This window comes from Micromonospora sp. CNZ295, from assembly GCF_004217535.1.
Map to the genome: position 1 here is coordinate 4,165,715 of NZ_SHKZ01000001.1, position 453,309 is coordinate 4,619,023.

The 453,309-nt window shown below is 74.0% G+C and carries 430 protein-coding genes, 1 tRNA gene, 12 pseudogenes and 2 riboswitches (2 of these 445 only partly in view); of the genes and pseudogenes, 227 read left to right on the top strand and 216 right to left on the bottom strand.

Annotation, left to right across the window (positions count from 1 at the left end):
• From dinB to EV376_RS19510, 3 genes are all read right to left on the bottom strand, one after another.
• On the bottom strand, positions 1-754 hold the 5' portion of the coding sequence (dinB, locus tag EV376_RS19500; RefSeq protein WP_130325268.1) for a DNA polymerase IV. It extends 434 nt beyond the left edge of the window; only the first 754 of its 1,188 coding nucleotides appear in the window; it begins with the start codon at positions 752-754; its stop codon lies beyond the left edge, outside the window.
• A 69-nt stretch (positions 755-823) separates the two neighbouring features.
• Positions 824-1,345, bottom strand: coding sequence for a GNAT family N-acetyltransferase (locus tag EV376_RS19505; protein ID WP_130325270.1), 522 nt, complete (start codon positions 1,343-1,345; stop codon positions 824-826).
• 75 nt (positions 1,346-1,420) lie between these two features.
• Positions 1,421-2,995, bottom strand: a complete 1,575-nt coding sequence (locus EV376_RS19510) for an FMN-binding glutamate synthase family protein (RefSeq protein WP_130325272.1) — start codon at positions 2,993-2,995, stop codon at positions 1,421-1,423.
• 143 nt (positions 2,996-3,138) lie between these two features.
• Here EV376_RS19510 and aceB point away from each other — a divergent pair, with 143 nt between their 5' ends.
• The 4 genes from aceB to EV376_RS19530 are packed head-to-tail and all read left to right on the top strand — an operon-like array spanning position 3,139 to position 8,805.
• On the top strand, positions 3,139-4,722 hold the full coding sequence (gene aceB / locus EV376_RS19515) for a malate synthase A (protein ID WP_130325274.1): 1,584 nt from the start codon (positions 3,139-3,141) through the stop codon (positions 4,720-4,722).
• 26 nt (positions 4,723-4,748) lie between these two features.
• A complete protein-coding gene (locus EV376_RS19520; RefSeq protein WP_130325276.1) occupies positions 4,749-6,215 on the top strand; it encodes an FAD-linked oxidase C-terminal domain-containing protein in 1,467 nt (488 codons plus the stop codon).
• Positions 6,215-7,471 (top strand): FAD-binding oxidoreductase, encoded by a 1,257-nt coding sequence (locus EV376_RS19525; RefSeq protein WP_130325278.1) that lies wholly within the window; start codon positions 6,215-6,217, stop codon positions 7,469-7,471. The genes EV376_RS19520 and EV376_RS19525 overlap by 1 nt, the downstream gene beginning before the upstream one ends.
• Before the next feature lie 2 nt (positions 7,472-7,473).
• Positions 7,474-8,805 (top strand): heterodisulfide reductase-related iron-sulfur binding cluster, encoded by a 1,332-nt coding sequence (locus tag EV376_RS19530; protein WP_130325280.1) that lies wholly within the window; start codon positions 7,474-7,476, stop codon positions 8,803-8,805.
• Positions 8,806-8,857: 52 nt separating this feature from the next.
• Here the strand turns inward: EV376_RS19530 and EV376_RS19535 are convergent, their stop codons facing one another.
• The 5 genes from EV376_RS19535 to EV376_RS19555 all read right to left on the bottom strand — a co-directional run bounded on the left by EV376_RS19535 (position 8,858) and on the right by EV376_RS19555 (position 14,955).
• Complete coding sequence (locus tag EV376_RS19535; protein WP_130325282.1) at positions 8,858-10,366, bottom strand: Nramp family divalent metal transporter; 1,509 nt, start codon at positions 10,364-10,366, stop codon at positions 8,858-8,860.
• A gap of 110 nt (positions 10,367-10,476) precedes the next feature.
• Complete coding sequence (locus tag EV376_RS19540) at positions 10,477-11,052, bottom strand: NADPH-dependent F420 reductase (RefSeq protein WP_130325284.1); 576 nt, start codon at positions 11,050-11,052, stop codon at positions 10,477-10,479.
• 31 nt (positions 11,053-11,083) lie between these two features.
• The gene (locus tag EV376_RS19545; protein WP_130325286.1) at positions 11,084-13,234 is read right to left on the bottom strand and encodes a glycogen debranching N-terminal domain-containing protein; all 2,151 of its coding nucleotides are present in this window, start codon (positions 13,232-13,234) and stop codon (positions 11,084-11,086) included.
• Positions 13,235-13,280: 46 nt separating this feature from the next.
• On the bottom strand, positions 13,281-13,694 hold the full coding sequence (locus EV376_RS19550) for a VOC family protein (protein WP_130325288.1): 414 nt from the start codon (positions 13,692-13,694) through the stop codon (positions 13,281-13,283).
• A gap of 127 nt (positions 13,695-13,821) precedes the next feature.
• Positions 13,822-14,955 carry a peptidoglycan recognition protein family protein gene (locus EV376_RS19555; RefSeq protein ID WP_130325290.1) on the bottom strand — a complete coding sequence of 378 codons (1,134 nt, stop codon included), beginning with the start codon at positions 14,953-14,955 and terminating at the stop codon, positions 13,822-13,824.
• Positions 14,956-15,220: 265 nt separating this feature from the next.
• Between EV376_RS19555 and EV376_RS19560 the strand changes: the two genes are divergently transcribed.
• Positions 15,221-17,053, top strand: coding sequence for an AMP-dependent synthetase/ligase (locus EV376_RS19560; RefSeq protein WP_130328750.1), 1,833 nt, complete (start codon positions 15,221-15,223; stop codon positions 17,051-17,053).
• Positions 17,054-17,166: 113 nt separating this feature from the next.
• On the top strand, positions 17,167-17,745 hold the full coding sequence (locus EV376_RS19565) for an NADPH-dependent FMN reductase (protein WP_130325292.1): 579 nt from the start codon (positions 17,167-17,169) through the stop codon (positions 17,743-17,745).
• On the opposite strand, the gene EV376_RS19570 is transcribed toward EV376_RS19565, so the two are convergent.
• A complete protein-coding gene (locus EV376_RS19570; RefSeq protein ID WP_130325294.1) occupies positions 17,742-18,698 on the bottom strand; it encodes a helix-turn-helix transcriptional regulator in 957 nt (318 codons plus the stop codon). The genes EV376_RS19565 and EV376_RS19570 overlap by 4 nt on opposite strands.
• 62 nt (positions 18,699-18,760) lie before the next feature.
• Here EV376_RS19570 and EV376_RS19575 point away from each other — a divergent pair, with 62 nt between their 5' ends.
• Both EV376_RS19575 and EV376_RS19580 read left to right on the top strand, forming a co-directional pair.
• Positions 18,761-19,333, top strand: a complete 573-nt coding sequence (locus tag EV376_RS19575; protein WP_130325296.1) for a DinB family protein — start codon at positions 18,761-18,763, stop codon at positions 19,331-19,333.
• A gap of 1 nt (position 19,334) precedes the next feature.
• Complete coding sequence (locus tag EV376_RS19580; RefSeq protein ID WP_130325298.1) at positions 19,335-19,772, top strand: VOC family protein; 438 nt, start codon at positions 19,335-19,337, stop codon at positions 19,770-19,772.
• A gap of 51 nt (positions 19,773-19,823) precedes the next feature.
• Here the strand turns inward: EV376_RS19580 and EV376_RS19585 are convergent, their stop codons facing one another.
• The 4 genes from EV376_RS19585 to EV376_RS19600 form a co-directional block, all read right to left on the bottom strand.
• Positions 19,824-20,555 carry an amino acid ABC transporter ATP-binding protein gene (locus EV376_RS19585; RefSeq protein ID WP_130325299.1) on the bottom strand — a complete coding sequence of 244 codons (732 nt, stop codon included), beginning with the start codon at positions 20,553-20,555 and terminating at the stop codon, positions 19,824-19,826.
• Positions 20,552-21,325 (bottom strand): amino acid ABC transporter permease, encoded by a 774-nt coding sequence (locus EV376_RS19590; RefSeq protein ID WP_130325301.1) that lies wholly within the window; start codon positions 21,323-21,325, stop codon positions 20,552-20,554. Before EV376_RS19590 ends, EV376_RS19585 begins: the two co-directional genes overlap by 4 nt.
• A 70-nt stretch (positions 21,326-21,395) precedes the next feature.
• A complete protein-coding gene (locus EV376_RS19595) occupies positions 21,396-22,220 on the bottom strand; it encodes an ABC transporter substrate-binding protein (RefSeq protein WP_130325303.1) in 825 nt (274 codons plus the stop codon).
• A 230-nt stretch (positions 22,221-22,450) separates the two neighbouring features.
• Positions 22,451-22,564, bottom strand: a riboswitch (SAM riboswitch).
• 81 nt (positions 22,565-22,645) lie between these two features.
• On the bottom strand, positions 22,646-23,338 hold the full coding sequence (locus EV376_RS19600) for an RraA family protein (RefSeq protein WP_130325305.1): 693 nt from the start codon (positions 23,336-23,338) through the stop codon (positions 22,646-22,648).
• A gap of 178 nt (positions 23,339-23,516) precedes the next feature.
• On the opposite strand from EV376_RS19600, the gene EV376_RS19605 reads away from it, so the two are divergent.
• The 5 genes from EV376_RS19605 (at position 23,517) to EV376_RS19625 (ending at position 30,788) form a co-directional block, all read left to right on the top strand.
• Positions 23,517-25,349 (top strand): glycoside hydrolase family 15 protein, encoded by a 1,833-nt coding sequence (locus tag EV376_RS19605; protein WP_130325307.1) that lies wholly within the window; start codon positions 23,517-23,519, stop codon positions 25,347-25,349.
• A gap of 210 nt (positions 25,350-25,559) precedes the next feature.
• On the top strand, positions 25,560-27,200 hold the full coding sequence (locus EV376_RS19610) for a serine/threonine-protein kinase (RefSeq protein ID WP_130325309.1): 1,641 nt from the start codon (positions 25,560-25,562) through the stop codon (positions 27,198-27,200).
• A gap of 31 nt (positions 27,201-27,231) precedes the next feature.
• A complete protein-coding gene (locus EV376_RS30500; RefSeq protein ID WP_207228225.1) occupies positions 27,232-28,305 on the top strand; it encodes a hypothetical protein in 1,074 nt (357 codons plus the stop codon).
• A 70-nt stretch (positions 28,306-28,375) separates the two neighbouring features.
• Complete coding sequence (locus EV376_RS19620) at positions 28,376-29,326, top strand: mechanosensitive ion channel family protein (RefSeq protein ID WP_130325311.1); 951 nt, start codon at positions 28,376-28,378, stop codon at positions 29,324-29,326.
• A gap of 112 nt (positions 29,327-29,438) precedes the next feature.
• The gene (locus EV376_RS19625) at positions 29,439-30,788 is read left to right on the top strand and encodes an MFS transporter (protein WP_130325313.1); all 1,350 of its coding nucleotides are present in this window, start codon (positions 29,439-29,441) and stop codon (positions 30,786-30,788) included.
• A 62-nt stretch (positions 30,789-30,850) separates the two neighbouring features.
• Here EV376_RS19625 and EV376_RS19630 read toward each other — a convergent pair whose 3' ends face one another.
• The 5 genes from EV376_RS19630 to EV376_RS19650 all read right to left on the bottom strand — a co-directional run bounded on the left by EV376_RS19630 (position 30,851) and on the right by EV376_RS19650 (position 34,709).
• Positions 30,851-31,648 (bottom strand): hypothetical protein, encoded by a 798-nt coding sequence (locus tag EV376_RS19630; protein WP_207228227.1) that lies wholly within the window; start codon positions 31,646-31,648, stop codon positions 30,851-30,853.
• Positions 31,649-31,856: 208 nt separating this feature from the next.
• The gene (locus tag EV376_RS19635) at positions 31,857-32,252 is read right to left on the bottom strand and encodes a YchJ family protein (RefSeq protein WP_486482705.1); all 396 of its coding nucleotides are present in this window, start codon (positions 32,250-32,252) and stop codon (positions 31,857-31,859) included.
• Positions 32,253-32,342: 90 nt separating this feature from the next.
• The gene (locus tag EV376_RS19640) at positions 32,343-32,954 is read right to left on the bottom strand and encodes a class F sortase (protein ID WP_486482909.1); all 612 of its coding nucleotides are present in this window, start codon (positions 32,952-32,954) and stop codon (positions 32,343-32,345) included.
• An 89-nt stretch (positions 32,955-33,043) separates the two neighbouring features.
• Positions 33,044-33,541 (bottom strand): hypothetical protein, encoded by a 498-nt coding sequence (locus EV376_RS19645; protein ID WP_130325319.1) that lies wholly within the window; start codon positions 33,539-33,541, stop codon positions 33,044-33,046.
• A gap of 343 nt (positions 33,542-33,884) precedes the next feature.
• A complete protein-coding gene (locus EV376_RS19650) occupies positions 33,885-34,709 on the bottom strand; it encodes a class I SAM-dependent methyltransferase (protein WP_130325321.1) in 825 nt (274 codons plus the stop codon).
• 72 nt (positions 34,710-34,781) lie between these two features.
• On the opposite strand from EV376_RS19650, the gene EV376_RS19655 reads away from it, so the two are divergent.
• The gene (locus EV376_RS19655; RefSeq protein ID WP_130325323.1) at positions 34,782-36,038 is read left to right on the top strand and encodes a lycopene cyclase family protein; all 1,257 of its coding nucleotides are present in this window, start codon (positions 34,782-34,784) and stop codon (positions 36,036-36,038) included.
• A gap of 7 nt (positions 36,039-36,045) precedes the next feature.
• On the opposite strand, the gene EV376_RS19660 is transcribed toward EV376_RS19655, so the two are convergent.
• On the bottom strand, positions 36,046-36,600 hold the full coding sequence (locus EV376_RS19660) for a GNAT family N-acetyltransferase (RefSeq protein WP_207228229.1): 555 nt from the start codon (positions 36,598-36,600) through the stop codon (positions 36,046-36,048).
• Between the two features lie 365 nt (positions 36,601-36,965).
• Here EV376_RS19660 and EV376_RS19665 point away from each other — a divergent pair, with 365 nt between their 5' ends.
• The 5 genes from EV376_RS19665 (at position 36,966) to EV376_RS19685 (ending at position 43,013) form a co-directional block, all read left to right on the top strand.
• The gene (locus EV376_RS19665; RefSeq protein WP_486482706.1) at positions 36,966-38,003 is read left to right on the top strand and encodes an ABC transporter permease; all 1,038 of its coding nucleotides are present in this window, start codon (positions 36,966-36,968) and stop codon (positions 38,001-38,003) included.
• A gap of 80 nt (positions 38,004-38,083) precedes the next feature.
• A complete protein-coding gene (locus EV376_RS19670; RefSeq protein ID WP_130325325.1) occupies positions 38,084-39,835 on the top strand; it encodes an ABC transporter substrate-binding protein in 1,752 nt (583 codons plus the stop codon).
• 57 nt (positions 39,836-39,892) lie between these two features.
• Positions 39,893-40,882: an ABC transporter permease gene (locus EV376_RS19675; RefSeq protein ID WP_130325327.1), complete on the top strand. Its 990-nt coding sequence runs from the start codon at positions 39,893-39,895 to the stop codon at positions 40,880-40,882.
• Between the two features lie 14 nt (positions 40,883-40,896).
• Positions 40,897-41,964, top strand: a complete 1,068-nt coding sequence (locus EV376_RS19680) for an ABC transporter ATP-binding protein (protein ID WP_207228231.1) — start codon at positions 40,897-40,899, stop codon at positions 41,962-41,964.
• Positions 41,961-43,013, top strand: a complete 1,053-nt coding sequence (locus EV376_RS19685) for an ABC transporter ATP-binding protein (protein WP_486482707.1) — start codon at positions 41,961-41,963, stop codon at positions 43,011-43,013. The genes EV376_RS19680 and EV376_RS19685 overlap by 4 nt, the downstream gene beginning before the upstream one ends.
• Before the next feature lie 73 nt (positions 43,014-43,086).
• Here EV376_RS19685 and EV376_RS19690 read toward each other — a convergent pair whose 3' ends face one another.
• The 6 genes from EV376_RS19690 to EV376_RS19715 all read right to left on the bottom strand — a co-directional run bounded on the left by EV376_RS19690 (position 43,087) and on the right by EV376_RS19715 (position 47,139).
• Positions 43,087-43,314, bottom strand: a complete 228-nt coding sequence (locus EV376_RS19690; RefSeq protein WP_130325333.1) for a hypothetical protein — start codon at positions 43,312-43,314, stop codon at positions 43,087-43,089.
• A gap of 35 nt (positions 43,315-43,349) precedes the next feature.
• On the bottom strand, positions 43,350-43,586 hold the full coding sequence (locus tag EV376_RS19695; protein WP_130325335.1) for a preprotein translocase YidC: 237 nt from the start codon (positions 43,584-43,586) through the stop codon (positions 43,350-43,352).
• Between the two features lie 123 nt (positions 43,587-43,709).
• Entirely contained in the window at positions 43,710-44,585 is an 876-nt protein-coding gene (locus tag EV376_RS19700) for a pentapeptide repeat-containing protein (RefSeq protein WP_130325337.1), read from the bottom strand.
• A gap of 91 nt (positions 44,586-44,676) precedes the next feature.
• Entirely contained in the window at positions 44,677-45,702 is a 1,026-nt protein-coding gene (locus EV376_RS19705; protein WP_130325339.1) for a questin oxidase family protein, read from the bottom strand.
• Positions 45,703-45,798: 96 nt separating this feature from the next.
• Positions 45,799-46,209: an SSI family serine proteinase inhibitor gene (locus tag EV376_RS19710; protein WP_130325341.1), complete on the bottom strand. Its 411-nt coding sequence runs from the start codon at positions 46,207-46,209 to the stop codon at positions 45,799-45,801.
• Between the two features lie 114 nt (positions 46,210-46,323).
• Positions 46,324-47,139 (bottom strand): SDR family oxidoreductase, encoded by an 816-nt coding sequence (locus EV376_RS19715; RefSeq protein ID WP_130325343.1) that lies wholly within the window; start codon positions 47,137-47,139, stop codon positions 46,324-46,326.
• A 173-nt stretch (positions 47,140-47,312) separates the two neighbouring features.
• Between EV376_RS19715 and EV376_RS19720 the strand changes: the two genes are divergently transcribed.
• The 8 genes and pseudogenes from EV376_RS19720 to EV376_RS19755 all read left to right on the top strand — a co-directional run bounded on the left by EV376_RS19720 (position 47,313) and on the right by EV376_RS19755 (position 56,303).
• Positions 47,313-50,105: an exo-alpha-sialidase gene (locus EV376_RS19720; protein ID WP_130325345.1), complete on the top strand. Its 2,793-nt coding sequence runs from the start codon at positions 47,313-47,315 to the stop codon at positions 50,103-50,105.
• Positions 50,106-50,130: 25 nt separating this feature from the next.
• Positions 50,131-50,991: a carbohydrate ABC transporter permease gene (locus tag EV376_RS19725; RefSeq protein ID WP_130325347.1), complete on the top strand. Its 861-nt coding sequence runs from the start codon at positions 50,131-50,133 to the stop codon at positions 50,989-50,991.
• On the top strand, positions 50,988-52,316 hold the full coding sequence (locus tag EV376_RS19730) for an ABC transporter substrate-binding protein (RefSeq protein WP_130325349.1): 1,329 nt from the start codon (positions 50,988-50,990) through the stop codon (positions 52,314-52,316). The genes EV376_RS19725 and EV376_RS19730 overlap by 4 nt, the downstream gene beginning before the upstream one ends.
• Positions 52,313-53,353, top strand: a complete 1,041-nt coding sequence (locus EV376_RS19735) for an ABC transporter ATP-binding protein (RefSeq protein WP_130325351.1) — start codon at positions 52,313-52,315, stop codon at positions 53,351-53,353. Before EV376_RS19730 ends, EV376_RS19735 begins: the two co-directional genes overlap by 4 nt.
• A 185-nt stretch (positions 53,354-53,538) precedes the next feature.
• A complete protein-coding gene (locus tag EV376_RS19740) occupies positions 53,539-54,408 on the top strand; it encodes a carbohydrate ABC transporter permease (RefSeq protein WP_130328754.1) in 870 nt (289 codons plus the stop codon).
• 40 nt (positions 54,409-54,448) lie between these two features.
• Positions 54,449-54,697 (top strand): DUF5818 domain-containing protein, encoded by a 249-nt coding sequence (locus EV376_RS19745; protein ID WP_130325353.1) that lies wholly within the window; start codon positions 54,449-54,451, stop codon positions 54,695-54,697.
• 24 nt (positions 54,698-54,721) lie between these two features.
• A pseudogene (locus EV376_RS19750) lies at positions 54,722-54,856 on the top strand (GNAT family N-acetyltransferase); the annotation flags it as partial.
• 28 nt (positions 54,857-54,884) lie between these two features.
• Positions 54,885-56,303, top strand: coding sequence for an RtcB family protein (locus tag EV376_RS19755; RefSeq protein WP_130325355.1), 1,419 nt, complete (start codon positions 54,885-54,887; stop codon positions 56,301-56,303).
• A 6-nt stretch (positions 56,304-56,309) separates the two neighbouring features.
• Here the strand turns inward: EV376_RS19755 and EV376_RS19760 are convergent, their stop codons facing one another.
• Positions 56,310-56,738 (bottom strand): archease, encoded by a 429-nt coding sequence (locus EV376_RS19760; protein WP_130325357.1) that lies wholly within the window; start codon positions 56,736-56,738, stop codon positions 56,310-56,312.
• A gap of 164 nt (positions 56,739-56,902) precedes the next feature.
• On the opposite strand from EV376_RS19760, the gene EV376_RS19765 reads away from it, so the two are divergent.
• Entirely contained in the window at positions 56,903-58,438 is a 1,536-nt protein-coding gene (locus EV376_RS19765; RefSeq protein WP_130325359.1) for a multicopper oxidase domain-containing protein, read from the top strand.
• A 50-nt stretch (positions 58,439-58,488) separates the two neighbouring features.
• Positions 58,489-59,097: an MBL fold metallo-hydrolase gene (locus tag EV376_RS19770; RefSeq protein ID WP_130325361.1), complete on the top strand. Its 609-nt coding sequence runs from the start codon at positions 58,489-58,491 to the stop codon at positions 59,095-59,097.
• Positions 59,098-59,102: 5 nt separating this feature from the next.
• Here the strand turns inward: EV376_RS19770 and EV376_RS19775 are convergent, their stop codons facing one another.
• Positions 59,103-59,801 carry a B3/B4 domain-containing protein gene (locus EV376_RS19775; protein ID WP_486482708.1) on the bottom strand — a complete coding sequence of 233 codons (699 nt, stop codon included), beginning with the start codon at positions 59,799-59,801 and terminating at the stop codon, positions 59,103-59,105.
• Positions 59,802-59,808: 7 nt separating this feature from the next.
• Complete coding sequence (locus EV376_RS19780; RefSeq protein WP_486482709.1) at positions 59,809-60,405, bottom strand: LysE family translocator; 597 nt, start codon at positions 60,403-60,405, stop codon at positions 59,809-59,811.
• 46 nt (positions 60,406-60,451) lie between these two features.
• Between EV376_RS19780 and pdxR the strand changes: the two genes are divergently transcribed.
• Complete coding sequence (pdxR, locus tag EV376_RS19785) at positions 60,452-61,915, top strand: MocR-like pyridoxine biosynthesis transcription factor PdxR (RefSeq protein WP_207228233.1); 1,464 nt, start codon at positions 60,452-60,454, stop codon at positions 61,913-61,915.
• A gap of 99 nt (positions 61,916-62,014) precedes the next feature.
• Here the strand turns inward: pdxR and EV376_RS19790 are convergent, their stop codons facing one another.
• The 5 genes from EV376_RS19790 to EV376_RS19810 form a co-directional block, all read right to left on the bottom strand.
• Entirely contained in the window at positions 62,015-64,480 is a 2,466-nt protein-coding gene (locus EV376_RS19790; protein ID WP_130325365.1) for a tetratricopeptide repeat protein, read from the bottom strand.
• Positions 64,481-64,508: 28 nt separating this feature from the next.
• On the bottom strand, positions 64,509-66,278 hold the full coding sequence (locus tag EV376_RS19795) for an ABC transporter permease (RefSeq protein ID WP_130325367.1): 1,770 nt from the start codon (positions 66,276-66,278) through the stop codon (positions 64,509-64,511).
• Positions 66,275-67,555 carry an extracellular solute-binding protein gene (locus EV376_RS19800; protein ID WP_165438036.1) on the bottom strand — a complete coding sequence of 427 codons (1,281 nt, stop codon included), beginning with the start codon at positions 67,553-67,555 and terminating at the stop codon, positions 66,275-66,277. Before EV376_RS19800 ends, EV376_RS19795 begins: the two co-directional genes overlap by 4 nt.
• Positions 67,552-68,178, bottom strand: coding sequence for an ATP-binding cassette domain-containing protein (locus EV376_RS19805; protein ID WP_165438037.1), 627 nt, complete (start codon positions 68,176-68,178; stop codon positions 67,552-67,554). Before EV376_RS19805 ends, EV376_RS19800 begins: the two co-directional genes overlap by 4 nt.
• A gap of 135 nt (positions 68,179-68,313) precedes the next feature.
• Complete coding sequence (locus tag EV376_RS19810; protein ID WP_130325371.1) at positions 68,314-68,967, bottom strand: TetR/AcrR family transcriptional regulator; 654 nt, start codon at positions 68,965-68,967, stop codon at positions 68,314-68,316.
• 115 nt (positions 68,968-69,082) lie between these two features.
• Between EV376_RS19810 and EV376_RS19815 the strand changes: the two genes are divergently transcribed.
• From EV376_RS19815 to EV376_RS19825, 3 genes are read left to right on the top strand one after another with little or no spacing between them, the layout of a single operon-like run.
• Positions 69,083-70,570, top strand: a complete 1,488-nt coding sequence (locus EV376_RS19815; protein ID WP_130325373.1) for a flavin-containing monooxygenase — start codon at positions 69,083-69,085, stop codon at positions 70,568-70,570.
• Complete coding sequence (locus EV376_RS19820; RefSeq protein WP_130325375.1) at positions 70,563-71,477, top strand: SDR family oxidoreductase; 915 nt, start codon at positions 70,563-70,565, stop codon at positions 71,475-71,477. The genes EV376_RS19815 and EV376_RS19820 overlap by 8 nt, the downstream gene beginning before the upstream one ends.
• Positions 71,474-72,421 carry an alpha/beta hydrolase gene (locus EV376_RS19825; protein ID WP_486482710.1) on the top strand — a complete coding sequence of 316 codons (948 nt, stop codon included), beginning with the start codon at positions 71,474-71,476 and terminating at the stop codon, positions 72,419-72,421. Before EV376_RS19820 ends, EV376_RS19825 begins: the two co-directional genes overlap by 4 nt.
• Here the strand turns inward: EV376_RS19825 and EV376_RS19830 are convergent.
• The gene (locus EV376_RS19830; protein WP_486482711.1) at positions 72,413-73,585 is read right to left on the bottom strand and encodes a low temperature requirement protein A; all 1,173 of its coding nucleotides are present in this window, start codon (positions 73,583-73,585) and stop codon (positions 72,413-72,415) included. The two genes, EV376_RS19825 and EV376_RS19830, sit on opposite strands and share 9 nt — an antisense overlap.
• A gap of 302 nt (positions 73,586-73,887) precedes the next feature.
• On the opposite strand from EV376_RS19830, the gene EV376_RS19835 reads away from it, so the two are divergent.
• Both EV376_RS19835 and EV376_RS19840 read left to right on the top strand, forming a co-directional pair.
• Positions 73,888-75,018 (top strand): CapA family protein, encoded by a 1,131-nt coding sequence (locus tag EV376_RS19835; protein WP_130325377.1) that lies wholly within the window; start codon positions 73,888-73,890, stop codon positions 75,016-75,018.
• A gap of 151 nt (positions 75,019-75,169) precedes the next feature.
• Complete coding sequence (locus EV376_RS19840; RefSeq protein WP_130325379.1) at positions 75,170-76,465, top strand: MFS transporter; 1,296 nt, start codon at positions 75,170-75,172, stop codon at positions 76,463-76,465.
• Positions 76,466-76,475: 10 nt separating this feature from the next.
• Here the strand turns inward: EV376_RS19840 and EV376_RS19845 are convergent, their stop codons facing one another.
• Positions 76,476-76,895 carry a hypothetical protein gene (locus tag EV376_RS19845; protein ID WP_130325381.1) on the bottom strand — a complete coding sequence of 140 codons (420 nt, stop codon included), beginning with the start codon at positions 76,893-76,895 and terminating at the stop codon, positions 76,476-76,478.
• A 184-nt stretch (positions 76,896-77,079) separates the two neighbouring features.
• Between EV376_RS19845 and EV376_RS19850 the strand changes: the two genes are divergently transcribed.
• From EV376_RS19850 to EV376_RS30950, 4 genes and pseudogenes are all read left to right on the top strand, one after another.
• Positions 77,080-78,165, top strand: coding sequence for an S-(hydroxymethyl)mycothiol dehydrogenase (locus tag EV376_RS19850; RefSeq protein ID WP_130325383.1), 1,086 nt, complete (start codon positions 77,080-77,082; stop codon positions 78,163-78,165).
• The gene (locus tag EV376_RS19855) at positions 78,165-78,794 is read left to right on the top strand and encodes an MBL fold metallo-hydrolase (protein ID WP_130325385.1); all 630 of its coding nucleotides are present in this window, start codon (positions 78,165-78,167) and stop codon (positions 78,792-78,794) included. The genes EV376_RS19850 and EV376_RS19855 overlap by 1 nt, the downstream gene beginning before the upstream one ends.
• Positions 78,795-79,194: 400 nt before the next feature.
• A pseudogene (locus EV376_RS30945) lies at positions 79,195-79,392 on the top strand (hypothetical protein); the annotation flags it as partial.
• 81 nt (positions 79,393-79,473) lie between these two features.
• Positions 79,474-79,914, top strand: a pseudogene (locus EV376_RS30950) (hypothetical protein); the annotation flags it as partial.
• Between the two features lie 56 nt (positions 79,915-79,970).
• Here EV376_RS30950 and EV376_RS30955 read toward each other — a convergent pair.
• Together EV376_RS30955 and EV376_RS19865 are read right to left on the bottom strand one after the other, a co-directional pair.
• The gene (locus tag EV376_RS30955; RefSeq protein ID WP_486482712.1) at positions 79,971-80,096 is read right to left on the bottom strand and encodes a hypothetical protein; all 126 of its coding nucleotides are present in this window, start codon (positions 80,094-80,096) and stop codon (positions 79,971-79,973) included.
• The gene (locus tag EV376_RS19865; RefSeq protein ID WP_130325389.1) at positions 80,093-81,715 is read right to left on the bottom strand and encodes an alkaline phosphatase D family protein; all 1,623 of its coding nucleotides are present in this window, start codon (positions 81,713-81,715) and stop codon (positions 80,093-80,095) included. Before EV376_RS19865 ends, EV376_RS30955 begins: the two co-directional genes overlap by 4 nt.
• Before the next feature lie 806 nt (positions 81,716-82,521).
• On the opposite strand from EV376_RS19865, the gene EV376_RS19870 reads away from it, so the two are divergent.
• A complete protein-coding gene (locus EV376_RS19870) occupies positions 82,522-83,112 on the top strand; it encodes a hypothetical protein (protein WP_130325391.1) in 591 nt (196 codons plus the stop codon).
• Between the two features lie 1,086 nt (positions 83,113-84,198).
• Here the strand turns inward: EV376_RS19870 and EV376_RS19875 are convergent.
• Together EV376_RS19875 and EV376_RS19880 are read right to left on the bottom strand one after the other, a co-directional pair.
• Positions 84,199-85,638: an MFS transporter gene (locus tag EV376_RS19875; protein WP_130325393.1), complete on the bottom strand. Its 1,440-nt coding sequence runs from the start codon at positions 85,636-85,638 to the stop codon at positions 84,199-84,201.
• 36 nt (positions 85,639-85,674) lie between these two features.
• Positions 85,675-85,911 (bottom strand): hypothetical protein, encoded by a 237-nt coding sequence (locus EV376_RS19880; RefSeq protein WP_130325395.1) that lies wholly within the window; start codon positions 85,909-85,911, stop codon positions 85,675-85,677.
• A 165-nt stretch (positions 85,912-86,076) separates the two neighbouring features.
• Between EV376_RS19880 and EV376_RS19885 the strand changes: the two genes are divergently transcribed.
• Positions 86,077-87,231: a geranylgeranyl reductase family protein gene (locus tag EV376_RS19885; RefSeq protein WP_130325397.1), complete on the top strand. Its 1,155-nt coding sequence runs from the start codon at positions 86,077-86,079 to the stop codon at positions 87,229-87,231.
• Positions 87,232-87,298: 67 nt separating this feature from the next.
• Positions 87,299-87,475, top strand: coding sequence for a hypothetical protein (locus EV376_RS30270; RefSeq protein ID WP_165438038.1), 177 nt, complete (start codon positions 87,299-87,301; stop codon positions 87,473-87,475).
• 53 nt (positions 87,476-87,528) lie between these two features.
• On the opposite strand, the gene EV376_RS19890 is transcribed toward EV376_RS30270, so the two are convergent.
• Positions 87,529-89,325, bottom strand: coding sequence for a 5'-nucleotidase C-terminal domain-containing protein (locus tag EV376_RS19890; RefSeq protein WP_130325399.1), 1,797 nt, complete (start codon positions 89,323-89,325; stop codon positions 87,529-87,531).
• A 164-nt stretch (positions 89,326-89,489) separates the two neighbouring features.
• Here EV376_RS19890 and EV376_RS19895 point away from each other — a divergent pair, with 164 nt between their 5' ends.
• Positions 89,490-90,386, top strand: coding sequence for an SDR family oxidoreductase (locus EV376_RS19895; RefSeq protein WP_130325400.1), 897 nt, complete (start codon positions 89,490-89,492; stop codon positions 90,384-90,386).
• A 119-nt stretch (positions 90,387-90,505) separates the two neighbouring features.
• Here the strand turns inward: EV376_RS19895 and EV376_RS19900 are convergent, their stop codons facing one another.
• Positions 90,506-91,165, bottom strand: coding sequence for a nucleotidyl transferase AbiEii/AbiGii toxin family protein (locus EV376_RS19900; RefSeq protein ID WP_486482713.1), 660 nt, complete (start codon positions 91,163-91,165; stop codon positions 90,506-90,508).
• Complete coding sequence (locus tag EV376_RS19905) at positions 91,162-91,503, bottom strand: hypothetical protein (protein ID WP_130325404.1); 342 nt, start codon at positions 91,501-91,503, stop codon at positions 91,162-91,164. Before EV376_RS19905 ends, EV376_RS19900 begins: the two co-directional genes overlap by 4 nt.
• A 627-nt stretch (positions 91,504-92,130) precedes the next feature.
• Between EV376_RS19905 and EV376_RS19910 the strand changes: the two genes are divergently transcribed.
• The 9 genes from EV376_RS19910 (at position 92,131) to EV376_RS19950 (ending at position 103,318) form a co-directional block, all read left to right on the top strand.
• The gene (locus EV376_RS19910) at positions 92,131-92,721 is read left to right on the top strand and encodes a hypothetical protein (protein WP_130325391.1); all 591 of its coding nucleotides are present in this window, start codon (positions 92,131-92,133) and stop codon (positions 92,719-92,721) included.
• 1,186 nt (positions 92,722-93,907) lie between these two features.
• Positions 93,908-97,219: a molybdopterin-binding domain-containing protein gene (fdh, locus tag EV376_RS19920; protein ID WP_486482714.1), complete on the top strand. Its 3,312-nt coding sequence runs from the start codon at positions 93,908-93,910 to the stop codon at positions 97,217-97,219.
• Entirely contained in the window at positions 97,209-98,303 is a 1,095-nt protein-coding gene (locus EV376_RS19925) for a 4Fe-4S dicluster domain-containing protein (RefSeq protein WP_486482715.1), read from the top strand. Before fdh ends, EV376_RS19925 begins: the two co-directional genes overlap by 11 nt.
• Positions 98,300-99,574: a polysulfide reductase NrfD family protein gene (gene nrfD / locus EV376_RS19930; protein ID WP_486482716.1), complete on the top strand. Its 1,275-nt coding sequence runs from the start codon at positions 98,300-98,302 to the stop codon at positions 99,572-99,574. The genes EV376_RS19925 and nrfD overlap by 4 nt, the downstream gene beginning before the upstream one ends.
• Before the next feature lie 56 nt (positions 99,575-99,630).
• Positions 99,631-99,726 (top strand) — tRNA-Sec (locus EV376_RS30275).
• An 18-nt stretch (positions 99,727-99,744) separates the two neighbouring features.
• Positions 99,745-101,052: an L-seryl-tRNA(Sec) selenium transferase gene (selA, locus tag EV376_RS19935; RefSeq protein WP_165438039.1), complete on the top strand. Its 1,308-nt coding sequence runs from the start codon at positions 99,745-99,747 to the stop codon at positions 101,050-101,052.
• Positions 101,053-101,054: 2 nt separating this feature from the next.
• The gene (selB, locus tag EV376_RS19940) at positions 101,055-102,809 is read left to right on the top strand and encodes a selenocysteine-specific translation elongation factor (RefSeq protein WP_130325414.1); all 1,755 of its coding nucleotides are present in this window, start codon (positions 101,055-101,057) and stop codon (positions 102,807-102,809) included.
• Positions 102,810-102,865: 56 nt separating this feature from the next.
• On the top strand, positions 102,866-103,063 hold the full coding sequence (locus EV376_RS19945; protein ID WP_089000292.1) for a hypothetical protein: 198 nt from the start codon (positions 102,866-102,868) through the stop codon (positions 103,061-103,063).
• An 84-nt stretch (positions 103,064-103,147) separates the two neighbouring features.
• Positions 103,148-103,318: an amidophosphoribosyltransferase gene (locus EV376_RS19950; protein ID WP_130325416.1), complete on the top strand. Its 171-nt coding sequence runs from the start codon at positions 103,148-103,150 to the stop codon at positions 103,316-103,318.
• A gap of 11 nt (positions 103,319-103,329) precedes the next feature.
• On the opposite strand, the gene EV376_RS19955 is transcribed toward EV376_RS19950, so the two are convergent.
• Positions 103,330-103,980 (bottom strand): hypothetical protein, encoded by a 651-nt coding sequence (locus EV376_RS19955; protein WP_130325418.1) that lies wholly within the window; start codon positions 103,978-103,980, stop codon positions 103,330-103,332.
• Positions 103,981-104,094: 114 nt separating this feature from the next.
• Here EV376_RS19955 and EV376_RS19960 point away from each other — a divergent pair, with 114 nt between their 5' ends.
• The gene (locus EV376_RS19960; RefSeq protein WP_486482717.1) at positions 104,095-104,286 is read left to right on the top strand and encodes a hypothetical protein; all 192 of its coding nucleotides are present in this window, start codon (positions 104,095-104,097) and stop codon (positions 104,284-104,286) included.
• 54 nt (positions 104,287-104,340) lie between these two features.
• Here the strand turns inward: EV376_RS19960 and EV376_RS19965 are convergent, their stop codons facing one another.
• From EV376_RS19965 to EV376_RS19975, 3 genes are all read right to left on the bottom strand, one after another.
• Positions 104,341-104,808 carry a hypothetical protein gene (locus EV376_RS19965; protein ID WP_130325422.1) on the bottom strand — a complete coding sequence of 156 codons (468 nt, stop codon included), beginning with the start codon at positions 104,806-104,808 and terminating at the stop codon, positions 104,341-104,343.
• Entirely contained in the window at positions 104,805-105,017 is a 213-nt protein-coding gene (locus tag EV376_RS19970; protein ID WP_130325424.1) for a phosphatidylethanolamine-binding protein, read from the bottom strand. Before EV376_RS19970 ends, EV376_RS19965 begins: the two co-directional genes overlap by 4 nt.
• Before the next feature lie 80 nt (positions 105,018-105,097).
• Complete coding sequence (locus EV376_RS19975; RefSeq protein ID WP_130325426.1) at positions 105,098-105,979, bottom strand: universal stress protein; 882 nt, start codon at positions 105,977-105,979, stop codon at positions 105,098-105,100.
• Between the two features lie 111 nt (positions 105,980-106,090).
• On the opposite strand from EV376_RS19975, the gene EV376_RS19980 reads away from it, so the two are divergent.
• The 13 genes from EV376_RS19980 (at position 106,091) to EV376_RS20040 (ending at position 116,021) form a co-directional block, all read left to right on the top strand.
• Positions 106,091-106,837 (top strand): SAM-dependent methyltransferase, encoded by a 747-nt coding sequence (locus tag EV376_RS19980; protein ID WP_130325428.1) that lies wholly within the window; start codon positions 106,091-106,093, stop codon positions 106,835-106,837.
• 295 nt (positions 106,838-107,132) lie between these two features.
• The gene (gene clsA / locus EV376_RS19985) at positions 107,133-107,744 is read left to right on the top strand and encodes a cardiolipin synthase ClsA (RefSeq protein ID WP_130325430.1); all 612 of its coding nucleotides are present in this window, start codon (positions 107,133-107,135) and stop codon (positions 107,742-107,744) included.
• The gene (locus tag EV376_RS19990; protein ID WP_130325432.1) at positions 107,741-108,676 is read left to right on the top strand and encodes a DUF881 domain-containing protein; all 936 of its coding nucleotides are present in this window, start codon (positions 107,741-107,743) and stop codon (positions 108,674-108,676) included. Before clsA ends, EV376_RS19990 begins: the two co-directional genes overlap by 4 nt.
• Positions 108,673-109,005 (top strand): small basic family protein, encoded by a 333-nt coding sequence (locus tag EV376_RS19995; RefSeq protein WP_130325434.1) that lies wholly within the window; start codon positions 108,673-108,675, stop codon positions 109,003-109,005. The genes EV376_RS19990 and EV376_RS19995 overlap by 4 nt, the downstream gene beginning before the upstream one ends.
• Before the next feature lie 10 nt (positions 109,006-109,015).
• The gene (locus tag EV376_RS20000) at positions 109,016-109,981 is read left to right on the top strand and encodes a DUF881 domain-containing protein (RefSeq protein ID WP_130325436.1); all 966 of its coding nucleotides are present in this window, start codon (positions 109,016-109,018) and stop codon (positions 109,979-109,981) included.
• Between the two features lie 62 nt (positions 109,982-110,043).
• Positions 110,044-110,424, top strand: coding sequence for a glycine cleavage system protein GcvH (gene gcvH, locus EV376_RS20005; protein WP_130325438.1), 381 nt, complete (start codon positions 110,044-110,046; stop codon positions 110,422-110,424).
• Between the two features lie 215 nt (positions 110,425-110,639).
• Positions 110,640-111,092 (top strand): oxoglutarate dehydrogenase inhibitor Odhl, encoded by a 453-nt coding sequence (odhI, locus tag EV376_RS20010; protein ID WP_130325440.1) that lies wholly within the window; start codon positions 110,640-110,642, stop codon positions 111,090-111,092.
• Between the two features lie 50 nt (positions 111,093-111,142).
• Positions 111,143-111,838 carry a transcriptional regulator FtsR gene (ftsR, locus tag EV376_RS20015; RefSeq protein ID WP_207228577.1) on the top strand — a complete coding sequence of 232 codons (696 nt, stop codon included), beginning with the start codon at positions 111,143-111,145 and terminating at the stop codon, positions 111,836-111,838.
• Positions 111,839-112,008: 170 nt separating this feature from the next.
• Entirely contained in the window at positions 112,009-112,473 is a 465-nt protein-coding gene (locus EV376_RS20020; RefSeq protein WP_130325444.1) for a bifunctional nuclease family protein, read from the top strand.
• A gap of 172 nt (positions 112,474-112,645) precedes the next feature.
• Positions 112,646-113,221, top strand: a complete 576-nt coding sequence (locus EV376_RS20025) for a MerR family transcriptional regulator (protein WP_130325446.1) — start codon at positions 112,646-112,648, stop codon at positions 113,219-113,221.
• Positions 113,222-113,749: 528 nt separating this feature from the next.
• A complete protein-coding gene (locus tag EV376_RS20030) occupies positions 113,750-114,148 on the top strand; it encodes a group I truncated hemoglobin (protein WP_130325448.1) in 399 nt (132 codons plus the stop codon).
• Between the two features lie 2 nt (positions 114,149-114,150).
• On the top strand, positions 114,151-115,329 hold the full coding sequence (locus EV376_RS20035; protein WP_130325450.1) for a globin domain-containing protein: 1,179 nt from the start codon (positions 114,151-114,153) through the stop codon (positions 115,327-115,329).
• On the top strand, positions 115,326-116,021 hold the full coding sequence (locus EV376_RS20040) for a DivIVA domain-containing protein (protein ID WP_130325452.1): 696 nt from the start codon (positions 115,326-115,328) through the stop codon (positions 116,019-116,021). The genes EV376_RS20035 and EV376_RS20040 overlap by 4 nt, the downstream gene beginning before the upstream one ends.
• Positions 116,022-116,088: 67 nt before the next feature.
• Here EV376_RS20040 and EV376_RS20045 read toward each other — a convergent pair whose 3' ends face one another.
• The 3 genes from EV376_RS20045 to EV376_RS20055 form a co-directional block, all read right to left on the bottom strand.
• Positions 116,089-116,748, bottom strand: coding sequence for an SDR family oxidoreductase (locus EV376_RS20045; protein WP_130325454.1), 660 nt, complete (start codon positions 116,746-116,748; stop codon positions 116,089-116,091).
• A 121-nt stretch (positions 116,749-116,869) separates the two neighbouring features.
• A complete protein-coding gene (locus tag EV376_RS20050) occupies positions 116,870-118,123 on the bottom strand; it encodes an MFS transporter (RefSeq protein ID WP_130325456.1) in 1,254 nt (417 codons plus the stop codon).
• A complete protein-coding gene (locus EV376_RS20055; RefSeq protein ID WP_130325458.1) occupies positions 118,120-118,806 on the bottom strand; it encodes a winged helix-turn-helix domain-containing protein in 687 nt (228 codons plus the stop codon). Before EV376_RS20055 ends, EV376_RS20050 begins: the two co-directional genes overlap by 4 nt.
• Positions 118,807-118,923: 117 nt before the next feature.
• Between EV376_RS20055 and EV376_RS20060 the strand changes: the two genes are divergently transcribed.
• A complete protein-coding gene (locus EV376_RS20060; RefSeq protein WP_130328761.1) occupies positions 118,924-119,766 on the top strand; it encodes an NAD-dependent protein deacetylase in 843 nt (280 codons plus the stop codon).
• A 59-nt stretch (positions 119,767-119,825) separates the two neighbouring features.
• On the opposite strand, the gene EV376_RS20065 is transcribed toward EV376_RS20060, so the two are convergent.
• The gene (locus EV376_RS20065; protein ID WP_130325460.1) at positions 119,826-120,710 is read right to left on the bottom strand and encodes a methyltransferase domain-containing protein; all 885 of its coding nucleotides are present in this window, start codon (positions 120,708-120,710) and stop codon (positions 119,826-119,828) included.
• A 128-nt stretch (positions 120,711-120,838) separates the two neighbouring features.
• A riboswitch (glycine riboswitch) is annotated at positions 120,839-120,936 on the top strand.
• A gap of 72 nt (positions 120,937-121,008) precedes the next feature.
• On the opposite strand from EV376_RS20065, the gene gcvP reads away from it, so the two are divergent.
• On the top strand, positions 121,009-123,828 hold the full coding sequence (gene gcvP / locus EV376_RS20070) for an aminomethyl-transferring glycine dehydrogenase (RefSeq protein WP_130325462.1): 2,820 nt from the start codon (positions 121,009-121,011) through the stop codon (positions 123,826-123,828).
• Positions 123,829-123,948: 120 nt separating this feature from the next.
• Here the strand turns inward: gcvP and EV376_RS20075 are convergent, their stop codons facing one another.
• Positions 123,949-124,149, bottom strand: coding sequence for a DUF5999 family protein (locus tag EV376_RS20075; RefSeq protein ID WP_130328762.1), 201 nt, complete (start codon positions 124,147-124,149; stop codon positions 123,949-123,951).
• A 123-nt stretch (positions 124,150-124,272) separates the two neighbouring features.
• Here EV376_RS20075 and EV376_RS20080 point away from each other — a divergent pair, with 123 nt between their 5' ends.
• The gene (locus EV376_RS20080) at positions 124,273-125,472 is read left to right on the top strand and encodes a chorismate-binding protein (protein ID WP_130325464.1); all 1,200 of its coding nucleotides are present in this window, start codon (positions 124,273-124,275) and stop codon (positions 125,470-125,472) included.
• 325 nt (positions 125,473-125,797) lie between these two features.
• Here EV376_RS20080 and EV376_RS20085 read toward each other — a convergent pair whose 3' ends face one another.
• Both EV376_RS20085 and EV376_RS20090 read right to left on the bottom strand, forming a co-directional pair.
• On the bottom strand, positions 125,798-126,604 hold the full coding sequence (locus EV376_RS20085) for an ABC transporter permease (protein WP_130325466.1): 807 nt from the start codon (positions 126,602-126,604) through the stop codon (positions 125,798-125,800).
• Positions 126,601-127,575, bottom strand: coding sequence for an ATP-binding cassette domain-containing protein (locus EV376_RS20090; RefSeq protein ID WP_130325468.1), 975 nt, complete (start codon positions 127,573-127,575; stop codon positions 126,601-126,603). The genes EV376_RS20085 and EV376_RS20090 overlap by 4 nt, the downstream gene beginning before the upstream one ends.
• Positions 127,576-127,653: 78 nt before the next feature.
• Between EV376_RS20090 and EV376_RS20095 the strand changes: the two genes are divergently transcribed.
• On the top strand, positions 127,654-128,427 hold the full coding sequence (locus EV376_RS20095) for a TetR/AcrR family transcriptional regulator (RefSeq protein ID WP_130325470.1): 774 nt from the start codon (positions 127,654-127,656) through the stop codon (positions 128,425-128,427).
• A 58-nt stretch (positions 128,428-128,485) separates the two neighbouring features.
• Entirely contained in the window at positions 128,486-128,998 is a 513-nt protein-coding gene (gene def / locus EV376_RS20100; protein ID WP_130325472.1) for a peptide deformylase, read from the top strand.
• Between the two features lie 28 nt (positions 128,999-129,026).
• Here the strand turns inward: def and EV376_RS20105 are convergent, their stop codons facing one another.
• Both EV376_RS20105 and EV376_RS20110 read right to left on the bottom strand, forming a co-directional pair.
• Positions 129,027-129,797 carry a GNAT family N-acetyltransferase gene (locus tag EV376_RS20105; protein WP_130325474.1) on the bottom strand — a complete coding sequence of 257 codons (771 nt, stop codon included), beginning with the start codon at positions 129,795-129,797 and terminating at the stop codon, positions 129,027-129,029.
• A 42-nt stretch (positions 129,798-129,839) separates the two neighbouring features.
• Positions 129,840-130,613: a TSUP family transporter gene (locus EV376_RS20110; protein WP_130328763.1), complete on the bottom strand. Its 774-nt coding sequence runs from the start codon at positions 130,611-130,613 to the stop codon at positions 129,840-129,842.
• Positions 130,614-130,832: 219 nt separating this feature from the next.
• On the opposite strand from EV376_RS20110, the gene EV376_RS20115 reads away from it, so the two are divergent.
• Positions 130,833-131,612, top strand: coding sequence for an endonuclease/exonuclease/phosphatase family protein (locus EV376_RS20115; RefSeq protein WP_130325476.1), 780 nt, complete (start codon positions 130,833-130,835; stop codon positions 131,610-131,612).
• A gap of 16 nt (positions 131,613-131,628) precedes the next feature.
• Here EV376_RS20115 and EV376_RS20120 read toward each other — a convergent pair whose 3' ends face one another.
• The 3 genes from EV376_RS20120 to EV376_RS20130 are packed head-to-tail and all read right to left on the bottom strand — an operon-like array spanning position 131,629 to position 134,245.
• Positions 131,629-132,450, bottom strand: a complete 822-nt coding sequence (locus EV376_RS20120) for an ABC transporter permease (protein WP_130325478.1) — start codon at positions 132,448-132,450, stop codon at positions 131,629-131,631.
• Entirely contained in the window at positions 132,447-133,442 is a 996-nt protein-coding gene (locus tag EV376_RS20125; RefSeq protein ID WP_130325480.1) for an ABC transporter ATP-binding protein, read from the bottom strand. Before EV376_RS20125 ends, EV376_RS20120 begins: the two co-directional genes overlap by 4 nt.
• Positions 133,439-134,245 (bottom strand): ABC transporter permease, encoded by an 807-nt coding sequence (locus tag EV376_RS20130; protein ID WP_486482718.1) that lies wholly within the window; start codon positions 134,243-134,245, stop codon positions 133,439-133,441. The genes EV376_RS20125 and EV376_RS20130 overlap by 4 nt, the downstream gene beginning before the upstream one ends.
• An 89-nt stretch (positions 134,246-134,334) precedes the next feature.
• Between EV376_RS20130 and EV376_RS20135 the strand changes: the two genes are divergently transcribed.
• On the top strand, positions 134,335-135,207 hold the full coding sequence (locus EV376_RS20135; protein ID WP_130325482.1) for a winged helix-turn-helix transcriptional regulator: 873 nt from the start codon (positions 134,335-134,337) through the stop codon (positions 135,205-135,207).
• Here the strand turns inward: EV376_RS20135 and EV376_RS20140 are convergent.
• A pseudogene (locus tag EV376_RS20140) lies at positions 135,191-135,427 on the bottom strand (bifunctional 5,10-methylenetetrahydrofolate dehydrogenase/5,10-methenyltetrahydrofolate cyclohydrolase); the annotation flags it as partial. The gene EV376_RS20135 and the pseudogene EV376_RS20140 overlap by 17 nt on opposite strands.
• An 8-nt stretch (positions 135,428-135,435) precedes the next feature.
• Positions 135,436-136,413 carry a flavin-dependent monooxygenase gene (locus tag EV376_RS20145; protein ID WP_486482719.1) on the bottom strand — a complete coding sequence of 326 codons (978 nt, stop codon included), beginning with the start codon at positions 136,411-136,413 and terminating at the stop codon, positions 135,436-135,438.
• Between EV376_RS20145 and EV376_RS30960 the strand changes: the two are divergent.
• Positions 136,347-136,664 (top strand): annotated as a pseudogene (locus EV376_RS30960) (hypothetical protein); the annotation flags it as partial. The gene EV376_RS20145 and the pseudogene EV376_RS30960 sit on opposite strands and share 67 nt — an antisense overlap.
• 55 nt (positions 136,665-136,719) lie before the next feature.
• Here the strand turns inward: EV376_RS30960 and EV376_RS20150 are convergent.
• The 5 genes from EV376_RS20150 to EV376_RS20170 all read right to left on the bottom strand — a co-directional run bounded on the left by EV376_RS20150 (position 136,720) and on the right by EV376_RS20170 (position 142,026).
• Positions 136,720-137,718, bottom strand: a complete 999-nt coding sequence (locus EV376_RS20150; protein WP_130325486.1) for a tyrosine-type recombinase/integrase — start codon at positions 137,716-137,718, stop codon at positions 136,720-136,722.
• Positions 137,719-138,314: 596 nt separating this feature from the next.
• Positions 138,315-140,690: an excinuclease ABC subunit UvrA gene (locus EV376_RS20155; protein ID WP_130325488.1), complete on the bottom strand. Its 2,376-nt coding sequence runs from the start codon at positions 140,688-140,690 to the stop codon at positions 138,315-138,317.
• A gap of 84 nt (positions 140,691-140,774) precedes the next feature.
• Positions 140,775-141,227 carry a pyridoxamine 5'-phosphate oxidase family protein gene (locus tag EV376_RS20160; protein WP_130325490.1) on the bottom strand — a complete coding sequence of 151 codons (453 nt, stop codon included), beginning with the start codon at positions 141,225-141,227 and terminating at the stop codon, positions 140,775-140,777.
• Positions 141,224-141,640: a VOC family protein gene (locus EV376_RS20165; protein ID WP_130325492.1), complete on the bottom strand. Its 417-nt coding sequence runs from the start codon at positions 141,638-141,640 to the stop codon at positions 141,224-141,226. The genes EV376_RS20160 and EV376_RS20165 overlap by 4 nt, the downstream gene beginning before the upstream one ends.
• A gap of 5 nt (positions 141,641-141,645) precedes the next feature.
• Entirely contained in the window at positions 141,646-142,026 is a 381-nt protein-coding gene (locus EV376_RS20170; RefSeq protein ID WP_207228579.1) for a helix-turn-helix transcriptional regulator, read from the bottom strand.
• 212 nt (positions 142,027-142,238) lie between these two features.
• Between EV376_RS20170 and EV376_RS20175 the strand changes: the two genes are divergently transcribed.
• The gene (locus tag EV376_RS20175; protein ID WP_130325496.1) at positions 142,239-143,852 is read left to right on the top strand and encodes an FAD-binding oxidoreductase; all 1,614 of its coding nucleotides are present in this window, start codon (positions 142,239-142,241) and stop codon (positions 143,850-143,852) included.
• A gap of 10 nt (positions 143,853-143,862) precedes the next feature.
• Here the strand turns inward: EV376_RS20175 and EV376_RS20180 are convergent, their stop codons facing one another.
• The 5 genes from EV376_RS20180 to EV376_RS20190 all read right to left on the bottom strand — a co-directional run bounded on the left by EV376_RS20180 (position 143,863) and on the right by EV376_RS20190 (position 148,072).
• Positions 143,863-144,438: a TetR/AcrR family transcriptional regulator gene (locus tag EV376_RS20180; RefSeq protein ID WP_130325498.1), complete on the bottom strand. Its 576-nt coding sequence runs from the start codon at positions 144,436-144,438 to the stop codon at positions 143,863-143,865.
• Between the two features lie 13 nt (positions 144,439-144,451).
• Positions 144,452-146,881 (bottom strand): PEP/pyruvate-binding domain-containing protein, encoded by a 2,430-nt coding sequence (locus tag EV376_RS20185; RefSeq protein WP_130325500.1) that lies wholly within the window; start codon positions 146,879-146,881, stop codon positions 144,452-144,454.
• Between the two features lie 115 nt (positions 146,882-146,996).
• Positions 146,997-147,143 carry a hypothetical protein gene (locus tag EV376_RS30285; RefSeq protein ID WP_165438041.1) on the bottom strand — a complete coding sequence of 49 codons (147 nt, stop codon included), beginning with the start codon at positions 147,141-147,143 and terminating at the stop codon, positions 146,997-146,999.
• A 23-nt stretch (positions 147,144-147,166) separates the two neighbouring features.
• Positions 147,167-147,340, bottom strand: a complete 174-nt coding sequence (locus tag EV376_RS30290; protein WP_165438042.1) for a hypothetical protein — start codon at positions 147,338-147,340, stop codon at positions 147,167-147,169.
• 3 nt (positions 147,341-147,343) lie between these two features.
• The gene (locus tag EV376_RS20190) at positions 147,344-148,072 is read right to left on the bottom strand and encodes an SDR family oxidoreductase (protein ID WP_130328765.1); all 729 of its coding nucleotides are present in this window, start codon (positions 148,070-148,072) and stop codon (positions 147,344-147,346) included.
• A gap of 70 nt (positions 148,073-148,142) precedes the next feature.
• Between EV376_RS20190 and EV376_RS20195 the strand changes: the two genes are divergently transcribed.
• Together EV376_RS20195 and EV376_RS20200 are read left to right on the top strand one after the other, a co-directional pair.
• Positions 148,143-148,976: a patatin-like phospholipase family protein gene (locus tag EV376_RS20195; protein ID WP_130325502.1), complete on the top strand. Its 834-nt coding sequence runs from the start codon at positions 148,143-148,145 to the stop codon at positions 148,974-148,976.
• Positions 148,977-149,078: 102 nt separating this feature from the next.
• The gene (locus EV376_RS20200) at positions 149,079-149,759 is read left to right on the top strand and encodes a hypothetical protein (protein WP_130325504.1); all 681 of its coding nucleotides are present in this window, start codon (positions 149,079-149,081) and stop codon (positions 149,757-149,759) included.
• A gap of 87 nt (positions 149,760-149,846) precedes the next feature.
• Here the strand turns inward: EV376_RS20200 and EV376_RS20205 are convergent, their stop codons facing one another.
• The 3 genes from EV376_RS20205 to EV376_RS20215 are packed head-to-tail and all read right to left on the bottom strand — an operon-like array spanning position 149,847 to position 152,787.
• On the bottom strand, positions 149,847-150,305 hold the full coding sequence (locus EV376_RS20205; protein ID WP_130325514.1) for an OsmC family protein: 459 nt from the start codon (positions 150,303-150,305) through the stop codon (positions 149,847-149,849).
• 58 nt (positions 150,306-150,363) lie between these two features.
• Positions 150,364-151,362, bottom strand: a complete 999-nt coding sequence (gene cydB, locus EV376_RS20210) for a cytochrome d ubiquinol oxidase subunit II (protein WP_130325516.1) — start codon at positions 151,360-151,362, stop codon at positions 150,364-150,366.
• 12 nt (positions 151,363-151,374) lie between these two features.
• Positions 151,375-152,787: a cytochrome ubiquinol oxidase subunit I gene (locus tag EV376_RS20215; protein ID WP_130325518.1), complete on the bottom strand. Its 1,413-nt coding sequence runs from the start codon at positions 152,785-152,787 to the stop codon at positions 151,375-151,377.
• Positions 152,788-152,954: 167 nt separating this feature from the next.
• Between EV376_RS20215 and EV376_RS20220 the strand changes: the two genes are divergently transcribed.
• From EV376_RS20220 to EV376_RS20255, 8 genes are all read left to right on the top strand, one after another.
• A complete protein-coding gene (locus tag EV376_RS20220) occupies positions 152,955-153,728 on the top strand; it encodes a lysophospholipid acyltransferase family protein (protein WP_130325520.1) in 774 nt (257 codons plus the stop codon).
• Positions 153,729-153,842: 114 nt separating this feature from the next.
• On the top strand, positions 153,843-154,613 hold the full coding sequence (locus EV376_RS20225; RefSeq protein ID WP_130325522.1) for a glycerophosphodiester phosphodiesterase family protein: 771 nt from the start codon (positions 153,843-153,845) through the stop codon (positions 154,611-154,613).
• Positions 154,614-154,633: 20 nt separating this feature from the next.
• On the top strand, positions 154,634-156,022 hold the full coding sequence (locus EV376_RS20230; protein WP_130325524.1) for an MFS transporter: 1,389 nt from the start codon (positions 154,634-154,636) through the stop codon (positions 156,020-156,022).
• Between the two features lie 122 nt (positions 156,023-156,144).
• Complete coding sequence (locus tag EV376_RS20235; RefSeq protein WP_130325526.1) at positions 156,145-156,852, top strand: thymidine kinase; 708 nt, start codon at positions 156,145-156,147, stop codon at positions 156,850-156,852.
• 135 nt (positions 156,853-156,987) lie between these two features.
• On the top strand, positions 156,988-160,173 hold the full coding sequence (locus EV376_RS20240) for an FtsX-like permease family protein (RefSeq protein ID WP_130325528.1): 3,186 nt from the start codon (positions 156,988-156,990) through the stop codon (positions 160,171-160,173).
• Positions 160,170-162,911: an FtsX-like permease family protein gene (locus EV376_RS20245; RefSeq protein ID WP_130325531.1), complete on the top strand. Its 2,742-nt coding sequence runs from the start codon at positions 160,170-160,172 to the stop codon at positions 162,909-162,911. Before EV376_RS20240 ends, EV376_RS20245 begins: the two co-directional genes overlap by 4 nt.
• The gene (locus EV376_RS20250) at positions 162,908-163,879 is read left to right on the top strand and encodes an ABC transporter ATP-binding protein (protein ID WP_130325533.1); all 972 of its coding nucleotides are present in this window, start codon (positions 162,908-162,910) and stop codon (positions 163,877-163,879) included. Before EV376_RS20245 ends, EV376_RS20250 begins: the two co-directional genes overlap by 4 nt.
• Positions 163,879-164,577, top strand: a complete 699-nt coding sequence (locus EV376_RS20255) for an ABC transporter ATP-binding protein (protein WP_130325535.1) — start codon at positions 163,879-163,881, stop codon at positions 164,575-164,577. Before EV376_RS20250 ends, EV376_RS20255 begins: the two co-directional genes overlap by 1 nt.
• Positions 164,578-164,580: 3 nt before the next feature.
• On the opposite strand, the gene EV376_RS20260 is transcribed toward EV376_RS20255, so the two are convergent.
• Positions 164,581-165,039: an Rv0361 family membrane protein gene (locus EV376_RS20260; RefSeq protein WP_130325537.1), complete on the bottom strand. Its 459-nt coding sequence runs from the start codon at positions 165,037-165,039 to the stop codon at positions 164,581-164,583.
• Between the two features lie 210 nt (positions 165,040-165,249).
• Here EV376_RS20260 and EV376_RS20265 point away from each other — a divergent pair, with 210 nt between their 5' ends.
• Both EV376_RS20265 and EV376_RS20270 read left to right on the top strand, forming a co-directional pair.
• Positions 165,250-166,062, top strand: a complete 813-nt coding sequence (locus EV376_RS20265) for a universal stress protein (RefSeq protein ID WP_165438043.1) — start codon at positions 165,250-165,252, stop codon at positions 166,060-166,062.
• Positions 166,063-166,081: 19 nt separating this feature from the next.
• Positions 166,082-168,802 carry an HAD-IC family P-type ATPase gene (locus EV376_RS20270; protein WP_130325541.1) on the top strand — a complete coding sequence of 907 codons (2,721 nt, stop codon included), beginning with the start codon at positions 166,082-166,084 and terminating at the stop codon, positions 168,800-168,802.
• A gap of 117 nt (positions 168,803-168,919) precedes the next feature.
• Here EV376_RS20270 and EV376_RS20275 read toward each other — a convergent pair whose 3' ends face one another.
• The 3 genes from EV376_RS20275 to EV376_RS20285 form a co-directional block, all read right to left on the bottom strand.
• Positions 168,920-169,765, bottom strand: a complete 846-nt coding sequence (locus tag EV376_RS20275; RefSeq protein ID WP_130325543.1) for an LLM class flavin-dependent oxidoreductase — start codon at positions 169,763-169,765, stop codon at positions 168,920-168,922.
• Between the two features lie 32 nt (positions 169,766-169,797).
• On the bottom strand, positions 169,798-170,793 hold the full coding sequence (locus EV376_RS20280; RefSeq protein ID WP_130325545.1) for a tyrosine-type recombinase/integrase: 996 nt from the start codon (positions 170,791-170,793) through the stop codon (positions 169,798-169,800).
• Between the two features lie 107 nt (positions 170,794-170,900).
• The gene (locus EV376_RS20285) at positions 170,901-171,332 is read right to left on the bottom strand and encodes an Hsp20/alpha crystallin family protein (protein WP_130325547.1); all 432 of its coding nucleotides are present in this window, start codon (positions 171,330-171,332) and stop codon (positions 170,901-170,903) included.
• Between the two features lie 181 nt (positions 171,333-171,513).
• Here EV376_RS20285 and EV376_RS20290 point away from each other — a divergent pair, with 181 nt between their 5' ends.
• Positions 171,514-173,052 (top strand): glycosyltransferase family 39 protein, encoded by a 1,539-nt coding sequence (locus EV376_RS20290; protein WP_130325549.1) that lies wholly within the window; start codon positions 171,514-171,516, stop codon positions 173,050-173,052.
• Between the two features lie 8 nt (positions 173,053-173,060).
• Here EV376_RS20290 and EV376_RS20295 read toward each other — a convergent pair whose 3' ends face one another.
• The gene (locus EV376_RS20295; RefSeq protein ID WP_130325551.1) at positions 173,061-173,570 is read right to left on the bottom strand and encodes a mycothiol transferase; all 510 of its coding nucleotides are present in this window, start codon (positions 173,568-173,570) and stop codon (positions 173,061-173,063) included.
• A gap of 95 nt (positions 173,571-173,665) precedes the next feature.
• On the opposite strand from EV376_RS20295, the gene EV376_RS20300 reads away from it, so the two are divergent.
• The 4 genes from EV376_RS20300 to EV376_RS20315 all read left to right on the top strand — a co-directional run bounded on the left by EV376_RS20300 (position 173,666) and on the right by EV376_RS20315 (position 177,096).
• Entirely contained in the window at positions 173,666-175,132 is a 1,467-nt protein-coding gene (locus tag EV376_RS20300; RefSeq protein ID WP_130325553.1) for a hypothetical protein, read from the top strand.
• A 54-nt stretch (positions 175,133-175,186) separates the two neighbouring features.
• A complete protein-coding gene (locus tag EV376_RS20305; protein WP_130325555.1) occupies positions 175,187-176,110 on the top strand; it encodes a ketopantoate reductase family protein in 924 nt (307 codons plus the stop codon).
• 105 nt (positions 176,111-176,215) lie between these two features.
• Complete coding sequence (locus EV376_RS20310) at positions 176,216-176,386, top strand: PadR family transcriptional regulator (RefSeq protein WP_486482910.1); 171 nt, start codon at positions 176,216-176,218, stop codon at positions 176,384-176,386.
• Entirely contained in the window at positions 176,383-177,096 is a 714-nt protein-coding gene (locus EV376_RS20315) for an ABC transporter permease (protein WP_130325557.1), read from the top strand. Before EV376_RS20310 ends, EV376_RS20315 begins: the two co-directional genes overlap by 4 nt.
• A gap of 11 nt (positions 177,097-177,107) precedes the next feature.
• Here EV376_RS20315 and EV376_RS20320 read toward each other — a convergent pair whose 3' ends face one another.
• Together EV376_RS20320 and EV376_RS20325 are read right to left on the bottom strand one after the other, a co-directional pair.
• A complete protein-coding gene (locus tag EV376_RS20320; protein ID WP_130325559.1) occupies positions 177,108-178,208 on the bottom strand; it encodes a DUF4037 domain-containing protein in 1,101 nt (366 codons plus the stop codon).
• A gap of 95 nt (positions 178,209-178,303) precedes the next feature.
• Positions 178,304-179,785, bottom strand: coding sequence for a YfbK domain-containing protein (locus EV376_RS20325; protein ID WP_130325561.1), 1,482 nt, complete (start codon positions 179,783-179,785; stop codon positions 178,304-178,306).
• 230 nt (positions 179,786-180,015) lie between these two features.
• Here EV376_RS20325 and EV376_RS20330 point away from each other — a divergent pair, with 230 nt between their 5' ends.
• Both EV376_RS20330 and rox read left to right on the top strand, forming a co-directional pair.
• Positions 180,016-180,489 (top strand): HNH endonuclease, encoded by a 474-nt coding sequence (locus EV376_RS20330; RefSeq protein WP_130325563.1) that lies wholly within the window; start codon positions 180,016-180,018, stop codon positions 180,487-180,489.
• A gap of 517 nt (positions 180,490-181,006) precedes the next feature.
• Positions 181,007-182,431, top strand: coding sequence for a rifampin monooxygenase (rox, locus tag EV376_RS20335; RefSeq protein ID WP_486482911.1), 1,425 nt, complete (start codon positions 181,007-181,009; stop codon positions 182,429-182,431).
• A 128-nt stretch (positions 182,432-182,559) separates the two neighbouring features.
• Here the strand turns inward: rox and EV376_RS20340 are convergent, their stop codons facing one another.
• Together EV376_RS20340 and EV376_RS20345 are read right to left on the bottom strand one after the other, a co-directional pair.
• On the bottom strand, positions 182,560-183,387 hold the full coding sequence (locus EV376_RS20340) for a nitroreductase/quinone reductase family protein (RefSeq protein WP_130325565.1): 828 nt from the start codon (positions 183,385-183,387) through the stop codon (positions 182,560-182,562).
• Positions 183,388-183,705: 318 nt separating this feature from the next.
• Positions 183,706-184,071, bottom strand: a complete 366-nt coding sequence (locus tag EV376_RS20345; protein ID WP_130325567.1) for a nuclear transport factor 2 family protein — start codon at positions 184,069-184,071, stop codon at positions 183,706-183,708.
• Between the two features lie 131 nt (positions 184,072-184,202).
• On the opposite strand from EV376_RS20345, the gene EV376_RS20350 reads away from it, so the two are divergent.
• Both EV376_RS20350 and EV376_RS20355 read left to right on the top strand, forming a co-directional pair.
• Positions 184,203-184,769 carry a maleylpyruvate isomerase N-terminal domain-containing protein gene (locus tag EV376_RS20350; RefSeq protein ID WP_130328767.1) on the top strand — a complete coding sequence of 189 codons (567 nt, stop codon included), beginning with the start codon at positions 184,203-184,205 and terminating at the stop codon, positions 184,767-184,769.
• Between the two features lie 102 nt (positions 184,770-184,871).
• Positions 184,872-185,213, top strand: a complete 342-nt coding sequence (locus EV376_RS20355) for a cupin domain-containing protein (RefSeq protein WP_130325569.1) — start codon at positions 184,872-184,874, stop codon at positions 185,211-185,213.
• A gap of 73 nt (positions 185,214-185,286) precedes the next feature.
• Here the strand turns inward: EV376_RS20355 and EV376_RS20360 are convergent, their stop codons facing one another.
• Positions 185,287-185,772, bottom strand: a complete 486-nt coding sequence (locus tag EV376_RS20360) for a DnaJ family domain-containing protein (RefSeq protein ID WP_130325571.1) — start codon at positions 185,770-185,772, stop codon at positions 185,287-185,289.
• 201 nt (positions 185,773-185,973) lie between these two features.
• Here EV376_RS20360 and EV376_RS20365 point away from each other — a divergent pair, with 201 nt between their 5' ends.
• Positions 185,974-186,624, top strand: coding sequence for a LysE family translocator (locus EV376_RS20365; protein ID WP_130328768.1), 651 nt, complete (start codon positions 185,974-185,976; stop codon positions 186,622-186,624).
• Between the two features lie 21 nt (positions 186,625-186,645).
• On the opposite strand, the gene EV376_RS20370 is transcribed toward EV376_RS20365, so the two are convergent.
• Positions 186,646-188,634, bottom strand: a complete 1,989-nt coding sequence (locus tag EV376_RS20370) for a beta-galactosidase (protein ID WP_130325573.1) — start codon at positions 188,632-188,634, stop codon at positions 186,646-186,648.
• 166 nt (positions 188,635-188,800) lie between these two features.
• Here EV376_RS20370 and EV376_RS20375 point away from each other — a divergent pair, with 166 nt between their 5' ends.
• Complete coding sequence (locus EV376_RS20375) at positions 188,801-191,149, top strand: TIM-barrel domain-containing protein (protein WP_130325575.1); 2,349 nt, start codon at positions 188,801-188,803, stop codon at positions 191,147-191,149.
• Positions 191,150-191,205: 56 nt separating this feature from the next.
• On the opposite strand, the gene EV376_RS20380 is transcribed toward EV376_RS20375, so the two are convergent.
• The 3 genes from EV376_RS20380 to EV376_RS20390 are packed head-to-tail and all read right to left on the bottom strand — an operon-like array spanning position 191,206 to position 194,866.
• A complete protein-coding gene (locus EV376_RS20380) occupies positions 191,206-192,162 on the bottom strand; it encodes a carbohydrate ABC transporter permease (protein ID WP_130325577.1) in 957 nt (318 codons plus the stop codon).
• Positions 192,159-193,202, bottom strand: a complete 1,044-nt coding sequence (locus EV376_RS20385) for an ABC transporter permease subunit (protein WP_130325579.1) — start codon at positions 193,200-193,202, stop codon at positions 192,159-192,161. Before EV376_RS20385 ends, EV376_RS20380 begins: the two co-directional genes overlap by 4 nt.
• Positions 193,199-194,866: an extracellular solute-binding protein gene (locus EV376_RS20390; protein ID WP_130325581.1), complete on the bottom strand. Its 1,668-nt coding sequence runs from the start codon at positions 194,864-194,866 to the stop codon at positions 193,199-193,201. Before EV376_RS20390 ends, EV376_RS20385 begins: the two co-directional genes overlap by 4 nt.
• Before the next feature lie 205 nt (positions 194,867-195,071).
• Here EV376_RS20390 and EV376_RS20395 point away from each other — a divergent pair, with 205 nt between their 5' ends.
• From EV376_RS20395 to EV376_RS20410, 4 genes are all read left to right on the top strand, one after another.
• On the top strand, positions 195,072-196,292 hold the full coding sequence (locus EV376_RS20395; RefSeq protein ID WP_486482720.1) for an ROK family transcriptional regulator: 1,221 nt from the start codon (positions 195,072-195,074) through the stop codon (positions 196,290-196,292).
• An 848-nt stretch (positions 196,293-197,140) separates the two neighbouring features.
• Positions 197,141-199,537, top strand: coding sequence for a glycoside hydrolase family 3 C-terminal domain-containing protein (locus EV376_RS20400; RefSeq protein ID WP_130325585.1), 2,397 nt, complete (start codon positions 197,141-197,143; stop codon positions 199,535-199,537).
• Entirely contained in the window at positions 199,534-200,583 is a 1,050-nt protein-coding gene (locus tag EV376_RS20405; protein ID WP_130325587.1) for a LacI family DNA-binding transcriptional regulator, read from the top strand. Before EV376_RS20400 ends, EV376_RS20405 begins: the two co-directional genes overlap by 4 nt.
• Complete coding sequence (locus EV376_RS20410) at positions 200,580-202,796, top strand: glycoside hydrolase family 95 protein (RefSeq protein WP_486482721.1); 2,217 nt, start codon at positions 200,580-200,582, stop codon at positions 202,794-202,796. Before EV376_RS20405 ends, EV376_RS20410 begins: the two co-directional genes overlap by 4 nt.
• Before the next feature lie 49 nt (positions 202,797-202,845).
• Here the strand turns inward: EV376_RS20410 and EV376_RS20415 are convergent, their stop codons facing one another.
• The 5 genes from EV376_RS20415 to EV376_RS20435 form a co-directional block, all read right to left on the bottom strand.
• A complete protein-coding gene (locus EV376_RS20415; protein ID WP_486482722.1) occupies positions 202,846-203,382 on the bottom strand; it encodes a DUF1062 domain-containing protein in 537 nt (178 codons plus the stop codon).
• A 260-nt stretch (positions 203,383-203,642) separates the two neighbouring features.
• A complete protein-coding gene (locus tag EV376_RS20420; RefSeq protein WP_207228235.1) occupies positions 203,643-204,014 on the bottom strand; it encodes a VOC family protein in 372 nt (123 codons plus the stop codon).
• Between the two features lie 99 nt (positions 204,015-204,113).
• Complete coding sequence (locus tag EV376_RS20425) at positions 204,114-204,929, bottom strand: SDR family NAD(P)-dependent oxidoreductase (RefSeq protein ID WP_130328770.1); 816 nt, start codon at positions 204,927-204,929, stop codon at positions 204,114-204,116.
• A 110-nt stretch (positions 204,930-205,039) separates the two neighbouring features.
• Entirely contained in the window at positions 205,040-206,386 is a 1,347-nt protein-coding gene (locus EV376_RS20430; protein ID WP_130325591.1) for an NAD(P)-binding domain-containing protein, read from the bottom strand.
• A 58-nt stretch (positions 206,387-206,444) separates the two neighbouring features.
• Complete coding sequence (locus tag EV376_RS20435) at positions 206,445-207,095, bottom strand: TetR family transcriptional regulator (protein ID WP_130325593.1); 651 nt, start codon at positions 207,093-207,095, stop codon at positions 206,445-206,447.
• A gap of 76 nt (positions 207,096-207,171) precedes the next feature.
• Here EV376_RS20435 and EV376_RS20440 point away from each other — a divergent pair, with 76 nt between their 5' ends.
• The 5 genes from EV376_RS20440 to EV376_RS20460 all read left to right on the top strand — a co-directional run bounded on the left by EV376_RS20440 (position 207,172) and on the right by EV376_RS20460 (position 212,635).
• Entirely contained in the window at positions 207,172-208,521 is a 1,350-nt protein-coding gene (locus EV376_RS20440) for an MFS transporter (protein WP_130325595.1), read from the top strand.
• Between the two features lie 129 nt (positions 208,522-208,650).
• Positions 208,651-210,090: a multicopper oxidase family protein gene (locus EV376_RS20445; protein ID WP_130325597.1), complete on the top strand. Its 1,440-nt coding sequence runs from the start codon at positions 208,651-208,653 to the stop codon at positions 210,088-210,090.
• 65 nt (positions 210,091-210,155) lie between these two features.
• Entirely contained in the window at positions 210,156-211,346 is a 1,191-nt protein-coding gene (locus EV376_RS20450; protein ID WP_130325599.1) for a hypothetical protein, read from the top strand.
• Between the two features lie 118 nt (positions 211,347-211,464).
• Positions 211,465-212,055, top strand: coding sequence for a pyridoxamine 5'-phosphate oxidase family protein (locus EV376_RS20455; protein ID WP_130325601.1), 591 nt, complete (start codon positions 211,465-211,467; stop codon positions 212,053-212,055).
• 238 nt (positions 212,056-212,293) lie between these two features.
• On the top strand, positions 212,294-212,635 hold the full coding sequence (locus tag EV376_RS20460) for an RNA polymerase-binding protein RbpA (RefSeq protein ID WP_046564157.1): 342 nt from the start codon (positions 212,294-212,296) through the stop codon (positions 212,633-212,635).
• 66 nt (positions 212,636-212,701) lie between these two features.
• Here the strand turns inward: EV376_RS20460 and EV376_RS20465 are convergent, their stop codons facing one another.
• The 4 genes and pseudogenes from EV376_RS20465 to EV376_RS20480 all read right to left on the bottom strand — a co-directional run bounded on the left by EV376_RS20465 (position 212,702) and on the right by EV376_RS20480 (position 216,807).
• A complete protein-coding gene (locus tag EV376_RS20465; RefSeq protein WP_130325603.1) occupies positions 212,702-213,214 on the bottom strand; it encodes an FxsA family protein in 513 nt (170 codons plus the stop codon).
• A gap of 131 nt (positions 213,215-213,345) precedes the next feature.
• Positions 213,346-214,134 (bottom strand): polyprenol monophosphomannose synthase, encoded by a 789-nt coding sequence (locus EV376_RS20470; RefSeq protein ID WP_130325605.1) that lies wholly within the window; start codon positions 214,132-214,134, stop codon positions 213,346-213,348.
• Between the two features lie 54 nt (positions 214,135-214,188).
• A pseudogene (lnt, locus tag EV376_RS20475) lies at positions 214,189-215,834 on the bottom strand (apolipoprotein N-acyltransferase).
• 10 nt (positions 215,835-215,844) lie between these two features.
• Complete coding sequence (locus EV376_RS20480) at positions 215,845-216,807, bottom strand: cysteine synthase family protein (RefSeq protein WP_130325607.1); 963 nt, start codon at positions 216,805-216,807, stop codon at positions 215,845-215,847.
• 71 nt (positions 216,808-216,878) lie between these two features.
• On the opposite strand from EV376_RS20480, the gene EV376_RS20485 reads away from it, so the two are divergent.
• A complete protein-coding gene (locus EV376_RS20485; protein ID WP_130325609.1) occupies positions 216,879-217,556 on the top strand; it encodes a winged helix-turn-helix transcriptional regulator in 678 nt (225 codons plus the stop codon).
• A gap of 462 nt (positions 217,557-218,018) precedes the next feature.
• On the opposite strand, the gene EV376_RS20490 is transcribed toward EV376_RS20485, so the two are convergent.
• From EV376_RS20490 to kdd, 6 genes and pseudogenes are all read right to left on the bottom strand, one after another.
• Positions 218,019-219,362, bottom strand: a complete 1,344-nt coding sequence (locus tag EV376_RS20490) for a glutamate mutase L (RefSeq protein ID WP_130325611.1) — start codon at positions 219,360-219,362, stop codon at positions 218,019-218,021.
• Positions 219,359-219,754 carry a 3-aminobutyryl-CoA ammonia lyase gene (kal, locus tag EV376_RS20495; RefSeq protein ID WP_130325613.1) on the bottom strand — a complete coding sequence of 132 codons (396 nt, stop codon included), beginning with the start codon at positions 219,752-219,754 and terminating at the stop codon, positions 219,359-219,361. Before kal ends, EV376_RS20490 begins: the two co-directional genes overlap by 4 nt.
• Positions 219,751-220,503, bottom strand: a complete 753-nt coding sequence (gene kamE / locus EV376_RS20500) for a lysine 5,6-aminomutase subunit beta (RefSeq protein WP_130325615.1) — start codon at positions 220,501-220,503, stop codon at positions 219,751-219,753. The genes kal and kamE overlap by 4 nt, the downstream gene beginning before the upstream one ends.
• A gap of 62 nt (positions 220,504-220,565) precedes the next feature.
• Positions 220,566-222,122, bottom strand: a pseudogene (kamD, locus tag EV376_RS20505) (lysine 5,6-aminomutase subunit alpha); the annotation flags it as partial.
• Entirely contained in the window at positions 222,119-223,684 is a 1,566-nt protein-coding gene (locus EV376_RS20510; RefSeq protein ID WP_130325617.1) for an amidohydrolase family protein, read from the bottom strand. The gene EV376_RS20510 and the pseudogene kamD, both read right to left, overlap by 4 nt.
• Before the next feature lie 5 nt (positions 223,685-223,689).
• Positions 223,690-224,751: an L-erythro-3,5-diaminohexanoate dehydrogenase gene (kdd, locus tag EV376_RS20515; protein ID WP_130325619.1), complete on the bottom strand. Its 1,062-nt coding sequence runs from the start codon at positions 224,749-224,751 to the stop codon at positions 223,690-223,692.
• Positions 224,752-224,897: 146 nt separating this feature from the next.
• Between kdd and EV376_RS20520 the strand changes: the two genes are divergently transcribed.
• Entirely contained in the window at positions 224,898-226,304 is a 1,407-nt protein-coding gene (locus tag EV376_RS20520; protein WP_130325621.1) for a lysine 2,3-aminomutase, read from the top strand.
• A 150-nt stretch (positions 226,305-226,454) separates the two neighbouring features.
• On the opposite strand, the gene EV376_RS20525 is transcribed toward EV376_RS20520, so the two are convergent.
• A complete protein-coding gene (locus EV376_RS20525) occupies positions 226,455-226,649 on the bottom strand; it encodes a CsbD family protein (protein WP_130325623.1) in 195 nt (64 codons plus the stop codon).
• A gap of 168 nt (positions 226,650-226,817) precedes the next feature.
• Here EV376_RS20525 and EV376_RS20530 point away from each other — a divergent pair, with 168 nt between their 5' ends.
• Positions 226,818-227,426, top strand: coding sequence for a histidine phosphatase family protein (locus tag EV376_RS20530; RefSeq protein WP_130328772.1), 609 nt, complete (start codon positions 226,818-226,820; stop codon positions 227,424-227,426).
• Here EV376_RS20530 and EV376_RS20535 read toward each other — a convergent pair.
• Positions 227,356-227,862, bottom strand: coding sequence for an Lrp/AsnC family transcriptional regulator (locus EV376_RS20535; RefSeq protein WP_130325625.1), 507 nt, complete (start codon positions 227,860-227,862; stop codon positions 227,356-227,358). The genes EV376_RS20530 and EV376_RS20535 overlap by 71 nt on opposite strands.
• Before the next feature lie 117 nt (positions 227,863-227,979).
• On the opposite strand from EV376_RS20535, the gene EV376_RS20540 reads away from it, so the two are divergent.
• Entirely contained in the window at positions 227,980-228,327 is a 348-nt protein-coding gene (locus EV376_RS20540; protein ID WP_130325627.1) for a YciI family protein, read from the top strand.
• Positions 228,328-228,349: 22 nt separating this feature from the next.
• Here the strand turns inward: EV376_RS20540 and EV376_RS20545 are convergent, their stop codons facing one another.
• From EV376_RS20545 to EV376_RS20560, 4 genes are all read right to left on the bottom strand, one after another.
• Positions 228,350-229,582 carry a DUF6596 domain-containing protein gene (locus EV376_RS20545; RefSeq protein WP_130325629.1) on the bottom strand — a complete coding sequence of 411 codons (1,233 nt, stop codon included), beginning with the start codon at positions 229,580-229,582 and terminating at the stop codon, positions 228,350-228,352.
• 46 nt (positions 229,583-229,628) lie between these two features.
• Positions 229,629-230,771 (bottom strand): acyl-CoA dehydrogenase family protein, encoded by a 1,143-nt coding sequence (locus tag EV376_RS20550; RefSeq protein ID WP_130325631.1) that lies wholly within the window; start codon positions 230,769-230,771, stop codon positions 229,629-229,631.
• A complete protein-coding gene (locus tag EV376_RS20555) occupies positions 230,768-231,883 on the bottom strand; it encodes a M24 family metallopeptidase (protein ID WP_130325633.1) in 1,116 nt (371 codons plus the stop codon). The genes EV376_RS20550 and EV376_RS20555 overlap by 4 nt, the downstream gene beginning before the upstream one ends.
• Before the next feature lie 106 nt (positions 231,884-231,989).
• On the bottom strand, positions 231,990-232,130 hold the full coding sequence (locus tag EV376_RS20560; RefSeq protein WP_207228237.1) for a VOC family protein: 141 nt from the start codon (positions 232,128-232,130) through the stop codon (positions 231,990-231,992).
• 96 nt (positions 232,131-232,226) lie between these two features.
• Here EV376_RS20560 and EV376_RS20565 point away from each other — a divergent pair, with 96 nt between their 5' ends.
• The 3 genes from EV376_RS20565 to EV376_RS20575 are packed head-to-tail and all read left to right on the top strand — an operon-like array spanning position 232,227 to position 233,988.
• Positions 232,227-232,448 carry a hypothetical protein gene (locus EV376_RS20565; protein WP_130325635.1) on the top strand — a complete coding sequence of 74 codons (222 nt, stop codon included), beginning with the start codon at positions 232,227-232,229 and terminating at the stop codon, positions 232,446-232,448.
• Positions 232,449-232,506: 58 nt separating this feature from the next.
• Positions 232,507-233,424 carry a 5'-3' exonuclease gene (locus EV376_RS20570; protein WP_130325637.1) on the top strand — a complete coding sequence of 306 codons (918 nt, stop codon included), beginning with the start codon at positions 232,507-232,509 and terminating at the stop codon, positions 233,422-233,424.
• 60 nt (positions 233,425-233,484) lie between these two features.
• Positions 233,485-233,988: a hypothetical protein gene (locus EV376_RS20575; RefSeq protein ID WP_130325639.1), complete on the top strand. Its 504-nt coding sequence runs from the start codon at positions 233,485-233,487 to the stop codon at positions 233,986-233,988.
• A 199-nt stretch (positions 233,989-234,187) separates the two neighbouring features.
• On the opposite strand, the gene EV376_RS20580 is transcribed toward EV376_RS20575, so the two are convergent.
• On the bottom strand, positions 234,188-235,405 hold the full coding sequence (locus EV376_RS20580) for an MFS transporter (RefSeq protein ID WP_130325641.1): 1,218 nt from the start codon (positions 235,403-235,405) through the stop codon (positions 234,188-234,190).
• 148 nt (positions 235,406-235,553) lie between these two features.
• Between EV376_RS20580 and EV376_RS20585 the strand changes: the two genes are divergently transcribed.
• From EV376_RS20585 to EV376_RS20595, 3 genes are all read left to right on the top strand, one after another.
• Positions 235,554-236,540, top strand: coding sequence for a LacI family DNA-binding transcriptional regulator (locus tag EV376_RS20585; protein WP_130325643.1), 987 nt, complete (start codon positions 235,554-235,556; stop codon positions 236,538-236,540).
• Positions 236,541-236,647: 107 nt separating this feature from the next.
• A complete protein-coding gene (locus tag EV376_RS20590) occupies positions 236,648-237,349 on the top strand; it encodes an alpha/beta hydrolase family protein (RefSeq protein WP_130325645.1) in 702 nt (233 codons plus the stop codon).
• Between the two features lie 67 nt (positions 237,350-237,416).
• Positions 237,417-238,562 carry an FAD-dependent monooxygenase gene (locus EV376_RS20595; RefSeq protein WP_130325647.1) on the top strand — a complete coding sequence of 382 codons (1,146 nt, stop codon included), beginning with the start codon at positions 237,417-237,419 and terminating at the stop codon, positions 238,560-238,562.
• A gap of 61 nt (positions 238,563-238,623) precedes the next feature.
• On the opposite strand, the gene EV376_RS20600 is transcribed toward EV376_RS20595, so the two are convergent.
• Positions 238,624-241,368 carry a M36 family metallopeptidase gene (locus EV376_RS20600; protein WP_486482723.1) on the bottom strand — a complete coding sequence of 915 codons (2,745 nt, stop codon included), beginning with the start codon at positions 241,366-241,368 and terminating at the stop codon, positions 238,624-238,626.
• Between the two features lie 361 nt (positions 241,369-241,729).
• Here EV376_RS20600 and EV376_RS20605 point away from each other — a divergent pair, with 361 nt between their 5' ends.
• Positions 241,730-242,338, top strand: coding sequence for a glycine zipper family protein (locus tag EV376_RS20605; RefSeq protein WP_130325651.1), 609 nt, complete (start codon positions 241,730-241,732; stop codon positions 242,336-242,338).
• Between the two features lie 29 nt (positions 242,339-242,367).
• Positions 242,368-243,111 (top strand): HD domain-containing protein, encoded by a 744-nt coding sequence (locus tag EV376_RS20610; protein WP_130325653.1) that lies wholly within the window; start codon positions 242,368-242,370, stop codon positions 243,109-243,111.
• A gap of 12 nt (positions 243,112-243,123) precedes the next feature.
• Here the strand turns inward: EV376_RS20610 and EV376_RS20615 are convergent, their stop codons facing one another.
• Both EV376_RS20615 and EV376_RS20620 read right to left on the bottom strand, forming a co-directional pair.
• On the bottom strand, positions 243,124-244,056 hold the full coding sequence (locus EV376_RS20615; protein ID WP_130325655.1) for an HNH endonuclease: 933 nt from the start codon (positions 244,054-244,056) through the stop codon (positions 243,124-243,126).
• Between the two features lie 70 nt (positions 244,057-244,126).
• Positions 244,127-244,366 carry a winged helix-turn-helix domain-containing protein gene (locus EV376_RS20620; RefSeq protein WP_130325657.1) on the bottom strand — a complete coding sequence of 80 codons (240 nt, stop codon included), beginning with the start codon at positions 244,364-244,366 and terminating at the stop codon, positions 244,127-244,129.
• 299 nt (positions 244,367-244,665) lie between these two features.
• On the opposite strand from EV376_RS20620, the gene EV376_RS20625 reads away from it, so the two are divergent.
• The 3 genes from EV376_RS20625 to EV376_RS20635 are packed head-to-tail and all read left to right on the top strand — an operon-like array spanning position 244,666 to position 246,255.
• On the top strand, positions 244,666-244,944 hold the full coding sequence (locus tag EV376_RS20625) for a DivIVA domain-containing protein (protein ID WP_486482724.1): 279 nt from the start codon (positions 244,666-244,668) through the stop codon (positions 244,942-244,944).
• Entirely contained in the window at positions 244,941-245,291 is a 351-nt protein-coding gene (locus EV376_RS30965) for a hypothetical protein (protein WP_486482725.1), read from the top strand. The genes EV376_RS20625 and EV376_RS30965 overlap by 4 nt, the downstream gene beginning before the upstream one ends.
• The gene (locus tag EV376_RS20635) at positions 245,227-246,255 is read left to right on the top strand and encodes an ADP-ribosylglycohydrolase family protein (RefSeq protein ID WP_207228239.1); all 1,029 of its coding nucleotides are present in this window, start codon (positions 245,227-245,229) and stop codon (positions 246,253-246,255) included. The genes EV376_RS30965 and EV376_RS20635 overlap by 65 nt, the downstream gene beginning before the upstream one ends.
• 2 nt (positions 246,256-246,257) lie before the next feature.
• Here the strand turns inward: EV376_RS20635 and EV376_RS20640 are convergent, their stop codons facing one another.
• Complete coding sequence (locus EV376_RS20640) at positions 246,258-246,455, bottom strand: hypothetical protein (RefSeq protein WP_130325661.1); 198 nt, start codon at positions 246,453-246,455, stop codon at positions 246,258-246,260.
• Positions 246,456-246,466: 11 nt separating this feature from the next.
• On the opposite strand from EV376_RS20640, the gene EV376_RS20645 reads away from it, so the two are divergent.
• A complete protein-coding gene (locus EV376_RS20645; protein ID WP_130325663.1) occupies positions 246,467-246,724 on the top strand; it encodes a type II toxin-antitoxin system VapB family antitoxin in 258 nt (85 codons plus the stop codon).
• A 110-nt stretch (positions 246,725-246,834) separates the two neighbouring features.
• On the opposite strand, the gene EV376_RS20655 is transcribed toward EV376_RS20645, so the two are convergent.
• Genes EV376_RS20655 through EV376_RS20705 form a run of 11 tightly spaced genes read right to left on the bottom strand, consistent with a single transcriptional unit; the run spans position 246,835 to position 255,745 of the window.
• A complete protein-coding gene (locus tag EV376_RS20655; RefSeq protein WP_130325665.1) occupies positions 246,835-247,782 on the bottom strand; it encodes a DUF559 domain-containing protein in 948 nt (315 codons plus the stop codon).
• Positions 247,670-248,350, bottom strand: a complete 681-nt coding sequence (locus EV376_RS20660; RefSeq protein ID WP_130325667.1) for an NERD domain-containing protein — start codon at positions 248,348-248,350, stop codon at positions 247,670-247,672. Before EV376_RS20660 ends, EV376_RS20655 begins: the two co-directional genes overlap by 113 nt.
• A gap of 50 nt (positions 248,351-248,400) precedes the next feature.
• A complete protein-coding gene (locus EV376_RS20665; RefSeq protein ID WP_130325669.1) occupies positions 248,401-249,192 on the bottom strand; it encodes an IclR family transcriptional regulator in 792 nt (263 codons plus the stop codon).
• Positions 249,189-249,569, bottom strand: a complete 381-nt coding sequence (gene pcaC, locus EV376_RS30970; protein ID WP_130325671.1) for a 4-carboxymuconolactone decarboxylase — start codon at positions 249,567-249,569, stop codon at positions 249,189-249,191. Before pcaC ends, EV376_RS20665 begins: the two co-directional genes overlap by 4 nt.
• Positions 249,570-250,340, bottom strand: coding sequence for a 3-oxoadipate enol-lactonase (gene pcaD / locus EV376_RS20675; RefSeq protein WP_130325673.1), 771 nt, complete (start codon positions 250,338-250,340; stop codon positions 249,570-249,572).
• The gene (pcaB, locus tag EV376_RS20680) at positions 250,337-251,677 is read right to left on the bottom strand and encodes a 3-carboxy-cis,cis-muconate cycloisomerase (RefSeq protein ID WP_130325675.1); all 1,341 of its coding nucleotides are present in this window, start codon (positions 251,675-251,677) and stop codon (positions 250,337-250,339) included. The genes pcaD and pcaB overlap by 4 nt, the downstream gene beginning before the upstream one ends.
• Positions 251,652-252,224 carry a protocatechuate 3,4-dioxygenase subunit alpha gene (gene pcaG / locus EV376_RS20685; protein WP_130325677.1) on the bottom strand — a complete coding sequence of 191 codons (573 nt, stop codon included), beginning with the start codon at positions 252,222-252,224 and terminating at the stop codon, positions 251,652-251,654. The genes pcaB and pcaG overlap by 26 nt, the downstream gene beginning before the upstream one ends.
• Positions 252,217-252,969: a protocatechuate 3,4-dioxygenase subunit beta gene (gene pcaH, locus EV376_RS20690; protein WP_130325679.1), complete on the bottom strand. Its 753-nt coding sequence runs from the start codon at positions 252,967-252,969 to the stop codon at positions 252,217-252,219. Before pcaH ends, pcaG begins: the two co-directional genes overlap by 8 nt.
• Before the next feature lie 12 nt (positions 252,970-252,981).
• Positions 252,982-254,163 (bottom strand): thiolase family protein, encoded by a 1,182-nt coding sequence (locus EV376_RS20695; protein ID WP_130325681.1) that lies wholly within the window; start codon positions 254,161-254,163, stop codon positions 252,982-252,984.
• A complete protein-coding gene (locus EV376_RS20700; protein ID WP_486482726.1) occupies positions 254,160-254,930 on the bottom strand; it encodes a CoA-transferase subunit beta in 771 nt (256 codons plus the stop codon). Before EV376_RS20700 ends, EV376_RS20695 begins: the two co-directional genes overlap by 4 nt.
• The gene (locus EV376_RS20705; protein WP_130325683.1) at positions 254,927-255,745 is read right to left on the bottom strand and encodes a CoA transferase subunit A; all 819 of its coding nucleotides are present in this window, start codon (positions 255,743-255,745) and stop codon (positions 254,927-254,929) included. Before EV376_RS20705 ends, EV376_RS20700 begins: the two co-directional genes overlap by 4 nt.
• 309 nt (positions 255,746-256,054) lie before the next feature.
• On the opposite strand from EV376_RS20705, the gene EV376_RS20710 reads away from it, so the two are divergent.
• The 9 genes from EV376_RS20710 (at position 256,055) to EV376_RS20750 (ending at position 265,876) form a co-directional block, all read left to right on the top strand.
• Positions 256,055-257,020, top strand: a complete 966-nt coding sequence (locus EV376_RS20710) for an ABC transporter substrate-binding protein (protein ID WP_130325685.1) — start codon at positions 256,055-256,057, stop codon at positions 257,018-257,020.
• Positions 257,017-257,853: an ABC transporter permease gene (locus EV376_RS20715; protein ID WP_486482727.1), complete on the top strand. Its 837-nt coding sequence runs from the start codon at positions 257,017-257,019 to the stop codon at positions 257,851-257,853. Before EV376_RS20710 ends, EV376_RS20715 begins: the two co-directional genes overlap by 4 nt.
• The gene (locus tag EV376_RS20720; protein WP_130325687.1) at positions 257,850-258,641 is read left to right on the top strand and encodes an ABC transporter permease; all 792 of its coding nucleotides are present in this window, start codon (positions 257,850-257,852) and stop codon (positions 258,639-258,641) included. The genes EV376_RS20715 and EV376_RS20720 overlap by 4 nt, the downstream gene beginning before the upstream one ends.
• A complete protein-coding gene (locus tag EV376_RS20725) occupies positions 258,638-259,462 on the top strand; it encodes an ABC transporter ATP-binding protein (RefSeq protein ID WP_130325689.1) in 825 nt (274 codons plus the stop codon). Before EV376_RS20720 ends, EV376_RS20725 begins: the two co-directional genes overlap by 4 nt.
• Entirely contained in the window at positions 259,459-261,057 is a 1,599-nt protein-coding gene (locus EV376_RS20730; protein WP_130325691.1) for a thiamine pyrophosphate-dependent enzyme, read from the top strand. The genes EV376_RS20725 and EV376_RS20730 overlap by 4 nt, the downstream gene beginning before the upstream one ends.
• Positions 261,058-261,090: 33 nt before the next feature.
• The gene (locus EV376_RS20735; protein WP_130325693.1) at positions 261,091-262,551 is read left to right on the top strand and encodes a benzaldehyde dehydrogenase; all 1,461 of its coding nucleotides are present in this window, start codon (positions 261,091-261,093) and stop codon (positions 262,549-262,551) included.
• 23 nt (positions 262,552-262,574) lie between these two features.
• Complete coding sequence (locus EV376_RS20740) at positions 262,575-263,399, top strand: IclR family transcriptional regulator (protein WP_130325695.1); 825 nt, start codon at positions 262,575-262,577, stop codon at positions 263,397-263,399.
• Positions 263,396-264,592: an MFS transporter gene (locus EV376_RS20745; RefSeq protein ID WP_130325697.1), complete on the top strand. Its 1,197-nt coding sequence runs from the start codon at positions 263,396-263,398 to the stop codon at positions 264,590-264,592. Before EV376_RS20740 ends, EV376_RS20745 begins: the two co-directional genes overlap by 4 nt.
• Positions 264,593-264,703: 111 nt before the next feature.
• Positions 264,704-265,876: a 4-hydroxybenzoate 3-monooxygenase gene (locus EV376_RS20750; protein WP_130325699.1), complete on the top strand. Its 1,173-nt coding sequence runs from the start codon at positions 264,704-264,706 to the stop codon at positions 265,874-265,876.
• Between the two features lie 54 nt (positions 265,877-265,930).
• On the opposite strand, the gene EV376_RS20755 is transcribed toward EV376_RS20750, so the two are convergent.
• On the bottom strand, positions 265,931-267,316 hold the full coding sequence (locus EV376_RS20755; RefSeq protein WP_486482728.1) for a plasmid pRiA4b ORF-3 family protein: 1,386 nt from the start codon (positions 267,314-267,316) through the stop codon (positions 265,931-265,933).
• A gap of 445 nt (positions 267,317-267,761) precedes the next feature.
• Between EV376_RS20755 and EV376_RS20760 the strand changes: the two are divergent.
• Positions 267,762-268,739, top strand: a pseudogene (locus tag EV376_RS20760) (hypothetical protein); the annotation flags it as partial.
• Positions 268,740-269,033: 294 nt separating this feature from the next.
• Here the strand turns inward: EV376_RS20760 and EV376_RS30975 are convergent.
• From EV376_RS30975 to EV376_RS20775, 3 genes are all read right to left on the bottom strand, one after another.
• Positions 269,034-269,519: an endonuclease domain-containing protein gene (locus EV376_RS30975; protein ID WP_486482729.1), complete on the bottom strand. Its 486-nt coding sequence runs from the start codon at positions 269,517-269,519 to the stop codon at positions 269,034-269,036.
• 710 nt (positions 269,520-270,229) lie between these two features.
• Positions 270,230-271,849 carry an ABC-2 transporter permease gene (locus tag EV376_RS20770; RefSeq protein ID WP_130325701.1) on the bottom strand — a complete coding sequence of 540 codons (1,620 nt, stop codon included), beginning with the start codon at positions 271,847-271,849 and terminating at the stop codon, positions 270,230-270,232.
• Positions 271,846-272,769 (bottom strand): ABC transporter ATP-binding protein, encoded by a 924-nt coding sequence (locus tag EV376_RS20775; RefSeq protein WP_130325703.1) that lies wholly within the window; start codon positions 272,767-272,769, stop codon positions 271,846-271,848. The genes EV376_RS20770 and EV376_RS20775 overlap by 4 nt, the downstream gene beginning before the upstream one ends.
• Positions 272,770-272,865: 96 nt before the next feature.
• Here EV376_RS20775 and EV376_RS20780 point away from each other — a divergent pair, with 96 nt between their 5' ends.
• Positions 272,866-273,630, top strand: coding sequence for a TetR family transcriptional regulator (locus EV376_RS20780; RefSeq protein ID WP_130325705.1), 765 nt, complete (start codon positions 272,866-272,868; stop codon positions 273,628-273,630).
• Positions 273,631-273,821: 191 nt separating this feature from the next.
• Positions 273,822-275,603: an N-acetylglutaminylglutamine amidotransferase gene (locus EV376_RS20785; protein ID WP_130325707.1), complete on the top strand. Its 1,782-nt coding sequence runs from the start codon at positions 273,822-273,824 to the stop codon at positions 275,601-275,603.
• Between the two features lie 22 nt (positions 275,604-275,625).
• On the opposite strand, the gene EV376_RS20790 is transcribed toward EV376_RS20785, so the two are convergent.
• The gene (locus tag EV376_RS20790) at positions 275,626-276,765 is read right to left on the bottom strand and encodes a glutamate--cysteine ligase (protein WP_130325709.1); all 1,140 of its coding nucleotides are present in this window, start codon (positions 276,763-276,765) and stop codon (positions 275,626-275,628) included.
• 197 nt (positions 276,766-276,962) lie between these two features.
• On the opposite strand from EV376_RS20790, the gene EV376_RS20795 reads away from it, so the two are divergent.
• From EV376_RS20795 to EV376_RS20805, 3 genes are all read left to right on the top strand, one after another.
• Entirely contained in the window at positions 276,963-277,328 is a 366-nt protein-coding gene (locus tag EV376_RS20795) for a metalloregulator ArsR/SmtB family transcription factor (protein ID WP_130325711.1), read from the top strand.
• Complete coding sequence (locus EV376_RS20800; protein WP_130325713.1) at positions 277,325-277,966, top strand: SRPBCC family protein; 642 nt, start codon at positions 277,325-277,327, stop codon at positions 277,964-277,966. The genes EV376_RS20795 and EV376_RS20800 overlap by 4 nt, the downstream gene beginning before the upstream one ends.
• Before the next feature lie 64 nt (positions 277,967-278,030).
• Complete coding sequence (locus EV376_RS20805) at positions 278,031-278,540, top strand: NUDIX domain-containing protein (protein WP_130325715.1); 510 nt, start codon at positions 278,031-278,033, stop codon at positions 278,538-278,540.
• 10 nt (positions 278,541-278,550) lie between these two features.
• Here EV376_RS20805 and EV376_RS30980 read toward each other — a convergent pair whose 3' ends face one another.
• Positions 278,551-278,988 carry an RNA 2'-phosphotransferase gene (locus EV376_RS30980; protein WP_486482730.1) on the bottom strand — a complete coding sequence of 146 codons (438 nt, stop codon included), beginning with the start codon at positions 278,986-278,988 and terminating at the stop codon, positions 278,551-278,553.
• On the opposite strand from EV376_RS30980, the gene EV376_RS20815 reads away from it, so the two are divergent.
• Together EV376_RS20815 and smpB are read left to right on the top strand one after the other, a co-directional pair.
• Entirely contained in the window at positions 278,938-281,154 is a 2,217-nt protein-coding gene (locus EV376_RS20815; RefSeq protein WP_130325717.1) for a hypothetical protein, read from the top strand. The genes EV376_RS30980 and EV376_RS20815 overlap by 51 nt on opposite strands.
• A gap of 23 nt (positions 281,155-281,177) precedes the next feature.
• On the top strand, positions 281,178-281,666 hold the full coding sequence (smpB, locus tag EV376_RS20820; RefSeq protein ID WP_130325719.1) for an SsrA-binding protein SmpB: 489 nt from the start codon (positions 281,178-281,180) through the stop codon (positions 281,664-281,666).
• Between the two features lie 36 nt (positions 281,667-281,702).
• Here smpB and EV376_RS20825 read toward each other — a convergent pair whose 3' ends face one another.
• Entirely contained in the window at positions 281,703-282,161 is a 459-nt protein-coding gene (locus EV376_RS20825; RefSeq protein ID WP_130325721.1) for a Fur family transcriptional regulator, read from the bottom strand.
• Between the two features lie 204 nt (positions 282,162-282,365).
• Here EV376_RS20825 and EV376_RS20830 point away from each other — a divergent pair, with 204 nt between their 5' ends.
• From EV376_RS20830 to EV376_RS20845, 4 genes are read left to right on the top strand one after another with little or no spacing between them, the layout of a single operon-like run.
• Entirely contained in the window at positions 282,366-282,788 is a 423-nt protein-coding gene (locus EV376_RS20830; protein ID WP_130325723.1) for a helix-turn-helix transcriptional regulator, read from the top strand.
• A complete protein-coding gene (gene modA / locus EV376_RS20835; protein ID WP_130325725.1) occupies positions 282,785-283,561 on the top strand; it encodes a molybdate ABC transporter substrate-binding protein in 777 nt (258 codons plus the stop codon). Before EV376_RS20830 ends, modA begins: the two co-directional genes overlap by 4 nt.
• The gene (locus tag EV376_RS20840; RefSeq protein WP_130325727.1) at positions 283,558-284,391 is read left to right on the top strand and encodes an ABC transporter permease; all 834 of its coding nucleotides are present in this window, start codon (positions 283,558-283,560) and stop codon (positions 284,389-284,391) included. The genes modA and EV376_RS20840 overlap by 4 nt, the downstream gene beginning before the upstream one ends.
• Positions 284,388-285,452, top strand: coding sequence for an ABC transporter ATP-binding protein (locus EV376_RS20845; RefSeq protein ID WP_130328777.1), 1,065 nt, complete (start codon positions 284,388-284,390; stop codon positions 285,450-285,452). Before EV376_RS20840 ends, EV376_RS20845 begins: the two co-directional genes overlap by 4 nt.
• A gap of 174 nt (positions 285,453-285,626) precedes the next feature.
• On the opposite strand, the gene EV376_RS20850 is transcribed toward EV376_RS20845, so the two are convergent.
• Positions 285,627-286,040 (bottom strand): type II toxin-antitoxin system Phd/YefM family antitoxin, encoded by a 414-nt coding sequence (locus EV376_RS20850; RefSeq protein WP_130325729.1) that lies wholly within the window; start codon positions 286,038-286,040, stop codon positions 285,627-285,629.
• Positions 286,041-286,173: 133 nt separating this feature from the next.
• On the opposite strand from EV376_RS20850, the gene EV376_RS20855 reads away from it, so the two are divergent.
• On the top strand, positions 286,174-287,700 hold the full coding sequence (locus EV376_RS20855) for a cellulose binding domain-containing protein (RefSeq protein WP_130328778.1): 1,527 nt from the start codon (positions 286,174-286,176) through the stop codon (positions 287,698-287,700).
• Between the two features lie 63 nt (positions 287,701-287,763).
• On the opposite strand, the gene EV376_RS20860 is transcribed toward EV376_RS20855, so the two are convergent.
• Positions 287,764-288,324 carry a GNAT family N-acetyltransferase gene (locus EV376_RS20860; protein ID WP_130325731.1) on the bottom strand — a complete coding sequence of 187 codons (561 nt, stop codon included), beginning with the start codon at positions 288,322-288,324 and terminating at the stop codon, positions 287,764-287,766.
• Between the two features lie 112 nt (positions 288,325-288,436).
• Between EV376_RS20860 and EV376_RS20865 the strand changes: the two genes are divergently transcribed.
• The 5 genes from EV376_RS20865 (at position 288,437) to EV376_RS20885 (ending at position 295,178) form a co-directional block, all read left to right on the top strand.
• A complete protein-coding gene (locus EV376_RS20865) occupies positions 288,437-288,961 on the top strand; it encodes a PadR family transcriptional regulator (protein ID WP_130325733.1) in 525 nt (174 codons plus the stop codon).
• Complete coding sequence (locus tag EV376_RS20870) at positions 288,958-289,638, top strand: ABC transporter ATP-binding protein (protein WP_130325735.1); 681 nt, start codon at positions 288,958-288,960, stop codon at positions 289,636-289,638. The genes EV376_RS20865 and EV376_RS20870 overlap by 4 nt, the downstream gene beginning before the upstream one ends.
• Positions 289,639-289,694: 56 nt before the next feature.
• Positions 289,695-291,977: an FtsX-like permease family protein gene (locus EV376_RS20875; protein ID WP_207228243.1), complete on the top strand. Its 2,283-nt coding sequence runs from the start codon at positions 289,695-289,697 to the stop codon at positions 291,975-291,977.
• Positions 291,978-292,249: 272 nt separating this feature from the next.
• Positions 292,250-294,070, top strand: a complete 1,821-nt coding sequence (locus tag EV376_RS20880; protein ID WP_130325737.1) for a glycoside hydrolase family 15 protein — start codon at positions 292,250-292,252, stop codon at positions 294,068-294,070.
• 88 nt (positions 294,071-294,158) lie between these two features.
• A complete protein-coding gene (locus EV376_RS20885) occupies positions 294,159-295,178 on the top strand; it encodes a LacI family DNA-binding transcriptional regulator (RefSeq protein WP_130325739.1) in 1,020 nt (339 codons plus the stop codon).
• Here EV376_RS20885 and EV376_RS20890 read toward each other — a convergent pair.
• On the bottom strand, positions 295,171-296,415 hold the full coding sequence (locus EV376_RS20890) for a hypothetical protein (protein ID WP_130325741.1): 1,245 nt from the start codon (positions 296,413-296,415) through the stop codon (positions 295,171-295,173). The two genes, EV376_RS20885 and EV376_RS20890, sit on opposite strands and share 8 nt — an antisense overlap.
• A gap of 141 nt (positions 296,416-296,556) precedes the next feature.
• Here EV376_RS20890 and EV376_RS20895 point away from each other — a divergent pair, with 141 nt between their 5' ends.
• Together EV376_RS20895 and EV376_RS20900 are read left to right on the top strand one after the other, a co-directional pair.
• On the top strand, positions 296,557-298,119 hold the full coding sequence (locus EV376_RS20895) for an NAD(P)/FAD-dependent oxidoreductase (RefSeq protein WP_486482731.1): 1,563 nt from the start codon (positions 296,557-296,559) through the stop codon (positions 298,117-298,119).
• Between the two features lie 207 nt (positions 298,120-298,326).
• Complete coding sequence (locus EV376_RS20900; RefSeq protein WP_130325743.1) at positions 298,327-299,385, top strand: aminoglycoside phosphotransferase family protein; 1,059 nt, start codon at positions 298,327-298,329, stop codon at positions 299,383-299,385.
• Positions 299,386-299,405: 20 nt separating this feature from the next.
• Here the strand turns inward: EV376_RS20900 and EV376_RS20905 are convergent, their stop codons facing one another.
• The 7 genes from EV376_RS20905 to EV376_RS20935 all read right to left on the bottom strand — a co-directional run bounded on the left by EV376_RS20905 (position 299,406) and on the right by EV376_RS20935 (position 306,691).
• Positions 299,406-299,783, bottom strand: coding sequence for a nuclear transport factor 2 family protein (locus tag EV376_RS20905; RefSeq protein ID WP_130325745.1), 378 nt, complete (start codon positions 299,781-299,783; stop codon positions 299,406-299,408).
• Between the two features lie 38 nt (positions 299,784-299,821).
• The gene (locus EV376_RS20910; RefSeq protein ID WP_130325747.1) at positions 299,822-300,193 is read right to left on the bottom strand and encodes a glyoxalase superfamily protein; all 372 of its coding nucleotides are present in this window, start codon (positions 300,191-300,193) and stop codon (positions 299,822-299,824) included.
• A gap of 79 nt (positions 300,194-300,272) precedes the next feature.
• Positions 300,273-302,051 carry an IucA/IucC family protein gene (locus tag EV376_RS20915; protein WP_130325749.1) on the bottom strand — a complete coding sequence of 593 codons (1,779 nt, stop codon included), beginning with the start codon at positions 302,049-302,051 and terminating at the stop codon, positions 300,273-300,275.
• Positions 302,048-302,614, bottom strand: a complete 567-nt coding sequence (locus EV376_RS20920; RefSeq protein WP_130325751.1) for a GNAT family N-acetyltransferase — start codon at positions 302,612-302,614, stop codon at positions 302,048-302,050. Before EV376_RS20920 ends, EV376_RS20915 begins: the two co-directional genes overlap by 4 nt.
• Positions 302,611-303,897, bottom strand: coding sequence for a lysine N(6)-hydroxylase/L-ornithine N(5)-oxygenase family protein (locus EV376_RS20925; RefSeq protein WP_130325753.1), 1,287 nt, complete (start codon positions 303,895-303,897; stop codon positions 302,611-302,613). The genes EV376_RS20920 and EV376_RS20925 overlap by 4 nt, the downstream gene beginning before the upstream one ends.
• A gap of 34 nt (positions 303,898-303,931) precedes the next feature.
• On the bottom strand, positions 303,932-305,521 hold the full coding sequence (locus EV376_RS20930; protein WP_130325755.1) for a pyridoxal phosphate-dependent decarboxylase family protein: 1,590 nt from the start codon (positions 305,519-305,521) through the stop codon (positions 303,932-303,934).
• A 132-nt stretch (positions 305,522-305,653) separates the two neighbouring features.
• Positions 305,654-306,691, bottom strand: coding sequence for an ABC transporter substrate-binding protein (locus EV376_RS20935; protein WP_130325757.1), 1,038 nt, complete (start codon positions 306,689-306,691; stop codon positions 305,654-305,656).
• A 69-nt stretch (positions 306,692-306,760) separates the two neighbouring features.
• On the opposite strand from EV376_RS20935, the gene EV376_RS20940 reads away from it, so the two are divergent.
• The 5 genes from EV376_RS20940 (at position 306,761) to EV376_RS20960 (ending at position 312,563) form a co-directional block, all read left to right on the top strand.
• A complete protein-coding gene (locus tag EV376_RS20940) occupies positions 306,761-307,861 on the top strand; it encodes an iron chelate uptake ABC transporter family permease subunit (RefSeq protein WP_130325759.1) in 1,101 nt (366 codons plus the stop codon).
• Positions 307,858-308,886, top strand: a complete 1,029-nt coding sequence (locus EV376_RS20945; protein ID WP_130325761.1) for an iron chelate uptake ABC transporter family permease subunit — start codon at positions 307,858-307,860, stop codon at positions 308,884-308,886. Before EV376_RS20940 ends, EV376_RS20945 begins: the two co-directional genes overlap by 4 nt.
• A gap of 92 nt (positions 308,887-308,978) precedes the next feature.
• Positions 308,979-309,788, top strand: coding sequence for an ABC transporter ATP-binding protein (locus tag EV376_RS20950; RefSeq protein ID WP_130325763.1), 810 nt, complete (start codon positions 308,979-308,981; stop codon positions 309,786-309,788).
• 22 nt (positions 309,789-309,810) lie between these two features.
• The gene (locus tag EV376_RS20955; RefSeq protein ID WP_130325765.1) at positions 309,811-312,018 is read left to right on the top strand and encodes a penicillin acylase family protein; all 2,208 of its coding nucleotides are present in this window, start codon (positions 309,811-309,813) and stop codon (positions 312,016-312,018) included.
• A complete protein-coding gene (locus tag EV376_RS20960; RefSeq protein ID WP_130325767.1) occupies positions 312,015-312,563 on the top strand; it encodes a GNAT family N-acetyltransferase in 549 nt (182 codons plus the stop codon). Before EV376_RS20955 ends, EV376_RS20960 begins: the two co-directional genes overlap by 4 nt.
• 101 nt (positions 312,564-312,664) lie before the next feature.
• On the opposite strand, the gene EV376_RS20965 is transcribed toward EV376_RS20960, so the two are convergent.
• The 7 genes from EV376_RS20965 to EV376_RS20995 are packed head-to-tail and all read right to left on the bottom strand — an operon-like array spanning position 312,665 to position 318,267.
• Positions 312,665-313,354 (bottom strand): dihydrofolate reductase family protein, encoded by a 690-nt coding sequence (locus EV376_RS20965; RefSeq protein WP_130325769.1) that lies wholly within the window; start codon positions 313,352-313,354, stop codon positions 312,665-312,667.
• A complete protein-coding gene (locus EV376_RS20970; protein ID WP_130325771.1) occupies positions 313,347-313,997 on the bottom strand; it encodes a GTP cyclohydrolase II in 651 nt (216 codons plus the stop codon). The genes EV376_RS20965 and EV376_RS20970 overlap by 8 nt, the downstream gene beginning before the upstream one ends.
• A gap of 11 nt (positions 313,998-314,008) precedes the next feature.
• Positions 314,009-314,962: a lysylphosphatidylglycerol synthase transmembrane domain-containing protein gene (locus EV376_RS20975; protein WP_130325773.1), complete on the bottom strand. Its 954-nt coding sequence runs from the start codon at positions 314,960-314,962 to the stop codon at positions 314,009-314,011.
• A 48-nt stretch (positions 314,963-315,010) separates the two neighbouring features.
• On the bottom strand, positions 315,011-315,850 hold the full coding sequence (locus EV376_RS20980; RefSeq protein WP_130325775.1) for an SAM-dependent methyltransferase: 840 nt from the start codon (positions 315,848-315,850) through the stop codon (positions 315,011-315,013).
• The gene (locus EV376_RS20985) at positions 315,847-316,887 is read right to left on the bottom strand and encodes a glycosyltransferase family 4 protein (protein ID WP_130325777.1); all 1,041 of its coding nucleotides are present in this window, start codon (positions 316,885-316,887) and stop codon (positions 315,847-315,849) included. The genes EV376_RS20980 and EV376_RS20985 overlap by 4 nt, the downstream gene beginning before the upstream one ends.
• On the bottom strand, positions 316,884-317,282 hold the full coding sequence (locus EV376_RS20990) for a 6-carboxytetrahydropterin synthase (protein WP_130325779.1): 399 nt from the start codon (positions 317,280-317,282) through the stop codon (positions 316,884-316,886). Before EV376_RS20990 ends, EV376_RS20985 begins: the two co-directional genes overlap by 4 nt.
• A gap of 4 nt (positions 317,283-317,286) precedes the next feature.
• Positions 317,287-318,267: a 3-hydroxyacyl-CoA dehydrogenase NAD-binding domain-containing protein gene (locus EV376_RS20995; protein ID WP_130325781.1), complete on the bottom strand. Its 981-nt coding sequence runs from the start codon at positions 318,265-318,267 to the stop codon at positions 317,287-317,289.
• Positions 318,268-318,357: 90 nt separating this feature from the next.
• On the opposite strand from EV376_RS20995, the pseudogene EV376_RS21000 reads away from it, so the two are divergent.
• Both EV376_RS21000 and EV376_RS21005 read left to right on the top strand, forming a co-directional pair.
• Positions 318,358-319,136 (top strand): annotated as a pseudogene (locus EV376_RS21000) (CDP-alcohol phosphatidyltransferase family protein); the annotation flags it as partial.
• A gap of 42 nt (positions 319,137-319,178) precedes the next feature.
• Positions 319,179-320,909, top strand: coding sequence for a sulfatase-like hydrolase/transferase (locus EV376_RS21005; RefSeq protein ID WP_486482912.1), 1,731 nt, complete (start codon positions 319,179-319,181; stop codon positions 320,907-320,909).
• Between the two features lie 81 nt (positions 320,910-320,990).
• Here EV376_RS21005 and EV376_RS21010 read toward each other — a convergent pair whose 3' ends face one another.
• From EV376_RS21010 to EV376_RS21020, 3 genes are read right to left on the bottom strand one after another with little or no spacing between them, the layout of a single operon-like run.
• Positions 320,991-322,154 (bottom strand): FUSC family protein, encoded by a 1,164-nt coding sequence (locus tag EV376_RS21010; protein ID WP_486482732.1) that lies wholly within the window; start codon positions 322,152-322,154, stop codon positions 320,991-320,993.
• Between the two features lie 3 nt (positions 322,155-322,157).
• Positions 322,158-322,541 (bottom strand): sensory rhodopsin transducer, encoded by a 384-nt coding sequence (locus EV376_RS21015; protein ID WP_486482733.1) that lies wholly within the window; start codon positions 322,539-322,541, stop codon positions 322,158-322,160.
• Positions 322,541-323,752 carry an FAD-binding oxidoreductase gene (locus EV376_RS21020; protein ID WP_486482734.1) on the bottom strand — a complete coding sequence of 404 codons (1,212 nt, stop codon included), beginning with the start codon at positions 323,750-323,752 and terminating at the stop codon, positions 322,541-322,543. Before EV376_RS21020 ends, EV376_RS21015 begins: the two co-directional genes overlap by 1 nt.
• A gap of 120 nt (positions 323,753-323,872) precedes the next feature.
• Here EV376_RS21020 and EV376_RS30295 point away from each other — a divergent pair, with 120 nt between their 5' ends.
• Genes EV376_RS30295 through EV376_RS21040 form a run of 3 tightly spaced genes read left to right on the top strand, consistent with a single transcriptional unit; the run spans position 323,873 to position 325,757 of the window.
• A complete protein-coding gene (locus EV376_RS30295; protein WP_165438044.1) occupies positions 323,873-324,622 on the top strand; it encodes a hypothetical protein in 750 nt (249 codons plus the stop codon).
• A complete protein-coding gene (locus EV376_RS21035) occupies positions 324,622-325,251 on the top strand; it encodes a DUF6529 family protein (protein ID WP_130325794.1) in 630 nt (209 codons plus the stop codon). The genes EV376_RS30295 and EV376_RS21035 overlap by 1 nt, the downstream gene beginning before the upstream one ends.
• Positions 325,252-325,280: 29 nt before the next feature.
• Positions 325,281-325,757 (top strand): Rieske (2Fe-2S) protein, encoded by a 477-nt coding sequence (locus EV376_RS21040; RefSeq protein WP_130325796.1) that lies wholly within the window; start codon positions 325,281-325,283, stop codon positions 325,755-325,757.
• A gap of 16 nt (positions 325,758-325,773) precedes the next feature.
• Here EV376_RS21040 and EV376_RS21045 read toward each other — a convergent pair whose 3' ends face one another.
• Positions 325,774-326,679 (bottom strand): siderophore-interacting protein, encoded by a 906-nt coding sequence (locus EV376_RS21045; RefSeq protein WP_130325798.1) that lies wholly within the window; start codon positions 326,677-326,679, stop codon positions 325,774-325,776.
• Positions 326,680-326,959: 280 nt separating this feature from the next.
• Between EV376_RS21045 and EV376_RS21050 the strand changes: the two genes are divergently transcribed.
• Positions 326,960-328,477 carry a hypothetical protein gene (locus EV376_RS21050; protein ID WP_486482735.1) on the top strand — a complete coding sequence of 506 codons (1,518 nt, stop codon included), beginning with the start codon at positions 326,960-326,962 and terminating at the stop codon, positions 328,475-328,477.
• Between the two features lie 25 nt (positions 328,478-328,502).
• Here EV376_RS21050 and EV376_RS21055 read toward each other — a convergent pair whose 3' ends face one another.
• From EV376_RS21055 to EV376_RS21065, 3 genes are read right to left on the bottom strand one after another with little or no spacing between them, the layout of a single operon-like run.
• The gene (locus EV376_RS21055; RefSeq protein WP_130325800.1) at positions 328,503-329,063 is read right to left on the bottom strand and encodes a GerMN domain-containing protein; all 561 of its coding nucleotides are present in this window, start codon (positions 329,061-329,063) and stop codon (positions 328,503-328,505) included.
• Positions 329,060-330,412 (bottom strand): sensor histidine kinase, encoded by a 1,353-nt coding sequence (locus EV376_RS21060; protein WP_130325802.1) that lies wholly within the window; start codon positions 330,410-330,412, stop codon positions 329,060-329,062. Before EV376_RS21060 ends, EV376_RS21055 begins: the two co-directional genes overlap by 4 nt.
• On the bottom strand, positions 330,409-331,083 hold the full coding sequence (locus EV376_RS21065) for a response regulator transcription factor (protein WP_130325804.1): 675 nt from the start codon (positions 331,081-331,083) through the stop codon (positions 330,409-330,411). The genes EV376_RS21060 and EV376_RS21065 overlap by 4 nt, the downstream gene beginning before the upstream one ends.
• 155 nt (positions 331,084-331,238) lie before the next feature.
• Here EV376_RS21065 and EV376_RS21070 point away from each other — a divergent pair, with 155 nt between their 5' ends.
• The 4 genes from EV376_RS21070 (at position 331,239) to EV376_RS21085 (ending at position 332,917) form a co-directional block, all read left to right on the top strand.
• Positions 331,239-331,652 (top strand): STAS domain-containing protein, encoded by a 414-nt coding sequence (locus tag EV376_RS21070; protein ID WP_130325805.1) that lies wholly within the window; start codon positions 331,239-331,241, stop codon positions 331,650-331,652.
• Between the two features lie 12 nt (positions 331,653-331,664).
• Positions 331,665-332,012 (top strand): MICOS complex subunit MIC10 family protein, encoded by a 348-nt coding sequence (locus tag EV376_RS21075; RefSeq protein WP_130325806.1) that lies wholly within the window; start codon positions 331,665-331,667, stop codon positions 332,010-332,012.
• Entirely contained in the window at positions 332,009-332,554 is a 546-nt protein-coding gene (locus EV376_RS21080; RefSeq protein ID WP_130325807.1) for an STAS domain-containing protein, read from the top strand. The genes EV376_RS21075 and EV376_RS21080 overlap by 4 nt, the downstream gene beginning before the upstream one ends.
• A 63-nt stretch (positions 332,555-332,617) precedes the next feature.
• On the top strand, positions 332,618-332,917 hold the full coding sequence (locus tag EV376_RS21085; protein ID WP_130325808.1) for a BON domain-containing protein: 300 nt from the start codon (positions 332,618-332,620) through the stop codon (positions 332,915-332,917).
• Positions 332,918-333,027: 110 nt separating this feature from the next.
• On the opposite strand, the gene EV376_RS21090 is transcribed toward EV376_RS21085, so the two are convergent.
• Positions 333,028-335,001, bottom strand: coding sequence for a cellulase family glycosylhydrolase (locus tag EV376_RS21090; protein ID WP_130325809.1), 1,974 nt, complete (start codon positions 334,999-335,001; stop codon positions 333,028-333,030).
• A gap of 251 nt (positions 335,002-335,252) precedes the next feature.
• Here EV376_RS21090 and EV376_RS21095 point away from each other — a divergent pair, with 251 nt between their 5' ends.
• Positions 335,253-336,029, top strand: a complete 777-nt coding sequence (locus tag EV376_RS21095) for a peptidoglycan DD-metalloendopeptidase family protein (RefSeq protein ID WP_130325810.1) — start codon at positions 335,253-335,255, stop codon at positions 336,027-336,029.
• 45 nt (positions 336,030-336,074) lie between these two features.
• On the opposite strand, the gene EV376_RS21100 is transcribed toward EV376_RS21095, so the two are convergent.
• Genes EV376_RS21100 through EV376_RS21110 form a run of 3 tightly spaced genes read right to left on the bottom strand, consistent with a single transcriptional unit; the run spans position 336,075 to position 338,870 of the window.
• On the bottom strand, positions 336,075-336,530 hold the full coding sequence (locus EV376_RS21100) for a MaoC family dehydratase (RefSeq protein ID WP_130325811.1): 456 nt from the start codon (positions 336,528-336,530) through the stop codon (positions 336,075-336,077).
• A complete protein-coding gene (locus EV376_RS21105; protein ID WP_130325813.1) occupies positions 336,527-337,699 on the bottom strand; it encodes an acyl-CoA dehydrogenase family protein in 1,173 nt (390 codons plus the stop codon). Before EV376_RS21105 ends, EV376_RS21100 begins: the two co-directional genes overlap by 4 nt.
• A 22-nt stretch (positions 337,700-337,721) precedes the next feature.
• Entirely contained in the window at positions 337,722-338,870 is a 1,149-nt protein-coding gene (locus EV376_RS21110) for an acyl-CoA dehydrogenase family protein (protein ID WP_130325815.1), read from the bottom strand.
• A gap of 107 nt (positions 338,871-338,977) precedes the next feature.
• On the opposite strand from EV376_RS21110, the gene EV376_RS21115 reads away from it, so the two are divergent.
• The 3 genes from EV376_RS21115 to EV376_RS21125 are packed head-to-tail and all read left to right on the top strand — an operon-like array spanning position 338,978 to position 342,174.
• Positions 338,978-339,643 carry a TetR/AcrR family transcriptional regulator gene (locus EV376_RS21115; protein WP_130325817.1) on the top strand — a complete coding sequence of 222 codons (666 nt, stop codon included), beginning with the start codon at positions 338,978-338,980 and terminating at the stop codon, positions 339,641-339,643.
• 45 nt (positions 339,644-339,688) lie between these two features.
• Positions 339,689-341,101 (top strand): aldehyde dehydrogenase family protein, encoded by a 1,413-nt coding sequence (locus tag EV376_RS21120; protein WP_130325819.1) that lies wholly within the window; start codon positions 339,689-339,691, stop codon positions 341,099-341,101.
• A complete protein-coding gene (locus EV376_RS21125) occupies positions 341,098-342,174 on the top strand; it encodes an alcohol dehydrogenase catalytic domain-containing protein (RefSeq protein WP_130325821.1) in 1,077 nt (358 codons plus the stop codon). The genes EV376_RS21120 and EV376_RS21125 overlap by 4 nt, the downstream gene beginning before the upstream one ends.
• A 100-nt stretch (positions 342,175-342,274) precedes the next feature.
• Here EV376_RS21125 and EV376_RS30300 read toward each other — a convergent pair whose 3' ends face one another.
• Both EV376_RS30300 and EV376_RS21130 read right to left on the bottom strand, forming a co-directional pair.
• On the bottom strand, positions 342,275-342,448 hold the full coding sequence (locus EV376_RS30300; RefSeq protein WP_165438045.1) for a hypothetical protein: 174 nt from the start codon (positions 342,446-342,448) through the stop codon (positions 342,275-342,277).
• Positions 342,445-342,663: a hypothetical protein gene (locus EV376_RS21130; RefSeq protein WP_130325823.1), complete on the bottom strand. Its 219-nt coding sequence runs from the start codon at positions 342,661-342,663 to the stop codon at positions 342,445-342,447. The genes EV376_RS30300 and EV376_RS21130 overlap by 4 nt, the downstream gene beginning before the upstream one ends.
• Before the next feature lie 576 nt (positions 342,664-343,239).
• Here EV376_RS21130 and EV376_RS21140 point away from each other — a divergent pair.
• Positions 343,240-344,661 (top strand): helix-turn-helix domain-containing protein, encoded by a 1,422-nt coding sequence (locus EV376_RS21140; protein WP_130325825.1) that lies wholly within the window; start codon positions 343,240-343,242, stop codon positions 344,659-344,661.
• A gap of 3 nt (positions 344,662-344,664) precedes the next feature.
• On the opposite strand, the gene EV376_RS21145 is transcribed toward EV376_RS21140, so the two are convergent.
• The 7 genes from EV376_RS21145 to EV376_RS21175 form a co-directional block, all read right to left on the bottom strand.
• Positions 344,665-345,216: an NUDIX hydrolase gene (locus EV376_RS21145; RefSeq protein ID WP_130325827.1), complete on the bottom strand. Its 552-nt coding sequence runs from the start codon at positions 345,214-345,216 to the stop codon at positions 344,665-344,667.
• A gap of 94 nt (positions 345,217-345,310) precedes the next feature.
• A complete protein-coding gene (locus tag EV376_RS21150; RefSeq protein ID WP_486482736.1) occupies positions 345,311-348,046 on the bottom strand; it encodes a helix-turn-helix transcriptional regulator in 2,736 nt (911 codons plus the stop codon).
• 73 nt (positions 348,047-348,119) lie between these two features.
• A complete protein-coding gene (locus EV376_RS21155) occupies positions 348,120-348,731 on the bottom strand; it encodes a TetR/AcrR family transcriptional regulator (RefSeq protein WP_130325831.1) in 612 nt (203 codons plus the stop codon).
• A 167-nt stretch (positions 348,732-348,898) separates the two neighbouring features.
• Positions 348,899-350,179 carry an ABC transporter substrate-binding protein gene (locus tag EV376_RS21160; protein ID WP_130325833.1) on the bottom strand — a complete coding sequence of 427 codons (1,281 nt, stop codon included), beginning with the start codon at positions 350,177-350,179 and terminating at the stop codon, positions 348,899-348,901.
• A 74-nt stretch (positions 350,180-350,253) separates the two neighbouring features.
• On the bottom strand, positions 350,254-351,363 hold the full coding sequence (locus EV376_RS21165; RefSeq protein ID WP_130325835.1) for a branched-chain amino acid ABC transporter permease: 1,110 nt from the start codon (positions 351,361-351,363) through the stop codon (positions 350,254-350,256).
• The gene (locus tag EV376_RS21170) at positions 351,360-352,238 is read right to left on the bottom strand and encodes a branched-chain amino acid ABC transporter permease (RefSeq protein WP_130325837.1); all 879 of its coding nucleotides are present in this window, start codon (positions 352,236-352,238) and stop codon (positions 351,360-351,362) included. The genes EV376_RS21165 and EV376_RS21170 overlap by 4 nt, the downstream gene beginning before the upstream one ends.
• 18 nt (positions 352,239-352,256) lie before the next feature.
• Positions 352,257-352,997, bottom strand: coding sequence for an ABC transporter ATP-binding protein (locus tag EV376_RS21175; protein WP_130325839.1), 741 nt, complete (start codon positions 352,995-352,997; stop codon positions 352,257-352,259).
• 224 nt (positions 352,998-353,221) lie between these two features.
• Here EV376_RS21175 and EV376_RS21180 point away from each other — a divergent pair, with 224 nt between their 5' ends.
• Positions 353,222-354,424 carry an IS110 family RNA-guided transposase gene (locus EV376_RS21180; protein ID WP_130325841.1) on the top strand — a complete coding sequence of 401 codons (1,203 nt, stop codon included), beginning with the start codon at positions 353,222-353,224 and terminating at the stop codon, positions 354,422-354,424.
• Positions 354,425-354,432: 8 nt separating this feature from the next.
• Here EV376_RS21180 and EV376_RS21185 read toward each other — a convergent pair whose 3' ends face one another.
• From EV376_RS21185 to EV376_RS21205, 5 genes are all read right to left on the bottom strand, one after another.
• The gene (locus EV376_RS21185) at positions 354,433-355,218 is read right to left on the bottom strand and encodes an ATP-binding cassette domain-containing protein (protein WP_130325843.1); all 786 of its coding nucleotides are present in this window, start codon (positions 355,216-355,218) and stop codon (positions 354,433-354,435) included.
• 64 nt (positions 355,219-355,282) lie between these two features.
• Positions 355,283-356,395 (bottom strand): acyl-CoA dehydrogenase family protein, encoded by a 1,113-nt coding sequence (locus tag EV376_RS21190; protein WP_130325845.1) that lies wholly within the window; start codon positions 356,393-356,395, stop codon positions 355,283-355,285.
• Positions 356,392-357,549 (bottom strand): acyl-CoA dehydrogenase family protein, encoded by a 1,158-nt coding sequence (locus EV376_RS21195; protein ID WP_130325847.1) that lies wholly within the window; start codon positions 357,547-357,549, stop codon positions 356,392-356,394. Before EV376_RS21195 ends, EV376_RS21190 begins: the two co-directional genes overlap by 4 nt.
• A 125-nt stretch (positions 357,550-357,674) precedes the next feature.
• Positions 357,675-358,574, bottom strand: a complete 900-nt coding sequence (locus tag EV376_RS21200; protein ID WP_130325849.1) for a poly(ethylene terephthalate) hydrolase family protein — start codon at positions 358,572-358,574, stop codon at positions 357,675-357,677.
• Between the two features lie 81 nt (positions 358,575-358,655).
• The gene (locus tag EV376_RS21205) at positions 358,656-359,108 is read right to left on the bottom strand and encodes an SgcJ/EcaC family oxidoreductase (protein WP_130325851.1); all 453 of its coding nucleotides are present in this window, start codon (positions 359,106-359,108) and stop codon (positions 358,656-358,658) included.
• Between the two features lie 73 nt (positions 359,109-359,181).
• Between EV376_RS21205 and EV376_RS21210 the strand changes: the two genes are divergently transcribed.
• On the top strand, positions 359,182-359,643 hold the full coding sequence (locus EV376_RS21210) for a MarR family transcriptional regulator (protein ID WP_130325853.1): 462 nt from the start codon (positions 359,182-359,184) through the stop codon (positions 359,641-359,643).
• Between the two features lie 4 nt (positions 359,644-359,647).
• On the opposite strand, the gene EV376_RS21215 is transcribed toward EV376_RS21210, so the two are convergent.
• Both EV376_RS21215 and EV376_RS21220 read right to left on the bottom strand, forming a co-directional pair.
• Positions 359,648-360,973 (bottom strand): metallophosphoesterase, encoded by a 1,326-nt coding sequence (locus EV376_RS21215; RefSeq protein WP_130325855.1) that lies wholly within the window; start codon positions 360,971-360,973, stop codon positions 359,648-359,650.
• Between the two features lie 142 nt (positions 360,974-361,115).
• Positions 361,116-362,012 carry a LysR substrate-binding domain-containing protein gene (locus tag EV376_RS21220; RefSeq protein ID WP_130325857.1) on the bottom strand — a complete coding sequence of 299 codons (897 nt, stop codon included), beginning with the start codon at positions 362,010-362,012 and terminating at the stop codon, positions 361,116-361,118.
• An 88-nt stretch (positions 362,013-362,100) separates the two neighbouring features.
• Here EV376_RS21220 and EV376_RS21225 point away from each other — a divergent pair, with 88 nt between their 5' ends.
• Together EV376_RS21225 and EV376_RS21230 are read left to right on the top strand one after the other, a co-directional pair.
• A complete protein-coding gene (locus EV376_RS21225) occupies positions 362,101-362,919 on the top strand; it encodes an NAD(P)-binding domain-containing protein (RefSeq protein ID WP_165438046.1) in 819 nt (272 codons plus the stop codon).
• Complete coding sequence (locus EV376_RS21230) at positions 362,916-363,323, top strand: RidA family protein (RefSeq protein ID WP_130325861.1); 408 nt, start codon at positions 362,916-362,918, stop codon at positions 363,321-363,323. Before EV376_RS21225 ends, EV376_RS21230 begins: the two co-directional genes overlap by 4 nt.
• A 51-nt stretch (positions 363,324-363,374) precedes the next feature.
• Here EV376_RS21230 and EV376_RS21235 read toward each other — a convergent pair whose 3' ends face one another.
• Both EV376_RS21235 and EV376_RS30985 read right to left on the bottom strand, forming a co-directional pair.
• The gene (locus EV376_RS21235) at positions 363,375-366,110 is read right to left on the bottom strand and encodes a cation-translocating P-type ATPase (protein ID WP_130325863.1); all 2,736 of its coding nucleotides are present in this window, start codon (positions 366,108-366,110) and stop codon (positions 363,375-363,377) included.
• Between the two features lie 71 nt (positions 366,111-366,181).
• A complete protein-coding gene (locus EV376_RS30985) occupies positions 366,182-367,708 on the bottom strand; it encodes a peptidoglycan recognition protein family protein (RefSeq protein WP_486482737.1) in 1,527 nt (508 codons plus the stop codon).
• A 145-nt stretch (positions 367,709-367,853) separates the two neighbouring features.
• On the opposite strand from EV376_RS30985, the gene EV376_RS21250 reads away from it, so the two are divergent.
• A complete protein-coding gene (locus EV376_RS21250) occupies positions 367,854-368,969 on the top strand; it encodes a glycoside hydrolase family 183 protein (RefSeq protein WP_130325865.1) in 1,116 nt (371 codons plus the stop codon).
• A gap of 58 nt (positions 368,970-369,027) precedes the next feature.
• Here EV376_RS21250 and EV376_RS21255 read toward each other — a convergent pair whose 3' ends face one another.
• Entirely contained in the window at positions 369,028-369,510 is a 483-nt protein-coding gene (locus tag EV376_RS21255; protein WP_130325867.1) for an aromatic ring-opening dioxygenase LigA, read from the bottom strand.
• 255 nt (positions 369,511-369,765) lie between these two features.
• Here EV376_RS21255 and EV376_RS21260 point away from each other — a divergent pair, with 255 nt between their 5' ends.
• From EV376_RS21260 to mnhG, 11 genes are all read left to right on the top strand, one after another.
• A complete protein-coding gene (locus EV376_RS21260) occupies positions 369,766-370,452 on the top strand; it encodes a hypothetical protein (RefSeq protein ID WP_207228247.1) in 687 nt (228 codons plus the stop codon).
• 191 nt (positions 370,453-370,643) lie between these two features.
• On the top strand, positions 370,644-371,087 hold the full coding sequence (locus tag EV376_RS21265) for a hypothetical protein (protein ID WP_130325869.1): 444 nt from the start codon (positions 370,644-370,646) through the stop codon (positions 371,085-371,087).
• Positions 371,084-371,482, top strand: a complete 399-nt coding sequence (locus EV376_RS21270) for a hypothetical protein (protein ID WP_130325871.1) — start codon at positions 371,084-371,086, stop codon at positions 371,480-371,482. Before EV376_RS21265 ends, EV376_RS21270 begins: the two co-directional genes overlap by 4 nt.
• A gap of 310 nt (positions 371,483-371,792) precedes the next feature.
• Positions 371,793-372,719, top strand: coding sequence for an ion transporter (locus tag EV376_RS21275; RefSeq protein ID WP_486482738.1), 927 nt, complete (start codon positions 371,793-371,795; stop codon positions 372,717-372,719).
• A 45-nt stretch (positions 372,720-372,764) separates the two neighbouring features.
• A complete protein-coding gene (locus EV376_RS21280) occupies positions 372,765-373,244 on the top strand; it encodes a cation:proton antiporter regulatory subunit (RefSeq protein WP_130325875.1) in 480 nt (159 codons plus the stop codon).
• Positions 373,245-373,357: 113 nt separating this feature from the next.
• Positions 373,358-376,183: a Na+/H+ antiporter subunit A gene (locus EV376_RS21285; RefSeq protein ID WP_130325877.1), complete on the top strand. Its 2,826-nt coding sequence runs from the start codon at positions 373,358-373,360 to the stop codon at positions 376,181-376,183.
• A complete protein-coding gene (locus EV376_RS21290; protein ID WP_486482739.1) occupies positions 376,180-376,644 on the top strand; it encodes an NADH-ubiquinone oxidoreductase chain 4L in 465 nt (154 codons plus the stop codon). Before EV376_RS21285 ends, EV376_RS21290 begins: the two co-directional genes overlap by 4 nt.
• Complete coding sequence (locus EV376_RS21295) at positions 376,641-378,182, top strand: Na+/H+ antiporter subunit D (protein WP_130325879.1); 1,542 nt, start codon at positions 376,641-376,643, stop codon at positions 378,180-378,182. Before EV376_RS21290 ends, EV376_RS21295 begins: the two co-directional genes overlap by 4 nt.
• The gene (locus EV376_RS21300; protein WP_486482740.1) at positions 378,179-378,811 is read left to right on the top strand and encodes a Na+/H+ antiporter subunit E; all 633 of its coding nucleotides are present in this window, start codon (positions 378,179-378,181) and stop codon (positions 378,809-378,811) included. Before EV376_RS21295 ends, EV376_RS21300 begins: the two co-directional genes overlap by 4 nt.
• Positions 378,808-379,074 (top strand): monovalent cation/H+ antiporter complex subunit F, encoded by a 267-nt coding sequence (locus EV376_RS21305; protein ID WP_130325881.1) that lies wholly within the window; start codon positions 378,808-378,810, stop codon positions 379,072-379,074. Before EV376_RS21300 ends, EV376_RS21305 begins: the two co-directional genes overlap by 4 nt.
• Entirely contained in the window at positions 379,071-379,466 is a 396-nt protein-coding gene (mnhG, locus tag EV376_RS21310) for a monovalent cation/H(+) antiporter subunit G (protein ID WP_130325883.1), read from the top strand. The genes EV376_RS21305 and mnhG overlap by 4 nt, the downstream gene beginning before the upstream one ends.
• A 60-nt stretch (positions 379,467-379,526) precedes the next feature.
• On the opposite strand, the gene EV376_RS21315 is transcribed toward mnhG, so the two are convergent.
• On the bottom strand, positions 379,527-380,765 hold the full coding sequence (locus tag EV376_RS21315) for an ROK family transcriptional regulator (RefSeq protein WP_130325886.1): 1,239 nt from the start codon (positions 380,763-380,765) through the stop codon (positions 379,527-379,529).
• Between the two features lie 99 nt (positions 380,766-380,864).
• The gene (locus tag EV376_RS21320) at positions 380,865-381,713 is read right to left on the bottom strand and encodes a cupin domain-containing protein (RefSeq protein WP_130325888.1); all 849 of its coding nucleotides are present in this window, start codon (positions 381,711-381,713) and stop codon (positions 380,865-380,867) included.
• Between the two features lie 306 nt (positions 381,714-382,019).
• Here EV376_RS21320 and EV376_RS21325 point away from each other — a divergent pair, with 306 nt between their 5' ends.
• Together EV376_RS21325 and EV376_RS21330 are read left to right on the top strand one after the other, a co-directional pair.
• Positions 382,020-383,270, top strand: a complete 1,251-nt coding sequence (locus EV376_RS21325) for a family 16 glycosylhydrolase (RefSeq protein WP_130325890.1) — start codon at positions 382,020-382,022, stop codon at positions 383,268-383,270.
• A gap of 60 nt (positions 383,271-383,330) precedes the next feature.
• Positions 383,331-384,227: an RICIN domain-containing protein gene (locus EV376_RS21330; RefSeq protein ID WP_486482741.1), complete on the top strand. Its 897-nt coding sequence runs from the start codon at positions 383,331-383,333 to the stop codon at positions 384,225-384,227.
• 95 nt (positions 384,228-384,322) lie between these two features.
• Here the strand turns inward: EV376_RS21330 and EV376_RS21335 are convergent, their stop codons facing one another.
• Complete coding sequence (locus tag EV376_RS21335; protein ID WP_130325892.1) at positions 384,323-387,496, bottom strand: NACHT domain-containing protein; 3,174 nt, start codon at positions 387,494-387,496, stop codon at positions 384,323-384,325.
• Positions 387,497-387,851: 355 nt separating this feature from the next.
• On the opposite strand from EV376_RS21335, the gene EV376_RS21340 reads away from it, so the two are divergent.
• On the top strand, positions 387,852-389,336 hold the full coding sequence (locus EV376_RS21340) for an alpha-lytic protease prodomain-containing protein (protein WP_165438047.1): 1,485 nt from the start codon (positions 387,852-387,854) through the stop codon (positions 389,334-389,336).
• Between the two features lie 164 nt (positions 389,337-389,500).
• On the opposite strand, the gene EV376_RS21345 is transcribed toward EV376_RS21340, so the two are convergent.
• A complete protein-coding gene (locus EV376_RS21345) occupies positions 389,501-390,478 on the bottom strand; it encodes a pyridoxal-phosphate dependent enzyme (RefSeq protein ID WP_130325894.1) in 978 nt (325 codons plus the stop codon).
• Between the two features lie 228 nt (positions 390,479-390,706).
• On the opposite strand from EV376_RS21345, the gene EV376_RS21350 reads away from it, so the two are divergent.
• Positions 390,707-391,927: a PI-PLC domain-containing protein gene (locus EV376_RS21350; RefSeq protein ID WP_207228249.1), complete on the top strand. Its 1,221-nt coding sequence runs from the start codon at positions 390,707-390,709 to the stop codon at positions 391,925-391,927.
• Here EV376_RS21350 and EV376_RS21355 read toward each other — a convergent pair.
• The 3 genes from EV376_RS21355 to rpmJ all read right to left on the bottom strand — a co-directional run bounded on the left by EV376_RS21355 (position 391,924) and on the right by rpmJ (position 393,753).
• The gene (locus EV376_RS21355) at positions 391,924-392,325 is read right to left on the bottom strand and encodes a hypothetical protein (protein ID WP_130325896.1); all 402 of its coding nucleotides are present in this window, start codon (positions 392,323-392,325) and stop codon (positions 391,924-391,926) included. The two genes, EV376_RS21350 and EV376_RS21355, sit on opposite strands and share 4 nt — an antisense overlap.
• Before the next feature lie 178 nt (positions 392,326-392,503).
• Positions 392,504-393,565 carry an SRPBCC domain-containing protein gene (locus EV376_RS21360; RefSeq protein ID WP_130325898.1) on the bottom strand — a complete coding sequence of 354 codons (1,062 nt, stop codon included), beginning with the start codon at positions 393,563-393,565 and terminating at the stop codon, positions 392,504-392,506.
• Between the two features lie 65 nt (positions 393,566-393,630).
• Positions 393,631-393,753: a 50S ribosomal protein L36 gene (gene rpmJ, locus EV376_RS21365; RefSeq protein ID WP_130325900.1), complete on the bottom strand. Its 123-nt coding sequence runs from the start codon at positions 393,751-393,753 to the stop codon at positions 393,631-393,633.
• Between the two features lie 127 nt (positions 393,754-393,880).
• Between rpmJ and EV376_RS21370 the strand changes: the two genes are divergently transcribed.
• Together EV376_RS21370 and EV376_RS21375 are read left to right on the top strand one after the other, a co-directional pair.
• Positions 393,881-395,482 (top strand): beta-1,3-glucanase family protein, encoded by a 1,602-nt coding sequence (locus EV376_RS21370; RefSeq protein WP_130325902.1) that lies wholly within the window; start codon positions 393,881-393,883, stop codon positions 395,480-395,482.
• 215 nt (positions 395,483-395,697) lie between these two features.
• The gene (locus EV376_RS21375) at positions 395,698-396,084 is read left to right on the top strand and encodes a hypothetical protein (protein ID WP_130325904.1); all 387 of its coding nucleotides are present in this window, start codon (positions 395,698-395,700) and stop codon (positions 396,082-396,084) included.
• Between the two features lie 66 nt (positions 396,085-396,150).
• Here the strand turns inward: EV376_RS21375 and EV376_RS21380 are convergent, their stop codons facing one another.
• Entirely contained in the window at positions 396,151-396,597 is a 447-nt protein-coding gene (locus EV376_RS21380) for a helix-turn-helix domain-containing protein (protein ID WP_130325906.1), read from the bottom strand.
• A gap of 131 nt (positions 396,598-396,728) precedes the next feature.
• Between EV376_RS21380 and EV376_RS21385 the strand changes: the two genes are divergently transcribed.
• The 5 genes from EV376_RS21385 to EV376_RS21405 all read left to right on the top strand — a co-directional run bounded on the left by EV376_RS21385 (position 396,729) and on the right by EV376_RS21405 (position 399,600).
• A complete protein-coding gene (locus EV376_RS21385; protein WP_130325908.1) occupies positions 396,729-397,376 on the top strand; it encodes a helix-turn-helix domain-containing protein in 648 nt (215 codons plus the stop codon).
• Between the two features lie 70 nt (positions 397,377-397,446).
• Entirely contained in the window at positions 397,447-397,845 is a 399-nt protein-coding gene (locus EV376_RS21390) for a DUF2267 domain-containing protein (RefSeq protein WP_130325910.1), read from the top strand.
• Between the two features lie 14 nt (positions 397,846-397,859).
• The gene (locus tag EV376_RS21395; RefSeq protein WP_130325912.1) at positions 397,860-398,132 is read left to right on the top strand and encodes a hypothetical protein; all 273 of its coding nucleotides are present in this window, start codon (positions 397,860-397,862) and stop codon (positions 398,130-398,132) included.
• Positions 398,133-398,154: 22 nt separating this feature from the next.
• On the top strand, positions 398,155-398,541 hold the full coding sequence (locus EV376_RS21400) for a DUF2267 domain-containing protein (RefSeq protein WP_130325914.1): 387 nt from the start codon (positions 398,155-398,157) through the stop codon (positions 398,539-398,541).
• A gap of 210 nt (positions 398,542-398,751) precedes the next feature.
• The gene (locus tag EV376_RS21405; RefSeq protein ID WP_130325916.1) at positions 398,752-399,600 is read left to right on the top strand and encodes an endonuclease/exonuclease/phosphatase family protein; all 849 of its coding nucleotides are present in this window, start codon (positions 398,752-398,754) and stop codon (positions 399,598-399,600) included.
• Between the two features lie 70 nt (positions 399,601-399,670).
• On the opposite strand, the gene EV376_RS21410 is transcribed toward EV376_RS21405, so the two are convergent.
• Positions 399,671-400,642 (bottom strand): golvesin C-terminal-like domain-containing protein, encoded by a 972-nt coding sequence (locus tag EV376_RS21410; protein WP_130325918.1) that lies wholly within the window; start codon positions 400,640-400,642, stop codon positions 399,671-399,673.
• A 161-nt stretch (positions 400,643-400,803) separates the two neighbouring features.
• Entirely contained in the window at positions 400,804-402,333 is a 1,530-nt protein-coding gene (locus EV376_RS21415) for a glycerol-3-phosphate dehydrogenase/oxidase (RefSeq protein WP_130325920.1), read from the bottom strand.
• 46 nt (positions 402,334-402,379) lie between these two features.
• Here EV376_RS21415 and EV376_RS21420 point away from each other — a divergent pair, with 46 nt between their 5' ends.
• Positions 402,380-403,948 carry an FAD-binding oxidoreductase gene (locus EV376_RS21420; protein WP_130325922.1) on the top strand — a complete coding sequence of 523 codons (1,569 nt, stop codon included), beginning with the start codon at positions 402,380-402,382 and terminating at the stop codon, positions 403,946-403,948.
• Between the two features lies 1 nt (position 403,949).
• Entirely contained in the window at positions 403,950-404,816 is an 867-nt protein-coding gene (locus EV376_RS21425) for a YegS/Rv2252/BmrU family lipid kinase (protein ID WP_130325924.1), read from the top strand.
• A 12-nt stretch (positions 404,817-404,828) separates the two neighbouring features.
• Here the strand turns inward: EV376_RS21425 and EV376_RS21430 are convergent, their stop codons facing one another.
• Positions 404,829-405,806, bottom strand: a complete 978-nt coding sequence (locus EV376_RS21430) for an acyltransferase domain-containing protein (RefSeq protein WP_130325926.1) — start codon at positions 405,804-405,806, stop codon at positions 404,829-404,831.
• Between the two features lie 34 nt (positions 405,807-405,840).
• Positions 405,841-406,428, bottom strand: coding sequence for a TetR/AcrR family transcriptional regulator (locus EV376_RS21435; protein WP_130325928.1), 588 nt, complete (start codon positions 406,426-406,428; stop codon positions 405,841-405,843).
• Between the two features lie 163 nt (positions 406,429-406,591).
• Between EV376_RS21435 and EV376_RS21440 the strand changes: the two genes are divergently transcribed.
• Positions 406,592-407,902, top strand: a complete 1,311-nt coding sequence (locus tag EV376_RS21440; RefSeq protein WP_486482742.1) for an aminotransferase class V-fold PLP-dependent enzyme — start codon at positions 406,592-406,594, stop codon at positions 407,900-407,902.
• Positions 407,903-407,947: 45 nt separating this feature from the next.
• Here the strand turns inward: EV376_RS21440 and EV376_RS21445 are convergent, their stop codons facing one another.
• Together EV376_RS21445 and EV376_RS21450 are read right to left on the bottom strand one after the other, a co-directional pair.
• Complete coding sequence (locus EV376_RS21445) at positions 407,948-408,727, bottom strand: peptidylprolyl isomerase (protein WP_130325932.1); 780 nt, start codon at positions 408,725-408,727, stop codon at positions 407,948-407,950.
• Between the two features lie 80 nt (positions 408,728-408,807).
• Positions 408,808-409,482, bottom strand: coding sequence for a TetR/AcrR family transcriptional regulator (locus tag EV376_RS21450; RefSeq protein ID WP_486482743.1), 675 nt, complete (start codon positions 409,480-409,482; stop codon positions 408,808-408,810).
• Between the two features lie 55 nt (positions 409,483-409,537).
• Here EV376_RS21450 and EV376_RS21455 point away from each other — a divergent pair, with 55 nt between their 5' ends.
• On the top strand, positions 409,538-410,398 hold the full coding sequence (locus EV376_RS21455) for an alpha/beta fold hydrolase (RefSeq protein ID WP_486482744.1): 861 nt from the start codon (positions 409,538-409,540) through the stop codon (positions 410,396-410,398).
• On the opposite strand, the gene EV376_RS21460 is transcribed toward EV376_RS21455, so the two are convergent.
• Entirely contained in the window at positions 410,376-411,212 is an 837-nt protein-coding gene (locus EV376_RS21460) for a helix-turn-helix transcriptional regulator (protein WP_130325938.1), read from the bottom strand. The two genes, EV376_RS21455 and EV376_RS21460, sit on opposite strands and share 23 nt — an antisense overlap.
• Before the next feature lie 131 nt (positions 411,213-411,343).
• Between EV376_RS21460 and EV376_RS21465 the strand changes: the two genes are divergently transcribed.
• From EV376_RS21465 to EV376_RS21475, 3 genes are all read left to right on the top strand, one after another.
• Complete coding sequence (locus EV376_RS21465) at positions 411,344-411,736, top strand: nuclear transport factor 2 family protein (protein ID WP_130325940.1); 393 nt, start codon at positions 411,344-411,346, stop codon at positions 411,734-411,736.
• Positions 411,737-411,898: 162 nt separating this feature from the next.
• Entirely contained in the window at positions 411,899-413,683 is a 1,785-nt protein-coding gene (locus EV376_RS21470) for a hypothetical protein (protein WP_130325942.1), read from the top strand.
• A gap of 18 nt (positions 413,684-413,701) precedes the next feature.
• Positions 413,702-414,709 (top strand): glycosyltransferase family 2 protein, encoded by a 1,008-nt coding sequence (locus EV376_RS21475; RefSeq protein WP_486482745.1) that lies wholly within the window; start codon positions 413,702-413,704, stop codon positions 414,707-414,709.
• 22 nt (positions 414,710-414,731) lie between these two features.
• Here EV376_RS21475 and EV376_RS21480 read toward each other — a convergent pair whose 3' ends face one another.
• The 3 genes from EV376_RS21480 to EV376_RS21490 all read right to left on the bottom strand — a co-directional run bounded on the left by EV376_RS21480 (position 414,732) and on the right by EV376_RS21490 (position 417,877).
• A complete protein-coding gene (locus EV376_RS21480) occupies positions 414,732-415,928 on the bottom strand; it encodes a sigma-70 family RNA polymerase sigma factor (RefSeq protein ID WP_130325946.1) in 1,197 nt (398 codons plus the stop codon).
• Between the two features lie 11 nt (positions 415,929-415,939).
• A complete protein-coding gene (locus EV376_RS21485) occupies positions 415,940-416,281 on the bottom strand; it encodes a YciI family protein (protein ID WP_130325948.1) in 342 nt (113 codons plus the stop codon).
• Between the two features lie 210 nt (positions 416,282-416,491).
• A complete protein-coding gene (locus tag EV376_RS21490; RefSeq protein ID WP_130325950.1) occupies positions 416,492-417,877 on the bottom strand; it encodes an FAD-dependent monooxygenase family protein in 1,386 nt (461 codons plus the stop codon).
• Positions 417,878-418,222: 345 nt separating this feature from the next.
• Between EV376_RS21490 and EV376_RS21495 the strand changes: the two genes are divergently transcribed.
• Both EV376_RS21495 and EV376_RS21500 read left to right on the top strand, forming a co-directional pair.
• Positions 418,223-419,212, top strand: a complete 990-nt coding sequence (locus tag EV376_RS21495) for a hypothetical protein (protein WP_130325952.1) — start codon at positions 418,223-418,225, stop codon at positions 419,210-419,212.
• Positions 419,213-419,268: 56 nt separating this feature from the next.
• Complete coding sequence (locus tag EV376_RS21500) at positions 419,269-419,763, top strand: VOC family protein (protein WP_130325954.1); 495 nt, start codon at positions 419,269-419,271, stop codon at positions 419,761-419,763.
• Positions 419,764-419,779: 16 nt separating this feature from the next.
• Here EV376_RS21500 and EV376_RS21505 read toward each other — a convergent pair whose 3' ends face one another.
• Together EV376_RS21505 and EV376_RS21510 are read right to left on the bottom strand one after the other, a co-directional pair.
• Positions 419,780-420,424: a response regulator transcription factor gene (locus EV376_RS21505; RefSeq protein WP_130328785.1), complete on the bottom strand. Its 645-nt coding sequence runs from the start codon at positions 420,422-420,424 to the stop codon at positions 419,780-419,782.
• Entirely contained in the window at positions 420,421-421,524 is a 1,104-nt protein-coding gene (locus tag EV376_RS21510) for a histidine kinase (RefSeq protein WP_207228250.1), read from the bottom strand. The genes EV376_RS21505 and EV376_RS21510 overlap by 4 nt, the downstream gene beginning before the upstream one ends.
• Positions 421,525-421,636: 112 nt before the next feature.
• Here EV376_RS21510 and EV376_RS21515 point away from each other — a divergent pair, with 112 nt between their 5' ends.
• Positions 421,637-422,368 carry an ABC transporter ATP-binding protein gene (locus tag EV376_RS21515; RefSeq protein WP_130325956.1) on the top strand — a complete coding sequence of 244 codons (732 nt, stop codon included), beginning with the start codon at positions 421,637-421,639 and terminating at the stop codon, positions 422,366-422,368.
• Complete coding sequence (locus tag EV376_RS21520; RefSeq protein WP_130325958.1) at positions 422,365-423,129, top strand: ABC transporter permease; 765 nt, start codon at positions 422,365-422,367, stop codon at positions 423,127-423,129. Before EV376_RS21515 ends, EV376_RS21520 begins: the two co-directional genes overlap by 4 nt.
• Positions 423,130-423,180: 51 nt before the next feature.
• On the opposite strand, the gene EV376_RS21525 is transcribed toward EV376_RS21520, so the two are convergent.
• Entirely contained in the window at positions 423,181-423,870 is a 690-nt protein-coding gene (locus EV376_RS21525) for an alpha/beta fold hydrolase (RefSeq protein WP_130325960.1), read from the bottom strand.
• A 306-nt stretch (positions 423,871-424,176) separates the two neighbouring features.
• On the opposite strand from EV376_RS21525, the gene EV376_RS21530 reads away from it, so the two are divergent.
• Complete coding sequence (locus EV376_RS21530) at positions 424,177-424,545, top strand: YciI family protein (RefSeq protein ID WP_130325962.1); 369 nt, start codon at positions 424,177-424,179, stop codon at positions 424,543-424,545.
• A gap of 136 nt (positions 424,546-424,681) precedes the next feature.
• On the opposite strand, the gene EV376_RS21535 is transcribed toward EV376_RS21530, so the two are convergent.
• Positions 424,682-425,287: a YdeI/OmpD-associated family protein gene (locus tag EV376_RS21535; protein WP_130325964.1), complete on the bottom strand. Its 606-nt coding sequence runs from the start codon at positions 425,285-425,287 to the stop codon at positions 424,682-424,684.
• A gap of 77 nt (positions 425,288-425,364) precedes the next feature.
• Between EV376_RS21535 and EV376_RS21540 the strand changes: the two genes are divergently transcribed.
• Positions 425,365-425,706 carry a hypothetical protein gene (locus tag EV376_RS21540; RefSeq protein ID WP_130325966.1) on the top strand — a complete coding sequence of 114 codons (342 nt, stop codon included), beginning with the start codon at positions 425,365-425,367 and terminating at the stop codon, positions 425,704-425,706.
• 39 nt (positions 425,707-425,745) lie between these two features.
• Here the strand turns inward: EV376_RS21540 and EV376_RS21545 are convergent, their stop codons facing one another.
• Positions 425,746-426,480: a VOC family protein gene (locus tag EV376_RS21545; protein ID WP_130325968.1), complete on the bottom strand. Its 735-nt coding sequence runs from the start codon at positions 426,478-426,480 to the stop codon at positions 425,746-425,748.
• 72 nt (positions 426,481-426,552) lie between these two features.
• On the opposite strand from EV376_RS21545, the gene EV376_RS21550 reads away from it, so the two are divergent.
• The 5 genes from EV376_RS21550 (at position 426,553) to EV376_RS21570 (ending at position 430,288) form a co-directional block, all read left to right on the top strand.
• Positions 426,553-427,167, top strand: a complete 615-nt coding sequence (locus tag EV376_RS21550; RefSeq protein ID WP_207228252.1) for a putative immunity protein — start codon at positions 426,553-426,555, stop codon at positions 427,165-427,167.
• A complete protein-coding gene (locus tag EV376_RS21555; RefSeq protein ID WP_130325970.1) occupies positions 427,164-427,679 on the top strand; it encodes a putative immunity protein in 516 nt (171 codons plus the stop codon). Before EV376_RS21550 ends, EV376_RS21555 begins: the two co-directional genes overlap by 4 nt.
• A 67-nt stretch (positions 427,680-427,746) precedes the next feature.
• On the top strand, positions 427,747-428,382 hold the full coding sequence (locus EV376_RS21560; RefSeq protein WP_207228254.1) for a hypothetical protein: 636 nt from the start codon (positions 427,747-427,749) through the stop codon (positions 428,380-428,382).
• Between the two features lie 254 nt (positions 428,383-428,636).
• The gene (locus tag EV376_RS21565; RefSeq protein ID WP_207228256.1) at positions 428,637-429,377 is read left to right on the top strand and encodes a DUF2071 domain-containing protein; all 741 of its coding nucleotides are present in this window, start codon (positions 428,637-428,639) and stop codon (positions 429,375-429,377) included.
• Complete coding sequence (locus tag EV376_RS21570) at positions 429,374-430,288, top strand: TIGR01777 family oxidoreductase (protein ID WP_130325974.1); 915 nt, start codon at positions 429,374-429,376, stop codon at positions 430,286-430,288. Before EV376_RS21565 ends, EV376_RS21570 begins: the two co-directional genes overlap by 4 nt.
• A 110-nt stretch (positions 430,289-430,398) precedes the next feature.
• Here the strand turns inward: EV376_RS21570 and EV376_RS21575 are convergent, their stop codons facing one another.
• The 3 genes from EV376_RS21575 to EV376_RS21585 all read right to left on the bottom strand — a co-directional run bounded on the left by EV376_RS21575 (position 430,399) and on the right by EV376_RS21585 (position 431,764).
• Complete coding sequence (locus EV376_RS21575) at positions 430,399-430,593, bottom strand: DUF397 domain-containing protein (protein ID WP_130325976.1); 195 nt, start codon at positions 430,591-430,593, stop codon at positions 430,399-430,401.
• Between the two features lie 221 nt (positions 430,594-430,814).
• Positions 430,815-431,006, bottom strand: a complete 192-nt coding sequence (locus EV376_RS21580) for a DUF397 domain-containing protein (protein ID WP_130325978.1) — start codon at positions 431,004-431,006, stop codon at positions 430,815-430,817.
• Positions 430,997-431,764, bottom strand: a complete 768-nt coding sequence (locus tag EV376_RS21585; RefSeq protein WP_130325980.1) for a Scr1 family TA system antitoxin-like transcriptional regulator — start codon at positions 431,762-431,764, stop codon at positions 430,997-430,999. The genes EV376_RS21580 and EV376_RS21585 overlap by 10 nt, the downstream gene beginning before the upstream one ends.
• 206 nt (positions 431,765-431,970) lie before the next feature.
• Between EV376_RS21585 and EV376_RS21590 the strand changes: the two genes are divergently transcribed.
• Together EV376_RS21590 and EV376_RS21595 are read left to right on the top strand one after the other, a co-directional pair.
• Positions 431,971-432,207, top strand: a complete 237-nt coding sequence (locus tag EV376_RS21590; protein WP_130325982.1) for a hypothetical protein — start codon at positions 431,971-431,973, stop codon at positions 432,205-432,207.
• Entirely contained in the window at positions 432,204-432,455 is a 252-nt protein-coding gene (locus EV376_RS21595) for a flavin reductase (protein WP_130325984.1), read from the top strand. The genes EV376_RS21590 and EV376_RS21595 overlap by 4 nt, the downstream gene beginning before the upstream one ends.
• Here EV376_RS21595 and EV376_RS21600 read toward each other — a convergent pair.
• Positions 432,439-433,329, bottom strand: a complete 891-nt coding sequence (locus EV376_RS21600) for a bile acid:sodium symporter family protein (protein WP_130325986.1) — start codon at positions 433,327-433,329, stop codon at positions 432,439-432,441. The two genes, EV376_RS21595 and EV376_RS21600, sit on opposite strands and share 17 nt — an antisense overlap.
• Before the next feature lie 167 nt (positions 433,330-433,496).
• Here EV376_RS21600 and EV376_RS21605 point away from each other — a divergent pair, with 167 nt between their 5' ends.
• The 4 genes and pseudogenes from EV376_RS21605 to EV376_RS30995 all read left to right on the top strand — a co-directional run bounded on the left by EV376_RS21605 (position 433,497) and on the right by EV376_RS30995 (position 436,986).
• Positions 433,497-434,840, top strand: a complete 1,344-nt coding sequence (locus tag EV376_RS21605) for a glycoside hydrolase family 18 protein (RefSeq protein ID WP_130325988.1) — start codon at positions 433,497-433,499, stop codon at positions 434,838-434,840.
• 41 nt (positions 434,841-434,881) lie between these two features.
• Entirely contained in the window at positions 434,882-435,874 is a 993-nt protein-coding gene (locus EV376_RS21610; RefSeq protein ID WP_130325990.1) for a cellulose binding domain-containing protein, read from the top strand.
• A 61-nt stretch (positions 435,875-435,935) separates the two neighbouring features.
• Positions 435,936-436,280, top strand: a pseudogene (locus EV376_RS30990) (alcohol dehydrogenase catalytic domain-containing protein); the annotation flags it as partial.
• A gap of 205 nt (positions 436,281-436,485) precedes the next feature.
• Entirely contained in the window at positions 436,486-436,986 is a 501-nt protein-coding gene (locus EV376_RS30995) for a zinc-binding dehydrogenase (protein WP_486482913.1), read from the top strand.
• 13 nt (positions 436,987-436,999) lie between these two features.
• Here the strand turns inward: EV376_RS30995 and EV376_RS21620 are convergent, their stop codons facing one another.
• The 7 genes from EV376_RS21620 to EV376_RS21650 form a co-directional block, all read right to left on the bottom strand.
• A complete protein-coding gene (locus EV376_RS21620) occupies positions 437,000-439,135 on the bottom strand; it encodes an alpha-glucuronidase (protein ID WP_130325992.1) in 2,136 nt (711 codons plus the stop codon).
• On the bottom strand, positions 439,132-439,428 hold the full coding sequence (locus EV376_RS21625; protein ID WP_486482746.1) for an alpha-amylase family protein: 297 nt from the start codon (positions 439,426-439,428) through the stop codon (positions 439,132-439,134). The genes EV376_RS21620 and EV376_RS21625 overlap by 4 nt, the downstream gene beginning before the upstream one ends.
• A gap of 40 nt (positions 439,429-439,468) precedes the next feature.
• On the bottom strand, positions 439,469-440,164 hold the full coding sequence (locus EV376_RS21630; RefSeq protein WP_130325994.1) for a DUF624 domain-containing protein: 696 nt from the start codon (positions 440,162-440,164) through the stop codon (positions 439,469-439,471).
• Positions 440,161-441,687 (bottom strand): GH39 family glycosyl hydrolase, encoded by a 1,527-nt coding sequence (locus tag EV376_RS21635; protein ID WP_130325996.1) that lies wholly within the window; start codon positions 441,685-441,687, stop codon positions 440,161-440,163. Before EV376_RS21635 ends, EV376_RS21630 begins: the two co-directional genes overlap by 4 nt.
• Positions 441,688-441,769: 82 nt before the next feature.
• Positions 441,770-443,386, bottom strand: coding sequence for an ABC transporter substrate-binding protein (locus EV376_RS21640; protein ID WP_486482747.1), 1,617 nt, complete (start codon positions 443,384-443,386; stop codon positions 441,770-441,772).
• Positions 443,387-443,450: 64 nt separating this feature from the next.
• A complete protein-coding gene (locus tag EV376_RS21645) occupies positions 443,451-444,383 on the bottom strand; it encodes a carbohydrate ABC transporter permease (RefSeq protein ID WP_486482748.1) in 933 nt (310 codons plus the stop codon).
• Positions 444,380-445,387: an ABC transporter permease gene (locus tag EV376_RS21650; protein ID WP_486482749.1), complete on the bottom strand. Its 1,008-nt coding sequence runs from the start codon at positions 445,385-445,387 to the stop codon at positions 444,380-444,382. The genes EV376_RS21645 and EV376_RS21650 overlap by 4 nt, the downstream gene beginning before the upstream one ends.
• Before the next feature lie 172 nt (positions 445,388-445,559).
• On the opposite strand from EV376_RS21650, the gene EV376_RS21655 reads away from it, so the two are divergent.
• From EV376_RS21655 to EV376_RS30510, 4 genes are all read left to right on the top strand, one after another.
• Positions 445,560-446,588, top strand: coding sequence for a LacI family DNA-binding transcriptional regulator (locus EV376_RS21655; protein WP_130326000.1), 1,029 nt, complete (start codon positions 445,560-445,562; stop codon positions 446,586-446,588).
• 20 nt (positions 446,589-446,608) lie between these two features.
• Positions 446,609-447,616 (top strand): acetylxylan esterase, encoded by a 1,008-nt coding sequence (locus EV376_RS21660; RefSeq protein WP_130326002.1) that lies wholly within the window; start codon positions 446,609-446,611, stop codon positions 447,614-447,616.
• Between the two features lie 567 nt (positions 447,617-448,183).
• Positions 448,184-449,449: a glucuronyl esterase domain-containing protein gene (locus EV376_RS21665; RefSeq protein ID WP_486482750.1), complete on the top strand. Its 1,266-nt coding sequence runs from the start codon at positions 448,184-448,186 to the stop codon at positions 449,447-449,449.
• 566 nt (positions 449,450-450,015) lie between these two features.
• Complete coding sequence (locus tag EV376_RS30510; RefSeq protein WP_207228260.1) at positions 450,016-450,183, top strand: hypothetical protein; 168 nt, start codon at positions 450,016-450,018, stop codon at positions 450,181-450,183.
• Positions 450,184-450,264: 81 nt separating this feature from the next.
• Here EV376_RS30510 and EV376_RS31000 read toward each other — a convergent pair.
• The 4 genes and pseudogenes from EV376_RS31000 to EV376_RS21685 form a co-directional block, all read right to left on the bottom strand.
• Positions 450,265-450,651: pseudogene (locus EV376_RS31000) on the bottom strand (cellulose binding domain-containing protein); the annotation flags it as partial.
• Positions 450,652-450,687: 36 nt separating this feature from the next.
• Positions 450,688-452,469, bottom strand: a pseudogene (locus tag EV376_RS21675) (CotH kinase family protein); the annotation flags it as partial.
• Positions 452,367-453,197 carry a polyphosphate polymerase domain-containing protein gene (locus tag EV376_RS21680; protein ID WP_130326004.1) on the bottom strand — a complete coding sequence of 277 codons (831 nt, stop codon included), beginning with the start codon at positions 453,195-453,197 and terminating at the stop codon, positions 452,367-452,369. The pseudogene EV376_RS21675 and the gene EV376_RS21680, both read right to left, overlap by 103 nt.
• A protein-coding gene (locus EV376_RS21685; protein WP_130326006.1) for a DUF4956 domain-containing protein crosses the window boundary here: on the bottom strand, positions 453,194-453,309 show its 3' end. It continues 478 nt past the right edge of the window; only the last 116 of its 594 coding nucleotides appear in the window; the start codon falls outside the window, past its right edge; it ends in the stop codon at positions 453,194-453,196. Before EV376_RS21685 ends, EV376_RS21680 begins: the two co-directional genes overlap by 4 nt.

Genomic DNA, 453,309 nt, shown 5'->3' on the forward strand with positions numbered 1-453,309 from the left:
GGGCCCGTCCCAGGGCGTGCTGCGCGCCCATCGACGAGCGACGACGCCCGACCTGCACCCGGCGCGGATCGCGGTTGTGCGCCAGCGCGTTCAGGTGCCGCCCGGCCCCCGGCCCGAGCAGCGACACCAGGGTCGCCTCGTCGAGCCCCGCGACCTGCCCCACCGTGCGGATGCCCCGGTCACGCAGCTTCGCCGCGGTCACCGGGCCCACGCCCCACAGCCGCTCCACCGGCAGCGGGTGCAGGAACGCCAGCTCCCGCTCGGGCGCGACGACGAGCAGCCCGTCCGGCTTCGCGACACCGCTGGCCACCTTGGCGAGGAACTTCGTCCGGGCCACGCCGACGGTGATCGGCAGGCCGACCCGCTCGCGGACCTCCCGGCGCAGCCGCGCCGCGATGTCGGCCGGCGGCCCGGCCAGCCGGCGCAGCCCGCCGACCTCGAGGAACGCCTCGTCGACGGACAACCCCTCGACCAGCGGTGTCGTGCGCCGGAAGATCTCGAAGACCGCCCGGCTGGCCGCCGTGTACGCGGCCATCCGGGGTGGCACCACCACCGCGTCCGGGCAGAGCCGGCGCGCCCGGCGGCCGTTCATCGCGCTGTGCACGCCCCGCGCCTTCGCCTCGTAGCTGCAGGCCAGCACGACGCCGCCGCCGACGATCACCGGCCGGCCGCGCAGGCGCGGATCGTCGCGCTGCTCGACCGACGCGTAGAAGGCGTCCAGGTCGGCGTGCAGGACGGTGGCCCCGGTCGACACCCGGACATCTTCGCACAACTGTTCGAGGCACGGGTGGTGACCTGCCCGGACACGTGCGGGAGGCGCCGGTCAGAGGTCGTCGAACGGCTTGGCGTACGCGAATTCGCCCCGGATCCCCTCGTGCCAGGCGGCCAGCGGCCGGGCCTGGAAGTGCGCGCCCCACGCCGGCACCGGCGGGGTGACACCCAGCTCGGCGGCGGGCCGGAAACCGAACCGGGGGTAGTAGTCCAGGTGGCCGAGGAGCACCACCAGGGGTACGTCGAGCGCGTCCGCCGCGCCGAGCACCGCGTGCACGAGTGCCGATCCGACGCCGCGGCGCTGCCAGGCCGGCAGCACCCCGAGCGGCCCGAGCCCCACCGCCAGCGGCTCGCCGCCGACCCGGGCCCGGGTGGCCACCACGTGCCCGACCACCTGCCCGTCGACCTCGGCGACGAGGGAGAGCGCCGGCAGCCAACCGGCGTCGGCGCGCAGGGCGTCGACCAGCCCGGCCTCCACCGGTACGGCCCCCGACCGCTGCGGGTCGGCGAAGGCGGCGGCGTGCACGGCGTGGATCGCCGCGATGTCGGCGGGGGATTCGCGTCGGATCAGCACCGCGCCACCGTACGCGGGCGCCTCCGCTCGCGTCGTCCGGTTTCCCACGCTCGACCGGCACCGGTGCGTGACCGGTCAACCGGCGGCGGTGGGCGACGGCGGGGCGCTGCCGCCCTGCGGCGCCTCGGCGGTCATGATCCGGACGATCTCGGCCCGGTCGGTCGGCGCCGGAAGGCCCCAGTCCGGGCGGTACCCGTACACGTCCCGCAGCGGGCTGGCCGAGGTGCGCCCGTCGAGCACCTCCACCGAACCGGTGTCGATCAGCCCGGGGTGCTCCACGCCGCACGCCTCGGCGACCTTCATCAGGTCCCGGCGCAGGGTCCGGATGTAGTTCGCGGCCCGCACCGACTTGCGGGCCGGGTCGAGGCCCCGGGCCAGCCAGGGGTTCTGGGTCGCGACGCCGGTGGGGCAGGTGTCGGCGTGGCACTTCTGGGCCTGGATGCAGCCGATCGCCAGCATCGCCTCCCGGCCCACGTTGACCAGGTCGCAGCCGAGCGCGAAGGCGACCACGGCGTTGTCCGGCAGGCCGAGCTTGCCGGCGCCGACGAAGACGACCTGCTCGTGCAGGTCCCGCTCGGCGAAGAACCGGTAGACCCGGGCGAAGCCCTGCTGGAACGGCAGCGACACCGAGTCGGTGAAGATCAGCGGCGCGGCGCCGGTGCCGCCCTCACCGCCGTCGACGCTCACGAAGTCCACGCCGCGCCCGGTGTCGCGCATCAGCGTGGTCAGCTCGTCCCAGAAGCCGAGGTCGCCGACGGCCGACTTGATGCCGACCGGCAGGCCGGTCTCGGCGGCGAGCAGCTCCACCCAGTCGAGCAGGCTGTCGCAGTCGGAGAACTCGGCGTGCCGGGACGGGCTGACGCAGTCCCGGCCGGGCGGGATCCCGCGCGTGGCGGCGATCTCGGCGGAGACCTTCGCCGCCGGCAACAGGCCGCCGAGGCTGGGCTTGGCGCCCTGGCTGAGCTTGATCTCCAGGGCCCGCACCGGCGCGCCGGCCACCAGGTCCTTGAGCCGCTCCAGGCTGAACCGGCCGTGCTCGTCGCGGCAGCCGAAGTACGCGGTGCCGAGCTGGAGGACCAGGTCCCCGCCGTTGCGGTGGTACGGCGACAGGCCACCCTCGCCGGTGTTGTGCAGGCAGCCGGCCAGGGCGGCGCCCCGGTTCAGCGCCTCGACGGCCCGGCCGGACAGCGACCCGAAGCTCATGCCGGAGATGTTGACCACCGACTCCGGACGGAACGCGCGGGCCCGGCCGCGGGCGGCGCCGAGCACCTTCGCGCAGGGCAGCGTGACGTCTTGCCCGGCGGCGGGGGACGACGGCGGCACCGCCCGCCCGAACGTGCGGTGCAGGATGATCGGGTACCCGGGCGTGTACTCGATGTCGTTGTCGGTGCCGAAGCCGAAGTAGTTGTTCTCCCGCTTCGCCGACGCGTACACCCAGCGGCGCTGGTCGCGGGTGAACGGCCGCTCCTCGTTGTTGCCGGCCACGACGTACTGCCGCAGCTCCGGGCCGATCGACTCCAGCAGGTAGCGGGCCCGGCCGACGACCGGAAAGTTACGCAGCAGCGAGTGGTCGCGCTGCAGCAGGTCGCGCGCGGCGAGGGCCGCGACGGCGGCGACGGCGGCGGGTACGGCTCGGCGGGCCCAGGTCATGCCCGCCACTCTTTCCGCGAACGTGCCCGGTCAAACGGGTCCCGCGAGTCCGGCGCCGCCACCACTCGCGGTCCGTCGACCGCGCAACTAGAGTCGACGGCAGCGTCCCGCGGACCGTCCGACCGCACGGTGAGGAGCGCGCCATGGGGATTCCCGACGGGGTCGAGATCGCCGGCCCCCGGCACGACCGCTACCGGGAGATCCTCACGCCGGAAGCGCTCGCCTTCCTCGCCGGCCTGCACCGTGCCTTCGACGCCCGGCGCCGCGACCTGCTCGCCCGGCGGGCCGAACGGGCGGCCGCGTTGGCGGCGGGCGGGTCGCTGGACTTCCTTCCCGAGACCCGGCACGTCCGCGAGGCCGACTGGCGGGTGGCGTCGCCGGCGCCCGGGCTCGTGGACCGCCGGGTGGAGATCACCGGGCCGACCGACGCGAAGATGACCATCAACGCGCTGAACTCGGGAGCGAAGGTGTGGCTCGCCGACCACGAGGACGCGAACACCCCGCTGTGGGAGAACGTCATCGGCGGCCAGCTCAACCTCCGGGACGCGATCGACCGGAAGCTGTCCCACACCTCACCCGAGGGCAAGCGGTACGCCCTGCACGACGGCGACCTGGCGACCATCGTCTTCCGGCCGCGCGGCTGGCACCTGACCGAGAAGCACCTGCTGGTCGACGGCGAGCGGATGGCCGGCAGCCTGGTCGACTTCGGCCTCTACTTCTTCCACTGCGCGCAGCGCCAGCTGGAGCGCGGTTCAGGCCCCTACTTCTACCTGCCCAAGCTGGAGAGCCACCTGGAGGCCCGGCTCTGGAACGATGTCTTCCTGCACGCCCAGGAGCGGCTCGGCGTCCCGCGCGGCACGATCCGCGCGACCGTGCTGATCGAGACCTATCCGGCGGCGTTCGAGATGGAGGAGATCCTCTACGAGCTGCGCGAGCACTCCGCGGGGCTCAACGCCGGCCGGTGGGACTTCATGTTCAGCGTCATCAAGACGTTCCGGACCCGCGGGCGGGACTTCCTGCTGCCCGACCGCAACGTTGTGACGATGACCGCTCCGTTCATGCGGGCGTACACCGAACTGCTGGTGCGGACCTGCCACCGGCGCGGCGCGCACGCCATCGGCGGCATGGCGGCCTTCATCCCGAGCCGCCGCGACCCGCAGGTGAACGAGACGGCCCTGGCCAAGGTTCGCGACGACAAGACCCGTGAGGCGGGAGACGGCTTCGACGGGTCCTGGGTCGCCCACCCCGACCTCGTGCCGATCTGCCGGGCGGTCTTCGACGGGGTCCTCGGCGACCGGCCGCACCAGCTCGACCGGGCCCGCGACGAGGTACGGGTCACCGCGGCGCAGCTGCTCGACGTACGCAGCACGCCGGGTCAGCGGACGGAGGCGGGGCTGCGCAACGACATCAGCGTCGGCATCCAGTACCTGGCGAGCTGGCTGCGCGGCACCGGCGCGGTGGCCATCTTCAACCTGATGGAGGACGCCGCGACGGCGGAGATCTCCCGGTCCCAGGTGTGGCAGTGGCTGCACAACGGCGTCACCCTCGACGACACCGGCGACAAGGTCGACCGCGCCCTCGTCGAGCGCCTCGCCGACGAGGAACTGGCGAAGCTGCCCGGCGACCCGGCCGGCTACGCGGCGGCGCGCGAGCTGTTCATGGAGGTCGCGGTGGCCGACGACTTCGTGGACTTCCTGACCGTGCCGGCGTACGAGCGGATGCCCTGAGCCGAAGCCGCGACGGGAGGTCGGCGATGACCACGACGGACATCAGCAGCCTCGCCGCGGGCCTGCGTGCGGTGCTCGGCGACCGGCAGGTGATCAGCGACCGGCAGGAGCTGCGCACCTACGAGTGCGACGGGCTCGCCCAGTACCGGGTGGTTCCCGCGCTGGTCGCCCTGCCCCGCACCGCCGCGGAGTGCGCGGCGACGGTCCGGGCCTGCGTGGACGCCGGCGTGCCGTTCGTCGCGCGCGGCTCCGGCACCGGGCTGTCCGGCGGGGCGCTGCCACACGCCGACGGGGTGCTCATCGTCACCTCGCAGATGCGCACGATCCGGGAGGTCGCACCGCAGGACGAGCGGGCCGTGGTCGAGCCGGGAGTGATCAACCTCGCGGTGACCCGGGCCGCCGCTCCGCACGGCTACTACTACGCGCCGGATCCGTCGAGCCAGCAGATCTGCTCGATCGGTGGCAACGTCGCGGAGAACTCGGGCGGCGCCCACTGCCTGAAGTACGGCTTCACCACCAACCACGTGACCGGGCTGGAGGTGGTCACCCCCGACGGCGACCTGGTCCGCCTCGGCGGCCGGGCACCCGACGCGCCGGGCTACGACCTGGTCGGCGCCTTCGTCGGCTCGGAGGGCACGCTCGGCATCACCACCGAGGTGACCGTGCGGCTCACCCGGGCGCCGGAAGCGGTGCGTACGCTGCTCGCCGGCTTCCCGTCGACGGACCAGGCCGGGGCGGCGACCTCGGCGGTCATCGCCGCCGGGGTGGTGCCCGCCGCGATCGAGATGATGGACGCGCTGGCCATCGAGGCCGCCGAGGCCGCCGTGGGGTGCGGCTACCCCGCCGGGGCCGGTGCCGTGCTGATCGTCGAACTGGACGGCCCGGCGGCCGACGTGGACGCCCAGTTCGCCGACGTGGAGCGGCTCTGCCGCGACAACGGCGCCGTCGAGATCCGGGTCGCCGCGGACGACGTCGAGCGGGCGCTGGTGTGGCGGGGCCGCAAGTCGGCGTTCGCGGCGGTCGGGCGGATCAGCCCCGACTACATCGTCCAGGACGGGGTGATCCCGCGGACCGCACTGCCCGAGGTGCTGCGCCGCATCGCGGAGATCTCCGCCGAGCGTGGCGTCCGGGTGGCCAACGTCTTCCACGCCGGCGACGGCAACCTGCACCCGCTGGTGCTCTTCGACGACGCCGTCGAGGGGCAGGCCGAGCGGGCGGAGGAGGTCTCCGGCGCGATCCTCGACCTGTGCGTCGAACACGGGGGCTCGATCACCGGCGAGCACGGCGTCGGCATGGACAAGGCGAAGTACCTGCCGCGCATGTACACCGAGGACGACCTCGACACGATGCAGCTGCTCCGGTGCGCCTTCGACCCCCGCGGCCTGGCCAACCCGGGCAAGGTCTTCCCGACCCCGCGGCTCTGCGGCGAGGTGCCGGGGCGACGCAAGGGCGCGCACCCGCTGCAGGAGGCCGGCCTGGCGGAGCTGTTCTGATGTCCGACGCCGTGCTCGACGCGCTGCGGGCCGCCGCCGGCCCGGACGCCGTGCGGCCACACCCTCGGGCGGACCACCGACTGCCGGCGCGGTACCGGGCCGCGCCCGCCTCCACCGGGGAGGCCGCGGCCCTGCTGCGTGCGGCGGCCGCGCACGACCTCGCGGTCGTCGTCACCGGCGGCGGGACCAAGCAGGACTGGGGCAACCCGCCCCGACGGGTCGACCTGCTGGTCGACACGCGCCGGCTCGCCGGCGTGGTCGAACACGCCGCCGGCGACCTGATCGTCGTGGTCCGGGCCGGCACCCGGCTCACCGACCTGCAGGCCGAGCTCGCCCCCGCCGGCCAGCGGCTCGCCCTCGACCCACCCGCGGTGGTCGGCGGGGCGGCTGCCACGGTCGGTGGCGCCGTGGCGCTGAACACCAGCGGCCCGCGCCGGATGCTCTACGGCACGGCACGGGACCTGCTGATCGGGATCACCGTGGTGCGTCCCGACGGGGTGGTCGCCCGGGCCGGCGGCAAGGTCGTCAAGAACGTCGCCGGATACGACCTGGGCAAGCTCTACACCGGCTCGTACGGAACCCTCGGCCTGATCACCGAGTGCGCGTTCCGGCTGCACCCGCTTCCGGCCGCGAGCGCGTACGTGCGGTGCCCGGCCGCCGACGCGGCCGAGGCCGGGCGGCTCGCGGCGGCCGTACGCGGCGCGCAGCTCGTGCCCAGTGCCCTCGACGTCGAGGCACCGGCCGGCGGTGACTTCGAGATCGCCGTACTGCTCGAAGGGTCCCGGCCGGGCGTGGCGGAGCGGGCCGCCGCGACCCGCCGGCTGCTCGGCGCCGCCGCCACCGCCACCGCCACCCCGCCACCGTGGTGGTCGGCCTACCCTTGGCGGCCCGGGGACGTCGGACTGAAGCTCACCGCTGCCCTCTCCGGCGTGCCCGAGCTGCTGGCGGCGGTCCGCGAGGCGCAGCGCCGGCACGACGTCCCGATCCGGGTGCGCGGCTCGGCGGGCACCGGCGTGCTCCACGGCGGCCTGCCCGCCGCCACGCCCCCCGAGTTGGTCGCCGCGATCGTCGCCGACCTGCGGAGGGTGACGGCGGCGGTGGGCGGGCACACGGTCGCGCTCACCGCGCCGCCCGCGGTCCGCGAGCGGCTGGACCTCTGGGGGCCGGTCGGCGGGCTGGACCTGATGCGCCGGGTCAAGCGGCGGTTCGACCCGGACGCGCGCTTCGCTCCCGGCCGCTTCGTGGGAGGGATCTGACGATGACCAGCCCTGTCCCGGCCTTCGACGAGCACCACCCGCCCCGGCAGGAGCTGGTCGACGACTGCGTGCACTGCGGCTTCTGCCTGCCCGCCTGCCCGACCTATGTGTTGTGGGGCGAGGAGATGGACTCGCCGCGGGGGCGGATCTACCTGATGAAGGAGGGGCTCGACGGCGAGCCGCTGAGCGCGTCGATGGTCGAGCACTTCGACCGTTGTCTGGGTTGCATGGCGTGCGTGACCGCCTGCCCGTCGGGCGTCCGGTACGACCGGCTCATCGAGGACACCCGCCAGCAGGTGGAACGCCGCCATCCCCGGTCCCGCCGGGAGCGGGCGCTGCGGGCCGCCGTCTTCCGGCTCTTCCCGTACCCGAAGCGGCTGCGCCTGCTGCGCGGCCCGCTGCGGGCGTACCAGGCGACCGGCCTGCGCCGCCTGGTGCGGCGCACCGGGCTGCTGCCGCGCCTGGCCCCGACGCTCGCCACGCTCGAGGCGCTGGCTCCGCCGATCGGGCGGGCCGGCCGGATCCCGCGGCGGGTGCCCGCGCGGGGGACGAAGCGGGCCACGGTCGGCATGCTCACCGGCTGCGTTCAGCAGGCCTTCTTCCCCGACGTCAACGCGGCCACCGCGCGGGTCCTCGCCGCGGAGGGGTGCGAGGTGGTCGTCCTGGGTGACCGGCAGGGCTGCTGCGGCGCCCTGAGCGTCCACAACGGGCGCGAGACCGAGGCGCGGCGGTTCGCCCGGGCGCTGATCGACGTCTTCGCCGCCGCAGACATCGACTGGTTCGTGGTCAACGCCGCCGGGTGCGGATCGTCCCTGAAGGAGTACGGCGAGCTGCTCCGCGACGACCCGGAGTACGCCGGGCGGGCCGCCGCGTTCGCCGCGAAGGTGCGCGACCTGTCCGAGGTGCTCGTCGAGCTGGGGCCGGTCGCGCCACGCCATCCGCTGCCGGTGACCGTCGCCTACCACGACGCCTGCCACCTGGCGCACGCGCAGGCCGTACGGGCGCAGCCGCGCGCGCTCCTGGGTGGCATCCCCGGGCTGGAGCTGCGGGAGATCGCCGACGCCGAGATCTGCTGCGGTTCGGCCGGTGTCTGGAACGTGCTGAACCCGGAGCCGGCGGCGCAGCTCGGCGAGCGCAAGGCGCGCGACGTGCTCGCCACTGGCGCCGACCTGCTCGTCACCGCCAACCCGGGCTGTCTCCTGCAGGTCGCGTCGGCGGTCCACCGGCTCGGTGGGACGGTCGCGCTCGCCCACACCGCCCAGGTCCTCGACGCGTCGATCCGCGCCCGGCCGGTCAGCGACCTGCTGCGGTGGGCGGCGGGCCCCGCCCAATAGGGGAGGCCCGCCTGGTAGGGGGAGGGGCCCGCCTGGTGGTCGTGCCCGCCGGTCAGAAGGTGACCAGCGGGTCACCGATGAAGTCGGCGATGAAGTTGACGAAGAAGAACCCGAAGAAGATCACATTGATGATCAGGAGTGCGTGGTGCCACAGCCGCGGACGCGCCGCGCGGGGCAGCCGGCTGTTGAGGTAGATCAGCATGAACGGGAAGATCAGCGCGCCCAGGTTGGACATGTTCGCCGACCACTGCACCAGGCTGACCGGCAGCGCGAGGTGCAGGACGACCGCGATGATCACGAGCAGCAGCAGCATGAACGGGTAGTAGAACCGGCGTGGGTCGCCTTCGAGCAGCCGCCGCAGCCGGGGGCTCGTGGCGTGGGCGGCGTCGGTGGTCACCCGCACCATCGCCTCGAAGATACCGAGCTGGGTGCTGAACAGGATCAGCACGCCGATCAGCAGCATGCCGTAGAACATCACCTTGCCGTACTCGGGTTCGAGTGCGGTGGCCACGAAGGTGGGGACGTTGGCCTGGGTCGGCGTCTCGCCGGACACCTCCACCGCCTGCGCCATGAGGATGGTGGGCAGCAGCATGCCCAGCATGGCGCCGACGAAGAAGACGCCCCACATGTCGGTGAGCAGCAGCCGGTACCACCGCTTCCAGCGGGCGGCGTTGGCGGCGTCGTCCGGGAAGGTGACCCCGCTGGCGAGCAGTTCGCGCCGCTCGCCGCGCAGCCCGGCGATGTAGCCGGTGCGGTAGCCCATGCCGTAGCCCTTGTCCCGGTAGTGGCCCATCACGTACCAGTTCAGGCCGGAGGCGAGGGCGGTGAAGCCGGCGAGCCCACCGAGCTGCGTCGCGGTGATGCCGGCCGGCGGTGCGGCGGGCGTGAAGAACCCGCGGATGCCCTCCCACCACAGGCTGCCGGGGACCACCAGGATGGTGACGAAGAGCAGTGCGACGAGAATGGCCCCGACCATCAGCCAGTTGGCCAGCTCCAGGGTTCGGCTGATGCGCTTGGCCGCCGCGGTGATGAGGAAGACCAGCACCAGCAGGCCGATCGCCCAGAGCCGCGGCTCCTCGGCTCCGGCCGGCGCCACGTCGCCGTGGACCAGCGCGTACAGGCCCTGGCCGGCGGACGCGGCCCAGCCGCCGGCGATGAAGGCGAAGATGACGAGGAACACCGCCAGCGGCACCCACAACAGGTAGCCCGGCGGGACCCGCCCCCAACCGACGACGGGCACCTCGCCCGTCGCCAGCACGTACCGCGAGGATTCGACGTTGTAGAACGTCTGGAGGACGGCGGAGACGAGGATGACCCAGCCGACCCCGACGAAGCCGAACTGACCCACCGCCTGCGGGCCGAGCAACCATTCTCCGCTGCCGATGGAGATGCCGAGGGCGATCAGGCTCGGGCCCACCGCGTACTTGATGATCTGGGGAACGCCAAGCCGGCGTACGCCGAACACCTCTTCCGGCTCGGGCAGGTCGGCGACGGCGAGCGCGGGGCGGCTCGTGCCCAGTTGATAGGTACGGACGTCCGGGGCCTCGGTTACTTCGGTCATGAAGAACCTCCCTGGTGAGAAGGGCCCCCCTGACCATTAATCGTCATACTCAGTTAATTTCGACGCAATAACCGATCGGGCAGAGCGAGACCGCATGCCCTCCGCACGGTTCAGCTCACCACGGCGAACCCGCCGTCCCAGGGCACCTTCTCGGCCGCCGCGAGGCTGATCTGGAGGAAGCCGATGGCCTCCAGCTCCCGGGCCCGGCGCAGCGGGCCGGCGTCGACGGCCTTCAGGCCGCCCGCCTCGGCGACACCGGCCAGCAGCGCCTTGGCGTCCCCGTCGTCGCCGGCCAGCAGGACGGTGGTCGGCTGCGATCCGACCTTCCGGGCGTTGAGGGTGGCGGCGAGGGTGGTGTTGAACGCCTTCACGACCTGCGACTGTGGCAGCGCGGCGGCGATCTCGGTGGCGGCCGAACCGTCCGGGGGCACCACGAGCGAGTCGAACGTCTCGAAGTTCACCGGGTTGGTGATGTCGACGACGACCTTGCGGGCGAGGCTCTCGCGCTGGGCGGCGATCACCTCGCTCACGGCCGGGTACGGGACGGCGAGGATGACGATCTCCCCGGCGGCCGGCTGGTTGACGTCGTCGCGGCCGAGCAGGTCCACGGTGTTGCCGCCGGCGGTGACGACGCCGGCCAGGGCCTGGCCCATGTTGCCGCTGCCGATGATCGTGACGTGGGTCATGATTCTTCCCTTCGGTCGGGTTGTCGTCCGTTCAGGTCCGGTGCCGGCCCGCGGCCAGCGCGTGCCGGGTGGGCCGGCGGATCACCGCGAGCCGGTCGCCCCGGACCCGGACCGTGGTGCGCCCGCCGCGCCGCCGTCGCAGGGTGAGGTCCACGGTCGCGCCGCCGACCTGTACGCCCTCCAAGGTGAGCCGGGGCAGCCAGTCCGGCAGGTGCGGGTCGACGAAGATGGTGCGCAGCGGTGCGACCGGCCGCAGCGCCAGCAGGGCCTGGATCAGCGCGACCACCGAACTGGCCGACCAGGCCTGCGGCGAGCAGGAATCCGGGTAGACGCCGGGGTGCGGGTGCGCGCGGTCCCGCGGCAGCCCGCTGAGCACCTCCGGCAGGCGGTGGTCGTCGAACAGGGCGGCGGCGGCGAACATCCCCTCGGCAAGCCGGTGCAGGTGGGGCCAGCAGCCGTACCGGGCGAACCCGAGGCCGATCGTGCCCGCGTCGACCGGCCAGACGCTGCCCCGGTGGTAGCTGAACGGGTTGTACGCCGGGTGTGCGGCCGACAGGGTGCGGATGCCCCAGCCGCTGAACATGTCGGGCGCCATCAGCCGGTCGGCGACGGCCGGCGCGAGCCGGGCCGGCACGATGCCGGTGGCCAGCAGGTGCCCGTCGTTGGAGTTGACCGAGCCCACCTGCCGCCCGCCCGGCCCGAGTGCCATCGCGTAGCAGCCCCGGTCGGGCATCCAGTACGCCCGGTGGAAGCGGCGCTTCAGCGCGGCGGCCCGGCGCACCAGGCCGGCGGCGAACGCGGGCCGGCCGGCCGCCGCGAACGCCACGGCGGCGTGCCGCAGCGCGGCGTACCAGTACCCCTGCAACTCGCTGGTGGCGATCGGGTTCGGCACCGACCGGCCGTCCTCGTCGACGACGGCCGTGTCCGAGTCCTTCCAGCCCTGGTTCTTCAGCCCGCCGGGGGAGCGGCGGTGGTACTCGAGGAAACCGTCCCGGTCGAGGTCCCCGTACCGGTCGAGCCAGCCCAGGCACCGCTCCGCCGCCGGCAGGAGGTCCCGCACCGCGCCGAGATCCCCGGTCCAGGCGTAGTACTGGCCGAGGAAGGCCAGGAAGTCCGGCGCGGTGGACCAGTCGCCGTGGTAGTGGGTGAACGGGTCGATCCCGAGCGCCGACACCGGGCCCCGCCGGGCCTCGTGCAGCGGCTTGCCCGGCTCCTCGTCCCGCCAGTCGTCCACCCGCTGGCCGAGGTGGCGGGCGTTGAGCCGGAGGCTGTCGGCCAGCATCGTCGGGCCGGCGAGCAGCGCCTGCCACGACGCGGTCATCGTGTCCCGCCCGAAGATCTCCTGGTAGATCGGCAGCCCGGCGATCGGCGCCGCCGGCCCCGCGGGTTCGCCGAGGGGCAGCCCGGCCAGGTCGTCCGCCGCGCGCCGCCAGGCCGCCGTGACGTCGACGTCGGCGCTGCGCAGCCGGGTGAACTCGCGGGCGAGCCGGCGGCGCGCCGAACCGGCCGGATCGTCCGGCTCGCCGAAGGTCGCCGGCGGGGCGGGGAGCCGCCGGCCGTCGAAGACCGGCTCGACGAGCAGGTCTACCCGGCGGCGGTCGCGGGGCGGCACGGTCACGTCGACGGCGAGCGCGCCGTCGGCGTACCGGACCGGCTGGTCGCCGCCGGCGCGGATCGCGACGGCCCGGTCCAGCCCGTCGCACCGGTACGTCAGGCGCAGTTCCTGCCGGGCCGGGTCCCACCGGGTGCCGACGTCCCCGGTCTGGACCCGGCGGCCGGTCTCGGCCTCGCTGGTGTCGGCGAAGTCGGCGGCCAGTTCGATCCGCAGCCGCAGGTGCAGGGGTGCGGCGGCGTAGCTCGCCACGGTCAGCCGGGTGCGCAGCCCCGCGCCGACGAAACGCTCCACGACCAGGTACGCCGCGCGGGAGGGCAGCGCCTCGCCGTCGGCGAACTCGGCGTACGACTGCACCGCGTGCGCACCCACGCTCGCCGTGCTGAACGGCACCGGCTCGCGGCCGTCGACGGTGATCCGCTCCCGGCTCAGGACGCGGGTGTTGCGCGCGAAGAAGCCCTGGGGGTCGGCCCCCGTGACGCGACCGCGTACGTCGGTGACCAGGGTGCTCCAGCCGCTCGCCACGTACCGCAGGTCGGGGCGGACGCGGAGGTCGTGGACACCGCTCACGGCCGGGCTTACCCGGCGCCGTTCCGGCTACACGTGGCGGAAGCGGTCAGTGCTGGGCCGGGCCGATGTCGACCATCCACTGGATGCCGAACGGGTCGACGAGCATGCCGAACTCGTCGCCCCACATCTGCTTCTCCAGCGGCATGACCACGTTGCCGCCGGCGGAGAGCTTCTCCCAGTACCCGCGTAACTCGTCGGCGTCGTCACCGCTGAGGCTGATCGAGATGTTGGTGCCCGGCTGGTGCTCCATCCCGGGCGGCAGGTCGGAGGCCATCAGCGTCAGGCCGCCGGGGGAGCGCAGCATGGCGTGCATGACCTTGCCGGCGAGCGCCGGGTCGGTCTCGCCGTACTCGCCGAAGGTGGCGATCGTGAGGTCACCGCCGAAGACCGAGCGGTAGTGCTCCATCGCCTCGCGGGCGTCGCCGGGAAAGTTGACGTACGGGTTGAGCTGCGTCTGCACCGTGCCTCCTTGGTCGGTCGCCACGCCGTCGGGCGGGGCGGTGGCAGGGGGACCAACGAGGCGCACGCACGCGGGTTTCGTGCCGGCGCGGGGGTGAGCGGCCGCCCGCCCCCGCGCCGGCGGGTGCTCAGCGGTGCCGGAAGGACTGGCGGACGACGCCGCCCACCAGGACGCACCAGGTGCCGGTGCTGACCTTGCCGTTGCGGGGCAGCCCGTGCAGGGCCTGCAGGTCCTTGACGGCCGTGCGGGTGACGTGGTCGTACTCGCCGGTGACGGTGACCTCGTCGTACCCCTTCGCGTTGAGGATGAACTGCACCGCGGTCACCGGCAGGCCGCTGGCGTGCTGGTCCAGTTCGGGTGCCAGGGTCTCCCAGGTCTCGGCGGTGAGGGTGGCGTCGACGTCGACCGGGATGCCGTTGCGGGCCTGCCAGTCCTGCACCGCGGCGACCGTGGCGGCGTCGAACACGCTGCTGGGCGTCACCGGGTACCCGTGGTGGGCGAGCAGGTACTGCGCCACCCGCACCGACGGGGAGCCGACGAACCGCCACACGTCCGGCCAGCGGCGGGCGGGCACGTCGGCGAGGTCGGTGCCGAGCGCGGCGAAGACCCGCCGCCGCAGCATCGGGAACTGTCGGTAGAAGGCGGCGCCGGGGCAGAGCGTGTTGCGGAAGTCCCAGTGGCCGAAGATGTCGTGGGCGTGCAGGCCGTACTGGCGGCAGATCGTCGTGCACAGCCTGACCAGTGAGTCGAGCAGCGCGTCGGGCGGCGTCTCGGTGACGTACGTGCCCTCGTTCTCGATCCCGATGGAGCGGGTGTTCTCACCGGGGCAGTGGGCCGAGACCATCTGCCAATCCCCGGCCTGCAGCCGCTCCAGGCTGCCCCGGCGTCCCTCCAGGACGTAGCCGCCGCGGCTGACCGTGAAGTGCTGGCCGGTGTCGGACCAGCCGTTGCCGTCGATGTGCAGGTTCTGGCAGTCGCGGGCCAGCTTGATCGCCTGCGCCTCGGAGTAGTCGGTGACGTTCGGGAAGGCCATGTGGTGCACGATGATCTTGTTGGTCGGGACCGTGCTGACGACCAGCGGGTCCTTCGGCGGGCGGGCGCCCCACTCGTCGCAGCTGTAGATCCAGTCCAGGTCGGAGCCCGGGTCGGCGTGCGCGGCGGTGGGACGGGCGAGTTCGCCGCCGACGACCGCGACGGTGGCGGCGCCGAGGCCGGCCCGCAGCAGCGTACGGCGGTCCAGCTCGCTCTGCTCGACGTGCATTGCATCTCCTCCGCGCCCGGCTCGCGGGGATCGGAATGAGCCGCGTGAAAACCAGCTCCAGTAACCGGGCGTGAGGTGGAGAATATTGCCAAGGCCGGCCTGGCGCCAGGGGGCTCCGTCGATCTGTCCCGGCTCCTACCACCTCAGTGCGGGATCCGGGCCGGTTTGCCGATAGCGCCCCCGCCCGGGCCACCGGCGACCGCACGATGGCCGTACGACCGCCGCCACGTCCGGTGTCGGCGGTGTGGCTGTCCGGGGGTACGGGGTGCAGGAGGTCGTCGCGGCGCCGCTGGACGTCGGCGCGGTCGTCCCGGGGCTGGCGGAGCGGGTGTGGACCAATGCCCGGGAGGCCCCGCAGACGGTGCAGTTCATTCGTCCCGCTCCGGTCTCCCGGGCCTGGCCCGCACGCCGGTCGGTACGCGGTGGCGACGTGCCGGTGACGTGCGAGCAGTTCCGCGACGACGTTCTCAGCCTCGCCCGCGGGTTCCTCGCGGCGGGAGTGGGCCACGGCGACCGGATCGGGCTGATCTGCCGCACCCGGTACGAGTGGACGCTGATCGACTACGCCCTGTGGGCGGTCGGGGCGGTGACCGTGCCGTTCTACGAGACCGCGAGCCCGGACCAGGTCGGCTGGATCCTCTCCGACTCGGGCGCGGTGGGCTGCGTGGTGGAGACGTCCGGGCTGGCCGAGACCGTCGCCGGGCTGCGGTCGGACCTACCGGCGCTGCGTGAGATCTGGCAGCTCGACGCCGGTGACCTGATCGCCCTCGCCGGCCTGGGACGCACCGTCGACGACGCGCGGGTCGAGGCGCGCCGCAAGCGGGTGACCGGCGGTGACATGGCCACGATCGTCTACACCAGCGGCACGACCGGCCGCCCCAAGGGGTGCGTCCTGACCCACCGCTCCATCCACTGCGACGTGACCGCCGCCGTCGCCGTGCTGCCGCAGCTGCTGCGCCCGGGGGCGTCCACGGTGCTGTTCCTGCCGCTGGCCCACGCGTTCGCCCGGCTGATCCAGGTGGGGATGGTGCAGACCCGGGCGACCCTGGTGCACAGCGCCGACGTCGGGGCCGTCATGGACCAGCTGCGCCAGCACCGGCCCACGTTCATGCTGGCGGTGCCGCGGGTCTTCGAGAAGATGTACAACAAGGCCCGGCAGAAGGCCGAGGACGGGCACCGCGGCTGGCTGTTCGCCGTGGCCGACCGGGTGGCGGTCCGCTACAGCCGGGCCCTCGACACGGCCGGCGGGCCGAGCCTGCCGCTGCGCCTGGCCCGCCGCGGGTGCGACCTGCTGGCGTACCGGAAGCTGCGCGCGACGCTGGGCGGGCGGTGCGAGACGGCCATCGTCGGCGGGGCGCCCCTCGGCGAGCGGCTGGGCCACTTCTTCCGGGGCGCCGGCCTGCTGCTCCTGGAGGGGTACGGCCTCACCGAGACCTCGCCCGCGCTGACGGCGAACACGCCGGCCGCGCAACGGATCGGGACGGTCGGCCGGCCGCTGCCCGGCGTGGAGATCCGCATCGCCGACGACGGTGAGGTCCTCGCCCACGGCGACGTCGTCTTCCCCGGTTACTGGAACAACCCGGACGCCACCCGGGCGACGTTCACCCCGGACGGGTGGCTGCGCACCGGCGACCTCGGCAGCATCGACCAGGACGGTTTCCTCCGGATCACCGGCCGCACGAAGGAGATCGTCGTCACCGCGTCCGGCGTGAACCTCGCGCCCGCGCCGATCGAGGCGGCGATCCGCGGCAACCCGCTGGTCAGCCAGTGCATGCTGGTCGGCAACCACCGTCCGTACATCGCGGCGCTGGTCACCCTCGACCCGGAGGCCTTCGCCCGGTGGGTGTCGGCGCACGGGAGACCGGACGCCGACGTCGCCGCGTTGCGCGACGACCCCGAACTGCGCGGCGAGATCCAGCAGACCGTCGACCGGGCGAACGCGACGGTGGCGCGGGCGGAACAGGTGAAGACCTTCGCCATCCTGCCCTGCGACTTCACCGAGGCCGCCGGCGAACTCACCCCCACGCTGAAGATCAAGCGCGAAGTGGTCCAGCAGCACTACGGCGACGCCATCGAGGCGCTCTACCGGGGCCACTGATCCGCCGAACGCCGACGAAAAACGTCGAACCGAGCGCGGACGCGTGCCCGCTGGTCCACGCTTGAAGCGAGGCACCACGGACCGGACCAGCTCTGTCTGCGGCAGGAGACCTGATGCGTACCTACAAGGTCGGCTACTTCGTCGGCAGCCTCTCGTCCACGTCCATCAACCGGGAACTCTCGAAGGCGCTGCTCCGCCTGGCGCCCGAGGACCTCGAGTTCAGCGAGATTCCGATCGGGAACCTACCGCTGTACAGCCCGGACCACGACGCGAGCTACCCGCCGGAGGCTGCCGCGCTCAAGGACGCCATCCGCGAGGTCGACGCCGTCCTGTTCGTCACTCCCGAATACAACCGGTCGATTCCAGGCGGGTTGAAGAACGCGATCGACTGGGCCTCCCGTCCGTGGGGGCAGAATTCGTTCGACCACATCCCGGCGGGCGTGATCGGCGCGTCCATCGGGCAGATCGGCACCGCCGTGGCCCAACAGAGCCTGCGCGCCGTGCTGGCCTTCTGCAACGCCCGGCAGATGACCGCACCCGAGGCGTACATGCAGTACACCCCGGAGATCTTCCCGGGCGACGGTGCGGTCACCGACGAGTCCACGAAGGCCTTCCTGACCAACTACCTGGCGGAGTTCCGGGACCACGTCGTTCGGGTGCTGACCGTGCTGCCCCGCGCGGCCGCCCGTTAGCGACCGGCCATCGCGGCCAGGTGGCCGGCCAGCCGGGCGGCGGCCTCCCGCAGCTCCGGTGGCTCCAGCACCGCCACCTCGAAGCCCAGCCGCGCCACGTGCAGGGCCAGCCAGTCCAGGTCGTCCCCACCGACGACGAGCACACACCACCCGTCACGATCGTCCTCCACGCGCCCCACCTGGGGCGGCACCAGCGCCCGTACCTGCTCGGGCGCGGCGTGCACGCGTATCCTGGCGACGTGCCGGTACGGCGCCTCGGTGACCGCCCGCTGCACGTAGGCGACCGGGTCCGGGTGCTCCCGCGGCCGGAACCGCCAAGTCGTCGCCGTCACGTCGCGCATCCGGTCCAGGCGGAAGGTGCGCCAGTCGTCGCGGTCGACGTCCCGGGCCATCAGATACCAGCGGCGGCTGGTGGCGACCATCCGCACCGGCTCGACGGTGCGCTCGCGCTCCTCGCCGTCGCGGCCGGCGTACGAGAACCGGACCCGCACCGCGTCGCGGCAGGCCCGTGCCAGCGTGACCAGCAGCTCAGCGTCGATCTCGATCCCGGGACCGACGAGCGTCTCGGTGGCTCCGCGCACGGCCCGCACCTCGGCGCGCAGCCGGGGCGGCATCACCTGGTCGAGTTTCGCGAGCGCCCGCAGCGCCGCCTCGCCCGCTCCGCTGACCGTGCCGCCGGACGCCAACCGCAGCGACACCGCGGTCGCGATCGCCTCCTCGTCGTCGAGGAGCAGCGGCGGCAGCCGGGTGCCCGCGCCGAGCTGGTAACCGCCGCCGACGCCGGGGGTGGCGTGCACGGGGTAGCCCAGCGCCCGCAGCCGCTCCACGTCGCGACGCACCGAGCGGTCGGTGACCCGCAGCTCGGCGGCGAGCTCGGCGGCGGTCCAGGACGGCCGGCGCTGCAGCAGCGCCAGCAGCCGCAGCACCCGCTCGGTCGTCGCCTCGACGGTCACCCGCCGATCTTAAGCGCGGATCGCGGACCGAAGCTGTCCGCTATTCACGGAAGGCTGGCGCCATGACCGACCTGACCTGGAACCCGCTGCTCCGCGACCAGATCTCCTGGCACTGGACCAACCAGCTGCGGGGCCGCCTCGACGGGCTCACCGACGACGAGTACCTCTGGGAGCCGGCGCCGGGCTGCTGGAGCGTACGACCGCGGGGCACCGCAAGCGCACCGGTGCAGGCCGGCTCCGGTGCGATGACCATCGACTTCGCGATGCCGGAGCCCGACCCGCCGCCGTTGACGACGATCGCCTGGCGGCTCGGCCACGTGATCGTCGGCGTGCTCGCGGTCCGCAACGCCGGGCACTTCGGTCGCGCCCCCACCGACTACCAGTCCTTCGCGTACGCCCCGACCGCCGAGGCGGCGCTGGCCCAGCTCGACGCCGAGTACGCCACCTGGCGGGCCGGGGTCGAATCGCTCGGCGAGACCGGGCTCGCCCGCCCGTGCGGGCCGGCCGAGGCACCGTACGGCGACCGGCCGATGGCCGCCCTGGTCCTGCACATCAACCGCGAACTGATCCATCATCTGGCCGAGGTCTGCCTGCTGCGCGACCTCTACCGGCACACCCGACGGGAGACGAGCTGAGATGGCCCGCGACATCCAGATCACCTTCGACTGCACCGACCCCGCCAAGCTGGCGGCGTTCTGGGCCGCGACGCTCGGCTACCGCCTGCAGGAACCGCCCCCGGGCTTCGAGTCCTGGGAGCAGGCCCTGACGGCGTTCGGCGTGCCGCCCGAGCGCCGCAACGACGCCTCGGGAGTGGTCGACCCCGAGGGCGCCGGACCTCGGCTGTTCTTCCAGCGGGTGCCGGAGGGCAAGCGGGCCAAGAACCGCGTACACCTGGACGTGCGGGCCGCGCCCGGGCTGGCGGGCGACGCGCGGATGGCGGCCCTGGAGGCGGCGGCCGAGCGGCTCGTCGCGCTCGGCGCCACCCGGCTCGCCCGGCACGAGCCGGCGCCGCCGCTCGAAGCCGGTCACATCGTGCTCGCCGACCCCGAGGGCAACGAGTTCTGCCTCGACTGACCGCCGCCCCGGTCGGCGTCCCCGGCCCGACCGGGGACGTCGACCGGGCGACTAGAGGACCTGGGAGAGGAACCGCCGCAGCCGCGGGTGCCCGGCGGCTTCGAAGATCGCCGCCGGCGCGCCGGACTCCAGCACGACGCCCCGGTCCATGAACGCGACGGTGTCGGCCACCTCGCGGGCGAACCCCATCTCGTGGGTGACCACCACCATCGTCATGCCGCCCGCGGACAGCTCCGCCATCAGCGACAGCACACCCTTGACCAGCTCCGGGTCGAGCGCCGAGGTGGCCTCGTCGAAGAGCATCACCTGCGGTGCCAGCGCCAGCGCCCGCGCGATGGCGACCCGCTGCTGCTGGCCGCCGGACAGCTGCGCCGGCCGGGCGTCGGCCTTGGCGGCCAGCCCCACCCGGTCCAGCTGGTGCCGGGCCACCGCCACCGCCTCATCCTCGGGCAGCCCGCGGATCCGTCGCAGCGCGAGCGTCACGTTGCGCAGCACGCTCATGTGCGGGAAGAGGTTGAACTGCTGGAACACCATCCCGACCCGCTGCCGCAGCCGGTCCGGGTCGTCGGTGAGTACGCTGCGGCCGTCGAGCAGCACGTCGCCGCGGTCCGGCTCGATCAGCCGGTTGATCGTCCGCAGCAGCGTCGACTTGCCCGAGCCGGACGGGCCGATCACGCACGCGGTCGCCCCGCTGGGCACCTCCAGGTCGACGCCCCGCAGCACCCGGTTCGCCCCGAACGCGAGATGCACGTCCCGGACGCTCACGCTGACCGACGCGCTCATCGCGGGCCCCCTTCCACCGCGCCGGCGAGCGCGAGATCGTCGTCCTCGTCGTCGGGTGGCCCGGCCGCCCGGCCGTGCCGCAGCCGGCGGTCGATCGCGTTGACCGCGTGGGTCAGCGGCACCGTCAGCGCCAGGTAGAACAGGCCGGCCAGCAGCAGCGCCGACTGGTTGCCGGTGTTCGCCGCGTAGTCCTGCCCGATCCGGAACAGCTCCCGCTGGCTGGCCAGCAGGCCGAGGAAGTAGACCAGGCTGGAGTCCTTGATCAGCGCGATGAGCTGGTTCACCCAGGCGGGCAGCACCCGGCGGACCCCCTGCGGGATGATCACCACCCGCATCGCCTCGCCCCAGGAGAGCCCCAACGCCCGGGCGCCTTCCAGCTGCGCGGTCTCCACCGACTGGATGCCGGAGCGGAAGATCTCCCCGATGTACGCCGCCGCGATCAGCGACAGCGCCAGGATGCCCAGCGGATAGGGGTTCGGGCCCCAGACCTGCATGCCCAGCGGCGCCAGGCCCACACCGATCAGCAGGATGGTCGCCGCCGCCGGCAGGCCGCGGAAGACGTCCGTGTAGACCCGGGCCGGCCAGCGCAACCATCGGGTACGCGAGATACCGGCGACCGCGAGCAGCATGCCGAGCACCGAACCGATCAGGGCCGCGGAGACCGCCAGGATCAGCGTGTTGGGCAGCCCGACGGTGAGCATGTCGGGCAGCGCCTCGCGCATCGACTCCCAGTCGAAGAAGGTCTCCCACAACGTCCGTAGCGGGTCCACGATGCACCTCCGGTGTTAAGAAGGGCCCCTTCACCTCGCCCGGCGTTGCGAAGGGGCCCTTCCTGCGGGTTCAGCGGGCGCCGCTGCCGGGCCTGAAGTCAGCCGGGATCGGGCGGCCGGGGTAGTACTGCTCCTGGAGCCGCTGCCAGGTGCCGTCGGCGATCACCTCGTCGAGAGCCTTGTCCAGCGCCTCGCGGAGCGCGTCGTTGCCCTTGGCGAACGCGTACGCGGTCGGGGCCGGGCTGAGCAGCTTCGCCGCCACCTTGATCTTGCTGCTGTTGTCCGCGGCGAACTTGTCGCCGATCTCGGCCGGGGCGATCCAGGCGTCGGCCGTACCGGCCTTGAGCTGGTTGGCCGCGGCGTTGTAGTCCGGCACCCGCACCGGGTCGAGCTGGTTGCCGGTGGCGTAGTCGTCCTGGACGGTGCCCTGCACGACCACCACCCGCTTGCCGGCGAGCTGGTCGAAGCTGGTGATCGACGAGCCGGCCGGCACGTCGAGTCCGAAGTAGCCGAAGTCGTAGCCGTTGCCGAAGTCGACGGTCTTCCTCCGCGCCTCGGTGATGGTGATCGACGAGCTGCCCACATCGAACTTGCGGTTGGCGACCTGGGACAGCAGAGCCGAGAAGTCGGTGCCCACGAACTCGACCTTCAGGCCGAGCTTGTCGGCCGCGGCCACCAGCAGGTCGTTGTCGAAGCCGGTGAACTCGCCGTCCTTGAGGTAGACGTTCGGCGGCGCGTCGGTGAGTGTGCCGGCGCGCAGCACACCCGGCTGGAGCAGGTTGTACGGGTTGTCGGCGCGGTCGTCCGCGCCGCCGCACGCGGTCAGCGTGGCGGCGCCGAGGACGGCGGCGACGGCGAGAGTGGCGGCCCGGGTCAGGGTGGAACGGAATCGCACAGGTGCCTCCGAGAGGTACGGGCGCGCACGGACGTGCGGCGCCGACGGTGCGCCCGGTGGGCGTACCGCTGGGGTGGATCAGACGGAAGGGGGATTCGGCGCGGTCAGCGACACGCGTCGGTGCAGACCCGCATCAGGTCGACATGGCGGCGCCGGGTCAGGACCAACGGCGGGGCGACGATGCGGACGTACACGGCTCTCCTCCAAGGTCTGTGCTGACCTGGGGTGCCAGGCCACGCTTGCGCCGGAGCCCTGCTCCGGTGCCTGGTCCTCACCCGGGGCACCCCTACGTGGACGAGGGTTGCCGGCCAGCAAGCCGGGGCTTCGCGCTGGCGCTCATGACCTGGGCCGAGGTTAGCAGCGCGGGCCGGTGGGCTGTCCAGCCGGTATGACCACCCTCACGTGCGGCCTCACCTGCGGATTCGTCACTCCTCGATCGCCCCGCCGATGCGGCGCAGGTGGGCGCGGAAGGTGTAGCCGGGATCGGCGTCGCGGCGGGCCAGGTACTCGGCGAACGCGGTCTGCTCGCGCAGTGTCTCGCCGGCGCGGATCCGCTGCGCCTGCACCCGCTCGGTGCGGTGGATCCGCTCCGCCGCCGCCAGCACCTCCTCGCCCCGTACCGCCGGCACGAACAGCACCCCGTCGTCGTCGGCCAGCACGAGGTCGTCGACATCGACCCGGTGCGCGCCGAAGCGGGCACTGCTGAGCGACTCCGGCTCCCGCGGGTCGACCCGGGTCGGGCCCGCCGGCAGGGCGCCGTAGCTGAAGACGGGAACGCCGATCTCCACCAGCTCCGGCGTGTCCCGGTGCAGCCCCCACACCACCAGGCCGGCGACGCCGACCGCGGCGGCCTCCAGCACCGCCAGGTCACCCACGCACGCCTCGTCGGTCCGGCCGCCGTTGTCGATCACCAGCACGTCACCGGACGCCGCGTGCCCGTACGCCTCGAGGAACACGTCCACGCTGCCGTGGTGGCGCACCGGCAGCACCCGCCCGGCGAGCCGCTGGCCGGGAACCACCGGCCGGATCCCGGCCGGCGCCACCCGCAGCGGCACCCCCAGCCGGACGCAGGCGTCGGCCACCAGGGGCGTGGACAGGTCGGTGAAGCGCTCCCGCATGGGTCCTCCCGGTCGTCGGAACGGCGCCCACATCGTAGGAACGGACAGCGGCGGGCCGGCCAGGTCCAATGGTCGGCCGCTGGCCTCCGCCGGCTCCTCGGCAGGTGGCAGGGGGCGCGGTGAGGTGTGGGCCGGCGCAGCGGGGGTAGTCGCGCGGTCGGAGACCTGGGGAGGACTCGTGGACTCGTACCCGGCGGTGGAGGCGCACGGGCTGATCGGTGACCTGCAGACCGCGGCGTTGGTGGCGATGGACGGCACGATCGACTGGTTCTGCGCCCCGCGGTTCGACTCCCCGAGCCTCTTCGCCGGCCTGCTGGACCGCCACCGCGGCGGCTACTTCCGGGCCACCCCGGACGGCGTCGACTACACGTGCAAACAGCTCTACCTGCCCGGCACCCCGATCCTGATCACCCGCTTCCTCAGCGCGGACGGGGTGGGTGAGCTCATCGACTTCATGCCCGTCGCCGGGGATCGCGCCAGCGACCGGCACCGGCTGGTCCGGATGCTGCGCGTGGTCCGGGGCACCATGCGGTTCCGCGTCGACTGCCAGCCCCGGTTCAACTACGGCCGCGACCCGCAGAAACTCGAGGTCCACCCGGAGGGCTACGTCTTCCGGAGCCCGACCTTCTCGCTCACCGTGAACCGGGTCAGTTTCGCCGACCGGTTGACCGACCGACACGAGGAGACCCGGACCGACGACGGGATCTGCCTGGTGGCCACCCTGCGCGAGGGCGAGGCCGGGGGCGTCGTCCTGGAGACCGGGACCGCGCCCGACCCGCCGCGCCGGGTCAGCCCGGACGAGGCGGACGACCTGCTCGTGCGGACCCGCGACTGGTGGCGGAACTGGCTCGCCGGCTCGCGGTACACCGGCCGGTGGCGCGAGATGGTCGAGCGGTCGGCGATGACGCTCAAGCTCATGACGTACGCGCCGACCGGCGCGCTGGTCGCCGCGCCCACGGCGGGCCTGCCCGAGCAGATCGGCGGCCAGCGCAACTGGGACTACCGCTACACCTGGATCCGCGACGCGTCCTTCTCGGTGCACGCGCTGCTGTGCCTGGGCTTCACCGACGAGGCGGAACGCTACATGCGATGGGTCAGCGACCGGGTCCGGGACGCCGACGGGGCCGGCCGGCAACTGCAGGTCATGTACCGGGTGGACGGTTCACCCGACCTCGCCGAGGAGGTGCTCGACCACTTCGAGGGGTACCGCGGATCGCGGCCGGTCCGGGTCGGCAACGGCGCGGCGGAGCAACTGCAGCTCGACATCTACGGCGCGGCCTCCAACGCCTTCGACGTCGCCGACCGCGCGGGGCTGATGTCCACGCACGAGGGGTGGCGGCGCACCGCCCGGGTGATGGACTGGCTCTGCGACAACTGGGACCAGCCCGAGGAGGGAATCTGGGAGCACCGCGGCGGCCGACGGGACTTCACCTACGGGCGGCTGATGTCGTGGGTGGCCCTCGACCGCGCCATCCGGGTCGCGGACCGGCGCGGCCGCCCCGCCGACACCGCCCGATGGCGGGCCGCCCGCAACCGCATGTACGACCAGATCCTGGCGCGGGGTTTCCACCCGGGCCGCCAGGCCTTCGTCCAGCACTACGACACGGACGTGCTGGACGCCGCCCTGCTCGCCATGCCCTCGGTCGGCTTCGTGGCGTCGAGGGACCCGATGTGGCTGTCGACCCTGCGCGCCATCGACGACGAGCTCGTCTCCGACAGCCTCGTCTACCGGTACGACCCGGAGGCGTCCCCCGACGGCCTGCCCGGGAGTGAGAGCACCTTCACCATGTGCACCTTCTGGTACGTCGACGCCCTCGCCCGATCCGGCCGGCTCGAGGACGCCCGGCTGACCCTGGAGAAGATGTTCACCTACGCCAGCCCGCACGGCCTCTACGCCGAGGAGATCGCGCCCAGCGGCGAGCAGACCGGGAACTTCCCGCAGGCCTTCAGCCACCTCTCGCTGATCAGCACCGCCGTCAACCTCGACCGGCTGCTCGACGCCCGCCCGTGACGGCCCCGCGCCCGCACCCCGCCGGCGTACGAACCGCGGGGTTGCCGGGCCCTGCTACCACTGGGCGTGTCCGTATCCGACCAGCGTCGGCCCGCCCGGGTCGCCGTCCGGAAGCAGCCGTTGCGCCGATGGCCCGGCGCGCCGGCCGGACCACAATGACCAGCGGGGCGGCGGGCCACCTCGTCCCGTGCGGATCGAGGAGGTGTGGACGTGACCGGCTGGCAGCTCTCCGGCTACACGCCGGTGCGGCAGCTCGGCGCGGGCGCGTCCGGTCGGGTCGAGCTGGCCGTGCACGACCAGACGGGCACGCCGGTGGCGATCAAGTACCTCACCCGGGCCGTCGGCGACGAACCGTCCTTCCGGGACGCGTTCCGCACCGAGGCCCGGCTGCTGGCCGAGATCGACAACCCGCACGTGTCGCGTCTCTACGAGTACGTCGAGTCGCCGTCGGGCGCCGCCATCGTCATGGAGCTGGTCAACGGGGTGTCGCTGCGCCAGATGCTGCGTGCCAACGGCGCGACCACCCCCGAGTCGGCGCTCGTGGTCCTCAAGGGCTCGCTGGCCGGGCTCGGCGCCGCCCACGCCCACAGCGTGGTGCACCGCGACTACAAGCCGGAGAACGTGCTCGTCACCGCCGAGGGCACGAGCAAGCTCGCCGACTTCGGCATCGCCCTGCCGGTCGGCACCGACTCCGGCGGCACCGTCACCGGCACGCCGCGCTACATGGCACCCGAGCAGTGGACCGGCGCGCCGGCCAGCCCGGCGTGCGACATCTACGCCGCGACCGCCACGTTCTTCGAGTGCCTGACCGGCCGCCCCCCGTACGAGGGTCGGGACCTGCTCACCCTGCGCCGGCAGCACGCCGAGGCGCCGATCCCCACCGACCCCGCTCCCGAGCCGGTGCACGACCTGCTGCGGCACGGCATGGCCAAGCGCCCCGACGAGCGGCCCCAGCCGGCGGAGGTCTTCCTCGGCGTGCTGGAGCAGGTGGCGACCGAGGCGTTCGGCCCGGACTGGGAGGAGCGCGGCCTGCGGGAGCTGGCCCGCCGCGCCGCCCTGCTCGCCGCTCTCTTCCCGTTCCCCGACCGCACCGGCGGCGCCACCAGCGTGGCGACCACGGCGCTGGGGTCCGGCACCGGCCGGTTGAGCCGGCTGCGCCGCGTCCGGCCCGCCCTGGTCGCCGGTGCGGTGGCGGCGGCCGTCCTGGTCGGCGGCGCCGGGCTCAGCTACGCCTCCCGGGAGGAGCCCGAGGCCACCTCCCTGGTCGATCCGCCGCCGACCGTCGGCACCGTCCTCACCCCGGCCGGCCCGCCCGGTGCCCCGACGCCGACCCCCGCGGCCACCGTCACTCCGAGCACCACCCCGACCGCGGGCGCCACCGGCGACCCGCCCGACCCCGGTGCCCCGACCACGCCCGCCGCCCCCGGCACGAGCGCCCCGCCGAGCGCCTCGCCGACGCCGCGACCCGCGACGTCGACGAGCCCGCCGCCCCCGCCGGACACCACCGCACCCACGGTCGGAAAGGTCTCCGCCAGCCCCACCGAGCTGGATCCGAAGGGCTGTCCCTTCGGGCCCACCGCCAGCACCGTGACCGCCACCGCCGCCGACGACCGCACCGCCGCCGGCAACCTGCGGGTACGCCTGCGGTACACGCTGGAGGGCAAGCCCGGCGAGGTCGCGATGACGTCCGCGGGGCGGGGTGTCTTCACCGGCGTGCTCGCCGACCTGCCCAGGCCGGCGAACACCACCCGGGTCCCGGTCCGGGTGGTCGCCGTCGACCAGGCCGGCAACACCTCGGCCGAGGGCGGGCCCGTGTACGTGACGCTCTACTCCTTCTGCACCCCCGGCTGACGGTGCCGGGGAGACCGAGAGGCGGGCAGCCGTGAGCCAGGCGAACGACCGTAGGGCGCCGGACGGGTGGACGCCGGACGACGGCGCGACCGTGCACCTTGGCCGCCCGCACGAACCGGCGGCGGACGAACCGACCGCGTACCTGGGCGGGGACGCGACCGTGCACCTCGGCGGGGACTCCACCGTGCGCCTGGGCGGGGACGCCACCGTGCACCTCGGCGGGGACGCGACCGCGCAGCTGGGCGGGGACGCCACCGTGCACGCCGGTGACGGGGCGACCGTCCGGCTCGGCGGAGCGGAACCCACCACCAGCCTCGCCCCCGGGCAGCGGACGGCGGGGGAGCCGACCGTGCGCCTGCCGGCACCGGGGCCGACGGACGAGCGCACGGTCCACCTCGGCGGGTCCGAGTCGCCGACCGCCGCCGCGAGCCAGGCGCCGACCGCCGGCGCGACCCGGCCGCCCGGCACGGGGGAGCCGACCGCCGCCGTCCCGATCCAGTGGACGACGGCCGCCGGACGTGCCGCGCCGGCGGCGGGGCGCGCCGCCGCGCCCGGCACCTGGACGACCGGCGTGCCCGGTGCGCGTACCCCCGGGCCGCCCGCGAGCGGCGGCGAGGTCCGGTTCGGGCCCGGCGTGCCGTCGGCGCCGCCGTCCGCCCCGGCCTGGCCGGCCGCCGCGCCGCAACCGCGGCGCCGGCCGCTCTGGCGTCGCCTGGCGTCGGTGCTGTCCACCCTGCTCACGGTGGTGCTGGTGGCCGTCGTCGGGCTGTACCTGTGGCAGCGATTGAGTCCACTGGAGATCACCGATGTGACCGTTGCCGTGCCGGAACCGGCCGGCACCCGCTGCGACGTCACCGTCGACGTGGTGGCCACCGTGACGACGAACGGCCGGGCCGGCGAGATCCGCTACCAGTGGCTGCGCTCCGGCAGCGAGCCCGGCAGCGTGCTGAGCGAACGGGTCGGCTTCGGGCAGCGCACCGCGCGGCTCACCCTGCGCTGGTCCTTCAGCGGCGTGGGCAGCACCGCGGAGACGGCGACGGTCAACATCATCGAGCCCACGCCGGCGCAGGCGCGGGCGGCGGTGGCGTACGACTGCCGGGGTTGACGGCGGGTTTCTCCGGCAGCCGGCGGGGGTAGGTCGGCGGACGAACGCGTGCCCCCTTGGAGGAAACCCGATGACAGACAACTTCGGTGACGCGGCGGGGGAGGCCCTCCGCTCGGTGCTGCTCTTCCTGCCGAAGGCGCTCGCCTTCGTGGCCATCCTGGTCGCCGGCTGGCTGATCGCCAAGGCGGTCCTCAAGATCGTGGACCGGGTGCTGGAGCGGGTCGGCTTCGACCGCGCCGTCGAGCGCGGCGGCATCCGCCGGGCCCTGGCCCGGTCCCGCTACGACGCCAGCGACATCGTCGCCAGACTCGCCTACTACGCGGTGCTACTCGTGACGCTCCAGCTCGCCTTCGGCATCTGGGGTCCGAACCCGATCTCCGACCTGATCGCGGCCGTCATCGCATGGCTGCCGCGCGCCTTCGTCGCGATCGTCATCGTGGTGGTCGCCGCGGCCATCGCCAACGCGGTCCGCGACATCGTCAGCGGCGCGCTCGGCGGCCTGTCGTACGGGCGGGTCCTCGCCACCGTCGCGTACGTCTTCATCCTCGGTCTCGGCGTGATCGCCGCCCTCAACCAGATCGGCGTCGCGACCGCGGTGACCACGCCGGTGCTCATCGCGGTGCTCGCCACGGCCGGCGGCATCCTGGTCGTCGGGGTCGGTGGTGGCCTGGTCCGTCCGATGCAGAGCCGCTGGGAGTCCTGGCTCGCCCGCGCCGAGCAGGAGTCCCGCGCCATCGCCACGCACGCCCGCGCCTACCAGGCCGGCCGCCGCGACACCGCCGCGCACCTGGGCGGCGACGCGGAGGCCACCCAGGTGGTGCCGACCGCCGGCGACGCCGACGCGACGCAGGTGGTGCCCCGGCCGGCCACCGCCACCGACCCGACGGTGCCGGTGCCGCGCGACTCGCAGGCTCCCCAGGCCACCTCGTCCGCGGTGCCGACCCAGCCGGCCGCCGCCGACGACGACGTCGAGGCGACCATGGTCATTCCGCCGGCGGACGTCGAGAAGTTCCGCCGCTGACCGGCGCACGCGGTTCGGGGCGGGACCGGGTCCCGCCCCGAACCGTGTGGTCACCCCGGTACCGCCCGGCTACCATCAGCCGCATGACGTGGCGATGTTGATCCACCGCTGAGTGCCCGTCCCGTGGGCCGCCGCGGCCGCCGTCCGTCCGGCGTCCGCATCCGTCCCACGGGAAGGTTCCATGATCACTGTCACCGTCCGTCCGCCCGACCGCCCGGTCCGGCGGCTCGCGGCAACCCTCTACGCGTACGCGTTCCTCCGCGACCTCGTCCTGCTCTACCCCGTCTACGCGCTGCTCTTCGCCGACACCGGCCTGACGGTGTGGCAGATCTCGACGCTGTTCGCCCTCTGGTCGGCCAGCAGCCTGCTGCTGGAGGTGCCCTCCGGAGCGCTGGCCGACGCGGTCTCCCGGCGGCTGCTGCTCTGCCTCGCGCCGCTGGTCACCGCCGCCGGCTTCGCCCTCTGGGTGCTCGTGCCGTCCTACCCGGCCTTCGCGGTCGGTTTCCTGCTCTGGGGGGCCGGCGGAGCGCTCGCCTCGGGCGCCCTGGAGGCGCTGGTCTACACCGGCCTCGACCGGCTCGGCGCGGCCAGCCGGTACGCCCGGGTCATCGGCCGGGCCCGGACCGCCGAGACGCTCGGCGCGCTGGCGTCCATCGTGCTCGCCGCGCCGGTGCTGGCCCTCGGCGGTTACCCCGCCGTCGGGGCGGCGAGCGTCCTCGCGTGCCTGCTCGCCGCGGGCGCAGCCACCCGCCTGCCGGACGACCGCGACCCGGTCGCCATGGCCGCCGGCACCCGCCTGCCGGACGACCCCGAGCCGGTCACCCCGGCCGGCCCGCCCGGCGGCGGTGACAGCGACGGCGACGACCTCGGCTGGCGGGCCAGCCTGCGGGCCGGCCTCGCCGAGGCCCGTGCCGACCCGGCGGTCCGCGCCGCGGTGCTGCTGGTCGCGTTGGTGGCGGCGGTGTGGGGCGCGCTCGACGAGTACACCCCGCTGCTGGCCCGCGACACCGGGGTGTCCACGCCGGTCGTCCCGCTGCTGCTCCTGCTCATCTGGCTCGGGGTGGCGGTCGGTGGCCTGCTCGCCCCGGCGGGCGAGCGGCTGGGCCCGCGCGGGTACGCCGCCCTGCTCGCCGGGTCCGCCGTGGCGCTGGCCGTCGGCGCCCTGCTCGGTCACCCGGGCGGGTTCCTGCTGATCGGGGTGGCGTTCTGCGGGTTCCAGCTGGCCACCGTGCTCGCCGACGTCCGGCTCCAGGCGCGGATCACCGGGCCGAGCCGGGCCACCGTCACCTCGCTGGCGGGCATGGCGACCGACGCCACGATCATCGCCGTCTACGCGGCGTACGGCGTGCTCGCCGGTGCGGCCGGCAACGGGGTGGCGTTCGCCGTGGCCGCCGCGCCGTACCTGGTGGTGGCCGCGCTGACCGCCGGCCGGCGACGCCCGGAAGTCCGGCGGCCCGGCTGACCCCCGGAGCGCCGACCCCGGGCGGCGGCGCGTGGCCGCCGCCCGGCCGGTCCGGCGCGGGGTCAGCTCCCCCCGCTCTCCAGGAGGTGCTTGAGCGCGCCGAGCCGGTCCCGCCAGTACGCCTTGAGCTCCGCGGCCCGCTCCGCGCTGTCGACCTTCTCGTGCTGCACCGACAGCCGGGACTTCGCCGCACCGGCCGGCACGAAGCCGACGACGATCCGGGTCGGGCCGCCCGCCCAGTCGGCGCGGAACGTCTTCGGCGCCGTGGCGGTGCGTACCCGCAGCTCCACGTCGGGCAGCCAGCGGCGGCGCAGGTCCTCGTCGGCGAACGCCGCGAACAGCCGCTCCACCGGCACCGCCACCGTCCGGCTGCCGCCGACCGAGAATCCGCCGTCCACGCGCCGCTGCCCGGGGGCACGCAGGCCCCGGGCCTGCTCGTACCCGACGGTGACGGTCTGCGCCCACCAGCCCGGCACCTCGTGGACGGTGACCAGCCAGCGGGCGATCTCGGTGTGGCTGTGCCCGGTGCCGCCCCACTCGTCGAGCAGCGCGAGCCACTCGGCCCAGCCGCGGCCGGTGCGCTCGCGCAGCAGCGCGTCGGGGATGCGTTCGATCTGCCCGGCCGCGGCGGGTGGTGGCGTGGCCGGGGCGGCCGTCGCCGCGCCGGGGGCGGCGGGCACGTCGGCGGCCTCGGTGGCCAGGGTGTCGGCCGGGCCCGCGACGGGCTCGGCGGCGTCCGGGGCGACCTCCGCCGGGGTGGCGGCGCGGGCCAGCAGGTGCCGGCGGGCGGTCGTGTAGCTCTCGCCGGTCTTGTCCATCCGGGCGCGGACCCGGGCCTTGAAGGCGCGCTGATTGGTCATCACATGCTCCCTGCTCACGGCACGGCCGCCGGGACTCACGCTCCCGTCGACCCCGCCGAAGTGGGGCACGTGGTGGTGCGTCCCGAGGGCTGGAGCCCCCTTTGCCTCCGCGGGGCCGATGGCGTGAGCACCGGAAAGGAGGTGCGGCGCAGGACGACGCCGACCCCATCGTAACGGCCGGGCGGCGTCGGGGGGCAACCCGCGCCGGTCAGGCGATCTCGCCGTCGAGGTAGACCCAGCGGCCGTCCGCGCGGACGAACCGGCTGCGCTCGGCCAGCGTGCCCGCCCGCCCGCGCACGCGGTGGTGGGCCCGGAACTCCACCTCGCCGGTGGCGTCGAACAGGCCGCCCCGGGCGGTGTCGACGATCTCCAGCCCGGTCCAGCGCTCGTCCGGGTCGAGCCGGAGCCGGGCCGGCCGGGTCGAGGAGTGCCAGGTGCGCAGCAGGTACCCGGCGTCGCCCACGGCGAAGGCGGAGTACCGCGAGCGCATCAGCGCCTCGGCGGTCGGCGCGTCCGACTCACCCCGGTGCAGCCGCCCGCAGCATCCGTCGTAGGGCAGGCCGGAGCCGCAGGGGCAGGACTGCCGCCCGTCACGCTTCGCCACGACGGTCATCCTTCCGCGCGCCGGTCCGGAGGACGACACCGGGGCAGCCGCCGCGCCGCGCCGATCCGGGACGACCGCATCCGGGCGCGGTCAGGCCACCCGGGTGGCGAAGACGACGACGTTGTCGAGGTAGCTGCGGCGGTCCGGGTCGAACCGGCCGCCGCAGGTGACCAGCCGCAGCCCGGCCGCCGGGTTGGGGCCGTAGACCAGATCGCTCGGGAAGCGGTCCTTCGGGTAGGCGGCGACGGCGTCGACGGTGAACGCGGCGATCCGACCGTCGGCGCGGACGACCCGGACCGTGTCCCCGGCGCGCAGCCGCCCGAGGTCGAAGAAGACCGCCGGTCCGGCGGCCGTGTCGACGTGGCCGACGAGGACGGCGTTGCCGTGCTCGCCCGGGCTGGCGCCGTGCCGGTACCACCCGGCGATCGTCGGCCGGTCCAGCGGCGGCACCTCCAGCTCGCCGCGCTCGTCGGCGCCGACCGGCACGAGGGGCGCGTCGAGGCCGATGGCGGGCACGCGGACCGTCACGGGCTCGGCGCGGGGCAGCGGCGGCAGGGCCGGGGCCGGGCGGGTCCCGGCCGGCGGGCCGACCGGTCGGGGCGGCGCCGGGGGGCCCGCGACGGCGCTGCTGACCAGGCCCAGCCCGGTCGCGGCGAGCAGCGCGATCAACCGGGTCGCCCAGCCGGGCCGGCGTCCGACCACCGCCACCTCCGTACCTTCGTTCGCCCGGGTGCCCGCGCCGGCGGCCGGCCGGTGCGGGCACCCGTTCCCAGGGATGGATGGGCAGGGGCTCAGCGGATGGTGGCGGCGGCCATCGCTGCGTGCCGCTTGCGCCGGGCCAGGATGACGGCGCCGCCGGCGGCGGAGCTGAGCAGCGTGATTCCGGCCGCGAGCGAGCCGACGCCGCCACCGGCGTCGCGGCCGCCGGCCTGGGCGCCGCCGATCGGGGTGACGGTGAAGGTGGCCGTGCCGGCGGCGCTGCCGTCGCCGCAGGTGGCGGTGACCGTGTAGGTGCCCAGGGTGAAGCCGGCGGTGAAGAGTTCCGCGCTGAGCCCGCCACCGGCCGCCGCCGTGGTGGAGCGGACGTTGATGTCGCGGTCGGGACCGGTGACGCGGAAGATCGCGTCGCCCGACTTCGGGTTGCAGGTGGTGGCGGTGAGCACGACCGTGCCGCCGACCGGCGTGGTGGCCGGTGAGACGATCGCCTCGGCCAGGGCGGCGCCCGGGAGCAGCAGCGTGCCGAGGCCGACACCGGCTGCCGCCGACATGAGGACTTTCTTCGCCTTCATACGCGTCTTCCCTCACTTTTCGTCCGCTGATGAGTGGGACGTCGTTCGGGTGGCCAACTCCGCGACTAGCACCGGTGTGCCCAACACTAGGGGGGTTGGGCCCTCGATCAGGTGAAAATGAGAAATCCTCGTTGCCGTCACGTGTCCGCCCCGCAGGCGGAGGGAGCAGCGGAAACGCCGGGACGGGGGCGTGCGCGCCAGTGCTCCCGTCGATGCCGGCGCAGGTCCGGTGCGGCACGGCTGGGTCGATGGCCCGGAATGGGGGGCATCGACGGGAATCCGGTCCGCTGGACCGGCGGCGGGCCGCGGTTCGGGTAGCGGCCCGCCGGCCCCGCGCTGAGTCTCAGCGGCGGCGGGCCTGCAGCGTGTACGTCATCGGCAACCGCCACGACCGCTCCCGCAGCCGGTGCTCGCCGTGCTCGTCGGCGACGGTCAGCCCGGGCAGCGGATCCCACGGCGCGCTGTCGTGCTCGGTCAGCATGGTCAGCTCGAACCCGGCCGCCAGCAGCGCGGTCACCACCTCGCCCAGCCCGTGGTTCCACTCGTACGTGGTGTTCTGCGTGAACGTCGCGTCGGTCTCGACGTACGTGCCGGGGGCGGTCCAGACGGTTGGCTCGGGCCGCTCGAAGTAGGGGTACTCGACGGCGAGCAGCCCGTCGGCACGCTCGTCGTCCAGCGCCCACAGCATCGGGTGGCCCTCGCGCAGGAAGAGCCGGCCCCCGGGGCGCAGCAGCGCCGCGACCACCCCGGCCCACCGGTGGATGTCCGGCAGCCAGCACAGCGCGCCGACCCCGGTGTACACCAGGTCGAACCGCTCGCCGTCGAGCGCCCGGGGCGCGTCGTACACGTCGGAGTGGACGAAGTCCACGGCCGCACCGGTCCGCTCGGCGAGGCGGCGGGCCTCCGCGAGCGACGCCGCCGAGAAGTCCAGGCCGGTCATCCGCGCGCCGAGCCGGTGCAGGGACACGGTGTCCGTCCCGATGTGGCACTGCAGGTGCACCCCGCGCAGCCCGCCCACGTCGCCCAGCCGCGGCAGGTCGAAGCGGACCACCCCGCTCAGGTGGCCCGGATCGGCGACGAAGCGCTGTACCGCGTAGTCCGGCGACGCCGCGTGCGCTGGCGCCCGCTCGTCCCAGTTGGCCCGGTTGACCGCGAGGTGTTCGTCCACGGCGAGGACGGTCGCACGGCGGACCGCGACCCGCCAACCCGATAACGCCGGCCGGTGTGGCAGCGTGGACGGGTGCCCACGCCCGTACCGGTCGACGTCGACCTCGCCCTGGTCGGTGGCGGCGGTGCCGCGTCGCTCGTGCTCGCCGCCCTCGACCGGCACCGGGTGCGCGACCTGCGGGTCGCGGTCGTCGACCCGGTGCGCCGCCGCGGGCAGGACCGGACCTGGGCCTTCTGGGGCCGGCCCGACGACGACCTCGACCCGCTGCTCACGGCGAGCTGGTCGCAGGTCGAGGTCGCCACGTCCGCGCGGCGCCGCGTCCTGGACCTCACCCCGCTGCGGTACGCCATGCTGCGCTCGGGCCCGGTCTACGACCGGGCTGCCGCCGCCGAGCGGCGCCTCGGCGCGGTCCGCGTCGTCGCCGCGGCCGGGCTCGTGGACGACGACGGCGAGCGCGTCACGGTGCGCACCGAGGGGCCGACCGTGCGGGCGTCCTGGGTGCTCGACTCGCGGCCCCGGCCGCCCCGGCGGGCCGGGCGCACCAACTGGCTCCAGCACTTCCGCGGCTGGTGGATCGAGGCCGACCGGCCGGTGTTCGACCCACGCCGGGCGGTGCTGATGGACTTCCGCACCCCGCAACCCGTCCGGGGCGTCTCGTTCGGCTACGTGCTGCCGGTCAGCGACCGGTACGCGCTGGTCGAGTACACCGAGTTCACGCCCGGCCTGCGCACCGACGCCGGCTACGACGCCGCGCTGGCCGCGTACCGGGACCGGCTCGGGCTGGACCCGGCCCGGCTGACCGTGCGGGAGGTCGAGAACGGGGTGATCCCGATGACCGACGGCCCGTTCGACCCGCGTCCCTCGCCCCGGGTGGTCCGCCTCGGCACCGCCGGCGGCGCCACCCGACCGTCCACCGGCTTCACGTTCTCCGCCATGCTCCGCCAGGCCGAGCAGATCGGCGCGGCGCTGGCCGCCGGCCGGCCGCCGGTCCCCGCGCCCGCGTACCCCCGCCGGCACCGCTGGATGGACGCGGTCGCGCTCCGGGCGCTGGACCGGGGCGGGGTGGCCGGCCCGGACTTCTTCGACCGGCTCTTCGCGCGCAACCCGGCCGAGCGCGTGCTGCGCTTCCTCGACGGGGCCACCAGCCCGGCCGAGGAGATCGCGGTGATGAGCTCCGCCCGCCTGCTGCCGATGGTCGCCGCCACCGCCGGCGACGCGGCCGCCCGGCTGCGGGACCGGGTGCTCCCGTCGCGGCGGGCCGCGGTCTGGCACATCCCGCCGCCGGTCACCGGTGCCGCGGCACGCGACGATTCCAGGTCGGACCGGTGAGCGCCGGTCAGCCGCCCTGCGCCAGTTCGCGCAGCGTCGCGCCGTCGAGGCGGAACACGTCGATCTCGTCGAGCGTGCGCGCCCGCAGCCGTCGGTAGAACCGCAGAGCCGGGTCGTTCGTGCGCAGCACCCACCACTCCAGACGCCCGCAGCCGCGGTCGACGGCCAGCGCGGCGAGGTGCGCCAGCAACGCCCGGCCGACGCCGCCGCCGCGCAAGTCGGACCGCACGTACAGGTCGTCCAGGTGGATGCCGGGTCGCCCCAGCACGCTGCTGTAGGTCGGGTAGAAGAGGGCGAAGCCCGCCGGCTCGCCGTCGACGACCGCGACGACCGCCTCGGCGACCGGACGCTCACCGAAGAGTGCGCGCCGCACGTCGTCGGGCACGGCGGTGACGTCGCCGGGAAAGCCCTCGGCCACGGTGAGCTCCACGATGAACCGGTGCAGGACCTCGACGTCACCGGGCTCGGCGGGGCGGATGACCAGGCCGGCCGTGGCCGGCACCGCGAGCGCGTCGGTCACCAGCCGCCCCCGGAGCGCCTCGTGCCGGCGGTCGAAAACCACATCCCTGCCACCCCGCCGATCCTACCGCCCGCCGGGACAGCCGGAGGCCCCGTGGCGGGCGCCGCGGCACCACCGACCCCGCCGGACCGTCCCCACCCGACGGTCGTCATCACGTCCGCCGAGCCGACACGGAATTGCAATAGACCCATGACAACCGGATCGACGTGCATTGCGTTGCGAATCGACCCGGAGTTGACCGAACGGATGACAACCGAATCGCGTCGTTACGGCAAGGAGTCGGTGCCGTTGCCGAACCGTTGTCGATGCATGACAACCAATCCGGTCGTTATCTGAACGATTCTTTCCGCCCTTTCCCGCTCGCTTATCGTCGGCGCAGACGCAGTTCCGCCACGAAGGGGCCCGCGATGAGCGACATGTCCCACCCCCCGTCCCTGTCCCTGGCCGGGGACCCGACCGACCCGGTCGCCGAGGTGAATTCACCGGCCGAGGCGCCGGCGCCGGCCACGCACCGCGACATCGTGGGCCGCTCGCCCGGCCAGCTCGCCTGGCTCCGGCTCAAGCGGGACCGCACAGCGCTGCTCAGCGGCGTCACCCTCGTCGTCGCGATGGTCGTGGCGCTGGCCGCACCGCTCGTCGAATGGCTGACCGGCATCGATCCGACCGACAAGTTCGTCGATCGGCTCAACGATTTCGGCATGCCGCTCGGCTACGCCGGGGGAATCGGCCGCGAACATTTGCTGGGTCTGGAGCCGGGCAGCGGCCGGGACATCCTCATGCAGCTGGTCTACGGTTTGCGCACGTCATTGTTCATCGCCTTCGTCTCGGCATTGCTGGCCTCGCTGATCGGGGTGGCCATCGGCATCGTCGCCGGTTACGCCCGAGGCTGGCTGGACAGCCTCATCAACTGGTTCATCGACGTGACGTTGGCCTTTCCGTTCCTCATCTTCGCCCTGGCGGTCATCCCGATCGTCGAGGACCGCTTCTTCACCGCCCGGGAGGCGCCGCCGCCGAGTTTCCGGGTCGCCCTCATCGTCGCCACGTTCGGCCTGTTCAGCTGGACGTACACGGCGCGGCTGGTCCGCGGCCAGGTGATCTCGCTGCGGGAGCGGGAGTTCGTCGACGCGGCGCGGGCCGCCGGCGCCGGGACGGCCCACCTGCTGCTGCGCCAGTTCCTGCCGAACATCTGGGCGCCGATCCTGGTCACCCTGTCGCTGAACGTGCCGCAGTTCATCGCGATCGAGGCCGCCCTGGCGTTCGTCAACATCGGCGTCACCGAGCCCACCCCCGACCTGGGTCGCATGATCTACAACAGCATCGGCTACGTGGCGAGCGACCCCTGGTACACCCTGTTCCCCGGATTGACGATCTTCATCCTCGTCCTGGCGTTCAACCTCTTCGGCGACGCGCTGCGGGACGCCCTGGATCCCCGGTCAACCCGGTAACCGAAATCCGATCACCAACCGTTCGTCCGGCGAACGGCGGGCCGCACGCGGCCCGCGCCGGGCGGGAAGGGAGATGCACCGTGCACAGGAGAGCCCGGACACTGTCGATCGGTGTCCTGTCCGTGGCGTTGCTCGCCGCCGGCTGCACGCGGACCACCGACGACGGCGGCGCCGGCAACGGCGACGACAAGGCGAAGACCCAGACCGGCTCGATCTCGTACGAGGCGGCCGACAACCAGGGCCCGGCCGCCGCCGTCGACGGCGCCACCAAGGGCGGCACCATCACCGTCCTGCGGGAGTTCGACTTCGAGCACCTCGACCCGGCCCGCAACTACGTGAACACCCAGCAGCTGACCACCGGCCTGATCTACCGGACGCTGACCGGCTACAAGGAGAACGGCACCGGCCAGATGCTCCTGGTGGGCGACCTGGCCCAGGATCCCGGCAAGGACGTCAACGGGGACTGCAAGGTCTGGGAGTTCACCCTCCGCGACGGGCTGAAGTACGAGGACGGCTCGCCGGTCACCTCGAAGGACGTCGCGCACGGGATCGCGCGGTCGTTCGCCCCGCAGCTCAACGAGGGGCCGCACTACATCCAGCAGTGGCTCTACCCGGGCGGCGAGTACAACGCCACCTACAAGGGACCGTACGACGGCGGCAAGCAGCTGCCGGACGGTGTGGAGACTCCGGACGACCGGACGATCCGGTTCACCTTCGCCGACGCGCACTGCGACATGCCGTACGCCGCGGCCCTGGCCACCACCGCGCCGGTGCCGCCCGCCAAGGACACCAAGACCAACTACGACCTGCGGCCGTTCTCGTCCGGGCCGTACAAGGTGAAGTCGTACCAGCGGGACGTGGCGCTGGAACTGGAGCGCAATCCGAACTGGGACCCGAACACCGACCCGCTGCGCACCGCGTACCCGGACGCCTTCAAGTTCACGATGGGCTTGGACGCGGCGCAGATCGCCGAGCGGCTCGTCGCCGACGCCCCGGCCGACCAGGCGGCGTTCACCTGGAACGACGTGCCGCCGGCCGTGCTGCCCCGCACCACCTCCGGCCCGGTGGCCGAGCGGGTGGTGAAGGGCCCGACCCAGTACACCTGGGTGCTCAACATCAACAACCAGCGGGTCACCGACATCAACATCCGCAAGGCGTTGAACTACGCCGCGGACAAGGACGCGGCGCTCAAGGCCATCGGCGGCCAGGCCGCCGGCACACCGGCCACCACGCTGATGTCGCCGACCACCGCCGGCTGGAAGCAGTACGACGTGTTCGGCACCCCGCCCACCGGTGACGCGGCGAAGGCGAAGGAGCTGCTCGGCGGCAAGACGCCGGAGCTGGTGCTGGCGTACGTCAACACCGAACTGCGCACCCAGCAGGCCGAGGCGATCCGGAAGACCCTGACCGAGCGTGGCTTCAAGATCACCATGAAGGCGATCGAGGCGTCGACCTACTACGACGAGGTCGGCCGGAAGGACAACCCGTACGACCTCTACCTGGGCGGCTGGGGCTCGGACTGGCCGACCGGCTCGACCATCATCCCGCCGCTGTACGACGGCCGCGAGATCGTGGCGGAGGGCAACCAGAACCTGTCCTACCTCAACGACCCGGGCATCAGCGCCGAGATCGACCGGGTGCGTGGGCTGCCCGCCGCGGAGCAGGACGCGGAGTGGATGAAGCTCGACGAGAAGATCATGCGCGAGTTCGTGCCGGTCGTCCCGCTCTACTACGACGCCACCTACCTCCTGCACGGCTCGAAGGTCGGCAACGCCTTCCTCAGCGACGCGTTCGGCGCCATCCAGGTCAACACGATCTACGTCAAGCAGTGACGCCCCGGTGGGGAGCGGCCGCGGCCGCTCCCCACCGCAGCCCGAGAGGTTCGACGGATGCTCCGTTTCATCGTCCGGCGACTGCTCGTCGCGGTCGTCACGCTCATCGTCATCAGCCTGGTCACCTTCGGGCTGTTCTTCGCGGTGCCGAGCAGCCCGGCCAAGGTGATGTGCGGCAAGAACTGCACGGCCGCCGACATCGCCCAGGTCGAGGAGCGGCTGGGCATCCGCGACCCGCTGCCGGAGCAGTACACCAACTTCGTCAGTGGGATCTTCGTCGGCCGGACCTTCGGCTCGGGCGACTTCGAGCGCGAGTGCCCGGCGCCGTGCCTGGGCTACTCGTTCCGCAACGACCAACCGGTGACCGAGATCGTCACCCAGCGCGCCCCGGTCACCTTCAGCATCGTCTTCGGTGCGGCGGCGATCTGGATCCTGCTCGGCGTGGGCCTCGGCATGATCTCCGCGCTGCGGAGAGGCACGGTCTTCGACCGCTTCGCCATCGGGGTCAGCCTCGCCGGCGCCTCCATGCAGGTCTACTTCTTCGGCCTCATCCTGCTGTACGTCCTCGTCTACGCCACCGGACTGCTGCCGTTCCCGAGCTACACCCCACTGACCGAGAACCCGGCGAAGTGGGCGCTGGGGCTCCTGCTGCCGTGGATGACGCTGGGCTTCCTCAACTCGGCGCTGTACGCGCGCCTGTCCCGGGCCCAGATGCTGGAGACGCTGTCGGAGGACTTCGTGCGGACCGCCCGGGCCAAGGGGCTGCCGCTGCGCCGGGTGCACACCCGGCACGCCCTGCGGGCCGCGATCACCCCGATCGTCACCATCGCCGGCCTCGACATCGGCACCGCGCTGGGCGGCACGTTCATCACCGAGACCATCTTCGGCCTGCAGGGTCTCGGCAAGGCCACCGTCGAGGCGGTGCAGTTCCTGAACCTGCCGGTGGTCATGGCCACCGTGCTGCTGGCCGCCATCTTCATCGTGATCGCCAACATCGTCGTCGACGTGCTGTACGCGGTCATCGACCCGCGGGTGCGCCTGAGTTGATGAGGAGAGACGAGATGACCAGCACCCCCGTGCCGGCCGCCCGCCGGGCCGGACCCTACCTGCGGGTGGCGGACCTCAAGGTGCACTTCTCCACCGAGGACGGCACCGTCCGGGCGGTCGACGGGATCTCCTTCGCCGTCGAGCGGGGTCGGACGCTCGGCATCGTGGGCGAGTCCGGCTCCGGCAAGAGCGTGACCTCGCTGGCGATCCTGGGCCTGCACGACCAGCGCCGTACCCGGCTGTCCGGGCGGATCCTCCTCGGCGAGCGCGACCTCCTCCGGCTGCCGGAGGAGGAGGTACGGCGGCTGCGGGGTCGGGATCTGGCGATGATCTTCCAGGATCCGTTGTCGGCGTTGCATCCGTACTACACGGTGGGGCGGCAGATCGCCGAGGCGTACCGGGTGCACCATCCGGACGCGGGTGCGCGGGAGGCGCGGCAGCGGGCGGTGGACATGTTGGGCCGGGTGGGGATTCCGCAGCCGGGGCGGCGGTTCGAGCAGTATCCGCACGAGTTCTCGGGTGGGATGCGGCAGCGGGCGATGATCGCGATGGCGTTGGTCAACGACCCGGGTCTGCTGATCGCGGACGAGCCGACCACCGCGCTGGACGTCACCGTGCAGGCGCAGATCCTGGATCTGCTCGCCGATCTGCAGGCCGAGTTCCACTCGGCGATCATCATGATCACGCATGACCTCGGTGTGATCAGTCAGGTCGCCGACGAGGTGTTGGTGATGTACGGCGGCCGGGCGGTGGAGCACGGGAGTGTGGAGCAGGTGCTGCGGCGGCCGCAGCATCCGTACACCTGGGGGTTGTTGTCGAGCGTGCCGTCGTTGCACGGTGACGCGGACGCGGAGCTGGTGCCGATCCCGGGCAACCCGCCGTCGTTGATCAACCTGCCGTCGGGGTGCGCGTTCCACCCGCGGTGCCGCTACGCCGACCACAACGGCAACCGCTCGCGTACCCAGGTGCCGGAGCTCCGGCAGGTGCAGGAGCGGGGCCACCTGGTCGCATGTCATCTGCCGGAGGTGGACCGGCTGCGTATCTACCGGGACGAGATCACCGATGTGGGGGTGGCGCGGTGAACGGGCAGCTGACGCCGGCCGCCGGCGAGCCGTTGTTGCGGGTGCGGGGGTTGACGAAGCATTTTCCGGTGGGTACGGGGTTGCGTGCCCGGGGTGTGGTGCGGGCGGTCGACGGGGTGGATTTCGAGGTGCGGGCGGGGGAGACGCTGGGGTTGGTGGGGGAGTCCGGGTGTGGGAAGACCACGACCGGGCGGATGTTGGTGCGGTTGTTGGAGCCGACGGCGGGCAGTATCGAGTTCGCGGGGCGGGACATCACGCATGTGCGGCGGCGGGGGTTGCGGCCGTTGCGGCAGGATCTGCAGATCATTTTTCAGGATCCGTACGCGTCGTTGAATCCGCGGCACACGGTGGGGCGGATCGTGGCGATGCCGTTGCAGGTCAACGGGATCCGGCCGGCGGGTGGGGTGAAGGCTCGGGTGCAGGAGCTGCTGGAGCTGGTGGGGTTGAATCCGGAGCATTACAACCGGTATCCGCACGAGTTCTCCGGTGGGCAGCGGCAGCGGATCGGGATCGCGCGGGCCCTGGCGTTGCAGCCGAGGTTGATCGTGGCCGATGAGCCGGTGTCGGCGCTGGATGTGTCGATTCAGGCGCAGGTGGTCAACCTGTTGCGGCGGTTGCAGCGGGATCTGGGGTTGGCGTTCGTGTTCATCGCCCACGATCTGGCGGTGGTGCGGCACTTCTGTCACCGGGTGGCGGTGATGTATCTGGGTCGGGTGGTGGAGATCGGGGACCGGGCCGATATCTACACCCGGCCGCAGCATCCGTACACGCGGGCGTTGTTGTCGGCGATCCCGGACGTGACCCGGCTGGGTCCGGCCGGGCGGATCCGGCTGTCCGGGGACGTGCCGACCCCGCTGGACCCGCCCGCGGGCTGCCGGTTCCGGACCCGCTGCTGGAAGGCCCAGGACATCTGCGCCACCCAGGAACCCGCCCTGACCTCCCGCGACGGCGGCCGGCAGGCCACCGCCTGCCACTTCCCCGAAACCGGACCCCTCACCGCCGAACCGGACACCGGCACGGCGACTCCGGCTGGCGCGCCGGCCGGGTAGGGCCGACCCGGCGGGGTGGGCCTCCGCCACCCCGCCGGGTCGCTGAGCCGGGCCGCGCCGCGGCGGCCCCGGCTCACTCCCGGTTCGGGTCGGTGGTCCCGGAGACGTCCGCGACGTCGTAGCCGGCCCGGCTGACCTCGCGGGCCGAACGCCGGTCCTCGGCCGGCAGGTCGGCGAAGTCGTCGCCGATGTCCTCGGTGCTGTGCAGCGAATCACCCGGCGGCCGCAGCGACGCCTCCATCGCGGTGGCGCCGTCGGGCTCGTCCGTGTCGGCCAGGTCGAAACGGTGTTCCTCGGTCATGGCGGACTCCTGCCCCGTCAGGCTCTCCGGAAACCTCAGCGGGCCGCGTCCGGGTGACCCGGCATGCTCGACCCGCCGCTGCTGCTGCCCGAGGACCCGCCGGCGACGCCGGATCCGTCGTCCTCCGTGACGATGTCCGGTTTCGTCGTCGTGTCGTCCGGCGCCGGCACGTCGGTGTCCGCTTCGACCTGGACCAACCGGGCCTGACCTGCCTCGTCCTCGGCGTGCGCCGGATCGACCGGCTGCACGCTCTGTCGCGTTCGGAATCCCACGCCCGTGCCTCCCCGTCGGCGATGGTGTCCGTGTCCCGTACCGCCTACCCGGACGAATCGTGGCGAAACGTCGTCGCGACCGGACCCCGACGTCGCCCCGGATCGTGCTGCGGACGAAGCCGGTCAGCGCCGACGGCGCCCGGCCGTGCCGGCGCGCGGGCGCTGCCGGACCGGTGTGAGTGGGAGTGCCGTCCAGTGTGCGGGCCGTGTGCGCCCGGGCGGCAGCCCGGTGGTCCGGTCGCCTCGAGCGGCGTCGAGCTGGGACTGGTGCACGAACAGGCTCGCGGACAGGTCGGCCCCGCGTAGGTCGGCCCCGCGCAGGTCCGCACCGGTCAGGTCGGCCCCGCCCAGGTCCACGCCGCGCAGGTCAGCCCCGATCAGCAGAGCGCCGCGAAGATTCGCCCGCCGCAGGTCCACCGTCCGAAGGTCGGCGCCGAGCAGCGTGGCCCCGCGCCGATCCAGGCCCGGTCGGCCGCCCCGCGCGCGGGCGTGCTCCCCGGCCCGCGAGAGCAACGGGTTGACCCGCCCCCGGTACGCGTCGACGTCGAGCCCCCGCAGCGCCTCCGGGTCGCCGCCCGCCAGCCGGTCCGTCTCCACCACGGCGTCGGCCAGCGCGGCGCGCAGCTCCGGCGGCGGGTCGAGCACCAGTGCCTCGGTCAGGTACCAGAGCAGCTCGTGCAGCGGACGGACCACGGCGAAGGTGTCGAACATCGCCTGCGCGGTGACCGGGTCCTCCCGCCAGTCCCGCCCACCGAAGGTCACCTGGGTCACCCGCTGGCCGGCGCCGAAGCAGTCGAAGACGGTGCAGCCCGGGAAGCCGCGCTCGCGCAGGTGCGGGTGGATGCCGCAGCGGGAGTCCGTGCCCAGGTTCGGGCAGGGCCGGCCGGCCGGCTTGTCGATCGCGAAGTCCGCCGACGCCGCGAAGGCCGGAGCGACGCAGCACAGCCCCACGCACCGGGAACAGTCGGCGCGCAGCTCCTCCGGGCGAATTTCCGACACGCTGACCGCTTCTCCTGCTGAGGCTGCCTGAGGCGAACGCCCCATTCTCCCACGCGGCCGGATCGCCGGAGATCTTGGACGGTTGCGACCCTCAGTCCGCAGCCACCAGGCGCACCGAGTGGAGGGCGTTGTCGAGAATCGCGGAGTCGCCCGCGCGCGTGTACGTGTCGATGGCGGCGTCGGCGAACTTGATCGCATGGGCGTCACCGGAGTTGGCGGCGGCGGACATCAGGTCGTCGGTCCCGGACGACCGCGGGACGACGCCGGGACGGCGTGCGTGCGTCGGGGAGTAGGCCGCGACGACGGCGGCGGTCGCCGCCCAGGCGGCGGCCAGGCTCGACTCCCAGAGCTCCTGCGGCAGTGCGGGCAGCACCCGGAGCACCGCGTTGGGCGCCGTCGCCGCGTGCACCAGCATGACCGGGCTGCCGTACCCGTGGGTGGCGTGGCGGGCGACGGCCGCGTCGACGACTCCCGCAAGGCGTGCCGGGACCGGCTGGCCGGCGTCACCTGGCACGGCACCGGCGGCGGCCGGCCAGGACGCCAGGTCGGCGAGCTGGGCGAGCCGCGCCCGGATGCCGTACCGCTGGTCGGGCACCCGCGGTACGGCATCGAGCGCGGACCGCGGATCGGTCGCCGGGTAGGGGCCGGCCCCGGGTGGGGCGAGCGGCTGCCAGCGTGCGGCCCAGTACGCCAGGCCGTGGCCGAGTTCGGCGACGCGAACCGGCGTTTCGGCGTCGAGGAGTGCCCGGACCGCGTGGCCGACCCGGATCACGCCGTGCGTCGCCCCGGCGGCGATGCCCGGCAGCAGGCGCGGCCACCACCGTACGAGCACCGCGCGCCACGGCTGGCTAGCCAGCTCCCGCTCGAAGTAGATGAGCCAGTCACCGGTGCGGGTCGGATCGCCGAGGGGATCGCGCCACTCATCCGGCGGGATGGGCCGGATTCCCCTCGGCCGTGGCTCAAGCCGGTCCGCGTAGCCGTCCAGCCACCGGTGCATCAGGTGCCGGTGACCGTGCCGTACCAGCGCCTCCGCGGCCATCGGCGCGTGATTGGAGAGCCAGCCGTTCCGCTCCGGGCCGGTGCTCTGGAGCCGTTCGTACGCTTCGTCGAGGATCATGTCATCAGGCTGCAACCTGAACCACGGTTGAGGTCAACCCGGGCCCCCGGTGGGCCGCGCGGCGCCCGGGGGAGCGGGCGCCGCGCGGTGCGGGGATCAGAACGCGAACAGGGCGCCGGTCTCGCGCAGCAGGGCACACCGGTTGCCGAAGGTCTCCGTGTGGGAGACGGGCCGGTCCCGCCACAGGCCGACCGCCCGAACCGTCACCGGGGCGTACTCGAGGGTGCAGAAGCCGGGGTCGACGTCCCGCAGGGCGGCCAGGTCGCCGTCGACGGCGGCGAGGTCCTGGCAGGCGGACGCGGCCCGGGGGTGGCTGCCGCCGGTCGGCTCGCAGCGCAGCGCGGCGGTCCGCGGCGCGCCGGTGTTGTGCGGCACGACGCTGAGCAGCAGCACGGAGGTGCCGGCCCGCTCAGCGGCGGCGTGGGCGGGGGTGGCCGCGACGGCGAGCGCGGCGGTGCCGAGGACGGCCGACGCGACGAGCGCGGCGACCCGCTTGGCGAGGGGCATCATGTGTCCTTCCGTAGGGGCCCCGGATGGGGGCCGGTCGTCGGCCCGGCCGTCGTGTGACCGGGCCGTCGACCACCCTAGGTGGACACTGTGAAGCCTTTTCGTAGCAGACTGTTACGTCGGTTCGACCCGTCGCCAGGAGTCGTCGGGCAGCGCCGCAGCCTGCGGACCCATCAGCAGCATCCCGCCGTCGACCGGCCAGGAGGCGCCGGTGACGTACCCGGCGGCGGGGGAGGCGAGCAGTGCCACCACCGCCGCCACCTCCCGCGCGTCGCCGGGCCGCCCCACCGGCACGCCCGGCCGGTGCCGGGTGAACGGGTCGACGTCCTCCTGGCCGGTCATCGGGGTGGAGATCTCGCCCGGCGCGACCGCGTTGACGGTGATCCCGTCCGCCGCCAACTCCTGCGCCATCACCCGGGTCAGCAGCCCGAGCCCGCCCTTGGCCGCGCAGTACGCGGCCGACCCGACCCGCGGGGCGTGCTCGTGCACGCTGGTGATGTTGACGATCCGACCGCCGCGACCGGCGGCCCGCATCCGGCGCGCCGCCCGCTGCCCGCAGAGGAACGGCCCGTCCAGGTCGACGGCGAGCACCTCCCGCCACTGCTCCCAGCCGGTGTCGACGAACGGCACGGAGGCGCCCGTGCCGGCGTTGTTCACCAGCACCCCGAGCCCGCCGAGCCGGTCGGCCAGGTCGTCGACGACGGCGGCCGCCCCGGGTAGCCGGGTCAGGTCCAGCTCGGCGGCCTCGCACCGGCGGCCGGTCGCGCGCACCTCCCCGGCGGTCCGGCGGGCGCCGTCCGGGTCGCCGTACCAGGTGATGCCGATGTCGAAGCCGGCCGCGGCGAGCGCCACGGCGCAGGCCTTGCCGATGCCGGAATCGGCACCGGTGATGATCGCGATGCGTGGGAAGTCGTCGAAGCGCGCAGGCATGTCGGCGCACTACCCGGTATGTGCGATTGCAACCATCGGTGAAACAGAAATCGACGCAGAGCATTGTGTCCCCGATCACCCTCTGGAATCCTCCTGCATGGACGCTGCCAGCGACGGTCGCCAATCCTGGGTGCCGCGCTGCGGCGACGCCTTCTTCTCCGGGAGGGACCCTCGTGAAGCGCAGACGTCGCCATCTACTCGCAGGACTAGCGGTCGCCGCGCTCGTGGCGACAACGGGTGCCGCGGGCATCCACTTCACCGGCGTCGAGGTGCCGGCCGCCGCGGCGGTCGGTGACGGCGAGATGCCGAACGCCCTCGGGGCCCACCTGGAGCGGCTGCGCCGGGCGGCGCCGGGCAACGACGGGATGTCGCCGGACGGGCCCGGCGGTGCCGCCCAGCAGGCGTTCCTGGAGCGCGCCTACCCGGCCAGCGAGATCAGCGTCGCCGAGATGGACCGCTCCAAGGCGGCGTTCGCGGCGGCCGAGCGGCGGTTCCGCGGCGCCGAGCGCTGGACCAGCATCGGCCCCAGCGAGGCGCTGTACCCGTTCACCGAGTTCCGCAACGCCTACAACTACGTGCCCAACGAGTACGTCGCGGGCGGCCGGGTCACCTCGCTGGACATCAGCCCCGACTGCAACCGGCTGCTCTGCCGGGCGTACGCCACGCCGGCGGGTGGTGGCGTGTGGGGCACCCTGAACATCCTCGCCTCCCAGCCCATGTGGTTCTACCTGGGCGGCCCGCTGGGCATCAACGCGGCCGGCTCGGTCCAGATCGACCGTAACGACCGGACCGGGCTGACCATCTACGTCGGCACCGGCGAGGCGAACACCTGCGGCTCGGGCTGCGTGGCCGGCGTCGGCCTCTACAAGTCGACCAACGGCGGTGTGACCTGGCAGGGCCCGCTCGGCAAGGACGTGCTCTCCGGCAAGGGCATCGCCGAGATCACCATCAAGCCGGGCGACCCGAAGACGATGTACGTGGCCACCACCATCGCCCTGCGCGGCATGTCCAGCTCGTGCTGCACCGGGGTGACCCGGCCGGTGCCGGACGCCGCGAAGTGGGGTCTTTACAAGACCACCGACGGCGGCAAGAAGTGGTCGTTCATCCACAACGGCGCGACCAACGCCGCCGACTGCACCGGCAGCGCCGACGAGTACAACAACACCACCGCCTGCTCACCGCGCGGCGTGCGCTACGTCAAGCTCGACCCGAAGAACTCCAACATCGTGTACGCCTCGTCGTACGCCCGCGGTGTCTGGCGCTCCCCGGACGCCGGCGCGACCTGGACGCAGATCAAGCCGTCGCTGAACCCGGCGATGTTCCAGACCCGCGCCGCCATCGACGTCACCGCCCTGCCGAACGGCAAGACCCGGATGTACGTCTACGAGGGCAACACCGGCAACCCGTACTCGCGGCTGTTCCGCAGCGACGACGTGGCCACCGGCGCGCCCACTTTCACCGACCTGACCAGCTCGAACCCGGCCGACCCGGGCTTCGCCACCTACAACCAGTGCGGCGGCCAGTGCTGGTACGACGTGTTCGTGCACACGCCGGCCGGGCACCCGGACATCGTCTACACCGGCGGCGCCTACGTCTACGGTGAGACGGTCGGCCACAAGCGGGCCGTCATCCTCTCCACCGACGCCGGCGTCAGCGGCACCGACATGACCTACGACGGCACCGACGAGCTGCACCCGAACGGGCTGCACCCGGACCAGCACGCGCTGGTCACCAACCCGCGCAACCCGTACCAGTTCTTCGAGGCCAACGACGGCGGCATCATGCGCTCCAGCGGCCAGTTCGTCGACCGCTCCGCCTGGTGCGACAACCCCGACCGCAACCTCACCACCCAGGCGCAGAAGGACCGCTGCCGGCAGTTGCTCTCGAAGATCCCCTCGAAGCTGGAGGGCGTCAACACGGGCATGAACACGTTGCAGTTCATCAGCCTGTCGGTCAGCCCGCACGACGTGAACCTGCTGCAGGGTGGCACGCAGGACAACGGCACCTGGGAGAACAAGGGCGAGCGGCGGCGCTGGGTCAACACGATGATCGGTGACGGCGGCGCCTCCGGCTTCGACGTCGGCAAGCCGGAGTTCCGCTTCCACACCTTCTTCGACGTGTCGCCGGAGGTGAGCTTCGCGAACGGCGACATCGGCAGCTGGATCTGGACCGCGGACCCGATCTACGGCCAGGCGGGCAGCCTGTTCTACGCCCCGGTGATCAGCGACCCGAAGGTCAGCGGCACGATGTTCGCCGGCACCGCGCGGACGGTCTACCGCACCAAGACCTTCGGTCTGGGCAGCCGGACGCTGGCGGAGGCCGACCGGATCTGCAACAGCTGGACCGGCACGTACGAGGCCCAGTGCGGGGACTGGGCGGAGCTGGGCGCCACCCGGCTCACCGACGCCGCCTGGGGCGACCGGGCCGGCGGTGCCGTCTCGGTGATCGAGCGGGTCGCCACCGATTCGTCCACCGCGTACGCGGCCACCAGCACCGGCCGGGTCTTCGTCACCCGCAACGTCGACGCCGAGCCGGCCTCCGCGGTGACCTGGACGCGGATCGACAACGCGAGCACCCCGAACCGCTTCGTCACCAGCATCCACGTCGACCCGGCCGACCCGACCCGGGCGTGGGTGTCCTACAGCGGCTTCAACTCGAACACCCCGACCACGCTCGGTCACGCGTTCGAGGTGAAGGTGGCGGGCACGGCGGCGACCTGGACCGACCGGTCGTACGACTTCGGCGACCAGCCGATCACCGACCTGGTCCGGGACGACGTCACCGGCGACCTGTACGCGGCCACCGACTTCGGTGTGCTGCGACTGGCCAAGGGCCGCACCAGCTGGACCAAGGCGGCCGGTGGCATGCCGAACGTCGAGGTCGCCGGGCTCACCATCGTGCCGGGCAAGCGGATCCTCTACGCCGCCTCGCACGGTCTCGGCGCCTGGCAGCTCAAGCTGAAGTAGGTACGTCATCAACGGCACCAACCGGGTGGGGGGCCGCGCGAGCGGCCCCCCACCGCTGCCCGAGGCGGCCGGCCGGATCTGGCGCACCCTCGGCGCGGCGTTCGTCATCCTCGTCTTCGTCCCGCCGCTGCTGCTGCTGGTCTCCGGCTCGCTCACCGAGCCCGGCCTGCCGCCCCCGCCGACGCCGCGGCTGGTCCCGGACCCGGTGTCCACCGAGGGCTACCGGCAGGCCGTCGAGATCGGCGGCCTGCTGCGCGCCTCGCTCAACTCGGTGCTGGTCGCGGTCGTCGCCGTGCCGCTGAGCGTGCTGGTCGCCTCGCTGGCCGGCTTCGCGCTGGCCCGGCTCGCGCCCCGCGTCACCGCCACCGTCGTCATCGCCTCCCTGGTCGCCCTCATGGTGCCGGCCACCGCGCTGCTCGTACCCCGGTTCGCGATCTTCCGCGCGCTCGGGCTGACCGATACTCTGGTGCCGTTGATCGCTCCGGCGTTGCTGGGCACCTCCCCGCTGTACGTCCTGGTCTACTACCTGGCCTTCCGGGCGCTGCCGCGGGATCTCTACGACGCCTGCCTCGTGGCGGACCTGTCCCCGATGCGCACCTGGTGGCGGGTCGCCCTTCCGCTGGTCCGCCCGGTCACCGCCGCCCTCACCGCCCTCACCTTCGTGCTGACCTGGTCGAACTTCCTCGACCCGCTGATCTACGTGTACGACCGCGACCTGTTCACCCTGCCGCTGGCGCTGCGCTCGCTGTCGGTGCTGGACCCGACGAACTTCCCGGTGTTCCTGGCCGGGGCGGTCCTCGCCACCGTGCCGGCCCTGCTGGTGTTCGTGCTCGCCCAGCGCCGCTTCCTCCACTACGACGATCCGACCGGACGGGACCGCCCATGAGACCGAAGGCACTGCTCGCGTCGCTGCTCTCCGCCGTTCTCCTCACCACCGGCTGCGGCGCCGGCTCCTCGGCCGGGGGCGACGCCAAGGGCCCGGTGCAGCTGCTGGTCTTCGGCGCACCGGAGGAGCTGGCCGCGTACCGCACGCTGACCGAGGCGTACGAGAAGGCCCGCCCGGGCACCGACGTGCAGCTGGTCGAGGCGAGCGACCGCAAGGATCTGCTGGCGCGCCTCGCCACCGCGGTCGCCGGCGGCGCCCCGCCGGACCTGTTCCTGATGAACTACCGCTTCTACGGGCAGTTCGCCGCGAAGAACGTCGTCGAGCCGCTGGACGAGCGGATCGCCGCCTCCGACGCCGTCGACCCGGCCGACTACTACCCGGTGGCGATGGACGCCTTCAAGTGGGAGGGCAAGCAGCTCTGCCTGCCGCAGAACGTGTCCAGCCTCGCGGTCTACTACAACCGCACCCTGTTCGCGAAGTACGGGGTGCCCGAGCCGAAGGCCGGCTGGACCTGGAACGACATGGTGGGCACCGCCATCGCGATGACCCGCGACTCGCGTGGTGTGGTGGTCAAGGGCACCGAGAGCGAGGGCGCGGCGGTCCGCCCGGTCGTGCACGGGCTCGGTGTCGAGCCGTCGATCATCCGCCTGGCCCCGCTGGTGTGGTCCAACGGCGGGGAGATCGTCGACGACCCCGACAAGCCGACCCGGCTCACCCTGGACACCCCGGCCGGCCGTGCGGCGCTGAAGAACCTCGTGGACCTGCGCCAGGCGTACGGGGTGGTGCCGACCGACGAGGAGGTGGAGGCCGAGGACGACGAGTCCCGCTTCGCCAACGGCCGGCTCGCCATGCTGATGTCGTCCCGCCGCTCCACCACCACGTTCCGCTCGATCACCGACTTCGAGTGGGACGTCGCGCCGCTGCCGGTCTACCAGAAGCAGGTCGGGGTGCTGCACTCCGACGCGTACTGCATGACCCGGGGCGCGAAGCGCAAGGACGCCGCGTGGCGGTTCCTGGAGTTCGCCATCTCCGAGGAGGGGCAGCGGATCATCGCCGCGACCGGCCGGACCGTCCCGTCGCACATCGGCGTCTCCGAGTCCCCGGCGTTCCTCGGCCCGTCGCAGCCACCGCGCAGCGCCAAGGTGTTCCTCGACGCGATCCCCACCGTGCGCGCGCTGCCGACCGTCTCCACCTGGCCGGAGATCGAGGACGTCACGTACGGGATCCTGGAGAACGCCGTGCACCGCGGTGACCGGCTCGACGACGTGATCCGCGACCTGGACCGGCAGACCCGTTCGCTGTTCGCCCGCGGTGAGCACGGATGAGCGAGGCCGGCCTGACGCTGGACGGGGTGAGCGCCGCCTACCGCGACAACCCGGTCCTGCACGAGGTGGACCTGACCGTCGCCCGGGGCGAGCTGCTGGTGGTCCTCGGCCCGTCCGGGGCGGGCAAGTCGACCGTGCTGCGGGTGGTGGCCGGCCTGGAGCCGGTCACCGGCGGCCGGGTCCGCATCGCCGGCCGAGACGTCACCGGCGCCCGTCCCGGGCTGCGCAACGTCTCCATGGTCTTCCAGTCGTACGCGCTCTTCCCGCACCTCGACGTCGCCGAGAACATCGCGTTCGGGCTGGAGGTCCGGGACACGCCGCGGGCGGTGGCCCGGGAGCGGGCCCGGGCGGCCGCCGCGACGGTGGGCTGCGCCGACCTGCTGGCCCGGCGCCCGGGTCAGCTCTCCGGTGGGGAGCGGCAGCGGGTCGCGCTGGCCCGGGCGCTGGTCCGCGAGCCGGACGTGTTCCTGCTCGACGAACCGCTGTCCAACCTGGACCTGGCCCTGCGCGTGGAGATGCGCGCGGAGCTGCGGGCCCTGCACGACCGGCTGGGCGCCACGATGGTGCACGTCACCCACGACCAGACCGAGGCGCTGGTGCTCGCCGACCGGATCGCGGTGCTGCGTGACGGCCGGGTCGAGCAGGTCGGCACGCCGGACGAGATCTGGCGGACGCCGGCGAGCAGGTTCGTGGCGCGCTTCGTCGGTTCCCCGGCGATGAACCTCCTTCCCGCCGACGGTCCGGTGCGCCCCACCGGGGAGGCGCCGCCCGGTCTCCCGGCCGAGGGCATGGAGCTCGGCTTCCGCCCGGAGGCGGTGGTGCTGGACGCGACGGAGGGCGCCGCGGCCGACGTCGACCGGGTCGAGGTGGTCGGCGAGGACGCGTACGCCTACCTGAGCCTCGACGGCGGCCGGCCGGTGGTCGCCCGGGTGCCGGCCGCGCGCCGCCCGGCTCGCGGCGAGGCGGTCCGGGTCGGGGTGCGTTGGGCCGACACGCACGTCTTCCACGCCGACTCCGGCCTCCGGTACGCGCCGTGAGCGCGCGGGGTGAGCCGGGCCTGCGAGCCCGGCGGTCGCGCTCGGACGGCGGCGCGGTGAGCGCGCGGAGCGGGTCGGGTCCCGCGAGCCCAGCGGTCGCGAACGACGGGGGCGCGGCGAACGCGCGGAGCGAGCCGGGACCGCCCGCCCGGCCGGACACCCGTGCCCGCCGGCAGTTGGCGCTGATGCTGGCGCCGTACCTGGTCGGCCTGGTCGGCCTGGTGCTGCTGCCCGCCGCCGTGACCCTGGCCCTGGCGTTCACCGAGTACGACCTGGTGAACCCGCCGAGCTGGGCCGGGCTGGACAACGTCACCGAGCTGGTCCGCGACCCGGTGTTCCGGGTGTCACTGACCAACTCGCTGGCGTTCGCGCTGGTGGCCGTGCCCTTGCGGGTGCTCCTGGCGCTCGGCCTGGCGCTGCTGCTGCACCGGCGGGCGTTCGGCGTCGGCAGCGCGCGCGCCGCCGCGGTGCTGCCGACGGCGGTGCCGGAGATCGCCTACGGCCTGCTCTGGCTCTGGCTGTTCAACCCCCTGTACGGCCCGGTCAACCAGCTGCTGCGGGTGGGTGGCGAGAACGGGCTGACGGTGCTGGGCCGCACCCCGCCGCAGTGGCTGACCGACCCGACCGACGCCCGGGCCGCGATCATCCTGATGAGCGTGTTCACCATGGGGGAGACCTTCGTGGTGCTGCTGGCCGCCCGGCGGTCCCTGCCCCGGGACGTCTACGAGATGGCCGCGCTGGAGGACGCGACCGGCTGGGACGTGTTCCGGCGGATCACCCTCCCGTTGATGGTGCCGGTGCTGGCCCTGCTGGCGGTGCGCGACGTCATCGCGAGCCTGCACTTCTCCTTCGTGCCGGCGTTCGTGGTGACCGACGGCGGCCCGCCCCCGTACGCCACCACCTACCTGTCGCTGTTCATCTACCGCACCGGGTTCGAGTACCTGCGCTACGGCTACGCGGCCGCCGCGACCCTGGTGATGATCCTGCTGACCGTCGCGGCGGTGGTGGTGCAGTGGCGGCTGTTCCGCCGGTACCGCGCCTTCTACCGGCTCTGACGGGTTGCCGCCACGTCCCGGCTGACGGAGATTCGGAGTCATGGGTGACGAGCTGCCCGGGCCGCTGCCGTTCGGCGCGCGCACCCTCACCGGCACGGTCGAGCGCGATGGGGACTGCACGATGCTGGTGGTGGGGGAGCGCCGTTGGGCGTTGACCGGTGTCGAGGCGGCGGCGCTGCGTCCGGGCGCGCGGGTGACCGTGCGGGGCAACCTGGCGCCCCGGCCGGCCGCCTGCGGCGACCGGGAGCTCGCCCAGACCGTCGCCGTCGTCCGGGTCGACCCGGCCTGACGGCCTCGGCCGGTCGCGCGGCGGGCGGTGCTGGAGCCGTCGGCACCGGCGAACGTTCGGTTCCGCCGGCGGCTGGGCTTCGCGGTGACCGGCGAGGTCACCGTGCCCGGCGGTGGCCCGCGGGTGGGGGCGATGCGCCGCCCCGCGTCGGGCGTGTAACGCCGACCGGACCGGGTAGGTCGCCCGGATGGAGCTGGTCGCAGAGTCGCCGTACCGCTTCCGGATCGACCGGCGCGACCCGATGCGGGTGCCGGGCGTGGTCTTCGCGTCCGAGTCGCTGCTTCCCGACGCCGGCGCGGACAAGTCGCTGGAGCAGGTCGCCAACGTCGCCACCCTCCCGGGCATCGTCGACGCGTCGTACGCCATGCCGGACGTGCACTGGGGTTACGGCTTCCCGATCGGCGGGGTGGCCGCCACCGACGTCGAGGCGGGCGGGGTGGTCTCACCGGGCGGCGTGGGCTTCGACATCTCCTGCGGGGTCCGGCTGCTCGCCGCCGACCTCGACCTGGCCGGGCTGCGTCCCCGGCTCGACGCGGTGATGGACGGCCTGGGCGAGTCGACGCCGCGCGGGATGGGCAAGGGCGCGGTGTGGCACCTGACCGGCCGCGCGGAGCTGGACGGGGTGCTGCGCGGCGGCTCCCGGTACGCCGTCGAGCGCGGCTTCGGCGTCGAGCGGGACCTGGAGCGCTGCGAGGACTACGGCGCGGTCGGTGACGCCGACCCGACCGAGGTGAGCGAGCGGGCGATCGAGCGGGGCGCGAAGCAGGTGGGCAGCCTCGGCTCGGGCAACCATTTCCTGGAGGTGCAGGCCGTCGAGGAGGTGTACGACGACGCCGTCGCCACCGCCTTCGGCCTGCGGCCCGGCCAGGTCTGCGTGATGATCCACTGCGGGTCGCGCGGCCTGGGTCACCAGATCTGCACCGACTACGTGCGCCGGATGGAGAAGGTGATGCGCCGGTACGACATCCACGTGCCGGACCGGCAGCTCGCCTGCGCTCCGGTCTCGTCGCACGAGGGCCGCGCCTACCTCGGGGCGATGGCCGCCGCCGCCAACTACGCCCGGGCCAACCGACAACTGCTCGCCCACGCGGCGCGGGAGGTCTTCCGTCGGGTCACCGGCGCCGGCCTCGACCTGGTCTACGACATCTCGCACAACCTCGCGAAGATCGAGACGCACGGGACCGACGGCCACGCCCGGTCCCTCTGCGTGCACCGCAAGGGGGCCACCCGCGCCCTGCCGCCGGGGCACCCGGACCTCCCCGGCGACCTGCGCGACGTCGGCCAGCCGGTGCTGATCCCGGGCTCCATGGGCACCGGCTCGTACGTGCTGACCGGCGTCCCCGGCTCGCCCGCGTTCGCGTCCACCTGCCACGGCGCGGGACGCGTACAGAGCCGCAAGCAGGCGGTCAAGGCCGAGCGTGGGCTCGACCCGCGCCGCCAGCTGGCGGAGCAGGACATCGCGGTACGCGGCGCGTCCCGGCGCGGCCTGGCCGAGGAGATGCCGGCGGCGTACAAGGACGTCACGGCGGTGGTCGCGGCGGCCGAGGGCGCCGGGCTGTGTCGCAAGGTGGCCCGGCTGGTCCCGGTCGGTGTGGTCAAGGGCTGAGCACGCTCAGACGTCCAGGGTCACCGCGCAGGACCAGCCCGCCCCGTCGGGGCCGAACCGCAGCTCGTGCAGCGCGACCGCCTTCGGCACCGCGCCGATCAGCTCCACCGCCTCGGTGCCGACGGTGTGCCAGCGCACCCGCAGCCCGCCGGTGCCGTCGTCGGCGACCTCGGTGCGCAGCGGCAGCTCGCCGGCGGTGTCCAGCCGGAAGATGACCTCGTCGAGGACCTCCACGAGCAGGTCCTCGTCGTCGTCGGCCCGGGCGTGGAACTCCCGCTCGGCCCGCGGCCGGGCTCCACCGGGCTCGGTGAAGGTGTCGACGAGGGCGGTCACCGCCTCGGCCACACACGCCTCCCGGGTCGGCGCCCACGCCTCGATGCGCACGTCCGCGGTGTGCGGGACGCACCGGTGACCGCGCTCCGGCCGTGGCTCCATGCCTCCGATCATCCGCCACGGCCCTCCCGGACGGGGCGCGGATGCCGGCGGGGCCGCACCTCCGGGGCATCCCGGAGAAACCCCGGGACTTGGTGTCGGACCGTGGCCGGCCCGCCGCATAGGAAGCGAGACTACAGGTACCGACCGCACTGGAGGTGCCCCTCGTGCCCGCCCGACGACGTCCCCTGGTCCGCTTGCTGATCGGCGTGCTCGCCGTCAGCCTCGTCCTCTGCTGCGGTGGTGTGGCGGCCGGCGGCTGGGCGCTCGCCCGGGCCGGCACCGACACCGTCGACCAGGTCGAGTTCACCCGCCCGCTCGCCGTGCCGCCGCTGGCCGAGTCCCGGGTCGACGAGCGTGGCCGGCGCGTGTTCGACCTGCTCGCCCGCGAGGGCAAGCGCGACTTCCGCGGCGACGGCCGGCAGACCCGTACCGCCGGTTTCGACGGCGACTACCTCGGGCCCACCCTGCGCGCCCGGCGCGGCGAGCAGGTCGTCGTGAACGTGGTGAACCGCCTCGCCGAGCGCACCAGCGTGCACTGGCACGGCATGCACCTGCCGGCCCGGATGGACGGCGGGCCGCACCAGATGATCCGGCCCGGCGCGACGTGGTCGCCCACCTGGACCGTCGACCAGCCGGCCGCCAGTCTCTGGTACCACCCGCACCCGCACGGCGAGACCGAGGACCACGTCTACCGCGGCCTGGCCGGCATGTTCATCGTCGACGACGACCGGGAGGCGGCGCTGCCGCTGCCCCGCCGCTACGGCGTCGACGACGTCCCGGTGATCGTGCAGGATAAGAGCTTCAGCCGCAGCGGCGAGTTCACCAAGACCCGCAACATGATCAACGCGATCGGTGTCCTCGGGGACACGCTGCTGGTCAACGGCACGGTCGGGCCGTACCTCGACGTGACCACCGAGCGGGTGCGGCTGCGGCTGCTCAACGGCTCCACCGCCCGGCTGTACGACTTCGGCTTCGCCGACGACCGGCCGTTCGACATGATCGCCAGCGACGGCGGTCTGCTGCCGAGCCCGGCCCGCCGCACCCGGATCCAGCTGTCACCCGGCGAACGCGCCGAGATCGTGGTGACGGTCCGGCCGGGGGAGCGGGTGACCCTGCGCAGCACCGGCCCGGACCTGGGCGCCGGCCTCCTCGCCGACCGGTTCGCCGGCGGCCGGGACCGCTTCGACGTGCTGCAACTGCGGGCCGCCGAGCGGCTCGACCGGTCACCGGCCGTGCCGCGCACCCTGGTCCCGCTGCAGCGGCTCGACCCCGGCACGGCCGCCGACACCCGCCGGCTGGAGTTCGCCGGCCGCTCGATCAACGGCCGGTCGATGGACATGGGTCGGATCGACTTCGCCGTCACCAAGGACACCACCGAGGTCTGGGAGGTGGTGAACATCGACGGCACCCCGCACAACTTCCACGTCCACGACGTGCAGTTCCAGGTCCTCTCCGTCGCCGGGGCGGCACCGCCGCCGGAACTGGCCGGTTGGAAGGACACCGTCTACCTGGCGCCGCAGCGTCCCGTCCGGATCGCGTTGCGCTTCCGCGACCACAGCGACGCAAACGTGCCGTACATGTACCACTGCCACCTGCTGTACCACGAGGACGCCGGGATGATGGGCCAGTTCGTGGTCGTCGAACCGGGGCAGCGACCGGGCCGCCCGCCCGCGCACAGCGCGCACGGCGGACACGGCTGACCGCCGTACGCGGGACGGCGCCGGCGTGCCGTCCCGCGTAGGGTCGCCGGGTGCGGATCATCAAGTACACCCACTCCTGCGTACGCCTGGAAAGCGACGGCGGCGTCCTCGTGATCGACCCGGGCACCTGGAGCGAGCCCGCCGCGCTGGCCGGCGCGGACGCGGTCCTGGTCACCCACGAGCACACCGACCACATCGACGTGCTGCGCCTGGCCGGGCTCGGCGTCCCGGTGTACGCGCCGGCCGGCGCGCGGCTGCCCGGCCCGGTGCCGTTGCCGGTCACCCCGGTCACCGCCGGGCAGCGGTTCACCGCCGCCGGCGTCGAGGTGACCGCCACCGGCGGCCGGCACGCCACCATCCACGGCGGGCAGCCGGACTGCGCGAACCTCGGCTACCTCGTCGAGGACGCGGTCTACCACCCCGGCGACTCGCTGCAGCCGCCCGGCCGGCGGGTGGCGACCCTGCTCGTCCCGGCGCAGGCGTCCTGGCTCAAGCTCACCGAGGCGATCGACTTCGCGGTCGCCGCCGGCGCGCCCCGGACGCTGGCGATCCACGACGCGCAGCTCAACGAGCGGGGCCTGGCCAGCGTCAACGGCTGGTTCGGCGAGACCGTCCCCGGCTACCGCTACCTCGCCACAGGCGAATCCGCCGACGCCTGACCGGCTCACACGTCGACCCTGGGCGCGGCCCCGGTCAGCATCATTCGTCGCGGCTCCACACCCCACCCCCGCCGCAGCCCGTCGGCCAGGCTGTCCAGCAGCCGGGGGACGTCCCGGCCGGCGGTGCCGTGCAGGGCCTCCACCACGACCAGGATCCGCGCGGTGCTGTCGCGCAGGGCCGACCACCCGCTCTGCCGGTTGGTCCAGCGCCGGGCGTGCGCCCGCCCCGCCTCATCGGCGAAGATCACCTCGCCCGGGTCGGGGCGCTCCTCGACCCCGGTGAACGTCAGGTACCGCTCGTCGCCCCGGGCGTGCCGCACCTCGATGCCGCCGGTGACGTGGTCGACGTCGAGGATGCCGACCGGGATCGCGTACGCGGCCGAGACGGCGTTGCCCAGGTCGACCAGGGGATGCACCGACGGCAGGTGCCCCACGGTGCGCAGTCGCCGCAGCAGCGACTCCGCCGCGCACCGGTAGCGGGTCGGGGCGAGGCCCATCCGGCTGAACGCCCGCCGCCAGGCCTGGATCTCGGGGAAGGCGCCTTCGTTGCCGGCGGTCAGCCGTTCGTGGGCCACCGAGTGCAGGTCGGCGAGCTGGAGAGCCCCGCGCGGCGGGCCGGCGACGTCCTCGGCGTAGAGAACGCCGGCGACGAGCCCGGGGTGCTCGGCCCGGATCCGGTTCGAGTGCCCGAAGTACACGGTCACCGTCCGCTCAGGCGTCGGCGCGGGCCAGCAGCAGGCCCAGCGCGAGGAAGGAACCGGCGAAGCTGCGGCGCAGCCAGCCGACGACCCGCGGCCGGTCCAGCACGTGCCGGCGCACGGCCGCCGCGCCGAGCCCGTACGCCGCGAACACGACGAGGGTCACCAGCATGAACACCGCGCTCAGCCCGAGCATCGCCGGGACCGCGTCCGGCCGGCCGGGATCGACGAACTGCGGCAGGAACGCCACGAAGAAGATCGTCAGCTTGGGGTTGAGCAGGTTCGTCAGCGCTGCCGACCCGACCGTGCGGGCCACCGACCGGGCCGGCGGCGACGGGCCGTCCGCGAGGAGCGCACGCCGGTCGCGCCACATCGCGACCGCCAGCCAGAGCAGGTACGCCACGCCGAGGTACTTCAGCACCCCGAAGACGAGCGCGCTGGAGTTCAGCAACGCCGACAGCCCGGTCACCGCGGCCGCGAGGTGCGGCACGATGCCGACCGTGCAACCGACGGCGGCCACCAGGGCGGAGCGCCGACCGCCGGACAGGGCGGCGGAGAGGGTGAACAGCACTCCGGCGCCGGGAGTGGCGACCACGACCAGGGTGGTCACGACGAAGGCGATTGTTATGGCTCCACCGTGCCGGCACGATGGTCCGGTGAGTAGAGCCAAAACCGCGCTCGCAGAGGAGACCAAAGCCGGCTCGGACTTCCTGCACCTGGACATCGCCCAAGCGCCGCCGGGCGGCCGGACCGACTGGCTCGCCGGCCGGTTGCGCGCGGCCATCGCGGACGGGCGGATCCCCGTCGGCAGCCGCCTTCCCGCCACCCGGGTGCTCGCCGCCGATCTCGGTGTCTCCCGGGGCGTCGTCGTCGAGGCGTACCAGCGGATGGTGGAGGAGGGGCACGTGGCCGGCCGGGGGCGCGCGGGCACCGTCGTGGTCGCGGCGCCGGCCGCCCCGCCGGTCCCTGCCACCGCGCCCGCGCCGGCCCGGCTGTTCCCGCCGGCCCCCGGCACCGACATCTTCGACGCGGTACGCGCGGCGCCGTCCCGCATCGACCTGACGCCCGGCGTACCCGACCTGGCCGCTTTCCCGCGGGAGGCGTGGCTGCGTGCCGAGCGGACCGTGCTGCGGCAGTTGGTCGCGGCCGACTTCGGCTACGGCGATCCGCGCGGGGCGCCGGCGCTGCGCCGGGCCGTCGCGGCGTGGCTCGCCCGGTACCGGGGGATCGTCGTCGACCCGGCCGAGGTGCTCGTCACCACCGGTGTTTCCCAGGCGCTCGGCCTGCTCGCGCAGGCGCTGCGCGGCGTCGGCGTCACCCGCGTCGCGGTCGAGGACCCGGGTTCGCTCGGTGTGCGCCAGCACCTGAACAACTGGGGCGTCGAGACGCCACCGGTCACGGTGGACGCCGCCGGTCTGCGGGTGGACGAGCTGATCGCCGGCGGTGCGTCCGCCGTGATGCTCACGCCGGCGCACCAGTTCCCAACCGGCGTGGTGCTCGACGGGGGCCGCCGCCGGCGGCTCGCCGCCTGGGCCCGGGCCGGTGGGCTGGTCATCGAGGACGACTACGACGCCGAGCACCGGTACGACCGGCCGCCGGTGCCGGCGCTGCGGGCAACGCTGCCCGAGCACGTCTGCTACGCCGGGAGCGTCTCCAAGCTGCTCGCCCCGGCACTGCGCATCGGCTGGCTGCTCGTGCCCGCCCGGCACCGCGCGGCGGTGGTCGACGCCCGCCGCAACGCCGATCTCGGCAACGCGGTGCTGCCGCAGCTCGTGCTCGCCGAGCTGATGACCTCCGGCGCGCTGGAGCGGCAGCTTCGCCTCCTGCGCCGGCGGCACGTCCGGCGGCGGGACGCGATGATCGCGGCGATCGCCCGCCACCTGCCCGGCGCGACGGTGCACGGGGCCGCCGCCGGGCTGCACCTGACGGTCACCCTCGACGTCGCCGTGCCGGACACCGAGCTGGCGACGGCGGCCCTGGAGCGGGGCGTGAAGGTGCAGCCGCTGTCCTGGCACCGGCAGCTGCCCGGCCCGCCCGGCCTGGTCCTCGGGTACGCGGCGAACCCGGCGACCGCGATCGAGGCGGGCCTCGCCGTCCTCGGCGAGGTGTGCCGACGCTGATCGACTCGGCGGGCGGCAGGTCGGGGTGTCCAGCGACCGGGACCGCCCGACCTTCCGCAGCCCGAGTGGATCATGGCGAAGCTCGCCGACCGGCCGCCGTCAGCCCGTCGCCGCGTGGCCCGGCCCGGCGCCGGGCGAGGCGTCGGTGGACGGAGCCCGCGGTGCGGGGGCCGCTGCCGGCGGTGCCGGCCGGGCGGCGGCGGGGGCACCGGCGAGGCGCGCGTCGGCGGCCGCCTGACCGGCGTCGTCGTCGGCCGCCTCGCACACCGCGGCCGCATCCACCCAGTGCCGGCGTGCCTCGTCCGGGTCGCCCAGGGTCTCGGCCGCGTCGCCCAGGTACAGCAGCGTGCGGCCCAGCCCGGCGGTCGGCCGCCCGCCCTCGCGCAGCCGCCGGCTCTCGGCCAGCATCTCGTACGCCTGCCGCGCCTGCCCGGGCGCGCTGGCCAGCAGCGTGGCACCGGCGTTGAGCAGCGCGACGGCCCGGTTCGTCGCGTCCGCCACCGAGTCGTACTCCCGCAGCGCCGCCCGCCACGCCTGCGCGGCGTCGAGGTGCTCGCCCAGCTCCGCGTGCACCAGCACCAGGTTGGTCAAGGCGGCGGCGTAGCCCCGGGCGTCACCGAGCGAGCGGAACGTGTTGGCCGCCCGGACCAGGTGGTGGTGGGCGGTCTCGAACTCGCCGCGGGCCAGCCGGGCGGCGCCGAGCCCGAGGTCGGTCAGCGCGTGCCCGGCCCGGTCGGCGCCCGAGCGGTGCCGCCGCGACAGCTCCAGGTGCTCCACGGCGTCGTCGAGCTGCCCCAGGTCGAGCAGGACCAGGCCGAGGTTCATCCGGGCCTGGGCGATGCCCCGCCGGCTGCGCTCGGCCACCGCGAGACTCAGTGCGGTCGCCGCGCCCTGCGGGTCGTGCCGGCGCCGGCGCAGCACCCCCAGCTCGTTGTGCGCCCAGCCGGCGATCTCCGGCCGGTCGTCCGCGGTGGGGGTGGCCAGCACCGTCCGGCACACCTCCTCCCACTCGGGTAGCCGCTCCACGTGCGCCAGCCACCCGCACAGCGCCACGGCCAACCGGAACCACCAGCGGCGTACCCGCCGCGGCAGCGACTCGACCGCCCCGGCCGGCACCTTGACCACCGCGAGCAGCAGCTCCTGGTGCAGGTCGAACCAGCCGTACGGGTCGTCGTCCAGCGACAGCGGCCGGTCCCGGTCGAGGGTGGAGGCGGCCACGACCAGGTTCGCGGCGTGCCGCTCGGCCCGCCGGGCCAGGTGCCGGGTGAGCCGGGCCTGCGCGCCGACCCGCCGCCGCACCGACTCGTCCTCGCGCAGGTGCAGGCGGGCGTACGGGGCGAGCAGCGGGCGCACCTCGTAGCGGTCGCCCTCCGCGCCGACCACGAAGCCACCGGTGGCCAGCTCGTGCAGCAGCGGGGTGACGCGGTCCGGGCGGCGGGCGGCGAGGGCGGCGATCGCCGGCCGGTCCAGCGGCGCCGGGCTGAGCGACATCAGCCGCCACAGCCGTCGCGCCTCGGAGCTGAGCGCGTGGTACGCGGTGTTCCGCGCGGTGACCAGCAGGGTCGCCGGGGAGTCGGCCACCTGCTGGTGCGGGGCGGTCTGGACGGCCCGGCGCAGCGCGTCGAGCACGTCGGCGTGCCGCCAGCCGTGCTGGGCGGTCCGCCGGCCGAGCTCCGCCACCGTACGCGGCTGCCGGCCGCACAGCTCCACGACGGCGCGTACCGCCGGATCGGTGCGCGGGTCCGGCCGGTGCGGGCGGGCCACCGGGGCGGCGGCGCCCGCGGCGGCGAAGATGTCGAGCGCGTCGTCGGCGTCCGGCTCGAAGAGCCGGTGGGCGGTGACCCCCTCCTGCGCCTCGAGCGCGCCGGTGCCGGCGAACAGCAGCCGGCAGGTCCGGGCGGTCGGCGGCAGCAGGGCCCGGACCTGGGCGGGATCGTCCACGTTGTCCAGCACCAGCAGGACCCGCTGGCCGTCCAGCTTGCCGCGGAGGCCGTCGGCCGCCTCGACGAGGTCGTCCGGCCGGCCGCTCGCCGGCGGCCGGGTGTTCAGGATCCGGGCGAGGTCGGTCAGCACCTGGTACGCCGACCGCGGCCGACCCGTGCGGCGCAGGTCCAGGTAGTAGCAGCCGTCGGGGAAGTCCGCCCGGCACAGGTTCGCCGCCTGGATGGCGCACGACGAGGTGCCCACCGCCCGCCGGCCCACCACCGCGACGGCGTGCTCGCGTTTCAACGCGTCGACGACGGCGTCCACGTCGTCGGAGCGGCCGGTGAGGCCCGCCGGCCACGGGAGGGTCGGCGCCCCGACCGACGCGGCAACGTCGTCGGGCTCCGGCACGGCATGGTCACGCTGGTAGCGCCGCCACTCGACGAGGACGGCGGCGACCAGGCCGAGCACGATCACCGCCGCGCTCGCCGAGCCGAGCTGCGCCACCGACAGTTCGGAGAGCAGGTTGCCGGTGACGTTGCCGAGCACGGCGCTCACCGTGCCGCCGAGCACCCCGCCGACGGCGAGCAGCAGGCTCAGCCGCCGTGGGCGGCGGGACCGGCGGGGCGGCGGCCCGGTCACCGGACACCCCCGCCGGCCGGCGCGCCCGTCACCGCACGCCCCCCGCGACCAGCCCGGCGACGAGCTGCCGGCGGGCCAGCACCACCAGCAGCACCGGCAGCACCGAGGCGAGCACCGAACCGGCGGCGAGCATCCCGCTGCCGGCGACGAACCCGCGCGTCTGCCCGGCCAGGAACAGCCCCAGCGGCACCGTGCCCGGCCCGCTGAACAGCAGGCCAACGACCAGGTCGTTCCACACCTGCACGAACTCCAGCACGCCGACCGCGATCACCGCGGGCCGGCTGTGCCGGACCAGCAGCCGCAGGGTGCCCCACCAGTGCCGGCCACCCACCCGGGCGGCGCGCACCTGCTCGGCGGGCAGGTCGGCGAACGCGTTGCGCAGCACCAGCACGGCGAACGGAAGCCCGAGGGCGATGTGCACCAGCGCGAGCCCCCGGGACGTGCCCGACGACAACACCACCCCGAGCACCTCGTTGACCGGGCCGGCGATCACCTGCACCGGAACCACGCTGGCGGCCATCAGCAGCAGCCCGGTCGCCTGGGCGGCCGGCCCGGTCAGCCACGCCAGCGGGTACGCGGCGAGCAGTGCGACACCCAGGACCGCGGCGGTGACCACCGTCGCCAGCACGAGGGTGAACCCGAGCGTGCGCCACAGGTCGCCACCGTCGGCGAGCGCGCGGAAGGAGTCCAGGCTGGGCGGGCTCGACCACCAGCCGCGGGTCGCGGCGTCCACCGGCCGCTGCAGCGACGTCGCCACCAGGACGCCCAGCGGCAGCAGCCAGGCGACGACGGCCCCGGCGGTGAGCGCCCGCGCGAGCCGCCGCGGCGCGGGCGCCGCCGGGACGGGCTCCGCCGGCGCGCTCGGGCGCGGCGGCGGCCACGCCTGCCGCACGAACAGCGCCGCGACGAGCATGCCGGCGGCCACCGCCACCAGCCACACCACGCCGAGGGCCGCGCTCTCGCCGGTCGTCCCGCCGCCGGAGGTCTGCCACACCCGCAGCGCGAGCACCGACGCCTCGTCGCGCACCGACCCGGGCGTCATGACCAGGATCAGGTCGAAGGTCCGGCTGGTGGCGAGCGCGACCAGGGCGAAGACGACCGCGACCGTACGCAGCAGCAGTGGCCGCCACTGCGCGTCCCAGAGCACGTCGCGGCGGCTGCCGCCGTGGGCGCGGACCGCGTCGGCGAGACTCGTCGGCACCGCGTCCAGGGCGGCCCGGAACACCACGACGGCGAGCCCGACCCAGGCCCACACGAACGCCGACATCAGCGCCACCGTGACCAGCCCGGGACCGAGCAGTTGCGGCGCCTCCTCCGCCGACCGGCCGGTGAGGCGCGCCAGCAGCAGCGTGGCCAGCCCGCGCCGCGGGTCCGGGTCGTACATCAGCCGGAACGTGACCCCGGTGACCACCAGCGGCAACGCGGTCGGCACCACCAGGACCAGCCGGAGCAGCCAGCCCTCCTGGGAGCGGCGGGACGCGGCGGCGAGGAGGTAGCCGAGCCCGGTCACGACCGTGGGGACCAACAGCGCCCACAGGATCGTCCGGCCCACGACCGCGCCGGTGTCGGGCGCGGCGAGCGCGGCGCGGAAGTGCTCCGCGCCCACCCAGCGGCCGTCGGTGGTGACGCTGGCGTGCGCCGTCCGCAGCACCGGCCAGGCCACCAGGCCGCCGAGCAGCAGCAGCGCGGGCAGCAGCAGCGCCGACGTGGCGCCCGCCGCCGGGTAGGCGCGCCCGCGCCGGGGCGGACCGACGTCGTCGAGCACCGCCAGCTCGCCCAACACGGGTGCCCGGCTCATCGGCCACGCTCCGCCGCCCGGGCCGCCGCCGCCAGCTGGCCGGTGGCCCGGCGGACCGCCTCCGCGGCGGAGACCCCGCCCGTGACGTCGGCGAAGAAATCCTGCATGATCCGCCAGATGCCGACCCCGTCGGTGCCGGTGAACGGCCCGGGCAGCCGGTCGGACAGGTCGAACCGGACCGTGCCGGCGGTACGCAGCTCCGCGGCGTACCGCCGCCGGACCGGATCCGGGTAGGCCGCCAGCGGGACGGTCACGTTGGGGGAGAGGTACCCGCCGGCGCGCAGCCACGGCGTGAACGCGGAGCCGTCGCTGAGCCACCGCACCAGGTCGACTCCCCGGCTGGAGCCGGCGAAGGCGACCGCCGCGTCACCGCCGACGATCAGCGGGCGCTCGGCCGCCCGGGAGCCGGGAAACCGGAAGGTGGCCGGTGCCTCGCCGCCGTCCCGGAACCGGGCGTCGACCGCGTCGACGAAGTCACCCTCGAACACCATCGCCGCCTGCCGGTGGTGGACCACCTGGATCACCGACTCCTCGAACTGGGTGAGCAGGGCCCGCCGTCCGCCGCCCGGGAAGGCGCCGTCGACGCTCCACAGCTCGGCGAGCCGGTCCAGGGCGGCCCGGACCGGGCGGCCCCGCCAGTCCGCCCCGCCACCGGCCAGCGCCTCGTACTCGCCGGGCGCGGCGACGTCGGCCAGGACGTTCTCGAACCAGTCGGTGAGCACCCACCCGTCGGCCGCGCCGATCGCCAGCGGCGCCGGGCCGGTTCCGGCCCGGGCCCGCGCGCCGAGCCGGCGGGTGACCGTGACCAGCCCGTCCCAGGTGTCCGGCGGCTCCGCGAGCATCGACGGGAGGTACCAGAACAGCGACTTGTGCGCGGCCTTCACCCAGACCCCGTACCGCCGCCCGCCCCAGGAGAGCAGGTCGGCCATGCCGGCCGGCACCGCGTAGTCGGCGGCGGGGGTGACCTCCCGCAACCAGCCGCGCCGCGCGTACTCGGTCACCAGCCCGGAGCGGGGCAGGATCGCGACGTCCGGGCTGGTGCCGGCGAGCCGTCGAGCCGACAGGAACGCGTCGATGTCGTTGCCCGCGCCGAGGACCTGGACCGGGGCACCGTAGCGGGCCACCACGTCCCGGAACCGGGCCAGCTCACCGCCGCTCCACACCACGACGACCTGCACCGAGCGCCGCGGCCCGGCACACGCCGTCGCGGCCGTCGCGGTCGCCGCCGCGGCGGCACGCAGGAGCGTACGGCGGCGCAGCCGCCCCGCTGCCGTCACCGGCGCGCCCCGGCGTCGGTCGTCCCCTCGACGTGCAGCCGGTCGGGGATCTCGGCCAGCACCTCCGGGTCCCCGGAGCACACCAGCACGGCCACGCCGGGGGTGCCGGGCAGGGCCAGCCGGTCGAGCAGGTCGCCGAGCCGACCACCTCCGGAGACCCCGGTCGGCAGGTCGACCACCAGCGCCTCGGGCAGGCAGGCCAGCGCCCGGGCGAGGGCGACCCGGAACCGTTGGGCGTCGGAGAGCAGGTGCGGCCGCAACTCGAGGGTCGGGGCCAGCTCGAGCCGGTCCACCACGGTGGCCGCCCAGTCGTCGGCCACCTCGCGTACCTGTTCCCGTTTGCGCTGTCCGTACGTGATGTTGCGGCGCACGGTCAGGTGGGGCAGCAGGGCGCCGCCGGCCGGGACGTACCCGATGCGGCGGCGCAGCGGCGGCAGGTCCGTGACGTCGCGGTCGCCGACCAGGACGCGGCCGGCCACCGGCGTGGCCAGCCCGGCGACCACCCGGGCGACCGCGGTGCCCAGCCGGGGACCGGCCACCAGGGCGGCGGTCGCGCCGGCGGCCACGCGCAGGGTCACCGGCGGGACCGCGGGCAGCGCGACGAGTTCGCACAGCCGCAACACGCGCCTCACCTCCCGGTGCCCGGACGGTCGCTCCCACCCTGTCACATCGGCGCGACCCGGTGGGAGCGCGACCCTCTCCTGTGGACGGTTTGCGGGTGCGGCGCGCGGTCCGCGGGTCAAGAAGGGACCCGTGCGCTAACCGGAGGCGGTGACCAGGGGCCCGTCCTTGTAGATGGCGGCCAGCCAGACGTCGAGCAGCACGTCCACCACGTCCGGCTCGGCCACCGCCGGCCCGTCGCCGGCGAAGGTGGCGTACCAGACCCGTTCGTTCATCGAGTTCAGCGCGATCGCGAGGTCCCGCGCGGGACGGCCGTCCGGTGCCGCGCCGCGGCGGCGCTCGGCGTCGATCGCGCCCTCGATGGCCTGCACCCAGTGCTCCATCACGGCGGCCCAGAGCCGGCGGACCTCGGCGTTGGTGCCGCGCACCTCCGCGCAGGCCAGCACCACGGCCCGGTGGCCGCCGAACGTCTCGTGGAACCGGTCGATCAGCTCCCGCCAGCGGGCCCGGGGGTCGTCGGTGAGCCGGTCCAGCACGTCCCCGGCGGCGGCGTTGGCCTCCTCGACGACCCGGTCCAGCAGGGTCAGCAGGACCGCGTCCTTGCCCGGGAAGTAGAAGTAGAACGTCGGCCGCGAGATCCCGGCGCCCCGCGCCAGGTCGTCGATGGAGATGTCGGCGAACCGGCGCTGCGCGAGCAGCCGCTCGGCCGTGGCCAGGATGGCCGACTCGCGATCGTCCCCGGCGGACCGGGCCCGGCGGCCCCGCGGCGACGCGGTCGCGGTGGATGTCATGACCGTGGATGTTACACCCGCTCGACAGAGTGTCGATTGTTCTCGACAGGGTGTTGACTCCCGTCGACGGCGGTGGATAAGGTCCGGCATCACCGCCCTCGTCAGGGGAGACGCCATGGCCACCACCGACCACGTCGACGTGCTGATCGTCGGTGCCGGCCTGTCCGGCATCGGCGCGGCGTGCCACCTGCGCCGCAACTGTCCCGACAAGACGTACGCGGTGCTGGAGGCCCGGGCGGCGATCGGCGGCACCTGGGACCTGTTCCGCTACCCGGGCATCCGGTCGGACTCGGACATGTTCACCCTCGGCTACTCCTTCAAACCGTGGACCGACCCGAAGGCGATCGCCGACGGGCCGTCGATCCGGGAGTACGTGCGGGAGACCGCCCGCGAGTACGGCGTCACCGAGCACATCCGCTTCCACCACCGTGTGGTCCGCGCCGACTGGGACAGCCGCACCGCCCGCTGGACCGTCCACGCCCACCGGGCCGACACCGGCGAGGACGTCACCCTCACCTGCTCCTTCCTGCACGCCTGCTCCGGTTACTACCGCTACGACGAGGGCCACACCCCCGACCTGCCGGGCCTGGAGCGGTTCGCCGGGCGCGTCGTGCACCCGCAGCACTGGCCGGAGGAGTTCGACCACAGCGGCAAGCGGATCGTGGTGATCGGCAGCGGGGCGACCGCGGTGACCCTGGTACCGGCGCTGGCCGAGCGCGCCGGGCACGTGACCATGCTCCAGCGCTCGCCCACGTACGTCATGGCGCTGCCGTCGCGCGACGCGGTCGCCGACGCGCTGCGCCGGGTGCTGCCGGACAAGGCGGTCTACCCGGTGGTCCGCTGGAAGAACGTCCTGCTGGCCACCGCGAACTTCCAGCTCAGCCGGCGCGCCCCCAACCTGGTCAAGCGGCTGCTGCGGCGGGCGGCGCGGGGCCGGCTCCCGGCCGGGTACGACGTGGACCGGCACTTCTCGCCCCGGTACGACCCGTGGGACCAGCGGCTGTGCGTGGTCCCCGACGGCGACCTGTTCACCGCGGTCGAGCGGGGGCGGGCGTCGATCGTCACCGACACCATCGAGACCTTCACCGAGACCGGCCTGCGGCTCGGCTCGGGCGAGGAGCTGGCGGCCGACGTCGTCGTCACCGCCACCGGCCTCAACCTGCTGGCTCTCGGGGGCACCGAGCTGACCGTCGACGGCGCGCCCGTCGACCTCGCCGGCACGGTCGCGTACAAGGGCATGATGCTCTCCGGCGTCCCCAACTTCGCGATGACCATCGGGTACACCAACGCTTCCTGGACCCTCAAGGCCGACCTGGTCGCCACGTACGTGTGCCGGTTGCTCACCCACCTCGACCGCACCGGCCAGCAGGTCGTCACGCCGGTGCCGCCACCCGACGGCGAGCGACGCCCGCTCATCGACCTCACCGCCGGCTACGTGCTGCGCAGCATCGAGGCCCTGCCCCGGCAGGGGGCGCGGGCACCCTGGCGGCTCCACCAGAACTACCCCCGGGACGTGCTGCTGATGCGGTACGGCCGGCTCACCGACGAGGGCGTGCGGTTCTCCCGCGCCGGCACGCCGGAGAGGAGCACCGTCCGTGCGTAGGTTCGAGTACACCGGCGCGACGGCCGTGGTCACCGGCGCCGCCAGCGGCATCGGCGAGGCCCTCGCGCACGGGCTGGCGCGGCGCGGCAGCGACCTGGTCCTGCTCGACCGCGACGCCGCGCGGCTGGACGCCGTCGTGGCCGCGATCCGCGCCGCCCACCCCGACCGGCGGGTCCACACGTACGTCGTCGACCTCGCCGACGCGGCCGCCACCGCCCAGGTCGCCGAGGAGATCCGCACCCGGCACCCGCGGATCCGGCTGCTGGTCAACAACGCCGGCGTCGCCCTGGGCGGGCGCTTCGACCAGGTGACCCTGGCCGAGTTCCAGTGGGTCGTCGAGATCAACTTCCGGGCGGTCGTGCAGCTCACCCACGCGCTGCTGCCCACCCTGAAGGCGGAGCCCGGCTCGCACCTGGTCAACGTCTCCAGCCTCTTCGGGCTGATCGCCCCGCCGGGGCAGGCCGCCTACTCGGCGACCAAGTTCGCCGTCCGCGGCTTCACCGAGGTGCTGCGCAGCGAGCTGGTCGACGACGGGATCGGCGTGACCTCGGTCCACCCGGGCGGCATCGCGACCCGGATCACCGAGAACGCCCGCGTCGGCAGCGGGGTGTCACGAGAGGAGTACGAGGAGGGCCGGCGGCAGTTCGACAAGCTGCTCAGCATCCCGCCCGCCCGGGCCGCCGAGGTGATCCTGCGCGGCGTCGAGCGCCGCCGCGGCCGGGTGCTCATCGGCTGGTCCGCGAAGCTGCCGGACCTGCTGGCCCGGATCGCGCCCGCCTCCTACGGAAAGCTGCTGCGGGCGGGGCTCAACCGCGCCGCCGGCGACCCGGCCCGCCGGCTGACCACCACCTCCGCCCCGCCGTCCGCGCCGGAGGCGGCGGCCGACCCGACGGGCGGTGCGGCGTGAGCGACGACCGGACCACCGGGCCCAGCGGCGCGGCGCCCGTCGCCGCCACCGGGCGCGGCGACGAGGGCGCCGCGCGGCGTCCCCGGCACATCAGCGTCGCCGGGCGGCGGGTCCGCCACCGCGTCGACGGCGAGGGCGCGCCCGTCGTGCTGCTGCACGGCATCGGACGGACGCTGCGCGACTTCGACGACCTGCACGAGCGGCTCGCGCAGCGGTTCCGGGTGCACAGCGTCGACCTGCCCGGCTACGGCGGTTCGCTGCCGATGACCGCCCCGTACACGCTGCCGGAGCTGGGCCGGTTCGTCGGCCGCTACCTCGACGCGGTCGGTGTGGACCGGCCGGTGCACCTGGTCGGGAACTCCCTCGGCGGCGCGATCGCCATGCAGTTCGCCGGCACCGAGCCGGCCCGCGTGAGCAGCCTCGGCCTGGTCACGCCCGCCGGCTTCGGCCAGGAGGTCACGATCATGCTGCGGCTGCTCGCGCTGCGCCCGTTCGGGCGGCTGCTGCTGCGGCCCAGCCGCTGGGCGGCCCGCCGCACCGAGCGCGCGCTCTTCTGCGACCCGGCGTTCGCCACCGCCGAGCGGATCGCGTACGCGCTGGAGGTGGCCCGCCAGCCGCACGTCGCGCGGGTCATGCTGGAGACCGTACGCAACCTCGGCACCTTCCGCGGGGTCAGCCCGCAGTGGCGGGAGGAGCTGCTGGCGCGGCTGGCGCAGCTCGACCTGCCCACCCTGGTCGTGTGGGGCGAGCAGGACCTGATCCTGCCCGCGACGCACCTGGCGGCGGCCCGGGCGCGGCTGCCCCGGGCGCGCACCCACCTGTTCGAGAACTGCGGACACCTGCCGCAGATCGAGCACGCGGACGAGTTCCACCGCATGCTGGTGGACTTCTGGTCCACCTGCCCGGACGCCGTGGTCCGCGACGGGTCGGCCCGGTCAGCCTGACGGTCCGGTGGTGCGCAGCGCCCGCCGCCGGGCCACCACGGTGACCGCCACCAGGGCGGACAGCGCGGCGGCGAGCACGTACACGGTGCCGGGCACCAGCGGCGCGAGCAACACCAGCACCGCGGTGCCCGGAAACGCCGCCGCCGGGGTGCCGCACGGGTGCGGGCGCACCTGCAGCAGCCACAGGGTGGCCAGGTAGACGGCGACCGGCACGGCCAGCGCGTAGCCCACCACCGTCCCGTCCACCCGGCTCAGGTGCCGGAGCGTGTCGACGGCCGCCTCGAGGCCGGCGCCGACCGCCGCGACCGACGCGAAGACCAGGTAGTGGCCGTAGCCCCAGGCGAGCGCGTGGCGCAGCCGGGTCGGCACCGCGGCCGGCCGGTCGAAGTAGAGCCACCACAGCGCGAACACGATCACCGTCCCGGCGGCCGCGAGGCGACGCAGGCCGTCGTCGCCCGCGTCCACCCCGGTCTGCACCGCCACCGAGACCGCGAGCACCACCTCGCCGAGCACGATCAGCGTGAACAGCCCGTACCGCTCGGCGATGTGGCCCGGGTGCCACGGGGTCATCCGGGCGCGCTCGGAGACCACCGGCACCAGCAGGTCGGCCAGCGCCAGCGCCACGAAGGTCACCCCCCACCACTCGACCGGCAGCAGCAGCCGCACCAGCCAGCCGGCCTGCACGACGGCGACTCCGAGCGCGAACCGGTGGTCGGTCCTTCGGTGCTGCGGGTCGCCGCTCGCCGCACGCAGCCAGTTCGCGACGGCGGCCAGCCGCAGCACCACGTACCCGTACGTCACCGTGGCGAAGTCACCCTCGGTGAACGCCCGGGGAATCCCGGCGGCCAGGATCAGCGCGCCGGCGATCTGCACCAGCACGGTGAGCCGGTAGACGTCGTCGTCGGTGTCGTACGCGGAGGCGAACCAGGTGACGTTCATCCACGCCCACCAGATCGCGAAGAACACCATCAGGTACCGGAGCACCGCGTCGGCGACGTGGCCGGCGGAGATCTCGTGGTGCAGGTTCGCCGCCGCCTGCGACACGGCCACCACGAAGCAGAGGTCGAAGAAGAGTTCCAGCGGGGTCGCCGACCGGTGCTCCTGGTCGGTCCGGCGGGCCAGCATCGGCCGGTACCAGGGCCGCAGTGGGCGCGTCGTGGTCACCCGTTCTCCTCGCGCCGTCGCGCCGGGCGGTACCCGGCGGGAACGCTGCCGGCCGGCCGGGAGAGGAACGCTGCGGGCCCGCCGGCCCGCTGGGCGGCGTCCGCACGCCGGGGCCGTGGCGGGAGCGGCCCGCCCGCGGGCGCCGCTCCGCCCCCACCTTAGGCGGCCCTCCGGCCCGGACGGGTCGGTTCGCCGGAGGCACCGGGATCGTGGCCCGGCCCGGCCGGGTCCGCCCGCGATCCGTCGGCGGTCCGCAGCCGCCGGCAGGTGAGCCGGGGCCCCGGGCGGGGAACACCCGGCGGATGGCCGACCTGACGCTGCTGCTCGGCGGCGACGTGATGACCGGCCGTGGCGTGGACGCGATCCTGCCCCGGCCGGCCCCGCCGGACCTGCGCGAGCCGGCGGTGCGCGACGCCCGGGAGTACGTGGCGCTCGCCGAGGCGGCCAACGGCACCGTCCCGCGCCCAGCACCGCCGTCCTGGCCCTGGGGCGACGCGCTGGACCTGCTCGACCGGCTGGCGCCGGACGTGCGGATCGTCAACCTGGAGACCGCGGTGACCGGTCGCGGGACGCACGACCCGACGAAGGCCATCCACTACCGGACGCACCCGGCGAACGTGGCCGCCCTGACCGCCGCCCGGCTCGACGTCTGCGCCCTGGCCAACAACCACTGCCTCGACTTCGGGCCGGACGGCCTGGCCGACACCCTGGACGCGCTGGCCGGGGCGGGGCTGGCGATCGCCGGCGCCGGTCCCGACGCGGCCGCCGCGTGGCGGCCCGCCGTGCGGCCGCTGGCCGAGGGCCGGCTGCTGGTCTGGTCGGTCGCCGCGCCGTCGTCCGGTGTCCCGCCGTACTGGGCGGCTACCGCCGAGCGGCCGGGCGTGGCCTACCTGCCGGAGATCTCCGCCACGTCGGCGGGCGCCCTGGCGGCCCGGATCGCCGCCGGGCGCGGGCCGGGGGACCGGGTCGTGGTCTCCGTGCACTGGGGCACCAACTGGGGGTACGACGTGCCGCCGGAACACCTGGCCTTCGCCCGGCGCCTGGTCGACGGGGGCGTCGACGTGGTGCACGGGCACTCCTCGCACCACCCGCGCCCGGTCGAGGTGTACCGGGGCCGGCTCGTCCTCTACGGCTGCGGCGACCTGGTGGACGACTACGAGGGCATCGGCGGGCACGACGCGTACCGGCCCGACCTGCGTCTGCTCTGGCTGCCCCGCCTCGACCGGTCGACGGGACGGCTACGCGGCCTGCGGGCGGCCGCGGTGCGGATGCGCCGGCTGCGGCTGGAGCGGGCGTCGGCCGGGGACACCCGCTGGCTCGCCGACCGGCTCGGCGGCTTCGGCCCGCCCTTCGCCGGCCCGGCCGTCGACCGCGACGGGCTGCTCGCCTGGGACGTCTCCGGCGACGCCGCACCCACCGCCGGGGTGGCCTGAGCCACTCACCGAGGGGGTCGACGTCGGCCCGACCTGGTGAAACGCATCATAGATACATGACGCATCCCGCCGCGCCCGCGCCGGTGGCCGCCGCGGGCGCGGTCTCGGCCCGGGAGGTCGGCGACGTCGCGACCGTGCCGCGGACCTTGCGGTGACCGCGCCGGCCGTCGCCGGCCCGGTCGCGCCCCGCCGCTCCGCCGCGCTGGTGTGGGGCGTGGCGCTGAGCGCGTACGTGGCCGCGGTCTTCCACCGCAGCTCGCTCGGTGTCACCGGGGTCGACGCGGTGGACCGTTTCCAGATCAACGCCGCAGCCCTGGCCACGTTCTCGGTCGCCCAGCTCGCCGTGTACGCGGCGATGCAGGTGCCGGTCGGGGTGCTGCTCGACCGGCTCGGCTCCCGGCGGCTGCTCATCGCCGGCGGCGCGCTGATGGTCGCCGGCCAGGTCTGCTTCGCCCTCGTCACCGACGTCCGGCTGGCCGTGCTGGCCCGGGTGCTGGTCGGGTTGGGCGACGCCGCCACCTTCATCAGCGTGCTGCGGATCGTGGCGATCTGGTTCCCCGGACGCCGCAACCCGCTGATGACCCAGCTCACCGGGACGCTCGGCCAGCTCGGGGCGATCTTCGGCGCCGTACCGCTGGTGGCGCTGCTGCACCACGCGGGCTGGACGACCGCGTTCCTGGTCGCCGGCGCGGTCGGCGCCACCGTGGTGGTGATGGTGATCGCGCTCGTACGCGACACGCCGCGCGCCACCCGGCCGGCACCCACCCTCGCGGCCGTCCGTGGCGAGCTCGCCGCCGCCTGGGCCCAGCCCGGCACCCGGCTCGGGCTGTGGACGCACTTCGTCACCCAGTTCTCCGGCACCGTGTTCGCGCTGCTGTGGGGGTACCCGTTCCTCGTGCAGGGGCAGGGCCTGCGCCCCACCACCGCGGCCTCGCTGCTGACCCTGATGACGTTCGCGATGCTGCTCACCGGGCCGCTGATCGCGCACCTGTGCGCCCGCCACCCGTTCCACCGCTCGGTGCTGGTCTTCGCGATCACCGGCGCCACCGCGGCGGTCTGGACGGTCGTGCTCGCCTGGCCCGGCCGCGCACCCGGTTGGCTGCTGGTCACCCTGGTGCTGGTCCTGGCCGTCAACGGCCCCGGCTCGATGATCGGCTTCGACTACGCCCGCACCTTCAACCCGGTCAGCCGGATCGGCAGCGCGAGCGGCATCGTCAACGTCGGCGGCTTCGTCGCCTCGATCGGGCTGGTGCTGGCCGTCGGTGTGGTCCTCGACCTGGCCACCCCGGCCGGGAGCGGCGCCCCCGACCTGTCCGCGTTCCGCTGGGCCTTCGCCGTGCAGTACGCGCTCTGGGCGCTCGGCGCCGGGCAGGTGCTGCGGTGGCGCAACGCCGCCCGGCGCCACCACGCCGCGACCGCCCAGGCCCCGCTGCCGGTGCCGTCCTGACCGCCCGCGCTCAGCTGAAGCGGCGGCGCAGGATGAGGTCGTCGAGGATCAGGGTCAGGCCCGCCCCGAGCAGCCAGACGTCCTTGGCCAGGCCGATGCCGTCCTGGGTGGGCCTGAGGCTGCCCGGCTCGCGCATCCCGGGCGTCTTCAGGTAGAGGCGCACCAGGCCGGCGCTGAACGCGGCCAGCCCCAGGCCGGCCAGGGCGGACGGAACGAACGGCGCGAGCAGCGCCGCGCCCAGGGCGGTCTCGGCCCGGGAGAGCAGCATCGCGAACCGGTCCGGCGCCAGTTGCTTCAGCTGTGGGACGGCGCCCACGGCCATCGCGTGCATACCCTGGGCGGCCTCGCCCTCCAGCGTCCGCTTGCTGAGCCCCGAATTGAGGATGTACGCGCCGGTGGTGACCCGCAGCGGCACATGGCTGAACTTCATCGCGCACTCCCGTCCGACCTGCGAACCGTGGGCCTGCCTACCCCGCACCGGCCGAGCTAACCCCGCGCCGCTAGGCCGTCCCCGACATCGGCGGTACGGTCACCGGAGGTGTGATCGTCGGAGCCGCACCGCGTGCGGCCATCCGGGGTGGGACGGCGCCGGTCGCCGTGGGCAGGAGGAGATCGTGAGCCAGCAGGTCCGAGGAGTCATCTCCCGCAGCAAGGGCGCGCCGGTCGAGGTGACCACGATCGTGGTGCCGGATCCCGGGCCGGGTGAGGCGGTGGTCCGCGTCCTGTGCTGCGGCGTCTGCCACACCGACCTGCACTACCGGGAGGGCGGCATCAACGACGAGTACCCCTTCCTGCTGGGGCACGAGGCGGCCGGCGTCGTCGAGCAGGTCGGCGCCGGCGTCGACGCCGTCGCACCGGGTGACTTCGTGGTGCTCAACTGGCGAGCGGTCTGCGGGGTCTGCCGGGCCTGCCGCCGGGGCCGGCCCTGGTACTGCTTCGCCACCCACAACGCGGCGCGGAAGATGACCCTGACCGACGGCACCGAGCTCACCCCGGCCCTCGGGATCGGGGCCTTCGCCGAGAAGACGCTCGTCCACGCCGGCCAGTGCACCAAGGTCGACCCGGCCGCCCGGCCGGCCGCGGTGGGGCTGCTCGGCTGCGGCGTCATGGCCGGTCTCGGCGCGGCCATGAACACCGGCGGCGTCACCCACGGCGACTCGGTGGCGGTCATCGGCTGCGGCGGGGTCGGCGACGCGGCGGTGGCCGGCGCGACGCTGGCCGGCGCGACGACGATCATCGCGGTGGACACCGACGCCCGCAAGCTCGACTGGGCCCGCCGCTTCGGCGCCACCCACACCGTCGACGCCACCAACGAGGACGTGGTCGACGCGATCCGCGCGGCGACCGGCGGGTTCGGCGCGGACGTGGTCATCGACGCGGTCGGCCGGCCGGAGACGTGGAAGCAGGCCTTCTACGCCCGCGACCTCGCCGGCACGGTGGTGCTGGTGGGCGTACCGACGCCGGAGATGGCGGTCGAGGTGCCGCTGCTGGACGTCTTCGGCCGGGGCGGCTCGCTCAAGTCCAGCTGGTACGGCGACTGCCTGCCCAGCCGGGACTTCCCGCTGCTGACCCAGCTCTACCTGCAGGGCCGCCTGGACCTGGACGCGTTCGTCACCGAGGAGATCGCGCTGGACCAGGTCGAGGAGGCGTTCGACCGGATGCACCGTGGCGATGTGCTCCGCTCGGTGGTGGTCCTCTGATGGCGGCCCGGATCGACCACGCCGTCACCGCCGGCACCTTCTCCCTCGACGGGCAGACCTTCGACGTCGACAACAACGTGTGGGTCGTCGGCGACGACGCCGAGTGCGTGGTCGTGGACGCCCCGCACGACGTGGCCGCCATCCTCGCCCTGGTGGGCGGGCGGCGGGTACGGGCGATCCTCGCCACGCACGCCCACGACGACCACGTCCGGGTGGCGCCCGCGCTGGCGCGGGCCACCGGCGCGCCGGTACTGCTGCACCCCGCCGACCGGGTCCTGTGGGACCTGGTGCACCCCGACGAGTCGCCCGGCGGGGAACTGCGCGACGGTGCGACCGTCGAGGTCGCCGGCGCCACCCTCACCGTGCTGCACACGCCCGGCCACAGCCCGGGCGCCTGCAGCTTCCACGCGCCCACGCTCGGCGCGGTCTTCACCGGGGACACGCTGTTCGCCGGCGGGCCGGGCGCGACCGGCCGCTCCTACAGCGACTTCGACACGATCATCGCCTCGATCCGGGACCGGCTGCTCACCCTCCCGCCGGAGACCATGGTGCACACCGGGCACGGTGCCAGCACCACCATCGCGGCCGAGGCGCCGCACCTGCCGGAGTGGATCGCGCGCGGGCACTGACTGACCCCGCCGGGCGGCGGGGTTCCGGCCGGTCCGTCCCGTCCCGGTGACGCTGCCGCCGGTGTCCGCGCGGTCCTGCGCGTCGCCTGCGCGCGGGCTGACGTCCTCCGACGCGGGTGCGTGCCGTGTCCGGTTTCGGCCATCCCGTGGCGCCGCGTGTCGGCTCGTCCGACCGCCGACGGGTCAGGACTTCGTCGCGTCTGCGGCGGATCGTGCCCGCCCGTCCGGAACCCGGCGTGAGCTGGATCGCAGCCGTCCAGGCAGGGCCGATTTCCGGAATGTCAGTCAGCCCGGGCTGGTTGTGTCCCCCGTACCGCCGGAATCCAAACCCCCTCCGGCGTGGCAGTTCCCCCGAGGAGTGCTCAATCCGGAGCGCTTCGCCTGACCGAAAGGGCACATCGTGAAGTACGACTTCACTCGATGGCTCCCGGCCATCGCGAAGGACTCGAACTCGAACTCGAACCGCAAGCTCCTGCTCAGCGTGGCGGGCGTCGCCGCGATCGGCGGCCTCGCCCTGGCGCCGACCGCCGTGGCCGCCCCGGTCACCAGCGGCCCGCACGAGGGCGCCGTGGCCGCGATCGAGCTGGCCACCGGCAAGGACGACGGGGCCCGCCCGAGCCCGACCGTCGAGTCGGGCCTGACCACCGGCGGTAGCACCGACAAGCCGAAGGCCGGCAAGCCGAAGCGCGAGAAGCTGATCCCGCACGGCGTGCAGGGCGCCCAGTCGCGCATCCCGCTCGACGAGGCCCAGCGCGAGAACGCCAAGACGATCATCGAGGTCGCCAAGGACACCGGCGTCGGCGAGCGCGGGGCGGTCATCGGCGTGGCGACCGCGCTCCAGGAGTCGAAGCTGTACAACCTCGGCCACCTGGGCATGTACAACGACCACGACTCGCAGGGCCTGTTCCAGCAGCGCCCGTCGTCGGGTTGGGGCTCGCCCGAGCAGATCACCGACCCGGAGTACGCCTCGACGGCGTTCTTCGAGGCGCTGAAGAACGTCGGCGGCTGGCAGGACTTGCCGCTGACCACCGCGGCGCAGACGGTGCAGGTCTCGGCGTACCCGTTCCACTACGCCCAGTGGGAGGAGCAGGCGGCCGACATCGTCGCCCAGCTCTGGTGACAACCGCGTGACCAACGGCCGGTCCCCGTACGGGGACCGGCCGTTGTCGTGTCCGCTCAGGTCGCGGCCCGCCGCGACAACCAGTCGGGTGAAGCGGCGATCCCGACCGCCGCCAGGGCAGCCGCCAGGTTCCGGGGCACCGCCGGCAGCAGGCGGCGGTGGTTGCCGTCGCGAACGGTCACCCCAGCGGCGCGCTCTCCTTGCGCAGCCGGGCCGAGCCGGCGGCCACCGACCAACCCGCCACCCAGCGGCTGGCGCTCGCGGCACGGGTCCGGTCCGTCAGGTGGTACCAGTCCATCCGGCACCGCTGACGCGTCACCTCCAGCACGCCGTAACCGTGCCCGTCCAACTCGGTCCACCGCACATGCGGGTTGGTCGACCGGATCAGCCCGGCACCGAGGGAACTGAGCGCGTTGCCCGCCGGCAGGCCGAGGAAGTCGTTGACGTTGTCACTGGTCACCGACGGCACCACGAACTCCGCGGCGGCCGGGTTGGCGCCGCCTGTCGCCTTCGTGGTCACCTCGTTCGCCCACGAGGTGTGGATGTCACCGGTCAGGAAGACCACATCCCTCGTGCCGCTGGCCCGCAGGTGGTCGATCAGCTCGTTGCGGTCGGCGTTGTAGCCGTCCCACTGGTCCGTGTTGAGCACCGCGCCGTTCTGGGGGACGCCCAGCAACGTGCCCAGCGGCCCGAGCAGCCAGGCCGGCAGGGCGCCGACGTCCAGCCGGGAGATCATCACCGGGTTGCCGACCAGCTTCCAGCGCGCGTCCGACCCGGCCAGCCCGGCCTTCAGCCAGGTCATCTGCGCCTCGCCGGTGATGCTCCGGCGCGGATCGTCGACCGCCAGCCCCGAGGCCTGCTGCGAGCGGTACGTCCGCAGGTCCAGCATGGACAGGTCGGCGAGCCGGCCGAAGCGCAGCCGCCGGTAGATCGCCCCGTCCGGCCCGGTGCGGACCGGCATCCACTCCGCGTACGCCCGCCGCGCCGCCGCCACCCGGTCGGCGAAACGGCCCTCGGTGCCGGGGGTGTGGTTCTCCGCACCGCCGGACCACTGGTCGTTGGCGACCTCGTGGTCGTCCCAGGTGATCGCCCACGGCACCGCCGCGTGCAGGGCCTGCAGATCCGGGTCGGTCTTGTAGAGCGCGTGCCGGATCCGGTAGTCCGCCAAGGTCAGCGTCTCGTGCGCCGGCCGGACCGGCCGCACCACCGTGTCCCCGGCCGCGAACTGCCCGGTGCCGTACTCGTACACGTAGTCGCCGAGGTGCACCACCAGGTTCAGGTCACCGCGCTCGGCCAGGTGCCGGTACGCCGCGAAGTAGCCCGCCTCCCAGTTCGAGCAGGACACCACACCCAGCCGGAGCCGGTCGATCTCGGCGTCGGCCGGCGGGGCCGTCATCGTCCGGCCGGTGGGCGACCACGTGTCGCCGTGACCGAAGCGGAACCAGTACGTGGTGGCGGGGGCGAGGCCGCCCACCGCCACCTTGACCGTGTGGTCGCGGGCCGGACTGGTCACCTGCGTCCCCTGGGCCGCGATCGAGGCGAAGTCTGGGTCGACGGCGACCTGCCAGCCCACCGTCACGTCCGGGCCGACACCGGAGCCGGGTTGCGCCTCCTCGGTGGGGGTGATCCGGGTCCAGAGCAGGACGCCGTCGGGCAGGGGGTCGCCCGAGGCGACGCCGTGTCGGAAGGCGCCGCCGGCGCCGCGGGCCGGGCCGGCAAGGGTGGCGCCGGCGAGCACGGCCGTGCCGGCGGATGCGCCGGCGGCACGCAGGAGGGTACGACGGTCGAGGGTGTTCGTCATGGTCTATGTGTCTACCGTCAACCACGCTTCGTCCGCTGCCCCGTACGGCGGGTGTTCTTCGATCCTTCTCAATGGGTTCGCATTGTTCGTCCTCTGTGGCTCGTTTCTGCCTTACGGCCTTGCCGTGTCGGGCTTTCGTTCGGTGGTTGCGGTTGGCGGGTGTGGCCCGCCGTGTCCGGCTTCGGGCGGTCAGCTTGGTCCCTGCGCCGGGTCACGGTGGGCCACACCCCTGACCTGGTCCGGGTCCGCCCGCTGGCGAGGGCTTGGGATCTGTCTCGTGGCGGGGTTCTGACCGGTAACGCCCCGGTGGGGGTCTGGGGGTCTTCCGGGGGTGCGGTCGCGGGCTGTGCCGGGTGTCCGGGTCGGGTGTGCGGGTCTGGGGTCGGGTGTCGGGTTTGGGGGTGTGGTCGGGGCATCGTGGGGGTGGAATGGTGGCGGGCTCGGGGTCGTTACATCCACTGGACGATCGAGCAGGGCCGGCGGGCCGGGCGGGTTCTGATGGGCCCGGGTCGGCGGCTGTGGACCTGACTCGTATACGTCATCACCCGGCTACGGCACCGCAACCGTCCCTGGCGGTGGGTTTCTGTGGGTGTCAGCCGGATCCTGGTTGGCCCAGTGGTCGCCGGAATGTTGGTGGCCGGTCGGTCGTTACACCTGGACCCGGCGCCGTGAAGGGCCATCCCCCCGCCCCTCGGATGCCGGTGGTTTTTCCCCGAGTCTTTTGAGCGCCTCGGATGGTGCTTGCACCGCCTACGCCTGTCCCCCCTTTTGGGCTGGTGGTGTCGACCCCCGAATGGAGCTTCGTGATGAACACGATCATGCGTAAGAGCGTTCTGGGTATTGCTGGTCTGGCGTTTGCTGGTGGTCTGGTCGGTGGCCCGGTCGCCGCGCACGCCGCCCCGACCCTCGAAACCACCCCCACCACCGCTGCCGCTGTGGTGCGGGCTGACAAGCCTGATGCGGGCAAGCTGGTCCCGCATGGTGTGCAGGGCAAGCAGTCGCGCATCGACCTGTCCGATGAGCAGACCGCGAATGTGAAGGCGATCATCGCGGCGACGAAGAAGTCCGGCATGGACGAGCGGGCCGCCGTGGTCGCGATCGCGACCGCGCTGCAGGAGTCGAAGCTGGAGAACCTGGGTCACCTGGGTGAGCGCAACGACCATGACTCGCAGGGCCTGTTCCAGCAGCGCCCGTCCAGCGGGTGGGGCACGGTGGAGCAGATCACCGACCCCGAGTACTCGACCATGGCGTTCCTCAAGGGCCTCCAGCAGGTCGACGGCTGGCAGGACATGCCGCTGACCAAGGCCGCGCAGACCGTGCAGGTCTCGGCCTACCCGGACCACTACGCCCAGTGGGAACAGCAGGCCGCCGACCTGGTCGCCAAGCACTGGAGCTGACCCACACAACCGCAGACCTTCCTCACAGGGGGAAACAAGTCGCTGGCCGGCACCCGACACCGGGGTGCCGGCCAGCGGCGTCCCCACCGACCGACCGGCCCGACCGGCAACCCGGCCCGGCCGGCCCGACCGGCGACCGGCCCGACCGGCCCCGAGGGGACAGCACACCCGGGTGATCCACTCCGTGTGTGGTATCTCGGGGTGTCACGGCCGCTGGATACCCCGAGACGCGGCAACCCGAGTCGATCACGAACAAGACGGGCAGGGGTTGACCGGGGGACAGCACCTCCGGGCGTGATCCACTCCGTGTGCGGTAAGTCGGGGTGTCACAGCTGATGGATACCCCGGGACGCGGTAAACCGAGTCGATCACGAATTGGACGGGCCGGGGCCGACCGAGCCGGATAGTCCGGGTTGACCGGGAACGGGCGCACAAGCCGGACCAGGCCCTGGGGTGGGGCTGGCCGGGACGCGCTGGCCGGGGTTGACCGGGCCGAAACGGCCGGGGCTGAGCGGGACGGGCGTGCGGACCGGGACCGCGACGGGGGTGGGGCCCGCCGTGACCGGCGCAGGGATCAAGCTTGACCGCCCGGAGCCGGGCACGGCGGGCCCCACCCCCCAATCGCAACTCCGCAGAAGCCAGCCACGAACCGACGCCTGATCGCGCGGAGCCGGGCACGGCGGGCCCCACCCCCCAATCGCAACTCCGCAGAAGCCAGCCACGAACCGACGCCTGATCGCGCGGAGCCGGGCACGGCGGGCCCCACCCCCCAATCGCAACCCCGCAGAAGCCAGCCCCGAACCGACCATCCCCACCGCAACCAAGACGAAGCCCGGCACGAACCGAACCCGAGCGTGTGCGCGGTCACCGTCGCCGGTGGAAGAGCCCGGGCGGGTAGCGTGTTGAGTCAGGTGTCGGTGTGTCCAGTGTCCCCGGGCCTCACCTAAATTGCCTTCGCGGAATACCGTCCGGCTGGAGCCGCGTCGCGCCACTCGCCGAGAGGCGACCTGCACACCGACACCCCAGCGCCGCCCCCGAGCCCACCCGGGCCCGGGGGCGGCGCTGTCTGCGTACTCGGGTCGGGAGTTAGCGGCGGACGATGTCGGCCAGGGCCGCGACCAGCGCGAGCGCGATGACGCCGGCGGCCAGCAGCAGTGAGTGGCGGAACGCGACCGACCAGTCCCCGCCGCTCGCGGCGAGGGAGGAGAAGAAGACCGAGCCGACGGCGGCGATGCCGGCGGCGGCGCCGATGCGCTGGCCGGTCTGCAGCATGCCCGCGCCGCTACCGGCCTGGGCGACCGGCACCTGGGCGAGGGTGAGGGTCTGGTTCGGCGCGATGACCAGGCCACTGCCGAGTCCGGCCAGCAGCAGGGGCGCGGCGGTCCACCACGGGACGGGGACGCCGGCGGGTACCCGGCTCAGCGCCAGGACGACGGCGACCAGGCCGACCACGACGGTGAGCAGCCCGACCGCGACGAGGGGGCGGCCGTAGCGGTTGACGATCCGGCCGCCGACGGCGGACGCGGCGGCCGAGCCCAGCGCGAACGGGGTGATCGCCAGGCCGGCGACGAGCGCGCTGTAGCCGAGGCCGTTCTGCAGGTACAGGGTGAAGATGAAGAAGATGGCGGTGAAGCCCCCGAAGTAGACCAGCGCGATCAGCGCGCCGAGGCCGTACGAGCGGACGCCGAGCAGGCGCAAATCGAACAGCGGTTCGTGGTGCCGGCCGTACCGGTGTTCCCAGGCGGCGAAGCCGCCGAGCGCGACCAGGCCGGCCGGTACGAGCAGCCACTTCGCCGGGTCCCGCCAGTGCTCCTGGACCAGCGGCAGCAGCACGAGCAGGACGCCGGTTCCGAGCAGCAGCACACCGACCGGGTCGAGCCGGCGATGGTCGGCGCGGCCCCGCGGCCGGTGCGGGAGCAGCCGCCAGCCGAGGACGACGGCGAGCACACCGACCGGGACGTTGACGAAGAAGACCCAGCGCCAACCGTGCTCGATGCCGCCGAGGTGGATGAGTACGCCGCCGAGCAGCGGCCCGATGGCGGTGGAGATGCCGATGGTCGCGCCGAGCAGTCCGAACGGGCGGGCCCGTTCGGGTCCCTGGAACAGTTCCTGGATCAGCCCGGTGACCTGTGGGTTGACCACGCCGGCGGCGGCGCCCTGGAGCAGCCGGGCGGCGACCAGCCAGCCGGGTGAGGGTGCGAGTCCGGCGGCGGCGCTGGTGATTGTGAAGAGGGCGATGCCGACGACGAACGCGTTCCGCCGGCCGTGGGCGTCGCCGAACCGGCCGGCGGGTACGAGCACCAGCCCGAAGGTGAGCGCGTACCCGGACAGCACCCACTGCAGGTCGCTGGGTGTGGCGCCGAGCGCCCGGTCCATCGACGGGATGGCGACGTTGACGATGCTGACGTCGAGCAGCGTCATGAAGGCGGCGACCAGGCCGACCGCGAGGGCCGGCCAGCGGCGCGGCTTCCCGGTGGGCGCCGGCGCCGGGCGCGCAGGAGGGCCCGGGGAGGAACGATCACCCATACGCCGACCGCTACCCCGAGCCCGGAAGGTGAACCGTCACGCCGGCTGCCGCGCGCAGAACCGCGGCCCGAAGTCCAGGCCGGCCAGCGGCGAGTCCTCGCGGTGCAACAGGTTCTTCTCGGTGAGCTGGTGCAGGGGTGCGCGCAGCTGCTCCTCGGTCAGCCCCGTCTCCTCGGCGATGAGGTCCGGGTACGGCACCTGGCCGCGCGCCTCCAGCGCGGCGACCGCGTCGTACACCCGTTCCTCGATCTCCGACAGTTGCACCTGCTGCATGTCGTCCTCCTTCGGTACCCGCCTGCGGTGCAGGCGGCCTGCGCCGCGGTTACCCGGCCGGTGTCCGAAGATGCCCACCCGATCGGGCGGTGTCCCGCGGGAGCGGTGTCCAGGTCACGGCCGGGCCTGGCGGCGGAACGCCGACCGGGGTTCTAGGCTGCCGGGGTGACCGTCTGGGATCTCGCGGTGGTGGGCGCGGGTCCCGCCGGCCTGTCCGCCGCGTACGTCGCCGCCCGCGCGGGCGTCCGCACGCTGGTCGTGGAGCGGGCCGCCCATCCGCGCTACAAGACGTGCGGGGGAGGCCTGATCGGCACGTCGCTGGCCGCGGTCGCCGACCGGATCGAGGTGCCGGCGCACGACCGGGTGGACCGGGTGACGTTCACCCGCGACGGGCGACGCGCGTTCACCCGCCGTCATGCCGGTGGTCCGCTGGTGACCATGGTGCGCCGGGCGGAGTTCGACGACCGGCTGCGGGCGGCCGCGGTCGCCGCCGGGGCGGAGCTGCGCCAGCGGGTCGCGGTCCGGGCGGTGGAGCCGGAGCCCGAGGGGGTACGCCTGCGGCTGGCCGGCGGGGAGACGGTGATCGCCCGTACGGTGATCGGTGCCGACGGCTCGTCCGGTGTGACCGCCCGGCACGTGGGGGTCCGGCACCGCCAGGTCGATCTGGGGCTGGAACTGGAGCTGCCGGTGCCGCCGGCCGAGCGGGCCCGCTGGCGGGGCGGGGTGCTGGTGGACTGGGGTCCGTTGCCCGGTTCGTACGCCTGGGTCTTCCCGAAGGACGACCTGTTGACGGTGGGGGTGATCGCGGCGCGTGGGGCGGGGGAGCGGACCCGGGCGTACCTGCGGTCGTTCGTGGACCGGTTGGGGCTCGCGGGTGTCGAGCCGGTGCACGACTCGGGTCATCTGACCCGCTGCCGGGCGGAGGGTTCGCCGCTGCGCCGGGGGCGGGTGCTGGTGGCGGGGGACGCGGCCGGCCTGCTGGAACCGTGGAGCCGGGAGGGGATCAGCTACGCGCTGCGCTCCGGTGCGCTGGCCGGGGCGGCCGTCGCGGCGGACGACCTGGGCGGGTACGAGCGGTCGGTGGCGGCCGGGCTGGTCCCGTCGATGCGGGCGGGGCACCGCCTCCTGGCCGCGTTCACCCGCCGGCCGGGGGCGTTCCACGGGCTGCTCGCGACGCCGCCGGGGTGGCGGATGTTCGTCCGCTTCTGTCAGGGGCGGGCCGGCTTCGACGAGATGCTGACACGGCCGCCGGTGCGGGCCGCGCTGGCGTTGCTGGACCGGTTGCCGGCCCGCCCGACGGCACATGACCTATCTTCCTAGGACGCCCTAGAGAGGGTGACGCTGGGCGTTCCGGGCGGAGAATGGAGCCCCACGAGGGGAGGGGCCGATGGCCGAGCCGCCATTCACCGACGAGGAGTACGCCTTCCTGCGGCACGTACGCTTCGGCGAGCTGCCACCGCCGGTGCGCCCGGCGGACCGGGTCGAGCTGACCGAGACGGAGCCCCGCCGGGACCGGCCCGACCCGGGCGACGAGGTGGCCTGGGACCTGCGCCACGGCGCCTGAGACGGCGACAGGCCGCGGGCGTACGCACGCCCACGGCCCGTCGACCGGATCGGTCAGAAGACCGGCGCGCCCTCGCGCACCAGCTTCCAGTTCGGCTGGAAGAAGTCGGCCGGGTCGATCGCGCCCCGGGCCTGGGCCCAGTCGATGAGCAACTGGCGGATCTCCTGCTGGGCGTTGTAGACCTGGGTCTTCATGATGCCCGGGAAGTTGCCGCCACCGCTGCGCCGGTAGTTGTTCACGGCCACCACGAACTGCGCGTCGTCGGCCACCGGCGTCTCCGTGCCGGGCAGCACCAGGCGGGTGATCCGCTGGCCCACCGGGCGGGAGATGTCGATGTCGTAGTCGAGCCCGGAGATGACGTCGTAGTTGTAGTCCGGCACCGCCGGGTCGCTGATCGACTCCGGATCGACCGGTGCGCCCGGGGCGAGGGTGCGGAAGTACTTGGCGGAGTACTCCAGGTAGGCCCGCACCTCGGCGCCGGTCAGCACGACCGCCTCCAGCGTGTTGTCGTACACGTAGAGGCCGGCGACGTCGCGGATCTTCACGTCGCCGGCCGGGAACACGGCCGTGCGGCTGAACGGCGCGGCGATCGACAGGACCGGCAGCCCGGCGTGCGGGGTGCCGGCGAGCGCCTCGGTGACCACCTCGGTCTGGACGTGGTTGATGAAGTCCAGGATCGGGGTGTCCTTGTACCGGGACTCCGCGGCCGACAGCTCCACGGTCGAGCGGGCGACGACCTGGTTGACGTACGCGATGGTCTTGGCGTGCTGGGCCCGGACGGCCGCGAGGACCGCCGGGTCCTCGACCACCGTGTTGGTGTTCAGCATGCTGGCGCGCTTGTCGAGGACCCGCCACCGGCCGCGGACCCGGCCCACCGTGAAGTCCATCCGGGTGAGCCGCTGGCCCCACTTGGACGGCTCCGCCATGAGGACCCGCTCGCCGGTGACCGTGTTGGTGACGAACTTCTCCACGACCTCGTTGTGGGCGTGCCCGAACAGGATCGCGTCGATGCCCGGCACCTGCTCGGCGATGATCGCGCAGGGGTTCTCGTTCGGCAGTTCCGGGCCGTAGCTCGAGGTGCCGCTGTCACCGCCGTGGGCGGAGACGAGCACGATGTCGGCGCCGCGCTCCCGCATGACCGGAACCCACTTCGCCGCGGTCTCGACCATGTCCGGGAAGACCAGCCTGCCCTCGACGTTGCCCCTGTCCCAGATCGCCACGCCGGGGTTGGTCAGGCCGAGGATGCCGACCTTCAGCTTCGGCCCGCCGCGCCCCGCGCCGAGCCGGACCTCCTTGATGAGGTACGGCAGGAAGGCCGGCTTGCCGGTCTTCGCGTTGACCGCGTTGGCGGCCAGCGCCGGGAAGCCGAGCTGCTCGATCCACTTCGCGAGCAGCGGCAGGCCGTAGTTGAACTCGTGGTTGCCGAGGGTCACCGCGTCGTACCGCAGGACGTTCATGGCGTTGGCCATCGGGTGCGTCTCGCCGGTGGCGGTGATCGGCTCCTGCTTGGCGTAGTACGTGGCCAGCGGCGTGCCCTGGATCGTGTCGCCGGCGTCGAGCACCAGGGTGGGTCGGTCACCGCGCTCGGCGCGGATCTGGTTGACGAGGGTGGCGAGCTTCGCGACTCCGACGTCGTTCTGCCGGCTGTCGTCGTACTCCGCGTCCCGGTAGTAGTCCCAGTTGTAGACGTTGCCGTGGGTGTCCGAGGTGCCCAGGACGGTCAGGTCCCAGGTCTTCGGTCCCGGAGCCGCAGCGGCCCGGGCGGGGCCGCCGGCGATCAGCGGTGCGCTCGCGGCGGCCGCCGCGACGGCGAGCACCCGGCGGCGTGACGGGCCGGAGGGAGAGGTCATGCCATGCCCTTCGATCGGGGGTGGGAAGCGCGTCGTGCGCGCCGGGGCGCACCATAACCGCCCACCGTCACTCCGGCCACACCAGCCCCAGGGCCGGTTTCCGGCGTGGTCCCGGGGGTAGGGCGGTGAGCGACCCCCGTCCACCCCGCGCGAAGGAGGAGCCGGTGACCCAGGACCAGCACACGCCGCAGGATCCCACCGAGCAGTACGGCCAGCAGGAGGGCCAGCCGAAGCAGCAGCAGTCACCGCCCGGCGAGACGGGGGCGATGGCCCCGAAGCCGGATCACGGCGAGGAGTCGTACCGGGGCAGCGGCAAGCTCACCGGCAAGCGTGCGGTGATCACCGGCGGCGACTCCGGCATCGGCCGGGCGATCGCCATCGCGTACGCGCGGGAGGGCGCCGACGTGCTCATCTCGTACCTCGAGGAGGACGCCGACGCCCGGGAGACGGTGCGGCTGGTCGAGGAGGCGGGTCGCAAGGGCGTCGCGGTACGCGGGGACATCACCGACGAGCGGCACTGCCAGGAGTTGATCGAGCGGGCGCTGAGCGACCTCGGTGGGCTCGACATCCTGGTGAACAACGCGGCCTACCAGATGGCACAGGAGAAGGGCATCGCCGGGATCAGCACCGAGCAGTTCGACCGGGTGCTGAAGACCAACCTGTACGCGATGTTCTGGCTCTGCAAGGCCGCCATCCCGCACTTGGGCGAGGGCGCGGCGATCATCAACACGTCGTCGATCCAGGCGTTCGAGCCGTCGCCGCAGCTGCTCGACTACGCCACGACGAAGGCCGGCATCGCGAACTTCACCAAGGCGCTCGCGCAGGAGCTGGCCGAGCGGGGCATCCGGGTCAACGCGGTGGCACCCGGTCCGATCTGGACGCCCCTCATCCCGGCCACCATGCCGAAGGAGAAGGTGGAGCAGTTCGGCCAGAACACGCCGGAGGGCCGCCCCGGCCAGCCCGCCGAGCTGGCCCCCGCGTACGTCTTCTTCGCCTCGCAGGAATCCAGCTACGTGACCGGGGAGATCCTCGGCGTGACCGGCGGCCGCCCGACAAAGTAGCCCCCGCTCTTCGTCCCCGCGATCTTGCGCTTTCCGCCCTCGATCTAGGGCTTGTGTCCCGGGTTTCGGGGCACGAAGGGCAAGATCGCGGTGGGCCTGGGCTGGTCCCGGGGCCTGGGTCAGCGGGGCCAGCGGGTGAAGCGGGTTCGGATCCGGGTCACGTCGGCCGGGGTCTGGTCGTAGCGGGCGAAGCGGGCATCCGGCAGCCGATCCAGATAGCGTCCCGCGTCGCGGACGTCCTCCGGGTCCAGGCCCGGGTCGAGCTGCCGGGCCAGCGCCAGCAACTCGTCCACGTCGTACCGGTCGAGGACGGCCGCGACGTCGATGTAGTCGCGTACCTCCCGGCGGTTCACCAGGGCGGCGGTCTTGCTGGCCAGGAGGTCCTGGACGTCCAGCACCGGACCGAGGTCCATCACGACCGGGCTGCGGTGCCGGTCCAGCCGGGCCAGGCTGAGCCGCAGCTGCCGCCCGTCCCGGCCGACCACGAAGTCGCGCATGTCCCGGTCGAAGCCGTCGAACAGCCCGGGCAGGTCGCTGTCCGGATCGGCCTCCTCCACGAGGAAACCGGCGCCCTCCAGCGCCGCCCGTACATCCCCGGCCGCCGCCGCGGCGGCCCCCTCGACGTCGGCGAACAGGTCCACGTCCTCCGTCGGCCGGGTCACCAGGCCGTGCGCGGCCCACGCCACACCGCCGCCCAGCACGAACCGGTGCGGTCCGGCCGCCGACAGGGCCAGTCGGGCCACCTCGCGGTAGAACCCGTGCAGATGGGCGGTGGTCACGCCGTACGCAGGCCCGGGTGGCGGCTCTCCCATGCCTGGCGTACGCCCCGGGGCAGGTTGAGCAGCCGCCACACCCGCCGTAGCGTGCGGCCGTTGATGAGCCGGCGGAGATCCTCGGTACGCGTGGTCTCGCGGAGGACGTTCTCGTACAGCCACAGCAACTGATCCGGGTCGCCCAGGTCGAAGCGCCGGTCGGGGTTCCACATCAGCCGTACCGGCAGCTCCACCACGCCACGGGTCGGGCCGGCGAGTTCGGCGAGGGTGCGGGCCACCACGGCGGGCCGGCCGGGACGCGCCAGATGCGGCACGCCGGCTGCGGTGGGGGAGCGGCCCTGCATGCTGTCAGGGTAACCCCGGCTCGGCACGTCTGGGGCTCCCGGTCGTCGACCCGCCACGTCGATCCGGCCTCCGCGAAGCCCCGTCTGCCCGGGGCGGGTTGTGCGCGGGTGTCCGGATCCCTGGGGTTCGTTCCGGGCTGGTCCGTGCGGGCTTGCTGGTGCTGTCTGTGCCGGGTGTCCGGGTCGGGTGTGCGGGTCTGGGGTCGGGTGTCGGGTTTGGGGGTGTGGTCGGGGCATCGTGGGGGTGGAATGGTGGCGGGCTCGGGGTCGTTACATCCACTGGACGATCGAGCAGGGCCGGCGGGCCGGGCGGGTTCTGATGGGCCCGGGTCGGCGGCTGTGGACCTGACTCGTATACGTCATCACCCGGCTACGGCACCGCAACCGTCCCTGGCGGTGGGTTTCTGTGGGTGTCAGCCGGATCCTGGTTGGCCCAGTGGTCGCCGGAATGTTGGTGGCCGGTCGGTCGTTACACCTGGACCCGGCGCCGTGAAGGGCCATCCCCCCGCCCCTCGGATGCCGGTGGTTTTTCCCCGAGTCTTTTGAGCGCCTCGGATGGTGCTTGCACCGCCTACGCCTGTCCCCCCTTTTGGGCTGGTGGTGTCGACCCCCGAATGGAGCTTCGTGATGAACACGATCATGCGTAAGAGCGTTCTGGGTATTGCTGGTCTGGCGTTTGCTGGTGGTCTGGTCGGTGGCCCGGTCGCCGCGCACGCCGCCCCGACCCTCGAAACCACCCCCACCACCGCTGCCGCTGTGGTGCGGGCTGACAAGCCTGATGCGGGCAAGCTGGTCCCGCATGGTGTGCAGGGCAAGCAGTCGCGCATCGACCTGTCCGATGAGCAGACCGCGAATGTGAAGGCGATCATCGCGGCGACGAAGAAGTCCGGCATGGACGAGCGGGCCGCCGTGGTCGCGATCGCGACCGCGCTGCAGGAGTCGAAGCTGGAGAACCTGGGTCACCTGGGTGAGCGCAACGACCATGACTCGCAGGGCCTGTTCCAGCAGCGCCCGTCCAGCGGGTGGGGCACGGTGGAGCAGATCACCGACCCCGAGTACTCGACCATGGCGTTCCTCAAGGGCCTCCAGCAGGTCGACGGCTGGCAGGACATGCCGCTGACCAAGGCCGCGCAGACCGTGCAGGTCTCGGCCTACCCGGACCACTACGCCCAGTGGGAACAGCAGGCCGCCGACCTGGTCGCCAAGCACTGGAGCTGACCCACACAACCGCAGACCTTCCTCACAGGGGGAAACAAGTCGCTGGCCGGCACCCGACACCGGGGTGCCGGCCAGCGGCGTCCCCACCGACCGACCGGCCCGACCGGCAACCCGGCCCGGCCGGCCCGACCGGCGACCGGCCCGACCGGCCCCGAGGGGACAGCACACCCGGGTGATCCACTCCGTGTGTGGTATCTCGGGGTGTCACGGCCGCTGGATACCCCGAGACGCGGCAACCCGAGTCGATCACGAACAAGACGGGCAGGGGTTGACCGGGGGACAGCACCTCCGGGCGTGATCCACTCCGTGTGCGGTAAGTCGGGGTGTCACAGCTGATGGATACCCCGGGACGCGGTAAACCGAGTCGATCACGAATTGGACGGGCCGGGGCCGACCGAGCCGGATAGTCCGGGTTGACCGGGAACGGGCGCACAAGCCGGACCAGGCCCTGGGGTGGGGCTGGCCGGGACGCGCTGGCCGGGGTTGACCGGGCCGAAACGGCCGGGGCTGAGCGGGACGGGCGTGCGGACCGGGACCGCGACGGGGGTGGGGCCCGCCGTGACCGGCGCAGGGATCAAGCTTGACCGCCCGGAGCCGGGCACGGCGGGCCCCACCCCCCAATCGCAACTCCGCAGAAGCCAGCCACGAACCGACGCCTGATCGCGCGGAGCCGGGCACGGCGGGCCCCACCCCCCAATCGCAACTCCGCAGAAGCCAGCCACGAACCGACGCCTGATCGCGCGGAGCCGGGCACGGCGGGCCCCACCCCCCAATCGCAACCCCGCAGAAGCCAGCCCCGAACCGACCATCCCCACCGCAACCAAGACGAAGCCCGGCACGAACCGAACCCGAGCGTGTGCGCGGTCACCGTCGCCGGTGGAAGAGCCCGGGCGGGTAGCGTGTTGAGTCAGGTGTCGGTGTGTCCAGTGTCCCCGGGCCTCACCTAAATTGCCTTCGCGGAATACCGTCCGGCTGGAGCCGCGTCGCGCCACTCGCCGAGAGGCGACCTGCACACCGACACCCCAGCGCCGCCCCCGAGCCCACCCGGGCCCGGGGGCGGCGCTGTCTGACCTCCAGAAGCGGCCGATGCCCGAGGGACCGGGTCGGGGCTCGATCGGGTCGCGCGCGGCGGCGGGCTGGCCTAGTGTTCGAGGGGTCGGCGTCGGGGCCGGGAGGAGGTGTCGCGGTGGGTCTGCGGACCTTCATCCAGGGCTGGCCGGTCTACCGGCAGCTCACCGGCACGGATCCGCTGGGCCGGGGCGCCGCGGTGCAGTCGGCGCGGTCGGCGGAGCTGACGGCGCGCACCGGTTCGGCGGACCGGACGGCCCGGTCGGTGTGCCCGTACTGCGCGGTGGGGTGCGGCCAGCGGGTGTACGTCAAGGACGAGCAGGTCGTCCAGATCGAGGGTGACCCGGACAGCCCGATCTCGCGGGGGCGGCTGTGCCCGAAGGGTGCGGCCAGCAAGAGCCTGGTGACCAGTCCGCTGCGGGAGACCCGGGTCCGGTACCGGCGGCCGTACGCCACCGAGTGGGAGGACCTGGACCTCGACACGGCGGTCGACATGATCGCCGACCGGATTCTCGCCGCGCGCGAGCAGACCTGGGAGGACGTCGACGCCGAGGGCCGGCCGCTGAACCGCACGCTGGGCATCTCCAGCCTGGGCGGGGCGACGCTGGACAACGAGGAGAACTACCTCATCAAGAAGCTGTTCACGGCGATGGGGGCGTTGCAGATCGAGAACCAGGCGCGGATTTGACACTCCGCCACCGTCCCCGGTCTGGGGACCAGCTTCGGTCGCGGTGGTGCGACGGACTTCCAGCAGGACGTCGCGAACGCTGACGTCATCGTGATCCAGGGCTCCAACATGGCGGAGGCCCACCCGGTGGGTTTCCAGTGGGTGGTGGAGGCCAAGCGGCGCGGCGCCAAGGTGTTCCACGTCGATCCCCGGTTCACGCGTACCAGCGCCCTGGCCGACACGTACCTGCCGATCCGCGCGGGCACTGACATCGCGCTGCTCGGCGGGGTGGTCAACTACATCCTGAGCAACGAGCTGGACTTCCGGGAGTACGTGCTGGCGTACACGAACGCGGCGACGGTCGTGCGTGCGGACTTCGCCGACACCGAGGACGGCGACGGCCTGTTCTCCGGGTTCGATCCGGAGACGGCCTCGTACGACCAGCGGAGCTGGCGGTACTCCGGGCAGATGCACGACGTGGAGGACACGGCCAAGGCCCGGGACACGGCGGCCGGCCTGCGCCACGAGTCGCACGGCATGCCGGTGCCGGCGCGGACGCTGCGGGACGAGACGTTGCAGCATCCGCGCTGCGTCTACCAGATCCTGAAGCGGCACTTCGCCCGCTACACGCCGGAGATGGTGGAGCGGGTGTGCGGGGTGCCGCGGGAGAGGTTCCTGGAACTGGCCCGGGCCTGGGTGGAGAACTCGGGCCGGGAGCGCACCGGTGTGCTGATCTACTCGGTGGGTTGGACGCAGCACAGCGTCGGTGTGCAGTACATCCGCACCGGCGCGATCATCCAGTTGCTGCTGGGCAACATGGGCCGGCCGGGTGGCGGGGTGCTGGCGCTGCGGGGGCACGCGAGCATCCAGGGGTCCACCGACATCCCGACGCTGTTCAACCTGCTGCCCGGCTACCTGCCGATGCCGCACCACGCCGACCATCCGACGTTCGACGCCTGGGTCGAGGCCATCCGCCGTCCGGACCAGAAGGGCTTCTGGGGCGACGCTGGTGGTTACGCGGCGAGCCTGTTGAAGGCGTACTGGGGGGACGCGGCGACGCCGGAGAACGACTTCTGCTACGGGTACCTGCCGCGGATGACCGGCGACCACGGCACCTACCAGCAGGTGCTCAACATGATCGACGGGAAGGTGCGGGGCTACTTCCTGCTCGGCCAGAACCCGGCGGTCGGCTCGGCGCACGGCCGCGCGCAGCGGCTCGGCATGGCGAACCTGGACTGGCTGGTCGTGCGTGACCTGTTCCTGATCGAGTCGGCGACGTTCTGGAAGAACGGCCCGGAGGTGGCCACCGGGGAGATCGTGCCGGAGGAGTGCCGCACCGAGGTGTTCTTCCTGCCGGCCGCCTCGCACGTGGAGAAGGACGGCACGTTCACCCAGACGCAGCGGCTGCTGCAGTGGCGGGAGAGGGCCGTCGACCCGCCGGGCGACGCCCGTTCCGAGCTGTGGTTCTTCTACCATCTGGGGCGCCGGCTGCGGGAGAAGCTGGCCGGCTCGACCCAGCCCCGCGACCGGGCGCTGCTCGACCTGGCCTGGGACTATCCCACGCACGGTCCGCGCGCGGAGCCGAGCGCCGAGGCGGTGCTGCGGGAGATCAACGGGTACGAGGTGGCGACCGGCCGGCCGTTGTCGGCGTACACCGAGGCCCGCGACGACGGCTCGACGGCGATCGGCTGCTGGATCTACACCGGGGTGTACGCCGACGGCGTCAACCAGGCGGCCCGGCGCAAGAGCCGGCACGAGCAGGACTGGGTGGCTGCCGAGTGGGGCTGGGCGTGGCCGGCGAACCGCCGCATCCTCTACAACCGCGCCTCGGCGGACCCGGAGGGCCGGCCGTGGAGCGAGCGGAAGAAGTACGTGTGGTGGGACGCCGAGGCCGGCGAGTGGACCGGCTACGACGTGCCGGACTTCGAGAAGTCCAAGCCGCCGTCGTACCGGCCCCCGGTGGGCGCGACCGGGCCGCAGGCCCTCGCCGGTGACGACGCGTTCATCATGCAGGGCGACGGGAAGGGCTGGCTGTACGCGCCGACGGGCCTGGTGGACGGGCCGCTGCCGACGCACTACGAGCCGGCCGAGTCGCCGGTGCGCAACCCGCTGTACCGGCAGCAGGCCAACCCGACCCGCAAGGTGTACCCGCACCCGGTGAACTCGGTGAACCCGAGCCCGCCGCAGGAGCACAGCGAGGTGTTCCCGTACGTGTTCTCGGTGAGCCGGTTGACCGAGCACCACACCGCCGGCGGGATGAGTCGCACCGTGCTGCCGCTGGCGGAGCTGCAGCCGGAGATGTTTGTGGAGGTGTCGCCGGAGCTCGCGGCCGAGCGGGGGCTGGCGCACCTGGGCTGGGCGCACCTGATCTCCGGCCGGGCGGTCATCGAGGCGAAGGTGCTGGTCACCGACCGGCTGACGCCGCTGCGGGTGGACGGGCGGGTGATCCACCAGGTGTGGCTGCCGTACCACTTCGGTTTCGAGGGCCTGGTGACCGGCGACTCGGCCAACGACCTGTTCGGCATCACGCTGGACCCGAACGTGCTGATCCAGGAGAGCAAGGTCGGCACCTGCGACGTGCGTCCGGGCCGCCGCCCGACCGGGCCGGCGCTGCGGGACCTCGTCGACGACTACCGCCGCCGGGCCGGGATCGTCGCGGGCCGGGAGGCGCCGGCCCGGACGCCGGCCACGCCGCCGGCGGGCGGGGCCGGCGACCGGCATGGCCGCGAGGGCGACCGCGACGGGGGGGCCGGTGCTTCCTGACCCGAACAGCCTGTACGGGCCGCTGGACCCGGCGCCGGACGCCGGTTGGACCGCGGCCCAGCCCCGGATGGGCTTCTTCACCGACACCAGCGTCTGCATCGGCTGCAAGGCGTGCGAGGTGGCGTGCAAGGAGTGGAACGGCGTGCCGGGCTCGGGCCTGGACCTGCTCGGCATGTCGTACGACAACACCGGCGCGCTGACCGCGAACTCGTGGCGGCACGTGGCGTTCGTCGAGCAGCCGCTCCCGGCGGGACGGCGTACCCCGCCGTTCGCCGGCACCCCGACCGGCGGCTCGGCCGGCGCGTCGTCGGCGGCGGCCGCCGCCGACGACGCCATTCCGACCGGCACCGAACCGGTTGTGCCACCCGGCTCGCCGGACGCCGCCGCCCGGATGGCGGCCGGACCCGCCACGGCCGGGCCGCCGGGCTCCGGTGGCCGGCCGCCGGAGCGCACCGAGTTCCTCGGGATGCCCGGGTCGGCGCCGCCGGGGCGCACCGGCAGCGCGGACGGCCGCGCCGACTTCCGGTGGCTGATGATGTCGGACGTGTGCAAGCACTGCACGCACGCGGCCTGCCTGGACGTCTGCCCGACCGGGGCGCTGTTCCGCACCGAGTTCGGCACGGTGGTCGTGCAGGAGGACATCTGCAACGGCTGCGGCTACTGCGTCTCGGCCTGCCCCTACGGGGTCATCGACCGCCGGGCGGGTGACGGGCGGGCGTGGAAGTGCACCCTGTGCTACGACCGGATCGGCGCCGGCATGACGCCGGCCTGCGCGCAGGCCTGCCCCACCGAGTCCATCCAGTACGGCCCGGTACAGGAGCTGCGGGAGCGGGCCGCCGCCCGGGTGGCGACGCTGCACGAGCGCGGCGTCACCGAGGCACGGCTCTACGGCCACGACCCGACCGACGGGGTGGGCGGCGACGGCGCGTTCTTCCTGCTGCTCGACGAGCCGGAGGTGTACGGGCTGCCGCCCGACCCGGTGGTCACCACCCGCGACCTGCCGAGGATGTGGAAGCGGGCCGGGCTGGCGGCGCTGGCCATGGCGGCGGCGGCCGTCGCCGCGTTCGTCGGGGGGTCGTCGTGAGTCCACCGGTCGGTGACCGCTTCCGCCGCTTCCGGGAGCTGCTCGGCGAGGCCGGCACGCACCGGCCGTCGACCCGGCTCGGCCACGGCCCGAAGGTCGGTGGTGGCCCGCGGGACGACCTGCGGGTGGGTGCGGGAGCCATGACGTCCGGGCCCGCACCGGCGCCCGCCCAGGCGGCGATCGACGGTGAGCCGGGCGCCGGCCGGCCGATCGAGACGCCGGGCACCGACGTGGTGGCCGGGGAGCCCCGGCCGCGGCGCGACGGCCCGCCCGGTGACCGTGCCGTGGGGCGGGCCCGGCGGGGGCGCGGCGGCGAGGAAGTACGGGTGCCGGAGGCGGAGTTCACCTCGTACTACGGGCGGCCGATCCTCAAGGCGCCGGTGTGGACGTGGGACATCGCCGCGTACCTGTTCACCGGCGGCCTGGCGGCGGGCTCGTCGCTGCTCGCCGCCGGTGGGCAGGTCACCGGTCGGCCGGCGCTGCGCCGGGCCGGGCGGGTCACGGCGGTCACGGCGGTCACCGCCAGCGCGGTGTTCCTCGTCCGGGACCTGGGCCGACCGGAGCGGTTCCACCACATGCTGCGGGTGGCGAAGCCGACCTCGCCGATGTCGATGGGCACCTGGATCCTCACCGCGTACGGGCCGGCGGCCGGCGTCGCGGCGGTCGCCGAGGCCGCGTCGTGGCTGCCGGAGCGTGGCCGCTCCGGGCTGGCCCGCCGGGTGCTGGGGCGCGCCGGTGACGTCGCCGGGCTGGCCGCCGCGGTGACCGCGCCCGCCCTGGCGACGTACACGGCCGTGCTGCTCGCCGACACGGCCGTGCCGTCGTGGCACGAGGCGTACCCGGAGCTGCCGGTCATCTTCGCGGGCAGCGCGCTGGCCAGCGGCGCCGGCGTGGGCCTGCTGGCCGCGCCGGCCGGGCAGGCCCGTCCGGCCCGGCGGATGGCGGTGGCCGGCGCGGCGCTGGAGCTGTTCGGGTCGCACCGGGTGGAGACCCGGCTCGGGCTGCTCGGCGAGCCCTACGCCACCGGGCGGGCCGGGCGGCTGCTGCGCGCCGGCCGCGCGCTGACCGCCGCCGGGATCGCCGGGGCGCTGCTCGGCCGGCGCAGCCGGGCGGTGTCGGCGGTGTCCGGGGCGGCGCTGCTCACCGCGTCGCTGGCGACCCGCTTCGGGATCTACCACGCCGGGGTCGCCTCGGCGCGCGATCCGAAGTACACGGTGGTGCCGCAGCGGGAACGCCTGGCCCGCCGCCGGGCGCAGGACAAGGGCGGCTGACCGCAAAGCTCGGGCCGGCCGGGCACGGCGCGTTCCGTTGTGGTCAAATGCTGCGTGGAGGCGTTCAGGCGGCTGGTGCCCCTCCCGGTCTTCAAAACCGGTGTGGTCCGGGACCCGGGCCAGGCGGGTTCGATTCCCGTCCGTCTCCGCCAAGCCTGGTGGGAGTTGCCGTGACGGCCGACGACGGTGCCGATCCACGCCGGCGGGTGCCACGTACCGACGCGCTACTGGCCGACCCGCGGGTCGCCGCCGCGGTCCCCGCCCTCGGCCGGGACCGGGTCAAGGCCGCCGTGCGCCGGGCGCAGCAGCGGGCCCGGCGCGGCGAGATCCGCCCCGAGGAAGTACCCGACGCCGTCCTGGCGGCCCTGCCCGCCCCCGGCCCGCGGACGGTGCTCAACGCCACCGGCGTCGTGCTGCACACCAACCTCGGCCGGGCGCCGCTGTCGGTGGCGGCGCTCGCCGCGGTCGTGGCCGCCGCCGGCCACACCGACGTCGAGCTGGACCTGGCCACCGGCCGGCGGGCCCGGCGCGGCCGGGACGCCCTCGACGCCCTCGCCGCGGCGGTCCCCGAGGCCCGGGCGGTGCACGTGGTCAACAACGGCGCCGCCGCCCTGGTGCTCGCCGCGACCGCCCTCGCCGCCGGCCGGGAGATCGTGGTCAGCCGCGGCGAACTGGTGGAGATCGGCGACGGTTTCCGCCTGCCGGACCTGCTGGCGAGCACCGGCGCCCGGCTGCGGGAGGTGGGCACCACCAACCGCACCCACCTGGCCGACTACGCCGCCGCGCTCGGGCCGCGTACCGGTTTCGTGCTCAAGGTGCACCCGTCGAACTTCCAGGTCAGCGGCTTCACCTCGGCGGTGCCGGTGCGGGCGCTGGCCACCCTCGGGGTGCCGGTCGTCGCCGACATCGGTTCGGGGCTGCTCGCCCCGGATCGGCTGTTGCCCGGCGAGCCGGACGCCGCGTCGACGCTGCGGGCCGGGGCGGCGCTGGTCACCGCCAGCGGCGACAAGCTGCTGGGCGGGCCGCAGGCCGGGCTGCTGTTCGGTGACGGTGAGCTGGTGGCGCGGCTGCGCCGGCACCCGCTGGCCCGCGCGCTGCGGGTGGACAAGCTGACCCTGGCCGCGCTGGCCGCCACCGTGGGCGACCCGGGCACCCCGACCCGGGCGGCGCTGCACGCCGACGCGACGGAGTTGCGGGCCCGCACCGAGCGGCTGCGCGACGCGTTGGCCGCTGACGGGCGCAAGGCGGAGGTGGTGCCGGCCGTGGCGGTCGTCGGCGGTGGGGGAGCGCCGGGCGTCGAGCTGGACTCGTGGGCGCTGAGCCTGCCCGGCTCGTACGCGGCGCCGCTGCGCACCGGCGACCCGCCGGTGCTCGGCCGGCTGGTCCGGGACCGGCTGCTGCTGGACCTGCGCTGCGTCCCCACCGACGCCGACGAGGCCGTGCGGGCCGCCGTGCTGCGGGTACCCGGGGACGGCTGAGCGTGTTCGTGGTGGCCACCGCCGGGCACGTCGACCACGGCAAGTCGACGCTGGTGCGGGCGCTGACCGGGATGGAGCCGGACCGGTGGGCCGAGGAGCGCCGCCGGGGCATGACCATCGACCTGGGATTCGCCTGGTCGGCGTTGCCGTCCGGGCGGACGGTCGCGTTCGTCGACGTGCCCGGGCACGAGCGGTTCGTGCCGAACATGCTCGCCGGCGTCGGCCCGGTGCCGGCGGCACTGGTCGTGGTGGCCGCCGACGAGGGCTGGATGCCCCAGTCGGCGGAGCACGTGGCCGCGCTGGACGCGCTCGGGGTGTCGTCCGGGCTGGTGGTGGTGACCCGCGCGGACCTGGCCGATCCGGGGCCGGCGCTCGCGCAGGCGCGGGCGCGGCTGGCGGACACGTCGCTGCGGGCGGCCGGCGCGGTGGTGGTGAGCGCGGTGACCGGCGCGGGCCTGCCCGGGCTGCGGGCGGCACTGGACCGGCTGGCCGCCGCCCAGCCCGCCCCGGCGACGGCCGCGCCGGTGCGGCTGTGGGTGGACCGCAGCTTCACCGTTCGCGGCAGCGGCACGGTGGTCACCGGGACCCTCGGCGCGGGGCGGATCGCCGTCGGCGACGAGCTGGAACTGGCCGCGACCGGCGAGCCGGTACGGGTCCGCGGGCTGCACTCGCTCGGCGCCGCCCGCGACGAGGTCACCGCCGTCGCCCGGGTGGCGGTGAACCTGCGCGGGACGCCCCGCGAGCGGCTGGCCCGGGGCGACGCCCTGATCACCGCCGGCCGGTTCGGCCGCACCGACCTGCTCGACGTCCGGCTGGCCGGCGACCCCGCCGCCGACCTGCCGGCCACCCTCACCCTGCACGTCGGCTCCGCCGCCGTGCCCGCCCGGGTGCGCCCGTTGGGCCGGGACACCGCCCGGCTGCGACTGGCCCGCCCGCTGCCGCTGCTCGTCGGTGACCGGGCGTTGCTGCGCGACCCGGGCCGCCACCACGTCGCCGGCGGCGTGACGGTGCTGGACGTGGCGCCGCCACCGCTTCGCCGGCGGGGTGCCGCCGCCCGGGCGGCGGTGCTGGCCACCCTCGACGGCCGACCCGACCTGGCCGGGGAACTGCGCCGGCGCGGGCTGGTGCGGGCCGGCGACCTGCTCCGGATGGGCGTCGAGCCGGCCGGCCGGCCGGTCGTCGGGGACTGGCTGGCCGACCCCGGGCACTGGCGGCGGCTCGGGGTGCGCCTCGTCGAGGAGGTCGACCGGCACGCCCGCGCCCGGCCGCTGGACCCGGGCGTGCCGGTGGAGCTGCTGCGGCAGCGCCTGGACCTGCCCGACCGGGCACTCGTCACGGCCCTGGTCCGGCCGCCGCTGCGGCTGCACGCCGGGCGGGTGACCGCCGCGCCGCACGACGCCCTGCCCGAACCGGTGGCCCGGGCGGTCGCGCAGGTCCGCGCCGCGTCCGCCGGGCAGCCGTTCCGGGCCCCGGAGGCGGCGGACCTGGCGGCGCTGGGGCTGGGGCCGCGGGAGATCGGGGCCGCGGTGCGGGCCGGGGCGCTGGTGCGGCTGGCCGACAACGTGGTGCTGCTGCCGGGTGCGCTCGACGACGCCGTGCGGGTGCTCGCCGGGCTGCCGCAGCCGTTCACGCTCAGCGCCGCCCGGCGGGCGCTGGACACCACCCGCCGGGTGGCGGTGCCCCTGCTGGAGCTGCTGGACCGGCGGGGCGCGACCCGCCGGCTGCCCGACGACGCGCGGATGGTCGTCGGCCGCTGACCGCCGGTGCCCCCAACCGGCCCCGGCGCCCGGGAACGCTCGCCTAGCGTCGGGGCATGGACCCTTCCGCGGTCTGGCGGGACCGGCAGCACAAGTGGCGGATCGAGGCGTACCGGGCGCCGGACCTGCGGTTCGCGATCTTCGCCACCAACGGCACCACCGAGTCGGCGCCGCTGTGGCTGTTCGGCATGTCGGCGCTGGCGCGCTGGCTGATGACCCACAAGATCTCCCTCGACGACCTCGAGGTCGACTGACTCCCCGATCGGAGTGGAATAACCGGTTCGCCCCTTCTCGTGGCTGATTCGCCGCTAGCGTCGACGAACGTGAAGGACCGAGGAATGCGGACCGCCCTCACGGTGCTGGCCGGGCTCGCGGTGATCTACTTCGGGACGACCGGCCGTGATCCGGAGGACGGCGAGGGCCTCACCGGCGGCCTCGTCGTCCTCGCCGTGCTCGCCGCCCTGCTGGTGTGGCACCTGACCAAGCCGGGGAACAACGCGGCCAAGTGACACCGCGCGGCTCACCGCTTCGCCGCGCTGGCCACCGCACCGGCCGACTCCTCGCCGAGCGCCACCCGCACCAGCGCCGACGCGAGGCGGCCGAAGTCCGCCTCGGCGACCAGCCCGGCCAGCCGCTCCGGAGCCCGCGGCAGGCCCAGCCGCTCCGCGCCGCTGAGCGCCCGCCGGTCGGCGTACGGGCGCAGGTCCGGCCAGACCACCTGGACCTCGCGCAGGAAGATGTCCGCGCCGGTGGGCCCGATGCCGGGGAACTCGGTCAGCAGGCGGCGCAGCCGGGCGGGCTGCCCCCGCGCCTCCCGGTGCAGCCGGCGCAGGTCGCCGCGCCACCGGTCCAGGCAGAGCCGGGCGCCGGTGCCGAGCATCGTCGCGGTCCGCTCGTCGTAGCGGCGGTAGTGGCCGCGGCCGAGCGCGTCGACGCGGTCCTGCCAGCTGGCCGCCTCCATCGCCTGCGGCGTGCGGTAGCCGGCGGCGAAGAGTTCCCGGGCCGCGGCCACCGCCACGCAGGCCCGGATCCGGGTGCTCAGCAGGGTCGCGAGCACCAGCAGCTGGTAGAGCGGGCCGGGCCGGTCGGCCAGCCGGATCCCGGCCTCCTCGGCGTAGGTCCGCCCGCACCGCTCCAGCAGCGCCCGTGCCGTCCTCCGGTCGTCGCCCACAGCGGCGTGGTACCCGCCCCGCGCCGGCTTAGCCCCGCATGGCGGCGGTGGCGCGGGGTACCCGGGCGGGGAGGCGGCGCACGCCGCCGCCCACCCGGAAGGGAGAAGCCCGTGGTGAACCCGCAGCAGGAGGAGTTCCGGCGCAACAACAAGGGCGCGACCAGCCAGGACAGCAAGGGTCCGAAGCCGACCGGCCACCCGCTCAACCGCGGCTCGTCACGCGCCGACGCGGGGCGTCCGGTGCCCAAGGGGCAGGTGTCCCCGTACGGGCCGGCGGCGGAGCCGGTCGCCGAGGACGAGAGCTGACCCAGCCGTACGCCGCCCGCCCCCGATCCGGGGGCGGGCGGCTCGTGCGACGGGTCAGGCGTGCGGCGAGCGCAGCCGGTTCCAGGTCGCCGCCGCGGACAGGCCGAACGCCAGGTGCGGGATGAGGTCGGACACCCAGTCGACCCGGCTCCAGGTGCGCGGGTCGCTGACGCCGAGCAGCGCGTACGAGCTGTCCGAGATGGTCATCACCCCGCCGCCGAGCACTCCGCCGGCCAGCGCCAGCGGCATCCGCCGGCCGCGGGCCAGCAGCGCGAACGCGACACCGGCGCCGACCCCCAGCGCGTAGCCGAGCAGGGGACCGAGCCCCGAGCGGCGGTTGGCCGCCCGCTGCCCGGACCCGAGGTCGAGGTGCATCAGGTCGGACACCCGCCCGGCGCTCTGCTCCGGGGTGCTGCTCGCCGGGCGGCCCCGCAGTGTCATGTCCAGGTAGGTGACCGCGTTGAGGACCGTACTGCCGACGGCGCCGGCGATCGCGCCGTCGGCCACGACCGCCGCCCTCACCGTGGGTCGCCGGCTTCCCGCTCGCCCTTCGGGCCGTAGATCCGGTCACCGCGGACCACACCTCGCTGTCCCCGGTCCTGCTGCAGGATCCGGTTGGCGACCTCGTCCGCCGTGCTGTCCGACACGCGACGTCCGGAATCGTCGATCGCGTTCCGCATGCGTGCCCGCTGCTTGTCGTACGCGTTGCTGCCCGGCCGTGGTCCTGGCATCACTGCCTCCTCCGGTCGTCCTCGCCGTTGGCGTACCGCGGTCTACCCGTCCGGGCGGCGGCCAACCGTGCCCGGGCGGCTCAGCGTGGGCCGCGGACCACCGCGACCGGGCAGTCGGCGTGGTGCAGCACGGCGTGGCTGACCGAGCCCAGCAGCAGGCCGGTCAGCCCGCCCCGCCCGCGCCCGCCGACCACCAGCAGCTGCGCCTGGCGGGACGCCTCGGTGAGCAGGCGGGCGGCCTTGCCCCGGCCGGCCACCCGGCGGATGGTCACCTCCGGCCAGCGTTCGGCGAGCCCGGCGAGGGATTCGGCGAGCACCCGCTGCTCCTCGTCGCGCAACTCGTTCTCGTCGTACACCAGGGGTTGCAGGTCGCCGGGACCGGTGGAGACCGGGTGCTGGTAGGCGTGCACCGCCATCAGGTCGGTGGCGCGCAGCGCGGCCTCCTCGGCCGCGAACTCCACCGCCAGGCGGGACGCCTCCGACCCGTCGACGCCGACCACCACCGGCCCGTCGGCGCGGTCGTCGCCCCGGGCGACCAGCACCGGGCAGTCGGCGTGGGTGGCGACCTGCACCGCGACGGAACCGAGCACCAGTGCGGCGAATCCGCCCAGGCCCCGGTCGCCCAGGACGATCAGCAGGGCGGCTGGCGACTCGCCGAGCAGCACCGCGGCGGCCTCCCCGTCGATGATCTCGCCGGAGACGCGCAGTCCGGGCACGGTCGCCTCGGCCTCCGCGACCGCCGCCTCGACCAGCTCCTGCGCCTGGTGGCGCAGCCCGGCGCCGGGCGGAGCGCCGGCGGGCGCGTCCACCGGGACGCGCAGCAGGGGCCAGATGAAGCCGTGGACGACGCGCAGCGCCCGGTGCCGGCGGGCCGCCTCGACGGCCGCGAGGCGGACCGCCCGCAGCCCCGGCTCGGAACCGTCCACACCGACCACCACGGCAGCGCTGTCCGCCGAGTTCACCCTGCTCACCCCCGCGGCCAGTATCGCGGTCACGGCCCGGTCGCGGGGCGATACCGACCCGGCCGCCCGCTCGGTACGCTGGCGACGACCACCGGGGAGGGAGCGCCGTCGATGGTTGAGCCGGAGCAGCCGAGCACCGCACGAATGATCGACTACTGGCTCGGCGGGGAGCACCACTTCCCGGTCGACGTCGCCGCGGCGCGCGCCTTCGAGGGCGCGTACGGGCCGTGCGCGCCGGTGTTCCGCGAGTTGCGCGCCTTCCTCGGGCGGGCGGTGCGGGCGATGGCCGCCGCCGGCGTGGACGGATTCCTGGTCTTCGGGGCCGGAGTGCCGACGATGGGCAACGTGCACGAGGCCGCCCCGGAGGCGACCGTGCTCTACACCGACGTCGACCCGGTCACCATCCGGCTGGGCCAGCGCATCCTGGCCGGCAGCGACCGGGCCGGCTACGGCTTCGGTGACGCCACCGACATCGGCACGATCGACCGGGCGCAGCTGCACCGGTTCGTGCCGGGGTGGGGGAGGAGGCCCGTCGGGGTGGTCTTCCTGGGGCTGGCCGCGTTCCTGGACGACCGGACGCTCACCCGCACCCTCGACGAGCTGTACCAGGCGAGCGCGCCGGGCAGCCTGCTCGCGGTGGACTTCGACACCGAGGAGCTGGCGGCGTACCCGCGGGCCCTGGAGATGATGGGGCCGGCCTTCCGGATGCGGCCGCCGGCGGCGTTCCCGCCGTTGCTGGGTCGGTGGACGCCCACCGCCGACGGGATCGTCCCGATCACCCAGTGGCGCCCCGACGGTCCGCCGGCGCCGGTCCCGGACGCCTTCCACGGCGGCGTGGCCCGACGCGGCGACGACTGAGTCCCTTATCCTCAAGCCAGCGTCCTAGGACGCCTTACGCGATGTGGCCCCCGCCACAACGCCACACACGCCCCCAACGGCACACACCGACAACCGGGACGGCGGCGAGACGACGGATATAGTGGCACCGCAACTTGCCCGGCCCGTGATCCCACGTGATCGCGGGCCGCGTCGGAGAGCGGTCCCGGGGCGCGGGGCCGTAGGGGGAGCCGGTGGCAGCCGGCCCGACAGTGCGTACGTCTTCGCGCGCCGGCCGGACCCGGCGGGCGCGCGAGCGCGGCGCGGAGGAGGTTCGGTGTCGCGTCGGCCGGCTCGGGCAGGGCATCCACCAGCCTCCCGCGACCCCGCCGACCAGGTCCTCACCCTGCCGAACCTGATCAGCTTCGTCCGGCTGCTCGGCGTCCCGCTGTTCCTGTACCTGCTCCTCGTGGCGCACGCCGACGTGGCCGCGGTCGTCGTGCTGGCCGTCGGCGGCACCACCGACTGGGTGGACGGCTGGGTCGCCCGCCGGCTGGGCCAGGTGAGCCGCCTCGGCGAGCTGCTCGACCCGCTCGCGGACCGCCTCTACATCCTGGCCACGCTGCTCGCGTTCACCGCCCGCGAGGTGGTGCCGTGGCAGTTCACGGCCGCGCTGCTGGCCCGCGAGCTGCTCCTGCTGGTGTCCCTCGCCGTGCTGCGGCGGTACGGGTACGGTCCGCCGCCGGTGCACTACGTCGGCAAGACCGCGACGTTCCTGCTGCTGGCCGCGTTCCCGATCCTGCTGCTCGCGGTCGCGGTGCCGGCCGCGGCGGACGTCGCCGCGCCGATCGGCTGGGGTCTGGCGTGGTGGGGCCTGGCCCTCTACTGGGTGGCCGGCGCGATGTACGTGGTCCAGGCCCGCCGGCTGGTCGGGGAGGCGGCGCGATGACCGGCACGCCGACGCAGGACCGGGAGCCGGGCACCCGGGTGTACGCGCCGGACTTCCTCACCGAACTGTTCCGCAACCCGCTGGAGCCGGGGTACGCGGACGCAGCCGCGGCCGCCCGCCGGCGGGAGTCGCCTGCGCAGGGGTGGCGTGGGTGGCCGGTCCGCTCGGTCACGCTCGTCGTCCTGGTGGTGCTGGGCTTCCTGTTCGCGGTGGCGTACCGGCAGACGGTGGCGGAGGCGCCGGGGCGCAGCCAGGCCCGGCAGGGGTTGGTGGAGCAGATCAAGCAGCGGGAGAGCGAGACCGACCGGTTGTCGGAGCGGGCGGACCAGCTGCGGGCCGAGGTGGCCCGGCAGCGGGCCGCGGCGCTGGGCGGCTCGGAGGCGGCGCGGCTGCGGACCCTGGAGGCGGGCACCGGCTTGGGCCGGGTACGCGGCGACGGCGTGGTGGTGCGGCTGGCCGACGCCCGGCCGGACGAGGACGCGGCCGATCGCGACGTGGGGGAGGGGCGGGTGCTCTACCTGGATCTGCAGGGCGTGGCGAACGACCTGTGGGCGGCGGGCGCGGAGGCGATCTCGATCAACGGGCAGCGGTTGACGTCGACGTCGACGATCCGGTTCGCGGGACAGGCGATCGTGGTGGACTTCCGGCCGGTGACCGGGCCGTACGAGGTGTCGGCGATCGGTCCGGGCGAGATGCGCAAGCGGTTCGAGCGCAGCGGCAGCGCGCAGACGATGCGGGCGGTCGCCGAGAAGACCGGCCTGTCGTTCGGTGTCCGGGACGCCGAGGACCTCACCCTGCCGGCCGCGCCGGAGCCGCGGCTACGCTACGCCCAGCCGCCGGCCAGTCCGAGTCCGACGCCGTCGGGCGGGTCGGTCAGTCCGGGGGCGTCCGGTTCGGGGACGTCTCCCACCCCCTCCGGAGGTAGTCGATGATCGCGGTGTTGGCGTTGCTCGCGGGTGTCGGGCTGGGTTTGTGGCTCGATCCGACGGTGCCGGCGGCGTTGCAGCCGTACCTGCCGATCGCGGTGGTGGCGGCGTTGGACGCGGTGTTCGGCGGGGTGCGGGCGAAGCTGGACCGGATCTTCGACGACAAGCAGTTCGTGGTGTCGTTCATCTCGAACGTGCTGGTGGCTGCTCTGATCGTCTACCTGGGGGACCAGTTGGGCGTGGGTAGTCAGTTGTCGACCGGTGTGGTGGTCGTGCTGGGGGTGCGGATCTTCGGGAATGTGGCGGCGATCCGCCGGCACCTGTTCCGGGCGTAGGTTTGTGGTGATGAGCAGCGACGAGCACACCGAGACGGGTACGGGATGGCCGCAGCCGGCGGGTCCGCGGCGTCCGTCGGGTCCGGCTGGTGAGCCGGACCCGCGTCCGGACGCGCCGGATCCGGACGAGTTGAGCCCGCTGGCGCCGGAGGCGGAGCCGGAGCGGTCCGTGGAGCCGCCGGCCGGTGCGGACGAGGCCGCGGCGGGGCGATCGGGCGGTGCCGACGAGGCGGCGGCGGAGTCGCGGGGCGGCCCGGCGGGGTCCGGCAAGGGTCGGCGGGGCGTGAGTTCGGCCACGGTGATGATCTCGGTGTTGCTGGCGTTGCTGGGGTTCACGCTGGTGGAGCAGTTGCGGACGACGTCGGCGGATCCGACGACGTCGGCGGCGCGCCAGGAGGATCTGGTGCGGATCCTGTACGACCTGAACGCGCGGGAGGTCCGGCTCCGGCAGGACATCGCGGCGTTGGAGGAGAGCCAGCGGCAGTTGCGTTCGGGTGAGCAGGGCCGGCAGGCGGCCTTGGAGGAGGCGACGCGGCGGGCGGACGAGCTGGGGATCCTGGCGGGGACGTTGCCGGCGACGGGTCCGGGGCTGTCGGTGCGGTTCGAGCCGGGTGGCGGGAACCCGATCAAGGCGCTGCGGGTGTTGGACGCGGTGCAGGAGCTGCGCGGCGCCGGCGCGGAGGCGATGCAGATCTCCGGTGGTGACCGGGCGACGGTGCGGATCGTCGCGTCGACGTTTTTCCTGGACGGGGAGAACGGGTCGTTGATCGTGGACGGGCGGCGGTTGACGGGTCCGTACACGATCACGGTGATCGGGGATCCGGCGACGATGCGTACGGCGTTGAACATTCCCGGCGGGGTGGTCGCGACGGTCGCGGGCGACGGCGGTACGGTGATCGTTGAGGATCGTGAGGCTGCCGAGGTTTCGGCGCTGCACGCGCCGATCAAGCTGGAACACGCCGACCCGGTCTCCTGACCGGCGCGGCCGCGCCGGTCTCCTGTCGGGGCCGGCGCACCGATGGATGAAGGACGCGTCTGGTGATTCCTGAGGATCTGCGGTATACCGCCGAGCACGAGTGGGTTGCGGGTGGCGGCGACGGTGCGGTGCGGGTCGGTATCACGCACTTCGCGCAGGACGCGCTGGGTGACATCGTGTACGTCCAGCTGCCCGAGGCGGGCTCGGTGGTGGCCGCTGGTGAGTCGTTGGGTGAGATCGAGTCGACCAAGAGCGTGTCGGAGATCTACGCCCCGGTCAGTGGGACGGTGTCGGCGCGCAACGAGGCGTTGGGCGACACCCCGGAGGTGATCAACACTGATCCGTACGGTGCGGGTTGGTTGGTGGAGATCACGCCGGATGATCCGGCTGCGGTGGACGCCCTGCTGTCGGCGGGCGCGTATCGCGAGCTCACCGAGAGCTGAGTGTGCCCTTGCCGGTGCGGCGGTTGGTTCCGCGCGTCCGGTTGCCCTGCATTTCGGCGCTGGCTAGGCTCGCCCAGTCGACCGAGAACCCGATAGTTGAGCGTTGCGGAATTGCCTTCCCGGGCACGGGGAGCCAGCCGCCGGGTGAAGAGACTGCCCGGCGGCCAGACCCGCCATTACCCGACGCCGACCGAACAGATCCGTGAGGTGGTCCCATGACGCGCCCAGACGACGAGTTCCCCCCGCTCGACGTCACTTCGACGCTCAATCTCGGTTCGCTCGACGAGGTCCTGGAGGGGCCGGACACCGATGTGGTGCCGAGCCGGATGTCCGGTTCGTTGCCGCCGGGGATGGCGCTGCTGGTGGTCCGGCGGGGTCCGAACGCGGGTGCCCGGTTCCTGTTGGATCACGACGTGACGACCAGTGGGCGGCATCCCGACAGTGACATCTTCCTCGACGACGTGACGGTGTCGCGGCGGCACGCGGAGTTCCACCGGGACGGTCGGACGTTCACGGTGCGTGACGTTGGGAGCCTGAACGGGACGTACGTGAACCGGGAGCGGGTCGAGGCGGCCACGTTGAGCAATGGTGACGAGGTGCAGATCGGCAAGTTCCGGTTGGTGTTCATCGCGGGTCCGCGTCCGGAGGAGGAGGCCGGCCGGGGGTGAACGAGCCTGCGGCCTCCGCCGCGCCGGGGTCGGCCCGTACCCAGCCGTTGATGAGCATCGGCGAGGTGCTGGCCCAGTTGCGGGTGGATTTTCCGGATACGACGTTGTCGAAGCTGCGGTTCCTCGAGGCCGAGGGTCTGGTGGAGCCGCAGCGGACGGCGTCGGGGTACCGGAAGTACAGCTGGGACGATGTGGCGCGGCTGCGGTTCGTGTTGACCGCGCAGCGGGACCAGTATCTGCCGTTGCGGGTGATCCGTGAGCAGTTGGCGGAGTGGGACGCGACGGACGGGCCGTCGGGTCGGTCGCGGCCGACGTTGGTGGCGGTGGGTCCCGGTGGTGAGGTTCCGGGGCGCGACGCGGAGGCCGAGTCGCCGGAGGTGCGGCTGGGCCGGGCTGAGCTGGTGGCGCGCAGTGGTGTCGACGAGTCGACGTTGGCGGAGTTGGAGCGGCTCGGTGTGCTGGTGTCGGATCCGCCGGGCTGGTACGACGGGGATGCGTTGATCATCGCGCGGGCGGTGGCGGGTCTGGCGGCGTACGGGTTGGAGCCGCGGCATCTGCGGGGGTACCGGACGGCGGCGGACCGTGAGGTGGGTCTGTTCGCGCAGTTGGTGGCGCCGTTGGCGCGGCAGAGTGATCCGGCGGCGCGGGCGCGTGCGGCGGAGACGGCGCGGGAGTTGGTGGCGTTGTCGCAGCAGCTGCATGCGGCGTTGGTGCGGGTGGGGCTGCGGTCGACGTTGGGTCGGTGACGTGCCGGTGCGGAAAGATCTGCCTGGGGAAGCGTGCCGTAGGCTTGCCGGGGTAACCCCTTTCTGGCGCGGGCGTGGCGCTTGCAGCGCTTGGGACGGCCGTGTCGCGGTCCGTGTACCGTGCAGGAAGGGTGCGGTGCGGCGTAGGTGACAACGACACGGAGGCGGCGGTGCGCGAGCTGAGCGTGGTCGGGGTTCGGGTGGAGCTGCCGAGCAACCAGCCGATCGTCCTGCTCAGGGAGGTCGAGGGGGACCGCTATCTGCCGATCTGGATCGGTGCGGTCGAGGCGACGGCGATCGCCTACGAGCAGCAGGGGGTCAAGCCGGCGCGGCCGTTGACTCATGATCTTCTTCGGGATGTGTTGGCGGCGTTGAAGGCGCCGTTGCGGGCGGTGGAGATCACCGAGCTGAAGGAGAACGTGTTCTACGCGGATCTGTTGATCGGTGACGGGTTGCGGGTCTCGGCGCGGCCGAGTGACTCCATCGCGTTGGCGTTGCGGGTGGGTGCGCCCATTCGTTGTGCCGACGAGGTTCTCAGTGAGGCCGGGATCGTGATTCCGGATGAGCAGGAGGACGAGGTGGAGAAGTTCCGCGAGTTCCTGGAGCAGGTGCGCCCGGAGGATTTCGCCGGTTGACCCGCGCCCCTGGCGTGGTCACGGAGCGTGACGGCCGGTGTGGGCGTGTGGTGCCCGCGGCGTGTCGTGGCTGTTGTTCCCCGGTAACCGTCCGGTGCGGCGTTAGGGTTGCCGTATCGAGGGGTGCGCGTTGCGGAATCGGCGCGTCACCGCACGGCGGGGAGGTTGTCCGATGCAGGAGCCGCGGGATCCCGGTTCGGGTTCGGAGCAGGGCGCGTCGGTGGCGACGGACGGTGACGGCGCGGTGGGCTACCGGGGTGTGACGGCGTGCCAGGCGGTGGGCATCAGTTACCGGCAGTTGGACTACTGGGCTCGGACGTCGCTGGTGGTGCCGAGTGTGCGGGACGCGTCGGGTTCGGGGACGCAGCGGTTGTACTCGTTCCGGGACCTGGTGGTGCTGAAGGTGGTCAAGCGGCTGCTGGACGCCGGGGTGTCGTTGCAGAACATCCGTAAGGCGATCGAGGCGTTGCGGTCGCGTGGGGTGGCGGATCTCGCGGGCATCACGTTGATCTCCGATGGGACGACGGTGTACGAGTGCCGGTCGCCGGAGGAGGTGGTCGACCTGCTGCAGGGCGGCCAGGGGGTGTTCGGCATCGCGATCGGTGGCGCGTTCAAGGAGATCCAGGGTTCGTTGTCGCATCTGCCGGCGGAGCCGGCGGGTCAGGAGCCGGCTCCGCCGGCGGCGGCGTCGGCGGACGTGGTGGGTGACGAGTTGGCGGCGCGTCGGGCGCGGCGGCGGGCTGGCTGAGGGTCGGCTCGGGCCGGGGTTTCCGGCGGTCGGCGGGGCGTGCCGGGCGGGCGTCGCGGGTTGCGACGCGCCGACGCGTTACGAGATCTTGTGATTACTCTGGGTTGTTGCTGCCGTGTGGTGGCGGATGTGGTGTGTTCGGGTGCCGGCGGGGCCGTCCCGGCCCGGACAGCGGTGGCCGGCGATGGCTGGAGTCGGTGCTGCGCACCGGTTCGACGGCCGAGTCCTCGCGATGTGCTGTTCATGGGAATGTCACGCCCATTGTGGAAATTTGCCATGCTCCGGAACGGACTGTGTCCGGCTACTGACTGACCGTCGATATTGGATCATGCTTTGATTACCGTCCGTGTTGGAGTGTTGTCGGGAATCCGATAGGGCGGCGGTGACCGGAACGTCGCAACGCGCTATCGTCCCCTTCGCGCCTCCCGGCGACGGAGTCACCGCGAGGCTCCGCCGGGGCGGGCGTACCCGGTGTGCGCGCCGACCCCAGCGCGCGCGATCCCCTGCCACTTGCGGAAGGAACCGACCGTGACGGTTACCGAAGAGACCGCCCCCACCTCCCACTACGAACGCATCGGCGGCGCCAGCTCGGTGAAGGCGGCCGTGGAGCTGTTCTACGACAAGGTCCTGGCCGACCCGGAGCTGGCCGGCTACTTCACCGATGTGGACATGACGGCGCAGCGGCGGCACCTGGCGTTGATGCTGACCGTGGTGCTGGGCGGGCCGAACGAGTACGCCGGGCGGGGCCTGGCGGAGGCGCACCAGCCGCTGAACATCCCGGCGGCGCACTACGCGAAGGTCGGCGGGCACCTCGCCGCGACGCTGACCGAGCTGGGCGTGCCGGCCGACATCATCGCCGACGTGCGGGCCGTGCTGGCCCAGGTGCAGGACCAGGTGGTGGCCGCCGGGACCCGGACGGGCGCCTGAGCGTGGACGCCGCCCGGCTCAAGCAGAGCTGGTCCCTGGTCGCCGCGCACGGCGACCAGGTGCCGCTCTACTTCTACTCGACGCTGTTCCTGGCGCATCCGGAGACCCGGCAGATGTTCCCGACCAACATGGCGGGTCAGCGGGACCGGCTCGTGACGGCGCTGGGGCACATCGTGTCGCACGTGGACCAGGTGGACCGGCTGGTCGGGTTCCTCACCGACCTCGGCGCCGACCACCGGAAGTTCGCCGTGCGCGCGGAGCACTACCCGGCGGTGGGTGAGGCGCTGCTGGCCACCTTGCGGCACTTCCTCGGCGACCAGTGGACCGACGAGCTGGCCCAGGACTGGGCGGACGCCTACGGGCTGGTCGCGAAGGTGATGACCGAGGGCGCGCAGGCCGCGGAGACGGTGAACCCGCCGTGGTGGGTGGCGGAGATCGTCGGCCACGAGCGGCGGGCGTTCGACGTGGCGGTGCTGACGTTGCGCCCGCAGTACCTGCTGCCGTTCACTCCCGGCCAGTCGATCGGGGCGTCGCACCCGGCGGTGCGGTCGTGGCGGTACTACTCGCCGGCGAACGCGCCCCGCGCCGACGGGACGCTGGAGCTGCACGTGCGCGCCGCGCCGGGCGGGGCGGTGTCCTCGCGCCTGGTGTACGGGTGCACGACCGGTGACCAGATCCACCTGTCGGCGCCGGTGGGTGACCGGCTCACGTTGGCCTCGGCGGGTTCGGCGGATCTGCTGCTACTGGCCGGCGGCACCGGATGGGCGCCGGTGAAGGCGCTCGTGGAGCAGGTCGCGGCGGAGGGGTCCCGGCGGCGGGTCGACCTGTACGTGGGCGCCCGCTCGCGGATGGAGCTCTACGACAGCGACGCGATCGACAAGCTGGCGTCGTCGTACCCGTGGCTGTCGGTGACCTATGTGGTGGGCAGCGACCCGGCGCGGCCGGGGGAGATCACGTACCCGGTGGACCGGGCGCTGGCCGACGGTGACTGGCGGTCCCGGCACGTGTTCGTGTGCGGTTCGGACAACCTGGTGGCGCACGCGATGACCACGCTGGACCGCGCCGGTTACCACGCCGGGCAGCTGCACCACGAGGGTTTGGGCAAGCACTGGTACGGCCCGTCGTGGCGGACGGCCGTGCAGGCGGCGTCCACCGCTGACAATTCCGGAGGGTTAGGGTGACGGCGAGTCCGATCAGCAGGTACGACGGCAAGCACGTGTCCAGTGGCGTGCAGGTGCGGATCACGGCGGACCGGGTGCGGCGGTGGGAGTTCGGTACCGCGCCGTTCACCCGCCGCGGCTACGACAACGCCGACGTGGACCGGTTCCGGGTCCAGGTGGCCGACGAGTTGGATCTGCTGTCGTCGCAGATCGCGCACCTGCGGGCGGAGAACGAGCGGCTCAACAACCACCTGGAGCTGCACCGGCACGGGGTGCTGCCGAGCGCGCCGACGGCGTCGGCGATGCCGGCGACCAAGGAGGTCAACCTGCTGTCGGCGGCGCAGCGGGAGGCGGAGCAGATCATCGCTCAGGCCCACGACTACGCCCGGCGGGTCGCCGAGTACGCCCGGACGCAGTACGAGAGTTACGTGCGGGCCGCGGCGGAGGAGGCTCGGCAGGAGGCGGAGCGGGCGGTGCAGGACTACCGGGCGTCCGCCGGGGCGAGCTTCGACGACTCGGTGGCGGCCCGGGAGGCGCTGCGCATCTACGGGGAGATGATGATCTCGCACATGCAGGCGGCGGCGCGGCATCTCGACGACGGCAGCGAGCACCTGGCGCGCACGATGCAGCGGTTGGCGCAGGACGCCGCCGGGGCGGCGCCGGTGGGCGCGGGCGCCGGGCAGGGTGCGCTGCCGCGCCACGGTCAGCGCTGAGCCCGCCCCGGCCAGCGTCGGCCGACCTGCGGCGGTCCGGGGTCGACGGTCTGCCGCGGGCGGCCGGTCAGGCCGGCGCGACGGCGCGCAGGGCCTCGGCGACAGGGGTCTCGCCGCCCACCAGTTCCAGGGTCAGCCCGGCGGTGGCGGGCGCCGCGAGCAGGGCGACCAGGACGCGGGCGACGTCGGCGCGGGTGACCGCCCCGCGGGGCACGTGGCGGGCGAGGGTGATCCGGCCGGTGGGTTCGTCGTCGGTGAGCCGGCCGGGCCGCAGCACCGTGGTGTCCAGGTCGCGGCCGGTGAGGTCGTCCTCGGCGGCCTTCTTGGCCCGCAGGTACGCCGCCCACACCTCGTCGGTGCCGGGCGCGGGTGGCTGCTCCACGCCCATCGACGACACCAGCAGGTAGCGGCGCACCCCGGCGGCCTGGGCGGCGTCGGCGAGCAGCACGGCGGCACCCCGGTCGACGGTGTCCTTGCGGGCGGCGCCGCTGCCCGGCCCGGCCCCGGCGGCGAAGACGACCGCGTCGGCGCCGGCCAGGTGGGCGGCGACCGTGTCGACGTCGGCGTGTTCCAGGTCGCACACCACCGGGTGGGCGCCGGCCGCGGAGAGGGCGGCGGCGTGCTCCGGGTTGCGGATCAGGCCGACGGCGACGTCGCCGCGGCCGGCGAGTTCGCGTTCCAGCAGTCGGGCGATCTTGCCGTGGCCTCCGGCGATGACGACGCGCATACCGTCGAACCTACCGGGCCGCCGGCCCCGGGCGGGTGGCGCTCGTCGGTCGGCAGTGGCCACGGCTCACCTGGCGGCGTGCGCTCCCGGGGCGGACACCGGTCGTGCCGCGACGCCGTCGTCAGCCCGGCACGGCGACCATGGTGCCGGCCGGGGCCCGCCGGTTCATCAGCTGCCAGGTGCGCCGGCGGAGCAGTGGGTCCAGGGTGACCAGCAGGTACACCGTCCCCACCACCAGGATGCCGCCGGTGGCGCCGAGCGTCGACGCGAGCACACCGCCCACCAGCCCACCGAGCGGGATGCCGGCCCAGGCCAGGCCGCCGACCGTGCCGAGGACCCGGGCCCGCAGGCCGGCGGGGATGCGTTCGAACTCGGCGGCGGCCAGCAACGGATTGATGGCTCCGATCAGGATCCCGCCGGCGAGCGCGACGCCCGCGACGACGGGCAGCCCGACCGGCAGCGCCAGCACGAAGATCCGGGGGACGGCGCCGAGCAGGAACGCCACCGTGTACGTGCGCCATCGGGGCAGGCGGGCGCCGTAGCCGGACACGAGCAGGGACCCCACGAAGGCTCCGCCGCTCAGCGCGCCGAGCACGAGCCCGATGGGTGCGGCGTCCTGGTAGCGCTCGGTCGCCCACACCGGCAGGAGCACCGCGGTCAGTGCCTGGTCGAGCAGGTTGGTCAGCAGCACCATCGCGACGATCGCCCGCAGCAGCGGGTCACGCCGGACGAAGCGCAGCCCGGCTTTGAGGTCGGCGACGTAGCCGCCGGCCCGGTGCTTCGCCTCGGCCGCCTCGGCCGTGGGTGTCCGGGCCCCGACCAGCGTCGCCACCAGTACGGCGGCGAGCAGGAAGGTGGCCGCGTCGAGGGCGATGACCGCGGGCGCGCCGACCAGCACGATCAGCGTTGCGCCCAGCGGCGCGCCGATCAGCGACCCGAGACGCCCGACGCTGTCGGCCAGCCCGGCGGCGCGTTCGTTGCTCCAGCCGGCGGCGGCGGCGACGTCGGGCACCATCGCGTACTTGGCGTTGTCCGACGGTCCGCGGAACAGTCCGACCACTCCGACCAGCACGAGCAGGACCGGATAGCTGAGCAGGCCGACGGCGTACAGCAGCGGCACCACGCCGAGCGCCAGCCCGGCGATCAGGTCACCGTCGACGCTGGCCGTCCGCGGCCCCAGGCGGTCGACCAGCGGTGCGCCGAGTACGCGTGCCGCGACCAGGGCAGCCATCTCCACGAAGGCGGTGACGCCGGTCAGCAGGGCGTCGCCGGTGGTCTGCAACACGAACCACGGCACCGCCACGACGGACATGCGCGTGCCGGCGACCGAGACCGCCTTGGCGACGAGGAGCCCGTACGCGGACCGCTGCCTCACCGTCGGTCCGTGCCCTCGGTGCCGGACGGTTCGCCGGTCGGGGGAGCGGGCGATTCGGCGGCGGGCGCGGACCGCGTCGCCACCAGCGCGTCGAGCTGGCCGCGCCGCGGGAAGATCTGGAACTGCGTGGTCATCGCGACGCGCTCGGCCCCGTCGCCGGCCCGTGCTTCCGCCTGCTGCCGGTACCGCACCAGCAGGGCCATCATCTCGCCGGCGAGCTGCTCGGCCTCCTCGGCGGTCAGGCTCGCCGTGAGGTCGCTCATGCTGGTCGCCCGTACCCACTGCGGGGGCCAGTCGGCCAGCTCGGTGATGGACCGCTCGACGTTCTCCGCGTACATCCGCGCGACGGTGCGCAGGTAGGCCTCGCCGAGTGCCCGCTCCGGCGCGTCCCGGTCGGGAGCGTCGAACCAGGTCGAGCGGTGCACGGCGCGCCAGAAGCGTTCGCGGCCGCGGCCCAGTTCCGGCGCGTCGGTGACGAAGCCGTGGGCGGCCAGCGTGCGGAGGTGGTAGCTGGTCGCGGCACTGGACTCGCCGAGCCGGGCGGCCAGCTGCGTTGCCGTCTGCGGCCCCTCGTGGCGCAGCGAGCCGAGCAGCCGCAGGCGCAGCGGATGGGCCACCCCGCGCAGCGTTCGCGCGTCGAGGACCACGTCCCGCGTGGGGTCGTACCCGGGGCCGGTAACCATGAATGCAAACGTAGCTTTGCAAAGATTTCTTTGCAACAGGTTGGTGGCACGACCGTCCGGCGGTGGGCGTGGAGGCCGGTGTTGGGGCAGCATGGGCGGGTGAGTGAACGGGTGGAGATGCTGGCCGAGCTGACGGCCGGCGGTGGCGTGGTGGTGCTCAGCGGGGCCGGCCTGTCCACCGAGTCGGGTATCCCGGACTACCGGGGGCCGAGCGGGGCGGCCCGCCGGCACACGCCGATGACGTACCAGACGTTCACCCGCGACGCGCAGGCCCGGCGCCGCTACTGGGCGCGCAGCCACGTCGGGTGGCGCACGATCGCCCGGGCGGCCCCCAACGACGGGCACCTCGCGGTGACCCGGCTGCAGCGCGCCGGCCTGGTCGACGGGATCGTCACCCAGAACGTCGACGGCCTGCACACGGCCGCCGGTGGCGAGCGGGTGGTGGAGCTGCACGGCCGGCTCGACGAGGTGACCTGCCTGGACTGCGGCAACGGCACCTCCCGGGAGGAGCTGCACCGGCGGTTGTCCGAGGCCAACCCGGGTTTCGACGCGCGGGCGGTGGCGGTCAACCCCGACGGCGACGTCGACCTCGACGAGGAGGCGGTGGCCCGGTTCCGGATCGTCGACTGCACGCTCTGCGGCACGGGCATGCTCAAACCGGACGTGGTGTTCTTCGGCGAGACGGTCCCGCCGGCCCGGGTCGCCCGGTGCTTCGCGATGGTGGAGGCCGCCCGGCTGCTGCTGGTGCTCGGCTCGTCGTTGACGGTGATGTCGGGGCGGCGGTTCGTGCTCCGCGCGGCGAAACTGGGCATCCCGGTGGCGATCGTCAACCAGGGCCCGACCCGCGGCGACGCGTACGCGGCCCTGACGGTGGACGCGCCGCTGGGCGCGCTGCTGCCGGCCCTCGCCGACCGGGTGTGCCCCGCCGCGCCGGTCGCGGCACCGCCGGTCGCGGTGTGAGCCGGGCCGCGATCAGGTCGCCGGTGGCGCCGCGAACCGCACGTGACCGGGCGCGGCCCTCATGCCTTCTCGAGCACGATCAACCGGTACTCCAGCCACCGCCGCGACAGTCCGGCCTGCAACGCCGACCCGCCGATCATGTTGGCCCAGAACGGCAGCTCGAGCAGCCGGTCGCGAAGCCGTGGCGCCACGGCGGTGGCGCCCACGGCCAGCTTGACCAGGCGGTCGCGTGGTCGACCGAGGCGCACGTACGACGTGAGATCCAGGTCCTCGACCAGACGCAGGCCGGCGCGCTCAGACATGGCGACCAGCTCGCCCACGGTGTGCAGACTCCCGATCCGCCAGCCGGCGCGGAACTGGTCGAGACAGCGATCGCGAGCGGCGAGCCCGCGATCCTTGTCGGTCACCCAGTCGTCGCACACGATGAGGCGGCCTCCCGGGCGCAGCCGATCCACCAGGGACGGGAGCAGGTGCTCCAGCGACGGCGAGTGAACGAGCGCCTCCACGGCGACCATGGCGTCGTAGTGCGGTTGCGCGGGCAGTTCGGCGAAATCGGCGCAGATCACCTGGCAGCGGTCGGTCAGTCCGTCGCGGGCGAACCGTTTCGCTGCGATCTCGGCCTGCACCCGGCTGATGGTCACCCCGCAGATGAACCCGTCCACCTCGCGGGCCAGGCGCACCATCGTCGCGCCCACGCCACAGCCGAGGTCGAGCACCCTCGCGCCGCCCGCCGGGACGTGCCCGCGCACCCGCTCGATCAGCAGGCGGTTGACGGTGTCCATGGCCTCCGCCGCGCTCGTGACATCCGGCGTCCACACACCGCGGTGGATGGCGTCACTGCCCGGGCTCTCGGCGACCAGGAGGAACCGGCGCGTGTTGTCGTCGTAGTAGTCGGCGACGCGGCCGACGTGACCGGATGCGGCGCGCTCAGGTCGCGAACTCATCGACGCAAGTTATCACGGTGGCCCTCCGGCCCCCGGCGGGTCGCCCGCACCCGTGGGTCGGATCGAGCCGGCGCCGAGGGGACGACATCCGCGGAAACGCGCGCGCTGGTAGCGTTGACCATGCCGGTAGCACCCGCGTGGGAGAGACCGCCCGGAAACACCCGGACGGCGCCGAAGGGGCAAATCCTCCCCGGAACCTCTCAGGCAAAAGGACCTCGTGGGCAGGCACTGTGGAGCACCCACGGGTGCGACAGAGGGGGAGGCCGACCTGTCGACCTCGCCCCCGGAGGCGCCGCCCATGACCGCAGAGCAGTTCGCCGCCCGCCACATCGGCCCCGGCCCGGACGACGAGCGCCGGATGCTGGAGACCGTCGGTTACGGCTCGATCGACGAGCTGATGGACGCGGCGATCCCCGAGGTGATCCGCTGGCACGGCACCCTCGACCTGCCCGAGCCGGCCAGCGAGCACGACGCCCTCACCGAGCTGCGGGCCCTGGCCGCCCGCAACACCGTCGCCGTGTCCATGATCGGCCTCGGCTACCACGGCACGCACACCCCGGCCGTGATCCGCCGCAACGTGCTGGAGAACCCGGCCTGGTACACCGCGTACACGCCGTACCAACCGGAGATCAGCCAGGGCCGGCTCGAGGCGCTGCTGAACTTCCAGACCATGGTCACCGACCTGACCGGGCTGGCCACCGCGAACGCCTCCATGCTCGACGAGGGCACCGCCGCGGCCGAGGCGATGACCCTCGCCCGCCGCGCGGCCAAGAGCAGGAGCAACGTGTACGTGGTCGACGCGGACACGCTGCCGCAGACCGTCGCCGTGCTCAACGGGCGGGCCGAGCCGCTGGGCATCGACGTGCGCGTGGTCGACCTGGACAGCGCAGAGCTGCCGGGCGAGTTCTTCGGCCTGCACGTGCAGTACCCTGGCGCCTCCGGGGCGGTCCGCGACCACGCGGGCCTGGTCGAGGCCGCCCACGCCGCCGGCGCGCTGGTGACCGTCGCCGCGGACCTGCTGGCGCTGACCCTGCTGCGCCCGCCCGGGGAGATCGGCGCGGACATCGCCGCCGGCACCACCCAGCGCTTCGGCGTACCGATGGGGTTCGGCGGGCCGCACGCCGGCTACCTGGCGGTGCGCGCCGGCCTGGAGCGGATGCTGCCCGGCCGGCTCGTCGGCGTGTCCCGCGACGCCGACGGCAACCCCGCGTACCGGCTGGCGCTGCAGACCCGCGAGCAGCACATCCGGCGGGAGAGGGCGACCAGCAACATCTGCACCGCGCAGGTGCTGCTCGCCGTGATGGCCGGCATGTACGCCGTCTACCACGGCCCGGACGGGCTGCGGGAGATCGCGACGCGTACCCACGCCATGGCGGCGCGGCTCGCGGCCGGGCTGCGCGCCGGGGGCGTGGCCGTCGCGGACGTCGCGTTCTTCGACACCGTCACCGCGGCCGTGCCCGGCCGGGCCGCCGACGTGGTCGCCGCCGCCGCGGCGCGCGGGGTGAACCTGCGGCTGGTCGACGCCGACCGGGTCGGCGTCTCCTGCGACGAGACCACCACGACGGCGCACCTGGAGCAGGTGTGGGCGGCGTTCGGGGTGGCGGCGTTCACCGCGGATGTGGACGCGGCGCTGCCGGCCGCCCTGTCCCGCACGTCCGACTTCCTCACCCACCCGGTGTTCCGCAGCCACCACTCGGAGACGGCGATGCTGCGCTACCTGCGGCGGCTGGCCGACTTCGACTACGCCCTGGACCGGGGCATGATCCCGCTCGGTTCGTGCACGATGAAGCTCAACGCGACCACCGAGATGGAGCCGGTCAGCTGGGCGCAGTTCGCGCACATCCACCCGTTCGCGCCCGAGTCGCAGACCGCCGGGTACCGGGAGATGATCGCCCAGCTGGGGCGCTGGCTGGCCGAGCTGACCGGCTACGACGCGGTCAGCGTGCAGCCCAACGCCGGCTCGCAGGGCGAACTGGCCGGTCTGCTGGCCATCCGGGCGTGGCACCGGTCCCGCGGCGAGGGGCACCGGGACGTGTGCCTGATCCCGTCGTCGGCGCACGGCACCAACGCCGCCTCCGCGGTCATGGCCGGCATGCGGGTGGTGGTCGTCGGCTGCGACACCGACGGCAACGTCGACCTGGTCGACCTCGACGCGAAGATCGACAAGCATCGGGACGCGCTCGCGGCGATCATGGTGACCTACCCGTCGACGCACGGCGTGTACGAGACGGGCATCGCGCAGCTGTGCGCGAAGGTCCACGAGGCGGGCGGGCAGGTGTACGTCGACGGGGCGAACCTCAACGCGCTGGTCGGGTTCGCCAAGCCCGGCAAGTTTGGGGCGGACGTGTCGCACCTGAACCTGCACAAGACGTTCTGCATTCCGCACGGCGGCGGCGGGCCCGGGGTGGGCCCGGTGGCGGTGCGGGCGCACCTGGCGCCGTTCCTGCCCGGTGACCCGCTCGCCGGCGAGCCGGGCCGCCCGGCGATCTCGGCGGCGCGGTACGGGTCGGCGGGGATCCTGCCGATCCCGTGGGCGTACCTGCGGATGATGGGCGCGGCCGGGCTGACCCGGGCGACCGGGGTGGCGGTGCTCGCCGCCAACTACGTGGCGGCGCGGCTGCGTGGGCACTATCCGGTGCTGTACGCGGGCAACAAGGGCCTGGTGGCCCACGAGTGCATCCTGGACCTGCGGCCGGTGACGAAGGCGACCGGCGTGAGCGTGGACGACGTGGCCAAGCGGTTGATCGACTACGGGTTCCACGCGCCGACGATGTCGTTCCCGGTGGCGGGCACGCTGATGGTGGAGCCCACGGAGAGTGAGGACCTCGCCGAGCTGGACCGCTTCTGCGACGCGATGATCGCGATCCGGGCGGAGATCGACAAGGTGGGGTCGGGGGAGTGGCCGGCGGGCGACAACCCCCTGGCCAACGCACCGCACACCGCGGCGATGGTGTCCGGTGACGAGTGGCCGCACCCGTACCCGCGGTCGGTGGGCGCCTACCCGGCCGGGGTGGCGCGGGCGGGCAAGTACTGGCCGCCGGTGCGGCGCATCGACGGCGCGTACGGCGACCGGAATCTGGTCTGCTCCTGCCCGGCGCCGGAGGCCTTCGAGGATTGAGCGGCGGTCGCCGGGGCGCTGTCGCGGGCGCCCCGGCCGGTCGGGTCGGCTCCGGGCGCCCCGGACCGGGGGACTAGCCTGGGGCCGACGTTGACGGGTGTGTGACGCAGCGTGCGCGTCTCAGGCGACGAGGGCGTGGCGGGCGGGGCCGCGGTGCGGGGCGATGGTTCGCCCGTCCGGGAGCAGCTCACCGGTGTCCTCGAAGAGGATGACGCCGTTGCAGAGCAGGCTCCAGCCCTGTTCAGGGAAGCAGGCGATCGCTCTGGCGGCGTCCCGATCGGTCGCTTCGGCGGAGGGGCAGGTGGGTTGGTGCTGGCACATCGGGTTCTCCGGACTGTGGGGGCGCTGTGTCATGGTTCACATGACCAGTGACGCACAGTACCAAGCGAAAGCGACCAACATCGAGCAGGTGCGCGCGTGCGGTACGCGAATTCCACTGAACGGATGAGGCGGATCGGACCGGACGGCGTGGAAACGCTCCCACGGATAGTGGTCGATGCGCCGGGCGCCCCGGCCGGATGCCGGCGCGTCCTGGCCGAGCGGGACCGGTGGGAGTGGCGGCCCGCCGACGGCGGGGACCCGGCGCTGCTGGCCCAGCGGTTCCTCGCCGAGCACGGCCTCGCCCTGGACGACCTGGCCCGCCCGGCCCCGGCGCACGACACGCAGGGCGTGTGCGGGGCCGCCCTCTACGTCTCCGCCGGCGCCGGCGCGCTGCTCGCCGGCGGCGCGGCGGGCGCACCCACCCCCGCGCCGGCGCTGCCCGAGGTCGCCGTCGTCGTCTACGACCACCGGCCCCGACCCGCGTCCGGCGGGTCCGCGCGGCAGGGCGGCGGCTGGTGGCTCGGCGACTTCGTCGAGAGCTGGACCGCGGCGCAGCACGCCGACGCCGTGCGCGCCGTCCGCGACGCCATCGGCCGCGGCGACGTCTACCAGGTCAACCTCGTCGGGCACGCCGCCGCCCGCTACGGCGGCGACCCGCTGCCCGCCCTCGCCCGCCTCGGCACGCTGCCCGGCGCCCGCTACGGCGGTGTCCTCACCGGCGACGGCTGGGCGATCGGCTGCGCCTCCCCGGAGACCCTGGTCGAGGTGACCGGTGGTCAGGTGATCACCCGGCCGATCAAGGGCACCCGACCGGCGACCGCCGCCGGCCGCGCAGAGCTGCTCGCCTCGGCCAAGGAACGCGCCGAGCACGTCATGATCGTCGATTTGGAACGCAACGACCTGGCCCGCGTCGCCCGTACCGGCAGCGTCCGCGTCGACGAGTTGTTCGCGGTACGGCGCTGGTGCGACCTGTGGCAGGCCGAGTCGACCGTGTCCGCATCGGTCGACGACGGTCTGGGCCTGGCCGAGCTGCTGCGCGCGGTCTGTCCCGGCGGGTCGGTCACCGGCGCGCCGAAGCTCGCCGCCCTGGACCGGATCGCCGCCCTGGAGCCGGTCGGTCGCGGGGCCAGCATGGGCGCGCTCGGCTGGGTCGCCCCGGGGCGCGTCGACCTGGGCCTGACCATCCGCACCGCCGCCGCCGACGCCGACCGGCTGCACGTGTGGGCCGGCGGCGGCATCACCTGGGGCAGCGACCCCGACGCCGAGGTCGCCGAGGCGGCGGCGAAGGCGGGCCCGCTGCGCGCCGCCCTGGCCGCCGGCTGACCGGGCGGCCAGGAGGCCGGCGCGCGGCTGCCTGGCGCTCAGGGTGTGGCGGCGAACCCGGCCAGTGCGGCGCGGACGCGGTCGGCAGGTCGAGCGGCGCTCGGCGCGGGGGGAGGTCGTCGCTGAACCGCGAGTTTCCGCCGGCTGGACGCGAGCCGTGTCGCCTGTGGAACTGATGTCGTCGACGGATCGGCCGGCGGCCCGGCCGTGACGACGTGGACGAGTCAGTTCCACAGCGCGTGCGGGAGCTTGCCACGCGGTGAGGCCAGCGGTTCGCGCGGGACGCCGGTCGGCGTCAGCGGTTCGCGCGGGACGCCGGTCGGCATCAGCGGGACAGGCGGCGGTAGCGGCGTACCGACAGGGGCAGGAAGACCGCGATCAGCAGCAGCGGCCAGGCGACCGCGAGGCCCAGCGCGTGCTGCGCGGCGAACGAGTCGCCGCCCCAGCCGGGATTGCCGAACAACTCCCGGCAGGCCGCGACGGTCGCCGACAGCGGATTCCACTGCGCGACCGCCGCGAGCCACCCGGGCATGGTGTCGGGGGCGACGAACGCGTTCGAGGTGAACCCGACCGGCCAGACCAGGATCTGCAGCGCCACCACCGACTCGGGACGGCGCAGCACCAGCGCCAGGTGGATCCCGACCCAGATCAGCGCGACCCGCAGCAGCAGGAGCAGCCCGACCGCGGCCGCCGCGTGCGCCAGGCCGTCGTGCCACCGCCAGCCGACGGCCAGCCCGCAGGCGAGCACCACGGCCAGGGCGAGCACCGAGTGCAGCAGGTCCGCGGTGGCCCGGCCGGTCACCACCGCCGACGGCGCCATCGGCAGGGACCGGAACCGGTCGGTCACCCCCCGGGCGGTGTCGGTGGCCGCCGCGGTGTAGGTGGTCTCGATGCCGAAGGCCATCGTCATGGCGAACATGCCCGGCAGCAGGAACTCCCGGTGGTCGCCGCCGCCGGGCACGCTCATCGCGCCGCCGAACAGATAGGCGAACATCAGCACCAGCAGCACCGGGAACAGCAGCCCGACCAGCACCTCGACGGGCTGGCGGCCCCAGTGCGCCAGCGTCCGGACGGTGAGCACGAGACTGTCGGAGACGGCCCAGCGCAGCCGCCGGGCGGCGCGGACGCTCACCGGGTCACCTTTCGTCGCGTTCCGGCGGTGTCGGCGGCGGTGAGCCGCAGGTACACCTCGTCGAGGGTGGGTCGGCGCACCGCGACGTCGGCGGCGCTCAGACCGGTGTCGTCCAGGGCCCGCAGCACGGCGGCCAACGCGCTCACCCGGTGCGTGACGGGAACGCTGAGCCGCAGCGCCGCCGCGTCGACGCGCGGGGCGGCGCCGGTGGCCGCGCCGACGACGCGTACCGCCCGGTCCAGGTCCTCGGGACGCGACAGCACGACGTCCACCCGGTCGCCGCCGAGGGCGGTCTTGAGCTGCTCCGGCGAGCCGGACGCGAGCACCCGTCCCCGGTCGATCACGCGCAGCGTGTCGGCCAGTTGGTCGGCCTCCTCCAGGTACTGGGTGGTGAGCAGCACGGTCGTGCCGGCGGCGGCGAGCCGGCGCACCACGTCCCACACCTGGGCGCGGGCCCGCGGGTCCAGCCCGGTGGTGGGTTCGTCGAGGAACAGCACCGGCGGGTCGAGGATCAGCCCGGCGGCCAGGTCGAGGCGCCGGCGCATCCCGCCGGAGTACGTGCCGACCGGGCGGTCGGCGGCGTCGAGCAGGTCGAACCGGTCCAGCAGCTGCGCGGCCCGCGCCCGGGCCCGCGCCGCGGACAGGTGGTGCAGGCGCCCGAACAGCACCAGGTTCTGCCGGCCGCTGAGCACCTCGTCCACCGCGGCGTGCTGGCCGACCAGGCCGATGCGTTCGCGGACCCGCCGCGGGTGGCGCGCCACGTCGGCGCCGGCGACGACGGCCCGGCCCGCGTCGGGTCGCAGCAGGGTGGCCAGGACCCGCACCGTGGTGGTCTTGCCGGCCCCGTTGGGCCCGAGCAGCCCGCACACGCCGCCGGCCGGGACCGTGAGGTCCAGCCCGTCGAGCGCGGTGGCCTCCCCGTAGCGTTTGCGCAGCCCCTCGGCCTCGATCGCCGCCGTTTCGTCCGCCATCTCGTGACCTCCCCGGCCCCACCTGCCCGTACGCCGTACCGTACAACATACGGTACGGCGGACGGTTAAGGTGGGACGGTGACGACCGAGTACAGCGGCACCGGCGACCCCGCGCGCAGCCTCGCCCTGCTCTGGCGCACCCGGGAACGCGTCAGCCGCAAGGGCCGCCCGGACCTGTCCGTCGACCGCATCGTCCGCGCCGCCATCGAGGTCGCCGACGCCGAAGGGCTCGCCGCGCTGTCCATGCGCCGCGTCGCCGAGCGCCTCGGGGTGGGCACCATGAGCCTCTACACGTACGTGCCCGGCAAGGGCGAACTGCTCGACGTCATGCTCGACACCGTCTACGGGGAGACCGTCGACGCGGCGGCCGACGACCCCACCGCCGGTTGGCGGCAGCGCCTGGAACAGGTCGCCCGCGACAACTGGGCCCGCTACCTGCGCCACCCGTGGCTGCTGCAGGTCGCCACCACCCGCCCGCCGCTGGGCCCGCACGTGATCGCCCGCTACGAACAGGAACTGCGCGCCGTCGACGGGACCGGCCTGACCGACCTGGAGATGGACGCCGTGGTCACCCTGATCGACGGGTTCGTCCACGGTGCCGTGCGCAGCGCCGTCGAGGCAGCCCAGGCCGCCGCCCACACCGGCATGACCGAACAGCAGTGGTGGGACACCCACGCCCCGTACCTGGAGAAGGCCCTGGATGCGCGGCGGTTCCCGCTCGCCGCCCGCGTCGGCGCCGCCGCCGGGCAGGAGTACCAGGCCGCCGGCGACCCCCGGCGGGCCTTCGAGTTCGGCCTGGCCCGCATCCTCGACGGCATCGAGGTCCTCGTCCGCGACCGTCCCGACCGCTGACCGCCGGTCCCGGCGCGGTTCCGGGCCGGCCCGCCGTCACGGAGATAATCTTGACGGCATGACGATGCGCCCGATCCGGATCATCGGCGACCCGGTGCTGCGCACCCCGGCCGAGCCCGTGACCAGTTTCGACGCCGAGCTGCGCGCCCTGGTCACCGACCTGATGGACACCCTGCTCGGTGCCCCCGGCCGGGCCGGCGTGGCCGCACCGCAGATCGGCGTCAGCGCCCAGGTGTTCGTCTACGACGCCGACGGGCATCGCGGCCACCTGATCAACCCCACCCTGGAGCTGTCCGACGAACTGCAGGACGACGACGAGGGCTGCCTGTCCGTGCCCGGCCTGTACTTCCCGACACCACGGGCGATGCACGCCACCGCGCACGGCGTCGACCAGCACGGGGCGCCGCTGACCATCGCCGGCTCCGGGTTCCTCGCCCGCGCCCTGCAGCACGAGACCGACCACCTCGCCGGCCGGCTCTACGTCGACACCCTGCGCGGCGAGACCCGCCGCCGGGCGCTGCGGGAGATCCGCGCGGGCCGCTTCGACTCACCCCGGCAACGCACCACCTGACGCGCACGCGGATCGGCCGGCCGGGCCCTCAGCAGGCGGCCAGCGTGAACTCGCCGTAGTCGGCGACCCGGGTGAACCCGAGCCGCCGGTAGAGCCGCACCGCGGCTCTGTTGTCCGCCTTCACGTTCAGCGTCACGTGATCGACCGTCTCCCGCAGCCGCCGGCACAGCGCCGCCACCACCGCCGCGCCCAGCCCACGCCCGCGCACCTCGGGATGCGTCGTCACGTTTCCCACCGCCGCCACCCGGTAGCGCGGCGACCACACGTGCACCCCGGCCACCGCGACCAGCTCGCCGCGCTCGCGCACCCCCACGTACTGGCCGGTGCCCAGCATCCGCTCGTCGAACCAGTTCCCCGGGTACGCGGCCGCGTACAGCCGGCGCAGCTGCGGCAGGTCGGCCGCGGCGAGCACCTGCCCGGCCGGCGGCACCGCCGCCAGCAGCGCCGGCTCGGTCAGCGCCATCTTCAGGTGGGCTCCGGCCGCAGCCACGGCGTACGCGGGCGCGAGCGCCGCCTCCAGGCCGGGGGACAGGTGCGCGTGCAGCCGCGCCGGCAGCACCCCGCTCAGCTCGCCGAGCAGCTCCGCCAGCTCCCCGGTCCGCGCCGGGTCGGCGAACGCCAGCAGCGTCGCGGGCACCGCACCGTGGTAGAGCAGCGCCACCGCCTCCCCGCGACGAAACCACGACGTGTACGGCCAGAAGAAGTCGTCCAGGTCGCCCAGCTGGTACGCGTTCAGCACCGGATCCCGGCCCAGCAACCGCGCCAGCACCGTCCGGTCGTGCTCCGCCCGTACCGCCACCCGCCGATGATCACACGCGGCCGCCGCCGCGCCGGATCCGGGTCAGCCGGCCAGCCACTGGTCGTAGCCCAGCCTGCCGACCAGCGCCAGCACCACCACCAGCAGCACGATCCGCACGAACCCGGACCCGCGCCGCAGCGCCATCCGCGCCCCGAGCATCGCCCCGGCGATGTTGCACACCGCCATCGCCGCGCCCAGCAGCCACCACACGTTGCCGGTCAGCCCGAACACCACCAGCGCACCCAGGTTCGTACCGGCGTTGACCACCTTGGCCATCGCCGACGCGTGCACGAAGTCCGAGCCGACCAGCGCGGTGAACGCCAACACCAGGAATGTGCCGGTGCCCGGCCCGATCAACCCGTCGTACAGGGCGATGCCCACTCCGGCGACCGCGACCGCCGCCGCCATCCGGGCCCGGGTACGCCGGTGCGGCTCGGCCACCACACCCAACCGGGGCCGGGCCACCACGAACACCGCCACCGTCCCCAGGACCACCAGCACCACCGGCCGGTACGCCGAACCCCGGACACTGCCGGCCAACGCGGCACCCAACCCCGCGCACAGCACCGCCAACCCGGCCGCCGGCCCGGCCACCGCCCAGTCGAGCTTGGTGCGCCGCGCGTACGTCAGAGCCGCCGTCGTGGTCCCCGCGATCGCCGCCAGCTTGTTCGTGCCCAGCGCGGTCGCCACCGGCATCCCCGGCGCCCCGAGCAGCAGCGCCGGCAACAGCAGCAGCCCGCCACCGCCCACCACCGCGTCGATCCAGCCGGCCAGGGCGGCCGCGGCGAGCAGGGTGGTCAGCGACAACGGGTCCAGGTCCACGGGCGGCCATTCTGCCCACCGCCACCCGGGCCACGAGGCCGCCTGTGGCCAGCCTCACCAGCACCGACGCGGCCGGCGCCACCGGCGCGCCTCAACGGCCGCGGCGGCGCCGCAGCCGGACCGCCGCCGCGCCGACCGCCAGGAACACCAACGCGGAACACAGCAACACCTTGAGCACCCGGCAACCCTGCCACGGAGACGTAGGGTGCAAACGTGCGCCTGGCCACGTTCAACCTGCTGCACGGCCGTTCCCTCACCGACGGCCTGGTCGACCCCGACCGGCTCACCGCCGCCGTCGGCGCACTCGACGCCGACGTCCTCGCGCTCCAGGAGGTCGACCGCGACCAGGGCCGCAGCGGAAACCTGGACCAGACCGCCATCGCCGCCCGCGCCCTCGGCGCACCCGAGCACCGCTTCGCCGCCGCCGTCGTCGGCACGCCCGGCCAACGGTTCCGCCCGCTGACCCACGACGACGACGGCCACGGCGAACCCTGCTACGGCGTCGGCCTGGTCAGCCGCTACCCGGTCACCGCCTGGCGGGTCACCCGCCTGAAGCCGGCCCCGGTCCGCTCACCGGTCTACGTGCCCGGCCCCGGCGGCGGGCTCGTCCTGCTGCGCGACGAACCCCGCGTCGTGCTCGCCGCCGTCCTCGACACCCCCCGCGGGCCGCTCACCGTCGCCGCCACCCACCTGTCGTTCGTGCCCGGCTGGAACGCCCACCAACTGCGCCGCACCGTCCGCGCCCTGCGCACCCTGCCCGCCCCGCGGATCCTGCTCGGCGACCTCAACCTGCCCGCCGGCCCCGCCCGCCTGCTCACCGGCTGGCGGCCCCTGGGCCGCCGCCCCACCTACCCGGCCGGGCAGCCCCGCGTCCAACTCGACCACGTCCTCGCCGACCGGCAGGGCCTGGACCTGCTGCCACCGGTCACCGCCGTCCGCACCCCGCTGTCGACCATCTCCGACCACCGGCCACTGATCGTCGACCTCGGCTGACTGTGGCACGACCGCCCTAGAACAGGTGCAGGGTGCCGGTGCGCTGCACGTGCGCCTCACCGAGGCGCAGCAGGCCCGCGGCGGCGGCGAGCAGCCCGGCGGTGAGCGCCGCGAGCAGCGCCAGCGGACCGGCCAGGTCGCCGACGTCGGCCCGCTCCAGCAGCGCCCCGCGCAGCACGACCAGGCTGCTGGTCAGCGGGAACGCCAACCCGACGGCCTTGACCCACACCGGCAGCGCGAACAGCGGCAGCCGGACTCCGGCGACGAACCACAGCGGGTCGTCCAGCAGGGTGTAGAGGAACGCCGAGTCCCGGGAGAAGATCAGCAGGCTGTTCAGGAACGCGCCCCACGCCACCGCGGGCAGCAGCAGCGCGAGCAGCGCCACCGCGTACATGCCGGGGTGCGCGACGTCCAGCAGGTCCGCCGCCAGGGCCGCGGCGACCCCGAAGCACCCGAACAGCCACGCGTTCTGCGCCAGCGCCGCGGCGCCGTTGCCGACGACCAGCGCCATCCGGCTGGCGGGGGAGAGGAACAGCCCTTCGAGGGTGCCGCTGACGCGCTCGAACGAGAAGTGCCACGCCGACTGGACCAGGGAGAAGAAGAACGTGTAGGCCAGTGCCCCGGCGGCGAGGAAGGCCAGCAGGCGGCGGGGTTCCCCGGCCACCGGCCACCGGTCGGCGGCCCCCGGCGTGCCGATCACCGGCAGCACCGTGTAGTAGGTGGCGGCCAGGGTGAGCAGCGGCCACAGCAGCATGGAGAAGACGACCAGCGGCTGGCCGAACAGCCGTCGGTGCTGCTTGAGCGCCTCGGCCGCGACGACGCGCAGGGCGTGCCTCACCGGGCCCGCACCGCCGTCGGCCGGGTCAGCGCGAGGATGGCGTCCTCCAGGGTCGGTGGGGTGGCGGTCAGCCGGGTGATCGTCCCGCCGGCGCGGATCACCGCGGTGGCGGCGAGCCCGGCCAGGTCGTCGGGGTGGCGCAGGGTGAACCGGTCCCGGCCGTCGTCGTCGACGTCGCGGTCCAGGTCCGCGCCGGCGTCGGCGGCGAGCGCGCCGAGCGCGGCGGCCACCGCCGGGCCGGCTTCGCTCACGCTGACCTGCACGGTGTGCCGGCTGCGGGTCTGCCCGGTCAGCTCCGCCGGGCTGCCCTCGGCCACGAGCGCGCCGCGCGCGATGACGTACACGTGCCGGCACAGCTGCTCGACCTCGGCCAGGTAGTGCGAGGTGAGCAGCACCCCGACGCCGCCGGCGGCGAGGTCGGCGACCAGGGCCCGCAGCTCCCGGGCGATCGGCGCGTCCAGGCCGAGGGTGGGCTCGTCGAGCAGCAGGTACGCCGGATCGTTGATCAGGCCGCGGGCGATCACCAGCCGTTGCCGCATGCCGCGCGAGTAGCGCTCCACCGGCGTGTCCGCGGCGGCCTCGAGACCGACCAGCGACAGCAGCTCCCCGATGCGGGGCCGCAGCCGGGCCCGCGGCACGTCGTAGAGTTGCCCGAAGTACCACAGGTTCTCCCGTGCGGTGAGGCGGCTGTAGACCATCCGCTCGCCGCCGGCGATCACGTTGATCCGCCGCCGCACCTCCCGGGCGTCGGCGACCACGTCCAGCCCGTCCACGCTGGCGGTGCCGGAGGTCGGCCGCAGCAGCGTCGACAGGATGCGGATGGTGGTGGTCTTGCCGGCGCCGTTGAGGCCGAGCAGGCCGGTGACCTGGCCGGCGGGCACGGACAGCGACAACCCGTCGACGGCGGGGACCGGTGGGCCCGCCGGCCGGCGCCGCCAGCCCCGGCGAATCGGGAACACCTTGCGCAGGTCGGTGGTGACGATGCCGCTCATGCGTTGCCGCTCCTTCCCAGGGCGCGCCGCTCGGCGGGCCCGATCATCCACAGCCCGACCAGCAGGTACGCCGTCCCCAGCGCCAGGCAGACCGCCAGCGCCGGCAGCGGGTCGGTGCCCGAGCCGGGCAGGGTGGCCGCCCGCAGCACCCGCAGCGCCCAGGTCACCGGCAGCGCCTCACCCAGCCACCGCGCGGCGTCGGGCAGGTAGCCGGTGGGGAACGTGAACCCGCACAGCAACGCCATCCCGGTGAACAGGGTGTTCTGCGTGATGTGGGCCTCGCCCGCCGCCAGCATCACGGCGCTGAGCGGCACCGACATGCCCAGCACCGCCACGGTCGCCGCGAGCAGCGCCGCCACCAGGACCGGCGGGTCGGGGGCCGGCAGCCGTACGCCCAGCGCCGCCGCCGCGGCCAGCAGCACCGTTATCTCCACCGCCGTGGTGGTCAGGGCCTGGCCGGTGACGCCGAGCAGGTACGGCAGCCGGCGCGCCGGGGTGAGCAGCTGGCTCTCCAGCGTCCCCTCGCGGTACTCGGTGATCTGCGCCTTGGCCACCCACAGCACCATCCGGGTGGTGAACGTCAGCGCAGCCGCGCCCACCGTGACGTAGCCCAGGTAGTCGCCGCTGCCGGTCGCCGCCGTGAAGCTCGCCGCGACCTGCCCGCCCCCGATCGCCCGGTAGGCCAGCAGCGCAACTCCGACGGTCAGCAGACCGGTGGCGAGGGTGCCGACGAAGTACGTCCACGGGTACGCCCGCAGCGTGATCCGCCAGTTGCGCACGAACGTCGGCCACGCGGCTGCCACCCGAACCTCCCTGGTTAGTTCCCAAAGGGAACTTACTATGGAGGGGTGTCGCCGCGCAGCCCCCACCCACCGTCCGGCAGGATCCCGACATGACCCGCCACCGCCCGCACGACGACACCTGCGGCATCGCCACCGCCGCCGCCGTGGTCGGCGACTGGTGGAACCTGCTCGTCCTGCGCGAGATCGCCCGCGGCCACCACCGCTTCGACGCCCTCGTCACCGAACTCGGCGTCTCCCGCAAGGTCCTCACCCAGCGCCTCGGCCACCTCGTCGACCACGACGTCCTGGCCCGCCGCCCCTACACCGACCGCCCACCCCGCCACGAGTACGTCCTCACCGACCGCGGCCGCGCCCTGCTGCCCACCCTCATCGCCATGCAGGACTGGGCCGACCGGTGGGTGCTGGGCGACGGCCACCTCACCGCCACCACCACCCCCGACAGCGCCGAGGCCAACCGCGTCCACGCCCTCGTCGGCAGCCGGCTGCCCCACGGCCCGGCCCTCACCGCCACCGACGGCAGGCCCACCGACCCCGTGGCCGCCACCCCCGCCACCGTCCTGTTCACCTATCCCGGCACCGGCACACCCAGCCCGCTGCCCGCCGACTGGGCCGACATCCCCGGCGCCGCCGGCTGCACACTGGAGAACCGGCTCTTCCGCGACCGGTGGCCCGCCTTCACCGCGCACGGCGCCACCGTCCACGGCGTCAGCACCCAGCGCCCCGACGAACAGGCCGCCTTCGCCGCCGCCGAAGGCGTACCCTTCCCGCTGCTGTCCGACGTGGACCTGCACCTCACCGCCGCCCTGCGCCTGCCCACCTTCCGCGCCGGCCAACAGACCCGCCTCAAGCGGCTCATCCTCGTCGTCGACCGCGACCGCACCATCACCGGCGCCCTCTACCCGGTCACCGACATCCCCGCCGCGATCACCGAAGCCCTACACCTGGTCACCACCCGCGGCTGACACCGCCCGCGCGCAACGCGTTGCGGAACAGCATCGCCACCGTCGTCGGGCCCACCCCACCGACCCGCGGCGTGATCGCGCCCGCCACCCGCGCACACGACTCGTCCACGTCCGGCAGCAACCGACGTCCCGCGTAGCACACCCCACCCCCGACCACGACGGCACCCGGCCGCACGTGCTCCGGCCGGACGATGCCCGGCACACCCGCCGCCGACACCAGGCCACAGGTCAGCCCGGCGGGCCGAACGACAGCGCCACCCGCAGCGCCGCGTCCCGCACCCCGGTGAAGCGGCGCACCTGCGACAGGCGTCCCGCCCGCGCCGCCATCGCCGCCATCCGCTGCGCCGGCCGCCGCCGCTGCCGGTCGTAACGGGCCAGCACCGCAGGCACGTCCGGCGCCACCGCCGCCGCGTCCGCAAGGGCCACCGCGTCGATCAACGCCTGGCAGGCGCCCTGGCCCAGATCCGGCGTCATCGCGTGCGCCGCGTCCCCCACCAGCGCGCACCGCCCGGCCACGTACGACGGCAGCGGCGTCAGATGGTGCACATCGTGGTGCAGCAACCCGGCCCCGTCGATGCGGTCCAGCACCGCCGGGATCGGGTCGTGCCAGTCACCGAACCAGCGCCACAACGCCGCCCGGTCACCCACCGGTGGCCGGTACCCCTCCGGTGCCGCCACCGCCGCGTACCAGTTCGTCACCCCGGGAGCCAGCGGCGTCAGCCCGAACTTGCGGCCCCGGCCCCACGTCTCGCCGCCCGCCGGCACGTCCAGGGCCACCGTGCCGCGCCACGCCGTCACCCCCGCGTACCGCAGCGGAAAGCGGTCACCGAACAGCGCGGCCCGCGTCCCGCTGCGGAGCCCGTCCGCGCCGACCACCAGGTCGTACGCCCGCGTCAGCGCCACCGGATCCGCCCCCGGCGCTCCGAACCGGACGGTGCCCGGCGGCAACGCCTGAGCCAGCACCCCCGGCAACGCCGGCCGGGACAGCAGGCGCACCCCTTCACCGTGCCGAGCCCGGGTCCGCCCCACGTCCAGCGTGGCGATCACCGACCCGTCCGGCCGGCGCAGCGCACCGTCCGGCTGGGCCCGCCCGCGCTCACGCGCCACCGCGCCCACCCCGAGCCGGTCCAGCGCGCGCAGTGCCGACGGCCAGATGCCCAGGCCCGTGCCGGTCTCCGGCAGCCTCGACCCGGTCGACCGCGACACCTTCACACACCCTCGGCGCCCTCGTCCACCACCTCGCCACCGACCGCCGCACACTCACCCTCGCCCGGCTCGCCATCTTCGGCGAAGCCGCCCACCAACCCGCCCTCCAGCAACAGATCGCCCGCAGCCAGGCCGACCTCACCGCCTGGGCCGCACCCCTGCTCGCCGCCCTCGGCGCCCGCCACCCCACCACCGCCGTACGCCTCCTGCTCGCCCTCGTCGACGGCCTGCTCAACAACCAGCTCGCCAACCCCGACCCCGCCTTCGACCCCACCGCCGCGATCGCCACCGTCCTGCCGGCGGTCCTCACCGCCCGGCCGTTAGCAACCCCGCCAACGCCCGGTGCGTACGGTTCGACCGCACCGCCGCCCGCTGCTGACCCGCCGTCACCTCGATGTAGGCCTGCGACGACCCCAGCGACGCGTGCCCCAGCAGCCGCATGATCTCCGCCGCGCTCGCCCCGTCCTCCGCCAGCCGCGTCGCGAACGTGTGCCGCAGGGCGTGCAACCGCGCCCCGCGCGGCACCCGGTCACCGATGCCCGCCCGCCGGTAGCAGGAGTCCACCAGGTACTGCAGCCCACCCCGGCGCAACGGCTCACCACGCCGGTCCACCAGCAGCGGCGAATCCGGCCGTACCGTGCGGGCACCGAAGCGACGGCGGCGACTGTCCAGGTAGTCCGCCAGCACCCGGTCCAGTTCCGGCTCGACCGGCACCACCCGCGGCCGCCCGCCCTTGCCCGCGACGTCGACCCGCCGCTCACCGTCGCGACCACCGAGCGACGCCACCCGCAGCGCCAGCAACTCGGACAGCCGCAGCCCGGCGCAGAGCGCCAGGGCCAGCACCGCCAGATCCCGCTCCGGCCAGGGGTCCCGTTGCCGACCGTCGGCCCGGGCCACCGCCGCCAGCAGCTGTTCCGGGGTGTCCGCGCCCCGCAGCGGCTTCGGCACCGGCAGCGGGGCCCGCGGACGCCCCACCGCCGGCATCGGGTTGCCGCTGGTCAGGCCGTCGGCGACCAGGAAGGAGAAGAAGCTGTTCCAGGTGGACCAGGCCCGGTGCACCGACGCGGGGGAGCGGGTCGCGGCGAACCGGGCGAACGCCGCCCGCAGGATCCGCGGGGACAGGGCGGCCAACGGCAGTGCGTCGAGGGGGAGGGGAGGGGTGGCCTCCTCGGCGGCGAGCGCCGCGACCGTGCGCAGGTCCCGCCGGTACGCGTCGAGGGTGTGCGGGGAGGGTTTGCGGGTGGCGCGGTCGGTCAGGAACTCCTCGATCAGCCGCTGCACCGATTCGTCCTGTTTGTCATGCATAAGGCATATTATGCATGATTTTCGCGTTTCGGGCACAGGGGAGCGGGGAGACCCTGAGGGACACCTCGTCCGCCTTCCAGTGGGTACCGCCGAACGTCACACGCCCACCGGTGCGGGACAGCCGGCGGCGCTGCTCGGGGGTGGCGAGTCAACGCGTCGTCGGCCGGCGGACGGGAAGGCCAGCAGGATCGGCGCCAGGCCGGGTGGTGGCCACCCAGGCCATGGGCGGCGACGCGGTCGGACATGCGTTGCCGCCACGTCACCGACGAGTGGGAATGGCAGCCGTTGGGGGTGCTGCGCGATCGTCCGGCCCACCCGTTGCGCGGCCCGCACGGCACCACCGCCCGGGCTTCGCGGAGGAGAACCACTCCACTGCAACTTGACATAATGTCGATTATCGAACCACAGCGTGGGCCGGGCTCCGCCAGGTCAGCGGGCTCGTGGTCCTGCCGTCCCGGCGGTGCTGGCCTCGCAGTCCGCCAATCGGCCAGGTCATCGAGATGGTGTCCCCCTGCTCGGCGGCGCGGACTCGGCGCGGTAGCGACGGTGGGCGGATGCCACCTGCGCGAAGGGACGGCTGGCCCGGCTGAGCGCGGTCAGGCGCCGACGTAGGCCGCGAGGTGCTGGCCGGTCAGGGTGGACCGCGCGGCCACCAGGTCGGCCGGCTTGCCCTCGAAGACGACCCGCCCGCCGTCGTGACCGGCGCCCGGCCCGAGGTCGATGATCCAGTCGGCGTGCGCCATGACCGCCTGGTGGTGTTCGATGACGATGACCGACTTGCCCGAGTCGACGAGCCGGTCGAGCAGGCCCAGCAGCTGCTCGACGTCGGCGAGGTGCAGGCCGGCGGTGGGCTCGTCGAGGATGTAGACCCCGCCCTTCTCGGCCATCCGGGTGGCCAGCTTGAGCCGCTGCCGCTCGCCGCCGGACAGCGTGGTCAGCGGCTGGCCGAGGCTGAGGTAGCCGAGCCCGACGTCGGCGAGGCGCTGCAGGATCGCGTGGGCCGCCGGGGTGCGCGCCTCGCCGGCGCCGAAGAACTCCTCCGCCTCGGTCACCGACATCGCGAGCACCTCACTGATGTCGCGGCCGCCGAGGTGGTACTCCAGCACCGAGGCCTGGAACCGCTTGCCCTCGCACTCCTCGCAGGGCGCGGCGACACCGGCCATCATCGCCAGGTCGGTGTAGATGACACCGGCGCCGTTGCAGGCGGGGCAGGCGCCCTCGGAGTTGGCGCTGAACAGCGCCGGCTTCACGCCGTTGGCCTTCGCGAAGGCCTTGCGGATCGGGTCGAGCAGGCCGGTGTAGGTGGCCGGGTTGCTGCGCCGTGAGCCGCGGATCGCGGTCTGGTCGACGGCCACCACCCCGTCGCGGCCGGCCACCGATCCGTGGATCAGTGAGCTCTTGCCGGAGCCGGCGACGCCGGTGACGACGCAGAGCACGCCGAGTGGGATGTCGACGTCGACGTCGCGCAGGTTGTGGGTGGCGGCGCCGCGTACCGGCAGCATCCCCGAGGGTGTGCGGACCGTGGGCTTCAGCGTGGCGCGGTCGTCCAGGTGCCGCCCGGTGCGGGTGCCGCTGGCCCGCAGGCCGTCGACGGTGCCTTCGAAGACCACCTCGCCGCCGGCGGTGCCGGCGGCGGGGCCGAGGTCGACGACGTGGTCGGCGATCGCGATGGTCTCCGGCTTGTGCTCGACGACCAGGACGGTGTTGCCCTTGTCGCGCAGGCGCAGCAGCAGGTCGTTGGTGCGGGCGATGTCGTGCGGGTGCAGGCCGATGGTGGGCTCGTCGAAGACGTACGTGACGTCGGTGAGCGACGACCCGAGGTGGCGGATCATCTTGGTGCGCTGTGCCTCGCCGCCGGACAGGGTGCCCGAGGGCCGGTCGAGCGACAGGTAGCCGAGCCCGATCTCCACGAACGAGTCGAGGGTGCGCTGCAGGGTGGCCAGCAGCGGTGCCACCGAGGGTTCGTCGAGGTCGCGGATCCAGTCGGCCAGGTCGTTGATCTGCATGGCGCAGACGTCGGCGATGTTCCGGCCGTTGATCTTCGACGAGCGGGCCTCCTTGCTGAGTCGGGTCCCGTCGCACTCGGGGCAGGTCGTGAAGGTGACGGCCCGCTCGACGAAGGCGCGGATGTGCGGCTGCAGCGAGTCGACGTCCTTGGCGAGGAACGACTTCTGGATCTGCGGGATGAGGCCGAGGTAGGTCAGGTTGATCCCGTCTACCTTGATCTTGGTGGCTTCCTTGTGGAGGAGGTCGTCCAGTTCCTTCTTGGTGTATTCCCGGATCGGCTTGTCCGGGTCGAACCAGCCGCAGCCGCGGAAGATGCGGCCGTACCAGCCCTCCATGCTGTAGCCGGGGATGGTCAGCGCGCCCTCGTTGAGCGACTTGGTGTCGTCGTAGAGCGCGGACAGGTCGATGTCGGTGACCGAGCCCATCCCCTCGCAGCGTGGGCACATGCCGCCGAGCCGGGTGAAGGTGGCCTTCTCGGTCTTCGTCCTTCCGGCGCCGCGTTCGACGGTGATGGCGCCGCTGGCCCGCACCGAGGGGACGTTGAACGAGTACGCGTTGGGTGGGCCGATGTGCGGGTCGCCGAGCCGGCTGAACAGGATGCGCAGCATGGCGTTCGCGTCGGTGACGGTGCCGACGGTGGAGCGGGGGTTGGCGCCGATGCGTTCCTGGTCCACGATGATCGCCGTGGTGAGGCCGTCGAGGACGTCGACCTCGGGTCGGGCCAGCGTGGGCATGAAGCCCTGCACGAAGGCGCTGTAGGTTTCGTTGATCATGCGCTGTGACTCGGCGGCGATGGTGCCGAACACGAGTGAGCTCTTGCCCGAGCCGGACACGCCGGTGAACACGGTCAGCCGGCGCTTGGGGATCTCGACGCTGACGTCCTTGAGGTTGTTCTCGCGTGCGCCCTGCACGCGGATCAGGTCGTGGCTGTCGGCGGCGTGGGGCTGCTCGGTGGCCTTGCTCATCGGGTCTCCATCGGTCGGTCTCGTCGGCGGCGCGGTGGGGGCACCACTCCCCCTGTCTATCGGGCGGGTCTGACGTCCGGCCGGTCAGACCAGCCAGCGGCCGTCGCGCATCAGCTCGCGGCCGGACATCTCGTTCACCTCGCGCCAGGCCTGGATGCGGCGCGGGACGACGCGGAACCAGTGGTACGGCGTGGTCAGGGCGCGGGGGTCGAAGCCGGTGCGCTCGGCGAAGCGGTCGCCCTGCTCGGGTGGCAGGGCGTCGATGTCGAGGATCTCGACGTCGCCTTCGATCATGGTGACGTCGCGGGTGTGGCCCAGCCCCAGCCGGACGGTGCGGGTGGCGGCCAGGTTGCGGCCGGTGGGGCTGTCGGTCGCGGTGGCCAGCAGCAGTGCCTCGCCGTCCCAGTCGAAGGACAGTGGCACCAGGTACGGTGCGCCGTCGGGCGAGGCGGTGGCCACCCACACGTCGATGTCGTGGGTGAGCCGGTGCTCGGTGTCGTGCCGGCGCTGGGGACGGGGGCGGGGCTCGGCGGTCATGGTCCGGGCCGCTCCTGGATGCGCAGCAGGTTGCCGGCGGGGTCGCGGAACGCGCAGTCGCGGACGCCGTACGGCTGGTCGGTCGGTTCCTGGACCACCTCGGCGCCGCTGGCCGCCAGCTTGCCGAAGAGGTCGTCGAGGTCGTCGGCGGCCAGGTTGACGCCGAAGTAGCTGCCCTTGGCCATCAGTTCGAGGATGGTGCGGCGCTCGTCGTCGGTGAGGCCGGGCGTGGCGGTCGGCGGGTGCAGGACGATCGACGTGTCGGGCTGGTTGGCGGGGCCGACGGTGATCCAGCGCATCCCCTGGTAGCCGACGTCGTTGCGGATCTCGAAGCCGAGGATGTCGCGGTAGAAGGTCAGCGAGGCCTCGGGGTCGGTGTGTGGCAGGAAGCTGTGGTGGATGGTGATCTCCATGCCGGTCACGCTATGTGCGGCGTGCCGGTGGTCGCTTCTCGATTCCTGATCGGTCTGGTCACCTGCTTGGCGACGCAGGCCGGCAGGCCGGCGGCGGAGCGGGCGGCCTCGCGGCGGTAGGTGCTGGGTGACATTCCGACCAGTTCGGTGAAGCGGGTGCTGAAGGTGCCCAGGGAGGAGCAGCCGACGGCGAAACAGACCTCGGTGACGTTCAGGTCGCCGCGGCGCAGCAGGGCCATCGCGCGTTCGATGCGCCGGGTCATCAGGTACGAGTAGGGCGACTCGCCGTAGGCGAGCCGGAACTGGCGGCTGAGGTGTCCGGCCGACATGTTGACGCCCCGGGCGAGCGCCTCGACGTCCAGCGGCTGGGCGTACTCCCGGTCCATCCGGTCGCGGACGCGGCGCAGCAGGGCGAGGTCGCGCAGGTGCTGGGTCGGGGCTGCTCGGGCGGTCACAGGCGCGATCCTACGTCGGGCCGGGTCGGCCGGGCCGGGTCAGCGCGCGGGCCGGGGTGGCCGCCCCTGTCCCCCGTCGGGCCTGCCGGTGCGTCCTACCGGGCGGTAGGTTACGGCGGGTCGGGTGACCGCGAGGAGGGCCGATGTCCGGGAAGCACCGTTCGTGGTGGGGTTGGGGTCACGTCGAGGACGCGGTGACCGGCGCGGAGGCCGAAACGCTGGTGGCGCGGGTGCGGGCCCTGCTGCCGGAGGCCGACCTGACCGCGCACGAGCCGCCGCCGGTGGCCGTGCTGGGTCTGCGGCCGCCGCGGGTGACGCCGCCCGCGGCGCTGGCGCGCCTGTACTCGGCGGAGCCGGCCGACCGGGCCGTCCACGCGCACGGCAAGGCGTTCCGCGACGTGGTCCGCAACCTGCACGGCGACGTGCGGCACCCACCGGACCTGGTCGTGCGGCCGGAGTCCGAGCGGGACGTCGTGGACGTGCTGGACTGGTGCTCGCGCGCCGGGGTGGCGGTGGTCCCGTACGGCGGGGGCTCGTCGGTGGTGGGCGGTGTGGAGCCGCGGGTGGGCGACCGCTACCCGGGTGCGGTCAGTCTGGACCTGGGCCGGCTGGACCGGGTGCTCGAGGTGGACCGGACCAGCCGGGCGGCGCGGGTGCAGGCCGGTGTGTTCGGGCCGGCGCTGGAGGAGCAGTTGCGGGGGCAGGGCCTGACGCTGCGGCACTTCCCGCAGTCGTTCGAGTTCTCCACCCTGGGCGGTTGGCTGGCGACGCGGGCGGGCGGGCACTACGCGACGGTCCTGACGCACATCGACGATCTGGTGGAGTCGCTGCGGGTGGTCACCCCGACGGGGGTCAGCGAGTCGCGGCGGCTGCCCGCCTCCGGCGCGGGCCCGTCCCCCGACCGGCTGTTCCTCGGCTCGGAGGGCGCGTTGGGCGTCATCACCGAGGCGTGGGTGCGGCTGCAGGACCGGCCGCGCTGGCGGGCGGGCGCGGCGGTGCACTTCGACGATCACGATTCGGCGGTCGCGGCGACCCGGGCGGTCGCCCAGTCCGGGCTGCACCCGAGCAACTGCCGGTTGCTGGACCCGGCGGAGGCGCTGCTCAACGCCGGTGCGGCGACCGGCGGCGGGGTGCTGGTGCTGGGTTTCGAGTCCGCCGACCACCCGGTCGGCGCGGCTTTGGAGCGGGCGGTGCAGTTGTGCCGTGACCACGGTGGAACGCTGCCGGCGCCGCCGCGGCACGGGGAGGTGTCCGCCGCGCGGGCGGGCGGCGCGGTGGACGCGTGGCGGTCGTCGTTCCTGCGGATGCCGTACCAGCGTGACGCGCTGGCCGCCCGGTCGATGATCGTGGAGACGTTCGAGACGGCCTGCACGTGGGACCGCTACCCGGCGCTCCGCGCGGCGGTGCTCGACGCGGCCGGGGCGGCGCTGGCCGAGGTGGGTGCGACCGGCGTGGTGACGTGCCGGTTCACCCACGTCTACCCGGACGGGCCGGCGCCCTACTTCGGGGTGTACGCGGCGGGGCGGTGGGGCGCGACGCTGGCGCAGTGGGACCAGATCAAGGGCGCCGTGTCGGAGGCGCTGCTCGCGGCCGGCGGGACGATCACCCACCATCACGCGGTGGGCCGCGATCACCGGCCGTGGTACGACCGGCAGCGCCCGGAGCCGGTGGGGGTGGCGTTGCGGGCGGCGAAGGCGGCGCTGGACCCGTCGTGGGTGCTCAATCCCGGGGTTCTGGTGGATGCGGCTGGCGGGTGATCGGGCGGGTTCAGGTCGGTGGTCCGAACAGCAGGTCGAGGTGGTGGTCGAGGGCGCGCAGCGCCTGCTGCGGGGTGTACTGGCCGCCCAGCAGGTGCACGCCCAGGCCCTCCATGAGCGCGAGCAGGCCGGCGGCGGCGTCGTCGGCGTTCGGGCCGGGCAGGAGGCCGGCGACGAAGGTGACCAGTTCGGTGTTGTCCTCGCGGAGGGCGGCGGCGGCCTCGGGGCGTACGGCGGTGTAGGCGAGGAACGCCAACGCGACCCGCCCGTCGTCGCGGGACTGCTCGTCCAGCGGCAGCAGGGCGGTGATCATCGTACGGAGCGTCTGGCGTGGTGTCGGGCGCTCGCCGAGGGTGGCGACGGCGGCGCCGATGCGGGCCTGGCTGCGGTCGCGCACGACGGACATCGCGAACGCCATCATCTCGTCCTTGGTGCGGAAGTAGTGCTGCACCATTCCGGCCGAGACGCCGGCGGCCGCCGCGACGTGGCGCAGGCTGACGGCTTCCAGGCCGTGCTGCGCGGCGACCCGCATCAGCGCGTCGGCGATGCGGGTGCGCCGCTCCTGGTGGTCGACCTTCTTGGGCATGGCGTCGATGCTGTCACGCTGGCGTCGGGGCGGTCCGGTCCGCTGCGGGGTGAGGGGTGACGGTTCCGGTGGCGCCGTCGACGGTGACGAGTTGTCCGTCGGTGATCGTGCGGGTGGCGTCGGGGACGCTGATGACCGCGGGGATGCCGTACTCGCGGGCCACGGTGGGCCCGTGGGCCATCACCGCGCCGGTCTCGGTGACCAGGGCGCCGGCGGTGAGGAACAGCGGGGTCCAGCCGGGGTCGGTGGTGGCGGCGACGATGACGTCGCCGGGTTCGATGTGGGCGGTGGCCGGGTCGTGGACGACCCGGGCGGGGCCGGTGGTCCGGCCGGGGGCGGCGCCGACTCCGCGCAGGGCGCCGTCGGCGGCCGGTGGGGTGGGCAGGACGGTCTCCAGGTCGGTGCCGTCGGACAGCAGCGCCACGGGTACGGTGCGGCGGCGCAGTTCCCGCTGGTGGGTGGCGCGGCGGGCGGTGACGGTGTCGCGGTGGTCGGCGCCGTGGTGCACGGCGTCGTGGACCTCGTCGAGGGTGAGGAACATGATGTCGTCGGGTCGGTCGAGCAGTTTCGCCTCGGCCAGGTCGGCGCCGATGTGCAGCAGTTGCCGGCGCATCGCGCGCAGCCGGTAGAGGCCGGCGAACTTGCCGGCCTCGCGCAGGCCGGCCAGCGATCGGGCGCGGCGCAGCAGGAACACGGCGATGCGGCCGCGCACCGGCCGGCGGCGGGCGCGGGCGGCGAGGTCGTGCAGGGTGGTCTCGGCGGTGGCGGCGGCGCGGGCGAACCGCCGGTCGGGGGCCTGGTCGGGATCGGTGACCCGCAGGTAGTTGGCGATCATGGCGAGGACGGGGGTCGGGTCCTCGTCCCAGCGGGGCACCCCGAGGTCGACCTCGGCGGCGCCGCGGTGGCCGTAGGTGTGCAGGAACGCGGTCAGGCCGATGTCGGGCAGGGTGCCCTGCCGGTAGCGGGCGGCGAGCTCGGGTGCGGGGGTGTCGAGCAGCAGCCGGCGGTGCTCGGCGGCGTCCTGCGCGAGCCGCCAGAGCGCGAGGTCCATCTCGATGGTGACGTTGTGCGGCATGCCGCCGAGGACGGTCTGGATCTCGTCGGTCGTGGCGATGCCCTTGAGGAGGTGTTCGGGCAGCGCGGCGGCGAGCATGCCGGCGGTGATGGTCCAGGTGAGGTCGTCGTGGCTGTCGGCGGTGGTGTCCAGGTCCCGGACGAAGCGGAGCCGGTCGGCGGTGGTGGTCAGGTCGGTGGGGGCGGCGGAGGTGACGCGGAGGCGTTCGACGGCGTCCTGCAGGCGGGTGCGGGCGGCGTCGGGTCGGGCGAGGGCGCGCAGGATCCCGGTGGCGGCGCGGGTGGCGGTGCGCAGGGCGGAGCCGCCGGTGGCGCGGGCGGGTTTCGCGGTCCGGTCCGGGGCGAAGCGGGGGTCGTCGAGGACGTGTCGCATGACGGTCTGGGCGCGGGGTCCGAAGTCGACGGCCATGAGCTTGACCAGCCGCTTGCGGGTGGCCGGGTTGCGGGTCAGGTCGGTGAGGTCGCCGTAGAGGCGCCCGCCGATGTCGACGATGTCGGCCCGTACGCCGAGGGCGGCGAGCATCGCGGCGACCAGCGCCTTGAGGGTGGACATACCCATCGGGGTGACCGGTTGGAGCATGCCCTGGACGTGGCCGAATTCGAGGTACACGCGGGGTTGGGGCTGGTCGGTGGGCGGGGGCGGCGGGAACAGGGTGGTGATCGGTCGGGACTGCAGCACCCAGAGGGTGCCGTCGTGGTCGATGGCCCATTCGATGTCCTGGGGGCTGCCGAAGTGGTTCTGCAGTCGGCTGCCGAGCGCGTGCAGGTCGGCCAGTTGCGCGGGGGTGAGGCAGCCGGTGGCCGGGTGGTCGGGGCCGTCGAGGAGGTAGTGGTCGACGGTGCGGTCGCCGTCGACGACGGCGGTGCCGAGGCCGGGGGCGGCCTCGACCATCATCTGGGTGCGGCGGCCGGTCAGCGGGTTGGCGGTGAAGAGCACGCCGGCCACGGCCGGGTCGACCATGCGCTGGACGACGACGGCCATCCGGACGGTGTCCTGGTCGATGTGGTGGGCGTCGCGGTAGCCGGTCGCGCGGGGGTTGTGCAGGGAGTCCCGGCAGGCCTGGACGGCGCTGAGGAGGTCGGCGGCGCCGGTGACGCCGAGGTGGGTGTCGTGCTGGCCGGCGAAGCTGGCGTCGGGCAGGTCCTCGGCGGTGGCGCTGGAGCGTACGGCGACGGGGCCGCCGCCGAGGCGCTGGTAGGCGTCGAGGATCGCGTCGGCGGGCAGGGTTTCGCCGTGGGTGGCGGTGGTGACGCAGAAGCCGGGCGGGACGTGTTCGCCGAGGCGGATCAGCTCCCCCAGGCCGGCTGCCTTGCCGCCGACCAGGTCGACCCGGTCGGCGGTGCTGTCGGACAGCGCGATGACCTGCATGGGGGAACACCTCTCGTTGCAATGCGACTGCATTGCGTCCGACGGTATCCGGTTGGCGATGCAACTGCAATGCCAACGGTGTGAGGTGGGCCGCCTCCGGAGCGTGGCGGGCTGGTCAGCGGGGGCGGCGGGCGAGCACGAGCGTGGTGCGCAGCCGCAGGACGATGGCGCCGCCGAGACCGTCCACCAGGGCGCGCAGGGCCGCGTCTCCCCTGGCCCGCTGGTCGGCCGAGCGCTGCCGGTAGGGGCCGAAGGTGCGCACCAGCCGCAGGTGGCGGTCGGTGCTCAGCGGCGGGTGCGGTGGACGTCGATGTCGGTGAACAGGCCGCTGCCGGCGCCGACCTCGACCACCGTGTCGGGTGCGCCACCGTGGTAGCCGCGGATGACGTCCGCCAGCTCGGGCGGGTAGCCGGGGCGGACGTCGTCGTAGCTGTCGGCGATTGGGCCGAAGACGTCCATCGGCTACAGCCCACCGCCGACGCGCAGCACGGTGCCGGTGGTGTAACTGGCGTCGGGGCTGAGCAGCCACGCGATGGCGGCGGCCACCTCGTCCGGTTCGCCGGGACGGCCCAGCGGGATGCGTCCGGCGGCGCGCTCGGGCCGGTCGGGCTGGCCGGACAGGGCGTGGATCTCGGTGCGGATGATGCCCGGCGCGACCGCGTTGACCCGGATGCCGCGGGGCGCGAGCTCCTTGGCCAGGCCGACGGTCAGGGTGTCGGTGGCGGCCTTCACGGCGGCGTAGTGGACGTACTCGCCGGGGCTGCCGAGGGTGGCGGCAACCGAGGAGACGTTGACGATGGCGCCGCCCGCGCCCATCCGGCGGGCCGCCTGCTGAGCGGCGAGGACGTAGCCGACGAGGTTGACGTCGACGACATGGCGCAGGTCGGCCGGGTCCACGTCGACGAACGGGCCGATGGGGCTGGTGACACCGGCGTTGTTGACCAGACCGGTCAGTTCCCCCAGGTCGGCGGCGGCATCGAACAGGGCGGCGACCTGGACGGGGTCGCGGGTGTCGGCGGGCACGGCCACGGCGCGTACCCCGGCGGCGTGCAGTTCGGCGAGCACCTTGTCCGCGGCGGCCCGGTCGCGGCGGTAGGAGAAGGCGACGTGGTGGCCGGCGTGGGCGAGCCGGCGGGCGGTGGCGGCGCCGATACCGCGGCTGCCGCCAGTGATGACGGTGACGGGATTCAACGCGAGCGCCCCCTGTTCCGGCCGGTGCGCCGAGGCTACCGTGGCCGGCAGCACACGGAGGGGGTGGCGCATGTCCCGCGCGTTGGTGCTCGGCGGTGGTGGCGTGACCGGGGTGGCCTGGGAGTGGGGGGTGCTGGCCGGGCTCGCCGAGCACGGCGTGGCGCTGGACGCGGCGGACCTCGTGGTGGGCACGTCGGCGGGGTCGGTGGTGGGCGCGCAGCTGTGCTCGGGGACGCCGGTGCGCGAGGCGTACGAGCGGCAGCTGCGGCCGGCCGACGGCGAGGCCGCCGCGCGGCTGGGCTGGCCGGTGCTGGCGCGGCTGGCGTGGGCGGGCGGCCTGACCCGCGACGCGGCGGTGGCGCGGGCGCGGATCGGGGCGATGGCGGTGGCGGCGCGTACCCCGTCGGAGGCGTCGCGGCGGGCGGTCATCGAGGCGCGGCTGCCGGCGCGGGACTGGCCGGCGCGGCGGCTGCTGGTCACCGCGGTGGACGTCGCCACCGGCGAGTTCGTCGTGTTCGACGCCGAGGCCGGGGTGTCCCTGGTGGACGCGGTGGGGGCCAGCTGCGCGGTGCCGGGGGTGTGGCCGCCGGTCACGGTCGGGACGCGGCGGTTCATGGACGGCGGGATGCGCTCGGCGGCGAACGCGGACCTCGCGGCGGGCGCGGACCGGGTGGTGGTGCTGGCGCCGATGGCCGCGGCGTTCGGACCGATGCCCCGGCTGTCGGCGCAGGTGGCGGCGCTGCGGGCGGCGGGATCGCGGGTGGCGGTGGTGATGCCGGACGCCGCGGCGCGCACCGCGATCGGCCGTAACGTGCTGGACCCGGCGCGGCGGGCCGGCGCGGCGCGGGCCGGATGGGCGCAGGCGTCGGCGGTGGCCGACGAGGTGGCGGCGGTCTGGGGATGATCGCCTAGGCTCGCGCGGTCGGGCCGCTGTGCGGATGGGTGCGTTGTCGCAGCGGGCTGGTATCAAGGGCTGCTGTCGGACAGGTGTACGGAAGAGGGCGTGATGGCGGGGCAGAGTTTGTCCACCGAGGAGGTGGCGGGCATCCGGGAGGCGCTGGCCGCCGGGCGCAAGCCGAAGGTTGTCTTCACCGCGTCGGCGGGCCAGATCGCGGGGCAGGTCGGCCAGGTGGTGGCGTTGACCGACCCGGCGGTCTCCGACGAGTTCCTGGTGGTGCGGTTCGGGCGCGACGAGCTGCCGTTCTCCCCCGCCGACGTGGCGATGGCGCCGCGTGGCGCCGGCCGGAAGGCGGCCGAGCCCAAGCCGGCCGAGGAGCCGGCCGCGCCGCCGGAGCCGGAGTTCGTGCTGGACACCCCCCGCGCGCCGGCGCCTCGGCCGGCCGAGCCGGAGGTCGCGCGGCCGGCCGAGGCGGCCAAGCCGGCGCGGCGGGCAGCGAAGCCGGCGAAACCGAAGGGCCCGGCGGGCCTGACGGTGACCCTGGCGTACACCGAGGGCGAGTGGACGGTGGCCGCCCAGCAGGGCGCGAAGGTCCTCGCCAAGCCGTACGTGCTCAAGCCGGCCGAGGCGCTGCGGATGGTGGCGCTGGTGGACGTGCCGGGCGTGCACGAGGCCGTGGAGCAGATCCTGGCGGCCGAGCGGGCCGAGGCGGAGCGGCAGGCCGAGAAGCTGCGGGCCGAGCTGGCGGAGGTCGAGGCGCGGCTGGCGGAGCTGCGCGAGGCCGGCTGAGCCGGGCGGGCGGGCCGGTCCCGCCGCGCGGTGGGTGGGCGGCGACCGCCGCCGGCCCGCCCCGGCGGGACGGTCCGGCGGCAGCGGTCAGGCCGCCGCGGTGACGGTCGGCTCGTGCCGCACCGGGAAGCTCACCGAGTTGGCGATGAAGCAGGCCCGGTGGGCGTCGGCGTGCACGGCGGTGGCCCGCTCGACCATGTCCGGGTGCCGGACGGTGACCCGGGGGCGCAGCACCACCTCGGTGAAGCGGCCGCCGCTCATGGTGCCGGCGGCGGTGTCGGTGTAGTCGGTGACGACCACGCCCGCTTCGGCCGCGAGGTGCAGGTACCAGAGCATGTGGCACTGCGACAGCGACGCCACCAGCAGTTGCTCCGGGTTCCAGCGCGCCGGGTCGCCGCGGAACGTCGGGTCCGAGCTGCCGGGGATCGGCGGCGGCCCGTCCGCGGTGACCAGATGGTCGCGGTCGTAGTCGCGGTAGCCGCTGGTGCCGGTGCCGCGGTTGCCGGCCCAGGTGACCGTCGTGCGGTAGTGGTGTTCGCGAGGCATGCCCGACAGTCTGCCGTCCCGGCCGGTGCGGCGCGCTCCCGCGCCGGCCGGGGGCGGGTCAGTGCTGCGGGATGTGCGCCACGCCGATGCGCTTGCGGAACACCCAGTACGTCCAGCCCTGGTAGGCCAGCACGATCGGCGTGAACACCACCGCCACCCAGGTCATGATCTTCAGGGTGTACGGGGTGGAGGCGGCGTTGGTCGCGGTCAGCGTGCCGGCGGCGTCCAGGGTGGACGGGAGCACGTTCGGGAACAGCGCCGCGAACAGGGTCGCCACGGCCAGGCCGATCGCCACGGCGGTGCCGGTGAACGCCCAGCCCTCGCGGCGTACCCGGGCGGCGGCCAGGCCACCGACCAGCGCGAGGGCGGCGGCGACGGCGAGCGCGACGGCGGCCGCGCTGGAGCGGATGGTCAGCGTCCAGGTGAGGAACGCGACCGCGAGTCCGGCGGTGGCCACGCCCAGGCGCACCGCGAGGGCGCCGGCGCGCTGGCGGATGTCGCCGACGGTCTTGAGGGCGACGAACACCGCGCCGTGCGTCAGGAACAGGGCTGCGGTGGTGGCGCCGCCGAGCAGCGCGTACGGGCCGAGCAGGTCGACCAGGCCGCCGGCGTACTCGTGGTCGGCGCTCAGCGGCACGCCGCGCAGGATGTTGGCGAACGCCACGCCCCACAGGAACGCCGGGATCAGCGAGCCGAAGAAGATGGCCGCGTCCCAGCGGCGCTTCCAGGAGGCCTCGGGCCGCTTGTGGCGGTACTCGAAGGCGACGCCGCGGGCGATCAGCGCCAGCAGGATCAGCAGCAGCGGCAGGTAGAAGCCGGAGAACAGGGTGGCGTACCACTCGGGGAAGGCGGCGAACATGGCGCCGCCGGCGGTGATCAGCCACACCTCGTTGCCGTCCCAGACCGGGCCGATGGTGTTGATGAGCACCCGGCGTTCGCGGTCGTCGCGGCCGAGGACGGGCAGCAGCATCCCGACGCCGAAGTCGAAGCCCTCGAGGACGAAGTAGCCGGTGAACAGGACGGCGACGAGGAGAAACCAGATGGTCGTCAGTTCCACGGGAGGCTCCGGTCAGTAGGCGAACGCGAGCGGGCGCTCGGCGTCGTCGGTGTCGTCGGGTTCCGGTGCCGGGGTGAGGTCGGGGACCCCGGCCTTGGCGTACCGGATGAGCAGTTTGAACTCGATCACGGCGAGGGTCGCGTAGATGAGGGTGAAGGCGGTGAACGAGGTGAGGACCTCGGTCAGCGACACGCTGCGGGACACGCCGTCGCGGGTGAGCATCTCGCCGAAGACGATCCACGGCTGGCGGCCCATCTCGGTGAAGATCCAGCCGAAGGAGTTCGCCGCGAGGGGCAGCAGCGGCATGACCAGGCCGGCGCGCAGCAGCCACCGGCTGGTGGGGGTGCGGCCCTTGCGCTGGCTCCACAGCACCAGCAGGGCGATCGCGGCGGCGGCCAGCCCGAAGCCGATCATGAAGCGGAAGCTCCAGTAGGTGATCGGGATGATCGGGGTGTAGCTGCCGGCGCCGTACTGGGCGGCGTACTGGGCCTGCAGGTCGTTGATGCCGTGCACGGTGCCGTCGATCTCGCCGGTGCCGAGGTACGACAGCAGGTACGGGATCTTGAGGGCGAACAGTTCCCGGCTGCCGTCCAGGCTGCCGATGGTGAGCACGGAGAACGAGGCGGGGCTCTCGGTGTGGTAGAGGCCCTCGGCGGCGGCCATCTTCATCGGCTGCACCTCGGTCATGATCTTGCCCTGGAGGTCGCCGGTGATCACCACGGCGGCGGTGGACACCAGGGTGACCCAGGCGCCGAAGCGCGCGGCGAACCGGTAGGCCGGGGTGTCGGCCGAGCCGCGGTCGCGGATCAGGTGCCACAGGGCGACGGCGACCAGCAGCGAGCCGGCCACCAGGAACGACCCGGCGATGGTGTGCGGGAAGGTGACCAGGGCGACCTTGTTGGTCAGCACGGCCAGGAAGTCGGTCAGCTCGGCGCGGCCGGTGTCCGGGTTGACCCGGTAGCCGACCGGGTTCTGCATGAACGAGTTCGCGGCGAGGATGAAGTACGCCGACAGGTTCGTGCCGATGGCGGCGGCCCAGATGCTGGCCAGGTGCAGCCGCTTGGGCAGCCGGTCCCAGCCGAAGATCCACAGGCCGATGAAGGTGGACTCGAGGAAGAAGGCGACGAGGGCCTCGATGGCCAGGGGCGCGCCGAAGATGTCGCCGACGAAGCGGGAGTAGTCGCTCCAGTTCATGCCGAACTGGAACTCCTGCACGATGCCGGTGACCACGCCCATCGCGAAGTTGATCAGGAAGAGCTTGCCGTAGAACCGGGTGAGCTTGAGGTACTTCTCGTTCCCGGTGCGGTGCCACAGCGTCTGCAGGATGGCCACCAGCACGGACAGGCCGATGGTCAGCGGTACGAAGAGGAAGTGGTAGACGGTGGTGACACCGAACTGCCAGCGGGCGACGTCCAACGCGTCCACCTGTGAACCCCCAGGCCGTGCTTACTACAAGACGTAGTAAATACTACTGCTCGTCGTAGACGGGCCGGTGGTCCGGACCGGCCCCGGACCCATGACCTTGATCACCCCGGCCCCGCCGCCCACCTCTCCCCTGCCAGCCGGCACCCCCGTGCGACCATTGCCGGCTGATGGACACCGCCCACGCCGCCACCTGGCGACCGCCGCTGATCTGGCGCACCGCGCAACTGCTCGCGCGCGGCGTCGTCGGCGCCCTGGCCCGCCTGGAGGTCACCGGGCAGGTCCCGGCGCACCTGCGCCGCGGCCCGCTCGTGCTGGCCGCCAACCACATCAGCCCGTTCGACCCGATCGTGCTGGCCGCCGCCTGCCGCGACGTCGGCGTCGCGCCGCGGTTCATGGCCACCGGTGGACTGTTCCGCGCCCCCGTCGTCGGCGCGGCGATGCGCCGCGCCGGGCACATCCGGGTCGACCGCGGCACCAACGCCGTCCACCGGGCCCTCGACGACGCGGCCGCCGCCGTCGCCGACGGCTCGGTGATCCTCGTCTACCCGGAGGGACGGATCGGCCTGGACCCGGGCCTGTGGCCCGAGCGCGGCAAGACCGGCACCGCCCGACTCGCCCTGGCCTGCGGCGCGCCGGTGATCCCGGTCGCCCAGTGGGGCTCCCACGAGGTCCTCCCCTACCGGACGCCGAAGGGGCTGGCGGGCGGGATCGCCCGGTCCCTGGTCCGCCGCCCGGTCGTGCGGGTGCACTTCGGCGACCCGCTCGACCTGACCGACCTGACGCACGGCACTCCCGGCGCCGCCCGCCGCGCCACCGACCGGATCATCGACGCGATCACCGACGCGCTGGTGCCGCTACGGCCCGACGAGCCCGACCGGCCCCGCCACGTCGACCCCGGCCGCCCGGTCGACACCGGCCGCTCCCACCGCCGCCGAACCTGACCGCCGAACCGGCCGGCCGCGCTCCGGGCACCGCTTCAGCGGTTCCCGGTCCGGCCGCCGAAGAGGCGCCGCCCGGTCACCCGCCGGCCGTCCGCGACGGGCATACTGCCTCCCGTGCCGACCGGCCCGCACCCCTACCTCGACGCGCCCGCACCGCTGGCGTTCGCCCACCGCGGCGGCGCCGCCGACGGCGACGAGAACACCGCGGCGGCGTTCGCCCGGGCCATCGACCTCGGCTACCGGTACGTCGAGACCGACGTGCACGCCACCACCGACGGGGTGGCGGTGATCTTCCACGACGCCACGCTGCGGCGGGTCACCGGCGAACGCGGGCGGATCGCCGACCTGCGCTGGGCCGACCTGGCGTCGGTGCGGGTCGGCGGCGCGGCCGTGGTGCCACGCCTGGACGAGGTGCTCGACGCCTGGCCGCAGGTGCGGTTCAACGTCGACGTCAAGGCCGACGGCGCGGTCGACCCGACGGTGGCCAGCGTGACCCGCGCCGGCGCCGCCGACCGGGTGCTGCTGGCCTCGTTCAGCGACGCCCGGCTGGCCCGCCTGCGCGCGCTCACCCGGAACCGGGTGGCCACCAGCCTCGGCATGCGCGGCGTGGCCCGGCTGCGGATGGCCTCCCTGACCGGCCGGCCGCTGCGGCTGCCCCCGTCCGTGGTCGCCGCGCAGGTGCCGGTGCGGTACGGGCGGCTGCGCGTGACCGACCGGCGGTTCCTCGCCCACTGTCACCGCATCGGGCTGCAGGTGCACGTCTGGACGATCGACGAACCTGCCGAGATGCACGAGTTACTCGACCTGGGTGTGGATGGCATCATGACCGATCACGTCGGCGTGCTGCGCGACGTCTACCGCAGCCGCGGCCACTGGGCCGCCTGATCCCCGAGGACACACCGGACATGTCCGCCACCGCCGCACCCGACGTCGACGACGTCCCCACCCCGTCGAGCACCCGCCGGGAACGCACCGGCTGGTACTTCTACGACTGGGCGATGTCGGCGTTCTCCACCACGGTCATCACCGTGTTCCTCGGGCCGTTCCTCACCACGGTCACCGAGCTGGCGGCCGGCTGCGAGCTGGGCGCCGACACCTGCTCCGGGTACGTGTACCCGCTGGGGATCAAGGTGGCCGCCGGGTCCTACTTCCCGTACCTGGTGTCGCTGTCGGTGTTCCTCACCGTGTTCGTGCTGCCGGTCGTCGGTGCGGTCGCCGACCGGTCGGCGCACAAGAAGCGGCTGCTGGCCGCGATGGCGTTCACCGGCGCCGGCGCCACCGTGGCGATGCTGTTCGTCACCGGCGACCGGTACCTGCTCGGCGGCGCGCTGTTCCTCGTCGCCAACATCGCCTTCGGTGCCGGCGTGGTGATCTACAACTCGTTCCTGCCGCAGCTCGGCGGCCCGGACGACCGCGACGGCATCTCCAGCCGCGGCTGGGCGCTGGGCTATCTCGGCGGTGGACTGCTGCTCGCGCTGAACCTGGTCGCCGTGCAGAGCCTGGACAACGGGCAGCCGGAGCGCACCCTGGACCTGGCCCGGTGGTCGATCGTGTCGGCCGGCCTGTGGTGGGCGCTGTTCACGCTGGTGCCGCTGCGCTGGCTGCGGGAGCATCCCACGCCGGCGGCGTTGCACGGCGACGGCAACGTGCTCACCGGCGGGTTCCGGCAGCTCGGGCGCACGCTGCGCGAACTCAAGGCGTACCCGTTGACGCTGTTCTTCCTGCTGGCGTTCCTGGTCTACAACGACGGCATCCAGACCGTGATCGCCCTGGCCAGCCAGTACGGCACCGAGGAGCTGCGGCTGGAGCAGAGCACCCTGATCGTGACGATCCTGCTGGTGCAGTTCCTCGCCTTCGGTGGCGCGCTCCTGCTCGGTGCCTTCGCGAAGCGCATCGGCGCGTGGAAGACGGTGCTGCTGAGCCTGGTGCTGTGGACCGGCGTGATCCTCGGCGCGTTCCGGCTGCCCGCCGAGGCGCCGCTGCAGTTCATGCTCCTCGGCGCGGCGATCGGCCTGGTGCTCGGCGGCAGCCAGGCGCTGAGCCGGTCGCTGTTCAGCCAGCTCATCCCGGCCGGCAAGGAGGGCGAGTACTACGGCTTCTACGAGATCAGCGACAAGGGCACCAGCTGGCTCGGGCCGCTCGCGTTCGGCCTCGTGTTCCAGCTCACCAACTCCTACCGGGTGGGCCTGGTCTCCCTGCTGATCTTCTTCGTCGTCGGTTTCCTGCTGCTGCTGGCGGTGCCGATGCGGCGCGCGATCCTGGCCGCCGGGAACACCCCGCCCCGGGTGCTGTGAGCCGCGCCCGGCCGGTCCCACGGGGGCCGGCCGGGCGGGCCGCAGCGGCGCCACCGCCCGCCCCGCCGGCACTGGATCATGGCGCTCGGGCGAGAACCGTCGATGGGTTAGGCTGCCGGACCGTGACCGAGCACGCTGCCGCCCCGACCTGCCTGGCGCGCCCGTTGGGCCCCGACGAGCAACCCGCCGGCTGCGCCGCCCGCGGCGTGGACGGGCGGCCGCTGCACGCGGCGGCGCTGCGGTTCTACTGGGGGCCGATGGACTGCGGCAAGTCCACGATGGCGTTGCAGATGAACTACAACCACGCCCGGCAGGGCCGCCGCGGCCTGGTCACCACCCGCATCGACCGGTCGCTGGGCCCGCAGGTCACCACCCGCATCGGGCTGGCCCACGAGGCCATCGAGATCACCGACGACCTGGACCTGCGCGCCCTGGTGCGCGACACCTGGGCCGAAGGGGTCCGGGTCGACTACCTGATCTGCGACGAGGCCAGCTTCTACAGCGTCGCGCACGTCGAGCAGATGGCCGAGCTGGTCGACAGCTACGACGTCGACGTGTACGCCTTCGGCCTGGCCACCGACTTCCGGTCCTGCCTGTTCCCGGCGGCGCAGCGGCTGTTCGAACTCGCCGACCAGGTGGCCCGCATCCAGGTCGAGGTGCTCTGCTGGTGCGGGCGGGAGGGCCTGCTCAACGCGCGGGTCGTCGACGGGCGGGTGGCCCGGGAGGGCGCCCAGGTGGTCATCGGCGACACCGCGGACTCGGCGGAGGTCCGCTACCAGGTCCTCTGCCGCCGGCACTACCGGGCCGGGGAGCTCGGCCCCCGCCCCTGACCCGGCCCGTGTCCCCCCGGTTGGACACGGTTTGATCACGACGCGAACCTTTCCGGACCCCTCACCGCTTCCTCCTGCACGACGGGACGGCGACCGGCGCCGTCCCGCCCTGCGCGTACTGGGGGACACCACGACATGAGGCTCGCGTTACGACGCGCCCGCGGCGCCAAGGGGCTGCTCCTCGCCGCGGCCGGAGCGACCCTGGTGGCCACCGCCGCGCTCACCGGCCTCGCCGCGTACAACGGCGACGTCGTCGCCTCCGGCACCACCAGCGTGCTGACCGAGGCCACCGCCGAGGAACGGTCGATCCTGGTGCGCGGCCCGGCCGGCGGCACCGCCGACGCCGTGCGCGACCGGGACGACGCCCTGCGCGCGTACGTCGCCGAGAGCCTGTCCGGCCTGGACGTGCACGTCACCGCCGCCGGGTACGCCGCCGGTCGGCAACTGCGCGGTGCCACCGGCGACGCCACCCCCGACCGCGGCGGCACCACCTACGCCGCGGTGATGTTCCTCGACGACCTGGAGGCACACGCCCGCCTGCTCGACGGGCGGTGGCCGCAGCCCGGCACCACCCCGGTGCAGACCGCGCTGGCCGAGCCGGTCGCCGCCACCCTGGGCGTGGGGGTCGGGGACCGGATCCCGGTCACCGACGGCTTCACCGGCCGGGTCACCGAGGTCTCCGTGGCGGGCGTGTGGACACCGACCGACCCGGCCGACACGTACTGGCGGCTCGCGCCGGAGACACCGACCGGAACCCTGCCCGGGTCGGCCACCTACGGCCCGCTGACGGTGCACCGCGACGACTTCTTCACCCACTTCCGGGCCAGCGCCTCCGCCGGATGGCTGGTCGAGCCGAACCTGGCGGCGGTGACCAGCGGGGCGGCCCTGGACCGGCTGGCCGGCAGCGCCGCCGCGGTCGCCGCCGGCGCGCCGCAGGCCGCCGGGCTGGGTGACTCCGGCACCGCCATCACCACCCTCGACGACCTGACGCAGCGCCTGCAACGGGCCACCCTGGTCGGGCGGTCCGCCCTGGTGACCCCGATGCTGCTGGTGGTGGTGCTCGGCGGGTACGCGCTGCTGCTGGTGGCCCTGCTGCTCACCGAGCACCGGCGGGCCGAGACCGCCCTGCTGCGCGCCCGCGGGGCCGCGCGCCGGCAACTGGCCGGGCTCACCGCCCGGGAGGCCGCGCTGGTCGTCCTGCCCGCCGCCGTGCTCGCGCCGCCGCTGGCCACGCTGCTGCTCTCGTACGCCGACCGGGTGCCGGCGCTGGCCGCGGTGTCGCTGCGCCAAGGCCGACCGGACCTGACGTTGTGGCTGGTGGGGGCGCTTGCCGCCGCCGGCTGCGCGCTGGCGATGATCACCCCCGGCCTGCGCCGCGGCACCACCTACGTCGCCGACCAGGCGGCCCGGTCCCGGCCCAGCCGCCGCGGCACGGTGCAGCGCGCCGGCGTCGACCTGGTGCTGGTGGCGCTGGCCGTGCTGGCCTGGTACCAGCTGCGGCAGTACTCGTCGCCGCTGTCCCGCAGCCGGTCCGGCGCCCTGGACCTGGACCCCCTGCTGGCCGCCGCCCCCACCATCGGTGTGCTGGCCGGGGCGGTGCTCGCGCTGCGGCTGCTGCCGCCGCTGACCCGGCTCGCCGAGCGGTGGGTCGACCGCAGGCAGTGGACCGCCACCATCCTGGGCACCTGGCAGGCCGGGCGCCGCCCGCACGCCGGGCCGGTGCTGCTGCTCGCCCTCGCCGTCGCGGTCGGCACACTCGCCTGGTGCCTGGCCGCCACCAGCGAACGGTCCCTGACCGACCAGGCCGAACACCAGGTCGGCGCGGACCTGCGGCTGACCGAGGCGGGCGGCTCCGCCGCGGACGACCGGGGCGAGCGGGTCAGCGCCCTGCCCGGCGCCGAGGCGACGCTGGCGACCTGGCGGGAGCCGCTGCGGCTGGGCCCGACGTCCGAGCCGGCGTCCCTGGTGGCGCTCGACGCCGGCACCGCCGACGGGGTGGTACGGCTGCGCCCCGACCTGGCCGACCAGGACGTGTTCGGCGCGCTCACCGACGCCCGGATCGCCGGGCCGGTGGCCGACCTGCCGGCCGGCGCCCGCCAGCTCAGCGGAGAGATACAGATCCAGGTCAGCTACGAGACCCGGCTGGTGCGCGACACCGGGCTGATGTCGACGTACGCGGTGCTGGTCGAGCCGCGCGGCGGGCACCGCCGGGTGCTGCTGGGCACCAGCGGGGACAGCGACCCGGTGCGCTTCCGGGTGGACCTGCCGGCCGGACCGGTCCAGCTGGCCGGGTTCACCGTGAACGGCGTCGGCGGTGCCGGGATGCTCCTCGACTGGCGACTGAGCAACCTGCGGACCAGCGGTGACGGACCGGACGTCCCGGTGGACCTGGGCGGGTCCTGGCGCTGGACCGACCGGAGCAGCGGGACCGGTCCCGCGAGCGCCGGCCCGGGCACCCTGTCGCTGGGCTACACGCTCAGCCTGACGACCTCGCCGTGGCGCGCGCCCTTCCAACTGGCCGTCGTCCGCCCGGCCGACGCGGCCCCGGTGCCGGTCGTGGCCACCCCGCGGGCGCTGACCGCGCTGCGCGTCGAGGTGGGCGCGCCGACCCAGCTGCTCGTCGCCGGCGCCGAGGTCAACGTGCGGATCGTCGGCACCGTCGACTCGGTTCCCGGCGGCACCGAGCCGGCGTCGCTGCTGGCCGACCTGCCCTCGTTGAGCACCCGCCTGCTGTACGACCACGCCATCGTGCGCAGCCCGCAGGAGTGGTGGCTGTCGGTTTCACCGGGACAGCGGGACGGGGCCGTGGCGGCGGCCAGCGCGCTGGGCGGACTGCACGTGCTGGACCGCCAGGCGGTCACCGGCGAGCTGGCCGGCGACCCGTTCGGGGTGGGCGCCCGGGGGGCGCTGTTCGCCGCCGCCCTCGCCGCGGTGCTGCTCGCCGCGGTCGGGGTGGCCGTCGACGTCAGCGCCACCGCGCGGCGCCGGGCGACCGAGCTGGCCGTGCTGCACACCCTCGGTGCCGGGCACCGGCTGGTGGCCCGCTCCCTGCTGGCCGAGCAGGCCCTGCTCGCCGGCCTGGGCGTGGTGGTGGGCCTCGCGGTCGGCATCGGCGTGGCCGCCACGATGGCGCCGCTGGTGATCCTGACCCCGTCGGCGGAACGGCCCATCCCGGAACCGCTCCTGCAGGTCGACTGGCCGCCGGTGGCGGGCACCGGCGTCGGCCTGCTGCTGCTGGCGCTGGCGTTCAGCGCCGGCATCTCGGCGACCCTGCGGCGGCGCCTGGCCGCCTCGCAGCTGCGGATCGGAGAGGACCGGTGAGCGCCGCCATGCGGCAGGGCAACGACAGGCGGTCGCGGCGGCGCAGCGCCGGCCCGGTCCGGCGGCTGCGGGCCTTCGCCGCGCAGACGGGTCTGCTCGCGGTGCTCGGCCTGGTCGCGGCGGTGCTGCTCACCGCCGGGCCCCGGCTCGCCACCGAGTACGCCGACCGGGGGCTGCGCAACGACGTCGCGGCGCTGCCGCACCTGATCCGCGACGTCACCATCAGCACCCATCAGCTGGAAGGCGGGGTCGGCGCCGTGCCGATCCAGCTCGATCGGCTCGCCGCGGCGCTGCCCGCGCCGCTGCCCGGCCTGATCGACCAACGGTGGCAGGCCGCGGGGATCCTCCCGGACTCGCTCACCGCCAGTGGTGACGCCCCACCGATGAACGGCGGCGCCGTCAAGCAGTTCGGCGTCCGCGCGCAGACCGGCGTGACCGACGCCGCCGACCTGCGCGCCGGCGAGTGGCCGCGGTCCGCCCAGGGGCAGCCGGCCCAGGTGGCCGTCTCCGAGCGCGTCGCCGAGGTGCTCGCGCTGTCACCCGGCGACCGGCTGCGCTTCGCCGGCAACGGCCCCCAGTTCGCCGAGGCGGTGGTCAGTGGGATCTTCACCCCGCGCCGGCCCGCCGATCCGGTCTGGGACGACCTGCGCTACGCCCTGGACCCGTTCGTCCCGGCCCTCGACGGTGAGCCGTACATCGCCATGGCGGTCACCGACCTGAACGGGATCGCGTTGCTGGCCGACGCGGCCACCACCCCGTTGACGTACAGCTGGCGGTACCGGTTCGACACCGACCGCCTCGACACGGCGAACCTCGACGCGGTGACCACCGCGGTGACCGAGACCCGCCGTACGTCGTGGCTGCCCGACGCCGTCGTGCAGACCGGCCTGGACACCGCCGGGGTGCGCTTCGCCGAGCAGCTCGCCGCGGTGCGCGCGCTGGTGGCCGTCGTGCAGGCCGGCCTGGTGGCCAGCCTGCTCGGGCTGATCCTGCTGGCCGCCGCGCTGGCCGTGCAGCGCCGCCGGGAGGAGTTGGCGCTGCTGCGGTCCCGCGGCGCGTCGCTGGGCGCCGTCGGTCGCCGCCTGGCCGCCGAGGCGGTGCTCGTGCAGCCGCTCGCGGTGGCCACCGGCTGGCTGATCGGCACCCGCGCGCCCGGCCGCGCCGAGGGCGTGCCGTGGCCGGTGCTGGCGCTGGCCGTGGTCACCACCGCCATGGTTCCGCTGCTGGCGATGATCGGCCAGCGGCGGGTCACGTTCGTCGCCCGGCGACAGGACCTCACCCGGGCCCGGCCGTCGACGCGGCGGCTCACCGCCGAGGTGGCCGTGCTCGCCGCCGCCGTCGCGGGCGTGCTGCTGCTGCGCCGCCGCGGTCTGGACACCGGCGGTGGCGTGGACGTGTTCCTGGTGTCGGTGCCGGTGCTGCTGGCGGTCGCGACGGCGCTGGTGGCGCTGCGGCTGCTGCCCTGGCCGCTGCGGCTGGTCGACCGGCTCGCCGCCCGGGCGCGCGGCGCCCTGCTGTTCCTCGGCGCCGCGCGGGCCGGGCGGGGCGCGCCGGTCACGGTCGGGCCGCTGGCGGTGCTGATCGTCGCGGTGAGCACCGGCGTGTTCAGCGCGGTGGTGGCGACCACCGTGGACGCCGCCCGCGACCGGGCCACCGGCCTGGCCGTCCCGGCGGACGCGTGGCTGACCGGGTACGCGTTCACGCCCGACGCGGGCGACCGGCTCACCGGCGTCGACGGCGTGGACGCGGCGGCGCGGGTGTGGACTGAGGCCAACCGGCGGGTGCTCGCCGGCACCGGAGCCGACGCCGAGACGCTGGGCCAGGCCCGGGTGCTGGTGGTCGACGGGCCCGCGTTCGCCGAGGTGGTGCGCCGCAGCGGCGTCGACGTCGACGTCCCGGCCGTGCTGCGCGACGCCGGCCCGGGCGACGGGCCGGTGCCGGCGGTGGTGTCGTCGGCCGTCGCCGCCGACGTGGCCGCGGGAGCCGCCGCCGACGTGCAGGGTCGCCTGTACGCGTTCACCGTGGCGCAGGTCGCCGAGACCTTCCCCGGCCTGGGCACCGACGCCGAACGGTTCATCGTGCTGCCGTGGCAGGCGCTGCCGGTGTACGAGCACACCCCGCTGATCCCCAACCGGTTCCTGGTGGCCGGCGACGACGTCGCGGCGGCGGAGCTGCTGCGGGTGGCCGACGAGACGCAGCGGGAGCGGCAGTCGGCGGTGCTCGGCCGGCCGGTCGCCCAGCCGCAGGTGCCGGCCACGCTGGACACCTGGTCGGCGCACCGGGACGGCTTGGAGCGGTCCGGCGCGAACGGGGTGCTGGCGCTGGCGTTCGTGCTGGGCGGAGCCGGTGGCACCGCGCTGGCGGTCCTCGCGGTCGGCTTCGCGGTGGTCGCCGACGTGCGCGGCCGCGGCCGGGTGCTGTCGCGGCTGCGCACGATGGGCCTGTCCGTCGGGCACGGCCGCCGGCTGCTGGTGTACGAACTGGTGCCGCTGGTGGGCGTGGCGGCGCTGGCCGGCGGGGCGGTCGGGGCCGCGTTGCCCTGGCTGCTCGGGCAGACCCTGGGCCTGGACTCGTACACCCCCGGGGTGACGGCCCAGGCCCACCTGGACCCGCTGGTCGTGGGCGGGGTCCTGGTCCTGGTGGTGGTCGGCCTGCTCACCGGGCTGGCCGTGGAGAATCTGGCCAACCGCCGGATGCGTCTCGGTGAGGTGCTCCGCGTGGGAGAGGAGAACGCATGACCGTCGTCGACGACGCACCCGACCTCGCCACCCTGCAACGGCGGGCCGCGGAACGCGCGGCTGCCCGCGCCGGCGGCGCCGACCGGCTGCGCGGGCACATCGTCTGCGACGGGCTGGTGCGCATCTTCACCACCGAGGGCGTCGAGGTCGTCGCCCTGCAGGGCCTCGACCTGGTCGTCGACCGCGGCGAGCTGCTGGCCATCGTCGGCGCCTCCGGGTCCGGCAAGTCGACCGTGCTGAACATCCTGTCCGGCCTGGACGTGCCGACCGCCGGCATCGCCCGCGTCGCCGGCTACGACCTGCTCACCATGTCGGCGAAGAAGCGGCTGGCCTACCGCCGGCACACCGTCGGTTTCGTGTGGCAGCAGACCGGCCGCAACCTGCTGCCGTATCTGACGGCGCGGGAGAACGTCGAGCTGCCGATGCGGCTGGCCGGGCGGCGCGGCCGGGGGCTGCGCCGACGCGCCGTGGAACTGCTGGAGATGGTGGGGGTCGGCTACTGCGCGGACCGCCGGCCGGGGCAGATGAGCGGCGGTGAGCAGCAGCGCTGCGCGATCGCGGTGGCCGTCGCCAACGACCCGGAGGTGCTGTTCGCCGACGAGCCGACCGGTGAGCTGGACGAGGCGACCGCGGCGGAGGTGTTCGCCGCGCTGCGCGCCATCAACGCCGAGCTGGGCGTCACGATCGTGGTGGTCACCCACGACCACCAGGTCGCCTCCCAGGTCCGCCGGACCGTCGCGATCCGCGACGGGCGCACCGCCTCGGAGGTACGCCGCTCGGCGCGCATCGGCGCCGACGGCGTCGAGGAGCTGGTCACCGAGGAGTACGCGGTGCTGGACCGGGCCGGCCGGATGCAACTGCCGGCCGCGTTCGTCGACGCCCTGGCCCTGCGGGACCGGGTGAAGCTGACCCTGGAGCCCGACCACGTGCAGGTGCGCTCCGGCGTGGACCCGAAGGAGAAGCCCTGATGAGCGACGAGTTGGTCCGGGTACAGGGGGTCGGCCGCGACTACGGCAGCGGCGAGCGCGTGGTGCACGCCGTCCGGGACGTGTCCTTCACCGCCGGGCGCGGCGAGCTGGTGGCCATCCGGGGCCGATCCGGCGCCGGCAAGACCACGCTGCTCAACCTCATCGGCGGCCTGGACCGGCCGACGAGCGGGCGGATCCTCGTGGCCGGGCACGACGTGACCGCCGCCGGCGAGCGGGAGCTGCTGGCGCTGCGCCGCGACACGATCGGCTTCGTCTTCCAGTCCTTCGGGTTGATCCCGATCCTGTCCGCGGCCGAGAACGTCGGCGTGCCGATGCGGCTGGCGAAGGTGCCGGCCGCCGAGCGGGAGCAGCGGGTGGCGGTGCTGCTGGAGATGGTCGGCCTCGGCGGGCACGCCGCGCAGCGGCCGTACGAGATGTCCGGTGGCCAGCAGCAGCGGGTGGCGATCGCCCGGGCACTGGCCAACGACCCGCCGCTGCTGATCGCCGACGAGCCGACCGGTCAGCTCGACTCGGAGACCGGCCGGTCGGTGATGGACCTGCTGCGCGCCCTGGTGCACGCCCGCGGGATGACCGCCCTGGTGGCCACCCACGATCCGGCGCTGATGGAGCTGGCCGACCGGGTCCTGGTGCTGCGCGACGGCCGGCTGGCGGAGGCGGGTGAGCCGGTGCCGGCCTGAGGGTCAGTACGGGTCGCCGCACACCCGCCAGCCGTCGCCCTCCTTCACCACGGTCAGCTCCCGCTGTTCGCTGGCGCCGCTGTCGCGGGTGAGCCGGACGCTGACCGTGCCCTTCGGGCGGCCCCGGTCGGTGGACACGGACACGTCGAGGATCTCGTAGCCGGTGACCGTCGGCGGGGTGCGTACCCAGCTGGTGAAGCCGAGGGCGCTCCACCGCGTACGCGCGTCGGCGCACAGCCGGTCGTACGCTCCGTGGGTGTCGCCGGCGGCCACCGACCGCAGGAACCCGTCGGCGGTCTGCCGCACCGGGTCGCTGGCCTGGGTGACGACCTGCAGGTTCCACGCGCCGAGGCCGGCGACGCCCACGAAGCACAGTCCGACGCCGACGGCGGCGAACACCAGCCCGGCGCGCACCGGTCGGCGCGGCCGTACCGGCCGGCTCCACCGCTGCTCAGCGCCCACCAGTCGACGGTAGGCAACCGGCCCGGCCGCGCGCAGGAAGTCCGGGCGGGTCGCGGTTCGCGTCAAGTCGCCCGTCGCCGCGGGTGCCTGTGCGATGGTGCCAGGAGGAGAACCGCCGGGGCCGCGTCGCGGCGGTGACCTTCGTCCCTACCGGTCCGGGTACGGCCGGGACACGCTGGATGTGGTGGTCCGCGACCGGGGGTGAGACCAGTGGCCTGGCAGGTGTTGGTGGGCTTCGACGGCTCCGACGACGCTGCGGCCGCGCTGGCCTGGGGTGCCGCGGAGGCGAGCGCGCACGGGGTCCGGCTGATCGCGTACGCCGCCGTGGACAGCGCCCCGCCGGCCCTGGTCGCGCCGCCGATCACGGTGGACGACGCCACGATCCGGCTCGACTCGCTGCGGGAGGCGGCCGCCCGGATCGCCCCCGAGGCCGTTTTCCGGTACGGCGTCGGTCCGGCGGCACAGCTGCTCACCGGCGCCGGTCGGCCCGAGGACCTGCTGGTCGTGGGCTCCCGCGGGCGCGGGGCGTTCGCCGGGCTGCTGCTGGGGTCGGTGAGCCTCGCCTGCCTGACGGCTGCGCCGTGTCCGGTGGTGGTCGTCCGCAGGGGGATGGCGCCGACGCCGTCGACCGGTCGGGTCATCGTCGGCGTGGACGCCTCGGAGCCCTCCCGCAGTGCCCTTCGACTCGCGGCGCGGGAGGCCCGGGTGCGGGGCGCGGAGTTGCAGGCGATTCACGCGGTGCACTGGGACCATCTGCGGGCCGAGCTGGTCGTCCGGAGCACCCGGCAGTTGACCGCCTGGGGTGCGGAACTCGTCGCGGCCGAGCTGGCCGGCAGCGGGGTGCAGGCGCGGCCGGTCGTCCTCAACGGCCATCCGTCGGACGTGCTGGTGCGCCACAGCGCGCAGGCCGACCTGCTGGTCCTCGGCTCGCGCGGGCACTCCCCGGTGGCCGGGGTCGTGCTCGGCTCCACCAGTGATCACTGCGCGCGCCACGCCGCGTGTCCGGTGCTGGTCGTCCGTTGACCGGAGGGAGTTGGAGGGGATGACGACCGACAGCCGCAGCACCGCCGACCCGACCGCCACCGGTCGTTGGCACGTGCTGTCGCGCCAGGACGTGCTCGGCTGGCTGGACGCGGGCCCGGGCGGGCTGTCCAGCGCCGAGGCGGCCGCCCGCGTCGCGCGCTACGGCCGCAACGAGCTGCCTGCGGCGGAGCGGGCCTCCGCGCTCGCCATGCTGTTGCGGCAGTTCGTCAGCCCGCTGATCGGGATCCTGCTGCTGACGTTCGTCATCACCCTGGTGCAGCGCCACTGGGTGGACGCCGCCGCGATCGGCCTGGTGCTGCTGCTCAACGCCGGCATCGGGTTCTGGCAGGAACGTAAGGCGGAGACGGCGGTGCGCGCCCTGCAGCGGCTCTCGGCACCGGTCTGTCGCGTGCTGCGCGACGGCGTCGAGCACGAGATGCCGGCCGCCGAGCTGGTGCCCGGCGACGTGGTGCCGCTGGAGAGCGGCGAGCGGGTGCCGGCCGACCTGCGCCTGCTGGAGGTCAACGGCCTGCAGGTCGACGAGTCGATGCTCACCGGCGAGGTGTTGCCGGTGAGCAAGCAGGTCAACCGGCTGCCGGTGCACACCCCTGCCACGGATCGCACCAACATGACGTTCAGCGGCACGCTGGTGACCGCCGGGCGTGGGCTCGGGGTGGTCGTCGGCACCGGAGCCGACACCGAGCTCGGAATGATCAACGAGCTGGTCCGCGGTCCGGCCGGGCAGTCCCCGTTGACCGCGCTGACGCACACCCTCGAACGTCGCATCGGCCTGGTGATCGCGGTGGCGACGACGATCGTCTTCATCGCCGGCCTGGTGCTGGGCTACGGCGTGTCGGACATGTTCCGGACGGCGGTGGCCCTGGCCGTCGCCGCGGTCCCCGAGTCGCTGCCGATCGTCCTGACGGTGGCGATGAGCCTGGGGGTCGCGCGAATGGCCCGGCACAACGCGATCGTGCGGTCCCTTCCGGCCGTCGAGACGCTCGGTTCGACCACGGTGATCGGGTCGGACAAGACCGGCACCCTGACCCGCAACGAGCTGACCGTCCAGGTGATCTGGACCGCGAGCGGGGTGCTGGACCTGCGCGGGCGGGACGCGCCGGCAGCGTTGCCGGACACCGTCCGCCGCACCCTGCGCGCGGGAGCGTTGACCAACGAGGCCGGCCGCGCGCCGGCCGGCGCGACCACGTCCGCCGGCGACCCGCTGGACTTCACCGGCGACGCCGTCGACGTCGCGATGCTGCGGGCCGCGGTCCGGTTGGGCGCGGTGACCATGGACGAGCGCGACGCCCGGTGGCTGGCGCACGCGCCCTACGAGCCCGAGCGGTGCTTGTCGCAGACCGTCCGCACCGACGCCGACGGACGCCGCGTCCTCTACGTCAAGGGCTCACCGGACAAGCTGGCGGCGCTGTCGACGACCGTCGCCACGGACTGCGGCGAGCGCCCCTTCGACCCCCGACCGGTCGAGGTGGCGTGCCACGACCTCGCCCGGCAGGGCATGCGGGTGCTGGCCACCGCCGTCCGCACGCTGGCGCCCGACGAGCCGGTGCCGCGTCCGCTGCCGGCTCCGTCGGGGTTGACGTTCCTCGGGCTCGAGGGCATGGAGGACCCACCCCGCAGCGGTGTCGCCGAGGCGGTGGCCGACTGCCGACGTGCCGGCATCTCGGTCGTGATGATCACCGGGGATCACCCGGCCACCGCCGCGTCGATCGGCGCCCGGCTGGGACTGGGCACCGGCGCGGAACCGGTGACCGGCCGCGAGATGGAAGGGCTGGACGACCACGTGCTCGCCGCGCGGCTGCGCCGCAGCGGTGTGGCCGCCCGGGTCACGCCGCAGGACAAGCTCCGCATCGTCCGGCTCCTGCAGGACGAGGGCGAGGTCGTCGCGGTCACCGGTGACGGGGTCAACGACGCCCCTGCCCTGCGGGCCGCGTCCCTCGGCGTGGCGATGGGCCGGTCGGGCACCGCGGTCGCCCGCGAGGCCGCGGACATCGTGCTCACCGACGACAACTTCGTCACGATCGTCGAGGCCGTGCGCCAGGGTCGGGTGACCTTCAGCGCGATCCGGAAGGCGACCTTCTTCCTGCTCGCCACCGGTGTGGCGTCGCTGCTGTCGGTCGCCGTCAACCTCGTCGCCGAGCAGCCGCTGCTGTTCCTCCCGGTCCAGTTGCTGTTCATCAACGTGGTCACCAACGGCCTGCAGGACATCGCGCTGGCCTTCGAGCCTCCGGAGGGCGACGAACTGCACCGGCCACCGCGCGGGCGCCAGGAGGGCCTGTTGTCCCGGACGCTGTGGCTGCGTACCGCGCTGGTCGGCACCTGGATGGCGATGTCGATCCTGGTGACGTTCCGGTGGGCGCTCGATCAGGGCTACTCCGAGGTGCACGCCCGCACCCTCGCCCTCACCCTCTTCGTGACGCTCAACTTCTGGCTGGTGCTCAGCGCCCGGGCGGAGAACCGGTCGCTGTTCGCCCTGAACCCCTTCGGGAACCGGCTGCTGGCCGGCAGCGCGGTCGGTGCGCTGCTGCTGTACTTCGCCGTGACCCAGTGGTCCGCCACCGACCGGTTGCTCGGCCTGGTCGCCCTCACACCGACCGAGTGGCTCGCCTGCTTCCTGCTCGGGGCGTCGGTGCTCGCGCTGATCGAACTGGACAAGTCCCGGCACTGGGTAGCCCGGACCCGCCGCTCCGGCCACCGCCCGCGCCGTCAGGCCACCCCGTGAGCGGCACGGCGGCGGGGGTCAGCCGCGGCGGCGGGACCGCCACCCCGGGCACGCCCTGGCGTGCCGCACCGACGGGCGGCTGGCGGTCTGGGACCGCGGGGACGCAGCGCCGGCCCGTCAGCGCAGCGGGCCGCGGCACACGGCCGCGCGCATCTGCCGGGGTGTGCCGGCGGGCACGAACTCCAGCCACCAGGTCGCCCCGGCGGCGGCCACCTCGGCCAGGTACGCCCGCTCGGCCCGTTCGTCGTCGCGCCGCCGCCGGCCGCCGATCGCCACGTCGAACGGTCCGCCGTCGGCTCGGGTGGCCGGCAGCGCGGTGACCAGGTCGTGCACCTCGTCGGGTGTGAAGTCGGACCAGCCGGCGGTGTCGGTGAGCTTGTAGGGCACGATGCCGTCGGCCCGGGCCGCCCGGCGCAGCACCGCCCCCGCCTGCGTGCTGCCGCCCACCCACACCGGCACCCGCGGCGACTGCAGCGGCGCCGGTCGCAGCGCCACGTCGTCCGCCCGGTAGTGCACGCCCCGGTGCCGGACCCGCTCGCCGCCGAGCAGGCCGGTCAGCACGGTCAGGCCCTCGTCGAGCATCGCGGCGCGGACCCGCAGGTCGGTGGGCTCGCCGAAGGCCGCGAGGCCCCGGTCGCCGGGATCGCCGACGCCGACGGCGACGACGGCCCGGCCGGCGGACAACTGGTCGAGGGTGAGCACCTCGCGGGCCAGCTTCGCGGGCCGTCGCCGGGGCAGCGAGGTCACCGTGGTGCCGAGGCGGACCCGCCCGGTGCGCCCGGCGATCGCCGCGAGCAGCAGCCACGGGTCGAAGGTGGGCGGGTCGGCACCGTCGTAGTGGATCAGATAGTCCTCGAAGAACACCCCGTCCCAGCCGGACCGCTCCGCCAGCTCGCCCAGCTCGACCAGAGTGGCCGCCGTGACCGCCGCGCCCCCGCAGGAGATCTCGAGCCCGTGCCGCATCGCCGTACCGTACGACCCGGGTGCGACAGCGGTCAGCCGCGGCGGCGGGACCGGGCCGCCCAGATCGCGTACGCGGGGTCGCGGTCGAGGTTGTGGCGGTCCCGGTCGTAGCGGCGGGTGGTGCGGGGGTCGGCATGCCCCATCGCGTCCTGCACGTCCTCCAGCGGCACCCCCTCGGCGCGGGCGGTGGTGGCGAAGGAGTGCCGCAGCGAGTGCGGTGACAGCCGCGCCCAGGCCGGGAGGCCGGCCTCCCGGGCGAGGCGGCGCACCAGCCGGAACACCGAGTGCCGGTCCAGCCGGGCGCCGGTCGCGGTGACCAGCAGCGGGCCGGTCAACTGCTGGACCGGCACACCGGCGGCGGCCGCCCGCTGCGCCAGGTACGCGTCGACGGCGTACGCGGTGCCCGGGGTCAGGGCCCGGCGGCGGGCCTTGCCGCCCTTGCCGACGAAGCGGATGCTGCGGTGGCCCCGTTCGGCGCCCAGGTCCGCGACGTCCAGCGAGACCAGTTCCCCGACCCGCAGCCCCAGGTCGGCGAGCAGCGCGATCGCGGCCCGGTTGCGGGCGGCGGTCGGGCCGGTGGCCGCCTCGGCGGCGGCGAGCAGCGCGTCGACCTCCTCGGGGGTGAGGCCGACCGTGGCCGAGTGGTCCCGGTCGATGCGGGGTCGGTCCGCCCCGGCCACCGGGTTGGCGTCGACGGCGCGCAGCTTGACCAGGAAGTCGTACCAGCTGGACAGGGCGGAGAGCCGGCGGGCCACGGTGGCCGGGGTGAGGGGCCGGCCGGTGCGGGCGGCCAGGGTCGACTCCAGCGCCCGGGCGTACTCGTTGACGTGCAGGAACGTCGCGTGCAACGGGTCCAGGTCGCGTCCGGCGCACCAGGCGAGCCAGCCGGCGACGTCCCGCCGGTACGCGTCGCGCGTGTGCTCGCTCAGCCGCCGGTTGCGCAGCCACGCCTCGGTGAAGTCGACCGGGCCGGCGGGCAGCGCCGGTCGCGGCGACGGGCGCCGCACCGGCGCCTCGGAGGAGAGCATGTGCGAAAGGTTCTCAGGACGGCGGGCCGAACGGTCGGAGGCGCGCCCTGGAACCGGAGACGGGGCGGGACGGCCGGCGTGGCCGTCCCGCGTGCGTGACGCCCGGATCAGGCGCTGATCTGCTTGCGGCCGTTGCCGTTCGCCCCCACGGTGACGGTCACCCGGCGCGGCCTGGCCCGCTCGGCGATCGGGATGCGCAACGTGAGGACGCCGTTGTCGTACCCGGCCTCCAGCTTGTCGGTGTCGAGGGTGTCGCCGAGGAACAGCTGCCGGGTGAAGGTGCCCATCGGCCGCTCGGCGGCGACCAGTTCGACGTTGTCGCCGGTCGGGCGGCGACGCTCGGCGCGGACGGTGAGCACGTTGCGCTCCACCGTGCAGTCGATGCTGTCCGGGTCGACGCCGGGCAGGTCGAACGCCGCGTAGAAGTGGTCCCCGTCGCGGTAGGCGTCCAGGTGCATCATCGCCGGTCGCGTCGTGGTGCCGAAGAACTGCTCGGCGAGCCGGTCGATCTCGCGGAACGGGTCGGTGCGCATCAGCATGGTCGTACCTCCTCGGTTCCTCTGGCCGAAGGTTCCGAGTTGAGTCTGGGTGACTCAACTTCCACTTCTGTGATAGCTCGCGGCGGGCCTGTCGTCAACTCGGGGCCCGGTCCCGCGCTCCCGACCGCGGCGTGCCGCCGCGTACTTCCGCCCCGTTGCGACGGCAGGCGATGATGTCCGGGTGACCGGATCCGTGCGCGCCCCGGCAACAACGTCGGCGACCACCCCGTCCGCCACCCCGCCGCGCCCCGGCCCACGCGCGCGCGGCCCGTGGCTGGTCGCCGCGACGACGACGGCGGTGCTGCTCGCGCTCGCACCCCGCTACGGCTACCACCGCGACGAGCTGTACTTCCTGGTCGCCGGCCGCCACCTCGACTGGGGGTACGTCGACCAGGGACCGCTCGTACCCGCCCTGGCCCGGCTCGCCGACACCGTCGCGCCCGGCAGCCTGCTCGCGTTGCGCACCCCATCGGCGCTGATCGCCGGCGCCGCCGTGCTGCTGGTCGCCGCGATCGCCCGCGAGGTGGGCGCCGGCCGGGGCGCGCAGACCTTCGCCGCGGTCCTCGCCGCCGCCTCCGGCATCGTCCTCGCCGGCGGGCATCTGCTGAGCACCACCACCATCGACCTGCTGGTGTGGCTCGTGGCCGGCTGGTGCGCGCTGCGGTTGCTGCGCACCGGCGACAGCCGCTGGGCGCTCGGCGTCGGGGCCGTGCTGGGCGTCGGCATGCTCAACAAGCTGCTGCCCGCGCTGCTGGCGGCCGGGCTGCTGGCCGGCGTCGCGGTCGCCGGCCCCCGCCGGCTGCTGCGCGACCGGTGGGTGTACGCCGCCGCCGGAACGTTCCTGCTGCTGGCCACGCCGACGCTGGCCTGGCAGGCCGCCCACGGGTTCCCCCAGCTGTCGGTGGCCGCCAACATCTCCGGCGGGGACAGCTCCTACAGCGGCCGGCTCGACGCGCTCATCCTCCAGTTCCTCATCATCAGCCCGTTCGCCGTGCCGGTCTGGGTCGCCGGCCTGGTGGCGCTGCTGCGCCGGCCGCCGTGGCGGGCGTACCGGGCGGTCGCCTGGGCGTGGCTGGTGGTCGTCGGCATCGTGCTGCTCGCCGGCGGCAAGGGCTACTACGACGCCCCGCTGCTGCTGGTGCTCACCGCCGCCGGGGCGGTCGTCGCCGTCGGCTGGGCGGCCCGCAGCGGCGTACGCCGTGCGCTGCTGGCCACCGGCGCCACGCTGGCCGCGGCCAGCAGCGCCGTGCTGCTGCTGCCCACCCTTCCCGCCGACCGGCTGCCGGGCTTCGTCGTCGCCGTGAACTACGACGCCGGGGAGACCATCGGCTGGCCCGCCTTCGCCGACTCCCTCGCGGCCGTCCACCGGGCGCTGCCCACCGACGAGCGGCAGCGGGCCGTGATCCTCACCGGCAACTACGGCGAGGCCGGCGCCATCGCCCGCTACGGCCCGGAACGCGGCCTGCCCGACGCCTACTCCGGCCACAACAGCATGGCCGACTTCGGCCGGCCGCCGGAGACCGCCGACGTGGTCGTCGCCGTGGGCTGGGAGCGCCCGGAACGGTTGCGGGGCTGGTTCGCCGACGTCACCCTCGCCGGCCGGGTCGACCAGCGGGTCGACGTCGACAACGACGAGAACGGCGGGCCCATCTGGGTGTGCCGCGGGCTGAAGCGGCCGTGGGCGCAGATCTGGGACAGCGAGGTACGCCACGCGGGCTGACCGGCCGGCTACTCCCCGGTCGGCCCGCCGGCCAGCTCGGCGACGATGTCGAGGTGCCCGAGGTGGCGGGCGTACTCCTGCAGCAGGTGGAACAGCACCCGCTCCAGCGTCGCCGGCGCAGCCCCGTCCCAGCGCGGACCCGGCGCGCCGACCGCGTCCAGATCGGACGCCTCGACCACCGCCCGGGTGTGCGCGCCCTGCGCGCGCAGCGCGGCGACCAGCCCGTCCCGGTCCTCCTCCGGCGCGACGTGCCAGCGCCCGTCCCGCCGGTCGCCCCACGGCTGCCCGACGTCGCGGCCCTCGAAGCCCCAGACGATCCAGCGCAACTCCACGTACCGCAGGTGCTTGACCAGCTCCAGCGGCGTCCAGCCGGACGGCAGGCGGCTGCCGCGCAGCTCCGGGTCGGGCAGCGCCTCGACCTTGCCGATCAGGCTCTCCCGGAAGTAGTCGAGGTAGCGCAGGAACACCTCGGTGCGGTCGGCGGCCGGCCCGGTCGGCGACGGAAACTCGATGGTCACCGCGCCATTGTCCGCCGCCGTCGACAACCCACCTCGCCCGGGCAGCCGGGCATGGGGCAGAGTGACCGGGTACGGCGACGAGGGAGGCGGTGGCGGTGGCGGGTCCGACCGGGGTGGTGTTCCCGCGTACCGGCGAGCGGCGCAGCACGTCCGCGCTGGGCCGGGCGGTCGTCGCCGACGCCCTGCGCGCCGTCGACCCGGTGGGCGCACGCGCCGCCGAGCACGAAACCAACTGGCGGCGCGGCTACCTGGCCCACTTCCGCCGCCTCGTCGAGGCCGGCCTGCTCAGCCGCGACGCCGCGCTCACCATCGCCCGCGACGGTCTGGCGGCCCTGCACGCCCGGATGCGGTACGTCGACGTCGAGGGCCGCGATACCGACCTCGCCGCTGCCGTCACCGCCCCCGACGACCTCGAACCACCGCAGACCGCGACCCTCACCGGCGACGGCCCGGTCGAGCGGGAACTGTCCCTGCCGTACCGGGGCCGACGGCTGCGCGGCGACGAACTGCGCCGCCGCCTCGACGACTGGGTGGCCGCCGGCGTCATCGAACCGTCGTGTGCGCAGGCCGTCGGCGCGGTGCTCGCCAACCCGGACTGGCTGGACCTGCGTGACCAGCGCATCGTGGTGCTCGGCGCGGGCGCGGAGATGGGTCCGCTGCCATCGGTGCTGCGCTGGGGCGGCGAGGTGGTCGCGGTCGACCTGCCCCGCCCGGAGGTCTGGCGACGGGTGCTGACCACGGCCCGCCGCCACGGCGGCCGGCTGCACCTGCCGGTGCGTCCCGGCACCGACACCGGCGACGACGACGCCCTCGCCCGCGGCGCCGGCGTCGACCTGCTGCACCACCTTCCCCAAGTCACGCGATGGCTCGACGGTGTCGAGGGCCGGCTCGTGCTCGGCAACTACGTCTACGCCGACGGGGCCACCAACGTCCGCGTCGCCATGGCCGTCGACGCCCTCACCGACCACCTCCAGCAGCGCCGCTCCGACGTCGCGCTGGCGTTCCTCGCCACCCCGACCGACGTGTTCGCCGTGCCGGGCGACGCGGTCGCCCACGCCGACCGCGGCTTCGCGCGGCGCGGCGTCGCCCGCCGGGCGCTGCGGGTCGCCTCCGGCGGACGCCTGCTGCACCGCAACTACCCGCCGGCCGCCGACCCGGGAATCAACGACAGCCTGGTGCCGCAGCAGGGGCCGAACTACGCGCTGGCCAAGCGGCTGCAACGCTGGCGCGCGGCGGTGGCCCGGGCGGCCGGCACGACCGTGTCGTTCACCGTCGCGCCGCCGACCCGCACCCGCTCGGTGCTGCGCAACCGGGCGCTCGCGGCCGCGTACGCCGGCGCCCACCGGTTCGGCATCGAGGTGTTCGACCCGGCCACCAGCAACACCCTGATGGCCGCGCTGCTCGTGCACGACCTGCGCACCGGCGGCGGCCCGGCGCACCAGCACCCCTGGCAGGACGAGGCGTACGCCGCCGCGCACGGCGGCCTGTGGCGGGTGCCGTACGCGCCGCGCTCCGCCCTGGGCCTCGCGGTGCTGCTCGGCCTCGGCGGCGCCCGCACCTGAGTCGGGGCTCGGTCCCTCCGGAGGTCACCTGCTCGACCAGTAGCGTTGCGGGGCATGAGGATCCTCGTCATCGGAGCGGGCGCGACCGGAGGCTACTTCGGCGCCCAGCTCCAGCAGGCCGGTCGGGACGTCACCTTCCTCGTGCGGCCCAAACGCGCCGACGTGCTCCGCGAGCGCGGTCTGCGGATCACCGGCCTCGGGACCGCGACCGTACTCACGCCACGGCTGCTCACCGCCGCCGAGATCGACGGCCACTACGACGTCGTCCTCGTCTCGGTGAAGGCCACCGCGCTGCCGGCGGCGATCGACGACGTCGCCGCCGCGGTCGGTCCACGTACGACGGTGGTCCCGGTGCTGAACGGCATGGCGCACATGGACGCGCTGAACGAACGGTTCGGCGTGGCGGCCGTGCTCGGCGGGCTCGCTCGCGTCCTCACCACGCTGGACGCCGAGGGCGACATCGTCCGGCTGGGCACCCTGGCCGAGATCGTCATCGGCGAGCAGGCGGGCGGCACGTCGCAGCGCGTCGAGCAGATCGCCGAGGCGATGTCCGGCGCGGGCCTCGACGTCTCCGTCACGGCGGACATCCGCGGGGCCATGTGGCACAAGTGGGTCTTCATCAGTACCCTCGGCGCCCTCAACACCCTGGCCCGCGGATCGGTGGGCGACGCCGTGGCCGTCCCCGGCGGCGACCGCCTCGGCGTGCAGATCGCCGCCGAAGCCGCCGCCGTCGCCGCGGCGGCCGGGTATCCGGTGCCGAAGCAGGTTCTGGACAACGTGCAGGCCTTCGTGACCCGGCCCGGCTCCACCGACACCGCCTCGCTCTACCGCGATCTGGTCGCCGGGCAGCCGACCGAGGCCGAACACATCTTCGGTGACCTCACGGCGCGGGCCCGCGCGCTCGGCGTACCCACTCCCCTGCTGGACGCCACGACGGTGGCCCTGCGCGTACACGAGCAGCACCTCGACCGCGGATAGCCCGCGTCCGCGCCGGAGCAGCACCGGCTCGGCGCGTCTATGCCCGCCGGGTATACCCGGCGGGTATAGCAGTCGTACGACCGCAGGTTCGCCGCCGCCAAGCCGATCCGGTTCGGCCAGGTCTACCGCACGCTCACCCAGCTCGAGCGCGCCGGGCAGGTGGCCGTCATGGGCGTCGAGCCCGGCGCCGGGCCCGAGCGCAAGCGCTACCGCATCACCCCCGCCGGCCGGGGCCATGGACGGCATCGCTGCGCCCCGGTGTCGTCTCCGTCATGACCGGCGGCGTGGCGACGGAGACCGTCGACCCGTTGCTGACCGACGGTGCGGTGGTGCTCCGTCGGGGCTCCAGCGGCGATCTCACCGTACGGTGCACCGAGCTCACGCGTGTCCTCTCGGTCACCTGCCCCTTGACACCGGGCACCGGATTCGTCGAGCAGGTCGGCGAGTCCACCGCCTACATCGACCTCGTCCTCGTCCCCACCGACGGATCACTGGCCGCGGAGAACCGCGTCCGCCCCCGGGCGGCGAATCTCGTGCCCAACGCGATCATCAACAGCGACCGCGATCCGATCGACTACAACCTGGAGACGTTCTTCCAGGACACCGACCGGCTGGGCGCGGTCGCCGCGCTGTTCGTGCTGCTCGTTGGGGCCTTCGGCCTGGCGGCGTCGATGATCGGCGGCGTCCTGGAACGCCGGCGACCGTTCGCGTTGCTGCGCGCGTCCGGCGTACACCTCAGCGAGCTGCGCAGGACGGTGCTGCTCGAGACCGCCACGACCATGGCGGTCGTGTCGGTGGCCGGCGTGGGCGTCGGAATGCTCCTCGCGTACGGCTCCACCCTGCAGAGCGACGTGAGCTGGCGCTGGCCCGGCCCGGAGACGTACGGGCTCATCGGTGGCGCGTTCCTCGCCGCGTTGCTCTTCTCGGCGCTCGCCCTGCCCCTGCTGAACCTCACCACCCGCCACGACGCGGTCCGCTTCGAGTAGCGGTAGCGAGGTCACTGGCTGTCGCGGCTGCGCCAGACCGCGGTCATCAGCGCCCGGGCCAACCGCGGTTGACACAGCACCGCCGTGCTGTCGGCGAACTGGTCGACGGCACCGACCGGCGGCAACCCGGCCACCTCGGGATCGTCGACACGGGCCAGCAGCGCGGCGGCGAACCGCCCGGCGTCGATGACCTGGTACGGCCGGTCGAAGAACTGCCGCCGGGTGGCCTCCACCGGCGACGCGATACCCAACCGGTTCTGCCACTCGCCGGCCCGCTCGTACGCCGCGCACAGCGCCGCCTGCCGCGCAGCGCCGCTGTCGGCGTTCAACGCCCCGGCGCAGGCGGCGGCGACACCAGCGACACCCGGCAACGCGGCGAACGCGCTGCCCAACCACTTGCTGTACGGCGCGAACCGACGGCCGAGCAGCAGACACAGCCGCATGACCTCGCGAACGAGGCGCGCGGCTATCACCCGGCCGCCCACCTCGTCGCCGGTCTCGGCGGCGCGGCCGACGAACGCCTCCTCCGCACCGATCCGGGTCCACTGGCAGGCGAGCAGATAGCGCCACACGTCGTCCGGATACCAGGAAAGACGATCACGTACGGCGCTCAGCTCGCCCACGTCGTCGTGGAACACCGCCCCACCGGTAGCCTCGGCCAGCCGCTGGCCCGGTGTGGCCAGCCAGTCCAGGACCGTCACGCCCCGGCGCGCATCGAAGCCCAGGTACTCACCACACCAGGCACCGACGTCGGTGACCACCACCCGGTGCGTCACCGGCCCGTCCGTCGGCGCCATCACCCGCACCCGGCCGTCGGGTGGCTCGAAGTGCGTCGGCCACCCGCGGAACCGCTTCGGCAGCCGTTCCGCCAGCAGGGCGCCGATCGCCCCGCCGTACCGGGCGGCGTCCGCACGGGCCAGGAACAACTCCAATCGCGGTCCCCAGTCGTGGTCCACCGAACGTTCGGTGTCGAACCCGAGCACCTCCGACCCCGGCCCGAGCCGCGCCGCCGCGTACCTCAGTCTCGGGTACGCCGTCTCCAGCAGCGGGCGCACCGCCTCTGCATGGAACGCTCGGCACAGCTGCAACCCCGGCATGAACGACGCCCGCATCCGGCCACCGTAGGGACCGCCGCATCGACGCCGCCACCGCGTTGCCGCCCCGGCCCAGGCTCGCCGTCGCGGGAACGAAATCCGATCCGCAGCGGTCAGCGCAGCTCGGCCGCCTGGCGGATCACCCGGCCCAGGTCCCGGACCTCGGCGTCCTCGGTGGCGTCGGCCGCCCGGTCGGCGATCGCCGCCAGGTCGCCCAGGCGCGCCTCCGCACCGCCCCGCAGGGCGACGGCGAAGTACGCCGCCGCGTAGCAGGTACGCAGCCGCGGGGAGGCCTCGGCGAAGTCCCTGTCCAGATCGGCTACGGTCACCGACTGGTACGTCTCGGCCGGCTCGCGGTCCCTCGGGTCACTCCAGCGCACCTGCACCCGCCCGACGCGGGCGGCCGGGGACGCCCCGTCGGCCAGCCGGACGGCGTAGAGCGCGGTGACGCTGTGCCCGGGCCCGACCTCGCCCCCGTCGACCCGGTCGTCGCGGAAGTCCTCGTCGGCGATCGCCCGGTTGTCGTAGCCGATCAGCCGGTAGGAGCTCACCATCGACTCCTCGAAGGTCACCTGCACCTTGGCGTCGAGCGCCCGGACGCTCAGCGTGGCGGGCAGCTGTCCCACGAACACCTTCCGGGCCTGCTCCCGTTCACTGACATACACCGCGAAGCCGTCGCCCCGGTCGGCCAGCTGCTCCATCAGCTCGTCGCCGTACTCGCTGCCGACACCGACGCCGAGCAGCGCGATCTGCTTGGCCGCCTCCTCGCGCACCCGGCGCAGGATCGGCTCCGCCTCGGTGCTGCCGGTGTTGGCCAGGCCGTCGGAGAGCACGATCACCCGGTTCGTCCGGCCGGCGCGGAAACCGTCGCGGGCCACCTGGTAGCCGAGCACCAGGCCGGCCTCCAGGTTGGTGCTGTTCTGGCTGTGCAGGGAGTCGATCGCCGTGTGCAGCCGCCGGGCGTCGGAGACGGGCGTCATCTCGCGGACGACCCGCGCCTTCCGGCTGAACTCGACGATGGCGATCGAGTCGGTGGGGCGGAGCTGGTCCACCAGGGTGTGCAGCGCGTCCTGCACCAGGTCGAGCCGGCCCGGCTCCCCCATCGAACCGGACACGTCGATGACGAAGGTGAGGGCGGCGTCCGGGCGGCTGTCCCGGTCCTCCGAGCGGGTCTGCAGACCGACCCGCAGCAGCCGCTCCCCGGTCGCCGCGGGGTGGGTTCCGGGCAGGCGGGAGCCGTCGACGTGCACCGCGAAGCCGTCGCCGGCGGGCTCGGGGTAGTCCTGCCGGAACGAGTTCACGAACTCCTCCGGCCGCACCTGCGAGCGCTCCGGTAGCCGACCCTGCCCGATGAGGTGGCGGGCGTAGCCGTACGAGGCGGTGTCGACATCGACACCGAAGGTGGACGCCGCGTCGTCCTCCGTTCGCGTCTCCGCCCCGCCCGACCAGGGCGTCCCGCCGTGTGGACGGGCCGGTTCGCGGGCGGCGTCGCTGCTGCGGCCGGAACCCCCGGCGGAGCAGGCGGTGACCGTCAGCACGGCGACGAGCACCGCGAGCACCGCGGGCACCACCCTGAACCGTCTCTTGTGGAGCATCAGACCCTCCCCGGCCGGACTGGCTTGGCGATCCCGACGCGTCACGACGGGATCCTCATGCCATTGACGCAGGCCGGCAGGGCATCGGATCCCGCCGTGGCCGAGCCGATGCACAAGCGTGAACGTCGTGATCGCGCCGTGTGTCAAACGTGACCTGAGCGGACGCTGCCGGCCGGCAACCACGTCGCCTTGTGATCGCCGTCGGCACACCCACCTCGTACCCTGACGTCGTGCTGTCCCAGATCACCGGCCTGTCCCGTCACTTCACCGAGGACACCCTGCGGGCATATCTGCTGAGCCGCTCCATCCGTCTCGACAACGGGTGCCTCGTCGTGCGGGGCTACGGCGGCCAGCGCGGCGGGTACCAGAAACTCGCCGGCCGCGCCTGGGCGCACATCGCGGCCTACGTGGTCTTCGTCGGCGACTACGACCCGACCCGGCAGGTGCACCACGACTGCGGGGTGCCGGACTGCATCGAGCCGACCCACCTCCGCCAACTCACCCACGCTGAAAACTGCCGCGAACGCACCCAGCGCCCGCAGTGCCGCAACGGGCACGAACGGGAGATCGACCCGACGACGGGCCGCTACCGTCGGGTCTGCCGGACCTGCAACCGGGACGCGCAGAAGCGCTGGCGTGAACGCCAGGCCGCCCTGGTCGCCGAGGGGCGCGCGGCATACCGGAGCCCGGCGCCGGGTCGATGACATCGGTGACGTTGTTCCAGCGGACCGGCCACCGCCGCAGCTGAGGCGCGGGCCTGCGTCGGGGTTCGCGGAACGCTCGGCCGTCGACTACACCAGCCTGACGGCTTACGCATACGAACAGACATTATGATGTAGCGGCGATTTGCCCGTTTGGTGAGTCTGCGTCATTTATCGGTTTACCGGTAATGAGAATCCAATAAATGGCGCGACGCTCGGCGCGGCATCGCTTTCCACTCAGGAGCGGCGCTGTGCTTCGCGGCCAGGCAGGGCGGGAAAGTGCTGGACGGGATAACGCCCGGCTTGTAGCTTGCGGTTGCCGGTGACGCTGCCTGAGGAGGTGAGACCCATGAATGCGGTAACGATGTGGGTGCTCCCCCGTCCTGTCCCGGTCGGGCGATCGACGTAGGTGTCGCCGGGAGCGCCACCACCAAGGCACTCCCGAAAGGCAGCACCAATGGACTCTCTGCGGTTCACCGCGGACCCGTCGTCGACCGAGACTGTCGAGGGCGCGCCCCACCTGTTCGACGTGATCATCGCCGGGTGCGGGCCCACCGGTGCGATGCTGGCCGCCGAACTGCGGCTGCACCACGTACGGGTACTCGTCCTGGAGAAGGAGACCGAGCCCGCGTCGTACGTCCGCATAGTCGGTCTGCACATCCGCAGCATCGAACTGCTGGCAATGCGCGGACTGCTGGATCGCGTTCTCGAACGCGGACGACGGCGACCCGCCGCCGGCTTCTTCGCCGCCATCGACAAACCCGCGCCCGAGGGCCTGGACTCCGCGCACGCCTACCTGCTGGGCATCCCGCAGCCGGTGATCGTTTGCCTGCTCGAAGAGCATGCGATCGCCCTGGGCGCGCAGGTCCGGCACGGTTGCGCGGTGACCGGTCTCGAGCAGGACGGTGACGGTGTCACCGTCGTGCTGGCCGACGGGCAACGGCTGCGGTCGCGCTACCTCGTCGGCTGTGACGGCGCGCGCAGCACCGTACGCAAGCTGCTCGGCGTCGGCTTCCCCGGCGAGCCCGCGCGGACCGAGACGCTGATGGGCGAGATGGCAGTGGGCGTGCCGCCGGAGGAGGTCGCCGCCAAGGTGACCGAGATCAGCGGGACCGTGAAGCAGTTCGACCTCAGGCACTTCGGTGACGGGCTCTATCGCGTCATCGTCCCCGCCTCGGGAGTCAGCGATCGCGCGGAACCGCCCACCCTCGAGGACTTCAGACAACAGTTGCGTGCCATCGCCGGAACCGATTTCGGCGTGCACTCCCCACGCTGGTTGTCCCGCTTCGGGGACGCCACGCGGCTGGCCGAACGGTATCGGGTCGGGCGGGTGCTGCTGGCCGGCGATGCGGCACACATCCATCCACCCATCGGCGGGCAGGGCCTCAACGTGGGCGTTCAGGACGCGTTCAACCTCGGTTGGAAGCTGGCCGCACAGGTCCGCGGCTGGGCGCCGGAGACCCTGCTGGACACCTACCAGGCCGAGCGGCATCCGGTCGCCGAGGACGTGCTGGACAACACGCGCGCCCAGACGGAACTGCTGTCCCCCGGTCCGGGGCCGCGGGCCGTGCGCAGGCTGCTCACCGAGCTGATGGACTTCAACGAGGTGAACCGCCATCTGATCGAGAAGATCACCGGGATCGGCATCCGCTACGACTTCGGCCCGGGCCCCGATCTGCTCGGTCGCCGCCTGCCGGACATCGCCGTGAAACACGGCCACCTCTACGGCCTGCTGCGGCACGGCCGCGGCCTGCTGCTGGACCGCACCGAACGCCTGACCGTCGGCGGCTGGTCGGACCGGGTCGACTATCTGGGGGATCGCACCGCGGCACTGGATGCTCCGGGCAGCCTGCTACGCCCCGACGGCCATGTCGCCTGGATCGGCGACGATCAGCGGGACCTGGACGACCACCTCGCCCGCTGGTTCGGCAGGCCCACCCAATAACTCCGCCCAGGCGATGACGGCGTCGCCGGCCCTCGGCCAGCGGCACCGTCGACTCTCGACGGTGGTCGCGCGCGAAACCCGAACGCACCCGCCGGGGCCGGAAGCTTCCGGCCCCGGCGGGTCGGGCGTCAACCGTCCAGGACCGGAATGAGCTGCTCCTCCTCGTACGCCAGGTGGGCCTCCAGGTCGGCGACGAGCCGCGCGACGTGCGCGCGGACCTCGTCGCGGTCGGCGTCGGCCGCGGTGACCGCCCGCTGGAGCTCCTCCACCAGCTCGGCCACCCGCCGGTGCTCGGCGCGCAGCCGGTCGAGCACGTCGGCCAGGTCGGGGCGCTGCGCGCCGATGCCGACGAACATGCCGGCGTCCTCGTGGGTGTGGTGCGCGTGCAGGCCAGCGCACACGGTCAGGCAGTTGACCCGCAGCTGGGCGCCGAGCGTTGGGCCGGAACGGGTCACCTCGTCGCGGATCAGCGCCAGCTCCCGGCGGAAGGCGTCGTGGATGCGCCGCAGGGCCTCGCCGAAGGAGACACCCTGCGGCGGCCCGGCGTGCTGCGCGTAGAGGGCCACGACCGGGATGACCCGGTCGGTCTTCGTCTGGTAGTCGGCCCAGCCGGGATCGGCCTCCACCGCCCGCGCGAAGATCTCGTCGCGCTCGGCGCCGGTGAGCACCTCCGCCCGCGCCGGGTAGGTGAAGGCGCCGTCCTCGACGGTGACGCCCGGGTCGGCGACCAGGTTGTGGAACCAGTCGGGGTGCCGGTCGGCGCCACCGGCGGAGGCGATCACGAGGATGCGCTCGCCGCCGTCGGGCAGGTAGCCGACCGGGGTGGTGTGCGGGGCGCCGGACCGCGCCCCGGTGGTGGTGAGCAGGATCAGGCGGGCGCCCTCGAACGGGCCGCCCACCCGGCCCGCGTTGGCCCGGAACTCGTCGATGATCTGCTGGTTGAAGTCGTTGGGCATGCGCTGCTTTCTGGATACGACACAGGGCGTGGCCGCCGCGACGCGGCGGGCACGATGGTCAACGCCGCCGGTGGCGGCGTTGAAGACAGGACCGCCGCCCGCGGCGCGGAAGACCGGACCGCCGCCGGCGGGGGCGCGCGGAGCACAGCGGCCGCCGACGGGGGCGGCGCGGAGACGATCAGAGGTGCGCGGTGGGGATGCAGGGCGGGGCGCGGGCCCCCGCCGGCCTCATCGAATGGCCGGGTGCCCTGTCCGCTCGTGGCCCATGGCCGACCCGGCAGTCACGGGACCGACCCTATCGACGCCGCGCTCCGCCGGTCAACGGAAATCGTTCTCCGTCAGCTCGATCACCCACGCCCGCCGCTCCGCGATCTTCCCGTCCCGCAGGACGAAGACCTCGGCCATGGACATGCGCATCTCCTCACCGGTGTCCCGGGTAGCCGATCCGGTCAGCTCGGCCATGACGACGTCGTCCTGCTCGACCATCCGCACCACGTCCAGGCGCGGCGGGCCGACGAAGCCCACCCCGTCGATCGCCGCGTCGTACGCCTCCTTGCCGGTGAGGTGGAACGCGCCGAACACGGTCCACTCGATGTCGTCGGTCAGGCAGGACAGGATCTTCGCGTGGTCGCCGGTGCGGAAACCGTCCAGGTAGGTCTCGACGGTCTCGGTGTTGCGCGACATGGCAGACGCCTCTCGCTCGACGGGTCGACACCCCGGGGCCGGGGTCCGCCCGGGATGATGCCCGCGGCCCCTGACGAAACCACGGCGTTGCGGCTCCCCGGTGGCGGTGCGAGGGTGGGCCGGTGACCCCAATGGCCGGTGTTGACGTCAGCCGCGCGGTGGCCTCGATGACCGAGGTGCTGGGCCCGCACACCGACCGGGACTGGTCGGTGTGCGCCGGTGACCTGGAGTGGAGTTGCTGGACGACGGCCGCCCACGTCGCGCACGACCTGATGGCGTACGCCGGTCAGGTCGCCGGCCGCGCCGGGTCCGGTTACCTGCCGTACGACCTGGTGGTCTCCCCCACCGCCACCCCCGCCGAGGTGTTGCGGGTGGTGCGGGCCTGCGCGGGCCTGCTGGCCGCCGCGGTGGACACGGCCGGGCCGCAGGTGCGGGCCTGGCACTGGGGGCCGTGCGACCCGGGCGGCTTCGCGGCGATGGGGGTGGCCGAGGTCGTCCTGCACACCTGGGACATCGCGGCCGGGCTCGGACTGCCCTGGACGCCACCGGAGGACCTGAGCGCCGCCGTGCTGCGCCGGCTGTTCCCCGGTGCTCCGGACGGCCCGCCGGTGCGGGTGCTGCTGTGGTGTACCGGGCGTGGCGACCTGCCGGGACGGCCCCGGCGCACGTCGTGGGTCTGGCACGCGGCGGTGGAGTGACGTCGGGCCGCCCGGTCGGCCCGGTATCGCCGGTCCGGCAGGGACCACCGGCGGCCAGGTGGTCGGTGCGCGTGCGGGGTGGCCGTCGATAGGGTCGCCGCCATGCGGATCATCACGGGCGCGGGTGAGTGGCGGCAGCCGGCGGACGCCGCCGCCAACGACTGGGTCGAGCATCTGCGGGCGGCGGATCTGTCCGTCGGGACGTACTGCATCCCGGCGGGCGGGGTCGACAGCCAGAGCCCGCACACCGAGGACGAGATCTACGTGGTGACGGCGGGCCGGGCACGGATCGTCACGCCGGACGGTGCGGCGACGGTCGGCCCGGGTGCGGTGATCTTCGTTCCGGCGGGCGAGGAACACCGGTTCGTCGACGTCACCGAGGATCTGGCGCTGCTGGTCGTGTTCGGCCCGGCGTACGGCTCGCGAACGGGCCGCGGCGAGTGACCGGGCCGCGCTGGGCGGGACGGAGCTGCCGTCCCGCCCCGGCTCGCCGGGCCGCACGGGCCGGGGGCGGTGGTCAGGCCGCGGCCCCGCGCCGCCACGGCAGCCGCCACCACTGGCCACGCCGCCGGGCGGGTGCGCGTGACGCGGTCACCGGGGCCGGGCGGGCGGCCGCCTGCTGCCGCTCGGAGCGCCAGCGCTGGACGGTCTCCTCGACGTTGACCGGCCGGACCACGACCTGCGGGCCGGTGGGCGTCCGCAACCACGCGACGATCTGCGCGTTGAGGTCGCCGACGTACCGGCGAACTGACTCCTCGGTGGGCAGGTCACGCACCTCGGCGGGCAGCTGCTCGATCCTGCGCCGCAGTTGCAGCGGGGTGGGTAGGAGCAGGTCGCCGGGGAGCGCCTCCCGCTCCAGGAAGCTCTTGATCCACCACGACTCGTCGTACGGCTCGTTGCGGCCGGGGATTGGCCTGCCAGCACCGGGCAGGTTGTCGAACTCGCCCCGTTCCTGAGCGGCGCGGATCTGCGCCTCGACGGTCGCCTCCCAGCGTGCCTCCACCCGGTCTCACCTCCGCGCCCACCGTATCCGCTGCTCCGATCGGGGTCAGCGCCGTCAGACCGGGCGGCATTCCCATCCGGCGACGAGCGCCGGGACGTGCCGGGTGTGGGCGACCTCACCCGAAGGATGATCATGCCGGGCGGCGGCCGGGAACGCCCCTGTCATAGGGTCGACGGCGAACTGCGGGGAACGGGGGTCGTCATGGTCACCGCCGGCGGGCTGGTGGGAATCGCCCTGGTGGCGTTGGGTCTGGTGCTCACGCCCGGCCCGAACATGGTCTACCTGGTGTCTCGGTCGGTCACCCAGGGCCGCCGCGCCGGACTGGTGTCCCTGCTCGGCGTGGCCGCCGGTTTCCTGGTCTACCTGGTCGCGGCGGTCGCCGGGATCGCCACGGTGTTCGTGCTGGTGCCGCCGCTGTACCTGGCGGTGAAGCTGGCCGGGGCGGCGTACCTGCTGTGGCTGGCGTGGCGGACGTTGCGCCCGGGCGGCACATCGGCGTTCACCCCGATGCCGCTGCCACCGGACCGGCCCCGTCGGTTGTTCACCATGGGTCTGGTCACCAACCTGCTGAACCCGAAGATCGCCATCCTGTACGTGTCACTGCTGCCGCAGTTCGTCGACCCCGCGCGCGGCCACGTGGCGGCCCAGAGCCTGCTGCTCGGCCTGACCCAGATCAGCATCGCGCTGACCGTGAACGGGCTGATCGTGCTCACCGCCGGCAGCGTGTCGGCGTTCCTCACCCGCCGCCCGACGTGGGCGAAGGTGCAGCGGTACGTGATGGGCAGCGTGCTGGCCGGCCTCGCGGTGCGGATCGCCGCGGACCGGTCCCGGGCCGCCGTCGCCACCCCCTGACCGGGCCGGTGGCCGGGATGGTCACCGCGGCCGCTCGCGGACCACGGCCACCCCGCCGGGCGGAAGGTGCACCGCCCCGTCCACCGGTTCGTCGGTGATCAGCTCCAGCCCGCTGGCCGGTACCCGCTGCCGCCGGCCTGTGTGGTTGAGCAGGAACAGCCAGCTCCGCTCCCCGTCGCGGCGGCGGACCGCCTCCACGCCGGGCGGTGCCGCCGGGCACACCGGTGTGACCCCGGCGAGCCGGGCGGCGTCGGTGAGCAGCCGGCGGTACGTGTCGTCGTCGGGGCGGGTGGAGACGTACCAGGCGGTGGCGGCGCCCACGTCGTGCCGGGTGACGGCTGGGCGGCCGGCGAGCACCCCCGAGGCGTACGTCAGGACCGGCTCCGCCCCGGCCAGGTGGACGGTCTCGGACCAGAGGGTGGCGGTGCCGCCGCCGGTCAGCGGCAGCCGGTCGTCGTCGGCGAGGGGGTGGAACTCCTCCACCCGTACGCCGAGCAGGTCCCGGTACGCGCCCGGGTAGCCGCCGAGCCGCACCCGGCCGTGGCCGTCGGCGACCCCGCTGAGGTACGTCACCAGCAGGTGACCGCCGGCCTGGACGTGCCCGCTCACCCAGTCGACCGTGGCGTCGTCGGCGAGGTAGCCGGCGGGCAGGACCAGCAGCCGGTGCCCGTCGAGCCGGTCGCCGGGGGCGAGCACGTCGCAGGCGTACCCCGACCGCCACAGCGTCCGGTGCGCGGCGGCGACCTCCGCCGCGTGGTCGACGCGCGCCGACGGCAGGCCGGGGTGGCGCAGCGCCCAGTCGCTGGCGGCGTCGCGTACCAGCGCCACGGACGCGTCGACCCGGCCCTCGACCTCGTCGAGGCGCTCCAGCAGCCCGCCCAGCTCGACGGTCTCGCGGAACACCCGGCCGTCCGGGCCGGCGTGCGGGACGAGGGCGGAGTGGAACCGTTCCGCCCCGCCGGCCGGGGCCCGCCACTGGAAGAACAGCACGCCACGGGAGCCGCGGGCCACGTGGGCGAGGCTGTGCCGGAGCATCCGGCCGGGCTCCTTGGTGTGCATCCGGCCGGCGGTGTGGATCTGGTTGGGGGCGCTCTCCATGAGCAGCCACGACGGCGAGCCGGTGCCGCGCCGGGCCCAGCCGCGGGCCAGGTCGGCCGCGAGGGCCGTCTGCTCCTCCGCGCCGCCGTCCACGGCGGCCGGGTAGTGGTCGATCGCGACGAGGTCCACTTCGGTGGCCCAGCGGGCGTGGTCGACCGGCACCCAGTCGCCGAGCACGTAGTTGGTGGTCACCGGCACGCCCGGGTGGGCCGCGCGCAGCAGGTCGCGCTGCTCGGTGTACGCGGCGAGCAGGGTGTCGGACCAGAACCGGCGGAAGTCCAGCAGGTGTCCCGGATTGGCGAGGTACTGGGTGGCCCGGGGCGTGGTGACCTGCGCCCAGTCGGTGTAGTGCTGGCTCCAGAAGCTGGTGGCCCAGGCGTCGTTGAGGGTGGCCAGGTCACCGTGCCGGTCGGCGAGCCAGCGGCGGAACGCGGCGGCGGCGTGCTCGCAGTGGCAGGTGGTGCCGTACTCGTTGTGCACGTGCCAGAGGGCCAGGGCCGGGTGGTGGGCGTACCGGTCGGCGAGGGCGGCGGCGATGCTCCGCGCGGCGGTGCGGTACGCGGGCGCGGCGGCGCAGTACGTGTCGCGGCTGCCGTGGTGCAGCCGCACCCCGTCGGCGGTGACGGGCAGCGCGTCAGGGTGCGCCAGCGAGAACCACGGCGGTGCGGACGCGGTGGGCGTGGCCAGCGCGACCCGGATGCCGTTCTCGTGCAGCAGGTCGAGCACCCGGTCGAGCCAGTCGAAGGTGTACCGGCCGGGGGCCGGCTCCAGCCGGGACCAGGCGAAGACCCCGACGGTGACCAGGTTGACCCGGGCCCGGCGCATCAGCGCGACGTCCTCCCGCCAGACCCGCTCGGGCCACTGCTCGGGGTTGTAGTCGCCGCCGTAGCGGAGCCGGCGCTCGCTCCACATGGTCCGCTACCTCCGTTTGTTTGGGATTCAACCAAACTAGGGACGAGACTCGGCGCATGTCAACGGCGGCAACGAGGCCAGAACATCGACCCCGATCGTTGACAGTTCGTTGGGAAGTTAAAGAAACTGGGACCACCGCCGGAACGCTGTCGTCGAGGAGACGCCAATGCCCTACCGCCCGCCGCTGGTGCCGTACGAGACCTTCGTGGCCGACCCGCCCGACCTGCCCGTACGGGCACCCGGCGAGGACGGCGCCGCGCTGGTCGGCCGGGCCGAGCTCGTCGCCGCCGACCCGCACGGGGTGACGGTCAAGGCGACCCTCTCCGACGGTGCGTCCACGGTGGTCCGCGTCGACGCCGTCGGCGACGGCGCGATCCGGGTCCGCCTCGCCGACGACCCGCAGGCCCGCGGCCGCGCCGCCCGCGCCCTGCCGTTGGTCCACCCGGACGCCCACCCCGCCACCGTCACCGTGGCGGACACCCGCGTCCGCGTCGATGCCGGCGCGCTGGTGGCCGAGGTCCGCCTCGACCCGTGGCACCTGGAGTTCCGCGCCCCGGACGGGCGCCTGCTGCTCGCCCAGGACCGGGGCGTCCGGGACATCAGCGGCCGCCGGCGCACCCTGCCGTTCGGGCGGTCCACCGCCGACGGCGCCATCATCGCCTGGCACGAGAGCTTCACCGCCCCGGGCGACGAACGGTTCGTCGGCTTCGGCGAGAAGTTCACCCCGCTCGACAAGCGCGGCCAGCGGGCGCTGATGTGGAACTTCGACGCCTTCGGCGGCGAGTCCGACCGGTCGCACAAGAACGTGCCGTTCTACCTGTCCAACCGGGGGTACGGGGTGCTGGTCGACAGCGGCCTGCCGGTGCAGTTCGACGTCTGCCAGTCCACCCACAGCAGCGTCCAGATCCTGGTCCCCGACGAACTGCTGGACTACTACGTGCTCGCCGGGCCGACCCCGGCCGAGGTGCTCGACCGCTTCGACCGGCTCACCGGCCGACCGTACCTGCCGCCCCGCTGGGCGTTCGGCGCGTGGATCTCCTCCGGCTTCTTCCCGGACACCCAGCCGCGGGTGCTGGAGCGGGCGCGGCTCATCCGGGACCGCGGCATCCCGTGCGACGTGCTGCACCTGGACTGCTACTGGCAGGTCGCCGGGCGGTGGTCGGAGCTGCGCTGGGACGCCGAGGCGTTCCCCGACCCCGACGGCATGCTGCGTACCCTCGCCGAGCAGGGCTTCCGGGTCTGCCTGTGGATGAACCCGTACCTGATGACCGGCAGCCCGCTGTACGCCGAGGCCGCCGAGGCCGGTTACTTCCTGCGCCGCCCCGACGGCGGCACGTACGTCGCGGACGTGTGGCACGGCAGCTATCCGGCCAGCGCCATCGTCGACTTCACCAACCCGGCGGCGGTCGACTGGTTCGCCGGGCTGCTGCGACCGCTGCTGGCGCAGGGCGTCGCGGTGTTCAAGACCGACTTCGCCGAGGGCGTGCCGGCCGACGCGGTCGCGCACAACGGGATGACCGGCGTCGAGCTGCACAACGTGTACGCGCTGCTGTTCAACGACGTGGTCGCGGCCGTCACCGAGGAGGTCGCCGGACACCGTACGGTGTGGGCCCGCTCCTCGTACCTGGGCGGGCAGCGGCACAGCGCCCAGTGGAGCGGCGACGTCAACGCGACCTGGCCGGGGATGGCGTCCACGCTGCGCGGCGGCCTGTCGCACGGGCTGTCCGGAGTGCCGTTCTGGAGCCACGACACCGGCGGCTTCCACGGCACCCCCGACCCCGAGCTGTACGTGCGGTGGGCGCAGTTCGGGGCGCTGTCGCCGCTGGTCCGGCTGCACGGCACCACCAGCCGGCTGCCGTGGGACTTCCCGGCCGAGGCGGAACGGCACGTGGTCGCCGCGTTGCGGCTGCGCTACCGGCTCATGCCGTACCTGTGGTCGGCGGCCGTCCAGGCGGCCCGCACCGGGGCCCCGCTGATGCGGGCGCTGCTGGTCGACACCCCCGACGACCCCACCGCCTGGACGGCCGACCTGCAGTACCGGCTCGGACCGGACCTGCTGGTCGCCCCGGTGCTCGACCCGGCCGGCGTACGCGACCTGTACCTGCCCGCCGGCGACGACTGGATCGACGCCGCCACCGGGGAACGGCACCCCGGCGGGCGGCACCTGCGGGTACGGGTACCGCTGGAGCGGGTGCCGCTGTACGTGCGGCACGGCGCGCTGCTGCCCCTGGTGGACCCGGCGGACACGGTCGGCGACGGCCCGTTCCGCGACGTCACCCTGGTCTGCTTCGGGGCGACCGGCGGGCGGACGGTGGTGCACGATTTCGACGGCGACACCGAGATCGAGGCCGTTCGTGACGGAGCCGAACTGCGCATCCGGACGCGAGGGCCGCTGCAGGTCGGGCAGCTGGCGCTCGCCGGGGTCGGCGACGCCGACCTCCCGGCCCGGTCACTGCTGAACGGGGAGGCGGTGACCGTACGGTCCGTGCCGGGGCTGGTCCCCGACGCGGGCTGACCGCCCGGTGCGGCGCCCGCACCGGGCGGGACGGGCGCCGCACCGGCGGGGCTGGCTCAGCCCTTCACCGCGCCGGTGATGACGCCCTTGGTGAAGTGCCGCTGCACGAACGGGTACACGATCACCGCCGGGATCACCGTCACGACCACCACCGCCATCTTGACCGCGAGCGTGGGCGGGTACGCGGTGACGCCCGGCAGGTTGACCGGCGTGCCGGAGACGTTGGGCGACTGCCCGGCGATGATGTAGCTCTGCAGCACCCGCTGGATCGGGAACTTGTCGTTGGAGTCGATGTAGAGCACCGCGTTGAAGTACGCGTTCCAGTAGCCCACCGCGTAGAACAGGCCGACCACGGCCACCACCGCCCTGGACAGCGGCAGCACGATGCGGGTGAGGATGCGCAGCTCGCCGGCCCCGTCGATGCGGGCGCTGTCGATCAGCTCGGCGGGCACGTTCATGAAGAACGCCCGGATCACCACCAGGTTGAACACGCTGATCGCGCTGGGCAGGATCAGTGACCAGATGCTGTCCTTGAGGCCGAGGCCGGTGACCACGAGGTAGCTGGGCACCAGGCCCGGGAAGATCAGGAAGGTCAGCAGGAAGTAGAAGAGCAGCCCGCGGTGCGCGACCGATCCGGGCCGGGACAGCCCGTACGCGGCGAGGACGGTCAGCAGCAGGCTCACCCCGGTGCCGAGCACCGTGACCAGGGTGCTGATCCACACCGCCTGGGTGACGTCGCCGCCGCTGAAGATGGTGAGGTACGCCGACGGGTCGATCTCCCGGGGCACCAGCACCATGCCGCCGGCCTCGTCGATCGTGCCGCGGGAGGCGAGGCTGGTCACCAGCACCGTCCACAGCGGGACCAGCACCGCCGCGACCAGCAGGGCCAGCACCAGGCCCTTGCCGAGCAGGCCCAGCGGCGAGGGCGGTTCCTCCCACACCGGGCGGCCGGCGCCGCGGCGCCGCCCGGGTGCTCCGGGCGCGGGTACGGGTGGCGGCGCGTACGTGGTCATGGGCGGGAATACACCCCCTGCTCACCGAGCCGGTGCGCGACGTGGTTGGCGGCCAGGATGAGGATCAGCCCGATCACCGCCTTGAACAGCCCGGCGGCGGCACCCAGACCCCACTGCTGGGTGGCGATCGCCTGGTAGTACACGAACGTGTCCAGCACCTCGGCGGCGTCCCGGCCGACCGCGTCGCGTTGCAGGATGAACTGCTCGAAGCCCACCGACAGCGCGTCCCCGAGCCGCATGATCAGCAGCAGCACGATCACCGGGCGCAGGCCCGGCAGGGTGATGTGCCACAGCCGCCGCCACCGTCCGGCCCCGTCGGCGGCCGCCGCCTCGTACAGGTTGGTGTCGATCGCCGACAGCGCGGCGAGGAAGACGATCGCGCCCCAGCCGAGGTCCTTCCACACCGCCTCGGCGGTGACCAGGACGATGAACGTGTCCGGGTTGGTCATCACGTCCCACGGCTGCAGGCCGGCCTGGCGCAGCTCCTGCGCCAGCAGGCCGGCCCCGCCGAGGGTCTGCACGAAGAACGTCACCACCAGCACCCAGCTGAAGAAGTGCGGCAGGTAGACGACGCTCTGCACGAAGCCGCGCACGCGCCCGGACACGACGCTGTTGAGCAGCAGCGCCAGCATGATCGGCAGCGGGAAGAAGAAGACCAGCTGGAAGGCCGTGATGCTCAGCGTGTTGCGCACCGCGTCCCAGAACAGCGGGTCGCGGAACAGCGCCTCGAAGTTGCCGAAGCCGATCCACTCGCTGCCCAGGAAGGCGTCGATCGGGTCCGCACCGACGAACGGGTTGTAGTCCTGGAAGGCGATGACGTTGCCCAGCGTGGGCACGTAGTGGAAGACCAGCAGCAGGGCCGCGGCCGGGGCCGCCATCGCCAGCAGCGGCCAGTCGCGGCGCAGCCGGGCCCGGAGGGTACGCCGGCGGCGCCGGGCGGGCCGGGCCGGCGTACGCCGGGGCGGGGCGGGCCGGTCACCGGCCGGCGAGTCGACCGCGTCGACCGCGCCGGCGGTGCCGGTGGTGCCGGGAGCGCTCATCGGCCGTTGTCGGCGAGTGCCTTCTCGTGGAACGCGCGCCCCTCCTCGCCGCCGTTGGCGAGGAACTCCTTGCGGACCTGCTCGAGGTCACCGATCGGGCGCCGGCCGCGGAGGATGTCGCGGATCTTGTCCTCGGTCGGCTGGATGAGCTTCGACCAGTTGGCGGGCAGTTCGAGCTTGATCCCGGCGAACAGGTCCTTCTCCATCTGCGCGATGTTCTTCTGGTAGTAGCCGATGTAGTCCTGCACGTAGTTCGGGGTGTCGCCGCTGCGGACCTTGACCGGGACCCGGCCGCCGATGTGGGTGTACTGGGCGCCCATCTCCTTGCGACCCAGCTCGGTGGGGACGGGGCTGCCGTCGGCCGCCCGGGTGAAGTGCCGGCCCTCCACGCCGTACTCGCGCAGCTCGAACTCGCGGCTGCCGAACGGCGCGGCGCACCAGTCGAGTACGCGGAGCAGCTCGTCGACCCGCTCGGCGGGCAGGTCCTTCTTGAGGAAGGTGAAGAAGACCGGCTTTTCGCTGCCCCAGATCACCGGTGCGGCGCCGTTGACGCCGAAGACCGGCATCGGCTGCATGTCGAAGCTGGGCAGCTCCTTGACCCGCTCGCTCTGCATGCCCTGCCACGCGCCGAGGCCGTCCTGGTACATGAGGATCTTGCCGGCCTTGAACAGCTGCTTCTCGTCGGCGCCCTTGCTGGCGACGGTCTCCGGGTGGATCAGATCCTCGGCGAACAGCCGTGCGGTGAACTCCAGCGCGGCGGCGAAGGCCGGATTCTCGAACTTGTGCTCGAGGCCGCCGTCGGGCTTCTTGCGCCAGGTCTGGTGGCAGCCGAAGAACTGCTGGACCATGTCGAAGACGCTGCCGAAGGCCCACACGCCCTTGGCCGGGTCGGTGACCTGCTTGCCGATCTCGTAGAGCTGTTCGGGGCTGGTGGGGGCGGTCAACCCGGCCTTCGCGAACAGGTCCCGGCGGTGGAACAGGGCGTACGCGAACGGCCCGTCGGTGGGGAACGGCACCGCGTACAGGCGCCCGCCCCAGACCGAGTACTCCCACGCGCCGGTGGGCAGCGACGCCAGGTACGGGTACTTCGCGGCGGCGTCGCCCTTGAGGCTGTCGGTGAGGTCGGTGAACAGGGCCTTGACCGCGTCGGAGAACCGGGCGACCTTGTCCACCTCCCAGTTCGGCACGCAGAGCAGGTCCGGTACGTCGCGGGCGCCGAGCATCGCGTTGAGCTTGTCGGCGTACGTGTTGCCGTCCTGCAGGCTGGGGTCGACCTCGACGCCGAGCTTGGCGTTGACCGCGGCGAGGTACGAGTTGCGGCCCACCGGCGGCGGGGTCGGCCCCCACCAGGGGCTCATGGTCCGGATCGACGCTCCGCCGCGACCGGGCTGCTCGGTGACCGCGTCCACGAGCTGCCGCGGGTAGCTCAGGTACCCGTCGGGGATCGGCCCCTCCCCGGCGATGTCCGGCTTGAGGACCTCGGCGGGCCGGTACGCGGGCAGCACGGAGCGGATCGCGTCGGCGCCGGTGGCGCTGCCCCGGCTGCCCGCCTCCTTGCTGCACCCGGCGAGGCCGGTGCCGCCGACGCTCGCGGCGGCACCCAGCCCGAGCAGGCGCAGCACGGTCCGGCGGTCGGTGGCTGCGCCCGGCAGGGACGGCTTCACGGCGCACTCCCTTCGTGGTCGGGAACTCGGGTTTGCCGGGCGTACCGCCTCGGCTAGAGTTAGTTGGGTTTCTAGCCGAACAAACTAATCGACGGTCAGGCGTCCCCACAAGACACAGGCGTACCGGCCGGGGCGGCGGTAGGCGAAGATGGACGCGCCACACCCGTCGGGATCCCGCACGGTCGGCGCAGGGAGCGAGCAGACAGTGATCAGCATCCACACGGAACCGCAGCCGAGCGACCTCGGCGACGTGCGGGTCGCCAACCGGGCCGTGGTCCTGCGCCACGTCCGGCTGCACGCGCCCTGCTCCCGGGCGGACATCGCCGCCCGGACCGGCCTGAACAAGGCCACCGTGTCCAGCCTGGTCACCGAGCTGATCGACCGCCGGCTGCTGCGCGAGACCGGCCTCACCGAGAACCGCGTCGGCCGGCCCGCGACCATGCTGGTGCTCGACGGCGAGCCGTACGCCGCGCTCGGCGCCCAGATCGCAGCCGACGAGTTGGTCGTGCTGGCCGTCGATCTGGGCGGCAACCGCCTGCTGACCTGGCGGCGCGCCTTCGCCGCCGGCACCGCCTCCCCCACCGACACCGTGGACGCACTGGCGGCCCTGACCCGCCGGGCCGTCGGGCGGGTCACCGCCCAGGGCCGCACGGTCCTGGGCCTCACGGTCGCGGTGCCCGGCCTCGTCGACGCGGCCGGCGCCGCACCGCTGGCCACCGCGCTGGGCTGGCGCGACGTGCCGGTGGCGGCCGAGCTACGGGCCGCCCTGCGCGACCCCGGCTTCACCGTCGAGGTCGACAGCGACGCCAACCTCGCGGTGCTGGCCGAGCAGCGCCACGGCGGCTACGCCGGCACCGCCGACCTGGTGCACCTCGCCGGGGGCGCCGCGGTCGGCGCCGGCGTGGTCGCCGGTGGTCGCCTGTTGCGCGGCAGCCGCGGGTTCGCCGGCGGGATCGGGCACGTCGGCCTGGACGACGCCGGCCCCGCCTGCGAGTGCGGCCGTCGCGGGTGCCTGACCGCGCTCACCGGGCTGCCGGCCGTGGTCCGCCGGCTGCTGCCCGACGCCGACGCCGACGGGCCGGTCACCGACTACCTGCCCGAGCTGGAACGCATCCAGGTGCTGGCCCGCTCCGGCGACCCCGCCGTCCTGGCCGGGCTGGCCGGAATCGGCCGTGACCTGGGCCGGGGTGTGGCGGTGCTGGCCAACCTGCTCAACCCGGAGGCGGTCGTGCTGGGCGGGCACTTCGCGACGCTCGCGCCGTGGCTGGTGCCGGCGGCCCGCTCCGAACTGGCCACGCGCACCCACGCCCCCGGCGCCGGTGGCTGCCGGCTCGACGCGTCCACCCTCGGCCCGACGGCCGCCGCCCTCGGCGGCGCCACCGCCGCTCTGTCGATCGTGGAGTCCGGTCGCCTCCCGACCGCCTGACCCGCGTCGCCCTGTCCCCGTCTGCCGGTGCGCGGCTCTCGCGCGTCGCCCTGTCCCCGCCGGCCGGCTCACCCCTGCGGCGCAGGCCATCGGGTGGGCCGCACCGAGCCTCCGCTGCGGCGGCTGGCTGCACCCCCAGTAGGACCGGCCGAGGGCACCGACCGCGGCCGGCGGCCGGCGGCCGGGGGCCGGGGGCCGGGGGCCGGAGATGATTCGGCGAACAGCGATATGCCGCAGCGGCATATTCATGACGGACCGGAATATCGCCCAACCGCCACGTACCCTCCGGCCGGCGTCCCGCCGAGCCGCGCCAGCGACCGGCCGGGACCACGCACCACGGCGAGCCGCGCTGTTGCCCCTGGGGACCACGCAACACACCGAGCCGCGTGGACGACCGGCCGGGACCACGCAACACACCGAGCCGCGCCGGCGACGCCCCGGGACAACACGCCGAGCCGCACAGGCGACCGGCCGGAACCAGGCAACACCGGATCGCGCCGGCGACCCGCCGCGGCCACGCCGGTGACCCGCCCGGTCTGCCGGAGAACGCCGGCCGCACGTCGGTGTGCCGCGGTGATCACGGACGGGCGGGCCCGCCGTACCCGGCACGTCGGGCGTGGGTTCGATCGACGGCGATGAAGGGCCTTGACCCGAGCGGGGTGCGATGCCAACCTCGGATGTGCCGTTCCGTCCGGGCAATCGGAGCGGCCCTTCTTCGCACGGTCGTCGAAGCGCTTCACCAACGTCCGGGCCGACACCGCGCGCATCCCAGCACGCGACGCTGCTCGCTCCGCCACTCGTCGAAGCGCTTCGACTCACGGCGGCGGGCGAGCCACGGAAGGCCCACCATGACCGACAGCATCGCCCCGCCCCGGGTCTGTCTCGACGACCTGCTCCGCAACCTCAGCCTGCCGGAGAAGATCGGCCTGCTGCACCAGTGGCAGGCACCCGTCCCCCGGCTCGGCCTGCCCCCGTTCCGTACCGGCACCGAGGCGCTGCACGGCGTCGCCTGGCTCGGGCGGGCCACCGTCTTCCCGCAGGCCATCGGCCTGGCCAGCACCTGGAACCCCGACCTCGTGCGGGCCGTGGGCGCCGCCGTCGGCCGGGAGGTACGCGCCAAGCACCAGACCGACTCGAGCGTGGGCCTGAACGTGTGGGCGCCGGTGGTCAACCCGCTACGCGACCCACGCTGGGGACGCAACGAGGAAGGCTGGTCCGAGGACCCGGGGTTGACCGGACGCCTCGCCACCGCGTACGCGCACGGACTGCGCGGCGACCACCCCGAGCGGCTGCGCACCGCACCGACGCTCAAGCACTTCCTCGGCTACAACAACGAGACCGATCGCGCCACCACCTCCAGCGACCTGCCGCCGCGGGTGCTGCACGAGTACGAACTGCCGGCCTTCCACGCCCCCCTCGCCGCCGGGGCGGCGGTCGCCGTGATGGCCTCGTACAACCGGGTCAACGGGGTGCCCGCGCACCTGTCCCCGCTGATCGCCGACGAACTGCGCCGCCTCGCGCCCGACGTGCTGGTCGTCGGCGACGCCGGAGCGGTCAGCAACATCGCCGGCGTGCAGGCCCACCTGCCCGACCACGTGAGCGGTTTCGCCGCCGCCCTGCTCGCCGGGATCGACAGCTTCACCGAGGACGACGCCGACAGCGCACCCACCGTCGCCCGGATCACCGAGGCCCTCGACCGCGGCCTGGTCGACGTCGCCGACGTCGACCGGGCGGTCCGCCGGATCCTCGCCGTCCGGCTGCGCCTCGGCGACCTCGACCCGCCCGGTTCCGACCCGTTCGCCGGGGTCTCCCCCGACGTGATCGACTGCACCGCCCACCGCGGGCTGGCCCGGGAGGCGGCCCGCCAGTCCGTGGTGCTGCTGCACAACGACGCCCTGCTCCCCCTCGACCCCCGGATGCGGGTGGCGGTGCTCGGCCCGCTCGCCGACACCGTCCACACCGACTGGTACAGCGGCACCCCGCCGTACGCGGTCACCCTGGGCGAGGCGCTGGCCGGGCGGCTGCCGGCGGTGACCACCCATCCCGGCGCCGACCGGATCGCGCTGCACCTCGGCGATCGGGCGGTCGGCTGCCCCGACACCCCCGACGGGGGGCCGCTCACACTCGGCGGGGCGGCCGCCTGGTTCGACGTGTTCGACTGGGGCCGCGACACCGTCGCGCTGCGCGCCGTCGGCAACGGGCGGCACGTCGGCGCCACCGACGAGGGCGATCTCGTCAACGACCGTCCCGGCCCGGGCGGCTGGGTGGTCAGCGAGACGTTCCGCTTCCAGCACCGTCCGGACGGGACCGTCCTGCTGCACCACCTGGCCACCGGCCGGTTCGTCACGGTCGACGGCGACGGACGGCTGCGCGTCGACGGCGACCCCGGCACGGCCGCCGCCTTCACCGTCGAGCTGCTCGTCGACGGGCCGGCCGAGGCCGCCGCCCTGGCCGCCGACGCCGACGTGGCCGTGGTGGCGCTGGGCAACCATCCGATGGTCAACGGGCGGGAGACCGAGGACCGCGTCGACCTGGCCCTGCCGGCCGGCCAGGAGCAGCTGCTGCGGGCGGTGCGGGCCGCCAATCCGCGTACCGTCCTGGTCCTCACCAGCAGCTACCCGTACGCGGTGGGCTGGGCGCGGGAGCACCTGCCGGCCGCGCTGTGGTCGGCGCACGGCGGCCAGGAGCACGGCGCCGCCCTCGCCGACGTGCTCCTCGGTGACGCCGACCCGGCCGGGCGACTCACCCAGACCTGGTACGCCGACGCCGCCGACCTGCCCGACCTGCTCGACTACGACGTCATCGGCGCGGACGCCACCTACCTGTACCACCGCGGCGAGCCCCTTTACCCGTTCGGCCACGGCCTCAGCTACGCCCGTTTCGAGTACGCCGACCTGCGGCTCAGCACGGACACGGCGGCGCCCGACGAGGAGGTCGAGGTGAGCGTCGACGTCACCAACACCGGCGCCCGCGCCGGCGTCGAGGTCGTGCAGCTCTACACCCGGCAGCGCCGCAGCCGGGTCAAGCAGCCGTTGCGCCGGCTGCGTGACTTCGCCCGGGTCCCCCTGGATCCGGGGCAGCGGCGCACGGTGACGGTGCGGCTGCGCGTCGACGACCTGGCCTGGTGGGACGAGCGCCGCGCCGGACCGGTCGTCGAGGACGCCACCCACACGCTGATGGTCGGGCGGTCCGCCGGCGACATCCGCCTCCTCGGCTGCCTGCGGGTGCGGGGCGGGCGGCCGTGACGGTCGGTCGGGGGCGGCGCGGGCCGGCGCAGCCCACGATCGTCGACGTGGCCCGGCACGCCGGGGTCGCGGTCAGCACCGTGTCGTACGTGCTCAGCGGCAAGCGGGCGATCTCGGCGGTGACCCGGGACCGGGTGCTGGCGAGTGTCCGGCTGCTCGGCTACCACCCGCACGCCGGTGCCCGGGCCCTGGCCAGCCGCCGGGCGAACGTGATCGCTCTGGTGCTGCCGCTGCGCTCGGGCATCCAGGTGCCGGTGGTGATGCAGTTCGCGACCGCCGTGGTGACCTCGGCCCGCCGCCACGACCACGACGTGCTGCTGTTGACCTCCGACGAGGGTCCGGCCGGGCTGCGGCGCATCGCCGCCGGCGCGCTGGTCGACGGCATCCTGGTGATGGACGTGGAACTCGACGATCCCCGGGTGCCGCTGCTGCGGGAGTTGGACCGGCCCAGCGTCCTGATCGGAGTGCCCGCCGACACCGCCGAGCTGACCTGCGTCGACCTGGACTTCGAACGGGCCGGCGGGGTGTGCGTCGAGCACCTGGCCGGGCTGGGACACCGGCGGGTCGCGCTGCTCGGCGCACCGGCGGCCGTGTACCGCAGGGGCACCGGCTTCGCGCACCGTACCCGCGCCGGAGTCACCCGCACCGCCGGCGACCACGGGGTCGAGGTGGTGAGCGTGCCCTGCGAGGAGGGTGCCGCCGACGTGCGGCGGACGGTGCTGAACCTGCTCGACCGCCAGCCCGGCGTCACCGGCCTGGTGGTGCAGAACGAGTCGGCGGTCGGGCCGGCGCTGGCGGCGCTGGCCGGTCGCGGCCGGCGGGTCCCGCACGACGTGTCGGTGGTGGCGATCTGCCCGGACCAGTTCGCCGTGCAGGCCACCCCGATGCTCACCAGCGTGCCGGTGCCGGCCGAGGAGATCGGCCGGCAGGCGGTGTCGCTGCTCATGCGCAAGCTGGCCGGCGAGACGGTGCCGGCGACGACGCTGCTGGCGCCCCGGCTGACGGTGCGCGACAGCACCGCCGCCCCGGCCGGGGCGGCGCGGTGACGCCGGAGCTGCCGGCCTCCGCGCACCGCATCGTCGACACCGCCCCCGCCGCCGGCTGGGAGGACGCGTTCCTGTCCGGCAACGGCGAGTACGGGATCATGGTGTGCGGCGACCCGTACGCGGAACGGATCATCTGCAACCACCACCGGTACGTGCTGCCCAACGGAACCCGGCAGGCCCGCCCGCCCGAGTTGGCCGGCCTGCTGCCCCGGATCCGGGAGCTGGTCCTCGCCGGCCGGCGGGCCGAGGCGGGCCGGCTGCTCGCCGGGGACGGGGCGCTGCGCTGGACGCAGTCGTACCATCCGGGTTTCGCGCTGACCGTCGACGCCGCCCGGCGACCGGTCCGCGACTACCGGCGCTCGACCGACTTCACCACCGGCGAGGTGACCGTCGCCTGGTCCGGCGGCCGGCGGCGGTCGTTCGTCTCCCGCGCCGACCGGCTGGTGGTGACCGAGCTGGACCTCGGTGCGTGCACCGTCGGCGCCACCGGTGAGCTGCCGGGACGGCCGGCCGGGGTGCGCTACGCCACCGTCGCGTACCGCGCCGGTGGCCGGGTGTTCCTGCGGGTACGCGGCCGCTATCCGGACGGCTCCGGCGGTGCATACGGCTTCGAGGGTCTGACCCTGGTCCACGGTGACGCGGAGCCGGCCGGCGACCGGCTGCTGGTGCGCGGGCGGGCGTTGCTGACCACCGTGCTGGACCGGGTCGACAGCCCGCGGTGGCGCACCGGTGAGCTGGCCGGGCGGCTGACCGCCGCCGGGGCCGACTACGCCGGCCTGCTCGACCGGCACCGGCCCCGGCACGCCGGCCCGTACCGGCGGGTGAGCCTGGACCTCGGCGTGCCGGACGCCGACCGGGGCCTGCCGGTCGGCGAGCTGCTCGCCCGGCAGGCCGCCACCCCGGACCGGCTCGACCCGGCGCTGCTGGAGCGGCTGTTCCACGCGGGACGGTACCTGCTGTTCTCCGCCAGCGGGGTGCTGCCGCCCCGGCTGACCGGGCTGTGGCTGGGGTCCTGGGACGCCGCCTGGGCGGGTGACTTCACCACCGACGCCAACCTGAACCTGCAACTGGCCGGCGCGAACCTCGGCGCGCTGCCGGAGGTCACCGCGGCGCACGCCCGGCTGGTCCGCGACCAGGTCGACGACTGGCGGCGCAACGCCCGCGCGATCTACGGGGTGGCCGGCCTGCTGGCGCCCAGCCGCACCGACGGCGAGCACGGGCACCTGTTCCACCAGCACCCGCAGTGGCCGTTCGCGGCCTGGCTGCCCGGCGCGCACTGGCTGCTGTTCCCCCTGTACGAGCACCACCTGGTCACCGGTGACCCGCTCGGCGAGGTGGCGGGCTGGCTGGTGGAGGTCGCGGAGTTCTTCGCCGGGATCCTCACCGTCACCGGTGCGGACGGGCGGCTGGTGATCGTGCCGTCGTACTCGGCGGAGACCGGGCCGCTGGACGACGGCGGCCGGCCGGTGCCGGCGGCCGTGAACGCCACCATGGACATCGCCGCCGCGCGGCACGCGCTGACCGTCGCCGGCGAGCTGACCGGCGAGGACCGGTGGGCGGCCCTGGCCGCGCGGCTGCCCGATCACCTCGTCGACGGGCGCGGGGCCCTGGCCGAGTGGGCGTGGCCCGGCTACCGCCCCGACGACGACCACCGGCATGTCAGCCACCTCTACCCGGTGTGGCCGTTGGACGAGATCAACCCGGATGACACTCCCGACCTGGCGGCGGCCGCGCACCGGGCGCTCACGGTGCGCGGCGACGAGGACCGGTCGGCACACGGCAGCCTGCACCGGGCCCTCGCGGCGGCGCGGTTGCGCGACGGCGACCTGGTCGCGGCCAACCTGCGCAAGGTCGTGTGCGTCGACCTGTTCTTCCGGTCGCTGATGAGCGCGCACAACCCGGGCCGGGTCACCTACAACGCCGACGCCGCGCACGCCCTGCCGGCGGTGCTGATCGAGGCGCTCGTGCACGCCCGCCGCGACGTGCTGCGGCTGCTGCCGGCGCTGCCGGCGGACCTGCGCCGGGGCCGGCTGCGCGGGGTGCGGCTGCCGGGGCGGCTCACCGTGGCGGAGCTGGCCTGGGACGCGCGGCGCATCGGCGTACGCCTGGTCTCGGCCGTCGACCGGCGGATGCGGGTGGTCGCGCCGGACGGGCACACGCAGGTGGACCTGTCCGCCGGGGTGCCGGCGGAGCTGACCTTCGACCGGCGGTGAGGTGCCGCGGCGGGCCGGTGGGCCCGCCGCGGCTGTGTTCACCCGCTGGTCAGGGGGCCAGCACGGTGAAGCGGAATCCGGCGCTCTGGCGACGGCGCAGCGGAATGTCGCACTTGATCCGGCGCAGCACCTCCTGCCTGCTGAGGCCGAGCCCGTGCGCGATGAGCCGTTCCGGGCGCACCGGTACCGGATCGGCGAAGGCGACCGCCACCTGGACCGGCCACGCCTCGCCCAGCGGGGCCGACGGGGCGTCCAGCCGCCAGGCCCCCGCCCAGTCCAGCGTGAAGCGGCCGCGCCGGGCGAGCGACGGGTCCAGCAGACAGGACGCCACCAGTGCCGGGTCGTTGACGTGGTAGCCGTGCAGCTGGGCCGGGTCGAGGGAGCTGACCGGCGCTCGCTCGTGCACCGTTAGTTTCCTCGTCCGGTCGCAGGACACGCAGCGGACCAGCAGCCACACGTCCAGCAGTTTGCCGTTGGCGTTGACGCGGAACCTGCCCTGCCCGGCGGTGGCCGACCCCGACCGGCAGTCCACGCACCGCAATGACAGCAGCGGCAACCTGGTCCGGCGGACGACCCAGGGCAGCACGATATGAGGTTGTGAAGACATGATCTCTCTCTGGACCTGACACGGGCCGTTTACGCGCGGCCGCGAACGCTGGAGCACCGGGCGCGACAGGGCAGCCCGGCAGAGCCGACGGGAGCGTCGGCTTCCGGTGAGCGGGGGTGTCAGGTCTAGAGAGCAGGCGGGGTCACGCGGTCTTGTCCTCTGTCTTCACTACGAGGGGCGCCGGCAACGTACGCGGCCGCGGCCGCAGGGCTCAACGGGTTTTTCGGCCGAGGCTCCCGTCAGCCCGGGCTCAGGACGCAGAACACGTTCCCCTCCGGGTCGGCCAGGACCGTCCACGGGACGCCGCCCTGGCCCACGTCGGCGGGTGCCGCACCGAGATCCTGCAGGCGCGCGACCAGCTCCGCCTGATGGGCCGCCGAGGTGGTGGCCAGGTCGAGGTGCACGCGGTACTTCACCGTCTCGGGGTCCGGGACGGTGACCACATCGACGCGGACGGCGACGGGGTCCGGGTAGACGAAGCCCGCCGGTTCGACGTTGGTGACTCCGGGTGCCTCGCTGGAGCTGCCCCAGCCGAGCGCCTCGGCCCAGAACCGGCCGAGGGCTGAGTCGTCCCGTGCCTTGAAGTTCACCTGAACCAGACGCAACGCCATGCCGCCCAACCTACGTCCGGCCCGGATGCGGCGCACTGGGGTGCGGCGCCGGTTGCCGGTGCGCGGTTGCGCGAGCGGCGGCGGCCGGCCCGTACCGGGTCAGCCGGCGGCGTCGTGGTGCCGGCGGACCATTCCGGCGGCCAGGGGTGCGCCGTCCAGGTCCCCGGCGGCGATCCGGCCGGCCACGGTACGCCGGACCAGCCGGTCGGCGAGGGCCGGCGCGTGCCGGGCCAGGGCCAGCTCGATGCGCCCCCGGGTGGTGGTGGCCACGTCCCGGGGCGCCCGCCGGGCGGTGGCCGCCGTCAGGATCGCCGCGACCACCCCGTGCACCGGTTCCAGCCGGGAGACGCCGCTCAGGGAGAGACCGGCCGCGGCGGTGCTGTCGTGGATCGGCGAGGCGACCATGCTCGGGTAGACGACGCTGACTCCCACGTGGGTGCCGACCTCGTGGCGCAGCGCATCGGCGTACGCGACGAGCGCCCGCTTGCTGACCCCGTACGCGGCGGCGAGCGGCAGCGGCAGCAGCGCCATCCGGCTGGCCACGAACACCACCCGGCCGCGGGCGGCCTCCAGCGCGGGCACGGCGGCGGCGGTGGTCCGCCACGCGGCCAGCAGGTTCACCTCCAGTTGCTGGCGGACGACCTCGTCGGGTGGCAGCTCGGCCGGGGCGGGGCCGCCGACCCCCGCGTTGTTGACCAGCAGGTCGAGCCCGCCGAGCCGGTCGACCGCCGCGGCGACGGCGGCGGGCACCGCCTGCGGGTCGGTCAGGTCGCAGCCGAGCACGGGCACGTCCACCCCGTCGAGGGGGCGCAGGTCGAGGCCGACGACCCGGGCGCCGGCACCGGTCAGCGCCGCGCACAGGTGCCCGCCGAAGGTGCCGCGGGCGCCGGTGACCAGCACCCGCCGCCCGGTCAGGTCACGCGCCCGCCGGCCGGTCCGCCCGCCGCCGGCCGCGTTCGCCGGACGGCCGCCGCCGGCGGTCGGGCCACCGCCGGTCGCCCCCGCCGGGCCGCTGCCGGCGGTGCTCACCGGGCCGCCGCCGGGTGCGCCGCCGGCCGGGTCCGGCCGGTCCCCCGGGCGGCCCGGCGGGCTCCCCGGAGGAGTTCCCGCCGCAGCTGGGCCAGGTAGCGGTCGAAGTCGACCCGCATGGCGGGCCGCCGCTCGCCCCACCGGTCGCGCGCGGCCCGCAGCTCGGCGGCGATGTGGGCCCGCTGGACCGGCGGCGGGGGCAGGGCGTACGTCCCGGCGAGCTGGGCGGCGACCAGCTTGGCCTGCGCCTCGACCAGCGGGAACGCCGCCCCGGTGGACTGCATCAGGCCGACGAACGCCAGGCCGGGCGCGTCGGGGTGGAACACGTGCCGGTACAGCGGCAGCGCCTCGGCGCCGTCGCCGAGCAGCGCCGGGTCGAGGAACGGCACGTCGACCTGGTAGCCGGTGCACCAGACGACCAGGTCGACCTCGTCGGTGCGCCCGTCGGTGAAGGTGACCCGGTGGCCGTCGAGACCGGCGACGCCGGGGCGCGGCTCGATCTCGCCGTGGCTGAGCCGGGACAGCAGCCCGTCGGAGAGGGTGGGGTGGTCCTGCAGGAACCCGTGCGCCGGTGCGGGCAGCCCGTACCGGCTGGGCGGCCCCACGGTGGCGGTGAGCAGCGCCTGGGTGACGCGCTGGCGCAGCCGCCAGGGCAGCCGCCGGGCCAGTGCCCCGTTGAGGGTGTCCGACGGGCGGCCGAGCAGGTGCTTGGGCACGACCCACACGCCCCGGCGCAGCGACAGCAGGGTGCGCGCGGCGGTGTACGAGGCGTCGACGGCGATGTCCATCGCGGAGTTGCCACCGCCCACCACCAGGACCCGCCGGCCGGCGAGCTGCTCGGGCCCGCGGTAGGCGTGGCTGTGCAGCTGCCGCGCCGCGCAACTGCCCGGGTACTCGGGCAGCGGCTTGGGCACCCGGTTGTGGCCGTTGGCGACGACGACCGCGGCGACGCTGACCCGCGTGGGCCCGTCCGGGCCGTCGGCGTGCACCGTCCACCGGCCACCGGGCTCCGGCACGACCCGGTCGACGGTGTGCCGCAGCCGCACGTGCCGGTGCAGCCCGAACCGGTCGGCGTAGTCGGCGAGCCACCCGGCGACGCGGGTGTGGTCGGGGTAGTCCGGCCAGTCCGCGGGCATGGGGTGGTCGGCGAACTCGGTGCGGGTGCGGCTGGTGTTCAGGTGCAGGGTGCGGTACGCGGGCGAGCCGGCCGACCCGTACACCCACAGGCCACCGACCCGGTCGCCGGCGTCGAACGCCACGGCGGGCACGCCGGCGTCGGCGAGCGCCTTGAGGGTGGCCAGTCCGGCCGCGCCGGCGCCGACGACCGCGACGGTGGGCTGCATGCCGACTCCTCCGCTTAATCCAACGATCGTTGGATAATGCCGGTGTCCCCGGTCGGCGTCAAGGGCTCGCCGGGCCGTAGAGGGCGTCGAGGAACCAGTGCACGAAGGCCCGGAACTCGCGCCGCTCCCGCGCCCCCGAGCCGACCCCCGCGGCGAGCGCGGTGACGTGCCCGTGCACCGCCCACACCAGGCTGCGCACAGTCACCTGCGGGGTCGGCTCGACCAGCGCCCCGGCCGCGGCCGCCGCGGCCAGCAGGTCGACGACCAGCGCGTACAGCGGCGCCGAGTAGCGGGCGTCCAACTCGGCGTGCCGCTGCGGCTCGAGCCAGCGCCGCAGCCACAGCGCGGTGGTCTCCGGACGGGTCTCGAGGAAGTCGACGAAGACGTCGACCAGATCGTGCAGGGCGGCGAGGGCCTTCTCCGGCCCGGCCGCCAGGGCCTGCCGGGACCGCTCGGCGGCCGCCTGGAGCACCTGCCGCTCGGCGGTGAACACCCGGGCGAAGCAGGCGTCGTAGAGCTGCGCCTTCGTACCGGCGTGGTGGGCGACCGTGGCCACGTCGACACCGGCCGCGGCGGCGACCTCCCGCAGCCCGACGGCGTCGAAGCCGCGCTGCGCGAACAGCGCGGTCGCCGCGGCGATGACCCGCTCGCGGGTCGGTGGCGCGTCGGCGCGGCGGGGCCGGCCCGGCCGCCGGCGGGGCGTGGTCATGCCCGCCATTGTGCCCCTACAATCCAGCATCCGTTGGATTGAGGTGGGCCGACGCGCCCGGAACGGGAGGCCCGCGATGACCGCTGCGGCCCGGCAGCACACCGACACCGTCGTCGTCCTGCCCCGCGGGCCCCTGGTCGGCTTCGCCACCGGCTCGGTCGGGATGGGCGTCTGGGTGACGGTGCCCGGCCTCCTGCTGCTGTACTTCCTCACCGACGTCCTCGCCGTCACCCCGTGGCTGGCCGGCCTGGCGCTGCTGCTGCCCAAGGTCGCCGACGTGCTGCTGCACCCGTGGGTCGGCCACCGCTGCGACATCGAACAGGCCCGCCGCGGCGACCGCCGCCGGTTGCTGCTGGTCGGCTGCGCCCTGCCGGCCGCGTTCGCGGCCCTGTTCGCCGTGCCCGCCGGCCTGACCGGCGCCCCGGCCGCCGCCTGGGTGGCGGTCGCCTTCGTCGCCGGCAACCTGCTGTTCGCCGCCTACCAGGTCCCCTACCTCGCCACGCCCGCGGACCTGCGGATCGGCTACGACGAGCGGACCCGCCTGATGGCGTTCCGGATGGTGGTGCTCACCCTCGGCATCCTGGTCTCCGGGCTGCTGGCGCCGCTGCTGGCCGGCGGCGACGACGCCACCCGCGACGGCTACCAGCGGATGGGCCTGCTGCTCGGGGCCGGGATGCTGGTGACCATGCTGGTCGGGGTCGCCGGCATCGCCCGGCTGCGCCGGGCCGCCGACGCCGCGGCGACCGACCACGCCGGCGGGTGGCGCGCCCTGGCGGCGGCGCTGCGCGACCGGCAGTTCCGCTTCCTGGTCGTCGCCTACCTGGCGATGTCCACCACCACGCACCTGGTGCTGGCCGGCGTGCCCTACTACGCCGCGTACGAGCTGGGCCGCCCGGGCCTGACCACGGTCCTGGTGGCCGCGTTCGTCGCACCGGCGCTGCTGGTGACGCCGGCCTGGCTGGCGGTGGCCCGCCGGGTCGGCAAGCAGCGCGCCCTGCTCGCCGCGCAGGGCGCGTTCGCCGCCGGCTCGCTGGTCCTCGCGGTCGGCGCCCCGGCCGGCCTACCGGTCCTGGTCGCGGCCGTGGCGGTGCTGGGGGTGGCGTTCGCCGGCATGCAGCTGCTGCCGTTCTCGATGGTTCCGGACGTCATCCGCGCCGCCGGCGGGTCGGCCGGGGCGGGCACCTACACCGGGGTGTGGACCGCCACCGAGGCGACCGGGGCGGCGCTGGGGCCGTGGGCGTACTCGTTGTGCCTGGCCGCCGGCGGGTTCGTGGCCTCCACCGCCGGCACGACGGTGACCCAGTCGGCCGCCGCGCTGGACGCGATCCGCTGGGGCTTCGGGCTGCTGCCGGCCGCCCTGATGCTGGCGGCGGTGCTGGTGCAGCGCCGCTACACCCTCGACCGGACCGCCCGCACCCCGACCTGACCGACCTGCACCCCCAGCGATCGTCGAGCGTGCGCTGGTTGCATCGCCGCGGCCGGTCGGGCCGGGAGCCACCGGCCCGACCGGCATGGGCACCGGTCAGTGGGGCCGCGCCCTGGGGGAGGAGCAGACATGGACAGACGACGCCTCATCACGCTCGGGGGGCTGGCGGTGGGAGGCGCCCTCCTGCCCGGCTGCGCGGCGCCCGCCACCGGCGGCGACCACGCGGGCCACGGCGACCACTCCGGGCCGGGCGGCGCGGCTGCCGGCGCGACGGCGGGCGGGCCGTTCACCGTCGCGCTGCCGGTGCCGCCGGTGCTGAAGCCGACCGCGGTGCTCGGCGGCATCGAGGTGTACGACGTGTCGGTGCGGCACACCACGACGGAGATCCTGCCCGGGGTGTCGACGCCGGTGCTCGGGTACAACGGCCAGTTCGTCGGACCCACCATCCGCGCCCGGTGCGGCCGGCCGGCGGTGGTGCGGGTGCGCAACGAACTGCACCACCCGACCAATGTGCACCTGCACGGCGGGTACGTGCCCGCGACCAGCGACGGGCACCCGATGGACGTGATCGCGCCGGGGAGCCGGCGCGCCTACCACTACCCGAACCGGCAGCGCGGGGCGACGCTGTGGTACCACGACCACAGCCACCACATGGAGGCCGAGCACGTCTACCGCGGCCTGCACGGCTTCTACCTGGTCGAGGACCCGGCCGAGCGGGACCTGCGGCTGCCCTCGGGCCGCTACGACGTGCCGATCCTGCTGCGCGACGCGCAGCTCGCCGAGGACGGCACGCTGGTGTTCGACCCGTCACCGAACATGGACCGGAGCACGATCCTGGCCAACGGCAAGGCGCAGCCGGTGCTGGCGGTGGCCGCCCGCCGGTACCGGCTGCGGCTGCTCAACGCCTCCGCGCACCGGATCTTCCAGCTGCGGCTGTCCGGCGCGGACCTGGTGCAGGTTGGCACCGACGGGGGGCTGCTGCCCGCGCCGGTGCCGCGCGCCGCACTGAAGCTCACCCCGGCCGAACGCGCCGACGTCGTCGTGGACTTCGGCGGGCTCCCGGTCGGCAGCCGCGTCGTCCTGCAGGACACCTCGGGCCCGGTGCTCGCCTTCGACGTGGTCCGCCGGGCCGACGACGACAGCCGGCTGCCCGACCGGCTGCGCGCCCTGCCGGCGCTGCCCCCGGCCACCACGGTCCGTGACGTGGCGTTGAGCTTCAACCCCGGCTCGACCACGTTCACGATCAACGGGCAGGTCTTCGACGCCGGCCGCGTCGACGCCCGGATCCCGCGGGGCAGCACCGAGATCTGGCGGATCACCAACAAGGACACCGCGTTCGGCATCGACCACAACTTCCACCTGCACCTGGTGCAGTTCCGGGTGCTCGACCGCGACGGCGTGCCGCCGCCGCCCGGCGAGGCCGGCCTGAAGGACACGGTCGCGGTGCCGCCCGGCTCGACGGTGCGGGTGCAGGCCACCTTCACCGGCTACCCCGGCCGCTACGTCTACCACTGCCACTTCCTGGAGCACTCGCAGGTCGGCATGATGGCGCAGTTCGAGGTGGTGTGAGAGCGACCCGCCGGCCCGGCCGCGGCGGGACCGGGCCGGCGGGTCGGCACTAGACTTCCCGTCCCATGGACGAGCAGGCCACCGGCACCGACACCCGTCCCTGTGCCCACTGTGGACGGGAGGTGCCGCAGCGCGTCGGCGCGGGCCGGCCGTTCCGCTACTGCCGGGACAACGACGGCGCCTGCCAGCGGGCCGCCCGCAACAGCCGGATGCGCCACCGCACCGCCCCCGGCCTGCCCGGCCAGGTGGCCCGCACCTGGGAGGCGGTGGACCGGCTCGACCAGATCGTGGAGACCCTCACCGAGGCCCTGCACGCCGAGCTGTCGCCGGTCGGGGTGGAGCGGCAGCTGGCCCAGGCGCGCGCTGAGGCCGCCGCGCAGGTGGCGGCCGCCAACACCGAACGCGACGAGGCGCGCCGCGACGCCGAGGACGCCGCCGCGGGCGCCGCCCGCGCCCGGGAGGCGGCCCGGGTGGCCGCGGCCGAGCGGGACGCCGCCCGGGCCGACGCGGGCCGCGCCGCCGAGGCGGCCGCCACCGCCGCCGAGCGGGCCGAGGCGGCCGAACGGGCCCGCGACGCGGCCCGCCGGGACGCCGGCGCCGCCGAGGCGCTGCGCGCCCAGGCGGAACGCGACCGCGACACGGCGCGCGCGAAGCTGCGTACCGTCACCGCGGAGCTGGCCGCCGAGCGTCGCCGCGCCGCCGACCTGACCGCCGCGTCGGACGCCGCTCGGGCCGACGCCGACCGGGCCGCCCGCACCGCGGCCGAGGCCGTCGACGCCGCGCAACGCCACCGAGCCGAAGCCGAGCAGGCCCGCGCCGCCGCCGACTCGGCCGCCCGCACCGCGGCCGAGGCCGTCGACGCCGCGCGACGCCACCGCGTCGAGGCCGAGCGGGCCCGCGCCGACGCGCAGCGGGCCCGCGCCGAGGCGGCGGCGGCGACGCAGGCGCGCGACGTGGCCGTCGCCGACCGGGACCGGGCCGACGCGGAACGCCGGCAGGCGACGGCGGACACCGAACGGGCCCGCGCGGACGCGGTGGCCCTCGCCGAGGCCCGCGAGGCGCTGCGCGCGGAACTGGCCGCCGCCCGGCGGGCCGCGGCCGCCGCCGAGGGCCGGCTGGAGGAGCTGACGGTACGGTTGCGCGCCGCGGAGACCGACCGGGACGAGGCGCACCGGCGCGTCGCGCAGCTCGCCGACCAGGTCGGGCAACTGGCCGCCGCCCTGGCCCGCCGGGAAGCGGCGACGCCGGCCGGCTGACCGTGCGGCCGGGCGGTTCGGTCCGCGGGCCGCGGTCGCCTCGCCCGCGGTGGCGCAGGCTTCCCGCGTGCTGGACGCGGGGCGGCGCGGCCCGACCGCCGTGCGGGACGATGGTGCGATGGGGAAAACGTACGAACGCATCGATGGTCGGCTGCGCACCTTCATCGAGGACCAGCCGATGTTCTTCACCGCGACCGCGCCGCTGGCCGCCGACGGCACGATCAACCTGTCCCCGAAGGGGCTGCGGGGGTCGTGGGCCGTCCTCGACGAGTTCACCGTGGCCTACCTGGACTTCGCGGGCAGCAACGCCGAGACCGTCGCGCACCTGCGGGAGAACGGCCGGATCACGCTGATGTGGTGCGCGTTCGCCGGCCCGCCCAACATCGTGCGGGTGCACGGCCGCGGCGAGCCGGTGTTCCGTGACGACCCGCGCTGGCCGGAGCTGACCGGGCACTTCCCGGACGTCGACACCGCCGTGCACGGGCTGCGGGCGATCGTCGTGGTGCGGGCCGAGCTGATCCGCGACACCTGTGGCTACGCGGTGCCGTTCATGACCTACGACGGCGACCGGGACCTGCACGCGCGGCGGTTCGGCCGGGAGGACGACGCGTCGCTGGACGCGTACTTCACCGGCAAGCCGCACGTGGCCACCAGCATCGACGGTCTACCCGGCCTGCCGCTGCCCCTGCCGCCGACCCCGAAGGTGTGACGCGGCCGCCCGGCGCGTCACCGGCCACGCCGCGACCTGCGCCGTCGCCGGGCGCTACCATCCCCGTGACAGCGGAGACACACCACCCTCGCGGCCCGGCCGGGGCGACCCCGCCGGGCGCTCGTCATGGCCGGCTACCCTTGTTGCGGCCCGCCCGGCGGCACCGGGCGGGAATGGCCCGGCGGGCACCGACCGTTACACCGTACAGACCTGCACCACGAACGAGGGGAAGACGATCATGGGCGAGCGTATGCTGCGCGGAAGCCGTCTGGGGGCGGTCAGCTACGAGTCCGACCGCAACACGGAGCTCGCGCCTCGTCAGACCCGCGAGTACCTGTGCGCCAAGGGCCACCAGTTCGAGGTGCCGTTCGCCGTCGACGCCGAGGTCCCCACGACCTGGGAGTGCAAGTTCGACGGCAGTGTCGCCCGGCTGGTCGACGGCAGCGAGCCGGAGCAGAAGAAGGCCAAGCCGCCGCGTACCCACTGGGACATGCTGCTGGAGCGGCGCTCGATCGCCGAGCTGGAGGACATCCTCGCCGAGCGGCTGCAGGAGGTCCGCACCCGACGCGGCCGCGCCTGACGCGAACCGACGTGCAACGCCCCCGGGGGTCCCCCGGGGGCGTTGTCGTGCCGTCTGCGCCGCACGTCAGTTCTGCCGGGGTTCGACGATCTCCCCCTCGATGGCCCGCCCGCCGTCGACCACGGTCGGCTCGGCCGGCGACGGCTGCGGCGCGCCCCGACGCACCCGCACCCGGCGCGGCCCGAACAGGTCACCGGCCACCATCGACGACACCCGCCGCTCGGCGGCCCGGCGCACCCCGGAACGGGCCAGACCCCGCAGCGGCGGCACCAGCAGCAGCAGGCCCACCGCGCCGCTGAGCAGGCCCGGGGTGGCCAGCAACAGCGCGCCGATCAGGCCGACGAGGCCGTCGGTGACCTGCGGGCCCGGCGGCTGCCCGGCCTCCGCGGCGGCCCGGAAGCCCCGCCACGCGCGCATCCCCTCCCGGCGCAGCAGCACCATGCCCAGCAGCGACGCCGCGAACACCGCCAGCACCGCCACACCGAACCCGGCGGCGCGGCCCACGGCCACGAACACCGCCAGCTCCGCCACCACCGCCAGCAGCAGAGCCAACGGTACGAACCTCAGTCCTCGGCGCATCCTCACCTCACCCACCCGGTCACGGCGCCCGTGATGCCCGTTGCACCGCCTGTGCCGCGGCTCAGGGGGCGCGTCGTCCCGCCCGTCCAGCATGACACGCCCCCGCCGCCGGCCGGGCCGTCCGCCTCGCCCTACGGCCAGCGGACCTGTCCGGTGGGCGTGCCGTGCAGGCCCCGCCGCACCGCCGTACGCCGGTCGGCCACCGCCCACCCGGTGATCCGCCACAACGCCTCCGCGACGATCAGTGGGCTCATCTTGCTGTCCCCGCGTTCCCGCTCGGCGAACGTGATCGGCACCTCCACGATCCGCACACCGGCCCGGTGGGCGAGGCGGGACAGCTCCACCTGGAACGAGTACCCCTGCGAGCACACCGACCCCAGGTCGAGGGCGTCCAGGGCGCTGAGCCGGTACACCCGGTACCCGCCGGTGGCGTCCGACACCGGCATCCCGAGGGCCAGCCGCGCGTACAGGTTGCCGCAGCGCGACAGCAGCAGCCGCCGCAGCGGCCAGTTGAGCACCCGGGCCCCGCGGGTCCACCGGGAGCCGATCACCACGTCGGCGTCGCGGGCGGCGGCCAGCAGCGCCGGCAGGTCCTCGGGGGCGTGCGAGCCGTCGGCGTCCATCTCCACCACGGCGTCGTAGCCGCGCTCGCGCGCCCACCCGAAGCCCGCCAGGTACGCGGCGCCCAGGCCCTGCTTGCCCTCGCGGTGCAGCACGTGCACCTGCGGGTCGGCGGCGGCGATCGTGTCGGCGAGCGCCCCGGTGCCGTCGGGGCTGTTGTCGTCGGCGACGAGGACGTGCACGGCCGGCGCGGCCCGGCGCACCCGGTCCACGATCTGCGTCAGGTTGTCGGCCTCGTTGTAGGTCGGGATCACCACGAGCACCCGTCCCACCCCGGGGTGACCGGTCTCGTCGCCCACCGTCTCCATCCCCCTTCACCGGCGTACCGGGTCGCGGGCGCCGCCGTGGCGGCGTCAGGCGGCCGTGGCGGCCGTGTCCGCCGGCGCGGCGCGGGCCCGCCGGCGCCGCACCGCGGCGGCGGCCAGCGCCGCCACCGCGAGGGCGGTCAGCGCCACCTCCGGCCACAGCCCGGCCCGGGTGGCGAGCGTACGCCCGTCGGCGAGGTCCAGCTGCCGCACCACGACCGCGCGGGTGTTGAACCCGGTGGCATCGCTTACCCGCCCGTCCGGGGCGACGAACCCGGACACGCCGACCGTGGAGGCCATCAGCGCCGGGCGGCCGTGCTCGACCGCCCGCAGCCGCACCATGGCCAGCTGCTGGCGGGCCTCGGCCACGTCGAAGGTGGCGTTGTTGGTCTGCACCACCAGCAGCTGCGCCCCGCCGGTGACGGTGTCGCGGACCACCTCGTCGTAGGCGACCTCGAAGCAGATGACGTCGCCGAGCACGGCCGGCCCGGTACGCAGCACGCCCGGTGTGGCACCGGGCACGAAGTCGGCCCGGACCCGGTCGACCTGCTTGCTGACCATGCGCGCCAGGTCCCGCAACGGCACGTACTCGGCGAACGGCACCGGATGCCGCTTCGTGTACAGCTGGTCCAGATCCGGGCCGGTTCCCGGCCGCCACAGCAGCCCCGCGTTACGCACCTGTCCCGGGCCGGGACCGCGCAGCACCGCCCCGACGAGGATCGGCGCGCCGATCGCGTCGGCCGCGCTCTGGATCCGCCCGCCGGCGGCGGCGTCGCGCAGCGGGTCGATGTCGCTGGAGTTCTCCGGCCACACCACCAGGTCGGGGCGCGGCCGGGCGCCGGCGGCGACCTGCGCGGCGAGCTCGACGGTGGCGTCGACGTGGTTGTTGAGCACCGCCTGCCGCTGGGCGTTGAAGTCCAGCCCGAGGCGCGGCACGTTGCCCTGCACGATCGCCACGGTCACCGCGTCCCCGCCGCCGGCCGGTCCGACCGGCACGAGCAGCCCGGCGGCCGGAACGGCCAGCGCGCCGGCGGTCAGCGCGGCCACCGGCGCCCACCGGCGGCCACGCGTCGCGTAGCCGCCCCAGCCGGCGGCCACCAGGAACCCGCCGGTCAGCGCGACCGCGAAGGTGACCAGCGGCGCCCCGCCCAGCGCGGCCAGCCGCAGCAGGGGCGAGTCGTCCTGGCTGAACGCCAGCCGCCCCCACGGGAACCCACCGAACGGGGTGCGGTCGCGCAGCGCCTCCTGGGCCACCCACAGCACCCCGGTCAGCGCCGGCCACGCCCAGCGGGCCCGGTCGGCCAGCGGCGACACCCAGGCGCCGGCGGCGCCCAGCAGCGCCAGGTAGCCGGCCTGCAGCAGCGACAGCAGCACCCACGGCAGGTAGCCGGTGTGCAGGTTGGTCCAGCTCAGCATCGGCGCGAACAGCGCCACCCCGGCCAGGAACCCGAGGCCGGCGCCGGCGCGCAGCCGCCGCCGGTGCACCGCCGCGGCCAGCAGCGCCACGCCCACCGGTGCCAGCGGCCACACCCCGTACGGCGGGAACGCGACAAGCATCGCCACGCCGGCGGCGAGGGCCGCCGCCACCGCGACGGGCAGCGGCAACGGGCGGCCCGGCGCCGCGGCCGGCCGCGGCCGGGCGGTCGGCTCCTGCATCGTCTCCACGGCCGTCACCGGCACCTCACCACGATCACGCGCCGAAGGCTACCCGCCGGCCGCCCGGCAACCGGCGTCCGGTGTGCCGCCGACCGTCCCGTACCCGCCGCTGGTGAGGTATTTCAGCCCGGAGTCCACCAGGAGCGTGACGACGGTCGCCGCCGGGCCGAGCGCACGGCCCACGGCGATCGCCGCGACGACGTTGGCCCCGGACGAGGTGCCGGCGAACAGGCCCTCCTCCCGGGCGAGCCGCCGGGCCATGGCCTCGGCGTCGCCGGTGGGCACGGCGACGACCTCGTCGACCAGGTCCGGGTCCCACATCGGGGGCCGGTAGCCGATCCCGATGCCCTCGATCCGGTGGGCGCCCGGGTCGCCGCCGGACAGCACCGCCGACTCGGCCGGCTCGACGGCGACGATCCGGACTCCCGGGTGGCGCCGGCGCAGCTCGCCGCCCGCCCCGCGCAGCGCCGCCGCGGTGCCGACCGCCTGGACGAACGCGTCGACGCGCCCGCCGGTCTGCTCGCCGATCTCGGCGCCCATCGGCCGGTAGCCGGCGATGCTGTCGACGTTGGTCAACTGGTCGGTCCAGTACCCGCCGGTCCGGTCGCTGATCGCCCGGGCGGCGGCGATCATGTCCTCGATCAGCGTCTTGGTGATCAACCGGCCCGGGGCGGGGATGACGGTCAGCTGCGCCCCGTACGCCCGCATCTGCCGCAGCTTGTCGTCGCTGAACGCGTCGGAGGTGACGATCCGCGTCCGGTACCCGCGCACCGCGCCCACCAGCGCCAGGGACGCTCCGGTGCTGCCGCCGGTGTACTCGACGACGGTGCCGCCGTCGGGCAGCCGGCCGTCGGCGGCGGCCCGGCCGATCATCGCCTGCGCCATGCGGTCCTTCATGCTGCCGGTGGGGTTGGTTCCCTCCACCTTGACCAGGATGCGGGCGCAGCCGGCCGGCACCACCCGCGCCAGCGGCACCAGCGGGGTGCGGCCGATCGTGTCGAGCACTGTCATGCCCCGATCCTCGGCCCGCCACCGGCCGTCCGGACAGTTCAATTGTTGAACCACGCCGGTAGGGTGCGGCCGTGACCGGCTACGGACAGTTCTGCGCGGTGGCCCGCGCCCTGGAGGTGCTCGGCGAGCGGTGGACGCTGCTGATCGTGCGGGAACTCCTGCTCGGCGCGGGCACCTTCACCGACCTGCGCCGCGGCCTGCCCCGCATCCCCCGGGCGACCCTCGCCGCCCGGCTGCGCGCCCTGACCGGCGCCGGAGTCGTCGAGGCCACCGGCGGCGGCTACCGGCTCACCGCGGCGGGCGCGGCGCTGGCGCCGACCGTGGCCGGCCTCGCCGCGTGGGCCACCGGCCCCGGCCGGGTGCCGCTGGCCGACGAGCATCTCGACACCGCCGCGCTCACCTGGGACATCCAGCGACGCGTCGACCTCGCCGCGCTGCCCGAGCGGACGGTGGTGGTGGCGGTGGAGTTCACCGACCGGACCGCGGACCGGCACCACTGGCTGCACCTGGCGCGTACCGGGGTGAACCTGTGCCGGGAGGACACCGGCGCCCCGGTGGACGTGTGGCTGGCCGCGCCGCTGCGCGCCGCCACCCGCTGGTGGCTGGGCGAGCTGAGCTGGGCGGGGTTCCTGCGCCAGCCCTCGGTGCGGGTGCACGGCGAACCGGCGGTGGTGCGGCGGATGCCCGACTGGTTCCTCGGCTACCCGCTGCGCGCCGGGGACCCGGCAACGAAATCGGGGCGCGGCTGACGCCGCGCCCCGATGCTCCCAGGCCCTTCCCGGCCGGTGGGGCGAGGATGCGGCGCGCCGACCTTCGGACCGACCCGACGCTGGACTGGCTGCCCCCGCCTGGCCGTTGTCTACTGGCCGTGCCCCTCACCCTGCCCGTACACCGGTAACCGCGGCCGGTTCGCGCCGCCCCGCCGACCCCCGCCCGCTGGACCTGGCCGCCGCGACCACATGCTCGTGTCGCTCGGCCAGCGGACGAAGGGACGAAGCGAACAACAGCCGCTTCCCGTGGTAGGACTCAAAGACGGTACGTGCTCCCCCCGGGGCGCTGTCAACCCACCCCCGACGAGTCGCCTCGCCCACATCGGCGTGTCGCCCCGGCGAGTCCCGCTCGGGTGGCGCTCGGTCGACCATCCCCCGACAGCGCGTGGAGAAGTCCCGCCGTCGCGCGTCGACAACGGACCCCCGCTACCGCACCCGGCGTCAGGCCGGAGCGTCTCCTGACACCCGCGCGGCGAGGGCGGCGGCGGCCCGCGGATGGTCGGCGGCCAGCAGACCGGCGGCGGCCAGGACGTAGTCGACGTCGACGACGGGCCGGGCGGCGCGCGGCAGCGGCCACCCGCCGGCGTGGTCGGCCAGCACCGCGGCCAGCACCGCGGCGGCGTCGGCGGCCGGCGCGTGGCGCAGCACGCCACCGGAGCCGACCAGCAGCTTGACGTCCCGCAGGTCCCGGCCGGCGCGTTCCCCGGTGGCCGCGCCGCGGGCGTGCCGGCGCAGCGCCACCGTCGCCGCCAACGCGGCGATCCGCGCGTCCACCGCCCGTCCGGCCGCATCGGCCGGCAGCCAGCCGGGTTCGGCGGCGCGGACCCGGACCGCCGCCGCCAGGTCGTCGGCCGCGGCGTCGTCGAGCAGCCGCTCCTCCACGGCCGCCCGCACCACACCCGGCGCGCTCCACCGCATACCCAGATCCCCCTCGACGGTGCGGGCCCGCCACAGGCTGCCGGCGACCTCCCGGCCCGGCCCGGTCTCCCGCTCGTCGGGCGTGAGCACCGAGTACACATCGGTGGTGGCGCCGCCGACGTCCACCACCGCCAGGTCCCCGCCGAGGGTGTCGGCGAGCACCTCCACCCCGGTCAGCACCGCGTCCGGGGTGGCCGCCCGCACCAGCCGCGCGAACCGCGCACCCCGGGAGAGCCGCTTGCCGCCGATGACGTGCCGCAGGAACACCTCCCGGATCGCCGCCCGCGCCGACTCCGGCGCCAGCACCCCGATGCGGGGCAGCACATTGTCCGCGACCGTCACCGGCACCTTCGCCGACACGAGCAGCGCCCGCAACTCGTCACGCACCTCGACGTTGCCGGCCAGCACCACCGGCACCCGCCAGCGGGCCCGCGCCAGCCGCGTCGCGTTGTGCGTCAACGTCTCCGCATCACCGCCGTCGGTGCCGCCGGCCAGCAGCACCACGTCCGGTCGGGCCGCCCGCAGCGCCGCCAGGTCCGCGCCGCCCAGCCGCCCGGCCGCCACGTGCACCACGTTCGCCCCCGCCGACAGCCCCACCCGCCGGCCCGCCTGCGCGGTCACCAGATGCTCGTAGCCGATGACCGCCAGCCGCAACCCACCACCGGCCGACGAGCACACGTACCACGGCGCGTCCCGCACCGGCAGGCCGGCCGTCGCGGCCGCCACCGCGGCGTCCAGCCCGTACAGCACGTCGCTGTCCACCGTGGTCGGCGCGGCCGCCGCCGCGACCAGGCCAGCGCCGTCCAGGTCGACCACCGCCACCTTCGTGTACGTGGAGCCGACGTCGGCGCAGACCGCGACCCTCACGCCGACCGGGTCGGCACGACCACCGTGCCGGTGGCGGTGACCGCCACGATCGGCGGGTCGCACACCTCCGCGGCCGACTCCCCCCGGTCCGGCCGGCCCCGGCACACCACCACGCAGCTCAACTCCAGCGTGCGGCTGCGGGTGCCCACCCGGCTGACCTGGGCGGTCACCTCCACCACGTCACCGGCTCGGATCGCGGCGGAGAAGCGGACATCCGAATACCCGGCGAACAACCCCTCGTCGCCGTCGGTGCGGATGCACACCTCCGTCGCGACGTCACCGAACAGGCCCAGCGCGTACGCCCCGTCGACCAGGTTGCCCGCGTAGTGCGCATGCGAGTACGGCACGTACCGCCGGTGCGTCACCGTCACACCCAGCCTCGGGTCGCTCATGCCGTCACCTTCCTGTTCTCGATCAACGCGTGGACCAGGTACGACGCCACCTCACCCGGCGTGGTGCCGCGGCCGAAGATCCGGTCCACCCCCAACTCGTCGGCCATCGTCTCGTCGAACCGGGGCCCACCGACGATCAGCAACGGTCGACGCCCCGCCGGCATCGCCTCCCGGAACGCCGCCGACATCTCCCGCGTGTTGTGCAGGTGCGCGTCGCGCTGCGTCACCACCTGCGACACCAGCACCGCGTCGGCCCGCTCGACCCGCGCCGCCTCCACCAGCTCCGGCACACTCACCTGCGCCCCCAGGTTGGTGACCTTCAGCTCCCGGTAGTACTCCAGGCCCTTCTCCCCCGCGATGCCCTTCACGTTCAGGATCGCGTCGATGCCCACGGTGTGCGCGTCCGTGCCGATGCACGCACCCACCACCGACAGCTTCCGCCGCAGCCTCCGCTTGACCGCCGCGTTGACCTCCTTGGCCGACAGCAGCGGAAAATCCCGCTCCACCACCTGCACCGCCGACAGATCCACCAGATGGTTGACCCGCCCGTACACCACGAAGAACGTGAACCCGCCACCCATCGGCTTGGCGTGCACCAGCATCGCCGGATCGATGCCCATCTTGTTGGCCAACTGCACCGCCGCGCCCTCGGCCCGCTTGTCGTGCGGCACCGGCAACGTGAACGACACCTGCACCATGCCGTCACCGGTCGTGTCCCCGTACGGCCGCACGATCGTCTTCTCGGTCATGACCGGATCTCCTCGGGTCGCGACCGCGGCACCCGCTCGCCGCGCTCGCTCGTTCCTCGCTCGCCCGGCTGCTCCAGGATCTCCGTCGCCGGGTTGTAGTAGCCGGCCTCGTGCCGCGCCACCCCGTCCAGGCCCTTGCCCCGGTCCGCCGGCCGCCGCATGATCCCGAACGTGCCCTCGGCGATCGCCGTCAACAACGACTGATCCCCGATCCGCTCCAGCAGGTCCACCGCCTCGCCGAGCACCCGGTGGGCGCGCTGCTGGATGAACCCGCCCGGCGCCGGCACGAAGTCCTCGTGCAACCCGCCCGCCGCGCCCAGCACGTACCGCACGTTCTGCAGCGCGATGTCCCGGTCCGACAACCACGGCGTCACCACCGCCTCGGTCATCATCCCGACCAGCAGGATGCCCTGCCCGGTCAGCGCGCCCACCAGGTTGAAGAACCCGTCGAGCAGGTTCCCGCGGAACACGTCACCGGTCATGTGCTTCGTCGGCGGCATCCACTTCAACGGCGCCTCCGGGAACAGCTCCCGCGCCAGCAGCGCGTGCGCCAACTCCAACCGCAACGACTCCGGCACATCCGGGTTGATCTCGAACGCGTGTCCCAGCCCCAACTGCCAGTCCGCCAACCCCGCCTCGTGCGCGAAGTACTCGTTGAGCAGCTGCGACACCGTCACCGTGTGCGCCTCGTCCACCGCGTCCGCGGTGGTCAGGTAGTTGTCCTCACCGGTGTTGATGATGATCCCCGCCCGCGCGTGCACCTGCCGCGAGAACCGCTGGTCGACGAACGTCCGGATCGGGTTGATGTCCCGGAACAGAATCCCGTACATCGAGTCGTTGAGCATCATGTCCAACCGCTCGAGACCCGCCAGCGTCGCCATCTCCGGCATGCACAGCCCCGACGCGTAGTTCGTCAACCGCACGTACCGGCCCAACTCCCGCGACGACTCGTCCAGCGCCGCCCGCATCAACCGGAAGTTCTCCTGCGTCGCGTACGTGCCCGCGAAACCCTCCCGCGTCGCGCCCTCCGGCACGTAGTCCAACAACGACTGCCCCGTCGACCGGATCACCGCGATCACGTCCGCCCCGGCCCGCGCCGCCGCCTGCGCCTGCGGAATGTCCTCGTAGATGTCCCCGGTCGCCACGATCAGATAGATCCACGGCCGCCGCGGCGGATCCCCGTACCGCCGGACCAGCCGCTCCCGCTCCGCCCGCCGCCGGTCGATGCGCCGCAGCCCCGCCGCCACCGCCCTGCGCGACGCCCGCCGCGCCGCCGTCGCCGCCCGCCCCGACGGCACCGCGAACCGCACCGACCCCGCCGCCGCCTTCTGCGCCAGCAACGTCACGTCCGTGATCTGCTCCCGCGCCAGGGCGTCGAACACCGGCACCGCCACCCCGTGGCCCAACCCCACGTCCGCGACCACCGCGTCGACCAGCCGGTTCACCCACGGAATACCGTCCGGGTCCGCACCGGTCACCCCGGCCAGCCGCAGCACCGCCCGCTCCACCGACACCGTCGTGTGGCTACGCGCCAGCTCCACCACCGGCGCCCCGGCGCGAGCGGCCAGCGCCCGCGCCCGGGCCACCAGCGCCGGATCCAGATCAAGCTTCCCAGTCACGCGGACCCTTCCTCATAGATCACCTCGCCGCGCAGCACCGTGCGCCGGCACACCGGCAACGGCGTCGGATCCGCCGGCCCCCGCGCCTCCGGGTCGTCGGCCTGCAACACCGGCAACCCCCACTCCACCCCCGCCGGGGTGTCCCACACCGCGAACGTCGCCGGCGCACCCAACGCCAACACCCCCTCGGCGTCCAGGTGCACCGCCCGCCACCCGCCCCGGGTGTGCGCCGCGAACGCCGACCGCACACCCATCCGCTGCGCCGGATTGTGATGCGCCACCGCCGCCCGCACCGACCCCCACGGATCCAGCGGCGTCACCGGCGAATCCGACCCGAACGCCAACGCCACACCCACCGAATGCATCGCACCCATCGGATTCGACGCCAACGACCGGTCCAGACCCAGCCGCGACTCGTACATCCGACCCGCGCCACCCCACAACCGGTCGAACGCCGGCTGCATCGACGCCACCACCCCGTACTCCACGAACCCGGCGATCAGCCGCTTACTCATGATCTCCGCGTGCTCCACCCGGTGCCGCGCCGCCCGCACCCGATCCGTGCCCAGCCGCTCCGCCGCCCCCGCGAACCCCGCCAGCACCGTCGCGATCGCCGCGTCCCCGATCGCGTGGAACCCGCCCTGCAACCCGTGCGCCGCACAGTCCAGCAGGTGGTCACGCACCTGCTCCGCCGACAGGTACCCGTGCCCGCAACCCTCCCCGTCCAGGTACGCCGACGACACATGCGCTGTCCGCGCCCCCAACGCGCCGTCGGCGAACAGATCCCCGCCCGCGCCCACCGCGCCCAACTCCCGCGCCCGCGCCGCGCCGCCCAACTCACCCCAGTACCCGTACACCTCCGGCACCCCCGCACCGGAGATCGCCAGCAGCCCCGTGAAGTCCTCCTCGTCGGAGATCTCCGGCCCACCGCACTCGTGCACCGCCGCGATACCCAGCGACGCCGCGTGCGCCAACGCCACCCGCTGCGCCGCCACCCGCTGCGCCCGGCTCACCGACCCGAACGCCGCCGCCCGCACCACATGATGCGCGTCGCGCCGCAGCCACCCCGACGCGTCGTACCCCGCCGCCGCGACCACCTCCGGACACGCCGCCAGCAACGCCCGCGACGCCAACGCCGAATGGATCGACGCCTGCGACAGGTACACCCGCCGCCCACCGGCCGCCCGGCCCAACTCGTCCGCGTCCGGCGGCACCGGCACCGCCCAACCCGACTCGTCCCAGCCGTGCCCCAGCACCACCGCGTCCGCCGGCAACCCACCAGCGAACGCCGCCACCGCCGCCAGCAGCTCCCCCGCCGACCGCACACCCGACACGTCCAGCCCCGACAACGCCAGCCCGGTGTCCGTGGCGTGCACATGCGCGTCCACGAACGCCGGCGTCACCAGCGCCCCGGCCAGGTCCACCACCCGGTCGGCGGCCGGCGCGTCCGCGTCCGACCCCAACCAGGCGATCCGGCCACCGGACACCAGCAGAGCGGTCGCATTCGGGTCGGCGGGGCAGTACAGCGCGCCGTTCCGGTACAGAGTCGAGGGGTTCGTCATGCCACTCAGTCTGCCGCCAACCGCGCCTCGAACAGCCGGCGGACCCCCGGCTCGGCACGCAGCAGATCCAGCGCGAACCCCGCGTGCCCCGGCACGTACCCGTTGCCCACCAGCATCGTCACGTCCGCCGCCAGACCCTCCGCGCCCAACGCCGCCGCCGCGAAACTCGTCGCCATCGAGAAGAACACCACCGTGCCGCCGTCCGCCGTCGCCAGCACCGCGCCATGCTCGCAACCCGGCACGTCCACGCACACCACCGTCACGTCCGCCGGCCCACCCAGCGCCGACGTCACCGCCGACGACAACGCCACCGGATCCCGCGCGTCGGCCAGGGCCACCACGTCCGCCAACCCGGCCGCGGCCAGGGCGTCGCGCTCCCCCGCCACCGGCACCACCCCGACCGTACGGGCGGCGCCCGCCCGCCGCGCCGCGGCCAGCGACAGCGACCCGCTCTTGCCCGCCCCGCCGACCACCGCGACGCTGACCGGCCGGGGGTCCCCCTCGCGCGCCCGGTCGGCCACGTAGCGCCGCACCACCCGCGCGGTCAACGCCGGCGCCCCGCACACGTCCAGCACCGCCAGCGACAACTCCGGGTGCAGGTCCGCCGGCAGCACCGCCGCGATCGAACGGGCGAACAGGATCGCATGCCCGTCACACGGCACCTGCTCGCCGCGGCCGTCCCACCGGGCCAGCCCGTCGGTGATCGCCAGCGGCGTCAGCGTCAGCGACACCAGCGTCGCCACCCGGTCGCCGGCCCGCAGCCCCAGCGGCGACCGCTTGCCCGCCTCCTCGACCGTGCCGATCAGCATGCCGCCGGAGCCGGTCACCGGGTTCTGCATCTTCCCGCGCGTTCCGATGATCTCCAGCACCTCGGCGCGAACCCGCTCGCCGTCCCCGCCGTGCTTCTCCGCGAGCTGCCGGAAGCTCGCCGCGTCCAGGTTCAGCCGCTCCACCCGGATCCGCACCTCGTTCGGCGCGATCTCCGGGCTCGCGTCCAGCCGCCACGCCGCCTGCGGCAGCACCCCCGCGGGCTCCACGACACGGTGCAGACCCACCGGTGACGTCACGCCGACCTCCCCTGTCCGACCGCTTGAAGCCCCGGCCAGGGCTCGCGTAGCGGGAAAACTTACGGCAGACTAATTTCTGTACCGCATATTTTCCAGTAGCCTACGGGATCGCTGATCAACCGCACCACACCCATGAGGAGGGGGCCGTGACCCAGACCCACCCGGTGGAGACCATCCCCGCGCCCCAGCCCGCGCCGGCCCCCGCCCCCACCGCCGGCCAGCCCTACGAATACCGGCGGGCCCCCCTCGTCGAACCCGACTGGACCCGCTTCCCCGGCTGGCGCCACGTCACCCGCGACCAGTGGGAGAACGCCCAGTGGCAGCGCGTCAACTGCGTCAAGAACCTCAAGCAGCTCCGCGCCGTCCTCGGCGACCTCGTCGACGAGACCTTCTACGCCGACCTCGAGGCCGACCAGAAGGCCCTGGCCACCATGTCCATGCTGGTGCCACCCCAGATGCTCAACACCATGGTGCCGTTCGCGCCCATGACCACCGAGGCCCTCTACGGCGACCCCATCCGGCGCTACATGATCCCGGTCGCCTCCGACCGCCGCACCGACTGGCCCTCACACCCCTACGCCAGCCGCGACTCCCTGCACGAGCACGACATGTGGGTCGCCGAGGGCCTCACCCACCGGTACCCCACCAAGGTGCTCGCCGAGCTGCTCTCCACCTGCCCCCAGTACTGCGGCCACTGCACCCGCATGGACCTGGTCGGCAACTCCACCCCCACCGTCGACAAGCTCAAGCTCACCCTCAAGCCCGTCGACCGCTACGACGCCCACATCGCCTACCTCAAGGCCCACCCCGGCGTACGTGACGTCGTCGTCTCCGGCGGCGACGTGGCCAACGTGCCCTGGCGCAACCTCGAGTCGTACCTGATGCGGCTGCTCGACATCGAGACCGTCCGCGACATCCGGCTCGCCACCAAGGCCCTCATGGGCCTGCCCCAGCACTGGCTCCAGGCCGACGTCGTCGAGGGTCTCGAACGGGTCGCCCGCACCGCCGCCCGCCGCGGTGTCAACCTGGCGATCCACACCCACGTCAACCACGCCCAGTCGCTCACCCCGCTGGTCGCGAAGGCCGCCCAGACCGCCCTCGACGTGGGCGTCCGCGACGTCCGCAACCAGGGCGTCCTCATGCGTGGCGTCAACGCCACCAGCAAGGACCTGCTGGACCTCTGCTTCGCCCTGCAGGGCGAAGCGGGCATCCTGCCGTACTACTTCTACATGTGCGACATGATCCCCAACGCCGAGCACTGGCGGGTCCCGGTCTGGCACGCCCAGCAGCTCCAACACGACATCATGGGCTACCTGCCCGGCTACGCCACGCCGCGGATCGTCTGCGACGTCCCGTTCGTCGGCAAGCGCTGGGTGCACATGCTCACCGAGTACGACCGCGAACGCGGCATCTCCTACTGGACCAAGAACTACCGCACCTCCATCGAGTCCACCGACCTGGAGGCCCTCAACAAGCGGTACGCGTACTACGACCCGATCGACACCCTCCCCGAGGCCGGCCAGGCCTGGTGGCAGGCCCACCGCGACGACTGATCCCACCCAACCCTTGCCGATCATGGACTCGTGGTGGGTGCAGAAGCCGCCGACCGGCATCTACCGGGCACCACAACTCCATGATCGGCGGGTGACCGTCGGCGGGTGACAGCGAACGGGCCCCGGAGGACAGCTCCGGGGCCCGTTCGGTTACCGGCTGACGGCGTCCTTCACGTCACGACCCGCCTGCTTGACGTGCTCGCCGGCCTGCCGGGCCCGGGCGTCGCCGCGCTGCGTGGCGCCCTCCGCCCGCATCCGGTCGTCGCCGCTCACGTCGCCGATGCGCTCCTTGGCGGCGCCGGTCAGCTCGTCGACCTTGTTCCTGGCCTTGTCGGCGAGGCTCATCTCTCCCGCTCCCCTCGGTGGCTCCTTCGGTTCCTTAGCGGATTCCCGTGTGATCGGGCACCATGCCTTCCGCCCGGTGACCGCCGGCACGTGCCGTAGGGCATCCTAGGAAGATAGTCAGGTGCCGTCGTCATGCGGACCGGCACCCGCCGGTGGTTGACTGGGCGGGTGGGCGAGATCCTCCTCATCCGGCATGGCGAGACCACCTGGAGCGCCAGCCGCCGGCACACCTCGTACACCGACCTCGCCCTGACCCCCGACGGCGAACGGCAGGCGCGCGCCCTCGGCGCCCTCCTCACCGGCCGGCGGTTCGCGGCGGTGTTCACCAGCCCCCGCGTCCGCGCGCTGCGCACCGCGCAGCTCGCCGGCCTCGACGCCCGCGTCACCGAGGACCTCGCCGAGTGGAACTACGGGCAGTACGAGGGGCGCACCACCGCCGACATCCGCGAGGAGCGGCCCGGCTGGTCGATCTGGACCGACGGCTGCCCCGGCGGCGAGTCACCGGAACAGGTCGGCGCCCGCCTCGACCGGGTCCTCGACCGGGCCACCCCGCTGCTCGAGCACGGACCGGTGGCCCTGGTCGGCCACGGCCACAGCCTCCGCGTCGCCGGCGCGCGCTGGATCGGCCTTCCCCCGGCCGCCGGTGGCCGGCTGCGGCTCGACACCGCCACCGTCAGCGTCCTCGGGTACGAGCACGACCGGCAGGTCATCCTGCGGTGGAACCAGCCGCCTCCCCCGCCACCCGGGCCCGAGCCCGCGACTGCGGCTCGCCACTGATCTTCGGCGGGCGCCCCTCGTACGGCGTGGACAGCACCACCGTCGTCCGGGTGGTCACGTTCGCCGACGTCCGGATCTCCTGCAGCACCCGCTCCAGGTCGGTCGGACTGGCCACCCGCACCAGCAGCAGGTAGAAGTCCTCCCCCGCCACCGAGTAGCAGGAGTCGATCTCCGGCAGGTGGGCCAGCCGCTCCGGCGCGTCGTCCGGCTGCGACGGGTCGAACGGCCGGATCGCCACGAACGCCGTCAGCGGCAGCTCCAGCGCCTCGAAGGACACCCGCGCCGCGTACCCCCGGATCACGCCGCGCTGCTCCAGCCGGCGCACGCGCTGGTGCACGGCGGACACCGACAGGCCCACCTTCTCGGCCAGATCCGTGTACGACAGCCGCCCGTCGGCGGTCAGCGCGGCGACGATCGCGCGGTCGATCTCTTCCACGGGAGCAACCTACCGTCAGAATTTCTCCGGGGCGATGTCGAGTCGCGCCACCCGCCACCCGACATGGAGTCGAATGGGGGCGGCGGAGGTCGCCCGGAACACGTGAGGAGAGGCGCGATGCGCTACGTGATGATGTTGTGCGGCGACGAGGCGGCCTGGAACGAGCAGGACGAGGCCCTGATGAACGAGGTCCACGCCTGGTTCGAGAAGTGGCACACCGCCGGGAGGGTCCAGCCGGGCGGCGCCGAACTGGACTCGGTGCGGACCGCGAAGACGATCGGCCGGGGCGCGGACGGCCAGCCGACCGTGACCGACGGCCCCTACCTGGAGCTCAAGGAGGTCGTCGGCGGCTTCATCCACCTGTCCGCCGACGACATCGACGAGGCCGTGGCGGTGGCCGCGACGTGGCCGGGCATCACCGCCTGCGGCGACAAGGTGGAGGTACGCCCGGTCGTCGAGCGCTGAGGTCCCGGGTCCGGATCCGGCGTCACGCCGGATCCGGAGACGCCTGAGCGGCCCCGTCGACGGCGGCGAGGCGGCGGGCGAGCAGCGCCCGCTCGGCCGGGTTCGCGGCCAGCGCGAGGGCCCGTCCCGTCGCCTCGACCGCCTCGTCGTCGCGCCCCAGGGCGCGCAGCAGCTCCGCCCGGGTGGCGTGCCACAGCCGGTAACCGGTCAACCGGTCGGCCAGCGCGTCGACCTCCGCGAGCGCGGCCGCCGGCCCGTCGGTGTGCCGGGTGGCGACCGCCCGGCCGAGCAGCACCACCGGCGTCGGCTGCACCGCGTACAGCCGGTCGTAGAGGCCACGCACGGCGGCCCAGTTGGTCCGGTCGTACGACCCCGCCAGCGCGTGCTGCGCGGCGATCGCCGCCTGCAACTGGTAGGGCCCCGGCCGGTCGAGGGCCGCCGCCCGGCGCAGCCGGGCGACCGCGGCGAGGATGCCGCGCCGGTCCCACCGCCGCCGGTCCTGCTCCTCCAGCAGCACCAGCCGGCCGTCGGCGGCGAAGCGGGCGGCCGCCCGTGCCTCGTGCAGCTCCAGCAACGCGGCCAGGCCGGCCGCCTCCGGCTCGCCGGGCATCAGGTCGGCGAGCTGGCGGGCCAGATCCACCGCCTCCCGGGCCAGGTCGCGACGCTGCGGGGTGTCCCGGGACGAGGCGAGGTAGCCCTCGTTGAAGACCAGGTACACCACGGCGAGCACCGGCCGGAGGCGCTCGCCGTACTCCTCCGGCGGCGGCAGCTCGAAACGCACCCCGCGCTCGCGGAGCTGCCGCTTGGCCCGCACCAGGCGCTGGGCCATCGTGGCGGTGGGCACCAGGTGGGCGGCGGCGATCTGCTCGGCCGACAGGCCGCTGACCGCGTTGAGGGTCAGCGCCACCTGGGACGGCTCCGGCAGGGCGGGATGGCAGCACGCGAAGACCAGGGCGAGCCGGTCGTCGCCGGTGGGCTCGTCCGGCGGGGTGTGGGCGATCGTGGCGAGCTTCCGGCGCCCGGTGGCGTCCCGGCGCAGCCGGTCCAGGGCGCGCCGCCACGCGGCGGTGACCAGCCACCCCGCGGGGCTGTCCGGCACGCCGTCGGCCGGCCAGCGCCGCAGCGCCTCCCCGACCGCGTCCTGCAGGGCCTCCTCGGCGCGGTCCAGGTCACCGAGGCGGCCGGCGAGGACACCCAGCAGGCTGCCGGCGTCGGCCCGCCACACCCGGTCGAGCAGCGACCGCACGTCACCCATGGCCACCTCGTCCCGCGCCGGACCGGCCGCGCCGGCGGGAGCGCCGTCAGCCCTTCGCGAGCGCCCGGGAGATCACCAGGCGCTGGATCTGGTTGGTGCCCTCGACGATCTGCAGCACCTTCGCCTCGCGCATGTACCGCTCGACCGGATGGTCGCTGACGTAGCCGGCGCCGCCGAGCACCTGCACCGCGTCGGTGGTCACCCGCATCGCCACGTCGGTCGCGAACAGCTTCGCCTTCGCCGCCTCGATCGAGTACGGCCGGCCGGCGTCGCGCAGCCGGGCCGCGGCCAGCAGCAGCGCCCGGGCCGCCGAGATCTGCGTGGCGTGGTCGGCGAGCAGGAAGCCCAGGCCCTGGAAGTCGATGATCGCCCGGCCGAACTGCTGCCGTTCCCGCGCGTACCCGATCGCGTAGTCCAGCGCCGCCTGGGCCAGACCCACCGCGCAGGCCGCGATGCCCAGCCGGCCCGAGTCCAGTGCGGACATGGCGATGGTGAAGCCCATCCCCTCCCCGCCGATCAGCCGCTCGGCGGGCACCCGCGCGTCGTCGAAGGCGAGCTGCGCCACCGGCGAGGCGTGCAGCCCCATCGTGCGCTCGGCCGCCTGCGGCTGGATGCCCGGCGTGCCCCGGTCGGCCAGCAGGCAGGAGATGCCCTTCGGGCCGGGCCCGCCGGTGCGGCAGAAGATGTTGTAGAAGTCGGCCACCCGGGCGTGCGTGATCCAGGCCTTGGTACCGGTGACCACGTACGCGTCGCCGTCGCGCACCGCCTTCGTGGTCAGCGCCGCGGCGTCGGAACCACCCTGCGGCTCGGAGAGGCAGTACGCGCCCAGCAGCTCCCCGCCGATCATGTCGGGCAGCAACTTGCGCTGCTCGTCGGTGCCGTACTGGGCCAGCGGGTAGCAGGACAGCGTGTGCACGCTGACCGCCTCGGCGACCGCCAGCCACCGGCTGGCCAGGATCTCCAGCACCTGCACGTACACCTCGTACGGCTGGGCGGCGCCGCCGTACTCCTCCGGGTAGGGCAGGCCCAGCAGGCCCGCCCGGCCGAGGGTGCGCAGCACCTCCCGGGGGAACTCGGCGCGCTCCTCGAAGCCGGCGGCCTTCGGCGCGAGTTCCCGGTCGGCGAGTTCGGTGGCGAGATCCAGCAGGTCCTGGGCCTCGTCGGTGGGGAGGATCCGGTCGACAGTCATAGCGCGATGAGCTCCGTGGGGGTGGTGTTGAGCCGTCGTACGCCGTCCGTCGTGCAGACGACGATGTCCTCGATGCGGGCGCCGTGCCGCCCGGCGAGGTAGATCCCGGGTTCGATCGAGAAGGCCATGCCCGGCTCCAGCGCGCGGGCGTTGCCGGCCACCACGTACGGCTCCTCGTGGCCGTCCAGCCCGATGCCGTGACCCGTGCGGTGCAGGAACGCGGCGCCGAAGCCGGCGCCGGCGATCACGTCCCGGGCGGCGGCGTCGACCGCCTCGGCGCTGACGCCCGGGGACACCGCGTCGACGGCGGCCCGCTGGGCGGCGTGCAGCACCGCGTAGTAGTCGGTGAACTCCGCCGGGGCGGGACCGCCGGCGACGTACGTGCGGGTGCAGTCGGAGCGGTAGCCGGACGGCATGGTGCCGCCGATGTCGACCACCACCGGCTCGCCGGCGCCGATCGGGCGGTCGGACGTGCCGTGGTGCGGGCTCGCGCCGTTCGGGCCGGCGGCGACGATGACGAAGTCGACCGTGGAGTGCCCGGCGGCCCGGATGGCCGCGGCGATGTCGGCGGCCACCTCGTTCTCGGTGCGGCCCGGCCGCAGCCACTCGCCCATCCGGCTGTGCACCGCGTCGATGGCCGCGCCGGCCTCGGCGAGCGCCGCCACCTCGGCCGGGGACTTGCGGATGCGCAACTCGCGCAGGACGTCGGAGGCGAGCCGTTGGGTCGCGCCCGGCAGGGTGGCGCGCAGCGCGAGGACCTGCTCGGCCCACATCCGGTCGGCCAGGCCGACCGCGCCGACCGGCCCGCCGAGGGCGGCCGTGACCAGGGGGTACGGGTCGCTGCCGTCGGCGTGGTCGACGATCCGCACGCCGGTGGCCGGCGCCGGGGACGCCTCGGCGGCCGGGCGCTCCAGGGTGGGCACGATCAGCGTCGGCGCGCCCTCGGCGGGCAGCACCAGCAGGGTGAGCCGCTCCCCGGCGTGGGCGTCGTAGCCGGTCAGGTAGCGCAGGTCGGACCCGGGGCTGAGCAGCAGCGCGTCCAGGCCGGCGGCGGCGGTGGCGCGCTGCGCGGCGGCCAGCCGCGACGCCGGGTACAGCTCCTCGGTTCCCACCCGGTCAGCTTAACGCTCGTTCGGCTCCAGTCCGGTCCGGCCGTCCGGGATCCGGCACGCGGTGTTGCGTCACGACATCAGCCGGCCGTCCGGGGATCGGCCGCGGTCACGGCATCAGCCACAGGCAGAACGGGTGGCCGTCCGGATCCAGGCAGACCCGGACGTCGTCCTGCGGTTGGTAGGCGGCCACGGTCGCGCCGCTGGCCACGGCGTGGGCCGTCGCGGCGGGCAGGTCGTCCACCCCCATCCCGCCGATTCTGGCGGCCGGCGGCGGGATCCGCAGCACCGGCCGCCCCGGGCCGATAGCCTCGGAGCAGACTCTGCGGGAAGGGGACCGACCACCGTGGCAGCCAGCGATCCGGACCGGGCCGCCAGGCGGGACCGCCGGCTGCTGGTGGCCGGGATCCTCGCGCTGGTCGGCCTGGTCCTGCTCTTCCTCGGCCTGACCGTCGCCGACGGGGCCACCGCCTGGATCGAGGTGGTGGTGGCGATCGCCCTGCTGCTGACCAGCTACGGCCTCCAACGCGTCGCCCGCCGGGAGACCCTCTACCGCGACCGGGGCTGAGCCGACACCGGCCCCCGCGTCCACCCGGACGTCGGTGCGGTGTGCCACGCTGTCCGACGTGACAGCCCCGATCATGCTCGTCGACGCGCCCAGCCTCTATTTCCGGGCGTACTTCGGCATCCCCGAGTCCGCCGCCACCACCTCCGACGGCCAGCCGGTCAACGCCGTCCGCGGCTTCCTCGACATGCTGGCCACGCTGATCCGCACCCGCCGGCCGGGCCGGATGGTCTGCGCGATGGACCACGACTGGCGGCCCGACTGGCGGGTCGCGCTGCTGCCTTCGTACAAGGCGCACCGGGTGGCGCCGGAGGGCGGCGAGGTGGTGCCCGACACCCTCACCCCGCAGGTGCCGGTCATCCTCGACGTGCTCGACGCCCTCGGCATCACCACCATCGGTGCCGCCGGTTACGAGGCGGACGACGTGCTCGGCACGCTGTCGGTCACCCAGCCGGGGCCGGTCGAGGTGGTCTCCGGCGACCGCGACCTGTTCCAGCTGGTCGACGACGAGCGGGGCGTGCGCCTGCTCTACGTCGGGCGGGGCGTGGCCAAGCTGGAGGACTGCGACGACGCGGCGGTCCGCTCCCGGTACGGGGTGCCCGCCGCCCGGTACGCGGACTTCGCCGCCCTGCGCGGCGACCCCAGCGACGGCCTGCCCGGCGTGCCGGGCGTCGGCGAAAAGACCGCCGCCCGCCTCGTCGACCGGCACGGCGACATCGCCGGCATCCTCGCCGCCCTGGACGACCCCGGTTCGGCCTTCGCGCCGGGGCTGCGCACGAAGCTCGCCGGGGCGCGGGACTACCTGGCGGTGGCGCCGAAGGTGGTCCGGGTCGCCCTGGACGTGCCGCTGCCGGCGGTGCCGACCGACCTGCCGACCGCGCCGGCCGACCCGGAGCGGCTGCTCGACCTCGCGCAGCGCTGGAACCTCGCCGGGTCCGCCCGCCGTCTGGTCGACGCGCTGGCCAGCCGCGCCGGCTGAGCGTCCCGGCCGGCCCGGCCAGCACCGGCCGGCGGCGGGCCGGTAACCCTCCGCCCGGGCGTGACCGCGGCCGCCCTGCTCGGCCGGATCGACGCCGGTCCGGGCGCCTCGGTGAAGGACAGCTTCGCCGACCTGGACCTCACCCCGTACGGCTTCCGGGTCCTGTTCGACGCGCGGTGGATCCACCGTCCCGCCGGCGCCGCGCCCCGGCGCACCGCACCCGCACCCCTCACCCCGGTCAGCACGCCCGCCGGGCTCGTCGAGTGGGCCGCGGCGCACGGCGGGGGCCCGCTGTTCCGCCCGGCCCTGCTCGCCGACCCGCGGGTGCGGGTCCTGGCCCGCCTCGGCGCGACCGGTGTCACCGGCGGCGCGATCCTGCACCGCGGCGGACCGGTCGTCGGCGTCTCCAACGTCTTCGCCCGCACCGGCGCGGTGGCGGAGATCTGGGCCGGGCTACCGGCCACCGCCCCGCTGGTCGGCTACGAGGCCGGCGACGACCTGGCGGTGGCGCAGCGGGTCGGCTTCCGCCCCGGCGGCACGCTGCGGATCTGGCTCCGCGACTGACCGGCACCGCCGGTCTCCGCGGCGCCCGCCCGGCGACCACGCACGCAGAGTGACGCAGCGGGGAGGCATGGTGCCGTCCGAGCGGCATGACGCAGAGGCATATTCATGCCGGACCGGAATATCGCTCTACCGCGACCTGCCCGCCACCCTCCGACACGCCGACGTCCGCCGACACGCGCCGTCGCCGCCCGGCGGCGCCTCAGCGAGCCGGCGGGCGGGTGACCGGAACCAGCGCGAGCGTCGGCAGCAGCAGGATCGGCACGACGAGCAGCGCCTGCAGCGTCCCGACCCGGTCGCCGAGCAGGCCCAGCAGCGGCGGACCGGCGAGGAAGGCGGTGTACCCGATCACGGCCACCACGCTGACCCGGGCCGGGGCCCGGTCCTCCTCGTCGGCGGCCGCGCTCATACCGACCGGGAAGCCGAGGGACGCCCCGAGGCCCCACAGCGCCACGCCGGCGACGGCCACCGGCCCGGAACCGGCCAGCACCGCCAGGCCGGCGCCGAACACCGCGAGCAGGAGCGTGCCGGAGAGCACTGGCACCCGTCCCCACCGGTCCAGGGCGATCGTGCCGACGGTCCGGCCGAGGGTCATACCCGCCACGAACACCCCGAAGACGGCGGCCGCGGCGGCCTCGCTGAGGTCGTACCCGTCGACGAACGCGACGGCGACCCAGTCGTTGGCGGCGCCCTCGGCGAACGCCGCGACCAGCACGAACAGGCCGACGAGCAGGGTCCGTGGCTCGCGCCAGGCGGCGAGCAGCGCCCGGCGGCGGGTCGCCGGGGAGGTCCCCTCGGCGGCCGGCGTCGTCTCGGCGGCCGGCAGGAACGCCCGGACGCCGAGCACCGTGCCGGCCAGCACCACGGCCGCGATCAGCGACAGGTGCACGGCCACCGGCAGGGCCACCCGGGCGGCCCCCGCGCCGAGACCCGCGCCGGCGACCGAGCCGAGGCTCCACGCGGCGTGGAACCGGGGCATGATCGTGCGGCCGAGCCGCCGCTCCACGGCGGCGCCCTCGATGTTCATCGCGACGTCGCAGGTGCCGGAGCCGTAGCCGAAGGCGAACAGACCCACCGCCACGCCGGGCAGCCAGCCGGCCGCGCTCGCGGAGACACCCGCGATGGCCAGGCCGGAGGAGACCAGCAGGGTCGCCACCACCACCGTGCGGGCCGTGCCGAGGCGCTGGGCGAGCAGGCCGGAGGTGGGCATCGCGACGATCGCGCCCACCGACATGGCGAGCAGCAGCAGGCCGAGCCGGCCGGCGCTGAGGTCGAGCGCATCGCGTACCGCCGGAACCCGGGAGAACCAGGAGCCGACGGCGAGGCCGTTGAGGGCGAACACCGCCACGACGCCGTTGCGGGCGGCCAGCACCGACCGGGGTACGACGGGCGGGGCGGCCGGGGCGGTAACGCTGCTCACCGGGGCGGTTCCTCTCCTCAGCGGGATCCTGCTGCACGATCGCACATCTGAGAACGCTCCCACCACAAGTGGGCCACCCTTACCCCACCGGTGCCCGGCGCGCGATGATGCTCACAGCACACAGGTGTGCGAAGACGGGGGGAAGACCATGCGAGAGCCAGGCCGCGCGCCGACGCTGGAGGACGTCGCCCGGGCGTCCGGCGTGTCCCGGGCCACCGCCTCCCGGGTGCTCGGCGGCACCGGGTACGCCTCGCCCGCTACCCGGGACCGGGTCACCGCCGCCGCCGACCGGCTCGGCTACGTGCCGGACCCGGCGGCCCGCGCCCTGGTCCGGGGCACCGGCGTCCGGCTGGCCACCGTCGTCTGCGGCACCTCACCGCAGGTGCTCGACGATCCGTACGTCGACCGGGTGGTCGGGGCCGCCGCCCGGGTCTGCGCCCCGCACGGCGTGGGCGTGACCCTGCACTGGCTGCCGACCCGCGACCCGGGCCGGTTGCGCGACCTCACCGAGGGCCGTGGGGTGAGCGGGGTGATCCTGCTCAACACGACCGCCGCGGTGCTGGCCGCGGTGCCCCGGGCGGTACGCGGCCGGGTCGCCTCGATCGGCGTCGGCTCCCCGCTGGTGTCCGTCTTCGACGTCGACAACGGCGGCGGCACGGCGGCCCTGGTCCGCCACCTGTACGCGACCGGCCGCCGCCGCGTGGCCATGGTCAGCGGTCCCCGCTGGCTGCCCTGCGCCGGCCGGTCCGTGCGCGCGTACCGGCAGGTGATGCACGAGGCCGGGCTGCCGACCCGGCTGGTCCGGGGCGACTTCACCGCGCACCGGGGGCGGGCGGCGGCGCGCGAGATCCTGGACCGCTGGCCGGACACCGACGCGATCGTGGGCGTCAGCGACGCGACGGCGCTCGGCGTGATCGACCGGCTGCGCCGCGACGGCGTCCAGGTGCCCGGGGACGTGGCGGTGACCGGTTTCGACGACATCCCGCTGGCCGCGGTGACCGCCCCGGCGCTGACCACGGCCACCCACCCGGTGGCCGAGATCGCCGCCGCGGCGGCGACCGCCGTGCTCTCCGGCGGCGGCGTTCGCCCGCCGACGGTCTTCCCGTCCCGGCCGGTGTGCCGGGTGAGCGGCTGACCCCCGCAACCGGCCGCCCCGCCGGGGTACCGGCCCGGGGGGATTGGTCGCCGGCCCGGCGGGTAAGCGCCGGCCGTCCGCTCCGCCGACCGAAGGACGGTGAGCCCGTGGCCGAACCCGCGCCGCCGCATCGGGCGCCGGAGGAGAACCCCCGACACGGCCGGCTCACGGCGCGGCCCGGTCCTCCGTCGGCCGCCGGCGCCACCGGTCTGGTCCCGGTGACCGACGCCCATGGTGGCCCGCCGGCCCTGGGGTACGTGCCCGAGCCGGCCGACGGGACGCCGTACCGTCTCGTCCTGCTGCTGCACGGCGCGGGCGGCTCGGCCCGGCAGGGCCTCGACCTGCTGCTCCCGCTCGCCGACGCGCACCGCCTCCTGCTCGTCGCCCCGCAGGCCGCCGCTTCCAGCTGGGATCTGATCGTCGAGGGGTTCGGCGTCGACGTACGCCGCATCGACACGCTGCTCGGCTCGATCTTCGCGGGCCACCCCGTCGGCGGAGTGGCGTTCGGCGGCTTCTCCGACGGCGCCTCGTACGCCCTCTCCCTGGGCCTGACCAACGGCGACCTGGTCGACGCGGTGGTGGCCTTCTCCCCCGGCTTCGCCGCGCCGCTGGTCGCCCACGGCCGGCCCCGGGTGTGGGTCTCGCACGGCGCCGCCGACCCGGTGCTGCCGGTGGACGTGTGCAGCCGGCGCCTGGTGCCCCGGTTGCGCGCGCTCGGTCACGACGTGACCTACCGGGAGTTCGCCGACGGGCACGAGGTCCCCGCCGATCTGCGGGCCGAGGCGGTCACCTGGCTCACCGGCACCTGACCCGTCACCGCCACCCGCGGTGCCCCCGTGACCGTCGCCGCCCCGCCACCGTGCGAGGCTGGCCGGCATGGCGAACCGGCACGCGATCGTGGTGGGTGGCGGCATCGGCGGCCTCGCGGCGGCCGTCGCCCTGCACCGGCACGGCTGGCGGGTCACCGTCCTGGAACGCGCCGCCGAGCTGGGCGAGGTGGGCGCCGGGCTGACCCTGATGGCGAACGCGTTGCGCGCGCTCGACGCGCTCGGCCTCGGCCCGGCCGTCCGCTCCCGGGGCACGCCGGACACGCCCGGCGGCCTCCGCACGTCGTCCGGGCGCTGGCTGTCCCGGGTGGACGCCGCCGACATGACCCGGCTGCTGGGCACCGCCGCGCTCGGCATCCACCGCGCCGAGCTGCACCGGGTCCTGTGCGCGGCGCTGCCGCCGGAGGCCCTGCGGACCGCGTCCGAGGTGGTCGACGTCGACCCGGACACCGGTGAGGTGGACGTGCGCGGCGCGGTCCCGCTCCGCGCCGACCTGGTGGTGGGCGCCGACGGGCTGCGCAGCGTCCTGCGCGCCCGGCTCTGGCCGGACACGCCGCCCCCGGCGTACGCCGGCAGCACCGCCTGGCGTGCGGTGACCACCGAGCCCGGGCCGGTGCCGACGGCGATCAGTTGGGGCGGCGGCGCCGAGTTCGGCATGGTGCCGATCGGCGACGGCCGGCTCTACTGGTTCGCGGCGCTGCTCGCGCCGCCCGGTGTGCGGGCCGACGACGAGCTGGCCCTGGTGCGCGAGCACTTCGGCGGCTGGCATGAGCCGATCCCGGCGCTGCTCGCGGCGACCTCGCCGGAGGCGGTGATCCGCACCGACCTGTACCACCTCGCCACTCCGTTGCCGTCGTACGTGCGGGGGCGGGTGGCGCTGCTCGGCGACGCCGCCCACGCGATGACCCCGAACCTGGGGCAGGGTGCCGGTCAGGCCATCGAGGACGCGGTGGTGCTCGGCGCGGTCTGCGCCGCCGAACCCGATGACGTGCCGGCCGCGCTGGCCGCGTACGACCGGCGGCGCCGCCCCCGCAGCCAGGAGATCGCCCGGGCCTCGGCGCGGATGGGACGGTTCGGCCAGCAGCTGCGCCACCCGGTGGCGGTGGCCGCGCGGAACGCCCTGCTGCGCCTGGCCCCGGCCCGGGCGTCGCTGCGCGGCATGGCCCGGTACGCGGACTGGCGGCCGCCCGGCTGACCGGAACAGCGGGACGGGGGAACGGCCGCGCAGAGCCGCTCCCCCGTCGCCTCCGTGCCGGTCAGCCGGTGAACTTGAAGTAGGCGCGGTACTGGAATCCGTCGTCCAGGGTCAGTACGAACTCGCGGCAGGTGCCGGCCCAGGCGGGGTCGGTCTTCCACGGGTACAGGTACTGGCCGTTGGCGTTGGCCGTCAGCTTCGAGTTGCCGGGCGTCTGCGCCGCGACCGGCGTGGGCCGGGGCGTGATCGGCCCGTCCGGGTTGACGGTGGCGAGCGTGTCGCAGTCCACCAGCCGCGAGTACGGCGAGTTGCCGGCCAGGATGTCCAGACCCCGGTTGGACGCGACCTTGAACTTCATCGGCACCGCGTCACCGGCGTCCACGGTGTTCAGCGCCGGCTGCGCCGCGCGGCCCAGGAAGTCACCCCGGCAGGACGGGTGGGTGTCGAACGCCTCGGTGTTGTCGTCGCGGTTCGTGGTGCCCTGCACCGCGCTGTAGCCGAGACCCCGGCGGGCGAACGACGCCCACAGGGTGCACGCGTTCTCGCCGCCGGTCAGCGCCGCGTCCGCGGCGATGATCGCGTTGCGGCCGGTCACGAAGCCCGGCCCGCAGCCCTGCATCTTCAACCCGTCGATCACGAGCTGCATCGACAGGTTGTTGCCGCCGGTGTGCCAGGGGTCGTAGACGTTCGGGTTCAGCCCGTGCTTGTCGATGAGATCCCAGGTCATGTCCCACAGCACCGACGCCCAACCGTGCCCGATGCCGTGCGGAGCGGCCAGCGAGGTGCCGTCCAGCCAGCCGCCGGTGCGGATGCTGTCGTAGGTGAACGGCTGGACCTCCATGTTGCGGGAGTACGGCCGCGGCCGGAGTCCGGCACCGCTGCGGTTGTCCTGGTACAGGATGTACGGCACGAGGCCCCGCTGGCCGTCGGCCGTGTCGAGCTCCGGGTTGAGCAGGGTGGTGACCGCGAAGTAGTCGCTCCAGCCCTCACCCATCTGCTCGTTGCCGCTCAGGCAGTTGATGTTCGGGCCACCGGTGAGCCGGTTGGAGATGCCGTGCCCGTACTCGTGGATGACGATGCCGGCGTCGAGGTCGCCGTCCCGCATGCCGGGGTGGTTCGGGTGCTTGCGCGCGGTGCCGGTGACGTCGCCGGCGGCGATCGCGGCCTTGATGGTGGCCCCGTCGGCCTGGGTCACCGCGATGGCCGGGATGGTGACCGGCGCGGCCGTCATCGATCCGGTCAGCACCGGCGCGGCCCCGGCCGCGTTGTGCGCGACCACGACCGCCGTGGCGCCGAGGGACTCGGCGACCTGGGTGCGCTGCAGGTAGCTGCAGGCGGCGGTGCCGCCGTCGACCACCGCGATCCAGTCGCCGCTCGGCGTGGCCGGGTAGGCGCCGGCCGCGCAGCCGGTGCCGCCGTACACCAAGGGGCCGGAGCGGCCGGCCGCCGAGAGCGCCGGGCTGAACCGCGACCAGGTCGCGTCGAAGCTGCCGACCCCGTCGACGACGACCTGGTTCTGGGCGCCGAACTGGTTGCCGGGCCACAGGTACATCTGCATCCGCGGCGTGCCGACACCGTCCACCGCCGGGGTGGAGAAGTTCGCGTTGTTGGTGCCGCCGCCGTCCGCGGCCTCGGCGCGCACGTAGTCGCCACCGACGCCACCGCGACCGTAGTTGTTCGCCTGGAAGTTGCCCGACGCCTCGTCGAAACCGTAGAGGTAGGAGACGTCGTGGATGATGTTGTTCCAGTAGAACAGGTTGGCCGTCGCGGCGTCCCGGTAGTTCTGCGGGTTCTCCGCCAGGTCCAGCGGGAAGTCGAAGTTCAGATCGGCCCCGCCGCTCGGGCTGCTGCCGAAGTCGGCGGCGTTGTTGTTGTCCTGGTCCTGGTACGCGTGGACGTTGTTGCCCTGCGTCGTGGTGTGCTCGGCGCCCGGGGCGCCGTCGGTGTCGTGCCAGCCGTACGGGGACGCGGTCGCGTCGGCCGGGTTGGTCACCAGGGTGCGCGGGCCGTCGTTCGGGCTCTCCGTCGGGTAGCCGTAGACGCGGTAGCTCGATCCGTCCTGCACCGGGTTCCGGGTGCCCAGGCCGCTGGCCGCGCCGGTCGCCAGCGTCCGGCCCTCGACCTGGCTCAGCGTGCCGGCCAGCTGGTCGACGTGCTCGTGGGTGGTCCAGTCGTCGGCGCCGAGCAGCTCGCCGGTCTGGGCGTCCACCGTGGCGTTCCACAGGTGCGGGTCGGACGAGTCGTCGATCACCAACTGCCAGGCCAGCCGCAGTCCCTCGGCGGTCGGCTGCCAGCCCAGCTTCGCCGGGATCGGCTCCTTCGAGATGCCGCTGCCGGACACCACGGTCCGCTTCGCCGCACCACTGGCCCGGCTCATCACCCGTGGACTCTTCGGCTTGTCCAGCTTCAGACCCTTCGCGGCGGCCTCCACCGCCTCGACGGCGTCCAGGGACGCGGTCGCGGACCCCTTCTCCGACAGGCCGGACACCAGCGAGTCACCAACGAAGATCACGCTGCCGTCGCGGGCGATGTTCACCATCGCGGTGGCACCGAAGACCTCCAGGTCCTTGTACCGCTGCGCCAGGTTCACGTGGGTGACGCCGTTGTGCCGGCTCGTGTACCGCGACGCCACCGACAGGTCACCCAGGTCCGCGGCCGTCACGCCGTACCGCACCGGGTTCGCCCGCAGGTAGTCGATCGCGATCGCGTCCGGGGTCCCCTCGTTCGGGCCGGTCAGGAAGATCGGATTCGACCGCGCCGCGCCCTCCTCCGGTGCGGCCGAAGCCGACGTCGGAAGCGAGGTCAACGCGACGACAAGAGTCGTGGACAACAACAAGGCCGCACTACGGCGGCCACGGGATGGACGGGTATTCGGGGGCACGGCTACTCCCTCCGGGGTTGGCAACGTTGCCGCTCACGACCGCGGAGCGGTCCGGCGCGGTGGTCCGCGCCGCTCGCCCGTCGATCACGGTGGGTAGTCATGCCGGGCGAGGTGAGTGGCCTCGACGCTACGACCTGCTCCTTCGGCAGGTCATCCGACGAGTGTTAAATGTTTCGATCAATGCGTCCTACACGTGTCGCGGAAGGTCCCCAGGTGTGGCCGAAAGCCGACGGTGCCCGGCGGACCTGCGGTGTCACCATGGCCGGAGGGCAGGAAGGAGCGCGCCATGGTCGCCGGAGTTGTCAGCGCGATCGTCCACGCGGTCGCGGGCGCCGCGCTGGGTGGCCTGCTCGCCGGTCCGGTCGGGCTGCTGGCGGGGGCGGTGGCCGGCCTGGTGCCGGGCGCCGTGTTCGGCGGGGCGGTCGTCGCGGCCGGTGTCTACCCGCGCGGCGCGCGCGGGTTCCTGCTGTTCCTCGTCGACCACACCTGGAGCCTGCCGAACACCGCCCTCGGCGCGGTCTACCTGGCCCTGCACCTGGCCGCCGGGCACGCCCTCGACGTGCCCGGCTCGCGGCACGCCTGCCGGGTCAGCGTCGTCCAGGGCGTCTGGGCCCGGTACGCGACCACCCTCGGCACGGTCTGCGCCGGCTCCAGCCCCCGGGTGCAGCGGCACGAGGACACCCACATCCTCCAGGCGCGGGCGCTCGGCCCGCTCTACCTGCCGCTGGTCGCCGCCAACTACGCGCTGTTCACCGTCCTGCCCGTGTGGTGGCTGTGGCACGACCACGCCGGCGCCCCGATCAACCGGCTCCGCCGGTACTTCGAGGTGGGCGTCTACCCGCACGTCTGGCACGAGGCCCACGCGTACCGGGTGCAGGGCCGCCCGCCGCGCTGACCCTGGCGCGCTTCCGGTAGAAGTGGGTCATGGAGTTTCCCGCGCACCTCGCGACCATGCCGATGCACGCGATCACCGAGCTCCACGGCGAGCCGGGCCTGACCGCCCGCTTCCGGCTGGAGATCGCCGGCTTCGACGAGGCGGCGCGGGCCCGGCTCACCGACGCGCTGGACCTCGCCGCCCACCTGCACCGCGACGACCGGCGCGTCCGCGAGCCGTACCTCAACCACCTGCTGCGGGTCGCCATCCGCATGCTGCACCACTACCAGGTGCGCGACGTCGACGTGATCGTCGCCGGCCTGCTGCACGACGCGGTCGAGGACCACCCCGCCGAGCTGGCCTGCTCCGGTCAGGCCGGCGCCGTCGAATCGACCGGCGAGGTCCGCGCCGCCGCGCTGGCCGCGCTCGCCGAGCGGTTCGGCCCGCGCGTCGCGCGCCTCGTCGCCGCCGTCACCAACCCGGTGTACGACGCCTCGCGCGACCGCCACGAGCAGTACCGCGAGCACGTCGCCGCCAGCCTCGACCGGGAGCCCTGGGCGCGGGTCATCAAGATCTCCGACTTCACCGACAACGGGGTGGGCGTGGTCTACTCGGTCGGGCCGAAGGTGCCGACGTGGGCGGCGAAGTACCGGCCCCTGGTGCCGGTGCTGCGGGAGCTGGTGACCCGGCCGGACACGCCGCTGTCGGCGGAGGTGAAGCGGCACATCCTCGACCAGCTGGATCTGGCGGAGGAGCGCTTCAGCGCGATCCTGGACGCACCGACGCCGGCCTGATCGTCACGGCGCTCACGCAGCCTTGAACACCGTGTCGAGGTGCCACTCAAGGAACTCCCGATTTGGGCGATCGGGGCGGCGCTCGGGCAGAGCGATCACGTCTCCCGCCTTGGCGTAGAACTGGTCGCCGTTGCCGAACTCGCTGCGGAGGCGCGGGCTGACCAGCAGACGGTACTTGGGATCCACACCGAGATAACCGCGGTCGAAGAGGATGTGCACGTCGGACTTGAGTAGGAGGCCGTTGTCCAGGCGATGCTCACCGCCCTTCGGTAGGGGGCGGATGTGTGCCGCTTGCAGTACCGGTGCCACCTTGTTGCCGGTGATGGCGCAGCGCCGACCGTAGGCTCCCAGCACGACGGCCTTGAAGGCCTGCTGACCGAGACGCTGCGGCGCCAGGCGCGGATCACCGTACACGGGACCTGGCCGGTGCCATGGCTCGCTGAGGTCGAGGTCCACTGCGGTACCGATGAGCCGGTGGATCAGCAGCTCGAAGTACTCCTGCGTGCGGGGATCCGCCAGGTCGTACGTCTTCCCTTGCACCACGTTCGGCGCGAAGTCCTGCGGCGCGGCCACGGTGGAGCCGTCGGGGAAATAGGTGACGTCGCGGATGAAGACGCAGCCGATGACGGGATCCTCGTCGGGCCCGATCGCCTGCCTGCGGTACCGCCCGACGCTGTTGCGCATGTCCGTGACGGTCGCCGCGCCGTTCGCCTCGCCGAACAGTTCCCATGCCTCGGAAATGCGCAGCCGGGTGAAACCGCTGAAGAACCCGCCGCCGATGACACGGTTCAGCGGGTGGTGCGCCTTGAAGAAGAACGGTTCGCCGATGGTGAGAGCGCGGAAGCTGCCCCCCGAAGGTCGCCAGAAGTTGACCTCGTTCAGGTACGGGCGCGCAGCCAGGAAGCGGTACCAGCGCTCATCGGTGACCCCAACGTACGCCTTCACAAGCCGAGCCTGCACCTACGTTGATCTCTGCGCTACCCGCTGATCGGTCAGTGGACCGGACAGGCGCGATTCATGGTTCCCGCATCCAGGTCTTCGGATCGGTGACGAAGACACCCTTGCCCTGCAAGCGGCGGATGACCCGCAGGGCCTCAAGGCGGACGTAAGCCAGCTGCACGGTCCCGTAGCTGACGCGGTAGGCCGCGCGCGTGTCGGCGATCGACGGGAGCCGGTCGCCTGGCTTGAGCTTCCCTGTTCTGACGTCGGCGATCACGTCGTCAGCGATGCGTAGATATTCGGCTGATTCGGGCATGTCACTCCTCGCGTGGCACCCCGAATTCGATCACAACGGTGACACCTAAACAATGGTCTTTACTTCCCTGTGTTCCCTAGTTATGTTTCTTCCGAGCCGCTCCTCGCGTGGCAACGAGTTCGGCTCATCCCCCTGGTCGGGGCGGGTGCGCCCGTCCCGACCCTCCGGACTGCTCCGCTGCCGTACCGCTGAATCGAGCTGCGGCGGCGGAGCAGGCGGGTCGTCCGCGGCCGGCGTGCGGACGGCCCGCCCTTCCACCCACCGAGCCTTCGCTCCCGGCTGCACCGGAAAGGATCGACGTGGCCCAGGTGTACCGAGGTGGCCACCTCTACGGGACCGGCCACCCGGCCCGGCTGACCCCGCACGAGGTGCGGACCCGCGCGTTCGCGCCGCGCCGTCGCGGCGTCGACCCCCATGAGGTACGCCAGTTCCAGGCGCTGGTCGCCGACGAGCTGACCGACCTGCACGCGCAGGTCCGCACGCTGACCGAGGAGAACGACCGGCTCAAGCGAGCGCTGCGGGACTGGCAGACCATGCACGCCCGCGAGTGCCGGCCACCCAACTCCGGCCGCTGGTGACGGCGCGCCCCTCCCCCGGTGACCTGCTGCTCGTCGACGGCCGCGCCTCGGTGCAGTTCGCCGGTGACCGCGCGCTGACCTTCCGCGTCGTGTCGGTGTCCGGCCAGCCGACGTACCACGGCTGGGTCTGGCTGACCGGGTACGTCCTCGACCGGCGCGGCGAGGCGACCGCCAAGCGCGAGATCTACGTCCAGCTCGCCGGCCTCCGCGCCGCCGGCGCCCCTGAAAGCAGGGCTCACCGCAGCGTCCGTCGCCGGCCTACCTCGTCCTATGCTGCACAGCGTGATCAGGAACGCGCCGTCACTGGTGACCGCCCGAGGCTGCGTGCTCGGGCTGATGCTGGGTGACGCGATCGGCGCGACGGGCGGCACGGTGCCGGCGAGCGGACAGTTGCGGGCGACGAGCGCCGGCCAGCTCGCCTGCTTCACCGTCGACGGCCTGATCCGCGCGCGCATCCGAGGCATGCACCGAGGGATCACCCACCCGCCCGGCATGGTCTGGTACGCCTACAACCGGTGGGCGGTGCTTCAGGGCATCGACGGTGTGAAGCCCGCGTACGGGAGCGATCCGCCGACCGGGTGGCTCGCGGAGGTGCCGGTGCTGCGCGAGCGGCGCCGCTCCGCACCGGCCACGGTCGCCGCCCTGCAGAAGGGCGTGGTGGGTACGGTGGAGCGCCCGGGCGGGGCCAGCATCGGCGCGCACGCCCTGACCCGCGCTCTGCCGGCCGGCCTGTGCACCTGGTGGGAGTCGCCCGGTTCGCTGGGAGCCAGTCTCGCGGCTCTCACCCACGGCGGTTCGGCGCTGCCGGCGGCAGCGCTGGGCGCCACGATGATCCACCTGATCGGCCTGGGCAACACGGTCGCCGGAGCCGCCATGAGAGCGCACAGCGTGCCGCACGGCAGTTGGTCCGGCACCACCGGCGACGTGCTCGCACCCGCGCTGGCCGCAGCGGAAGCCAAGCCCGCGGACCCGGCGCAGCTGACTCGACTCGCGGCAGGTGCCACGGCCCAAGCCGCACTGCTCGGCGGCGTCTACGTGGCTGTCTCCTTCCCTGAACGGGAGCAGGTGCGGGAGGCGCTGCTGTTCGCATCGTCGGCCGGTGCCAAGCATGCGGCAACGGTGGCCGGTGCCCTCCTCGGCGCCGCGCACGGCGTCGACGCGCTACCAGTGGACTGGCTCTCCCGGCTGGAACTGGCCTGGGTCGCCGACACCCTTGCTCGGGACTACGTGACGCAGTTGGAGCACAGCCCGTCCGGCGCTGAGTACGTCGAGGCGACCGACCCGTACTGGTTGGGCCGCTACGGCGGCTGACCTCACGTGCTCGTCATCGTTTGCCGCGCGGCCTTGAGCGCCGGGACCACCGTTTCGTAAAGGTACGGCGCGCTGGTCAGCCGCCCCCAGTGGTCGGTCAGCCGCATCGCGGACGGATGCGTGAAGGCGGCAACGAGCGTGTCGACACCGGCGATCCGGGCCCGTTCGAGCTGCGGAACGAGCTGACGCCGACGAGTCATGAGCGCGGTGAGTGCCTTGTAGACCTCGCGGCCCTGAACGATGCAGAGGGCCGGCTCGAGGATCTCGATCGTCGCCGCCAGGTGTTGACGACGACCTGCTCGCGGAAGCGGCGAGGCTTCTCGGCACCACCACCAAGAAGGCGACGGTCAACGCCGCCCTGCAGGCCCTGGTCAACCGGGAGAAGCGGCGCAAGTTCGCCGACTGGCTCAAGACGGGCGGGCTTCCCGACCTGACCGGCGAAGTGGGCACGGCCAAACCGGACCGGTGACTTCGACATGATCACGGCGATCACCGGTCAGCCGACAACTTGGGTGGTGCCGGCCGGCTCGGCGGACTGACCGAGGCATCGGCCGTGACAGCGCTGCCGCGGCTCGGGGATCAGGTGCGTCGGCTGGCCAGGACGGCGAGGGTCTCCCGGCGTACCTGCTCAACCTCGTGCACCAGCCGGCGGTGGGCGAAACGGACGACCTGAATGCCCATGGCGGCCAGCTGTGCGTCGCGGCGCAGGTCGATTTCGCGCTGTCGTGCGTCGCCGTGGCTGGCGGCGCCGTCGAGTTCGATGTTGACGCGCTCCGGCTCGGCAAACAGGTCGAGGTAGACCGTGCGCTGGCCGAGCCGGATGGGCACCTGCCGCTGGAATGCCGGCATTCCCGGGCCGGTGAAGACGTACTCGTGCCCCCAGATCTCCAGCGGGCTGCGGCAGCCCTCGGCTAGCCGGGTCAGCAGCGTCCGCAGGGTTGCCCGGTCGTCCAGCTTCGGCACGGGAGCGAGGCTCGCATCCAGCCGGCCCGGTGTGGTCAGCCGTTCGTTGACCGCCCGGATCGCGGGCGCCCTCCGCTCGCTCGGCGGCAGCAACGGCCACGAGTCGACGAGTGCCTGCTCGATGCGGGTCACCGCCACCCCTCGCCGGACAATCACCTGCGGCGGCTCGGGAACAAATCCCCGACGTCGGTGCACGGTCACTCCGGGCCGGGTGCGCAGTCCGGTCCCGGCCGGTGCGCTCAGGTGCAGCAGGTCACCGGTCACCTGCCGGCGCACCCCCCACACGTCGAGCGCGCTGAGGTGACTGAGGGCACCACCTCCGCCCGCCCAGGCGAGAACTGCACGGTGACCAAGGGCAGGGTCGAGGCGGCTGAGGGCGGGAGTTCCGGCACCAGATCCACCGTCGAACAGGTACGCAGCCACGAACACCCCGGGCAGCACCCGCACCAGGTCACCGCGGCGGCACGCGAACTCCAGCGTCCACTCTGGCACCACCCGAGTCGCGATCGCGCGGGTCAACACCCCACCTCCGCGCTCCACCAGTTGCAGCAACAGCGGATTCACGCCGCCGACCGTGCCGCCCCGCCCCACCGCCCCGCAACCGACCCGCCCTCGTGTCTGTGGACAGCCACCGCACTGTGGACATCCCCCGCCCGACGCCGCGATGTGCTATGGCGAACGCTGATCGTTGGCAGGCCAGCAGTACGACACGCCGGGCACAGCTACAGCTGAGCTGCCAACGATCATGAAATGCGGGGCGGAGCCGCGACGGGCAGGGTGCGGGGCGGAGCCGCGGCGGGTCAAACAGCGACGCTGCGGTGGGCGTTGGCGACCCAGGCGCCGGGGAGGGCGATCCACTCGTAGTCGCCCACCCGCACCACGGCACCGTCCAGTTGGAGCCGCTGGAGGTCAGCCGCCCGTTCAGACTCTTGACCTCGATGAGGTGGAGCCCGCCCGGGGCGGCGACCAGCAGGTCGACCTCGTACGGGTGGCCGGTCTGGGCGGTGAAGGTGAAGTTCGACCAGGCGCGGTAGGGCTCCGTGTCGGGCAGCAGCGCCTGGACATGCGCCAGCGCCTCCCGCTCGTGCGTGAACTGCGACGGGGTGATCGTCGTCCACCGGCCCTCCTGCATGCGGAAGGTCCTAGGACCAGGGCGACACACAGTGCAGAACCCGGTGCCGCTCAGCGTGCCTGGTGGCGGTTGTGGCCGCCGCGCAGGTCCTCCTCGATCCGCTTGGCCGTCTCCAGCAGCGGCGGCAGCAGCTCCTTGCGGATCACCTCCGACGAGCCGCGGCTGGCGTGGGCCGACACGTTCACCGCCGCGATCACCGAACCGTTCTCGCCGTGGATCGGCGCGGCCAGCGAGCGCAGCCCCTCCTCCAGCTCCTGGTCGACGATCGCGTACCCCTGCGCGGCGATTTTGGTCAGGACGGTGCGCAGCTTCGCCGGGTCGGTGATGGTGCGTCGGGTCAGGGGCGTCAACTCGGCCTTGGCGAGGTAGTCGTCCAGCCATCCGGCGGGCTGCGCGCCGAGCAGCACACGCCCCATCGAGGTGGCGTAGGCCGGAAAGCGGGTGCCGACGCTGATCCCGACGGTCATGATGCGCTTGGTCGGGACCCGGGCGACGTACACCACCTCGTCACCGTCCAGCACCGACATCGAACAGGACTCGTGCACCTGCCGGACGAGCGCCTCCATGTGCGGCATGGCGACCTCGGGCAGGCTCAGGCTCGACAGGTACGCGTACCCGAGCTCGAGAATGCGCGGCCGCAGCGAGAAGAACCGCCCGTCGGTGCGCATGTAACCCAGCTCGACCAGGGTGAGCAGGAACCGGCGCGCGGCCGCGCGGGTCAGTCCGGTCGCCCGTGCCACCTCGCTCAGGGTGAGCTGCGGGTGCTCGGCGTCGAAGGCCCGGATGACCGCGAGCCCACGCTCCAGCGACTGGACGAACTCCGGGGTTCGCGCCTCGCTCATCCGGCCTCCTGTCGCAGGGTCTGTTGCGCCACCTTGAACGCCCGGTTGGCCGCTGGGACGCCAGCGTAGACGCCGACCTGGAGCAGGACCTCGGCGACCTCGTCCTGGGTCAACCCGTTGCGGAGCGCGGCGCGGACGTGCATCGCCAACTCCTCGTCGTGGTGCAGGGTGGCGAGGACGGCCAGGGTGATGCAGCTGCGGGTCCGCCGGTCGAGGCCGGGCCGGGTCCAGATCTCGCCCCACGCGTACCGGGTGATGAGGTCCTGGAAGTCGGCGGTGAACTCGTCGGTGCCGGCGATCGCCTGGTCGACGTGGGCGTTGCCCAGCACCTGCCGGCGTACTGTCATGCCGGCGTCGTGCCGCTCGCGGTCGTCCATTCAGGTCTCCTCGTCGAAGTGGTCCAGCAGCAGTTCGCCGATCTGCTCGGGCTGCTCCACGTTGGCCAGGTGCGCGGCGTGGTCCACCACCGCGAGCCGCGCCCCGGCGATGCGCTCGGCGATCCGCTCGGCGTGCGCGACCGGGGTGGCCAGGTCGTCGGCGCCGGCGATCACCACTGCCGGTGCGCCGATCTTCGCCAGGTCCGCGCGGAGGTCCATCGCGGCGATCGCCTCGCAGCAGCCCGCGTAGCCGCCGGCGGGGTTGGCGGTCAGCATGGCGCGGTACGTCGCGACGACCTCCGGCCGGGACGCGGCGAAGGACGGGGTGAACCAGCGGGACACCACGGAATCGGCGATCGCCGCCACGCCGGCGGTCCGTACCGTCTCCGCCCGCTGTCGCCAGCCCTGCACCGGGCCGAGGGAGGCCGAGGTGCAGAGCAGCGCCAGCCGGCCCACCCGCTCGGGTGCGTGCGCGGCGAGCCACATGCCGACCATGCCGCCGAGGGAGAGCCCGGCGTAGTGCACGCGCCGCAGGCCCAGGTCGTCGAGGAGCGCCAGCACCTCCCGGCCGAGCTGCTCGATGGTGTACGGCCCGGGCGGCACCGCGGAGCGGCCGTGGCCCAGGTGGTCGTACCGGATGACCCGGAAGCGGGCGGACAGCGCGGCGAGCTGGGGTTCCCACATGGCGCCGGTGGTGCCGAGGGAGCTGCCGAGCACCAGCACGGGCGCGTTCGCCGGGCCGTCGACGCGGTGGTGCAACCGGGACGTCACGATGCCGCCTCGCGGTGGGCGGCCAGGGCCCGGTCGACGAAGAGGTTCGCCGAGCCGAGCCAGGCGCGGGGATCGAGCGCCGCATCGACGTCCGGTTCGCTCAGGTGGGTACGCACGTCCGGGTCGGCGAGCAGTGCGTCGCGGAACGGGGGCCGGCCGGCTGCGCGAGCGACGGCGTCATGCGCGGCGCTGCGCCCGAGCGCGGGCGCCAGCCGCGCGGCGACCGCCTCGGCCAGCACCAGACCCCCGGCGGCGTCGAGGTTCATCCGCATCCGGTCCGCGTGAACCACCAGGCCGTCCAGCATCCGGACGGTACGGGCGGCGGCGCCCCCGGCCAGGTGCAGCAGGTCGAGCAGGGGTTCCCACTCGGCGTGCCAGGCGCCGGTGGCCCGCTCGTGCTCGTGCACGGCGACGGTGAACATGGTGGCGACGAGACCCGGGGCGCGCCGGGCCGCGGCGGTGACCAGAACCGAGTCGACCGGGTTGCGCTTGTGCGGCATCGCCGAGGAGCCGCCCCGGCCGGTGCCGCCCTCGGCGACCTCACCGACCTCCGGCTGGGCGAGCAGCCCGACGTCGAGCGCGACCTTGCCGGTGGCGGCGAGCAGCGCGCCGAGCGCGGCGGCGAGGTCGAGTACGGGTTGGCGGCGGGTGTGCCAGGGCAGCGGATCAGCGGGCAGGCCCAGGCGGTTGGCGTACCGGTCGGCGACCACCGGCCCGGCCGCTCCCAGCGCGGCGAGCGTGCCGACGGCGCCGCCGAGCTGCGCCGGCAACGAAGCGCGGACGCAGCGCAGCCGGCTGCCCGCCTCGACCAGGCCGAGCAGCCACCCGGCGGCCTTCAGCCCGAACGTGGTGGGCGTCGCCTGCTGGCCCAGCGTGCGGCCGACCAGGACGGTGTCGCGGTGGTCGTCGGCGAGGCGGGCCGCGGCCGCGGCCGCCGCGTCGAGGTGGTCCAGCAGCCGTCCGGACGCGCGCACCGCGACCAGGACGAGCGCGGTGTCGAGGATGTCCTGGCTGGTCGCTCCGAGGTGCACCCAGGGCCGGGCGTCCTCGGGTACGGCCGCGGTCAGCTCGCGCACGAGTGGAACGACGGGATTGCCGGCGCTCTCGGCCGCGCGGCCGAGTTCGGCCGGGTCGTACCGGCCGGCGCGGCACCGGGCGGCGATGGCCTCCGCCGCCGCCCGCGGTGCGACCCCGCCGTCGGCGGCGGCCGCGGCGAGCGCGGCTTCGGCGTCGAGCATCGCCTGCAGCAGCGCCCGGTCGGTGAGTTCCGCGTCGACGTCGGGGTTGCCGGAGAGGCCGCCGAGCAGGGACTCAGACGGCGAAGAAGACGGTCTCATGGTCGCCCTGCAGATGGATATCGAAGCGGAACCCGTCCGGTGCGGCGGTGGCCAGCAGGGTGTGACGGCGGCCGGCGTCGACGGTGCGCAGCACCGGATCCGCCTCGTTGGCCGCCGGCTCGTCGGGGAAGTAGAGCCGGGTGACGACCCGGTGCAGCAGCCCGCGCGCGAAGACCGACAGGGTGAGGTGGGGTGCCTCGACGCCGCCGTCGGGGTCCGGCAGCGCGCCCGGCTTGACGGTCAGGATCTCGTAGCGCCCCTGCGCGTCGGTGGCGCTTCGCCCGAACCCCCGGAACCCCGGCACCGACGGCGTCCGCGCGCCGCGCGGGTCGTCGGGGTGGTCGAAGCGGCCGTCCGGGTCCGCCTGCCAGCTCTCGACCATCCCGTCGGGCACCGGGTCGCCGGCGCCGTCGAAGAGCTGTCCGCGGATCCAGATCGCGCCCGGCGTCCCCTCGGGTACGACGTACGGGCCGTCGGGCCAGAGCAGGCCGATGTGCAGGTACGGTCCGACCGTCTGCGCCGGGGTGACCCCGAGGTGCTCACTCATCGTCGTCCTCGTCCTCGAAAGGAGTGCTCTCCCGGCCGCGCAGCACGATGTCGAACTCGTAGGCCAGGGCCCACTCCGGCTGCGTGGTGGCGTGGTCGTAGCGGGCGATCATCCGCTCCCGTGCCTTGGGGTCGCGGACCGAGTTGAAGATCGGATCCTGGGAGAACAGCGGATCGCCCGGGAAGTACATCTGCGTCACCAGCCGCTGGGTGAAGGCGCGGCCGAAGAGCGAGAAGTGGATGTGCGCCGGCCGCCAGGCGTTGTCGTGGTTCTTCCAGGGGTACGCGCCGGGCTGGATCGTGACGAAGCGGTAGCGGCCGCGCTCGTCGGTGAGCGCCCGGCCGACCCCCTCGAAGTTGGGGTCCAGCGGGGCGGGCCAGTTGTCCACCGCGTGCCGGTACCGTCCGGCGGCGTTGGCCTGCCAGATCTCCACCAGGGTCTGGGGCACCGGGCGTCCGTCGCCGTCGAGCACCCGGCCGTGCACGATGATGCGCTGCCCGAGCGGTTCCCCGTCGTGCTGCCGGGTCAGGTCGTGGTCCAGCGGAGCCAGCCGGCCCTCGCCGAGCAGGGGCCCGGTGATCTCGGTGAGTCGTTGCGGCAGGTAGGTGAGCGGCTGCCGCGGCGCGCGCCCGACCGTCGACTTGTAGCCGGGGCTGAGCAGGGGCGGGTGGGCGTCGATGTCGTCGCGCCGGTACCGCGGCAGGACCAGACCGCTGTCGGTCCGGTGGACGGTCTCCTGGGACATGTTCCTCTCCCGTCAGGCTTCCAGCACGACGGCCAGCCCCTGGCCGACCCCGATGCAGATCGCGGCGAGTCCCCGCCCGCCGCCGCGGCGGTGCAGCTGCCAGGCGAGCGACCCGAGGATCCGCGACCCGGACGAGCCCAGCGGGTGGCCGAGGGCGATCGCCCCGCCCTGCGGGTTGACGATCTCCGGGTCGAGGTCCGGCCACTCGGCCAGGCAGGCGAGCGACTGCGCGGCGAACGCCTCGTTGAGTTCGACCACGTCGAGGTCGCCCCAGCCTATTCCGGCCCGGCGCAGCGCCTCCTCGGCCGCCGCCACCGGGCCGATGCCGAACAGCTGCGGCTCGATCGCGGTGACCGCCCGGGAGACGATCCGGGCCAGCGGTGCCCGGCCGATCGCCTCGGCGCCGGCCCGGTCGGCGAGCAGGAGGGCGCTCGCCCCGTCGTTGAGCGGGGAGGAGTTGCCCGCGGTGACCGTCCCGTCGTCCCGGAAGACCGGCTTGAGGCGCGCGAGCGCCTCGAGTGTGGTGGTCGGCCGGATGCTCTCGTCCCGTTCGACCTCGGTTCCGGGCACGGCGGTGACCTCGTCGGCGTACGCACCGGCGGCCCAGGCCTGCGCGGCGAGCCGGTGGCTGCGCAGCGCGAAGGCGTCCTGCTCCGCGCGAGTGATCTTGTAGCGGTCGGCGAGGATCTCCGCCCCCTCGCCCAGCGCCACCGTCCACTCCTGCGGCATCCGCGGGTTGACCAACCGCCAGCCGAGGGTGGTCGAGTGCAGCGTCTCGTGCCCGCGCGGGTAGCCCTGTCCGGGCTTGGGCAGCACCCATGGCGCCCGGCTCATCGACTCGACTCCGCCGGCGACGCAGATCGAGGCGTCGCCGAGGGCGATCGCCCGGGACGCGCCGATCACCGCCTCCAGGCCGGAGCCGCATAGCCGGTTGACGGTCGCGCCGGGCACCGAGGGCGGCAGGCCGGCGAGCAGCACCGCCATCCGCGCCACGTCGCGGTTGTCCTCGCCGGCGCCGTTCGCGTCGCCGAGCAGCACGTCGTCGATGCGTGCCGGATCCAGGCCGGGGCTGCGCCGGACGATCTCCCCCACGACGTGCGCGACGAGGTCGTCGGGGCGTACCTCCGCCAGGCCGCCGCCGTACCGGCCGATCGGGGTACGCACGGCGTCGAGGACGTAGACCTCGTTGCTCATCGGGTCGGCCCCTTCTTCGTCGCCTCCAGCGCCCGCAGCACGGTCAGTTCGTGCGCGGTCGGCGGCTGTCCCGTGGTCAGGTCCGGCGCGACGACGAGGTCCCACCCGGTGGCGGCCCGGGCCTGGTCGACGGTGACGCCCGGGTGCAGGCGGGTCAGGGTCAGCTCGCAGGTGTGCGGATCGGGCTCCAGGATGCCGAGGTCGGTGATCACCACGCGCGGCCCGCCGCCGCGCAGCCCGAGCCGCTCCCGGTCGCCCGGTCCGCTGCCGTACCCGACCGAGGTGACGAAGTCGACCCGGTCGGTGAAGGTGCGCAGGCTCTGCCGGACGACCACCACCACCTCGCCGCAGGACGCGGCGATCTCCGGGGCGCCGCCGGCGCCGGGGAGCCGGACCTTCGGGTCGTCGTAGTCGCCCCCGATCACTGTGGTGTTGATGTTGCCGTACCGGTCGAGCTGGGCGGCACCGAGGAAGCCGACGTCGATCCGGCCCGGCTGGAGCCAGTAGTTGAAGACCTCGGGCACCGACACCACCGAGTCGGCGGTGTCGGCGAGGACCCCGTCGCCGATCGAGAGCGGGAGCCGGTCGGGCTTCGCCCCGAGGCAGCCGGACTCGTAGATCAGGACGAGGTTCGGCGCGTGCGTGGCCCGCGCCAGGTTGGCGGCGGTGCTGGGCAGACCGATCCCGACGAAACAGGCGGCCCCGTCGCGCAGCTGGCGCGCCGCGGCGACGGTCATCATCTCGTCGGACGTGTAGTCGCCACTCACGCCTGGACTCCTGCCTTCAGCACATGCTGCTCCACCCAGTCGCGGAACCTGTCCCGGTCCCGGCTGATCGCGTCCCACCGGACGTAGAAGTCGTTGTCGCGGACCGAGAAGCCCTGGGCGTACGAGGGATGGGAACCGCCGGGGACCTCGGCCACCGCGGTCACCGCCCAGCCCGGCAGGACGACCTGCCCCGGCACCGGCGTGAGCTCGTCGACGATCTCCTCGACGGTGACCAGCGACCGACGTGCCGCGAGGACGGCCTCCTTCTGCACCCCGGTGATGCCCCACATCTGCACGTTGCCGGCCCGGTCGGCCCGCTGGGCGTGCACCACCGTGACGTCGGGACGCAGGGCGGGGACGGCGGTGAGCACCTCACCGGTGAACGGGCAGGTGATCGTCTTGATGTTGGCGGTGTGCCGCGGCAGATCGGTGCCGGTGTAGCCGCGCAGCACGGCGAACGGCAGGCCGGAGGCGCCGGCGACGTAGCGGTTGGCCATCCCCGCGTGGCTGTGTTCCTCCAGCTCGAGCGGCGCCGGCCAGGAGTTCTGCACCGCGTCCCGGAAGCGGTGCAACGATCCCACGCCCGGGTTGCCGCCCCAGGAGAAGACCAGTCGACGGGCGCAGCCGGCGCCGATGAGCTGGTCGTAGATGACGTCGGGCGTCATGCGGACCAGGGTCAGCTCCCGCCGACCCTGACGGATGATCTCGTGGCCGGCGGCGAACGGAATGAGATGGGTGAAGCCCTCCAGGGCCACCACGTCACCGTCGCGGACCAGGTCCGCCACGCCCTCGGCCAGCGAGACGAGCTTCGCCATGAGCCTCCCCGTCTCCTGTCGATTCCCTCGGTCGCCCGCTGTTCGCTATGCGGACTACCGTCCTTATCTCGAACGTAATGCCCCGCCCGGCGATCCGTCAACGAGGACGCGGCGGCCGGGTTCGTCGCGTCCGGCGCGTTGCAGAAATGTTGCGGCGACCCGTTGACGTGAGGCGGGACACGTGCCAACGTTCTAGATAAGAACACCCGTTCGGCTTGCGAACATGATACCGATCATCCTCGGGGCTCTCCGCCAGCACGACCCACCACCCCCGGTCCCTCGGGACCGCCGGATCCGGGAGTACCTTCCATGCGCCGTTCCCTCATCAGCGCCATAGCCGCCGCAGCACTGCTCGTGACCGCCGCCGGCTGCGGTTCCTCCGACTCCGCCGGCTCTTCCGGACAGGGCGGAGGCGTCACCAAGGTCAAGGTCGGGGCGATTCCGATCGTCGACGTCGCCCCCCTGCACCTCGGCAAGGAGAAGGGCTTCTTCGCCGAACAGAACATCGAGGTCGAGGTGGTCAACACCACGGGCGGCGCCGCGGCGGTGCCCGGCGTGGTCAGCGGCGAGTTCGACTTCGCCTTCGGCAACATCGTCTCGCTGATCGTCGCCCAGTCCCAGAACCTGCCGCTGAAGGCGATCGCCGAGGGCAACGCCTCCACCGGCCAGCAGGGCAAGGACTTCAGCGGGATCGTGGTGCCGGAGGACAGCCCGATCAAGACCGCGGCCGACCTCGCGGGCAAGACCGTCGCCGTCAACAACCTCAAGAACGTCGGCGACACCACTGTCCGCGCGTCGATTCGTAAGGCCGGCGGCGACCCCTCCGGCGTCAAGTTCGTCGAGCTGGCCTTCCCCGACATGCCGGCCGCCGTCGACGCCAAGCGGGTCGACGCCGCGTGGGTGGTGGAGCCGTTCCTGACGGTGTCGCAGGACCAGGGCGCCCGGGTGATCGCCTCCAACATGGTGGACGCCGCGCCGAACATGACGGTGGCCGCGTACTTCACCACCGAGAAGACCATCAAGGAGAAGGCCGACCTGGTCAAGCGCTTCACCGCCGCGATCGAGAAGTCCCTGCAGTACGCGCAGGAGCACCCGGACGAGGTGCGCAAGGTGCTACTGACGTACACGAAGATCGAGCCGGCGGTGGCGGAGAAGATGACCCTCCCGGCCTGGACCGGCCAGATCAACCGGGAGTCGGTCCAGGCGCTGGCGGACATGATGCTCGCCGACGGACTGATCGAGAAGAAGGCCGACGTCGCGGAGCTGCTCCCGTGACGTCCACGACCACGCTCGCCGCGCCGGCCCGGAAGTCCCGGGCCGGCGCGGCCGGTCGGCTGCGCGGGGGCAACGCCCTGCTCGGCGTCGCCGGGTTCGGCACCTTCCTCGCCGTGCTGGAGCTGGTGCCGCGCATCGGCCTGGTCTCACCGAACTACCTACCGCCGGTCAGCCGGATCAGCGTCGCGCTGGCGGAGCTGGTCGGCGACCCCGCGTTCTGGACCGCGCTCGGTGACACCGTCCGGGGCTGGGCCCTCGGACTGGCCATCGCGGTCGGGCTCGGCGTGGTCGTCGGTTTCGTCGTCGGCACGGTCCCCGTCCTGCGGGAGTTCACCGCCTCGACGATCGAGTTCCTCCGCCCCATCCCGTCGGTGGCCCTCATCCCGCTGGCCGTGCTGGTCTTCGGCACCGACCTGCGCTCGGTGCTGCTGCTGGTGGTCTACGCGGCGTTCTGGCAGATCCTCGTCCAGGTGCTCTACGGCGTGCAGGACGTCGACCCGGTCGCACACGACACCGCCCGCACCTTCGGACTGAACCGGTGGGCCCGGATGCGGCACGTCACCTGGCCCACCGCGCTGCCGTACGTGCTCACCGGGGTCCGTCTCGCCGCGGCCGTCGCGCTGATCCTCGCCATCACCGCCGAACTCGTCATCGGCGCCCCCGGGCTCGGCAACGAGATCGGCGCCGCCCAGTCCGGCGGCGCCGTCGCCCGGATGTACGCGCTGGTGATCGTCACCGGGCTGCTCGGCGTGGCGGTCAACGTCCTCGCCCGGCGGCTGGAGCGGTGGCTGCTGTCCTGGCACCCGTCGCTGCGCCGGGAGGTGACGGCATGAGTCTCCTCCGCCGGATCACCCGCTCGACCGTCGCGGCGTTCGCCCTGCCGGCCGTGCTGCTCGCCCTCTGGTGGGTGCTCACCGTCGACAGCGAGAGCTACTACCTGCCACCGCTGTCGCAGATCCTCGGCAGCTTCGGCGAGGTGTGGCTCGACGGCCGGCTGACCGCCGACGTGCTGCCCAGCCTGCTGCGCCTGCTCGGCGGCTTCCTGCTCGCGGTGCTGCTCGGCGTGGGCATGGGCGTGCTGATCGGTTCCTTCGCGCGGTTACGGGCGTTCTGCGAACCGGTCCTGGAGTTCCTCCGGGCCATCCCGCCGCCGGTGCTCGTCCCGGTGCTGATGCTCTTCGCCGGCATCGGTGACACGATGAAGGTGCTGGTGATCGTCTCCGGCTGTCTCTGGCCGATCCTGCTCAACACCGTCGAGGGCGTTCGGGCGGTCGACGAGGTGCTCGTCGACACCTGCCGCAGCTACGGCGTGCGCGGGCGAGCCCGCTTGTGGCACCTGGTGATCCGGTCGGCCAGCCCGCAGATCGTCACCGGCCTGCGTCAGGGGCTCTCGGTCGGGATCATCCTGATGGTGATCAGCGAGATGTTCGCCGCCAGCAACGGGCTGGGCTTCACCATCATCCAGTTCCAGCGGACGTTCGCGGTCACCGAGATGTGGACCGGCATCCTGCTGCTGGGTGTGCTCGGGTTCCTGCTCGCGCTGCTGATGCGGCTGTTCGAGCGGCGGGTCCTCAACTGGTATTTCGGACTGCGCCAGGCGCAGCGAGGTGGGAATCGATGACTGTCATAACGCAGAGTCAGCCCCGGACCGACACCGAGGTGCTGCTCGACGTCCGCGGCGTGCGCAAGGTGTACGAGGGGCACGGCCGGTCCGTGGAGGCCGTCCGCGACCTCACCTTCGCCGTCCGCAAGGGCGAACTCGTCTGCGTGGTCGGGCCGTCCGGCGCCGGCAAGACCACGCTGCTCAAGTGCATCGCCGGGCTGCTCGCCCCGACCTCCGGCGAGGTCGTGCTCGAGGGCGCCGCCGTCAGCGGCCCGCCACCCGGCATGGCCGTGGTCTTCCAGGAGTACGGCCGCAGCCTCTTCCCCTGGATGACCGTACGGCGCAACGTCGAGCTGCCGCTCAAGCAGAAGAAGCTGCCCAAGGCGCGCCGGGAGGAGCTGATCCACCAGGCGCTGGAGGCCGTCGGCCTCGCCGACGTGCAGTCGGCGTACCCGTGGCAGCTGTCCGGCGGTATGCAGCAGCGGGTCGCCATCGCCCGGGCCATCGCGTACGAGCCGCACATCCTGCTGATGGACGAGCCGTTCGCGGCGGTCGACGCGCAGACCCGGGCGGATCTGGAGGACCTGGTCCGCGCGCTGTGGCACCAGCTGGGGGTGACCACCCTGTTCGTCACGCACGACATCGACGAGGCGGTCTACCTCGGCCAGCGGGTGCTGGTGCTCTCCTCCTCGCCCACGGTGGTGCTGGACGACGTCACCGTCGACCTGCCCGACGAACGGGACCAGCTCACCACCCGCTCGTCCAGCCGCTTCGCCGAGCTGCGCGGCCACGTGTTCGAGCAGGTCCAGCGCGCCAAGAAGCAGAAGGGCCCGGCGTGACGACCGTCCGCGAGGCCACGCTGGAGGTGCTGCGCCGGTGCGGCATGCACCGGATCTTCGCGAACCCCGGCTCCACCGAGGTCGCCTTCCTCACCGACCTCCCCGACGACCTGGAGTTCGTCCTCGCCCTGCACGAGGGGTCCGTGGTCGGGATGGCCACCGGGTACGCAATCGCCACCGGGCGGCCCGCGTTCGTCAACCTGCACACCACGGCCGGGCTCGGCAACGCCGTCGGCGCGCTCGCCACCGCGCGGGTCAACCGGGCGCCGCTGGTGGTCGTGGTCGGCCAGCAGGACCGGCGTCACCTGGCGCTGGAGCCGTTCCTGGCCGGGCAGCTCGACGGCCTCGCCGGTCCGTACCCGGTCTGGGTGAACCAGCCGGTGCTGCCCCAGGACGTCCCGGCGGCGATCCGGCGGGCGTGGCACGAGGCCGTCCAGCACCAGGGACCGGCCATGGTGATTGTCCCGATGGACGACTGGTCGGCGCAGGTCGATCCGGCGCTCGGGCTGGCCGCACCGACCGCGGTGCTGCGCGCCGGCTCGGCGCCCGGCCCGGCCGCCGAGGAGGTGGCCCGGCTGCTGGACGGCGCGGCCAACCCGGTGGTCGTCGTGGGTGCGGGCGCCGATGACCGCCGCTGCTGGGACGCGCTGGTCTCATTGGTCGAGCGGATCGGCGCGCCGGTCTGGCAGGAGGCGTTCGGTGCCCGGGCCGGTTTCCCGCAGGACCACCCGCGCTTCGCCGGGCACCTGCCCGCCGGCCGGTCCCGGCTGCGCACGGTGCTCGACGGGCACGACGTCGTGCTCGTGGTGGGCACCGGCGCCTTCCGGCAGTACCCCTACGAGCCGGGCCCGCTGGTGCCCGACGGGGTCACCGTGGCGGTGGTCTCCGCCGACCCCGACGAGCTGCACCACAGTCGGGCCGATTTCGCCGTGCTCGCCGACCCGGCGGCGCTCTGCGCCGCGGTGGCCGAGCGGGTGTCGGCGCGCCCCGCCACCGCGCCCGAGCGGCGCGGTGAGCCGGTCGAACCGCCGGCGCCCGGGGAGCCGATCCGGGCGGTGCACGTCTTCACCGCCCTCGCCGAGCGACTGCCCCGGGACGTGGTGGTGGTCGAGGAGACCCCGTCCACCCGGCCCGACCTGCACCGGCTGCTGCCGGCCCGGGAGCCGCGCGGCTTCGTCAGCGCGGCCATGGGTGGGCTGGGCTTCGGGCTGCCGGCGGCGGCGGGCCTGCGGATGGGCGACCCGAGCCGGCCCGTCGTCGCCGTGCTGGGCGACGGCTCCTCGCTCTACGGCATCCAGGGGCTGTGGAGCACCGCCCGGTACGGCTGCGGCGTGCTCTTCGTGATCCTCTCCAACGGCCGGTACGCGATCATGGACCGGCTCGCGGACAAGGTGGGTGGCAAGGCGCCCTGGCCTGCGTTCGAGGACGTCGATGTCCACGGCCTCGCCCGCGCGCTCGGCTGTCCCGCCCGTCGGGTCACCAGCTACCCGGAACTCCTCGCCGTCCTCGACGAGGTCGTACCCTCGCTCGCCGACCGGGCCGAGCCACTGCTGCTCGACGTACCGGTCGTCACCGAACAGCACTTCAAACCCTGATCCCTCGTACCCGCCCCAGCTCAGGAGGACACAGTGGCTCTTCTCGACGCCGCGACATGGCACGGCAAGATCTACAGCGACGGCTGGGTGGAGGCGGCGGGCGGTAAGGCACCCGTCCGCGCCCCCGCCACCGGCGAGGAGCTCGGCGTGGTCGGCGTGGCCAACGCTGACGACGTCGCCCGGGCCGGCACCCGGGCCGCCGAGGCGCAACGCGCCTGGGCCGCCACCACCTACCTCGAGCGCGCCGCCGTGCTGCGCCGCGCCGGGCAGCTGTGGGAGCAGCACGCCGCCGAGGTGGGTGAGTGGCTGGTCCGGGAGGCGGGCTCGATCCCGCCCAAGGCCGGCGTGGAGACGGACACGGCGGCGCAGGAGTGCTACGAGGCCGCCGGCCTCGCCTCGCACCCGCTCGGTGAGCTCATCCCGAGCGCGCAGCCGCGCCTCAGCCTGGCCCGCCGGCTGCCGGCCGGCGTGGTCGGCGTCATCGCGCCGTTCAACTTCCCCCTCATCCTGTCGATCCGCTCGGTCGCGCCGGCACTGGCCCTGGGCAACGCCGTGGTGCTCAAGCCCGACCCCCGTACGGCGGTCTCCGGCGGGCTGACCATCGCCCGCATCTTCGAGGAGGCGGGGCTGCCGGAGGGGCTGCTGCACGTGCTGCCCGGCGGCGTGGACGCCGGCGAGGCGCTGGTCGCCGATCCGAACGTCCAGGTCATCAGCTTCACCGGCTCGACCGCGGCCGGCCGGAAGGTCGGCGAGGCGGCCGCCCGGCACCTCAAGCGGGCGCATCTGGAGCTGGGCGGCAACTCTGCCCTGATCGTCCTGGACGACGCCGACCTGGACCTCGCCGCCTCCGCCGGCGCCTGGGGCTCCTTCCTGCACCAGGGCCAGATCTGCATGACGACCGGGCGCCACCTGGTGCACGAAAGCCTGGCCGAGCGGTACGTCGAGAAGCTGGCCGAGAAGGCGGATCACCTGCCGGTCGGGGACCCGGCCAAGGAGCAGGTGGCGTTGGGGCCGATCATCGACGAGGGCCAGCGCGACAAGATCCACTCGCTGGTCACCGCCAGCGTGGACGCCGGGGCCCGGCTGGCCGCCGGCGGCACGTACGAGGGGCTGTTCTACCGGCCGACCGTGCTCGCCGACGTCACCACCAGCACCCCGGCGTACGCGCAGGAGGTCTTCGGTCCGGTCGCCCCGGTGATCGCCTTCGCCGACCTCGACGAGGCGGTGGCGCTCGCCCGGGACACCGAGTACGGCCTCTCCCTCGGCATCCTCACCCGAGACGTGATGAAGGCGGTGGCCCTCGCCGAGCGCATCCCCAGCGGCAAGGTGCACATCAACGACCAGACGGTCAGCGACGAGGCCGTCGCCCCGTTCGGCGGCGTGGGCGCCTCCGGCACCGGCTCCCGCTTCGGCGGCGCCGCGGCGAACATCGAGGCGTTCACCGAGACGCAGTGGCTGACCATGCAGGGCAGCATCACCCGGTACCCGTTCTGATCGACGCGGAAGAGGAGGCGAGTGTGGCTGGCGGCACCCGTGGCCGGCGTACCTCGGTGACGTCGCGGGTGCTCGCCATCCTCGCCGCGTTCGACGTCGACCACCCGGCGCTGACCCTGAGCGACATCGCCCGCCGGGCGGAGCTGCCGCTGGCCACCGCGCATCGGCTGGTCGGCGAGCTGGTCACCTGGGGTGCCCTGTCCCGGGGCGCGGACGGCGTCTACACCGTGGGCGTACGGCTCTGGGAGGTGGGCCTGCTCTCGCCGCTGCACACCCGGCTACGCGAGGTGGCCCTGCCGTTCCTGCAGGACCTGCACGCGTCGGTGCGGGAGAACGTGCACCTGGCCGTCCGGGACGGGGACGAGGCGCTCTACGTCGAGAAGGTCACCGGGCACCGGTCTGTGCCGATCATCTCGCGGGTCGGCGGGCGGCTGCCGTTGCACGCCACCGGCGTCGGCAAGGCGCTGGTCGCCTTCCAGCGCCCCCGGTACGTCGCCGCCTTCCTGCGCCGACCGCTGGCCCGCTGCACGCCGTACACCGTCACCGAGCCGGGGCGGCTGGGCCGCGAGCTCGCCGCGGTGCGGCAGCGGGGCTGGGCCGCGACCAGCGAGGAGATGACCCTGGGGTCGTGCTCCGTGGCCGTGCCCGTCCTCGCCACCGAGGGCACCGCGGTCGCCTCGATCGGCGTCGTCGTGCACAGCCTCGGCGCGAACCTGGAGCGGCTGGTGCCCGCGCTGCGCCAGGCGGCCGGTCAGGTGGCCGCCCGGCTCGTGGCCACCAGCGGCGACCCGTATCCGAGCCTGCGGCACGGCGTGACGCGACCGGCCGAGGACCGGGTGAGCGCGTGACCGCGGCGGACCAACGCGCCCGGTCGCGGATGCCCGGCCTCCCGGGCCCGCGGGCCGGCGCGCTCACCCTGCTCGGCGTCGTGCTGCTGGCGCTCAACCTGCGCGCGGCGATCGCCGGGCTCGCCCCACTGCTGCCCGACGTTCGCGCCGACCTCGGCCTGACCAGCGGCGCGGCGGGGCTGCTCACCGCCCTGCCGGTGCTCTGTTTCGGGCTGTTGTCCCCGTTCGCGGCGCTGCTCGGACGGCGGATCGGCATCGAGTCGGTCCTGCTGTTGGCGATGGTCGGCATCGTCGCCGGCAGCCTGGTCCGCACCGTGCCGGGCTTCTGGTGGCTGGTCGCCGGCACGGTGCTGATCGGTGCCAGCATCACCGCCGGCAACGTGCTGGTGCCCAGCGCCGTCAAACGGGACTTCCCGGACCGGCAGGGCCCGGTGACCGCACTGACCACGGCGGCCCTGACCGGCGGCGCCGCGATCGCCGCCGCGGTCACCGCCCCGCTGGCCCACGCCGGGCTCGGCTGGCGCGGCGCCCTGCTCCTGCTGGGCGGGCTCGCCGCCGTCGCCGCGGTCGTCTGGCTCCCCCAGCTGCGACGCCGGCACACCGCACCCGTCGTCCGGCTGGGCGGAACCGCCGTGCTGCGCTCGCCGGTCACCTGGCAGCTCGCCGTGTTCATGGGGATGCAGTCGCTGACCTACTTTGCGGTGCTGGCCTGGCTGCCGACTCTGCTGCGGGACGGGGGCGTGTCCGCGCCGGGCGCCGGCTGGGCGCTCGCGCTGTTCAACCTGCTGGGGATCGCGACCGCGGTGGCCCTCCCCGCCCTGGCGGCCCGGCGACGCGACCAGCGTGGCCTCGGCCTGCTGGTCTGCGGGACCTGGGCGCTGGGCCTGCTCGGACTGCTCGTCGCGCCCACGCTGTACCTGCTGTGGGCCACGGTGGCCGGCCTGGCGCAGGGCGCGGGGATCGGGCTCGCCCTCGCGCTGCTGGTCATCCGGGCCGGTACGCCGGAGTCGGCCCGGGACCTCTCCGGCACCGTACAGTCGGTCGGCTACCTGCTGGGCGCCACCGGACCGGTGATCGTCGGCGTGCTCCGCGACGGCTCGAACGGGTGGACCCTGCCACTGCTCACCCTCTGCGTCGCGGTCGTGGCGATGGCGGCGGCCGCTCTCGGCGCGGGGCGGGACCGGCAGGTCTGACCGGCTTCCGCTGGGCGGAAGGCGGGGGCGGCGCCGGAGGAGGTAATCCGGCAGGCTTCGAGACGAACGGCCGCACGGTCCCAGAGTGCGGCAGAAGGCGAGGAGGCAGGAATGCGTACCCAGGTCGGCATCGTCGGTGCGGGACCGGCGGGACTCATGCTCTCGCACCTGCTGCACCTGCACGGCATCGAGTCCGTGGTGATCGAGTGCCGCAGCCGGGAGTACGTGGAGCAGCGGGTCCGCGCCGGGGTCCTGGAACAGGGCTCGGTCGATCTGCTGCGCCGCACCGGGCTCGCCGAACGGCTCGACCGGGAGGGGATGCGGCACGAGGGCATCGAGCTGCGCTTCGACGGCGAGGCGCACCGGGTGCCGTTGACCGAGCTGACCGGGCGGGCGATCACCATCTACGGGCAGCAGGAGGTGGTCAAGGACCTGATCGCCGCCCGACTCGCCGCCGACGGCGAGATCATCTTCGAGGCCGACGGCGTACGCCTCGACGGCCTCGACTCCGACTCGCCGGTGATCCGGTTCCGCCGGGACGGGCGGGAGGAGGAGCTGCACTGCGACTTCGTGGCCGGGTGCGACGGCTTCCACGGGGTGAGCCGGGCGGCGGTGCCCGACGGGGTGCTGACCACCTACGAGCGCACGTACCCGTTCGCCTGGCTGGGCATCCTGGCCGCCGCGCCGCCCGCGGTCGACGAGCTGATCTACGCCTACCACGAGCGTGGCTTCGCGCTTTACAGCCTGCGGTCGCCCGAGATCTCCCGGCTCTATCTGCAGGTCGCCCCGGATGAGGACATCGCCGCGTGGCCCGACGAGCGGATCTGGGCCGAGCTGCGGGCCCGGCTGGAGACGGTGCCCGGTTGGTCGCTCAACGAGGGGCCGATCCTGGAGAAGGGCATCACCCCGATGCGCAGCTTCGTGGTCGAGCCGATGCAGTGGCAGCGGTTGTACCTGGCCGGAGACGCGGTCCACATCGTCCCGCCCACCGGTGCGAAGGGCATGAACCTGGCGCTCGCCGACGTGGCGCTGCTCGGCGAGGCGTTCGCCGCCTGGTACGGCGAGAGCCGGACCGACCTGCTGGAGAACTACTCGCGGACCGCCCTGCGCCGGGTCTGGCGGGCCCAGCACTTCTCCTGGTGGATGACCTCGATGCTGCACCGGCTGGACAACCAGGACGCGTACGAGGCCAAGCTGCAGTCCTCGACGCTGCGTTACGTGTCGACCTCTCCGGCGTACGCGACCAGCCTGGCAGAGAACTACGTCGGCCTGCCCGAGGTGTGACGCGGCGGGCTCGCGACACGAGCGGCCCGAGCTGACGGTCGGGTCGCTCGTGCACTACCGCCGCTGCTGCAGGGCCGCGGTCACCGCCTTCGCGTCGAAGAGGGCCGGGTCGAAGTCGTCCGGCTTGGCCAGGCCCAGCCAGTCCAGCCGATCCTGGTGCTCTGGTTGAGCGGGGTCGCCGAGGATCTCCACCAGCTCGGCGTACCCCCACACGCCGCCGCAGTCCTCCGGCGGCGCGGCCCGCCGGCCGCCGACACAGCGCGGGTACGCGACGGCGGCGTCCCGGTCGAGAACCTTCTCCACGACGATGTCGTGCTCCCAGTTGTCCCCGAAGTCGTACGTGTAGCGCAGCTTGTCGCCGGCACCGGGCGCGACCTGCTCCAGGGTGACCCGGGACCCGGCCCGGTGGCCGAGGTCGGCGTCGGGGTGGCCGAAGCTGCCGTACGGCGTCTCGAAGACGTGCAGGTGGCTGTCCTGCCAGCCGAAGGCGACCTGGATCAGCTCGTGCAGCCGGGCGAGGCTGACGTCGGCGGGCACCTCGAGTCGCCGCCAGATCGGCGGGCGGGCACCCCGCAGGCCCACCTTGAGCTGGTAGATCGGCGCCGGACCGGCGGACTTCTTGCGCTTCGGTGGCAGCTTCGCGGGTCGGCGCTGGGCCGGCACGGCACCTCGGCCGCTCGGATGAAGGATTTCGAGCAACTCCGAGATAGCGGCGACGTCCAGTTCGGCGTCGTGGAGAGAGCCTCGCCGGCGACGTCGGGGCTCGGGAAGTGACCGGATCCAGCCGCGCAGCAGCACGGCCAGCGCCTGGTAGCCGGGACCGTCCTCATCCAAGAGGTCGTCGACGGCCTCCGGGTCGCCCTCGTCGTGATCGGCGCGGGCGTCCAGAGCATCCTCGACGGCCCGACGGAAGTCCGCCGGTCGCAGGCTCTTCTCCGTGACGTCGACGCCACCGGCGCTCAGGTCGGACAGCAGCGCCGCGCGTGCCTCGCCCCACCGGTCCGCCTCGATCAGCAGGATCAAGCCAGCGGCACCGCAGTCACAGCCGTCCATGGTGACGGCGACGACATGCGACCGGCCGGCCCGCTGGAACCTGCCGACCAGCATGAACGTCGCCCCGGACGGATCGGCGAAGCGGATGCACTCCTCGGCCACCACGGGTGCGTCGAGTTCGGCGAGCCAGGGCGGCGCGGTCACGCCGGCCGCGGCGAGTCGGGCTGCTGCCTCCGCCGCCGCCCGGCTGACCTCACCCTCGGTGACCGAGGCGATCGCCGCCAGCATCGCACGCGCCTCCGGGCTGGCCTTCGCCTCGAAGGTCGGCACGAAAAGGTCCACGACCACCTGGTCGAAGCCGTCGCCGACGGCGTTACCCATCGCCAGCAGCATCGAGGCGGCCATCTCCACCTCGAGCGGATCCTGCATGTCGTCGACGTCGACCACCTGCGAAAGCAGGTCTTCGATCTGTCCTGGCGGCAGGGGCTCGCCGGAACAGGCCGGGCAGTCACACTCCTCTGGCGCGCGGACCACAGCGAGCGGTACTCCGCTGCGTACCGATCGCTTCTTCCCGCTGCGGCGGCGATTGCGACTCACTGGACTCACCGGGACAGTCTGCCGTACGCCACCGGTCGGACCGCAACCGGCGACACGCCGGGGACCGGTTCTGGCCGCCGAGACTCATCCGACGCCCCCGTCCGGTCAACTGCCCGACGGTACGCCGGTGCTGTCGGGGAACCGGCGCGCCGTGCGGATGCCCGGCGATCGGCCGCCGGATTGTTAACGTGAGCGGCATCGCCGTTGCCGGGCTTCCCCTCGCCCCGGTGCCGGCCCACGGCCCCGGCCGGCAGGCCAGGGAACGTGAGGACGATGCAGTTACCTGGAGGGGGACATGGCCGACGGGCAACCGGAGGAGGCGAGCCGGCCCAACCGGCAGCCCCGCCTTGCCCGGGCTCGCGGTGCCGCCCGCCGGGCGTCGGCCGGCACCATCGGGAGACTCCGGCGCCTGAAGGCGCGGCTCGTCGCGGTGCCCGGACGTGCGAGGGCCCGGTCGGCGGCAGTGTTCCGGCGTACGAGGGCTCGGCTGGCTTCAGCGCTCCGGCGCCTGCGCGGGTGGTCGATGGCGCGGGCGCGGCGGCACTGGCCCCGGCTGGTCGCGGTGTCCCGTCGGGTCTGGCGGTGGGTGCTCTCCGTCGCTCGCAAGGTGGACGCGGCCGCAAAGGAGGGCCCGGCGCCACCCCCGCCCGAGGAGCCGATCGAGCGGCGGGACCTGCCCGGCCCGATCACCGTCTTCGCCCGCGGGCACGTCTTCACGTTCGCCGTACACGCCGCGTTCACTTGGTGCGCGCAGGGCCTGCGGCCGGACCAACTCGCGTGGTACGCGCACTACTTCACGCCCCGGGCGACCCAGCGGCTGACCCACATCGCGGCCGGCCTGGCCCGTACCGTCCCGCCGCACCGCGCCGACGACCTGGAGGAGCGGCTTCAACGGGCGCTCAGCAGCCAGGAGCCGTGGCCCTTCGAGCGCGGCGGGCACACGGTCACCTGCCGGGTCGAAGCATGGGTACGCCTCGACGAGCGGGTCCGCCGGACCCTCCAGCCGTACTGGGAACGCATGATCGCGCTGGACTGCCGGCACGAGGAGATGCTGCGCCGGGCCCGGTACGCCGAACAGCTCAACCAGCGCTGGTCGGAGGTCCTGACCGACCTGGGCGACGGCGACGTGCCGGAGGCGCTGCGCGAGGAGCTGGGGCGGCTCCGCGAGCAGACCATGGCCGAGCAGCGCGTTGCCGCGCAGTGGACCGGCGAGCTGCTCCGCCAACGCCGCCACAAACCCGACCTGTTCGAGCCGTCCACCGACGCCGACGCGGCGCCAGAGCAGCGAACATCCTCCTCCCGCCCTGCCGGGGGACCCGAGCAGCAGGAAGCACCTGAGCCGCCGTCGACTCCGCCGTCAACTCCGGCGGCGCAGCCGGCCGAGACGCACCCGGCGGAGCGCCGGCCCGCCGGATCGGGACCGGCAGGCCAAACGGCCCAGTCGAACAGCACCGGCTGACGCCGTGCCCGGTCTGGGCCAGGCTGAGGCTGGACGCCGATGAGCTCCGTCAAGAGGTCCTCGTGGTACGCGTCAAGCCGATGCAGGTGCCATAGCCGCCTCGGAACCTCATCCGGTGCGGCGGCGGCTCAGGATGGCCAGGGTCTCGCGGCGTACCTGGTCGGGCTCGTGGACCAGGCGGCGGTGAGAGAAGCGGACGGTCAGGATGCCAACCGTGGCGAGCAGCGCGTCGCGCCGCAGGTCGATCTCCCGCTGCCGTGGGTCGCCGTGCGCGGTTGCCCCGTCGAGTTCGATGTCGACCCGCTCGCGTTCGGCGTACAGGTCGAGGTACATCGTGCGCGCACCCACCCGTACCCGTGCCTGCCGCCGGAACTCCGGCATCCCGGGGCCGGTGAACACGTGGTCGTGCCCCCAGATCTCCAGCGGGCTGCGACAGCCGTCGGCGAGGCGATCGAGCAGCGTCCGCAGGCCGGTACGACCAGGCAGCCTCGGCCGGGATGTGAGCGCCTCGCCGAGGCGTCCCGGCGTCGTGAGCCGCTCCTTGACGGCCGGATCACCGGCCCGTGCCGCTCGACAGCAGGCAGCAGCGGCCACGACTCCACCAACGCCGCCTCCACCCGGGTCACCCGCAGGCCACGTCGGGGGACGGCGTAGGGACGCCAGGCGGTCGGCGGCTCCGCCAGAAAGCCCCGGCGATGGTGCACCACCAGGTGCGGGCGGCTACGCAGACCGGACGTCATCGGCACATCCAGGTGCACCGGCTCGTCATCCGGTTGCCGGCGCAGGCCCCACACCTCAAGGGCCGTCGGGCCACTGACCGCGCCGCTCCCCTCCGCCCAGGCCAACGCCGCCCGGCTCGCCAACAGGCGTGGAACCCGGGCGAGCTCCGGCAGCGCTGCCGGAGGCTTGAGCAGGACGGCGTCGGCGAAGACCTCGGGCAGTAGGCGGACCAGGTGACCCGCACGGATCGCGTCGTCGAGCACCCACCGCGGCACCACGCCGACGGCCTCTCGCCGCGCCACCAGTCCGTCACCTCGCCGCACCAGCGCCCCGAGTTCCGAGTTCACGCGGCCACGGTGCCCGAGCGCCGACCGTCTCCGCAGCCCGGTCGCCCCTTGCCTGTGGACGAACCACCGACTGTGGACAGCGCCCCACGGCCGCACAAGCCGTGGTATGGACTTCAACCGAGCTACGGATGATGGTCAGCTGGGCGAAAAGCGGCTCTGGGACCGGCTGACCATCATCCGTAAGCGTCCCGTCCCGCCCGCCCAGCGCCCCGCACAGCGCCGGGCCCGGCCGGCGGGTCAGGTGGGGACGTCGCGGTGGCGGAATCCGGCCAGGCCGGCCGCCAGCAGCGCCGCACCGACCCCGGTCAGCACCGCCAGGGGCAGCACCGTCACGTCGACCGCCGGCACCGACGGCACGTGGGTGTACGGCGACAGGTTGAGCGCCGCCTGCGGCAGGTCGAGCACCGCGCCGAGCTGCCCCAGCAGCAGGAACCCGATCAGCGCCGTCCAGGACAGCGCCACCGACCAGCGGGGCAGGAGCCCGAACAGCGCGGTCACCACGCCGGCCACGACGAGCAGCGCCGGCAGCCGCAGCAGGGCCGCCCCGCCCAGCGACACCGCCCGCCCGACCGGGTCCCCGGCCGCCAGCCCGTACCCGAGACCGGTCGTGACCCCGGCGAGCAGCACGAGAACCCCCGCGCCGAGTACGGCCCCGACGACCTGCGTACCCAGCCACCGGTGCCGGCTGACCGCGGTCGCCAGCACGGCCTCCAGGATCCCGTCGGACTCGTCGGCCCGGGTGCGCAGCAGCGCCTGCACGACGTACGCGCCGATGGTCAACGCGAACAGCCCGAGCATCGCGGCGAGGAACGCGTCGACGAGGTCGCTGCCGCCGCCCATCGCGGCGATCGCCTCGGCCGCCGCCGCGTTCTCGGAGATCATGTCGTTGACCTCGTCGGCGGCGACGCCCATCGAGACGCCGAGGACCGCCACGGCGACCGCCCAGCCGAGCAGCGACCCCCGGTTCAGCCGCCACAGCAGGCCGGCCGGGTTGAGCAGCCCGGCGGCGGCCCGGGCCGGCCCACGGCGGGCGGCGAGCAGCCCGGCCCCGACGTCGCGCCGCGCGGCGAGGGCGAACGCGACCAAGACGCCAGCGCCGAGCAGGGCCACCGGCAGCGCCAGCACCCACCACCGTTCCCCGCCGAAGGCGCGCACCTGGTTTCCCCAGCCGAGCGGGGACAGCCAGGACGGCCAGGCGCTCTCCACCCGCAGCTCGTGGCGCTCCCCGAGGACGTCACCGGCGGCCCGGAGCAGGAACGCCACGCCGACGGTGGCCGCGGCGAGCGCGTTCGCGCCCCGCGAGGTGGTCGAGAGCTGAGCGGTGACCGCCGCGACGGCGGTGAAGGCGACGCCGACCCCGGCGATCGCTCCGGCGGCGGCCAGTGACCCGGCCAGCGGCAGGCCGGTCGCGGCGAAGGCCAGCCCGAGGAGTACGCCGGAGGCCAGGTTCGCGCCGACGACGACGAGCAGCGCGGCGGTGAGCAGGGCGTGCCGGCCGACGACGGCGGCCCCGAGCAGTTCGGCCCGGCCGGTCTCCTCGTTCTGCCGGGTGTGCCGGACGACGGCGAACGTGCTCAGCAGCGCGGCGAGCAGGGCCAGGGTGAGGTACGTCTCGGCGACCACCACGGCGCCGAGGTCGGCGCTGACGATCGGCCCGTTGAAGGCGCGGGCGACGACGCTGGTGGCGGCGGTCTCGGCGTACAGGATGCGGGACTGCTGGTCGGGGTAGACGCCGGCGACGCTGCCGGCGAGGGCGACGCCGAGCAGCGGTGTGCCGAGCACCCAGATGCCCAGCTTGACCCGGTCCCGGCGCAGCGCGAGCCGGGCCAGCCGGCCGGTGCCGGTGAACGCGCTCATCGACCCTGCTCCGCGACGGTCGCGGCCACCCGGCCGTTCGCGGCGCCGTCGTAGTGCCGCAGGAACAGCTCCTCGAGCGTGGGCGGGGCGCTGGTCAGCGCCCGGACCTCGAAGCGGACCAGATGGGCGAGCAGCCCGTCGAGGTGCTCCGGCTCGACCTCGAGCTTGACCCGCCCGTCGACGGGGCGGACCTCGTGGACGCCGGGCAGGTCCGCGACGCCGGTGAGTGGGCGCGCCGTCTCGACGCTGACCGTGGTGCGGGCCAGGTGCCGCAGCTCGGTGAGGGTGCCGGACTCGACGGTGCGGCCGGCGCGGATGATGCTGACCCGGTCGCAGAGGGCCTCGACCTCGGCGAGCACGTGGCTGGAGAGCAGCACGGTGGCGCCGTTTCCGGTGAGCCGCCGCACCTCCTCCTGGAACACCGCCTCCATGAGCGGGTCGAGCCCGGAGGTCGGCTCGTCGAGCACGTACAGCTCGACGTCGGAGGCGAACGCGGCGACGATCGCCACCTTCTGCCGGTTGCCCTTGGAGTAGGCGCGGCACTTCTTGGTGGGGTCGAGGTCGAACCGGTCGAGCAGCTCGTCGCGGCGGCGCCGGTCGAGCCCGCCGCGCAGCGCGCCGAACAGGTCGATCGCCTCGCCGCCGGACAGGTTGGGCCACAGGTTCACGTCGCCCGGCACGTACGCCAGCCGGCGGTGCAGCGCCACCGCGTCGCGCCACGGGTCGGCGTCGAGCAGCCGGACCTCGCCGGCGTCGCGGCGCAGCAGCCCGAGCAGGACCCGGATGGTGGTGGACTTGCCGGAGCCGTTGGGACCCAGGAAGCCGTGCACCTCCCCCGCCTCGACCCGCAGGTCGAGCCCGTCGAGCGCGCGCACCGCGCCGAAACTCTTGACCAGGCCGTCGATCTGGATGACGGGCATGGCACCTCCTGTGGCAGCCGGTTCGTCATCCCCAGCGTACTGACCGCCGGTCAGCGATTTCAACCCGCCGGTCAGTAGGGCGGCTACGCTGGCACCATGACCGTCGAGGCGCCCGACGACACCCGCAGCCGGATCCTGCGGGTCGCGCTGGACCTGTTCAGCCAGTACGGCTACCAGCGCACCTCGCTGCGGCAGATCGCCGAGCGGCTGCGGCTGACCAAGGCCGCGATCCTCTACCACTTCCCGGCCAAGGAGGACCTGCTCACCGCGCTGAGCGAGCCGCTCCTGGTGGATCTGGAGACGTTGCTGGAGACCGCCGCGGCGCTGCCCACGCCGCAGGCGCGCGAGGTGCTGCTGCCCGGCTGGGTCGACACCATGCTGACCCACCGCCGTTCGCTCGGCATGCTCATGCACGACCTCGCGATGGTCAGCCGGGGCGCGACGTACCACCGGCTCATGCGGATCGCCATGCGGGCCAACGAAATCGTGGCCGGGCCGGACGCCGGACGCCGGGAGCGGGTCCGCGCCGTCCAGGCGATCGCCGCGTGCAGCGACCCGATCGTCTTCTTCGTCGACGTACCCGAGGAGACCCTGCGCGCCGACATGCTCGACGGCGTACGCCGGCTGCTGGGCGACACCGGCGGCGACGGGCCGGCGGGCGGCGCGCAACCGGCCACGAAGGCCGCCCGCACGCCCGGCCGGCGGCGGCCCGGACGACCCCGGTCGATGGGCCCCGAGCAGGTCCGGACGGCCCGCTCGCTGCACGCCGCCGGCACCCACACGGTGGACGAGATCGCCGCCGCGCTGGGGGTCTCCCGGGCGACGGTGTACCGCCACCTCGACCGCGCCGCGACGCAATAATGAGACGCATTCCGCGACGGTTTTGCGACAACCGCGGCGCCGTGGGGCCGGGGTTTGACGGGTTCGGGTCCGGGTAGCCCGAGGCGCCCGTCCTGCGGACGGGACCGGTCACCCGTGGTGGCCGGGATGGCCGGCGGGACGGGACGGTGACGCATGGCTCCGGTGTCCACCGGGTCGGACGGGTTCTGATCGTGTGCGGCATCAGTGGGGAGGCACGGTTCGACGGGGCGACGCCGGACGCCGGCGCGGTGGCGCGGATGAGCGAGGCGATGCGCTCGCGGGGGCCGGACGGCGAGGGCCTGTGGAGCGACGGCTGGGTGGCCCTCGGGCACCGGCGGCTCACCATCATCGACCTCTCCGCGGCCGGTGCGCAGCCGATGGTGCGCGAGGACCTGGGGCTGGCCGTGGTCTTCAACGGCTGCGTCTACAACTACCCGGAGCTGCGCGAGGAGCTGCGCGCCGCCGGGCACACCTTCCGCTCCACCAGCGACACCGAGGTCATCCTCGTGGCGTACGCGCACTGGGGCGAGGCCTTCGTCGACCACCTGGTCGGCATGTTCGCCATCGGGCTGGTCGACCGGGCCCGGCGGCGGCTGGTGCTGGCCCGCGACCGGCTCGGCATCAAGCCGCTCTACCTGGCCGAGGCTCCCGGGCGGCTGCGCTTCGCCTCCACCCTGCCCGCGCTGCTGCGCGGCGGCGACGTCGACACGGGCATCGACCCGGTGGCCCTGCACCACTACCTGTCCTGGCACTCGATCGTCCCGGCGCCGCGCACGGTGCTGCGCGGCGTCCGCAAGCTGCCGCCGGCGACGCTCCGGGTGATCGAGGCGGACGGGCGCAGCCGGGAGCGCGTCTACTGGCAGCCGGAGTACGCCCGCGACCCCGCCCACGCCGGTCTGGACGCCCGCGACTGGCAGGCCGCCGTGGGCGGGGCGCTGCGCACGGCGGTACGCCGGCGGCTGGTCGCCGACGTACCGGTCGGGGTGCTGCTCTCCGGCGGGCTCGACTCCAGCCTCATCGTGGCGCTGCTCGCCGAGGCCGGCCAGCACCACCTGCGGACGTTCAGCATCGGGTTCGACAGCCGGGGCGGCGAGGCCGGCGACGAGTTCGGCTTCTCGGACCTGGTGGCGCGCACCTACGACACCGACCACCAGCGGATCCGGCTCGCCGACGACGATCTGGTGCCGGCGGTGCGCGCGACCGTGGCCGTGATGACCGAGCCGATGGGCAGCCACGACGTGGTCGCCTTCCACCTGCTGTCCGAGCAGGTCGCCAGGCACGTCAAGGTGGCGCAGTCGGGGCAGGGCGCCGACGAGGTGTTCGCCGGGTACGGCTACCACCAGCCCCTCGCGGCGGTGCCCCGCGACGGTGCCGCCGAGGCGTTCGCCGCGGCGTTCTTCGACCGCGACCACGCCGAGCTGACCCGGGTGGTCGGCCCGGCGTACGCCTGCGGCCGGGACGCCAGCCGCGAGCTGCTCGTCGCCGAACTGGCCGCCCCCGGCGCGGAGACCGCGCTGGACGCGGTGCTGCGGCTGGACACCCACCGGATGCTCCCCGACGACCCGGTCAAGCGGGTGGACAGCATGAGCATGGCGTGGGGGCTGGAGGTGCGTACCCCGTTTCTGGACCAGGACCTCGTCGCTCTCGCGGCCGTCTGCCCGCCCGAGCACAAGGTCGCCCAGGATGGCAAGGGCGTGCTCAAGGAGGTCGCCCGGGAGGTGCTGCCCGCCGAGGTGATCGACCGGCCGAAGGGCTACTTCCCGGTGCCGGCGCTGCGCAACGTAAACGGCGCCGTGCGGGAGCTGGTCGTCGACGCGCTCCGGGCGCCGGCCGCGCGGGAGCGGGGCCTGTTCCGGCGGGAGTACGTCGAGGACCTGCTGGCCGACCCGGACTCGGCGCGGGCGGCGGCCGGGAGCAACAAGCTGTGGCAGCTCGGTCTCCTGGAACTGTGGCTCCAGACGCACGGGGTGTAGGAACCGCTGTCGAAGGGCCCTGTTATCGCCCCGGTTCCGGGCGGGTCTGGGCAGCCAGGTGATCGAGCACGGCGCGTACGTCGCAGTCGGTCCGTTCCAGGATGCGGCGCTGCCGCGCGGCACCGGTGCCCTCGGCGCGGACCCGGGCCAGCTGGTCTTGGACGTAACTCAGGTCGCCATGCCGCAGGAGGGCCGGCGCGACGGTGACGACCAGGTCGTCGACCAGATCCCAGGCCGGCCGGGCGGGCCCGGAGCGCAGATCGATGAGGTCGCCGCCGAGCCCGTCGTGGGCGGCCCGCCAGTGCGCGGCGGAGACCAGGCAGTCCCGGATCCGCGGCGCGTCGACGCCCGCGCGCACGTCGTCGGCCACGGTCGCGACGAGCGCCCGCACCAGGCCGGCGACCAGCACGGTGTCGTCGACCGTGGGGCAGACGTCACCGACCCGGACCTCCACGGTGGGGTACGCGGCGGACGGGCGGGCGTACCAGTAGACCATCGCGGCGTCGAGCATGATGCCCGCCTTGATCAGGTCCTCGACGGTGGCGTCGTAGTCCGCGGCCGACTCGAAGTGCGGGGTGGGCCCGATGCTCGGCCAGCGCTCCAGCTGCATCGAGCGCCAGCTGGCGTGCCCGGTGTCGCGGCCGTCGTGCAGCGGCGAGTTGGCGGTGATCGCCTGCACCACCGGCAGCCACGGGCGCAGGTGGTTGCAGACCTGGACGGCCAGCTCGCGGTCCGGTAGCCCGACGTGCACGTGGCAGCCGCAGACCGCGGGGTCGTGGGCGACCGGTCCGAACCGTCGGGACATCGCGTGATAACGAGGTTTGTCGGGTACGGTCCGGTGTGCCTCGTTCACCGGGGTGGCTCCCACGGCCACGAGCCGCGCGCCGGCGGCCTCGGCCGCGTCGGCTGCGGCCGTACGCAGCTCCACCAGGTGCTCCCGCAGCTCGGCCAGGTCCGCCGACACCGGCGTGACCATCTCTATCATGCTGTGCCGGAACTCCTGGCGGCTCTGCCCGCGGGCGGTCCCGGACAGCCCGTCGAGCACCCGGCCGGCGACCGGCATGCTCTCGCCCGTCTCCGGGTCCAGCAGCAGATACTCCTCCTCCACGCCGAGGGTGAGCGTGGCCAGGTCGGGACGGGCGGTGGCCGGACGGTACGTCATGGGCGGTCGGCGTCCGTTCGTCGGGCGGCGCCCTGGGCGCCGCACTGCCGAGTGCCCCACGGGTTCCCCGCCGCCGCAGCGGGAAACACGGCGCCCGGAGGGTAGCGAAGCTGTCCTTCCACTACCCGGGCGGCAATACGGGACCCGCCCTTGGATCAGTGCTCGCTTAGATAAGGCCGGGCTGATATAAAGGCGGGGTGCACGCCTTTGATGTGCTCGGCGACCCCGTCCGTCGCCGGATCCTCGAGCTGCTCGCCGACGGCGAGCTGAGCGCCGGCGAGCTGGTCGAGGTGGTCCGGGCGGAGTTCGGGATCTCCCAGCCGGCCGTGTCCCAGCACCTCAGGGTGCTGCGGGACAACGGCTTCGCCACCGTGCGGGCGGCCGGCACCCGGCGGCTGTACGCCGTGGATCCCCGACCGCTGCGCGAGGTCGACCAGTGGCTGGCCAACTTCCGCCGGTTCTGGACCAACCCGTTGCAGGCCCTGGCCACCGAGCTGGCCCGGGGCCAGCGCGAGCGACGGCTGCGTGAGCAGCCCTCCCCTGACGACAGGAGCGAACGATGATCGACGCCACCAGCCAGATCAGCAAGGTGCGCCGCCAGCTCGGCCGGCGCGCCCTCGACGCCGGCGAGGCCCGGGTGATGACCCTCAGCCAGACGTACGACGCGTCCCTGGAGGACCTCTGGGACGCCTGCACCAACCCCGAACGCATCCCCCGCTGGTTCCTTCCGGTCTCCGGGGACCTGAGCCTGGGCGGGCGCTACCAGTTGGAGGGCAACGCCGGCGGCGTCGTCGAGCGCTGCGACCCGCCGAAGAGCTTCGCCGCCACCTGGGAGATGAACGGCGACGTGAGCTGGATCGAGGTGCGGCTGACCCCGGTCGAGGGCGGGCACACCCGCTTCGAGCTGGAGCACGTCGCCCACGTGGCGCAGGAGTTCTGGGACCAGTACGGTCCCGGCGCCGTCGGCGTCGGCTGGGACCTGGCGCTGCTCGGTCTCGCCTCCTACCTGGCCGGCGACGGGTCGGGCGTCACGCCCGAGCAGGCCACCGAGTGGTCCGCCTCGGCGGAGGGCCGGCGGTTCGCGAGCCTCAGCAGCGAGCAGTGGTGCGCGGCGAGCATCGCCGACGGCACCGACCCGGCGGCGGCCCGGGCCGCCGCCGAGCGCACCACCGCCTTCTACACCGGCGCCCCCGAGGCCTGACCGGCGGGACCGTCCCGGTGCCTCGGCGGCCGGGACGGTCCCGCCGCGGGTAAGGTGCGGCGGCATGACCACCGCGTACTCGCACTGTTCCTTCTGCGGCACGGCCTACCCGCCCGCCGCCGGGTGGCCGCGGGTCTGCGCGGCCTGTGGGCAGACGGTCTGGCGCAACCCGCTGCCGGTCGCGGTGGCCGTGCTGCCGGTGCGCACCGACGGGGGCCTGGGTGTGGTGGTCGTCCGGCGCGACATCGAGCCCGCGCGCGGGCAGCTGGCCCTGCCGGGCGGTTTCATCGAGTACGGCGAGGAGTGGCGGGACGCCCTGGTGCGGGAGCTGCGCGAGGAGACCGGCCTGCTCGCCGACCCGGTGGACGCGACGCTGTTCGCGGTGCACAGCGCCCCGGCCGGCGGCACCATGATGGTCTTCGGCGAGCTGCCCGAGCGGCCCGCCGCGACGCTGCCGCCGTCGGCACCCACCGAGGAGGCGACCGAGTGGCTGGTGCTCACCGAGCCGGTCGAGCTGGCGTTCGACACGCACACCCGGGTCCTCGCCGACTTCCTCGCCCGGCCGGCCGGCTGAGCGGCGCGGCTCAGCCGGCCAGATAGCGGGCGGGCCCGGCCCCGGTCAGCCAGACCCCGTTGGCGCTGCGGTAGAAGAGGTGACCGTCGCGGGCCATGGCGGCCGCGTCCACGGTCAGCACCACCGTGGCGCCGGCCCGGCGCGCCCCCCCCCGGTGGGCGGTCGCCACGTCCGGCGAGAGGTGTACGTGGTGCCGGCCGCCCCGGTGCCGCGCGCCCGCCGGCGGTGGTCCTCCGGCGCTGCCGGCGGGCGGCGGGCGGCGGGCGGCGGGCGGCGGCGAACGGATCGGCCGTGGTTCCGGGGTGGTTCCCGGCGGGCGTGATCGCGACCGGACCGGGTAGACGGCCCGCGCGGCCCCGGGCAGCCGTGCCGCAACGCCGTACGCCTGGAGGGGTCGATGTCGGAGGCGCCAGCACGGCCGGAAGAGGTCGTCGAGCTGCGCGTACACGGCGTCTCCGGCGCCAGAGCCGAACAGGTGCTGGATCGGCCGAACCTCACCCAGGTCGCCGGCGACCGCAGCGGTGGCTTCTTCCGGCCCCGCCCCGGCTACCCGGACACCCGTGGGCCGGGTGGCGTGGTCCTGGAGACGTACCGCTGGAGCGATCTGCCCTCGGGCACCGCGGTCCGGACGTTGTCGCTGGTGTTCCTGCTGCCGTTCATGCTCTGCAACGTCGCTCTCTGGATGCGCCCGCCCGGCAAAGGCGTCCGCGAACTCATCGTGAAGGCGCTCTGCCGGCTGCTGGCCCTGCTGCTGACCGCGCTGTACGTGCTCTCGGTCGCCGGCGTGGCGCTGGACCTGGTCGCCTGGAAGTGCATGGGGTCGCCGCGCTGCCTGGTCGGGCGGAGCTGGTTGTCCTGGCTCGGCGGGCAGCCGGTCGGCCTGCGGCTGGCGGTGCTCGCGCTCGTACCGGCCGCCGCCATCGGGCTGGTGTGGTGGCTGGGCGCCCGCCCGGCGCACACCTACGAGGCGTTCCGCGCGCCGCCGACCAGCGCCGCCGCCGCGCACCAGCTCGCCGCCGTCGGCCAGTGGGACGCCGCGCCCCTGGTCGGCCGGCTGCGGGCGATCCACGTGGCCGCCGCGTTCGCCACCCTGGACGCCGTCCTGCTCGCCGCCAGCGCCGCCGGCGGCGCCTCCGTAGCCACGGCCGTCCTGGGCGTGCTGACCGCCGCGGTCCTGGTCGCCTGCGCCCTCCTGGTCTGCTGGCACCCCCTCATCGACCCGCCCGGGCGGGGTCGCATCGACCGGCTGACCCGGAACCTGCGGACGCTCACCTGCGCCCTCACCGCCGCGGTCCTGGTCTCGGTCGCCGTCGATCCCACGCCCTGGCGGTCCAGTGACGGCCTGCCCGGGTACGCCTTGGCGGTGGCCGGCATGTTCGCCGCCCAGACCCTCCTGCTCGTCGTCCTCTGGGCGGCGGTGCTGTGGGCGCGCGCCGCGTCCGGTGGCGGCCGGCCGCTGCGGGCGCTCGGTGCGCCGGTGCTCGGCGCGGTGGCGACCGGGCTGGCCGTGGCGTTCTCCGCCGAACTGGTCTACCGGACGGCCGACCTGCTGGACCGCAACGACCCGGTGGGCGAGTCCGTGGGTGCCGGCCCGCCGCTGGCGTACAAGTGGGCGATCTTCGGGTTCTTCCTGGCGGTGGTGGGCGCGTCCCTGCTCGCCGCGGTGATGCGCGTCGCCAGCCGGCGCGGGCGGTGCCGGGCGGCGGCGGCGATCACGGCACGGGACTTCCCGGCCGCACCGCCGGAGGCGGCGCCCCGCCTGCGGCAGGTCGAGCGGGCGATCGCGCGGGCCCGCTTCACGGAGCGGCTGGGCCCGCTGGCCATCTCGTACGCCTGGCTCGCCGGCCTCGGCATGGCGACCAGCGCCGTGGGTCTGCTGGACCTGAACCCCGGCGACGTGATCGAACGGTGGATCGGGATCCCCGACGGGTTGGTGACCTTCGGGATCGCGATGGGCAGTTACGTGATCGGCGGCCTGGTGCTGGCGCTGGTGATCGCCGGACTGTTCGCGTACCGGACGGCCGAGTTCCGCCGGTACATCGGGGTGCTGTGGGACCTGGGCACGTTCTGGCCCCGGGTGGCGCACCCGTTCGCACCGCCCTGCTATGCCGAGCGCGCGGTGCCGGAGCTGGCGCGCCGGATCGCGTACCTGACCGGCCAGGGGCACTCGGTGCTGCTCGCCGGTCACAGTCACGGCTCGGTGCTGCTGGCCGCGACCGTGCTACAGCTCAAGCCGGCTGCGTGCGAGCGGTTGGCGCTGCTGACCTACGGGTCGCCGCTGCGCCGCCTCTACTCGCGGTGGTTCCCCGCGTACGTCAACTCCGGGGTGCTGAACGAGGTCGGCGAGCGGGTCGGGTGGCGGTGGCTCAACCTGTGGCGGGACACCGACCCGATCGGCGGCTGGATGTTCTCCGCGCACCGGCCGGGCGAACCGGCCACGATGGCCGGGCCGGCCGGCGGGGTGGACCGGCGGCTGCGCGACCCGTCGGACGTGGTCGTCCCGCCCGACGACAGCGTCCCGCCGCCGCTGCTCGGTCACTGGCCGGCCGAGTCCGACCGGCGCTTCGCCGACGCCGTCCGGGAGCTGGCGGAGCGGCTGCGCCGCCCACCCTGACCCGGCAGCCTATCCTGCACCGGGTGAGCAGCCGGAAACCCGAACGCACGCTGATCGCCAGCAACAAGAAGGCCCGGCACGACTACACCGTGCTCAAGACGTACGAGGCCGGGATCGTCCTCGCCGGCACCGAGGTGAAGTCCCTGCGCGAGGGGCGGGCGTCCCTGGTGGACGCGTTCGCGCAGGAGCGCGACGGCGAGCTGCTGCTCTACGGGCTGCACATCGCCGAGTACGGCTACGGCACCTGGACCAACCACGCGCCCCGGCGGACCCGCAAGCTGTTGCTGCACCGGGTGGAGATCGACCGGATCCGGGACAAGCTGCGCGACGGCGGGATGACGCTGGTGCCGCTGTCGATGTACTTCGCCAACGGCTGGGCCAAGGTCGAGCTGGCGCTGGCCCGGGGTCGGCGGTCGTACGACAAGCGGCAGGCGCTGGCCGAACGCGACGCGCAGCGGGAGATCGCCCGCGAGCTGGGCCGCCGCCTCAAGGGCCGCTCGCGGCGGGGCTGAGCCGCCGGACGGCGTCGCGGGGTCGGACGCCGTGTGTCACGCCTTCGCGCAGCCGGCGCAGGTGCCGAAGATCTCCAGGGTGTGACCAACGTCGGTGAAGCCGTGCTCGGCGGCGACCTGGTCCGCCCAGCGCTCGACCGCCGGGCCGGCCACCTCGACGGTGCGGCCGCAGGAGCGGCAGACCAGGTGGTGGTGGTGCCGGCTCTGGCTGCACCGGCGGAACAGCTGCTCGCCGCCGGGCAGCCGGGTGGAGTCGATCTCGCCGGCGTCGACCAGGAGCTGGAGGGTGCGGTAGACCGTGGTCAGACCGACCCGGGCGTCGCGGTCGCAGAGCATCCGGTGCAGCTGCTGCGCCGTGTGGAAGCCCTCGACCTCCCGGAGCAGAGCGAGCACCTCGGCCCGCTGCCGGGTGTTCCGGGTCACGTTCGGAAACGCCTGCGCCACCGTACTCCCGCCATCTCCCGCCCGCTCGCCCGCCAAGACCGCAACCCCCATTATGCGACCCACCCCACCGGCCCCGTCGATCATGGAGTTGTGGTGGGCGTTCCGGCCCGTTCCGCCGCTCTTGTCCGGCACCACAACTCCATGATCGCCAGCGGAGGGTGGAGTCGCGGATGCGGGTGTTTTGGGCGGTTAGGGGTTGCGGCGGCTAGGAGGGGAGGGGTTTTGGGTTGGGGTTTGCGGGGTTAGGGTGACGCGGTGGGCAGGTTTCGGATCGGGGAGGCGGCCGAGCTGCTCGGCGTGAGCGCCGACACCGTGCGCCGGTGGATCGACGCCGGGCGCCTGCGGGCGGCGCGGGACGAGCACGGGCACCGGACCGTCGACGGGGTCGACCTCGCGGCGTTCGTCCGCGCCCAGGCGGCCGAGCCGGACGCGCGCGCCGACACCTCGTCGGCCCGCAACCGGCTGCGCGGCATCGTCGTGAACGTCGTCAAGGACACGGTGATGGCCCAGGTCGACATCCAGGCCGGCCCGTTCCGGATCGTCTCGCTGATGAGCCGTGAGGCCGTCGAAGAGCTGGACCTTCGGGTCGGGTCGCTGGCCGTCGCCGTGATCAAGTCGACGACCGTGGTGGTCGAGCGGGCCACACCGGCCGGCACCCGGGGAAGGCCGATGCCATGAGGATGCGTACCGTCGTCGCGGCCGGCACCGCCGTGGCGGTCCTGGCCGGCTGCGGCGGCCCCGGATCCACCGCGGGCGGGTCCGCGGGCGACGGCGTGACGGGCACGGTCACCGTCCTCGCCGCGGCGTCCCTGACCGAGTCGTTCACCCGGATCGGGCAGGACTTCGAGGCGGCCAATCCCGGCGCCACCGTGGTGTTCACCTTCGCCGGCAGCTCCACCCTCGCCACCCAGATCACCGAGGGCGCGCCGGCGGACGTCTTCGCCGCCGCCTCGCCACGCAACATGGCCACCGTCCAGGAGGCGGGAGACACCGACGGTGAGCCGGCGGTGTTCGCCCGCAACCAGCTCGTCATCGCGGTCGCACCGGGCAACCCCGAGGGCGTACGCGGCCTCGCCGACCTGGCCCGCCCGGGCCTGAAGGTGGCGTTCTGCGCCGAGCAGGTGCCCTGCGGGGCCGCCGCCCGCACCGCCCTCGACGCCGCCCGCCTCGCCGTCACCCCGGTCACCCTCGAACGGGACGTGAAGGGGGCGCTGTCGAAGGTGCGGCTGGGCGAGGTGGACGCCGCCGTCGTCTACCGCACCGACGCGCGGGCCGCCGGCGCCGACGTGACGGCGGTGGAGTTCCCCGAGTCCGCGCGGGCCGTCAACGACTACCCGATCGCCGTGCTGGCCAGTGCGCCGAACCGGGCCGGCGCCCGCGCGTTCGTCGCCCACGTCCGGTCGGCAGCGGGGCAGGCGATACTCGCCGAGGCCGGCTTCCAGGCGCCGTGACGGCGGTGGACCGGGTGCCGCGCCGGCCGGCCGGGGCCCGCCGGCGGGGCGGTGGCCGGATCCCGTTGGCCCTGCTGCTGCCGGCGGTGCTCGGCCTGGCCCTCCTGCTGCTGCCGCTGGTCGGCCTGCTGGCCCGTACGCCGTGGAGCACCCTGCCGCAGCGGCTCGCCGACCCCGCGGTGCTCACCGCGCTGCGGCTGTCCCTGCTGACCGCCACCCTGGCGACGCTGCTCTGCCTGCTGCTCGGCGTGCCGCTGGCGTGGCTGCTGGCCCGGGTGGAGTTCCCCGGCCGCCGGCTGGTCCGCGCCCTGGTCACCGTTCCGCTGGTGCTCCCGCCGGTGGTCGGCGGGGTCGCGCTGCTGCTGGTGTTCGGGCGGCGCGGTCTGCTCGGCGGGTGGCTCGACCAGACCTTCGGGATCACCCTGCCCTTCACCACCGCCGGGGTGGTGCTCGCCGAGGCGTTCGTCGCGATGCCGTTCCTGGTGATCGCGGTGGAGGGGGCGCTGCGCGGAGCCGACCGCCGGTACGAGGAGGCCGCCGCGACCCTCGGCGCCGGCCGGTGGACAACGTTCACCCACGTCACCGTGCCCCTGGTGGCGCCCGGCCTGGCCGCCGGCGCGGTGCTGTGCTGGGCCCGCGCCCTGGGCGAGTTCGGCGCGACGATCACCTTCGCCGGCAACTTCCCGGGCCGGACGCAGACCATGCCGCTCGCGGTCTACCTGGCGCTCGAGACGGACCTGCAGGCGGCCGTCGTGCTCAGCCTGATCCTGCTCGTCGTCTCGGTCGCCATCCTGGCCGCGCTGCGCGACCGGTGGGTGACGGCGCCGTGACCGGGTGCCTGCTCGACGCGCACCTCATGGTGGACCGGGGCGCCTTCCGGCTGGACGTGCCGTTGCGGGTGGCCGCCGGCGAGGTGGTGGCGCTGCTCGGCCCGAACGGCGCCGGCAAGACGACGGCCCTGCGGGCGCTGGCCGGCCTGCAGCCGCTGACCGCCGGCCATGTCGCCGTCGGCGGCGCCGACCTGGACCGGCCCGACCGACGCGCGTTCACGCCCGCCGAGCGCCGGTCGATCGGCGTGGTCTTCCAGGACTACCTGCTCTTCCCGCACCTGACCGCGCTCGACAACGTGGCCTTCGGGCCGCGCCGGCACGGCGTCGACCGGCGTGCGGCGCGGCGGACGGCCCGCGACTGGCTGGCCCGGGTCGGGCTGGCCGAGCACGCCCACCGGCGGCCCCGGCAGCTCTCCGGCGGGCAGGCGCAGCGGGTGGCGCTGGCCCGGGCGCTCGCGGTGGAGCCGGCGCTGCTGCTGCTCGACGAGCCGCTCGCCGCCCTGGACGCACGCACCCGGCTGGACACCCGCGCCGAACTGCACCGGCACCTCGCCGCCCACCCCGGGGTCACCGTGCTGGTCACGCACGACCCCCTCGACGCGCTGGTGCTCGCCGACCGGCTGGTCATCGTGGAGGGCGGCCGGGTCGTGCAGGAGGGGGACGCCGCCACCATCACCGCCCGCCCCCGCACGGACTACGTCGCCCGCCTGGTCGGCCTGAACCTGCACCGGGGCCGGGCCGAGGGGCACGTCGTCCGGGTCGCCGACGGGCTCGTCCTCACCGTCACCGACCGCCTCGACGGGGACGCCTTCGTCGCGTTCCGGCCGTCGGCGGTCGCGCTGCACCCGGCCCGGCCCGATGGCAGCCCGCGCAACACCTGGCCGGCCACGGTGGCCGGGGTGCAACGGCACGGCGACAACCTGCGCGTGCAGTTGGACGGGCCGATCGCGGTGGCCGCCGACGTGACGCCCGCCGCCGCGGCGGCGCTGCGCCTGGCGCCCGGCCAGCCGGTGTGGGCGGCGGTCAAGGCCGCCGAGACGCACGCCTACCCGGCGGTGTGAGAGCGCCCCGGCACCCAGCCGGCCAGCAGGTCGGCGCTGGCGGCGGTCACCCGCCGCCGGGGACGCGCACCCACCCGGCGGGGTGCGAGCGCGCCCGGCGCTCAGCCGGCCGCAAGGCGGCGGTCACCGCCGCCGAGACGCACGCCCAACCGGCGGGGTGAGAGCACCCGGCACTCAGCCGGTCAGCAGGTCGGCGTGGGCGGCGCGCAGCCGGGCGAGCGCCGGGTCGCTGCCCGGCGGGACGCGGCGGTCGAGCTCGGCCCACGCCTCGGCGAGCGCGACGGTGAGCACGCGCAGTTCCGCGGCGTGCCGTTGGGAGCTGCGGCGGTGCGTCTCGTCGAGCCGGCGGGCCCAGCCGGCGGTGACGGCGGCCAGGCGCTCGGCGTCGGCGCGGGCCTGGGCGGCGGTGCGGGCCGCGCCCGCCGGGACGATCGCGGCGACCGGCCGGGGGTCGCCGTCGCGGGTCAGGACGGTCACGGTGTCGGTCAGCTCGGCCAGCGCGACGAGCTGGGTGAGCCGGGTGCGTGCCTCGCGCAGCGGCACCGAGCGCGGCGGGCCGGCGTCAGGGGTGTGGGCGTGGACAGCCATGGATGCATCCTGCGCCCGGGGTACGACAGAAACCGAGCCTGGACAATTACAGTTAACAATCCTAATAATTGTGCATCCGTCGATCCGACGGCTCCACGTACCGGAGGTCCGGATGCGTCGCCCTGCCCGAAACCTGTTGCTGGCCGCGGTCGCGGCCCTGGTCACCGTCGCCGGGACCACGCTGGTCCTGGCCGCGCCGGCCCGGGCGGCCGGCCCGACCGCCACGTTCGCCAAGACCGCCGACTGGGGCACCGGATGGGAGGGGAAGTACACGATCACCAACGGCGGCCCGAGCACGATGTCCGGCTGGCAGGTCGCCTTCACCCTGCCCGCCGGCACCACGCTCGGCACCTACTGGGACGCCACCGTCACCAGCTCCGGTGGGCGGCACACCTTCACCAACCGGTCCTGGAACGGCACCGTCGCGCCCGGCGCCTCGGTCTCCTTCGGCTTCCTGGCCAGCGGCTCCGGGTCACCCACGAGCTGCACCCTGAACGGCGCGCCGTGCGGCGGCGGCACGCCGACCACGCCGCCGACAACCACACCGCCGCCGACGACCGCGCCACCCACCACGCCCCCGCCGACCACACCGCCGCCGACGACTCCCCCGCCCACCACACCACCGCCGGGCGGCCTGCCCCGGCACGCCCTCATCGGCTATCTGCACGCGAGCTTCGCCAACGGCTCCGGCTACCTGCGGATGGCCGACGTACCGGCCGACTGGGACATCATCAACCTGGCCTTCGGCGAGCCCACCAGCGTGACCTCCGGCGACATCCGCTTCCAGCTCTGCCCCGCGAGCGAGTGCCCCGGCGTCGAGACGGAGGCCGAGTTCGTCGCGGCCATCCGCGCCAAGCAGCAACAGGGCAAGAAGGTGCTGCTGTCGATCGGCGGGCAGAACGGCCAGGTCCAGCTCACCACGGCCGCCGCACGCGACACCTTCGTCCGGTCGGTCTCGGCGATCATCGACCGCTACGGCCTGAACGGTCTCGACATCGACTTCGAGGGCCATTCGCTCTACCTGAACCCCGGGGACACCGACTTCCGCAACCCCACCACGCCGGTGATCGTCAACCTGATCGCCGCGATCCGCGCGCTCAAGCAGCGGTACGGAAGCAACTTCGTGCTCACCATGGCGCCCGAGACGTTCTTCGTGCAGCTCGGGTACCAGTTCTACGGGCCCGGGCCGTGGGGCGGGCAGGATCCGCGCGCCGGCTCGTACCTGCCGGTGATCCACGCGCTGCGTAACGACCTGACCGTGCTGCACGTGCAGGACTACAACTCGGGCCCGATCGTCGGGCTGGACAACCAGTACCACACCATGGGCGGAGCCGACTTCCACATCGCGATGACCGACATGCTGCTCGCCGGCTTCCCGGTCGCCGGCAACCCGGACCGCGTCTTCCCGGCCCTGCGCGAGGACCAGGTCGCCTTCGGAGCGCCGTCGTCGGTCAGCGCCGGCAACGGGTACGTGGCGCCGGCCGGAGTGCAGGCCGCGGTGAACTGCCTGGTGAAGGGCGTCAGCTGCGGTTCGTACGCCCCGCGCAGCGGCACCAACCCGAACTTCCGGGGCCTGATGACCTGGTCGATCAACTGGGACCGCTACTACGGCTGGGAGTTCCGGCTGAGCCACGGGCCGTTCCTGAAGGCGCTGCCCTGAGGCGCGGGCGCGGTCCCGCCAGCCGGCGGGACCGCGCCCGGGACGCGGCCGGTAACCCCGGTGCTAGGCCGCGCCGCGCGCTCGCCACTCGTCGGCGAGCACCGACCAGACCTGCATGTCGATCCGCCCCTCGCCGACCATCGCCGGGTACCTCGAGCGCAACGTGCCGTCGAGGGTGAACCCGAGCCGCCGGGCGACGGCGATGCTGCGCTCGTTGCGCGCGTTGCAGACCCACTCCACCCGCTGGATGCCGCGCTCGTGGACGGACCAGTCGACCAGCCAGCGCACCGCCCGGCTGACCAGCCCGCGTCCCTCGACGCCCGGCTCCAGCCAGCACCCGACCTCACACAGCCCGACGGCGGCCTCGAACGACACGAGCAGCACCCCGCCGACCAGTGTCCCCCGGTCCCAGATGCCCCAGATGCCGCCGCTGTCCTGGGCCCCTCGGTCGGCGTGCCGCTGCAGCACCGCGCGGGCCGACGCGAGGTCGGTGGCCACGAACGACGGCCCCACCCAGGGCCGGAGGTGCTCGCGGGCCCGGTCCAGGTGGGCGAGGAACTCCTCGGCCCGCCAGGGCTCCAGCGGACGCAGGACGACGTCCTCGGTCAATGGCAACGCGAACACTCGACGGACCTCCCCGGTGTGTGCTGGCCCTCCATCCTTGCCGATCATGGACGATCGCCGCAGCCCGGACACCTATACACCCCGCGTATACGCCATGTGTATAGTGCCCGGCATGTCGATCGGACAGACCTTCCTCGGTCTCCTCGAGGCCGCCCCCTGCCACGGGTACGACATCAAACGCCGCTACGACGAACGGTTCGGCCACGCCCGGCCGCTCGCGTACGGGCAGGTCTACGCGACCCTCTCCCGGCTGCTGCGCACCGGCCTGGTCGAGGTGGACGCCGTCGAGCCCGGCGAGGGCCCCGAGCGCAAGCGGTACGCGATCACCGAGGCGGGCGTGACCGACGTCGCCGGCTGGCTGGCCCGGCCGGAGAAGCCGGAGCCGTACCTGCAGAGCGTCCTCTACACCAAGGTGGTGCTCGCCCTGCTCACCGGCCGTGGCGCCGCCGACCTGCTCGACGTGCAGCGCGCCGAGCACCTGCGGATGATGCGCGAGCTGACCCGGCGCAAGCGCGACGGCGACCTGGCCGAGCAGCTCATCTGCGACCACGCCCTGTTCCACCTCGAGGCCGACCTGCGCTGGCTGGAGCTGACCGCCGCCCGCCTCGACGAGCTCGCCAAGGAGGTGCTGGCATGACCGGGCCGCTGCTGGTCGCCGAGGACCTGCACCGCTCGTTCGGCCCGACCCGGGCACTGGCCGGCGCGAGCCTCGCCGTGGACCGTGGCGAGGTGGTCGCGGTGCTGGGCTCGTCGGGCTCCGGCAAGTCGACCCTGCTGCACTGCCTCGCCGGCATCGTCCGGCCGGACTCCGGGCGGGTGCGGTACGACGGCACCGACCTGGCTGCCCTCTCCGACGCCGAGCGCAGCGCGCTGCGCCGCGCCGCGTTCGGGTTCGTGTTCCAGTTCGGGCAGCTCGTGCCCGAACTGACCTGCCTGGAGAACGTCGCCCTGCCGCTGCGGCTGGACCGGGTCGGCCGGCGCGAGGCCGAGCGGCGCGCCGCCGAGTGGCTGGAGCGGCTGGAGGTCGCCGACGTCGCCGGCAAACGGCCCGGCGAGGTCTCCGGTGGCCAGGGGCAGCGCGTCGCGGTGGCCCGGGCGCTGGTCACCCGGCCGCGGGTGATCTTCGCCGACGAGCCCACCGGCGCGCTGGACTCGTTCAACGGGGAGCGGGTGATGCGGCTGCTCACGGCCGCCGCCCGGGAGTCCGGTGCGGCCGTGGTGCTGGTGACGCACGAGGCGCGGGTCGCCGCGTACTCCGATCGGGAGGTGGTGGTGCGCGACGGCCGCACCCGCGACCTCCAGCCGACCTCATGAGCGCGCGGAGTGGGCCGGGCTTGCCGGCCCCGCGGCCGCGAGATGCCGACAGCGCCGTGAGCGGCCTGCGCGGCCGGGCCGCGGACCTCGCGATGGGCGCACGGCTGGCGGCCACCGGTGGCCGGGACGGCTGGTTGCGGACGGTGCTGACCGCGCTCGGCGTCGGCATCGGCGTCGCCATGCTGCTGCTCGCCGCGTCCGTACCGGCGGCGCTGGACGCCCGGCAGGCCCGCGGCGACGCCCGGGACGACCTGCGGCTCGGCGAGCAGATCCCGGCCGCCACGGACACGCTGCTGGTCCGCCACCTGGAGGCCGAGTTCCGGGACCAGCCGGTGCGCGGCCGGGTGCTGCGCGCCGAGGGGCCGGCGGCGCCGGTGCCGCCCGGCGTCGCCGCGCTGCCCGGGCCGGGCGAGGTGGTGGTCTCCCCCGCCCTGCGCGACCTGCTCGAATCGGCCGACGGGCCGCTGTTCGCACCCCGGCTGGGCGGTGCCCGGGTGGTCGGGACGATCGGCGCCGACGGCCTGGCCGGGCCCCGGGAGCTGGCGTTCTACCTGGGCAGCGACACCGTCACCGCCGAGGGCGGGGCGATGCGGCTGGACGCGTTCGGCGGCGGGCTGCCCGGCGAGGGCTTCGGCCCGGTGCTGATCCTGCTCGTGGTGGTGATCTTCGTCGTCCTGCTGCTGCCGATCGCGGTGTTCCTCGGCGCCGCCGTGCGGTTCGGCGGTGAACGCCGCGACCGCCGCCTCGCGGCGCTGCGGCTGGTCGGCGCGGACGCGCGGATGATCCGGTGGATCGCCGCCGGCGAGGCGGCCGCCGCCGCGCTGCTCGGCGTGGCCGTCGGCGGCGCGCTCTTCGCGCTGGGCCGCCAGCTGGCGTCGCTGGTGACGGTCATGGACCTCAGCGTGTACGCGAGCGACCTGCGCCCGCCGGCGCCGCTGGTGGCCGCCGTCGTCGTGGCCGTGCCCGCGCTCGCGGTGCTGGTCGCGGTCGTGGCGCTGCGGACGGTGGTGGTCGAGCCCCTCGGCGTCACCCGCCGGGCCACCCCGGTGCGCCGCCGGGTGGCCTGGCGGCTGCTGCTGCCGGTCGCCGGGTTGGGGCTGCTGGCGGCCACCGCCGCCGGCGTCGACCCGCTCGGCACCGAGAACCAGACCGCGGCCGGCGCGGTGCTGCTGCTGATCGGCACGGTCACGCTGCTGCCCTGGGTCACCGACCTGGTGGTACGGCGGCTGCGCGGCGGCCCGGTGCCGTGGCAGCTCGCGGTGCGCCGCCTCCAGGTGGACAGCGCCGCCTCCGCCCGGCTGGTGAACGGGATCGCCGTCGCGGTGGCCGGCACGATCGGCCTGCAGATGCTGTTCAGCGGCGTCGCCGACCAGTTCACCGAGGGCACCGGGCACGACACCTCGCGGGCGCAGGCCGTCGTCCACCTCCGCACGCCGGACGCCGACCGGGCGCACGCCGCCGTCGAGCGCCTCGCCGCCGTGCCGGGCGTCACCGGGGCGGTCGCCGCCCTCGGCACCGCGGCGGTGCGCGGCGACGGGGACGGCTTCGTCACGGTGAAGATCGGCGACTGCGCCGCCCTGGCCGAGTTCGCCGACCTGGGGCGGTGCGCCGACGGCGACACCTTCCTGGTCCGGCCGGAGTCCGGGGACCCCGCCGGCGTCGGCCCGGGCGACGAGGTGCGCCTCGGCGAGCCGGGCGTGCCGTGGCGGGTGCCGTCGGCCACCCGTACCGTCCCGGGGCGGCTCGACCCGGCCGGCTGGCCCACCGACGGGCTGCTGGTCACGCCGGCCGCGGCGCCGGACGGGATCGGCACGTCGCGGGTGGACGCGTACCTGCGCCTGGACCGGGACCGGCCGGATGTGCTGGAGCACGTCCGCAACGCGGCCGCCGACGCGGATCTCTTCGGGGCGGTGAACCCGCTCGCCGAGACCCGGCAGGCGCGCCGGTTCGTCAACGTGCAGCGCGGCCTCTACATCGGGGCGGTGGTCACGCTGCTGCTGATCGCCGCGAGCATGCTGGTCGGCGTCACGGAGCAGCTTCGGGAGCGGCGCCGTCTGCTGGCGATGCTGGTCGCCGTCGGCACCCGGCGCGGCACGCTGAGCTGGTCGGTGCTGTGGCAGACGGCGGTGCCGGTGGGGATCGGCCTGGCGCTGGCCGTGGTCTTCGGAATGGCGCTGGGCGCGGTGCTGCTGCGCATGGTGCACGAACCGGTCCGCGTCGCCTGGCCGGTGGTGGGTGTCTCCACCGCGCTCGGCGCGGCGGTGGTGCTGCTGGTCACCGTGACGAGCCTGCCGGTGCTGTGGCGGCTGACCCGGCCCGACGGCATCCGCACCGAGTGACCGGTGCCGGTTCGCCGCGCGCTGCGGGAGGTCGCCGAGAAACTGGTGCGGATGCCCGTCGAGGGCCGGGAATCCCTGACCGAGAAGGGCCCACCGGTCCTGGCAGGGCCTACCGGCGCGGGCGGCTCGCCTGCTCGACCAGCGCGGCGGCCACGTCGCGCCCGGCGCCCGGCGGCACGGCGTTTCGCCACCGACGGCGCGGGTAACCGGCGCGCCGTCGGCGGAGGGAGCACCGTGCCCGGCATCGGAGCTGGCATGAGCGGGGTGCCGGCATGAGCCACCCGCCGATCGACGCGTACGCGTTCCTGTCGGACACGCACACCGGCGCCCTGGTCGGGCCGGACGGGGCGGTGGAGTGGTTCTGCGTACCCCACTTCGAGGGCGCGGCGGTGTTCGCCCGCCTGCTGGACCGGCGGATCGGTGGCGCCTTCTCGTTCGTCGTCGCGGACGCGCCCCCGCCCACCCGCCGCTACCTGCCCGACACGCTGGTGGTGGAGAGCCGCTGGACCACCGGTGACGCGGAGGTGGTCGGGCACGACCTGCTCGCCGTGGCGCCCGGCGACGCCGACCGGCCGATCCGGCCCGGCGCCGTACTGGTCCGCCGGTTGACCGTCACCCGCGGCACCGCCCGGTTGACCGCCGAGGTGGCCGCGCGGCCGGAGTACGGCGTCCGGGCCGCCCGGTGGAGCGGCGCGGGCCGAACCTGGCGGTGCGCGGACCCGACCCTGTGGATCGAGGCCGACCTGCCGCTGCACGACGACGGGGAGCGGCTGGGCGGCACGGTGACAGCGACCGCGGGGACGACCGTCACGGTGCTGCTCGGCTACGGCGACCCGGCACCGTCGCCACCGCACGCCGACGACCTGGTCGCGACGGCCTGCCACACCTGGCGGGAGTGGTCGGCACGCAGCGACTACGCGGGGTTCGCCGCCGACCCGGTCCGGCACAGCGCGCTGGTGCTGCGCGGGCTGTCGTTCGACGAGACCGGCGCGCTGCTCGCCGCGCCCACCACGTCGCTGCCGGAGGAGATCGGCGGGGTACGCAACTGGGACTACCGCTACGTCTGGCACCGCGACGCCGCCCTGCTGCTGCTCGCCCTGTTCCGCCTCGGGCACGCCGAGGAGGGCCGGCGCTATCTGGAGTTCCTGCTCGGGATCTGCGCGGAGGCCGCCGACGGTCTCGCTCCCCTGGTCGGATTGCGCGGCGGCACGACCGCCGAACGCGAGCTGACCCACCTCGACGGCTACGCCGGGTCCCGGCCGGTCCGGGTCGGCAACGCGGCCGCCGAGCAGGTGCAGTTCGACACGTACGGGCACGTGCTCGACGCCGCGCTGGCGTACCACGAGCTGACCGGCGCGCTGACCGGCGACCAGTGGCGGTTGCTGCGGCGCCACGTCGATGCGATGGCCGGCCGGTGGCGGGAGCCGGACCACGGCCCGTGGGAGGTCCGCGGGCCGCGCCGGCACCACGTCATGGCAAAGGTGATGACGTGGGTGTGCCTGGACCGGGGCGTCCGGCTGGCCGAGGCGGTCGGCGACCGGGACGCGCCGGTCGCCGGGTGGCGCGTGGCCCGCGACGCGGTACGGGCCGAGGTCCTCGACCGCGGCTACGATCCGCGGCTGGACAGCTTCGTCGCGGCGTACGGCTCGACGGAGCTGGACGCGGCGCTGCTGCGGATCCCGCTGGTCGGGTTCCTGCCCGGCGACGACCCGAGGATGGTGGCCACGATCGACCGGATCCGGGAGCATCTGGAGATCGCACCGGGTCTGCTGCGCCGATACCGCTTCGATGACGGTCTGCCCGGCGCGGAGGGCGGCTTCCTGCTGTGCAGCTTCGAGCTGGTCTCCGCGCTGGTGCTGGCAGGCCGGCAGGCCGAGGCCCGAGCGGTCTTCGACCGGCTCCTGGCGGGCGTCGGCGGACTGGGGCTCTGCCCGGAGGAGCGCGCCGCCGACGGCACCGCGCTGGGCAACTACCCGCAGGCCTTCACCCACCTGGCGCTGATCGAGGCGGCGCTCAACCTGGACGCGGCCGGTCGCACCGACGCCCTGCACGCCTGGGCGGCCCGCACCGCCGCCGACCGCCGGCGCGACTGACGGCGGTGAGCCCGCTCGCGCCGGGCAAGGGCTTTCCTAGATCGGGTACGGTGACTCTGTCCGTCGGCGGCGAGCGGGAGGTGGGCCGGTGGCGACCCTGTCGGACGTGGCTCGGCGGGCCGGTGTCTCCCCCGCGACCGCGTCCCGCGTCATCAACGGCAGCAGCAAACCGGTCACCGACGAGCTGCGGGCGCGGGTGCTGCGCGCGGTCGCCGAGCTGCAGTACGTGCCGAACGCGCACGCCCAGTTCCTGGCCCGCTCGCACCGCGGCGCCGTCGGCGTGATCGTCCACGACGTCTCCGACCCGTACTTCGCCGAGGTCACCCGTGGCCTGCAACGGGTCGCCAGCGACCGGGGCCGGCTGCTGATGATCTGCAACAGCTACCGGGACCCGGACCGCGAGCTGGAGTACGTCGAGCTGTTGCGCGGTCAGCAGGTGGCCGCCATCATCCTGGCCGGCTCCGGCTACCACGACCCGGCGTTCACCCGGCTGGTGAACGAGAAGCTGGCGGCGTACGAGGCGACCGGCGGCCGGGTGGCCGTCATCGGCCGGCACGAGCACTCCGGCGACGCCGTCATGCCGGACAACCGCACCGGCGGCTGGCTGATCGGCACCGAGCTGTGCCGGCTGGGCCACCGGGTGATCGGCGTGCTGGCCGGCCCGGCCGTGCTCACCACGACGACGGACCGGCTCGCCGGGCTGCGGGCCGCGCTCGCCGAGCACGGCCGCGACCTGCCCGAGAGTCGCATCCGGTACGCGCCCTTCGACCGCGACGGCGGCGCCGAGGCCACCGCCGCGCTGCTCGACGCGGAACCGGAGGTGACCGCGATCGCGGCGCTCAACGACACCATGGCGATCGGTGCGCTGGCCGCGCTGCGCGCCCGGTCGGTGGCGGTGCCGCGGCAGGTGACGGTGACCGGTTTCGACGACATGCCGATCGCCCGCGACGTCACCCCGGCCCTGACGACGGTCCGGTTGCCCCTGGTCCAGATGGGCGCGCGGGCGATGTCCCTGGCGCTGGACGCGGGCGCGGCGGCCCCCCGGGTCGAACGGCTCGCGGCCGAGTTGGTCCGCCGGGACAGCACGGGTCCGGTGCCGGTCAGATGATGAAGTGGGTCCAGTAGGCCAGCCACGTGACGAACAGGGCGCCCTGGAGCAGGGCGAGCAGGGCGGTCGACCAGGCGTCGACGCCGGGTCGCCGGGCCCAGTGGGCCAGCACCAGCGCCACCGGGAAGACGGCGAGCAGGTAGCGCAGCAGGCTCTTGTAGACCGGCGGGCCCATCGACAGCGGCACCAGCACCATCATCACGCCGTACACCAGGTAGGGCGGGCCCAGCCGGCGGGCGCCCGCGACGAGGACGGCCAGCACCACGACGGCGATCCAGACCCGCAGGGCGTCCCGCGGCGGCGACCCGGTCAGGCCGTGCCAGAGCACCCCGAGCGGGTTCTGCACGCGGATGCCCCAGCCCTCCTCCTGGGTGCGCTTGTAGGCGAACCAGTCCCCGCTCTGCCAACGGCAGAAGGCCATGAACGTGAGCCAGCCGGCGGGGACCAGCACGAGCGGCCAGCCGGTACGCAGGTACCCCCAGAGGGCGCGCGGACCGAACCGGTAACCGCCCTGCCGCAGCAACACCAGCGCCAGCGGGAGGACCACGACGAACCCCACCGAGCGGCTCAGGGCGAGGAAGAAGCCGACCGCACCGACCAGCAGCCAGCGCCGTCGCTCCGCGTAGTGGAAGGTGGCCAGCGCCAGGCAGAGGAAGAGCGACTCGGTCAACGCCGCGTGGAACAGGAAGGCGGTGGGCAGCAGCACCAGGTACCGGACGAACCGCCGGCCGGCGGGGTCATCGCCGCCGTCGGCGGTCCCGTCGTTGCCGTCGGCGGTCTCGTCGTTGCCGGCGGGACCGCCGGGGAGCAGGTGCCCGCCGAGCTGGTGGGCGTAGTACAGCACGCCGAGGAGGGCCGCGTTGGCGATGACCAGCAGGGCCAGCGCGGTGTCGCCGCCGAGCAGCGGGGCGAGCGGGCGGGCCAGGAACGGGTACAGCAGGGGGAAGCCGAAGTCCCGCCACGGCTCGTCGAGCGGCAGCCGGGCCAGGTGGTCGTAGAGGAACGAGTCCCAGGCGAACCAGAGCGAGAGCCACCGGTGCGGTGAGACGTCCCGCTGCTGCTGACGCATCAGCGCCTCGTCCGGTGGCGGCGCCCACGGCACCTCGTCGAAGGCGGCGAGCGCGACGACCCCGACCAGGCTCAGGGCGACCTTGGTGCCCACGAAGACCGCGAGCACGTACGGCCAGGGTGCCGGCACCCGCGCCAGCAGCCGGCCCACCCGGCCCGTCCCGACCATCCGTCCCCCGAGTGTCCCGGCGCGAACGGTGGGGCGTACCCGTTCCGTCGCCCGACACACCTGGGGCGGACAGGTGACATCACCGCCGCGTCGGGTAAGCGGCCCGCCGTCTGGTCGGCGGGTCACGGAGGCGGCGGGGGCATGGGCGACGAGCACGGCACGGTGGTGATCGGTGCGGGTCCGGCGGGTCTGACGGCGGCGTACGAACTGCTCCGGCACGGCGCTCCGGTACGGGTGTTCGAGGCCGACGAGGTGGTCGGTGGGATCAGCCGGACCGTGGAGCGCGACGGGTGGCGCTTCGACATCGGCGGCCACCGCTTCTTCACGAAGGTGTCCCGGGTCGAGGACTTCTGGCACGAGATCCTGCCCGACGAGGACTTCCTGCTGCGGCCCCGGATGAGCCGCATCTACTACCGGGGAGCGCTCTACGACTACCCGCTCAGCGCCGGCAACGCGCTGCGCAACCTGGGCCTGCTGGAGGCGGCCCGGTGCATGGGCTCGTACGCGCGGGCCCGCCTGCGGCCGCCGAAGGACCAGTCGCACTTCGAGGGGTGGGTGTCCGCCCGGTTCGGTTGGCGCCTCTACTCGATCTTCTTCAAGACGTACACGGAGAAGGTGTGGGGCATGCCGGCCGACCGGTTGCAGGCGGACTGGGCGGCACAGCGGATCAAGAACCTGTCGCTCGCGAAGGCGGTCCGCAACGCCGTGCTGCCGAGGCGCAACCGCAAGGACGTGACCAGCCTCATCGAGGAGTTCCAGTACCCGAAGCTGGGCCCCGGGATGATGTGGGAACGCTGCGCCGAGGAGGTCCGGCGGCGCGGTGGCGCGGTGGAGACCGGCACCTGGGTCACCGCCGTGCACCGCGACCCACGGCGCCGCCGGGCGGTCGCCGTCACCGTCGACGGCACGGGCGGGCGACGCACCGAGCCGGCCGACGACGTCGTGTCCTCGATGCCCATCTCCGAACTGGTGGCCGCGCTGAGCCCGGCGCCGCCGCCGGAGGTCCGGGCCGCCGCGGCGGACCTGCGGTACCGCGACTTCCTCACGGTGGCGCTGGTGGTGCCGGCGGAGTTCTCGTTCCCCGACAACTGGATCTACGTGCACGACCCGGGTGTGCAGGTGGGCCGGATCCAGAACTTCGGTTCCTGGTCGCCGCACCTGGTCAAGGACGGGCGCACCTGCCTCGGCCTGGAGTACTTCGTGTCGGTGGACGACGAGACGTGGCGCACGCCCGACGCCGACCTGATCGTCGCGGCGACCGCCGAGCTGGAGAAGCTGGGCCTGGTCCGACCCGGCGTGGTCGAGGCCGGCTACGTGGTCCGGATGCCGAAGGCGTACCCGGTCTACGACGAGCGCTACCAGCGCAACGTCGACGTGATCCGCCAGTGGCTGGCCCGCGAGGTGCCGAACGTGCACCCGGTCGGACGCAACGGCATGCACCGGTACAACAACCAGGACCACTCGATGCTGACGGCGATGCTGACCGCCGAGAACATCCTCCGCGACGCCGGGCACGACGTGTGGTCGGTCAACGTCGAGCAGGACTACCACGAGGAGACGGCGAAGGCCGACGGGCGGCGCGGCACCGGCCGGGACGCGCCGCTGATGCCCGCCCCACCGCTGCCGGCCTCGGCCGCCGCGACGGTCGTCGCGGAGGGGAACGGCCACCGCGCCACCCGCCCGACCGGCGTACGCCCCGGCTGACCCGCCCCGGCGGCCGGCGGGCCGAACGGATGACGCCGTGCCGGGATATCCGCGCCGATCCGCCCGGCACGTCATCATCTGATCTTCGCCGGCCGAGCCCCCCGCGTGGCCGGGCCCGGGGGGTATTGTGCGCGGGATGGTGCGAGAACATCTCCCGTTCGCCGTGCCGGTCGCCGCACCCCGCACGTCCGCGACGGCGGTCGGCCGGTGACCCTCTCCCCCACCCAGCGGGCGCTCCGCCCCGAGGACGTCGACCGGTACGTCCGGGCGTCCCTCGGAACGGGCGCCGTCGACTGCGGACCGTTGAGCGGCGGCGGCTACGCCACGGTGTGGTGGGTACGTCTGGCCGACGGCCGGGAGGCCGTCCTCAAGGTGGCCCCGCCGGCCGGGGTCGGGCTGCTGCGCTACGAGCAGGGGCTCGCCGCCGCCGAGGCCGCGTACTTCCGGCTGGTCGCCGCGTCGGCGCCGACCGTGCCGGTGCCGGAACTGCTGCACCACGGTGCCGACCCGGCGCTGGGCGAGTGGCTGCTGATGACCCGGTTGCCCGGCCGGCCGCTCACCGACCTCGAAGGCGCCGACGTGAGCCGGGTCCGCTACGACCTCGGCGTCGCCCTGGCGACCCTGCACCGTGCCGGCCCGGACGCCGAGGCCGGCTCCGCCGCCCGGGCCGAGTCACCTGCCCGGGCCGGTTCGGCGACCCACCGCTTCGGCTACTCGGGTGGTCGGGCCGGCGGTGCGACCTGGCGGGCGGCGTTCACCGCCATGGTCGACGAGTTGCTGGTGGACGCCGTCGACTGGGACGTCGACCTGCCGGTGGCGCCGGAGCGGATCCGGGCCGCGGTGGACCGGCACGGCGGGGCGCTGGACGAGGTACGCCGCCCGGCGCCGGTCCACTTCGACGGCTGGGACGGAAACGTCCTCGCCGCGCCGGACGATCGGGGCGGGTTGCGGCTGTCCGGGCTGGTCGACGGCGAGCGGTGGCTGCACGCCGACCCGCTGATGGACCTGGTCTCCCCGGTGCTGCTGCGGCGCGCCGAGGACGAACCGGACGACCCGTTCGTACGCGGGTACGCCGACGCCGCCGACGAGCCGCTGGTGTTCGACGAGGGCGTCCGACACCGGCTCGGCCTCTACCGGATGCACCTCTACCTGTTGATGAACGTGGAGATGCCGAGCCGGGGCATGACGCCCGACGGCGACCCGGACCGCTACTCGGGCCTGCGGAAGCTGCTCACCGAGCAGGTCGCCGACCTGCTCGCGCCCTGACCAACCAGGTCGCGTTCGCGTCACATCCGCTGCACGTAGGCGGCCCGCCACTGCGGTGACGGGTCGGCGCCGAGACTCGTCCAGTACTCCCGGCCGTCGACGATCCGGCCGTCCCGCACCGTCCAGAACGACGCCACCCGGTGGACGCCCATCGTCTCGTGCGGGACCTCCACCTCGGACACCACCAGTTCGCCGTCGGCCACGATCCGGAGCACGTTGATCGCCCAGCCCTCCGGATACTCCGCGTTGATCCGCACGTAGTTGTCGCGGCCCACGATCCGCTCGGCGCTGACCGGCCACTCGATCACCGCATCGTCGGCCAGCAGCTCGCCGACTCCCGCCCAGTCACGGGCCTGCATGCGCTCCCACAGCTCTTGAACGACCTTCGCCGGATCCATGCGGGCATCCTGGCAGCACCCACCGACAATTCCACGGATCAGCCGTTGGGGCGCGACTCGATCGCCTGCAGCGCCCACGCGTTCCCGTCGGGATCCCGGAAGTGGACGAAGTTGCCCCACGGCTGCACGTCGACCCCGCTGGCCTCGACACCGGCGTCGAGCAGCTGCCGGCGCGCCGCCTCGGCGTCGGCGACCACGACCTGGATCTCCTGCGTGCCGGGCGTCTTGTCGGTGATGCCGTCGCCGATCACGATGGAGCACGCCGACCCCGGTGGGGTCAGCTGAACGAACCGGAGCGCTTCGTGCACCCGGTGGTCGTGGTCGGCGTTGAAGCCGATCTTCTGGTAGAACGCCTTGGCCCGGTCGACATCGGTCACCGGAACCGGGATGAGTTCAATCTTCCAGTCCATCGTCCTACGGTAGGACCTGGGTACGACGTCCACGGCGATGTCGATCCGAGCCGGACCTCGGCCGGCGACGGCCGTGGCGCTACCGGTTCCGTGGCCGGTAGGGGGCGAGCGGGTTGCGCAGCGTCCCGACGAGTTGCAGCGCCGCGGCCGGGTCGGCCAGGTCGACCATCTGCTGGTTGTCACGCAGCTGGAGCCGGTTGAGGCAGGACAGCGCGAACTCCGGCGCGAACAGGTCGTACCGGTCGGCCAGGTGGGGCATCCGCGCCAGGTAGCCGGCGGCGGAGTCGGCCACCACCCGCCAGAATGTCTCCTCGGTGCAGGCGCCCGCCTCGACCAGCACCGCGTTGAGGTGCCGCAGGAAGCAGTCGACGACGTCGGTGAGGACGGACAGCGGCTTCATGGCCTCGGGAATGTCCGCCCGGATCCGCTCCACCGCCGGCGGCAGCGGCGGGTCGGCGTTCATCACCACGATCTCCTCGGCGATGTCCTTGAGGATCACCCGCTCGACCACGCCCTGGTGCAGGACGAGGATGACGTTCTCGCCGTGCGGCATGAACGCCAGGTCGTGGGCGTGGAGGGCGTGCAGCAGCGGCACCAGGTAGGCGTCCAGGTAGCGGCGCAGCCAGGCCGCCGGCGTGAGCCCGGACGCGGCGATCAGCGCGGCGGCGTAGGAGCGCCCGTCCGGGTCGACGTGCAGCAGCGAGGCCATGGTGGCCAGCCGCCGGCCCGGTTCCAGCGCGCAGGCCGGGCTCTCCCGCCACAGCGCCGCCAGCATCTTCCGGTACGGGGAGTACCGGTCGGTCGCCGCCTCGTACTGCCGGTGCCGGTAGCCGACTGCCGCCCGCTCCCGCAGGATGGTGACGCCGGTGGCGCGGAACACCTCGTCGCCGGCGATCAGGTCGGCCAGCCAGTCGTTGATGGCCGGCGTGGCCGCCATGTACGCCGCGGACAGGCCCCGCATGAAGCCCATGTTCAGCACCGACAGCGCCGTCTTCACGTAGTGCCGGGTCGGCTCGGTGAGGTTGTAGAAGGTCCGGATGGACTGCTGGGCACGGTAGCTGTCCGGCCCCTCCCCGAGGCAGACCAGGTGGCGGCGGGCCACCTCGCCGGCGAAGGTGACCGACAGCTTGTGCCACCACTGCCACGGGTGCACCGGGATGAGGTGGTGGTCGGCGAGGTCCAGGCCCAGCCCGGCCAGGGTGGCGGCGAACCGGGCGAGGGTCTGCTCCCCCAGCTCGGCCCGGATCAGCGTGTCGTAGTCCAGGTCGGCCGAGCAGCTGAACGTGGCGTGGTCCCGGTGGGCGGCGAGCCAGATCAGCCGGACCGGCGCGGCGGCCTCCGGGGCGTACCGGTGGTATTCGTCGACGCCGAAGCCGAGCCGGCCGTTGTTGGCCACGAAGCAGGGGTGGCCCTCGGTCATCGCCGCCTCGACGGTCTGGAAGTCGGCGGCGACGAGCTTCTCGGCCGGGGGCCCGCCGCGAGCGAGCTTGTACGCGGTCCCGGCGAGGGTGGAGGTGATCTCCTCCAGGTAGACCGGCAGGACCCGGTCGGACAGGCCGAGCGCGCCGCGCAACTCCAGGCACAGGTCGACGGCGTCCAGCGGCAGCTCCCCGGCCGGCCCGTGGCGGCTGACGCTGTCCGGGTCGACCTGCCAGTGGTCGAGGGCGAGCAGCCGCGCGGCGAAGCGGTACTCGACGCTGCCGTCGTCGCTGGTCACGGCGTACCGGCCGGGCGCCAGCGGACGCGGGGTGAGCAGCCGTTCGTGGGCGAACTCGGCCAGCGCCTTGCGGACCAGCAGCCGGTTGGCCCGCTCCCAGTGCGCCGGGGTGAGGTGCGCGACGGCGTCGCGGGGCGTCATGCGGGTGCTCCTTGGGCGGCGGCGCGGAATCCGGCGCGGGTGCAGATGCTCAGCAGGGCGGACTTCTCGGGCTTGTCCACCGGGCCGACCACCTCGAAGCCCGCGGCGGCGTTCAGCGCGTGCACGGCGGTGTTGCGGACGTCCGGCTCGACCACCACCCGCTCGGTGTCCGGGTCGGCGAAGAGCCAGTCCAGCACGGTGGTGATGACCGCCCGGGTGAAGCCGTGCACGGGCGCGTCGGTGGGCGCGCACAGGAAGTGCATGCCGACGTCGCCGGGGTGGGCGTCGTACAACCCGGCCAACTCGACGCGGGCCGGGTCGTAGCGTTCGGCGAGGAACGCCGGGACGCCGTCGTGCAGCCCGAGGTACGCGTCGTGGTGCGGGTGGTCGGCGATGCGCCGGTACTCGGCGGCGACCTGGGCGAGGTCGGCGTCCGGCATGAGCCAGAACGCGGCCTTGGGGTGGGTCACCCAGCGGTGCAGCAGCGGGGCGTCGGCCTCCGGATCGAGGGTACGCAGCGCGAACGTCCCCAGGACCGGATCCTGTCGGGCGTGGACGATCACGCGCCCACTCCCGCCGGCGCGCCGAACTCCTGGAAGGTGATGCTCTTCTCCACCGGGTAGTGCTCCCGGCCGAGCAGTTCCCGGATGATGTACGAGTTGCGGTACGGGCCCATGCCCAGATCGGGCGAGGTGATGCTGTGGGTGTGGGTGCCGCCGTTCTGCAGGAAGATCCCCCGCCCGGTGTGGTCGACGCTGTAGTTGCGGGCCACGTCGAGGCGGCCGTGGGCGTCCCAGCGGAGGCGGTCGTGGACCGGGCCGAGGAAGGCGGGCACCCGGTGCCGGTAGCCGGTGGCGAGCACCAGGCCCTCGGTGCTGAGGGTGAAGTCCCGGCCCTGCTCGTGGTGGCGCAGACCCAGGGTGTACGTGCCGGCGTCGTGGGCGGCGGTGACCAGCTCGGTGTTGGTGAGCAGCCGGGTGCGGACCGGTCCGTCGACACTCAACTGGTACAGCAGGTCGAAGATGTTGTTGACGAGGTCGGCGTCGATGCCCTTGAACAGGCCCCGCTGCTCCGCCTCGAGGCGGTAGCGGGTGTCCTCGGGCAGCGCGTGGAAGTAGTCCACGTAGTCCGGTGAGGTCATCTCCAGCGTCAGCTTCGTGTATTCGAGGGGGAAGAACCGGGGCGACCGGGTCACCCAGGTGAGCTGGTAGCCGTACGTGTCGATGTCGCCGAGCAGGTCGTGGTAGATCTCGGCGGCGCTCTGCCCGCTGCCGACGACCGTGATGCTCCGCTTGGCGCGCAGGGCGTCCCGGTGCTCCAGGTAGCGGGAGTTGTGCACGGCGTCGCCGCCGAGGCCGGCGCACGCGGCGGGCAGGTGCGGCGGGGTGCCGATGCCGACCACCAGGTGCCGGGCCCGGTGGGTGACCGGGCCGTCGACGGTGTCGGCGCGCACCACGTACCGGCCGTCGGTCTCGTCGTACTCGACGGCGGTTACGGTGTGCCCGAAGCGCAGGTTCGGCAGCCGCGCCGCCGCCCACCGGCAGTACGCGTCGTACTCCACCCGCAGCGGGAAGAAGTTCTCCCGGATGTAGAAGGGGTAGAGCCGGCCGGTCTCCTTCAGGTAGCTGAGGAAGGAGAACGGGGACGTCGGGTCGGCGAGGGTGACCAGGTCGGCGAGGAACGGCGTCTGCAGCCGGGCGGACGCCAGCAGCATGCCGGGGTGCCAGGAGACGTCGGAGCGGGCCTCCAGAAACAGGCCGTCCAGCTCGGGGATCGGTGCGGTGAGGCAGGCCAGGCCGAGGTTGTACGGGCCGAGGCCGATCGCGATGAAGTCGTGGGTCGTCATCCGGCCCTCCAGGCGCGGGTTCACGGCCGGCCGCTCAGGCGACCGGGCAGGACAGGTCGGCGGGGCGGGCCCGGTCGGCCGCGCGCGGGTGCGCGTACCGGCCGGCCTGCTCGGCGATCAGGTCGAGCACGGCGGTGACGTCCGCGCTCGTGGTCGCCGGGTTGAGCAGGGTGAACTTGAGGTGGGCCCGGCCGTCGACGGTGGTGCCGGCGACCATCGCGGCCCCGGCGGTGGCGAGCGCGGAGCGGGCGTGCCGGTTCGCCTCGTCGGCCAGGTCGTCCGGGGTGCCGGCGGGGCACCAGCGGAAGACGAGGGTGCTCAGCGGCGAGCGGGTGACCACCTCGAAGCGGGGGTCGGCGTCGGCGAGCGCCCAGGCGTCGCCGGCCCGCGCGCAGACCTCGTCGAAGAGTCCGCCCACCGCGTCCGGGCCCAGCACGCGCAGGGTCAGCCACAGCTTGAGGGCGTCGAACCGGCGGGTGGTCTGCAGGCTCTTGTCCACCTGGTTGGGGATGCGCTCGGCGACGGCGCGCGCCGGGTTGAGGTAGTCGGCGTGGTAGGTGGCGTGCCGCAGCACGCGGCGGTCGCGGACCAGCAACGCGCTCGAGCTGACCGGCTGGAAGAAGGACTTGTGGTAGTCGACGGTCACCGAGTCGGCCCGCTCGATGCCGTCGAGCAGGTGCCGGCGGGTCGGCGACACCAGCAGGCCGCAGCCGTACGCGGCGTCGACGTGCAGCCAGACCCGGGCGGCGGCGCACCGGCGCGCGATCGCCGGCAGCGGGTCGATGGTGCCGAAGTCGGTGGTGCCGGCGGTGGCCACGACCGCCATCACCCGCTGGCCGGCGCGGCGGCAACGGTCCAGTTCCCGGTCCAGCGCGTCCGGGCGCATCCGCCGTGCCGCGTCGGTCTCGACGGTGACCACGGCGTCGGGGGCCAGCCCGAGCAGCTTCGCGGCCTTCTGGACGCTGAAGTGCCCGGCGGCCGAGGCGAGGATCCGCAGCCGCGGCAGCAGTTCGGCCCGGGCGGCGGGGTCGGCGCCGGCGCACGCCTCCTCGCGGGCCAGCAGCAGGGCGTGCAGGTTGGACTGGGTGCCGCCGCTGGTGAAGACGCCGTCGGCGGTCGGGCCCAGGCCGACGCGGGCCGCGGTCCAGTCGATCAGGCGGCGTTCGATGAACGTGGCGCCGGCGCTCTGGTCCCAGGTGTCCAGCGACGGGTTGATCGCGGTGAGCAGCGCCTCGCCGAGCAGGGCGGGGATCACCACCGGGCAGTTGAGGTGCGCCAGGTAACGGGGGTGGTGGAACCAGACGGCGTCACGCAGCCACACCTCGTCGAGTTCGTCCAGCGCCGCGGCGTGGTCACCGAGCGGCCGGTCGAGGTCGATCGCGCCGACCAGGGGGGCCAGTTCGTCGGGGCGTACCCCGGTGCAGGGCCGGTCGACGGTGGCGACCCGGCGGGCCACCCGGTCGACGCCGTCGGCGAGCACCCGCCGGTAGCGGTCCGCCGAGGCGTCGCCGAACAGCTGCGCGTGGGCCGCCGGCGGGGCGACCCGGGCCGCTGTCGTGGCCGGGCCCGCGTCGGCGGGGCGCGGGGCGGTCTGGTCGGCGACGAGGTTTCCGGGCAGGGTCATGCGCGATCCTCACGTTCGTGGCGTCCGGTTGCGGGCAGCCGCCACCGTCCGGCGGCGCGCGGCGCCGACGGCGGATGCGGTACGGGGGCGGGCGCGTCCCGGCCGGCGGCGTCGACGGCCGGGACGCGGACGTCAGCTGGTGATCTTCTTCGCGCCCTTGATCGCGGTGGCCAGGTTCTCCAGCAGCGGGGCGGCGCCCGCGTACGAGAAGCGGGGAACGGCGTCCCACGGGGTGATCTGGTTGGCCTTGACGGCGGGCAGCTGCGCCCAGGTCGGCTTGGCGGCGAGGTCCTTGGGCTGCAGCGCGGTGCTGCGGTTGTCGAGCAGGATCAGGTCGGCCGGGAACTTGCCGGCGTTCTCCCAGCTGAGCGCCTCGAAGTAGTCGCCGGCCTCCAGCTTGGTGGGCACGACGATGTCGACGCCCAACTCGGCGAAGTACATGAGGTCGGTGCTGACCTTCGGGTTGGAGACGTAGAACAGGTCGGGGCTGCCGGAGCAGGCCATCACCTTGATGCCCGGGTTCGCCTTGACCGCCTGGCGGACCGACTCGGCGGCCGCCTCGAAGCGCGCCTTCGCGTCGGTCACCTTCGTGGCCGACAGGTCGGCGCCGAGCGACTCGGCGAGCTGCGCGTACCGCTCGATGGGCTTGGTCATCGGCACCCGGGCGGTGGTGATCGCGGCGACCGGCGCGAGCGGGACGATCTTGTCCTTGCTCTCGTCCGGCACGTACCAGAGCGCGCCCGGGTCGTACATGTGGGTGACCAGCAGCTCGGGCCGCAGGCCGGCGTACTTCTCCAGGTTGAACTCGCCCCACACGTTGCCGAGGATCTCGACGCTCTCGACGTCCAGGTCGCCGGCCTGCGGATCCTTGCTGCCGTCGGAGCGCTTCGTCTCGCCGAACACGCCGACGATCTGCTTGTCGAGACCGAAGTCGACAAGCGCCGCGGCCACGCCGGTGAAGGCCACTACCCGGCTGGGGCGGGCGGGGGCGGACAGCTTCTCGCCGCGGTCGTCGGTGAACGACCACGGGCCGGCCGGGGTGGCGCCGGCGGACGGGGCGTCGGCGTCGTCACCGCCGCAGCCGGCGAGCAGGGCGGCCAGGGTGGCACCGCCGGCGGCGGCGAGCAGGCCGCGACGGGAGAGTCGGCGGGCGGACACGGGATGCGACATGGCAAGGTCTTTCGGTCGGGGGTCGCGATGACCATGGACAGCGCGGTTAGGTTAACCTAACCTAAGACGCTGTCAAGCCGGTGCCCGGCGTTTCGCACCACATCGGAGTTCACACTGTCCGTCACACACCCACCACCGTCCGCCATCCGTGCGGTACGGCCGACGGAGCCGGTCCGGCGTGCTCGCGCCGCCGCGCGCGCCGGCGGTCTCCTCGCCGCCGCGCTTCTGCTCGGCACCGTCGTGGTGCTCAGCATCGCCGTCGGCGCCAAGGCGCTCCCCCTCGACGAGGTGTGGCACGGCCTGCTCGACCCGGCCGCGGCCGAGTACGCCGTGGTCCACCGCATGCGGCTGCCGCGTACGCTGCTCGGCCTGCTCGCCGGCGTCGCGCTCGGCGTGGCCGGAGCGGTCATGCAGGCCCTCACCCGCAACCCGCTCGCCGACCCGGGGCTGCTCGGCATCAACGCCGGCGCCTCCGCGGCGGTGGCCACCGGCGCGGCCCTGGTCGGCGTCGCCGGCGTCCGCGGGCAGGTGTGGTTCGCCCTGCTCGGCGCCGCCGCCGTCACCGCCGCGGTCTACCTGGTCGGTGGCGGCCGCGGCGCCACCCCGGCGCGGCTGGCCCTCGCCGGCGCGGCCCTCAACGCGACCCTCTACTCGTACGTGAGCGCCGTCATGCTGCTCGACACCGCCTCCCTGGAGCGCCTGCGGTTCTGGACCGTCGGCTCCCTCGCCAGCGCCGAGGCCGGCACCGTCGCCACGGTCGCCCCGTTCATCGCGGCCGGGCTGCTGGTCGCGCTCGCCGCCGCCCGGCCGCTCAACGCGCTCGCGCTCGGCGACGACGCCGCCCGGGCGCTCGGCGCGCGACCGGCGCTGATCCGGGGCGCCGTCATCGTGGCGGTCACCCTGCTCTGCGGCGCCGCCACCGCCGCCTGCGGGCCGATCGTCTTCGTCGGGCTGCTGGTGCCGCACCTGGTACGCGCCCTCACCGGGCCCGACCTGCGCTGGCTGCTGCCGTACTGCGCGGTGCTCGCGCCGGTGCTGCTGCTCGGCGCGGACGTGCTCGGCCGGGTGCTGAGCCGCCCCGGCGAACTCCAGGTCGGCATGGTGACCGCCGTGCTCGGCGGGCCGCTCTTCCTCTGGCTGGTGCTCCGCGGGCGGGTGGGCCGGCCGTGATCGTGCTGCGTACCCCCGGCGGGCTGTCGCTGCGACTGCGCCCCCGCGCGCTCGCCGTCGGCGCCACCTGCGCCCTGCTCACCCTGGCCGTCGGCGTGGTGGCGCTGGGCAGCGGCGACTACCCGATGAGCGCCAGCGACGTGCTGCGCACCCTCGCCGGCGGCGGCACCCCGGCGGAGAGCTTCATCGTCCACGAGCTGCGGCTGCCCCGCCTGGTCACCGCCGCCGCCGTCGGCGCCGCGCTGGCCCTGGCCGGCGCCATCTTCCAGTCGCTGGTCCGCAACCCGCTGGGCAGCCCGGACCTGCTCGGCTTCACCCAGGGCGCGGCCACCGGCGCGCTCGTCGTGGTCGTCGTCGGCGGCACCACCGCGATGCTGTCCGGCGCCGCCGTCGCCAGCGGCCTCGCCACCGGCGTGCTCGTGTACGCGCTCGCCTGGCGGCGCGGCGTGCACGGCTACCGGCTCGTGCTGGTCGGCATCGGCATCGCCGCGATCCTCACCGGCGTCAACGGGTGGCTGCTCACCCGCGCCCCGCTGATGGACGCCGCGCGGGCCGTGCTCTGGCTCACCGGCAGCCTCGACGGGCGCGGCTGGGCCCACGCCGTACCGGTGCTCGTCGCCCTGGCCGTGCTCGGCCCGCTGGTGCTCGCCGGCGCCGGGCCGGCACTGCGGCTGATCGAGATGGGTGACGACGCCGCGAGCGCGCTCGGCGTCCGGGTCGAGCGGCTGCGGCTGGCGCTGCTCGCCACGGCCGTGCTGCTGGTCTCCCTCGCCGCGGCGGCCGCCGGCCCGGTCAACTTCGTCGCGCTCACCGCACCGCACCTGGCCCGGCGGCTCACCCGCGCGCCGGGGCCGAACCTGCTGCCGGCGGCCGCGCTGGGCGCGCTGCTGCTGGTCGTCGCCGACCAGGTCGCGCAGCGCGCCTTCGGGGACCACCAGCTCCCGGTGGGCGTGGTGACCGGCGTGCTCGGCGGCGGCTACCTGGTCTGGCTGCTGGCCAGCGAGCGCCGGGCCGGCCGGCTGTGACCGCGACGGAACCGGCCCGGCCGGCCACGAGGTCAGCTTTGCCGGCGACGAGGTCGGCCCGGCCGGCCACGAACGAGAACGGAGCACCGAGCATGCAGTCCCGGTTGCACGGCACCGCGATGACCCTCGCCTACGACCGGCGGACCATCGCCCGCGAGCTGACCGTCGACGTACCGGACCACTCCTTCACCGTCGTCATCGGCCCGAACGCGTGCGGCAAGTCGACCCTGCTGCGGGCCCTGTCCCGGCTGCTCAAACCGTCCGCCGGGGCGGTCCTGCTGGACGGGGAGGACATCCAACGGCGCCCCGCCCGGGCGGTCGCGAAAACCCTCGGCCTGCTGCCGCAGTCGTCGGTCGCGCCGGACGGCATCGGCGTGGCCGAACTCGTGGCCCGCGGCCGGTACCCGCACCAGAGACTGCTGCGGCAGTGGTCCCGGGAGGACGAGCGGGTGGTCGCCGAGTCGATGGCCGCCACCGGCGTGGCGGACCTCGCCGACCGCCCGGTCGACGAACTCTCCGGCGGGCAACGGCAGCGGGTGTGGCTGGCCATGGCGCTGGCCCAGCAGACCCCCCTGCTGCTGCTCGACGAGCCCACCACCTACCTGGACATCGCCCACCAGATCGAGATCCTCGACCTCTGCGCCCGGCTGCACGAGGAGCAGGGCCGTACGCTGGTCGCGGTGCTCCACGACCTGAACCACGCCGCCCGCTACGCCACCCACCTGATCGCCATGCGCGAGGGGCGGATCGTCGCCGCCGGGTCGCCCCGGGAGGTGGTCACCGCCGCGTTGGTCGAGGAGGTCTTCGGGTTGCCGTGCCGGGTGATCGACGACCCGGAGGCCGGCACCCCGCTGGTCGTGCCGGCGGCCCGCCGCCGCGCCGCGAGCGAGACCACCGCGTGAGCGGGCGCAGCGAGGTGGCGGCGTGAGCGAGCGGACCGTCCGGCACCGCAGCGTCTTCCGGGACCGGTGGGGCGTACCGCACCTGCGGGCCGCCGATCCCGACGAGCTGGCCTTCGCGCAGGGCCGGGTCACCGCGTACGACCGGGCGTGGCAGATTGAGGTCGAGCGGCACCGGTCGCTCGGGGCCAGCGCCGCGTTCCTCGGGGCGGAGGCGGTGCCGTGGGACCGGTTCGCCCGGCAGGTGCGCCTGGACGACACGGCCCGGCGCTGCCACGCCCGCCTGGACGAGGCGACCGCCGCCTGGGTCGCCCGCTACGTCGACGGGGTCAACGCCGGCCTGGCCGAGGGCGTCGCCCGCGATCCCCGGTTCGCCGCCGCGGGCCTGGCTCCCGGCCGGTGGGAGCCGTGGACGCCGCTGGCGGTCTGGCTGACGCACCACGTGCTCTTCGCGGGCTTCCCCGGCAAGCTGTGGCGCGAGCACGTCGCCCGGCGGCTCGGCCCGGACGCCGTGCCACTGTTCCACGCCGACCGGCCGGCCGGCTCCGGCAGCAACGGCTGGCTGCTCGCCGGCTCGCGGACCGGCACCGGCGCCCCGCTGCTGGCCGGCGACCCCCACCGGTACATCGAGGACCCGGGAATTTACCAGCAGATCCGCCTGGCCTGCCCGGAGTACGACGTGGTCGGCCTGGCCGTGCCGGGCGTCCCCGGCATCGGCCACTTCGGCCACGCGGGCGGCGTCGCCTGGGCGATCACCAACGCGATGGCCGACTACCAGGACGTGTACGCCGAACGGCTGCGCCGCACCGGCGCCGGCGTCGAGGCGTACGGGCCGGACGGGTGGCGGCCCGCCCGGGCGCACGTCGAGACGATCAGCGTGGCCGGGGGCGACCCGGTCGAGGTGGAGGTCGTGGAGACCGACCGGGGGCCGGTGGTGGCCGGCGGCCCCGACGGGGAGGTGGCGGTCAGCCTCCGCTACCCGCCCCGGGTCACCGGTGAGCTGGGCTTCGCCGCCCTGCCGGCGCTGCTGCGGGCCCGGACCGTCGCCGACGTCGACGCGGCCGTGGACCGCTGGGTGGAGCCGGTCAACGTCGTGCTCGCCGCCGACACGGCCGGTGGGCTGCTGCACCGGGTCGCCGGGGCGGTGCCGGTCCGCCACCCGGACAACGGTCTGCGGGTGGTGCCGGCGTGGGACGCCGCGCACGCCTGGCGGGGCTGGCACCAGATGCCCCGGGCCGCCGTCGGGGACGTCGCCGTCATGGCCAACGAGCGCGGTCTCTCCGCACCGCTCGGGGTCGAGTTCGCGCCCCCGCACCGGGCCCGGCGCATCCGGCACCTGCTCGACGCCGAGCCCGACGCCGCCGGCTGGACGGCCGGGCGGATGGGCCAGGTGCACACCGACACGTACTCGGCCGCCGCCGAACCGCTGCTCGCGCTGCTGTCCGAGCTGGACGGCCTGCCGGCGGAGGCCGCCGAGTTGCGCGACCGGCTGCTGCGCTGGGACCGCCGGATGACCGCCGGCAGCGGGGACGCGGGCGCCTTCGCGGCCGTCCGGGCCGCTCTGGTGCGGCGGGTCGCCGCGCATCCGGCCCTGGCCGCGCTCGCCGAGCCGCCGGCGTACCCGGAGGTGTTCGCGCCCTGGCTGGCGTCGACGCCCCGGGTCGCGACGGCGCTCGGTGCGCTGCTCGCCCCCGGCGCGCTGCCCGGCCTCGACCCGCCGGCGATGGCCCGGGAGGCTCTGCTGGAGGTGGCCGGCAGCGCGCTGGACCCGGCCGTCGGCGGCGCGGACGCGCGCTGGGGCGCCCGGCACCGGCTCGCGCCGTGGCGGGCGGTGCCGGCCGGCGCCCGAGCGGGAACGGTTCCCGGCGCGGAGACCGGGCCGGGCGCGGAAACCGGGCCGGGCGCGGAAACCGGGCCGGGCGCGGAAATCGGGCCGGAGCCGCCGGTCGGGCCCGGGAGCGCCGCGGCCGGCGGGCCGGAGCTGGACGGGGACAACGACTGCGTGCTCGCCACGTCCTCCGTTCCCGGCGTCACCGACCTGTGCCTGCGGGGGCCGGCGGCGCGCTACGCGTGGGACCTGGCCCGGCGCGAGGACAGCCGCTGGGTGGTGCCGCTCGGCGCCGACGGCGTACCCGGGACGGCGCACCACGACGACCAGCTCGACTCGTGGCGGCGCGGCGAGCTGCTGCCGGTGATCACCGACTGGGACGGGTTGACCGAGGAGTCGGTTTGACGGGTGTCGTCTTCGCGCGGGACGTAACCGGGTTCGGCCGGGTGGCGCTGCGGCCGGTGGACCCGGACCGGGACGTCGACCTCATCCACGACTGGGTGAGCCAGGAGCGGGCACGCTTCTGGGGCATGCGCGACGCCGGCCGGGAGCGCATCGCCGAGCTCTACCGGTACGTCGACTCGCTACCCACCCACCACGCCTGGCTGGCGCTGCGCGACGGGGCGCCGGCGGCGCTGTTCCAGACGTACGAGCCGGCGGCCGACCCGGTCGGCGAGGTGTACCAGGTGCGCCCCGGCGACCACGGCGTGCACCTGCTGATCGGCCCGCCGCGGCGGCCGGTGCCCGGGTTCACCGGGCACCTGCTCGGGGCGCTCGTCGCGTTCGTGTTCGCCGACCCGGCGCGCCGGCGGATCGTCGCCGAGCCGGACGCGCGCAACGAGAAGGCGCTGGCCCGGCTGCGGCGGTCCGGCTTCGTCGACGGGCCGCTGGTCGACCTGCCGGACAAGCGGGCCCGGCTGATGTTCCTCGACCGCCCCGCCACCGGCTGAGAGCCGCCGCCGCGTCGGCCATGATCAGTTGATGGTGTGCCGGGCGGATCCGCGCGATCAGCCCGGCACAGCATCATCGGTAACGCGTCCGCCGATCGGGCTCAGTCGGGGCAGCGGTCGGAGAGCGCGTAGCGGACCAGCGCGACATCGCCGATCTGGCGTACCTCGGCGACCCGGGCGCGGCGGCCGGAGTGCCACGGGAAGCGGCCGTCACCCACGAAGCGGGGCGCCCGGCTGTCCCCCACGAAGAACGGCGCGACCACCAGGTGCAGCTCGTCGGCGAGCCCGGCGGCGAGGAACTGCGCGTGCACGCTCGCGCCGCCCTCGACCATCAGCCGGACGATCCCCCGGGCGGCCAGGTCGCTGAGCGCCCACGCCGGATCGACCGGTTCCCCGGCGTCGACCACGGTGGCCCGGTCGCCGAGGCGTTCCCGGGTCTTCTCCACCGCCGAGGTGGCGCAGTAGACGTACCGGTCGGTGTCGCCGATCGTGAAGAACCGGGCCTCCGGGTCGAGGTCGCCGCAGCCGGTGAGGGTGACCCGGGCCGGGGAGGCGGGCAGGCCGCGGGCGGCCCGTTCGGCGCGGCGCGCCGCGGAGCGCACCAGCAGCCGCGGGTCGTCCCGCCGCACCGTGCCGGCGCCGACCAGGATCGCGTCGCAGCCGGCCCGTACCTCGTCGATCCGGTCCAGGTCGGCGTCGTTGGAGAGCACCAACCGCTGACCGGTGGCGTCGTCGATGTAGCCGTCGATCGACGCCGCACAGCTCAGCAGGACGTACGGCCGCTCAGTCATGGACGAAGGACAGGTCGAGGGCGTGATCGCCACGGGTCACCTTCGTCGCCAGGTAGCCGGCGTTGGCCGGGGACAGGAACACCCCGGTGGTCACCCGCTCGGTGACGGTGATCCCGAGCCGGTGCAGCTGCGCCGCCTTGTCCGGGTTGTTGCTGAGCAGCGCGACCCGGTCCACGCCGAGGGCGGTGAGCATCTGCGCGGCGACCGTGTAGTCCCGCTCGTCCTCCCGGTGGCCCAGGGCGAGGTTCGCCTCGTACGTGTCCAGCCCGGCGTCCTGCAGCGCGTACGCCTCCAGCTTCGCGTACAGGCCGATGCCCCGGCCCTCCTGACGCAGGTAGAGCAGGTAGCCGCCGCTGTCGGCGATCCGCTCCACCGACTCGCGCAGCTGCGGGCCGCAGTCGCAGCGCTGGCTGCCGAATACGTCCCCGGTGAGGCACTCGCTGTGCGGGCGGACCAGGGGGACGGGCCGGCGCATGGCCGGCTCGGTGGGTCGGGCCCGGTCACCGAGCCCGAACGCCAGGTGTTCCCGCCCGTCGGCCAGGCCGTCGAAGGAGTAGACCCGGGCCTGGGTGGCGTACCCGTCCGGGAAGTGCAGCGGGACGGTGACCTGGGTGCGGATGGTGGCGGACGGTGCGGGATGCATCGGACTCCTCGTCAGACGGTGCCGGCCGGCACGCGGACACGACGGGCCACCAGGACGGCGGCGCCGGGAAGGCTCGCGACGAGCACCAGGGCCCCGTACACCATGGCGGTGGAGATGCCCTCGGCGGCGGACAGGCCGGCGGCGCCGAACGCCCACGCGGCCACACCCTCGCGCGGCCCGAACCCGGCGACGTTCGCCGGGACACCCATGGCGAGCAGGGCCAGCAGGGTGAGGGGCACCAGCAGGGTCAGCGGCGCGGTGGAGCCGACGGTACGCGCGGCGAGCACGAACGTCGCCAGGTGCCCGGCCACCGCGAGGGCGGAGGCGAGCAGCACGCCGAACCAGGTGCGGCGTGCCAGCAGGCCGGCGCGGACGTCGGCGACGACGGCCCGGACCGCCCGGGCGCGGCGGGACGGGCCGGCCACGGGCAGCGCCCGGGCCAGCAGGACGGCGCCGAGGCCGACCGCGGCCAGGACGACGGCCGCCGCCGGCAGGTACGGCCGGACCGGGGACGGGAACGCGGCCAGCACGACCACCGCCACCGCGGCGAGGACCGCCTGGCCCGCTGTACGTTCCCACACGACGGCACGGATACCCCGACCGATGTCCCCGGAATCCCGCCCGTGCCGGACCGCCCGGTGCACGTCGCCGAGGATCCCGCCGGGCAGGGTCGCGTTGAGGAACACCGCCCGGTAGCAGTGCGCCACGGCGGTGCGCAGCGGCAGCCGCACGCCGAGGCCGCCGGCGACCAGGCTCCACCGCCACGCGCAGCAGACGGTGGTGAGCACGCCGATGGCGAGGGCGCCCGCCAGGGCCGGAGCGTCGATCAGCCGCAGCCCGTCGAGGAACGGGCCCGTGCCCACCAGCCACAGGAGCAGGGCGAGCACACCGAGACCGGCCAGCGTCCGGGTCCACGCCCACACCCTGCTGCCGGCCGCCGGTGCGCGCGTCGCCGTCGACTCCATCCGGACCTCCCTCACGATCATCCCGTGGGTAGGCACGTACCGCAGCGCTCACAGGTTCACCCTAGGCACGGCCAGCAGGTCCCGGTGGTCGATCAGCACGGACAGCCGGCCCGCGGCCAGGTCGGCGCGGCGGCGGCAGTCGTACGCGGCGACCGGGCCGGCCAGCTCGGGGCACTGCTCGCGGGCGGCGTCGAGCCAGCCGGTGAGCCACTGCCCGGTCAGGGCGGCGTCGGCCGGGCCGAGCCGCCACGGGCTGGGTCGCAGCGTCACGTCAGCGCCGTGCCGGGCGAACGCGGCGGTGGCGGCGTCGACGGCGTCCGGCCCGAGCAGGGTGCGCCCGCCGACGGTGCGGCGCTGGTGGCCGTTGAACGCCTCGACGATCTGCGCGTCGAGCGGGTCGGCGGGTGCGAACCGGACCCGGCCGACCACCGACAGGGCGAACAGGGTGGGCCGGGCGGCGCAGGCCGCGACCACCCGGTCGATCTCGTCGGCGGTGAGCATGTCCAGCAGCGCGGAGGCGGTGACCAGGGACGCGCCGGACAGGTCGGCGGCGGTGAGGCGGGTCAGGTCGCCGCGGCGGGTCTCGACGGTGACCGGGCTGCCGTCGGCGGCGGCCGGCGGCAGGTCGGCGGCGGCGCGGGCGAGCAGGCCGGCGTCCCCGTCGTGCAGGACCCAGTGCTGCGGGCCGGGCAGGCGGGGGGCGAGCCACCGGCCCATCGAGCCGGTGCCGCTGCCCAGGTCGTGCACGACCAGCGGGCGGGCGTCGCCCAGCTGGGCGCGGGCGCGGTCGGCGAGGTCGGCGTCGCGGGCCGCGGCGTCGGCCGGCTCGCGCAGGGTGAGCCAGTCCGCGAAATCCGCGGGCAGGTCCAGGGCCAGGTCCGCGGTCATGCTGCGATCGCTCCTTCCAGCGCCGTCGCCAGCGCGGTCGTGGTGGTCGTCCAGTCGTGGAGGGTGTCCCGACGGTCGCGGGCGGCCCGGCGCAGCCGCTCGCGCAGCGCGGGGTCGGTGAGCCAGCGGCGCAGCGCGCCGGCCAGGGCGGCCGGGTCGTCCGGGGGCACGAGCAGCCCCGGCGGGGTGCCGTCCGGGGCCCGGCCGAGGGTGTCGGGCAGCCCGCCGGTGGCGGTGGCCAGCACCGGCACGCCCCGGGCGAGGGCCTCGGTGACGACCATCCCGTACGTCTCGACGCGGGAGGCCAGCACCAGCAGGTCGGTGGCGGCGTACGCGGCGTCCAGCGCGGGGCCGGTGCACGGCCCGGGCAGGCGCACCCGTGGGGCGAGCCCGCGCTCGGCGATCCGCCGCCGCAGCCGCTCGACGAACCCGGGATCGCGGGTCAGCGACCCGGGGCAGGCGCAGCGCCACGGCAGGTCGGCGACCGCCGCGAGGGCGTCGACCAGGATGTCGTGGCCCTTGAGTGGGGTGACCGCCGCGACGCAGAGCAGCCGCCCGCCGGTCGCCGAGCCGGACGCCCGGGGCGCCGGGTCCACCCCCGGTGCGGCCACGTGCACCCGCCCGGCGGGCAGCGCGTACCGGTCGAGCAGCCACCGCCGCGTCCAGCCGCTGGTGGTGACGACCACCGCCGCGGAGTGCAGGGCGGCGCGCTCGGCGTCGTGGTCCAGTGGCAGGTGCACGAGCACGGCCAGGCGCAGCCGGTCGGCGTGCGGGGCCAGGATCTCCGGCGCGGCGGAGCCGACGAGCCCGTCGAGCAGGACGACCGCGTGCTCGGGCAGCGCGCCGAGCACGCGGGCCAGGGCGGCGCGGTCGGCGGGCGTCGGGTGCGGCCATCCGCCCGGCACCGGGTGCTCGCGGACCGACCAGCCCGCGGCGGCCAGGCCGTCGAGGACCCGCCGGTCGTAGTGGTTGCCGCCGCTCGGCGTGGCCGGGTCGTCGACGTCGCCGGGGAGCACCGCGTGGACGGTGCCGGTCACAGCGCCCGGTCGTAGCTGGCCCAGGCGATGTGCGACTCGTGCAGCGTGACGGTGAGGCCGGTCAGGCCCCGGGCGCCGTCGCCCAGGTCGCCGGCCTCGATCCGGGCGACGAGGCGGTCGGCCACCGTGCGGGCGAGCACCTCGGTGGTGGTGTTCACCCCGGCGAACGCCGGCTCGTCGTCCAGGTTGCGGTAGTTCAGCTCGCCGAGAACCGCCCGCAGCTGCTCGGTGGCCCGGCCGATGTCGACCACGATCCCGTCGGCGTCCACGTCCGGGCGGCGGAAGGTGGCGTCGACGACGAAGGTCGCCCCGTGCAGCCGCTGGGCCGGGCCGAACACCTCCCCCTGGAAGCTGTGGGCGATCATCATGTGGTCACGGACGGTCACGCTGAACACGGTGTCACTCCCCGTCGTAGGTGATGAGGTGGCAGAGGGCCGGCAGCCGCCCGGCGGCGAGCCGGGGCAGCACGTCGGGCAGGTCCGCGAAGCGGGATTCCCCGGTCAGCAGGGTGTCGAACACCGGGTCGGCGAGCAGGTCGAGCGCCAGGGCGAGCCGGTCGGCGTAGCTGCGGCGGTCCCGGCGGGCCGGGGCGACCCGCCCGACCTGGCTGCTGCGCAGGGTGAGCCGGCCGGAGTGGAACTCCCCGCCCAGCGGCAGCGTCACCTCGCGGTCGCCGTACCAGCTCAGCTCCAGCACCGTGCCCTCCGGCGCGACCAGCTCCAGGCAGCGGCGCAGCCCGGCGGAGGTGGCGCTGGCGTGCACCACCAGGTCCCGCCCGTCGGTCGCGTCGGCGGGCGCGGCGAACTCGACCCCGAGGGCCCCGGCCAGGGCCGCGCGCGCCGGGTCGACGTCGACCAGCTGCACGCGCACGCCGGGGAAGCGGGCCAGCACGGCCGCGACGGCGGCGCCGACCATGCCCGCGCCGACCACGGTGACCCGGTCGCCGACCAGGGGCGGCGCGTCCCAGAGCGCGTTGACCGCGGTCTCGACCGTGCCGGCGAGCACCGCGCGGGCCGCCGGCACCGCCTCGGGTACGACCACCACGGCCTCCGCCGGGACGACGTACGCGGTCTGGTGCGGGTGCAGGCAGAACACGGTCCGCCCGCGCAGCCGCTGCGGGCCCTCCTCGACCACGCCCACGCTGAGGTAGCCGTACTTGACCGGGGCCGGGAAGTCGCCCTCCTGGAACGGGGCGCGCATCGCCGCGTACTGGCCGGCGGGGACGCCGCCGGTGAACACCAGCGTCTCGGTGCCCCGGCTCACCCCGGAGAAGCGGGCGCGCACGAGCACGTCGTCGGGGCCGGGGGCGGGAAGCGGCGTCGGCCGGATCTCGCCGTGGCCGGGCGTACGCAGCCAGAATGCGCGGGCGGTGCGCGTCACCGGCTACTCCTTTCCGCGTCCCGGCGAACCGGACCGGCGTTTTTTCCGTAGTCCCAGTCAGGAGTTGTCGATCATAGACACGGAGGCACGGTGGCCACGGTTCGAAACGGTCCCCTGATCGGGCTCGTCGTCCAGATTGTCCTGCTGGCCGGGCTCGCCGGGACGGTCGGTCTCGGCCCCGCCGGCTGGCTCGCCGGCCTCGCGTACGGGCTGGTGGTCTGCCTGGCGCTCAGCCGGGGCCTGGACCGGGCGGGAGCCCGCGCGCTCGGGCCGGCCGACCGGGTGACCCTCGCCCGGGCGGTGCTCGTCGGCGGCGTCGCCGCGCTGGTGGTCGACGGGTTCGCCGGCGGGACGGTGCCGGTCGGGCCGCTCTGCGTCCTCACCGCCGTGGCGCTGTCGCTGGACGCGGTGGACGGATACGTGGCCCGGCGCACCGGAACGGCGAGCGCGCTCGGCGCCCGGTTCGACATGGAGATCGACAGCGTCCTGGTCGCCGTGCTCAGCCTGCACGTGGCGCCCGCGGTGGGGATCTGGGTGCTGACGCTCGGCGGCATGCGGTACGCGTTCCTCGCCGCGGGCTGGGTCCTGCCGTGGCTGGGCCGGCCGCTGCCGCCGCGCTACTGGCGTAAGGTCGTCGCGGCCGCTCTCGGCATCGTGCTGCTGGTGGTGGCGACCGAGCTGCTGCCACCGGCGGTCGCGGTGGCGCTGCCGCTGCTGACGCTGGCGCTGCAGGTGGAGTCGTTCGGCCGGGACGTGACCTGGCTGTGGCGGCGCCGGTCCGCGCCGGCGACGGCCACGGAGGCCCCGCCGGCCGGCGTGCCGGTGACCGTCGCGACCCGGCCGGTGGTGGTCGGCGTGCCGCGGCACCCCCGGGACCGTCCCGCCGTCCGCGAACTCGTCGCCGCCCACGACTGACCGAGGAGCAACGCGTGCAGCAGAGCGAGACCGTCGGGCAGCCGGTCGGGACCACCGATGCGCCGACGCCGGATTCGGGACGTACCTCCGGGCAGCGGGACCGGCCACGGTGGCGGCGGGCCGTCTGGTGGCCGACCACCGCGGTGGCCGTGCTGCTGGTGCTGGTCGCCCTGGGCGCGCCGGCGGGAGTCGGCAACCTCACGCCCGCCGCGCTGGTCCGGATCCCGCTGGAGGGACTGCTGCTGGCGGCGGTCCTGCTCGCGCTGCCGGCCCGGGCACGCCGGCCGGTCGCCGCCGGGACGGGTGCGCTGCTCGGTCTGCTGGTCATCCTCAAGGCGGCCGACCTGGGCTTCGGTACGACGCTGGGCCGACCGTTCGACCTGGTCCTGGACTGGGCCCTGCTCGACGAGACGTTCAACTTCGTCGCCGGCTCGGTCGGGCGGGCCGGCGCCGTCGCCGCGTCGGTCGGCGCGGCGCTGCTGGCCGTCGGGCTGCTCGCGGCGCTGACCTGGGCGGTCCTGCGGTTGAGCCGGCTGCTGGCCCGCCACCCCGACCGGTCCCGGCGGACCGTCGCGGCGCTGGTGGTGCTGTGGCTGGTCACCGCCGCGACCGGAGTGCGGATCGTGCCCGGCGTACCGGTGGCCGCCACCGCCGCGACCACCCTGGTCTCGGCGCACGCCGCGCAGGTGCAGGCACGCCTGCGGGACCGCACGGTGTTCGCCGGTGAGGTCGACGCCGACCCGTACCGGTCGGCGCCCGCCGACCGGTTGCTGACCGCGCTGCGCGGCAAGGACGTCCTGGTCGCCTTCGTGGAGAGCTACGGGCGCGACGCGGTGCAGGAGCCGGAGTTCGCCAACGTGGGAGTGGTGCTCGACGAGGGGCGCCGGCGGCTGGCCGCGGCCGGGTTCGACACCCGGAGCGCCTTCCTCACCTCGCCCACCACCGGCGGGGGCAGCTGGCTGGCCCACGCCACCCTGCTGTCCGGCCTGTGGATCGACAACGACCAGCGGCACCGCGCGCTGCTGGCCAGCGACCGGACCACGCTCGGTGACGCCTTCCGGCGGGCCGGCTGGCGGACCGTGGGCGTGATGCCGGCGGCCAACCAGCCGTGGCCGGAGGGGTCGTTCTACGGCTACGAGACCTTCTACGACGAGCACAGCCTCGGCTACCACGGCCCCCGGTTCAGCTTCGCCCCGATGCCCGACCAGTACACGCTCTCCGTCTTCCAGCAGAAGGAGCTGGCCGGCGCCGACCGCCGGCCGGTGATGGCCGAGCTGGCCCTGGTCTCCAGCCACTCCCCCTGGACGCACATCCCGCGGCTGGTCGACTGGGACGCGCTCGGCGACGGCCGGATGTTCCACGACAAGGTCGAGCGGAACTCGTCGAAGCAGCCACGCACCGGCTACCGCCGCTCCATCGAGTACACGCTCGGCGCCCTCATCTCGTACGTCCAGCGGTACGGCGACGACAACCTGGTGCTGGTCGTGGTCGGCGACCACCAGCCGGCGCCGGTGGTGATCGGCCCGGACGCCAGCCGGGACGTGCCGATCAGCATCGTCGCGCGGGATCCGGCCGTGCTCGACCGGATCTCCGGGTGGGGCTGGCCGGCCGGGTTGCGGCCCGCGCCGGACGCCCCGGTCTGGCGGATGGACACCTTCCGGGACCGGTTCCTGGCCACGTTCTCCCCCACCCTCGACCCGCCCGCGGTGGCCGGCGCGCCGCGCTGACCGTCGCTGGGCGGCCGAGCCGCTGCGGCTGACCGGCGCTCACCGGCGCCGGGCGGCCGGCCCGCCGCGGCTGACCGGCGTTCACCGGCCGGCCGCGGCGCGCCGGATGAGCCGGCGTGCCTCGTCGCGCCGGATCCCGGTGGCCCGGAGCAGTTCGTTGGCGATGGTACGCAGCTGGGAGACCACGATCGTCCCGGAGAAACCGATCTCCCGCCGGCAGGCCTCCCCGGCGAGCCGCACCGCGTGCAGCGCGCGTTCCCGGGCCTGCACCGGCTCCTTGCCGGCCAGGAACTCGCGGTGCAGCAGCCGCACCGCCTCCCCGTACTCCTCGACGGCGGCCGGCAACTCCGGCGGCATCGGTTCGGCGTCGTGCAACGCCGTGCTGGCGCGACGGACCAGGGTCCGGCTGTTCCGGTACGCCCGCTCCATGTGCTCGACGCCGGTCCGGTAGGTGTGGACGATCCGGCGGCGGCGCCACCGCAGCGGGGAGAGTCGGACCACCTCGTCGGCGGCGGAGACCGCCTCCCGGAGCTGGGTCAGCTTCGCGTCGGAGTTGCGCATCTGCTCCAGCACGGCCTCCGCCCCCCGGGCGTCCCCGGCGGCGAGGGTCTCGGCGCAGGCGGTCATCTGGCGGGCGAACAGGTCCAGGGCGGATCCGGCGACCCGGTGAATCGCGCGCAGCGGGTTGAGCGGCGCCAGGACCAGCATCACGAACAACCCCACCAGGCCACCGACCAGGGCGTTGACCGCCCGGGGCAACTCCAGGTCGGGGTTGGTCGGGGTGAGCGTCGCCACCAGCACCGCGGTACCGCCGGCCTGGGTCATCAACAGGCCGGTTCCCCGGGCCGCGGCGGCACCGGTGACCGCCAGGAAGACGGTCAGCCCGGTCTGCCACGCCCCGGTGCCGATCAAGGCGATCAGCGCGTCACCGGCGGCGATTCCGACGCCGATGCCCAGGAGCAGCTCCACGGTCCGCAGCGCGCGGCTGGCCAGCGACGCCGCGATCACCGCCACCGCGGCGCCCGGGGCGAACGTGGGCTCCTCGATGTGCAGCAGCTGCCGGGCGATCACCCAGGCGAGCGCCGCCGCGAGCCCGGCCTGCACGCCGATGATCAGGTACGTCCGGAGGCGCCGCAGGGTTGCCCGGCCGGTCCGTTTGAGCCGTTTCCGCGCCCGCCGCGCCGGAGCGGCCGGGCCCGCACCCGCGACGTCGGACGGCATGGCGGCGGATACCCGGACCGGCACCGGTCACACCGGTAAGGCGGGGTACGCGATCGTGCCGGTCAACGCCAGCACGCCCGGCAGCCGGGTGTCCTGGCGGAGGAACTGCACGACCACCGGCACCGGCGAGCGCAGCACGCACCCGTACGGCCGGTCGAGGCGGACCGCCTCCGGGTCGATCAGGTCGTTGACCCGGACGTGCCGGATCCGCCGGGCGCCGACCCCGACCCGGTACGGCCCGATCGGCTCGGCGTCCTCGTAGTAGAAGTCCAGGGTCAGCTCGGCGTCGCGGTCGCCGGCGTTGAGCACGCAGAGCTGGTCGAAGCCGGTGAACTCCGGCTCGCGGCCGTGGCTGGGGAACGGCACCCGCCCGCCCGGCACGACCCACGTCCGCGCGCCGATGTCGCCCATCACTCCTCCTCCAGCAGCCGGGCCAGGTCCGGGCCGAGGAACACCGCGTCCGGGTCGAGCCGACGCCGGACCACCTGGAAGTCGTCCCACCGGGGGTAGAGCGGGCGCAGCTCCCGGGCGGTCAGCCAGTGCTTCTTGCCCCAGTGCGGCCGGCCGCCGTACTGGCGCAGGATCGCCTCCATGTCCCGGAAGTACGCCTCGTGCGGCAGGGACGTGTTCTGGAGGCAGGCGATCGTGGTGGTGGGCCGCCCGTAGGCGTTGCTGAGCCAGATGTCGTCGGGGGCGATGCTGCGCACCAGCACCCGCCAGCCCACCTCCCGGCGGTGGCGCTCCCGGATCCGCCGCCGCACCTCGGCGAAGCAGGCCGGGAACGCCTCCGACGGGAGCATGTACTCGATCTCCTCGAACCGCAGCGTCCGGTTCTGCGGGATGGTCCGGTGGGTGGGGCCGACCCGCAGCTCGCGCGGCTTTTCCCAAGGCTGGTAACCGGGCACCCTGGCCGCGGGCCACGGTCGCTCGGCGGCCTCGTCGTCCGCCCGGTTCAGGGTGCGGACCTGGGTGAGGTCGCTGCGGGGGTACCAGTAGAAGTCCATGTTGCGGTTGGTGTGCTGGAGCTCGGCGAGGTGGTCGAGGGTCCACTCGACCGGGGCGCACCACGCGCGCCGGCGCAGCTCGTACCGGGGCTGCACGTCGAGGGTGAGCCGGGTGACGACGCCGAGCGCGCCGAGGGAGAGCCGGGCGGCGGGCAGCAGCTCCGGGTTCCGGTCGGCGGAGACGTCCAGCACCTCCCCGGTGCCGGTGACCAGGCGGACGCCGGCCACCTGGGTGCTCAGGTTGCCGAACCCGAGCCCGGTGCCGTGGGTACCGGTGGCGGTGGCCCCGGCGACCGTCTGGTAGTCGACGTCGCCGAGGTTGTCCATGGCCAGGCCGGCGTCGTACAGCCCCTCCCCCAGCGCCCCCAGCTTGGTGCCCGCCCAGGCGGTGGCCCGCGCGCCGTCGTCGTGGAGCACGCCGGACATCCGGTCGAGGCTCAGCAGGATCCCGTCGGTGCGTACCAGCGGGCTCGACGAGTGGCCCGACCCGACCGGCCGGATCGTCGTTCCGCTCTCCCGGGCCCGCCGGACGAGCTCGCGCACCTCCGCCTCGGTGCCGGGCTCGGCCCGTTCGGCCGGGGCGAACGTCAGGCTGCCGGACCAGTTGACGAACTCCACCGCACCTCCCCGAGGCCGGCGCATACCCGGCGTACCCGGGCGGAAACCGGCCGGATCAGCTCGGCGGTGGATTGAACGACCGCGGGCCGGCATTCGTACGTCTCGGTGGAGGAGGATGCGATGAAGCGGATGACCCCGATCCTCACGTTGGCGAGCGGGACGGCACTCGCGGCCGTGCTGTTCACCATGAGCGCCCAGGCCGCACCACCGGCCCCGGCATCGTCGGCTGGCGGTGCGGGAGCCGCGGCACCGGCACCGGCGGTCCCGGAGCAGCCGCCGGAGGCACCGGAGGCGACGGAGTCGCCGGCCGGCGAGCCGGCGACCCCGGGCGCGCAGCCGGGTGCCACGTCACCCCCGCCGTCCGCGCCCGCCGCGGCGCCCGCGCCGGGGGCCGCCGCGGTGGACGGCACGTGGACCGGCCGCCTGGACGGGGGCGCCACGATCGCGCTGACCGTCCGCGGGGGCCGGGCCGTGGCGTACGTGTGCGACGGCCGGACGGTGGAGATCTGGCTGCGCGGCACGGTCACCGGCCGGAAGCTGGACCTGCGCGGCGCCGACGGCGCCCAGTTGACCGGGACCGTCGACGGCGACCGGGTCAGCGGTGAGGTGCGCGCGGACGACAAGCGGCGGGCGTTCACCGCCAAGCCCGCCCCGGGCTCCTCCCCGGCGCTGTACCGGGCCACGGCCGCGGACAAGCGCATCGACGGCGGCTGGATCGTGCTGGCCGACGGGACCCAGGTCGGGGTGGTGACCTGGAACGGGAAGCCGGTCGGGGCGCCGCCGCTGGACCCGGCCTTCTGGACCACGATCGTCAAGGGCGTCACCGTCACCGCCGTGCCGGTCGTCCCCGGCGCGGAGCCCGGTACGTGATGGCGGAGCACCGCCGGGGCGGCACCGACGCCCTGCCCGACCTGGGCGACGAGCCGGCCGTCCAGGTGCTGCCGGACCCGTACGCCGACCCACCCGCCACCGGGCCGCGCGCCTCGATCGCCGTGCCGCTGCTGATCGGCGCGGCGGTCGCGGTGGCGCTGGGCGTCTACGGCCGCACCCACACCCCGACCGGCATCGCGGTCAACGTGGCCGGGTTCTCCGGCCCGCAGACGGTCAAGGTCTGGCTCGGCAGCGGCGCCGCGCTCTTCGCGGTGGTGCAGCTGCTGTCGGCGCTGGCGATGTGGGGCCGGCTCGGCCCGGTCCCCGCGTCCTGGGCCGGCTTCGCGCACCGCTGGTCGGGGCGGATCGCGTTCCTGCTGGCCGTGCCGGTCGCCGTGCACTGCCTGTACGCGCTCGGCTTCGCCGACCACGACCTGCGGACGCTCGCCCACTCGGCGGCCGGCTGCTTCTTCTTCGGCGCGTTCACCACCAAGATGCTGGCGCTGCCGCGCCGGGGCCTGGCCGGCTGGGTGCTGCCGGTGGTCGGCGGGGTGGTCTTCACCGTGCTGATGCTGATCTGGCTGACGTCGTCGGTCTGGTATTTCACCACGTTCGGGTTCCAGCGGTGACGCGGGCCCACTCGGGAAAGGACACAGGGATGGCCGAGGAACCGGGCACGGCGTCACGCCGGGCGGTGCTGGCCGGCACGGGGGCGGCCGGCGTCACCCTGGTGGCCGGCTGCCAGACGTACGGCGTGGCCGCGGAGCCGGCCCCGGTCGCCCCGCCGGCGGCCGCGCCGACCGGGGCGTCCGGCGCCCCCGCGGCCTCCGCCGGGGCGGACGCGGCAGCGCCGGCCGTGGCCCGGCTGGCGGACATCCCGGTCGGCGGTGGACAGATCTTCCCGGACCAGGGGGTGGTGCTCACCCAGCCGACGGCGGGCACGATCAAGGCGTTCTCCGCGACGTGCACGCACCAGGGCTGTCAGGTCACCTCGGTGGACGACGGCGTCATCGTGTGCGCCTGCCACAACAGCCGCTTCGACATCGCCGACGGGTCGGTCCGCGGCGGCCCCGCCCCGCAACCCCTCCCGGCGGCGGCGGTGACGGTCGACGGCGACGCGATCCGCCTGACCTGACCCGGGGGCGTGGGGGTCAGGCCGGGTCGGCGCGGCCGATGCGCCAGTAGCCCATGAAGGCGACCGCCCGGCGGTCCAGGCCGCACTCGTTGACCAGGTGCCGCCGCAGGGTGCGGATGACGCCCGCCTCGCCGGCCAGCCACGCGTACAGCGGGACCGGAACGACCGGGGTCGGCACCTCCCAGAGAATCTCCGCGTCCACGTCGACCTCGGCGACCGGCTCCGCGGGCCCGCCGGTCCCGCCCGCGAGCAGGTCCGCCGCCGCAGCCGACACGGCCGGCACCAGGCGGGCGCCGTGCGCCTCCGCGTCTCGGGCGAGCCAGCTCACCGTCATCCCCGGCGGTGCCGCCACCGGCAGCACGTCGTCGGCCTCGGGCACCTCCAGCAGCACCCGCCCGCGGGCGGTCGCCGGGAGCCGGTCCAGGATGGCGCAGATCGCCGGCGCCGCCGTCTCGTCGCCGGCGAGCAGGAGGTCACCGGCCGCCGGGGGGCGGAACTCGACCCCGCCGTGGTCGCCCGCGTAGCCGGCGTCCGGCCCGAGGATGGCGATTTCGTCGCCCGGCCGGACCCGGCGGGCCCAGCGGGTCGCCGGGCCGCCGTCGCCGTGCAGCACCAGGTCGACGTCGACCTCGGACAGTTCGGGGCGGACGGCCCGCACCGTGTACGTCCGGATCGGGTTGCGCTCGTGCTCGGGCAGCGCCCGCCAGCGCGCGTACCAGTCGGGGCCCTCCGGCAGCCGCGCGCCGCGCTCGCCCGGCAGCGGGAACGCCAGCTTGACCCGCTGGTCGTAGCCGTTGTCCGCGAACCGGTCCAGGTCCGGGCCGGTGAAGGTGACCCGCACGAACGACGGGCTGAGCCGGCGTACGGCGCGGACCTCGACGGTGAACAGCCGCCACGGTGCGACGGGCAGGGTCTGGGTCATGGTGCCTTCCTGGGTCGGGCGCGTAGGCGAAACCCGGCGGCGCTCAGCGGCACCGCCCTCAGCCGGCGTTAGGTTAGCCTTACCTGATCGGGTGGCACGACGCGGGGTCCCCCGCACGGTCCGAACGACCGAGGCCGGCCGGCCACTCCGCCACCTCTGCGCCCCGCGGGCAGGGCAGGGCTTCAACCCGCGCCGTCGCGGCGGTAGCGTGTCGCGACATCGTCGCCCGTTGGCGGTCCCCTCCCCGGCGTGGCGCTCGCGATCGTACGGAGGCTGCAGCATGTCCCACGGCGACGAGCCGTTCGCGGACCGCGACGAGAACACGTCGCGGCCGAACTTCGACCTCGCGTTGCGCGGCTACGACAAGCGGCAGGTCGAACGGCACCTCGACCAGCTCGACGGCGAGCTGGCGCGGGCGGTGGCCGACCGCGACGAGGCGCGCGCCCAGGTCGGTACGCTGACCGCACGGACCGAGCAGCTCGAGGCGGAGCTCGGTGAGCTGCGCGAGCGGCCGTCGCGGGTCGACCGGGCGGCGTTCCGCGACCTCGGTCCGATGGTCGAGCAGATCCTGGCGCTGGCCGAACGGCAGGCCGAGATGATCGGCGAGGCGGCCGGCCAGCAGGCCGCCGAGCTGGAGGCGGAGGCGGAGCGGGTCCTCGTCGACGCCCGGGAGCACGCGGCGCGGACGATGCGCGAGTTCGAGGAAGAGCTGGCCGCCCGCCGCGCCGAGCAGGAGAGGGTGGACGAGGAGCGGCGCGCCGCCGCCGAGGCCGAGCTCGCCGAGATCCGCGCCGCCGCCGACCAGTTGCGGGAGGCCGGCGAGGCGGCCCACGAGCAGGCCCGGCAGGAGGCCAGCCGGATCGAGGAGCAGAGCGCGCAGAAGGTCGAGCAGGCCCGGGCGGAGGCCGAGGCGTTCCTGACCTCCGCGCGGACCCAGATCCAGCAGGAGGTCCAGGCGGCCCGCACCCGGACCCAGGAGGAGCTGGCGCGCTGGCAGTCCACCGTGGAGCGGGAGCTGAACGACAAGCGCACCGCCACCGAGCAGGAGCTGACCGAGCAGCGCGCGGCGGTCGAGCGGGAACTGGCCGCCCAGCGCACCGCCGCCGAGCAGGAGATCGCCGCGCTGATCGCCGAGGCGCAGGAGTACGCCACGAAGGTGCGGCAGCGCACCGACGAGCAGGCCGCCACCCACCAGCAGCAGCTCAGCACGGTTCAGCAGGAGATCCGGGAGCGACGGGAGACGCTGAGCCGCCTCCAGTCCGAGCTGGAGACCGTGCAGCAGCAGCTCACCCAGGTACGCCAGGACGGCGAGGCCACCGAGCAGGAGCTGCTCAAGATGCGGCAGCGGCTCGCCACGACCCGGCGGGAGCTGACCGACGAGCTGCACCGGCTGGAGGAGGCGCGGCGCGCCGCGGACTCCGCCGAGAAGCACGCGAAGGAGGTGCGCGCGCGGGTCAAGCGGGAGGCGAAGCGGGTGGCCGACCTGGCCGCCGCGGCGGTGCTGGCGGCCGCCACCGGCGGCGCCGAGACGGCGGAGTACCCGCAGGTGACGCCCCGTGCCGCGGCGGACGTCGCGCCGGGCGCCGGGGCCGAGAACGTGACGCAGCTCGACCCACCGGCCCACTCCGGCGCGCACCGGGCACCCGACCTCTCCGGCGGCGAGCCCGGACCGGCAACCGTCGGCAGTCCCGCCGCCGAGAGCACCGCCCCGGTAAGCCCGGCCCCGGTGAGCCCCGCCGCCGAAACCCCGGCCGCCGACTCCCCCGACCCGAAGGAGCCCGCCCCGGCCGTCAACTGACCCCCAGCGCCCAGGGTGGGGCGGGTCAGCCGGGACGGGTCAGGTCGGTGTAGTCGGCGGCGGTCAGCGGCACCTGGGACAGCGAACCGTCGGCGCGCGGCACCTCGAGCGGCTGGCCGTCGCGCAGGAACGACACCGAGTCGACCTCGGTGCGGGCGGTGAGCGTGCAGACAATCTGGCCGAAGGCGAGGACCTCGTCGCTGCGGCCGGTTTCGTGCCCGGCCTCGGGGACGTCGACCTCGGCCCGCGTGCCGGTGAGGCGCACGCCCGCGACGGTGACCGCGCCCGGCAGGGCACTGGTCAGGCGGTTGTCGCGCTCGGTCTGGCTCGGGCCGGCGAGCAGGTGCTCGAGGTGCTGGTCGACCGTCGGTGACGTGTCGAGGCGGCGGGCGACCGGCACGAGGCGCTCGTCCCGGACGAAGCAGAGAACCTCGTCGAACCGCCCGGCCGGAGCGGAGGTGGCGGTGCCCGGCGTGGGGAACGGGCCGGGCGGCACCTCCACCGCCCGGGGCCGATCGTCGGTCGGGACGCCGCAACCGGCCAGCAGCGCGGCGAGCAGCACGGCCGCGACCGCCCGGGCGTTCACCGGACGCTCCCGGGCAGTTCCACCCGGAAGCGGGCGCCGCCGCCGGGCCGCTCGTCGGCCCACGCGCGCCCGCCGTGGGCGGCGGCGTGCTGCGCGACCAGGGCCAGACCGAGGCCGGTGCCGTCCGTGCCCGCGCGGGCGTGGGCCGCGCGACCGCGGACGAACCGGTCGAAGATGATCTCGCGGTCCTCCGCCGGTACGCCGGGGCCGGCGTCGTCCACCTCGACGACACCGGTGGTGCCGGTGGCCGACAACCGCACCGCGACCGGTCCGCCGCCGTACCGGACGGCGTTCTCGAGCAGGTTGACCAGCACCTGTTCGACGCGCCGCCGGTCGACCCGCCACTCGGCGGGCGTGCCGGGCTCGACCCGGACCAGGTCCTCCGGCAGCCCGTGGGCACGGCACACCTCGCGGGCCAGCGCCGCCAGGTCCACGGACTCCCGCTGGGCCGGCTGGTCGGTACGCGACAGCTCTATCAGGTCGTTGACCAGTTGCTGGAAGCGGTCCACCTCGTCGACCACCAGTCCGGCCGCGGTGGCCGTCCGCTCGTCGTGGTGCTCGCGGCGGCGGGCGAGGACGCTCGCCGCGGCGGAGAGGGTCTGCAGCGGCGAGCGCAGCTCGTGGCTCACGTCGGCGGCGAAGCGGTGGTCCCGCTCGATGCGCCGGGCCAGCTGGTCGACCATGTCGTTGAAGGAGGTCGACAGCCGGGTCAGGTCGGGGTCCGTGGCCGGGGTCAGACGGGTGGTGAAGTCGCCGGCCGCGATCCGCTCGGCGGCGTCCGCGACGGCGGTCAGCGGGCGCAGGCTGTGCCGGGTGGCGTACCAGCCGAAGGCCGCTCCGGAGCCGGCCACCATGATGGCCACCGCGGTCAGCGCCAGCGCGAGGACCTGGAAGGTCTCCTCCAGCTCGCGCAGCGAGGTCAGCTCGTAGTAGCCGGCGCCGTCCGGCAATGGCACCCCGACCAGCAGGATTGGCTGCCCGGCCAGCCGGACCCGCTGCACCGCCGGCTGGCCGGCGCGGACGCGCTGCTGCAGCGCCTGCGGCACGCGGGTCGACGGCGGCTCGGCGGTACGCGCGTACCAGTGGCCGTCGAGGTAGAGCAGTGGCCGTCGGGCGCTGCCGGTGTCCAGCGACCGCAACACCTCCCGGATGTCGGGCTGGTCGGTGTCCAGCCCGGTGCTGACCACCGCCGCGTCGAAGTACGCCGCCCGCACCGCGGTGCGTTCCCGCTCGTCGAGCAGGCTCCGCCGGGTCAGGTCGTACGAGATCAGCGCCATCGAGGACGCCAGCAGCGCCGCACCGACGGCGAACCCGGTGATCACCCGCGCCCGGAGCCCGAGGCGTCTCATCGCTGGAGTTTGTAGCCGAGGCCGCGCAGCGTGACGAGGTGCCGCGGGTTGCCCGGTTCCGCCTCGATCTTCTGGCGCAGCCGGCCGACGTGGACGTCGACCAGACGCTCGTCGCCGCTGTCGTACCCCCAGACCCGCTGGAGCAGCTGCTGCCGGGACAGCACCCGACCGGTGTGCTCGGCCAGCTCGCAGAGCAGCCGGAACTCGGTCCGGGTCAGCGCCACCGGCTGCCCGGCCCGGCGCACCTCCCCCGCGTCCGGGCTGATCTCCAGGTCGCCGATGACCTGCACCGGCACCGGGGTGGCGATGCTGCGGGCCCGGCGGCGCAGCGCCCGCAGCCGCGCCGACAGCTCCTTTATCGCGACCGGCTTGACCACGTAGTCGTCGGCCCCGGCCTCCAGCGCGGCGACGATGTCGTGGGTGTCGTCGCGGGCGCTGACCACCACGATCGGGACGTCGTCGTCGCGGCGCAACTGCCGGATACCTTCGAACCCGTCGATACCCGGCAACATCAGGTCAAACAACACGTAGTCGGCCGGATCCGACCGCTGCATCCGCAGCCCTTCCTCCGCGGTCCCCGCGCCGCGCGCGGTGTACCCCTCCTCCTCGAGAGCGAGCAACAGTGCCAGCCGGATTCGGTCGTCGTCCTCGATCACCAGTACGGCCGTCATACCGGCATCATCCCTGGCGGGGCAGCCGACGCCCAGTTCCGGGGTGTCGCCGACAGATTTGTCACCCGACTGTCATACAACCGCACCGGCCGCTACAAGACCCACTTGGAAGGTGAGAGGGGTGCTGGGACGACCGTGTCGATAGGGAGGCAGGAATGACCGGGTCGCCGCCCGAGTGCCCGGTTCAGCGGGTGGAGATTGGCATCACCGACGACCTGCATCTGGCCGGCCTGCCGGAGGTCGCCGTCGTGTTCGACCGCATCCTGTCGCTGCACCCGGGCGAGGTGGTCGTCGACCTGTCCGCGTGCCGGCACATCGACGCCGCCGCCATCGGCCTGCTACTCGACGTGCACCGGCGCCTCACGCGACGCCGCGCGGTGCTCACGATTCGGGACCCGAATCCCCGGATCAGGAGCATCCTGCGGACCGCGCGGATGGACGGCGTACTGCCGATCGTCACCACCGATGCGGCGGGGACGACAGCGGCGGCCGCTCCCCGCCGCCCCGCGTCCGCCGTCGTCTCCGCCGTACACGGTCGCGCGCGCGTCGTCGCACCGCCGATGAGCTGAAAGGAGGCAGCGGTGACCGGCAACGCACTCGTCCACGCCCTCGCCGTCGGCGTCGCGGTCGGCGTGCTCGGGCGGCTCCTCCTGCCCGGGCGGGCCGCCGCTCCGGTGTGGCTGACCGTGGCCGTCGGCCTCGGCGCCGCCCTGCTCGGCACCATCGTCGCCCGGGTGGCCGGCGTCGACGTCGCCGCGCCCAGCGTGCTGCGGCTAGTGGTGCAGGCCGGCTCCGCGGGCGTCGCCGTCGTGCTCGCCGTGGCCACGGCGGCCCGTGCCCCGCACCCGACGGGACGCGACGTCACCCGGTGGCGGTCGGCCGCCGACCCCACCTCCGTGCCGGCGGACCAGGAAGGGAACCCCCGATGACCGTGGTGCCGGACGACAACGTGATGACCCTGATCTGCGACGGTTGCGGCGAGACGGCCGTCAGCACAGCGGTCGTGCTGCCCGACGCCGAGGTGGTCTGGACACTCGTGTCCGAGCAAGGGTGGAGCGGCTCGCCGTTCGCCACCGGCCCGCACCGGTGCCCCCGGTGCACGCCCCTCCCGGCCTCCGGCCGGCCAGCCGGGTCGAGCCCGCTCGGTGTCGACGACCTCGACGACGTCGCCGAGCCCGGCCTGCGGGGTGACGAGCCCGACCTGGACCCGTTGCGCACCGCTCTGGCGGCGGCCACGGAGCGGGACGGGCGGGTCGTCGTCGACCTTTCCGCCGTCGGGCAGATCGACTCCGTCGGTCTCGGGCTCCTGGTCCGCGCCCGTCAGGAGGCGCGCCAGCGCGGCGCGGAGCTGTGCCTGTACGCGCCCTCCCGGTTCGTGCTGACCGTGCTGCACACGATGCGGCTGGACGCCGCGTTCCCCGTCGTCACCGCCCGACCCGGCTCGTCGGACCAGCCCGAGGTGCTCGTGTGAGGGACGGGCCACCCGGCGGCCACGCGCATTCCGCAGTCCCCCTCCGGAGATGAGGTCACCCCTATGGTCATGCCCTGGCCCCTGCCCGAGAACGACCCGTTCCACCCGGCCTGGGACCCACCCCAGGCCGACGACCAGGACACCCGGCTGGCGGCGCTGGCCGCCCAGCGGCTCAGCACCGACTGGACGACGCGCCGGCAGCAGATCACGGTGAGCGTGCAGAACCGGGTCGTCATCCTGGCCGGCACGGTCACCGACGCCGACGCCCGCCAGGTCGCGGGCGAACTCGCGTGGGACGTACCGGGCGTCGCGGACGTGTGCAACTCGTTGCGCGTGGCGCAGCGCGGCCGCCACCATCGCTGACGCGGCACCGGAGCGCGGCCGACCCGGCCGGGCCGGGGGCGGACCGGACCGGGGCGGAGGGGCTGCCCGGCGACAGGTGTCGCCGGGCAGCCCCGTCTGGTCGGCCCGGGTCAGGACGCCGTACAGGCCAGGTCGGCCGGTGCGGTGCTCGGACCGGTGGCGGTGAACCCGAACGTGGTGCTCGCGCCGGCGGCGAGGGCCCCGTTGTACGGCTCGTTGGTCACCGTGTTGCGACCGCCGGAGGTGGTCAGCCGGCCGTTCCACAGCGAGGCGACGGCCGCGCCGCTCGGGTTGGTCCAGGTGACCCGCCAGCCGGCGGTCGGGCCGGTGCCGGTGTTCTTCACCGTGACCTGCCCCTGGTAGCCGCCCTGCCAGGAGTTGGTCACCGACCATGTCGCCGTGCAGCCGGCGCTCCCGCCGTCGCCCGGCGGGGTGGTGACGGTCCGGCCGGGCGAGGGCGGTGACACGTTGCCGGCGGCGTCCCGGGCCCGGACGGTGAAGGTGTACGTCGTCTCGGCGGACAGGTTCGTCGCCCGGTACGTGGTGCCGGCGACGGTGGCGACGACCGTCGCCGGGCCGCTACCGGTCGAGCGCAGCACCTCGTAGCCGGTGACTCCCACGTTGTCGGTGGCGGCGGCCCAGGTCAGCGTGGCCGCCGTGGCGGTCACGTCGCTGGCGGCGGGCTGGCCCGGGGCGGTCGGCGCGACGGTGTCGCCGCCGGTGCCGCCCGCGTAGCGCTCGGCGAGGCTGATGCCGGTGGTGGAGCTGGCGCCGCCGAGGCGGACCTGGTGGTCGAGGCCGACGAACTTCCCGTTGTGCTGCCAGAGCACCGGCTTGAGGATCTGGTTGTACTTCGTCTCGTCCCAGCTGGTCCAGTCGTCGCGCAGCAGGCCGCCGGTGTCGCCGGAGTTCGGGTTCAGACACCAGAAGGTGTGGTGGATGCCGTACTCCTTCATCATGTCGCGCAGCGCGCCCAGCCACTTGTCCTGCCGGGCGTCCTGGCCGAGCCGCCCACCCCACTCACCGACCAGCAGCGGCGCGGTGCCGTTCTCGTGGATGTAGAGCCAGTTCGGCCGCCACACGTCGTTGATCAGCGATTCCTTGGAGAAGTCCTTCTGGAACCAGGGCTGTTCGAAGACCAGGGGCCCGTAGTCGTGCGGCGAGTAGACCAGCTGGTCCTGGTGGGCGCCGAGGTTGACCGGGTGGTCGGCGACGCCGCGCAGGTTGCCGCCCCACCAGTTGTAGAAGTAGTTGGGGCTGAGATCCGGGTCGGTGTTCGGCGAGTTCCACGTCTCGCCGGGGCGCGGGTAGACCTCGATCCCCTCGCACAGGATCAGCAGGTTGGGGTTGATGGCCAGCATCCGCCGGCCGGCGGTCTCGCAGGCGTACTTGAAGTTGTCCTGGTCGGTGCTGGCGTCCCACTTGGCGCGCGGCGGCTGGTTCGGCGTGCCGTGCGGCTCGTTCTTGACGTCCATCGCGACGATCGTGTCGTTGGTGCGGTAGCGGGTGGTGACCCACTCCCAGCCCTGGTGGAACAGCTCCGGCGTGATCGTGCCCTTCCACCAGACGGGGTGGATGTGGCCGGAGTTGTCGGCCTCGGCGCTGTGCACGTCGAGCATGACCTTCAGGCCGTACTTCTCGCAGAGCTGCAACCAGTGGTCGAAGACCTGGAGGTTGTTCATACCGGTCAGCTCGGGGTTGACGTAGGTGTTGACGTTCGGCACGACCGTCTGGCCGGCCTTCCACTCGAGCAGCAGCTGGGTGGAGATCGGCACCCGGACGATGTTGATCCCGCGTTCGGCCATCTGCCGGGTGATCGTCTCGATGTTGGCCGACCAGAGGCCGTGGAACACCCGTTCCGAGGCGTTGAAGCCGAACCAGTTGACGCCGGTCAACCAGACCTGGTTGCCGGCCTCGTCGACGATCTTGTTGCCGTCGGTGTGCAGCCAGTCGGCGGCGGGCGCGGCTGCGACGGCCGGGGCGGGTGCTTCGGGCGCGGCCGCCACCGCCACCGCGGGGGCGGCCAGACCGGCGACGGCGCAGGCCGCCACCAGGGCGGTGCGCGTACGTGCGCGTAGAGGCATGTGCTGTCCTTCGGATGGTGGGATGGAAGGTCGGGTCGACCGTCCCGGCACGACGACCCGCATCGATGGGAGCGCTTCCATGAAAGGTTACGGCGTCGATCCGGTACAGGGAAGCACCGGCGGCCCGGACGACACCGTCCCCGGCCGCTTCCGCGCCGGAGGTGGGACCGGGACCGCGCCCTTCCCTTCCGTGGCGAAATCCGTCACTCTTACCTTCACCGATCGAAGGTTTTCGACATAGGAGGTGCTGGATGAGTAGACGGTGGATCGGCCTGCTCGCGACCGCCCTGCTCACGCTCGGCGTGCTGCTGCCGGCCGCCCCGGCGGCGGCCGCGCCGACGTTCAAGGTTCCCTTCCCGTGCGGCCAGTCCTGGTCCGGGCAGACCCGCAGCAACCACAGCCCGGCGTACGCGATCGACTTCAACCGCACCGACGACCTCGGCGACCCGGTGGTGGCCAGCGCGCCGGGCACAGTCGACCGGGTGACCGACCTCGGCGGCACCAGCTACGGCAAGTACGTCCGGATCAACCACGGCAACGGCTACACGACCTACTACGCGCACCTCAACGGCTTCAACGTCGCCGTCGGACAGTCCGTCGGCTACGGCAAGGTCATCGGCTGGGTCGGCAGCACCGGCGGCTCCACCGGTCCGCACCTGCACTACGAGCAGCGGCTCAACGGCAACGACATCCAGGTCCGGTTCAACGGGGCGCTGGCCCTGTACTGGGGTACCAAGACGTACAGCAGCGACAACGGCTGCGGCGGCGGCACCGCGACCGGCACCGTGAACACCACCTCCGGCGTGGCGCTGACCGTCCGCTCCGGCCCCGGCACCGGCTACAGCGCCGTGGGCACGGTCGCCGACGGCGCCACCGTCACCATCCAGTGCCAGACCAGCGGCACCACGGTCACCGGCACGTACGGCACCAGCTCGATCTGGGACCGGATCGGCGCCGGCCGCTTCATCGCCGACGCCTACGTCTACACCGGCTACGACGGGTACATCCCGAACGTGCCCCGCTGCTGAGCGGCGACGGGCCGGCCCCTCACAGGACGGGAGGGGCCGGTCCGCTCACGCGTACAGGCGACTCACCGTCTCCGCGACGCAAACCGGCCTGCCGCCGGCGTCGCTGTCGACGGTGACCGTGGCGACCAGCTGGACCGCGCCCTCGCCCACCGGGGTCACGCCGTCGAGGACGGCGGTGGCGCGCACCGAGGCGCCGACCCGCAGCGGCGCGGGGAACCGCACCCGGTTGAGGCCGTAGTTCACCCCCATCCGCACGCCCTCGACCCGGTACAGGCGCGACACCAGCGCCGGCAGCAGGGACAGGGTGAGGTAGCCGTGCGCGATGGTGCCGCCGAACGGCCCGGCGGCGGCGCGCTCCGGGTCCAGGTGGATCCACTGGTGGTCGTCGGTGGCGTCGGCGAAGAGGTCGACCCGCCGCTGGTCGACCGGGTACCACGGGCCGGGGCCGAGGATCTCGCCGGCGGCGGCGGACAGCTCGTCGATGCTGGCGAAGGTCCTCATGCCAGGTGTGCACCCACCTTCGTATAGCCGCGCAGCAGGTCGCGCGCGATGATCAGCCGCTGCATCTCGTCGGTGCCCTCGAAGATGCGGTAGAGGCGCACCTGCCGGTACCAGCGTTCGATCGGCAGCTCCCGGGTGTAGCCCATGCCGCCGTGGATCTGCAGCACCCGGTCCACGACCCGGTTCACCATGCCCGCGCCGTAGAGCTTCGCCATCGACGAGGCGTGCCGGGGGTCGAGACCGGCGTCGACCGTCCACGCCGCCCGCAGCACCAGCCACCGGGCGGCCTCCAGCTCGGTCTCGGAGTCGGCGATCATCCACTGGATCGCCTGGTTGGTGCCGATCTTCGCGCCGAAGGTCTCCCGCGTGTTGGCGTACTCGATCGCCATCTGCAGGGCCCGTTCGGCGATGCCGATGGCGTGCGACGGGATGGTGTAGCGGCCCTTGCCGATCCACTCCATGCCGAGCGCGAAGCCCTGACCGACCTCGCCGAGGATGTTGCGGTGCGGCACCCGTACGCCGTCGAAGATCAGCGACGCCGGCCCGCCCTCACCCATCGTCGGGATGAACTCCGAGCGCCAACCCATCGCCCGGTCCACCAGGAACGCGGTGGCGCCGCCGTCGCGGGCCCCCTTGTCGCGATCGGTCACCGCCACCACGATCGCGAAGTCCGCGTCGTTGCCGTTGGTGATGAAGGTCTTCTCCCCGTCGAGGATCCAGTCGTCGCCGTCGCGGCGGGCGGACAGGCGAATGTTAGCCACGTCCGACCCGGCGCCCGGCTCCGTGATGGCGAAGCAGGAAACCCGCTCCCCCTCGATCGTCGGGAGAAGGAACTCCTTCTTCTGCTCCTCGGTGGCGTGGAAGAGGATGTTGTCCGCCTCCCCGCCGAAGCGGAACGGCACGAACGACCGGCCGATCTCGGTCCAGATCAGCGACTGGGTGACCGCGGGCAGGTCCATCCCGCCGTACTCCTGCGGGGTGGCCAACCCCCAGAAACCGAACCGCCGCGCCTTGAGCTGGAGCTCCCGCAGCTCGTCGCGCTCCAGGCCGGGCAGGTGGGCCCGCTCGCGGCGCAGCAGCTCCTGCTCCAGCGGCAGCACCTCCCGGCGGATGAAGTCGCGGGCCGTGTCCCGGATGGCCCGCTGCTCGTCGGCGAGCGCGAAGTCCATGTCCCCTCCCGATGCTCGTGGTCTAGAAGGCGTTGACGCCGGTGAGCGCCCGCCCGATGAGCAGTTGCTGGATCTGGCTGGTGCCCTCGTAGAGGGTGGCGACGCGAGCGTCGCGCAGATACTTGCCGACCGGGTACTCGTCGATGTAGCCGTACCCGCCGAAGACCTGGATCGCGTCGTTGGCCGCGCGGACCGCGGCCTCGCTGGCGAAGAGCTTCGCCATCGACGCCTCGGTGGCGAACGGCTCGCCGCGGTCGATGAGGTCGGCCACCCGCCACACCAGCAGGCGGGCGGCGGCGGTGTCGACCGCGATGCCGGCGAGCAGCTGCTGGACGAGCTGGTGCCCGGCGATCGGCTTGCCGAACTGGGTGCGCTGGCCGGCGTAGCCCACGGCGGCGTCCAGGCACCCCTGGGCGATGCCGACGCAGCCGGCGGCGACGGACATCCGGCCCTTCGCGAGGGTGCCGAGCGCGAGGCGGAAACCGCCGCCCTCGTCGCCGAGCCGGGCGGCGTCCGGGACGCGGACCTCGTCGAGGACGAGCTCCGCGGTGGCCTGGGCGCGCAGGCCGAGCTTGCCGTGGATCTCCCACCGGACGAACCCGGGAGTGTCGGTCGGCACCAGGAACGCGGTGATGCCGCGGTGCCCGGGGCCGCCGGTGCGGGCGAAGACGAGCGCGACGTCGGCGGTGGTGCCGTTGGTGATGAAGGTCTTCCGGCCGGTGAGCAGCCAGTCGCCGCCGTCCCGGACCGCCCGGGTCGCCAGCGCGGCGGCGTCCGAGCCGCTGTCCGGCTCGGTGAGGGCGAAGCAGCCGAGGGCGGCGCCGGAGCAGAGGGCGGGCAGCCAGCGCTCCCGCTGCTCGGCGGTGCCGTGCGCGGCGATCGACTTGGCGACCAGCCCGAGGGAGACCGAGACGATCCCGCGCACCGCCGAGTCGCCCCGGCCCAGCTCCTCCAGGACCAGACAGTACGAGAGGTGGTCCCCGCCGGAGCCGCCGTGCTCGACCGGCACGGTCAGGCCCAGGAATCCGACCTCGCCGAGCTTGCCGACGATGCCCCGGTCGACCGACTCGCGACGGTCCCACTCCGCCGCGTGCGGCAGCACCTCGCGGTCGACGAAGTCGGCGGCGAGCCGGCGGACCGCCGCCTGTTCGGCGGAGAGCTGGAGGTCCATGGCGGGTAAACTAGCGCTGCAAGTTTTATTCTGTCCAGACCCGGCTGTGGCAGAGTTCGCGACGGACGACCGGCCATGCGACGGACGACCGACCAGAGGAGGACGACATGCCCCGGCCACGACAGGCGCTGCTGAACCGGCAGCGGATCGTCGAGGCCGCCGCCGCGCTGATCGACGCCGAGGGGCTGGCCGGGTTCTCCACCCGACGCCTCGCGGCCGAGCTGGGGGTACGCGGGCCGTCGCTGTACAACCACTTCGCCACGAAGGACGAGATCCTCGACGCGGTCGCCGACAGCATCACGTCCCAGGTGGACGTGTCCTTCTTCGGCCGGGTCGACTGGCGGGTGGCGCTGCGCCGGTGGGCGGCCTCCTACCGGGCGGCGCTCGCGGCGCACCCGCACATCGTGCCGTACCTGGCCCAGGGCCCGGGCCGGCGCCCGGTGGCGCTCGCGATGGCCGACGCCGTCTACGGAGGTCTGGTCGAGGCGGGCTGGCCGCCGGCCCGGGCGACCCACGTCGGAGCGCTGATGCGTTACTTCGTGGCCGGGTCGGCGCTGGGGTCGTTCGCCCGCGGCTTCGTCGGGGATCCGTCGCTCTACGCCGACCAGTACCCGCACCTCAGCCAGGCCCACCGGCTCGCCGAGCACCAGCAGCAGGTGGACGAGGGGGCGTTCGCCCTCGGTCTGGACGCGCTGATCGACGGCCTGTCCCGCACGTACGAGGCGACCGTGGGGCCGTTGCCGCCCCTCCCGCCGGACGTCGAGGCGTACTAAGGTCGAAACTTGCACCGCTAGTTTTGGCGACGTGAGGGGCGCTCGATGGATCGGTCCGACATCTACCTCGACGGGCGCTGGGTCCCCGGCTCCTCCGGTCAGACCCTGGAGGTGCGGAACCCGACGACCGAGGACGTGCTCGCGACGGTGCCGGCCGGCACGGCCGACGACGTGGACCGTGCCGTCGCCGCCGCCCGCGCCGCGTTCGGTGGCTGGGCCGACGCCGCCCCCGCCGACCGCGCCGCCGCCCTCGACCGGCTGCACGCCGCGCTGACCACCCGGGCCGACGAGATCGCCCGGACCGTCGCGCTGGAGCTGGGCACGCCGCTCAAGGTCGCCACCCGGGTCCAGGCCGGCCTGCCGTTGACCGTGCTGCGCAGCTACGTCGACCTGGCGGCGCACCCGCCGGCACCGGAGCAGGTCGGCAACTCCCTCGTCGTCCGGGAACCGGTCGGCGTGGTCGGCGCGATCACCCCGTGGAACTACCCGCTGCACCAGGTGGTGGCCAAGCTCGCGCCCGCGCTCGCCGCCGGCTGCCCGGTGGTGCTCAAGCCCAGCGAGCTGACGCCGCTGACCGCGTACCTGCTCTTCGACGCCATCGACGAGGCCGGCTTCCCGCCCGGCGTGGTCAACCTGGTCCCCGGCACCGGCCCGGTGGTCGGCGAGGCCCTCGCCGACCACCCGGACGTCGACATGGTCTCCTTCACCGGCTCCACCGCCACCGGCCGGCGCATCGCCCACCTGGCCGCCGACCGGATCGCGCGGGTCGCCCTGGAACTGGGCGGCAAGTCCGCCAACGTGATCCTCGACGACGCCGACCTGGCCACCGCCGTGAAGGTCGGCGTCGGCAACGCGTTCCTCAACTCCGGCCAGACCTGCACCGCCTGGACCCGGATGCTGGTGCACCGCGCCCGCTACGACGAGGCCGTGGCCCTCGCGGCGAAGGCCGCCGACGGGTACCGGCCCGGCGACCCCCTCGACCCGGCCACCCGGCTCGGCCCGCTCGTCTCGGCCGCCCAGCGCGACCGGGTCCGCGACCACGTCGCGCGCGCCCTGGCCGACGGCGGGCGGCTCGTCGCCGGCGGCCCGGACGCGCCGCTGCCAGACCGCGGCTACTTCGTCGCGCCGACGGTGATCGCCGACGTCGACCCGGACAGCGCCCTGGCCCAGGAGGAGGTCTTCGGGCCGGTGCTCGCGGTCATCCCGGTCGACGACGACGAGCACGCCGTCGCGGTCGCCAACAACTCGCGGTACGGGCTGGCCGGCGCGGTCTGGTCCGGCGACGAGGAGCGGGCGCTGCGGGTCGCGCGACGGATGCGTACCGGCGCGGTGGACGTCAACGGCGCCCCGTTCAACCCGCTCGCCCCGTTCGGCGGCTACAAGCAGTCCGGCCTCGGCCGGGAGCTGGGCCGGTACGGGCTGGAGGAGTTCCTCCAGACCAAGGCGATCCAGCGATGAGGGCGCTGGTCGTCCGCTCGGCCGGCGGGCCGCTCCGGGTGGAGGAGATCGAGCCGCCGGCGCTCGGGCCCGGCGACGTACGGGTGGCCGTCCGCGCCGCCGGGGTCTGCCACTCCGACCTGTCCATGGCCGACGGCACGCTCGCGCCGCCGTACCCGCTGGTGCTCGGGCACGAGGCGGCCGGGGTGGTGACCGAGGTGGGCGCCGCCGTGGGCCGGGTCACCCCGGGGACGCACGTGGTGCTCAACTGGGCGCCGCCGTGCCGGGACTGCTGGCACTGCGGGCACGGCGAGCCGTGGCTGTGCGAGCGCACCGGCGTACCGGCCAGCCCCGGCGGGCGTACGGCCGGCGGCGAGCCGCTGCACGTCACGCTCGGCCTGGGCGCCCTCGCCGAGCAGGTGGTGGTGCCCGAGCGCGCGGTCATCCCGGTCCCGGCCGAGCTGCCGTACGAGGCGGCGGCACTGCTGGGCTGCGCCGTGCTCACCGGGGTCGGCGCGGTACGCCGCACCGCCGCCGTCGCCCCGGGCGACTCGGTGGCCGTGATCGGCCTCGGCGGGGTGGGCCTGTCGGCGGTCTCCGCCGCCCGGGCGGCCGGCGCCGACCCGGTGATCGCCGTCGACGTGTCACCGGCGAAGGAGGAGTTGGCCCGCGCCGCCGGCGCGACCGACTTCCTGCTCGCCGACGACTCGCTCAACCGGTCGGTCCGGCGCCTGACCGCGGGCCGCGGGGTCGACCACGCGCTGGAGTGCGTCGGGCGTAGCGCCACCATCCGCGCCGCCTGGCGGGCCGCCCGCCGCGGCGGGCAGGTGATCGTGGTGGGGATGGGCTCGAAGGACGACGTCGTCGGCCTCAGCGCCCTGGACATCTTCCACTCGGCACGCACCCTGCGCTCCTCGGTGTACGGCTCCTCCGACCCGGACCGGGACATGCCGGAGCTGGCCCGGGCGGTGCTCGCCGGCACGCTCGACCTCGCTCCCCTGATCACCGACCGGGCCAGGTTGGACGAGGCGCCGACGGCGTTCGAGCGGATGGCCCGCGGCGAGGGGGCCCGGACCGTGGTGCTGTTCCCCTAGCCGGTCTCAGGCGTTCGCACCGGAAGATGCGGAAACGAGCAGCCGGTCGTCGGACTGCCGGTCGATTCGCTACGAGGAAGTCCCGTGGCGGGTGGCCGTATCAGACAAGGCGCTGGATGCGCACTTTGGGCTGCTCGTTCCTGAGGTGGCCCTGCTTGTGCTGGCGAACCTGCTCGTCCCAGACCTCCTGGTCGTACTCGGGATCCGGCGGGATCCACTTGTGGGAGCCGTCGCTGTAGTGGAACTTCTCGTCGCCGGGCCGCAGGATGCTCACCGCAGCCAGCCGAGGAACCGTCGGTGCAGCACTCCCGCCGGCACCCAGGTCAGGTCTTCGGAGGCGCGCACCAGCTGGGCACCCAAGTAGAGAGCCAGCGAGATCGGAGCATCGTCGAACTCCGCGCGCAGCTCCCGCTGCCGGGTGCGGCAGGGCCAGGGTGCGTCGCAGCCGCCACAGCTCCAGATCGGCAGCACCGGACCGTGCATGGTCATGCGCGGCCTCCGAGCAGCGCCGCCGTCAGGGACCGCGCCTGCCGGCTGGTCGCCCACTCCACCTGCCAGCACGGGTACGGTGTGAGCCGCGACCACCACGCGCGGCAACCGGTGCACATGCCATCGAGCCCAGGCAGATGCACGCTGAGGATGCGCTGCTGTTGATCCGTCACCGCTCCTCCCCCGGCCAATGTGCGCCGCTAATCGGAATGCGATGCAGGATGCGGCAGGGCAACTCAGCGCCGCAGCGGCAGACAAATCGCCACCGCCCCCAGGACCATGCCGGCCGGTGTCGTCGCGCCAAGGTCATCGCAGCTGCGGCCAGGTACTCCGCGTACGACACCCGACGCGGCGTCGAGGATGATCTCCGTCTCATCCGGTCGGCCTGTTCAGCTTGCGACGGGTTCGAATTCCACAGTTGAACGCCATGCCAGCACCGTTCCGCTGAGCACGGGTCGGCGGCCATGTCGGCGGGTCATGTCAAGGAGACATGACCCTTCTCGACCCGCCCCCGATTCCCGCCTAGGCTCCCGGAAGGACACCTTCGGTAGTCACTTGGCGACGCTGGGAGCTGGCGTGCTGACCGATCCCCTTCGAATCCCTGCGGACGTGTGGTCCGACAGAGTCGTCTGTGAGTCGCTGAGCAGACGGGACATCGGGGGTTTGTTTCGCAGGCTCAGTCGGCTGACCGGAGCGAGCCAGACCCGGATCGGCGCTGCTGTCGGCCTGGAACAGGGCTATGTCAGTCGGGTCGTGGGTGGCCGGAAGGTCACCTCCATTGAGGTGCTGGAACGGATAGCCAAGGGACTCGACATGCCCGACGAGTCGCGGATGGCGCTGGGCCTGGCACCCACGCGGTGGCAATGTCACCACGACATGGCCGCCACAGCACAGCCCCGGCAGAGTGACACCCCGGTCGACCGATGCTGGCGCGACGACCTGCGCGCCGCAGTGCGGCTTTGGGAAGGCGACGTGAACCGCAGAGACATGATCCGACAGACGGCTTTCGCCTCGTCGAGTTACACCCTTCCTGCACTGCGCTGGTTTACCGCACCTTCCGGGCCGCCGGTGAGCACCGCCGGTCACCGCACCGTCGGCCAGCCCGACATTGACACCATCCGCGAGGTGTCCACGACCTACCGTCGGCTCGACAACCAGTACGGCGGGGGTCATGCCCGCGACACCGTGGCACGCTACCTCCACCAGGATGTCGCTCCGCTGCTGGCCGACGGTCGGTACGACACGGCAACAGGGCGCGGCCTGCTCAGCGCGACTGCCGAGCTGACCCAGCTCGCGGGATGGCAGGCGTACGACCTGGCGGAGCACGGCATCGCTCAGCGCTACCTGACGCTGGCCCTGGACCTCGCCCGCGCTGCCGGCGATGCCGACCTGGGTGCGGAGATCCTGGCCGCGATGAGCCACCAGGCCACCTACCTCGGCCAGGCCGCCGTCGGCATCGACCTCGCCCGCGCCGCGAGGCAGACCGCCCGCCGTGTCGGGCTGGCCGTCCTGACCGCCGAGGCGTACGTGATGGAAGCCCACGCCCACGCCACAGCTCGCGATGAGAAAGCCTGTGCGGCCGCCCTGCACCAGGCCGAACGAACCCTCGACCAAGCCGATCGCAGCGACAACCCGCATTGGCTGGCCTACTTCGACGAGGCTTATCTCTCCGCGAAGTTCGCGCACTGTTTCCATGCGCTGGGCAAGGCGTTGCCCGCTGAACGCTTCGCCAGCCGGTCACTCAACATGGACGGGCGTTACGTCCGCGGCAAAGCGTTCAACCTGGCCCTGCTCGCCTCCGTGCAACTGCGGAGAGGAGAGCCCGAACGCGCCTGCGTGATCGGCACCGAAGCGCTGACGCTCACGGCGCAACTTCGCTCATCGCGAGCCGTCCGCTACATGCGGGACCTGCAAGCCCAGCTCGCGCCACACCGAACCCGACCCGTCGTACGACAGTTCATCACGCGAGTCGACACCGCCCTCGGCACCCGACGGTGATCACTACAACTCGCCGCGCGCCTCCCGGGCGACCAGCTCCAGCACCGCGATCACCGTGCCGGCGCCGACGATCTCACCGCCGTCCACCAGCTCACGGGCCTCGTGCAGCGGAATCCAGGCGACCTGCTCCGCCTCGTTGACGTCCGTCGGCGCCCCGATGCGCTTCGCGCTCCGCGACAGAAACAGCAGATTCTCCGCATCGGCTGTGCCGACCCACGGCTGGAAGGTCAACAACGGCTCGACATCGCCCGGGCGCCAACCGGTCTCCTCCTCGACCTCCCGGGCGGCGCATTCCGCCGGCTCTTCCCGATCGTCGACGTAGCCACCGGGCAGCTCCCAGACCCAGCGGTCGAAGACGAAGCGGTGCCGTCGCATCAGGAGCAAACGCTGCCGATCATCGAGAACGGCGACCATCGCCGAGCGGGGCGCACGGATCACGTACTGCTCGAACCGGACGCCGTCTGGCAGCTCCACCGACGCGACGCTCAACCGCGCCCGCCGCGTGTCATCCACGACCCGCTCGCCGTGGATCGTCCACCGGGTCAACTCCGCCATCCGGCCAGTATCAGGGCTGACGGGTACCACACCAACTCCTGTCCACCGGCCGCCTCCTGACACAACCCGCACCAGCGCGGTAGTCGCTCCACAGTCAGCCGAGTACGCGGGCCAGTTCGGTGCGCGAGCGGACGCCGAGCCGGTGGAAGATGTTGCGCAGGTGGTGGTCGACGGTCCGGGTGGACAGGAACAGCTGGGTCGCCACCTCCCGGTTGGTGGCGCCGGCGGCGACCAGGTGGGCGATCCGCAGCTGCTGGCCGGTGAGCAGCTTCGCCGCCGCGCGGGCCGGCGTGCCGACCGACTCCCCCGCCGCGCGCAGCTCGGCGGTCGCCTGTTCCGCCCACGCGTCCGCTCCGAGCAGCGTGAACGTCTGGCGGGCGCGGTGCAGGTGGGCGCGGGCGTCGCGGGGTCGCCGGCAGCGACGCAGCTCGCGGCCGAAGAGCAGTTCGGTGCGGGCCCGTTCGAAGGTGGCGGCGTCGGCGGGGTGCAGCCGCAGCGCGGTACGGAAGTGCTCCTCGGCCTCGGCGCTGCCGCGCGGGGCCAGCAGCGCGTGGCAGCGGGCGGACAGCGCCCGGCGGGACGGGCTGGCCGTGCTGCTGGCCCAGCGGTCGAAGACGGCGAGGGCGGCGCGGGCGCGCGCGTGGTGACCGAGGTGGGCGGCGGCCTCCACCAGGTGGGGCGTGGCCATCACCTGGACGAGGACCTGGCCGCGACCGGTACCGGGGCGGGCCAGCGCGGCGAGCCGGTCGGCCACGTCGGCGTGCCGACCGTCGACCAGGTCGAGCACCCCCAGCGCCCACTGGGCGAGGGCGTACGGCCGGCTGCCCGGCGCGGCGCTGTCGCCGATCCCCGCGACGTGCCGCAGGCTGGTCTCACGATCGGCCCGCACGGCGGCGAGCACGGCCAGCAGACCCAGGTGTACGCCGGCGCAGGTGTGCTGGCCGCCGGCCCTCGCCAGCCGCAGCCCCTCCCGGCAGCTGTCCGCCGCCGCGTCGAGCCGGCCCAGCCAGTACTCGGCCATCGCCCGCAGTTCCAGTGCCCGGGGCAGCCGGGACAGCTCGCCGGTGGTGCGGGCCAGGTCCACGGCGCGGTCGGCGAGCCGGTGCGCCGCGGTGTCCACGGCGACCAGCAGGCCGGCCACCGCCGCGCCGGTCAACGCGGTGGGCGTCCGCGCGGGTCCGGTGAGCCGGCCACCGAGGACGACGGCGCGGCGCAGCAGCGGCCCGCCCTGTTCGTGCTCGCCGCGCAGGGTCGCGGCCACCCCGGCGACGAGGGTGGCCATCAGGGTGGCCTCCGGTGGCTCGTCGTCGCGGCGCAGTGCGGCCACCCGGCGCGCCACGTCGGCGTACCGGTACTGGTCGCCGGAGAAGCAGATGGCCTCGCCGGCCCGCAGCAGCCCGGTCAGCGCCGCGGTGCGGTCCGTGCCGGCGAGCGTGTCGGCGGCGGCCAGCAGGGTGCTCAGCGCGGTCGACGGCGAGTCGCAACGCAGGTGCATCTCACCGCGCAGCAGGTCGGCCCGGCCGGCGACGCTCGGGTCGGCCGGTGCGGCGGGTAGCGCGTACAGCAGCTCGCGGGCCTGGTCGGGTCGCCCGGCCAGCCAGGCGTAGCGCGCGGCGGTGACGCGCCGGTCGGCGGCGCGGGTGGCGTCCCCGCTGAGGTCGGCGGCGCGGGCCAGCGCCGAAGCGGCGGTGCCCGGGCTGTCCGCGCCGGTGAGCGCGGCCGCTGCGAGTTCGGCGGCGAGCACCGGGTCCGGGCCGTCGGCGGCGGCGGCCAGGTGCAGGGCCCGGGGCAACCGGTGGCCGGTGGCGTCGAGCGCGTCGGCGAGCAGCAGGTGCGCGGCGCGCCGGTCGGCGACGGACGCGGTCACCTCGACCATGCCGCGCGCGAGCGGTCGCGGGAAGGTGACGTCGCCGGACGGGTCGACGCGGACCAGGCCGCCGGCCTCGGCCGGGGCGAGCGCCTCGATCCCGCTGCCGGCGGCCCGGGCGGCGCGGTTCAGGATCGCGCGGTCGGTGTCGCCGGCGAGGGCGGCCAGCAGCAGCACCGTCCGGGTGTCGGCCGGCAGCCGGTCCAGCAGCGCACGGTACGCGCGGGCCAGCGCACCGTCCGCCGGTGGCGTGCCGGGCAGGGTCTCCTGCCCGTGCCACTGGCCGGGGGTCAGCGTGTCGGCGAGGTCGACCAGGGCCTGCGGGTTGCCCGCGGCGATCGTGGTCAGCGCCGCGAGCACCGGTGGGGGTGGCGGCGGTCCGGGCCGCCGGTCGGCGAGCAGGCGGTGGCTGTCGGGGCCGTCGAGCGGGCGCAGCCGCCGCGCGGGCAGGTCGGCCGCGTCGGTGTCGCCGGTGGCGCTGAGCAGGACGGTGACCGGCAGGTCGCGCAGTCGCCGGGCCACGAAGGCGAGGACCCGCGCGGTCGGACGGTCGCCGGCGTCGACGTCGTCCACCGTGCACAGCAGCGGACGCTCCCGCGCGGCCACGGCGAGCAGACCGAGCACCGCCATCGACAGCGCGAGCCGGTCGTCCTCGGGGCAGCCCTCGCCGGCCAGGGCCCGCCGCAGCACGCGGCGCTGCCGATCGGGCAGCGCGCCGGCCCGGTGCAGGACCGGCCCGAGGAGGCGCTGCAGGCCCGCGTAGGGCAGCGACGCCTCGTCGGGCAGGCCGCCGGCGGCGAGGACGGTGCGGTCGGCGGCGTGGCCGTGCGCGTACGCGAGCAGTGCGCTGCGCCCCGAGCCGGGCTCGCCATGCAGCAGCAGGGCTCCCCCGGCCGGTCCGTCGAGCAGGGCCCGGATCGCCCGGCACTCGTCGTCCCGGCCCCGCAGCACGGTTATTTGCACTCTTGATGCATTAACCATGCATCCAGTTTCACCTATGTGTAACCGGTTGGAAAGAGGGCGGTGCCACGGACGCTCAGCGCCCGGCGACGTCCGCGAGCAGGGCGCCGACCGTGCGGGACATCACGGCACGGGCCTGGTCCACACCGAGGCCCAGGCCGTCGCGCAGCATCGACCAGGCCGACCACATGCTGGCGGCGAGCAGGGCGTGCACCAACTGCTCCCGACCGGCGCCGACCCGCTCCAGCTCGGCGGCGAACAGCACCTCGACCTCGTCGCGTACCCGCTCGATGTGCTTGAGCCGGTTGCGGTGCAGCTGCGCCGACAGCGGCTCGCGCATCTGGGCGGCCCGCGCCGACGGCGCGATCAGCTGGAGCAGCTTGGCCCGCTGCCGGCAGAACGCGTCGACCCGCTTGGCCAGCGGCAGCTCCGGTGAGATCGGCCGCCACGCGGCGTCCTGCTGGCGGAGCACCTCCTCGCCGCTGGCCTCGAAGAGCGTCTCCATGTCCTTGAAGTTGGTCCAGAGGGTGCGCAGCGAGATGCCGGCGCGCTCGGCGATGCGCTCACCGGTCGGACGCAGGTCCCCCTCGGAGATCAGGGCGAGGTGTGCCTCGACGATCGCCGCCCGGGTGCGCTCGGCCCGGGCCGTACGCCCGTCGACCCGGCCCGGGGCCTCGGCCCTGCCCATCCCCGCCCGCCTCCTTCATCCGCGGCTGGTGTCCGCCACCTGAGTTTAGGGCCCGCGTCGGTGTCACCATCCGCCCGCACGGGGCCGGTCGGTGGTCCGTCGCGCCAGTTGGCCAGCGCCCCCGACCGGACGCCGGGCGGGTACGCCCCGCCCGGCGATCCGTCCGGTCAGGTGGTCGGCACCCCGTTGGCCGGCGGCGCCACCGGCGGCGCGGTGTACTCGTTGATCGCCCCGTCACCCTCGTCGGTCTCGTACGCGGGGCCGAAGTAGGCCTGCACTCCCCCGCTCACCCGGGTGAGGCGTCCCCCGCCGTAGCCGGAGTGGTCGGTGGCGGAGAAGCGCAGCGGCGCCAGCCCCGGGCCCTGGAAACCGCCCTTGGCGACGGCGGCGACGAGCGACTCGCGGGTGAGATCCTCGCCGGCGGCGAGCAGCGCCTGGACGAAGAGGTAGCCCACCGCCATGCCGTACACGGTGTTGCCGTCGAACGGCGCGTTCGCGTTGTGCTCCTGGTTCACCTTGGTGAAGAGCTGGATCCACGGGTTGGTGGCGTCGTTCTGCATCGGCAGGTAGTTGATGCCGACCATCCCCTCCAGCAGGCCGGCCGCCTCACCGAGCTGCTTGGCCAGGGTCGCGTGGTCGGAGCCCACGTTGGACACCACCCACTGCGGCCGGAAGCCCAGCCGGGCGGCGGTGCCGATGGACAGGGCGGTGAAGCCGGGGACGGTGGCGAGGACGACGACCTCGCAGCCGGCCGCCTTGAACTTCCCTATCTGGGGCGCCACGTTGGTGTTGCTGGTGACGTACGTCCCCCGCGCGACGATCGCCTCCGCGCCGAGCACCTTCTCCACACCGGCGAGGCTGTCCTCGCCGAAGTCGTCGTTCTGGCCGAGGAAGCAGACCTTCTTCCCGGGCAGCGTGCTCTTCACGTGGTGGGCCAGGATCTTGCCCTCGACCGTGTAGTCGGGGTTGAAGCCGAACGTGTTCGGGTAGCGGTCGGGCTGGTCCCAGCTGCGGCTGCCGGAGGCGACGAACAGGTCGGGCACCCGGTTGCTGTGCAGGAAGTCGAGCACGCCGCTGTGGGTGGGCGTGCCGAGCCCGTTGAGGATGGCGAAGACCTTGTCCTGCAGGACGAGCTGGCGGACGACCTGCTGGGTGTTCGCCGGGTTGTACCCGTCGTCCAGCACCTTGTAGGTGATCTTCCGGCCGTGCACGCCGCCGTTGGCGTTGACGTAGTCGAAGTACGCCTTGGTGGCCGGCGCGATCTTCGAGTACCCGGCCGACGCGGGGCCGGTGAGCGGCATGTGGGTGCCGACGACGATCTCGGTGTCGGTGACGCCCGGTACCGGTCCGCGGCCGGGGCCGCCGCCGTCCGAGCCGCACGCCGTGGCGGTGATGAGCAGGGTGATGGAGGTGGCGATCGCGAGACCGCGTCGTGCGATGCGTCGCATGGTGCACCGACCTTTCCTCGGTCCGGTTCTGTGGGGGTGGGTTGGTTGGCGCCCGGCCGGCGGCCGGGACGGTTTCACGGCCGGCGGGCCCGCCGGCGGGCCCGCCGGGTCGCGGCGGCACGCGAGAGCAGGCCCTGCACGCCGCCGGGCGCGGCGATCATGACGACGATCAGCGTGCCCCCGAAGATCGCCAGCGGCAGGTTGCCCTCCAGCCGCTGGGCCGCGGCCGGGGACAGGGTCAGCAGGTCGGTCAGGGTGTGCGTCAGGTCGGGCAGGGCGACCAGCAGGACGGCGCCCCACAGGGCGCCGGCGAGCCGGCCGAGCCCGCCGATGACGACCGCCATCAGCAGGAACAGCGACAGGGTCAGGGAGAACGCGCCGGGCGAGACGCTCTGGGCGAGCACGGCGAGCAGGGCGCCGCCGAGGCCGGCGCCGGCCGCGCTGACCACGAAGGCGAGGACCTGCGTACGGGCGACGTGGATCCCGGCGAGCCGGGCGGCGACCTCGTCGTCGCGGACCGCCCGGAAGGTGCGGCCGTACCGGCTGCGGACCAGGTTGCCGAGCAGCACCAGGCAGAGCAGGGTCGCCGCACCGGCCACCCAGAGCTGCCACCGCTCGTAGGGGAAGTACGTGCCGAGCGCCGCCGGCGGCGGGGCGACCGGGACGGCCAGCCCCTGCTCGCCGTTGAAGACCCCGTCGAAGGTGACGGTCAGCGCGGGCGCCACGACCGCGACGGCGAGGGTGACGCCGGCCAGGTAGGGGCCGCGCAGCCGGGCGGCGGCCACGCCGACGACGGCGCCGACCGCGACAGTGACCAGCACGGCCGCGACCAGCGAGACGACCAGCGTCCCGCCCGCGGTGACGCCCCGGTCGGCGAAGGCGTCCTGGGCGAGGGCGACGGTGTACGCGCCGACCGCCATCAGCGCGCCGTGCCCGAGCGAGAGTTGCCCGTTGAGGCCGGTGAGGACGGTCAGCCCCGCGGTCGCGCAGAGGTAGGCGGCGACGGTGGCGAGCTGGAAGTTCCGGAACGGCTCCAGGCCGTAGCTCACCGCCAGCAGCGCCAGGGCGGCGGCGGCCGCGATGCCGAGGTGGCGCACCAGGGTCGGGACCCGCCACCGGTCGGCCGGCCCGCCCGGTACGCCGGCCCGACGCGCGGCCGGGGCCGCCACCCGGGTGGCGCTCACACCCGCCTCGCCGTGACCGGGGCGAACAGGCCACCCGGACGGATCAGCAGCACCGCCAGCAGCAGCACCAGCACCGCGAGGGGCACCAGGTCGCTGCCGGCGAAACCGCTGACGTAGGACAGCAGCAGCCCGACGCCGAGGCCGCCGACGATGGCGCCGGGTGGGCTGTCCAGGCCGCCCACGACGGCGGCGGTGAACGCCGAGACGAACACCAGGTCCATGGCGTGCGGGTGCAGGCCCAGCTCGGTCGGGATGACCAGCATGGCGGCGAGGGCGCCGACCCCGGAGGCGAGCGCCCAGCCCAGGGTGAGCATTCCGCCGACGTTCACCCCGAGCAGGCGGGAGACGTCGGGCGCGAAGGCCGCCGCGCGCATCCGCAGGCCGACCGCCGTGCGGGTGAAGATCCAGGCGAGCGCGATCCCGACCGCTCCGACGGCGGCGAAGACGAACACGTCGTACGGAGACAGTGCGGCGACCCCGCCCACGATGAACGCGGTGCGGCTGAACGGCGTCTGCGCGGGCCGGAACTCGTTGCCGTACACCATGCCGAGCACGGCCTGGATCAGCAGGACCAGCCCGAGGGCGACGATCACCGGGTTGAGCGGCGAACGGTGGTCCACGAAGCGCATCACGGCGACGTCGACGACCGCGCCGAGCAGCAGCCCGGTACCGAGTGCGGCGGCGAAGCCGAGCCAGTACGAGCCGGTGGCGGCCGAGACGCTGTAGGCGGCGTACGCGGCCGCCACGGCCATCGCCCCCTGCGCGAAGTTGACGATCCGCGCGGCCCGCCAGATGAGCACCAGGGCGAGCGCGAACGCGGCGTAGACCGCTCCCCTCGACAGGCCGTCGAGGGTGAGGAAGACGAAGCGGTCCAACGGTCCTCCTTACCGGGGTCAGAATCCGAGGTAGGCGTGGCGCAGATCGGCGTCGTCGCGCAGCCGGGCCGCGGGGGCGGTGGTGACGATCCGGCCGAGGGACATCACGACGCCCCGGTCGGCGACGGTCAGCGCGCTGCGCACGTTCTGCTCGACCAGCAGCACGGTCAGGCCGCTGCGGTCGCGCAGCTGTCGCAGCAGCGCCATGGTCTGGGCCACCACCCGGGGGGCCAGGCCGAGCGACGGTTCGTCGAGCAGCAGCAGGCGGGGCCGGCCGACCAGGGCGCGGCCGAGGGCGAGCATCTGCCGCTCGCCGCCGGAGAGCTGGTGGCCGAGGTGCCGGCGCCGGCGGGCCAGCGGCTCGAACAGTTCGTACACCTCGTCGCGGGCGCGGTCGGCGTCCGCCCGGTCGCGCCGCCACAGCCCGCCGAGGCGCAGGTTCTCGTCGACGGTGAGCTCGCCGATCACGCCGCGCCCCTCGGGGACGTGGGCCAGGCCCCGGCGGACGAACTGCTCGACCGGGGTGGCGCGCAGGTCCGCGCCGTCGAAGAGGATCCGCCCGGCGGTGGGGCGCAGCAGGCCGGACAGGGCGCGCAGCAGGGTCGTCTTACCGGCGCCGTTGGCGCCGACGACGGCCACGATGGACCCGGCCGGGACGCGCAGGTCGACGGCGTGCAGCACGGGCGCCGCACCGTACCCGGCCACCAGGCCGTGCACGGCGAGCAGATCGCCGTCGGCACCGCCGTCCGGCGCGGTCATGCCGCCCTACCTTCCATAGCGAGCCCGGCGGTGGTATTCGTACGGGCTGATGCGGGCGAGGCAGGTATGGCTTTCATGCTGGCTGCCGACCATGGCGAAGGTGGCTTGGCCGCCTGCCTTGTCTGCTCTTCCTGACTGCTGATTGGGCTCTGCGATCGATCGCTGTGTAGGGCGTTGACGGCGGGAAGAGCACGCGCACCGGCGAGACAGGAGGAGGGAAAACCATGGCCGTTGCGGTGGGTGTGGACGTGGCTAAGGAGTTCCACTGGGTGGCGCTTGTGCACGCCGAGTCTGGCAAGGTCCTGGCCAGCCGACGAGTGGACAATGACCCGCCGGCGATCCAGGCCCTCATCGACGACATCCGCGCCTGCGAGGCGGAGCACGGCCCGGCGACGGTGGCCATCGACGTGCTCGGCGGCATCGCCGGTCTGCTGCAGGTCATGCTGACCGACGCCGGCCTGCGGCTGGTGCATGTGTCCGGGCTGGCGGTCAACCGAGCCCGCCGCGCCGGCCGCGGTGGGGAACACAAGTCCGATCCCCGCGACGCGAGGGTCATCGCTGACCAGATTCGGCTGCGCTGCGACGAGCTGCGCCTGGTCGAGCCGGCCGGCGAAGCCGACGCCGAGCTGCGGCTGCTGGCCGGGCGTCGCCGTGAGCTGGTCACCGACCAGACCCGCCGCATCGGTCGGCTGCGGGACCTGCTCGCCTCCATCCACCCCGGCCTGGAACGCGTCATCGACGCCACCAACAAGGCCGACCTGGCGCTGCTGTCCCGCTACGTCACCCCCGGCGAGATCCGCCGAGCAGGACGCCGCCGCATCAGCGACTACCTGCGCCACGTCGGCGGCCTGCGTGCCGGCAGCATCGACGCCCTGGTGGAGCAGACCCTGACCGCCGCCGCACGTCAGCGCCTCATCGTGCCCGGCGAAGCGGTCGCCGCAGACCTGATCCGGGACCTGGCCGCCGAAGCGCTGTCGTGCCGTAACAAGCTTGCCGACCTGGACAAACGCATCGCCGAGGTGCTCGACCGCCACCCTGACGCGGCCCTCGTCCAGTCCCTGCCCGGGATGGGGGCCACCCTGACCGCCGAATTCCTCGCCGTGGCAGGCGGCATCACCCGATTCACCACCGGCGACCAACTCGCCTCCGCCGCCGGTCTGGCACCCGTGCTGCAGCAATCCGGCAAGGTGCACTACCTGCGCCGAGCCACCAGCGGCGACAAGACGCTCAAACGCATCTTCTACCAGTCCGCGTTCTGCGCCCTGCAACGCGACCCGGCCAGCCGCGCCTTCTACGACCGCAAACGAACCGAGGGCAAACGGCACCACCAGGCACTCATCGCCCTGGCCCGCCGCCGCATCAACGTCCTGCACGCCATCCTGCGCACCCGACAGCCGTACCGAATCGATCACGCCATAGCGGCTTGACTTTCGCATTAGGCTGCCCCCTCCTCGACCGCCGCGCCGAGGTAGGCGTCGGCGACGGCCGGGTCGTCCCGGACCGCCTCGGGGGTGCCGGTGGCGACGACCCGGCCGAAGTCGAGGACCACGATGTCGTCGCAGACCGACATCACCAGGTCCATGTGGTGTTCCACCAGCAGCACCGCGCACGGGTCGGGGTCGCGCCGGGGCAGTTGCCGGATCAGCTCGGCCAGCTCGGCGATGTCCTCGCCGCCGAGGCCGCCGGCGGGCTCGTCGAGCAGGAGCAGGCGGGGCCGGGCGGCGAGCGCGCGGGCCAGGGCGACCCGCTGGCGTACGGCGAAGGGCAGGGTGGCGGGCGCGGCGTGCGCGTGCGCGGCGACGCCGAGCGTGTCGAGGACGTCGAGGGCGTGCCGGCGCAGCCGGCGCTCGTCGCGGTCGCTGCGCGGCAGGCCGAGCAGGGCGGCGGCGAAGCCGGCCCGGACGGTGTGCGTGGCGCCGGCCATCACGTTCTCCAGCACCGTGAGCCCGGCGAACAGCCCGGTGCCCTGCAGGGTGCGGGCGATGCCGAGCCGGGTGAGCCGGTGCGGCCGGGGCCGCAGCGGCGCGCCGTCGAGGGTGAGCGTGCCGGTGTGCGGGGTGACGAAGCCGCAGACGACGTTGAACAGGGTGGTCTTGCCGGCGCCGTTGGGGCCGATCACACCCACCACCCGGCCGGGCGGCACCCGGAGCGAGACGTCGTCGAGGGCGGTGAGGCCCCCGAACCGCACCCCGATCCGGTGCAGTGCGAGCCCTTGCGTCATCACTCGTCCCTCACCTCGGGGGGCGGAAAATTACACTGGCAGTGTACGTTTCTCGGCCGGCTCGTCAATACCGTCGATCCGCCGTCGGCTCCGGGCCCGGCAGGTCGACCAGCCCCGCCAGGACGGCCCGGTGCCGGTCCGCGGTGCCGAAGGCGATCGCGCCGCTCTTGGCCCGCTTCAGGTACAGGTGCGCGGGGTGCTCCCAGGTGAATCCGATTCCGCCGTGCAGCTGCACGCAGACCTCGGCGGCGCGCACCGCGACCGGAGCGCAGTACGCCTGGGCCAGCGACGCCGCCAGCCGGGTCTCCGGGTGCCCGGCGGCGAGCCGGTCGGCGGCGTACCGGGCCACCGCCCGGGCCTCGGTGACCTCCACCCACAGGTCGGCCAGCCGGTGCTTGACCGCCTGGAACGAGCCGACCGGCCGGCCGAACTGGTGCCGCGTCCGGACGTATCCGACCGTCATGTCCAGGCAGGACTGCGCGACGCCGACCTGCTCGGAGGCGAGCAGAACCGCGCCCGCGGTCAGCGCGCCGTCGACCGCGGCGTCCGCCGCCGCGCCGGCGGACACGAGCCGGCCGGGTGCGCCGGTGAGGGCGACGTCGGCCAGCGTGCGGGTGGCGTCGAGCGACACCACCGGCACCATCCGCACGCCCGGTCCGGCCGCGTCGACGGCGTACAGCCCGTCGCCGGCCGGAACCAGCAGCACGTCGCACGGCAGCGCGTCGGCCACCCCCGGCACGCTGCCGGACAGCGTCCCGTCGGGGGCCACCGTGACGGGGTGCGGCCGGGTGCCGGGCGCGGTGGCGAAACCGACGGCGAGGGCCACCGGGCAGTCGCCGGCGGCGACGGGGGCGAGCAGGTCGCTCCCGTCGCAGGACAGCAACGCCCAGGTGGCGATCGCCGTGCCGAGGTACGGGACCGGGGCGACCGCCCGCCCCAGCTCCTCCAGCACCACCGCCACCTCGCGGAAGCCGGCGCCGGCCCCGCCGTACGCCGCGGGCACCGCCAGCCCGGCGAGCCCGAGCCCGCCGGCCAGCCGGGCCCACAGGGCGCGGTCGTACGGTTCGTCGCCGTCGAGCCGCGCCAGGACGCGCTGCGCGGGAGCCTGGGCGGCGAGCAGCGCGCGTACGCTGTCGCGCAGCGCCTCCTCGTCGGCGCTGTAGCGCAGGTCGATCACCGGTCCACCCCGGGTTCGCGGGGCAGGCCGAGCACCCGCTCGGCGACGATGGTGCGCAGGATCTCCGACGTGCCGCCCTCGATGGAGTTGCCGCGGGCACGCAGGTAGCGGTAGGTGGCGGTACGCCCCAACAGGTCCGGCTCGACCGGTCGGCGCGGGGTCCAGTCGTCGTACCGCAGGCCCTGCGCGCCGAGGAACTCCACCTCCAGGCCGCTGATCCACTGGGCCAGCTCGGCGAAGGAGAGCTTCACCGCCGACCCCTCCGGTCCCGGCTCACCCGCGGCGACCTGCTGGCGCAGCCGCAGCGCGGTCAGCCGGGCGGCCTCGGCCCGGACCCACGCCCGCAGCACCTCGTCGTGCAGCCCGGGCGTACGCAGCTCGGGCCGCTCGCGCCAGGCCCGGGCCAGCGGGCCGATCATCCCGCCCTCGCGGGGCAGCGGCAGGCCGCCGATGGCGACCCGCTCGTTCATCAGGGTGGTCCGTGCGACCCGCCAGCCATCCCCGACGGCGCCGATCCGGTGCGCGTCCGGCACCCGGACTCCGGTGAGGAAGACCTCGTTGAACTCGGCCTCGCCGGTGAGCTGGCGCAGCGGGCGCACCTCGACGCCCGGTGCGGTCATGTCGCAGGCGAAGTAGGTGATCCCCCGGTGCTTCGGCACGTGCGGGTCGGTGCGCGCCAGCAGGATCGCCCAGCGCGCCCGGTGGGCCAGCGAGGTCCACACCTTCTGCCCGTCGACCACCCAGGCGTCGCCGTCGCGCACCGCCCGGGTGGTCAGGCCGGCCAGGTCGGAGCCGGCACCGGGCTCGCTGAACAGCTGACACCAGATCTCCTCGCCGGTCCACAGTGGCCGCAACCAGCGCCGCTGCTGCTCGGCGGTGCCGTGCCGGAGCAGGGTCGGCGCGGCCATGCCGAGACCGATGCTGTTGCGCCGGGGGCGGTTGTCCGGCGCGCCGGCCCGGTCGAACGCCTCGTCCACCGACGCTTGCAGGTGCCGCGGCGCGCCGAGCCCGCCGAGCCCGGGCGGGAAGTGCACCCAGGCCAGCCCGGCGTCGAAGCGGGCCCGCAGGAACGCCGTCCGGTCGCCGCCCGGGTCGTTCGCCCGCAGGAACGCGTCGACCCGGGCCCGCAGCCGCTCCGGGGTGTGCTCGGGCACCGCCACCTCCCACCAGAGATATTTGCACTGTCGCTGCAATATAGTGCTGCCGCCGGGCGGGACGGAAGAGCCGGCGACGCACCCGCGCCGGGGCGGCCGCACGGCACGGCCGCCCCGGGTCACGCTCAGGCGTGCGGGCAGGTGTTGCGGTACTCCTGGATCGCGACCCCGCTGGGGCCCGGGCAGAGGAACTGGTCGTAGCGGGTGTCGTTGTCGACGAACCGCTTCAGCCAGGAGACCATCTGCTTCGCCAGCGGCGTGTTGGTGGTCTGCGGGAAGAAGTGGCTGGCGTTGTTGAGCTCCAGGTACGCCTTCTCCGACGCGGCCGGGATGCTGTTGTAGAACGGCACCGCGTGCGACGAGACCGGGGCCACGCTGTCCGACTCGCCGCCGACGATCAGCGTCGGGACGCGTACGTCACCCCAGGTCTTGTCGGTGTTCCACGGCGCGATCGGCACGGCGGCCTGCAGCGACGGCCGGGAGACGGCCGCCTCCAGGCTGCCGCCGCCACCCATCGAGTGCCCGGCCACCGCGAGCCGGGTCGCGTCGATGCGACCGCGCACCGAGCTGCGCTGGGTCAGCCAGTCCAGCGCGGCGAGCAGTTGCCGGCCGCGGCTGGCCGGCTGGTCGAGGCGGGTGTTGGTCTCGATGCCGATGACCACGAAGCCGTGTGAGGCGATCCGCGGGCCGAGCCAGTCCAGGCTGGACCACGAGGCGGTGAAGCCGGGCGAGATGGCGACGGCCCCGAAGGTGCCCTCGCTGGTGCTGGTCGGGTAGTAGACGACCCCGCCGCCGAACCCCGAGACGAGCAGCGAGGAGACGCTGAACGACGAGGTGGCGAACGGGCCGCGGCTGGCCTCCAGGGTCGCGCTGGTCGGCGCCGGACCGCGCTCGTACGGGTTGTCGGCGGCCTGGGCCGCGGCTGGCACGGCCAGCGCGGCCCCGCCGGCCAGGACCGCCGTCACGGCGAGCCGGGCCAGGGTGGAGATGGAGGAACGGGGACGGGTGGTGGTGGAGTTTCGCACGTCGGGTACTCCCTGCTGGGTCGGAGTGGCATCGACGTGCGTCAGTCTTCGATGACTACCGGGGGCCGCGCATCGGCGAAATCACCGGTCGGATCCGACTCCGGTGGGAACGAGACCACGGGCGAACCGGAACGAGATGGCCTCCAGCAACGGCTTGCGCTTGGTGTTCTGGAAGGCGGCGATCCGCCACTGGCCGTCGTCCTCGCGCACCAGCACGTACGTCTGCACCTTCGTCAGCCGCTTGGGGCGCTCACCCTTGTAGATCTCGCCGCGGCCGGTGACCACGGCGGCGTCCGGCCCGACGAACCGGGCGTCGAGCACCTCGTCGGCGAGCCGGGTGCCCTTGACGAACTTGGCGAACAGCGCCTGGTGACTCGCCACGATGTCCGGCCGGCCCCGGTAGTGGGTGCCCAGCCAGGTGACGTAGGTGGCGTCCGCGGTGAACAGCCGGCCGTACGCCTCGGCGTCCTGCCGGCCCCAGGCCGCCACGAGCGCGTCGATCACGGCGAGGACGGCGGTACGGTCGTCGGACATGATTCCTCCAAGGGGTAGTCTGCACATGAGCAGAATCTGCATGTGTGCAGATAATAGGAAGAGGTCCATCGGTATGGCAAGGCGGTCATGGGACGAGCGGCACGCCAGCTTCCGCCGCTACCTCGACGCGGTCGGCCTGCACGGGCTGGCCGGGGCCGAGGCGGCGGGCCTGCACCCGTCGGAGTGGCACGCGCTCAGCCTCATCACGCTGGAGGGCCCGCTGACCTCCGGTGACCTCGCCACGCGGATCGGGCTGACCACCGGTGCCACGACCCGGCTGATCGACCGGCTGGAGCGCGCCGGGTACGCCCGCCGCGCGGCCGACCCGGCCGACCGGCGCAAGGTCGTGGTCGAACTGGTCCCGGAGGCGCTCGCCCGGATCGACGAGGTGGTGACTCCCGCCCGCGAACGCATCGCCGACGTGCTCTCCGCGTACACCCCGGAGCAGCTCGACGTCCTCTTCGACTACTTCGAGCGGGCCGCGCCCGCCTTCCGCGAGGCGACCCGGCAGCTCCGCGACGCGCGGCGGCGCTGAGGGGTCAGCGGACGAGGCGGAGCCCGGCGACCGTCCGGTCGTGCGCCGGGAAGTTCTCGCTGGTGTGCGGCGCGTAGATCCAGGTCCGCAGCGAGTCGGCGGCGGTGTGCACCTCGACCAGCCGCACCGGGTTGGTGCGGCGGGAGTGGAAGGTCTGCAGGAACGAGTGGATCGGGTTGCCGTGCACGCCGGTGTCCACCCGGTACGCGGCCGTGCCGGTGTGGCCGGAGAAGACGAGGCGGACGTTCGGGTAGCGCGAGACCAGGTTGTCGAACAGGTACCGCGGACTCGTCGAGCCGTAGCTGGCGCTGCTCCCGATGGTCCCGTCCGCCTCCAGGTAGTGGTGCGTCACCACGACGACGTTGTGCCGGGGATGGCCGGCGACCACCTCCCGCGCCCAGTCGACCGCCGCCGCCCGGGGCCACGGCTCCAGGGCCAGCACCAGCCACCGCACCCCACCGGCCTGGTACGTCGCGTACGCGTTGTCCACCTTGCCGGCCTCGAACCGGCCCTGGACCGCGCCGGCGGTGAAGTACCGGTTGAAGACGCCGGTGTCGCGCAGCAGCGGCCCGGCGGGGCGGCGCACCGTCCCGTCCGGGGCGTAGACCTGGGTGTCGTGGTTGCCGACGGTGAGTGAGTACGGCACACCGGCGGACTCCAGCGGCCGCAGGGCGTCGCGGGCCCGAGCGTACTGCACGTGGTCGGGGGTGTCCCACTTGACCACGTCACCGGCGTGCGTGACGAAGCGCAGGTCCAGCGCCGACCGGTTGGCGACCAGCCAGTCGGTGCGCTGCCGGAACCGGCCGTCGCCCGGGTTGACGACCTCCTCCTGCGTGTCCGGCAGGACCGCGAAGCTGAACCGCGGGTCGGCGGCGCCCGGCCCGGCGTCCATCCGGGCGTACGCCACGTGGACGTTACGGTCGCAGTCGGCGGTGTACCGGTCGTTGACCAGCTCGACGGTGACCGTCCGGGTCCCGTCGCCCAACGTCGGGCCCACGGCGTACGCGCCGTAGTCGGTGGCGCTGCCGATCGTGGCCTCGCCGGCGACCGTGCCGGCCACCGTGACCCGGACGACCGGCCAGCCGTCGCAGTGGTCGCCGATCGCGCCGATGACCACCCGGCCGGGGCCCTCCACCGTGGTGGTGGCCGAGCTCCCCGTGCGCCACAGTGTGGCGTGCGTGCCGGACGGCGGCGCCGGCGTGCCGGTGGCCGGCTGGATGGTGCCGTTGACGACGGTGAACGGGGACGACCCGACGGCGTTGGCGACCCCGGCGAGGCCGCCGGCCGACACCACGACCAGCACCGCCACGATGGTCCGCGTGATCCGCATCGGTGACCTCCCGTCCGCCGCCGGCGGACGCCGGCTCCGGGGATGCTACGGGAGAACGCCCACGTCACCGCACATCTACCCCGCTGACTGCGTGCGCCCGGCGTGTCCACGAGGAGTAGTCGGATTGCCGGCCGGGCCCGCCTCACCGCAGCCCGGCCGCCACCTCGTCGAGGTGGGTCAGGAACGCCCGCACCGCCGGCGGTCGGGTGCGGCCGGCGAGCGTCGCGGCGAAGACCCGCCGGACCGCCGCGTCGTCCCGGTGCACGCGCAGCAGGGCGAGGTCGGGCGGCGTGGCCCGGACCGCCAGCGCCGGCACCAGCGCGACGCCCAGACCGGCGGCGACGCAGCCCAGCTTGCCGGTCCACTCGGCGGCCACGATGTCGACCCGGGGCCGGAACCCGGCCGGCAGCGCGGCCCGCAGCAGCGTCTCCTCGGCGGTGGCCGATCCGGCGATGAACGCGTCGTCGGCCAGCTCGCGCAGCCGGACGGTGCGGCGCCGGGCGAGCCGGTGCGTCCGGGGCACCGCCACCAGCAGCACCTCGTCCAACAGGTGGTGCAGGTCGAACCGGTCACCGTCGAGGGGCTGGTCGGGAGCCGCGCTCACCACCACGACATCGGCGTCGTGGACAGCGAGGCGCTCCAGCAACCCGGGGGTGAGCCCCTCCACGAGGGACAGCGCGACGCCGGGGTGGGCGGACCGGAACGCGGCCAGGGCCCGCGGGACGAGCGCGGCGACGGCGGTCGGGAATGCGCCGACCCGCAGCCGACCGGCGGTCAGGTCGCCGAGGGCGGCGAGATCCCGACGGGCGGCGTCGAGCCGGTCCAGCACCGCCTCGGCGTGGCCGAGCAGGCAGCGCCCCTGCTCGGTCAGGGCGACGCCGCGCGGCAGCCGGTCGAACAGGAGCACGCCGGTCTCGGCCTCCAGGGCGGCGACCTGCCGGGAGACGGCGGACTGGGTGTAGCGCAGGGCCCGCGCGGCGGCGGTGATCGAGCCGTACGCGGCGACGGTGCGGAACACCTCCAGGGCGGCCGGGTGCATGCCGCCATCATGCCATGCGCGGTCCGCATGGCAGTCATGCGCAACATTCGTTGGTCGCATGCCCGTCCGGCCTCTAGCGTTCCTGGCCATGGACGCCATCGCACTCCTGGGCACCGGCACGATGGGCACCGCGATCGGCCGCCGGTTGCTGAGCACCGGACAGCGGCTCACGGCCTGGAACCGCACCCGGGCCCGGGCCGACCCGCTCGTGGCGGCCGGCGCACGGGCGGCCGCCGGCCCGGTCGAGGCCGTCCGGGACGCCGACGTGGTGATCACCGTCCTCACCGACGCCGCGGCGGTCCGCGAGGTGTTCGCGGCGGTGGCCGACGGCCTGCGCCCCGGCACCCACGTGGTCGAGATGTCCACCATCGGCCACCGGGCCGTCCGGGACCTGGCCGGTCTGCTGCCGGCGACCGTGCCACTGGTGGACGCGCCGGTCGCCGGCAGCGCCGGCGCGGCCGAGGCCGGCCGGCTCGTCGTGCTGGCCGGCGGGGAGCCGGCGGCCGTCGACCGGGTCGCCCCGGTGCTGGACCGGCTCGGCTCGGTCCGCCGCTGCGGCGGCCCCGGCGCCGGCGCCGCGCTGAAGCTGGTCCTCAACACCGCCCTGGTCACCGGCGTCACGGCCGTCGCCGACGCGCTGGCCGTCGCGGCGGCGGCCGGCGTGGACCGGCGTACCGCGATCGAGGCGCTCACCGCCGGACCGCTCGGCGGCGCGGTCGCCCGGGCGACCACCGCCGGCGCCGCGTTCGCCGTGGCCCTGGCCGCCAAGGACGCCCGGCTCGCCCTGGACGCGCTGGGCGACGCCCCGGCGCCCGTCCTGCGGGCCGCCGCCTCGGTGCTGGCCGCCGCGCCACACCCGCACGACGACCTCGCCACCCTCGTCAACCGACCCGAGGAGCACCTGTGAGCGTGACCCTGGACAACCCGGCGACCGTCCCCGCCCCGTTCGGCGACCGCTTCGCCCACGTCGCCCGGCTCGACCTGCCGACCGGCGCCCTGCTCGTGCTCTCCGGCCAGGTCGGCGTCGACGACGACGGCACCGTGGTGGCGCCCGGCGACGTCCGGGCGCAGTCCGAGCGGATCTTCGAGCTGATCGGCGGCCTGCTCGCCGCGCACGGCGCCGACTTCGCCGACGTCCTGCACGTCCGGACGTTCATGACCGACCTGGACGACCTCGCCGGGTACGCGGCGGTCCGCAACCGGTACTTCCCGGGCGCCAAGCCCGCCAGCACGACGGTCGAGGTGAACCGGCTCTTCCTGGACGGCGCGGTGATCGAGGTGGAGGTGACCGCCGCCGTGACCACCGCCTGACGGTCGGCACGGGCGATGCCGCCGGCACCGGCCGCCGGGCGGCCCCGACGGTCAGGCGGTGGCCGCCCGCCGCGCACGGTGGCGCAGCACGGCCTTCACCAGCTCGCCCGCGAGCAGGATGGTGGAGGCCACCGCCGCGCAGACGAGCCACTGCCCGAGGGTGATGTCGGTGGTGGCGAAGACGCGGTGCAGGGCGTCCACGTGCACCACCAGCGCCAGCACTACGACCACGGCGCCGGTGGCGACGAACGCCCAGCGGTTCTCCAGCGTCTGCCGGCTGACCACGCTGCGCAGGTCGTGCCGCACGTTGAGCAGGTTGAACGCCTGGAACAACACGAACGTCACGAACGCCATCGTGCCGGCGGTGGTGGCCTCCCCGACCCGTGGGGCCGGCCCCGGCGCCCACACCAGGACGGCCAGGGTTCCGGTGGCCATCACCGCGCTGGCCAGCAGGATCCGGATCAGTCGGGGCCGGCTCAGGATCCGCTGCCCCGGCGGGCGCGGCGGCTGGCGCATCGCGTCCGGGCTGACCGGCTCGACGCCGAGCGACATCGCGGGCGGACCGTCCATCACCAGGTTGACGAAGAGGATCTGCAACGCGGTGAACGGCGCGCCGCCGGCGATGCCGGTCAGCGCCGTGATGAGGAAGGTGAGGACGAAGCCCAGCGCGGTCGAGACCTGGAAGCGGGTGAAGTTGACGATGTTGGCGTAGACGCCGCGCCCCTCGCGGACGGCGGAGACGATGGTGGCGAAGTTGTCGTCGGTGAGCACCATGGTCGCGGCCTCCTTGCTCACCTCCGTCCCGGCGATGCCCATCGCGACCCCGATGTCGGCGTTGCGCAGGGCGGGCGCGTCATTGACGCCGTCGCCGGTCATGGCGACCACCTCGCCGCGCCCCTGCAACGCGCGGACGATCCGGATCTTGTGGGTGGGTGACACGCGGGCGACCACCCCGACGTCGTCGAGACGCCGGGCCAGTTCGGCGTCGTCGGCGACGGTGTCGAGGTCGGCGCCGGTCACCGCCCGGCCGGGGATGCCGAGCTCGCGGGCGATGGCGGCGGCGGTGACGGCGTGGTCGCCGGTGAGCATCCGCACCCGGATGCCTGCCGCCCGGCACTGCGCGACCGCCTCCCGGGCCTGCGGCCGGGGCGGGTCGACGATGCCGACCAGCGCGACGAGCACGAGCCGGTCGAGCAGGTCCTTCGGGTCGTCGCCGGGGTCGAACCCGATGACCGGGAAGTCCTCGTAGGCCACCGCGATGACCCGCATGCCCCGCTCGGCGAGGAACGCGTTGCCCTCCTCGTACCGGGCGCGGACGGCGTCGTCGAACGGCAGCACGTCGGCGGTGCCGAGGTACCGGTCGGCGCGGGCGGAGAGCACGTCCGGGGCGCCCTTGACGAAACAGCGCACCAGCTCGGCGCCGCCGTCGCCGGTCCAGCGGTGGAACGTGGCCATGAACTTGTGGTCGGAGTCGAACGGGATCTCCAGCGTCCGCGGGTGCCGCCGGCGCAGGGCGGCCACGTCGACGTCACCCTTCTCGGCCAGCACCACCAGCGCGCCCTCGGTCGGGTCGCCGACCATGTCGCCGTCGTGCACCACAGCGTCGCTGCACAGGGCCATCGCGGTCAGCGCCAGGTCCACCGTCCCGGGCAGCGGCTCGGCGTCCGTGGTGCGGATGCGACCGTCGGCGCGGTAGCCCTGACCGGTCACGGTGAACCGCCGGCCGGCCAGCAGCAGCTCGCGGGCGGTCATCTCGTTGAGCGTCAGCGTCCCGGTCTTGTCCGTGCAGATCTGCGACGTGCTGCCGAGCGTCTCCACCGAGGACAGCCGCTTGACGATGGCGCCGCGGCGGGCGAGCCGGCCGGTGCCCATCGCGAGGGTGAACGCGACCACCGCGGGCAGGCCCTCCGGCACCGCCGCGACGGCGAGCGAGACCGCGCTGATGAACAGGTCGCTGAAGTCCTGCCCGCGGACCAGGCCGAGCACGAACACCAGGACGATCACCACGCCGGCGATGACCGCCAGGGTGCGGCTGAGGCCGTTGATCTGGCGCTGCAACGGCGTGGGGCCGGGCCGCGCGTCGTGCAGCAGGCCGGCGATCCGGCCCGTCTCGGTCGCCATGCCGGTCGCCGTGACCAGCGCCTCCCCGCGGCCGCGGGTCACGGCCGTGTTCATGAACAGCGCGGTGACGCGGTCGCCCAGCGCCGCGTGCTCGTCGACGGTGGCGTGGGCCGACTTGGCGACCGGCTGGGCCTCCCCGGTGAGCGTGGACTCCTGGGCCTGCAGCGAGGTGGACGACAGCAGCCGGGCGTCGGCGGGGACCCGGTCCCCCGCCTCCACCACCACGACGTCACCGGGCACGAGATCCCGGGCGTCCAGCCGGACGATCTCCCCGTCCCGCCGTACCGTCGCGGTGGTGACGCTCATCCGCCGCAGCGACTCCAGCGCCGCCTCGGCCCGCGACTCCTGCACGAACCCGATGGCGGCGTTGAGCAGCACGACGAAGGCGATCGCGACCGGCGTCTCCCACTCCCGGCCGATCACCAGCGACACGACGGCGGCGACCAGCAGGATGAGGATCATCAGGTCCTCGAACTGCCGGAGGAAGGCCCGCCACCGCGGCTCCCGCGCCGCCTCGGCCAGCCGGTTCGGGCCGTGCCGCTCGAGCCTCCGGGCCGCCTCCGCCGACGACAGGCCGGTGCCGGGGTCCACGCCGAACTCCTCGGCGACCTCCTCCGCCGGCCGGGCGTGCCAGGGCGACGCGGGCGGCGCCGTGGGCTCGGACATTTGCCCATCATCCATGACAAGGGGTGGTCCCGCTGGCCCGGACGGCGAGCACCGGCCCGGAGCCGCCCGGATCAGGGCGCGAGGCTGCCGCCCCAGTTGTCGGTGGTGAGCCGGCCGGTGGTGTCCTCGAAGAACCGGTGCTCCAGGGTGCCGTTGCCGATGCGGTAGAAGACGTGGTGCTGGCTCGCCGTGGACAGGCCCACCGGGTCGTCGGCGACCACGCCGAGCGCGCCCCAGTTGTCGGCGCCCGGCTCGATGCCCGGCCACCAGTACCAGTGCCGCAGGTCGCCGGACGCGTTCCGGCCGAAGATGTGCTGCTGGTCCCGGTGCACGAACGCGTGCGGGTTGCCGGTGAAACCGCCGCCGGGCCACACCCCACCGTTCAGCGTCCCGCTCGGGTCGTCGAAGAACCGGTGCTGCAGGTTGCCGGCGGTGTTCCGGAAGAACACGTGGTGCTGGTTGCCGGCGTAGGAGAAGCCGGTCGGGTCCGAGGCCACTCCGGAGGTCACGCCCCAGTTGTCGGTGGCCGGGTCGATCCCCGGCCACCAGAACCAGTGGATCAGGCCGCCGCCCGCCGTCCGGCCGAAGATGTGCTGCTGGTCCCGGTGCACGAAGGCGTGCGGGTTCCCCACGAACGCCCCGCCCGGCCAGACCCCACCGGCGATCTGCCCGGTGTTCAGGTCGTAGAAGCGGTGCTCCAGGTGCCCGTCCGGGTTGCGGTAGAAGACGTGCTGCTGGCTGCCGTAGGCGAAGCCGGTCGGGTTCGACGACACCCGACCGGCGGTGTTCCAGTTGTCCAGGCCGGGCGTGGTCATGCCCGGCCCGTACCACCAGTGCCGCAGCGTGTTGTCCGCACCCCGGGCGAACACGTGCTGCTGGTTGGCGTGGGCGTACCCCACCGCCCGCCCGACCAGCGGCCCGCCGCCCCAGTCGGCGCGTACCACGCTCCGGCCCGGCGCCCAGGACAGGTTGACCAGCGCGCCCGCGGTGCCCACCGCCACGACGCGCTGGCTGTCGCCGAACAGGAACGCCCGGCCCGCGACTCCCCCACCGCCGGACAACCGGGCCGCCACGTCGGCGCGCATCAGGTCCAGGTCGATGAAGGACGGGTCGATCTTGCCGGACGTGCTGGTCTCCCGGTGCCCCCGCACGTGGCTGGCGTCCCGGCCGAGCTGCCGCAGGACGGCCGCGGTCGCGGTCAGCGAGGCGTCGTACTGCGCGGCGGTCATGTGCTGGTCGACCCCGTCGTAGTCGATCTCCCAGCCGACGAGCATGGTGTTGCCGTCGCCGGCCGGGATCGGCCCGCTGCCGCGGCTGGCGCCCGCGTGGTTGGCGCGACCCGCGGAGATGACGTGGAAGACACCGTGGTAGTCGACCACCGCGTGGCAGAGCGGACCCTGGAGGTCGGGGCGACCGTAGATGCAGGTGTTCAGTGCCGGGTGCGGGTTGCTGGCACTGGACCGGGCGGCGGTGTGGTGCCACAGGACGCCGATCGGGTTGAAGGAGCCGGACACCATCCGGTTGCGCCAGTCACCGTGCTCGACGACGCGTACGCCGGCGGCCCGGAGGACGTCGGCGAGCCAGGGAATCGTGGCCATGGGTGCTCCTCCCGCGCGGCGGCATCCCGGCGAGTTTGGAAAACCCCGATGATGATTGTCAATGCATGGACGAGATTTTTTGCGTCAGCCGTGAGTGATGTGAAGACATTCTTCAGCTCCGCCCGGTCGCCGGCAGACTGCCCCCATGAGCATCGACCGCAGGTCATTCCTGGCGACGGTCGCCGCGGCCGGGGTGGCGGCGGCCGTCGCCCCGCACGCCGCCCCCCGACCGGCCCACGCCGCCACCTGGCGCAAGCGCCTCACCGGCGCCGATCTGGACACCAACCACCGCTGGCGGGTCGCCGGCACCGACCTCGGCATCCCGTACGTGCTGGAGAACGGCTCCATCGGGTACCTGTTCGGCGACACGTTCAACACGCCGTGGCCGGAGGGGCCGCCGCTGCCCAACGACTGGCGCTCGCCGGTGATGCTGCGATCCAACATCCACCCCGGTGCCGCCGGCGGCGTCGTCTTCGACAGCGCCGCCCGGGTGGCCGGCAACGGGCGGGCCCCGGAGCTGATGCACAACGGCCACAACGGGATCGGTATCGACGGCCTCTGGGAGGTGACCGTCATCCCCAACGACGGGATCAGCTTCCCGGAGACCGGCCGCCAGCTCATCTCCTACCTGAGCATCGAGAACTGGCACTCCGCCGGGCCGGCGGGTCCGCACTGGAAGAGCCGCTACGCCGGGCTCGCGTACAGCGACAACGGCAACGACTTCATCCGGACGCCGCTGAAGTGGTGGAACAACGGTGCCAACACCGACCCGTTCCAGATGTGGACGATGCAGCGCGACGGCGACTGGGTGTACGTCTTCTCCGTGCGCTCCGGGCGGCAGGACGGCCCGATGATGCTGCGCCGGGTGCGCTGGGACCGGCTGTTCTACCCGGAGTCCTACGAGGGCTGGGGGTGGAACGGCAGCAACTGGGGCTGGGGCCGCCCGTGCACCCCGATCCTGACCGGCCGCTTCGGTGAGCCGTCGGTACGCCGCCTCGGCGACGGCACCTGGGTGATGTCCTACCTCAACTGCGCGACCGGGTGCATCGTCACCCGCACCGCGGGCGGCCCGGACCAGGTGTGGACCGCCGAGAAGGTGCAGGTCTTCCCGTGGCAGGAGCCGGGGCTCTACGGCGGCTTCATCCACCCGTGGTCGACACGCCGGGCCAACGACCTGCACCTGATGGTGTCGAAGTGGACCAGGACGCCGGACGGCCGCAGCACCGCGTACCACGTCAGCCAGTTCGTCGGGACCGCCTGAGCGCCTCCTCGGCGGGGCGGCCACGATCGCGGGCCGTCCCCGCCGGGGGCGGGGACGGTCAGGGCGCGGGGGACGCCGTCCGCGCGACCGCGGTCAACTGGCGCGACACGGCCAGCAGAGCCCAGCCGATCAGGACGATCACCAGGCCGAGACCCATCGCCATGGCGGCGACGCCGAAGGACACGACCGAGGTGAACAGGGACGACCGGAGGAACGACCCGGTCATCACGGTCTGCCGGTTGGGGTCTTCCCGGTCCAGCTCGGCGTAGGTCTTGCCGCCGCTGGCCTCGAGCGCGTGCTTCTCGATGACCTCGGCCTCCGCGTACGCGGTGAGCGGACCGTCGATCTTCTCGCCCGCGAACCACTCCGCGTCGTCGGAGACGGTGATCCGTTCGTCGGCCAGTTGGTTCTGCACGGTGAACCAGGTCGCCGCGCCGCCCACGACCATGATCAGGCCGGCGGCGATCACGAGGATGGACAGCAGCCGTACGGTGGAGCCGAGCGCCTTCGGCGTCGTGGCGGCGGGCGCGGTCGCGGTCATGGCATCTCCTTCGGTGGGTGTCCGCATCATCGTCCAGAAGATCATCGATTGCGGCAAGGCGGACCCGGATCCGCCTCCACCGACGTCCGTACTCCGCCCGCCGGAAACGCCGGCAACGTGACTCGACGCCCGATAACGTCGGAAGATCGAGTCCTCGCCGACCGATCTCGTCCCGCCACCTGACGGCGTGCGACGCCGGGCCGGCGTTCCGAGGAAGACTGATGCCTGCCGTAACCGCCGACGACGTCGAGCGCCGTGACCCGCCACCGTCCGGATGATGACGAGCGGTCGGCCGACGCTGTCCTGCACGGGCTGGCGGAGCGGCTCGACCGGCCCATGGGCGCCCTCGGTCTCATCTTCCTGCTCCTGGTGCTCGGGCAGGCGGTCGCCCGTGACCCCGGGGTGGCCGGGGCGTTGAACGCCGCCACCTGGGTGCTCTGGGCCGTCTTCGTGGCCGAGTTCGCGCTGCGCGCATGGCTGGCCCGGCACGATGCCGGCCGGTTCTGGCGCCGCAACTGGTGGCAGTTGATCTTCCTGGTCGTGCCGTTCCTCCGCTTCGTCCGGGCGGCGGCCCTGCTCCGCGCGGCCCGGGCCGGCGGGGTGGTGTCCGCCGCGGTCCGCGGCACCCGCTCGGCCGGCCGGCTGCTCACCGACCGGCTGACCTGGCTGGCGATCATCACCACGATCGTGGTCCTGGCGGTCGGGCAGTTGCTCGTGCTCGGTGGCTCCTACCGCCACTACGGACAGTCCCTGCACGACGTGGCCCTCACGACGATCACCGGCCAGCGGCTCGGCGCCACCGACCCGTTCGCCCAGATCGTCGAGCTGATCCTCGCCCTCTACTCGGTGGCGGTCTTCGGCACCCTCGCCGGCGCGCTCGGCGCCTACTTCCTCAGCGGCCAGAACCGCGACGGCGGCGACAGAGCACGCCAACGCAGCTGACCCGTCACCGCCGCCACAACCGCTCTGACCTGCGCGTTTGTCGGATCTCGACAGTTGGTGACAGCGCTGGCCGGGTGGTATGACTGAAGTGTCGGCCACCAACGACGCTAGTCGTCAGTCCCTCGGCCGCGCGGGTCCGTCCCCCATCGACGGCGCGCGGAAGCGGCTCGGCGAGACCCTGAGGAGCCAAGGTGCCGATAAGGTCGATCTGGCGTAACCGACGGCCCTTCCAGAACGCGGTCGTCGCCACCGCACCCGTCTGCGGGGCCCTGATGCTCTGCATGGAAACCAAGCCGCGGTCGGTCGAGGTCGCCATGCCGGATCCGGTCCTCCTCGGCTGGGAAATCGGGCTGATCGTTGCCGGCCTGGTCGGCATCGCCGGTCTGCTCTGGCCCGGCCGGTGCTCCACCCGGCTGGGCATGGAACTCGCGTCGATGCTGATGCTCGGGGCCGTCGCGGGCATGTACGCGGTCGCCCTGGCGGTCATCTCCGGGCGGACAGCCGTCACGGCGGCGTCGTTCGTCACCGCCGTGGCGATCGGGTCGTGGTGGCGCGCGAGCGAGCTCCTGGGCGACCTCCGCGATCTGATCGATTCAGACCGCTCACCCACCGACGTCGTCGGCGGCTTCCCATGACCGCCCAACCACCTCCCGGCACCGCACCCCAGTGGCTCCAGATCGTGCTGTCGGTGCTCGGCCTCCTCGGCGGCGCGGGCGGGCTGACCGCGATCGCCGCCGTCGTGGTGCAGCGCGGCAAGTTCCGCGCCGAGGCGGCCGACCTGCTCACCGACACCGCTCTGACGCTGGTGCAGCCGATGCGTACCCGGATGGCCGAACTGGAGGCGGAGGCGCAGACGGCCCGCGAGCAGCTGCGGGCCCTGGACGAACGGACCCGGCGGCTACAGGCCACGGTCGCCGAGCTGCGCGCGACGCTGGACCGCTGGTACGCACTGATCTTCGCGCCGGACGCGACCCTCCGCTCCGTCCGGTACGCCGTCCGGGAGGACCGCCGCAAACGCGACCGGCCCTGATCCGGCCCGTCGTCAGCCGTGCCGGGCCCGGGGACCACCCGCAGGCGCTGAGAACCGGTCGGTGATGGGGCGGAAGACCTCGGCGACCCGCTCCGGCGGCGCGACGAGGGACCGCCCGGGAACGCCCTCCGGACGCCCGCCGCGCGACGGCGACACCGTAGGCTGTGCGCATGCGAGCGCGGCGTGACCCATCTCGACGTCACGGGCCGGGGGCCGGGGATTCGGGTCCGTGGGGGCGGTGAGCCGGGGGACGGCGTCGGGTCGGGACCGGTCCGCCGCAATGTCCGAGCTGGCTCGCCGGTGCGCCCGGGTGGTGGCATCGCGGCCGTTCGAAGTGGCCATCGTCGTGCTCATCATGGCCAACGGCATCGTGCTCGGGCTGGAGACGTACCCCGACCTCGGCGCGGCGGCGCCGGTGCTGCACGGGCTGGAGTGGGTGTTCCGGGTGGCGTTCGTGACCGAGATAGCGGTCCGGATCGCGGCGCACGGCCGGCGGCCACTGGACTTCTTCCGGCACGGTTGGAACGTCTTCGATTTCCTGGTGATCGCGGCGATCTTCATCCCGGGCCTGCACGGCGATCCCGCCGTGCTGCGGTTCCTGCGGGTGGCCCGGGTGCTGCGGCTGGTGCGCTTCTCCCCCGGCCTGCGGACGATCGTGGCGGCGCTGTGGCGGAGCCTGCCCGGCGTCGCCGGCTTCTTCGCCCTGACCGCGGTGACGCTCTACGTGTACGGGATGGCCGGCTGGCTGATCTTCGGGGAGCGCTACCCGGAGCAGTACGGCGACATCGGCCGGTCCCTGCTGACGCTGTTCGTGCTGCTGTCGCTGGAGACGCTGCCGGACCTCATCCAGCAGGGCATGGCGGTGTCGCCACTGACCATCCTCTACTACGTCAGCTTCGTCGTCATCACCGTGAACCTGCTGCTGAACATCCTCATCGCGGTCATCGTCAACTCGATGGAGGAGGCGCGCCGCCTGGAGATGACCGAGGGCCTCGCGGCCGACTACGACGAGGACGGCGACGGGGTGCCGGACGAGGTGGACCGGATCGCGCTCAGCCAACGGCTCGACGACCTGCGGACGGTCGTGGCGGAGCTGGAACGCGAACTGCGGATCGACCGCGGTGACGGGCCCGGCCGGCCACTGGTCCACGCACCCCGGCAGCCACCCGACGAACGGCCGGGCCTGTCCAGCCCATCCGCGTCTGGCTGGCCGGGTACCGATCATGATAGGGATTGAGCGGCCCCGCGGCGCGACCACGGCCGCGAAGAGAAAGGGGTGGTGATGCACGTCGAGAAGGCGAACCTGCCGGGCGTTGGCGTCTGCCAGCGTTTCATGACGGCCAGCGGCCAGTGGGCCGGCCTGGTCGCCCATCCAGACGGGCGTCGTGACCTGATCATCTACCACCCCGACGATCCGGACACCGCCGCGCACACCCTCTCCCTGACCCGGACCGAGGCCCAGGTGCTCGCCAGCCTCCTGGAGGCGGTCGTCACCGTGCAGCATCTCGAGGACGTGGAGCGACAGCTGCCGGGCCTCTCGGTGGTACGAATCCCGGTCGGCCTGGGATCGCCCGCCGACGGGCACGCCTGGCGGGACGTCGAGCTGGGCGGGCGGTCCCTGTCCCTGCTCGCGGTCATCCGCAACGGCGAGACGATCCCGGCGCCCAGCGGCGACTTCGTCGTGATCGCCGGAGACGAGGTCGTGGTCGCGGGCACCGAGGCGGCCACCGCTGCCGCGGCGACGGCGGTCACCGGCCACTGACGGTCGGGTTCCGACCATTCTGCCCGTCCCAGACGGGTATCGCGCGATGTGCTGATTCGGTCCTTACCGGTTAGGGTTGACTAACCGCGTGGGGCAGGCTTTGGGGAGGTTGTGTGCTGGTACTGGTGGCGGTCCACGTGCTCGCAGCGGTGATCGCCCCGGTGCTGGTACGCAGGTGGGGGCGTCGGGCGCTCTACCTGGTCGCGCTCGCGCCCGCCGCCACGCTCGGCTGGGCCCTGGCGCACACCGGCACGGTCCGCTCGGGCACCCCGGTCGTGGAGACGGTCACCTGGGTGCCGCAGCTCGGGCTGGAGATCGCGCTGCGGATGGGCACCCTGTCCTGGCTGATGGTGGTGCTCGTCGGCGGCGTCGGCGCGCTCGTGCTCGCCTACAGCGCGCGGTACTTCCGCTCCGACGACCCCGGCCTCGGACGTTTCGCGGCCGTGTTCGTGGCCTTCGCCGGAGCGATGCTCGGCCTGGTGGTCTCCGACGACCTCCTGCTGCTGTACGTGTTCTGGGAACTGACCACCGTCTTCTCGTACCTGCTCATCGCCAGCGACCCGACCCGGCGGGCCAGCCGGCGCGCGGCGATGCAGGCCCTGCTGGTGACCACCCTGGGCGGCCTGGCGATGCTCGCCGGGTTCGTGATGCTCGGCCAGCACGCGGGCAGCTACCGCTGGTCCGAGATCGCCGAGAACCTCCCCGGCGGCGGCTACCTCGCCGTCGCCCTCGTGCTCGTCCTCCTCGGCGCGCTGAGCAAGTCGGCCATCTTCCCGTTCAGCTTCTGGCTGCCCGGCGCGATGGCCGCACCGACACCGGTCAGCGCGTACCTGCACGCCGCGGCCATGGTGAAAGCCGGCGTGTTCCTCGTCGCACTGATGGGACCGGCGGTGGCGGAGGCCACCCCGTGGCGGCCCGTCCTGCTGGCCGGCGGCCTGATCACGATGTTCCTCGGCGGCTGGGCCGCGCTGCGACAGGTCGACCTGAAGCTGCTGCTCGCGTACGGCACGGTCAGCCAGCTCGGCCTGCTGATGGTGATCCTCGGCGCCGGCACCCGGGACACCGCCCTCGCCGGCGCGGCGATGGTGCTGGCCCACGCCCTGTTCAAGGCCACCCTGTTCCTCGTGGTCGGCGTGATCGACCACGTCACCGGCACCCGCGACCTACGCGAGCTCGGCGGCCTCGGGCGGCAGGCCCCGGCGCTGGCGGTCGTGGCGGGACTCGCGGCGGCCTCGATGGCCGGCCTGCCGCCGCTGGCCGGGTTCGTGGCGAAGGAGGCGGCGGTCGAGGCGTTCCTGCACGGCGGCACGGCGGAGCTGGTCGTGCTCGGCGGTGTGTTGCTCGGCTCGGCGCTGACCGTGGCGTACACCCTCCGGTTCGTCTGGGGCGCCTTCGCCGACAAGCCCGGCGTGCCGGCCACCCCGGCCGAGCCGGTGCGGTGGCCGTTCCTCGCGCCGGCGGCGCTGCTCGCGGTCACCGGCCTCGCGGCCGGGGCCTTCGCACCCGCGGTGGACCGGCTCCTCGCCCCGTACGCGGACGCGTACCCGACCGGCTCCGACCCGGGCTACCACCTGGCACTGTGGCACGGACTCACCCCGGCGCTCGCCCTCTCCGCGCTGGCGATCGCCGGCGGCGCGGGACTGTTCCTGCTGCTGCACCGGGGCCGGCTGCGTCCGGTCCGGCTTCCCGTCGACGGCACCCTGCTCTACGACCGGATCGTCGGCGCCGTCGACCGGGTGGCGGTGGAACTGACCGGCGCGACCCAGCGCGGTTCCCTCCCGTTCTACCTCGGCGTCATCCTGGTGGTGCTGGTCGTCCTGCCCGGCGGGGCGCTGCTGGCCGGTGCGCCGTGGCCGCAACGGTTCATGCTCTGGGACACGCCGCTGCAAGCGGTCGCCGGCGCGGTGGTGATCGTCGCCGCCGTGGCCGCCGCCCGCGCCCTGCGCCGGTTGACCGCGATGATCCTGGTCGGCGTCACCGGCTACGGCACCGCCCTGCTGTTCGTCCTGCACGGCGCACCGGACCTGGCGTTGACCCAGTTCCTGGTCGAGACCGTCACGATCGTCATGTTCGTGCTGGTGCTGCGCCGGCTGCCGGCGAAGTTCTCCGAGCGGCCGATAAGGGCCAGCCGGCGCGGCCGGGTCGCCCTCGGTGTCGCCGTCGGCCTGGTCACCGCCGGGATGGCGTACGTGGCGGCGGGCGCCCGGGTGGCCACGCCCATCTCGGTGGGCTTCCCCGACAAGGCCGTCTCCTACGGCGGCGGCAAGAACGTGGTCAACGTGACGCTGGTCGACATCCGGGCCTGGGACACGATGGGCGAGATCGCCGTGCTGGTGGTGGCCGCCACCGGCGTGGCGAGCCTGATCTTCCGTCGCTCCCGCGACCTGGACCTGCGCAGCAACATTCCCGGCGTCGGCCGCAGCGAGTCGGTGCGCCCGCGCTGGCTCACCACCGGCGCCACGACCCGCCAGCAGTCGGTCATCCTCCAGGTGGTCACCCGGCTGCTGTTCCACGCGATCGTGCTCTTCTCGATCTACCTGCTCTTCTCCGGCCACAACGCCCCCGGCGGCGGCTTCGCCGCCGGCCTGGTCGCCGGCCTCGCGCTGGCCGTGCGTTACCTGGCCGGCGGGCGTACCGAACTCAACGGCGCCGCCCCGGTGGACGCCGGTGCGGTGCTCGGCGCCGGCCTGTTCGTGGCGCTCGGCACCGGCCTGACCGCCATGGTGCTGGGTGGGGAGTTCCTGCAGAGCGCCGTGCTCGACCTGCACGTGCCGGTCCTCGGCCACGTGCACTTCGTGACGTCGGTCTTCTTCGACGTCGGCGTCTTCCTGATCGTGGTCGGCCTGATCCTGGACATCCTGCGCAGCCTCGGTGCCGAGATGGACCGCCAGCAGGAGACCGAGGACGCACCCGAGGTCCGGACGAAGGAGCTGGTGTGACCCCCAACCTGACCTACGTCCTCGTCGTAGGTGTCCTGTTCGCCGCCGGCGTGACGCTGCTGCTGGAACGCAGCCTCACCCGCGTGATGATGGGCGTCATCCTGCTCGGCAACGGCGCCAACCTGCTCCTGCTCACCGGGGGCCGGGCCGGGGGCCCGCCGATCGCCGGCACGACCGCCGAGGAGGACATGAGCGACCCGCTGCCGCAGGCGATGGTGCTCACCGCGATCGTCATCACGCTCGGCATGACGGCGTTCCTGCTCGCGCTCGCGTACCGCAGCTGGCACCTCAACGGCCACGACGAGGTGCAGGACGACGTCGAGGACCGCCGCATCATGGAGCTGGCCGACCGGGACGAGGGCCCCGGCACGGCGGACAACGACGCCACCGACGGCGAGCCGCCGCAGGATCCCGACGACCGGCCGGTCGCCGTCGCCGGCGACCCGGGGAGGGCCGGATGACCTGGTTGGTTCCCCTGCCGGTGGTGATGCCGCTGCTCGGCGCGGCGCTGACGCTGCTGCTCGCCGGCCGCCCCCGCGCCCAGCGGTGGGTCAGCCTCACCGTCCTCACCGCCACCGTCGGCGTGGCCGCGCTGCTGCTGGTCCTCTCGTCCCTGGACGGGCCGCTGGTCGTCGAGGTCGGTGGCTGGGTCGCGCCGCTGGGCATCGTGCTGGTCGCCGACCAGCTCGCCGCGCTGATGCTCGTCGTCTCCGCCGCGGTCACCCTGTGCGTGCTGGTGTACTCCATCGGCCAGGGTATGGCCGACGGCAACGAGGAGACGCCGCTGTCGGTCTACCACCCGACGTACCTGGTGCTGACCGCCGGCGTGTGCAACGCGTTCCTCTCCGGCGACCTGTTCAACCTCTACGTCGGCTTCGAGATCCTGCTGGCCGCCAGCTACGTGCTGCTGACCCTGGGCAGCACCGAGACCCGGATCCGGGCCGGCACCACGTACGTCGTGGTGAGCCTGCTGTCGTCGCTGGTCTTCCTGGTCGCGATCGGCCTGGTGTACGCCTCGACCGGCACGCTCAACCTGGCCCAGTTGGTCGACCGGCTGGACGCGCTGCCGGACGACCTGCGCCTGGTGCTGCAGGGCATGCTGCTGCTCGCGTTCGGCATCAAGGCGGCGGTCTTCCCGCTGTCGGCCTGGTTGCCGGACAGCTACCCGACCGCGCCGGCGCCGGTCACCGCGGTCTTCGCCGGCCTGCTCACCAAGGTCGGCGTGTACGCGATCATCCGCACCGAGACCCTGCTGTTCCCGGGGGGTCGCACGGCCAACCTGTTGATGGTGGCCGCGGTGCTGACCATGGTGGTGGGCATCCTCGGCGCGGTCGCCCAGTCCGACATCAAGCGACTACTGTCGTTCACGCTGGTCAGCCATATCGGTTACATGCTGTTCGGGGTCGGCCTGACCACGGCGCTCGGGCTGTCCGCCGCGATCTTCTACGTGGTGCACCACATCACCATCCAGACCACCCTGTTCCTCGCCGCCGGTCTGGTCGAGCGGCGCGGCGGCAGCACGGCCCTGGACCGCCTCGGCGGGCTCGCCCGGCTGTCACCGCTGCTGGCCGTGCTGTTCTTCGTGCCCGCACTCAACCTGGCCGGCATCCCGCCGTTCTCCGGGTTCCTCGGCAAGCTCGGCCTCGTGCAGGCCGGGGTGGCCGACGGCGGACCGCTGGCCTGGGCGCTGGTCGCGGGTGGGCTGCTCACCAGCCTGCTCACCCTCTACGCCATCGCCCGGGTCTGGAACCTGGCCTTCTGGCGCGCCCCGCACGCCGAGATGCCGGCGGCCGGTGACAGCGTCCCGGGCGCCGACCCCGAGCGCCCCGGCGCCATGATGCCCGGGCTGATGATCGCGCCGACCGCCGCCCTGGTGGTGCTCGGGCTGGCGCTGACCGCCGTGGCCGGCCCGCTCTTCCAGGTCAGCACCGACGCCGCGGACGACCTGCTGCGCCGGACCCCGTACGTCGAGGCCGTGTTCCCGGACGGTGCGCCATGACGGAAGACCCGATGATCCCGCCCGCGCCGGTCCGGCCCAACCCGCCGCTGACCGTCCGCGACCGCCGCCGCAACCGGGCCATCGCCGGCATCTTCCTGGTCAGCGCCTGGATGCTGCTGTGGGGGACGCTCAGCTGGGCGAACCTGATCAGCGGCGTGCTGGTCGCGGTGGTGCTGCTGGTGGTGTTCCCCCTGCCGCCGGTGACCTTCGCCGGGCGGATCCGCCCGCTGCCGGTCGCCCGGTTCTGGCTGCACTTCACCCGGGACATCGTGGTGGCCTCCGTCCACATCGCCTGGCTCGCGCTGCGCCTGGGGCACACCCCGCGCGGCGCGATCATCGCCGTGCCGTTGCGGGTCAACACGGACCTCAACCTCACCCTCGTCGGCGAGGCGCTGTCCCTGGTGCCCGGCAGCCTCATCATCGAGGCCGACCGGACGACCGGCACCCTCTACGTGCACGTCATCGGGGTGCGCACCATCGAGGAGGTGGAGCGGTTCCGGGCCGGCGTGTACGAACTCGAGGCCCGGATCGTGACCGCCATCGGCTCGGCGGACGAGGTGCGCCGCCTGACCGAGACCAACCCCGCCGGCCCGCCGCGGCCGGTCGACCAGGAAGGGGCAATCGCATGAGCGCCGTCGCCGTGACCGTCACCGCCCTGCTCGCCCTGGCCGGTGCGCTCACTCTCGTCCGCATCATCCGCGGCCCGTCGATCCTCGACCGGGCGGTGGCCACCGACGTCCTGCTCGCCGTCATCGTCGCCGCCATAGCGACGGAGGCGGCGTACAGCCGGGACGCCACCGCGCTGCCGGTGCTCGTGGTGCTCGCCGTCCTCGGCTTCGTCAGTTCGGTCAGCGTCGCGCGGTTCACCGCCCGGAAAGAGGACGCCGAGTGAGCCTCGACGCCGTCCTCGACACCGTCGCCTCGATCTGCCTGATCGCCGGGGCGCTGCTCAGCGTCGCCGCCGGCGTGGCCCTGGTGCGCTTCCCCGACCTGCTGTTCCGGATGCATGCGGCCGCCAAGCCCCAGGTCCTCGGCCTGCTGCTCGTCCTGCTCGGCTGCGCGCTGCGGCTGCGCAACGGGGTGGACATCACCACCCTCGTGCTGGTCGGCGCCTTCCAGCTCGCCACCGCGCCGGTGGCGGCGCACATGGTCGGGCGAACCGCGTACCCGCACCACGACATCCGGCGGGACCTGCTCGTCACCGACGAACTCGCCGCCCACCGGGACTCGGTCGGCGCCGACAGCACGCTCACGCCGTCGGCCTCGGTGGCGCAGGAGGACTGAGCCAGCCCGCTGCCCGGTCCGGCACGGCGTCCCATCCGGAGCGCACGGCGACGGGCCCCGTCAGGCAGCGGTCCCGTCGCGGTCGGACACCCGGTCGCCTCGTCCGTCCCGCGGCGCCCGGGCGGCGACGGTCAGCGGGTCGGCCAGCAGCGCGGCGAAGCCGAGCTCCGCCGCGCCGACCAGGGTGGCGTCGTCGCCGAGCGCCGCGGTGCGCAGCCGTACGTCCTCCCGGGCGACGGGCAGCACGTTGCCGGCGATCCGGGCACGCACCTGGGCTGCCGCGCCCGGGTACACGTCGCAGAGCATCCCGCCGAAGACGACCATGCCCGGATTGAACAGGTTGATCAGGTTGGCCACCCCGATGCCGAGCCAGTCGCCGACGTGGCTCAGCGCCCGCCGGGCCCTGGGGTCGCCGCGGTCGGCGTCGTCGACGACCGACCGTACGGCGGCGCGGCCGAACGCCTCCGCCGGCCGGCCCGCGGCGTCGAGCAGGGCCCGCTCGCCGACCTCGGCCTCCAGGCAGCCACGGGAGCCGCACCCGCAGGGCCGTCCGTCGTAGGGGTTGACCACCATGTGCCCGAGCTCGCAGCCGTACCCCCCGTCGCCGCCGAGCAGCCGGCCACCGACGAGGATCCCGCCGCCGACACCCACGTCCCCGTGCAGGTACACGAGGTTCCGGAAGCCGACACCCGCGCCGCGCTGCTGTTCGGCGAACGCGCCCAGGTGGGCCTCGTTGCCGACCGCGACCGGCATTCCGAGCCCGAGGCGGCGGCTCAACTCCGCGCCGAAGGCCTGGTCCACCCAGCCCAGGTCGGGCCCGAAGCGCACCATCCCGTCGCCGGGCCGGATCATTCCGCAGTAGGAGGCGCCCAGCCCGACGCAGGTCGCGTCCGGCGGCGCGGCCTGGTGCAGGTGTCGCCCGAACCGGGCCAGGACCTCGACCACGCGGTCGAGGTCGGGTCCGGCCCGCGGCCGGGGCGCCTCCCGCCGGTCCAGGATGGTCCCGCCCAGACCCACCCGGGCGGCGACCAGCCGGTCGACGGCGACATCGAAGGCCAGCACGTACACCCGGTGGGACTCCGGCCGCACCACGAGGGACGGTCGGCCCGCCCGGCCGGTCTCGGCGGGCCGGTCCTCCCGGACCAGCCCGGCGCGGGACAGCTCGGTGGTGAGCGCCAGGACCGTGCTCCGGTTGACCTCCAGCCGCTCGGCCAGGTCGGCCCGGGTGAGCGGGCCGCCAACGTGCACGTGCCGGAGCAGCCTGCCGACGTTGCGCCGGCGGGTCTCCACGTGGACCAAGGCGTGCCTCCGGCGTCGCGACAACACTGGCGGACGGGACGTCTCGGAGTTTTTCCACAAGGGCACGTCGCCGTCAAGCCGCCGGATGGCGCGCCGAGGTCAACGGACCACCGGTCGCTTCTCTCTGGGCAGCGCCTCGATCAGCTCGCGCGGCAGGTCGAGGGTGTCCGCCACGACCTGGGCGGGGCTGTTCGCCATCCACCGGGCGAGTGAGATGTCGGCGAACCGGGGTTTGCGGAACATCTCCAGGAAGACCAGCGGCTCGCTGCCCCGGTTCTCGATGTAGTGGCCGGTCGGGCTGACCACCCGGTCCCGTTCCAGCGGCGGCGGGACCTCGCCGGCGAAGATGTACTTTTCCCGCTCCGGCAGGTTCGCGAGCTGCTCCGGCGCCCAGCCGAAGTTCTTGGCCAGCACGTCGCGCGGGGTGTGCGCGAAGAAGTCGCTGATCAGGAAGGTGCCGTTCTCGGAGAAGGCGCCGTCGTCGAAGACCAGCAGGAACTCCACCCCCTCGTCGAGGGCCTGGATGTGATGGGGCACGCCCTTCGGGAAGAACCAGAGGTCGCCGGCCCGGACGTCGTCGAGGAAGTTGCGGCCCTCCTGGTCGACCGCGCTGATCCGGCAGCTGCCCCGCAGCACGTACGCCCACTCGGACTGCTGGTGCCAGTGCAGCTCGCGGTACACCCCGGGTTCCAGTGCCATGTCGACGCCGCTGAGGGTCGTCGCGATCGGGAGTTCCCGCTGGGTGACCTCCCGCGTCCAGCCGCCCCGCTCGATGCGGGTGTGCGCGTCGGAGAAGGAGAACCGCAGGTTCGGCACCGTGCCGGAGTCGGTCGCCGGCGGGGTGAGCAGGTCGGGATTCTCCCGGTCCCGCAGCAGGTCCCGGGGGCCGCTGTCCAGCCCGCCCCGGTCGCCACGCTGCGGCTGCGGGCTGCCCGTGCCGTCGGCCATGATCCATCCCCTCCCGTCGTCGCGTCCTCGCCACCGGCGAGCGACCCCGGACGCCCGGCACGGCGGCGATGCCGGCGGTTACCCGGACCTGCGACCCGGCGGGGCCAGCCCCTGGCCCGGCGAGGCCAGCGGTCCACCCGGACGGGACGCTTCCGGCCAACCAAATTGGAAACGCTCTTGACAGATGTTTCAGACATCGACAAGCTTCGGTTGGAGAGCGCTCTCCTGGCCACCTCTCGACGGTGACGGCGCGCCGCGGCGGAGGCCCGTGAACCCGACCACCACCGATCGTTCCGGAGGATTCGCATGCGCAGAGCCAACCCGGTGCGGCGGCTGCTCGCCGTCGCCGCCGCAGCCGTCACCGCCGCCGCGGGCCTCGCCCTGCCCCAGAACGCCGAGCCGGCCGCCGCGGCGATCGGCGGGCTCAGCTGGCAGGACGAGTTCAACGCCCCCGCCGGCACGCCCGTCGACCAGAGCCGCTGGCGGTTCGACATCGGCGGACACGGCTGGGGCAACAACGAACGGCAGTACTACACGAACAGCACCAGCAACGCGGTGCACGACGGCCAGGGCAACCTGGTCATCACGGCGCGGCGGGAGAACCCGGCCAACTACCAGTGCCACTATGGACGGTGCGAGTACACGTCGGCGCGGCTGCTGACGGCCGCGACGTTCACCCAGGCGTACGGTCGCTTCGAGGCGCGCATCAAGATCCCGCGGGGCCAGGGCATCTGGCCAGCGTTCTGGATGCTCGGCAACGACATGGGCAGCGTCGGGTGGCCCGCCGCCGGCGAGATCGACATCATGGAGAACATCGGCCGGGAGCCGAACACCGTGTACGGCACGATCCACGGGCCCGGCTACTCCGGCGGGGGCGGCATCACCGGAAGCCGCACGATCGGCCAGCCGCTCGCCGACACCTTCCACACCTACCGGGTCGACTGGGAGCCGAACTCCATCGTCTGGTACCTCGACGGCGTCGAGTACCACCGCGTCGACCCCGGGCGGCTCGGCGGCAACCGCTGGGTGTTCGACCACCCGTTCTTCATGATCCTCAACGTGGCGGTCGGCGGGAACTGGCCTGGCTACCCGGACGCCACGACCCAGTTCCCGCAGCAGATGCTCGTCGACTACGTCCGGGTCTACCGCTACACCTCCGACGGCGGCAGCGGCACCACCACGCGGCTCCGGGGCCAGCACAGCGGTCGCTGCATCGACATTCCCGGCGCCAACCCGGTCGAGGGCGCGAAGCTGCAGATCTGGGACTGCAACACGACCGCCGCCCAGGCGTGGACCTTCGCCGCCGACGGCACCGTGCGGGCGATGGGCAAGTGCATGGACCCGGCCTGGGCCGGCACGGCCAACGGCACCGAGGTCAACCTGGTCAGCTGCAACGGCAACCCGGCTCAGCGGTTCACCCTCAACAGCGCCGGCGACCTGATCAACCTCAGCTCCAACCGGTGCGTCGACGTTCGGGACTGGGTCAGCGGCAACGGCGGCAAGCTCCAGCTCTGGGACTGCACCGGCGGCGCGAACCAGAAGTGGTCCCGGTTCTGACCACCTGACCGGTGCGGCGTGGACGGTCTCCACGCCGCACCGTTCACCGGAAGGTTCGCCATGCCCCACCACGTCCCCGCCGCGCTCAGCAACGCCCTGCGACCGCAGGGCAAGCTGCTCACCGCGGCCGTGGTCGCGGAGGGTTACTACCGCGACGGGGTGCCGACCTCGGTCTTCAACCACGTCGACTTCCTCAACATCATGGCGTACGACGGCGGCAGCCCGCACGCCAACTACGACTGGTCGAGCAACGCGGTCAACGGTTGGAAGGCGCGCGGACTGCCCGCCGGCAAGGCGGTCCTCGGCGTGCCCTTCTACAGCCGGCCCGGCTACTACACGTACGCGGCCCTGGTGGGGATGGATCCGGCCAACGCCAACCGGGACTGCACCACGGCCGGTGGCTCCCAGCAGTGCTACAACGGCCTGCCGACGGTCAAGCGCAAGACGCAGTGGGCGCTGGCCAACGCCGGCGGGATGATGAACTGGGAGCTGTCCCAGGACAGCTCCGGCGCCACCTCGTTGGTCAGCGCCATCTACGACACGGTCGTCGGCGGCGGCACCCCGCCGCCGACCGGGCGGACCGGTCCGATCACCGGCATCGGCGGCAAGTGCGTGGACGTGGCCGCGGCCAACACCGCCAACGGCACACCGATCCAGCTCTACACCTGCAATGGCACCGCCGCGCAGCGCTGGACGGTCGCCGGTGACGGCACCCTGCGAGCGCTCGGCAAGTGCCTCGACGTGACCAGCGCGGGCACCGCCAACGGCACCAAGATCCATCTCTGGGACTGCAACGGCACCGGCGCCCAGGTGTGGCAGGCCCAGTCCACCGGGACGCTGCGCAACCCGGCCTCGAACCGGTGCCTGGACGCCACCGGCAACAGCTCCGCCGACGGCACCCGGCTGCAGATCTGGGACTGCTTCGGCGGCGCCAACCAGGTCTGGCGCCTGCCCTGACCCGATGCGGCGCCCGCCGGCGCCCAGCGGACGCGGCGGGCGCCCCGCTCACCCCCGGCAGGCGCGAGCGATGCCGGGCCGCAACCGGTCGTCGGTCACCGACGGCGAACGGGGACGCCGCCATCCCGGGCCGGGTCGCCGGGCCGTTGTCGAGGTGCCGCGGGTTGCGGCCCGGCCGCCGCCGGCAGCAGTTCGGTACGCTCGGCGATCAGGCGGGCCACCTCGTCGAGGGTCCCCTCGGAGACGTTCCCCGCCGACGGCGGCGCCCACAGGCTCCACCAGACCAGATCGGTGGACCTCCGCCACCACGGCAGCGCGGCCCGGGCGGTCCGGGCCTGGCCCATCCGCCGCACCAGTTCGTTGAGGACGCTCAGGCCCTCGCGATCGCAGTCGACGCGCTGCGTCCGGATCTGGGTGGCCAGCCGACGCAGCCCGTTGTCGGAGCGCAGGCCGGCGACGAGCGGGGCCAGCGTGCTGCCGTCCAGGACCGTCTGCGGGGCGAGCGACGCCAGGCGACGCAGGTCGGCACGGGTACCGCGCAGATGGCTGGCCACCAGCAGGAGACAGAACACGCCGAGGACGAGATAGGCGACCCAGGTCAGGGTCACCTGCACGTCCGGATGGTGGCGGTTGAGCCACGCCTGCGAGGCCAGGATCAGGGTCAGCGCCGCCACGATGCCGACCGCTCGGGACATCGTCCGGACCTGCTGGCCCGCCTTCATTCGCAGGAACGCCCGGGCGGCGGCCGGGATGACCAGGGACGGCAGGAACGCCCACTGGGAGACCCGGACGTCGAGGCCCCAGGCCACCGCGGCGACCGCCGCCCCGGGCCAGAGCACCGCGTAGCCGAACGCGACCAGGAACAGCAGGCTCCACGCGGCGTTCCCGGACGGCGGCCGGTCCGGTTCGGACGCGATGGTGATTCCGAGGGCCAGGCTCACGAACCTGCCTCCGGTATGGACGAGGGCATCCGTGGACCAGTTGACCGCGGTGGTGCGCCGGGCGCGCGCCACGTTGAGCCAGGTGTCGAGGCCCCAGAACACGGCGATGAGCGCGAAGGCCGCCGCCCAGCCGGTGAGCCAGTCCACCCGGGAGCCCTCGCCGTTCCAGGCCGCCCCGGACACGAACACGAGGGTGACCAGCAGCGCGGTCAGTGGTGGGGTCCACCGGAGCAGGCGGGCGGCGCGCAGGTGCGGGAGTGGATCGTTCAGCCGGGACAGTTGCGCGCGTACGGTGAGCCAGTCGAGCAGCGGCCGTCCCTGCGCCGCCTGCTCGATGAGCCCGAGCCGCAGGTGCCGGCCCAGCTCTGGCGACAGCACGGGCATCCGCCCGGCCTGCCGGTAGGCGGCGTTGTGCAGCAACAGGCTCTTCGCCGCGATGGACTCCTCGAGGACCGTCCCGGCGACAGCCGGCTCGGCGAGGAGCGACGCCTGCACCGCCCACAGCTGATGGTGGCGCCGGCCGGACGCCCACGCGGAGCGGATCAGGGTGCTCACCGTGCCCCGCAGGTCGTCCGGGACGTCCTCCAGCCGTCCGGCGAGGCCCGAGTCGAGCAGGTCGAGCAGGTGCAGGCTGTGCGGCGGCCATTCGTGCTCGGACCGCGCCGCGCTCCCGGACGGTGCCTCCGCCCCGGCGGCCGGCCCGTCCTCCCCCGCGGCGGACGGCGCCATCGCCGCCACGCCCTCGGCCAGGAGCTGCGCGGCCCGGGTCACCAACGCCGTCACCGCCTCGCCGCGCTGGGTCTGCAGCATCGCGACCGCGGTCTCCCGCCACCGGCCGTCGAGCAGCAGGCGGTCCACGGGCACCCGGTGCGGCTCCCGGATCACCACGCAGGTCGCGAAGTACTCCTGGAACCGCCGGTGGGCGAAGGTGAACCGGCGCTCGTCGCCGGCGCCGGTGCCCTCGGGCGCCTGGGCGAGCTTGACGTACTCCAGGGCGTCGAGATGACGCGCCAGCCCGGCGGCGTCGACCGGCCGGCCGGCGACCGCCACGCCGGACAGGAGCCGGCCCACCTCCGCCCGGGTCGGGCTCAACCCGACCCCGGACTCGGCGGTCAGCCGGAAGGCGATCTCCTCGGCGACCCGGCGGAGATCGACCGGATCGACGTCGAAGCGGCGCCGGACCCGCTCCCGGTCGCGTTCGAGTCGGCTGTGGACGAACGTCTCGAAGACCGTGTGCGAGGACCTCGGGAAGGATCCGGTCGTGCGGACGTGCTCGCACAGCAGGCCGAGCAGCATCGGGTTGCCGGACAGCTGCGTCACCAGCGGGTCGGCGCTGGCGAGCGCCGCGGACACCTCCGCCTCGGCGGCCGGTTCGAGGTCCGCCTTGCGGATCAGCTCCCGCTTCTGCCGTTCGGTGAGGCGCTGGACGGTGAACCGGGGCCACCCGAACCGCCTCGGCCCCTTGAACTCGCGGGACGCGACGACTCCCGGGCTGACGTTCATCCCGTGCAGGAAGTCATAGAGGGCGTCGGCGTACCGGCCCACCGTGTCGTCCAGTTCGGTGGCGGTGAGCACCTCCGGGATCTCGTCGAACGAGTCGAACAGGAACAACCAGGTGCCCTCGCGCATCCCGGCCCCGAACTCGTCGGACAGGAACTGCTCCACGTCGCGGCTGTTGGCCCGGTTGAGCTGCTCCAGCACGAACGTCCGGACGGTTTCCGCGTCCAGCCGCCCGTCGACCGGTCGCAGTTCCTTCAGGTTGACGTAGAGCGGGATCCGGCTGTCCAGCCGGGGGCGTCGCATCACCCGGGTGGCCATCGCCCGGGCGGCGTTGCGCAGGGCCACGCTCTTGCCCGACCCCGGCTCCCCCTGAAGGATGATCAGGCGCTCGTCGCTGCGTTGCAGGGCGCGGGACAGGGACTTCTCCCGGCGCAGGGAGGTGCGCCGGCGGGCCATCCAGCGGGGCAGCAGGCGGCCCCGGCCGCCCTCCGTCTCCACCTCGGCCTCCAGCCGGGCGAAGCGGTGGTCGCGCCACTCCTCCTTCTCGTCCAGGCGGCGCAGCTGACTCTCGACGTGGTCGGCGAAGAGCGCCCGGCGTCGGACCCGCCGGGGATCGCGACGGCGGTCCAGCCACCCCTTGGCGTACCGCAGCACGGCGGCCGCCCCGCGCAGGAGCGGTGTCAGCGAGAGCAGCATGACCGCCACCGACATCGCGCCGAACAGCCACGGCGCCCAGCTCGGCTGGCCGAGGCCCAACCAGCCCAGCAGCGAGAGGTAGTACTGGTAGATGCTGGCCGAACCACCGGGATCGGGATCGGTCTGACCCATGTGTACGGACACCTCCGGCGGCAGAGATCACCACGCTACCGATCCGCCGATCAACGGAGAGTCGGCGAACGGACAGTTCGCCTCGGGCCGGACGGGTCTCTCCGCGCCACCGGCTCGCGCGGTATGAGCGAACCGATATAGATCTTTTTCTATCAGAACGGGTTACGTTGACGCTGGCCACCCCGACCGGGCCGGTGCCGCGAACGCGCGGCGTACACCGGTTCGGCCGGCGGCCACCGGCGCCACCGCACCGCCCGCTGACCCCGACGGGCGGCGCCCGGGCGGCGCCGGCCCCACCGCCACCCCGCGGCGCACCCCCGTCCCGCGCCGCGGCCACATCCACAGGAGGCCACGCATGAGACGAAGCCTCGCCGCCGCGGCAGCAGTCCTGCTGCTGCCCGTCGGTGCCCTCGCCGTCGCGGCACCCCCCGCCGCGGCGACACCCACCACCACGACCGCCGCCGCCGCTCCGGCGGCGGCGTCGTCCGAGATGCTCGCCGCGCTGCAGCGCGACCTCGGGCTGAACGCCGACCAGGCCCGCACCCGCATCGCCCGCGACGAGAAGGGCAGCCGTACGGATGCCAGCCTGCGCAGGTCACTCGGCACCGCCTACGCCGGCGGATGGTTGACCGCCGACGGCCTCGTCGTCGCCGTCACCGGCAAGACGGCCGCCGACCGGGTGCGCGCCTCGGGCGCGCAGGCGCGGATCGTCGGCCGCAGCGGCGCCGACCTCGACCGGATCAAGGCCACCCTGGACCGGCACGCCGCGAAGGCCCCGGCCGACTCGGTCGCCGGTTGGTACGTCGACGTCACCACCAACACCGTCGTGGTGCTCGCCCGCGGGAACAGCAGCGCGGCCTCGGCGTTCATCCGGGCGAGCCGGGTCGACGCCGCCGCCGTCCGGGTGGTCACCACCACCGAGGCGCCGCAGACCCTGTACGACGTCCGCGGCGGCGACGCCTACTACATGGGCGGCGGCCGCTGCTCGGTCGGCTTCTCGGTGAACGGCGGGTTCGTCACCGCCGGGCACTGCGGCACCACCGGCACCGCCACCCAGGGCTACAACCAGGTGTCCCAGGGCACCTTCCGCGGGTCGTCGTTCCCCGGCAACGACTACGCCTGGGTGCAGACGAACTCCAACTGGACGCCGCAGCCGTGGGTGAACAACTACTCCGGCGGCAACGTCACGGTCGCCGGCTCCACCGAGGCGGCGGTCGGGGCGGCGGTGTGCCGCTCCGGCTCGACCACCGGCTGGCGCTGCGGCTCGATCCAGGCCAAGAACCAGACCGTCAACTACCCGCAGGGCACGGTCACCGGCCTGACCCGCACCAACGCCTGCGCCGAGCCGGGTGACTCCGGCGGGTCGTGGCTCTCCGGCCAGCAGGCCCAGGGCGTCACCTCCGGCGGCTCCGGCAACTGCAGCATCGGCGGAACCACCTACTTCCAGCCGGTCAACGAGATCCTCTCGGCGTACGGCCTCACGCTGCGCACCAGCGGCGGCGGTGACCCCCCGCCGCCGCCACCGACCGGCTGCTCCGGCTACGAGGCGACCTACACCGGCAGCATCTCCTCCGGGCAGAGCCGCTACCAGCCGAACGGCAGCTACTACTACTCGTCCGTCTCCGGCACCCACCGTGGCTGCCTCGACGGGCCGACCGGGGTCGACTTCGACCTCTACCTGCAGAAGTGGAACGGCTACACGTGGGTCGACGTGGCCGGCTCGTACAGCCCCGGACCGGACGAGAGCCTCAGCTACAACGGCACGGCCGGCTACTACCGGTTCGAGGTGCACGCGTACAGCGGCTCCGGCAGCTACACGATGGGCATCACCAATCCCTGACCGCTGAACCGGCACGTCGCTGACGGCGGGGCGTGGATCCTCCCGATCCGCGCCCCGCCTCCGTACGCCCGAGCCGGGGCCGTTCGGCCGGTGCGGTGGTTGTCCGCGCCGTGCCGTCCCACCGCGTCACACCGCACGGCAACGCTCCCGCGACGCGCGTCGGCTCAGCTGACGACGCCGGGCGCGGTGTGCCAGTAGAGGGTGGGTCCCGCCGCGTCCGGCTCGCCGTGCAGGTCCCGGATCGCCGCCGCCGCCTTCGCCGTGTAGACCGGGTCGGCGACCAGACCGGTGTGGTCCCGGAGCCAGACCGCCGCCTCGACGCTCGGCCCGGACGGCACCCCGTACCCGGGGCCCAGCCACTCGCGACGGAGGTCGAACGGCGCGAGCGCGCCGGGTACCGGGGCGCCGTGGCGACGCAGCAGTCGCGCGGTCGCCGTGGCCAGCCCCCGGACCTGGCCCGGGCCGACCCGGGTGCGGTCGTTGACCAGGATGCCCACCACCTCGGTGGGCAGCCCGGCGAGCGCCAGCCCGAGGATCAGCCCGGCGGCGGTGCCACCGGAGCCGACCGGCACGACGATGCGGCGGGGCGCGGGCAGCTCACCGGCGGTGACCTGGTCGGCCAGTTCGAGGGCCGCCTCGACGAAACCCAGGCAGCCGTGCGCGTTCGACCCGCCGACCGGCAGCAGGCCGGGCCGCCGCCGGCCCAGGGCCGCACCGGCGAGCAGCCGACCCGCCGTGACGTACGCCCCGGGCACGGTGCGCACCCGGTGCATCGTCGCGCCGGCCGAGCGCACGGCAGCCAGCTGCTCCGCGACGTGCTCGTCGTAGGGCTGCTCGACGGCGACGACGTGAACCCGGAGCCCGGCGGGCGTGGCGTAACGGGCCACCGCCACCGCGTGGTGGCTGCCGGTGGCGCCGCCGGTCACCACCACCCGGCACCCTCGCCGCAGCAGGTCGGCCAGGCTCCACTCGAGTTTGCGGACCTTGTTGCCGCCGTACCGGTCGCCGTACCGGCTGTCGTCCTTGACCCACAGGTCGTACCGGTCGACGTAGCGGACCGGGGTCGGGCCGGCACCCAAGGGCAGGTACGGCAGGCGGGCCGCCACCGACGGATAGCGGGAGTGCAGGCGCGGTCCCGTCATCCCGGCCGTCCCTTTCGCTCCACAGGGGATCGACTTCTGTTCACAAGCCGCGCCTAGCATAGACGCGAGCCGATCAGCCGGGTGATCGGCGCGGCGGGCCGCAGGGAGGCTTCCGTGGTCGGACGTCACCGTCTGGGCGTACTCGTGGTGGTCGTGGCCTGAGTCGTCGGCACCGGCGCGCCCGGCGCCGGCGCGGACCCGGCAGCCGTCACCGACGGGACGTACTACGTGCAGAGCGTCGGCACCGGGTTGAACGCGGCGGAGCACGGCGGGGTCGTGGTGCAGCGGTCCCCGCGCGGTGACGAGGACCGCCAGCAGTGGTGGCTGCGCACCACGCCCGAGGGGAGCCGGTTGGAGAACACGGTCACGCCCGGCTGGTGCCTGGGCCGCCGGGACGCCGCCGCGGTGGCGGTCGGCTGCGCCGAACCGGCGGCCCGGTGGGTCGTCACGGCGACCGGGCCCGAGCGGTACGTCCTCGCCGAGCCCGGCACCGGCCGGGTCCTCACCGCGGTACCCGGCCGCGCCGCGCTGACCGTGGAACCGGCGGGCGCGACCTGGTACCTCACCCCCACCGAGCCGGTGACCCGCCCACTGCCGCCCGAGGACGAGCGACGGCTGGACCAGGTGACCTTCCTGACCGCGCACAACGCGTACGCCAACGGGGTCGACGGCGGCTTCGCCCCGCCCTTCATCGACCTGTTCCCCAACCAGGTACGCGGCATCGAGCGGCAGCTCGCCGACGGTGTGCGGGGCTTCCAACTGGACATCCACCAGACCCGCGACGGCGCGATCCTGTGCCACAACAGCTGCTTCCTGGTGTCCCGGCCGGTAGCGCTCTGGGTCGACCTGCAACGAATCGTGGACTTCCTGCGGCGCAACCCGCGCGAGTTCGTCACCGTCTTCCTGGAGGACTACGTCAGCGCCCCGGTGCTCCGCGCCGAACTGGCCCGCGTCCCCGGGCTGACCGACCTGCTCTACCGGCCGGATCTCGACGGGGTGGCGACCACCGGGTGGCCGAGTCTGGGTGAGCTGCGCGAACGCGACCGGCGTCTGCTGATCTTCACCGACCGCCACCGCGAGGACGACCAGGCCGGCGGGCTCACCCGGGACACCTTCGGGGTGCTCTACCAGCGCGAGTGGACGGTGGAGAACCACTGGTCCATGGGGCCGGGCGTCGGCGAGAGCGACTGGGCGTGTGTGAGCCGGTGGCCGGACCGGCCGCTCACCCACGGCGGGGAGTCCGCGTTCCGGCCGCTGTTCGTGATGAACCACTTCCGGGACGCCCCGGTGGCGGTGACCGCCGCAACTGACAACGGCCGTCTGCTCAACCGGGCGCAGCGGTTCTGCCAGCCGGCGGCCCGCAAGAAGCCGAACTACGTCGCGGTCGACCGCTACGACCTCGGCGAACCGGCTGCCGCCGTGGCGGCGCTGAACACGTACTGGTACTAACCGGCCCGGTTGAAGCCCCGCCGGCCGGCCCGGAACCGCTGGTTCTCCGCCGACACGCGCTGGGCGTCCGTGCCGAGCATCCGGTTCGCGGCGTCCAGCCCGGTCAGCGCGGCGCCGTAGGCGGCGAGCTCGCGCTGGAAGTGCTCCACCTTGGCGTACCAGAACTTCAGCTCGGGGTTGGTGGTCTTGGCGTTGATGTAGTTGACGATGTCGGTGTCGGGCGTGATCCCCTGCCGCGCGTAGCACCGGTCGAAGCGGGCCTTGGTCCGCTCGTACCTCCCGGTCATGGCGGTCAGGTTGGCCTCGGCCTCCAGCAACCGGTCCCGCAGGTACAGCACGTAGGTGCGCGGGATCGGCGCGGCGGCGGACGCCGGCCGGGTCGCGGTGATCGTGGTCATCGTGATCGGCCTCCTTCCTCCGGCTGATCGGTCCGCACGGCGCCAACGGTGGCGCGGCGGCTCGTACTCCGGGCGCCGGTTCGGCTGAGGTGCCCCGACGGCCGGTGGGCAGTGATGTTCTTCTACCCACCGGGGCCGGCCGGTATGCCGCGCGGCATGGACCTTGCCTCCGGACGTGTCACAGGCCGGCGCAGGAGCCGGCACCGACCGTGCAGCTGTCGGGCTTCTTCGCTAGGGCGGCGTCGCGGACGTCGAACGTGAACGTCCGGGTTCCGCCCGGCGGCACCGGCGCGCCGCTGAACGTGACGGTGCGCCCGTCCTGCCGCCAGTCGGCGCCCTCGACGGCGGCGACCTCGGCGCCCTGGTTGAGCGTGACGACCACGTTCCAGTCCTTCGCCGGCGCGGCGCCGGTGTTGTCGACCACGATCTCGCCGGTGTAGCCGAGCAGGCGGGCCGACCGGGTCCGGTAGTGGACGGTCAGGGCGGCGGGCGAGGTGACCGAGGCCGTCGGGGTGGGCGACAGTCGCGCACCGGGGCTGCCGGTGGGGCGGTCGGCCCGGGCCGCACCGCGGGTCGGACGGGCGGAGCCGGAGGTCGCGGGGGCGGGCGTGTCCTCGGCGGTGGGGGTGAGCAGGGCCGCCGGCGGCGGCACGGTGGTCGGGCCGGTTCCGCCGGGCACCAGGGCCCACAGCGTGCCGCCGGTCGCGGCGACCGCGGCGGCCACCACCCCGACGAGGATCGCCCTGCGCCGGACCGCCGAGCCCGGCCGGGCGACGGGGACCAGCGGCAGCTCGGCCGTCGGCGGATACGCGTCGCGGCGCAGGTCCACCTGCTGGAAGGCGACCCAGTCGAGGAGCGCCTGCAACCGCCCGGACAGCGTCTGCAGGTAGCACTCCTCGCGGAGCGCCGCATCGTCGGCGGGCCAGTCGCCCTCCTCCAGCACCTCGCGGACCGCTAGCCGGCAACCGTCCACCGTGGGCGTCAGGTCCCAGGTCAGCCGGGTACGCCGCCCGGCCTCCCGGCAGGTCAGGACCAGCAGCTCCGGACGCCGCCGGTCGAGCACCGCCACCTCGACGGTGTCGTCGAAGCCCGGCAGCCCGGTGGGGCGGAACCGCACCCGCCCCGGCGAAATCACCTCGGCTTCGGCGTACCAGCGGGCGAGCAGTCCGGGATCGGTCAGGGCCCGCCACACCCGGTCGGGTGGATGGGGCACGTCGATCCGCACGTCGATCTCGAGCACGGCGAGACTCTACGATCCCCGCCCGCGCCGTACGCGCCCGGAGTCGGTAAGGGGCGGCTCGGCGCTCAGCCCTGCCGCGCCTTCTGGCGGGGATCCTTCTTGTTGATCACGTAGACCTTGCCGCGGCGGCGGACCACGATCGAGTTCATCTTCCTGGTCAACGCCCGCAGTGAACTCCTGACCTTCATACGGCCCGACTACCCGTCGCCGAGGTCGCCACACCACATCGCCACTCATCTATTGACACACGTTGTTAACAGTTGGGATTCTGAGAGAGCGCTCTCTCAACCCGTCCCCGACCCCCGAGGAGTTGCTGTGGGAATCCGAAGAAGACTCCTGGCTGCCGTCTCCGCCCTGGTCACCGCCATCCCGCTCGCCGTGGTCGCCGCCGCGCCGGCCCGGGCGGTCGGCCCCGCGCTGCTGCCCGTCACGGTCACCAACAGCACCGGCCGCGGCGAGGCCGTCCATCTCTACGTGATCGGCACCCACCTCGCCACCGGCCGCCTCGGCTACGTCAACCAGGCCGGCACGTTCATCCCCTGGTCCGGCGGGCAGATCCCGCCGGCACCCGCGCCGGACGCGTCGATCCCGGGCCCCGGCACCGGCGGCAACACCACCATCCGCTTCCCGCGCGGCTTCTCCGGCCGGGTCTACTTCTCCTTCGGGCAGAAGCTGCGGTTCTTCCTGACGCCGGACGGGCTGGTGCAGCCCGCGCCGTGGGCGCCCGGCGACGCCAACCGGGACATCCTGTTCGACTGGAGCGAGTTCACCTACAACGACGCCGGGCTGTGGCTCAACAGCTCGCAGGTCGACATGTTCGCCGTGCCGCACGCGGTGACCGTCACCGGGGCCAGCGGCGTCACGAAGCGCACCGGCGACGTGGTCGCCAACGGCCGGAACGCGATCATCGACGGCATCCGCTCGCAGGCCGGCTGGGCCAACACCGTCCACACCCGATCCGACGGTACGGTGCTGCGCGTGCTGGCCCCGGGCAAGGCCGCCGGTGCCGGCCTGCTCAGCCCGACCTACCTGGACTCGTACATCGCCTGGGCGTGGAACGCGTACACCACCCGGACGCTCACCGTCGTGCCGTTCGCCGATCAGCCCGGCGTCCGGTACTTCGGCCGGACCAACGGCAACGTCATGACCTTCACCAACGGCGCCGGCCAGGTGGTCGCGTCGTTCAACCGGCCGTCGTCGGCCAGCGTCTGGGGCTGCGACGGCGACCTGCCCGCACCGAACGACCAGGTCGTCGGCCCGATCTCCCGTACGCTCTGCGCCGCGCTGAACCGGGGCACCCTCGGCACCATCGACACCCAGCCCAGCACCAACGCCGCCGAGTTCTACCGCAACAGCCCGACCAACCAGTACGCCCGGGTCATCCACGCCAACATGGCCGACGGCAAGGCGTACGCCTTCGCCTTCGACGACGTCGGCGCCTTCGAGTCGCTGGTCCACGACGGCGATCCCCGGGCGGCCGGCCTGGTCCTCAGCCCGTTCGGCTCCGCAGGCGGCGGCCCCGGCAACCCGGGCGGTGGGTCGGCGCTGGTGAGCAACTGGAACAACAAGTGCATCGACGTGCCCGGCGCCAACTTCAGCGACCGGGTGCCGCTGCAGATGTGGGGCTGCAACGGCACCAACGCGCAGCGGTGGACGTTCACCGGCACCGCCGTGCAGAGCCAGAACAACAAGTGCATGGACGTCGACGGTGGCGCGACCGGCAACGGCGCCGTCGTCCAGCTCTACACCTGCAACGGCACCGGCGCCCAGCAGTTCGCCCTCACGACGGCCGGCGATCTGGTGAACCTCCAGGCCGGTCGCTGCGTCGACATCAAGGACTGGAACGGCGCCGACGGGGCACGGCTCCAGCTCTGGGACTGTGCCGGCACCGCGAACCAGAGGTGGCGACGGGGCTAGCGCTGCGGCAGTGCCAGGGGGCGGGCCGGCACACCGGCCCGCCCTTGCGTCGGATCAACGACAGCGCCGACCGGACCGCACGCTCCACATCGACCAGATGCCCGCTGAGCTGGTCATTCACCCCCACAGCGGGCCTATAGTCGAAGTCTCACCCAACGTCGGGTCTCCCGGGCCGCTCACTAAGGAACACATCCGACCCCGAGCGGAGGTGCGGCATGGAACCCTTCTTCCACCGGTACGGCAAGGCGATCGCCGCGACGGTGTTCGCGGCCCTGACCGCCCTGTACGCGGTCTCCTCCGGCGACAACCGCGTCGATCCCGACGAGTGGGTCGCCATCGCGATCGCCGCCGTCAGTGCCGTCGGCGTCTACCTCGTCCCGCTCGCCCCGCGGTACCGGTGGACGAAGTCCGCCGTCGCCGCGCTCCTGGCCGGGCTGCAGGTCCTCGCGACGGTGATCCTCGGTGGCGTGGACGCCAACGAGTGGCTGCTGATCGTCATCGCGGTCGGTCAGGCACTGGGCGTGGCCGTCGCCCCCGCGACCTCGGACAACGGCGTCGCCAGCCGTCCCGGAGCCGTCCCACCGGCGGCGACCGCACCGTGACCGGCCCGGCGGGCGTCCGTCGCCGACGCGCCGGACGCCCCGCCTGGATAGCACGGCGTCGGGCGGTCAGGCCTCGGCGAGCAGGTCGTTCGCGCGGGCGAGGACGGTGTTCAGCACCCGGCCGGCGGTCGCCCGGTCCTCCTCGGGAAGGTCGCCCCAGAGCCGCTCGACGATCCGGTCGATCCCGGCGCGGACGTCCCGCCAGGTGGCCGCTCCCCCATCGGTGGGTTCGACGACGCCGTCGGGCGTGGTGCGCACCAGACCGGCGGCGGCCAGCTCGGCGACGCGCTGACGCGCCACCGCCGGGTCGACCTTCAGCACGCCGGAGATCCGCTGGACGAGCGCCGCGCCGGCCAGGGCGCCGTCGTTGACGACGGTCAGGGTCAACGCGACCCACTGGGGCTCGGTGATGGCCGTCCCGGCGAGTTGCCGCTCCAGAATCGCGTTGAGTGCCTTCTCGGTCTGCCCGATCAACGCGGTGCCGAATGACAGGGCGGGGTGGGTCGTCTGCATGGAACTCCTCCTGCGGTGGCGTCGGTGCGCTCCGGTCGCCCCAATCTGACACTCGGTTTCGTTAGAGCGCAAGTGTCTTTCGCCATTGGATCGCTTTTGCGCTCCGGTGCCGGCACGGCTACCCTGGTGCGGTGCCCGTTCCCACCGCCGACGACCGGTCACTGCCCTTGCGCGAACGCAAGCGGCTGCGCACCCGCCGGGTGCTGGCCGAGACCGCGCTGCGCCTGTTCACCGAGCGGGGGTTCGAGGCGACCACGCTGGACGACCTCGTCGAGGAGGCCGAGGTCTCCCGGAGCACGTTCTTCCGCAACTTCCCCGCCAAGGAGGCCGTCGCGATCGAGGCCGAGGCGGAGCTCTGGTCCGCGTACCTGCACCGGCTCCGCGACCGGGACCTCTCCGGCAACGTGCTCGCCGAGCTGCACCGGTGCCTGGCCGACGCGGTCACCGGCCTGGACGCCGGTTGGGATCAGCGCTACCTCGCCACCCGCCGGCTCGTGCTCACCGCGCCCCCGCTGCTCGCCTACGTCGACCACCACCGCACCGGCGTCGAGGACCAGGTGACCGCCGCCCTCGCCGGCAAGCTCCACCTGGATCCGGACGACGTCCGGCTTCGCGTCCTGGCCCAGTTGGTCACGACGTGCTGGAGCGTCTCCGGCCGGGACTGGGTCCGCCGGGACGGGCGGGGCGGACGCCGGGCGCTGCTGACCGGGCTGGACCGCGCCCACCGGTCCGTCCCGGACAGCCTCGCGCTCGCCGCCACCCCCGCCCGACCGGCCTGATCCGCGCGCGGCCGTTTGCGGCCCCCTGGTCCGGGAACCCAGCCGGCCCGTCCGAGAGGAAGGCCGCACGGTGAACGACAACGAGTTCCTCGCGCTGGTGGCGACGCGCACCGGGATGTCGCCGGAGCAGGCCACCGCCGTCACACGGGCCACCCTGACCACGCTGGCCGAACGGATCGACGGCGGCGAGGCGCGCGACCTGGCCGGGCAACTTCCCACCGGGCTGCGGGCGTACGCCTTCGGCGGCAGCGAGACGGCCGAACGGTTCGGGCTCGACGTGTTCGTCGAACGGGTCAGCGGCCGCGCGGACGTCGACGTGGACCGCGCGCGGGACGGCGTCACGGCGGTCTTCGACGTCCTCCGGGACGCCCTCGGCCCCAGCGACTACGAACAGGTGGTCACCCAGCTGCCCGCCGAGTACGGCGACGTCGCCGACCAGACCGCCCCGTTCGTCCGGCGGCAGGCCTGACCGGAGGGAGCCCGATGACCACCGACCGGGACGGCGAGCCGTTGCGCCGGCCGCCGGAGGCGGACGCGCAGGAGCAGCGACAGGACGAGACCGTCGTGGGCCCGGCCGACACGGTGTCGGACGCCGTGCCGGAGGCGACCGAGGCGGACCTGGCGGAGCAGGGCGTCCTGGTCCCACCGAGCGACCGGGCCGGCCTCGCCGACGCGGTACGCGACGACGTGAGCCCGGCGGACGCGCTGGAGCAGAACCAGGAGATCCCGACGCCGGACGAGGACCGCCGGGACTGACCGCCGGCGAAAGGAGCGGGTGATGAGGTACGAGCAGTTCATCTCCACCGTGCGGCAGCGCACCGGGCTGGGCGACGAGGAGGCCGACCGGGCGGTCCGGGCGGTCCTGTCGGCGCTCGGCGAACGGCTCGCCGGACGGCAGGCCGACCACCTCGCGGAGCAGCTCCCCGATCGGCTGGACCTGTCGGTCACCCGCAACCCGCAGGGACGGTCCTGGGACGTCGGCGAGTTCCTGCGGATCGTCGGCGTACGCGAGCAGTGCCCCGACGCGGACCAGGTGCGTCAGCACGCCCAGGCGGTGCTGCGTACGGTCGCCGAGGCGCTGGACGACGACGAGCGGGCCAAGCTGCTGGCCCAGCTGCCCGCCGGCATCGTGGACCTGTTCGGCGTACCCACCCCGCGCACCTGAGCCGGCGGTACCGCGCCCGCCCACCCCGCGCACCCGAGCCGCGGACCCGAACCTGACGGGTGGAACGTCATGGCTGTGTCCGACCCCGGTTGACATCCTTGCTGTTCCACTCGTGGTCGGTCCGGGCACCGGTCCGGGACGCCGGGTCGACGTGCCGGACCGGGTTTCGGTGCGGGATACACTTCCGGCAGCCGGATTCGAGGCGGGTGCATGGCTGCTCGGTCGTACCGCGGACTCCGTCGCGCGCTGGCCGTGGCGGTCCTGATCGGCGCGGCCTCGGTGTCGGCCGGATCGTCGGCGACCGGCACCGCCGGGCCGACCACGCTGCGGGTGCTGCAGATGAACCTGTGCAACAGCGGCCAGGCCGGCTGCTACACGGGCCGGTCGGTGGCCCGGGCCGGCGAGGTGATCCGGGCCGAGGCGCCCGATCTGGTGACGCTCAACGAGGTCTGCCGGGACGACGTGTCCAGGTTGGAGCGCGTGCTGGCGGAGGTGCGCCCCGGCGGCACCGTCGTGTCGGCCTTCGCGGCCGCGCGGCACGGCCGGACCGGCGAGCCCTACCGGTGTCTCACCGGCCAGCCGTACGGCATCGGCCTGGTGGCGTCGCTCCCGGCCCCGTACCGGGGGCACACGGTGCACAGCGGGATCTACCCGATGCAGGATCCGGTCGACCCCGAGCACCGCGCCTGGCTCTGCGTCGCCGCCGCCGGCGGCTTCCACGCCTGCACCACGCACCTGGCGTACACCAGCCCGTTCCTCGCCCTCGACCAGTGCGCCCACCTGCTCGGACGGGCGATCCCGGCGCTGCACCGGCAGGCCGGCTACCAGCCCACGGTGCTCAGCGGCGATCTCAACCTGCGGCCCGGCGGGTCACCGGACGTGCGGTCCTGCGTGCCGTCGGGTTACCTGCGCGCCGACGACGGCGCGGTGCAGCAGATCGTGGCGACGACCGACTTCGCGGTCGGCGCCCGCCGGTCGATCGGCATGGCCGCCACCACGGACCACGCGAGCTTCCTCGTCACGCTCACGATCGCCCGGGACGCCGACCGGTCGCTCTGACCGCCGGTGGACGCCCGGGCCGGACCGCACCCGTGCGGGCGCGGTCCGGCGCGGCGGTCGGTGGGTCCGCTCAGCCCAGCGGCACCACCGGCGCGGTGCCGCGGCTCGCGTAGAAGCAGCCCGTGGTGGGCAGGCTGGTCGCCGCGGGCGGGGTCACCCCGTCGTAGAGCGCGAGCAGGAAGTTCTGCGGGCAGCGGCGGGTGCTGCCGGTGCGGATACCGAAGTGCAGGTGCGGCCCGGTGGAGTTGCCGGTGTTGCCGGTCAGGCCGATCTGCTGTCCGGGCGAGACGGTCACGCCGTTGCTGACCGACCACGCGGAGAAGTGGCAGTAGGTGTAGATCGCGCCGTCGGTGCCGGTGAGGTTGATGCCCCGGCCGCAGGAACTGTCGTTGATGACGGTCACGGTCCCGGCGCGCACGGCGTACGCGGGCGTCCCGGTGCCGACCGGCAGGTCGATCGCCGGGTAGTCGTGGTGCGGGTCGTCGTACTCGCTGCGCGGCAGCGCGCTCTTCGGCAGCGGCAGGGAGAACGCGCTGCCGCCGGCGCCGGAGGTGATGCGCACGGCGTCCGCGACGACGTAGCCGGTGCCGCTGGTCCAGCGGCTCACGCCGACCACGTTGCGGTCACCGGCGGCCAGGTTGAACGTGCCGAGGGCCACCCAGCGACCGCCGTTGCTCCGCTGGTCGACGGTCACGGTCTGGTTGCCGCTGGTCGTGGTGACGATGAACGGCGTGGCGTTGTTGTATCCGGCGTCCGCCGGGTACCAGACCTCGACGAGGTGCGGCCCGGTCGCCGCGATGGACGCCGAGAACCAGGCGGCGTCGCTGGCTCCGGAGTACGGGGTGGCGAACCGGTAGTCCGTGCCGTAGCGCTGGGCGGACCAGGCGGACGTGCCCCAGTTGGCGCTGGCGGTGAAGCGGCCGGCGGTCGTGTTGTCCACGGTGACCGTCGCGGCGGAGGCGGGAGTCGGGGGGCCGAGCAGCACGAGCGAGACCGCGGCGAGCGCCGCGACCAGGGCACGCAGGGTGGCGGAGTGTCTCATGGCGGGTCCTCCGGGGGCGTCGGGAACGCGGGGCCGGCGGGCCCGTGGCCGTGCGGCCCACCGTGGGTGCACGCACGATACAGCTCGACACACGTCTATGTCGATAGTTGCCGACGCCGTCCTGTGGCGCCGAAGGTTTTCGCCATCGCCCGGTGGGCGTGCTACCGCCCGGCCACCACCAGGTCGAGGACCTCGCGCGCCACCGGCAGCGCGGCCTCCCGGTGCGCCGGGACCAACCCGATGCGGGTACGCCGGTCGAGCAGGTCGTCGACGGTGAGCGCGAGTTCGTGCCGGGCCGCCCAGAGCAGCTCCGCGCCGGTGACCGGGATGTCCGGCGCGATCGGTCCGCGGAGGTCGGCCGGTGCCTCGGCCAGGACGTCGACCGCCTCGGTGCCGTACCGGTGGACGAGCCGGCGGGGCGCCGGGACCCGGGCCAGTCCGGCCCGGCTCGTCGCCCCGGGCAGCGGGAGGCGGCGGGTGCGGCAGGCGCCGGCGGTGAGGCCCCGGCCGCGTACGGCGGCGTCCACCGCGTCCTCCGCCATCCGGCGGTAGGTGGTGAGCTTGCCGCCGACGACGCTGATGATCCCGTCCGGGTCGTCGATGACGGCGTGCCGCCGGGAGAGGTCGGCGGTCTGGGCCTCGGCGTCGGCGAGCAGCGGCCGCAGCCCGGCGTACGCGCCGAGGACGTCGGTGGGGCGCAGGGGCCGGTCGAGGACGCTGTTGAGCACGTCGAGCAGGAACGCGATGTCGGCGTCGGTCGGCTGCGGCACGTCGGGGACGGGACCGTCCAGCGGCTCGTCGGTCAGCCCGGCGTAGACCAGGCCGTCGGCCTGCGGCAGGGCGAAGACGTAGCGGGTGAACTCGCCGGGCACCGGGATGGTCAGCCCGGCCCAGAGTCCGCCGAGGCGCGCGGCGGACAGCACGATGTGGGTGCCGCGGGACGGGCGCAGCCGTACGTGCGGGGTCAGGCTGCTCGCCCACACCCCGGTCGCGTTGATCACCGCCCGGGCGGCGACGTGCAGGCGCGTCCCGGTGCGGGTGTCCTCGACGGTCGCGCCGTCGCGGTGCAGGTCGACGGCCCGGCAGCGGGGCAGGACCCGGGCGGACCGGGCCGCGGCCGCGCGCGCCAGGCCGACCACGAGCCGGGCGTCGTCGCAGAGCTGGCCGTCCCAGGACAGGCGGGCCCCGCGGAGGCCGGCCGGGCGCAGCGCCGGCGCCATCGCGTTCGCCTCGGCCGGGCCGAGCCGACGGGTGCCCGGCAGCACCCGACGGGGGGTCCCGGCGCAGGTGCGCAACAGGTCCCCGGCGCGCAGCCCGACGGCCGCGGCGCGGTCCTGCCAGCCGGTGGTGTACCCGGTCGCCGGGAGCAGCATCGGCAGCGGCCGGGTCAGGTGGGGTGCGGTGCGCGTCATCAGCACGTGGCGTTCGGCCGCGCTCTCGTAGGCGATGCCGACCTGGCCGTGGGCGAGGTAGCGCAGCCCGCCGTGGACCAGTTTGGAACTCCAGCGCGAGGTGCCGTACGCGAGGTCGTGCGCGTCGACGGCGGCCACGGACAGCCCCCGGCTCGCGGCGTCGAGCGCCACCCCGGCACCGGTCACGCCCAGCCCGACGACGAGGACGTCGACGGCCCGGCCGTCGGCCAGCTCGGCGAGGTCCCGGTCCCGGCGCGCGCCGGTCAGCGATGCGTCCACCGATCCTCCTTGCAATGGTGTGACACTTAATGTCACTCTGTCACACATGGATGTGCGAGGGGAAGCGTCGACCCCCGGGTGGGCGCGCTGGGGAACCGCCGGGAACGCCAAGGTGCTGCCGGAGTCCGCGACGAGGCTGCTGGCCCAGGTGCTCGATCTGGCGCCCCCACCGCCGGTCGTGCCGCTGCCCGAGGTCGCGGTGCCCGGGTGCGACCTGGACGCCGCGGTCCTCGACGCGCTGCGGGGCGTGGTCGGCGCCGACCACGTGGACACCTCCGGCGCGGCGCGGGCCCGGCACGCGTCCGGCATGTCGACGCCCGACCTGCTGCGCGACCGGCACGGCCAGGTGTCGCGGGCCCCGCAGGCGGTCATCCGGCCGGCCACCCACGCCGAGGTGCTGGCCGTCCTCGACGTCTGCGCCGGCTCCGGCGTGGCCGTCGTGCCCTTCGGCGGCGGCACCTCGGTCGTGGGCGGGCTGACCCCCGCCGCCGCGCGGCACGTGGCCGTCGACCTGAGCCGGCTGGACCGCCTCGTGGCCGTCGACCCCGTCTCGCGCACCGCGACGCTGCAGGCGGGGCTGCGTGCCCCCGACGCCGCGCGGCTGCTCGCCGAACACGGATTCACCCTCGGGCACGTCCCGCAGTCCTACGAGTACGCCACCATCGGCGGCTTCGCCGCCACCCGATCCTCCGGCCAGGCGTCCGCCGGGTACGGCCGCTTCGACGACATGGTGACCGCCCTGACGGTCGCCACGCCCCGCGGGACCGTCCAGGTGGGCCGCGCCCCCGCCTCGGCCGCGGGTCCCGACCTGCGGCACCTCTTCCTGGGCAGCGAGGGGGCGCTCGGCATCGTCACCGACGTGACCGTCCGGGTGCGCCCGCTGCCGGCGGTGTCGCACTACGAGGGCTGGCGGTACGAGTCGTTCGCGGCCGGCCTGGACGCCGTACGGCGGCTGGCGCAGGACGGGCCGCGGCCCACCGTGCTCCGGCTGTCCGACGAGGTGGAGACGATGGTCGGCGCCACCGGGTCGGGCCGCTCCGACGGCGGCTGCCTGCTGGTCGCCGGGTACGAGGGCGGCGCGGACGTCCGGGCCACCGTCGAGGCGGCGGCGACCGTGCTGGCCGGACCCGGCGGCGTGCCGCTGGGCGAGGAGGCGGGTCGGCACTGGGCGCGGCACCGCTTCGACGCGCCGTACCTGCGGGACGCCCTGCTGGACGCGGGAGCGTTCGCGGAGACCCTGGAGACCGCGGCGTACTGGTCGAGACTCCCGAAGGTCCACGAGCGGGTCCGGCAGGCGATCCTCGACGCGCTGCCGGACGGCGCGCTGGTGCTGGGCCACGTGTCCCACGTGTACGAGACCGGGGCCTCGCTGTACTTCACCGTGATCTGCTCCCCCGGGCCCGACCCGGTCGCCCGGTGGCGCGCCGCGAAGGCGGCGGCCAGCGACGCGATCGCCGCCACCGGCGCCACCATCTCCCACCACCACGGGGTCGGCGCGGACCACCGCGCCTGGTACGCCGGCGAGATCGGGGACATCGCCGTGGACCTCCTCCGCGCGGTCAAGCGCGAGCTGGACCCGGCCGGCATCCTCAACCCCGGCATCCTGGTGCCCTGAGGTGCGCGCCTTCGCCGCGATCCTCGGGCCGGACGCGCGCCGGGGACTGTCCCGCCTGATGCCGGTGGCGCACGCGCTGCGCGCCGCCGGGGCCCGGATCCGGGTCGACTACACGCAGACGGCCGAGCAGGCCCGCCGCAGCGCCACCGCGGCGGTACGCGGCGGTGAGATCGTGGTCGCCGCCGGCGGCGACGGCACCATCCGGCTGCTCGCCGGAGCGGTCGCCGACGCCGGCGGCCTCCTCGGGGTGGTCCCCGCCGGCCGCGGCAACGACTTCGCCCGGCAGCTCCGGCTGCCGCACTCCCCCACCGCCGTCGCCGACCTGCTGCTGCGCGGCCGGCCCCGGAGCGTCGACGTGCTCAGCGTCGCGGGGCAGACGGTCGTCGGCAGCGTCTACGCCGGCGTGGACGCGGCCGCCAACGAGCTGGCCAACCGGTCCCGGCTGCCCGCGTCGCTGGTGTACCCGACCACCGGGCTGCGGGCGCTGCTGCGCTGGCCACGCACCCGCTACACGGTCACCGTGGACGGCCACGCCGAGCAGGTGGACGCGTACACGGTGGTGGTCGCCAACTGCGGGTACTACGGCGGCGGGCTGCACGTCGCTCCGGCGGCGCGACCCGACGACGGCGCGCTGGACGTCGTGGTGATCGGCCACGCCACCAAGCTGCTGTTCCCGGTCGTGCTGCGGCAGATGCGCGCCGGTTGGCACGTCCAACGCCCGCAGGTCGCCTGCTACCGGGGCAGCGTGGTCACCGTCCAGGCCGACCGGCCGGTGACCGTGTACGGCGACGGCGACCCCGTCGGCCGGGGCGACCGCGTGCACGTCGAGCTCCGGCCGCGGGCCCTGGAGATCCTCGCCGCGGCCTAGGGTTCCTCTGGCCTACCCGCCGTCCCCGGCCGCCACGCCCTCGCGCTGGATCGGGAAGCGGCCGCGGCGCCACTGCCAGTGGCGGCCGGCCCGCAGGTGGTCGACGGCCGCGCGCTGGAGCAGGGTGCGGCGCGGCAGCTGGTCGAGCGGCGTGGTCAGGGTGCGGAAGACGAACCGCAGCACCTCGACGTCGGCGTCCAGCCCTTCCGGCGCCTCGTAGGGCTCCAGCTCGAACCTCCGCTGGAACCGGACGATGTTGGAGTCCGCGGGAAGGTACTCCCGCAGTTGCGGGTCGAGCAGCCACGAGCCGCAGGCGAACGCCGAGTAGCGCTCCTCGGGAAAGTGGCGCGGGAAGAAGGCGCGGGCCTCGTCGAGTGACGCCTCGACCGCCGCCGGCGTCAACGGCCCCGCCTCGGGGATGTGCAGATCGATGGCGGTGCCGCCGCGCTGGTACTGCAGCCGGCCCAGCTCGTAGACGCCGCCACGCGCGTGCAGCGTCAGCCAGCTCTGCATGACCGGCCAGCCCTCGCCGCGCATCCGCCGGTCGATCGCCAGATTGCGGCCCAGGTCCGCGAGGGTCGCCCGGGTCACGGCGTCCGCGACGCCGTGGTCGCGGTGGTACGCCGTGACGACGTCGACCAGGGCCAGGTACGCGTACCCGTAAAGATGCCGCCAGGCGAGGCCCCGTTCGCGCGGCAGCGCCGGACCGGGCGACAGCCAGTCGTACCCCCCGAGATCGGCGCGGACCAGGGCGATCGAACGGTCGAGCAGCCAGCGCAGCTCCGGCGTCCACAGCGGAGAACCGGGGTCGGGCCAGCCCGCCATGATCTCGGCGGCGTCGTCCGGCCGCACCGCGAGCCGGTCGAGGATCGCGGGCGCGTCGGCCTTGGCGGGCAGCGGCGCCGACGGCCGGTCGCCGGCGAGCCGGTGTACGCGGTCGACCTCCTCGACGGGCACCCCGAGCCGGGCGGCGATGTCGTCCAGATCCACGCGGACGACACTAGCGCCGCCCCGGGCGGCGTCCCTAGTCCGGTCGCAGGTAGCCGTCGACCAGCCGGGCCAGCTCCCGGTCGAAGTCGGTCGCCGGCATCCCGTCGGCGACCGTCCGGACCGACAGCACGAAGGACTGCGTGGTCAGGTAGACCGCACGGGCCATGACCTCGGTGTCGCCGGGCCGCACCGAGCCGTCGGCCCGGCCGTCGGCCAGGGCGACCGCCAGGAACCGCAGCATCTCGTCCTGGCCGTTGCCGCGCCGGTCCAGCAGGTACGGCAGCAGCACCTCCGGGTCGACGTCCCGGATCTTGCACAGCAGCGGGTGCTCCCGCAGCAGCCGCGCTCCCGCCACCACGCGGGCGACCAGGCGCGACCGGGCCAGCCCGGCGCCCTCGTCGGTCGCGGTGGCGACCAGCACCTGATGCCACTCGCGGCTCATCAGGTCACCGATCAGCGACTGCACGTCCGGCCAGCGGCGGTAGACGGTCATCCGGGACACCCCGGCGCGCCGGGCCACGTCCGTCAACGTCGTGCGCCGTACGCCGTAGGCGAGGACGCAGTCCCGGGCGGCGTCCAGGACCGCGTCCTCGACGCCGCGCTCGCCGGTCACCTCCACCACGCGGAATGTCTACCACGCTGCCCGCCCGGCGTGGTGCCGGCGCAGCGGAGCCGGACTCGGAAGGACGGGCCCTCGCAGCGCCTCGGGTATCGGAGGGACCCCTGCTCGCCGCAGCGCCGCGCCGGTGACCTGGCCGTGACGTCGACCGAGAACGATGGGCGGCATGCAGCTCACCCGACGGAACCTGCTCGGCGCGACCGCGGCCGCCGGGGCGACCGGCCTCACCGCCGGCTGCGGGCCACGGAAGGCCGCCTCGCCGCCGGACGGCCCGGCCGACCCGCCGGCCTTCGACCCGGCGAGTTGGGACAGCGTACGGGCGCAGTTCGCGCTCGACCGCGAGCGGGCGCACCTGGCCACCTTCGTCTTCGCGCCGCACCCCGAGCCGGTCCGTGCCGCGGTCGCCACGCACCGGGACGGGCTCGACCGGGACGCGCTGGGTTATCTGGCGGCCAACGAGGAGCGGCTGGACACCGCCGTGCTCGACGCCGCCGCCGGGCACCTCGACACCAGCCCCGACCAGATCGCGCTGACCGACTCCACCACGATGGGCCTCGGCCTGCTCTACAGCGCGATCCGGCTGCGGCCCGGCGAGGAGATCCTCACCACCGCGCACGACTTCTACGCCACCCACGAGTCGTTGCGACTGCGGGCCGAGCGGGACGGGGTGACCGTCCGCCGGGTGCGCCTCTACCGGGACCCGGCGGTGACCACCGTGGACGAGATCGTCGGCAACCTCGCGGCGGCGGTCACCGGGCGCACCCGGGTGGTCGCGCTGACCTGGGTGCATTCCGGCACCGGGGTGAAGCTGCCGGTCCGGCAGCTCGCCGAGGCGGTGCGGGCCCGCAGTCCGGAGGCGTTGGTCTGCGTCGACGGCGTCCACGGCTTCGGGGCCGAGCCGGCCACCCCGGCGCAGCTCGGCTGCGACGCCCTGGTCTCCGGCTGTCACAAGTGGCTGCTCGGGCCGCGGGGCACCGGGCTGGTGTGGGGCAGCGACCGGGCCTGGGACCGGATGACCCCGGTCATCCCGCCCTTCGAAGGGCAGAGCATGGGCCACTGGCTGTCCGGGAGGGCCGGTCGCCCGCCGACGCCCGGCGGGCCGGCGAACACCCCGGGCGGCTACCACACCTTCGAGCACCGGTGGGCGCTGGCCGACGCGTTCGGCTTCCACCGGCGGATCGGTCCGGACCGGGTCGCCGCGCGGACCCGCGAGCTGGCCGACCGGCTCAAGGACGGGCTGGCCGGAATCCGCGGGGTGCGGCTGGTGACCCCGCGCTCGGCCGAGCTGTCCGCCGGCATCGTCTGCTGCGAGGTGGGCGACCTGCCGGTCGGCAACGCGCTGCACGGGCTGCACGCCGCCGGGGTGGTCGCCAGCGGCACCCCGTACGACCCGTCGTACCTGCGCTTCGGCGCGACCATCGCCAACAGCGAGGCGGATGTCGACGCGGCGGTGCGGGCGGTCGACGGCCTGGTCTGAGCCGCCGTGCCCGGCGGGGCGGTGTCCCGCCCCGCCGGGTCGGACTCAGCGGCCCCGCTTGGCCCGGCAGATCTCCACCGGCACGGCCGGCGCGCCGTCGACCGGCGCCGGGTCCTCCGGCGTGGCGGCGATCCCGCCGGCCGCGATCCGGTCCAGGGTGGCCAGCCCGGCCGCGTCGACCGTGCCGAAGACGGTGTAGTCGGGGCGCAGCGCCGAGTCGGACTGGACCAGGAAGAACTGGCTGCCGTTGGTGTCCGGGCCGGCGTTGGCCATCGCCAGGGTGCCGCGGGCGTAGAGGCGGCGCACCCCGGTCGGGTCGGTCGGCGCCGGCGGCAGGCCGGTGGGGAGTTCGTCGGCGTACCGGTAGCCGGGCCCGCCGGAGCCGGTGCCGGACGGGTCGCCGCACTGCAGCACCTTGAGCGTCGGGTACGCGGTGAGCCGGTGGCAGTTCGTCCGGTCGTAGAACCGGTGCCGGACCAGATGCAGGAAGCTCTGCACGGTGCACGGCGCCTGCGCCCGGTCCAGGGTCAGCCCGATCGGGCCCTGGCTGGTGCGCAGGGTGACCCGGACCGTGCCCCGGTCGGGCGTACGCCGTGGGTCCGGCGGCAGCGGCACCGGCCGGGCCGCCGGCTCGTCGGGCGTGGGCGTGTACGCGCACGGCCCCTTCGTGGGCCCGGTGGCCGGCGGGGGCGTGGCGCCGCCGGCGGTCGCCGGAGCCGCGATCGCGGCCGCGCCACCGGTGGCGATCAGCGCGGCCGAGACCACCGCGACGCCCGCGAGGCGGGACAGCAGCGGGGCGGCGTGCGATCGGGTTTCGCTCGACACGTGGTCCTCCCTGGACTCGTGGCACCAGAAAGACCGGAGTCTATGTATTGGACGACCCGACGTCGATGCCCGGGTGCGGCTCAGGCGGACCCGGGAAGCAGGAGACCGCGCAGCAGGCTCCGCTGGGCGCGCTCGAAGAGGTCCACGGCCGGGGGCGCGGTCGGTGGCTGGGCGAGCGCCGCAACCAGGTGCGGGTACGGGGTGATGTCGAGACCGGCGAAGGTGAACGCCTCGCCGGCCGTGCGCTTGCGGGCGAACAGGATGGAGATGCCGTTCATGACGGCGACCGCCTCGAGTTTGGCGCTCGGCGGCGCGGGAACCGGCGCCATGATCCGCAGGCAGGCGTCGAAGAAGGCAAGCGCCTCCGGACCGATGGCGGACGCGCGCTGGCTCAGCTCGGACAGCCAGGGGTGGCGCTCGTGCACCGCCCGTTGCGCGCGGGCTATCCGCACCATCGCGTCCAGCCAGTCGCCGTCCGGCTCCGGGTACGGGCGCAGCTCGGCCGCCACCCGGTCGGCCATCAGGTCGAGCAGGTCGTCGCGGGACGACAGGTACCGGTAGAGGGAGGCGGCTCCGGTCCCGAGTCGGGTGGCGACCGCCCGCATCGACACGGCCGCCAGCCCGTCCGCGTCCGCGATGGCCACCGCCGTGGCCACGAGCTCGTCCCGGCTGTGGGCGGGTGCCGGCCCCCGGGTCCCCCGTGCGGGCCGTCGCCAGATCGAGTCCCGTTGGCTGTGGGGGGTCGCGTCGCTCACCGGTTCACTGTAATCTGCAAACAGCGTTCGCAGTTTTGACACGGGAGGCCGAATGATGACCAGACATGTCACCGCGCCGGACGGCGCCACCATCGTGCTGCACTCCACCGGCACCGGCCCGGACGTCGTGGTGGTGCACGGGGGCGGGGTCACCATCGAGCCGTACCGGAGGCTGGCCACCGCCCTCGCCGACCGGTTCACCGTGCACCTCTACAACCGGCGGGGCCGGGCCGACGCGCCCGACCGGCGGCAGCCGTACACGCTGGAGCAGGAGATCGACGACCTCGGCGCCGTGCTCGCCCACACCGGCGCCCGGGCGGTCGTCGGGCACAGCTCCGGCGGGTTCTTCGCGCTCCAGGCGGCCCGGAGCCTGCCGATCGAACGGCTCGCGCTCTACGACCCGGCCGTCTCCGTCAACGGGGCCATGACGGGTTCCTTCGTCCCGGCCGCGCGGGAGGCGATCCGCGCCGGCAACCTGGCCCGGGCACTCGCGATCGTCGGCGCCGCCGCCAACCCGCAGCTCCCGGCGTCCCGGCTGCCGCTCGGCGCGCAGACCGCGATCTGCCGGCTGTTCCTGCGCACCGGCGTCGGCCGGCAGATGGGCGAGCTGCTCGACATCACCCTCGACGAGACCGCCATGGTGGCGGCGCACGACGGCCCGCCCGAGCAGTACGCCGGGATCGACACCGACATCCTCTTCGCCTACGGGCAGGCCGGGCCGCCGTACTACGCCACCATCGCGGCGGCCCTCTCCCCCGTGCTGCCCCGGATGCGCGTGCTCCCCGTCGCGGGCTGCGGCCACGACGGCATCAACCGCGCGCCGTCCCGGCTGGTCGAGCCGCTCGCCGCGTTCCTGGCACCGGCGGCGGAACGGCCGGCTACGGAACGGCCGGCTACCGGACGGCCGCCGGCGTGACGGCCGGCGACGCAGCCGCTTCGGGGGCGGTGGACGCCATCGCGCGCAGGATCTCGGCCGTCACGGCGTCCGCCGGGAAGAACGTCTCGATGGAGATCTCGTCGAGCGTGACGTCGCGGGCCGAGCCGAACACCGTCGTCGCGTAGAACAGGGCCAGCTCGCCGTACTCGGTGGACAGCCGCAGGGGGATCACCAGATCGTCGCCGGGCCCGCCGCCGGCGCCCGCCGCCGTCCCCACCGGCACCGGGTAGCTCTCCAGCTCGGCCAGGAGTTCCGCCAGGCCCTCGGCCGCGGTGCGGTGGAGCTGGCGGCGGACGCGGCGCAGCACCTGCGTACGCCACTGCGCCAGGTTCCGGATCCGCCCGGACAACCCGTCCGGGTGCAGCGTCGCCCGCAGCACGTTGACCGGCGGCGTACGCAGCGCCTCCGGGACGCCGCTCAGGAACGCCGCCATGGCGCCGTTGGCGGCCAGCAGCTCCCAGCGCACGTTGACGGCGAGCGCCGGGTTCGGCTCGTGCCCGGCGAGCACCGCCGCCACGGCGGCGCGGGCCGCGCCGAGGTCGACGAACGCGCTCTCCCGGTGCACCGGCGCGAACCCGGCGGCCAGGTACAGGGCGTTGCGCTCGCGCAGCGGCACGTCGAGCTCGTCGCACAACCGCTCGATCATCGCCCGGCTGGGGTTGGCCCGACCGGTCTCGACGAAGCTCAGATGGCGGGTGGAAACGTCGGTCGACGAGGACAGGTCCAGCTGCGAGCGGCCCCGCCGCTCGCGCCAGCGTCGGATCAGCACGCCCACCGGCTCGCTCCTGGTCACGAGCCCCAGCCTGGCGCAGGTCGCCGCCGGCCGGCAATGACCTCGTAGGTAATCGACACGCCGCGACGTCCCGGCGCACCGTGGTGTGGCGGCAGTCGCACCACGACCACGACCTTGAGGAGGCACGGCACATGACGTCCAGCACCACGTACGAGGACGCCGTCGACCGCTACGTGCGGTTCTGGAACACGACCGCGGAGGAGCAGCGCCGGCTGGCGGTGGAGACCTTCACCGACGACGTGCGGTACCACGCCCCGGTCGGCGTCCTCACCGGACCGCAGGCGCTGATCGACTTCCACGAGCAGTTCACCGGGCGCATGGGCGGCGCGCTGTTCCAGCGGCGCACGGAGCCGCAGATCCACCACGACCGGGCCCGGCTCACGTGGGAGATCGAGCTCGACGGCGGCCGCCCCTTCGCCGCCGGGACCGACATGCTGGTGTTCGACCCGGACGGTCGGATCAGTTCGGTCACCGCGTTCCTGGACCGGGCACCCGAGGGCTTCGACCCGCACGCCCACCACTGACGCCCGGTCCGCCCGGGCAGATCCACGGGGGGTGCCGGGGACGCGGGGCGGACCTCCGTCCCGCCTCCCCGGCACGGACGGGGGGCCGGCGCGTCGTCCGGAACCGCCCACATCCCGGACCGGGATCGACACGGCGATGGCGATAGTTGAATATCTGTCCTTATGACCACCGGGTCCACGGACGCCCGACCGTCCCCCGACACCACCGACCACGATGAGGTTCCCGCCAGCGGGGGCCGCCGCCGGTGCGGCGGCTGGCGCTGGCTGCGGCACGAATGGACCCTCGCGGTGCTGGGCGGGCTCCTGCTCGCGGTGGTGCTGACCTGGCCGACGATGCGCCACCCGGCGAGCACCATCCCCAATGACATCGCCGACCCCACGTTGCAGGCCTGGCAGCTGGCCTGGGCCGGGCACGCCCTGCTCACCGATCCGCTGAGTCTGTGGCACTCGAACACCTTCTTCCCCGAGCGGTACACGTACGCCTACAGCGACACCCTGCTCGGGTACGCCCCGATCGGGATGCTCGGCTCCGGCTTCGAGGCGGCCCTGATCCGGTACAACGTGATGTACGTGCTGGTGCACGCGCTGGCGTTCGTCGGGGCGTACGCGCTGGTCCGCCAGCTCGGCGCGGGTTACCTGGGCGCGGCGGTCGCCGGGGTCGCCTGGGCGTTCGCGCCGTGGCGGTTGGCGCACGCCGGTCACCTCAACATCCTGTCCAGCGGTGGGATCGCGCTGTGCCTGGCGATGCTGGCCCGCGGCCACGGCTGGTCGTTGCGGCACGGGTACCGGCCGGAGCGGCGGCGGCCGGGCTGGGCGCTGGCGGGCTGGCTCGTCGCCGCGTGGCAGGTCAGCCTGGGCTTCGCCATCGGGCTCCCGCTGGTGTACTTCCTGCTGGCGGCGGTGCTCGTCGGCGCCGGCGGCTACGCCTGGTCATGGTGGCGACGCCGGGAGCGGCCGCCGTTCGGCCGGCGACTGCTGGTCGCGGATCTGGCCGGTGGCATCGTGTTCGGTGCGGTGACGCTGCTGCTCGCCCTGGTCTACCTGCGGGTCGTCGACCTCAACCCGCAGGCCGAGCGGTCGCTGGACTGGACGGAGATGTTCTCGCCGCCGCTGATCGGGTTCGCCACCGCCCCGGCGGACTCGTGGTTGTGGGGCGAGCGCCACGCGGCGGCCCGGGAGCAGCTGTCCTGGCCGCCGGAGATGGCGCTGCTGCCCGGCATGACCCTGCTCTGGTTGGCCGCGGCGGGGCTGTTCGTCTCGGTGTACCGGACCCGGTACCGGGTCGCGTTGGGGCTCGGCGTGCTCGGCACGGTGCTGCTGGGCCTGGGCGCCACCCTGGGCGGCGACGGCGACCCGGGCTACCTGACGCTGTCCAAGCACCTGCCGGGTTGGGACGCGCTGCGCACCCCGGGCCGGATGATGCACTGGACGAGCCTGCTGCTGGCGGTGCTGGCGGCGGGCACGCTGACGGCGTTCGCGACGGCGGTACGGCGGTGGTCGGCCCGTGGGTGGCGCCGGTGGTTGGCACCGGTGGTCCTGCTGGTCCCGCTGGCGCTGGTCAGCCTGGAAGGGGTCAACCGCACGCCGCACCCGGTGGTACCGCCGCCGCCGGCCGCGCTGCGTACCGCCGCGGAGCCGATGCTGGTGCTGCCCGCCGGCGGCGGGCTCGACCTGGTCTACATGCTCTGGACGACCGACGGGTTCCCCCGGGTCACCAACGGCCTGGCCGGGTTCGAGCCGGCCACCCAGGCACAGACCCGGGCCGTCACGGCCACCTTCCCCGGCGCGGGCAGCGTGGCGTACCTGCGCGGCCTCGGGGTGCGGACGGTGGTCGCCCTGCCGGGCTGGGCGGGCGGGACGCCGTGGGAGGGCATCGCGGCCCGGCCGATCGACGGGCTGGGCATCACCCGGGAGGATGTCGATGGCGTGCTGGTCTACCACCTCTGACCGGGCGGGGTGATCGCCGTGCGCCTGTCGCTGGTGGTGCCCTGCTTCAACGAGGAGGAGTCGGTCGAGCGGTTGCACACCGCGGTGACCGCCGCGGTCGCGGAACTGCCCGACGTCGAGATCGAGGTGGTGTACGTCGACGACGGCAGCGAGGACGGCACCCTCGCGGCGCTGCGCCGGCTCGCCGCCGCCGACGCGTCCGTGCGGTACCTGTCGCTCAGCCGCAACTTCGGCAAGGAGGCGGCGATGCTGGCCGGCCTGGAACGGGCCACCGGAGACGCGGTCGTCATCATGGACGCCGACCTGCAGCACCCGCCGCGGCTGCTGCCGGAGATGGTGGCGCTCTACCGGCAGGGCTTCGACCAGGTGATCGCCCGTCGCGACCGGCGCGGCGACCGGCTCCTGCGGATGCTGGCCTCCCGCTCCTTCTACCGGGTGGTCAACTGGTGGATCGACGTGCGGCTGCTCGACGGTGCCGGGGACTTCCGGCTGCTGTCCCGGCTCGCCGTGGACGCCGTGCTGGCAATGCCGGAGTACAACCGGTTCTCCAAGGGGCTGTTCTCCTGGATCGGGTTCCGGACGGTGGTGATCGCCCACCGCAACGAGACCCGGCAGGCGGGCCGGAGCCGGTGGACCCTCGGCAAGCTGTTCAACTACGCGTTCGACGGCTTGCTGTCATTCAACAACCGGCCGCTGCGGTTGGCCATCTACGGTGGTCTGTTCCTCACCCTGATCGCGCTGGCGTACATGACCTGGGTGGTCGCGGACGCGGTCAGCAAGGGCATCGACGTTCCCGGCTACACCACCATCATCGTCAGCGTGATCGGCCTCGGCGGCATCCAGATGATGATCCTGGGCGTGATCGGCGAATACATCGGACGGATCTACTACGAGACGAAGCGCCGGCCGCACTATCTCGTCCAGGAAACCGAGGACCTGGTCGCGAAGGGCGGCGAGGAGCCGCACCGGGTCGCGCCCCGGCGGGCGGTCCACCCGCTCGAGCAGCCCCGCGAACACAGACCCTGACCGTCGACGGCGTACGGCCGGGTCAGGTCCAGATGAGGCGTCGCCGCAGCAGCGACCGTTCGGCCGGGTTGGCGGTGCGGGCGAGCGCCCGCTCGTCGGCGGCCCGCGCCGCGTCCGCCTCGCCGAGGTCGCGCAGCAGTTCGGCCCGCGTGGCGTGCAGCAGGTGGTAGCCGTCCAGCTCCGCGCCGAGCACGTCGACCTCGCCGAGCGCCGCCGCCGGCCCGACGACGTAGCGCAGCGCGACGGCCCGGTGCAGCCGGGTGACCGGTGACGGCGCCAGGCGCAGGAGCAGGTCGTAGAGCACCAGGATCTGCGTCCAGTCCGTGTCCTCCCACCGTTCGGCCTCGGCGTGACAGGCGACGATCGCCGCCTGGAGCTGGTACGGTCCGGGCCGCCTCGACGCCGCGGCACGGGCGATCAGCCGGCCGGCGTCGGCGATGGCGTCCCGGTCCCACCGGGACCGGTCCTGGTGCTGCAGCTGGATGATTTCCCCGTGGTCGCCGAACCGGGCCGCGGCCCTGGCCCGGTGCAGGCGGATCAGGGCCAGCAGACCGGCCGCCTCGGGTTCGGTGGGCATGAGGGTGTGCAGCAGGGCAGCGAGGAACTCGGCGTCGTCGGTGAGATCGCGGGACCAGACCCGTTCACCGTCGGTGGCCAGGTAGCCCTCGTTGAAGAGGAGATACACCACGGCGAGGGCCTCGGCGAGGCGGTCGCCGAGCTCGTCCGGGGACGGGATCCGGTACGGGATCCCCGCCTGGCTGATCTTGCGTTTGGCCCGCGTGATGCGTTGCCCGACGGTGCTCTCCGGGACGAGGAACGCCTTCGCGATCTGGGCGGTGGTGAGCCCGCACACCACCCGCAGGGTGAGGGCGACCTGCGCGGCCCGCGGCAGGGCCGGGTGGCAGCAGGTGAAGATCAGGCGCAGCCGGTCGTCCGGCGCCGGTTCGGGTGGGCCCGGCACGAGGGCGAGTCGCTGCCGGTGGCGGTGCTGGCGACGCAGGTGGTCCAGGCCCCGGCGGCGGGCGACGGTGTACAACCAGGCGTCCGGCCGATCCGGGATGCCGTCGACCGGCCAGTGGGTCAGCGCGGCCTCGACCGCGTCGGCGACGAGATCCTCGGCGGCGGAGAAGTCACCGACGAGGTGCACGAGGGACGCGGCGAGCCGGCCCGCGTGGTCGCGGACCACGCGGGCGAGCTCCCGGTGGGTTGGCGGAGGCACGCCGGCCCGGCCTACCCGGCGACGGGTCGGATCTCGACCACCGGGCAGGCGGGCCAGGACTTCGCGATCCGGAGTGCCTCGTCGAGGTCGACGGCCTCGATCTCGGCGTAACCGCTGACGATCTCCTTGCCCTCGACGTACGGCCCGTCGGAGACCAGCGGTTCCCCGCGGTCCAGCCGCACGGTGGTGGCGGTGTCCGGGGGCATGAGGTGGGCGTGATGGGTGATCTTGTCCTGGTGATCGGCGAACCACTGCCGTACGCGGGCGTAGGCGGCGTCCATCTCGCGTTCGCTCATCGCGGCCAGATCAGCGGCGAACTGTTCGGTGTCGGCGAACATCAACACGTACTTCATCGGTTGCGCTCCTCCTGACTCGGGCGCTCGTTCGGCGGTAGATGCTGCTATCAACCAGACGACCGGCGCACGGTTGGATCCGACAAACCCTCCGACAATCTTCGGTGCGCTGCCGTCCTGGTTGCCAGGTCTGCCCGGTCAGGTCGGGACGCTCAGGCGTCGAGCGTCGCCGCCCGCCACCGGCGTGCCCGCCGCCACCCGGAAGCGCTCCTAGCGTCGCCGGCGCGCGCGCCGGTTGGCGCGCACCGCGCCCAGCAGCACACCGGGGCTGGCCAGCGCCCGCGGGTGCTCGCGCATCGAGACGACGTCGTTGAACCGGCGGGCGACCGGCACGTCGGTGACGGTCGCCGCGACGATCTGCCGGCTGACCCACCTGGACAGCCGGTAGCCGCGCGGGTAGGGGCCGGCGACGTGCGGCAGCGCCAGGTCGGCGGAGGTCGACATCGACCACGCCGCGTCGACGACGACCTTCTGCAGCTCGAAGAACCGACGGGCGGGCGCGCCCAGGTCCGGGCCGGACCGCAGGTAGCTCGACAGGCAGGCCGCGTGCAACGCCGCCGCCGTCATCCCCTGCCCGTAGACCGGGTTGAACGACGCAACCGCGTCGCCGACGCTGACCAGCCCGGCCGGAAACCGCTTGAGCGCCGCGAAGTCCCGGCGCCGGCTGTCGGCGTGCCGGTAGGTCCGCACGTCCCCCACCAACTCGCTGCCGGCGACCTCCCCGAACTCCGGCGGGAACGCCTCCCGCAACCGGCGGACGAAGTCCTCCGGGGTACGCCCCGGCCGGCTGTCCCCGTACCCGGCCATCATGGCCATCCACCGGCCGTCCTCGACGGCGAAGAACGCCGCGCCGGCGACCTCCGCCGGTGTCCCCGGGCTGTTCAGGGCCAGGACCACGGTGAACTCCGGGTCCGGCTCGCGGCGCCGGAACAGGGCCGTCGCGTAGTTCAGGTTGACCGTCATCCGCCGGGTCGCGGGCCGCTCCCAGCCGGCCTGCTCCAGCCACTCGGACAGCCGGCTGGACCGCCCCATGGCGTCCACCACGAGGTCGCCGCACTCGACGCCGGGCGCGCCGCCGACGTCGTAGCGGACCCCCGTGGTCACCGCGCCGTCGACCACGAGACCCGTGGCGCGGGCACGCATGGTCTTCACGTTGGGCAGCCGGAGGACCTGCTCGCGGATCAGCCCCTCCAGCAGGGGCCGGGTGCCGGCGAGGCTGTCCGCGTCGTCGGGCACCACGACCTTGAGGCGGCCGTCGAGGTAGTTCCGCCGGGCGGCGGGCGGCGCCCCGACCGCTCCCCGGGCGAGGGCCCGCTCGCGGAACCCCGGGAACAGGTTCTCCAGCTGGTGCAGGCCGCCGGGCAGTAGCGCGTGCAGTTGGGTCCCCTGTGGCACGCCGGGCCGGTCGCCGGCCACGTGCAGGTCGTCCCGGTCGATCACGACGACGCTCTCCGCGTAGGCGGACAGCACCCGCGCGGCCAGCAGCCCGGCGACGCTGCCGCCCAGCACGACGGCCTTGCCGAGGACCGGGGAAGCCTGATCGGCGGGCCGCTCCGCGTTCAACGCGGCGAAGACCCGAGCCGGGGAGCGGGACATCGAGCTCTCCAAGGGGTACGAGGTGCCTGCGCCCATGCCTGCCATGGGGTGTGCGCGGGCGGACCGGCGGGCGGGCCGCGGCGGCGCCCGTCGATCGTTGCACAGGTGGCACACGCTGCGAGGACAGGCGCCGCAGCGGCAGCCGGCCCGGCAACTGTCGGATCGGTGACGCGGGCGCGGTCAGAGCCTCTGGCGGCCGCCGTTGACACCGGTCCCACGCAGAGTACAGTTCCCACCACATAGGGCTGAGGGGACGACCGGGTGGGTTCGAATCCTGGCTATGTCCGACAGCGGTCAGCGACCTCGCGCCGCGAGGGGCGGCACTGGGTGGTCGCGGCAGTCGGCATGCCCGCCCTCCTGGCGCTGGGAGTGCTGACCTTCCAATTGAGCCGGCGCCGCGACGCCTGCGTCGACCGGTTCGGGCCGACGTCGACCCGCCGGGTCGGCGGCGTGGCCGGACCGTGTACCGAGATCGCCGAGTGGACGAGTCTGCTCGTGCTGGTCTGCGGCGCCGCGCTCGTGGCGACCGTCGTCGTGGGCATCGTCCTCGGGATCGTCGACGGCCGTCGGCGACGGCGCTTCGCGTACGGCCGATGGGTGTCTGTCGTCGTGGTCGGCCTCACCGCGCCGTGGGCGCTGCTCGCCTACGCTCCCGCCTACGGCCTGGGCCGGCTGCTGCCGGCCCACCGGCCGCGCGTACGCCGGCCGCCTCCCGCCGCGGTGGCGCTGCAGCGGGGTTGGGTCGAGGCGATCCGTCTCTATCAGCGACTCGCCAGCGGCGAGCCACCGCCGACCGTGGTCGCGCCCGGATTCATCGGACCGGGCGTCGTGCACCTGGACGCACCGTTCACCTACTCCCGCTACTACGGCACCACGGTCGCCTACGGGCAGAGCCACACGTTCGCCTGGGGCTCACCACTCCTCGTCGCGGGTGCGCTGGTCGGCAACCTCGTCGGCAACAGCGTGGCCCGGTCCCGCGCCGCCGGCCTGGCACAGCCGCAATGGCGCGAGTTCGCGTCCGCCCGGGTCATCGTGACACCGACGACCACCTGGTGCTGCGTGGGCGGCCGGTGGCTGGCGTTCGACCACAACGCGACCATGGAGTACTTTCTCGACGGTCCGAACAGCGTCCTGACCTTCGCCGGGGTGGAACCGTTGCGGCTGTCCGGCCCGTCCGTCTGGTGCCACGCCGTGATGTTCGCCTACGCCCGGTACGGGCCGGGCCAATGGCAGACGGCGCCGTTCCTCCGTCCGCTGCACCAGGCGGTGGCCAGCATCGCCAGGACGGCTACGGCTGCTCCGGCGGCCGGGTCCGGGCCGAGCGGTCGGAGCTGAGTGGTCCGGACCGAGCAGGTTCTTCGCCCGACGGCCGCTGCGGTTACTGTTGCCGCATGATCGACGACGGCGACGGACCGCCTTCCGCCGCATCGCCCCAGCCGCCCGTCGTACGCCAGTTGCGGCTGGTCGTCGAGGCGGAGGACTACGACGCGGCGGTCCGGTTCTACCGGGACGTGCTCGGGCTGCCCGAGCAGGCCGCGTACTCCAGCGGCGGCGACGCGCGCGTGGTGATCCTGGACGCCGGGCGGGCCACGCTGGAGATCGCCAGCCCGGCGCAGAAGCAGATGATCGACGAGGTCGAGGTGGGCCGCCAGGTGGCGCCGCGGATCCGCGTGGCGTTCGAGGTGGACGACGCGGCCGCCACCACCGGTCGCCTGGTGGCGGGCGGCGCGGTGCCGGTGGCGCCGCCGACCACCACGCCGTGGCAGTCGGTCAACGCCCGGCTCGACGCGCCCGCGGACCTGCACATCACCGTCTTCCAGGAGCTGCGCACGCTGGAGGAGCGCGCCACGCTCGACGGCTTCGGCACCGAGGGGACCACGGCCTGACCGGAGCCGGCACGGCTCAGCGCAGCACACCCTCGTGCAGGGCCCGCAGCACCGCGTTGGTGCGGTCCCGGGCGCCCAGCTTGAGCAGGATCGCCGAGACGTGGTTCTTCACCGTCCCCTCGGCGAGGAACAGCAGGCCCGCGATCTCCCGGTTGGTGCAGCCCTCGGCCATCAGCCGCAGCACCTCCAGCTCGCGTTCGGTCAGCTCCTGCGACGGCGCGACGCCGGCGGCGACCGGCGGCGGCGCGGCACGGACGGCCCGCAGCAGGCGGTCGGTGATCGACGCGGCGATCAGCGTCCCGCCCGCGGCGAGCGTCTCCACCGCCCGGGTCAGTTGCTCCAGCGTGACGTCCTTGAGCAGGTAGCCGCGCGCCCCGGCGCGCAGGGCGTCGAGCAGCAGCGTGTCGTCGTCGAACGTGGTGAGCACGAGCACCGGCACGTCCACCCCACGCTCGCGCAGCTGTCGCAGGGTCCAGATGCCGTCCCGGTGCGGCATGCGCAGGTCGAGCAGGGCCACGTCGGGTCTGGCCTCGGCGATCACGTCGAGGGCCGCGGCGCCGTCGTCCGCCTCCCCCACCACCTCGATGCCGGCCATGTCGAGCAGGCTGCGGATGCCCTGCCGGACCAGGGTCTGGTCGTCGACGACCACGACCCGGGTCACCGGACCGGAACCCACGCGGTCACCCGGAAGCCCGACCGGCCGTCGTAACCGGCCCCTCCGCCGAGGGCCGCGAACCGCTCCACGAGCCCGCGTAGCCCGTTGCCGGCGACGACCTCGGTGGCGCCCTGCCCGTCGTCGGTCGCGGTGAGCCGGATCGTGTCGCCGTCGCGCGCGACGGTGACCGACAGCTCGCGCGCCCGGGCGTGCCGCAGCGTGTTCGTCACGATCTCCTGCACCGCCCGGACGAGCGCGGCGGTCTGCTCCTCGTCCGCTTCCACGTCGTCGGCCACCTCGACCGTGACGTCGAGGCCGGGGACGTCGCGGCCGACGTCCCGCAGTGACTGGGCCAGGTCGGTGGCCGGCCCGGCGCGCAGCGTGCCGACGGTGGTGCGGACGTCCGCCAGCAGGTCGCGCGCCACCCGGTTGGCCCGCTCCACGTGCTCGCGGGCCGCCTCCCCCGGGCGGTGGCGGGCGGCCTCCAGCTCCAGGGCGAGGACGGTGAGCTGGTGACCGAGGAGGTCGTGCAGCTCCCGCGAGATGCGCAGCCGTTCCGCCGTGCGGGCGGACCCGGCCAGCAGCACTGCTGCGGCCTGCAGGTCGACGTGCGCCTGGGCGAGTTCGCGGCGCAGGCGCTTCTCGCGGTGGATCGCGGTGAGGCTGAACACCGACGCGAGCTGGATCAGCCCGTAGAACGCCCCGGTCACGACGAGTTCGACCGCGTCGCCGTGCACCCGCCCCCTGGTCAGGGCGATCACGCCGGTGTTCAGCGCGACCACCACGAGACTGGCCGGCAGCCGGACGACCTCCGGCCCGAGCGCGGCGATCACGACCAGCAGGATCGGCAGCATGCCCGCCCGCGGGGCGGTCAGGACGATGCCCCAGCCGGCGACCACGGCCACACCGAAGGCCACCCGCCGGGCGGTGGCCCGACCCTCCGCGGCGGCGGCGAAGGCGGCCACCAGCGTCGCCAGGAACAGCACGACCCAGGCCGGCGCCGGGATGTCCGGTTCGACGAGGCCGAGCACGACGGGTGCGGCGGTGCCCAGGCACACCACGAGCATCACGACGCCGGACAACTCGTCGAGTCCGATCCGGCGCATGCGTCCGAATCTACCCACCGCGAAACGCCGGCCCGGAGTGCCGGAAGTCATGGCCCGCGAAGCTGACCGTCGGCACAGGCGCGGGACCGGGCGCAACACCGAGCATCGAGGCATGAACCAACCTGCCATCGAGGTCGAACACCTGCACAAACGGTACGGCGCGGTCGTCGCGGTGGAGGACGTCAGCCTCCAGGTGGCGGCCGGCGAGGCGCTCGGCCTGGTCGGGGTCAACGGCGCCGGAAAGACGACGACCATCGAGATGATCGCCGACCTGCGTACCCCGGACCGGGGGCGGATCCGGGTGCTCGGCCTCGACCCGCGCCGGGACCGCGCGGCCCTGCGCCAGGTGCTCGGTGTGCAGTTGCAGCAGGCCTTCCTGCACCACGCCCTGACCGTCGCCGAACTCGTCGGCCTGTACCGGACCTTCTACCCGAATCCCCGGCCCGCCGCCGAGTTGCTCGACCTGGTGGATCTGGGCCGGCACGCCCGGACCCGCTTCGAGAAGCTCTCCGGTGGCCAGCAGCAGCGCCTCTCCATCGCGCTGGCCCTGGTCGGCCGCCCCCGCGTGGTGATCCTCGACGAGCTGACGACGGGACTCGACCCGCGGGCCCGGCGGCGGGTGTGGAAGGGCATCGAGGAGCTGCGCGACGAGACCGTGGTCCTGGTGAGCCACGCGATGGACGAGGTCGAGCGGCTCTGCGACCGGGTCGCCCTCATCGACCGCGGCCGGATCGTCGCCCTGGACACCCCGGCCGGGCTGATCGCCCGGGCCGGCACCGCGAACCTGGAGGAGGCCTTCGTCGCCCTCACCGGCAGGGAACTCGTGAAGGAGGACGCCGAATGATCGAGGTGACCGCACGCCGCCCCGGCCCGGCGGCCTGGCTCACGCTGATCCGCTGCGAGGCGAAGATGGTCGTCCGGGACACCGCCGGCCTGGTCGTGCCGATCGGCCTGCCGCTGCTGATCATGGTCATGAACGCCTCGGCGGCCAGCGACGAGGCGGCCGTCAACGGTCGCTCGGGGCTGGACGTCTACGTGCTTCCGCTGGTCTTCACGATCGTCCTCGCCTCGATCGGCATCATCAACATGCCGAGCTTCCTGGCGTACTACCGCCGCTCCGGGCTGTTGCGCCGGCTCGCGGTCACCCCGGCCTCACCGGCGATGGTGCTGGTGGCGCAGATGGTGGTCAGCCTGGTCCAGGCCGTCGTCGGCATCGGCCTGGCGTACGCCGTCGCCGTGCTCGCCTTCGGGGCGCGCCCGCCGGTGCACGTCGGGGTCGCGCTCGGCGTCGTCGCGCTCGCGGTCGCCGCGATGTACGGGCTGGGCCTGGTCGTCGCCTCGGTGGCGCCCACACCGAACTCCGCCGTCGCGATCGGTCTGATCGCCTTCTTCGCGTTCGGGGCGGTCGGTGGGATGTTCGGCGGCACCGCCGCCCTGCCGGACCCGCTGGAGCGGGCCGCCTCGTGGCTGCCGTTCGGCGCGACCGTCGAGGCGCTCTCCGCCGCCTGGGCCGGGACGTCCGTCGACACCGCGAACCTGGTGGGCCTCGGGGGCACGGCCGTCGTCGGCGCGGTGGTGGCCATTGCCCTGTTCCGCTGGGAGTAGGAGCCCCGGCCTCGGTGACAGTCGGTCGAGGCAACCGCCGGCGGGCGTCGATCAGTCGCTGAGGAATTCCGTCAGGGCCGTGAGGTACTCGTCGGGACGTGTCTCGTGAACGAGGTGGCCGGCAGCGATCGTCGTCAGCCGGGCATCGGCCAGGCGGTCGGCGAGTTCGGCGAGGTGCTCCTGGGGGATGGGGCTCGCTGCCCCGCCCCCGATGAGCAGCGTGGGTGCCGTGATCCGGGCGACGATGTCGGCCCATCCCGGATCCGGGTTGTCGATCTCGGGCCGGACCTGCTCCACCAGCTGCCAGTCGAACGGCAGGTCCCCCGGGGGCCGGTCGGGAAGTCCCGGCGGTCGGGGGTGCGGGAACCCGATGTCCTCGAGCACGAGTCTGCGGACGCGTGCCCGCCGCCCGGCGGCGACCCGACAGGCCACCAGACCACCGAGGGAGTGGCCGACCAGGTCCACCGGGCCGATGTCCAGCCGGTCCAGAACGCCGATCACGTCCTGCGCGAACAGGTGGACGCGGTATGTGCCGGGCCAGTCGCTGGCACCGTGGCCGCGCAGGTCGACGGCGTACACCGTGCGTTGAGCACGAAGGCCCGAGGCGACCACGTCCCAGTCGCCTGCGGTCTTGCCGGTGGCAGGAAGCAGCACGGCGGGTGGCCTGCCCTCGTCGACGGCATGCCACACCCGCAGGGAGAGGTGGAGATCCCCGACCGCGACGTCCATCAGCTCCGGCACGCGCCGAGCTTCACCCGCCGTCGCCTCCGGTTCAAGACATTTCGCCCTGGGCAGACCCCATCCGCATCCGGCAGGTCCACGCACCGGCTGCTCAGCCCGGTGCCTGATCGCGGCAGCCGACGTGGCACTATTCGTGGCCGCTGGCGGCGGTGATGTCCCCCGCGAACACGGGCGACTGGACGCCCGCCGGCCGTGCGGCGGAGATCCCGTGAAAATTTTCTGGCACAGCGTCGGATCCGGGGCGGGTCGTTCGTGGAACAGGCGGGAGGCGGCCCGACGAGGCCGCCGGGACAAGGGAGTCATGGGATGACGCCTTATCTGATCTCGTTCAACGACGGCGCGATGGACCACATCCCCGCTGAGGACTGGCCCGACGTGGGCAAGGCCGCGCACGCGGTGATGCAGGAGGCCGTGGACGCCGGCGTGCTCGTGTTCGGCGCCGGACTCGAACGCCAGCAAGCGAGCGTCGTGGCCACGGACGGGATGGTCACCGATGGTCCCTACCCGGAGACCAAGGAGGTCATCGGCGGGTTCGTGGTCGTCGACGTGGCCTCACGGGAGGAGGCGCTGACGTGGGCTGCCAAGATCGCCGCCTCTTGCCGCTGCGCGCAGGAGGTTCGCGAACTCATGCCCGATCCCGAAACCGACGAGATGCTCCGTCGGGCCGGCCGGTGACCCGGGTCTGCGCCTCGACGTGGACCAGGACGCCGTGACGGTGACCCGGGGATCGGGCGCGGAGCTGGCTGCGCCCAATCCCCGGGCCTGGCCGGCTCCCCGGAACCATGAGCGCAGCTGATCGCGAAGATGCCGGTTACGGCATATTCGAAGGCCTGGCCTTCTGCGGGTGGATCGTCTCCTGACGGGCCAGCATGGCGACGAACTCGTCGATCTTCCGCTCGCGGGTCTGCGCCCGTTTGACGGCATTGACGCGGTAGATGAGAGCGAACCGGTTGGTCTTGGTGAGCACGTCGAACATGGCCTGGGCGGCGGGGTCGGCGGCGATGGCGGCGAGCAGGTCGGCCGGCACCTCAGCTTCCGACGGCGGGGCGTAGGCGGCCGCCCACCGCCCGTCCGCCTTCGCGGCATCCACCGCGGCGCGTCCCGCGGGCGTCATTCGCCCCTGCGCCTCCAGCCGGGCCACATGGGCGATGTTGCGTTGCGACCAGGAACTGCGGGGTCGGCGTGGGGTGAACCGGATCCAGGAGCTTTCCTGATCCCGCTTACGCGCCTGCCCGTCGATCCAGCCGAAACAGAGGGCCTCGTCGACCGCCTGCTGCCAGGTCAGCGTCGTGACGGTGCCGCCCTTCCTGGTCAGGGCCAGCCAGACACCGGGCGACGCGGCGTGGTTGGCCGACAACCACGCGCGCAGCGCCTCGGCGTCCGCGACGATCAACTCATCCAGTTCGGCGCTCCCCATGTCGGCAGGCTAACTGGGCATCGTGGTCGTCTGCTCGACCGGATCGGGAACGCCCGCCCCTGCCGTACCTCGCCTTCGTGCTGCGCCCGGACCTTCCGCTGGCGATGGTGCTCGCGCTGGTCGCCTCGGTCGGCTTCGCGGCTTCGCTGCCGCTGCAGGAGTGGCTCATCGACCGTTCCCCGCCCGAAACGCACGGGCAGGCGCTCGGTCTGCACCAGAACGGGATGATGACCGGGCAGGCGGTCTTCGCGGCGCTGGCCGGAGCGATCGCCGACGTGCTGCCGACGCACCGGGCGGTGGCGCTGCTGGCCGGCCTGTCGCTGGTCACGACGCTGCTGCTCACCCGGGGCCTACGGCACGCGCGACCGGCGTCGCCGCTGGCGGCCGTCGGCGCGCCGGCGGCGCCCGCCGGCCGGTGACTCGGGTACGGCTGGCAGGTCACATCGTCGGCGGTGTCGTCAGCCCGGGGTGAGGAGGCAGAACTCGTTGCCTTCCGGGTCGGCCATGACCTTCCACGGGACATCGCCGTCCAGGTCGATGTCGGTGGCGCCGAGCGTCCGCAGTCTGGCCGCCTCGGCCTCGAGGTCGTCACCTGGGTAGGGGCGCAGGTCGAGATGGACGCGGTTCCAGACGGTCTTCGCGTCGGGTGTGCGGAGGAACTGCAGGTACGGGCCGACGCCCTTGGCGGAACGCAGTACCGCGTTGTCGTCGGTCACCGTGTGCAGGGTCCAGTCCGTGGCCTCGCTCCAGAAGCGGGCCATGGCTCGCGGATCCGCGCAGTCGACCACCACCGAGGCGATCGGTCCGGTGTCCCGGACCGGATCGTGCCAGTCCAGCACGCAGAACTCGTTGCCCTCCGGGTCGGCCATGACGGTCCACGGCACGTCGCCCTGGCCCACGTCGACGGGTGTCGCGCCGAGATCCTTCAGGCGCACGATCAGCTCCGCTTGGTGCGCCGCCGAGGTGGTGGCGAGGTCGACGTGCACGCGGTTCTTCACCGTCTTGGGTTCCGGGGAGGCGATGAGGTCGATGCAGACGGCGGTCGGGTCGGGGTAGCCGAAGCCCTCGGGTTCGAGGTTGGTCACGCCCGGTCCCTCGCTGGAGACCTCCCAGCCGAGCACCTCCGCCCAGAAACCGCCCAGTGCGGCGTCGTCCCGAGCCTTCATGTTGATCTGTACCAGCCGCGTTGCCATAGCCGACGATGGTAGCGGCAGCGGGTTCGTGGTAAAGCCTCAACCGAGGGTTCAACGATACGATTCATGGACATGGCAACGAGCACGCGCACCGTATCCGGAGACTTCGACCTGACGATGGACGAGCTGCGCGTCGTGGCCCGCTACGTGGTCCTGCATGCGGAGGACGTGCTGCCGGTCTTCGAGCGGGCCGTTTCCGATGATCCGCGCCCGCGCGCGGCCATCGACGCGGCCTGGGCGTTCATCAACGGCGCCAGCAGGACCAAACTCCAGCGCGTCACGTCCCTCGATGCTCATCGTGCCGCCCGGTCCGCCCCCTCCGAGGCCTCGCGCCTGGCCGCGCGATCCGCCGGCGACGCCGCATCGGCCGCGTACCTGCACCCCATTGCCAAGGCCAGCCAGGTCGGCCACATCCTGCGAGCCTCCGCGAGCGCGGCGCGCATCGCGGAGATCGAGGCCGGCGGTGACGCCGCGCTCGGGGACGCCCTGCTGGGACGGTCGCGGCAGCGTGCGACTCCGGTACTCATCGACGTACTCAGCCGCTATCCGCTGGCTGAAAGCGGCCGCGATCGTGTCGCCCAGCTGATGAGCACACTGGACCGTTCCCTGCGACCGGCGGCTGACCGGTCACCGGGGCACACTGCGCCGAGTTGCGCCGACCCGCACAGGAGGGAGCGCACGTCATGATCCTCCCGAAGGTCCGGGACCCTCGCTTCGTGACGATCCGGCGTGGGGGGACGCTCACTGATGCCGATCACCGTCTCCTTGCTCTCTGGGCTGCCTCGTGCGCGGAGCACGTCCTTGACCTCTTCGAGTCGGCCCAGCCTGGGGACCCGCGGCCACGCCGCGCGATCGGGCATGCCCGGGCCTGGGCCCGTGGCGAGGTCAAGATGATGCAGGCTCGCGCGGCGGGCGGCCATGCGATGGGAGCGGCAAGAGACCTGCGGGGTGCCGCCCGGTACGCCGCGTACGCCGCCGGCCAGGCCGCGGTCGTCGCCCACGTGGCCGCACACGAGCTGGGCGCCGCCGCGTACGCGATCAAGGCCGTACGTGCGGCGGCACCGGAGGGTCTGAGCGAGGCCGCGGGGCGGCTGGAGTGCGAGTGGCAGCGCGATCAGCTCCCGGAGGCGATCCGCGAGCTCGTGCTTGATGACCAGAGGCTGCGCAACGACATCTGCTGGTCGGTGTTTCACTGTTGACGCCAGGCCTTGCCCGAGCGGCAACGTGGCCCGAGCCGGGAAGCACGCTCCTGAGAACATGGGCGGCGTGGCTGGATTCGGTTACAAGACATCATGGCTGGCTGTCCGAGACCGGACCACCGGCGAGGTCGCCGACGCGCTCGGTCTGCACGACCGGGAGGTCCTCGACTGGGCCAACGGCACCGACCGGGCCTACGAGCACGGCGTGTACGTCGCCGCGCCGCTGTCAGGCTGGACTCTTGCTCACAGCCGACGGCACTTGCCGACGGGTTCCGACGCGGCGGAGCCGTCTTTCCCCGACTGGCTCAGGATGCTGAGTCGGCAGTTGGGCGAGGTGCAGTACTTCGCCAACGAACGGGTTCCGGACAATCACGCGTGGGCCCGGGCCGTGAATGGTCAGCTGTTGCGCGCCTACTGCTTCCTCGGGGAGCGCGGTGAGGTAACGCTGTTCGTCGGTGCCCCGACAGCCGACGAGATTGAATTGGGCATCGGCATTCGGGGTATGGAGCCTGGGTGGGAACACTGGTCGGACGATGAGTGGACCGCCTGGTACGAGACGACACCGTCCGAGTCCGACGTGATGGCGATGGCCGGTCGCTGGAGCATCGATCCGAGCGCCATCGACGACACCACCATGACTGCCCCTGGCATCTACGGGCTACCGCCCGCGGTCTCCAGCACCCCCGGTGACAGTCCGGGTTGAAGGCCCGGCGTCCCGCTCGGGGGCTCTCACCGGCTAGAGCCGGCACGGCTGATCATGTTCCGGAGGCCGGTTACGCGGCGAGCAGACAGCTCCGGTCGAGGTTTTTGTTGAGCGTTTGCTCAAAGGATCGTATGCTCAGCTTTGAGCATCTGCTCAACCTGCGGCAGGCGCGTTCTGTCCCGCGCAGGTGCTACTTCGGCAGGCCATCGGCGCGTCCCGACAAGGAAGGCGGACGTATGAGAGCCCCTCGAGTGATGAGCGTCGTCCAGCGCCGCCTGTTGGTGAACTACCGCACCGAACCCGAGGTCACCGCACGCCTGCTGCCCGCCCCGCTGCGACCGCAGGTCGTCAACGGGTGGGCCGTGTCAGGCATCTGCCTGATCCGGTTGAGCGGCGTGCGTCTGCCATCCGTGTCCACACCGTTCGGCCTGCGCAGCGAAAATGGCGCACACCGGATCGCGGTCGAGTGGGACACACCCGATGGCGTCACAACGGGCGTCTACATCCCGCGCCGTGACACCGGCTCCCGGCTCAACTCCTGGGTCGGCGGCAGGCTCTTCCCAGGACGGCACCACCTCAGCCGCTTCGACGTAACAGAGAGCGCGGACGAGCTGCGGATCGCCTTCGCCAACCCGGGCGATGGGGTACGCGTCGGCGTCCACGCCCGTGTTGCGGCCGACCTGTCGGGCAGCCGCCTCTTCCGCGACGTCGACCAGGCCTCGGAGTTTTTCCGGCGCGGTGTCATCGGCTTCTCGACCACTCCCGACCCGGGCCACCTCGACGGCGTGGAGCTGCTGACTCGTGGCTGGCGGGTCACGCCCGTGGAGCTGACTTCAGTGCAGTCCACGTTCTTCGACGATCCGGCCCGATTCCCTCCGGGATCCGCGGTACCCGACTGCGGGCTGCTGATGCGCAATGTCCCAGCCACTTGGAACCCGCTGCCGCCAATGGCGGTGCGGTCCAGCGGCGGCCCGGTCACCACCCGCAGCCGATGAAGGTCGTCATTGCCGGCGGTTCCGGGGCGCTCGGGCAACGGATCGCACGCGACCTCATCGCTCGGGGCGACGACGTGGTGGTACTGAGTCGTTCGGCTACTCGGGTCCCGTGGGGCCGGCAGGTGCACTGGGACGGCCGAACCGTCGGCGCCTGGGCATCTGAACTGGCCGACGCCGTGTTGGTGAACCTCTGCGGTGAGCTGGTGTTCCGGCGGCCGACCCCGGCCAGCATCGCGCTGCTGACACGTTCCCGGACGGAACCTACCCGGGCGCTTGCCCGCGCCTGCGCCGATCTGAACCGGCCGTTACCAGTGCTGCTACAGATGAGCACGCTGGCGATCTACGGCGACGCCGGCGAAGCGGTGCTCGACGAGTCCGCCCCGCCCGCCGACGATCCACCACAGATGGCCGGTGTAGCGCGGGCTTGGGAGCACGCGGCGGCGGAGATCACAGCGGCGCGCAAGGTCACGCTGCGGACCGGCATCGTGTTCGACCGCAACACCCCGGCTTTCGATCGGCTGACCGGACTCGTGCGATGGGGTCTCGGTGGCCGGATGGGCAGCGGCCGACAGTGGATCAGTTGGTTGCACATCCACGACCTGTGTGCGATCGTGCGCCACTGTCTGGACGATCCCATGCTGTCCGGCATTGTGCACGCAACCTCCCCCAGCCCCGTCCGCAACACCGATCTCATGGTCACGCTCCGCCGGACGATGGGTTGTGCCGCCGGTGTTCCCACCCCTGAACCGCTGGTCCGGGTCGGATCGGTATTCATGCGCGCCGACCCGCTGCTGGTATTGACCGGCCGTCGGTGCGTCCCGAAGCGCCTACGCGATGCCGGCTTCGAGTTCGCTTATCCAGAGTTGGAACCCGCGGTCGCCGACCTAGTCAACGGAGCAGCCCGCCGATGACCCCTCCCTGAGTCGCTCGCGCTCAGCGGGTAGCCGAGGTTTCAGGGCTCGTGTCCGGCAGTTGTGACGAAGCGCCCCTGACCGGGACGGCCGCTCTCGGATGCGTGCGGTCAGCCGCGCCCGGCGACCTGGGTGACGAAGGCCCGCCACGCGGCCGGTGAGAAGACCAGCGCCGGCCCGGCCGGATCCTTCGAGTCCCGGACACCCACAACGTCAGGAAGGTTGCCGGCGACCTCGACGCAGTTGCCGCCGTTGCCGCCGCTCTTCGTGCTCTTGCGCCACTGCGCGCCAGTCAGATCACCCATGATCCTGCCTCTGGAAGTCGTTGGTGTGGCGACGCGGAAGTGCCATCGCAGAGTATCCCAGCTGACCCACAACGCAGCGGTGTCGCTCGTCGGCTAGCCGGCTGCCTATCCAGCCAGACGGCGACATCACCGACGTCCGCAGCGTGCTCACCCGCGACGGAGGGGCGGCCCACGACGAAGCGCCCGTCTCCGGTTGGGCGGGCGCTCTCGGACAGGTGCGGTCAGTCTTGTCGGGCAACCTGGGTGACGAACGCCCGCCAGGCGGCCGGGGAGAAGACCAGCGCCGGCCCGGCCGGATCCTTCGAGTCCCGGACACCCACGACACCGGGAAGATTGCCGGCGACCTCGACACACGCCCCGCCGTTGTTTCCGCTCTTCGTGCTCTTGCGCCACCGGGCGCCGGTCAGGTCCATGATCTTGCCGCTTCCCTGAGCAGGTCTAGGGACTGCGACCGCGAGAGAGCCTCCCCGCGGATGCGTTCCCATCGTCGACTCAGCGTAGCAATCTCCGCCGCGCTCTCGATTATCTGTGCCTGGGCCTGGCCGTCCACGTGCGCGACCGTTGCCCCGCTGTCCTGCTCGGCAAGTATGAACGGTCCGCCCAGCCCGGAGTACATACCGACAGACGCCGGTACGAGATGAACGTAGACCATCGGTAGCTCCGCGCAGGCGGCCAGATGTGCGCACTGCTCGCGCATCAGCTCCCGGCCGCCGTACGCGTGCCGGCGGAGGACCAGTTCGTCTATCACCGCGATCAGCATCGGGGCGTTGTTGCGACGAAGCACCGACTGACGCTGAAGTCGCGCCGAGACGAGCTGGTCGACCTCATCAGCGGTCAGCTTCTCACCGGCCAGCGTCGCGCGTGCGTACGCCTCAGTCTGTAGTAGGCCCGGGACCCACGCCAGCTCGAACCAGCGCAGTGACACCGCCTCGCGTTCGATGTCGGCCCAGGGGCGGAACCAAGCCGGTTCTCGGCGCTCCAGAACGTCCGGCCAAAGTTCCGCGACCTCGCGGCCCAGGATCGCAGCGACCCGAGCGCGGTGCCGCGTCTGCGGGATCCGTCCGTGGCTTGCCCACTTCGCCGCAGTCTTCGGATCGACGCCTATCTGAGCTGCAAGGCTGTCGGCGGTCTCACCAGCTTCGGCCATCGCCGCGACGACTGCCTGGTTCATCCTCGATCCTTCCCAGAGATGGTCTGGAACGTTCTGAACGTCGAAGAGAAATACTCCTACGCGGTGCAGTCGGCCCACAACTCTCGGCAGGGTGCTTTGTAGACGGCACGGTCGGTGGAGGCGACCCGAAGGCCCGGCGGCCCGTGCCAGTCACGGGGCCGCCCCGGCCGGGGCGGCCCCCTCCAACCGCGAATGGAGGTCTCGCCGTGCAGCTCGCGCCGAACGTCACGATCCGCGTCCCCGACCACGCCTACCGGTTCGGCACCGGAACCCTGACGTTGACCGTCACCGAGGTCGTCCGCAGCGCGGTCGTCGACGAGACGGTCTGGGTCCAGTTGAAGGGCCACGAGATCCGCCCGGACTGGTCGGTCGCGCCCCGGGAGCGGTACGCCGCCGTCCGGCTCGACGCCGTGACCCTGGTGCAACCGGCGCGGGTGGTATGAGCCGGCGTCGCGTCGAGCACGTCCCCTCCCGGCCGACCTGGCGGTGCCGGGCGTGCGGCATCGCTTGGCCGTGCTCGGCGGCGAAGCTCCGCCTCCTGGCCGAGTACCGGAACGACCGGGTCGCGTTGACGGTCTACCTGGCGACGCTCCAGGCCGAGGCCGCCGGGCAACTCGCCGAACTGGATCCGGGCACCCCGCCCGCGGACCTGGCCGCCCGCTTCCTCGCCTGGGCTACGCCTCGCCGCTGACCGGCTCGGCCGCACGTACGCCCACCCGGGTCACCAGGAAGCCGAAGGCCGCCGCGGTGAAGAACATGACGATGCCGTACACCGCTGCGGGGACCGCCATGCGGGTGTTGTCGAGCAGCGCCGGGCTGAGCGCGATGGTGATGGCGAGGGTGCTGTTGTGGATGCCGATCTCGAACCCGGACGCGGTCGCGGCGCTCCGGTCGACCCCGGCGAGGCGGGGCACCCCGTAGCCGATCGCGAGGCTGAGCACGTTGAACGCCAGCACCGCCAGGCCGACCGAGACGAAGTAGTCGGCGATGTTCTCCCGCTCGCCGAGCACCGCGCCGGCGATCACCGCGACGAGCACCACGACGGACAGCATCCGGACCGGCCGGTCGAGCCGCTCGGCGACCCGGGGCACCCGGGCGCGGACCAGCATGCCGATCGCGACCGGGACGAGCACGATGGCGAACACCTGCAGCACCTTGTCGAACTGGAGGCCGATGCTCCGCCCGTCGGCCAGGAAGTACGCCGCCGACAGGTTGACCACGATCGGCAGGGTGAACACGGCGAGGACCGAGTTGATGGCGGTCAGCGTGATGTTCAGGGCGACGTGACCGCCGAACAGGTGACTGTAGAGGTTGGCGGTGGTACCGCCGGGGGACGCGGCCAGCAGCATCATGCCGACGGCCAGTTCGGGCGGCAGGTCGAACGCCAGGACCAGACCGAAGCAGAGGGCCGGCAGCACCAGCACCTGGCAGGCCAGCGCGATGACCGCCGACCTGGGGTGCCGGGCCACCCGACGGAAGTCGTCGGCGGTCAGTCCGAGACCCAGGCCGAGCATGATGATGCCGAGCGCGATGGGCAGTCCGATCAGGGTCAGCGCTGAGTCCATGGCACGACATGGTCACGAACCAGAAACCTCCTCGCAATCGTCCGTACGGTCGGCCGGTGGCCCGGACCGGGCCGGGTGCGCTCTTGACCATCGGATTGCGATCGGCTTAGCTTCATCAATCAGATAGGTGTCTTAACTAATTCGCTCCGCCCCGCCTGGGAGTGCCGATGCGACCATTCCGTCCTCGCCGCCTCACCGCTCTCGTCGCCCTCGCGGCGATGCTGGTCGCCGCCGCGCCACCGGCCGCCGCCAGCGCCCACGACCACGCGAAGCGCCGAGCCGGCTACCACAAGGTCGGCTACTTCACCCAGTGGGGCATCTACGGCCGGGCCTTCCCGGTCAGGAAGCTCGACACCTCGGGCGCGGCGAGCCGCCTCACCCACGTCAACTACGCCTTCGGCAACGTCAGCGAGGACGGCCGCTGCTACGTGGACGGTGGGCCGGGCGAGGGTGACGCGTGGGCCGACTACCAGCGCCCCGTGCCGGCGGAGGAGAGCGTCGACGGTGTCGCCGACGCCTGGGGCGAACCGCTCAACGGCAACTTCGGCCAGTTGGCCAAGCTCAAGGCCAAGCATCCCGGCCTGAAGGTGATGATCTCGCTGGGTGGCTGGAGCTGGTCGACGTACTTCTCCAACGCGGCCCGCACCGACGCCTCCCGCAAGGCCTTCGTCGCCTCCTGCATCGACCTCTACCTCAGGGGCGACCTGCCGGTGCTGGACGGTGGCAGCGGCGGGCCGGGCGCGGCGGCCGGCGTCTTCGACGGCATCGACCTCGACTGGGAGTGGCCGAACTGGCCCGGCGAGCCGGGCAACGTCATCCGCCCGGAGGACCGGGAGAACTTCACCAAGCTGCTCGCCGAGTTCCGCCGGCAGCTCGACGCGTACGGCCGGCAGACCCGCCGGCACTACCAGCTGACCGCGTTCCTGCCGGCCAACCCGGCGACGATGGACGCCGGGTACGAGGGCCGGAAGATCTTCAAGTACCTGGACTTCGCCACCGTGCAGGGCTACGACTTCCACGGCACCTGGGAAGCGGTGACCAACCAGCAGTCGGCGTTGCGGGTGCCGGCGGGGGCGCCGGACAACCCCGACTTCTCCGTCGAGGTGGCGATCGACGGCTGGATCACCCGCGGCGCGCCGCGCGACAAGCTGGTCCTCGGCATCCCCTACTACGGCCAGGGCTGGACCGGCGTGACCGGCGGCGGGAACGGCCTGTTCCAGCCCGCGACCGGGCCGGCGCCCGGCACCTTCGCCGCCGGCAACGAGGACTACAAGCAGCTCAAGACCCTGCCGAGCAAGGGCTTCGCCGTCCACCGCGACCTCCGCGCCGGGCACGCCTGGCTGTTCGACGGTACGACGTTCTGGACGTACGACGATCCGGCGGTCGTGCTGCAGAAGACGCTGTACATCCGGCGGGCCGGCCTGGCCGGGGCGATGGTCTGGTCGCTGGACGGCGACGACGACAACGCCACCTTGACGAAGACGATCAGTCTCGGTCTCACCACCTGGTAGCCGATTGTCCATTACATAGAGGCTGGTTAATGTAATCGGCCATGACGGACGTGACACCCCGCAGTCTGCGGGTGGTGGCTCTGGCCGCGGCGGCGTTCCTCGCCGTCGCGGCCGTCGTTCTCCCGCCCGCGCCCGCCCACGCAGCGGTCGCGGACTTCGACACGGAGAGCGCGTGGTCGACCGGCTACGTGGGCAAGGTGACCGTCCGCAACGACGAGGCGGTCCCGATGACCGGGTGGCGGGTCGAGTTCGACCTGCCCGCCGGGACCAGCATCGTCAGCCACTGGAGCGCCGCCCTGACCCGCACGGGCACCCGGCACGTCTTCACCAACCTGCCGTGGAACGGCACGCTCGCCCCGGGCGCCTCGACCAGCTTCGGCTGGGTCGCCTCCGGCACCGGCACCCCGGTCGGCTGCCGGGTCAACGACATGCCCTGCGCCGGCGGCGACGGCGGCGCCCTGGACGTCAGCCCGCCCACCGTTCCGGCCAACCCGCGCACCAGCGCCGGAAGCCAGACCCTCACCCTGCTGTGGGACGCCGCCACCGACGACCGGGGTGTGACCGGGTACGAGATCTTCGCCAACGGCACCCGGATCGCCACCACCACCGGGACCAGCCACACGATGCCGATCCCCCCGCCGATGATCTTCACGTTCGGCATCCGGGCCCTGGACGCCGCCGGCAACTCGTCCCCGTTCGCCATCATCAAGCTCGGCTCGATCCCGGACGCCGAGCCCCCGGGCGCGCCGACCGGCCTGCGACTCACCGGCCCGCAGGACGGCCACTACCGGCTCACCTGGGAGCCGTCGCGGGACAACGTCTTCGTCGCCGGCTACGAGGTGCGGCAGACCGGCACCGTGTCCGGCGTGATCCTGGTCGGCGACACCTTCGCCTACGGCGTCTCGCGCGGGTACGGCACCTACCTGTTCCAGGTGCGGGCGTTCGACAGCTCGGGCAACTTCTCCGCGCCGGCGTCCATCGGCATCGCCGTCGACCCCCCGCCACCCAGCCCGACCCCGTCCCCCGTCCCCTGAGCAGCGCCGGAAGCGGGACCCGTGCCGGGCGGCCGGGCCGGGACATGTGAGGATGCGGCACATGCGTGCCGTGATCTTCGACGAGTTCGGCGTCCGACCGGAGGTCCGGGAGGTACCGGACCCCGCGCCCCCGGCCGAGGGGGTGGTCGTCCGGGTCGAGGCGACCGGCCTGTGCCGCAGCGACTGGCACGGCTGGCAGGGACACGACCCGGACATCCGCCCGCCGCACGTGCCCGGGCACGAGTTCGCGGGTGTGGTCACGGCGGTGGGCGCCGGCGTGCAGGGCTGGCGGCCCGGTGACCGGGTCACCGCGCCCTTCGTCTGCGCCTGCGGGCGGTGCCCGTCCTGCCTCGCTGGTGACCAGCAGATCTGCGAGCGGCAGACGCAGCCGGGCTTCACCCACTGGGGCTCCTTCGCCGAGTACGTCGTGGTCCACCACGCCGACGTCAACCTGGTCCGGCTCCCGGACGACCTCGACCACCCGACCGCGGCGGCGCTGGGCTGCCGGTTCGCCACGGCGTTCCGGGCGGTGGTCGACCAGGGCCGGGTCGCCGCGGGCGAGTGGGTGGCGGTGCACGGCTGCGGCGGGGTCGGCCTCCCTGTCGGCGGTGATGATCGCCGTGGCCTGCGGTGCGCGGGTGGTGGCCGTGGACGTCTCCCCCGGCGCGCTGGAGCTGGCCCGCGCCTGTGGGGCGGCCGTCTGCCTGGACGGCGCCGCCCTCGCCGGAGCGGGCGAGGTGGCCGCCGCCGTGCGGGAGGCGACCGGCGGCGGCGCCCACCTGTCCCTGGACGCCCTGGGCAGCCACGCCACCTGCGCCGCCTCCATCGAGGGTCTGCGCCGGCGCGGCCGGCACGTGCAGGTCGGCCTCCTCCCCGCCGCCCAGGGCCGCCCGGCCCTGCCGATGGACCTGGTGATCGCCTACGAGCTGGAGCTGCGCGGCAGCCACGGCATGGCGGCGCACGCCTACCCGGAGCTGCTCGGGCTGATCGACGCCGGTGTGCTGCGCCCCGGCGAGCTGATCACACGCACCATCGGCCTCGACGACGCACCCGAGGCGCTGGCCGCGATGGGCCGGCCGGCCACCGGCGGGATGACCGTCATCCGGCCGTGAGCCGCCGGGCGGGTCAGTGGATCCGGCGACCGTGCGCGTCGGGCACGCCGGACTTCCGGAAGAAGTAGGTGTTGACCTGGTCGCGCCACTCGGTGGCGCTGCGCAGCTGCTCGTCCAGCAGACCGGCCACCCGGTCGTGCAGGGCCCGGTCGAGCACCCCGGCGAGGCGGTCCCACCGCCGACGCATCCAGCGCACCTGCTCGACGCCGTCGAAGTGAGTGTCGTAGATGTGCTGGATGACGCTGGTCCCGCTGTGCAGGAGGTGCCCGTACGGGACGTGGTGGAAGAAGAGCAGCAGCTCGTCGGGGCACCGGTCGAGCGCCTCGTACACCGCCGACCAGGGCTCGGGGTACTGGCCGGTGAAGCCGGTGCCGGTCGCGCGGGTGCGGTCCACGCCGACGCCGTCGCGGTCGGCGAAGTGGTACGTGCCCCACCGGCTGTACTCGTAGCCGTCGACGTCGGGGCCGTAGTGGGTGCCGGGGCGGACCATGAAACCGACGCCCAGGGGGGCGGTGTACCGCTCGTAGGTGCGCCAGGAGTCGCCCATCAGCGCGTGCAGGGTCTCCCGGACCAGCGCCGGATCGGCGGTGGTCGACGGCGGGAACGTCAGGTCGATCCACTCGTCGAGGACCGCCCGGGGATCGAGCCGCGGGTCCCAGGCCAGCCGGCCGAACGCGTACAGGTTGGCCTGGGCCAGGGGGTGGCCGGTCCAGTACCAGTCGGCGCCCACGTTGGACACCGCGGCCAAGCCGCCGTCGCGTCCGGGGTGCCGGCCGTCCGGGGCGGGTCGGCCGGCGGCCACCTCGGCGACGGTCGGCCCGCCCGGGCCCCACGGCCGGAAGCCGAGCACCTCGCTCCAGCAGGGGCCCAGGTAGCAGACGTGCCGCTGCTGGCCGGTGTACTCCTGGGTCACCTGTAGCTCCACGGCCAGCCGGGTGGCCGGCATGGCCGCGATGACCGGGGAGACCGGTTCGCGGGCCTGGAAGTCCATCGGCCCGTACTTGACCTGGAGGACGACGTTGTCGTGGAACCGCCCGTCGAGCGGCGCGAAATGGTCGTACGCGGCGCGGGCCCGGTCGGTGGACCGGTCCCGCCAGTCCTGTCGGTGGTTGTAGACGAACGCCCGCCAGTGCACCACTCCCCGGTGCGGGGCGAGCGCGGCGGCCAGCAGGTTCGCCCCGTCGGCGTGGTCCCGCCCGTACGTGAACGGGCCGGGCTGCCCCTCGGAGTCGGCCTTGACCAGGTAGCCGCCGAAGTCCGGGATGCGCTCGTACACCGTCCGGGTGGTGGCGGCCCACCAGTCCCGCACCTTCTCGTCGAGCGGGTCGGCGGTCGGCAGGCCGCCGACGACCACGGGGGCGGCGAAGGTGACCGACAGGTGCACCCGCACGCCGTACGGGCGCAGCACGTCGGCGATCTCGGCCACGTCGCCGAGCCGGTCGGTCAGCAGCCGCGCCTCGGTGGCGTGCACGTTGACGTTGTTCACCGAGATCGAGTTGATGCCGGCGGCGGCCAGCAGGCGTGCGTACGCCCGCAGCCGGTCGAGGTCGCGGCGCGGCCGGCCGTCCCGCCAGAAGATCGAGCCACCGGCGTAGCCCCGCTCCACCTGCCCCAGCACCGGGTGCACGGCCACGTTGTCCCAGTGGTCGAGCATCCGCCGGCGCAGCGCCGGCCGGTGCGACTCGGCCGGGCGGCCGGCATCGAAGGCCGCCGCGCCGAGCCGGACCAGGTGGAACAGCCCGTGCAGCAGACCCGGCGGCGCGTCGGCCAGGACCACCGTGACGTCGCCGGCGCGGGCCAGCAGGAACCCCTCGTCGCCCAGCGCGCCGGTGGGCGCCGTCGCCCGGGCCGCCTCGGCGGGCGGCGGCAGGGGTTCCGCGCCGGTCAGTGCGAGCACCAGGTCAACGGCGTCGGGCGGCGGCCCGCCGCCGGCGGCGCCGTCCGGCCCGCCCGTCGTACCGTCCGCCGTGGACGCGGCGCCGGTCCGCCACAGGTGGCCACCGTGGTCGGCGCAGGCCCTGGCCACCTCGCCGAACACGGTGTCGACGAGCGGGCCGTCGCCGTGCACCAGGACCCGCCGGGCGCCGACCGGGCCGAACGCCTCCGGCGGCAGCCAGGCGGGGTGCCAGCGCCCGTCCCCGGCGCTCACCGGTCCTCCCGCAGCGCCACGACGCCGTTCGACAGCCGGCGGAACACCGGCGAGCCGGGACAGGAGTTGTGCCGCTGGCCGAACCGGTGCCGGCGCCCCTCGAAGTCGACCCGGGTTCCCTCGGGATGGGCGCGGGCCAGCCACGGCGGGTGCGCGCCGGTGCCGGTGGCCAGGCAGATGAGCCTGCCGGCGGCGTCGACGAGCCGGTAGTCCTGGTCCCAGACGTCCTCCGGCCGCTGCTCCGGGTTGTGGTCGCCGCCGAAGGGCACCTTCGCGGTCGCCGGCAGGCTCATGCCGCGCCTGCCTCCGTTCCCGACCGCGGGGCTCGCACGCTCACTCCTCACGCTCACGGGTGAACTCCGCCCGGATCGCGGCGATCATCGGCCCGGCGCCGCGGACCAGCGCCAGGACCAGCACCGAGCCGAGCGCGGCGAGCGCCGCCTCCGAGACGACGAGCGTCAGCATCGTCGCCGCGACCAGCAGGCCCGCCGTGCCGGCCGCCACCATCGGGGTACGCAGCACGAAGTACCCGGCCAGCCGCGCCACGTCGCGCAACCGGAACGCGAACAGCGACGTGATGACCAGCGCGTTGGTCCCGACCACGGCCACCCCCGCGCCGACCAGGACCAGCGGCGCCGCCCACCACCCGGGGACCCCGGCCGCCGGCAGGTTGACCAGGTTGACCGCGATGACGGTCAGCCACAGCAGCAGCAGCACCCAGACCAGCAGCGCGCCGCGCAGGTTGAGCCGGTAGCCTCGCCGGAACAGCCGCGCGGGGTGCAGCTCGGTCAGGTCGAGGCGCTGGTGGTGCAGCGCGTACACGGCGGCCGAGAGTGCCGGGCCGAGCGGGACGGCGCAGGCCGCGACCAGCGGCAGGTTGCTCACATGCCGCTCCAGCGCGAACAGCGCGACCAGGCCGGGCGCGGCGCAGACCAGCAGCAGCACCTCCACCACGAGCAGGGTGTAGACCAGCGCGGCCACCCGCGACAGCGGGCCGGCGCCGAACTCGGGTCGGGCGGCGGCCGTCACGCCCGCTCCCCCGGCTCGTGGCCCAGCAGCCGGCGCTCGTCCCACCAGGGCGGCGTCTCGTCGGTCACCGGCGTCACCTCGGCGAGCGTCACCTCGTGCCGGGACAGGTGCAGGTCCAGCTCGACGCGGCCGGCCACGACCGGCAGCGACGCGTGCCGCCGGGCCGGCTCGGCCGCCCGGTGCAGGACGTCGAGCTGGCGGGCGGTCGGGGACGGCGGACGGCCCAGCTCGCACCACGCCCGCCACGCGTTGCCCGCCTCCTCGCTGACCGAGGAGCGCAGCAGGAAGGCGGTCCGCGCGCGCGGGGACACCGGCAGCGCCAGGCGTACGGCGTGCCCGTCGACCGGGTCACGGCCGGTCACGTCGACCGGCGCCCAGGCCAGGATGGTGATCCGCCCGGTGTCGTCGCGGGTGACCAGGTGGTCCGCGCCGCGGGCGAGGACCTGCTCCCCCAGCCGGCTCAGGAAGGCGTACAGGTGGTAGGTGGGCTTGCGGACCTGGCGGTGGGTGAGCAGGCCGAAGCCACCGTGCATCACCGTCGTGGGTATCCCCACCTCCTCGAACACGTCGCAGAACGTCCAGTACGCGAAGGAGTCGACGAGGTCGCCGCCGGCGGCCAGCACCGGGGCGAGGTAGGCGGCGTGGAAGGCGGTGTCGTGGACCGGGTTGTCCGGCCGGTAGGCGGAGTTGAACTCGGTGACGTGCACCGGCAGGTCCGCGAGCGGGGTGCCGGCGAGCTGGCGGCGCGGGCTGGCGAACTGCTCCAGCAGCTTCTCGGCCGGCGCCAGGGTCTGGTGTACGCCGAACGGCACGTGCTGGGCCGGGCCGGAGGTGTAGGCGTGCCGGCTGACGAAGTCGATCGGCACCGACCGGGCGTCGACGTACTCGGCGAACCGGGGCAGCCACTTCTCGTCGGCCCCGGGGGACAGCGCCGGGCCGCCGACCTGGAGCCCGGCGTCCACCTCCTTCACGGCGTGCGCGGTCACCTCGTACAGGCGGTGGTAGGCGTCGGGGTCCGCGTCGCGCCAGAAGGCGGGCAGGTCGGGTTCGTTCCACACCTCGATGGGCCAGCCGCGCACCTCGTCCAGGCCGTACCGGTCGACCAGGTGACCGACGGTGGCCCGGACCAGGTCGGCCCACTCGGGGTACGAGCGGGGTGGGGTGACGTTGCCGCGCCACCAGAACACCGTCTGCTCGCCGCTGGCCAGTCCGGAGGGCATGAAGCCCAGCTCCACGAAGGGGCGGATGCCCAGGTCGAGGTAGGCGTCGACCACCTGGTCGACGTACGTGAAGGTGTACCGGACGTGGCGCTGGCCCCGGTGCTCGTACGGCCGGTGCACGCCGGCGCCGTCGCTGAGCAGCCCGTGCCCGCGGATGTGCCGGAACCCGATCTCCCGCTGGACGAGGGCCAGCGAGTCCTGGTAGTCGCGCCGCAGCGCCAGGTCGAACCGGCCGGTGCCGACGGCGAAGCGCCACGCGTCGGACAGCCGGCCGACGGGGTGCTCCGCAACGGTGATGCGCATCCTCGTCCTCGTGCTCGTGCTGCGATGGGCCGTCGCCGGGGGGCCGGTCCGGTCGCGCCGACACGACCGGACCGGCGGGACCTCAGCCGTGCTTCTCCCGGTAGCGGTCGTGGGCCTTGTTGACCATCTCCATGTAGGCGTCCATGTTCTTGCCCTTCAGCTCGGCCAGGTAGGCGTCCCACTGGGCGAAGTCGCGCTGGCCGAGGGCGAACTGGAGCGTCGCCTGGTACACGTGGTCACGCAGCGGCGTCTCCCACAGCGACACCTGCTCCCGCTCCTCGTCGGTGAACGGGGCCGGCGGCGGCACCACCCGCGCCGGGCGGGCGTTCATCACCGCCTGGAACTGCTGCTCCTCCTCGGAGAAGAAGGCCTGCACCAGTTCGGGGTTGCCGCCGTAGGCGAACACCCCGTTGTAGAAACCGAAGTCCTTCTGCAGGTGCTTGGGCGCGTTCGGGTTGAGGCCGATGACGTTCACGTCGGGGACCAGCTTGGGCTTGCCGGAGGCGTCCTTCACGAAGGTGGTGCCCTCGACGCCCCACTTGGCGAACTCCTGCCCGGCGTCGGAATACCACAGCCAGTCGATGAACTGCATCATGGCGACGAAGTTCTTGCTGTCCCGGGCCTTGGAGGAGATCATCACACCGTTCTCCAGGCGGTCCGCCGGGTTGATCTCACCGGCCGGGCCGATCGGCAGCGGGATCTTCGTGATCCTGGCCTTCGGGTTGGTCTGCGCCAGGTCCGGCCGGTAGTCGTTGACCACGGCCTGGGCATTGGCGCTGATCACGAAGGACTTGCTGTTGGCGAGCTTCTGCCGGGCCTGGTCGTCGGTCTGGGTGAAGCTCTCCGGGTCGAGCAGGCCCTCGCTGACCAGCTTGTTGAGGTACTGGAGCAGCTCCCTGTACCGGTCGGTGGCGCCGGTGTACTCGAACTTCTTCGCCTCGGCGTTCCAGCTGGTGTGCTGGAAGTTCCAGCCGGCGCCCTGCAGCCCGTACGAGAAGGCCAGGAGGTTGAGCAGGTTGCCGGCCGGGTTCGGCTTGCTCCACCGATCCGAGAACGGGAAGGTGTCCGGGTACTTCGCCTTCATCGCCTTGAGGACGGTGTACAGCTCGTCCCAGGTCTTCGGCACCTCCAGACCGAGTTCCTCGAGGATGTCGGTGCGCACCGCCAGCGAGTAGTCGTGCCACGGCTTCTCGTGCACCCCGGGCAGCAGGTAGAACTTGCCGTCGTCCTGCCGGCGCGCGTCGATCTCAGGGTCGAGCTTCCACCGCGTGAGCTTGTCCTTGAGGTTCGGCATCAGGTCGAGGTAGTCGCTGACCGGCAGGATCGCGCCGGATGAGACGTACGCGTTCTCCTGGCCCGGGTACGTCTTCGGGATGATGAACGGGGCGTCGCCCGCGCCGATCAGCAGGCTGCGCTTCTGCTCGTAGTCGCTTGCCGGCACGGCGACCGGCTCGAGCGTGACGTTGGTCCGCGACTTCAGCTCGGACCAGAACAGCCAGTCGTTCTTCAGGGGATAGTTCGAATGGTTGTTGTACAGGATGGAGAAGGACAGCGGTTCGGTGGCCTTGAACTGGGTCCCGACGCCGTACTCGGCCATCGCGCCGACCCGGTTCTCCGACAGGTCCTGCGCTTCGGACGGGTCGTCGCCACAGGCGGTGATGGTGGTTACCGCGAGCAGGGCGGCAGTGGCTGTCGCCACGCGGCGCCACGATCTGCGGAACATGGGGGGTCCTTTCGTGTGGTGGGGGGTGGGGACTCGCTGGCTATCCCTTGACCGCGCCGAGCATCACGCCGCGGACGAAGTACCGCTGGACGAAGGGGTAGACCAGGAGGATGGGCAGGGTGGTGAGCACGATGGTCACGGCCTTGAGGGTCGCCTCGGCCTGGACCTCGTCGGCCTCGGCGATCGCGCCGACGTTCTCCGCGCCGGTGGCCCCGGCGATCAGGTTGCGCAGGTAGACGGTCACCGGCCACAGCTCCTGCCGGTCCATGTACAGGAAGGCGGCGAACCACGAGTTCCAGAAGGCGACGGCGTAGAAGAGCACCATCGTGGCGACGATCGCCTTGGACAGCGGCAGCACGATGCGCAGCAGGATGCCGTACGTGTTCAGCCCGTCGACCGCGGCGGCCTCCTCCAGCTCGCCCGGCAGGCTCTCGAAGAACGCCTTCATCACCAGCAGGTTGAACACGCTGATCGCGTTGGGCACGGCGATGGCCCAGACGGTGTTCTTCATGCCGAGGCTGGTCACCAGCACGTAGTTGGGGATCAGCCCGCCGGTGAAGAACATGGTGAACAGCGCGATGCCGATCAGCGCCCCGCGTCCCTTGAGGTGCTTCTTGGACAGCACGTACGCGTACGAGGTGGTCAGCACGATGGAGATGGCGGTGGCGACGACGGTGTAGACCACCGTGTTGCGGTAGTTGGTCCAGAACAGCGAGTCCGACATCACCAGTTGGTAGGTGTCCGTGTTGAACCCGCGCGGCACCAGGTTGACCTGGCCTGCGATGATGTACCCCTCGTGGCTCAGCGAGCGGGCCAGGATGTTGACGAACGGGTACAGCGTCACGATCACGACGACGATCAGGATGATCGCGTTGACCAGCTGGAACACCCGGTAGCCCCGGGTCGGGCGGATGCCCCGACGGCGGGTACGCGGCCGGTCCTGGACGGCGGGCTCGGCGAGGTCGACGCTCACCACAGGCTCGTCCCCACCGTGCGGCGCGCGATCAGGTTCGCCGACAGGACCAGGATCAGCCCGATGACGGCCTCGAACAGACCGATGGCGGCGGCGTAGCTGAAGTTGCTGGATCCGAAGCCCATCCGGAACAGGTAGGTCGAGAGCACGTCGGCGGTCGGATACGTCAGCGGGTTGTACAGCAGCAGGATCTTCTCGAACCCGACCGCGAGGAAGGCGCCGATGTTGAGGATCAGCAGCGTCACCATGGTCGGCCGGATGCCCGGCAGCGTGACGTGCCAGGTCTGCCGCCACCGGTTGGCTCCGTCGATCCGGGCCGCCTCGTAGAGGTCCTCGTCGATGGTGGTGAGCGCGGCCAGGTAGAGGATGGTGCCCCAGCCGACGGTCTGCCAGACCTCCGACGAGACGTAGATGGTCCGGAACCACTCGGGCCGTTGCAGGAACGGCATCGCCTCGCCGCCGACCGCCCGGACGAGCTGGTTGACCGTGCCGTCCACGGAGACCAGCTGCATGACCATCGCGGCCACGATCACGATCGACAGGAAGTGCGGCAGGTACGACACGGACTGGACGAACTGCCTGAGTCGGCGGGTGCGCACCTCGTTGAGCAGCAGCGCCAGCACGATCGGCAGCGGGAAGCAGAACAGCAGGGTCAGCGCCCCCAGCACCAGGGTGTTGGTGAACACGTGCCAGAAGGTCGGGTCGGTGAGGAACATCCGGAAGTACCGCAGGCCGACCCAGTACTCGCCGAAGATGCTGCCGCCGGGCTGGAAGCGGCGGAAGGCGATGACGTTCCCGAGCATCGGCAGGTAGCGGAAGACGAGGAAGAACAGCAGCGGCAGGACGGCCAGCGAGTAGAGCTGCCAGTCCCGGCGCAGCGCACGTCGCCAGGTGCGGCGCGACGACACCGGCGCGGGGCGCCGGGTCGGCGGTGGCTGGGGGACACGCTCCGGCGCGGCGGCGCCGGTCGCCGCGCCGGTGTCGACGGGTAGACCAGATCTCATGCCACACCCCTCAGCTCCGGACGTGTCCATCCCCTCGGGACCGGCCACGTTCCGAAACTTTTCCGAAATTCGCTCGTCCTTTTTCGGCAACCTAGGGGTACGGTGATGGCGTGTCAAGGGTGTCGATATGACCGGCGTCGATGGATTTCGCGGTCGGTCCCAGGGGCCACGGATGACCGTGCCCGGCCTGCCCGCGACCGCCACCATCGCGACGATCGCCAGCGAGGTCGGCGTCTCGGTGGCGACGGTGTCGAAGGTGCTCAACGGGCACGCCGACGTCGCTCCCCACACCCGGGCCCGGGTCGAGGAGAGCCTCGAACGCCATCAGTACCGGCGCCGGGTCCGGCGGCAACCGGCCGCCGCCGGGCACGTCGACCTCGTCTTCCACGAGATCGACGTCGGGTGGGCGGTGGAGATCCTGCAGGGCGTCGAGAGCGTGACCGCCGCCGCCGGGCTGGGCCTCGCGGTCTCGCAGCTGGGCGGGGCGCACCGTCCGTCCTCCCGGTTCCTCGACGCGCTGCTCGCCCGCCGCCCCCTGGGCGTGCTGCTGGTCCTCTGCCACCCGACCGCCGCGCAACGCCAACGGCTGCGGCGCGAGGGGGTCCCGTTCGTGGTCGTCGACACCGACAGCGCGACGTCGGCGGCCGTGCCGACCGTCGGGTCGAACAACTGGAACGGCGGCCTGCTCGCCACCCGGCACCTGCTGGAGCTGGGGCACCGGCGGATCGCCGTCATCTCCGGCCCCCGCGACGTGCTGTGCAGCCAGGCCCGCACCGCCGGCTTCCGGTCCGCGCACGAGGAGGCCGGGGTCCCGGTGGATCCGACACTGATCCGCTACGGCACCTTCTCCGCCGACGCCGGCCGCCGGCACGGCCTGCACCTGCTGAGTCTCGCCGACCGACCGACCGCGATCTTCGCCGGTTCGGACATGCAGGCCATCGGGGTGCTCCGGGCCGCCCGGCAGCGCGGCCTGCGGGTGCCCGAGGACCTCTCGGTGATCGGGTACGACAACCTCCCGCTCGCCGCCTGGAGCGACCCGGCCCTCACCACCGTCAACCAGCCGCTGCGCGACATGGCCGGGATCGCCGCCCAGATGCTGCTCGACCTGGCCCGGGAGAACGAGCTGCCGACCAGCCGGATCGACCTGGTGACCGAGCTCGTCGTCCGCAACAGCACCGCGCCCCCCGCCCAACCAGCCTGACCCGTGCCCAGTGAGGACCAGTGCCCTTCTCCGACCCCGACCTCGACCGGCTCCAGCGCTACACGCCCCCGGTGGACGAACCTCCCGACTTCGTCGAGTTCTGGCGGGACACCATCGAGGCCGCGGCGGTACGGCCGGCGCTCGTCGACGTCCGCCCGGAACCCACCGACCTGCGCCTGGTCGAGACCTGGGACGTCACCTTCGCCGGTTTCGGCGGCGACCCGGTGCGGGCCTGGTACACCCGGCCGGCCGGGGTCGACGAGCCGCTTCCGGTCGTGGTCGAGTACGCCGGCTACGGACGCGGACGGGGCCTGCCGCACGAGCGGCTGACCTGGCCGGTCGCCGGGTACGCGCACCTGCTGATGGACAACCGGGGGCAGTCGGGGCAGTACGCCGTCGGCGACACCGTCGACCGGCCCGCCGGTGCCGGTGGTCCCTGGCCCGCCACCTGGGGAATCCTCGACCCCCGTGACTACCACTACCGCCGGCTGATCACCGACGCGGTCCGGGCCGTCGACGCGGTGCGCGCCCTGCCCGGCGTGGACGCGACCCGGGTCGCGGTGGTCGGCAACAGCCAGGGCGGTGGGCTGGCGCTGGCCGTGGCCGGACTCGTCGGCGACCTGGCCGCGGTGCTGGTCAGCGCCCCGTTCCTCTGCGACGTGCAGCAGGCCATCGCCCTCGTCGAACCCCTCCCCTACGGCCCGTACGGCGAGATCGGCCGGTACCTGGCGGTGCACCGGGAGGCGGAGGCGGCGGTCCGGCGCACGCTGTCGTACGTGGACGGTGTGACCTTCGCCCGCCGGGCGACCGCGCCGGCGCACTTCGGGATCGGCCTGCGCGACACGACGTGTCCACCGCGCACCGGCTTCGCCGCCTACAACCACTACGGAACCCTCGCCGGCCGGGACGCCGTTCCGGAGCGGGAGATGCACGTCTACCCGTTCAACGGCCACGAGCACGGGGAGGCCCTCCACGTCCGGCGACAGCTGCGGTGGCTCGCCGGCGTGCTGGGTCGGGCGCCGGCCTGACCGGTCCCGCGCACCCGTCCACCGAAACTTCCGGGCCGGACAAGCCCGCCTTTCATGCCTGCAACCAGCACAGAAGCCCAGATGATCATCCTTCATTTATTAATTTAGATTCTTGTATCTTTCGGAAATCTTTCGTAACATCGCGGTCACTCCTCGACACCATCACCCCTATCCAGAAGGAGGCTCTGGTGGGCGACAGCACACGGCGTGCCAGGAGCCGTTCGACGGTCGTCGCGCTGGCGGTGGCGGCGCTCACGGTCACGGGAGCGGTGCCGGTGGTGGCGGCAACCACCACCGGGGGCACCGCCGGCAACCTCGGGGCCGCCGCCCCCGTCGAGGACGACGGCGCGGACTGCCCGGTCACCGTTCCAGGCTCGTCGACGACCAACTCCCGGCTGCCCGACCCGTTCCGCAAGCTGGACGGCACCCGCATCACCGCGAAGTCCGATTGGCGGGTGCCGCCGCGCGGAGATCCGGGAACTGGCGGAGCGGTACGTCTACGGCGACAAGCCCGGGAAGCCGGCGAGCGTCACGGGCACGGTCACCAGCACCGGCATCACCGTGAACGTGTCGCACAACGGCCGCAGCGCGAGCTTCTCGGCGGGTGTCCAGTTGCCGAGCGGCTCCGGCCCCTTCCCCGCCGTCGTCGTCGTGGGCGGCTTCGGCGCGGACACGGCGACGATCAGATCCGCCGGTGCGGCCGTCATCAGCTACGACCCGCTCGCGGTCGGCCGGGAGGGCACGCCACGGAGCAACAAGCAGGGCGCCTTCTACAGCATCTACGGCTCGTCGAGCAGCACCGGGCTGCTGGCGGCCTGGGCGTGGGGGGTGAGCCGGATCATCGACGTCCTCGAGCAGACGGGTGGCAGCATCCTGCGCCCGGACGCGACCGGCGTCACGGGTTGCTCCCGGTACGGCAAGGGCGCCTTCGTCGCCGGCGCGTTCGACCAGCGCATCGCCCTGACCATGCCGGTCGAGTCGGGCAGCGCGGGCGTGCCGATCTTCCGCGGGATACCCGGTGAGTCCGGCGCCCAGCCGCTGAGCAGCGCGTACGGCGAGCAGCCCTGGTTGGGCGACGCGTTCGGCTCGTTCACCGGCAACCCCGCGGCGCTGCCGGTGGACACGCACCAGACGGTGGCGATGATCGCGCCGCGCGGGTTGTTCATCATGGAGAATCCGCACGTCGACTGGCTCGCCGCCCGGTCCGGCAGCGTCGCGGCCCTGGCCGGCGCGGAGGTCTACAAGGCCCTCGGCGCGGGCGACAACATCAGCTACTGGTCCGACGTCCAGGACGGCACCCACTGCGCGTCCCGGCCGGAGTGGCGGACCCCGTTGCAGCAGTACATCCAGAAGTTCCTGCTGAGGTCGGGCAGCGCCACCGGTGTCTTCCGGATCTCCAGCCGGAAGGCCGGCAGCCTGGCCGAGTGGCGGGACTGGCAGACGCCGGTCCTCCCCGACGGCCCGACCACGCCGCCGCCGACCACCCCACCGCCGACCACCCCGCCCCCGACCACCCCGCCGCCCACCATGGCGCCGCCGAGCGGTGGTTGCTCGGCGTCGGTCTCGGTCAACCAGTGGACCGGTGGATTCGTCGCGACCGTCCGGGTGACCGCCGGCCCGACGCCGGTCAACGGCTGGACGGTCGCCATGACCCTGCCGGCGGGCGCCGCCATCACCAACGTCTGGAACGCCACCAGGAGCGGTAACAGCGGCGCGGTCCAGTTCACCAACGTCGCGTACAACGGCGCCGTCGCCCCCGGCCAGTCGACCGAGTTCGGCTTCCAGGGCACCGGCACCGGCACCGGCATGACGCCCACCTGCACCGCCCGGTAGCGCCACCCGCACTTCGGGCCCCGAGCCCGGACCTGGATCGTGGACGGTTGCCGTTCCGGGCGAACGGCAACTGTCCACGATCTGGCGGCGGGAAGGATGCGGGGCGGTCAACGGTCGGCTCACCCGGGACCAGCAACTGTGGGTCGCGGTCCTCGCCGCCGGGCCCGGCGCCGTGCTGGCGGGCGTGACCGCCGCCGCGGAGTCGGGCGTTCGAGGACTGCGCCGCGAGCCACTGCACGTCCTGGTTCCGGCGACCCGGCGGGCGGCCCGTACCCTGCCACGCCGGCTCCCGCTCGACATGCCCGGCGTCGTCGTGCACCGCACCTCGGTGCTGCCCGACGACCACCGGCAACTGGCCCGACCGCCCCGGACGACCACGGCGCGGGCCCTGGTCGACGCCGCCGGCTGGGCCGCCGGGGTCGAGGAGGCACAGGCGGTCCTGGCGGCGGGATGCCAGCAGCGAAGGGCGCTGCCGGAGGAGCTGACCGCCGCGCTCGAAGGGCTTCCGCGCGCGCCGCGGCGGCGGCTGATCCGGCAGCCGATCGACGACTCGACGGTGCCACCACATGGACGTACGCCAGGGGGCGGCCGACATGCGCCGGCAGAACGACATTTGGACCAGCGGCGACCGCTTCCTCCGCTTCCCGGCCTGGCTGGTCCGTGCCCGGCCCGACGAGGTGGCCGGCGCCCTCCGCCGCGCGCTGACAGCCGCCGGTTGGCGGCCACCTGACTGAATCTTGGACAGTTGCCGTTCACTCCGAACGGCAACTGTCCAAGATCTACTCAACAGCCCTGTCGCGCACCGGGCCGGTTTGTCAGCTCGCCGCGCAGGTGAGTGTCGGTGTGCTGGGCGCGCCGGAGGACGACCCGAGGAACCCGAACGTGGTGCTGGCGCCGGCGGCGAGCACGCCGTTGTAGGCGACGTTGCGGGCGGTGACCGTCGCGCCCTGGCTCGTGACGGTCGCGTTCCACGCCTGGCTGACCGTCTGACCATTGGCGAACGTCCAGGTCACGGTCCACCCGTTGATCGGCGCCGCGCCGGCGGTCACCCGGACCTCGGCCTGGAAGCCGCCGGGCCACTGGCTGCTCACCGCGTACGTCGCGGTGCAGCCGCCCCCGCCCGGCGGCGGCGTGGTGGGTGGCGGGGTGGTCGGCGGCGGTGTGGTCGGCGAGGGCGTGGTCGGCGGCGGCGTCGTGGTGGGCCCGCCCCAGCCGGCGGTCGAGTCCAGCCAGGCCGCCCGGCGCAGCATCCAGTCCCGCATGTACTGCACCTGCCCCTGCCAGGTGGGCGCCGTCGGCGTGCGGAAGAACCCGATCATCGCCGTGGTCAGGTTGGGCCAGCGCTGGAAGTTGCGCTGCGCGCCGTTGGCCAGCGGCGTGGCGAGAGCGTCGATCCGGGCCTGCAACGAGGCGTCGGAGAGCAGGCCGCGGCGCAGCGTCTGCCAGCGGATCCGGACCTGGTTGACGAAGGCGGGATCGCGCATCAGCTGGGTGTACCAGTCGTTCGCCAGCGGCTGGCGCACCTGCTGGTACTGCCAACCGGCCGTCTGGTCGTTGCCGAAGAAGCCGCCCACGCCGAAGGTGAGGTCGTAGTCCCACAGCGGACCGGCGAAGATCTTCGTGTCCCGGTCCTTGTAGAAGTACGCGCTGCGGATGTACGAGTCCATCTCCCGGCTCAGTTCGTTGACGATGAGCTGGTCGACGAACGAGTCGACGTCGATGTACGCCCGGTAACCGGTGACCGGATCGGCGAAGTCGGGCGCCCGCAGCACGTCGTGGAACGCCTGGATGTGGTTGCGCAGCCAGTCCCGCTGTTCCGGTTGCAGCGGCGACGGGTCGGCCACCTCCAGGTAGTTCCAGCAGCTCGCCGCCGGCCCGCTGCACGGCAGGGTCGGCTCCTCGGCGGCCATCCACTCGAACTTCCAGATGTAGCCGCCGGTGATCCTCGGCAGGGTCCGGTCGTCCTCGCGCAACTGCTTGAGGTCGAGACGGTTCTTGGAGTTCTTGATCGTCTCGACGATCATGTAGACACCCATGTAGTCGTCGGCGCCGACCGGGCCGGCGTCGGTGTTGAGGTAGAACTCCGCGAACCGGTACCGCGGGGCGGGCAGGCCCATCTCCCGCCCCAGGTCGTAGACGAAGGCCTCGCGGATCAGCGCCTTGTCGGTGAACGGCCCGCGCAGCACCCAGTCGGAGTCGGCCGGCATCCCCAGCACCGGATAGTCGGCGTCGTCGTCCTCGTTGTCCCGGAACTCGATGCGATACGGTGTCTTGTCGAAGGTCGCCGACGACTGGCCGCGCAGATGGAACCCGGCCCGGGTGGCCACGGCGGGCGCGGCCGCCAGCGAGGTGGTCCCGCCGGCCGGGTCGAAGATCATTGCGGCCGCGTCGAGGTACTCCCGGCCGGGCCGGCCGGCAGCGTACGAGTCGAGCACGATCACCGGCAGGTCGTGGGCGGTGGCGGTGCCGTGCGCGACGTACAGGGCGGTGCCGGGCGCGCCGGAGGGCGCCTGCCCGGCGAAGGCCTGGGCCCGCAACTGGGTGGTCCGGGTGAACCGCAGCGGGGTGCCGCCGTAGAGCGGTGACTGCGCGGTGGGCAGCCGCCCGTCGGTGGTGTAGCGGATCTGCGCGCCGCTGATCGTGGTGCCCAGCGACACCGCCAGCTCGCCCTGGAAGGTGCCGCTCGGCACGGAGAAGGTGATGTCGCCGACCAGGTCGTCGGCCGCTGCCGCGGCGGCCGCCGCGTCGGCGACCGCGGTCCCGGCCGACCGGCCGGCGGCCGCCGTACCGGCGCCGGTCAGGGGTTCGGCGGCGGCCGGTGGCGAGTGCGGTACGAGGAGCGCGGCGACCAGCACGGCGACGGTCGCGCCCCCCGCCAGGCGGAAGGTCGTCTGCGCGACGCCGGTCCTGGGAAGGGTCAGACGCACGATGCCTCCTGTTCGGATCGGTGGGTGGTGGTGGCGATCGGGGGCACCGACGGCCCGGCACCGTGGAAGTGGCGACGCAGCGTCCGCCGCCACGGCCCGGCCGGCAGTTCGGGACGCAGGGCGGCCAGGCCGGTGGCGTACTTCGAGAGGCGGACGGGTCGGGTGCCCCGCCGCCACAACATCCGGTCGGCCGGTGACGCGCCGGCACCGGTCTTCGTCTCGACGACGGCGAGGCCGGGCAGGCGAAGCGTGGTGTCCCCGTCCCGCCAGCTGAGACCAGTGTCGATGGTGAGGCGGCTCGCGGTCGCCGGCAGCAGCAGCGTGGCGCGCCGGTAGCTGATGACCAGCACCGGTTCGAGGGCCGTCGCGCCGGCCGGGCAGATCGACTCACGCCGCAGCGTGTCGTCGACGAACGGGCGGCCGGGGTGGACCGTGGCGCGGTCCCCCGGCCGGTACGGCAGCCGGTGCTTGGTGATGTTCCCCCGCGCTCCGTTGACCTTGACCTCCAGCCAGCAGCGGTCGGAGTCGAGGTAGCTGCGGGTGCGGACCTTGAACCGGCGCCGCCGCCGGTAGGCAGCGCCGTGATAGCTGGCCAGCCACGGCGTGTCGAAGTACACCGACTCGTAGCGGAACGTGCGGCTCCCGTCGATGTCGAGCACCCGGGCGTTCGGGGCGAGTTCGGTCAGCAGGGCGGGCAGTTCGTCGACCGGTACGACGTACTTCCGGTCGACCCGGGTCTGCAGCGCGGCCCGGTCGACGAGTTCGGCCAGCCCGACGGAGGTCAGCTCGCCCAGCGACGAGGCGATCGCCAGGGCGGTCATCCGCGCGCCCCCGCCCGGGGCCGCGCGCCCGCGGTGGTGCGCCCCGTCGACGAGTACCGCACGTCGACGACGGTCGTTTCGTTGACCAGGTCGAGTCGCTGCACGGTGGCGG

Coding starts and splice junctions, on each gene's coding strand:
- EV376_RS21160 (WP_130325833.1), bottom strand. CDS start 350,179: ATGCGACGCATCGCACGACGCGGTCTCGCGATCGCCACCTCCATCACC.
- EV376_RS20880 (WP_130325737.1), top strand. CDS start 292,250: ATGAGCCACCCGCCGATCGACGCGTACGCGTTCCTGTCGGACACGCAC.
- EV376_RS20710 (WP_130325685.1), top strand. CDS start 256,055: ATGCGCCGTTCCCTCATCAGCGCCATAGCCGCCGCAGCACTGCTCGTG.
- EV376_RS21080 (WP_130325807.1), top strand. CDS start 332,009: ATGACCGTGGTGCCGGACGACAACGTGATGACCCTGATCTGCGACGGT.
- EV376_RS21395 (WP_130325912.1), top strand. CDS start 397,860: ATGACCACCGACCGGGACGGCGAGCCGTTGCGCCGGCCGCCGGAGGCG.
- EV376_RS20270 (WP_130325541.1), top strand. CDS start 166,082: ATGACGACCGACAGCCGCAGCACCGCCGACCCGACCGCCACCGGTCGT.
- EV376_RS21500 (WP_130325954.1), top strand. CDS start 419,269: ATGATCGACGACGGCGACGGACCGCCTTCCGCCGCATCGCCCCAGCCG.
- EV376_RS20075 (WP_130328762.1), bottom strand. CDS start 124,149: ATGTGCCAGCACCAACCCACCTGCCCCTCCGCCGAAGCGACCGATCGG.
- EV376_RS19870 (WP_130325391.1), top strand. CDS start 82,522: ATGAACACGATCATGCGTAAGAGCGTTCTGGGTATTGCTGGTCTGGCG.
- EV376_RS19980 (WP_130325428.1), top strand. CDS start 106,091: ATGGTTGAGCCGGAGCAGCCGAGCACCGCACGAATGATCGACTACTGG.
- EV376_RS21610 (WP_130325990.1), top strand. CDS start 434,882: ATGACGGACGTGACACCCCGCAGTCTGCGGGTGGTGGCTCTGGCCGCG.
- EV376_RS20930 (WP_130325755.1), bottom strand. CDS start 305,521: ATGACCCTGCCCGGAAACCTCGTCGCCGACCAGACCGCCCCGCGCCCC.
- EV376_RS21255 (WP_130325867.1), bottom strand. CDS start 369,510: ATGACCGCGACCGCGCCCGCCGCCACGACGCCGAAGGCGCTCGGCTCC.
- EV376_RS20560 (WP_207228237.1), bottom strand. CDS start 232,130: ATGGGGGTGGACGACCTGCCCGCCGCGACGGCCCACGCCGTGGCCAGC.
- EV376_RS20060 (WP_130328761.1), top strand. CDS start 118,924: ATGCTGGCCGAGCTGACGGCCGGCGGTGGCGTGGTGGTGCTCAGCGGG.
- EV376_RS20285 (WP_130325547.1), bottom strand. CDS start 171,332: ATGCTGATGCGCACCGACCCGTTCCGCGAGATCGACCGGCTCGCCGAG.
- EV376_RS19855 (WP_130325385.1), top strand. CDS start 78,165: ATGGCGGCCCGGATCGACCACGCCGTCACCGCCGGCACCTTCTCCCTC.
- EV376_RS19575 (WP_130325296.1), top strand. CDS start 18,761: ATGACCGACCTGACCTGGAACCCGCTGCTCCGCGACCAGATCTCCTGG.
- EV376_RS20275 (WP_130325543.1), bottom strand. CDS start 169,765: ATGCGGCACGGGCTCGAGATCTCCTGCGGGGGCGCGGCGGTCACGGCG.
- EV376_RS20420 (WP_207228235.1), bottom strand. CDS start 204,014: ATGGCGTTGCGTCTGGTTCAGGTGAACTTCAAGGCACGGGACGACTCA.
- EV376_RS19905 (WP_130325404.1), bottom strand. CDS start 91,503: ATGCAGGGCCGCTCCCCCACCGCAGCCGGCGTGCCGCATCTGGCGCGT.
- EV376_RS20375 (WP_130325575.1), top strand. CDS start 188,801: ATGCCCTACCGCCCGCCGCTGGTGCCGTACGAGACCTTCGTGGCCGAC.
- EV376_RS21180 (WP_130325841.1), top strand. CDS start 353,222: ATGGCCGTTGCGGTGGGTGTGGACGTGGCTAAGGAGTTCCACTGGGTG.
- EV376_RS20055 (WP_130325458.1), bottom strand. CDS start 118,806: ATGGTTACCGGCCCCGGGTACGACCCCACGCGGGACGTGGTCCTCGAC.
- pcaC (WP_130325671.1), bottom strand. CDS start 249,569: ATGGACGACCGCGAGCGGCACGACGCCGGCATGACAGTACGCCGGCAG.
- rpmJ (WP_130325900.1), bottom strand. CDS start 393,753: ATGAAGGTCAGGAGTTCACTGCGGGCGTTGACCAGGAAGATGAACTCG.
- EV376_RS20205 (WP_130325514.1), bottom strand. CDS start 150,305: ATGCCTCGCGAACACCACTACCGCACGACGGTCACCTGGGCCGGCAAC.
- EV376_RS21270 (WP_130325871.1), top strand. CDS start 371,084: ATGACCGCCCAACCACCTCCCGGCACCGCACCCCAGTGGCTCCAGATC.
- EV376_RS21495 (WP_130325952.1), top strand. CDS start 418,223: ATGCCCGCCCTCCTGGCGCTGGGAGTGCTGACCTTCCAATTGAGCCGG.
- EV376_RS20430 (WP_130325591.1), bottom strand. CDS start 206,386: ATGCAGCCCACCGTCGCGGTCGTCGGCGCCGGCGCGGCCGGACTGGCC.
- EV376_RS21250 (WP_130325865.1), top strand. CDS start 367,854: ATGAGCATCGACCGCAGGTCATTCCTGGCGACGGTCGCCGCGGCCGGG.
- EV376_RS20125 (WP_130325480.1), bottom strand. CDS start 133,442: ATGAGCGGCATCGTCACCACCGACCTGCGCAAGGTGTTCCCGATTCGC.
- EV376_RS21545 (WP_130325968.1), bottom strand. CDS start 426,480: ATGGCAACGCGGCTGGTACAGATCAACATGAAGGCTCGGGACGACGCC.
- EV376_RS20970 (WP_130325771.1), bottom strand. CDS start 313,997: ATGCATCCCGCACCGTCCGCCACCATCCGCACCCAGGTCACCGTCCCG.
- EV376_RS21045 (WP_130325798.1), bottom strand. CDS start 326,679: ATGACCCAGACCCTGCCCGTCGCACCGTGGCGGCTGTTCACCGTCGAG.
- EV376_RS20480 (WP_130325607.1), bottom strand. CDS start 216,807: ATGACAGTGCTCGACACGATCGGCCGCACCCCGCTGGTGCCGCTGGCG.
- kal (WP_130325613.1), bottom strand. CDS start 219,754: ATGAGCGACCCGAGGCTGGGTGTGACGGTGACGCACCGGCGGTACGTG.
- EV376_RS20325 (WP_130325561.1), bottom strand. CDS start 179,785: ATGCTCCACAAGAGACGGTTCAGGGTGGTGCCCGCGGTGCTCGCGGTG.
- EV376_RS20240 (WP_130325528.1), top strand. CDS start 156,988: ATGAGGCTCGCGTTACGACGCGCCCGCGGCGCCAAGGGGCTGCTCCTC.
- EV376_RS20800 (WP_130325713.1), top strand. CDS start 277,325: ATGATCGACGCCACCAGCCAGATCAGCAAGGTGCGCCGCCAGCTCGGC.
- EV376_RS19880 (WP_130325395.1), bottom strand. CDS start 85,911: ATGCAGCAGGTGCAACTGTCGGAGATCGAGGAACGGGTGTACGACGCG.
- EV376_RS21420 (WP_130325922.1), top strand. CDS start 402,380: ATGGATGTGCGAGGGGAAGCGTCGACCCCCGGGTGGGCGCGCTGGGGA.
- EV376_RS30290 (WP_165438042.1), bottom strand. CDS start 147,340: ATGGACGTCTTCGGCCCAATCGCCGACAGCTACGACGACGTCCGCCCC.
- EV376_RS21605 (WP_130325988.1), top strand. CDS start 433,497: ATGCGACCATTCCGTCCTCGCCGCCTCACCGCTCTCGTCGCCCTCGCG.
- def (WP_130325472.1), top strand. CDS start 128,486: ATGACGATGCGCCCGATCCGGATCATCGGCGACCCGGTGCTGCGCACC.
- EV376_RS20750 (WP_130325699.1), top strand. CDS start 264,704: ATGCGTACCCAGGTCGGCATCGTCGGTGCGGGACCGGCGGGACTCATG.
- EV376_RS30270 (WP_165438038.1), top strand. CDS start 87,299: ATGGCCGAGCCGCCATTCACCGACGAGGAGTACGCCTTCCTGCGGCAC.
- EV376_RS20965 (WP_130325769.1), bottom strand. CDS start 313,354: ATGACTGAGCGGCCGTACGTCCTGCTGAGCTGTGCGGCGTCGATCGAC.
- EV376_RS21650 (WP_486482749.1), bottom strand. CDS start 445,387: ATGAGATCTGGTCTACCCGTCGACACCGGCGCGGCGACCGGCGCCGCC.
- EV376_RS19665 (WP_486482706.1), top strand. CDS start 36,966: ATGAGCGACATGTCCCACCCCCCGTCCCTGTCCCTGGCCGGGGACCCG.
- EV376_RS20790 (WP_130325709.1), bottom strand. CDS start 276,765: ATGACGTACCGTCCGGCCACCGCCCGTCCCGACCTGGCCACGCTCACC.
- modA (WP_130325725.1), top strand. CDS start 282,785: ATGAGGATGCGTACCGTCGTCGCGGCCGGCACCGCCGTGGCGGTCCTG.
- EV376_RS20380 (WP_130325577.1), bottom strand. CDS start 192,162: ATGACCACGTACGCGCCGCCACCCGTACCCGCGCCCGGAGCACCCGGG.
- EV376_RS19680 (WP_207228231.1), top strand. CDS start 40,897: ATGACCAGCACCCCCGTGCCGGCCGCCCGCCGGGCCGGACCCTACCTG.
- EV376_RS21535 (WP_130325964.1), bottom strand. CDS start 425,287: ATGGGGAGCGCCGAACTGGATGAGTTGATCGTCGCGGACGCCGAGGCG.
- EV376_RS20935 (WP_130325757.1), bottom strand. CDS start 306,691: ATGTCGCATCCCGTGTCCGCCCGCCGACTCTCCCGTCGCGGCCTGCTC.
- EV376_RS19645 (WP_130325319.1), bottom strand. CDS start 33,541: ATGAAGGCGAAGAAAGTCCTCATGTCGGCGGCAGCCGGTGTCGGCCTC.
- EV376_RS20175 (WP_130325496.1), top strand. CDS start 142,239: ATGTCCGGGAAGCACCGTTCGTGGTGGGGTTGGGGTCACGTCGAGGAC.
- EV376_RS20725 (WP_130325689.1), top strand. CDS start 258,638: ATGACTGTCATAACGCAGAGTCAGCCCCGGACCGACACCGAGGTGCTG.
- EV376_RS19530 (WP_130325280.1), top strand. CDS start 7,474: ATGACCAGCCCTGTCCCGGCCTTCGACGAGCACCACCCGCCCCGGCAG.
- EV376_RS21600 (WP_130325986.1), bottom strand. CDS start 433,329: ATGGACTCAGCGCTGACCCTGATCGGACTGCCCATCGCGCTCGGCATC.
- EV376_RS19950 (WP_130325416.1), top strand. CDS start 103,148: ATGCGGACCGCCCTCACGGTGCTGGCCGGGCTCGCGGTGATCTACTTC.
- EV376_RS20605 (WP_130325651.1), top strand. CDS start 241,730: ATGGTCGCCGGAGTTGTCAGCGCGATCGTCCACGCGGTCGCGGGCGCC.
- EV376_RS21070 (WP_130325805.1), top strand. CDS start 331,239: ATGACCGGGTCGCCGCCCGAGTGCCCGGTTCAGCGGGTGGAGATTGGC.
- EV376_RS20925 (WP_130325753.1), bottom strand. CDS start 303,897: ATGACGACCCACGACTTCATCGCGATCGGCCTCGGCCCGTACAACCTC.
- EV376_RS19910 (WP_130325391.1), top strand. CDS start 92,131: ATGAACACGATCATGCGTAAGAGCGTTCTGGGTATTGCTGGTCTGGCG.
- gcvP (WP_130325462.1), top strand. CDS start 121,009: ATGACCGCAGAGCAGTTCGCCGCCCGCCACATCGGCCCCGGCCCGGAC.
- EV376_RS21120 (WP_130325819.1), top strand. CDS start 339,689: ATGGATCGGTCCGACATCTACCTCGACGGGCGCTGGGTCCCCGGCTCC.
- EV376_RS21185 (WP_130325843.1), bottom strand. CDS start 355,218: ATGACGCAAGGGCTCGCACTGCACCGGATCGGGGTGCGGTTCGGGGGC.
- EV376_RS20850 (WP_130325729.1), bottom strand. CDS start 286,040: ATGGCTGTCCACGCCCACACCCCTGACGCCGGCCCGCCGCGCTCGGTG.
- EV376_RS21405 (WP_130325916.1), top strand. CDS start 398,752: ATGGCTGCTCGGTCGTACCGCGGACTCCGTCGCGCGCTGGCCGTGGCG.
- EV376_RS19565 (WP_130325292.1), top strand. CDS start 17,167: ATGCGTACCTACAAGGTCGGCTACTTCGTCGGCAGCCTCTCGTCCACG.
- EV376_RS20660 (WP_130325667.1), bottom strand. CDS start 248,350: ATGCAGGAGGGCCGGTGGACGACGATCACCCCGTCGCAGTTCACGCAC.
- EV376_RS19865 (WP_130325389.1), bottom strand. CDS start 81,715: ATGACGAACACCCTCGACCGTCGTACCCTCCTGCGTGCCGCCGGCGCA.
- EV376_RS19620 (WP_130325311.1), top strand. CDS start 28,376: ATGACAGACAACTTCGGTGACGCGGCGGGGGAGGCCCTCCGCTCGGTG.
- EV376_RS21380 (WP_130325906.1), bottom strand. CDS start 396,597: ATGCAGACGACCCACCCCGCCCTGTCATTCGGCACCGCGTTGATCGGG.
- EV376_RS19580 (WP_130325298.1), top strand. CDS start 19,335: ATGGCCCGCGACATCCAGATCACCTTCGACTGCACCGACCCCGCCAAG.
- EV376_RS20065 (WP_130325460.1), bottom strand. CDS start 120,710: ATGAGTTCGCGACCTGAGCGCGCCGCATCCGGTCACGTCGGCCGCGTC.
- EV376_RS21440 (WP_486482742.1), top strand. CDS start 406,592: ATGCAGCTCACCCGACGGAACCTGCTCGGCGCGACCGCGGCCGCCGGG.
- EV376_RS20280 (WP_130325545.1), bottom strand. CDS start 170,793: ATGCTCTCCTCCGAGGCGCCGGTGCGGCGCCCGTCGCCGCGACCGGCG.
- EV376_RS20460 (WP_046564157.1), top strand. CDS start 212,294: ATGGGCGAGCGTATGCTGCGCGGAAGCCGTCTGGGGGCGGTCAGCTAC.
- EV376_RS20865 (WP_130325733.1), top strand. CDS start 288,437: ATGTCGATCGGACAGACCTTCCTCGGTCTCCTCGAGGCCGCCCCCTGC.
- EV376_RS20825 (WP_130325721.1), bottom strand. CDS start 282,161: ATGGGGGTTGCGGTCTTGGCGGGCGAGCGGGCGGGAGATGGCGGGAGT.
- EV376_RS21110 (WP_130325815.1), bottom strand. CDS start 338,870: ATGGACCTCCAGCTCTCCGCCGAACAGGCGGCGGTCCGCCGGCTCGCC.
- EV376_RS20150 (WP_130325486.1), bottom strand. CDS start 137,718: ATGCATGACAAACAGGACGAATCGGTGCAGCGGCTGATCGAGGAGTTC.
- EV376_RS21490 (WP_130325950.1), bottom strand. CDS start 417,877: ATGTCCCGCTCCCCGGCTCGGGTCTTCGCCGCGTTGAACGCGGAGCGG.
- EV376_RS20465 (WP_130325603.1), bottom strand. CDS start 213,214: ATGCGCCGAGGACTGAGGTTCGTACCGTTGGCTCTGCTGCTGGCGGTG.
- EV376_RS20975 (WP_130325773.1), bottom strand. CDS start 314,962: ATGGAGTCGACGGCGACGCGCGCACCGGCGGCCGGCAGCAGGGTGTGG.
- EV376_RS21635 (WP_130325996.1), bottom strand. CDS start 441,687: ATGCGCATCACCGTTGCGGAGCACCCCGTCGGCCGGCTGTCCGACGCG.
- EV376_RS19760 (WP_130325357.1), bottom strand. CDS start 56,738: ATGGAGCCACGGCCGGAGCGCGGTCACCGGTGCGTCCCGCACACCGCG.
- EV376_RS20805 (WP_130325715.1), top strand. CDS start 278,031: ATGACCACCGCGTACTCGCACTGTTCCTTCTGCGGCACGGCCTACCCG.
- EV376_RS20195 (WP_130325502.1), top strand. CDS start 148,143: ATGTCCCGCGCGTTGGTGCTCGGCGGTGGTGGCGTGACCGGGGTGGCC.
- EV376_RS20180 (WP_130325498.1), bottom strand. CDS start 144,438: ATGCCCAAGAAGGTCGACCACCAGGAGCGGCGCACCCGCATCGCCGAC.
- EV376_RS21520 (WP_130325958.1), top strand. CDS start 422,365: ATGATCGAGGTGACCGCACGCCGCCCCGGCCCGGCGGCCTGGCTCACG.
- EV376_RS21320 (WP_130325888.1), bottom strand. CDS start 381,713: ATGGCCGACGGCACGGGCAGCCCGCAGCCGCAGCGTGGCGACCGGGGC.
- EV376_RS21575 (WP_130325976.1), bottom strand. CDS start 430,593: ATGGGTGATCTGACTGGCGCGCAGTGGCGCAAGAGCACGAAGAGCGGC.
- EV376_RS19630 (WP_207228227.1), bottom strand. CDS start 31,648: ATGACCAATCAGCGCGCCTTCAAGGCCCGGGTCCGCGCCCGGATGGAC.
- EV376_RS20640 (WP_130325661.1), bottom strand. CDS start 246,455: ATGACTCGTCGGCGTCAGCTCGTTCCGCAGCTCGAACGGGCCCGGATC.
- EV376_RS20320 (WP_130325559.1), bottom strand. CDS start 178,208: ATGCGGGCGTCGTTCATGCCGGGGTTGCAGCTGTGCCGAGCGTTCCAT.
- EV376_RS20455 (WP_130325601.1), top strand. CDS start 211,465: ATGGGGAAAACGTACGAACGCATCGATGGTCGGCTGCGCACCTTCATC.
- EV376_RS20510 (WP_130325617.1), bottom strand. CDS start 223,684: ATGACGAACCCCTCGACTCTGTACCGGAACGGCGCGCTGTACTGCCCC.
- EV376_RS21550 (WP_207228252.1), top strand. CDS start 426,553: ATGGCAACGAGCACGCGCACCGTATCCGGAGACTTCGACCTGACGATG.
- EV376_RS21340 (WP_165438047.1), top strand. CDS start 387,852: ATGAGACGAAGCCTCGCCGCCGCGGCAGCAGTCCTGCTGCTGCCCGTC.
- EV376_RS20370 (WP_130325573.1), bottom strand. CDS start 188,634: ATGTGGAGCGAGCGCCGGCTCCGCTACGGCGGCGACTACAACCCCGAG.
- EV376_RS21205 (WP_130325851.1), bottom strand. CDS start 359,108: ATGTCCGACGACCGTACCGCCGTCCTCGCCGTGATCGACGCGCTCGTG.
- EV376_RS21410 (WP_130325918.1), bottom strand. CDS start 400,642: ATGAGACACTCCGCCACCCTGCGTGCCCTGGTCGCGGCGCTCGCCGCG.
- EV376_RS20185 (WP_130325500.1), bottom strand. CDS start 146,881: ATGCAGGTCATCGCGCTGTCCGACAGCACCGCCGACCGGGTCGACCTG.
- EV376_RS19945 (WP_089000292.1), top strand. CDS start 102,866: ATGGACCCTTCCGCGGTCTGGCGGGACCGGCAGCACAAGTGGCGGATC.
- EV376_RS21280 (WP_130325875.1), top strand. CDS start 372,765: ATGCACGTCGAGAAGGCGAACCTGCCGGGCGTTGGCGTCTGCCAGCGT.
- EV376_RS21330 (WP_486482741.1), top strand. CDS start 383,331: ATGCCCCACCACGTCCCCGCCGCGCTCAGCAACGCCCTGCGACCGCAG.
- EV376_RS21155 (WP_130325831.1), bottom strand. CDS start 348,731: ATGGGCAGGGCCGAGGCCCCGGGCCGGGTCGACGGGCGTACGGCCCGG.
- EV376_RS20135 (WP_130325482.1), top strand. CDS start 134,335: ATGACCCGCCACCGCCCGCACGACGACACCTGCGGCATCGCCACCGCC.
- EV376_RS20160 (WP_130325490.1), bottom strand. CDS start 141,227: ATGACCGCCGAGCCCCGCCCCCGTCCCCAGCGCCGGCACGACACCGAG.
- EV376_RS30295 (WP_165438044.1), top strand. CDS start 323,873: ATGAAGCGGATGACCCCGATCCTCACGTTGGCGAGCGGGACGGCACTC.
- EV376_RS21565 (WP_207228256.1), top strand. CDS start 428,637: ATGAGCGTCGTCCAGCGCCGCCTGTTGGTGAACTACCGCACCGAACCC.
- EV376_RS20780 (WP_130325705.1), top strand. CDS start 272,866: ATGACCGTCGAGGCGCCCGACGACACCCGCAGCCGGATCCTGCGGGTC.
- aceB (WP_130325274.1), top strand. CDS start 3,139: ATGGGGATTCCCGACGGGGTCGAGATCGCCGGCCCCCGGCACGACCGC.
- EV376_RS21105 (WP_130325813.1), bottom strand. CDS start 337,699: ATGGACTTCGCGCTCGCCGACGAGCAGCGGGCCATCCGGGACACGGCC.
- EV376_RS20545 (WP_130325629.1), bottom strand. CDS start 229,582: ATGGGTGACGTGCGGTCGCTGCTCGACCGGGTGTGGCGGGCCGACGCC.
- EV376_RS30510 (WP_207228260.1), top strand. CDS start 450,016: ATGGACGTACGCCAGGGGGCGGCCGACATGCGCCGGCAGAACGACATT.
- EV376_RS21095 (WP_130325810.1), top strand. CDS start 335,253: ATGAGTAGACGGTGGATCGGCCTGCTCGCGACCGCCCTGCTCACGCTC.
- EV376_RS19690 (WP_130325333.1), bottom strand. CDS start 43,314: ATGACCGAGGAACACCGTTTCGACCTGGCCGACACGGACGAGCCCGAC.
- EV376_RS20550 (WP_130325631.1), bottom strand. CDS start 230,771: ATGACTGTCGACCGGATCCTCCCCACCGACGAGGCCCAGGACCTGCTG.
- EV376_RS21585 (WP_130325980.1), bottom strand. CDS start 431,764: ATGAACCAGGCAGTCGTCGCGGCGATGGCCGAAGCTGGTGAGACCGCC.
- EV376_RS19810 (WP_130325371.1), bottom strand. CDS start 68,967: ATGACATCCACCGCGACCGCGTCGCCGCGGGGCCGCCGGGCCCGGTCC.
- EV376_RS19730 (WP_130325349.1), top strand. CDS start 50,988: ATGAGACCGAAGGCACTGCTCGCGTCGCTGCTCTCCGCCGTTCTCCTC.
- EV376_RS21570 (WP_130325974.1), top strand. CDS start 429,374: ATGAAGGTCGTCATTGCCGGCGGTTCCGGGGCGCTCGGGCAACGGATC.
- EV376_RS19735 (WP_130325351.1), top strand. CDS start 52,313: ATGAGCGAGGCCGGCCTGACGCTGGACGGGGTGAGCGCCGCCTACCGC.
- EV376_RS20045 (WP_130325454.1), bottom strand. CDS start 116,748: ATGCGCGTCGTCATCGCCGGAGGCCACGGCAAGATCGCCCGACTGCTG.
- EV376_RS20610 (WP_130325653.1), top strand. CDS start 242,368: ATGGAGTTTCCCGCGCACCTCGCGACCATGCCGATGCACGCGATCACC.
- EV376_RS19745 (WP_130325353.1), top strand. CDS start 54,449: ATGGGTGACGAGCTGCCCGGGCCGCTGCCGTTCGGCGCGCGCACCCTC.
- EV376_RS21305 (WP_130325881.1), top strand. CDS start 378,808: ATGAGCGCCGTCGCCGTGACCGTCACCGCCCTGCTCGCCCTGGCCGGT.
- EV376_RS21375 (WP_130325904.1), top strand. CDS start 395,698: ATGGAACCCTTCTTCCACCGGTACGGCAAGGCGATCGCCGCGACGGTG.
- EV376_RS21345 (WP_130325894.1), bottom strand. CDS start 390,478: ATGACGGGACCGCGCCTGCACTCCCGCTATCCGTCGGTGGCGGCCCGC.
- EV376_RS21035 (WP_130325794.1), top strand. CDS start 324,622: ATGGCGGAGCACCGCCGGGGCGGCACCGACGCCCTGCCCGACCTGGGC.
- EV376_RS21655 (WP_130326000.1), top strand. CDS start 445,560: ATGACCGTGCCCGGCCTGCCCGCGACCGCCACCATCGCGACGATCGCC.
- EV376_RS20445 (WP_130325597.1), top strand. CDS start 208,651: ATGGACAGACGACGCCTCATCACGCTCGGGGGGCTGGCGGTGGGAGGC.
- EV376_RS30995 (WP_486482913.1), top strand. CDS start 436,486: ATGATCGCCGTGGCCTGCGGTGCGCGGGTGGTGGCCGTGGACGTCTCC.
- EV376_RS20895 (WP_486482731.1), top strand. CDS start 296,557: ATGGGCGACGAGCACGGCACGGTGGTGATCGGTGCGGGTCCGGCGGGT.
- EV376_RS20350 (WP_130328767.1), top strand. CDS start 184,203: ATGGCCGGTGTTGACGTCAGCCGCGCGGTGGCCTCGATGACCGAGGTG.
- EV376_RS20080 (WP_130325464.1), top strand. CDS start 124,273: ATGAGGCGGATCGGACCGGACGGCGTGGAAACGCTCCCACGGATAGTG.
- EV376_RS21225 (WP_165438046.1), top strand. CDS start 362,101: ATGGACGCCATCGCACTCCTGGGCACCGGCACGATGGGCACCGCGATC.
- EV376_RS20385 (WP_130325579.1), bottom strand. CDS start 193,202: ATGAGCGCTCCCGGCACCACCGGCACCGCCGGCGCGGTCGACGCGGTC.
- EV376_RS21065 (WP_130325804.1), bottom strand. CDS start 331,083: ATGACGGCCGTACTGGTGATCGAGGACGACGACCGAATCCGGCTGGCA.
- pcaB (WP_130325675.1), bottom strand. CDS start 251,677: ATGAGACCGTCTTCTTCGCCGTCTGAGTCCCTGCTCGGCGGCCTCTCC.
- EV376_RS20440 (WP_130325595.1), top strand. CDS start 207,172: ATGACCGCTGCGGCCCGGCAGCACACCGACACCGTCGTCGTCCTGCCC.
- EV376_RS19755 (WP_130325355.1), top strand. CDS start 54,885: ATGGAGCTGGTCGCAGAGTCGCCGTACCGCTTCCGGATCGACCGGCGC.
- EV376_RS20220 (WP_130325520.1), top strand. CDS start 152,955: ATGGACACCGCCCACGCCGCCACCTGGCGACCGCCGCTGATCTGGCGC.
- EV376_RS21515 (WP_130325956.1), top strand. CDS start 421,637: ATGAACCAACCTGCCATCGAGGTCGAACACCTGCACAAACGGTACGGC.
- EV376_RS20355 (WP_130325569.1), top strand. CDS start 184,872: ATGCGGATCATCACGGGCGCGGGTGAGTGGCGGCAGCCGGCGGACGCC.
- EV376_RS21085 (WP_130325808.1), top strand. CDS start 332,618: ATGGTCATGCCCTGGCCCCTGCCCGAGAACGACCCGTTCCACCCGGCC.
- EV376_RS21595 (WP_130325984.1), top strand. CDS start 432,204: ATGAGCCGGCGTCGCGTCGAGCACGTCCCCTCCCGGCCGACCTGGCGG.
- EV376_RS20250 (WP_130325533.1), top strand. CDS start 162,908: ATGACCGTCGTCGACGACGCACCCGACCTCGCCACCCTGCAACGGCGG.
- EV376_RS20665 (WP_130325669.1), bottom strand. CDS start 249,192: ATGAGCGAGGCGCGAACCCCGGAGTTCGTCCAGTCGCTGGAGCGTGGG.
- EV376_RS20450 (WP_130325599.1), top strand. CDS start 210,156: ATGGACGAGCAGGCCACCGGCACCGACACCCGTCCCTGTGCCCACTGT.
- EV376_RS19845 (WP_130325381.1), bottom strand. CDS start 76,895: ATGAAGTTCAGCCATGTGCCGCTGCGGGTCACCACCGGCGCGTACATC.
- EV376_RS21100 (WP_130325811.1), bottom strand. CDS start 336,530: ATGAGGACCTTCGCCAGCATCGACGAGCTGTCCGCCGCCGCCGGCGAG.
- EV376_RS20400 (WP_130325585.1), top strand. CDS start 197,141: ATGACCGACAGCATCGCCCCGCCCCGGGTCTGTCTCGACGACCTGCTC.
- EV376_RS20775 (WP_130325703.1), bottom strand. CDS start 272,769: ATGCCCGTCATCCAGATCGACGGCCTGGTCAAGAGTTTCGGCGCGGTG.
- EV376_RS20870 (WP_130325735.1), top strand. CDS start 288,958: ATGACCGGGCCGCTGCTGGTCGCCGAGGACCTGCACCGCTCGTTCGGC.
- EV376_RS19815 (WP_130325373.1), top strand. CDS start 69,083: ATGGCCACCACCGACCACGTCGACGTGCTGATCGTCGGTGCCGGCCTG.
- kamE (WP_130325615.1), bottom strand. CDS start 220,503: ATGACCGAGAAGACGATCGTGCGGCCGTACGGGGACACGACCGGTGAC.
- EV376_RS19520 (WP_130325276.1), top strand. CDS start 4,749: ATGACCACGACGGACATCAGCAGCCTCGCCGCGGGCCTGCGTGCGGTG.
- EV376_RS21220 (WP_130325857.1), bottom strand. CDS start 362,012: ATGCACCCGGCCGCCCTGGAGGTGTTCCGCACCGTCGCCGCGTACGGC.
- EV376_RS21325 (WP_130325890.1), top strand. CDS start 382,020: ATGCGCAGAGCCAACCCGGTGCGGCGGCTGCTCGCCGTCGCCGCCGCA.
- EV376_RS19535 (WP_130325282.1), bottom strand. CDS start 10,366: ATGACCGAAGTAACCGAGGCCCCGGACGTCCGTACCTATCAACTGGGC.
- EV376_RS21455 (WP_486482744.1), top strand. CDS start 409,538: ATGACCAGACATGTCACCGCGCCGGACGGCGCCACCATCGTGCTGCAC.
- EV376_RS20365 (WP_130328768.1), top strand. CDS start 185,974: ATGGTCACCGCCGGCGGGCTGGTGGGAATCGCCCTGGTGGCGTTGGGT.
- EV376_RS21060 (WP_130325802.1), bottom strand. CDS start 330,412: ATGAGACGCCTCGGGCTCCGGGCGCGGGTGATCACCGGGTTCGCCGTC.
- EV376_RS19675 (WP_130325327.1), top strand. CDS start 39,893: ATGCTCCGTTTCATCGTCCGGCGACTGCTCGTCGCGGTCGTCACGCTC.
- EV376_RS20585 (WP_130325643.1), top strand. CDS start 235,554: ATGCGAGAGCCAGGCCGCGCGCCGACGCTGGAGGACGTCGCCCGGGCG.
- EV376_RS20770 (WP_130325701.1), bottom strand. CDS start 271,849: ATGAGCGCGTTCACCGGCACCGGCCGGCTGGCCCGGCTCGCGCTGCGC.
- EV376_RS19715 (WP_130325343.1), bottom strand. CDS start 47,139: ATGCCTGCGCGCTTCGACGACTTCCCACGCATCGCGATCATCACCGGT.
- EV376_RS21355 (WP_130325896.1), bottom strand. CDS start 392,325: ATGACCACGATCACCGCGACCCGGCCGGCGTCCGCCGCCGCGCCGATC.
- EV376_RS20305 (WP_130325555.1), top strand. CDS start 175,187: ATGAGGATCCTCGTCATCGGAGCGGGCGCGACCGGAGGCTACTTCGGC.
- EV376_RS20200 (WP_130325504.1), top strand. CDS start 149,079: ATGGCGGGGCAGAGTTTGTCCACCGAGGAGGTGGCGGGCATCCGGGAG.
- EV376_RS19510 (WP_130325272.1), bottom strand. CDS start 2,995: ATGACCTGGGCCCGCCGAGCCGTACCCGCCGCCGTCGCCGCCGTCGCG.
- EV376_RS21510 (WP_207228250.1), bottom strand. CDS start 421,524: ATGCGCCGGATCGGACTCGACGAGTTGTCCGGCGTCGTGATGCTCGTG.
- EV376_RS21580 (WP_130325978.1), bottom strand. CDS start 431,006: ATGGACCTGACCGGCGCCCGGTGGCGCAAGAGCACGAAGAGCGGAAAC.
- EV376_RS20915 (WP_130325749.1), bottom strand. CDS start 302,051: ATGACGCCCCGCGACGCCGTCGCGCACCTCACCCCGGCGCACTGGGAG.
- EV376_RS21040 (WP_130325796.1), top strand. CDS start 325,281: ATGGCCGAGGAACCGGGCACGGCGTCACGCCGGGCGGTGCTGGCCGGC.
- pcaG (WP_130325677.1), bottom strand. CDS start 252,224: ATGAGTGAGCACCTCGGGGTCACCCCGGCGCAGACGGTCGGACCGTAC.
- EV376_RS20905 (WP_130325745.1), bottom strand. CDS start 299,783: ATGGATCCGGCGAAGGTCGTTCAAGAGCTGTGGGAGCGCATGCAGGCC.
- EV376_RS19875 (WP_130325393.1), bottom strand. CDS start 85,638: ATGGGTGATCGTTCCTCCCCGGGCCCTCCTGCGCGCCCGGCGCCGGCG.
- EV376_RS21015 (WP_486482733.1), bottom strand. CDS start 322,541: ATGGGCGACATCGGCGCGCGGACGTGGGTCGTGCCGGGCGGGCGGGTG.
- EV376_RS20705 (WP_130325683.1), bottom strand. CDS start 255,745: ATGGCGAAGCTCGTCTCGCTGGCCGAGGGCGTGGCGGACCTGGTCCGC.
- EV376_RS19795 (WP_130325367.1), bottom strand. CDS start 66,278: ATGAGCCGGGCACCCGTGTTGGGCGAGCTGGCGGTGCTCGACGACGTC.
- EV376_RS21175 (WP_130325839.1), bottom strand. CDS start 352,997: ATGACCGCGCCGGACGGCGGTGCCGACGGCGATCTGCTCGCCGTGCAC.
- EV376_RS19540 (WP_130325284.1), bottom strand. CDS start 11,052: ATGACCCACGTCACGATCATCGGCAGCGGCAACATGGGCCAGGCCCTG.
- EV376_RS20340 (WP_130325565.1), bottom strand. CDS start 183,387: ATGCCCAACGACTTCAACCAGCAGATCATCGACGAGTTCCGGGCCAAC.
- EV376_RS21300 (WP_486482740.1), top strand. CDS start 378,179: ATGACGGAAGACCCGATGATCCCGCCCGCGCCGGTCCGGCCCAACCCG.
- EV376_RS20695 (WP_130325681.1), bottom strand. CDS start 254,163: ATGAGCAACGAGGTCTACGTCCTCGACGCCGTGCGTACCCCGATCGGC.
- EV376_RS21145 (WP_130325827.1), bottom strand. CDS start 345,216: ATGGCGGAGTTGACCCGGTGGACGATCCACGGCGAGCGGGTCGTGGAT.
- EV376_RS20345 (WP_130325567.1), bottom strand. CDS start 184,071: ATGTCGCGCAACACCGAGACCGTCGAGACCTACCTGGACGGTTTCCGC.
- EV376_RS20890 (WP_130325741.1), bottom strand. CDS start 296,415: ATGGTCGGGACGGGCCGGGTGGGCCGGCTGCTGGCGCGGGTGCCGGCA.
- EV376_RS30985 (WP_486482737.1), bottom strand. CDS start 367,708: ATGGCCACGATTCCCTGGCTCGCCGACGTCCTCCGGGCCGCCGGCGTA.
- EV376_RS20165 (WP_130325492.1), bottom strand. CDS start 141,640: ATGGAGATCACCATCCACCACAGCTTCCTGCCACACACCGACCCCGAG.
- EV376_RS19705 (WP_130325339.1), bottom strand. CDS start 45,702: ATGATCCTCGACGAAGCGTACGAACGGCTCCAGAGCACCGGCCCGGAG.
- EV376_RS20720 (WP_130325687.1), top strand. CDS start 257,850: ATGAGTCTCCTCCGCCGGATCACCCGCTCGACCGTCGCGGCGTTCGCC.
- EV376_RS20435 (WP_130325593.1), bottom strand. CDS start 207,095: ATGACCACGCCCCGCCGGCGGCCGGGCCGGCCCCGCCGCGCCGACGCG.
- EV376_RS20910 (WP_130325747.1), bottom strand. CDS start 300,193: ATGGACTGGAAGATTGAACTCATCCCGGTTCCGGTGACCGATGTCGAC.
- EV376_RS21050 (WP_486482735.1), top strand. CDS start 326,960: ATGTCCCACGGCGACGAGCCGTTCGCGGACCGCGACGAGAACACGTCG.
- EV376_RS21625 (WP_486482746.1), bottom strand. CDS start 439,428: ATGAGCCTGCCGGCGACCGCGAAGGTGCCCTTCGGCGGCGACCACAAC.
- EV376_RS20980 (WP_130325775.1), bottom strand. CDS start 315,850: ATGACCGCGGACCTGGCCCTGGACCTGCCCGCGGATTTCGCGGACTGG.
- EV376_RS20620 (WP_130325657.1), bottom strand. CDS start 244,366: ATGCCCGAATCAGCCGAATATCTACGCATCGCTGACGACGTGATCGCC.
- EV376_RS21125 (WP_130325821.1), top strand. CDS start 341,098: ATGAGGGCGCTGGTCGTCCGCTCGGCCGGCGGGCCGCTCCGGGTGGAG.
- EV376_RS19585 (WP_130325299.1), bottom strand. CDS start 20,555: ATGAGCGCGTCGGTCAGCGTGAGCGTCCGGGACGTGCATCTCGCGTTC.
- EV376_RS19555 (WP_130325290.1), bottom strand. CDS start 14,955: ATGCACGTCGAGCAGAGCGAGCTGGACCGCCGTACGCTGCTGCGGGCC.
- EV376_RS21295 (WP_130325879.1), top strand. CDS start 376,641: ATGACCTGGTTGGTTCCCCTGCCGGTGGTGATGCCGCTGCTCGGCGCG.
- pcaH (WP_130325679.1), bottom strand. CDS start 252,969: ATGTCCCAGGAGACCGTCCACCGGACCGACAGCGGTCTGGTCCTGCCG.
- EV376_RS20255 (WP_130325535.1), top strand. CDS start 163,879: ATGAGCGACGAGTTGGTCCGGGTACAGGGGGTCGGCCGCGACTACGGC.
- EV376_RS20000 (WP_130325436.1), top strand. CDS start 109,016: ATGAGCAGCGACGAGCACACCGAGACGGGTACGGGATGGCCGCAGCCG.
- EV376_RS21680 (WP_130326004.1), bottom strand. CDS start 453,197: ATGACCGCCCTGGCGATCGCCTCGTCGCTGGGCGAGCTGACCTCCGTC.
- EV376_RS21470 (WP_130325942.1), top strand. CDS start 411,899: ATGACCACCGGGTCCACGGACGCCCGACCGTCCCCCGACACCACCGAC.
- EV376_RS21485 (WP_130325948.1), bottom strand. CDS start 416,281: ATGAAGTACGTGTTGATGTTCGCCGACACCGAACAGTTCGCCGCTGAT.
- EV376_RS20950 (WP_130325763.1), top strand. CDS start 308,979: ATGCAGTCCCGGTTGCACGGCACCGCGATGACCCTCGCCTACGACCGG.
- EV376_RS19600 (WP_130325305.1), bottom strand. CDS start 23,338: ATGCGGGAGCGCTTCACCGACCTGTCCACGCCCCTGGTGGCCGACGCC.
- EV376_RS19890 (WP_130325399.1), bottom strand. CDS start 89,325: ATGACCTCTCCCTCCGGCCCGTCACGCCGCCGGGTGCTCGCCGTCGCG.
- ftsR (WP_207228577.1), top strand. CDS start 111,143: ATGAGCATCGGCGAGGTGCTGGCCCAGTTGCGGGTGGATTTTCCGGAT.
- EV376_RS19710 (WP_130325341.1), bottom strand. CDS start 46,209: ATGCCCCTCGCCAAGCGGGTCGCCGCGCTCGTCGCGTCGGCCGTCCTC.
- EV376_RS19995 (WP_130325434.1), top strand. CDS start 108,673: ATGATCGCGGTGTTGGCGTTGCTCGCGGGTGTCGGGCTGGGTTTGTGG.
- EV376_RS21555 (WP_130325970.1), top strand. CDS start 427,164: ATGATCCTCCCGAAGGTCCGGGACCCTCGCTTCGTGACGATCCGGCGT.
- EV376_RS20540 (WP_130325627.1), top strand. CDS start 227,980: ATGCGCTACGTGATGATGTTGTGCGGCGACGAGGCGGCCTGGAACGAG.
- EV376_RS21465 (WP_130325940.1), top strand. CDS start 411,344: ATGACGTCCAGCACCACGTACGAGGACGCCGTCGACCGCTACGTGCGG.
- EV376_RS21115 (WP_130325817.1), top strand. CDS start 338,978: ATGCCCCGGCCACGACAGGCGCTGCTGAACCGGCAGCGGATCGTCGAG.
- EV376_RS20595 (WP_130325647.1), top strand. CDS start 237,417: ATGGCGAACCGGCACGCGATCGTGGTGGGTGGCGGCATCGGCGGCCTC.
- EV376_RS20230 (WP_130325524.1), top strand. CDS start 154,634: ATGTCCGCCACCGCCGCACCCGACGTCGACGACGTCCCCACCCCGTCG.
- odhI (WP_130325440.1), top strand. CDS start 110,640: ATGACGCGCCCAGACGACGAGTTCCCCCCGCTCGACGTCACTTCGACG.
- EV376_RS20155 (WP_130325488.1), bottom strand. CDS start 140,690: ATGAGCAAGGCCACCGAGCAGCCCCACGCCGCCGACAGCCACGACCTG.
- EV376_RS20025 (WP_130325446.1), top strand. CDS start 112,646: ATGCAGGAGCCGCGGGATCCCGGTTCGGGTTCGGAGCAGGGCGCGTCG.
- EV376_RS21210 (WP_130325853.1), top strand. CDS start 359,182: ATGGCAAGGCGGTCATGGGACGAGCGGCACGCCAGCTTCCGCCGCTAC.
- EV376_RS21400 (WP_130325914.1), top strand. CDS start 398,155: ATGAGGTACGAGCAGTTCATCTCCACCGTGCGGCAGCGCACCGGGCTG.
- EV376_RS19970 (WP_130325424.1), bottom strand. CDS start 105,017: ATGCCAGGACCACGGCCGGGCAGCAACGCGTACGACAAGCAGCGGGCA.
- EV376_RS19740 (WP_130328754.1), top strand. CDS start 53,539: ATGCTGGCGCCGTACCTGGTCGGCCTGGTCGGCCTGGTGCTGCTGCCC.
- EV376_RS20315 (WP_130325557.1), top strand. CDS start 176,383: ATGACCGGCGGCGTGGCGACGGAGACCGTCGACCCGTTGCTGACCGAC.
- EV376_RS21130 (WP_130325823.1), bottom strand. CDS start 342,663: ATGACCATGCACGGTCCGGTGCTGCCGATCTGGAGCTGTGGCGGCTGC.
- EV376_RS20170 (WP_207228579.1), bottom strand. CDS start 142,026: ATGGACCGGGAGTACGCCCAGCCGCTGGACGTCGAGGCGCTCGCCCGG.
- EV376_RS20525 (WP_130325623.1), bottom strand. CDS start 226,649: ATGAGCCTCGCCGACAAGGCCAGGAACAAGGTCGACGAGCTGACCGGC.
- EV376_RS19990 (WP_130325432.1), top strand. CDS start 107,741: ATGACCGGCACGCCGACGCAGGACCGGGAGCCGGGCACCCGGGTGTAC.
- EV376_RS19525 (WP_130325278.1), top strand. CDS start 6,215: ATGTCCGACGCCGTGCTCGACGCGCTGCGGGCCGCCGCCGGCCCGGAC.
- EV376_RS21090 (WP_130325809.1), bottom strand. CDS start 335,001: ATGCCTCTACGCGCACGTACGCGCACCGCCCTGGTGGCGGCCTGCGCC.
- EV376_RS19835 (WP_130325377.1), top strand. CDS start 73,888: ATGGCCGACCTGACGCTGCTGCTCGGCGGCGACGTGATGACCGGCCGT.
- EV376_RS20815 (WP_130325717.1), top strand. CDS start 278,938: ATGTCGGAGGCGCCAGCACGGCCGGAAGAGGTCGTCGAGCTGCGCGTA.
- EV376_RS21335 (WP_130325892.1), bottom strand. CDS start 387,496: ATGGGTCAGACCGATCCCGATCCCGGTGGTTCGGCCAGCATCTACCAG.
- EV376_RS21235 (WP_130325863.1), bottom strand. CDS start 366,110: ATGTCCGAGCCCACGGCGCCGCCCGCGTCGCCCTGGCACGCCCGGCCG.
- EV376_RS20090 (WP_130325468.1), bottom strand. CDS start 127,575: ATGGCGGACGAAACGGCGGCGATCGAGGCCGAGGGGCTGCGCAAACGC.
- EV376_RS21215 (WP_130325855.1), bottom strand. CDS start 360,973: ATGCGGATCACGCGGACCATCGTGGCGGTGCTGGTCGTGGTGTCGGCC.
- EV376_RS21530 (WP_130325962.1), top strand. CDS start 424,177: ATGACGCCTTATCTGATCTCGTTCAACGACGGCGCGATGGACCACATC.